Raw genomic sequence first — 376,987 nt, 5'->3', positions numbered from 1 at the left:
AATCTTCCCAGGGTAAGTCGGCCCCTAAGGCGAGGCAGAAATGCGTAGCTGATGGGAAACAGGTTAATATTCCTGTACCTGTATATGTGTGCGATGGAGGGACGCAGGAGGATAGATGATCCGGGTGTTGGATATCCCGGTGCAAACGCGTAGGCTTGAGTGGTAGGCAAATCCGCCGCTCTTTAAGGCCGAGACGTGATGCCGTGTCTTTAAACGACTAAAGTCATTGATTCCATGCTGCCAAGAAAAGCTTCTAAGTTTAGCATATGCAGACCGTACCGCAAACCAACACAGGTAGGTGGGTCGAGCAGACCAAGGCGCTTGAGAGAACTCTGGTTAAGGAACTCGGCAAAATGACCCCGTAAGTTCGCGAGAAGGGGTACTCGGATGTGTGATCTTATTTACTTTGTGAGCACACCTGAGGCGCAGTGAATCGGGGGGGGCGACTGTTTACTAAAAACATAGGTCTCTGCTAAGTCGTAAGACGATGTATAGGGACTGACGCCTGCCCGGTGCTGGAAGGTTAAGAGGTGGGGTTAGTCTTCGGACGAAGCTCTAAATCGAAGCCCCAGTAAACGGCGGCCGTAACTATAACGGTCCTAAGGTAGCGAAATTCCTTGTCGGGTAAGTTCCGACCTGCACGAATGGCGTAACGATCTCCCCACTGTCTCAACCAGAGACTCAGTGAAATTGAATTCCCAGTGAAAATGCTGGGTACCCGCGGAAGGACGGAAAGACCCTGTGCACCTTTACTGCAGCTTGACATTGGTAAGTGATTAATAATGTGTAGGATAGGTGGGAGACTTTGAAGCATGCTCGCCAGAGTGTGTGGAGTCACCCTTGAAATACCACCCTTTATTACTTGTTTATCTAATCCAATGCCGTTATCCGGCTTGGAGACAGTGTCTGGTGGGTAGTTTGACTGGGGCGGTCGCCTCCCAAATAGTAACGGAGGCTTGCAAAGGTTCCCTCAGGCTGATTGGAAACCAGCCGTTGAGTGCAAAGGCATAAGGGAGCTTGACTGTGAGACAGACATGTCGAGCAGGAACGAAAGTTGGTCTTAGTGATCCGGTGGTTCCGCATGGAAGGGCCATCGCTCATAGGATAAAAGGTACGCCGGGGATAACAGGCTGATCGCGTCCAAGAGTTCACATCGACGACGCGGTTTGGCACCTCGATGTCGGCTCATCACATCCTGGGGCTGAAGCAGGTCCCAAGGGTACGGCTGTTCGCCGTTTAAAGTGGTACGCGAGCTGGGTTTAAAACGTCGTGAGACAGTTTGGTCCCTATCCTCCGTGGGCGTAGGAGAATTGAAGAGGGTCTGCCCCTAGTACGAGAGGACCGGGGTGGACGAACCTATGGTGTTCCAGTTGTCACGCCAGTGGCATTGCTGGGTAGCTAAGTTCGGTAAGGATAACCGCTGAAAGCATCTAAGCGGGAAGCCCGCCTCAAGATTAGTTCTCCCTCTACATTAGTAGCTAAAGATCCCTTGAAGACTACAAGGTTGATAGGCTGGAGGTGTAAGCAATGTGAGTTGTTCAGCTGACCAGTACTAATAGATCGTGCGGCTTATTTTACATCAAAAAGGAATTCTCTCTTCTCCCTATTTACTTATATATCTCGAACCCTACGGTTCACCAAATTTTCTTGGTGCCCAAGGAGGAGGGGGTACACCCGGTCCCATTCCGAACCCGGTAGTTAAGCCCTCCATCGCCGATGATACTGCATGGTAGCGTGTGGGAAAGTAGGTCGGTGCCAAGTAAAATTTAAAAGGCTCTCAGTCGTTAGACTGAGAGCCTTTTCCTTTTGGAGCCGTGGAAGGCGCCTTTACTTGTTTGGGTGGACAGCAGGACTGTAGATGTGCAGAGTATTGGATAAATAGAAGCATGCTGATTATTCGTCATAGACACTGTGTGTTGTGGGTGTCTGAGAGCACGCTTCGCAAATTGCGAGTCAATTCCAATGGTAGTTCCATCCGCACCTAATCCACATGCGATTGCTGTTCTCTGCTTAACTGCGCTTGCTCTTGTTCTGTTTAGTCGGGAGAAGATTCCTCTCGAATCTTCCAGTTTGTTTGTTCTCGCAGCTCTAGCTGTAGGTTTTGAAGTGTTCCCATATCAGGATGTTCATGGGGGCATTTTTAATCCTGTAAATTTCTTCATTGGATTCGGTAACGAGGCGCTTATAGCAGTTTGCGCTTTGATGATTGCTGGTCAGGGACTCATTCGTACTGGAGCACTTGATCCAATTGGTCGCTGGCTCGCCAGATTTTGGAAAATCAGCCCACTGCTTTCTCTCTTATTGACCCTTATCACTGGCGCATTCATCAGTGCGTTCATCAACAACGTGCCTGTCGTTGTCTTGCTTCTTCCTGTTCTTATCAGTGTGTCCTTGAAAACAGGACAATCTGCGACACCTATCCTGATGCCCATGGGATTCTCCACTTTGTTGGGTGGAACGAGTACGACGATTGGTACATCGACCAATCTGCTCGTCGTGGCCGTAGCTGCAGAAATGGGACTGAAAAAGTTTGGCATGTTCGACTTTGTTGTCCCTGCGGTGATAGCTGGTAGCGTCGGCATTGTTTATCTGTGGCTGATAGCTCCTCGGCTCCTCCCGAAACGGGATATCGCAATGAGTGATTCCTCTGCACGTATCTTTACGGCCCATCTTGCCATCCGCGAGGAAAGTCCTGTTAATGGAAAACCGCTTTCTGAAGCTATCGCCTTGGCTCAAGGAAGGATGAAGGTCGTGGCGTTGGAGCGGGGAGAAGGCAATGCTATTATGCTTCTGCCTGACTTGACTTTGTTGCCTGGCGATCACCTTGTCATTGATGACACTCCTGAGAACCTGAAGGAGTTTGAAAGCATCCTTCAAGGGACTCTCTATCCTGCTGGTGAGGAAGAGGTTCCTATCGATGATAACCATCCGCTACTTGATGACGATCAGCAAATTACAGAGATCGCCATTTTCCCTGGATCAAAGCTTGCCTCTCGTACGTTAAACAATTTTCGTTTTGTCGACCGGTATGGCCTCGTACCTTTGGCTCTGCACCGTTCGGGTAAACGGTTTCAGCGCGTGCGTGATACCATAGGGGATATTCGGTTGAGGGTGGGGGATATCCTTTTAGTGCAGGGACCTCGAGAGAATATTACTGATCTTAAAAATAGTACGGATGTGCTGGTGTTGGATTCCACATCAGACCTCCCTTATTCAAAGAAGGCCCCCCTCGCGATGGGGATCATGCTGGCAATCATTCTGGCGGCAGCTTTTGGGCTGTTACCTATCGCCATCAGTGCAACATGCGGCATATTGCTGATGATCCTGACGGGGTGTTTGGGATGGCGAGATGCAACTCGTGCAGTCAGTGCACAGGTCATTCTGATTGTCGTGGCCAGTTTGGCCCTTGGCAGTGCCATGCTCTCAACCGGTGGTGCGGAATATCTTGGGCAGGTCTTTGTCCGTCTTTTCGGTCAGGCATCGCCTACCATTGTGATTAGCGGGTTGATGATACTCATGGCCGTCTTCACGAACATCATCTCCAACAATGCTACAGCCGTAATCGGCACTCCCATCGCCATATCAATAGCGCACCAATTGGGCCAACCGCCTGAACCGTTCGTCTTGGCCGTGTTGTTTGGAGCTAACCTGAGTTTTTCGACCCCCATGGCTTACAAGACGAATCTCATAGTCATGAACGCAGGCGAGTACTCCTTCGCAGATTTCTTGAAGGTCGGAACGCCTTTGGTCCTGCTCATGTGGATTATTCTATCTTTCCTTTTGCCTCTCCAGTTCTTGTAGAGAGCACCAATGGCAATTAACCGTTTAGTCGGGATACTTACCAGAGCAGAGTTGGCCTCCCGCGCCCCAGTTTTGCTTCTTGACCTCGTCGATTATGATGTAGATGGATTCCTCACTGCAATTCGTGATTCTGGCCATTTCTCTGGTCATGACTTCTACTAGTTCGCGCTTTTGATCTTCGTTGCGCCCTTCCCACATTTCTACACGAATAACAGGCATTTCAGTTTCTCCTTGTTCCAATCAAAGGACTTGATCATTGGATACGAAAAAGCCGCTCCTACACATGTAGAAGCGGCTTTTGGGTCGCTCAGTATAAGAATGCAGGGAGAGGTACTACATCCTTTATGATTAGTCGAACTTTCTGCGAAGCCCGACAAGTCCGAGCAGGCCGGAGCCAAGGAGCCAGACTGCACCAGGGATGGGAGTAGGAGAGGCTTCGAGGCTTGCCATGGCGTAAAAACCGTCAAATTGAATTTGTACTATGCCTAATGCTGGACCGGCATAGTCAGTGAGGGAGGCGAATGTTAGTGGGTCAGAATCGATTGAGGTCCAGATGGATACACTGCTGGGGAGGCCTTGCACAAAATCAATGGCTTTAATGAAGACTGCTTGGTCGAAAGAGATAGTACCCGGGCCACCTGGTAAATCAATAAGATAGTTCTGCACGGAGATGGCATCGAAGTTTGTAAATTGTGCAGAAACATTCTCGCCTTCAAGTGCAAAGTCCGCTGGATTCGCAATCGGCTGGTCAAAAGTAAATACATCAGCGTTAGCGATTGAGGCAAAACTCAGCGCAATAACGAAGGCCAGAATTGTGATAGTTCTTTTCATTTCCCACTCCTCATAAAATGTGCTTGATCGCTCTTAATGAGCAAGTTGGGTGCCATTAATTCATATGTCAGTAATTCTAGACAGGTTGCAAAACAGACTTGAGTTGTCGGATATTTTGTCTGATTTTACTGGATGCGTCTGGAACGTGTCTCTTATTCCGCTTCCATCTTTTGGTACGGTTGCTAGCACCGCTTACATAGTGAAAAACACAATCGGAGCGACGATGAGTCGATAGTAGGCGAATCCTCTCAGCGTGATCTTTTGCAGCAGGACAATGAAGAGTTTGATCGCTGCCAAAGCCGTGATGAATGAAGTGATGAAACCTATGGCGAGGAAGAGGGCGTCATTGGCCGAGAAAAGTTGGTAGCTCTTGAGCAGGTCGTATCCTGTCGCGGCGACCATGATGGGGACCGCTGCTATAAAAGAGTATTCTGCGGCCACAGTACGTTTGGCTCCGAGGATCATGCCGCCCATGATGGTGGCGGCTGATCTGGAGAATCCTGGCCACAATGCGAGGCATTGGAAGAAGCCAATGCCCAGAGCGAGGCCAGGCGTTACCTCGTCGATGGATTCGGTTTTTGGGGTAAGGTTCAGTTGCTCAACAATCAGGATGATGATTGCGCCGACGAACAGGGCCATGGAGACCGTGATAGGATTGAACAGGTGTGACTTGATGTAGGAATGGGCGAGGAGTCCCACAACAGAGGCCGGGATAGATGTCAAAATGAGTAAGCCTATGCCGCGCATGCCTGAAAATGGCTTATCCGGATTTTTCGTCAGCAGCCCCAAGAAGATATCGCGGTAGAGAACTACTACCGCAAGTATGGCCCCCAACTGAATGGCGACTTCGAATGTCTCTGCGTGGGCTCCTGTGTATCCGAGGAGGTGCCCTGTGATGATCAGATGCCCGGTGCTTGAAATGGGCAGGAATTCGGTCAGTCCTTCCACTATGCCAAGAATGACGGCGAGATACCAGTTGTCCATGAGTTGTCCTTTGAATGGGGAATAATAAAAAGGCACAAACGCTTGCTTCCGGTCACAGACAGGGAAGTGTGCGGTGTGCCTTTTTAGGGGTTGGCTAATTTCAGGAGTACTATTGTCTTCTTCTGAACCCAATCAGACCGACAAGACCTGTGCCCAGCAGCCATGCTGCCGCAGGAATCGGTGTAGCACTCGTTTTGGCGTACAATATTGGTTCGTTCAAGTCTGAACCGGGAGCGTCCCAGCCACCTTTGTTGTCGTTAAATCCCAACAGAAATGCATTCGGGTTTTCGCCGGGCGCCCAGAACATACGGCTAGTATGTTTGTCGATACTTTTTTTACCCACCAGAAGTTCAAACTTATCATCAGCGGTGATGCCGTAGGTGGCTGCGAGGTCTATCTCATTAGTCAATTCATAGCCTCGAGTGCCTTCACTCCAATCCCAGGAGCCTGGAGAGTAGAGGATGTGAGTGCCTTTATTGTTTCCGACTACTCTGAGGATAATATCAGTCGTACTGGAAGTGTCCATGGCCATTACCTGTAAGGAGCTCATCTCTTTTAAGGTCCAATATTTGGATGGCTCGTCAGCGGCACTGTCGAGCAGCGTTGACAGGGAGTAATTGGTGCCAAAGAGGTTGTTGTACGTTTGCGCTACTGTCACTTCGTTATAGGCGGCGTGTGAAAGTGCAGGCAGCAGAAGCAGGCAAAAAGAAAGAAATATGATTTGAATCTGTCGCATTGTTTGTCTGAGTTAAAATTAATTTTGCAAGCTCATTGCGAAACCAATGCCAATCCTCGATTTGGGTGCATCATTCAATGCTTTCCGGGGGAATGAAGTTGAGAAACATTTAAAAAATAATGGGAGTCTGAAAAAAATGGAAAATGACGGGTGGGGACTGGGGAAAAGCCCATGGTGTATGCTCTCCGCCAGTCCCGTTTTTTCGGAATTATACGGAGGATGAAAAATGGTAAGAAGGTATGAAATGTTATTTTAGCTGGTTATGAGTCTAGCATGATAGTTGCTAAGAACTGGCAAATTTGCTTTCAGGGGAGGACATCTACACATGTCGGGAGTGATAAACGCATACCGGGAAGAGGATGCTGAATTCCAGGTGAGAAGAGATCACTGGGCTGATGACAGCATCTACTTTGGTTCGGAAGTACAGATCGGCAAGGTGTTCGAAAAGGAAACCATCAAAGGGCGAATCATCGGCTTGAGTGAGTATGAATTTCTCATTCTCCAGATTCCTTTGGTGATTGGATACCGTGCCAGATATGCACCGGGTTCCACTGTGGTGATGAAGTTTGCCAAAGAAGGCTCCGTATATGGTTTTTACGCCGAGATTTTGCAGATTCAGTATGATCCAGCTCCCCTGATGTACGTGAAGTATCCAAAGGAAGTGGAGTCCTTCGATTTTCGTAATAGCAAGCGCTTTCATTGCAATGTCCCAGCACGGATGTTCAATGATTATGGACACTATTTCTGCTTGATCAACGACATCAGTGACGGCGGTTGTCATATGACGGTACACCGTTGCAACGTCCGCAAGGACGATCATATTCAGGTTGGCGAAGAGGTCACCGTGTTGCTGAGCCTCTACGGGCTTGGGGAGATGGAAATCTCCGGGATGGTTAAAAGCGTTAACCTGACGGCCGACAAGATGACCTACGGAGTGCAATTCAAGGAAGGAGTCAGTGAGTCACAGTTGAGCATGTATTTGGAAATGCTGGGCGGGGCACAAATCTAAGAATGATGGCAATAAAAAAAGCGGGGCAAGGCTGATATCAGCCTTGCCCCGCTTTTTTTGTGTCTGTGCTTCTTAGTTGGGCATCGTGTCGTATGCCTTTTCGGAAATCTGCAACCGCTTGATGAGCTCGCCTTCCAAGGCAAGGAACTTGTAGAGGGAGAAGACGTGGTTGCTGTTGGCGGTCTCCAGCAGCACACTGTTGCTGAACACTTCGTTGATGGAGTCCAGAACGTCCAGCAGGGAGCGCTGACCGACGTTGAACTGCATCATGTACATGTCGCGGGACTGGATGCTGTACTGCAGTGCTTCGGCGTGCATTTCAATCTGACCGACGGCAGCCTCGTACTCTGCCCATGCAGTTGCAGTCTGGCGAACCAGGTCTTCGATGGTGTCCTGACGGAGGGACTCGGCTTCCTTGACGCGCTGGTCAGCTGCCTGCGCAGTCTTGTAATCGGAGCCACCGTTAAAAATATTCCAGGACATGGCGAGCATGGCCCTGTCGTCGCGCAGGTAAGTATTGGAGCCGTCGAGGTTGTTGGTGTTGCGGGAGCTCAGCTCGATGTCCACGGTGGGGTAGAAGCTGGCCTGCTGTACCTTCTTGTCTTTTTCCAGAGCAACGATATCAGCGTCGGCTGCCTTGATTTTGGGGTTGCCGTCCATGGTCAACTCAATGGCTGCATTGAGGGACTTGGGAGCAGCTTCAAGCTGCTCTTCCGGCGTGATCAATTCCTTCGGAGCCTCGCCGGTCTGACGGATGTATTCGGCCTCGGCAGTGTGCAGTGACTGCGTGTAGGTGATCAGGGTACTCTTGGCTCGGGCGACTCGACCTCTTGCCTGCATTTCGTCTGCCTTGCTGCCTGCACCGCCGCTGACTCGCTCAACGATGGAGTCAAGTACTTCTTCGTGGGTTACCACGTTCTCTTCTGCCAACTGAAGCAGGGTGCGTTCACGGGCGACGTCAAGGTGTGCACGGATGGAATCGAGGGCAACGGCTTCGACGGTGTCGATCAGTCTGTATTCTGCAGAGGTCAGACGGGCCTGGGAGCCGCGGTAGTTGTTGAGGCGGTCCATGCCATCAAAAACATTTTGGGTGATGGTCACAGTGGAGTCCGAAGCTGTGCGGGTTCTGTCTTCATTCCCAGCAGTTCTCGTGGTCTGGCTGTTGTACTTCTGCAGACCAAAATCAGAGGCCAGGTCAAGGGAAGGAAGGAAACGACCAATGGCCGCGGCCAAGTTGTTGGAAATGGCTTCGCGGTTGTGGAGAATCGCTTTGATCTGGGGATGCTGCTTGACTGCCTTTTGGACAGTGTCATGGATGGACACAACTTCTTCCGAACCAAAGGATAGGGTCGGCGTCAGCAGAACAATAGCAAAGCAGGTCAGTACGAGTTGTTTAAGCATCATATTCGGTCTCAGTTCATGGTTCATCGAATTCTATTCGTTGTGCCTAGTATTAACAAAACGAAAGTTATGTATGTTTCCTTTTGTGAAGGCTAACATAGCCTCCTAACATAATTCCTATCGAGTTGGCTAGTATGTCTTCGATAGAAGAGTGCCGATATGGCACGAATTCCTGGAGGATTTCAAGTGCTCCTCCCCATGCAATCAATAGCAGGGCTGTGGTTCTGAAAGAAGAGCCGGGAAAGGCCAGCATGTGAATGAATGCAAGCCATCCGTAAGCCACGAGATGTTGCAGTTTGTCCAAATGGGGGATTGATTGCGGGGTGGACGATCCGGGTATCAGAGAGCCTATAGTGATCAGTCCCAGCGAGAGGGCCCAGGTGGTTCGTATGAGTGTTTTTGAACGCATATATCAGCAGGTGGTGGTGTTTTTCTTGGATTTATACATATTCTTGTCGGCATGCTCGATAAGGTCTTCTGGCGTGGTCCCGTCTTCCGGATAATAGGCCGACCCAAAGCTTGCCCCGATGGAGAGGGAAAGTCCGTTTATTTCGAACGGTGCACAAATGGATCTCAATACCTTATATATAACGATGGCCAACGTCTGTTTGGATTCCATGTTGGGCAGGATAAAGAGAAACTCGTCGCCACCGAGCCTGGCCACAGTGTCGGAGTCTCTGACCGCGCTGGAGAATCGCGAAGCCACTTCGGACAGCAGTGCATCACCGACTTTGTGTCCGTGCTTGTCGTTCACTTCTTTGAACCTGTCCAAATCCACAAACACCACTGCGAACTTGCTTTGCTCCCGTCGGCTCTTCTTGACCTCCATGGAAAGGCGTTCAAAAAGGAGCGCCCTGTTGGGAAGGCCTGTCAATGGATCGTAATAGGCCAGCTTTCTGAGTTTGGTCTCTGCAATCTTCACGTCCGTGGTGTCTTCAATGGTCAAAATGTATCCGTTGACAATTCGGTTTTCCCAAATGCCGGTCACCTTCGCCTGAAGGCTTGGGGAGTAGGTGTTGGGAAGATCAAGATTGACAACTGGTGATACATCTTTGTCGAGAGCTTTCAATACGGGCTCGACACTGTTGAACGCCTTGATGCCGTTTGCTCCCAGTTCGGACAGCTTTTTGCCCACTATGTCATCCGTCAAATCCAGCAGTTTTCCGGCCACTTTGTTGCAGTACTGAATGACAAGCTGTGGCGAGATGGCAATAACGCCGACGTTCATGGCTTCATTGACGGTGCGGTCCAGCAATCTTGCATGCAAAAGACCTTGCGTGGTGGTGCGTTGAGCAATGTGGCTGAATTCCGCAAAGAGCGGATTGAGAGCGTGGGCGATGTGTTTGTTCAAGTGGGCTGTTTCTACAACCCAACACTGATTTGTCGGAGAGTTTTGGCAGATGAAGAGCGGGTCCTTGGCACTTTCGAGCGTACATAGGGTTTGCCCGATGGGAGTGTCATCGGCAATGACCGGGTAGCGGTAGTCCGCCACCTCTTTAATGGAAACCTGCCAGATGTTCTTCTGGGTCTGGATGGCAGAGGCGATATCCTTGCGACTGACGATCCCGGTCGGGTGCCCCTCACTGGTCGTGACAAGGTAGGGCATTGTTTCCACGCTGAGCCCTTCAAGGGCTTTGAGGCATGTCTCCGATTCTTCCAGAGCCAGTGAAGGTGCCGCCGTCGGAAGAATGGTGCCCAAGGGAGTCTCTTGAAAGTTCTGAATCTTCTGGTGGGAATCCTGTGAGATGATCTGCATTTGGCCGTTGGGCTTGCAGACCACTATATGTTCGAAATCTTTATTGGAATACTTCTGCATGAAAGAGGTTAGCGGAGTGTCGGCATCCGTGAAGGCCAACTCGCTGCAGGCGCATTCCTTGGGAGTTGCCATAACCCTTCCCGAATTCTCATCCATGGTTTTAAGGATGGAGTGGGCATGGACAACGCCGATCAGACGGCTGTCCTTGATGAGTCCTGCGCATGCCCATGGATTTTCTTTCAGGCGTTTAAGCAAAGCAGAAAGCGACGTATCATGTGGCATCAATACGCAAGGACAAGAGTGGAAGTCTCCCATCGTGATATGCGTGTTGGTTATTGGCATGGCTTTCTTTTGTCTCGTCTTAAAAAATCGGAATCCTATATTGTTCCGTCAGTCATTGTTGCCAACATCGTCATGAAAAGCTGTTATATCAATAAGTTCTCTGTGTTGGCATAAAACTCGCTTTCGGGAGACATGCAAAACGTAAACCAACTTGCCATCAAGCTGTGAATGCGACGGTGGTGAATTCTTAGCTGGAATCCACGAGGGAGTTATTGTGTCGAGAATGCAAACAATTTGTTTTCAGCTGCCGGAAAGTTTGAATGATGCTCTCATGGCCCATGCCATGGAGAGAAAACTGGAAGCGGATGCATTGATTGTTGAATCTTTGGAATTGTATCTGACAGGACCTTCAAAAAATAATCGACGTGCCCATGACCGTTATGATGTTAATCTATCAGCAGTGGCCCGTCCTGTTGGCGACGTCGTAGGCAGCTCGATCCTCCCGGGAACGGTGTTGGATGTGTCTGCAGGGGGCGTGAAGTTACAATGTGACTATGACAAGGACGACATTGATCGATTGGTTCAGGTCGGCGGAAGAGTTGAAATCATTTTTACGGTCCCGGAGAAAGAATACCCTGTGTGCTTCACGTGTGAAGTGAAACACATTTTTCACCAGGAAAATTCTGAACTTGGTTGTGAATTCGTCAAATCAACAGGCGACAGCCTCGAGGTCTTGAAAGAACTCCTGAGCAGCGCCTCGTAGGGGAGATCTGAAATGTCCAAGTTATCAAAGGATCAGTTTGATTCCGATAAGTTCCATACTCTGTACAAGATGTATGCGGACAAGATGGCGCAGGACGGTGCTCCTGACATCGTGATCAATACGTTCAAAGAGCACTTCGCACATTTTCTCAGCAATGAAGAGTCCTATTTGACCGAAGACAGGATCTGTCCGGTTTTACCGGATGATATCCCGTCCATGGATGACCTGCAAAAATACGGGGATTCCGGGCGTGCTGCGCTCCACAAGACAGCCATCATCAAATTGAACGGTGGACTGGGAACAAGCATGGGGCTTGAAGGGCCAAAGTCATTTCTGCCCGTGAAAGAGGGACGGACATTTCTGGACCTGATTCTCAAGCAGATGGAACTCCTTCGCATCGAGCATGATGCCTCACTGCCCTTGCTCCTCATGAACAGCTTTTGGACAGACAAAGCCACCCGGGAACGGTTGGCCAATGAACGCAACGGCGATCCCAACATCCCGATGACGTTTGTTCAGCATCGTTACCCCAGAATTCGCAAAGACGATTTGACTCCTCTGAGCTGGGAACAGACGCCCGAGCTTGAATGGAACCCGCCCGGACACGGCGATATTTTTACGGCGCTCCTTACTTCCGGTCTCCTTCGGCTGCTGCTGTTGCATGGTTACCGATATGTGTTCGTTTCCAATTCGGATAATCTCGGTGCCATTTTCAACGCAGATTTGCTCGGCTACATGGTCAAGGAGAACGTTCCGTTCCTCATGGAAGTGTGCCAGCGCACGGTCCAGGATCGCAAAGGCGGACACCTCGCCCGCCTTGGTGGCATCGACGGACTGCTTGGCCTTCGTGAAGTGGCCCAGTGCGCTCCGGAAGATATGGACTGCTTCCAGGATATCGATAAGTACTCGTTCTTCAATACCAATTCCATCTGGCTGGACCTCAAGGCCGTGGAGCAGGCATTCCTGCATTACCGTCAGTTCTCTCTGCAGTTGATCGTCAATCCGAAGAGAGCTGTACCCGGTGATCCCAATTCTCCGGAGGTTTTCCAGCTCGAAACTGCCATGGGTGCAGCATTGTCCCTGTTCAAGGGCGCACAGGCCGTGGTCGTTCCCAGAAGTCGATTCTCCCCGGTCAAAACCATCAGCGACCTGATGTTGACCATGTCTGACTGCTTCGAAGTGACGGAATGCAATTCAGTTGTCTGCGCAGATTGGAGGAAGTTGCCCAAGATCAATCTTGATCCCACCGTGTATTCCACAGTGGAGAGCTTCTTCTCCCGGTTCCCTGACGGCGTTCCCTCCATGGGGAATTGTACGCAATTGACTGTTCGCGGGGATGTTGTCTTTCCTCGGGAAGTCATTCTGGATGGGACAGTTGAAGTCGTGAATAAATCGCGGCAGCAATTGATACTGCCACCAGGCAAAAATCTCAGCGGCAAGTTTGCAGTAGCATAGAAATGAGAAAGGCGGGGTTAACCCGCCTTTCTTTATGCCGTTGTTCGGTAATCAATTTCGTGTTTTTGGAGTAGCTCGTAGAGTCGCGCTCTGGAGAGTCCGGCCACTTTGCAGGCATCCTTGAGGTCGCCCTTGGATCGCTTGACCAATTCCAGAAGATATTCAGCTTCCATCTGGTGCACAACCTTCTGGCGGGTTTCCTTGAACGAGGGCAACTCGGTTGCAGTGAAGTGTTGCTCCGGAAGAATATCTAACGGGGCAGCATGTTCGACTTCCTGCGGAGGTGCTGCAGTCTTGGAGTTGATCGACTGCTTGATATGACAAATTCGGAGTTCCCTCGGCAGGTGATAGGAGTGGAGCGTCTTGGCATCGAAGCAGTTGGTGATCGCATAGTTCATTGCATTGATCAGCTCGCGAACGTTGCCGGGCCACTCGTTATCTTTCAGTGCCGTGAGAAAGTCGTTGGAAAGACGCTTCTTGGGAATCCCCTGTTCCTTGCACAACTTGGCCATGTAGTGTGTGGCAAGCGGCACGATGTCTTCAATGCGATCCTTCAGCGAGGGAAGATTGATGATGCAGGATTTCAGGCGGTAATAGAGATCCTGACGGAAGGTGCCTTCCTCAACCATTTTAGACAGATTTCTGTTGGTCGCTGCAACAAGCCGGAAGTCACTTTTTACTTCCTTCTTTGAGCTTAGCGGGCGGAACGAGTGCTCTTGGATGACGCGCAGAAGGGATTTCTGAATGTTCAGATCCAGATCAGCGATTTCGTCGAGGAAAATGGTGCCCCCGTCTGCCTGTTTGAAGAGGCCTTCCCTGCTCTCCTTGGCATCGGTGAATGTCCCTTTTTCATGCCCGAAAAGAATGCTCTGGGCGAGGGTGCGTGGCAGGTTGGTGCAGTCCACAACAGTGAACGGTTGGTTCTTTCTGTCGCTGTTGTCGTGGACGGCTTTGGCGAAAAGTTCCTTACCCGTACCTGTCTCACCGAGGATGAGGACATTGTGTTTGGTTCTGGCAATGACGCCAACCCACTGAATCGCTCTCAACAGTTTCGGGCTATTCCCAATAATGGGGGCCCGTTGGATGATCGATTCGGAAATAAAGCGCTGCTTGGCCTCGCGGTGCTTCAGACATCGGGAAAGACAGCGTTCGAATTCAACGAAGGGGAAGGGCTTGATCAGAAAATCCCAGGCCCCGGCCTGAATGGCGATTTCGGCGTTTTTGCCGGAGACGTCGCCCGAGACCATGATTACGTCTGGGGTGCCCGGAGAGTTCAGGATGGTGTGAATATGTGGCAGACTGGTGTTTTCTCCCAGGTGCACGTCGAGGAATACGATGTCGTATTGCTCTTCCTGGAGGGCCTGAAGCCCTGCCTCCAACGTGTTCGTCGTCACGCATTCAATATCCAGCCTCTTCAACATGGTTGAAAAGAGCAGGCAAAAGTCATGTGCGTCATCTATTAAGAGAATCTTAGCCATGGATCACTTGGTTGCTTAAGTCCTAAATCCTTTTTGCAACCCGGCCGTCTACTGGAGACCCGTGGCTTTCCGTCCCAGGTTCGCACCTAGTTTGGCCAACACGAATATTTCGATTAGCAGCTATGACACAAAAATCAGGTTTGTGTAAAGAAACGTTCCCATGACTAAAGTTAAATGAGTTTTTTTCCCAAATTATTCGGGAAATTCTCCCGAGTAAGGTTGTCCGATTTTTTCAGAATCACACAGTGGTTAAATAGTGTGTTTGCATGTTACATACTGAAAACATTCAGAATTATCTATGTGGCATGTTTCTTCCACTAGCGCGAAGCAGGTGAAACAAAATGGGAAATGCATATCAAGTTTCGGAAGAGTTAAGTCGCCAGCTGGAGTCGATCGCAATGACGTTGAGTGTGACCCCTGAGGGGTTACTCGAGAGTATCGTTCGGCAATATGTCGGGCGTCATGAACTGCGAAATTCAGAGAACAAAGAGCGTCGAGGCTTCTTCCGCATCGACGTCAATATCCCTGCCATCGTTTCGTACATGGGCGAAGATCGCTCCGTGAGATATCAGGCTGCAAAGATCACCGATATTTCTCCGAGCGGGGTACATCTTGTGTGCTCAGGAAACCAGGTGTGCGGTGTTGCCGCTGAAACCAATGCCAGAGGTTTTCAGTTCGAGCTGTTCTTCTCATATACAGAAGACGAAAGCACGATTCATCTGGACTGCGAAGCGCAACGCATCGCTTTGGATGACGGGGATGTGCATGTCGGTGCGCGACTGTTGTTCACCTCGCGTGGTGGGCAGGAGGCCTACAGGGAATTGCTGGAGCATCTGGGACCGTCCGCTACGGATAGCGAAATATTTAACCTGTGAGAATGATAGAAAATGAATAAGGGTACTGCATCGTTGGCGATTGGTCTTCTTTTGGGTTGCCTGCTCATGTTTTCCGGCGCTGCCATGGCTGGAGCCATGGAAGGCTTCAAGCTTGGTGCTGGAGATGTTCTGGAGGTTTCCGTTTGGGGTGACGAAGCACTCACCCGCCCCAATGTCATCATCCGTCCTGACGGTAAAGTATCGTTCCCGCTGGTGGGCGATATGGTCGCAGCCGGTAAGACCGTAGAACAGTTGCGAAAAGAATTCGAAAAACGTATACAGGAATACGTTTCTGATGCGCCGGTTACCATTATGTTGCAGCAGCTTGGGAGCCCCCAAGTCTACATTGTCGGAAAGGTCAACCGGCCTGGCGTATATCTGATGAGTGGCCAGATAACGGTCCTCCAGGCGCTGGCTTTGGCTGGCGGCATGACTCCCTACGCAGAGAGTGATGAGATTCTGGTGGTCCGCGCCGGGAAAGAAGGGAAGCAGCAATATCTTCCTTTCGATTACGTGAAGGCTGTTGCCGGAGATGGGCTTGAGCAGAATATCAATTTGCAGCCCGGGGATACTGTACTGGTTCCCTAATCCGGGACACCTCAATTTGCCTCTGCAAAGTAGTTTTGCTTCATGCTGAAAGCCTCCTGTACACGATTGTCTTCCAGATTCCTGCTGGTCCTTTTGGTCCTGTCTCTCTTTGTCCCCTGTGTCAGCTATGCGGAACAGACCGTTCTGACTCCGGGGATCACGGTGCAGACAATGTACGACGACAACGTACATTTTGATGGCAAAGGGGACTGGGAGTTTCGAGTAACCCCTTCACTGAAATTGGAAGTAAGCCAGGAGGACTGGAAGATCGGCGGCGGCGGACGTGCTGCTGTTTTTCGGTACAACAATCTTTCGCAGTATGATCGCGAGAATTATCGTTTCTGGATTGATGGTGAAAAGGATCTGAATGAGCGGTTTCAGCTTAATTTCGATGCATCCTATGACTATGATCATACCTTTGTAGACGAACTGACCCAGTCCGGTACGCAGACGGCATCCGCCCTGCGTCGCAAGTACGGTTTTACTCCCGGTGCCAAGTGGAGCCTGACGGAAAAGGATCAGCTTTCCTTTTCCATCCCGATCTCCGCCATTCGATACGCCGGAAAGGACAACCCGGACAGCACCGCCACAGGTGGTGTCTTGGGGTGGACCCACATCATGAATAATGAGGTGGTCAGCCTTCTTGGGCAGGGAACATATAACCACTATCTGTATGACCGTCTGGATGGCGACACCAATCAGGATGTTTTCGGATTGATGGGCGGCATGAGTTACAACCCGACCGAACTGTTGAACCTGAGAGGCCTTGTTGGGCTTGGGTATTACAAGTCTGACGTGACTTTTGATTCCCGTTCGAATGAGAAGACGTCGAGAGGGTATTTCAGTTTTGATCTTTCGGGAACGTATTCCCGTGAAAAGTGGAAGTTTACGCTGGGAGCAGACCGTCAGGTTTCGCCTTCCACTTATGGCGAATCTTCTCTCAGAACTCGTGGTCGCGCTTCCGGTGAGTACTTCTTCACCGAACGTTTTTCTGCCTACTTGGAGGGCGCTGCTTACAATACAGAGACGGGCGGGCTCGTTTCTGAATCCAAGACCAGGACTTATTATGTCCGCCCCTGGCTGAAATATCAGTGGACTGAAGATGCTTCCATTCGTTTGGAATACAAACATACCAACACCAAAAACAGGATCTCCGGAAAAGAAAACCACCAGAACAGGATCGGGCTTCATTTCCAATATGAGTATCCAAGCTTTTTGTAGGTACCAATGAGGAAATCATGGAGACGCACAACGAAATTACTCTCTATATCAATGCATTCAAGCGGAGAAAATGGCTGTTCGCCGTACCTGCCGCAACATTGTTTCTGCTAGCGTCTCTCCTGATTTTCATTCTTCCTTCCATCTACACTTCTTCTGCAACCATTCTGGTTGAAGGCCAGGAAGTCCCTCAGGAACTTATTCAGTCCACAGTCACTGGCTATGTTGAAGAGCGTCTCCAGTCGATCAGCCAGATGGCATTCAGCCGGAAAAACCTGAAATCCATCATTGATCGGTTTGGTCTCTACAGCGAATACAAGGACAGCCTGACTTCCGAGGAAATTCTCGCCAAAATGCGTGAGAATATCAAAGTAGAAAATATTCAGGCCGATGTGGTGAGTAACACAGGGCGGCCTTCTACGGCGACCATCGCCTTTACTATCGCCTTTGATGGTAAATATCCCAAGCAGGTCATGCAGACCACCAACGCCCTTGTTTCTCTCTTTTTGGAGGAGAACCTCCGTGAGAGAGAGGAAAAGGCGTTGACCACCTATGAATTTCTGAACAAGCAGCTCGATCAGTTGCGCGAAGAAGTACAGGCTTCCGAGGCTCGTATCGCCATCTTCAAGGAAGAGCATTATCGCTCTCTTCCGGAGTTGATGGAACTCAATCTGCAAACGCTGGACAGAATCCAAAAGGATATCGATGCCCGTCAGGAAATGATCAAAACCCTGATGGACCGCAAGGTCTATCTTGAAGGTCAGATGGCCACCGTTGATCAGACCATGTATTCCTATTCTGCTGATGGTTCTCGCATTATGACTCCTGAAGAGGAGTTGAAGGCTCTGCGAAGCCAGTATCTTGCGAGCAAGACCTCTCGTTCCGAAAAGCACCCGGATATGATCAAGCTCAAGGGGCAGATCGATCTGCTTGAAAAGGAACTGGCTGCAAGGCGTAGAGCTACAGAAGGAGACGCCGAACTGGAATCCTGGCGCAGACAACTGGCTGCCTTGGAAAAGAAATATACTGCCAAGCATCCGGATGTGATCAATGCCCGAGGCAAGATCGCTGAATTGGAAGCTGAGCTGGCTTCATCGCAGAATAGCGACATGGTGCTTAAGGCGGACAAGGGGCTTGATAAGGAAAATCCCGCCTACATCAATCTCAAGACGCAGGTTCAGGCGACCACGTTGGAGATTCGCAATGAGCGCAATGTGATGGCGGAACTGCGCAAGAAGTATGATGACTATGTTGGCTACATTGAACAGAGTCCGCAGGTTGAGCAGGAATATGCCACGCTGCAGCGCGACTATCAGAACTCAAGTGCCAAGTATCAGGAGACCATGCAGAAGGTGCTGGCAGCCCGTCAGGCTCAAGAGCTTGAGAAGGAGCATGTCAGTGAAAAGCTGTCCCTCGTCGAACCTCCTGTCATGCCTGAGAAGCCCTACAAGCCTAAGCGTATGCTTCTCGTTGTTGTGGCCTTCATCCTTTCCATTGGATTCGGTATCGGTTTAGTGGCTGTGGCTGAGTTTATGGACCATTCGGTCCATGGACGTGATATGCTTACCACTTTGGTCAATGCCCCTGTGCTTGCCTCGATCCCCTATGTCCAGACCAGCGAAGAGGTGGCGCAACAGAAGAAACATCGAGTGATGATACTCACAACATCCGCTAGTATTTTTGCAGGGATAGTGTTGGCGGTTCATTTATTCGTCATTCCCATAGATGTGGCATTTTTCAAGATCGTCGATAAACTGCAGATGGTTATTTAAGGTGGATGAATCATGAGTAAAATCGCAAAAGCATTGAAAAGAGCTCAGGAAGAGCGCGCCGATGAAGCCGTGGTTCACGCTGCCATACAGCAGCCTACACCTGATACTGAAGAGCCGAGCTCTCCAAAGGCCAAACCCCGTCAGACGCAGATTCAGGAAGCAAGTGACATCCACATGGAGCGCAACAGGTTGCTCACCGGTGGAAGTGCCCAGCATATTCGAGATGCCTTCAACGTGTTGCGCGCCAAGCTGTTGCAGATGACCCGCGAGAAAGGCATGAATACGATCATGGTCACCAGTCCTGGGCGACAGGAAGGCAAGACCATCGTTGCCACGAACCTTGCCATGAGTATCGCCCGCGATGCCCGCCAGACAGCTCTCTTGGTCGACACCAACCTGCGCTGGCCCGGCGTGGCCCAGACAATGGGTGTGTGTAAGGACCAGGACAGCGGTTTGGAACACTACCTTATCGGGCAGTTGGAGCTGCCTGAGTTGCTGGTGAACCCGGGAATCGACAAGCTCGTTGTACTTCCTGCATGTCAGGCAACGACAGAGTCAGCTGACTTGCTCAGCACGCCGCGAATGCAGAAGCTCGTTCAGGAATGTAAGAATCGCTATCCTGATCGGTACGTCATCTTTGACTGCCCGCATGTTTTGGATATGCCTGACTCGCTTGTGTTCTCCACCTATGTGGACGGGATCATTCTTGTTGTAGAAGAAGGCAAGACATCCCAGAGAGATATCAAGGCTGCCATTGAGATGCTTGGCGAAGACAAGATTCTTGGCGTCGTTCTGAACAAACACATCACGCAGTAGTTCGTCATGTATCGCAAATTTTATGGCTTGAAAGAGAAGCCTTTCGATATCATCCCCAATCCCGGGGTGTTGTACGAGAGCACCAAGCATACGCAGGCGCTGACCTATTTACAGTATGGCTTTTCCGAGAATATCGGGTTTATACTGTTTACCGGTGAAATAGGAACAGGGAAGACGACGCTGCTCAAGTATCTGCTTACACAGATGACTGACGATGTGGAGGTTGCTGTTGTCTTCAATACCAATGTTGACGCCGAAGAGTTACTTCGTCTTATTCTGATCGAGTTTGAGGTGGAAGGCGTAGGACGTGACAAATCAAAGAACCTTGATCTGCTCAACCAGCATCTTATCAATACTTTTCGACAGGGGCGGCGTTGTCTGCTGATCATTGACGAAGCGCAGAACCTTTCATCGGAGGCCCTTGAAGAGGTTCGTCTCCTTTCCAACCTGCAGACTGACACGCAGCCACTGCTTCAGATCATCTTGGCAGGGCAGCCGGAGTTGCGGGATATTATCAAGAGTCCCGGGCTCGAGCAGTTGGCCCAGCGAGTGGCCATCAACTATCACCTTGCCCCCTTGTCCAGAGAGGAGCTTGGTGAGTACATTGATTATCGATTGAAAAAAGCTGGTGCAACGCAACGCAAGCTGTTTGCCGGAGACGCACTGGATCTTCTCCATACGCATACTGGCGGGATTCCCCGTGCCGTCAATGTGCTCTGTAATGCTGCGATGGTGTATGGCTATGCCGACTCCCTGGAAATGATCTCGAAACAGGTCATCGAGCAGGTCATCAGCGATAACATTGGTATCGACCCGCACAATACCCATGGCGGAGTGGATTTCGTTACCAATGAGCCTGCGTTGATCGACGGGGCAGGTGGATCGGTCAACAATGAGCGTATTGCTCATTTGGAATCCATGGTGGCCAAACTGACTGCACAGGTGAATTGGCAGTCCGGACAAATTGATGGTTCGATTTCAGAAGGTCATGAGAAGATGATCAAGTCTCTCGCAGACCTTTTGGAAAAAGAGCGAGTCCGTTCCGAGCGCTATTTTGGACGTTGCGTTGCCCTTTTCCACAAGAACAAAATGCTTCAACTCAAAGTAGACGAATTGTCGAGTCTGGAAATAACAGACAGTGAAAATGCGTCTTCCGAGAAGAAGCCCCGTTCCGGCTTTCTTCACTCCATATTCGGCATCTTTACGGGCTAATCCGTAATCCCTGATTATCACGATATTGAATACTTCCAGCACGCCATCTCGGCGTGCTGGTCTGCGTATGGTTGTGTGCGCTCTTATGTTGTCTAGGTTTTCCGGAATAAGTGGGTGACTGATATTTCCAATATGTGTCCTTATTGAAATATGCCATAAATTGAGCGGGTTGCTGTTCTGTTCTTGATTGGCACGTTTCTTCCAATAGCTGAACAAATACTTGTTTGGAGGAGACATCATGAAATTGAGGATCGTATTTTTTACCTGTCTGTTGAGCCTGTGCTTTGCCGCGAGTGCTTTTGCAATATCTACCATTCCCCCTCAAATTGGGCCCCCTCAAGTGACGATGGATTTTACCAATGGAGAGTGGAATGGTTTTATAATGAATGGAATGCCCCCTGGAAATATCGCAAGCAAAGGGGCTGAAAAAGGGATCAGTTTCTCTGGAGATTGGTTTATAAATGCATCAATCGGTGCAATGGGGTTGAGCTCTGCAAGCGGTGCGTCTTCAATCTCATTTGATAAAGATGCTACCATCGTATTTATGGGAACGACTGGTGTTAATAATGGACAGGTCATGTTCTCCATGGCTTCCGATATTGTTGAAGGCAGGGATTACGTTTTTGCCGATGGATTCGGTGGAGAATGGTCCAATGATCCGTTGGAGATTGATTACGATAACGACACGGTGACCTTCGGCTTCGCTAACGTTGAAGAATTTTCATTTGCCATGCTGGGTGGTGCCGGACAGTTCCTTCCCATTGAGTCGTTGACTGTGATGGCTGAAGTCCTTCCCAATATGGCCCTTTCAAATCAGATGATTTCGACAATTGGCTACAATCCGACGCCGATTCCTGGCAGCGTGCTGCTTCTGCTTTCCGGTCTGGCCGGTATGGTTGGCATTCGTCGCCTTACCGCAGCATAGGGCCTTTCTCTGACGAGTATTGAGGGCAAGGCTGTACATCTTTTTGCGATGTGCAGCCTTGTCTAATTACTTTTTATAGGATGTGAAAAAACGGCTTCTCCATGCAGATGATTCGACTCTCCGGTTACCTCGTTGCGTTTGTTGTTTGGATCGCAGTGTTCTGGTCTGATTTTGGTGTTCTAATTAATGAATGGGACCAACCAGACTATTCCCATTGTTATCTCGTTCTCCCCATCGTCGCGTATCTCCTGTGGAGCGAACGAAGCAAAATTGCTCGTGCCATGGGAGGGGGAATCTCACTCGGTGTCGTCTGTCTTGTTTTTTCATTTGCTGCTTTCTATGTAGGCCGTCTCGGGTCCTTGAAATTTTTTGTTTATGTCTCCATGTGGAGTTCCTTGTGCGGCTTGGGACTGCTTGCACTGGGCAATCGATCTGCTCGGGCTATGTGGATGCCGATTCTGATCGGGTTGTTTGCGATTCCCTTCCCACCGTTCATCACCCGACTGGTGAGCCTTAAGCTCAGGCTCGTCTCCTCTGTTATTTCCGAAAAAATGTTGAAGGTCGTTGGCGTGCCAGTCTACAGGGACGGCAACGTCATCGATTTGGGCGCAATCCAACTCCAGGTAGTGGATGCCTGTAGTGGGTTGCGCTACCTTTGGCCCTCGATCTTGATGGCCTTGCTGATCGGATGGTTTTTTCTTTCCAAGCCCATGAGGCGGTTGTTTCTTGTCCTGATCGCAATTCCAGTCACTATTTTTTCCAACGCATTCAGAATTGCACTGACCGGTGTCCTCTCCAAATATATTGATCCCTCTTTGGCCGAAGGCTTCTTTCACGATTTTTCCGGTTGGCTGGTGTATGTATTCTCCCTCCTCATCATGGGAGCCTGTGCCTACTTCATGCGTTCTGAAGCCCCTGCTGAGATGATTCCTGAGCCGACTCCGCCAGCAAAAAATGTATCGTGGGAGCCCGGCATACTGGGCTGCTGCGTCCTCGGAATAATGCTGCTTGGACAGATGTTTTATTTTACCATGGAGAAACGTCCAGAACGAAAGGACTTTACCTCATTCCCCATGCAGATCGGAGAATGGGATGGACAGCGGGAATATCTTTCCAAACCTGTGCTGAAAAGCCTTGGTGCCGATGACTACGTCAACGTCGTGTATCGCAATAATGAAACCGGTGATGTCGTGTACCTGCTCGTGTCCTGGTATGATCATCAGACAACCAGCCACGCGGCCCACGCGCCGACTTCCTGCCTTGTGGGCGGCGGATGGGGCATCATGTCCAAGACTCAGTTGCCGGCTGTCGCCGGGGAAGGGCGCTCTTTCCCCGTGGCTCAGATGATCATGGATCGAAACGGACAGAAAATGATCTCCAATTTCTGGCTCCTCCAGCGCGGAAAGATCGTAGTCAATGAGTGGTGGAATAAATGGCATCTCCTGAAGGATGCCGTGGTTCTCAAACGTACTGATGGTGCCCTTGTGAGGATTGAGATGCCTGTCCGCCAAGGCGAAAGCGTGCTGGAATCACAGCAACTCCTTGATGCGTTTGCCAGTCGTTTGCAGCAGACTTTGGCAGGCTATCTGCCTGTAGAATACAACCGTCAATCCATGTGAGGTAGGCATGTATAAAGAGCAAGTATACGTGACGACCAACGTGGCCCTTGTCCTTGATGGGTTGGTCGTTATTCTTGCCGGATACGGGGCATATTACATCCGATGGCTTGTCGGTGATTATGGTTGGTCAATGGAAGACGGCCTCTTCATCTCCATTGTTCTCTCGTTGATGTTCATCAACTGCTTTGTCATGGGGCAGCTCGGGTTTTATACTGCGAGCTTCAATCCGCCTTTCAAGACAGCTTTTACAAGGGTCTCCCTTGCCGTTGCCGTTGATTTCTCCTTGCTGACTCTTGGTCTGTTCTTCGTGAAACAGGAAGGGTTGTCCCGTATTTTTATAGGCAGTTACGTGGTTATCGTCTTTGTTGGAGCCATGTTTATTCGCTTCCTGTTTTATCACTTTTTCAGGAAAGACGTAGATGCATATAACCTGCGGAGGATTCTCCTCGTGGGTGATGAAGAGCGTATCGAGTCGCTCAAGGCTGCCTTTGAGAAACAGAAGAGCTGGGGCCACACCCTCGTAGGGTGGCTCTCGGTTGGCGAGCCCGCATTAGTCGATGGTGTTAAATATATGGGCTCCGCCGCAATGTTCGCCAACATTGCCGTTGATGAGAATATTGACGAAGTGGTGTTTGCGGTTCCCTCCGGCGTCCCGTTCGATTTTGCGGCCAATCTGGAAATTTGCAAGAAGATGGGACTGACCTGCCGAATTGTTCCCTCCATGTTCACCCCGGGCGAACGGCGTTGGGGAATCCGGGTGGATAGTATCGATATTATCCCCGCCCTCAGCATCTACGGCACGACAATTAGCGCAACAGGGCTCTTTTACAAAAGGGTGTTGGACATCGTCGGCGGTACGATCGGGTTCCTGATGTTCTGTCTGATGTACGTTCCCATCGCCATTGCCATTCGCATTGAGTCTCCCGGACCGATCCTGTTTAGCCAGGTTCGTGTTGGACAGAACAACCGGAAGTTCAAACTCTATAAATTTCGCTCCATGTTCATCGATGCAGAGGAGCGAAAGAAGGAACTCATGGCCCAGAACGAGATGGAGGGCCATATGTTCAAGATGAAGAACGACCCCCGTGTGACTAAAGTCGGGCGGTTCCTTCGCAAGACATCGCTGGATGAGTTCCCTCAGTTCATCAATGTCGTCAGAGGCGAGATGAGCCTTGTTGGCACCCGTCCGCCGACTGTCGATGAAGTGCGACATTACAAGAAAAGCGAGCGTCGGCGCGTATCCATGAAGCCGGGCATTACCGGCTTGTGGCAGGTCTCGGGGCGTAATGCGATTTCGGATTTCGGCGATGTTGTTCGGCTGGATCTGGAATACATTGATGGTTGGCGGTTCATGCGAGACCTCGAAATTTTGTTCAAGACCGTATGGGTCATCCTCAGAAAAGATGGTGCCTCATGATTTTGCCTTTTTGGGAGTAGGTATGCTGAAGAACGTACTTTGTTGTTTGTGTCTGTGCCTTGTTTTGGGTGCATGTGGTTCTTCCGAGGAGAAGAGCGTCGATTACTATAACAAGGCCCTTGCCTACTATGAGAGCGGCGACGTCGCCGAGGCAAAGATTGAAGCCAAGAATGCGGTGAAGCTTGACCCAAAGAATGCGAAGGCCTTCTTGCTGCTCGGCAATTGCGCCGTGAAGGAGCAGAATTGGCGAAATGCATTCGGGGCTTACGGGCAGGCTGTCGAGTTGGATCCGAAACTCTACGAGGCCCAGATGGGCCTTGGCAGAATCTATCTGCTTTCCCGTCAGTATGAGAAGGCCGAAGAAATCGCCTCCCTCGTACTGGAAGCTGAACCGGGGAATACCGATGCGCATCTGCTTCGTGCTGGCGTCCTGCTTCAGATTAAAGATTATGAAGGTGCACAGCGCATCCTGCAGGCTATACTTGTAGAGAATCCTGATAATACCGATGCCGCACTGGGACTCGTCACTTCTTACGAGAAGATGGGCAATATGAAACAGGCTCTGAAAGAAATGGAGACCGCCATCGGCAGGAATCCTAAGAGCCTGACGTTGCTTTTTAAGGCCGCCTCCATGGCGGAGACTGCGGAAGACTACGCAACAGCAGAGCAATATTACAATAGTCTGCTGCACTATGCAGAAACCAAAGCGCCCGTGCAGCTTATGATTGCCCGTTTGTATGAGAAAAGCGGACAGACCGATAAAGCTGAGAAAACCATTCAAAAGCTTGTTCAGGGGGACCCGGAAAATCTTGATTACCCTCTGAATCTGGCTGCGTTCTATCTGCGGAAAAAAGACTATGGAAAGAGTCTTGCCGTAACAAAAGAGATTCTTGCGAAAGATCCTGAAAATGTTCGAGTTAAGATGGCTCAGGTGGATATCCTCCTCGCACAGAAGGAAATCGAAACCGCCAAGGCAGAGCTTGAGACGATCATCTCCGAGCACCCGGACCATCCTCTTGTTTCCACTGCACAGTCCAAGCTGGGTGCAATGTTGCTCAGAGAGAAGAAATATGACGAGGCGCTGGCTGCACTGGATAGCGCCATTATGGGGAATGCTTCTCCGGAATATTACTACCTTCGTGCCCGTATCCGTCTTGAAATGAAGGACATCGAAGGTGCCATCGCCGACTTGCGCATCGTTCGCAAGGAGTTGCCGGATCACTATGAAGCGAGGGATTTGCTGGCCCGTGCCTACCTGGCTCAGGACAAGGGCTTGATGGCAGTTGAAGAACTGCACGACATCCTTGATCAGAATGCAAATTACTCTCCCTCCCGCAACCTGCTGGTGAAATACTATGCCCGTTACGGACAGTGGGAACTTGCTGAGCAAGAGCTTGCCAAACTCCTTGAACAGACCCCTGATTCTGCGCCGCTCCTTATCGCCATGGGTGATGTTAAGCGGATGCGTGGTCAGGACAAGACCGCTGAATTATATTACAGCAAGGCGCTTGATGTTTCCGAAGAGAAAGGGCCTGCGCAGTTGCGTCTCGGTATGATGGCCGAGGCCCAGAAAAAGTTTGATAAAGCCATTGGCTACTATGATGACGTGCTCTTCAAACATCCCAAGTCTGCCGCGGCCATTGAGCGCAAGTTCTTTGCCTTGAACGCTGCCGGAAAGAAGAAAGAACTGAAAGTGTTCAAGTCAGAACTGGAGCGGGATATGCCGGAGAATCCGGTCCTGCACGATATGTATGGTCGTCTGGCTCTTTCCCAGAAGAATCTTGATGAGGCTGAAAAACAGTTCCGGACAGCGCGTTCGTTGGCACCGGAATGGGGTGTCCCCTATCAGCGTTTGATTGGTATCTATCTGGCTTCCAATCAGCAGGAGAAGGTTATTGAGGAGTGCAGGGTCGCTCTTGATAAGAATCCGGACTCTCTTTATGAGCGGTTTCTGCTCGGACAAATCTATCAAGTCCGTGGTGATGAATCCAAAGCACAGGAAGCTTATGAAGCTGTCCTTGAAGTGAATCCCAAGTTCTCTCCGGCTGCCAACAACCTGGCCTACTTGTATGCGGAGAACCATAACGATCAGGCCACCCTTGAAAAGGCTCTCGAACTGGCCAAGATCGCAGCCGCAAAAGGAAGCCCGGAAGCTCTTGATACGTTGGGCTGGCTCTACCACCTCCTTGGCAACAGAGAGCAGTCCATTGAGACGCTCCACAAGGCGTATGATGAGATGCCTCAGAATAAGACCATCGCCTACCACTTGGCGAGCGTTTTGGCCAAATGGGCCTACACTTCTGAAGCTCGTCGCATCGTCCATGCAGCCTTGGCTGACGGTGGGGATTTCCCGGAAAAGGATGCAATGGAAAAGCTGCTTAAAGAGTTGTAGGTAATATCCTGGATCAGAAAATGGAGAGCCCGCTGCCGTACGGCAGTGGGCTTTTTCTGTCTTGTATGCATAGGGACGTATGAGCCGTATATCGGGTTTATGAATATTTCAGATCTGATTTAGCCCGAAAGAGGTCTTTGGGGTGGGTCCATATTTTTCGGAATAATGAAATAAGTCACGAGCTGATGGGTGTAAGTGCTTAAATTAGCATGAATAATGTCTATGGCACGTTTTTTTCATAACGTTTGTGTGAATATTATTGTTTAAACCGTAGAAAATAGGGGTGCCTCATGGCTCTGAGCATTGGAAAACCCGCTGCTGGTACTAATCGTATTGAATACAACGTCGAGTCTGCAGAAGAACTGCAGTTCGATTTTAATTTCGCCGATGCCGATATCACAGTGAATGGTCAGAATATCGAGATCGTCATTGATGGCCAAACCATCGTGTTGGCAAATTTCTTCGATTCCGACGGTGCAACCGGCATTGAATCTATCGGAACCGAGGAGGGCACCCTTTCCGTAGATGGCTTCATACAGGCGATCATGAACGCCGATCAAAATCCGCAGGATGAAACCGCAGCTGATGCTCAGGCGGGGCAGAGAAGTGTCTCTGGATTACCTTTTGCGGGGGATCCTGATCTTAATGATGGGTTGGATTCTTTAGGCGGAAATCGCGATAATAATCCGCAGCAGCAACCTCCCCAGACCCCACGAGATAGTGATACCCCACTTCTCAATCCTGTTGAACAGCCTGCCACTGGTGGTGGCGGTTCGACTGGACCGGATCCGGTTCCCGGTGAGCTTATCAATTTCGAGAGCGCAGGCTTTTGGCCAAGCTTCACAATTGCGTGGGAGCAAGGGAGTGGAGGTGATGACCCTACCGGCGCATACAAGATGATCTCGAGGATGGGGCGAAATTACGAGACTTATCTGGGGGGAGACGGTGAGGATACATTGGCTCTCAGTGACTCTGCCAGAGGTGATGCTCTGTTCCTCACTGATGACTCGAGTAATGATTCCGATGCCCCCATGCTGCATAGCATTGAAGTTATTGATGCCGGTGCTGGGCATGATCTCGTCAATCTGAGCAGCACGACCGAGAGCTATGGAGATGTCACGATTTATGGACGTGACGGGAATGATGCGTTGTGGGCAAATGCCGGAGACGACACTTTGGATGGCGGCTCTGGAAATGATGTTTTGGTCGGTGGGGCCGGTAATGACCTGCTCGTAGGCGGCGATGGTAATGATCTTCTCTATGGTGGAAGTGGCAACGACGTCATCTACGGCAATGATGGAAACGACCGTGTGCTCATGGGCGATGGCAACAATACTATTTTACTCGGCATCGGCGACGACATCGTAACCGTGGCCAACGGTTACCACAATGAAGTGACGCTGGGCGAAGGTGCCGATACCGTCTATGTCAATAAATCCAGTCTTTCTGATGGCGCCTATGACAGCCTGGTCTCCATCTTCGATTTCAATCCCGCTGAAGATGAGCTCAATCTTGATGGCCTGAGTATTTTGGATGTCCATCAAGTGGGCGGCGATTCCGCTATCCTGGTCGGTGATGCAGTGGATCACGACAATACTTGGGTGCTTCTCCAGGGCGTTGATAATTCCGAACTGTCGGGTGTACTTAGTCATATCCCTGATGCCGATGCGTATCCTGGTCCTGAAGTTGCTGATTATGTGCAGCAGCACTTGGACGAGACGAACTCCATCTAGCCAATCGATTATTTCTTACGGAGAAGATCAGTGAAAAAAGTTCTGATAATCTTGTGTCTGACAATGCTCCTCGGCCTTTCCGGGGTTGCGCATGCAGCGGTGTTTACCTTTGAATCTGAAGCTGGTCGGTATTATCGTCCGGGTGAGACGTTTACCCTTGAAGTTGACGGCATGCAGGCTTCGTTTACCGACTTTGAAGGTGTAGATGATGAGATCAATCTCATAGAATACCCGTCCATGGAATATGGTAAAATTACCTTTGAAACTGGGCCTGTAGTCCTTGATCCGTTCGATGTAGCGTGGGGACACATTAACCGTTACGGTGTCTGGTACGGGGACGATACTGATCCTACTTGGGTGACTGCTTTTGATGAGATTCTTGCTGGCGTAACCTCCATCAAGTTGGAGGGAATCTTTGGAATTAACAGCGTGACAGCCAATCCGACGCCGATCCCGTCTGCCTTGTTGCTGCTTGGGAGCGGTTTGGTCGGACTTGTTGGCCTTCGTCGCCGGATGAACCAATAAGCATATAAATTGTTGAATAGAAAAGGTCCCCCAAAATTGGGGGGCCTTTTCTTGTGAGAAGTGGAGAGAGATGATGGTTGAGCGTGAAATGTTGGAATTTGTCGTGGATGTAGCCCGGGCCGCAGGAGCCCGGATCATGCCGATTTATACGTCGGATTTTGAAGTGGAGTGGAAGGAGGATGAAAGTCCTTTGACCGCGGCCGATAAAGCCTCGCATGAGTATATCGTCGAGAAGTTGGAAAAGCGCTTTCCTCATATCCCGGTGTTGTCAGAGGAGTCCGTCAGCATTCCTTGGGAAGAGCGTCGAAAGTGGAAGGAATACTGGCTGATCGATCCGCTGGACGGCACCAAGGAGTTCATCAAGAAGAACGGCGAGTTTACGGTGAATATCGCGCTGATTCGCCAGAATGTGTCTGCCCTTGGGGTTGTGTATTCTCCTGAATATGACGTGTGCTGGTTCGCAGCGGAAGGTAAGGGGGCATTCCGTCAGGAGGGAGTTGACCGGGCGGTTCGCATCAAATCATCGTGTCCGGACAATCTGGACGCCCTCGCCATCGTGGGGAGTCGATCCCATCAAAGCGAGGCGGTGTCTGCATTTCTCGAGTTTCTGACAAACCCGGAACTGCTCCCCATGGGGAGTTCCCTGAAGATATGTGCTGTGGCTGAAGGCAAGGCAGATATTTATCCCAGACTGGGGCTTACCAGCGAATGGGACACGGCCGCCGCTCATTGTGTCGTGACAGAATCCGGCGGCTACCTGCTGGACGAGCATGGCGTGCCGTTGATCTATAATTCCAAGGAGAGCCTTCTGAATCCGCACTTCATCGTGCTCGGCGGGGCCAACGGCAGATGGCGTGAAGAAGTTATTCATGCCTTCCGTAAGGCAAATGAGTTGACGGCCTGATGTAGTTGTTGCCTGGATGTAAGACAGAGATTGATGATATCTGGTGGGGCGAGAAAAAGCTGAATTTGCTGACGGTGCGTGATGCCTCTTGGTGTGTCGTTATGGAGTTTTCGTGATTGAAAGAATGGTTGTGCGCAGGGAGGCGCTGGCCCAGTGCGGTCTGTTGGATAGTTCTGATTGTCGCGCCTTGTTCGTGACGGCGCAGGCAGGGCAGGGGAAAACCGTGCTGGTGTCCCAGTTCGAAGAAATGTCCAGCCGCTACTTTGTCTGGACGACCTGTACAGAAGCGGATCTTGATCCCTACGGTTTTTTCGAAAAAATCGTCTGGCAGCTCGACAGTGCCATCCCGACCTTCAATGGCGCTGAGGTCCTTGCTCCACTGCAGCAGATGTTGCTGCCTAACGAGTTCGTGGAAATGGCTGCCGAGCGACTCGCTGTGGAGTTGGCGTTATCCAACCTCCAACTGACGCTGGTGTTCGATGATGCGCACCTGCTTCAGGAGTCAGAGCTCTGTGTCCAGCTGCTGTGGCAGATTGTGGCCCAAAGCCCTCCTTCGGTGAAATCCACCATTGTTTCGCGTTATTCACTTCGGCCTTCAATCGAGGGTGATCTGCAGTCCGGGCAGTACCTTGAAGTAGATGCTTCCATCCTCGCATTCAGTCGTGAGGAAATTGCCGAGCTGTATAATGAAGTGTTGGAAGTGCCCACCGGAACTGAGCGTATCAACAACTTGCTGAAGGCCACTGAAGGGTGGGTGGCCGGGCTGATGCTCCTTCACAAGAACAGCGGGCTCGAACGACTTGTCGGGGTTGATAAGGATGCCGATCTTGGTGATTTCTTCCATGATCTTGTTTGCTCGGGAATGCAGCCTGAAGACAGAGCGGTGCTGTTCCTCCTGTCTTTGCTGACAGAGATTCCCCACGGTCTCCTTGCGAAGTTGGGCGAAGAAAGGATTGCCCACCATCTGGATGACATGGTGTCCAGAAATCTCTTCCTTCGTGTAAAAATGGAGGGTGGGGAAGCGGTGTATCGTTTTCACCATCTTCTGCAGGAGAGCTTTGCTGCAAGGGCCAAGGAAGAGATCGCTGAAGTCAGACGCGCGGAATTTCTTAAATCTGCCGGATTGTTTTTTGTGGAGCGGGGACGTTTGGACGAGGGGGTACGTTGTCTGAGCGCGGCCGAGGCATGGAGCGATGTTGAAGATGTCATGCGCCGCTCCTGCATCAAGCTGTTTGTACAGAACCATCACTTCACCATCATAAAACTTCTGGGCGGGGTGCCGGAGTCAGTTAAGGCTCGCTCCGCATGGCTGACTTTTTGCTACGCAGGCGCGCTCATGGGACAGAATCCAGGCGAAGCTCAGATGGGGTTGCTGCGCTCTTTGGACATGTTTACCAAGGCAAACAATGAAGTCGGAGAGTTATTCGCCCTGTGCTCATTGCTCAATTTTCAGATTCTGATTGACGGCAATTTTGGTCGCAAGGCTCGTTATGTCATCCGGGGTGTCGAACTCTTTGACAAGGTGCAGGGCCAGATGTCTGCCGAAGAAGTCCTGTTCACTGCACAAGCGTTGACCTTGGGCAAGGTCTACTATCAAAGCGAACTGGATGAGGCGCGTCGGTTCCTCGGTGTTGCTCAAAGTGCGCAGCGGCGAATGGCAGACAAGGTCGAGCCGTGGCTCGTCATCTCCGAGGCCTTGATCTGGGGTATGATGGGGAATCTTGATCGTTCGTTTGATATTCTTGATCAGCTGTATTCCGAGATCAGCTCGCCTTGGTTCGGGCCTACCCTTCGATTTTCCATCCTGCTCGTCAGAATGAATTATCTGGAGATGAAAGGCGATGCCGCTAATTTCCATGCGGTCAAACGAGAGATTGAGCAGGAATGTCCTGATCTGATGGAGCAGTCGTATCTCGCACCGTTTTCCATCATCTGGGAGCTGGATTTGCTGGTCAAGGATGGGCGTTATGAAGACGCTCTGGAGTTGGCCCGGGAGAGCCTCAAAAAACCGCCATTACAGAATCCACATCTGAAATGTCAGGTCATTTACTATTATGTTCTGGCTTCTGCCTTCTTGGGGAATGTGGATGAGGTTGAGCAGAATTACCGGGATGCATTGCGAATTCGCGCCAGCAGCGGCGGACCATTTTTTGTTCATCTGACACACTGCATGGTTGGCGCAGCCCTTTCTCTTGTCGGACAAAATGCCGTTGCAGAGCGAATATTTCGGAAATGCGAGAAATGGGAGCAGCGCTATACCCCGCCCTATCATGCTCCGCTAGTCTATTCCTACAGGGCAGCCATGTATTTGAGGCAGGGCGATGCAGAGGCTGCGAAAGCTGATGTTTTTCAGGTTCTCAAAAGGATGCGTCAATTCAAGAATAAGCACTTCTTTGCATGGTCGCCGGATATTATGGCTCCCCTGTTGGCCTTTGCGGTCAAGGAGGGGATCGAGCCGAGTTATGCGCGTCATCTTGCCAGAGAACAGCTTGGAATGAACTTCCTTGATGACGGAACGCAGATTCCATTGCTGCAGGTCAAGATCGTAGGCGGCCTTGAATTGGCAGTGGGCGAGGCGCGTATCGATTCAAGTGATCTGACATCTGCCTGGAGACGAGTCTTATCCCTGTTGGCGGTTGCCCCGAAGCAGACGTTGCCGAACGAGAAGATTCAACGTGCTTTATGGCCCGATGAAGAACCGGAAGACAGTCGTGGAAAATACGACACCATGCTCTCAAGGTTGCGCTCCAAACTCGCTTCCATTCTGGGCAAGGAAACCACCGGAAGGTACTTCCTGCTGAAAGGACAGCAGTTGCAATTGCAGCATTGTGTGGTGGACTGCAATCAGATTGTCAGTCTGGCTCGAGAGGGTGTCGCACTGGTGGAGAAGACGCAGGACTGGCAGGCGCATCACGTCTTTGTTCTCATGGCCCAATGTATCGGTCCCATGTTTGAGGACAGTGCTTCTGCATTGGCTCTTCCGCCGCAGATCGCTGATTCGGTGGCACGGGCATTGATCGTCTGGGTCGGGGTGCTTGAACGGGGTGCCAAGCTCGAATATGCCCTCAGGGTGGTGGACAGAGGCTTGAGTCTGATGCCCATAAACGACACCATGCAGCGGCAGCGCTACAATCTGCTTGCATCTCTCAATCGACCTGGCGAGGCGTCTCTCAGTCTGAAGCAATACCGATCCGCTTTGGAGAAGGAAGGCTTCAGCGCGGACGAGCTCTCACTGATCATCGACGGCATTCTGGCCTATTGATCCGTCCTCCCGTTCGGGGCAGGGATGTTGTACGGGATTTCCAGTGAAACCGTCGTGCCCGACAACTCAGATGAATCGCAGACAATGTCACCGCCGTGGAGGTTGGCGATGAGCTGTGCGGAGTATGCTCCTAGGCCAGTCCCGCCTTCTTTTCCATGGGTGGCGAATCGTTCGAATACTCGGTCGAGCATGCAGTCAGGAACCGCACCACGGTTGTGGATGGCGATGCCCCAGCCGTCTTCTTTGTCCTGAACGGTGACAGTGACGATACTGGAAGGCGGTGCAGCCTCAAGGGCGTTCTTGATCAGGTTGTTGCACATGGTGTGAATCAAGGTTTCCTCACCGGTCACGATGAATAACTCGCCAATGCGGTTGGCTATCTGCCAATCCAGCGAGACCCCCACCTTGCGGTCCTGCATGATGTTCTGGAGCCCTACGATTACATTTCTCAGCGTATCTTTGAGGCTGAACGGCGTGTTCTTGATCTGGTAGTTCTCGTCCTTCAGGTTCCCCAGCTCGTGCGTGAAACGGATAATGTCGAGGGCCTGCTTGCCTGCATTGTGGATCAGTTGCGTGATGGCGATCTGCTCGGAACTCAGGTTGTCGAAACTCTGCAGGATTTCCGAAAACCCGATGACGAGGCTGATCGGCGTGTTGATGTCATGACGCGCAAGGCTATCGGAAAGCATACGCTGCTTGTCCTGTTGTTTGCGGCTTGAGATATCTCTGGCCACTACAAGGGCGAAGTCTTCCTCGGCAATGGTGACTGGGCTGATGCTGACCTCCACATGCAGGAGCGTGTGATCCTTTTTGCGAAAGGCGGCCTCGTAGAACAGTGGTGCATCTTGTATGGAAGAGTTCTGCAAGGAATTCGTCAGAGGCAATTCTCTCAACTTGTCTATCTCAGAGATGTTAATCCCGGCCAGTTGTTCTGGAGTGTACTGAAGCGCACTGCTTGCAGCCCAGTTGGCGCCGATCATTTTTCCTGAAGAGTCAACGAGGAGAATGGGGTCAGTGATCAGGTCAAATGCCTTAAAGAGATTGTCCACGCCGTACTTGTCGACAATTTGATCTATGATTTCCTGCTTTTGCTGGTACGATGTGGTGGCTATATTCATGGCGAAATTCCTCTCGAGTATGTCGTGTCAGGCGTTATGTATCGCCCTGGCGAAAGGGCCAACGATTATATTCAATGCCTATCTTTCATTTATCTTACATTTTGTAACAACGTATCAGAAATCAATGAAAGGGGACACCTGTGTCTGCGTTTCTTGGAGTATGGCGATCGAGTGAGAGGGGAGCGTGTGTCTGGATTTATCGGAAAAAAGTACGACAAAAACAGAAGTGAAATATGGGCTCTTGTAAGGTGTTGAAATTGAGCTTCTTTTGAAGCGTGACTGTTTTGGTACGAATTTTTCATAAAGACGGGAAAATAAATTTTGGAGTTCTGTCTAATGCGTATTTACATTTTGAGCCTTCTTTTCCTTATGGTGATGCCCGCAGTGTCTGCCCACGCGACGACTTTTTATAATTTGAATAACTTTACGACATCGTCCGCGATAGCCCCGTTCATTGAGGAACACACATTGGGTGTGGCGGACTTTGGAACCTGGGAAGTGGCTCCTCTGTACAAAGAAGCCGGTCACGTCAATGAATACTGGTTTACCGGTGACAATACCCGGCTTTTCAGCAGTAATAATATCCCGAAGACTCTTGAGTACAAAGAAGTAAGCGGTCTTCACATGACAGGTTTCAAAGACACCAACCTTTACGGGAATACTTTTTTCAATTTGACTGACACAGACGGCAACGGAAATCCTTACGTCAGAATATTTGATGTTATTAAAGAGTTCAGTTTCGGCAGTAACACCATAGAGTTGGGATCCCTGCTGTTGGGGTTCAACGACTCCAATAATGGCGTCGACCTTGATTACGATGATTTTGTCATTGTTGCGCGTAAGACTTCTGCCACTCCGATCCCCGGTGCAGTCTGGCTCCTGGGCTCCGGTCTGGTCGGCCTTGTCGGTCTGCGTCGCCGCGCCAACGCCTAGCGCATACAGAATCCAGTCCAATACAAAGGCCCCCTCTCGATCGAGAGGGGGCCTTTGTATTGGTCGTTTGGAGAGTCCGAAGTCGATATCAACTCAACACGATCGAAGTTAGCCTCGCTCATAGGGCTTGGGCGCAGGAATTTCCGCACCGCACTTTTTGCAGGTCACGGCTTTCCCCCGCTGGATCAGCTTGATGAGTTGGCTGTGCTTGCATTTGCGACAGGTCCGCTTGAGGTCAAGAGCCGCCTGTAGTGATGCGTAAAATACCCACATGGAAGTATCCTTGGTGTGTTCTTGGGTGTGTTGAGTGTTATGTGCCGATAAAATTAATCTTCCTGAGAGTCCATTTGCTCTCTGAAGGCTTCGATCTGGCTCTCGAGGCCAATGATCTCATCCACGGGCAGGGCAAAGGCGATGCCTGTGCCGGGCTTGTGGAATTCTCCCGCTGTCTCGATGGCCTTCATTACCGGCTTCACGAGGTGTTCTTCAAGGAGCAGCATGACGATATCGGTCTGGTCCTCAAGGGTCAAACCAAAGAAGGTTTTTGCCTCGTGGATGCCGGTTCCGCGTGCCGAAATGATGGTGGCACCGGTCGCTCCTGCGGCCTTGGCGGCATCGACAACCGGGTCGGTCTTATGCGTCTTGACGGGCGCGAGTACGAGTTTAAACTTCATTGGTATTCTCCTTGGAAACCGGCTTTGCCGATAGTTTTCTTTGTGCCGCCCAATGGGTGAACTGAGCATAGCCCATGACGGTGATTATTGGAAAGAGGCTAGCGAAGGCAATGAGCCCGAATCCATCCAGGGCCGGATTGCGGCCGGGGACTGCCTCGGAAAGGCCCAGGCCGAGGGCCGCTACGAGCGGGACCGTGACGGTGGAGGTAGTCACGCCGCCGGAGTCGTAGGCAAGGGCGATAATCTTTTTGGGTGCCATGAATGTTTGCAAAACAACAATGACGTAACCCACCATGATGTACATGTAGAGCGGCGTTCCGGTAACGATCCGGTAAGCGCCGAGCGAGATGCCCACTGCAACACCGAGGGCCACCGTGAGACGCAGGCCCCACTGGCTGATGACGCCGCCCGATACTTCATTGGCCTTGATGGCCACGGCGAGAAGGGACGGCTCTGCAATGGTCGTTGAAAATCCAATCATGGCTGCGAAGAGGTATATCCAGCCGTACGCTGTCCAGTCGGTGGGAGCCACCAAAGAGGTGCCGCCGGTCAGGAAGGCGGGATCGGAGAGCTGCGCAGCCATGATTTTTCCGATGGGGAAGAGTGCCTTGTCCAGACCTATGAGGAACAGGGCCAGACCAAGCACGACATATATTCCACCAACGATCAGCCGTTTGAGGTGTGGGATGGGCTGTCGCAGGACGAATAGTTGAAAACAGGTGATAAGGGCCAGAATCGGCAGGATGTCCCTGAATGTTGCGAGCAGGACGCTGAAAAATTCCATGAATATCTGTGTCATAGTGCTGATCCCTGCTCGTTAGCTAAAAACAATCAAGCCGTATCCCATGACAAAGATCATGGGCAGAAGTGACGCAAACGCGATGAGCCCGAAGCCGTCCAGCAGCGGACTGCGGCCCTTGATGATGGAGGCCAGGCCAACGCCGAGGGCCGCCACAAGCGGGACCGTCACCGTGGAAGTGGTTACACCTCCAGCGTCGTATGCGATGCCGATGATCTCTTCCGGTGCCACCAGAGTCATGAGCATGACGATGACGTAGCCGCCAATAATTAGGTAGTGGACGGGCCATCCCTTAAGAATTCGAAGCACGCCGATGAGAATCGCCAGTCCCACGGAAACGGCGACGGACATGCGCAAGCCGAGCGCGTAACTGGAAAGAGAATCTGCTCCCGATGCGATGAGTCCGCCCTGCGATGCGATGCTGGCGGCTTCGGCAGAAACGGCGATCAATGCCGGTTCGGCCACGGTGGTGGAGAATCCGAGAGCGAACGCAAAGGTCAGCAGCCAGAACAGACTGCCTTTGCGAGCCAGCGCGTGTGCCATATTCTCGCCGATGGGAAACAGCCCCATCTCCAGCCCCTGAATGAACAGGGTGAGGCCCAGCACAACCAGCACACCACCAAAGACGACATCCCCGATATTGGGAAGCGGCTGTCTGAGAACGATGATCTGGAAGAACGCAATGACCAGAATGATCGGCAGCAGATCTTTGAACGAAGTCCATAACTTGATGGAAATGGACCGCAAAATGGCGGACGTTGGATTGGAACTCATGGGTATATGTACTTCTCGTCTCTCTGTCAGTTTCGGGGCTCAAGCTGATGCCTGAGTGTCTTGGAAAGAACATTTACTACAAGGCGTGTGCCAAGAAGGAGAGGAGCAGCCTGAGTAGATGTCTGTCGAATATCTTGCCGTGTTTTTATGTCGTTATTACAGCCTGTTATATTTGGGCTTGTTGTTTTGTTTTAGAAGGGAGCGGCCCTATTATATAGAAATATATGGCGGGGTGAAAAGTATCGAGGCTTGTGCTGTTCGTAAGCGCTTAACAGTATAACTGTCTTAAATCATGTAGTTATTTCGGTTGCGGGGCGTTTTTACCCGTCGGGGCGCTTTGTATCAGTGGGGTGGGATAGAACTGGGTAGTAACTAAACGAGCCTTAAAAAAGCCGCTTCCGGTGAGTTTCAATAGAGGAAACCAGAAGCGGCTGGGGTTGGCCTTGTCGAGAGGTTACGGGGTTCTTCTCTCCATCTCCTCCTTGTAATTCTTGAGCTTGTTAAGCTCCTTCTGGAAGTGAGGCCGGTGCCAGAGTGTGCCCTTTGCTCGACCGGAAGCAGCCGAAATAGCGAGGTCGACGCACTTGTAGGCATGCTGAAATTCCTTCTTGGGAGCGGTGTTTACCCAGTCCGAACCGTACTTGTTTTCGAGCTTCATGACCTGGCTTCGAGCGGTGTTGATGGTGCTTTGTGCAATTTGCTCAGAGGTCGGATAGGCATGGCTTATTGCAGAAAAGCCAAGAATTATAGTCAGGGTCAGAACAGCTATTAAACGCTTCATCATATCTCCTCATTGTTGGGAATAAGCCCAATTGCTTAATTGGTACACGTTTATCAGTCCTTTTTGAACTACTAACGCCCTTAACTAATCATTTGAAAGACCATTTTCCCATGACTCATTCCGCCAAATAGTTGTTCTTTTGCGCCAACTCTTGGATATCAAGGCGAGCGTTGCGATTTCGCCATAGAAAGAGCCGCTTCTGGTTGATTACCAGAAGCGGCCTTATGTATGCGGGAGCATGCTCAGGAGACAGTTAAAGCTGCCGGCAGTCCTGCTTCAAATTGATCTGTGCGACGTGGGTGGAAATGTCATGCTTTCGAAATTCGCTGATCAGGTTCGTAGCAATGTCACTCTTCAGGTTCCACGCTTCTGCCGGAGAGTCTGCCCAAGCGGCGATCCAGCATACCACGCTTTCTTTCTCCATGCTGCGAACCCAGAACTGCGGCGGCTCCTGGTCGTTGTGATGTTCGCTATTGGATGCCACATCTGTTGCTATTTCCTTTATCTGCTCAAGGTCTTCATCGTATGAAACCGAAAACTCAAGGTAGGCCCAGATAAGGCTGTCATTGAGGGTGAGGTTGATGAACTCCTTGTTGAGCATGCGGCTATTGGGAATGACGTATCGTTTCCAGTCCCATGTCTTGATTTTGGTGTGGGTGATGGAAATGTCTTCGACCGTTCCGTATTGCCCATCCATCATCAGGGTATCACCAACCCGAAGCTGTTTGGAGAAGCTGATGACGATGCCGGAGATCATGTTCTCAATGAGCGGGCGGGCAGCAATACCAACGACGGCTGTCGTAATGGCGATGATAATTGACAGCATCGTGCTCGGGATTTTTCCGACGAATGGAAGAACCAGGGCAAAGGACCACAGGACTAGTATGGCTATGGAGACGGCCCTTCTGATGATGGTGAAACGGGACCGTACACCCTGAATGACCTGCTTTTGTTCCTTATGCTCCTCTTTGTCGGAAAGGACATCCGTGGGCATGGCGGCCGTTGTTTCCGGATCCTTGATCAGGCGCTTGATACGTGAAACCCGCGCCTCCCGGAAAGAGGATATCCGCGTATGAATCCAGGCATACGCGAGCATTGCTATAAGTGTGATCCCTATCAGATAGGTGAACAGGTTGATATTTTCGAGCATCATTCTCCTTGTAAAGTTTTAACAATGGTCGGGGCCGCTGTCAGGATACGACATCCTCGTCCATGACGATCTCAGAAAACTTGTCCACCAGAGCTTCGGCTTTTGCCAGCGCCTCGAAGCAGGCAATATGCATGATGGCATCTCCCTTGTAGACCGTCGGCAGAGACTGGGCCCCGATCACGACCCCGTCCTTCGGGGCCTCCAGAATAGTTTGGTATGCTCCATATGGATCGAAAATCGTCCCCAGGGGCTCGCCCTTGCTTACCCTCTGGCCAACTTTTACCTTGGCTCTGAACAGCCCGCTGGCGTTGGCGCGACACCATGTACGGTCATGGGCAACCTGCATGGGCATTTTCCGTTTTCTCGATCCTTTCTTTCGTGTCAGCATGTTGAGGTGCTCCATGACGGAAGTCACGCCCCGGACGCCTGCGCGGATGGAGAACTCATCAAATCGCAACGCCTCTCCGGCTTCAAAAAGCAGGATGTTGATTCCAAGTTCTTCTGCCGCATATCGCAGCGTGCCCTCAGTGCCGGAAACCGTCAGCGCCAAGGGAGCACCGAACGCCTCAGCCATGCCCAACACGACTTCATCTTCCATGTTGCCGCGGAGGTGGGGGAGGTTGTGACGGTGATTGGACCCGGTATGCAGATCTATTCCGTACTGACAGCGTTCAACGACGTTTTCAAAAAGCACTTTGGCAAGCTCGGACGCGAGCGAACCGCCGGCTTTACCGGGAAAGAAGCGGTTGAGGTCCCGCCTGTCCGGCAGATACCTCGTGTTCGACGTAAACCCATAAATGTTCACCACAGGAACGGCATAGAGCGTGCCTGCGAGTGATTTCAGCCGTTTGAGGTTGATTAACCGTCTGACAACTTCAATACCATTGAGCTCATCCCCATGGATTGCGCCCGTGACGAAAATGCTTGGCCCTTCCCGCCTGCCATGCAGGACATGAACAGGCATCCCGGTCCCTTGTCGCAATGATGTGTCAGGGACCGGAAGGATGATGGTTTTTCGTTGGCCGGGAGCAACAGTGTGTCCGGCAATTTCAACAGAAGCTCTTGTCATGAGGCTTCCCTCGTAAGGGGGGGGGATTAACCCTTTCCCCGTGCTTTCGTCTTGCCGGGCTTGGCGTTCTTCTCAATGAAATCGATGATCTTCGCAGCGATGTTGATACCGGTCGCTTTTTCAATCCCTTCCAGGCCAGGAGAAGAGTTGACCTCCATGACCACGGGGCCGTGATTGGAACGAAGCAGGTCCACGCCACATACGTTCAAACCCATGATCTTGGCTGCGCGAACTGCGGTTGAACGTTCTTCGGGAGTGATTTTGACCGGTGCCGCCGTGCCGCCGCGATGGATGTTCGAGCGGAATTCGTCGTTGTTGGCAGTGCGCTTCATGGAAGCAATAACTTTGCCGCCGACAACGAAACAACGGATGTCTGAGCCCTTGGATTCCTTGATGTATTCCTGGACGAGAATGTTGGCCTTCATTCCCTGAAACGCCTGGATAACGCTTTCCGCAGCCTGACGGTTTTCAGTCAGCACGACGCCGATGCCCTGAGTGCCTTCAATGAGTTTGACGACCAAAGGCGCTCCGCCAACCATTTCGATCAAGTCATCCGTAAATTTGGTCGAGCTGGCAAAGCCTGTTACCGGCAGCCCAATGCCCTTGCGGGAGAGCAGCTGCAGGCTGCGAAGTTTGTCCCGGGAACGTGTGATCGCAATGGACTCGTTAACACTGTAAACTTCCATCATTTCAAACTGACGAACAACGGCAGTGCCGAAGAATGTGATGGATGCGCCGATGCGGGGGATAACCGCGTCCACGCCAGTCACTGGCTCGCCTTTGTAATGGATGCTTGGATTGTGGGAGGTGATGTTCATATAGCAGCGCAACGGGTTGATAACTTGAACATCGTGACCGGCTTCAAGGCCCGCTTCCACGAGCGCGTTGGTTGAGTAAAGGCTGCTTTTCCGAGAAAGAATGACAATTTTCATGTGACTATTCACCTGTGTGGTAGTGTTCGTAAATTTTGTTGCCGTATTTGCTTCCAGCCTGCATCGAGAGGTGCGGATCGACGATGAGTCTGCCCGTCATGGCATTTCTGCCAAGCAGCATTCGGAACTTCATGTGGTCCCGGTTGGTCAGGGTCAGCTCGATGGGCCATGTGCGACCAGCGATTTGAAGGGTGGTGCCGATTACAAAGCGTTTCTGACTTTGTCCTCCCGAGTTGGTCACTTTTCTGCGATCAATCAAAGGGGCTGTGCATGGGATGGAAACCTTATCATTTCCTTGAAGGGGATGTATGCTGAATGACACATACTCAACTCCGCCCTCGCTGTAGGGAGTAATGTCGAAAGCATGGATTGCCGATGTTTTCGCTCCCGTATCGATTTTCGCCTTGATTGCCGGAACGCATAGATCCGGCAGGCCTACCCATTCCCTCCAGCCAATGATCATCTTGGGTTCTTTGCTGCTTTTCATTGCACATCCTGTTTCATCTGGCGGGTGTTTCGCGATAATTTATCGCTAAACACTACCTATTAATGTCCATAGCATCAACAGGACAAACCCTTTGAATGGTAGATCTGGAAATAAGCCGACAAGTCTTAATTCGGTATTGTAGCAACTTCATCATTTGATTTTTGCATATATCGCTTACGCCAGTGTATAACAGCGCACGAGTCTTCCTTTCGGTCGATTTTATAATACAAGAGAGGTGGTAATCGGTGTTTTGATCTATTGGAAAAAAATGAAAGGAGGGGCAGTAATGGATAATTCTACATGGATAGGCTGGCTGGTACGAGTCCTCTTTTCCGTACTGGTACTGGGTGCGCTGATCATTTTCTTCAGATGGCTCAAAGGCAGCAAGGGAAGCTGGCAGGAGCTGTGGCAAGTGTTGAGTGGCGCCCTGAGGAAACAGGTCGTCAGCATTGTGATGATTGCTTCCGGGTGTCTGCTGATCACTCTGTTGATGCCGCTTGCCTCGCTGGATCCGGAGGTGGCCAACAATCTGCTCAGGTTAATGGGGACGGTCTGGGTTGTGGTTGCTGCCTGGGGAGTGACTTTGGCGTCAACCATTGCAGTCCGTGTGATTCAGTGGAAATACGATGTGAATGTTGCGGACAACCTCTTGGCTCGCCGCATGCACACCAGAATACGGGTTTTGCAACGGATCGTTGTGGTCATTGTCTGGATAGGAGCCACTGCAGGAATTCTAATGCAGTTTGACAGATTCCAGACTCTCGGTACCACGCTCATGGCTTCTGCTGGTATCATGAGCATCATTCTGGGCATATCGGCACAGAAAACCTTGGGGTCAATGATCGCAGGGGTGCAGATCGCCCTTTCTCACCCGATCAATCTTGACGATGTCGTCATCGTTGAGGGCGAATGGGGGCGGATAGAAGAAATCACCTATACCTATGTGGTGGTCAAGATATGGGACCAAAGACGTCTGATCGTGCCCGTGACGTACTTTTTGGATAACCCCTTTCAGAACTGGACGAAGAAAAGTGCCGATATAACAGGGAGCATCTTTCTCCATGTCGACTACGCAACCCCGCTCGACCCATTGCGTGATGAGGCTCGCCGTCTTTGCGAGGCTGCCGGGGCCTTGTGGGACGGCAAGACCTGTGTCCTTCAGGTAACGGAAGCAGGGGCAGAAGATATGACAATCAGGGTGCTTGCCGGTTCTCCTGATGCCTCAAGTGCGTGGGAATTACGTTGCAAAGTTCGGGAGGGGCTCATTGCTTTCATACAAAACAACTATCCGGACAGTCTGCCCAAGCGTCGTCTGGTGATGGCGAAGCAGGAGTAAGAGGGCGGGATTGTGTGCGGCCATGCATGAAGACAATACATGTCAGTTCGAAGTTTTTGTGTTAATCTGAAGTTCAACTGACATGATACATGCAACTCTGGAGCGCGCGATGAGAAAAATTGTCTTCATTGCAATGGCGTGGCTGTTCACAGTCTCCGCAGCTTGGTGCGATCCGCTGGTCTTTGTCGCTGAAGACGGCTTCCCACCATACAGCTACTACGAGCATGGCAGAGTACAGGGGATTGATGCGGAGGTTCTCCGTGAGGCCGGTTCGCGCGCCGGAGTGGATGTGAAGGTCGAGTTGGTGCCGTGGAAGCGCGTGTTGTTTATGGTGCAAAGCGGGCAGGTCGATGGTGCAATTGCCATGTTTCGAAATGAAGAACGGGAGAAAATATTTCACTTCTCCAAGAACCCCGTCCACGTTACCAATCTGGTGGCTTTCTTTCCAAAGGGAAGCAGCTTTCGTTACAGAACAATAGCTGATCTATATGATATGACGGCTTTTGTTATCGCCGGATACGCCATCAGTGCGGAGTTTGAAGAAGCCGTTAAGCAGGGGAAAATTCGCCGAGTTGAAGTAAACAATATTGCCGATGGCCTGAACAGGCTTCAAAAGCAGGAGAATAGCTGTTTTATCGGCAATCGTGTGTCCGTGTTTTATTATGCCCGCAGGCACGGAGTCGCTGACAAGATCGAGCCTGCAGTAGGTCCTCCTGTGAAGAAGCGAGGAGCCTACATGTCCGTATCCAAAGTCGAGTTCAACAACCCTGACCGGAAAGCGGAGTTCAAGAGATTGGATGCGGAACTTGGAAAGATGATACGGGATGGCACAACGACGCATATCACTGATAATTACACTAGGTAAGCTATCAATCTTCTGAAATGAGAGTGCTAAACCGGCAAGCCGTCATTCATGAAGGTATGCCGGTTTCTTGTTGCTTCGGTGATGGGAATTCGCTTGGAGCGATTGTTTGGTGTACTATTTCTTTCTTTTTCTTCTTTCCACAAAGTAAAACAGCAGGACTGAGCCCATCAAAATCAGGATGGTGAAAGTGACGAAATCCAAATGCGGAATACCGTCAGTGTCAGAGGCTCCGCCCTTGATCCAATGATCCACTGCTTTGTAGTATTCTGAATCTTTGTCCTTTTTCCATTTGATCAGGTAGCTGTCGATGGTGTTGAGGATTTCGCTCTTGCCCTTAGTGGCTGCGAACAGGATAGAAAACGGGTCGAATATGATTGGTGTCCTGATCACTTCATATCTTTTTTCAAGAGTGTAGCCTTTGACGTTGTTGAGGACTCCTGCCTCCACTTCGCCGGCTTCCACTGCTGTCATTATTTCATCGTAGGATTGTTTTTCAACGAATGTGCAGCTGATGCCGAATTCGGCACATTTCTTCTTGAAATTGATGCCGTTTATGCCCTCAAAGAGTATGGCGACCCTTTTCCCCCCGAGGTCGAGAAAGGTCTGAATTGATTCGTTTTCGTTAGCGTAGACCTGCCCCCACATCGTCAGCACTTTCTCTTTCGAAAAATCTAGGTCAGCTGCTCGCTTCTGCGTATAGGCAATGGATGGAATCAAATCGAGTTGGCCCCGAGTTGTGCGGCGCAGTATCTCTCCCCAGCTATCCAGAACGTATACCAACTCCCACTCTTCCGAAGCAGCGATTGCGTTAAGCAGATCGATGTACAACCCTTCCGGCGCACCCAGTTTGTCCTGAAAAATAATAGGGGCGTTTTGGAACACGCCTACCCGTATCTTTGCTGGCTCTCCACATGCGATTCCGCCGCAAAGAAGTACAAATGTCCATGCCATTAATACAATCAACAAAGTGGTACGTTGTGCTTTTCTCATTAAGACTGCCTGCTTCTTCATGGCTGAAAGAATCAATCAATGCGATCTTCGACTGCCAACTGTTCAATTTTCAGTGATGCCATATATCTTGCCGCAATAAGAGTGAATGAACAATTATTTATGGCGTCATGCAACATCAGAGGCTCAGGTCAGGAAAGATACAATTCCCCTTGTGGCGGTTCAGTCATGGAGAGATCAGTGAAAAAAAAGCCGCCTCTGGCCCCATTGTCGGGGAACCAGAAGCGGCTTTTGCTTAACGATTTAATTGTTAGCTACAGAGCTAACTGCTTGCGCCTAGACCCTAGCCCTGCGGTCGGCTGATGCCAACAGTGACCGTCTTCGCCTGATGGCGAATGGTGTCGATGGGACGGGTCATTTCCTCGATGGCCTTGTTGAGGACCGTGAGGATGTCGGCCAGGCGGGCCTCGGAAACGCAGATGTCCTGAGACTGGTTGACCAGCCAGAGCATATAGTTGGCGAGGCTGGAGGCAACGCGGGCGGGCAGTGCGGAGTCGGTAGCGCCGGAGGCGATGCGGTCCACGCACTTGTTGAGCTGGGTCAGGATGGCGCCGCGATCCCATTTGGATGCGTCTTCCACCATTTCACCGATAAGCACGCGGGCCTTGCGGAAGGGCTCGGCATGGGCGTCGATGGCCTTGGCTGCCGTGATACCCCACCAGTGACCGGCCACGGTTTCGAGGACGAAGTCCAGTCCGCCACCAACGCGGGGAACCTTGATGGTGGCTTCGGCTACGGCGTCAAAGCGGTCTTCGTCTTCGCCGCAGAACACGATGGGCGAGCCATTATGCGCTTTGAAGATGGTGGTTTCCTTGACCGTATCCATGACTACCAGCTCCGGCAGATCCGAGGCCATGACCAGGGTCAGGGGCTCGGTGGACAGGTCGATGTGCTTCTTGTCCTCGGTGACGTCACACGGGATGGATTTGTAGCAGAGCTCGGAGAGCTTGATGCGGACTTCCTGCGCAGCGATGCAGTTGGCACCGTTACCGACCAGTGCCCAGTAGCGGTGTACCGGAGCGTACTTCTTGGCAACTTCGCCGATGGCTTCCTTGCCGGCCAGCACCTTGTCGATGGCGCCGGGCAGGGCTTCGAGGGAAGCAACGTCGGCAGCGATGGCTGCGGCGTCCATGGTGCCGAGCACGTCGGCCAGCCACAGGGAGAGCAGCTTGCCTGCCGCCACCTGAGAGTAGAACGCCTTGGTGGAGGCAACAGCCATTTCCACGTCGCGGCCGTTGGATGTGTAAATGTAGGAGTCGGACTTCTGCACCAGCGGGGAGTTGCGGCGGTTGACGATGCAATTGACCCACGCGCCCTGATCGCGGCAGATGTCCACAACACGGTTGGTGTCGGTGGTGGTGCCGGACTGGGAGACCGGAATCAGCAGCACGTCGTCCATGCGCTCGTCGCCGATGAAGCCGATGAGTTCGGAGCCGGTGTAGTGCTCGATGGACAGGTCGCTGCCCTTGAGGGTGCGACGCAGCAGGGTGGCTACGGCCATGGCAGCCACGGCAGCGGTTCCCTGACCCACGCAGATGATGCGCTGAATGGGCTGCTTGCCGCCCTTGATGCGTTCGATCAGGCCGGGGCCGTTGCCGAAGCCTTCGGGCAGGAAGCGGACAGTGTCACCCTCGTGCAGGTACTTGCCGTGCAGAGTGTTCAGTACTGAGCTGGAGGCCTCGTGGACTTCCTTCTCAATGTAGTGATTGTAATCGCCGCGGAAAATGTCGCGGGAGAAAATCTCGATCTTTTCTTCTTTGAGGGGCACACCTTCGCCGGTGTCGAGGAAACGTGCCTCGGGCACCATGTCTGCCGGGTCGGAATCGCGCAGGATGACGGAAACGCCGCCCTGACGATGCACGGCCATGGGGTAGGAAGAGCGGGCGCGGGCAGCCATGCCGTATGCTTCGGATGCTACCAGCCAGCCGTCCTGGGTTTTGCCGACGTAGAAGGACTGACCAGAGCCTTTCTGGGCCAGGAACTGGGAGTCGAAGTCGCTCAGGTTCTGCATGACCACGGCGAGGGAGCCTTCACAACGCTTGAGCACGCTGCGGAAACGTTCCTCGGCCTGTTCTTCCTGCGGAGCGTCCAGATGGAACAGGACTGGCAGGATTTTGGCGTCCGTGGAAATGGCGGGCGGGATGTAGGCGCCCTTGGAGGTAACGGTCTCTTCCACCAGTGTACGGTAGTTGTCCACGTCGCCATTGAGCACGAACATGGTCTTTTCCAGACCGGTGGACACATCGCCTTCCACCAGCCCGTCGACCGGGTGGCAGTTGGGTACGGAGATGATGCCGTTGGACGCCCAACGGGTGTGGGCGATGATGTTCAAGGTATCCAGACCTTCGGCCATGGACCAGAGCAGCTCGTCCCCCACGATGAAGTCACGCAGGGCCGAGCCGTTGTCACCGAGCTGACCAACCAGCTGCGCCACCTTGTACAGGAAGCGGCAGGCGGTGCGGCCGTCGTCGAGCTTGCGCACCAGCACCTGACGGGTGTCGGCGTTGGAAATGGAGCAGCGGTCGCACAGCTGGGATTTCTGTTCCTTGGTCAGGGAAAGTTCGGGGTCCTTGTCGGCCGGCAGGATGAAGGCAACGGCAACTCCGGCGGAGTCACGGCCACGTACTTCCAGTTTGTCGATGGACTCCAGCACCTGCTCGGTGCCCCATGCCAGAAAATGGCGATCGCGGGCATCGGCGTCAGCTGCGATAGCCTTGGGCATGATGGCCAGGGTGCGATCCACGTTCTGGAGCACTTCCTGATCGATCTGCCAGAGATAGTCATCGAGCTTTTCGCGTAGGGCTTCCAGCTCGTCGGTGCGGGGGCCTTGCTCCAGCTTGACGGCAGCGGCGTTGCGCAGATTTTTGATGTTGTCCCGGATGGAGGACAGCTGAGCTTTTACGGTCGGATCGGCCACCAGCTGCATGTGCAGGCCAAAGGCCATGAGGTCGTAAAAGTGATCGGCGAGCTCTTCAAGAGGCGCTGTGGCCTCCAAAAGATCAGTGCCGGAAATGACGTCGGCAAAAGCTGTGTCCAGAGTTTCGAGCCACCCCGTGTCCGGGGTCTGGGCCCAGTTCCGATTGCTGAGGAAACTGGCGATACCACACATATGGTGCGTTACTCCTGATGATATTTGTCGAAATCTCCGATGTCCGGAGAGCTTTATTCATAATTGCTATGACCCATAATAATTAGGTCGCTGGTAGGAATTACGTTACAAACATCCGCTTTGCAAGCCCGGGACGATCAGGATTATCGAACCTGGGCTTCGGTTCGGATGAACGTAGCTGGACAATCATATAATAATATACTAGGCGGAATATTCCCTTGTGCGCGAAAAACACTGGGCGCTAAGGGAAAATAGGGGAGTTTACAGGCGTGAAATGCCGTGGCGGTACTTCGGTTTCCTGCGCCTGTCCATAGATTCATGAATATATTTAGAAGGGTACAAGCTCAGTGGCACTCCATGAGTGTCGTGCGTAAATTCGCACTGTCACTCGGGTCCATGCTTGCCCTCATCCTTTTTGTGTCAGCCATGGGCTTCGCGGCTCTGGAGATATTGGGCCGAAGGGCGACTGATATCGTGGCTGACTCCATGCGCATGCAGCGATTGGCTCTGGAGGTGGATTCCCGTCTCCAGTTGGCCCGTCATGTAGAGCGCGACTTGATGCTGCATGCCGGTCAGCTGGGCAAGGATGAAGAACGTACCATTTACGCCAATGAATTTCAGGAGCGTCTCGCTGAAGCCGCCCGTAATGTGGCTTGGCTTAATGGTATGCAGCAGTACAGCGTCAATCGACGTGATACTGTGGAGTCCTATTTCCTGCTGCAGGAGCTGCTTTTCGGACTGGAGCATTATGGCGAAAATTTCCGTCAGCTTGTGGAGATCATGAGCCGGGAGGGGGGCGATGCTCCGGCCTTTATGGCCAAGTCGGCCGAAGTGGAATCCGACTTCCAGCAATTGAATGCCATTGTTCGCGAACTGGCAGTGTCTGCTGCGAACGGAGCCGAAAATGCCAGCCGTGGGATCGATTTCTATAGCAATCTGGTCAAATATGCTCTGGTGGCATCAGTGGTCTTTGCGATGCTGCTGGCTTTCAGCATCATCTGGGTACTGAACCGCGCCGTCACCCGCAGTGTGGTCAAGTTGCGCGATGCTGCCACCGAACTCAGTCTCGGTAATATGGAGGCGCGTGCCGACATCCGCACCCGTGACGAATTCGGGCAGCTGGGCATGTCCATCAACTCCATGGCCGTACGCATGACCGCCCTGATCAATAATCTGGAGAGCGAAGCTTCCACTGCCAGCGGTCGCCTTCTTGAAGCAATCAATGCAGTCTCACAGGGCTTTCTGTTCTTTGATCGTGACGGGGTGTTGGTCCTCGCCAATGACCGGATTCGCGAGATCGTTGGCAAGGACAATGACGTCCTTGAGATCGGTGTGCATGTCGATGAAATGCTGCACCGCATGGCTTGGAACGGCCTGTTTACCGACGCCATCGGGCGTGAAGAAGCCTGGGTTAAGGCGTGTTCTGAGCATATGAATATGCCCGGGCATGAGCTTGAGCAGCAGTTGCTGGATAGACGCTGGGTGCATACCAAAATTTTTCATACCGACGGCGGTGAAAAAGTTATCGTGGTCAGCGATATCACCGAGCGGAAGAATACTGAGCGGAATCTCTCCATCATGAACTCGGACTTGGAAGATCTGGTCCGCGATCGCACCAAGGTGCTGGTAGAAAAAGCGCTGGAGCTCAAGGCTGCCAACGCCCGCTTACGGGAGCTGGACGAGCTCAAGTCCGCATTCCTTTCCTCTGTCTCGCACGAGCTGCGCACTCCGCTGACCTCGCTGCTCGGCTTTGCCAAGATCATTAAGCGTGATTTCAGACGCATCTTCATGCCGTTGGCTCAAGAGGACAAAGCTGTCCGCCTCGGTACCCGTATCCAGACCAATCTCGACATCATCGGCAGTGAAGGTGAACGTCTTACCCGTCTTATCAATGATGTGCTGGATCTCAGCCGCATTGAGTCCGGCAATGAGAACTGGCTGTTCGAGGACGTGGACATGAACCGGGCTGTGAACCGGGCCGTGAATTCCACCAGCGGCGTCTTCGCCTATCAGGCGGATGTGGAGCTTGAGATTCGCAGGTTCGACATGGTGCCGCTCGTGAATGGTGATCCGGATCGTTTGCAGCAGGTGTTTATCAACCTTCTCAGCAACGCCGCCAAGTTCACCGATAAGGGAACCGTGTCCGTGGATCTGTACCTGGATGAGCAGTCCTTGGTGCACGTCTGCGTGGAGGATACGGGCAGAGGTATTGAGCCGGAGTATCTGGAACGAATTTTTGACAAGTTCCATCAGGTGCAAAAGGATGACACCCTGACTGAAAAACCAGCTGGTACCGGTCTTGGGCTGGCCATCTGTCGACAGATTGTTGAGCACTATGGTGGACGTATATGGGCAGAGTCCAAGCCGGGTAAAGGGACGAGCATTCACGTCACCATGCCTCCGGTGCTGACCGAAGGGCTACCTGTTGTTCTGGTGGTGGATGATGACGAGGCTGCACGCAGCTACCTCGGCGCGGTCCTGAAACGAGCCGGGTATGCGGTTCGTCTTGCCGCCGACGGCAATGAGGCGCTGAAGCTGGCAGGCAAGTTCAAGCCCGATCTCATCACCATGGATCTCTTCATGCCCGGCATGAGTGGCCGCGAGGCCATTGTTCATCTGCGGGAGGACGCGGCCTTGGCTGACATCCCGATTCTGGTGGTGTCGGTGGCCGAGGATGCTCACGCAGCAGGCGGTGACGCGGCGCTGGTGAAGCCGGTGCACGGCAATGCCTTCCTTGGAGCGGTCAACGCGCTGTTGGGTCGTGAATCGGCGCATCCCGTGTTGGCACTTCGGGCGTCCGATAATGCGTGCGGCATGCCTGTCATGGGCAATGACTGTGTGGAGTGTCGGGACGAGCAGGAACTGTGGGAGCGGCTTGAAAGCGGGTTCTCCGGGACCGTTGCCGTGTCCGAATCAGTGGTGGAAGGGATGGATCTTGCCCGTATATGTGCCATGCCTCATGTTCAATTGCTATTGATTCCAACACCTTGTCGAGCTGCATAGTGAGCTGTACATCAGGTTTTCCACGTCTCCCAATGACTTTGCCCATCCAATTTTGTTACGAAAAAGGAAAATATTATAATGGGATTGTAGCAATTGCGCTCATGCCGTATATTATGGCATAAACAGTAACGATCCCACCCCATACAGGGTGAAACGAAATTTCATCTGGTTTTTAAGGAGTTACGCAATGTCCAAGAAAATCCTCATTGTCGATGACGAGGTGCACATCAAGATGCTGCTCGAGCAGACCCTCGAGGAGCTTGAAGACGACTACGATGTGGAGTTGTTTACTGCCTCTGACGGCGAGGAAGGATTGGAGTTTATCCGCAGGGAGCGTCCCGATCTGGTCTTTCTCGATATTATGATGCCCAAGATGAACGGCTATGAAGTCTGCCGTATCGTCATGGAAGATGCTGAATACAGCAACATCAAGATTATCCTGCTCACTGCAAAGGGACAGGAAGTCGACCGCAAGCAGGGCTTGGAGCTCGGTGCCCGTATGTACATGACCAAGCCTTTTGATCCGGATGAAATCCTCAAGGTCTCCAAGGAATTGCTGGAGCTGTAGCACCTGCCGGGCCTGCACATGACCCCGTTGAAGAAATACATTCGTCCCGGCGTACTCCGGAACTTTTTGCGCAAAGCGTGCGAAATGACGAACGGCGATTGCCCGTTCGCCATTTCCTATGAAGGCGAGATTGTCATTGTTGAAGGTGCGGACTGTTCCGAAGGCTTTGAGTCTGGAACTGACCGCACCATCGCTGCCGCTATCCAGTTCGACAATTTTCACGCCGGTGAGCTGCTGCTTAAGATGCCGGAGTGGTGTGCCGAAGCGGAACGGGAGTCCTATCAGCGTCTTCTTTCCTTCACTGCGTTTTCCATTCAGGAGTTGATCGACAATGAGCGCGCCCGGCGTTCCATTGCCGAGGAAGCGCTTTCCAAGTACCGCGAGCTTGCGTTGCTGCATCGCTCCGTGCCGACCATCAATACTTCCCTGCGCCTTCGGGACGTGGTGGGAGCACTCATCAACGAATGTCGCCGGGAGAACTATCCCGGTGAACTGGGTATGATCTTTCTGTCCGAGCCCGGTTCCAACCACTTCCGGTTGGCGGTCCAGTTCGGTCTCCCGTTTGGCTCCAACCCTCAGGCTCTGGCTGATAGCGCCCTGTTCTATCAGGTGGCCAATAGCGAGAAGGGCGAGATCGTCAACGATCTGGAAACCGAAGAGCGCTGGCAGGACGAATTGCCCGGCCTTGGCTCAATGGCCCTCATCCCCATCGTGTCGCCCAACCGCACCGAGGGTATGCTGATCCTGGCTTCGGAGAACAAGGGGCTGTTCGAAGCCGCGCATCGCAAGTCACTGGCGACTCTCGCATCGGTGGCAGGTATTTCCGTGTCTAATGCCTTCAACTTTGAAGGTATCCAGACCTTGATGAACGCGATCCTTCAGGCGCTGGCCGAAGCAATCGACTCCCGGGACCCGTTCACCGCCGGTCACTCCGAGCGCGTCGCACATTTGGCCGTGGCATTTGCCTACGCCATGAGCCGGGACTCCGCATTTCAGGATGTCCTGTTTTCGGATCAGGACCTTCGCGAGATTTACTACGCGGGCATTCTGCATGACGTTGGTAAAATCGGCATCAAGGAAGACGTGCTCACCAAGAAGACCCGCTTGCCCAAGCGGCGCATGGATGTACTTAAAGCTCGTTTTCAGCTTTTGGGCCAGACTTCCGATTTCAATTGGACGGAAGCGTTTGATGTGATTCGTCAGGTGAACCGCACCATGTCTCCTGAAAAGGAGCTTCTGGAAAGGGTGCGCGATCTGGGCAAGCTCAACTGGAGCATCGGCGACGAGAACAGCCCGCTCCTGTATGAAGACGAATTGGACGTGTTGCTGCTGGAATACGGCAATCTTACCCCGGATGAGCGCAACGAGATTCAGCGCCACCCCGCCGAGAGTGAGCGTATTCTCCAGCATATCCCTCTTCAGGAAGGGTACGCCAATCTGCTGACCATTATCCGTCAGCACCACGAGCGCATGGATGGCTCCGGTTATCCCGACAAGCTCGAGGGGGATGCCATCCTCTTGCAGAGCCGGATCATGGCCATTGTCGATATCTATGACGCGGTCACTCAGGAACGTCACTACAAGCCTGCGTCCACCCGTAGCGAGGCCATGAAGATTCTCACCCTTGAATCCGAAGCCGGAAAACTCGACAACAGTCTCGTCTCTTTCTTCATGGAGAATTTGGAACGCATCGAAATGCTCTCCGAGCGCGTCAAATCCACCCGCGTGACGCATCTCTCCGAGATCGGAAACATCGCTACGCTCTAATATCTCGCTAGGTAAATTTCTCCGGCAGCAAGTCGGAAAATGAAAGGGGCACTTACCGATAGGTGAGTGCCCTTGTTTTTTCGTGGAGGCGCTACTCGGAGCGCATCAGGTTGCCAATGTCGTACAGCGAAAGCTGGCCGTGTTCGAAGAGGCGTTTGCAGAACTGATCGAGGGGAAGCTTCGAGTCTTTCCGTAAGGAGTTGATCTCGTACAGGCCGAGGACCGGCATGACGCGGTGGGCGGGTGAGAGTCGAATGCCCCGGACGCGGTTCAAGGATTCTTCTCGTGAGAACCCGGCATCGGTCAGGATTTCGAGACAGTTGTCCTGATCGAGGTTGCCCACTGCAAGACCTGCGTCGACCATCGCGAGGGCTGCCCGTGCGAGACCGCGCTGGTGATGCACCAATCGATCAAGGGGCTTTTCCAGATATCCGAGCTCATCAAGCAGGTTCTCGGCAAAGGCGAGCCAGCCAGCCATGAAGAGCGGGTTGGTGATCTGTCCCATGGGGGAATCGGTCAGGGCGCGGCGTTGCGAGTCGATGAGATGGCGGCCAGGATAGGATTGGCGGGCGGCGATGAATAAGTATTCACGCTGCATCCGTTTGAGATGGGCCGGATCGTCGCGGAAGCCGCGTCCGGTGAAAATCTGTGGGCTGACGTAGCAGCGGGACGGCTCATCCGGCCATGCGCCCAGCGCAGGATCGTAATGAATGGGGCGCAGGGTGGAGGCAAGGTGCAGTGGCTGCGGATCGATGCGCAGGCTGGAGTCCGAAAACACGGAAGGCAGGGCTGTTTGAAAGATAAAGCCGCGGAGCAGGTGAATCTCTCGGATGATGACATCCATGGCTTCCTTGCCATCTTCGGCAGGCCCGGCATAGTTGTCCAGAGCCTCTTGCCAACTGGCACCAATTTGGGACTCCAGAAAACGAAGTGATTCATTGCGGCGGTCGAATTCTTCCCGCGCAATGTCGTATATCTGGCTGGCGGTACGTCTGGTTCCGAGCACATTTTCTGCTATGTCGGCAAAGGCCGGGCCTTCACTCTCCGGTACTTCCGGGCGGGAGGAGACAAACCGGTCGTAATCGCGCAGTGCGGTCAGGCAATCTGCCAGAAATTTTGGCGCCTTGCCTGTCTTGCCGAGATCGCTTTCGCCCAGTTCGGTGAGGAAGCGGGCGCAGTCACGAATCATCGTCTGGGCTAGTGCGCGGCTGCTCGGTGAGACTGCTTCGATGTTCTCCGGGGCGGCGGCCAGCAGTGCCGGGATGGCCCGAAGTCGCTTGATGAATCGCTTCTCAAGGACCCGTTGAGATTTGCTTGGCATGTCAACGGCATGGTCGAGACCGGTGAAGGCTACCTGAAGATAAAAGGCAGGGGATTTTTCCCACGCCCGTACGCCGTCCAATTCGGTGATGGCGCCAGTGACGCTGAGCCGCAGGGCGCGTGCAATGGCTCGCTCTTCCGGTTCTTTGGATTTCTTCTCCAGGTTGTCGAATTCCGCAACAAAGCGTTGGAGTTTGGCGGTGTGCTTTTCGATGCTGCGACGCGAAAGTTCGTCAAACCTGTCCAGCCATTTGGCCGCATCGGTGACAGGCGGCAGATTAGGAAAGGCTCCGGATGCGCACATGACCGGAAAGACTTTGGCAATGTATGAAAAGTACTTGCCCGCTGCCCTGATTTTCATGGTGTGGTCCGGTCCGTTTTATTCTTGGCCTGCGCCACGTGATTTCAGGATGTCATGCACCTTGCCCACAAGGTCATTGAGCTCGGCCTTGGATACCTGGGCATCTGCGCCCACCGCAACACCCTTGTGGTGCAGGGTTTCCGTGATGATGGACGAGCAGAGCACCACTGGAATGTGCTTCAGGATGGGGTCTTCCTTAATGGAGCGAGTGAGAGTGTGGCCATCCATGATAGGCATTTCGATGTCCGAAACGACAACATCGACATAGTCGTACAATGGCTTATTTTTCTCTACCGATTTGCGTTTGTATTTCCGCAGCATTTGCCAGGCTGCATCGCCATTGTCTGCTGTCTGAACGATGAAGCCGGATTTTTCAAGGATCCCTGCGATCATTTTGCGTGCCATGGTGGAGTCATCCACTACCAGCGCATTGAGGTGTTTCTGCTTGATCTCTTCCATGATTGCGGGGGGCGTTTCCTCAATGGGGGCGCCATCCGGGTTCAAATCCGCACAGATTTTCTCCATGTCCAGAATGAAGATGATGCGGTCAGTGAATTTGACCACGCCGGTGATGGAGTTGACTGTCAGGGAAGAGACATAACCCGTGGGCGCTTCCACCTCGTTCCAATTGATACGGTGGATGCGGGTCACTCCGGAAACCAGAAATGCTGATTTGGTTCGGTTGAACTCGGTGACGATGACCTTGGGCGGTTCTGTCTGTTTGCGTTTTTTGTTTAGCCAGCCAGCCAGGTCGATGAGCGGGATGATCTCGTCGCGCAGGTTAAACGCGCCGAGAACTGCTGGGTGGGAGACCTCAGGCATGTCGGTGAGTTCTGGCATCTGGAGAATTTCCAGTACCTTGGCAACGTTGATGCCGTAAAAACCGCGGTATTTTTCTTCGCCTCGTTTTTCGTCGAGGTAGAATTCCACGATCTCAAGCTCGTTGGTGCCGGATTCGAGAAGTATCTTTGTTTCAGACATGAACTGGGTGTCTCCGATGTAATTCGAAATTTCGGCTGGGCCGGAACTATTATTCATATACCAAGGCGTTCCGGTCTTGCAAGTCCGGCATAGTGAAGAATAATGATAAAATATAAAGGGTGGTGGGCCTGCCGATGGTCGTCTCGTCGGTGGGGCGTCTCTGACAGGTTGGGAACCCTTTGAGGAAAGGGCTCCCGACACCCTCCTAAACTTTTTGTCGCTCGTTTCGCTCGAAATCCTTCTAGCTTGGGAAGTGTTTTAGTAAATATTGTGCGGCGAAAGCCGCAATTGGGATTCCAAAGGCCTCGGCCTTTGGTCGGGTGCAGGACAGACAGCCCTGCTAGTCTACTCTTCCTCCCGCCACAGGCGGCTTCAAAATCTGACTCTCCTTACTCTCCGATTCCATACTTCTTTATCTTGTAGTGAATAGCCCTTCGACTGATGCCGAGCGCGTCGGCGGCATCTTTCTTGACGCCGTTGGCGTGCTCAAGCGCGCGAATGATGGTCTGCTTTTCGTTTGCCTCAAGGGAAAGCGAATCGCCCGTAGCGGCAGGGGAATCGGTTGGCACGGGCTCAATCTGCATGTCTTGCACGTCGACACGATTGTCACGACAGAAAACGAGCGCTCCCTGAAGCGTATGCTTGAGCTCACGGACATTGCCGGGCCACGGGTGCTCCATGAGCCGGGTCATGGCTGCGTCTGTGATGGATGCGCCGGGCTGTCCCTGTTCGTGGGAAAGAGAATCAAGGAACCGATCCACCAATACAGGGATGTCCTCTTTGCGTTCACGCAGTGGCGGAATGGTCAGGGTGACGACCTTGAGACGGTAGTAGAGGTCTTCACGGAACTCGCCTTCTCGAACCTTGGCGGGCAGGTTTGCATTGGTGGCAGCAATGACGCGGCAGGTTACAGTGCGCTCCTTGGTGTCGCCCACGCGGCGAATGGTGCCTTCTTGGAGAAAACGGAGCAGGCGGGTCTGCATCTCGTGGGAAATGTTGCCGATCTCGTCAAGGAACAGGGTGCCGCCATCAGCCTCCTCAATGAGTCCTTTCTTGTCTTTTACCGCATGGGTGAATGAGCCTTTGACGTGCCCGAAGAGTTCGCTTTCAAGCAACGTGGGCTGGGTAGAGCCGCAGTCCACCACCACGAACGGGCCGTCCGCACGGGGGCTGTGATCGTGAAGAATGCGGGCCGCCATTTCCTTGCCAGTACCGGATTCACCGAGCAGCAATACCGAGACCGTGGAGCGGGCCACGCGTTCGAGGAGCTCCAGAAAACGAGCCATGGCCGGGGCTTCACCGCCCCATATCTGATCGGATGCAGAACCTTCCGGTGCAGGGGCGGAGGCTGGCTTGGCCGCAGGCTGCGGAGCGGGCTTCTCCATGATGGCCCGGATGCGGCGTATAAGTTCCTTGCCGTCAAAAGGCTTGGCCAGATAGTCGGCAGCGCCGGCCTGGATGGAGCTGACAGCGTCAGGTATGGTCCCGTGCGCCGTGAGCATGATGATAGGGATGTGCGGCCAGTTCTCCAACACTTCCTTGAGCAGACCGTGACCACCCATGCCGGGCATCTTGATGTCGGAGACGATGCAATCCACGGGCTCGTTGGCCAGCATCTCCAGCGCGGTCTCGGCGCGGTCGGCCAGCAGCGGGGTGATGCCAGAGGAAAGCAGGCGTGCTTCCAGCACCTGCAGGATGTTCTCGTCGTCGTCCACTACGAGGACGGTGGGGATATTCGGGTTGCTCATTGTTCGTCCTTTGCGGGTATGGAAAAGGAAAATGTCGCGCCTTGGCCGGGGCTGCTCGCGACTTGGATTTCACCACCGTGGCCTTGTACGATGCGTCGGGCGATGGCAAGGCCGAGGCCTGCCCCGTCAACGCTTTCACGCACGCTGGGGTCTCGATAGTATTTCTGGAAAATGCGCCCCTGCTCGTCTTCGGAAATGCCGGGGCCGTTGTCGGTGACGGAAAAGATCATGCGATCGCCGTCAACCTTGGCTGCCACGCTGACCGTGGAGCCTTCTGGAGAAAATTTGATGGCGTTGCCCACCAGATTAAGGAGCACCTGTCGGATATGGCCGGAATCGCATTGGCAGGTGGGAGTGCCTTCAATGGGTTCTGCGTTGAGGGTGATCCCTTTGGCCTGTGCGGCGGGGGCGATTCGCTCAAGTGCGGAATCCACGAGGCGGACGCATTCGACCTCTTCCAGGTTCAGGTCGAGCGATTTGGATTCCATGCGTGAGACGGTCATGAGACGAGTCAGGAGATCGGAGAGGCGAACTGATTCCTTTTCGGCAATGGAGAGGAACCGCTCCTGTTTCTCATTCACCTCGCCGAACGCGCCGGACCCGATGAGATCTACGGATTCGCGGATGGAGGTGAGCGGCGTCCGAATCTCATGGCTGAGCATGGCGATGAAGTCGGCGCGCATCTGTTCTTCGCGGCGAAGACGGCCGGCCATGCGGTTGAAGGCTTGAGCGAGTTCTCCCAGCTCGTCGCCGGAGAGCACGCGTACGTCGCGCGGGGTTGATCCCGTACCCAGCTCCCTGATGCCGCTGCGTATCTCCTTGAGGGAGCGGTTGAGGCTGTAAGCCAGAGCCAAGCTGCCGCCCACACCCATGGCGAGGCAGAGAATGAGTCCGTACAGACCCCAGTTGGATGCTGTCTCGCCCGCTTCATGTAGATGGGTCAGGCTCAATTCCATGTCCGCCTGATTCTCCAGCAGGGACTGTTCAAGGATGTCGGTCCAGTCCTTGATAGTGGTGTCCGGGGCAAGGGTTTCTCGTGGAGAATCTTCCGGATCGATGGTGAGTTCATACTCTTTGGTGAGATCCTGCCAGTCGTAGCGGTAGGAAGGGTGCTTTTTGAGGGTTGCCTTCAGAATCTCACCGAAGCGGTCCAGGTCTTCAACGATAAAGGAAACAACTTCTTCGTTGCCGAGAACCTTGTAGCGTCGGATGTTGTCCTGAACAGCGTAGAGACGCTCCAGCATGCGCTGGATGGCGGAGTCGAGGTCGTGGTTCACAGCCACAATACGGCTGGAGACCTCGGCGTCGTTGCGTACCTGTTTGAAGAGAAAGGCCGTGGTGGCAAAGAAGACGATGATGAGGGTGCCGGACCAGACAAGGAGTTTGGTGGCGATGGTGAGTCGACGGCGATGGGGCATGGGGAATCTCTACCCTTTTTGCGGGCAATGGGCAAAGCCTGTACAAAGCGCAAGACGCCCTTGGTCATGATTGATACTCACGACCAAGGGCGGTGACATGGCTCCGCCGGAGCGCATTCGGCTGTGCAATGAAATATCTAGCCGCGCACGGCGAAGTTGTCGTGCGTCTTGTCGTAGTCAATGGCATTGCATGACACGCTGATCAGATCAACCACCGGGGATTCGGACTTCAGGCGTTCGCGGAATGTTGCGTATGCTTCGGCATCGCCCTGAATCAGGACTTCGGCCTTCTTGTCCCCAATGTAGCGGACCCAGCCGGTCAGGCCGAGTTGTTGTGCGGTGCTTTGGGTCCAGGATTGGAAGTTTCCGCCCGTGACCTTGCCTTCGACGATACAGGTATAGCTCCTCATGACGCTCCTCCGTGATATGATAGGGTTTTCACTTCTACCAATAAGATAGCATCCCTGGCGGATTGTGGGAAGGGGAGGAGAGAAAATATCATTCGTCAATTGTGTTTCACAGGAAATTGGCCTAATGTCTCCTCCTGCTCTGACTGCTTCAATTCATGAAGCTGAGGTTTTCCCATGCGATTTTTTTATGTAGCCGCAATGACGGCAATGGTTTTGTTTTGTGCGGTCCCGGCCAAAGCATCCGTGCCATACTACAACCGGGATCTTGGTTATACCATCTGGCTCGCCAAGGGGTGGAAAGAGGTCTCTCCTTCCATTCTGGATCAGGCTGAGTTTCTGGATGGTATTGTGAGCGGTATGGACAGCGCCGGGCGAAGTGCGGGGTACGTGCTTGAAGACCGTGAGGCGCATCTGACCGTGACCGAGCTTCATGGCCGGGTAGTGTCCAAGACCGCTATCAACAACTTCAATCGATATGTGGTTCGTCAGGTGTCGCGTCACGCAAAGGATGGGTGCGCCAAACGTTCTGTCTGTCTGCGGCGGGCCAATTTTGACAAGGCCAAGAATATGCTCCGCATGGAGCTGGATGCCCATGACAGCGATGGACGGCCAATCACGTCGGTCATCTATATCGTGTACACAAGCCAGTGCATGATCAAGTGTGTGGGAACCGTGTTGCGCGGCGACGAGGACGGCTTGCGCGATATCGATGCCACAGTGTCGTCGCTCTATTTCGATCGAGGTTTGCGGCAGGAAACCGTGGGTGCGCTCCTGTATTGACAGGGGCGGGAGGCGATGCCTACATTTTGCGCCAGTGGGAAATACTAGTGCACTGCGTGACGAAATGTGCGCATAATGCTACCCTTGATTTTGTTAACGGTTTGTCTTCATTGCTTTTTGTATAGGGCACACCCTTTGCTATATGGTGTGTGGAGTCTTTGCATGAGAATATTTATATTGATCCTTTGCCTGATGCTGGCCACCCCCTGTTTTGCCGGGACTGTGGCGTTCGATGACCAAGCGCTTTTGGTCGCTGCCAATGATTCAAAAAAGAAGCCCTCGAGCGGCAAGGTTGTCATCAAGGGTAAGGGCGGCAAGGTTACCGACGTGCAGAAGAAACCCAAAAAGAAAGACAAGTAGTACGAGCTTTCCAAGACATGAAAAAAGCCCCCGGTTCCAAACGGAGCCGGGGGCTTTTTGTGCGAAATGATAAATTACTGTGCGGTGGTGCACTCAGGGATCTGAGGATCGGCGCCGGACTCGAGCAGTTTGGCGCGGTATTCCTTTACTTCTTCCTGAGAGTTCCAGCCATCGTACATTTCCAGCCAGCCGTTGAAGGTCATGTATTCTTCGTCCAGGTGCTGTTCGTGCATCTTGAGCCATACATTAAAGATGTACATCTCAACCTTGAAGGTGGCGTTGTCGAATACCTGAGGGAGGACGGTCTGCTCGTACTTCTGGCCGTCGAGACGGGCGGCGATGTAGGAGCAGAGGTTTTCCTGGGAGCGTTGGTAGTCGGTGGCAGCGTTGTTCACCAGGTCGGCGAAGCGGTGCAGGTGAGGGTGGTCTTCCTGAATCTGTTTGATGTTCTCATCCGGGATCTCGATCCACAGCTCTTCACCTTTTTCCTGGATGAAGTAGAAACGAATCCACTGGTCGAACTGAAAAGCTTCCAGGGCATCTTTGACGGCACTTTTTACACTGACGCTTCTGATCATTATATTATCCTCATATACGTAATTGGCGTTGGAGAGGGAATATGGTCACGGAAATCGCTTGCGTCAAGGGGAAAATCATCACTTTCAGTGCTGGACAAAGCCGGGGCTATTGTTATATGAAGTGCGGCTCGCAAGAAAGAAAAGCCTATACCGGGCTGAAATATCAAGGAGACCATTATGGCACGTCACAAGAAGCATGAGCGTAAGAAAGAACTGGATCGTAAGCGTCAGCGCCGCAAGAAGGCCATCAAGGCCGCTATCAAAGAAGCTAAAGCCGCCAAAGCTTAGTAAATCGCCCATCGCACGCCAGCTGCTGCGTCGCTGCGAAATTTACAAATCCTCGCGTATACTCATATGCGATGGCCTTGAAGATTTCTCGCGTCTTGCAGTTGACGGACGCTGATCGATTTACTTCCTGCAAAGGAAGAGTTTCAAGATGCCTATTTACGAATATCAATGTGAAAGCTGCCAGTCCGTATTTGAGGATTGGCAGTCGGGCTATGAGGATCGTGACATGGAATGCCCCGAGTGTGGTGGCAATTCCAAGCGCCTCATCTCCCATTCTTCTTTTCACCTTAAAGGCGGTGGCTGGTACGCCGACGGTTATGGTGGAAAGAGCGCCGGTTCACAGCCGGGGGAAGCGGCTCAGCCTGCCGGATCCGATTCCGGAAGCAAAGCCGATTCCAGTTCAAGTGGAGCGGACGCAGCTCCCGCACAGAAAGCTTCGGACACTTCGTCCGCTAGCTCCGCTTCGTAATTGAGCGGAAAAAGGCAGCCACGGCTGCCTTTTTTTATGTTATAGCCAACGCACCGAGACTAGCACCGAGAGGGTACTGATATGTTAGAGAGATATTCCCGTCCTGCAATGCGTGAGCTTTGGACCCTGGAGAACAAATTCCGGGTCTGGCTTGAAGTGGAACTGGCCGTAACCAAGGCCTGGACCGAAATGGGCGAAGTGCCCCAGGAAGCCTGCGACGAAATTCACGAAAAAGCGGATTTCGAGCTGGATCGTATCCTCGAGATCGAGGAAACCACCAAGCACGACGTCATCGCATTCCTGACAGCCGTGGAAGAGAAAGTCGGGCCCAGCTCCCGCTACATCCACCTCGGTTGCACCTCTTCCGACATCGTGGACACTGCCAACGGCGTACTTCTCACCCGTGCGGGTGACATCGTGGCTGAAGGCATCGAGCGCATCCTCGGCGTGCTTCACGATATGGCGCACAAGCACAAGGGCCTCCTCTGCATGGGCCGTACCCACGGCATCCACGCTGAGCCCACTACCTATGGCCTGAAGTTTGCCGGTTTCTACGCCGAATTCAAGCGCCATCAGGAACGCTTCGACGCTGCCCGCGAGAATATTCGTGTGGGCAAGCTGTCCGGCGCGGTCGGCACCTTTGCCGCTTCCGCCCCGGAACTGGAAGAGCGCACCAACCGCATTCTTGGTCTGAAGTGCGACCCGCACTCCACCCAGATCGTGCAGCGCGACCGCTACGCACAGTTCTTCACCGCTCTGGCCATGCTGGCTGGCGGCATCGAACGCCTGGGCCTGGAACTTCGCCACCTGCAGCGCACCGAAGTGCTGGAAGTGGAAGAGGGTTTCTCCAAGGGGCAGAAGGGCTCCTCGGCCATGCCGCACAAGAAGAACCCCATTTCTGCAGAAAACCTCTGCGGTCTGGCTCGCGTTATCCGCTCCAACTCCTTGGCTGCCATGGAGAATCAGGCGCTGTGGCACGAGCGTGACATCTCCCACTCTTCCGTGGAACGCGTGATCATGCCCGACACCACCGCGCTCATCGACTACATGCTGCACCGCATGAGCGGTGTGCTGGAGCGTCTCGTGGTCAAGGAAGACAATATTCAGCGCAATCTCATGGGCTCCTACGGCCTGTTCTACTCCCAGCGTCTGCTCAACAAGCTCATCGCCACCGGCCTCAAACGTCAGGCTGCGTATGAGATGGTGCAGAAGGTCGCCATGCGTTGTTGGGAAAACAGAGTACAATTTGAGGACGAAATTCGGCAGGATGTGGAAGTAAACAAACATCTTGCGGCTAACGACCTTGACGAAGCTTTCGACCCCTCGTATTACAAACGATATGAAGACGTGATTTTCGGACGCGTTTTCGAAGGTAAATAAGAATGAACGAACTGAAATCCAAACTGGCCAAACTGCTGCTGGAACTCTCTTACCGTGAGGGTGACTTCACCCTGACCTCCGGCAAGAAGAGTGACTATTACTTTGACTGCAAGCAGACCGCCCTGCATGCCGAAGGGAGCTATCTCGTCGGTCGCCTCTTCGTCGAAATGCTGAAGGACTTCGACGCCATGGGCGTGGGTGGTATGACCCTCGGCGCTGACCCGCTGGTGTCCAGCACCACCGTGGTCTCCCATCTGGAAGGTCGCCCCATGCCCGGCTTCATTATCCGTAAGAAGTCCAAGGGCCACGGCACCAACCAGTACCTTGAGGGACTGGCCAATTTCAGCGAAGGCGACAAGGTCGTCCTGCTGGAGGATGTGTGTACAACTGGTGGCACCCTGATCACCGCAGCCGAGCGCGTCCGTGATGCCGGTCTGGAGATCGTGGGTGTGCTGGCCGTTCTGGATCGTGAAGAGGGCGGGCGCGAAAATCTCAAGAAAGCGGGACTGGAGCTGAGTTCCATTTTTACCCGCGCCGAGTTGCTGGCCGCCGGGGGAAGGTAGTCCCTACGGGGATTGTTCGGAAACGGGGAAACCGGACGCAAGGAGCTGTTTGATTACCTCATGCGTTTACTGATTGTCTTTTTGACCCTGTGCATGTGCGTTGCCCCGGCTTTGGCCGAGGGGTGGACGCCCATGCTCTCGTCGCATGGCTATGGTCCTGAACGGCTGGTGGCCGTGGACAAGGATTCTCAAACGCTCATCATGCTGGAGCGCAAGTCGCCCCTGCGTGAGGTGCGCCGTTTCCCCTGCACAACGGGCCAGTCCATCGGTGACAAGCTCGTGGAAGGTGATCTGCGTACTCCCGAAGGCGTGTACTTCGTGGGGTACAAGATCAACCGTAAGCTCGATTGGGGGCTCTACGGCAATCTTGCGTACAGCCTGAACTATCCCAACCCTATAGATCGTATCAAAGGCAAGACCGGCGGCGGCATCTGGCTGCATGGCCGAGGTAAGACCTTTGTTCCCCGCGACACCCGCGGATGTGTGGCCCTCAAGGTGCCTGACATGCGCGATGTGGAGCAGACTATCGCCTACGGCATGCCCGTGGTGATAGGCAAGGAAGTGGCATGGACCTCGGAACCGGGCGACAGCGCTCCGGTTGCCGAGGATCTGGCCGAAGAACTCAAGGACTGGGCTTCCGACTGGCAGGCTCGCAGTGATGAGTTTTTCGATCATTACAATTCCGCTCTCATGACCCTTTCCGAAGGCAAGGACTTCAAGGGATTTATCGACCATAAGAAGAATGTGTTCGCGGCCAAGCCGTGGATTCACGTGATGGTCGACAATATCCGCGCCGTACGCGGCCCCGATTACTGGGTGACCTGGTTCGATCAGTATTACCGGACCCCCGGGATGGTCTCCACCACGGGGAAGCGCTTTTACTGGCAGAAGGACGCCGAAGGAGATTGGCGTATCGTTGGACGTGAATATGTTCCGGCGAGCGAAGACCTTACCGATAAGTACCTGTCGATCCGTGCGGTCGAGGTGGAACGTGTCATTGAAGCATGGCGTGCTGCATGGCTCTCCATGGATGCTGATGGCTACGGGAAACTCTATGCCGATCGGGCGTTACAAGGCAGCCGACGTGGCGCAACCTCCATTGTAGATTACAAAAAGACATTGTGGGCAAAGGCCGCTCCTGCTAAGGTAGCGGTTGACGATTTGAAGGTGTCTCCGCATCCCCGGGGGCTTCAGGTCGCATTTGTTCAGACGTTCGAGGACGAGGCCGGTTACGGCGACGTAGGTCAAAAGACCATGGTGCTTGTTCCGGACGGGGCTTCTTGGAAGATCGATAATGAGCAGTGGAGACGCGTTCGATGAGCGATTCTAAATACAGCGTACTATTCATGCGGGACGACCGCGACGTGACCCGGTATCGCGTCAGTCCGTTCTGGCTGAAGATGTTCGTTTTCACCCAGGTGTTCCTTTTCTTGTGCGCTGCGGGTGGCATCTACATGGGCGTGCGCGGTTTTAAAATTAACGCCAACCTGCAGGACGAGAACAAGGGACTCGAGCAGCGGCTGGTAGATGCCGAGGTAAGACTTGAGCGTCTGGGCAACATGGAGAAGATCCTCCAGTCCTATGATCCCGCCGAGTTGCAGTCCTTGTTGTCCGCCGCCACCAGCGAGGTGGAGCAGGCGCCTGAGGTGCCTGAAGTAGATCTGAACAAGGTCTTCGTTCGTATAGACACCCGTGAGGTGGGCGTGGAGAATCTCCAGGCCAAGATTTCCAAGCGCAAGGTTAGCGTCAGCTTTGAGCTCAACAATCTTCAGTCTGCCAAGGCCGTCAACGGTCAGGCCGGTATGAAGCTGATCAAGAAGGACGGCACCCCTGTCGATCTCAAACTCAAGACGAGCGACCTGGCGTTTCAGATTCAGCGCTTCAAGCGGATCCAGACGACCTTCACTCTGCCAGACGGGCTGGAGCAGAAGGACCTGTTCGGGATGCGCCTAGAGATCAAGGGCAAGGGCGAGGATGTCATCTTTGCTGAAACATATCCCTTGTACAATATCGTATCTTAGCCTCGGTCGCCGTCAGGCCAGACCGCTTTGTAGCTAATGAGAAGCCAGTCCTTCGTGAGTATGCGCGCAGGTTCTGGCTTTTTCGTATTTGGCGCTCGGCCCTTTCTCGACAGGCCGGGCGGTTGATTGTATAGGAAATGGCAGGAGTTGGACTAGGATGAGACGTTTTACTATTCTTATGGCCTCGTGCCTGCTGCTGATGGCGATCTCTTCCATGGCCTTTGCCGGGTCGTGGGAGCATTCCTTTTTTGCGGGGACGCAATACCCTCTCAAGGTAGTCTATCTTGAAGGAGAGCATCCCGGTCCCACCATCATGGTGCAGGGCGGCATCCAAGGCGATGAGACCTCTGGCTTCGTCACAGCACAGCTTCTCTCCCGCTCAAAGATCACGCGCGGCAATGTGATCGTGCTGCCCCGGGCCAACGTGCCGTCCATCAATCTGCGCAAACGCCAGATCAACGTGGACATGAACCGTCGCTTCGACCAGAACTACAATCGTTTTTACGAAGACCGTGTCGCCCGCGTCATCCGCTTCCTTCTGGCACAGTCCGATGCGTTCATTCATCTGCACGAGGGCAGCGGTTTCTACAACCCCACGTATGTAGATAGTTTGCGTAATCCCAAGCGCTATGGCCAATCCATCATCGTGGATACGCTGATCTACGACAAGATCGACCTGGCGCATACGGTTAACTCCGTACTCGATGAACTCAACAGTTCCATTACCAGCAACGACTATCAGTTCAAGCTGTTCAACACCAAGACCTTTGACAAGGGCACTGATTATCCGGAGATGCGTAAGTCGCTGACCTGCTACGCTCTTGCCGAGCATGGTATCCCGGCCATGGCCGTGGAGGTCTCCAAGGATATTAGACAGCTTGACTGGAAAGTGCGCCAGCAACTGGCCGCTACTATCATGTTGCTCAACCGTTTTGGCGTGACTGTCACGCCGCCTGAATTTACCGATGCTGATGTCCGCGCCTATGCTCGCAAAGATGTGCGAGTGCGCGTCAATGGCCGTCTGATGACCTCGGATTCCGTCATCAGTCTCGCTCCCGGTGCCACTCTTGATGTAAAGCAGGAAGCAGCGGGGCTGACGGAGTTTGCTCCGGAGCTGGCCTTGTTCGCGTCGGATCGCCCCGGTGTGAATCTCATGAAAGCGCGCCGCATGGCTCTGGAGCCATTCAGCGAGTTGGAGCTTCGCAGTGATGGCCGCCGCGTGGCCCGTACACGGATTAAGTGGACCGGGAAGATGCCTGCCACGCCCGGAGACGACAAGCCTGTGTTTGTCTGCTGGCTCAATGGCAATCCCACCTTTGTACGCGATGGCGAGGTGCTCCAGACTGTTCTTGGTGATCAGCTTATTCTCGAAGGCCTGTGGGGCAGCGATCTTCAGGAGGTCGTGAACCTCAAAGGCTTTGTGGCCATCCCCTGGGCCAACAATGGGCAGGACATGGGCTGGGAGATCATTCTTGATCCCGGCAACTTCATGTCCAAGTACGGTATGAAATCGGATATCCCCGGTGCTGTTCGGTATCGCGTTGTGCGAGAGACGCCCGGTGCGCCCATGGCGACCTTCTATGTGGACATCGCGCCTCGTACTGTCATGGCCCTTCGTCTGGCTGACAAGCAGGGACAGTCGCTGCTCATACCGTGGACATCCGGCGGTACGTATCGTTTGCCTGAGGGAGAGTATGTGCTTGAGGCTGCTTGGAGCAACGGACCTGGTGACAAGCTCTTAGCTACAGCCGGTAATCTGCCGGTGGAGATCGGCACCGCCTTCAAGGTTGATTATGCCAAGCCGGTCGAGTTGACGGTTCGACACGCTACTACATTTGGCGACATCGGAACCATGACGTTCTCAGCAGGCGGATTGGCCCAGCGAAGTGTGGGGCATACAAATTAAGTGAATGAGGGGAGGTCGGAAGACTTCCCCTTTTTATTTGATGTGCGGTATGAGGGGGTAAGATGCCTCCGACGGCTTAAGAATCTCCAAAACTTTTTATCGCTCGCTTCGCTCGAATGTAAGCCGAGTTGAGCGTTCGTTTTTGTAGATTACTTTGCGGCGACAGCCGCAGAGGGGATTCCAAAGGCCCTCGGCCTTTGGCCGCCGGAGGCGAAATCACCTGATAATTCCGCCGAAGGCGGATTCACATTCTGATTTAAGTGAGGTGCATTATGACTATAGAACGAATTCTTCGCGGTATGGCTGGATTCTTTGTCCTCTTGAGCCTGACCTTGGCTTATCTGCATTCCACCAACTGGCTGTGGTTTACGGCCTTTGTCGGACTCAACCTGTTTCAGTCTTCCTTTACGGGATGGTGTCCGGCGATGACAATATTGAAGAAGATTGGCTTCAAGGAATAATCTGAACGCGAGCTGGAATAAATGAAGGCCAGTCGACAGCTGTCGACTGGCCTTATTGTTGTCTATGTGTCCAACTTATTGAGGATAGGAAGCCTTGTCAGGGATGCTCTGAACGAACTTGTCGGTAAGGCGTCCGTCTTTAACTGCATCATCCAGCCAGTTCTTCATCAGGCCCTTCTTGAAGGCGAGCTTGTCATCAACCAGCTTCTGCAGGGGGACACCTGCCAACTGCTGTGCCTTCTCCTTGGTGGAGAAGTCGGGCACTTGGTAGTTGATCACACCATACTTGGCAAGAATGCCTGCCAGCGCGAGGCGGGCATGCTGACTCTTGTCATTGGCAACAGCGAGAAGTCGAAGGGTTTCGCCCGGAGCATGGAAGAATGAACCGTGGCTCGCGATGGAGTAGTCCCAGATCCACTGTGCGGAACGAATGGTGTCGATGACAGGGGTCATCTCGGCATCGGTTGCACCGAGTTCCCAAGCCTTCTTGGCTTCGAGGTGGGCGCTGGCGATGCTATTCATTGTGAGCACATTCAACTGGTTCTTGCGATCCAGCTTTTCCTTCACGATCTGCTTAAATTCCTCTTCACTCTGGCGGTGGCAGGTGAGGCAGGAATTGGCGATATCGTTAAGGGGGTTCTGAATCTTGTGAGTGGAGAACTTGATGGCTCCTTTCTGGGTGTACGGCATGTGGCAGTCTGCACAAGCCAGACCGCGCTTGAAGTGGATGCCGGTTGTGAATATCTCGTAACCCGGATGCTGTGCCTTGAGCATGGGAGTCTTACTCAGCTTGTGAGTCCAGTCCTTGAACTCATAGCCATTGTAGTAGCTTTCCATTGCTTCGGCAGACAGTCCCTTGGCCCACGGGAATGTCACAACGGCTGCAACAGCTTCCTTGCCGTTCTTGTCTGTGTATGGGGTCTTCAGGAAGTAATACTCTGAGTGGCACTGTGCACAGGCCAGAGAGCGCATGTCCTGATAGGTAAGCTTGTCCAGTTCTCTGCCGCTGGCTTCCAGGGCGCGCTTCAGGTATGGCCTGGAAAGTTCGAGCTGGCTGGTCTGGGTGTTATGACAGTCGGCACAACCAATAGGGTTGACGATTTCGCTGCCGGCACGTGCCCATTTGCCGGTGAAGTATTCATTTTCACCTTCTTCAGCCATCAGACGTGGGACATCAGAGGATTTGCAGGTCCAGCATGCCATGGGCATGGGGCCGTCATTAGGGCCGGTGGGAGCACCAGTTCTCAGCGTGTTTCTGTTCGATTGAAGAGCGAAGATGTGACCGCGAGGTGCGTTGTAGTCTTTTGCAAAGCCATATCCTGCCCACAGAATAGCGAGTTGAGGATACTTTTCGACCATGTCTTCAATTTCAGAACTTTCGCTGGTTTGTTTCCAAGTGTCGTATTGATGCGGATAGTACTTGGCCCATTCGTCGCTTCTGGCCTCAATTCCCTCAGCTTTGACGACTGGTGCAGTGTTGATTAGAGCCTGTTCCTGTTTCTTCTCGCCTATGGACAAAAGCATAAACGTCATAAATGCTATGCCTGCCACTGCAATGGCGAGAATTAATGAGTTCTTCATGAGAGCCCCCTCTGAAAATGATTCATTACCGGTCCCATCTTACGCCAAGGTTGTCAGGTGTACCGTTGATGCTCCGCACCTTCCCGTGCGGAACTTCACGGTGACAATCCCAACACTTCCTGTCTCCCAGGTTGGGGGAGTTGAAGGCGTGGTACCGATCAACGTGTTTGATGAGCGTTTTTGAACGACTGGCATGACATCTGACACAGTTCTCTTGAACACGCCGGGCCCCATCATCGGTGATGAGCATGCGCTTCCCGTAAGTGTTTAAAGTGAAGGCCACGGAGTGGTTCCATCCGTCACGAGACTTTGACGCGTATTTGTCGATGTAGTTCTCCACCGGCAAATGACAGTCAACACAGACAGCACGCTGAGCATGTGAACTGTGTTGCCACGTCGCGTAATAGCTCTCCATGACATGGCAGTTGATGCATGCCTTCGCATCGCTTGAGAGATAGGAAGTAGCCTTGGACTCTTTGACCAAGTACAATCCCAATCCCAAAGCGATGGCGATGGCTGTCAAAGCACCATACCGTAGCGCAGTCTCTATGTTCATAGACACCTCGCTTAAGTTAAAGAGACATACGATATTGTCTGTACTATTTCGGAAGATGTATCAATTAGAATCGCGAAATATTTGGGAACGTTTGTGGAGAAAGAGGGGCTTGGAATACACCTCTCCAGAGGGCTTGACGTTATAACCTGCTGCAAATATTGATTTTGCAATGTGGTTAGTTGCTAAGTTCTTCGTCCATAAGGATAAAGCAGCCGCCATCCCCATATGGCGCATGTGGTGCCGATGAACGCCCCGAAGAGGACGTCGGAGGGGTAATGCTTGAGCGCCAGCACCCGGGAGGCTCCTACGGCCCCTGCGAGGCAAAGAGCGGGGTAGCGTAGCTTGGGAAGCACGTAGCCCAGGGCAACCATGCTGGAAAAGATGCGCAAGGTGTGTCCGGACGGGAAGGAAAAGTGCAGATAGTCGCCTGCCATTGGGAAAAAACCGTAAATTCCCTTTTCAAAGAGGAGCGGCGGCCGGGCGCGCCCACAGATTTCCTTGAACACGTCACCGATCAGCATGGCTGATGCTACGGTCAGCCCCATGTAGAGCAGATGGCGTGATTTATCTGAGGAACCGTTGCGGATGGTATCCACAGCTCCATAGATCAGGGCTATAGCGACCAGAATGTTAACAAAGAAGTGGTTGGCGGCCTGAGATATGTACTTGGCCAGTGAATGCCAGAAGGTGTGCTTGAGCCCGAATGCTGCCTCGGCAATGGGGCGATCCACGAAAAGATAGCAAAGGGCGATCAGCAGAGCGGTCAGGACAAGGGCCATGAGAGTTTTGAGCAGAGTCCTGTCCATGCACGCCTCCATCTAATCCATGGATTTGCCTATGAGGCCGAGCAGGGCGCCGACAATGAATGTAGCACCAGCGAAAATGTAAGCGTTGTTCAGAGCCAGAATGACGGCAATGACGACGAGCAGTCCGCCGCTGGCCATGGCGATACGAGCGCTGGTGGTCATGCGTCGGGCCATCTTGTCGCTCTTGCGAACGAACTTGACGCCGCAGTGTTTGCACATGTGGGCGCGTGGAGAAACGGCATTGCCGCAATGTGGACATTTCATAGTCCGAAAAATTTATCAGAAAAAAAGTGGGATGGGTAGTGGAAGGTGAGTGTTCACCCAAAGAAAAAAGCCTCTCAAGCAATCACTTGAGAGGCTTTAATATTCTGTGGCGCGCCCGGCACGATTCGAACGTGCGATCTTTCGGTTCGTAGCCGAATGCTCTATCCAGCTGAGCCACGGGCGCGCGGGAAAGGTGTGTTTATGGCAACCATGCTCCGGCGTCAAGCATTAAAATGAAATCTCGCAAAAAAAAGTATTGCCCGTGGGTGAGAAGAGAATCGAAATGAAAAGAAAAAGGCCTTTGAGTTTTCACTCAAAGGCCTACTTTTTTTAAGTGGCGCGCCCGGCACGATTCGAACGTGCGATCTTTCGGTTCGTAGCCGAATGCTCTATCCAGCTGAGCCACGGGCGCGCGGTGAAAAAGTGTTTATGGCACACCGGCTCTGCCGTCAAGGAGTTTTTTAGGAATTATTGAATTTAGTCTCAAATTTATCACTAATTCCTTCCATGAGGATCGCACTTTTACCTTGAATGCGAATCAGCTCAGTGTCCGGGTGCTCGGCAAATTGTTTGAGTCGAGGAAGTTTAGTCAGAATGAGCTTGGTGATGGCCTTGGATGTCTGCTTGGTCTTAATAGGAGAGTATACCCCCTGAATGGTCAAGGCCAGGCCTTCATCGCGGCGATCAATGAGGATGGAGACATGGGGATGCGACTTGATGTTCTTGTTCTTCTGCGAGTCTTTGCGCGAGAGGAAATAGAACTTCATGGACGCATGGTCCACAACGTAGTTCATGAGCGAGGCCAACGGCTCGATGCCATCGGATGTGGCCAGCACGCAAAGGTCCTTGCTCAGAACGAGATTGTCTATGATTTGCATTTTGTCTTTGCTCATGGAAGTAACTTACCGCATGCAAGCCGAAACTGCTATATATGGTGCGCAACTTTTTCCAGATTATAAAAGGGTGGAACATGATCAGCCTTGACGACAAGATTCGAGCTACTGAGCAAATCCTCGCGGAACTGTTGAAAGAAACAGGCGGAACGGGTGTGCGTGTCGCCTGGACAGGGGGCAAGGACTCCACTGTGGTCCTCTTCATTTGGCGGGCTTTGCTCGAACATCATGGCAAGCTGCCGCCCAAGGCCATCAATTTGGATACCGGCTGCAAATTCCCTGAGGTGATGGCCTTTCGGGACCGGATGGTTGCGGAGTGGGGCATTGATCTGAGTGTGGCGCGTCCGACAGTTGAACTTGAAGGTTACCCGCTTGCTGAAGATGTGGTTTCCTGTTGTCGTGTTCTCAAGGTCGAGCCATTGAAAGCCGCCGTGCGTGAAACGGAGACCTCTCACTTGCTGACAGGAATCCGTCGTGATGAGCATCCTGACAGAAATGACAGGCAGTCTTTTGAGCCTCGTACCGATCCCGACCATGTGATGGTTAATCCGATCCTTGATTGGACGGAAACAGATATCTGGGCCTTTCACGACCGTTTTGGACTGCCTCACTGTGAACTCTATGACCAAGGGTATCGATCCCTTGGGTGTCGTCCATGTACAGCCTTGCCCGGAGCAGGTGCCGGAGAACGTTCTGGACGCGATCAGGCCAAGGAAGACAATATGAAAACACTTACCAGTATGGGATATTTTTGATTGCCACAGCTGCTTGCAGAATTAAATTCGTTTTTTGACTGTCGGAAGCTGCTTGTCCCCTTAAAGTGAACTCTCATTCCGCAGTGAAAAATGGTCAAATTGCAGTGTCGAAATGAGGGGAACAGGACTTCGTTTGTCGACCATCTCCGTTATCAGATGTGATATAAATATCGGCTATTGATACTCGGGAGAATGTCCCGGGCACGTTATTTACGATTTTCTTCACAATTTTCCCTCCTTTTTTGTACCGAAAAAATTGACTGAAAAGTCAAAAAACGCTCTCAAAGTGTTTGATACCAGTGGTTTGAGGTCTCTTGTTGATTGACTAAACAATTTTAGACCCCCCCTTGACGCAGACGCTTACTTCACCTAATGACCCTTGTTTACTAGGCTAAGGGTAAGGTGCATTCGCACCCCAAATACAGGTTAGAGGTGAACCTTTTTGGGGTGTCCGTTGTACTCGTATTCAATCATCTGAAACGAGGTCATCATGTCGAATCTGCTTCTGCTTCTCATCCTCCTGCCCGTTGCCGCGGGAGCCATCTGTTATTTCGTTCGGTCTAGTGCCGTTCGGACCCTGACTGTGGTTGCCACGGCAGCAATCCTCACGCTTGCATCGCTGGGATTGTTGGGACAGGGGACTTTCGAACCGGTTACGGTCGGTTCGTTCCTGGGCATCAGCAGCGATCTCCTGCTTACTGTGCTGGATTTCGCATTGCTGGGTGTCATTTACTACTACGGTGTCAAAAACAAGAGTCTGCTGATCCAGGGCTTCACCTTGGCCCAGGCAGTACTTCTTGCTTGGTTTGAGATCGTTGTTCTTGACCACGGGACTGTGCCCGCCCTCGTTGGCGACCAGCTGTCCCTGATCATGGTTCTGATCGTTTCCATCATCGGTTCTTTGATCTGTATCTTCGCCATCCCTTATATGAAGGAACACGAAGACCACCTGAAGCTGAAGAAATCGCGTCAGCCGCGCTTCTTCCTGTTCATGCTCCTGTTCCTGGGCGCAATGAACGGTCTGGTGCTCTCCAACAACCTTCTGTGGATGTTCTTCTTCTTCGAAGTGACCTCGCTGTGTTCTTTCCAGCTTATCGGGCACGACGGAACCGCCATCGCCAAGCACAATGCTGTCCGCGCTCTGTGGATGAATGCTGTTGGTGGTCTGGCCTTCGTTCTCGGCATCATCTTCGTTTACTCTCAGATGAACACCGTCGATCTGTCCGTGGTACTGGCCAACGGTCCTCAGGGTGCACTCATGCTGACCGGTCTCGGTTTCCTCTGTGTTGCCGGTTTCGTGAAGGCTGCCCAGGTCCCGTTCCAGAGCTGGCTGCTCGGCGCTATGATTGCACCGACCCCGGTCTCCGCACTGCTGCACTCCTCCACCATGGTTAAAGCTGGTGTGTACATGGTTCTCCGCTTCGCCCCCGGCTACGTGGATACCTTCCTGTCCACCGGTATCGCCATCTGTGGTGCATTCACCTTCGTTGCCTGTGCCGCTCTGTGTATCGGCCAGTCCAACGGTAAAAAGATTTTGGCGTACTCCACGGTTTCCAACCTTGGCCTGATCATCTGCTGCGCTGGTATTAATACCCCGCTGGCCATCACCGCTGCTGTGATGCTGATCATCTTCCACGCCATCTCCAAGTCCCTGCTCTTCCTGTGCGTTGGCACCATCGAGCAGGCAATCGGCTCTCGCGACATCGAGGACATGCGCGGCCTGTACGCCAAGTTCCCCCGCACTGCCATGATCACCCTCATCGGCATCCTGACCATGCTGCTGCCTCCGTTTGGCGTGCTCATGGCCAAGTGGATGGCTATCGAAGCTGCCTCCTCCAACATCTACGTCATCATCATGCTGGCCATGGGCTCCGCCCTGACCGTCGTGTACTGGGCCCGCTGGGGCGGTTCCCTGATGGCTTCCCGCGAAGCTGATGCTCCGGCAGAAGAACAGGCTACCCTCATCCGCATGCCTCTGGTGGCACTGTGTGGCGGCGCTGTTGTCCTGTCCGTGGCTGCTCCGTGGATCTACAACTCCATGCTGGCCCCCATGTTCCAGGCTCCGCCTTTCACCGTGAGCCTCGGCTCCCTTGATGCGGCAACCGGTTCCTTCGGCGTTGTGCCTCTGTTCATCGTTCTCGGCCTGGGCGTAGTTTACGCTGCCAAGGCTGCTTCCGGTTTCCGTAAGGCCAAGGTCATGCCTCCTTACGCCGGTGGCGCCAACGTGGTTGGTGACAATGACGGCGCTTACGTCGGTCCCATGAACGGCACTGTCCCGTTCACTGCCAGTAACATGTATCTGGGCGAGCTCTTCGCCGAAGGCAAGCTCACCCCGGTCTTTAACGCTTTGGCGGGCGCTCTTATCGTCCTCATGCTGGGAGGAGCTCTCTAATGGATACGCTTATTCTCGTCATCATCGGCCTTGTGGCCGGTCCGGTCATCGGTGGCCTTGTCGCCGGTCTCGACCGCCGCGTCACCGCATGGTTCCAGTCCCGTCAGGGTCCGCCGATCATGCAGGCCTTCTACGACGTCGCCAAACTTCTCGGTAAAGAGAAAATGGTCGTCAACCAGTGGCAGGTGCTTTGTGCATGGGTTTACCTGATCGCAGCAGCCGTCTCCGTGGCGCTGTTCTTCGCTCAGGGCGACCTGCTTCTGATCTTCTTCGTCCAGGCCATCGGTGCGGTCTTCCTGGTCATGGGTGCCATGGCTGCCAAGTCCCCGTACTCCCAGGTCGGCGCTCAGCGCGAGCTGATGCAGATCCTGGCTTACGAGCCGGTTCTGATTCTGGTCTTCGTCGGTTTCTATCTGACTACCGGCAGCTTCTCCATCGAAGCTGTTTGGCAGCTGGATCAGCCGCTGCTGGCCAAAATGCCGCTCCTGTACCTGGCCCTGGGCTATGCCCTGACCATCAAGCTGCGCAAGTCTCCCTTTGACTTCTCCACCTCCCACCACGGTCACCAGGAACTGGTTAAGGGTGTGCTCACCGAGTACTCCGGCCCCTACCTGGCCCTGGTCGAGATCGCTCACTGGTACGAAACCGTTCTGGTTCTCGGCCTGTGTGCCCTGTTCTGGACCACCAACGTGGCGTGGATGGCAGTGCTGCTGATCGGCACCTACATGCTCGAAATCCTGGTGGACAACACCATGGCCCGTATGACCTGGCGTTGGATGCTCAAGCGCGTCTGGCTGCTCGGTATGGGCATGTCCGTAGTTAACCTCATCTGGCTGTACGCGGGGTAAGTCATGTTCGGTTCATTCATTAAGAAATCTCGCGCCAAGTCCCCGTGGATCATGCACTTTGACTGCGGTAGCTGTAACGGCTGCGATATCGAGGTCCTGGCATGCCTGACCCCTCTCTACGACGTAGAACGGTTCGGCATCATCAACGTCGGTAACCCCAAGCACGCTGACGTGCTGCTGGTCACCGGTACTGTCAACTACCGAAACGCCAAGGTGCTCAAGAACATCTACGATCAGATGCCCGAGCCCAAGGCCGTTATCGCCATCGGCGCCTGCGGTAACACCGGCGGTGTCTTCCGCGAAGCCTACAACGTGATCGGCGGCATCGATAAGGTTATCCCTGTTGATGTCTACGTTCCCGGTTGTCCGGCCAAGCCCGAAGCCATCATCGACGGTGTTGTCACCGGTCTGGCCAAGTTCGCAGAAAAAGTGGAAGCCGAATAGGGCTTCTCACGAGGTGAAATATGATAGGTAAAGTAATTGACGTGACCCCCGAGACTCTTGTCGGAGAGGTCATGAACCTGAAGAACGACGGGCAGCGCCTGGTCACGTTCTCGACCTACCAGGAGGACGAGAAGAAGATCGGCATCCTGTACCACTTCGACAAGAATCTGGAGACCACCCACCTGCGTTTGGTCACGGATATGGATAAGCCCATTCCGTCCATCTCTGGCGTGCTCTTTGCCGCTCTGCTGGTGGAAAATGAGATCCGCGACCAGTGGGACGTCGAATTCGACGGCCTGGTCCTTGACTTTAACCGTTCGCTCTACCTTGACCCCGAGGTCACCCAGGTTCCCCTGGTGTCCAACGTCAAGATCGAGCCCAAGAAATAGGGGGCTGAAATGGCAACTACCGTAATTCCCTTCGGCCCGCAGCATCCCGTTCTTCCCGAGCCGGTCCACCTGACCCTCAAAGTGGAAGACGAGATCGTCAAAGAGGCTATCCCGGCTCTGGGTTACGTTCACCGTGGCCTGGAAAAGCTGGCTGACATTCGTGACTACCACCAGATGATCACCGTGTGTGAGCGCGTCTGCGGTATCTGCTCCATGATCCACGCTGTCTGCTACTCGCAGGCCATCGAAGAGCTCATGGACATCGAGATCCCCGATCGCGCCGCTCTGCTGCGTGTCATCTGGTCCGAACTGCACCGTACTCACTCCCACCTGCTGTGGCTGGGTCTCTTCGCCGATGCTTTCGGCTTCGAGTCCCTGTTCATGCAGTTCTGGAAGATCCGCGAGCGCATCATGGACATCAACGAAGCTACCACCGGTAGCCGCGTTATCGTTTCCGTGAACGTCATCGGCGGCGTGCGCGCCGACCTCTCTCCGGACCAGATCCGCTGGATCCTGTCCGAGATCGACATCGTGGAAAAGGAAGTCCGTCAGCTGCAGGACACCATCATGAACGACTACACCGTCAAGGCTCGTACCTGCGGTGTTGGCACCCTGACCAAAGAGCAGGCCTACGAACTGGGCGCTGCCGGCCCGACCCTGCGTGGTTCCGGCGTTGCTCAGGATATGCGTATGCTCGGTTACGGCGGTTACTCCCAGATCGACTTCGAGCCGATCGTTGAAACCTCCGGTGACTGTTGGGCTCGTTCCACAGTCCGTTTCCGTGAGTGCCTCCAGTCCATGGATTTGGTCCGTCAGGCCATCAGCAAGCTCCCCGAGGGCGACATCCGCGTCAAGGTGAAGGGCAACCCGCCGGAAGGCGAAGCCTACGCCCGTGTGGAACAGCCTCGCGGTGAGTGCGTATACTACATCAAGGGTAACGGCACCAAGCATCTGGATCGCCTCCGCATCCGTACGCCTACCTTTGCTAACATCCCGCCGCTGCTGGCCATGATGCCTGAGTGTGAACTGGCCGACGTGCCTGTCATCATTCTCTCCATCGACCCCTGCATCAGCTGCACCGAGCGCTAAGGAGAACTTGCCATGCTGTTTACACCCACAGTCGTCAAGAACCTGCTCAAGAAGCCTGCAACCCGTAACTACCCGTTCGTGGTTCGCGAAGGCTTCCCCATGTACCGCGGCGAGCTGACCATCAACATCGATGACTGCATCTTCTGCGGCTCCTGCTCTCGCAAGTGCCCCAGCCAGTGCATCACCGTCGATAAACAGGCTGGCACCTGGCAGTGCGACCCGCATGCCTGCGTGTACTGCGGCTACTGCCGCGATGCCTGCCCGACCAAGTGTCTCGACATGAAAGACGTGCACCGCGCCCCCATGACTGAGAAGATCACCTGGATCGAGCAGGGCACCCCGCCCAAGCCCAAGAAAAAGAAAGCCGCTGCTCCCAAGAAGGAAGCAGAAGCTCCGGTAGCTGAAGCCAAGGTTGAAAAAGCCGAAGAAGCTAAGCCTGCCAAGAAGGCTGCTCCCAAGAAGAAAGCAGCCAAAAAGAAGTAATTCGACTTTGAACGAATGAAATAAGGCCCCGGACCATTTGGTCCGGGGTCTTTCTTTGTTGGGATTATAAAGGCAGGGTAGAACCGCCCTGCCGGGCGGGATGAAGAATGAACCGGTAGGGCTTTCTGCCCTACACCCGACCAAAGGCCGAGGGCCTTTGGAATCCCATCCGCACAAAAAAGCGCCGGACTCCCAATCGGGAATCCGGCGCTTTGCTGTTCAATTACTTATCGACTACTTGCCGAGCAGTTCTTTCACGGCCTTCATGATGCCGGTCATATCGATGCCGAGCATGGAGCGAAGCTCGCGTTGGGTGCCGTGCTCCACGAACTCGTCAGGGATGCCGATGCATTTGATCTTCTTGCCCTGCATGGCGTCCTCTTCGTTGAGCATCTCAAGGACGGCGGAACCAAAGCCGCCAGCGAGAGCGTTCTCTTCGAGGAGGATAATGTTGTCGAAGCGTTCGACCAATTCCAGAATCTGCTTCTTGGGCAACGGCTTGACGAAGCGGGTGTTGAAGACAGCCACTTCAAGCCCGTCCTTGCCCTCGAGATCCATGGCCGCTTCCATGGCGGGGTAGACACGAGAACCGAGGGTTATGATGACAGCGTCCTTGCCTTCGCGGACGAGTTCGCCCTTGCCGATAGGCAGCTTCTTGGGCTCGTCATCCACCTTTGCGCCGACACCAGTGCCGCGCGGGTAGCGCATGGCACAGGGGCCGTCATAATCAAAGGCGGTGGCCATCATCTGGGCCAACTCAGCTTCGTCCTTGGGAGCCATGACAACGAGGTTGGGGATGTGGCGCAGGTAGCTGATGTCAAAGACACCGTGGTGGGTCGCTCCATCTTCGCCTACGAGCCCTCCTCGGTCGAGGAATAAATTCACGTTCAGGTTCTGCAGGCAGACGTCGTGAACCACCTGGTCGTAGGCGCGCTGCAGGAAGGTGGAGTAGATGGCCACGGCGGGCTTGAAGCCCTGCGTGGCAAGCCCTGCGGCAAAGGTAACCGCATGTTGCTCACAGATACCTACGTCCACGAAACGTTCGGGATGATTCTTACGGAAACATTCAGTGCCGGTACCCTCGGGCATGGCCGCAGTAATGGCCATGATCTTGTCGTCCTTGGCTGCCAGATTGCAGAGCGTGGAACCGAAGATCGAGGTGTAGGACGGCAGGCCGGTGCCGGAGTACTTGCGGGCCAGACCGGTCTCTGGGGCGAACTTGCCCACGCCGTGAAAATGAGTGGGGTCGGATTCGGCAGGCAGGTAGCCCTTGCCCTTCTTGGTGAGGACGTGGACCAGCACTGGCTTGTCGAGCTTCTTGATTTCCTCGAAAACTTTGACCAGCAGGGCGGTGTTGTGTCCGTCAATGGGGCCGACATAAGTGAAATGAAATGCCTCGAACAGAATGCCGGGGGTGAAGAAGGACTTCACGGAGTCGCCGTAGCGCTTGGCATATCCGGCAAGGTCGCCACCGATCTTGGGGATGTTGCCCAGAATATCCTCAACGTCGCTCTTGAGACGCTGAAGGAACGGGGTGGTCATCTTGCGGCTCAGGAACTGGGAGAGGGCGCCAACGTTCTTGGAGATGGACATCTCGTTGTCGTTGAGTACCACTACCATCTTGCTGCCGTGGTCTCCTGCCTGATTCAGGCCTTCAAAGGCGAGACCTGCGGTGAGGGAACCGTCACCGATGACAGCTACGACCTCGTTGTCGTCACCTTTGAGATCACGGGCCATGGCCATGCCGAGAGCGGCTGAGATAGACGTGGAAGAGTGGCCCACGCCAAAGTGGTCGTATTCAGATTCTTCCATTCGCGGGAAGCCGGAGATACCGTCCTTCTGACGCAGGGAATCGAACTTGTCGGCGCGTCCGGTGAGGAGCTTGTGGGCGTAAGCCTGATGGCCCACGTCCCAGACCAGTTTGTCAGGGCCGATGTTGAACGACTTGAAGAGGGCCAGGGTGAGTTCAATGACACCAAGGGAGGGGGCGAGATGACCACCATGGGCGGCCACCGTGCCGATGATGGTGTCACGGAGTTCCTGTCCTAATATATCGAGCTGCTCTACGGACAGCTTCTGCACGTCGGCAGGAGTCCGAATCTGCGAAAGCAGTTTTTTCTTTTGTAGGTCAGTCATAGGCGGGACATGTTAGGGCAATCAATAGACTCTGTCCACAATGTAGCGCGCCAAATCGGCAAGGAATTGCTGATTCTCGCCATCATATTCGCCGATTCGCTCCACTGCTTCAGCAATATATTCGGCTGCGAGTTCTTTGCTCTTTTCCAGACCGATCAGCGAAGGGTAGGTGGACTTGCCCATCTCTTCATCGCTGCCCGCAGGCTTGCCGAGAGTCTCGGTGTCACTGACCACATCGAGGACGTCGTCCACGATCTGGAACGCCACACCGATAGCCTTGCCAAATTCACGTGCGTTTTCGATATGTTCGTCGTCTGCCCCGGACAGGATGGCGCCACATTCACAGGCGGCAGTAATGAGCGCCCCGGTCTTCATGGCATGCATCTCGCGAAGTTCTTCCAAAGGCACGTTGTCGCGGCCAGTGAATTCCATATCTACGGTCTGACCTCCCACCATACCGCCAGCACCAGAGGCTGCGGCCAGCACGGCGATGGCGCGGAGTACGCGATCTGCCGGAAGGCCGTTGACGGTGGAAGTCTCGCACATGAGGCCGAAGGCTTCAGTCAGGAGGCCGTCGCCAGCCAGAATGGCCGTGGCTTCGTCAAACTGCTTGTGGTTGGACGGCTTGCCGCGACGCAGGTCGTCATCGTCCATGGCGGGCAGATCGTCGTGGATCAGGGAGTAGGTGTGGATGCATTCCAGACTGGCCGCAAAGGGCATGACCGCGTCGACATTGCCGCCAAGCATTTCTGCCCAAGCCAGCGTCAACACGGGACGGAGCCGCTTTCCGCCCGCCAGCAGGGAATAATCCATGGAGGCGCGGAGGCGTTCCGGTATGCCGCGGTCGTCGAGGCTGGTCGTGAGAAATTTTTCCACCACGGCGGCGCGTTGGCCGAGGCGTTCCTTGATGCCGAGGTTAGTCATTGTCGGCTCCCATGTTGTCCAGGGCCTCGAATTCCTTGATCAACCCTTCGGATACAATCTTGACCTCGTGGCGGGCACCTTCCAACTGTTTGCCGCATGCCTTGGCCAGCTCCAGTCCTTCCTTGTACAGGGCCACGCCCTCTTCCAGAGGCAGGTCGCCGCGCTCCAGCTTGTCCACGATGGACTTGAGCCGTTCCAGTCTGCTTTCAAATGTTTCTTTCGCCATTATATCACCTTGTCAGTTGGTCTTTGCCTTATGTAGCGGATTCCCAATGCCGACTCCAGAGGAACTTGCCTCTAAAATTCTAGCCCATGAACGTTTCAAAGCCCTCGGCACATTTGGTCGGTTGAAATTCCATGACATCGTAATCGGCCACGCCCTCCTGGTGAAACGGGTCTTCCGCTATTATTGCGCGCACTTCTTCGATGCTCTCGGCCCGACAGAGGATGACGCCGCCAATGCGGGGATTCTTGCGACCCGAGACAATGAAATTGCCTGAGGCATAGTATTTTTCAAGGAATGCGATATGTCGTTCCAAACAGGCGTCTACTGCCTCGAGGGATTGTACATAGGTAAGCGATATCAAGAACATGAGTAATCCATTTTGAGTAGGAGGATGTGAAAGGGGAAGCCTATGCTCTGGCGGTCCAGTATCGACGGGGATACCAGATGCTGAAAGCCATCAAACCAATGATGACCGGCCAGTCCAGTCCGGCGCGGAGCGTGAGGTATGCCTCCACCGGCATGGTGTTGAGGGAAATCCATTTGAACACGCCTTTGAGCACGTATGCGCCGCCCCATACCAGACTCAAACGGAGCCAGAGGGGGCGATAGTGCGGGCCGTTGCGGATACTCTCCGGAAAGGCATTCTTTCCGGACATCTGCTCGGCAAGCACCTGAATGAGCGGTCGCCGTGTGAGCATGGAAACCATGAACACGCCTCCCACGACCCAGTCCGATACAATGGGCGACAGGAGAAACCAGTCGGGATTTTTCGTTACGAGCAACCCGGCCAGCTCGGATACGGCATAGGCCGCACCGATGCCGGAAGCGCCGTCAAATTCTTTTTCCTTCAGGAGAAACCAGGCCATGACGCCAATGCCCCACAGGGACGCGAGAAGCGCTCCGGCCAAGGCATGATCCAGCTTCCGACCTACATAATATATCAATGTTGGGGCAACGGCCCCAAGCAGGATTCGGTTTACTGGAGTGTACGCCATGTTGGTCTCCTACTGGATCATTCCGTCAATGCGGTTGTCCACCAGCGGTTCCGGATCGATGACTTCACCATTGGCGAACACCGACAGATGCAGATGGGCGCCGGTTACACGTCCTGTTGCCCCGGAAAGACCGATGGTCTGACCTGCTTGTACAAAGTCACCTTCTTTCACCTTGAGCTTGGACATATGGCAGTACAGGGAAATCAGTCCGTTGCCGTGGTCGATAAAGGCGCAGTTCCCGGCAAAATAAAAATGTCCCGTCAGGATAACGGAACCCGCTGCGATGGAGTAAAGGGGAGTTCCCTTCCATGCGCGAAAATCGAGCCCGGTGTGCCGACGTTTGGCTTCGCCGTTGAACACGCGATACAAGCCGAAGCGACTAAGCATTATTCCCTTGGTGGGTCGAGAAAAGGGCAGGGTCCAATAGCGTTCTGGAGATTGAGTCGCCAGCGCCGCTTTGATGAGCTCCTTCTCCTTGGCAATGCGGTCCAGCACTTCTTGTGGAGGAGTTACCATCTTGGGAGGAACGGACAGTGTCTCGCTTTGATATTTTACCGGCACGATGGGCAGCGTCTTGCTGAACTTGCGGAAGTGTCCCCACAGAACCGCGGAGACTTCCAGCGTGTCTTCACCTGCGTCGGCACGGAGGTCCGTACCCAGAATGAGGGTGGAGTGGTAATAGTAGTCCTCGCCTTCCACCTGCGGCTTCAGCGTTTTGCCACGCCATTTCACTGTCAGGTCGTCCAGCGGATAGCGGGAGGATATTTTTACAAAAAAGGGCTGGCCGATGCCCACTTCGTCCGGGCATTCGATGTCCACCATGTCGGCAGCCATCGCATTGTTCGCGGCAGAGAGCAGTAGCAAAAAGAGGGTAGCCGCCAGAAATCTGGACAGCGTAGAGAAGGGATCGCGATTCATGATTTAATCAAAGGTAAGTTATTTCAACATGCTGTCAGCAGTGTTTTTGAATAAAGGCTCCGGGTCTACCAGCTTGCCCAATACAGAAACAGAGAAGTGGAGGTGGGGGCCGGTGGCACGACCGGATTGGCCGGAGAGGCCGATGGCCTGACCTCGTTTAACGGTGTCGCCCTCTTTCACGATGGGCTTGGACATGTGGAAGTACATGGAGACAACGCCGTTGCCGTGGTCGATGTAGATGGAATTCCCTGCGTAATAATGATCTCCCACGAGGATGACGACGCCGTCTGCCGTGGACTTGACCGGGTTGCCCATGGGAGAGCGGAAGTCGAGGCCGCGGTGCGGGTTTTTGGGCTTGCCGTTGAGGATGCGCTGCAATCCATACAGGCTGGTGATCTTGCCTTCAACCGGGCGTTCAAAGGGCAGTCGCCATTTGCGCATGGGGCTTACCGTGCCTTTGGCCTTGGAGGTCTCGGCGCGGTCCGCCTTGATCTTGTCATATACATCGGTGGGCGGCGTCACCATCTTGGTGGGCAGGCTCAGTTCCTGCTTGGGGTAGCTGACCGGCGTGATCTGCACGGTGCGGCGAAAGGTGTTCTCCTTGCCGTCGATGGAGGCGATGACCGACAATTCTTCTTTGCCAGCCTTCACATTCAGCACATCGGTGCCGAGCATTGCCAGCGCCACGTGACGGTTGTTCCAGACGGAAATGGAGGGCTCCACTTCCTTGCCTTCCCAGAAGATGGCCACGGTCTCCAGCGGTTGGTCCGAGGTCAGTCGGACCAGGAACGGCTGACCGGCACCTACGCGGCCCGGTGCGGCCAATACGAGGGCGGACCCCGTGTTGGCAGGAGCGGCCTGCGCTTCGGCAGCCTGTGCCTCGGCAGGCATGGCGAGCATGACGTCGTCGCCTTCTTCGAGACCAAAATCCTGAGCGGGGACCGAGGTGGGAACCATGGGCAGGGTGAAGATTGTTACCAGAAATATGAGGAGAAAGAGCCGTTTCATCATCACTCCCGTGCGTCGTTGTTATCGTCTGTGACAACGGCCCCGATGCGGCCGTCCTTTACCCTGATATCAAGTGCATCGCCTGCCGTCACCTCTTTCGGGTCACGGAGGAACTCACCTGTCCGTTCGATGCGTACCAGCGAGTAGCCTCGTTCCAGCGGCGCTTCCGGATTGAGCCCGGTGAGGGCGGTCTGCGCCAGCTCCAGATCACGCGTGCGGTTATCGGTAAGCCGCTCCATGGCCTGCTTCATGCGCTCTGTCAGATTGGCCACAGCTGCACCCTCGGCGTCAACAGCGCGTGTGCCGAAAGCCCGCTCCAGCCGTTCTGTGGCGGCTTTGGTGTCCATCTGCTTGTCGTGCAGGAGGTCGTGCCCGGCATCGTCGAGGCGGTTCAGCAGGTCGTGGAAGCGGTCTTCCATACGCTCCAGTTTGCGCTCAGGTGAGAGCCACACAAGCGCCTTGCGCAGATGTTCGAAGGCTGCCCCCTTGCCGAGCAACCAGTTGGCGTAGGCACGGTTCATGGCCATGTCCACGTCGTCGAGTTGCTGGGCCAGCAGTTCCCGGCGGGGCCATAACTCTTGCGCCACATGGCTCGGCGTGGCCGCGCGCTTGTCTGCCACGAAGTCGGCGATGGATACGTCAGGCTCGTGCCCCACACCGGTAATGACCGGCAGGCGAGCCCGGAAAATGGCATCTGCCACAGGCTCGGTGTTGAAGGCCCATAAATCTTCCAGTGATCCGCCGCCCCGGATGAGCACAGCCACATCGGCCCAGTCGTCAGCGTCTGCCTGATCCAGTGCCGCTGCAATGTTTGCAGGAGCCAGGTCGCCCTGAACGAGGGAAGGGTAAATTCGAATCTCCGAACCGGTTCCGCGGGTGTTGGCTATGCGCAGGAAATCCCGCACTGCTGCACCCGAAGGCGAAGTGATGACAGCGACTCGCATGGGATTGCTCGGGATGGCAATCTTGCGGTCTTCGTCGAAGTAGCCTTTTTCGGAGAGCTTCTTCTTGAGGGCTTCAAAGGCCACGGCCAGATCGCCCACGCCCTGATCCTGCACCAGTTCGGCCACCAGTTGATACTGGCCGCGTGGTTCGTACACGTTGAGGCGGCCAGCGCAGAGCACTTCCATGCCGTCTTCGATACCCGCGCCCGACAGTGCCGTGGGCGTGGTGTCGTCTTCCTCAATCTCCCCGGTCAGGGGATTGATGCGGTCCTCGCCTTTGCTGACGGGCTTGGCCGACATCTGGGAGGACTTGAACCAGACCACGGACAGGGCGGCATTGCCGTCGGTCAAGGTAAAGTAGATATGCCCACTGGCCGGGCGGGCGAGGTTGGACACCTCTCCTCGTACCCAGACAAAGGGAAACTCCGCTTCCAGCAGGTTCTTTACTGAGCGGGTGAGTTCCGAAACGGTGAAAATGGCGGACATGGTACTCCGTGATGTTATTCCGCTGCGATGGCTGCACCGGCGCCGATCATGATCGAGCCTGCGGTGCGGTTCAGGATTTTCCAGGTGCGGGTGGAGCGCATTGCCTCACGGCCCTTGGCTGCCAGCCATGCGTAGGTGGCGAGCACCGTGAACACCGTGGGAATGATGATGGCCACGACCATGGCGATGTCCGTGGTGGTCAGCTCCGGCATGTGCAGGAAACCCGGCAGGAAGCCACAGTAGAACACGATCACCTTGGGGTTGCCAAGGGTGACGCACAGACCGGCAAGAAAGCTGCGCCCCGTATGAGGTTCGGAGACAGAGGCAGTGTTTTGTTCGGACGGGGGTTTTGCCATCCACGCCTTTACGCCGAGGTAAACGAGGTAGGCTGCGCCTGCCCATTTCAGGAGGGCGAACCACGGACCGATCTGGGAGGCGACCCAACCCATTCCGAACAGGGCTGTGAGCAGATAACAGAGGTCGCCGCACGCGAGTCCGGCGGCAAATCCGGCGCCAGTCTTGAAGCCGCGTGTCAGCGACTGGGCCACGAGTGCGGATACTCCCGGTCCGGGAATGCTGGCAAATATTGCTGTTGCGATGAAAAGGGCGATGCCGCTTTCAATAGTCATTTCTCTCTCCTTCCGGTTGTTCTCCGGCAATAGGGTGCATACCACTCACCAAGCGGGTCATTCAATAGAAAAAGCCCGGCGCGGATAGTTCCGCGCCGGGCTGGCGATCATAATTAATGATATGGAACTACTTCAGGTAGCTGTCCAGAACCTTCTGATGAGTACCATTAGCCTTAATGGTGTCGAGGGCCTTCTGGAATTCTGCGATCACAGCATCAGGAACGCTCTTGTTGAAGGCGTAGTAGAGGCCGCCGCTCTTCAGAACGTAGGCAACTTCGTAGTCACCGGTGTTCATGCCGGCATTCTTGATCTGGTACATGGTGGAGGTCTGCTCGTAAGCGACTGCATCGATGCGGTCGTGGGCGAGCTTCTTCAGGTTGGACTCCATCTTTGCAGTGATGTCCATGTTGCCTTTGCCAACACCATTGGACTCCAGCATCTGCATGCCGATGTCGTCACGGATAACGCCGTACTTGTACTTGGTCAGGTCTGCAGGGGATCCAATGGAGACCTTACCCTTCTTGGCGATGACAGAGATGTTGGTCTCGATGAAGGGACCGACCCACTTGAACAGGGGCTTACGGGCATCGGTCAGGGTCATGGCGAACAGACAGGTGTTCGCTTCTTCCTGCACGCGCTTGTAACCCTGAGCCCAAGGGAGAACCTTGAAGTCGGCTGCGGATTTGGAAGAGCCCATTTCCTTGAGCATGGCAGAGAGCAAGTCTACGGAAATACCGGTGACTTTGCTGCCATCATCGTAGTTGAAGGGGGGGTACTGCTCAGTCATGTAGTTGATGCTGTCTGCGCCAGACGCCATGGCCATGGTGCCAAGGCCCAAAGTCAGAACAAGAACCACCGCCAATGCAAGAATCTTTTTCATTGTTTTGTCTCTCCTCTCACATGTTGTTGTTCACGCGTGCCGGTCTCCCGGAACTACCTCTTCAATTTAGCGATGAGATTCTCAAGATCGGTAACGAGAGTCTTCATGTCTCCTACCTCTTGTGAAGCGAGGTCCATACCTCGCGTGGTCTCATCGGTAATAGCATTGATTTCACCCACACTGCGGGCGATTTCGTCACTGGTTGCGGACTGCTCTTCAGCAGCAGTCGCGATGGAGGCGATCCTCGCGGAAGTGCCTTCCACGAGAGTAAGAATGACTTCCAGAGCCTTGCCGGAGTCGTTGGCAAGATCGGTTGCCTTGGTGACCACTTCGTCGGCTTCTCTGGTGGTTGCGGCGCTGCGTTCTGCGCCGGAACGGATGCCGCCAATGGATTCCTCCACTTCTTTGGTGGCGTCCATTGTCTTTTCTGCGAGTTTTCTGACCTCATCGGCAACAACGGCAAAGCCGCGGCCAGCTTCGCCTGCGCGGGCGGCTTCAATGGCAGCGTTCAAGGCCAGCAGGTTGGTCTGGTCTGCGATGTCAGTGATGACGCCGAGAATCTTGCCGGTGTCATGCGCCTGATTATTGAGCTCTTCCATGTTGGTCATGAGGTAATCGGTCTTGGTCTTTACCAGCTCGATGGCGTCCACTGCCTGGCGGACAATCTCTTCGCCTTCTCGTGCCTTCTGACGAGCTTCTTCGGCCTGCGACGAAGTCTCTCCAGCGTTGCGGGCTACTTCGAGGACGGTGGCATTCATTTGTTCCATGGCCGTGGCGGTTTCCGCTGCACGGACGGACTGAGCCTGCGCCCCGTCATGTGTTTCATCGATTTTTACGCCGATCTGATGGGCTGCATCCGTGATTCGGGAGACGATGGTTTCAAGCGTTCTGGCAGCTTCGGTCATGCCTTCACTGCGTGCCATCTCAGCCTGATTGCGTGCTTCTTCAGCCAATGTCGCAGCTTCTTTCGTGAGTCGAGTCTGCTCTTCGGCTTCTTCCTGTTTATCTTGAACTTCGCTGATCTTCTCGCCAAGGGTGCAAACCATGCTTTCCATGGCATCTTTGAGAAGCAGTAATTCATCGGTGTATCGACCTGAATCAATGGTGCAGGTCAGGTCGCCCGAACCGACGCGAGAAGCAAAGGACTGAATGCGGCTCAAAGGACCCATGACAAAACGACGAATGAAAAATGCAAGGACAAGGACGATGGCCAAGTCGATGGCCACTGTTTTGATCACAATGGAATAGACCGATTTGGTCAACGCTTCCTTCATGAATTTTTCAGTCATGAGCAGGCGCACAGTGCCGATCGATTTGCCTTCACGCGTGACTGCGGATTCGACTTCGATAAACTCGCCTTCGATTACCTTGTCTGTTTGGACCGGGTTCCAGTCCTCGTCGCGGGTCATTGCGGCAAAAATCTTTTCTCCACCCTCTTCAAAGACGATGACGCCGTGGATGATGTCTTCCTTCATCTCTGTTTTCAAAGTGGAAAAAGCCAGATCCGTGTCAAAATCCCACATAGGGGTGACAAGGTTCTGTCCAAGACGTGCAGAAATGGCGTTTCCAAGCCCCGTCATTTCATCTGTCATGAACTTTTTGCTGGAAACGTACTCATAGACACCAAACCCCGTCAGGATGGTTGTAACAGCAGTTACAATGACGAGAAGTATCTTTAGTTCAAGGCCTCCTCTCATCTTTTTCGGCTCCGGTGTTGTTGGTGTCTGTTCGTCTGTTCTCTTTGAATTGGTCTCTTTTTTTGTAGTCATAACCGCCAACAGTGTAAAAAATGCTCCCCATGGAATGCTTGAGAAGAATGTTCATCAAACACTTATTCCAAACGGTTATTTGTTGGTCTTTTTCACGTTTGTCAAATAGTAATCGTATTTTTCTTTCAAAAAGTATAATTAATACAATTATGTAAATATGCACTGACAATATTGTCGACTCATGATTGTGTCAGTGTATTCAGCTTGTTAAGTATGGTTGACGACAAGTTGATGAGCCTATTGGTGCATGACGCCTTTTTTCAAAAAAGAAAAGGGTCCAGCAATACTGCCAGACCCTTTTGGGTGATGATATTATATTCAGCCGATGGGCTGAAAAAATCTTAATCGAGTTCCAGTCCCCATTTGGACCAAATCTCTTTGCGCCATGCAGAGAATGCTTCAGCAAAGCCGTCGAGGGGGAGTTCGGTCTTCTCGCCGGACTTGCGATCCTTGGCTTCGATGATGCCATTCTTGAGGCCTTTGCCACCCAGTACGAGCTGCATGGGGTAACCGATGAGGTCGGCCTCGGCGAACTTGACGCCGGGGCGTTCCTTGCGGTCGTCGTAGGCGGCGTCCACACCGAGTTTCATGATCTCGGCGTACAGCTCTTCTGCCTTGTCGGCTACGTCCTGATCCTTGCCGCCCAGGGAAATGAGGGCAACCTCGAAGGGAGCGATGGAGGGCGGGAAGCAGCAGCCGTTCTCGTCGTGATTCTGCTCGATGGCAGAGGCCACGATGCGGGAAACGCCGATGCCGTAGCAACCCATGACCATGGGCTTGGCCTTGCCGTTCTCATCAAGGAAGGTGGCTTCCATCTTTTCGGAGTACTTGAGGCCGAGCTTGAAGACGTGGCCGACTTCGATGCCCTTGGTGAACTCGATCTCCGCGCCGCACTCAGGACAGGGATCAGTAGGCTCGATGACGCGCAGGTCGTCGAACTTGGTGACTTTGCAGTCGCGACCAAGGGAGAGGTGCTTCACGTGGGTGTCGCCCTTGTTGGCGCCAGCGACCCAGTCGGTGCCGAGGCAAAGCTCGCGGTCGGCGTAGATGGGAACATCCTTGTCCAGACCGGCAGGACCGGCAAAACCAACCGGAGCGCCGGTGACCTTCTTGACGGTCTCTTCGTCAGCCAGCTCGATGTCATTTCCGCCAACGAGGTTGCGCAGCTTGACGTCGTTGATCTCGCGGTCGCCGCGAACGAGGGCGGCAACAGGCTCGCCGTCGATGATGAAGAGCAGGGTCTTGACCAGCTTGCTGGGCTTGATGTTCAGGAATTCGCAGACCTCTTCCACGGTGTGTGCACCGGGGGTGTCCACTTCTTCCATGGCCGGGATGTTGGTCTCGTCGCAGTGGCAGACGCCTTCAGGCAGGCGGACCTTGGCTTTTTCGAGGTTTGCGCCGAAGTCGCAGGACTTACAGGAGGCGATGGTGTCTTCGCCGGTATCGGCCAGCACCATGAACTCGTGGGAGAAGTCGCCGCCGATCTGGCCGGAGTCGGCCTGAACAGGCTTGAAGCGCAGGCCGATGCGGGAGAAGGCTGCCTTGTAGGCTTCGAACATTTCGAAGTAGGACTTCTCTGCACCTTCCTCGTCCTTGTCGAAGGAGTAGGCGTCTTTCATGATGAACTCGCGGCCGCGCATCAGGCCGAAGCGGGGGCGGATCTCGTCGCGAAATTTGGTCTGAATCTGGTAGAGATTGACCGGAAGCTGCTTGTAGGACTTGATCTCGCCGCGCACAAGGTCAGTGATGACTTCTTCGTGGGTGGGGCCGAGGCAGTAGTTGCGGCCGTGACGGTCATTGAGACGGAGCAGCTCCTTGCCATAGAAGTCCCAGCGGCCGGTCTCTTCCCAGAGGTCGGCGGGCTGAACCATGGGCAGCAGCACTTCCATGGCTCCGGCGCGGTCCATTTCCTCGCGGACGATCTGGGAGACCTTGTTGATGGAGCGGAGGCCGAGCGGCAGGTAGTTGTAAATGCCGCTGGTGAGCTTGCGGATCATGCCCGCGCGCATCAGCAGTTTGTGGGACATGACCTCGGCATCGGCCGGATCTTCCTTCAGGGTAGGAATGTAGTACTTCGAAAGACGCATTAGTTATTTTCTCCTTTCTTCCAAGAAAAGTTCTATCTCTTTCATGAATTCGGGCAGCAGGTTCTCGTCGCCCTTGACCTTGCGGACGACTTCGCCCTTTTTGAAAATGATGCCCAGTCCGCGGCCTCCGGCAATGCCGATGTCCGCTTCCTTGGCCTCGCCCGGGCCGTTCACCACGCAGCCCATGACGGCTACGGTAAAAACCTCTTCCACGCCACGGAGTGCATCCTCGACCTTTTCCGCCAGCTCGATGAGATGAATCTCCGTGCGCCCACAGGTGGGGCAGGAGATGATCTCCGGGCCGCGTTCGCGCAGTCCCAGAGAGCGGAGGATTTCGTAGCACACGCCGATCTCGGCAACCGGGTCGTGGGTCAGGGACACGCGCATGGTGTCGCCGATACCCTCGGCCAGCAGAATGCCGAGGCCCACAGAGGATTTGACCGCGCCGCGCACCAGTGTGCCGGCTTCGGTGATGCCGATGTGGAGCGGATAGTCGATCTGCTCGGACATGAGGCGATATGCAGCGATGGTGTTCAGGACCGATGAGGTCTTGAGCGAAATTTTGATGTCGTGGAAGCCGCGTTTTTCCAGCATGCGGATGTGGCGCAGGCCTGATTCGACCATGGCTTCCGGAGTTGGGCCGCCGAATTCCTTCAGCAGATCTTTCTCAAGTGATCCGCCGTTGACGCCGATACGAATAGGTGCGCCGTGAGCCTTGGCTGCCTGTACTACGCTGTCCACTTTGGATTCGTCCCCGATATTGCCGGGGTTGATGCGCAGGCCGTCGATGCCTGCTTCCAGCGCGGCCAGTGCCAGTCGGTGGTCGAAATGGATGTCCGCAATGAGCGGCACCGGGGATTGGCTCTTGATCTGGTCAAGGGCTGCTGCGGCCTTGTCGTCAGGCACGGCCACGCGCACGATCTCGCAGCCGGCTTCAGCCAGCTGGTTGATCTGGGCGACCGTGGAGAGCACGTCGCGGGTGTCGGTGTTGCACATGGATTGCACGCGAACGGGGTTGTCCCCGCCGATGCCCACGCCGCCGACGCTGATGGGTCTTGTTTGCTTTCGCTGCATAGGGTGTGGGACTTTACGTCATTTCGTCCTGCAAGCCAAGTGGCGGATAGGGGGACGAATTTTCTTCTTTAGTTATAATTGAAGTGGTTAAAATAGGTATTTATCATTTGAGAAAAATAACGTGGCAATGTGGATTAACCTGGAGGTTTAACCATGCATCTCGACATACGTGCGAAGATTCTTCTTTCGTTTCTTGTTTCTCTTATTCTCTTGTGCGCAGCTATTCTTGGCGTCAGTCTGACCTCAATTCACGATGATTCGCTGAAATACAGCACCTCTTCGTCTGCCGGACAGCTCAAGCATATTGACGGCACCATTTCCATGTACCTGAAGGAAGCGGTGAACAATACGGTCATGATGGCCGAGGACCCGCGGGTCAAGCGGGTGGACGAAATCCTGACCAACTATCTGGACCCCAACAAGAAGTATCCCACCAACGATACGTTGCCCGATGACGTGTTGGGAGCAGAGATAAGAGTGCTCTACAAGATGATCCTCCGCTCTCATTCGAGCTACAAGGACTGTTACATCGGCACCAGTAATGGTGCATTCATCATCGGCGGCGACGACCCGTTGCCTGCGGGATATGATCCGCGCCAGCGCCCCTGGTATCAGGAAGCCACAGCCAATGCTTCGCAGGGCATTGTCTCCAAGGCATATACGTCTACTACCGGTGAGGCCATGATCTCCACAGCCAAGGCTGTGCAGGGCAGCGGCAAGATTCTCGGTGTAGCCGCCATGGATATCTCCTTGGCTCAGCTGACCAAGCTCATCGAAGAGGTCCGCATCGGCGAGACCGGTTATGTCGTCATGATTCAGGATGACGGCGTTATCATCGCCGATCCCATGAACAAGGATAACAACTTCAAGAACGTCAATGATCTGGAAAAGAGCTACGGCGACGTCTTCCGCATGGATAGCGGTTCCATGAATGTGAACATCGGCGGCGTAGACTATATGGCGGTGGTCTACACCTCTCCCTTCCTCAAGTGGAAGTTCGTAGCACTGGTGCAGATGGCCGAGATCATGTCTCCGGTGTGGGATAATGCCATCATGACCAGCGGTCTTTCCTTGCTGGCTCTGATTCTGGTTGCCATCGTCATCTGGTGGTACATGAACGGTCTGATCATCAACCCCATGGCTCGCATCGTGGGTATCCTGAATCAGGCGGCGGGCGGTGACTACACTGCCCGTATGGATGTGAACCGCAACGACTCCGTGGGTAACATCTACCGCGCCTACAACTCCATGGCCGACAAGGTCTCGGAAGTCGTTGGTCAGGTGGTGGACGGCAGCAGTCGTGTCTCCGCCGGTAGTGAAGAGCTCTCCGCCACTTCGCATGAGCTGGCCGAGGGAGCCAACAATCAGGCCTCCTCACTGGAAGAGGTCTCCTCCTCCATGGAAGAGATGGCTTCCAATATTCAGAACAATGCAGAGAACGCCCGTGAAACCGAGCGCATCTCTTCCAAGGCGGCTGAGAACGCCAAGATCGGTGGCACTGCAGTGGCCGAGACCGTTTCCGCCATGCAGGAGATCGCCGATAAAATCTCCATCGTTGAGGAAATCGCACGCCAGACCAACCTGCTGGCCCTGAACGCGGCCATCGAGGCGGCACGCGCTGGCGAACACGGCAAGGGATTTGCCGTTGTCGCAGCCGAGGTCCGCAAGTTGGCAGAGCGTTCCGGACAGGCCGCTGCCGAGATCAGCGAACTCTCTTCCACCAGCGTGGAAGTCGCCAACAAGGCGGGCGATATGCTCAAGGAAATGGTCCCGGACATCGAAAAGACCGCAGAACTCATTCAGGAGATTACGGTCTCCAGTGGCGAGCAGACCACTGGTGCGCACCAGATCAACGAAGCGTTGCAGCAGCTTGATATCGTGGTGCAGCAGAACTCCGCCGCATCCGAAGAGATGGCCTCGACCTCCACAGATCTGGCCCATCAGGCACATGGTCTGCAACAGATCATCTCCTTCTTCCAGGTGAGTGGCGGTGGTGCTCCCCGCTCCGGCCCGGTCCGGCAGGTGAGGGTTGCCAAGCCCAAGCCGCAGGCTGCCAAGCAGTTGCCGCAGGCGGCCCCCAAGGCGTCGCAAGCTGGTGTTGCCCTCGATATGGGCGGAGACGACGATGGTGACTTCGAGCGTTTCTAGAAATCGAACAATAATAGCACTTATGGCGGTGGTCATGCTCCTGCTTCTTGCAGGGCGGGCCACCGCCTTTGAATTTTCCGAGGTCAGTTCAGCTTCACCGGAAGTCCTGCAATGCATGGAGGAGAAGTTGGAGTCGGAGACCATGGACTATGTCCGCAATGGAAGTCGGCCAAAGAAGAAGAGTGTCCGCAAAGAGATCAAAACGGCATACGAGTCCTGTTTGACCGATACGGACAAGCCTGCTGATGTCGTTGCCTACGATGGCCCCTTGTTTGATGCCATGAGCCAGATTGACGAGACCGTGAATATGAATGAGGCAATGGATCAGGTTCGCGCCGCAGGTGTATCCAAGCTGGCATTGTTCGCCCGGAGTCGAAAGAAGTTGCACCAGAATGAACGGTCTGTTCTGACGCTGGCAAGGAAGAATCCGGATTTGATCGTACTGGGCGCCCCCAAATATTTTCAACTGTCAGGCGATGTTACTGACGACTACATCAGTGCGACTGTGTCCGGTATCAAGAAGCACGGGTACAAGTTTATCGGTGAACTGTTGTATACCCATGGCGACAAGCAAACCGGCAAGCAATATTCGGCAGGGGAGCGGTACGTGGACCCGTCGCAACCGGGTACAACGAAGTTGCTCAAGGCCGTAGCTCCGCTCAATATCCCGTTCATGGCCCATTGGGAACCGTATACACCAGAGCGCGATTTTCCCAAATTCCATGCTTTGTATTCTGCTTGGCCTGACCAGATATTTCTATTGCCGCACATGGGCTTTGCCTCGGTCGATCAGCTCGACGAGTTCATGAGCCGGCATCCGAATCTGTATCTTCTTACGTCTAAGAAGGAACGGTACATGGGCGACTTTGCTGATCCCGAGAAGCAGAAGGCAATTGGTTCGTCCATGTTGGATGGTGAAAAGTTGCGTCCGGAATGGAAAGAGTTGTTGATCAAGTATCAGGATCGCATTTTATTTGCGTCGGACCCGCACATGCGCAAACTGTGGGCGAAGTACCGCAAGGTCGTAAACAGTCAACGTCTGATTCTCGGGCAGTTGCCAAGGAAGGCAGCCGAAAGGATTGCCTACCGGAATGCCGAAAGAATGTATGGCGTGAAGATCGATCAGAAGCGCATCAAGCATTAAAAAAAGGCTGCCGTCAGAGGACGGCAGCCTTTTTACTGTCAAATTCGAATAGCCTAGCGGCCGCAGCACTTCTTGTACTTTTTGCCGGAGCCACAGGGACAGGGCTCGTTGCGGCCGACTTTCTTTTCCTTGCGGACCGGAGGACCGGAGACCATGTGGCCGTCCACGTAGCGCCAGTGGTCGTCGATCTTCTTGAACTCGGCGCGCTCGCGGTGGGAGAGAGCTTCGCCGTCGATGGCATAGTTGGCAGTGAATTCGACGATACCGGCTTCGTCTCCTTCTTCGCCAGCCCACTTGTCGTGGATCTCGAGGCCGAGCCATTCGGCTTTCTCAGCCCAGTCTTTGACCGAGGCGTCGTCATGGCCATCCAGGGCTTCAGGAGCCAGGGAGGTCTTGAGGTAGTCCAGCTCCTGATTGACGTAGGCAGAGTAGCGGGAGCGCATCAGCGCTTCGGCGGTCGGTGCGGGTTTTTCTCCAGAGATGATGGGGAGGCAGCACTCGACGGATTCTTTACCGGAACCACAAGGGCAAGGCTTGGTCATTGTAATATCCTCATAAGGCCTCAAGCGGCCGTTGGTTTTCGTTGATTGAGATAGCTCAACTATAAGGAAAGCGGAGTGCCTGTCAATTGCGGGATTACTAGTTGGGATGCCGCTGCGCTGCGATGGTCGGGTGATTTCGCCTCCGACGGTCAAGGACTCGCGCCCTTGGATCCCACTTTTGCGCCTTCGGCGCGGACTAGCTTTGCGGCGACAGCCGCAGATGGGATTCTTAAGGCCCTCGGCCTTAAGCCGGGGCGCTGTCAGCTCTTAGCGAGTCTTCGAGCTTTAGATATGACGACAGCAGAGATAGGGCGGGAAGCCCTGCTTGTTTATACAAAACGGAGGCCGCAGGCTGACCTCAAAACCTGATTTTCCTTCTCTCCTTGCCCTGTCTCCTCACTCATGGCACGGTGCGCTCCATGATTCGCATTACGGAAACCTGCATCATCCCGTATGAAGAGATACGGTTCATCACATCCCGAAGCTCCGGCCCGGGCGGTCAACATGTGAACACGGCGGACACTCGCGTGACGCTGCTTTTCAACGTGGACAAAAGTAGCGCCTTGTCGCAACTGCAAAAAGTGGCGGTGAAAGGGAAATTGCGCCGCCGTATCGACAAGCGGGGCGTGCTCCGGGTGACATCGCAGAGATTCCGTAGCCAGAAATCCAATAAGGATAGCGCCATTGAACGGTTCGTAGAGTTGATGCAATGGGCGCTGAAACCGGTGACGGTGCGCAAGGAAACGCGTGTGCCCAAGTCGGCCAAACGGAAACGTCTGGATCGCAAGAAAAGAACAGCCGAGCGTAAGAAACAACGCAAGATGCCGAACTTGAACGGCGAATATTAGCCTGGCGCCGTTGGCGCGCAACCTAATTTATTTTTTGATAAGCCCGAGATCGTCGAGGGCGATATACAACTCGCGGCTGACCCATGCGTCGGTAGCAGCGTAGTTGACCTGTTGCGGTGTGAGCTTTTCCTTGGACCAGTTGGAACACTGGGCGGACTTGGAAATGCGGAAGCCGAGCAGGTTGGCGGCCATGTTGCGCAGCCCGTGGGTCTGCAGCTTGGCCTTGGCCGTGATGTCGGAGAGATCGACAAAGTTGGCTGGTTTGAAGTTGGCCAGTCGTTGCAGGCCGATGATGTCGTCGCGGACGGCCACGCCGGTCTTGACCACGGAGGGATCGGCCAGCAGATCGCAGATGCCGTTGCAGAGCTTCAGAATATTTATCTGAAAAACGTAGGCGCGTTCAGCGGTGGCAAGCTGGATAAGAGAGGGCGGACCCGGTTTGCGGCCCTTTTTGAAGACTGGACGGGTCTCGGTATCGAAGCCGAGTAGCGGCTCCCCTTCCATCTCCTTGAGAGCCATGGTGCGCTGTTTTTCAGTGCGCACAACAGTAATAGGCCCCTCGTAACGTCGAAGGGGCATCTCATTAATATCGGCTTTCGAAAAAGCGCGGAGATATTTGTCGGGTATGCTGGCAGCCTTGGTCATTTGATACAAAAAATAGCTTTTTCGGGATATACATCCCGTGGAAGTGACGGATGGTTGAATATTTTATACCTGTTAGTCAAGTCCGACGTGAAAAAAAGCGAAATGGACGTTTGAAAATATCCATTTCGCAGAGGTTAATTGCTGTTCTGGGGAAACTTGCTGGATTCACATGGTGCCCGGTAGTTTCTCCACCAGTAATTGCCGTTGCATTGTTCATTGGGTGCGTTGAGTGTATTGCCAGTGCTGACACGGTTAGACTGGAACTGGGCTATGGCTGCCGCATCGATGGCGTCGGCCACAGCTTTCAGGTCCGGTGAGCCGGTCTGGAGGTCGGTTAACTGCCGGTTTGCCTCAGCCGCGATGGTGCGCTGCATGGGGTACGACTTGATGAACTTTTCCAGCCACGAGGTGGTTTCGTCCTTGTTGCCGAGGCGTGCATAGGACAGGGCCGTGAAGAGATACGTCTCCATGATGGTGTCGTCCTTGTACTGGGCCTTGGCCATGACTTTGATGCATTCCTGATAGCGACCTGCATGGTACATGCTGATGCCCGTCATGGTCAGGTTGGACGGGAACATGACGGTGCGGCTTGGCGGATATTCTTTCAGTGCCTTGGCAAAGGCGTCCGCGCTGGTGGCGAAATATTCGTTTGCCTTGTCGTAGCGTTTGAAGCTGTATGCAGACCATGCGCGTTCAAAGTTCTTTTGTCCGACGCGCACGGATTGCCAGGCAAAGGCCGGGTGTGCGGCGAGGACAGCGGTTGCAATGATCAGGGCAGCGATGGCTATGTTTCTTGTCTTCATATCGATACCTCGTGGTTAGGGCATATATGCACGGGCAATGCGGAACAGGTCGTCATAGGAGTGTTTGTCACGGATGCCGAGGGCCAGTTCCGTGGCCATGTCCATCTTGCGCGCGGTTTCGCGCAACGTATTATCCCGCATGCTCATGAGATGATGGTCCAGAAAGTCGGCCTCAAAATTGTCGATGGCCAACGAGACGCCCTCTGCAAAAAAACGCGAATTGAAGTAGGGCAGAAATTTTTCCAGCGTCTGCTTGCCCTCTCGACGGGCATACATGGAGAAGAACAGCAGCTTGACCAGCAGGCGGTCTACCTGGATTTTGTGATCTACGGAAAGCAGGATGTCGAGCTTGACGCCTTTGGGCTTGATGGCGTCGAACATGGCGGTGGCCATGTCCATGGCCTTGGATTCGCCAATGGGCGGGACAGAGAACTTGGAGTCCATGCGAACCAGCGTGACGTGCGGGTTCTCGCCGGCGGCAATGGCATAGGCGGCCACGCGCATGAGGTCGATCTTGCGGGTATAGTCCTCAATGAGGGTTTCCTTCTTGACCCCGGCCAGCCGGCGGACCATGTTGCGTGACAGCGGCGTGTATACTGTTTCCAGCAGGTGAAGGATGAAAGGTTCGTCCGTGTGGGCGATCTCTTCATCGATGATGGAGCGGCCTTTTTTGGCGTCCAGAATTTTTTTGACGGACAGCCAATAGGCGGCCAGCCCCTCAAAGGGCATTTCGAGAATGTCGAGTTCCTGCGGTTTTTCCATATCCATTTGGTCCGAGCCTTGACGTTGAATCCAAAAAGGCACACCTTGTGTCGGACGCAGCATACCTTAATTTCAAACGAAAACAAAGACGGCACATGCCGGAGAACCGGATGCTCAGTTACCCTTATTTTGATCCCAATATGATTTCTATCGGCCCCCTGCATCTGCGGTGGTACGGCATGATGTATGTCTTCGGCGTTGTCAGCGGCTGGCTCATGGGCCGGTACCGCGCCAATAAACCGTGGAACAAGATGACGCCGACCAAGATGGACGACTTCATCACCTGGGCCGTTGTGGGCGTGGTGGCGGGCGGACGCCTTGGCTACTGCATGTTCTACAACGCCTCATACTATTTGCAAAAACCGCTGAAGATATTTGCAGTATGGGAAGGCGGCATGTCGTTTCATGGCGGCCTGCTCGGTGTCCTCTTCGCATGCTGGCTGTTCGGACGGTTCAATAACATGACCTTTACGGAAGTCGGCGACTTTGTCTCACCGCTGGTGCCTCCGGGGCTTTTCTTCGGGCGCATCGGCAACTTCATCAATGCCGAACTCTGGGGCCGTGAAACCGATGGCTGGTGGGGCATGGTTTTCCCCGGCGCAGGCCCGATGCTGCGTCACCCCTCCCAATTGTACGAGGCCGCACTGGAAGGCGTCCTGTTGTTCATCATCGTGTGGTGGTACTCCATGAAGCCCCGTCCGCGTGGTTGCGTGGGAGCGGTGTTTCTTCTCGGCTACGGCATCTTCCGCTTTACGGTGGAGTTTGCTCGCGAGCCCGATGCGCACCTCGGATTTGTGGCCCTCAACTGGATGTCCATGGGGCAGATCTTGTGCCTGCCGATGATCGTATTCGGCGTGACCTACCTGTGGTGGGCGTATCGCAATGAAAAGACCAATCCTACGATTCCGGCTGAGTTTCGCTAGGATCGAATTGAAGCTGAGAATGAAAAGGGCCACCCGGTGTAGGGTGGCCCTTTTTTATTTGATGGAAATTTCGAACAGCTTGTTCCAATGCTTGCCGGTCACGTAGAGCTTTTGCGTCACTCGGTCATACGCGATGCCGTTGGCGACGCCGGAGCTCTTGTTCAGGCGTTTTCGCAGCGGTTTCAGGTCGATGTACTTCATGACCTGTCCGGTATCAGGATCGATGACGGCGATGGTGTCCTCTTTCCAGAGGTTGGCGTAGACCAGCCCTTCCACATACTCCAGTTCATTGAGCCTGTTGATCAGACGCTCCTTGTCTTTGATGTCAATGGAGTCGGTCAGGGTGAAGTTGTCGAGGGAGTGGAAGTAGAGACGAGCCTCTCCGGAAGAGCGAATGAAGTGGCTGCCATCGTTGGTCAGGCCCCAGCCTTCGGAGGCATCCCTGCCGTGTCGATAGGCAAAAGAGCCAAGCTGGTCCAGTGAGTCGAGGGCATAGGTGAAGCCGATGCCGGACTGCCATGTGAGCATGAACAGTCTGTCTGCATGCATGTCGAGCCCTTCCGCGAAGTAGCGGGCAGGCACTGCCTGCTTCTTGAGGATGTTGCCCGAGGCCGGGTCAACAATGGCGATATAGGAAATCTCCCAGCCGCCAGACGTCTCGTAGAAAAGGCCGTCACGATAGATGAGGCCCTGCGTGGAGGTGTCGCTGTCGTGCGGGTACTCCGCCACAATGCGTGCCAGCTCCACAGGGGCTTTGGCCTGAGCGGGGATTGCCAGTAGCAGGCTGGCGATCATCAGAAATATGAAAAATGTATGGCGTATCATATTCTTAAAACGCATCTGTGGCGGGAACAGGCATCATGCCCGCGCCCGCCACAGTGAGAAGGTTGCAGAAAACCGTTTGGTGGTCATGGAAGGTGACCAGGCTCTCAACCCATGCACTATTCCTTGATGGCCTTGAGGCCGCCGAGGGAAAATTTGAGGACGTGGTCCACGAACAGTTCCAGATGGTCCTGAACGCGTGGGCGCGGCGGCGACAGGCGATCGAGGATGGGCTGGGTGGTGACGTGGTCCATGGCGAGTGCCCAGATGCTGGAGCTGGCAAAGGCGAGCACATGGTCAGGCGTGCCCGGACCCATGATGTCGCTGACAATGGCTCGGAGCTCATCGGCGCGAGTCTGCACCTGGCGGCGTACGATGAAGTCGAGGTTGTGGCTCGGCTTGGCGATTTCGCGCAGGAAGATGGCCCAACGTTGGGTGATCAGGTCGTCACCGCGTTCGTATATCTCGCTGATCAGCGCCAGAAGGTATGCGCGCAACTGCTCTTCGGGGGACAGGTTCGCGTCCGGTACGAATCGGTCGTTCTCTTCCTGAGGGAAGACCTCTTCGAGGACAGCCACATACAGGGCGTCCTTGCCGCCGTAGTGGTAGTTGACGGCTGCCACGTTGGCGTTGGCCTTTCCGCAGATGTCACGAACCGTGGCTGCATCAAAACCCTTGTCCGCGAAGACTTCCATGGCCGCGGCCAGAAGCGCATCTTTTGTGTTGACGTCAGGCGCATCGTTCATAATGATGAACTCCGTTTTAACTTTTTTGTGCTTAAAACATTTGTTTTAAACTATATCCGCCTTTATGTGAAAGTCAAGCCTTGTATTTCACCGGTATGGTACAATCCTGTCAGAGGACTTAACCGGGCGGAAGGAGATATTTTCTGTGGAGATCATACTCGCTGAAACCGCTGGTTTTTGTATGGGCGTGGACCTGGCACTTCGTCGCCTGGACAAGCTCGTCGCCGCAGCCGAGGGCCGTCCCATCTACATTCTCGGTCCCATCATCCACAATCCTCAGGTCTTGAAATGGTATGGCGATCAAGGCGTAATCATCGCCAAAGAACCCGAAGATGTCCCTTCCGGCGCTTGCGTCGTCATCCGCGCCCACGGCATCACTCGTGAGGTGGAAGAAGCCCTGCGTTCGCGTGATGTTGTCATCAAGGATGCCACCTGTCCTCGCGTGAAAAAAGCACAACTGCTGATTCGTCGGCACACAGCCGAGGGCCGCGAACTCCTGCTTTACGGCGAGGCCGATCACCCCGAAGTACGTGGCCTGGTAAGCTACGCCGAGCACGGCCACTTCCTGTTCGACTCCGAAGAAGAGTTGGACAGCTATCCGCTGGTAAAGGGCAAGTCCTACGTGCTGGCAGCCCAGACCACACAGGACCGGGTGATCTTCGACGCCATTGCCGAAAAGCTGGAAAAGAACAAAAATATCGACGTTAAAGTGCTTCAGACCATCTGCGACGCCACCAAGCTTCGCCAGAAAGAGGCCAACAAACTGGCCACCGAAGTGGACTTCATGGTGGTCGTGGGCGGCTACAACAGTGGTAACACCCGTCGTCTCGCCCAAGTGGTGACCGATCAGGGAACCCCGTGCAAACACGTGGAGACGGTCGGCGAACTCGATCTCGACAGTCTGCGTGGCTTCTCCCGCATCGGCGTCACCGCCGGAGCCTCCACCCCGCACCACCTGATCCAAGAAGTGCTCGACACCCTGAACGATCTCTAGCAGACCGTTCTCATCGCTATTTGACACCATCTTTGTTGCCACTCCAACCTCTTCACGCCGTTGATTTCGTTGGTCCCACCAACGAAATCAACCAGTTTGCGGGAATGGGGGGAAGTGCAAGGAGCAAGAAAAACTCAGGGCCGCCGCGTATTCCAATACGCAAGGGTCTGAGTCTTTCGCAGCGACGCAGCAATTCCCCTCATTCCCGCAAACTGGCAGGGGCCAGGCGGTTTTTGGGGGATGACCGGCCCCAAAAAGCTGACCCTGGCCCCGTGCTGGAAGCCCGTTCGTCCGCCGGAACCTGCGCGGGGTGCACGGCGTTTAAGTGGAGGGCAGCCGTGCCGCAGGGGGGTGCATCCTTTCCTGGTATGCGTCCGGACGGGCAACGTCCTGGGAGGAATGTGCTTTTTCAGACGCCACAGGGGCGTCGATTACACAGTAACATGACCGGAAATAGTTGGTATTATAAATTTCGTGGGCACTATACGATCCGGACAGTGCCGGACCGCAGGCAAAAAAGGGATGCTTGCCTTGGTGGACTGGCATGCTTAGTTGTACATAAGCTCATCAATATAAGTGAGGAATCATCATGGATATCAACAAGGCTCTCGCTGATCTGAAAAAAGAACCTGGGTTCACGGAAAATGTGGGCATGATTCTGGTGCATAACGGCATCGTACGTGGCTGGTCCCGTGCGGATCGTGCTGAAGTGACCGGAATCGAGATCACTCCGGATTACGAAAAAATGGAAGAAATCCGGCAGGAAATCGAAGCTCGTGAAGGCATCTTCCGGGCAGTGGCCCATGCCAACGCAGGCAAAATGGTGCCGGGCGACGACGTGCTCTTTCTGATCGTGGCCGGTGATATTCGTGAAAACGTCAAGGCCGCGCTGGCCGACTTCCTGGACCGCGTCAAGGCCGAGGCTGTGACCAAGAAGGAAATATTCGCCTAGGGGCGTCATGCATAAACTTCTCGAAGACAAGCACGGCCGCAAGGCTAGCTACATGCGCGTGAGCGTGACCGACCGTTGCAATCTGCAGTGCACCTACTGTGCGGGCGAGGGTAAGGAGTTCATCCCTCACCCTGATATCCTGCGCTATGAGGAAATCCTCGAGTTCATGGGGATGGCTGTAGACATGGGCGTGGAGAAGGTCCGCTTTACCGGCGGGGAACCCTTCGTGCGCAAAGGCTTTGCCGATTTCATGATCGCGGCGGCAGAACAGTTCCCGGATGTGGACCTGTGTGTCACGACCAATGCGACGCTCATCAAGGATTATGTGGCCCCGCTGGCTGCCGCTGGTATCCGTCGGGTGAATATCTCGCTGGATACCATGAATCCGGAACGCTTCGAGGAAGTGACCAAACGCGACCTGTTCCATGAGGTCCGCGCCAATATCGACCGGTGTCTGGAAGCGGGTATGAAGGTCAAGGTCAACGCCGTTGCCATGCGTGGCGTCAATGACAATGAACTGCCTGCGTTCGTGGACTTTGCACGCAATAATCCCGTGGATATGCGATTCATCGAATTCATGCCCGTGGGGCTGGAGACGGGTTGGGCCGACAAGGCCGTGTGGAAGGCGGACGATATCCTGGCCGAGGCCGGGAAACTGGCTTCCCTCAAGGCTGTTGAGAACGGTGACAAGCAACATGGCCCGGCTCGCATGTTCGAGATCGAAGGCGGTCAGGGGCGTATTGGCCTCATCTCTCCGTATACCAATCATTTCTGTGCAACCTGCAATCGCCTGCGTCTGACATCTGACGGCAATCTCCGCACCTGCCTGTTCTCGGACAAGGTGTATCGCTTGCGCCCGGTCCTGCGTCACCCGCAACTGGGCCTCAAGCAGGTGGAAAAAATCATCCGTAGCGCCAGCAGGCACAAGCCCATCGGCCATGATCTGCTCGAACGGATGCCAGCTGGTCAGGGCGTATGCCGAACCCGCATGGCCTCCATCGGCGGTTGATCCTCGATTTCATACCTATAAGCTCGTTATTTTTGTTATAATACACTTTTCAAACGGGCGAGGAATCCATAGGGTTAGAGGACGCAACTGTTGCTGAAAAAAGGCGACAGGATAAGTCGATAGGGAAACTCATGGCCGATTGGTTCCAAAAGATAAGTATCAAATACCGCTTGATGGCGGCTTTCACCGTGCTGTTCATACTGACCACGGGGCTTGCTGCTGTCGTGATTTATTCCACTGTCCGTGACAGCCTGGAAGATAATATCCTGCTGCAACTGGAAACCTCCACCGAGGGGATTCGGGACACTGTTCAAGTGGCTGCGCGCGTTTCCATTCGCAATCGCCTTCGGGCCATTGCCGAAAAGAACGTGGAAATCCTTCAGGGATTCAACGAGGCGGTGCAGACTGGTGAAATGAGTGAAGTGGAAGCGCGTGCGGAAGCCCGACGCATTCTTCTCAGTCAGACCATCGGTGAAACCGGCTACATTTATGCCATGTCGGGTAAGGGCATTGTGGAGATGCATCCGGCCTTGGGCATGGAGGGGCGAGATCTTTCCGAACACTGGTTGGGCAAGGTTCAAACTGGCCAGAGACAGGGGTACATAGAATACGAATGGGCTAACCCCGGCGAAAGGGAAGAGCGGCCCAAGGCGCTGTACATGATGTACTTCGAGCCATGGGATTGGATTGTTTCCGTTTCCTCCTATCGCAGTGAATTCCCCGCGCTGGTGGATATCAATGATTTCCGGTCGGTTGTGGACTCCCACATTATCGGAAAGAGTGGCTACGTGTTCATTGTCGACGCACAGGGTGACATGATCATCCATCCGTGGTTGCAGGGGAATGTGACCAACACCAAGGGAGCCAAAGGCAGCAACCTCTTCCAGTCTGTGCTGGAGCAGGGCGACGGCCAGATCACCTACTGGTGGGTCGATCCCGGTTACATGACACCGCGTGAGAAACTGATGGTGTTCCGTTCCGTCCCAGAGATGGATTGGTTCGTCTGTTCCGCCAGCTATCTGGACGAAGTGTACTCGCCACTGGAGCGTTTGAGAAACCTGCTTCTCCTGACTGGAGCTGTGGTTGTTCTGATCATTCTGCCGTTGGGGTATTACCTTGGCTCGGATATCGCCAGACCGCTCAAGGCGTTGGCTGGGAGTATGTCGCAGGCTGAACGCGGCGACCTGTCCGTGCGAGCAGATGTGAAGTGTCAGGGCGAGGTGGGCGAACTCGCCATGCGATTCAACCAGTACATGTCGCAACTGGAAGGATTTAATAACGATCTCAAGGCGGAGATCGATGAGCGCGTCAAGGCCGAGCAACAACTCAAACTGTTCGCCATGGTCTTCCATAATGCCCTTGAAGGAATTTCCATCACCGATACCAATGGCAACATGGTCGAGGTGAACCCCTCATTTACTTCCATCACGGGCTATACTCCGGAAGAAGTGCTGGGCAAGAACCCGCGTGTCCTCAAGTCCGAACACCACGATGATGATTTTTACCGTGACATGTGGCTCAACTTGCAGAAAGAAGGCCGCTGGCACGGTGAAATCTGGAATCGACGTAAGAATGGCGAGACTTACCCAGAGATTCTAAGCATTAGTTCCGTGCGTGATGAAGACGGGGAAATTTGCAACTACGTCGCAGTCTTCCACGATATCTCCGACATGAAGCTCAAGGACAAGCAGCTTGAGCATCAGGCATATCATGATGCCCTGACCGGCCTGCCCAACCGCACGCTGGCTCAGGACCGTCTGTCCGTGGCCATTGCCCACGCCCAGCGTGAGGACTTCAAAGTTGCGGTGCTGTTCCTCGATATCGACAATTTCAAGAAGATTAATGATTCCATGGGCCACGCCGTGGGTGACATCCTTATCCAGCAGGTGGGTGAGCGCCTCAAGAATGACTTCCGTGATGCGGATACCGTAGCCCGTCTGGGCGGTGATGAGTTCCTCATCGTGGTGGAACATGTGGAAGATGAGCGTGAGGTCATCGAGTTGGCAGATCGCCTCATGGCTGTTTTTGCCGAGCCGTTTGTCCTCGTGAATGAGGAAGTGGAAGTTACCCCGTCCATAGGCGTGACGCTGTATCCTGATGATGGTGAAGACGCTGATATCCTGATCAAGAATGCTGACATGGCCATGTACCAGTCCAAGGCCAAGGGCAAGAACGTCTATTTCCTGTTTACCCAGGAGATGAACGACCGAATCTCACGTCGCCTCAAGCTGGAGAGCGACATGCGTCAGGCTATCAAGGATCGTCAGTTCACCGTTTACTTCCAGCCCAAGATTCATCTCAAGACCGGTACGGTTATGGGCATGGAGGCGCTGGTGCGCTGGGCCAAGCCCGACGGCACCATTGTCAGCCCCGCGGATTTCATTCCCCTTGCGGAAGAGACTGGCCTCATCGTGCCCCTTGGCGAGTTCGTGCTGGAGACCTCTTGTCAGGCCATGCAGCTTTTGGATGGTGTTGGCTGCTCGGATATCACCGTGTCGGTCAACCTGTCGCCGCTGCAGTTCGAGCAGGAAGATCTGGTGGACACCGTCATTGCCAATCTCGAACGCAACGGCCTGCCCAGCAAGAAGTTGGAGTTGGAGATCACGGAATCCACTCTTATGACCGATATCGAGACTTCGGTGGAAAAGCTCAACCTGCTGTCAGCGCGCGGTATTTCCATTGCCATCGATGATTTTGGTACCGGGCATTCCTCGCTGTACTACATTAAGAATTTCCCCATCAATGTGCTCAAGATCGACCAGTCCTTCGTGCGTGACATGACGGACGACATGTCTGATGCGCAGATCGTTGAGACCATCGTGCTCATGGCGCACAACCTTGGCGTCAAGGTGGTGGCCGAAGGAGTGGAGACCCGTGCCCAGTTGGAACTGCTGGAAGCCTACGGGTGTGAGATGGTGCAGGGGTATTACTACAGCAAGCCGCTGCCGCTGGAAGACGTGATCGTCTACCTGCAGAGCAAGATGGCCATCTGCCACGAGTACGTAGATTAAAGGCCTCTAGTCGTCGTCGGGCAGTTGCTGCTTGATCGCCAGAAATTCATCCAGATTATTCACAAAAATATCGACCAGATTCGGATCGAACTGCGTTCCCTTGTAGTCTTCCAGATAGTTGAGAATGTCGCTGAGTAGCCATGCGTCCTTATAGACGCGGGTGGTGGCCAGTGCGTCAAATACGTCGGCGATCATGGTGATGCGACCTGCCAGGTGGATCTCTTCTCCCTTGAGGCCATGGGGGTAGCCTGTGCCATCCCAGCGCTCATGGTGCTGCAGGGCGACAGTGGCGGCCATCTGCATAATGGGTCTGTTGGAACCCCGCAGGATTTCATAGCCGATGAGGGTGTGCCGCTTGATGATGTCGAATTCGTCTGCATCCAGTTTTCCGGGCTTGAGCAGTACGGAATCGGGAATGCCGATCTTGCCCACGTCATGCATGGGCGATGCGAGCTTGAGGCACTCTGCATCTTCTTCGGACATGCCGGCCTTGAGCCCTAGCAAATAGGAATACTCAGCCACACGGCGGACGTGGTTGGCGGTCTCTGACGAGCGGGTTTCCACCACCTCGCCCAGTGTGAAGAGAAGTTCGCGCTGGGTTTCCGTGATCACGGAGTTGAGGTCGATGTTGTCAAAGGCCACAGCAATGTTGGCCGAGAAAATTTCAATGAGGGTACGGTCGTTGTCGCCGAGCTTTCTGGGAGTGGTCATGTAGATGACGTTCTCGGAACCGCTTCCCGTTCTGAAGTAGCCCACGAATGACTCGCCGCTGAAAAAGCTCTTCTTTTGCTTCAGGGCCGCGGCGATATCCTTGCGAGCCTTTACATCGGCAAGGGATTCCACGGAGGCGCCCTGCATGTTCTTGTACTTGCCTGTGGAGGCAATGACCGTGAGTTCACCTTCCTGTTCGGCAGCCGCCAGACCGGACATGCGTGCGTACACGCTGGACTGGTCAATGGTCAGTGTGGACGCAAGCTGTGTCAGGACGCCCGAGGCGAAATCGCACAGGGATTGCGTCTTGAACATGGTGGGGGAGGCTGCCACGATCTGGGCCAGCCCCATGCGGTTCTGCTCGATGGTGCGGATATCGCGGTAGGAGCGGATGGCCGTGGTTACGGTGGTGGTCAGCTTGAGGGAGGTCAGCTCCGACTTTTCCTTGTAGTCGTTGATGTCGTAGCGAACGATGACATCCTTTTCCGGGGCTTCGCCCGGCTGACCGGTGCGCAGGATGATGCGGATCATCTTGTTGCCCTGGTCGTGGCGAATCCAGTCTGCCAGATCAAGGCCTGCCTGCGGGGTCTCCATGACAACGTCCAGCAGGATGACTGCGGTGTCTGGGTGTTGCTTCAGGAGTTCGCGGCCTTCATCGGCTGAGTAGGCGCTGAGTATCTCAAGGCCGAAGCCCTCGAACTCGTAGTCCGTGAGCACCATGGAAGTGACCTTGTGGACGAATTCGTCATCGTCCACCACCAGCAGCTTCCACTTGGCTTCCAGTTGAAGTGGGCTCTCGTCAGTCTCATCGGCGAAAATCAGTTCATCATCCATAGCTTATTCCAGTGTTGGACGGTCAAACCGTTTTTTCGGACAGGGGCATAGTGATCGTAAATTCAGTTCCCTTGCCCGGCTCGGACGTCATGCGGACTGTGCCGCCCAGAGTCTGCGTTACCGTGTTGAACACGATGTGCAAACCAAGGCCTGTTCCGCCTTTTTCTCTTTTAGTAGTGTAGAAGGGCTCAAAGGCCTTGTCCATGGTATTATTATCCATGCCTTTGCCATCATCCTTGAAGGTGAAAACCAGTTTGTCATTCTCCACCGTTCCGTCCATGACAATATGGCCATAATCGTCTTCATCGTATGCGTGGATCAGTGCGTTGACCAGCAGGTTGGTGATGATCTGCATGAAGGCACCGGGATAGCTGTCTATCTCGATATCCGGGCAGTGGTTTTCGATAACGTGGCCTGTTCGCTTGTATTTTGGCCGCAAGCTGAGCAGAGCCTCGTCCACGTATTCGCGGAGGTTGAAGGGGCGTCGCAGTTCCGAAGACTGGTCGGCTGCGACCTGCTTGAAACTGCGGATGAGTTCGGCAGCCCTGTTCAAGTTGGTCATAAGTGTCTTGGACGACTCGGTCCCGGTCTCTATGAACTTCTCCAGGTCCGACTTCTTGAGTTCTCCCTGATCGAAGCGCTTTGCCATGTCCTTGAGGTTGTCACTCAGGAAGGAACCGGCTGTGACGCCCACTCCCAGCGGGGTGTTGATCTCATGGGCCACGCCCGCAACCAGACCACCCAGTGCCGCGAGCTTCTCGGACAGAATCAGCTCCTCCTGTGTCTGCTTCAACTGGTCAAGAGATTCCATCAACTCTTCCTTGGCCGCAGCAAGGCTTGCGGTGCGCTCTTCCACCCGTTGTTCGAGCTCCTCATTGAGCTTTTGCAATTCGTCCTGAGACTTTTGCAGCGCCTCATTGTCTTCCTTTCTGCGGGTGATATCTACGGCCAATGTGAGCACGGCGGGCTCATCAGAGTCGGCAGGCGTATACGGGAGTCGAGTCGTTTGCAGCCAGTGGATCGAACCGTCAACGAAGTGATACGGCTCCTCCATTTTTACCTGCGGAAAACCGTTGTCAAAAACGACCATGTCATCCTCGCGGATGCGCTCCATCTCTTTTGCGTTGGGGTGGACGTCCGAATGCAGGGAGCCTGTCAGTTCATCCACGGTACTACCGAGGCTGTCCGCCATGGTGCGGTTGATGAGGAGGAAGCGTCCCTCGCGATTTTTAACGTGAATCATGTTGGGCATCAGATCAATGACCTGACGCAGACTTTCCTGGTTCCGCTTGAGCTCCCCGGTTCGTCGTTCAATGCCTCGCTTGAGCACCCGGTTGAAGTAGAGCAGGGCCAAAGTGATGATGGCGGCCACGACAAAGGCCATCAAAAGGTACGGAATCAAGTCGCCGTTGGGCGTAATGAGATCGTCATGGGCCGCGGCGGGAAGGGCGCAAGAGAACAGAGCTATGATGGTGGTCACTGCCCCTGTCATGATCCTGTTTCCCTTCATTTGCGGCATTGGTTTCTCCTATTTGATACCCAGGTCGGCCCGGTGCATGGGAACGCCTGTCTTGCCTTTCTTGTCCTTTCTGCGGTCCAGCAGGTAGACGCGCTCAGTCAGGGCTGGAGCCTTTGTAATCATGTGGTTCTTCACTGCGGCTGCACGCAGACGCGCCAGCTCGTTCAGGTCATCATCCGTGACCACGATGCGGTCGAGGATGAACTTCTCCATGACCTCAACCGGCTGGCGGTCGGTCATGAACAGGGTCGTAGGCTTGATGCCTTCCGGGTCAGGCTCTTCCTTGTATGCCTCGAACAGGAATTCTTCATATTCTTCGGGCGGCACGGTGACGGCGTCGACCGTGGTGGCCGCCCGTTCCTTGCGCGTCAGGGAGTTGTATTTCTGCTGCTTGAGCTTGTTCTCGAAGATGACGCTGACCAGCCCGCGCTTGTCGGCATCCGGGTCGATGACGCCATCCACTTCCAGCTTGAGCTTTTGACGCTCGAGCATGGCCTTGATGGTGGTGTCGATCTTCTTCAAGCCTGCCTGGTCCAGTTGGTGGCGGCCCGGTTGGAAGACCACGAAGTCCATGTCCTGCCCGCCTCCGCCAAAGATGGAGCCGATCAGGGAGAAGGGAGATGCCAGAGCCTTGACGAACAGGGACGCGATGGCCTTGAACACGATGCCGCCGATGCGGAAATCCGGATCGTTGAGCTTGCCGCGAATGGGCAGGTTCAGCTCTATGTCGCCGTTGCTGTCCTGCAGCAGGGCAAGGCCGAACTTGACGGGCACGTTGGGTGCGCCCGGTCGTTTGTCCTTGGGGCCGAGGACCAATTGTTCGATGAAGAATTTGTTGTCCGCCGTGAGAATCCAGTTTTCTGTCTTGAAGTTGACGTCTGCGTAGAGTCTTCCCTTTTCAATGGGGTAGGCCAGATTCTTGATGGTGTAAGGACTCAGCGGGACCAGCTCCATGCCGTTCACGGCGATGGTGAGGTCAGAGTACATGGGCGTGATAACGGGATTGACCACACCCGTGACTGACATGGGAGTGGGGCCGATCTTGGCGCTGAAATTCAGCTTGGGCCGCGCCTCCTTGGTCTGGGCGATGTCTACCAGCCCCAGCTTCATGTCGCTGATGGTGGTGAAATAGGTCGGTTCCACCGAGGCGTCGCGGTAGATGACGTGTCCCTTGTCCATGGTCACGGTGCCGATGTCGATGGTGTCGAAGAACGACGGCTCAGGAGCAGCTTCTTCAGTGGATTCAGTTGCCTTGGCTTCTTCTTTCTTAGTAGATTTTTTAGCTTTTCCCTTTTGGGATTCGTCTTTCTTGTCCTTGTCGGAGACAGGAGGTGGTTCCGGAATGCCAAAGGCCCGGCGCAGATTGAGGTTGCCCTTTTCATCGAAGTCCACGACCACGCGCGGTCCTTCCAAGTGAATATCTGCCACACCCAGTCGATACGGCTCGTTGGAGAACCGGAGATTGGCCAAAGTAAGGGCATCAATACCGGCAAACTCGCCTTTGCCCCGGTTGTCCTTGAGTTGGACCTTGTTGAGAGAGGCATTGCCCTGAATGGCGAATTTTGGGGTGTCGCCGCCTGTGAATTTGTACTTGAGATCCGTGCTCGCCGTACCGCTGGCAAAGAGGAGTTGCGTGAACTCGCCAAGATGACCGTCCAGTGGCCGCAGGCCCATGCCGCGCATTTGGAGTCGGCCGTCGGTGGAGAGCGGGTCGGCCGTCAGCTTGCCAGCTACGGACAGCGTCCCCTTGCCGCCCCAGTGGGTGGATACGTCATATGTCATGGTCGCGCCTTGTCGGGTGCTCACGTTGTCCACATCCACCTTGAGAGTGTTGATGGACAATGTGGCCGGATTATTGAGGGAGAAATCCTTGTAGGAGGCCGCACCGCCTGTCATGCGTACCCGGTTGACCGTGGCGGTCCACTTGGGAACTTCGGCTTCGGCGACCTTTTCCTCGGCGACGACGTCCTTGTCCTTCTGGAACAGTTTCACCAGATCAATGTCGCCGCGCTTCTCTTTCACCAGCTTGAGCATGGGATCGTTGATGCGGATTTCATCCACCAGAACGTCCTTGGCCTTGAGGTCGAACTTGGCGCCGGAAAGGGCCAGTTCGGTCAGCCCGAAGCTGGGTTCCTTGGCGTCTGGCTTGGACAGCGCAAGGTTGTTGACGGTCGCAGTGGAATTGTTCACGGCCAGATCAAAGTCTCCGTTGACAGCTTGGAAATGGAGTTCTGCATCACAGCCCACTATGCCGGAATTCACCGTCATGGGGAGGCCCTGTGCGAGGTAGGTGTGGAAAGTGGGAAGCGCAAGATCTTTCAGTTTCAGCCGGGCTTGCCCCTTCAAGGGGATAAGGGTGACGGTGCCGTTCAGAGACAGGTTTTCCTTTTCACCTATGGACGCCGCGATTCGGCTGGGCGTGTCGCCATCGGTGGTGATGGCATTGCCAGTGAAATTGAAGTTTTTGAACGTCCGCTGGAAGCCGCCGGGAACAGCCCGGTCGTTCCAGTCCAGTTCGCCTTTCTCTATGGAAATCTCGTTCAGTGTGACCTTGAACGGCGCATTGTCCTTGGCTGCCTCTTCCTGTGGGGAAGGCGGAAGGCTGTCTCGTTCAGGATCGGGCGTTTCCGGGAAGTATCCGGCCCAGTTGATGCTGTTGTTCTTGTTGCGGATCAGTTTGAAGTACGGCGTATTCAGGGTCACGTCCTTGAACACCAGCTCCTTGTCGCCAAGGGAGAATTTCTCCATCTCAAAGGAGAGCTCCTTGAGAGAGAACACTGTGCCGTTGTTCGGGTCGTCGAGCGCCAGATTGGTAAGCTTGCCGCCGCCACCAAGGAAGAGCTGGACGCGCTGGGCGTCGGGCCGTTCGAAAAAGAGGGAGATGTCCGAAGTGAACCTTCCCTGTTTTAATTGCAGTGGAGAATTGATGGGTACGTAGCGCCAGTATTGATCGAGGTTCACGTCGACTGCGCCCAGTTGGAACTCGGTACGCAGGGAGTGGTCAAAGGGCAGAGTGCGGCCAGTCAGTTCCACGGGGTCGCCGTTGACCACGGCCGTAAATTTGGGCTGGGTGAATTCCTTGCGCAGGTCAAGAAAACTGGAGGTGAAGGGCACCAGCAGGTTGAGGTTAGAGATGACGTGCTTCTTGGCGTGGGGGCGATCATCAAAGACGATGGTGGCGTTGGTCATCTCGAAACCATAGAGGGAGAATGGGAAGACAATGTCCTCCTCGGCCGGAATGTCTTTTTCCTTTTTCTTGTTCGGGTCAGGTTTGCCGAACAGATCGGAGATGGAATATCTGCCGTCGCCGTAGAACGTGACGTCCACAGCCAGGTCGCGCAGATGGAGGTAGGAGATGACCGGCGCGAATTTCCAGATGGTGGCGATACCGGGGCGGGCCGTGAAGGAACCGAGCGATGCGAGATTCCCGTCGCCATCGAGTTTTTCGATTTTGACCCCGGCTACCTCGATATGCAGGGTCAGGGGATTGAAGTAGACCTCCTCCACCGAGGTCTCGCGGTTGAGCGCCTTGTGTGCCTGATCGATGATCACGGATTTGAGTACAGGCGGGAGGACGAAGAAGCCGATGAGGACGTATGCAATGAATGAGGTGAGTACCCAGAAGCCGATACGTCGGAGCTTTGGTGTGCCGAAGGGAATTTTATCAAGGAATGTCAGCATGCTTATCTCAGTCGGTCGAGTGTTTCAAAGTGGATGGACCATATCTGATTTTTATCCTATCCGCCACATCGCTACTATTATTAACTGTACTCCGATGAGGTCGGAAATCGAGTGATACAAACGGTCAGAGAGTGATTGTTAACGAAGTGTGACCCTTTTATAAATTTTGATATAGAGCTCTGTTTACTGGAATGAGTAGTGGCACTTATGCTATGTCCTCGTAGAGGGGGTTCACGATGAAGATATTCGAGGACAGACTAGGGAGCGTGGAAAGCCTGCGGGAAACCGTGGCTCAGGCGCTGGAGTGGGAAGGCACTCAGAGTTTGTTCATGCTGGTCTGTGATGGAAACGGATACACACCCGAACTGATTGATCCGCTGTTGAACGAACTGGATGTTCCGGTCTTTGGCGGTGTCTTTCCTATGGTCACTCGCGGGACCGAGCAGTTGAGCAAGGGCAACCTGGTGGTTGCGCTGAGCGAGCGGGCTGTGGTGTATCGTGTGCCCGGGACGGATGATCCGGAAGCTGACTTTGAAGAAATGCTGGACGAGTTGGTCGGGGATGAAGACGAGTTCGGCACCCTTATGGTCTTCACCGATGGTTTGTCATGTGGCAATACGCGTTTCGTCGACGCTCTCTACAATATTTTTGGCCTTGAAGTGAACTACGTGGGAGGTGGTGCCGGCGCCCTCTCTTTGAAGCGTGTTCCCTGTGTCATCTCCAATGAAGGTCTACAGTTGGACACGGCCGTATGCGCAGGTTTTCGCATGCGCAGCGGCGTGGGTGTCTGTCATGGTTGGACCACCATAGATGGCCCCTTTCAGGTCACCGAATCCGAAGGGAACACGATCAAGTCGCTGGACTGGCGTCCTGCCTTTGAAGTGTACCGTGAAGTGGTGGAAGCCCACTCCAACACCCAGTTCATTTCCGTTCCCTTTTTCGACATTGCCAAGGCATACCCTTTCGGCATCGCCAAGATGGGTGCCGAGCGCATTGTCCGTGACCCCGTCACTCTTGATGGTGATCGCAACATCATCTGCGTTGTGGATGTCCCACAGGGCGTATCCGTAGATATCATGCATGGTGATGACGATAGCCTGATTCAGGCCGCCCACGGTGCATTGAAAAAGGCTCAAGCCAATTTCCCCGATGACGCCTCTCCCAATCTGGCCTTGGTCATGGACTGTCTGTCTCGCGTGCTCTTTTTGGACGAAAAGTTCGGTGACGAGTTGAAGACCATGGTGCCTGAAAATATTGAATGCGTGGGCGCTTGCTCTCTGGGCGAGATTGCCAACAGTGGTAAGGATTATCTGGAATTGTACAACAAGACCGCCGTGGCCGCCCTGTTGGAGGACGCGTGAGCTCATTCACTCGTGAGCGCATATTCTATGAGATAGCCATGTCCATCGGCAACAGCCTGGACCTGGAAGTTATGCTCAAGCAAGGTCTCTCCACTTATCTGCGCAAGATAAATGGGTTGGCTGGAGCTGTTCTCCAGAGTCGGAAGGATGAGTCCGGGCGTACCTCTTTCGATGTGGTTTATGCCATCCCCCGGCGTATGCGTCGCAATAGCGCGGTGCAGCATGGGCTTGATCGAATTCCGTCGGGACTCGACGAAGCAGAGCTGAAGGCCTTTTTGGCGGAGCTGCCCAAGCAGGACGGTGCCGGAGAATACAAGCGCTATCTCATGGACTTACCTGGGTTCGGCCTGCTTCTTTTAATCAAGAGTGCGCCGGGGCTCTCCCTGCCGGAGCTCAAGTCTCTGGCTCCGCTCAATGCCAAGCTCGCATCTGCTTGCTCCTACTGCGTGTCCAACACCCGGTTACAGCAGGAGATCAAGGAGCGAAAGGCTGCCGAAGAAAATTATCATTCCATCTACAAGAATGCTGTATGTGGCATTTTTCGAAATACCTTGGATGGAAGACCGCTTACGGCGAATCCGGCCATGGCCCAGCTGCTCGGCTATGATTCTTTGGAGCAGATGAGCGTTGAATTAACCAATGTCGAGAAGCACTTCTACGTTAATCTGGAAGATCGTAAGCGCTACCTTGCGCGCTTGAAGAAGTATGGCAAGGTCTCCGGGTTTGAAGTTGAATTTTATCGCAGGGACGGTTCCAGGGCATGGGCCTCTCTCTCTGCTCGCCTGGCCAAAGATGAGGAAACCGGGAACTTGTTTGTGGAGGGTATGGCCGAGGACATTACGTTGCGCCGTCAGGCCCTTGATACTTTGCGTGAGGCCAAGCGCGAGGCCGAACGACTGAGCCAGCTCAAATCAAATTTCATATCCATGGTTTCTCATGAATTACGAACCCCGCTGACTTCCATACTCGGGTTTACCCGGATTGCCGACAAGCGTATACGCGAGGTTGTCGGACACGCCAACGCCTGTCCTCCTGATGTCTTGCCTCGGTTGGAGCGGCTCATGGACAACAACGAGATCGTCATTGCCGAAGGGAAGCGACTGGCCGAGTTGATCAACAACGTGTTGGATTTGTCCAAACTCGAATCCGGCTGGTTCGAGTGGAGCATGGGGGAGGTCCCCATGACGGAGATGCTGCGGCACTCCATCAAGGCTACCGGGGTGCTGTTCTCCGACAAAGGGCTGCCCCTGCATCAGGATGTACCGGATGATCTGCCCGTGGTGACAGGTGACCGGGATCGACTCATTCAGGTCGTCATCAACCTGCTCTCCAATGCGGTCAAGTTTACGCCGGAAGGGAGCGTCAGCATCGTCGCATCCGTTGAAAACGGTAAGGTGCTGGTGAAGGTGTTTGACACCGGAATGGGCGTGCCCAAAGAGGAAGAGAACATCATTTTCGACAAGTTCCGTCAGCTCGGCAACGTGCTGACCGACAAGCCAAAGGGCACAGGCCTCGGACTTCCCATCAGTCTGGAGATCATCCAGCATCATGGTGGCGAACTCTGGTATGAGCCCAATGAAGGTGGCGGCAGCGTGTTCTGCTTTACGATTCCTGTGGAGCGGCCTAGCTCTGGCGTTTGTCTATAGGACGTGCCACGAAGATCTTGTAGAGGGACAGTAAGACGAAAAAGGTCACGAGGAGTAACATTCCTCCCTTGATCGCGTAGTCCAGATTCTCTTTGAATTCATCCCCACTGCGCTCCACCAGCGCATCAGCCCGGTCATACAGTTGATTCTGTTGAGCCGTGAGGCCGTCGATGGCCTGCTTGATGGCAGCCTGTCGTTCGGTGGACACCTTGTCGGAAAGATCGAGGATGGTCTGTTTCTGCCACAGGGTCATGCCGTTGAAGAGTGTCGTGAGGGTGGATTCCGTGTTCTTGTTCAACTGTGCGAAGAGTTGGTTTACCAGCTTGGATGTCTCGCCGCCCAGTTCTGCCGGGAGGCTCTCTGCGATCTCGGCATATCGTTCCGTAATGGAAGCCATCCGGTCGGTCTGGACGGAGATGTCTTCGGACTCGGGCTGGAACATCAACTCCAGATAGGCCAGTTTGACTTGACCGTTAATGACAAGCTGCATGCGCGACATCAGGTAGAAGGCGCGGTCAATAGCCACCTTCATGTCCTGCGCCACCACGGCTGCTTCCTGTACGCTGGCAAACAGACCGCCGGGTTTGATCAGCCTTCGCATGGAAGGTTTGAGCCCCAAATCGCCGAAGTCGTTGAATCGAACGTAGTTGACCGAAATCTGCTTCGGATGTTTTTTGCGCCATTGCTGGATAGTCTTGGCAAGCTCTTCCAGTTGTTCTCGGGTCATGACCTTGGCGGCGTCTTCCCACACCTCCTCTTCGATTTCGCGGAAGTGTTCCAGCGCAGGCTCTGCTTCGGGGCCAAGCTTGTTCACCCAATAGTCCTCCCACACCATTCGACGGAGAGAAGTAAGGACAATGAGGTCCAGCAAGGCGACGCCGGGATAGGGGCCGGACGCGATCTCCACGTTGGCTGCGATGTCGTAAACCATCATCCGGGCGGCGGTCAGACGCGCCTGTGGAGTGCCGATGCGCTCCACGATCATGGCTGCTTCGGCAGTACGTGCGTTGGTGGTGTCGGCAAGACTCATCATGGCGGCCTGCAACTGGAGCGGACCGATCTCCGCGTACTTGGGGCGGTGCGAAACAATGCTGGCGCTTTTGGCAGACCCAGGCTTCACCGACGGTATGTTCTGGAAGGCCGTGACGTTGGTTCCTTTGGTACTGCCTGCGCAACCCGCAACGATGAGGGTGGTCGAGAGGATGAATAAAATGCCAACAATCGTCCGCCAATGCATAGCCGTACCTGCCCTTGGAAAATCAAACCATTACATCACAATCCACAACATCGCATAATCACTGAAACAGAGGCAACAATCAAGTCCCTCTTGATTCGGGCAGGAGGCGGGGCGGCGCGGCGGCTAGTCGCCCATGAGCTGACGGCTGATGCTGGCGATGAGGTCGTGCTTCAGGATGGGCTTCATGATGAAGTCCGCGATGCCGATGTCTCGCAGGCGATCGAGGGATACCGCGTCCGAGAACCCGGTGCACAGGATAATGGGAATGTCGGAACGGATCTTGAGAATTTCCCGCGCCAGCTCCATGCCGGTCATGTTGGGCATGGTCTGGTCGGTGATGACCAGATCGTAATCCCGGGCGCGATGACGGAAGGCTTCCAGTGCTTCCACTGAAGAGGTACGGGTGATCACTTCAAAACCACAGGATTCGAGCATCTCGCGGCCGATGTCGGTGAGAGGCTTTTCGTCGTCCACGAACAGTATGCGGCCTTCGCGGAATACGAGTTCGCTGGTGGCTTCGGCCATGGGGCGTTCGGCCTCGGCGGTTTTGGGCAGGAAAACATGGAAGGTGGCCCCTTCGCCGGGACGGTTCTCCAACTCCATGTATCCGTCGTGGCGTTTGACGATGCCGTGGACCATGGCAAGGCCCATGCCTGTGCCTTCTCCCTGCTTCTTGGTGGTGAAGAAGGGATCAAAGATGCGATCCACCACCTGCGGGTCAATGCCGCCGCCGTTGTCGCCCACGGAGAGGCGTACGAACCGTTCGGGGCGTCCCATACCTTCGGGCGGGAGGACCGGGTCGCCCTCGTTGACGTCGGAGAGGGTCACGGTCAGAGTGCCGCCGGTGGCCTGCATGGCGTGGGATGCGTTGCCGCACAGGTTGAGCATGATTTGATGCATCTGGGTAGGATCGGCCAGCACGTTGTCCTGATCGGTCTCCATGCGGGTAATGATCTCGACATTGGTGGGCACGCTGGAGCGGAGCAGCTTGAGTGCTTCCTTGATGAGCGGGGAGAGCGTCATGGGGTGGCGCTCCTGCGGGCCCTGGCGTGAGAAGTTCAGGATCTGGTTGACCAGATCGCGGGCGCGCTTGCCTGCCCGGGAAATTTCCTTGATGCGGCGTTCCAGACCGGATTCAGCCTCGGCAGAATTCTCGATGATCTCGGCATATCCGAGGATGACGCCCAGAATATTGTTGAAGTCGTGGGCAATGCCGCCTGCCAGCGTACCGAGGGCTTCCATCTTCTGAGATTGGCGCAGTTGCTCTTCCAGCCGTTTGGGCTCGGACATGTCAAAGATGTAGCCGCGGATTTCCTTGAGCCTGCCGTCTTCGTCGTGAACGGAATCGAAGTTGGCGAGCAGATGGCGGGTTACGCCGCGAAGGGTGAGCTTGACCTCGTAATTGGTCACGCGCTCCCGGTCGTGGAGCAACTCTTCCAACGGTTCGGGGGCGCCCATGGCTGCCCAGAGCTTGAAGATGTCGGCTCCGTGTGCATCCTGAGGGGATTCAAAACCGAACAGGTTGGCAAAGGCCACGTTGCAGTCGAGGATGAGGCCATCGATGTCCGAGGCGAAGTTGCCGGTGATGTCCTTCTCGAACAGCATGCGGTACCGCTGTTCACTGGCCTGCAACTGGCGCAGTACTGCGGCGCGTTTGGATATATCAAGGCGCAGGCGGCGGTTGGCCGCGTTGAGTTCGGAGGTGCGCGCTTCAACCTTGGAGGCGAGGGTCTCGTTCAGTTCATAGAGGCGGTGCTCAAGGTTGCGCTTGGAGCACAGTGACGAGGCAATCTGCTTCAGTTCTGCCGAGCGGAAGGGCTTCTGCATATACAGCAGCTTCTCCGGCGGCATGATGCGCTTGTTGATCTCTTTCAGTGGAACACTGGCCTCGGACGAGAGCAGGACGATCTCCATGTGGGAATCGAGGGAACGGATGACCTCGGCCAGCTCGACGCCAACCATGGCAGCGGCGTCGTCGGCCATGTGTACGTCGATGAGGGCGATGGCGAACGGATCGTTATCGGCCAGAGACTGGCCCACTTCCATGAGCGCGCGGTCAGGATCGGTGAAGGTGGTCACCTCGAACACCGGGCGGTTCATGTCCGCCATGATCTCTTCCTGAGAGGGGAGCTTTGCATCGTCATTGAACAACGCCTCCAACTCCGCGGCCTCCTCGCCTTCATAGCAGAGGACGTCGCGATAGCGGGTAAGCATGTCCTCATCGTAGTCCACGGCGAGGACGCGGAAGCGTTGGGCTTCGGTCGGCAAAGATGGCTCCTTCCCGGATGTACCGGTGTAGATCAGCTTATTTATGCCAGAAACATATGGAATTCTCCGGGAAAAGGGAAGGTTTGGCTGCACGGCAAACGCCCCGGCGCGGGCAGGCGATGCCTGCCCTGCCAGGGCGTTGTGTTTCAGGAAGGGGTTGGGCGACTTCACGGGTGGTCTCCGCTAGAGGTGAGAACCGTCCGGGGAGGGCGCGATGCGCTGGTATACAGCGGCTCTGTCGAGGTCGAGGACCGTGAGCACGTCGGGACGTGCCTGCTGGGCGTCGCGGATGGAGGCGAACTTGCCAACCAGCACGCGGTACCAGATGCCCTTGTCCTTGAGGTCTACCTGATTGATCCAGGTGGTGTAGCCCTGCTTGCGAAGCTGTTCGCAGTGATTGAAGGCCCACTTATGGTCGCGCCAGGAGCTGACGTGCAGCCCGTAAGTGACGCTCTGTTCTATGTCATGCCCCGATACCGGCGGCAGGGATATCTTCTGGATATCCCCGGAAGGCGGACCTGCGGGCGCGGGAGATGCCGCAGGCCCACCGGGGTTCTGCTCCGCCTTGGGGAAAGTGCGGCGAAGCAGCGGGTTCGGGGTGGAACCGGCTTGGTTGTTGTCGACTACGTTGGAGGCCTGCTGGAAACGGGCGGCCAGACGGGCACGCTTCAGATTTTCGGCAGCCATGACGTAGAAGTTGGGTGACAGCTCGATGGCGCGTTCGAAGTAGGGAATCGCCTTGTCGGGCTTGTCGTCGGAAAGGAGTACATAACCGAGGTTGTTGTTGGCCTTGGATTCGCCACCTGCGTACTTGAAGGATTCGAGGGCTTCCTCCAGACGTCCCAGACGGGTAAGGGCCAGGCCGAGGTTGTTGTAGGTGCGGGCAGAGACGCCGCCGTTCTTGAGTGCGCGGCGGAAGGCGTCCACGGCCAGACCGTATTGCTTCTGGGCGATGTGAACCACACCGAGGTTGTTGTAAATCTCGGAGGTGTCGCCGTTCTGGTTCAGGTCGATGGCGGTGGCAAAGTTGTCGGCGGCTTCCTTGTAGTTGCCGTCCTTGTCATTGAGGATGCCGAGGTAGTTGTGGGACTTCCACAGCATGGGGTTAAGCTTGATGGACTTTTCGAGGTGGAGGCGGGCTTCCTTGTACAGGCCGGCGCGGAAGTAGACTGCACCTGCGCTGCCGTTGGCAATGGCGTGGTCGGGATCAGCTTCAAGGGCGTTGATGAATTCGGCCAGCGCCTGTTCGTCGAGGCCCTTACGCACCAGGAGGTCGCCCTTCTTGACCCGGATGTCCAGATTCTCAGGTTCGAGTTCCAGCGCCTTGTTCATGTGAACAAAGGCCATCTCATCATTGCCGCGGCGCAGGTAGCCGTCGGCCACTTGCTCATGCTGTTCGGCAGAGAGCTTGACGGGGCCTTCCTCGCCGTAGGCAAATTCTTCAAATGTCTGGTCGTGCTGCTTGGACTTGGTCGCACAACCGGTGAGCAGCAAGATACCCAGAATTGCTATGATGATATGGATGGACTTACTCATGTCGTTCCTCCTTGGCCTTGAAGCTATTGACCCATCCGGCCGAACACATCGATGAAGATCATCACCGAGGGGCCCATGATGGCGATAAACAGGGACGGTAATATGAAAACGACCAGCGGAAGAAGCAACAGAACGGGCAGCTTTGCCGCCTTTTCCTCGGCCCGCTGGGAGCGCTTGGTTCGCATGGAGTCAGAGTAGACGCGCAGGGTGCGGCCAACACTGATACCGAAGACATCCGCCTGAACCAGCAGGGAGGTCAGGCTGGAGAGATCGTCCTGACCAACACGGTCGGACAGGGCGCGCAGGGCTTCCGAACGAGCCTTACCGGCGCGGAGTTCCAGGGTCAGGAGCTTGAGTTCCGAGCTGATGATGGGGCCGGAGAGCTTGAGTTCGTCCTGCACGCGTTCGATGGCCTGATCCAGACCCATGCCGGATTCGACACAGACCACCAGCAGGTCGAGGGCGTCGGGCAGTTCGTTGGCAACGGCCAACTGGCGATTGGTGATGCGCTTACGCAGCCAGATTTCCGGACCGTACACGCCCACCGAAGCCATAGCCACGGTGCCGAGCATGGTCAGTACCATGGAGAGGTCGGTCAGAATCAGGAAACGGGCTGCGAGGAAACCTCCGGCCAGCAGCAGGGCCAGGATACCCTTGACGCCCTGGAACTTCTTCACGGCGGTATGGGTGCGCAGTCCGGCCTGAATCAATGCCTTGCGGTTCTTGTCTGCTTCCTTTTCATCCTTGGGGCCGATCTTGGAACCGAGGTTTTCGAATACGGAACCGAGCTTCTTGCGCAGGTCGTCGAAGAGCGCGCCCGTGGCAGACGGTGCCGGGGTGCCGGAGACGCGTTCCTTGAGGCGGGCGGACTGGCCTGCGCCGCCGATGTAGCCGATGATGCCGTATCCGGCCAGAAGCACGGAACCGAAGGCGAGGGCTGCTGCGATGTAGGGGAAGAGTTCAGGATTCATAGCTTGCCTCCTACACCTTGATCTTGACCATGCGGCGCATGATGGAGACGCCGATAAGCATTGAGATGGCAGCGCCCCAGGCCATGGCCCGGCCGAGTTCCGTGGTCCACAACAGGGACATGTAGTCGGGGTTGATGGTGTACATCATGGCCACGACCACGAAGGGCAGGGCTGACAGCAGCAGCGCGGAGAGGCGACCTTCTGCGGACAGGACCTTGACCTTGCCGAACAGGACGAAACGTTCACGTACCAGGCGTGCGATGTTGGAGATGATCTCTGCCAGGTTACCGCCGGTCTCGCGCTGGATGTTCACGGACACCACGAAGAACTTCAGGTCGTCCACGGCCACGCGGGATTGCAGGTTGGACAGGGCGCGGTCCACGTCCATGCCGAAGTTGATCTCTTCCAGCGTGGTGCGCATTTCGCTACCCATGGGATCGTCGAATTCGTCCGCCACCATGCGCATGCCGCCACCAAAGGTGTGGCCTGCCTTGAGGGCGCGGCTCATGAGATCCAGAGCATCGGGAAGCTGCTTCTGAAAGCGGTCCATGCGGCGGTTCTTGAGGAAGCGGAGATATTGTACCGGAATGGAGCCGAAGAAATATCCGAGGATGGCCGCCACCCAGATGCGTTCGGCCATGGAGACGCCGATGTAGATGCCGCCCATGCCGAGCAGGGCACAGAGGAGCAGGTAGACACCTGCGGAGCCCTTGGCCTTTCCCTGTGCGATGAGCTTGTTCAGGTTGGCGGCGAACTGGAGGGAAGAGAGGAAATTGTTGAACCACGGCATCTCACTCATGGAGGATTCCTTGAGTACGAGATCGATGGATTCGGATTCCACTTCGGTCAGGGCGAACTGCTTGAGGCGCTTCTTGACCTTGTCTTCGGCTTCATCACGACCGGCACGGAACAGGGCGGCAATGCCCATGGCCAGAATGAAGAAAACGAGGGTGCAACCAGCGGCGACGATCAGGGGTAACGACATGGCTTACTCCTTTCTCCGAGCCTGAGGGGCTGCTTCGAACATGGATGCCGGGAAGGAGAAGCCCATGCGGTCGAGTTGCTGGGCGAACTTCGGACGGATACCGCGAGCGGTGAAGAACCCTTCCACCTTGCCCTGCTTGTTCACGTTGGTTTGTTCGAAGGCGAAGATTTCCTGCATGGTGATCATGTCGCCTTCCATGCCGGTGATTTCCTGAATGGAGATGACCTTACGGGTACCGTCCACCAGACGGGTGGCCTGAATGATGACGTCCACGGCCGAGGAAATGTAGCGCTTCATGGAAATGGGCGAGAGGTTCAGGCCCGCCATGGAGACCATGGTTTCCAGTCGCATCAGGGCGTCGCGTGGGGTGTTGGCGTGAATGGTGGTCAGGGAACCGTCGTGACCGGTGTTCATGGCCTGGAGCATGTCCAGCGCTTCGGAAGAACGACACTCACCAACGATGATGCGGTCGGGGCGCATACGCAGACAGTTCTTGACCAGATCGCGCATGGTGATTTCGCCGCGTCCCTCGATGTTGGCCGGGCGGGTTTCCAGACGAACTACGTGGTCCTGCTTGAGCTGCAATTCTGCTGCGTCCTCGATGGTGACGATGCGTTCGTCTTCGGGGATGTTGCGGGAGAGGCAGTTGAGCAGGGTGGTCTTACCGGAACCGGTACCGCCGGAGATGAGCACGTTGAGGCGCGCCTTGACGATGCCGTCCATGAGCTTGGCCATGCCGTCGGTCAGGGAGTTGAAACCGATGAGGTCCTGAACCTCCAGCGGATCAGCGGAAAACTTACGAATGGAGAGCGAGGGGCCGTCGATTGCCAGCGGCGGGATGACTGCGTTGACACGGGAACCGTCCAGCAGACGGGCGTCACAGAGAGGCTGGGATTCATCGATGCGGCGTCCCACCAGCGAGACAATGCGGTCGATGATCTTGCGCAGGTGATCGTCATCCTTGAAACGGGCCGGGGTCAGTTCCAGCTTGCCGGAACGCTCCACGTAAACCTGATTGAATCCATTGACCAGAATATCGTTGACCGTGGGGTCCTTGACGTAGGGTTCGAGCGGTCCGAGGCCGATGACCTCATCCTGAATCTCGGAGAGCATACGCTTGCGTTCGGCAAGGTTCAGGGGCGCGTTCTGGAATTCTTCCCACAGCAGCCCTTCAGCCACCTTGGCGATCTCGGAACGCATCTCGGTCTCGCTGAGGGAGTCCAGCAGCGAGAGGTCGATCATGTCGATGAGACGGTCGTGGATACGCGTCTTGACGTCGAAATAGTGGTCAGCCAGTTCGGTCTTGCCCTTCTTGGAGCCGGACTTGGTGTTTGCGGGCACCGGGCCGGACTTGGCGGACTTGGCAGACTTGCGGTTCAGGCGTGCGGCGAGGCTCATGATGCTGCTCCTGCGAGGGTGTCATTAACCGCGCCCTTCTTCTTGCGACGGAACAGGGAGGCAAACGGCAGGCGGAAGCTCTTCTTCTGCTCTTCCTTGCGGTGATCCAGCGAGTCGGCCAGATCCATGATTGCCTTGGCGGCCTGAGACTTGGGGTATGCGTCGAGAAGCGGGGTCCCCTGGTTCAGCGCGGACAGGGCCGAGGAGGCGTCTTCCCCAATGGTCCAGGGGATGTCGCGGGACAGTACGTCAGAGGCATCGCTGATTGAAATGGTAGAATCCTTGGGCACGCGGGTGGCGATGAGCTGCATGCGACGTTCGGCGTCCGGGTCCTGTGCGCGAATGGAATCCATGAGACGGGAGCTGCGAGCGATACAGGGCAGTGAGAGCTGCATGACGATGAGGATGTGGTCGGCCTGCTCTACTTCGCGGGGTAATACTTCGTCGTCCGGATATGCGGTGTCCACGATCACGAAGTCGTAGATGCGGCGGAGCTGTTCCATGATGAGCTGCATGGACTGGGAATCGGGCTTGTCGCCGCCGGTGGGGCCGGGCAGCACGTTGAGGCCGGATTCGTGTTCCGCGACGACGGAGTGGAGATACGTGGCGTCCAGTCGGGAAATATCTTCGGTCAGTGCGCCCCAGTTGTATTCGTACTTGAGGTCGAGGAAGTAGGGGACTTCGCCGGAGGGACGGCGCAGATCCAGCAGCAGGGTGCGACCGGGGGCGCGCTTGTTCAGCGCCCAGGCCAGGTTCACTGCCGTGGTGGTGGTGCCGAGTCCGGACTTGCCGCCCAGTACGGTGATGATCTTGCCGCGTTCGTGCTCGTCGGATTCGAGGCTGCCGCGCATGGCCGTACGCATGATGGCGGCGCGGAAGTCGTTCTCTTCGATGGGGAACTGGAGAAATTCACGGATGCCGCTGCGCATGGCGCGGATCAGCAGGTCCGGGTCGGCATGGTCGCCAGCCAGAAATACGTCTTCGGCGTTGCCGGATTCGAGGGCATGGATGATGTGCGGGAAGTCTTCGTCCACGGAGTCGCCGGGCTCGTAGATGAGCACGCCCATCTCGTCGGCGTCTTCGTCCGCCAGTCGGACCATGTAACTGGATGCGATCATGCGTTCCAGCTTCTTTTGCTCTTCGCGGTCATTGAGAGCGAGTGTGACCGGTATGATTCGGTTGTTCATGGTTCCCCCTTTCCCCGGATTACCTTTATCTGCTTACGAGGCTTGCGGCCCCGGTCGTTCCCGTTTCATCTCCCTGAAACGGCACGATGTCGAAAAATGTCAGGTTGAACAGCAGGAGCGCGGTCATGGCACCCATGAAGGCGAGTTCTCGCCAGCAGTGAGGTGCGTACCGCTTCATGCTACTTGCTCTCCACGATCAGCCCGGAAATGGACTGTCCATCCTTGGCCTCGGTTCTGGGGCCTTCGTTATACTTCTCTGCCACCTTCTGTGCGTAGCGGCCGTCAATGCCAACTACCGGGGCATCGGTGCCCGCTTCCGGGTTCAGGGTCTGCTGGCTGATAGCCAACTTGACCGAACTACCGAAGGGGAGCGTGGATTCCTTGTGATCCACCTGAGCGATGGAACAACCGGCCTGCAACATGATGCCGATGAGTGCGAGGTGAATGAGCATATTCTTCATGTCATTACTCCTTACTTGGGCCAGGAGTGGCCAAAGTCGCCGTCGAAGCCGTTTTCCGGGCGAACCACGGTGCCTGCGGCGGGCTTGTTGATGTTCTTGGCCTGAACCACGGACTTCTTGTCTTCCTGACCTTCCAGCAGACCGAGCATGTAGAATTCGTAGTCGCTGGGTTCCTTGAAGTTCTGGCCCGGCAGGGTCTGGCGATCCAGATCGATGGGCTTGGCAAGGCGGGCGGTGACGATGATGACCAACTCGGTCTTGTTCTTTTCAAAGTCGGAACTGCGGAATAGGGAACCGAGGACAGGGACATCGCCCAGGATCGGGAAGCGGTGGTTGTTTTCCTTGAGAGATTCGGAGATCAGGCCGGCGATGGCAAAGGACTGACCGTCGGCCAGATCGATGACCGTGGTGGCCTTGCGGGTGGTCAGCGCCGGAATCTCGAAGCCTTCGTAACGGAGGGCGTTGGTGTAATCGAGTTCGGATACCTCGGGGCTGACCATCAGGTTGATGGAACCGGAGGACAGGACCGTGGGGGTGAACTCAAGGCCGATACCGAAGGGCTTGAACTCGATGCCTACACCGAAGGTGCTCGGAATGGGGATCGGGATCTCGCCACCCACCAGGAAGTCGGCAGACTCACCGGATACGCAGGTCAAGTTGGGCTCGGCCAGCACGCGGGCCAGACCGTGGGCCTTGAGCGCGTCCAGCAGACCGTTCACGGCGATGTTGCCGCTGGAGTACTGGACCACGCCGTTGATCTTTTCGGTCAGTTCAATGTAGTTCACCGCGCCCAGACCGGAGGTCTGCCTTCCAAGGGAGGTGAGGTTGTTCAGGAAGGAGTACATGGTGAAGTTGGAGAAGGTGGCTGCGAGGTTGACGCCCATGCGCTTCATGGCGGTGCGGCTCATCTCGGCCACGCGGACTTCGAGCATTACCTGCTGGACGCCGCCCACTCGCAGGAGGTTAACGACCTTTTCCGGTGCTTCTGCTTCGGCCAGCGACAGGACGCTGGTCAGGTTGCCGGTGTTGGTCACGGTGCCGGACAGGGTGATGGATTCGCCGGAGGAGAGCACCTGGATGCCCTTTTCCTCGGGCAGGATCTCGTGGATCATTCTCTTGAGGCGGGTAACGTCCGGGGTGATGACCAAATCATATACTGCGGAGACATTCTTGCCCTGCCACAGGGTCAGGGTGGTAGTACCGAGTTCCTGGCCGGTAATATAAATTTGGGTGGGAGACAGCACCACGATGGAGGCTGCGCCGGGCTGCGCCAAAGAGACGCGGGAAATGGGACGATCCGTATTGAGGATGGTGGACTTGTCCAGCACGATGCGGATGACACCCGGAGCCTCGGAGTTCATGATCTCCACGTCGGCATGAGCGAGGCCGTTGATCAGGCCCACCAGCATGGCGGTGAGGATGAAGATATTTATGGTGTGGAATACTCTGGACATGGCCGCCTCCTAAAACTTCAAGGTCTTGCTGTCGCCACCGGTGATGACTTCGACCTTGACTATGTTGCGCTTGAGCTGCTTGGGACGGGGCTTGGCCTTGGGACGGAGTGCTGCGATCGTCTTCTTCTTGGTGGCACCGGTGGTCAGGACCTTGGCGTCGTCCTGCTCATTGCGCAGTGCGAAATTCAGGGTACCGTGGGTGGCGGCGAGGGCGAGGCGTTCACTTTCCTTGGGAGTCAGCTCCAGGGTGTACACGTCAACAGATGCGGTCTTGCCTTCAGCGTCGGGCGGGGAGAGTTCGGTTCCGGTGGCCAGCACCTTGACGCGTTCCAGCACCAGCTTGGTGACGGGGTTGTCATACTGTCCCATGGTCATGGAGACGATGACGTCCACACGGTCGCCGGGGCGAACGAATCCGGCCAGACCCATTACTTCATTACCCTTGACCGACATGGCGCGCTTGCCCGGTTCGATGAGGGCGGAAACACCGCCGCCCATGACGGACGGGTCTGCCAGCTTGGACGCGGTGACGGCGTCGTTGATGCCGACGTCCATGTTGAGCACGCGGCCGACAACTTCTTCTACGGAACCGAAAGCGCCGCCGGGACGGGAGTCAGGAGTGAAACCCTTGATGTCCAGCATCTCGGGAGTGAGCTTGACGCCGCGGCGCAGGACGACCTTGGCCACGACCACGTTAACGGTCTCGACCTTGGCGGCAATCTGCGTAGGCTGCTTGGTGACCTTGCTGGTCCACATGAAGATGAGGACTCCAGCGGCCATGGCCAGCATAAGCGCCAGTGCTATCTGAATGAGTGCGCGGGTGGACTTACTCATGGCTTCCCTCCCTGCTTATCGGATGAAGACCGAACCGGTCTGGGTAAAGTTCAGAGCCATGGTCGCGACTGTGCCGACGGCTATGGCGACGCCGTAACAGAGCCGAGGCAGGGACTGCGCTTCGGCCAGCGGGGCGTACTCGAACTTATGGGTGACCAGGATGTGCAGGAAGGAATTCCAGATGTTGGAGAAGACGGCCTTCATGTAGTCCACGTTCCTGAACATAACCAGGAGTGCGTACACGCCGCCTGCGAAGCAGGTGGCCAGGAAGGCGATGAATGTTGCGTCTGTGCCGAGCCATGCGCCGATGCCGGCCATGAGCTTGACGTCTCCCGCACCCATGGCGCCCATAAAGAAGGGTACCACCATCAGGCCGAGGCCCAGACCAAAGCCGCCACCGCTCAACATAAGACCGTCAAGCCCGCCGGTGACCGTGTGAACGATCAATCCGGAGAGGATGAGCGGGAAGGTCAGCCAGTTATATATCCGCTGACTTCTGAGGTCGGTGATGGTTGCGATGGTCAGCGCTGCTGCCAGCACGATAGTGATAAGAATATCCATGGTTCCCCCGAATCATGTGCCAGGTTTGATGCGCCATCCGCTTTCCCTTCGGATGACAGGACCGGGACGAGCGGGCTGCTTTCCCGCAAGCCCCGGTCCGGCTGCTCTGGCTGCTTCCGTTAAACGGATTTACCTAATTTGCCGCGTCGGTTTAGGAACCGGTGCTGGTGGCGGCGGACATCTTGGAAGAAATGGTTTCAAAGGTGCCCTGTACGGAAGTACCGAGGGCGGTAACGGCTGCGGCGATAACGCCAGCGATCAGGGCGGCGAGCAGGCCGTATTCGAGTGCAGTTGCGCCTTCTTCGTTACGGATAAGGTTCATGATAGTCATAGTTTTTCTCCTCATTAGTTTGCTCCGTTTGGAGCTATTTGGGTTTAGAAATTTGTTTCGCGTTCTGTTGCACCAGCCACGCTTCCCATAAAGCAACCCGTGTGCCAGCGAAAAAATAGGCGCGTTGTTTTATTTGTAAATACTTGTTAAAATTGGTGAAAAAAAATAATAGGCAGTGGTGCGAATTTGTTACGCCTGTTTGAAATTACGATAAATCTATTATTTGTAGAGTTTGTTTGAGTGGTGTCCTGTTTGGCGATGTCGATAAATTGTTTAAAAACAGTACCTTAAAAGACTCTATAAATAATGGATTTCGTGTTGGTGGTCTGTGGTGGCTGAAGTTTAGCGTTGAAAAGAAGAAGGCCTGCAACCTCAGAAAAGGGTGCAGGCCTTAGTAAAATAGATCAAATAATCAGCTTGTTATCAGCTCGTCGCCGCATTCATGGCAGTGGAAAGCGTATTGAATAGATCTCTGATGCTGGTGCCGATGGCGCCTACGGCTGTGGCGATAACGGCGGCAATCAGGGTGGCGAGCAGGCCGTATTCAAGCGCGGTGGCGCCATCCTGGTCGCGTATCAGGCGGTGAATCGGGTGTTTCATGGTCCATCTCCTTTAATATGCAAGCACGGTGTCACTGTCTTGCACATTACAGGCAACACTCGTGCCAGTAGCTTTGTAAAGGCGATGGAAGGATATTTTGTCTAATAAAAAAGGTCTATTGTGTGAAATATGACGATTGTGCAATCCACACAATATCAAGGTGAAGTCTATAATTAGTGGAGAAATGGATCAGAGTTTGAACTGGGCAGGCTCTATCTCATGCTTTTGGAGCTTGTTCCACAGATTCTTGGCCGAAATTCCGAGGGATTCGGCTGCGGACGTCTGGCGTCCCTTGGCTCTGCGCAGGGCGTTCTCAATGAGATATCGCTCATATTGGATCAAGGCCTGCTTGAGTGGGAGGTCTGATTCCGGCAGGGCTGTCGCGGTCTGCTCGGCCTCTGGCTGCTTGTTGGAGAATGCCTGATCCACTTCCGCAGGAGTGATGACCGAGGAGGTGCAGAAGATGGCCGCGCGTTCCACGGCATTGGCGAACTGGCGCACATTGCCCGGCCAGTCGTAGTTGAAGAATATCTCCATGGCCTCGGTGGAAATGGCCGAAATATCGGTGCCGAGCCGTCTGTTGGCGCGATCAAGGAAGAACTCCGACAGCTCGGGCAGGTCGGACTTGCGGTCGCGCAGGGGCGGCAGGATCAGGGTCGCCACATTAAGTCTATAGTATAGATCGCTGCGGAACTTGCCGTCCTGCACGCGCTCTTCAAGGTCGCGGTTGGTGGCGGCGATGATGCGCACATCGTACTTGATGGGCTTGGTGCCGCCCAGACGTTCTGCCTGCTTCTGCTCGACTGCGCGTAGCAGCTTGGGCTGCAGGTGAATGGGCATCTCACCCAATTCATCAAGTAATATAGTGCCGCCCTTGGCCAGTTCGAACTTACCCTGCTTGGCTGCATTGGCGCCAGTGAATGCGCCCTTTTCATGACCAAAGAGTTCACTTTCGATGAGGTTTTCCGGGATGGCGGCGCAGTTGAGCTTGATGAAGGGCCCCTTGGCGCGAGGGCTCAACGCGTGAATGGTGTCGGAGACCAGCTCCTTACCAGTACCGGTTTCACCCATGATCAGGACATCGGCATTGAGCTCGGCCACGCGGGCAATGCGTTCCTTGACCGCCAGCATGGGGGCGGACTGGCCGATGATGTCGTTGAGCGGACTTCCGCCGCCGCGCTTCTTGAGCTCGGCCAGCTCGGTCTGCATCTGTCGCTTTTCCAAGGCACGGCGGACAACGACTTCCATCTCACTCAGGGAAAACGGCTTGGTAAAGTAGTCATAGGCGCCGCGTTGCATGGCGACAACGCCGGAATCCTTGGAGGCGTACCCGGTCATGACGATGACATCCACGCCGGGCGCGGCCTCTGCCAGATGGGGCAGGGCGTCCAGGCCGGACATGCCGGGCAGTTTGATGTCGTGCAGAATCAGGTCGAAGCTCTTGGCTCCGGCCTTTTTGATGCCGTCCTCGGCAGTGGATGCAGTGTCGACTTCATAGCCCTTGTCTGTCAGGGCTTCGACCAGCATGCCTTGAAAGGCGCGATCGTCGTCGACTATCAGGATTCGTTCTGCCACGTCATTCCTCACCATTGTTCATTTGTTCTTACTATACACTCATAGCTTCAGAAAATCTACAAAAAATAGATAACTATGCTCTCACTCAACTTATACGTTCGAAAGAATGTTTTGGTCACAAAAAAAATTATGATTCAAAATCAAGGTATTAGTGATCATTTTGTGTAGTCGGTGAGTTTCTCTGGCACATCTGTTGCTGTTATAAATTGCAAATCAAACATGTGTTCAGCAGCAAGTGCGAGAGGTGTGCAATGAGAAAGAGAGAGACATCACGGAGAGGGATAGCGGCAGTCGAATTTGCCATCATGCTTCCGGCCATGGTGATGATTCTGCTTCTGCTTGTGGAAGGGGGTAATGCCATGCATGCCTATTCCAGTCTGACGGAAGCGAGCCGTGAAGGCGCGCGTCTGGCCCTGATGGATGGCGGTTCTTCCGACATTCAGGCCCTGGTGGAATCCGTGGTGTCCGAGCTGGATACCAATTTCCTGACCACGTCCGTGACCACGGACGCCGGCACCAATACTGTGACTGTCGAGGTTTCCTATGCTTACGTACCGTTCGGCGAAGACGCCTTTGAATTGCTTACTGGCGACAAGTCCTTCCCAATGGTGGCGCAGACTGTCATGCCGCTCCCGTAGCAGCATTTCTCGCAGGGGAACTGCCAGCGCCTTTGTTGCCATGTTAATTCCGGTCATGCTGGGCGTGGCTGGTCTCGCACTTGATATGGGTAATATGTATATGGCCCACACCCGCCTTCAGGCCGCCGTGGACGCTGGTGCGCTCGCGGGCAGCCTTCAACTTCCTTATGATCCTGACATCGACAAAGGGATTGTCGCCGCCGCCGTCAACGATATGGTGGAGCGCAACCTGAGCGGTGCCGAAGTCGAATCCGTGACTCCGGGAACCGAGGTGCGCAGTGTGGTGGTCAAAGCCAAGTACAGAGTCGAGTTGTTGCTCATGCAGATTTTCGATTTGATGGACCCTTGGGTGTATGCCCACGCAGCAGCAGGTTTCAATAAGCTCGAAGTGGTGTTCGTTGTGGACAACTCTGGTTCCATGAAGGGGACACCCATCAATATGGTCAAGGAGGCCTCGGTTGAATTGACGGAACTGCTCATGCCTGATGGTGCTGATCCTGATACCAAAGTCGGGGTAGTGCCTTTCCGCGGCAAGGTCCGCGTAGGCGATGGTGTGGACGGTTTGCCCGGCGGTTGCCGCAATGCGGACGGCTCCCTCAACGAGACCGGCCTGCATGAAGATTTCATGGATGAGTATTACGCACTTCCTTATGACTATCGCAGGCGCATAGCCATGGACACTTGTTCCAATATCCCCGAGATCATGCCTTTGTCCAAGGACAAGGATGCGGTTATCGATGCCATTAACGAACAGACTGCCACCGGTAACTCTTCCGGCACGGTGATCCCCGAGGGCATCAAGTGGGGGCGTCATGTCCTGACGCAGGACGCACCTTACACCGAGGGCGGTGACAAGGATGACTACCGCAAGATTATGATCGTGTTGACCGACGGTGACACCGAAGACGGAGAATGCGGTGGTTCCTACCGTGCATACTATCGTCCCAACAACTACTGGACCAACGCCTACTTCCGTATGGGCGACGACACCTCCCACTGTGAAAACGGCGGCGTGCTCAATACGGAGATGCTCGAAGAGGCTCAACTGGCCAAGGATGCCGGCGTTGAGATCTTCGCCATCCGCTTCGGCTCCTCGGACAGTACGGATATCAATTTGATGAAGCAGATCGCTTCCAGCAAGGAAGGCACTGACGATCATTACTTCAATGCCCCCTCAGTCTACGATATCCCCGAAGTATTCAAGGAAATTGGCAAGCAGCTCGGCTGGCGCCTGCTGAACTAGGAGGACACCATGAAGAATCAGAAGCAGCGCATAGCCCGGCAGGGCATCACCTCCATGGAATTTGCCATGGTCCTGCCGTTCGTCGTGACACTGGTCTTCGGCCTGGTGGAGTTCGGTAACATGTTCTATTCCTGGCTCGCCGTGCAGAAGGCCGCTCAGGTGGCAACCCGATTTGCTGCCACCGGCGTAGGCGAAGAAGAGGGCACACGCATCTCTCAGATAAATCAGATCGCTGCGGACTGGTTGGCTGATCTGGACAACGGTTCCAAGGAGATCGTCATCTCCTCATGGCCGACTCCTGCGGCTAGCGGCGCAGGTGCAGTCGGCAGCGCTGGCGATCCCTGTGGGTTGGTTCAGGTTGCCGTGGTCTACAATTATGAGCCGTTTACCCCGATCGTCAGTTCCATTCTGCCCACGACTGTTTCGTTGCATGGGCAGGACAGAAAGCTAAACGAGCCATGGAAGCCCTGCGATAATTAAGATTTTTCCGCTAGGCCTAGCGGTTGTTCGCCCCTTATCTTCCTACCCCAATGAAAGCCCCGTCAGGGGTTTTTATTGTTTTACGGAAGGATATGTATGACTTGATAAGAATTATTGATTTTACAACATCTGTGCGATATAAAAAAAGCTGCGCCGTACGCCTGTGTAGAGATGGCTAACGGCTCGAAATAAAAAAGCATCGGAGCTCTGTTTTGAGTAAATATCCACAGATATTAGGCGTATATTCGCTATTTATAGAATCGGAAATTGGTGCTGGAACGACATCGGGGACACACGCAAACGTCACGTACTGGTATGCCCGTCAGTTATCCACTGATGACTTTGAAGTTCAGCCTCTCAATGCTCATCATGTCCCATCCGGAGTTCGCACCGTTTTGAATCAGATGGATTTTCTCAAACAGTACACGCCCGAGCCAAGTTACTATCGGGTGCATACTGTGCCTGCGCTGGAGACCCTTGCCCGCAAGATAGACGAAGGCGAAAAAGCCTTTGAGCAAGGAAAGATGGAAGAGGCGGAGAGTCAGTTCATCAAGGCCTTGATGATCGATGAAAAGAACATCGACGCCAACTACGGTCTGGGCGAGGTCTATTCCGAGACCAAGGAATTCAACAAGCTCAAAAAGGTGCTGAATACCTTGTTGGGATTGTCTGAGGCATTTACTTACGAATACCGCCAGAAGTTTAACTCATTCGGTATTAGCCTGCGCAAGAACGGCCATTACGACGAGTCTATTCGCTACTATGAGAAGTCGTTGGAAATCGTCCGTGACGACGAGAACGTCTACTTCAATATGGCCCGTGTCTACTTCGAGAAGGGGCTGAACAAGGAATGTATCGAGAGCCTGCAGGAAGCTCTGAATATCAATCCTGAGTTCATGGAAGCGCAGAAATTCTTGCGATACTGTAAAAAGTATAGCTAACTGTCTGAATTAAGAATGAAATTGCACAGGCCTGGCATTTGCCGGGCCTTTTTTTTGCGCAAAAGACAAATAAGACTTGCAATGATATTGATAATCGTTATTATTTAAATATCGAATTTGAAATTACAGGCGGCCATACAACGAGGCCGCCCATCATTATACACCAAAAGCGGAGGCGCTTATGCCTAACATGGATTATCCCGGACCGTGTCTCTCCTGTATTTCTGACAGCTGTGGGCTGTGGGATGAAAATTACTCCGAGAGCAAGGACGAAAAGAGTGATAGCAAGGACGAAAAGAAGTAATAACTCATCTACCGATCGATAAAGAGGCAGGCCCTGGCAACGGGGTCTGCCTCTTTTTATTGAGAAGTGCTGAGGAGGCGAGACTGGAGCGGGGCGGCACAGGGCTGCACTTGCCAAGCCACCCATATATAATATACCTGACACGCAACATGACGAAACCCAACGATACATACTCGTTTCGACTGGACGTGATCGCCTTCATGATCATCGCGGTGTCGTTTGTTGTGCGCTACTGGTTTGTGGCGTCCGGCCAACTGAACCTCGTTCAGGACGAAGCTCAATACTGGGACTGGATTCGCCGCCCACAACTTTCCTACTATTCCAAGGGACCGCTCATCGCCTGGGTCATCAGCCTCTGGTGCAAGGTCTTTGGTTCCACGGAACTGGGCGTACGGTTTGGCTCGATCATCGGCATGACCGGCATTCAGGCGGCATTGTATATTGGTATTTCCCGCGTGTGGCGCGAATACAGGCTGGCCCTCTATGCCCTGTTCGTGTCTGCGACCATGATACTGCTCAATGGACTTGGTATCCTTGCTACCACGGATAATCCGCTCCTTCTGTGCTGGACCGTGGCCTTCTTTGCCTTGTCTGCCGCGACGCGCAACAAGCCTGACTATACGCCGGGCAATCTGCCGTTCGTGATTCTCGGCATCTGTGTGGCTATCGGTATCCTCGGCAAGTATATGATGCTTGCCTTTGTAGGCCTTGGCGTGATCTACGCCGCCATTCTGCATCTGCGTGGTCAGCTTCCGGCCCGTTTCTGGCGCCGGTTTGCGCTGGCTTCGCTGGTTGGCACCGTGGTGGGCATGCTGCCCATCATTTTGTGGAATATGCAGAACGATTGGGTGGGCTTCAAGCACGTGGCCGGACAGGCTGCAGGCAAGCCCAAGCCCTTTGAAATTCGCATCGGCCCCTTCTTCGAGATGTTCGGCGCACAGATAGGCCTGATGGCTCCATGGTGGGCCGTGGCAATCGCCGTAGCCACCTGGCGCGCCATCAAGAAGGGCATTGTCGGTCCCATTGGCTCCTTTGATTGCAAGTACCGGCATACACTTCAAGCGCTCCTGTTCTTCCTGCCCCTGTGGGCTATCATCACGTTCTGGTCTCTCAAGTCGCATACCGAGGCCAACTGGACCGCTGCCGCCTTCATGGCAGGAGCCATTCTCGGTGGCATGGGCTTGAAAGCGTGGTGGGAGAATCCCCGCCGCAAGACTCGTGGAAAAGTTTTGCTGGCTGGTATTGCTGCGGGCCTGACCCTGATGATTTACGTGACACCCATCCTGCCCATCCCGGCAGAGATCAACATGACCAACCGCCTCAAAGGGTGGGACAGTCTGGGCCAGCAGGTTGCCGATTTGAAGCAGGCTGCTTTTGACAATCCAGATAATGTCTTCGTGGTTAGCGACAAGTACGACATTACTTCCGAGCTTGCATTCTATACGCCGGGGCAGCCTCTGACATTTTGTGCATGGATCGGCGATCGCCGTATGAACCAGTATGACATCTGGCCTGGTCCGGAAGTGGGGCAGGATGCTATTTTTGTTCGTGAGCATCACCGTACTGAAGGCATCAGCCCGAAAATTACCAAGATGTTCGATTCCGTTGAGAAGGAAGTCTACATCCACTCGATGTCGAATGGGCAACCCATGCGCGAGTTTACTCTCTACGTCTGCAAGGGGTTCAACGGCTTCTGGCCCAGAAACAATTCCGACCGCTTCTAACTACATTGAAAATCGAAAGACCATTAATCGTGGATTAAACCGATTCTGAGTTCGATAAAAATCTATTAAAAATAGATGCTAATAAAAGGCAGTGATGGCAATGTGTTGCTGTCACTGCTTTTCTCGTTGCACCTGCTCAATGGCAGGGTTCTTGCTGTTTATGGTCGGGTGGAGCCGAATCCAGAGAGGACGGCTATAATGATTATGCAACGAATACGAACGATATTAATTCTACTGACATTCTTTCTGCTACCTGGATGCGCTGCCGTTCCCTTTGGTATCGGTTTGATTCCTGGTGCCCCTTCCTATTTTTCGTCGGTTATCGGTAACGGACAGACCGCGTACGAAACTGCCGTGGACGAACGGTCCACCGAGCAACAGATGCTCGACGCCATCATAGCAGGCCATGCTCAGGCAGAGTTTTACAAGCATAAGGAAATCCGAGCTCGTCAGGTCATCGCCTATGCCTATTTTGGCAAGCTCTATCTCGTGGGCGAGTATGACTCGCAGGAGCAACTCCGCAAGATTTACGAGTGCGCTGACAAGGTGAAGGACAAGTGCGGCATCGTCAGCTTGCTTTATCTCAAAGAAGATCAACCTACTTCCGATTTTCTTTCCGAGCAGGCCATGGCCACGGAACTCAAGGCTCAACTCATGGCGGACTTTGAAGTCACCAGTTCGCCTATTGATGTCGAGGTTGTTCAGGGTGACATCATCCTGCTGGGTGTCATCTCGGACAAGGCTGAGCGCGACAAGATCATGGCCCATGCCTTGGAGAGTGTGGGAGATGGCCGTGTCATCTCCTATCTCTATCATCAGGAGAATGCCGGGCCGGAACCGCGCATCATGACAGCCAAGCTGGAGCCTTCAAAGGCTGACACCAAGCCCAAGAGAGCGAAAAAGAAGATTCCCAAGCGCATCACTCCTGCCGAGAAGGCAGAGAAGCCAAAGGCTGTCGCTGATTCGTCTCCGTCGCCACCGCTGGTCGTCAATGGCCGTGTCTCCGGTCTGTAGATAGTTTGCACACAGGGTTGCACCAGTCCGCAACCCTTCCTTTAGCCGCCCACTCCTCCCCGTGGGCGGCTTTGTTTTTTTGGAGACGCTGTCCATTCTCCCGAAAATACTACCCCCGGTATTGGAGCGGTGTTATATAGTATCTATAAGGGGGAATCTCATGAGTACCGACCTGAGAGATCTTGTTCGTTATCATCTCCCCAATTTTCCGCTTCAGCGGGTGAGACGACTGTATACGGACACCACCGAATTCTCGTCCATCGGATACGGCGACGTGATCCGCCTGGGCGATAAGCATTACATGGTGCTGCGCGATGAAGCGGAGCGGCGGTTCGGTCTTGAAGACTTCAAGTTCTGGGTCAAACGGTGCAAGTGTCTCGAGACCGGAGAAGGCGTCATCCTCAAGCTCGTGTTCCACGAGGAATTTACTCAACAGATAGGACCGTTGACGGTCCGCAGCTTCCGCAGTGAGCGTAAGGAAGCGCGTATCCTTGATCTAGTGCGCGACGATCCGCGGTTCATGCACGGCTTCTCTCTGGAAGATGAAGTCGGAAATCTGGTGCGCGTTTTGGAAATCATCCGCGGCAGGCGATTGGATGTTGCCATCGATAACTTGCCGGGCAACCACCTAGAGTACTTCGAAGACAATCTTCGCTCCACCATGGAGATGTTCATTACCGGCTGCGAGGCCATTGATTTCCTGCATAAGAACAACGAGCGGCACGGCGATGTTCGGCGTGATCACCTCTGGGTGGAAAGCACCACCGGGCAGGCTCGCTGGATCGATTTCGATTATGCCTATGAAGCCACGGCCAACCCGTTTGCCCTTGACCTTTTCGGGTTGGGCAATGCGTTGTTGTTCGTGGTGGGCAAGCAGATTTATACGCCGGGGCAGTTCGATGGCATGGAAGGCGTGGAAAACATCGTGCCGGATGATTTCTCCCTTATTTTCAAGAATCGGCTGGTGAACCTGCGTCGTATATTCCCGTACATCCCCAAGCCGCTCAATAATGTACTTATGCACTTCGCCGCCGGGGCCGAGGTGTTTTATGAATCAGTAGAAGAGTTTTTGGACGATCTTCGTCCGTGCCTGGATTATCTGCCCAAGCAATAAGGAGGGTGGCATGAATTTCAAGAAGATTCTGCTGGCCGTGGATGCGAGCGAGAACGCCATGCGCGCCGTGGAATATGTCGGTAGCATAGCGGGCAACAGTGATGGTTTCGAGGTCCGTCTCCTTTGCATAGAACGGTTGCCGCACCGAGATATCTTTCCTGACGAGGAAAGTTGGAAGGAAGGGTGCGAGACCACTCGCAACGTGTTGAAGGAGTTTCTGGGCAAGGCTCGTGAACGGTTGGTCGAGATGGGCGTACCTGGGGCCATGGTAACCGAGAAGTATGTCACCAGTTGTTTCTCGCCGTTCAGTGAGACCGCCCCTGTTTGCAGTCGAGGTACGGGCGTGGCTCATGAAATTCTGGATGCCCAGAAGCAGGGTGGCTACGGAACTGTCGTGATCGGACGACGCGGCGTTGCCAAGGCCGAAGAGTTTCTGTTTGGTTCGGTCTCCAATAAGATCGTCCACTCCGCCAAGGACTGCACTGTTTGGGTAGTCTCTTAAAGGAGGATGCATGCTGACGGTTCGCGAGCTGGTCGAGCGGTACCAGCCGGATGTGAACGTCCGGCCCGGTGGTAGCGTGTACTCCGACACCACGGAGTTCATGTCCATTGGTCCCGGCGATGTCATCGCCGTGGAAGGGCGGCACTATCTGGTTCATCGCGATGCCGTGGAGCGTGGTTTGGCCTACAAGGACACCAAGTTCTGGGTGAAGAAGGCCATGGAGCTGGAGACCGGGGAAGCCAAACTGCTCAAGCTCGTTTTTCACGAAAGCTTCCATCTCAAGTGGGGGGTCGTAAAAGTAAAGTGTTATCGTAGCCCCCGCAAGGAAGCTCGCATGCTCGACCTAGTTCGGGGTGACTCCCGTTTCATGCAGGGGCGCACCGTTCATGACGATGCAGGGAATCGTATCCGTGTGATCGACATTATTCAGGGCAAGCGTATCGACTATGTGGTGGCGAATATCAAGGCGGATCACGAGACATATTTCCATGAATTCTACCCGCAAATTCTCGACAGGTTCATCAAGGCATGCGGAGCTATTGCCCATCTTCACGATCACGATGAATTGCATGGCGACATCAGCCTTGATCATCTGATGCGCGAGTATTCCACCGGAGCCTATCGCTGGATTGATTTTGACTACGCCTATGAGGCGCAAGCCAACCCGTTCGCCCTTGATCTTTTCGGGTTGGGCCGCATTCTGCTCTGTATCACTGGCAAGTGGCTCTATTCACCGCAAACCCTCGGTGATCTCGGCGTGAATTTCAATCCGGTCAATCTCGTTCCCGCTGACTATTCCTGTGTGCATCGGAGCGAGATCATGAATCTCAAGAAGCTGTTCCCCTACATCCCGGACAGGCTTAACAATGTGTTGCTCCATTTCTCCTACGGGGCCGAAGTTTGCTACGATTCCGTACCTGAGTTTCTGGATGATTTGAGGGCTGCTGCAGAGATGTGAAGGCAGAAGAGGAGGTCTCCTTTGGCTCCATTGTCCGATGATTTCGACTCTTGACGAGCTCAAAGGCGAGGGCCTTAAGAATAGCCATACTCTTCGTGTGACTACCTGATCATGTTTTTAATCGAGTGAAATTGTCAAAGGACGGTATTATAGATGCCTGTGTCTGTGGCGGGTTAAAGAAAGGTTGCAAAGGTCAATAAAAAGCACCCGCCTTCCAAAAAGAGGGCGGGCGCTGAATGCCTATTAAGACTTAAAACTGAGACCTACCAGCGGGGGCGCTCAACACGAGGTTTGGCCTCGTTGACCTTGAGGTCGCGGCCATCAAGATTGTTGCCGTTCAACGCGTCAATGGCGGACATGGCATCTGCGTCATTGTCCATCTCAACAAAGCCGAAGCCTCTGGGACGGCCTGTTTCACGGTCTTCGATCAATTTGACGGAAGAGACTTCTCCGTATGCTTCAAAAGCAGTGCGGATATCCGCTTCAGTGGTGGACCATGCCATATTGCCGACATAAATATTCTTGGACATAATTTCTCCTGTGTTCTCTTAATGGTGACTTCCTCCCGATTGATCGGGCGAACGTCATAAATGAATAGTGTGTTTTGTATGACCGTTTATGGCCTATAGATTACCAGCGAGGACGCTCAACACGAGGTTTGGCCTCATTGACCGTGAGGGCACGACCATCAAAATTGTTGCCGTTCAACGCATCAATGGCGGACATGGCATCTGTGTCATTGTTCATCTCAACAAAGCCAAAGCCTCTGGGGCGGCCAGTTTCACGGTCTTCGATCAATTTGACAGAAGAGACTTCTCCGTATGCTTCAAAAGCAGTGCGGATATCCGCTTCAGTGGTGGACCATGCCATATTACCGACATATATATTCTTGGACATAATTTCTCCTATGTTGTTTTGGTGTTACGATTGTCTGACAAAGCAGATAAAGCGTAATAGTAGAGTGTTGCGAGTCAAAAAATGAACCCGTTGTATGCTGAAAGAGCAGGATTGATAGCCTAGGAACTAGGCCGCAACTCTATTAGACTGCTTGTGATTTCGTCTTCTTTTTGGGCATGATGTCTTTGCAGGAGAATGTGAAGATGCTTGTTTTTTATCATCAACACAGTTGCCTCTCGCAGGATCAATGGCGACATGCTGATCAAAAGAGACATTCATGATTCGTTTGAGATCTCGCATCTGCTTTGCGTCATCATGAGTGACTAAACTGATGGCATTGCCGGTACGTCCCGCCCTGCCTGTGCGCCCTGTTCGGTGGGTATACGTTTCCGCAGTGTTAGGCATATCAAAATTAATGACATGGGTTATACGGTCACAGTCGATGCCTCTTGCGACAATATCTGTTGCCACCATGATAGAGTAACGCCCATTACGAAAACCATTTAACGCTTTATCGCGTTGCTTTTGACTCATGTTACCTTGCAGAAAGGTTGTGTCATGCCCGTCGTTTACGAGCTTGCGGGAAAGGCTTTTGGCCTTGTGCTTGGTGCGAGTGAAAATCAACATGCTTTTGTGTTCTGAGCGTGAAATGATATCATCCAACAAAGCACCCTTGTTGCCAGTCCTTGTTTTGTAGAAGACGTGTTTGACACTGGAGACCGGCGAGGTTGTGTTAATCTGAACCGTTTTGGGATCGACAAGAATGCGATTGGCAAAGGCCAAAATGGATTTGGGCATGGTCGCTGAGAACAACAGGTTTTGTCGTTTGACCGGAAGGCGAGCTATGATTCGTTTGATATCCGGCAGAAAACCCATATCGAGCATCCGGTCCGCCTCATCAAGCACCAACGTGTCGATGCCTCTGAAGTCAACAACCCCCTTGTTGATGAGCCTGACGAGTCGTCCGGGACAAGCAACAATGACATGGGAAGTATCGAGAGCCTTTATTTGAGGGCCCATTCCGATACCGCCGATAACTATACTACTGCGTATGTGGGTCTGTTTGGCAAGGGAGACAAAGCTCTCGTTGATCTGCATTGCCAACTCTCGTGTGGGGGCCAGGACGAGGATGCGAGGGCCTTTCTGAGAAGGAGAGTTTGTAAGCAGTTTTTGAAGAACAGGCAGAGCAAAAGCGGCAGTTTTACCGGTGCCAGTCTGAGCCAATCCCATAACGTCATTTCCGTTAAGAATCAGTGGGATGGCTTTTTGTTGAATCGGGGTGGGAGTTTCGTAGCCGCAGGACTTGATACCGGCGTCAAGACGCCGATCAAGCAAAAAAGAAGTAAAGGTCATAAAGTCCTTGGAAAAAAAGCAAAAAAACGACGGAGCGTGACAGCGGTCGATCCCGGGTTCGCCGGGTATATTTGAAAGGCTCTGGTACGGAAGGAGTAAATCTAGATCTTACGCAAAACGTGAGGTGCCCAATAGGGGCTAAGAAGTAATCGTGCGTCCAGTCACGCTGAGGTCTGTATTAATCAATCATTATCACGAAGAAGTAAAGATGTTTTTTGAATATGTATTACTATAGTAAATAATGTCATAACCTCAATACTTTGCCATAAATATGAAAAGGGACAAAGTCATCCTTTTGGCATCATTCCAAGAAATTATGGTTTCCAATTCGTCATTGCTAAATTTTTTATGGCCTGAGTAATACATTATTATCTTGAATGATGCTATATTTCCATGTGCCTGTGTGAGAAAGTAAAATGTGTATTGTAATTTCATCCGTAAACATAGTTTATAGCCTTAAGAATCCCATATGTGTCTTCGACCCGGGGCAATCGAAAAGGCCTTGGAGAGACTTCTCCAAGACCTTTTAACTAGCTTAGTATTTGCCGAAGGCGAGAAAGGGATTCCAAAGGGTATAGCCCTTTGGCCGCCGGAGGCGAAATCTCCTGTCAATCGCCGCGCAGCGGCATCATATTCGCTTCTCTACTTCCAAGGCTCCATGAACTCGGCACTCGACTTGCCATCCTCTATGTGTGTGATCAGGGCAGAGCCGAATACGGCGGCATCCAACAATCCGTCGAACTCGGTGAGCTGATCGGGATGCTTGATACCGAATCCGAGGGCGATGGGAATGTCGAACACTTCCTTGGCCTCGGTGAGCTTTGCCTTGATACGAGTGGGCAGCGACTCGCGCTGACCAGTGGTGCCAAGCACGGAAACGAAGTAGCAGAAACCGGACGCATTCTCAGCGTACAGCTTCATACGCTCCTTGGGCGTGTTGAGCCCGACGAGGGGGACGAGTGCAACGCCGTGTGGCTCAATGGCTTCCTTGACGAAACCGGCTTCCTCAATGGGCATGTCCGCGATGATAAGACCGGATACGCCAGCGGCTTCGCAATCTGCGGCGAATTCGTCCAAGCCGTACTGATAGACGGGGTTGAGATAGCCCATCAGGAGAATGGCGGCGTTGAACTGTCCTTTGCGTTCCTTGAGTCCGTCGAAAATCCATTGCAGGTTGATGCCGTCGTCGAGACACTTGAGAGATGCCTTCTCGACAACCGGACCGTCGGCCACGGGGTCGGAGAAGGGCATGCCGATCTCGATGACGGATGCGCCTGCAGCGTCGAGCTGTTCCAGTTCCTTCCAGAATTGATCACGAGTGGGAAAACCCGCCGGAAGGAAGGGGATAAGGCCTGCTTTGCCTTGCTTGTTTGCCTCTTCAATCTTTGTTTGCATGGGATTCATATCGTGATCTCCTAGAGAATTTCGTCAAGAATGCCGAGGTCCTTGTCGCCGCGACCAGAGAGGCAGACGAGGACGGACTTGCCCTGAAGTTCTTCCTTGTGCTCGATGGCGTAGGCCACGGCGTGGGAGGACTCAAGTGCCGGGATGATGCCTTCCTGCTGGGAGAGCATCTTGAAGGCGTTGATGGCCTGGGCGTCGTTGATGGTGGTGTAGTCCACGCGACCGATGGCCTGCAGATGGGCATGCTCGGGGCCGACGCCGGGGTAGTCGAGGCCGGGTGCCACGGAGTGGGACGGCAGAATCTGACCTTCCTCGGTCTGGAGGAGTTTGGTCTTCATGCCGTGGAGCACACCGTCGCTGCCGTGATCGAGGGGCGCGGAATCATCGCAACCCGGCTCGCCAGTGCCAGCAGCCTCTACGCCCACGATCTTGACGGATTCGTCGGGCACGAAATGATGGAACATGCCGATGGCGTTGGAACCACCGCCTACGCAGGCCACGACCGTGTCAGGCAGCTTGCCGTCGTTGCGGTCCATGAACTGCTGGCGCGCTTCTTTGGAAATGATCTGCTGGAATTCGCGGACAAGGTCCGGGAATGGGTAGGGACCGGCTGCGGTACCAAAGCAGTAGTGGGTGTTTTCCTGATCTGCCAACCAGCGGCGCAAGGCTTCGTTGATGGCGTCCTTGAGGGTCTTGGTGCCGGATTCAACGGCGATGATCTCGGCCCCCATCAGGCGCATGCGGTTGACGTTGGGAGCCTGACGAACCACGTCGGTGGCGCCCATGTAGATGACGGCTTTCATGCCGAGCATGGCAGCGGCTACGGTGGTGGCAACGCCGTGCATGCCTGCGCCGGTCTCGGCCAGCAGCACTTCCTTGCCCATCATCTTGGCCAGCAACCCCTGACCAAGGGTGTTGTTGATTTTGTGTGCGCCAGAGTGGTTCAGATCCTCTCGCTTGAGCCACAGGTCCAGTCCGAGCTGCTCGGATATGCGAGGGCAGTATGTGAGGGTGGACGGACGGCCCACGTTTTCCTTGAGCATCTGCGTAAAGCGGGTCTGGAATTCCTCGCTTGGGAGGATGGTCTTCATGGCCTCTTCCAGTTCCAGCAGGGGCGGCATGAGCAGTTCGGGAATAAACTGCCCGCCAAAGTCACCAAAATAACCTTTCTTCATAATATCATCACACCTTTGCGAGCGCATCGAACACGGCCCGCAATTTTGTTTCGTCTTTAATGCCCGGTTCCTTTTCAACGCCGGAGTTGATGTCCAGCCCGGGAGGGTTGAACTTCAGGACCTCTTCAATGTTGTGAGGGCCAATGCCTCCTGCGAGGAACCAGGGCGTCTGTATATTCAAATCCTTCAGGATGTCGAAGTTGATAGTCTGTCCGGTGCCGCCCTGTTTGGCCTGACCTGCGTCGAGCAGGAAGTGGCCGCTACATTCGGCAAAGGCATCCAGATCGCGGGAGAGGGCCGCGGCGGACGGGTAGGTGTCCGGCCAGAAGACGCGGATGACCCGGTCCGGCCCGATTCTCCAGCAGAAATGGATGTCCTGTTTGCCGTGTAGCTGGGCAGCATGCAGCCCGCAATGGTCCATGATCTCCAGCACCTCTTCGTGAGGCTGGTCGACGAAAACGCCGACCTTGGTGATCTTGCCGGTCTTGACCGAGGCCACGAAGTCGGGATCGACATTGCGCGGGCTCTTGGGGTGGAAGATGAAACCCAGCAGGTCCACGCCAAGCTCAGTGCAGAGCTTGACGTCTTCCATGCGGGTCATTCCGCAGACCTTGACCATCGGGCGGCTCATTATTTTGCTCCGGTCAGTTCGGCGAGCTTTTCGCCGGGGTTATCAGCTTCCATCAGGCAGGTGCCGATGAGCACGGCGTCGAAGCCGAGTTCGCCCATCTCGACGACCTGTTCGCGCTCGGATACGCCACTGGCGCAAATCCAGAGCTCGCCGTCTTGCTTCTGCTTGATGAAGTTGCGGGACTGGTCGAGGGTGATTTCCAGCGTATCCAGATCGCGGTTGTTTACCTGAATGATGTCGGCACCGGCTTCGCGGGCCATGTCCAGATCTGCCTGGTCGAAGATTTCGACAACCGGGGCGAGCCCGGGCATGCGGGCGATGTCGATGAGCTGCTTCAGGTGGTTCACGTCATCGCACATGCGGGCGATGAGCAGCACGGCAGAGGCCGGGCTGGACGCGGTCATGGCGACCTGAAGCGGATCGAAGATGAAGTCCTTGCGCAGCAGCGGGGTGCCGGTCTGGTTCATGATGAACAGGAAGTCCGGGGTTCCCTTGAAGTACTGGTGTTCGGTGAGGACGGAAATGGCGGCAGCGCCGTTCTTGGCATACGCCTCTTCGTAATCGAGCGGGTTCAGATTCTCGCGCAGGATGCCCTTGCTCGGGCTGGCGGGTTTGAACTCGGCAATGACGGCACCCGGGCCTTTGGCCTTGATGGCGTCCACGAAAGAGGGGCGTTCGCCCTGATATACGGCGGGCACGCGGCCCTCCACGAAGTCCTTGCGCAGGGAGTCGATCTCCAGCTGCTTGGCTTCCCTGAATTTATCCAACATAGGGGATTCCTTTCTGTAGTCCTTGGTTGACGGTGTGACGGGCAAGGTCGGCACATTCCCTCATGTCGCCCTTGCCAAGAAGATGCAGGCACCCTGCCAGATTCAGGGCCACCATGTCCATCATGGCTTCGGGCCCCTTTCCGGCGAGGATGTCGCGGAGCTTGGCAACGGCGTCGTCCTTGCCGTCTACACGTACGTCTCCCGGAGCATGGGGCTTGAATCCAAGCTGCGATGGATTGACCGTGGTCTTTTCCATCACGCCGTCGTGGATGATGTAGCCCCGGTTCGGTCCCCAGGTGGTCAGCTCGTCAAAGCCGCCTGCGCCGGAGAAGATGAGGGCCTTGTCCACACCGGTCAGGAGCAGGGTCTCGCCCATGAGCTCCAGCTTGGAAGGATCACCGATGCCCATGAGCTGATGGGACGGACGGGCCGGGTTCAGCAGCGGTCCCATGAAGTTGAACAGGGTGCGGATGCCAAGCTGCTGGCGTACGGGCATGACGTACTTGAAAGCAGGGTGGTAGGCGGGCGCGAACAGGAAGGCGAAGTTGTATTTCGCCAAGCCTTCGGCGGCCTCTTCCGGAGTCTGCTCCAGCGGAATGCCGAGGGCTTCCAGCGCATCAGCCGAACCGCAGGAAGAAGACAGGGCGCGGTTGCCGTGCTTGGCAACGGTGTAGCCCATGTCTGCCAGGAACAGGGACACGGCAGTGGAGTTGTTGAAGGAACACTGTCCGTCGCCGCCGGTACCGCAGGTGTCGATGACAGGCTCGTCGCGGTTGCCGTCAAAGCCGGGAATCTTCACGGCATGGGCCACGCCGGCGCGGACGCCTGCGGCCAGATCCGTGGAGTCCTCACCTTTGGCGCGAAGGGCCATGAGGAAGGCACCGGTCTGGGCCTCGGTCATGTTGCCGTCCATGAGTTCGGTGAACATGAAGTCAGCCTGCACGTCATTCAAGGGCTTTTTCTGGGCCAGTAATTCAAGAATTTCGGAGATGCTCATTTCATTATCCTTTCATGTTCAGGAAGTTCTGGAGAAGCTTGGGGCCGTCCGGGGTCAGGATGGATTCCGGGTGGAACTGCACCCCGTGCCAGGGGCGGTCCTTGTACATGATGCCCATGATCTCGCCGCGCTTGGTGGTGGCGGTCACTTCGATCTTGTCCGCTGCCTCTTCTGCCGGGACCACCAGCGAGTGGTAGCGACAGACTTCGAACGGGGAATCCACACCTGCGAACACGGACTTGCCTTCGTGGTACACCATGGAGGTCTTGCCGTGCATGATGCGCTCGGCACGTTTGACCGGTGCGCCAGCAAAGTGACCAAGGGTCTGGTGTCCGAGGCAAACGCCCAGTACCGGGATTTCCTTGGGCAGCCGCGCCAGAAACTCGAGGCAGAAGCCTGCGTTTTCCGGGTTGGACGGGCCGGGGGAAAGGCAGACACGCTCCAGTTTACCGGAGGTTGCCAGCTCCAATACTTCTTCGCGGTCATTGCGGATGACCTGCGGGTCGGCTCCCAGTTGCTGGAAAGCCTGCACCAGATTGAAGGTGAAGGAGTCGAAATTATCTATCAGCAAAAACATCAGTGCCTCCTTTACCCGTGATCACTTCAAGCAGTACGCGCGCCTTGTTGTGGCACTCGTTCCATTCAGCTTCGGCATCGGAATCGTAAACGATACCCGCGCCCGCCTGCCAATTGCAGACGCCGTCGCGGATCCACATGGAACGGATGGTGATGCCCGTATCGAGGGAGACCACGCCGTCGTCCAGTCCCATCCAGCCGATGCAGCCGCCGTAGGGACCGCGATCCTGCGGTTCCAGATCGGCGATGATTTCCATGGCCCGAATCTTGGGAGCGCCGGACAGGGTGCCTGCCGGGAAAGTGGCCTGCAAAACGTCCACGCCGTCCAGCCCGTCCTTGAGCTCGCCTTCCACGTAGGAGGTGAGGTGCATGACATGGGAGAAACGTTCGACGTTCATGAATTTCTCCACCGTGACCGTGCCGGGTTTGGAGATGCGGCCCAGATCGTTGCGGCCAAGGTCTACGAGCATGACGTGCTCGGCGCGTTCCTTGGGATCGGCCAACAGCTCTTTTTCAAGGCGCATGTCTTCCTTTTCGGTCTCGCCTCTCCAGCGGGTGCCGGCGATGGGGCGAACTTCGAGGTGCCCCGCATCGGAGCGGACCATCATTTCGGGCGAGGAGCCGAGCAGGGTGGTGCCGCAGGTCTTGCCCATGGACGCGCAGTCCGGGAATTTCATGTAGAACATGAACGGGGAAGGGTTGGCCTGACGGAGACGGCGGTAAATGCGGAATGGCTCGTCAGGAACCGGGACAGTGAAACGGGTGGAGAGCACCACCTGAATGCACTCGCCCTCGGCGATGAGCTCTTTGCAGCGTTCCACGCCAGCCATGTATTCTTCCTTGCCGGGGTGGACCGTGGGAGTGCCCGCTTCCGGAGCGGTCAGGTCTGCGCCCCACTGGATCGGTGCCGGGGTCGGTGCTGCGCCTTCATCGAGACTCAGGTAGCAGCAGGAGTGGCGCAGGTGGTCGAACAGTACCAGCTGGCCGGGCAGGACCAGACACGCTTCGGCGTCTGCGGGTTTGCAGCATTCGGCGAGCTTGCGCTCGAACATGCCTGCCACACCGTAGCCAAAGTAGCCGTACAGGCCGCGGGTCAGGCCGGGGATGGTGTCCCTGCTGTTGCCGCCTTCGGTTTTCTGTTCGATGTTGAGGATTTCCGCGGCTTTCTTGATGCCGGGAAGAAAGTCCATGCCTTCCAGCTCTTTGAGTGGAGCGAGACGCTCGTCAGTGGCTTCCACCACGAGCTTGCCATCCACGGGGTGGAGCATGAGGCGATAGTCCCAGGCCATGAGGCTGTAGCGGCCCAGGCGGCCGTCGACTTCAGCGGATTCCAGCATGATGCCGGGCTGGTCGCCGACCAATCCCATAAATAGGGAAACAGTAGTCTGAACATCAGCCGGCAACCATTTGCCATGCTGTGTCAAAGTGATCTTATCCATTACTTTTTCTCCTGTTGACCCGGTTCCCGATAGCAGCGCAACTGCGTCGTTGCCGGGAGCAAGTCGGTCCTCATCGTAGTGCTGCTATGCCTGCGGGCAATCTTTTTCCGCCGTCTTGCAGCTGCACCACTCTTGAAAACCTCACGGTGTCAACATCGATAAATTGGTTTTGTTAATCGAGCGGGCTGGGAATAACCTCCCAACCTTTCACCTTTTTTCGATTCTCATATCTCTTTCACGTGCCGTTCATTGTCATCTCCTTGAATATGAACAAGGCCACACCCCGGTTTGAGGGTGCGGCCTTGGAAAAAACATTATCTATGCGATCGGCTGATAGCCGCACCCTTTAATATGATTCATTGTTACGCCACCACCACTGTGCGCGGTCGGCCAGCAGGTCGAGATCGCCGCCTGCAGCCACGCTCAGGTAGTTCATGAATTTACGGTTGGTTTCCTGCAAGTAGGGGTTGGCTTCGGAAATGATGCCGAACAACTCCATGTCCTGAGTAAGCATTTTACGTGCAGAATCAAGACGTCGCTGGAAAGACGGGGTCAGAAACTTGTCGATGCCGTCCACATCGCGGGCAGCGGCGAGGAAAGCCACGGTAGAGGTGAAGTTCAGGCCCTGAATGAAAGCCATGGCCCGATCATGTTCCTCGGCGGTGGAGGTGAAGCTCTCGTATCCGCAGGCATCCATTATGGTGGCCACCCGGTATGCATCACGGCGGTCTTCCTCACGACCGGCCATGACGGCCACGCGCGGGGTGAATCCTTCCGGAATAACTGGTCCGAACAGGGGGTGGGTCCCCACTATCGGACCGTCATATTTGTCGAGCATCACCTTCATGGGGTGTACCTTCACCGATCCTACGTCACACAGGATGGTAGGGGCGGACAGGTGGGGCAGCATCTGGTCCAGCACCGAGATCATGGCGTTGACCGGCACGCTCAGCATGAGCATGTCGCAATCGGTCAGCGCCGCGCGGACGTCATCGTCGGTATACGGACGGCTCAGCTCCGCAACTTCGATGCCGAGCGCGGTGAAGGCTTTGGAAAAAAGCCCTCCCATCTGTCCGTTTGCGCCAACGATGGCGATTTTGCTGAAACCTTCTAACTGCATGATGCTCTTCTTTCTCGTTGATATTCTTTTCGTGATTCTGGTTAGCCGACGATTTTGTTCCACTCGTCGAAGAAGCCGGGGAAAGACTTGCCAACACAGGACGGATTGTCAAGGTTCACTTCAATTCCGGCCAGCTGGAACAGGGACATGGACATGGCCATGCGGTGGTCGCCATAGGTCTTGAAGTCGATGGCATGCCCCTTGGGCAGACGGCCCGGACGCACGATGAGGGAGTCGCCCTCGATCTCGGTGATGGCCTGAGTGCGGGCCACTTCGTCGGCGCAGGCGGCCAGACGGTCGGTCTCCTTGATGCGCAGGTGGGCCACGTTCTCAATGATCGTGGGGGTGGAGGCAAAGGCCGCGGCAGCGGAAACGGTAGGGACCAGATCCGGGCAGCGGTTCATGTCCACGGTCACGCCGCGCAGGTTACTCGGCTCCACAAGGATGCCATCGAAGGTGACGTTGATCTTGGCACCCATCTGGCCAAGGATGTCCATGATGGCGCGGTCGCCCTGCAGGGAGTCGGCAGCCAGTCCCTTGATCAGAACAGGGCGTTTGCCCACGGCTCCTGCGGCCAGGAAGTAGCTGGCGTTGGACCAGTCGCCTTCCACGCGGTAGTCAGTGGCATCGTAGCCGGTAGGCTGAACGATGAACCGGATTTCACCCGGGGTCGCGCCTTTGACGGAGCGCCACGGCACTTCTTCCCACTTGCCTTTTTTCTTCAGTTCCACGCGGAACCCGGCCTTGAAATCTTCCATGATGCGCAGAGTGAGCGCAACGTAAGGCCAGGAGACGGCTTTCTTGCCGACCACGTTGATGGTTATTTCGTGATCAGCCAAGGGCGCACCCAGGAGCAGACCGGAGAGGTATTGGCTGCTTTCTTCCAGAGTGATGTCCACCGATTTTTTGGTGTAGCCCTTGCTGGTCATGATAAAGGGGAGGAACCCTTCATTCCCTTGATATTCGAATTTGGTGCCCAGTTTGGAAAGTGCGGCAGTGAGTTCGCCCATGGGGCGCTCGTGCATACGGGGTGCGCCGTGCACGTTGAAGGTGCCTTTACCGGCGGCGGCCACGGCGGTCATGATGCGGCAGGTGGTGCCGGATTCGTGCATGAACAGTTCGTGCGGCTCTTCATGCTTGTTCTTACCGTCGGCATTGCCGCCCGCGGGACCGGCTTCCATGCCGGTGACGATGAGCTTGTCGCCTTTGGGTTCGATCTTGGCGCCACAGGCTTCAAGGCAGCCTCTGGTGCGGGTCAGATCGTCGGAGTCCAGAGCGGACGAAACTTCGGATACGCCGTTGGCCAATGCCGCCGCGATCAGGGTGCGGTGGGAAAGGGACTTACTGGCAGGCGCGTTGATGATGATCGGTTCCTGGGTCATTGTCTTTCCTCCTGGGTGGGGTAGGCCCCGAGCACACGCAGGGTGTGGCATTGGTGACGGATGTCGTCGAGTACATCTTCGTATTTGTTGCCGCTGAAATCGAACTCGAGATCGGCGAAGAATACATATTTCCACTTTTCGCCCCGGAACGGACGGGACTCCAGCTTGGTCATGTTGATGCCCTGATGCGCCAGAGTGGTCAGCACCCGCGCCAGTGCGCCGGGGCGGTTGGGCAGGGTGAAGAGGATGGACGTCTTGTCGCGCTTTTCTTCCTTGGAAGGAGCAGAGCCGATGATGACGAAGCGGGTCCAGTTGTCCGGCAGGTCCTCAATGGAATCGGCCAGCAAGTTCATGCCGTGCATGTCTGCCAGCTTGGCGTGGCCTACCACGGCGGCGGCCTTTTTGCCTGCCACCACTTCGGCGGCCTCGGCGGAGGACTCCATGGGAATGGTCGGTACGCCCGGCAGATTCTTGTTCAACCACTCGCGGCATTGCCCCAGAGGTTGAGGATGGGAGTAGATGACCTCCACATCCTCAATCCTTTCCGCATTGGAGATAAGGGAATGGCTAATGCGGCTGAACACCTCGGCCTGAATGTAGACCTTGTACTTCATGAACAGGTCGACAACCTGACCGACGGTGCCCTCAATGGAGTTTTCCAGCGGGATGACACCCAGCTCCGCGCCTTCTTCGGCAACGGCCCGGAAAATTTCTTCAAAGTTGTTCTTGGGTGTCAGGGCTGCGGCCGAGCCCATGTGCTCGATGGCTGCAAAATAGGAAAAAGTGCCTTCAGGCCCGAGAAAAACGACACGCTCAGGGCGCTGCAGGTGACGCGAGGAGGACATGATCTCGCGGTAGATGGTGCGCAGATGCTTGTCCGGCAGGGGGCCGGGGCTGGAATCTGCGATTTTGTTCATGACTTCCTGCTCGCGGAACGGCTTGTAAATAGGCTCGTCGTTTGCGGCCTTCCATCGGCCCACGCCCAGGCTCACTTCGGCCCGCTTGTTCAGCAAGTCCACGATCTGTTTGTCCAGAGAGTCGATTTGTACCCTGAGATTTCCCAGATCGGGAACGTCGTTGTTCTTCTCGTTGTCTGCCATGGTTCTTTCTCGCATGTAGTAGCTCGATATGATTATACGAGCTTACTTTGAAATTCTTATATTAACATTATATAAAGATTGTAACGCGCCTTTATGATTCATCCGGATGGACGGAGAGGCCAGGAGCACCTCCCCGTCCACCAGTCGGAGGAGTTACCCTTCCACGATTTCTTCCTTGATGCGCATGCCGAAGTGGCGACCTGCTTCGTCGGTCTTGACCATGATCTTGTCGCCCTTCTTCAGGGTGACGACAGACACGGGTTCGCCCTTATCGGAGACGACGCGGATGGTCTCGGCATTCTGCAGGAACACCTGGCCTTCCTTGACGCCTTCGGACGTTTTGACTTCAGCCTTGATGAGCAGCATGGGGCGGATTTCCACTTTCACGCGGCCCACGGTGGCGATGGAGGTGGCTCCGTCTGCACCCACGATGAGGACGTCGGTTCCTGCGGCAAGCTCTTCGAGATAGGTAGTCTTGTCGCCGGGCATCTGGGCGTAGGCGTGAACCGCTCCGGCATTCACACGGAAGGGGCGGGCAGCAACATAGGGATTGGATTCGGTCTCGGCGTGGACGAGAAAAGAGAAGGCAGAGGAATTACCGATGAGCATTCCCTGACCCTTTTTGAGCATGGAGATGGTGTCCACACACACGCGGTGACCGAGGCCGGTAGATTCGATTTCAGTGACGGTGGCTACTTGGAGGTCCATGGTTCCCTGCGAGAGCTTGAGTTCGGAGACGATCTGCTTGAGATCGGTTGCGCCTTCGGGGAGGACAACCACGGTGTCGCAGCCGCGCTCGAGAATACCGGCGGCCAGAACTGCGCGGTCCAGATCCTCGCATTCAAGGGCGAGGGTATCAACCTGAGCGAGGATGTTCTCCACCGGGATGATCTCCCATCCCTGCTTGAGGACGACCTGCTTGCCTTCCTTGATGCCTTTGATGGCTACGTCTTCGTCGGACTTCTTGGTCAGCTCGACCACGGGCATGTCCTCGGGGGTGATGACCTTGATCTTGCTGAGAAGTTCCACGTCCTTGACGTGCTTCTTCTCGACCATCACGGCGTCAACGCCGGATTCGAGGGCTAGGGTGATCAGATCCTTGTTGAAGGGGACCGACTTGTAGATGACTTTTTTCATTGGAATGTACCGCTGTTATCCTTTGAGATGGTTGAGGGCCGTTTCAACAGTCTCGTCCTGATGGACAACCATGTTGAGGGCTTCGACAAGGCGGGTGGGGTCGTCGTGCTGGAATACGTTGCGTCCCACGGAAAGGCCTGCGCCGCCTGCTTCCAGTGAATCATGTACCATCTGAAGGAATGATTCGGTAGAGTCAAGTTTTGGTCCACCTGCTATGACCACTGGGATGCAGCAGGCGTCGCAGACCTTGGAGAAGGATTCGATGTCACCGGTGTAAGGAACCTTGACGATGTCCGCGCCGAGCTCGGTGCCCACGCGGGCGCAGTGGGCGACCACGGCCGGATCGTACTCGTCGGAAACCTTGGGGCCGCGTGCGTAGACCATAGCCAGCAGCGGGATGCCCCAGTTGGCGGCTTCCGAAGAGACTCTGCCGAAATCGTTCAGCATGGCGGCTTCGGTTTCATCGCCGAGGTTGCAATGGATGGAGATGGCGTCAGCGCCCAGGCGGATTGCATCCTCCACCGAGGCGACCAGGGACTTGGCGTTGGGGAAAGGAGACAGGGTAGTGGAGGCGGACAGGTGGACGATGAGTCCGATGTCTTTGCCTGAAGCGCGGTGTCCGCAGCGGACAAGGCCTTTGTGCTCGATGACGGCGTTCGCCCCGCCGTCAACGACCCTGCCGACTGCTTCGCGCATGTCCACTAGCCCGTCAATGGGGCCGACCGTTACGCCGTGATCCATGGGGACCACGATGGTGCGGCCTGTGTTCCTGTTAACGATTCTCTCCAATCTGATCGCTTTTCCGATGTGCATCTGTCTTCTCCTGTTTTTTGCCTCTTCGCCAGCCGGGACTCTCTCTCACGGTTCTCTCTCTTTCGTGTGGCTCGGCGGCTCGGGCAAAAAAAACAAGGGCCGCCGGCTTACGCCCGCGGCCCTTGAAGAGTTAGTTTGCTAGTTTGTTATGCCTTCACCAGGCTCACACTGCACCCCTTCCAAGACCACGAGCGTGGCTATACCAATACCAAAAATAAAAGTTGGAAAAGTATGCGGATAGGGGGGTGGTGAAGTTCATGGCCTTTTAGCTAGCACTGCAACGGTTGTTCTGTCAACAAAATAAAATGTTACAATTTCAATATGATATTATATATTACAATATAAAAGAGTGACCGGCGGTCATTTTGTGTAATTTGTTACGTTTGACAATTTTTGTGCAATTTTGACCTTTCAAAAATGTAGTAAATAACAAATTTGAAAAAAATCTAACAAAATGAAAACCGAGAAAATGGCTATTTTACAGGGTTGGCAATAAAAATTCACTTTGGCACGGCTTTTGATACAGGGGAGTCAGGTTTGAAACGCATTCCACTTTTAAGGAGGAGCATTGTAATGTTTTTGAGAAAGTCCCCGACCCCCGTATCCCGCAAGACCGCCATCGCCGTGGGCGCGATGGTTGCAGTCCTTGCCCCCAGCCTCGCCTTTGCTGAAGAGGTTGAACTCATGACCCAGTTCCATGGTAATGTACTGTGGACCCTGGTCGCCGCCATCCTGGTTTTCCTCATGCAGGCAGGTTTCGGTTGCGTCGAGGCCGGTTTTACCCGTGCCAAGTCCGCCGGTAACATCATGATGAAAAACTTCCTGGATTTTTCCGCCGGTTCCGTCATCTTCTTCCTGTTCGGTTTCGGCGTCATGTTCGGCGTGGACGCCAGCGGCTTCATTGGCACCAGCGGTTTCGGCCTCGCCGGTGTTGCTGAAGGCGATCTGTCCTGGACCTACACCTTCTGGTTCTTCCAGTCCGTGTTCGCCGCTACTGCCGCTACCATCGTCTCCGGTGGTATGGCCGAGCGCACCAAATTTGGTAGCTATATCATTGTATCCATCGTCCTGACCGGCCTCATCTACCCCATCTCCGGTCACTGGGCCTGGGGCTCTCTGTGGCTCGGCGACGATGGCGCTGGCTGGCTCGAAGGCCTCGGTTTCTGTGACTTCGCCGGTTCCTCTGTAGTTCACTCCGTAGGCGGTTGGATCGCTCTGGCTGGTGCCATGGTTCTCGGTCCCCGTATCGGCAAGTACACTGAAGACGGCAAAGCAAAGGCCATCCCCGGTCACAACATTCCTCTGGCAGGCCTCGGTGTCTTCATCCTCTGGTTCGGTTGGTTCGGCTTCAACCCCGGTTCCACCACCACTGCTGACGGCTCCATCGGTTTCATCGCCATGAACACTTCTCTGGCAGCTTGCGGCGGCGTACTCGGCGCCATGGTTATCTCCTGGTTCCGTTTCGGCAAGCCTGACATCTCCATGACCATGAACGGCGCCCTGGCTGGCCTGGTTGGTATCACCGCTGGTTGTGCCACCGTATCCCCCGGCGGCTCCATCATCATCGGTCTCATTGCTGGTCTGCTCGTTGTCCTGTCCATCGAATTCATCGACAAGGTCCTGAAGATTGACGATCCCGTCGGCGCATCCTCCGTTCACGGTGTGTGTGGTGCCTGGGGTACCCTGGCCTGCGGTCTCTTCAACACTGACGGCGGCCTGTTCTACGGCGGCGGCGTTGGCCTCCTCGGCGTACAGCTCATCGGTGTAGGTGTCTTCTTCGTCTGGGCATTCGGTACTGGTTACATCCTGATGTCCGTCGTCAAGGCCATCTTCGGTATCCGCGTCAAGAAGGACGAAGAACTCAAGGGTCTGGACATCGCCGAGCACGGCTCCGAGTCCTACAACGGCTTCCAGCTCTTCAGCAACGAATAGTCTGACAGCCAAGATAAGACCAACAGCCATATCATAAGGAGATATAAGAAAATGAAGCTCATCATAGCATACATCAGGCCCGAAAAGCTCAACGACGTGAAGCAGGCCCTGTACGCCAAGGAAATCTACTCCCTGTCTGTAACAAACATCCTCGGCTCCGGCCGCCAGAAGGGATTCACTGAAACTTACCGCGGTGTGCAGATGGAAGTGAATCTGCTCAAAAAGGTCCGCCTCGAAATCGGCGTCAACGACGACTTCGAAGCCCCGGCCATCGAAGCCATTAAGTCTGCAGGGCAGACCGGAAATGAAGGTGATGGCGTAATCTTCGTCACCGAACTGGCCAAAGCCATGCGTATCCGCACCGGAGAAGATGGAATCCTGTAATCATCAACCGTAAACACCACGCTTCGTTTAGGCGGGAAACAACAGACCGACGAGAATCGTCGTAGTCCCGAGTCGCACCCGCCATAGCCTCCCGGCACTCGGGACAGGAAGCACAAAGTGGATTGCGAAAACTGAAGGAGCCGGGGCGGCTCAGCCGCCCCGGCTCTCTGATTGCCAACCATTAAAACACGAATTTAAGCCTGAATTTCTGAGTTTTATCTGTCGTATAAGTAGTAAGTCCAATGTTTACCACCGTGCCCGATCTCGAAAAGATATTAGAAGAAGAGTCCATACTTACCCATTTTCAGCCCCAGGTCTCGCTTAAGCGCAAGGCCGTCATCGGACTGGAAGCGTTAAGCAGAGGATTCGACCCCGAAAGCGGAGAAATTGTACCTCCAACCCTGCTGTTCGGTCAGGCCCGGGACGCGGCATCCCGGCTCGCTTTGGACCGGGTCTGCCGAACAAAAGCGGTTGAAGCCTTTGCCCCCCTGCATCGCAAGGACAAGTCCGTGATGCTCTCCATGAATATCGATGCATCCTGCATCACCGAGGCTACACGGGGTTCCAATCATCTGCTCAAGCTCATCAAGCGTTGTGGCGTCAGCCCCAATAACGTTATTATCGAGATCATCGAGTCCCGTTGCGACGACGAGAACGCACTCATGGAGTTCGTCCGGTTCTATCGCAAAAAGAACTTCCTCATTGCACTGGATGACGTTGGAGCAGGTTTTTCCAACCTCGACCGTATCCCGATGATTCAGCCCGATGTCATCAAGTTGGATCGCTCACTCATTTCCGGTGTGGATAAGCACTTCCACAAGCTTGAAGTGGTGCGCAGTTTCGTGCAGATGTCCAACCGTATCGGCAGTCTTGTATTGGCCGAAGGCGTGGAGACAAGCGGCGAGGCCATGTGCCTGCTCGGTAACGGTGTTGATGTCTTTCAGGGCTTTTTCTTTGCGCGTCCCGCGCCCGGCCTTGATGCCGTGCCCGGAATGGCCGAAAAAGTACACGCCCTGGCAGAGAAGCATCGTGAACAGCGGACCCGTCATTTCGCGGAAGAGAAACGCGTCTTCAAGAATTACGATTTGTTGATGCTGACCATGTGTCACTCTCTGGCGGATACCCCCTCAAGAGGTATTGATAAGGCGTTGACCCGCTTCATTGATACGTACCCCAGTGTCGAGTGTCTGTATGTGCTGGATATGAAAGGACGTCAGGTAAGTGATACTTTGTGCAATCCCAGCAAGCTGAAGAAAAGCCGTCGCTTCCTGTACGAGCCCGCACGTCTTGGCGCAGATCATTCCCTCAAGGAATATTTCCTGCCGGTTCAGGCCGGGTTGGAGAAGTTCACTACTGAACCGTACATCTCGCTTGCCTCGGGTAATCTCTGCATCACCATTGCCCATGTCTTTTACCACAAGGCTAGCGGCCGCCATCTCATCCTGTGCTCCGACATGAGCCGCGAGGACGCCTGCGCCTGTTATCTTTAGAACGGCTGTTTAGGCTGCGGCCTACTCATTCATTGCTTTCCGTGGGGTAAGTGTATATTCCTGTGCCTGAAACGTACGGCGCGAATCATGGTTTTTCGCGAATCGCGACGCCATCGTTTCCACAGGCAATATCATGTCGTACTCCTATAGAGATTTCATTTTCGGAGAGTTGCAGGAACTCGAACAGCAGAACCTTGTCCGCAGGATTCCCCCTGTGGAGAGTGGTGCTGACAAGTGGCTGCAGTATGACGGCAAGCAACTGCTCAACCTCGCGTCCAACAATTATCTTGGATTGGCCGGGCGGCCGGAATTGAAACAGGCCGCCATCGACGCCACGGAAAAGTATGGCACCTCCAGCGGAGCGTCCCGCCTTATCAGCGGCAACTACTCGCTGTTTGATGAGTTGGAGCAGGAGCTTCGCGAGTTCAAGAAACAGGAAGACGCCCTGGTGGTCGGCTCCGGTTTCACGGCCAACCTGATGATTCTGTCTACGCTGGCCGACAGGCATACAGTCGTTTTCTCCGACAAACTCAATCATGCATCCATAGTGGACGGTGTCCGTTTGTCCGGCGCAAAGCATGTTCGTTATCGTCATAATGACATGGAGCACCTTGCCGCGCTGATGGAAAAGCATGCCGACGCGCCAAGAAAGTTGCTTGTCACGGATTCCGTTTTCTCCATGGACGGTGATCTGGCAGAACTGACTGCCATAGTGGAACTGTGCGAACGCTATCAGGTGTTGTCTGTAATAGATGAAGCGCACGCTGCCGGAGTTATGGGCAAGGGGCGTGGACTTGCCGCCGAACTCGGTCTTTCTGATCGGATAGATGTTCACATGGGGACCTTCAGCAAGGGGCTCGGTTCTTACGGGGCCTATGTGGCTGGCAAGTCGGATATTATCGAATTTCTGCGTAACAAGGGACGACCCTTCATTTTTTCTACCGCCTTGCCTCCCGCAACCATCGGGGCAAATCTGGCGGCGGTTCGTCTTGTTCGCAGTGAGCCGGAGTTGGGTGAGCGCCTTGGTGTCATGGCAGGTGATGTGCGCAGATTCCTGCAACAACTCGACTTGGATACCGGGCCGTCGCAGACTGCCATCATTCCTGTTATTCTCGGTGAAAACGAGGCCGCGCTCAAGGCGCGAGACATGCTCATGGAGCAGGGGATCTATGTCGGTGCCGTCCGCCCGCCCACTGTGCCGCAGGGGACAGCCCGCTTACGGATCAGCTTGCGCGCGGACTTGACTGATGCGGACTTGAGCCACTTCAAACAGGCCGTATCCCGGATGGTGGACAGCCTTGATTAACGATTTTCTCTTTGTGTCCGGCTGGGCCGGCTATCCGGAATTGTTCCCTGCCTTGAAAGGCAAGGGCGAATTCCTCATGCCCTTTGTGCGGCATAGCGAACGTGAAATATTCGAGCGCTTTGAATCTTCCGAGGCGTCGACGCTCATCGCATGGTCCACTGGTGCCCACATGGCGTTGAAACGATGGAGTCGTGTGGTGGAGCGGTTTGATCGTATCGTACTGCTTGCTCCATTTCTTGGGTTCACGGATTACACTGCTGACAAGATCGTCAAACTGATGATTCGTGGCATGAAACGCGACCCGCAGAGCGTTATTGACGGGTTTCTTGCCAATTGCGGATTCCGTGGCACGGTTCCCTTTGATCCGGCCGACACGGAAAGTCTGATTGAAGGGTTGGAATATTTGCGTACCTCACGCGCGGCAGCTTCCCATCTGGGAGCGGAAAAGACTGTGCTTGTTCACGGCGAGCATGACCGGATCGTGGCCCCGCTGGCTTCGGAAGATATCTGGGAAACCATGCCCAAGGCTTCCTACATGGCCCTGACATGCGGGCACTGGATTGCAGACAATGACATTATCGACATCGCTTTCCAAAGATAGCATCCGCCGCGCATTCGACCGGGCGAGGGATACGTACGCCAAGGCCGCCAAGGTGCAGGCCGAGGTTGCGCTGAAGTGTGCCGGACATGTTCCGGAGGGCGAGTATCCTGCCGTTATCGAGATCGGTGCGGGGGGCGGCGTCCTGACCAGGCATATCGCGTCTCGTTGTCAGCACGACAGATACGTGGCCGTGGATATCTCCCCGGAAATGTTGTCGCAGGTTAACCTGCGCATGCTCTCTAATCCGGAACTGGTGATGGCCGATGCCGAGTGTCTCAAATTGTCACAAGACAGCTTTGACCTGCTGGTGAGTTCGTCCACAATGCAGTGGTATCATTCGCCAGAAGTCACCATTCATGACAACCTCAAGCTGCTGCGAAACGGTGGTTTCTTCTCCCTTTCCATCTTTGTAGAAGGAACCTATGCCGAGTTTGCCAAGGCCTCTGCTGCTACCGGCTTCGGCTCCATGCTTCCCATGCGTCCGGCAGAGTTTTTCATTGAAATTCTGCAGGATGCCCACGTGACAGATGTGCAGTGGGAGCAGACAAGCTATACCTGTCACTATGCCAGTGCATCCGATATGCTGCGTGCTCATCGTTCCACCGGAGCCACTGCAACGGGCGGGGACAAGCAGCCATCCAAGTCGGCGTACAAGGAGTTTATCAACTACCTTGAGCGATTCCGCGTCACTGATGGTATCCCTTCGACCTCTTCCATTCTCTATCTTTGGGGCCGCCGCTAGCCCATTTACAAAAAAAAGGCCTGCGACATTGCCGCAGGCCTCGTGGTTTGATCAGTTCGACGTGTCTTACATGTCGAGGATCTTCTTGGCGGTTTCATCCATGATATCGGTGATGAAACGGATGCCGGTTTCCTGTTCGGTTTCGCGGTTGCCGGAGGCAATGTCGTTGCGACCGATTTCCTGCAGGGAGAACTTGCGCGCACCGCACAGGAGCTGCTGCAGCTCTGCGGACAGTTTGTCCACCAGACACCAGATGGCGACCGCACCCAGCGGCACGTTCTTCATCTCATCCTTACCGACATGTTTCTCAACGTCGGAGTAGCAGGCGAAGATTTCTTCAGCAGACTGCCCGTACTTGGCAACAGCGGCGGGGAGCTTGTCCCAGTTGCCGTTGACCGCAGCCTTGCGCTCGGGGTTGAGCACGCCTTCGATGTTGGAGCCGAGGAAGCCGGGGATCATCATGCCGCGGCCCATGCAGATCATCTTGGCGTAAGGACCGCCGAGGGCGAGGCCCTTGAAGATGTCGCTGCCTTTGGCAAAACCACCGGCGAAAGACATATCCACTACGCGCTTGCCCTTGGCGGCGAGGCGGGAAGCGTATTCATGCGCCTTGGAGTGGAGCAGGATGGAGGGGACGCCCCAGCTTTCCATCATGTTCCACGGGCTCATGCCGGTGCCACCGCCGGAGCCGTCCATGGTGAGCAGGTCAAGTTCTGCTTCGGAGGCGAACTTGATGGCCATGGCCAGCGCTTCCATGCCGTAGGAACCGGTCTTCAGGGAGATGCGCTTGAAGCCGAGTTCGCGCAGGTACTTGACGGAGTTCATGAACTCGTCGCGAACCTGTTCGTAGGTGGCGAGGTTGGTGTAGCCGAGGCGGCTGTGGCGGGCGAAGTGCTTGATGGAGCCGCGATTGTAGCCGTCGATGACTTCGGGCTTTTCCGGATCGGGATCCACGAGGTAGCCACGTTTCTTCAGGAACTGGGCGTACTCGATGCTGGTGACTTCGATCTCGCCGCCGATGTTCTTGGCGCCCTGACCCCACTTGAGTTCGATGATGACCTTGTCGCCGTACTTCTCGGCCACGTATTCGGCCACGCCGTTGCGGGTGTCCTCAACGTTGAGCTGCACGATGATTGCGCCGTAGCCATCGTAATAGCGCATGTAGGTGTCGATACGGCGTTCCAGCTCGGGAGCCTTGGAAATGCGGCCGTTCTTGATCTCGGATTCGCGGTCCACGCCGACAACGTTTTCACCGACAACGATGGGTGCGCCAACCAGCGCGCAACCGGAAGCAAAAGCGTCCCAGTACTTGGCGGCGATGAAGGTGGAACCGAGGGCGCCGGTCATGAAGGGAACTTTACATTTGGTAGTCTCTTTGGCGCCGAAGGATGTCTCCAGAGAAACATCAGTGAAAAGCAGGTCCTTGTCGGTGCAGGGAGCGCCCATGGCACCGTAGTTCAGACCCTGAATTCTGAGGGAGTTGTAGGAAACGCCCACGTGGGTGGTGTTGCCGCTGCCTGCGGTGACAAGACCGAAGTCGCGGGGGTACAGCACTTCGCGGCCACGCAGGGAGGAAAGCCAAGTCTCACATTTGCCCTGACAATCGGCCCGGCACAGGGTGCACAGACCTGAATCAATGGCGTTACCGCGGTTTACGCTTCCTAATACGTCATTACTTTTTGGGAAGTTCGTCAATTTCTCTCTCCAAATAGGTGTGAATGAATGTTCAAATGAATAAAGTGGCAAGTTTGTAACAAAGCAAAATGCCGAAGTCATCTTAAATCGACAAAAACGACAATTATTACATACAAAAATGTATGCCGGGCAGAATTGCCCCACCTTTTTGTTTGATGTGAAGCTCAGGTCGTGGCAAGGTCCTGAATATGCGGTTGTATTTAATAGCGTTGTTACTCTTTGGCGTCTTCCTGCCGGGCCTTATGGCTGCACCGGCAGGAGCAGAAGAGTTGCGTGTTGCATATATCAAATACCCTCCCTTTAATTATCCCAAGGATGGCAAGGCTCATGGCACAGCCGTGGAGCTTGTCCGACAAGTTTGTCAGAAGCTCGGTCTCGAGCCTGTTTTTCAGCCTCTGCCGTTTGCGCGTTTGCTTTATGAGATGAAAACAGGAGAGGTGCACTGCGCCGCCAACCTCTATTGGAATGAGGAGCGGGCACAATATATGGAATACGTGCCGTTCAGCTCCATCTATGAAGAGATCGTCGTGTACGTGAACAACGCCAGCGGATTTCGGCCCGTCGTGCTGGATGACCTGCATGGTCATGATGTCGGCGCGGTGCGCGGCTACCATTATGGCGAAGGCGTGCTGGAAAAACTGGGCGGAAATGTGGTTTTTGTCAAAGACAGCCACACCCTGTACAAGATGCTTGCTGAGGGGCGGTTTGATGTCGCGTTGGGCAACCGCTATGGTGGCGCGGCTGTGCTCAATGAACTGGGGCATCGGGACAAGGTCCGCGTCATGTTTTCCTTGGCGCGGCAGCAGTTCTTCGTGGCTTTTTCCAAGACGCTGGGTGCCAAGGGCCATGCGTTGGCCAACCAATTTGCGATTGAGATGCAACGCATTGCGAAGGAGAATGGAGAGAGCGAAGACTAGTCCTCTCGCATGACATATTTCGAAAAATGAAAAGGCCCCGGCAGCATGTGCTGCCGGGGCCTTTGTTGTGTCGCTTTGATGATCGACTAGATCTTGCAGGCAGTGCGGAGATCGTCGACAGCGTCGGTCTTTTCCCAGCCGAACTCGGGGAGCTCGCGACCGAAGTGACCGTAGTTGGTGGACTTCTGGAAGATAGGCTTGCGCAGGTCCAGGCGTTCCAGGATGTAGTAGGGGCGCAGGTCGAAGACTTCGTTGACAGCCTTGGTCAGCTGTTCGTCGGAGACCTTGCCGGTGCCGCGGGAGCAGACAACTACGGAGACGGGATCGGCAACACCGATGGCGTAAGCGATCTGGACTTCGCACTGGTCGGCCAGGCCGGAAGCAACGACGTTCTTGGCAACGTAACGAGCCATGTAAGCGCCGGAGCGGTCGACCTTGGACGGGTCCTTACCGGAGAATGCGCCACCGCCGTGGGCACCTGCACCGCCGTAGGTGTCGTTGATGATCTTACGGCCGGTCAGACCGCAGTCGCCGACGGGGCCACCGATAACGAAACGGCCGGTGGGGTTGATGTAAGACTTGAGTTTATCGTCGATCAGGTCCTCGGGCAGGGTCTTGAGGACGACTTCACGAAGGATGTCTTCCTGCAGCTGGCCGAGTTCGACGCCTTCAGCGTGCTGGGAGGAGACAACAACGTTGTCGATGCGCACGGGCTTGCCGTTGTCGAATTCGACGCAGACCTGAGTCTTGCCGTCGGGGCGCAGGTAGTCCAGAACGCCTTCCTTGCGCACGTCGGTGAGGCGCTTGGAGAGCTGGTGAGCGTAGTAGATCGGGGTGGGCATCAGGGTCGGGGTCTCGTTGGTGGCGAAACCGAACATCATGCCCTGGTCGCCTGCGCCCTGTTCTTCGGGCTTCTGGCGGTCAACGCCCTGAGCGATATCCGGGGACTGCTTGTCAATGGAGGAGATGACAGCGCAGGTTTCCCAGTCAAAGCCCATGTTGTCGGCAGAGTTGTAGCCGATGTCCTTGATGGTGGCGCGGACGATCTCCGGGAAATCTGCGTAAGCAGTAGTGGAAATCTCACCGGCGATGAAAGCCATACCGGTGGTGACCAGGGTTTCGCAGGCCACGCGAGCCATAGCGTCCTGACCAATGATGGCATCGAGGATTGCGTCGGAAATCTGGTCGGCGACTTTGTCGGGGTGACCTTCAGTAACGGATTCGGAAGTGAACAGATACTTGCCTTCAATCTGCATGAGAGAGTCCTCCTAAAGTTGATTCGGAAGTGTTGTCACTATCGGATCAACTTTGATGATGGTTTTAAAATGTGTGACGTCTAGAAATCGGGAGTGAGGTCGCACTCGAGAATTTCATCAACGGTGTTGTTTTTGCCAGCGACGATGACGCGGGGCTTCTTGGTGTGTGCCTCGCTCTCGTCCAGCCACATGTAAGTGGCGATGATAACGCGCTGTCCGACCTTGCCCTTGTGTGCGGCGGCACCGTTGAGACAGATCTCTCCGGGGGCGCCGGGGATGGCGTAGGTGGTCAGGCGTTCTCCATTATCCAGGTTGTACACATCCACCTGTTCGTAGGGCAGAATGCCAACCTGTTTCATCAGCTTGGTGTCGATGGACAGGCTGCCCCGGTACTCCAGATTCGCCATGGTGATGGTGGCGCCATGAATCTTGGCGCTCAGAAAACAGCGTTTTGCCATTTTATACCTCAATCAACAGGTTATCGATCAGTCGAGCCTTGCCAACTTGCACGGCTACGGCCACCAGGACAGGAACGGTGATCTCGTCCACAGGGACAATGGCTTCGGGGTCGACGACTTCAATGTAATCCACCGTGCTCATGGGAATGGCGGCGGAAAACTCATCTTTCAAAAATTTCTTCACAGCGTCCGGATTACGTTCGCCGGACACCACCTTATCGGCAGCTTTCTGCAAACCTTGACGGATGCCGGGTGCGGCAGCGCGTTCTTCTTCGGTGAGGTAGGCGTTTCGTGAGCTCATGGCCAGGCCATCTGCCTCGCGAATAATCTCGTGGCCGATGAGTTTCACCGGGATGTCCAGATCGCGCACCATGCGTCGGATGATGGCGAGCTGCTGCCAGTCCTTTTGCCCGAAAACAGCCAGATCAGGCTGGGTGAGCATGAACAGCTTGGTGACAACGGTGCACACTCCGCGGAAGTGACCGGGACGGGCCGAGCCGCACAGGTGCTGGCCCAGTTCGGGCACATCGATCCATGTGGCGTGGTCCGGGTGGTACATGGCGTCCGGAGCCGGCGCGAAAAGTATATCCGTACCTTGGGACTCTGCCTTGGCGCGGTCGCCCTCGAAATCGTGGGGGTACTTGTCCAGATCCTCGTTCTCCCCGAACTGGGTCGGGTTCACGAACAGGGTTACTACCAGCTTGTCGCATTCGGGCCGTGCACGCTTCATCAGCGCAAGGTGTCCGTCATGAAAAAAGCCCATGGTCGGCACCAGGCCTATGGTGAGGCCTTCCTGCCGCCATTTCAGGCATTGCTTCTGGAGCTCTTTGGGGTCACGAATTATCTGCATTGTTTCCATCGTTAATAGTGGAACTGACAGGGACAGCTATAATAGTCAAGAAAAAAATAACTATATCAAGATGCATTGATATAGTTCAAATTCAATTCTATCAAATATGAGTGACTGAGGGAAAGTTTTCTCGCTCTATGCCGGGAGCGAACCCCAACTTTTATTTGAGAAAAAATGCAGGGGGATGTACGTTTCCGGGCATGAGGACCATAAAAGACATTTTCGCGGACGAGTCGTTGTCTTTCACGCCGCAGGAATTGATCGATTTCGAACATACGATCAAGGACTGCATCAGTGAATTTCTGCCGTTCACATCCTACAGCCTCTTCTTCCCTAGGGGAAACAAGGGGACGCCTGTGCCCGAACCGGAGTATAGGGCCGAGGACAAGGAGCTCGTCCTGCCGTTGGTCTTTCAGGATCGCATGCTTTGCTACTTCATTGCCAAAGGCGTGAAGCTGAAAGCGCCGTCCACCGCTCCCAAGTACATCATGGCGCTGGCTACCGCTGTCCTCGAGAAGATCGCTCTATATAAAAAGAGTGTGACCGAACCGCTGACCGGCCTCTACTCCCGCGATTATTTCTTTGATGAGTTGGCCAACTCCATCGATCAGGTGCAGGGGTGCATCGCCCACGGCAGTTGCCGGGCAGGGGTAGAAGGTAACACCGCCGAAATGGCTTTTTCCGGTACACTGGGCGTCATCTTTCTCGACCTCGACAATTTTCAGACCATCAACGAGCGCTACGGCTACCTGACTGGCGATGACATCCTGTCCGAAGTAGGCCGCCTGTTGAGTATGGTCTGCCCCAAGTATACGACCGTGTCCCGCTTCGCCAACGACAAGTTCGCCGTCCTCGTGCCGGACGCCAAGCCGCGTTCCTGCTTCCAGCTTTCCGAGGTTATTCGCTCCGGTATTTCCAAGCTTTCATTTACCGATGATATTACCAAGGACACCATCACCCTGACCGGTTCTCTCGGTTTCGTTAATTACCCGCAAGGGTTGGAGGGCGGCCAGTTCCGCCGGACTCCTTCCGAGCAGGCCCGCATGCTGGTGCGCAAGGCGCGCAAGGGCGTGGGCGTTTCCAAGGATCAGGGCCGAAACCGCGTGTTCGGCTATGGCGATATCCTTACCAAGGGCGGCCGTGTCATCGAGAAGCTGCCCATGGACCGCATGGTCGTGTCCATTGGTGAAACTGTCGGGGCCAAGGTGGGCCAGCGGTTCCTGCTGCGCGCGCCCAAGTCCGGTGCGGCTGCATCTGCCACCCTGTCTCAGGACGAACGCCTGTCCGGCCGTTACCCCGCCATGTACAAGGGCGAGGTCGTTCTGGTCGAAGTGCAGGAAGAGCTCTCTTTTGCGGAAGTACTCCATATCGCGGACCCGACATGGACCGTGGAACCCGGCGATCGTCTCAAGCTCATTGAAGGAGATGAATCGCTGTTCGCGGTACAGCCGGAAGTGGAAGATGCCGCTGTTCGCAAGGATGCAGCCCGACTGGTTTCCTACAGTGACTTCGCGGCTCATCTGACTACGGTTCGTCAGGAGAGCGAGCAGTTTGGTCTCTCTCTGATCCGTATTCTGGATCAGCCTGCCGACTCGGACGACAACTATCAGGAAGCCATGGACCAGATGGTCTCCGGTGTGGCCAACATTGCCCGCGCCGTGCTTGGTGACAAGGCGTACGGTGGCCGCTTCGGCCTCAACGGCATGATCTTTTTCCAAGAGGATGTGGACTGCGAGACCCTCATGGAGCGCACGCTGGAGATTGAAAAGCGGGTGGCCGACACCTTGTCCTTCAAAGTCTCCATCGGTTCGTCCTGCTATCCTTTCCTGAATTACAAGCGGGCAGACATTCTCGAAAATTGCCGAAAGGCCCTTGATCACGCCATGCTGCTGCCCGAGCCTTGCGTTGCCGTGTTTGATTCCATTTCACTCAATCTTTCCGCAGACCGCCGTTTCATGGATGGCGATGTGTATGGCGCCATTGACGAGTTCAAGCTGGCGCTTCTTGATGATGACGAGAACCTGCTGGCTCGCAACTCGCTGGGCATCTGCTTCGCTCAGTTGGGACGGTTTGAGGATGCGCGCACGCATTTTGAAGAAGTCATCGCCATTGATGACAAGGATATTCTCGCCCTCTACAATCTGGGCTGGGCCAACCACAGTCTGGGCGATCTGAAGAAGGCGGAGGCAGCATATCGCCAGTGCCTGAAAGCAGACCCGGCCCATGTCTATTCCCTGATGCGACTTGGTTCCATTGAAGAGAAGGGCGGCAACTACAAGAAGGCTGCCGAACTCTACAAGCAGGCCATGGAGCAACCCGGCGGGGAGCGCATGGTGCTTCGTCCTTTGGCCCGTGTCTCTTACGTCCTTGGCGATATCGAGGATACCCGTGAATATCTCCACCTCGCGCTCAATGCCGACCACAACGATCATCAGGCCATGCATCTGCTCGCCCGACTCTACCTCGATCAGGGTGAGGACCCACAGATCGCGGAAGTGCTCGCTCGCCAGTCTTCGGCACTGTCGCCGGGCAAGGATATCTACTGGGATGTGTTGGTAGAGGCCTTGGAAGCACAGGGCAAGAGCGAGGAAGCCGCCAAGGTCAAAGCCCGCGCTGCTGGGTAGAAAATACTCTCCATACAATCACGAGGGAGAGGGGGATGGTCATATGCGGATCATCTCCCTCTCCTATTTCATTATAGGACGAGTATTAGTTTTACTAATTTTTTGCTGCACCTTGCGCTGCTGCGTGGTAAAGCGAAAGTGTTTGTTTTGAATCAGTTGGTTGGAGAGTTTTCATGAATCAGAGAGAAGAAAGACCATTACCCATTCGCTACCTGCTTGCATCCTTCAATGAGTTTTTCAAGATGGAGGCCGCGGGCGGTATTGCCTTGATGATATGTACTGTGGCCGCCCTTGTGTGGGCCAACTCGCCGTGGGCTGAGAGTTATTTTACCCTGTGGCAGACCAAGCTCACCGTTGGAATTGGGGATTGGATGCTGTCCAAGCCCGCCATTCTGTGGATCAATGATGGACTCATGGCGATCTTCTTCTTCGTGGTGGGGCTGGAGATCAAGCGCGAACTCCTGGTGGGTGGATTGTCCACCCCGAGCCAGACCGTTATGCCTGTGGCCGCAGCCATCGGTGGTATGGTCATTCCGGCGATTTTCTTTGTCGCTCTTAATATGGGTGAGGAGTCCATTGGCGGTTGGGGCATCCCCATGGCCACGGATATCGCCTTTGCCTTGGGGATTATGTCTTTGCTTGGCAGTCGTGTGCCTGTGGGGCTCAAGATTTTTCTCACCGCAGTCGCCATTGTTGACGATATCGGTGCCATTCTGGTCATCGCGTTGTTTTACACCACGTCGTTGGACCTGACTGCGCTGACCGTTGGTGTGGTAGTGCTCGTCATGATGGCCGTGCTCAATCTGCGCTGGCGCATTCGGCACTCCATTCCCTATCTTCTGCTTGGAATCATTGTCTGGTTTGCCTTCCTCAAGTCAGGCATCCACGCCACCATTGCGGGTGTATTGGCCGCCATGACCATCCCGGCCGGAACGCGCATGAACTGCACCAATTTCGTGGAGAAGCTTCGCAACGCTGCCGAGACCTTTGAGATGGCTATTACGCCGGGCAAGACCGTGCTTACCAACAGGGAACAGCAGATGGCGTTGCACTCCATGGAGCACGCCTATGATGACGCAACCACCCCGTTGCAGAACATTGAGCATGCCCTACACCCGTGGGTTGCGTTCTGCATCATGCCGATTTTTGCCCTCGCCAATGCCGGCGTGGCATTTGAAGCAGATATCTTTCAGGACCTGGTGACACCGGTTTCCATGGGAATCTTCATCGGCTTGGTGGTAGGAAAGCAGGTCGGTGTAACAGGGGCATGCTGGCTGGTACACAAGCTTGGACTGGCTCAGTTCCCGGACCGCACCACCATGATACATCTTTGGGGCGCAAGTTGCCTTGCAGGTGTCGGTTTCACCATGTCCATCTTCATCGCCAACCTCGCCTTTGATGACGGTTCACGACTGGTCGAGCTCTCCAAGATTGCAATCTTGTTCGCCTCGCTGGCTGCAGGGGCACTTGGTTATTGTATCCTGAAGTACATGGCGCCGGACGCCTCAGGCGGGGAGAGTTCAGAAGATTAACGCTGTAACAGCGTTGTGGAACGGGGGTAGAAGCCGTATTTTTCGTAAAAGGAAAAGGCCGCTTCATTACCATAGACCACATTGATGGACTTGGTGATGGCTCCATTCTCATCCATCCAATCCAGGGCGGCACGCATGAGCGTGTCGCCCATTTTCATGCTGCGGTACAGCTCGTCCACATAGATGGATTCGATCTCCCCATGAAAGTCATTGCCTAATGAGGCCACGCAATAGCCGATGAATTTGCCTTTCAGGCGAATGAGGAAGATGCGGAGTTCGCCAAGGGTCGCCTTGCTTTGAAGGTACGCCTTGCGGTCTTTGAACTCGTAGCATTCAAAATCGAGTCGGAAATGCGGCGCGACTTGGGCGTGGAGCTTGTTGAGGGCCTCCCACATGGGGCGGATGTCATCCAGGCGCTCTGTGCCGCCAACAACGAGTTCCGGGAGTAGCATGCTAGAAATCCATCAGTCCTAAAGGATCAAGGGTGTTTTCCTCTTCGCGCACAAAGGTGGCGACATCGAAGAAAAGGTCCTTTTCCACACTGGTCAGACGCCATCTGCCGCCGGAACCAAAGGCGTTCCACAGTTCGGTGTGGATGCCCTGACGAACCTTGAAGCTGACGGACTGGACTTCGGGGTCCGAGCCTTCCAGGTGGGTCTGCATGAGCGGCACCAGGCCGCAGGTAACGTGCTGTACGTCGATGATTTCAGGCTGGGTTTCAGTGGAAGCGGTTTCAGTCGTCACGGTTATTTTCCTATGCAGAATGAATCGAAAATGGCGTTGAGAATTTCATTGGACGTGATTTCGCCCGTGATGCCGGAGAGGATGTCACAGGCCGTCTCCAATCGAACGCTGAGCAGGTCGTAAGGGATACCCATTTCCGTGTCTTGCTCAAGCAGCAACAGTTCTTCAGTGGCCGAAGCGAGCACGGCTGCCTGTCGAGCATTGGGCGTCAGTTCATCAGGATCGGGTTGCCCCGCTCCGTGCAGAACTCGTTCACGAATGCGGTTGCACAGCGAGTCGATATCGGTACCGTGCTTGGCAGAGACGGATATGGTCTCCAGCTTGAGGTTGGCCAGTGCGGCGCCATGGTCGGCGCTGAAATTCGGAAGGTCGGACTTGTTCAGCACGGCCAGTGTCTTATCCGGATCAAGGATTCTGGCCCTTTCCAGAGCATCCTCCTCAAGCGGGGCAGTACCATCAGCAAGGAAGAGCACCAGATCAGCCTGGTCCATCAGGTCGCGGCCCATTTCCAGACCGGCAGCCTCAATGGCATCGTCAGTCTTGCGGATGCCGGCTGTGTCAGCAAGGCGGATATTAAGGCCATCCAGATTGATGGATTCTTCAAGGTAGTCACGAGTGGTGCCGGGCTGGTCCGTGACAATGGCACGGTTGCGCCCCAGCAGGGCGTTCATCATGCTCGACTTGCCTGCATTGACCCGGCCAGCCAGTACAACCAGTGCGCCTTCTCGCCACGCCTTGGTGCGGTCAACTGCCGACAGCAGTCCGTTGATCTCGCTTCGTACTTCGGAGCTTACTTTGACCAGCTCTTCCGGAGACAGGCACTCCACCTCGTCCTCAGGGAAGTCTACCGCCACAACAAGCTGTGCACGCAGGTGTTCCAGTTTGGCTCTCAGTTCGCTGATCTTTTTGCCGAGCAAGCCGGAGAGCTTCACCTGTGCAAGGTGCATGGCGGCCTTGGTCGGGGCATGAATCATCTCTGCCACGGCTTCGGCCTGTGACAGGTCCATGCGACCATTCATGAAGGCGCGGTAAGTGAATTCACCGCGTGCGGCCAGTCGTGCGCCGAGGTTCAGGATTACTTCCAGAACCGCAGACAAAACGGCGCGCCCACCGTGGCAGTTGATTTCCACCACGTCTTCGCCTGTATAGGAGTTCGGGCCGGGCATGAATGCGGCCAGTACATCGTCCAGTTCACGGCCGTTAGCATCCAGCACATGGCCGTAATGCAGTCGGTACGGGGTGAAGTCGGAGAATGACTTGGCAGCAGCGCGGAAGACTTTACTCGCTATGACGCGGCAGTTCGTTCCGCTGATGCGGATGATACCAACACCACCGTCACCCGGAGGGGTGGCAATGGCTGCAATTGTATCCTTGGCAAGTTTCGGGTCAAGCATGATGCCTACTTACAGTATGCTTTTTTGAAAGGCAAAAGAAGAACCGCCTATGAGGCGGATTAAGATTGGACGAGTAGGGGGGGTGCTCCTGCACCCCGCCAAAGGCCGAGGGCCTTTGGAATCCCATAGCTCGCTTCGCTCGAAACTATCGACACAATACTTTGCTTAAACTCCGTAAGGTTTTTGGGTGCGCCCGTAGCCAAAAAAGAGTCATCAGTTTTTCCTCTGAGCATGCTCCCTCTTCTCCCCAACCACGTTAGGCTTCGTAAAGTGGTGCAGCTGCAAGGCGGAAGGCACGAGCCACCCGGAGGCGTAGCCTAGCTACGGTGAGGATTGGCTCGCGCCTTCCAACGCAGCAGATGTGCCGCTATACGAAGCCGGGTCCGCTAGAATAATACAAACAAAAAAAGGCCCGCTCCAAACGGAGCGGGCCTTTTTTGTTTGTTTCGTAACTAGCGGCGCGGACGATTGTCGTTCTTGCGGCTCTTGGGAACGATGAGCACGCGCTTCATGGGACCGTCGCCCTTGGAGCGGGTGAATACCTCTTCGTTCTCCTGCAGTGCCAAGTGTACCACGCGACGATGGTAGGAAGACAGGGGCTTGGTGGACTGGGTGCGACCCAGATCGGAAGCCTTGTCAGCCAGATGCTCAGCGATCTGACGGAGTTTGTCGTCCTGACGCTCACGGTAATCGCCGGTGTCCACCTGAATGCGGATGGAAGCTTCCATCTTGCGGGAAACCAGACGATTCACCAGGTACTGGAGAGAGGAGAGGGTCTGGCCCTCGCGACCAATGATCAGGCCGCTGTTTTCCTCGTCATCGATGAAGACCTTGACGCGGTCGGACTCGATGGTGACCTCAATGCTGGTGTCGCCGACGATGGGCTTGAGCAACTGGGTCATGACTTCCATAGTGGATGCCTTGAGCAGATCGTGATCGAAGTCGTCCATGTTGGCACGGGGACGCTCCTCACGGGGCTGTTCCTGACGCTGCGGGCGGCGTTCACGGGGCTTACGCTCCTTGCGCTCGGGGCGCGGACGCTCTTCGCGGTTGTTGCGAGGCTTCCGGTCGCGAGGCTTGTTCTGTCTCTTGCCCTTCTTCTGTTCCACAGGTGCGGAATCAACGTTGCCATTGATCTCATTGTCGATGGTTTCGAGGTTGACCTCGGGTTCCATGACATTGCCGTTCACCTCTTCGTCCAGGCGGTCGTAGTCCACTTCAGGAGCAGCTGCGTTGCCGGGCTCGATGGCGTTACCGGGTTCCGGGGCTTCTGCTTTGGGTGCAGGCTTGGGCTTGCGCTCTTTCTTGGGCTCAGCCTTGGCCTTCTTCTCACGGGGCTTCTTGGTTTCTGCCTTGGCCTTTTCGTCACCGTTAAGAATGTCAGTGGCGTTTACCTGGGCACGGGCGCGGGCCTTAACTTTGGCCTTTTTCACTCCCATGATACCGAAGATGCCGGAAGATCCGCCGGATAGGATCTCGATTTCCAGCCGGTCGCGCTTGAGATTGAAGTAATCACATGCGCTTTCGATGGCTTCGTCCAGGTCTTTTCCCTGGAATTCTTTGAAGTCACTCATTTGGTTTTCCTTGTCTTGCCGGGGTAAAATGTAGCCCCCCGGTGGCTTTGTATTGGCTGCGGAGCCGTCGGTAATTGTAGATTACGCTTCCTTGGCAGCGGCCTTGGCCTTGGTGCTACGAGCGATCATCAACTGCTGACCAATGGACAGGATGTTGTTGAGCAGCCAGTAGATAACCAGACCGGAGGGGAACTGCAGGAACATGAAGGTGAAGATCAGAGGCATGAACATCATGACCTTCTGCTGCGTGGGATCACCCGCGCTCGGGGTCATCTTCTGCTGCAGGAACATGGATGCACCCATGATGATCGGTGTAATGTAGTACGGGTCCTTGGCGGACAAGTCAGCCAGCCAGGGCAGGTCGGTGAACGGGACATGCGCGATAAAAGGAGCGTGTCGCAGCTCGACTGCACCAAGAAGGGCCTTGTAGAGACCGAAGAAGACCGGAATCTGTACGACCATCGGCAGACAACCGCCCATGGGGTTGACCTTGTAGGTCTTGTACAGAGCCATGGTTTCCTGGTTCAGGCGCTGCTTGTCATCACCGTACTTGTCACGAAGCTTGGCGACCATGGGCTGCAGTTTCTTCATCTGCTCCATGGAACCGTAGCTCTTCTGGGACAGAGGCCAGAAGATCAGCTTGATGACGATGGTCAGCAGGATGATGGCGATACCGTAGTTGCCGACATAGTCGTAGAAGAAGTTCAGACCGACCAGCATGGGCTTGGCCAGGAAGTCGAACCAACCGAAGTTAACGGCGTCGCCAAGCTGGTTGGGCATTTTGTTCAGCATTTCGCGGTCGGTGGGACCAACGAAGTAGGAAGCCTTCAGGGTCTTGGCCACGTTGGGCATGAAGGTGGCTTCCTGGTTCACAGCCATGCGGAAGATGTCATCCTGCACGCCTGCGGACAGGGTGGCTTCGTCGTTGTCCGGGACAATGGCGAAGATGAAGTAGTTGGACTCGATGGCGCCCCACATCAAACCGTTGGTGGCGGACAGCCCGGTTTCTTTAAGGTCGTCACGGTCGTCCATTTCCTCGCGGCCCTCAGTGTTGAGGTAAGCCACTTTGGTGGGGTTGTAGCGATCATCCTCTGCAGACATGGATTTGGCTGCAGCGGTGAAGGACATGGAACCCTCGACGCCGGTACCGGTCAGGTTGGTGACGGTGGTGGCCTCTTCGATGAGGTAGGAGTCGTGGTGGAAAGTCAGGACGCGTTCGATCTGGAAACCGCCAGCCTGGCCGGTGAAGGTCAGGGTCTTGGTGCCATCCTGCTCGGCGACGACGATGTCGGAACCGGAGAAGGCCCACTTGCCGCGGGTCCAGGTGTGGAACTCTTTGTTGCCCTTGGTCAGGATAATACCCAGAGGACCTTTGGTGAAGGCCTTGGACCCGATCAGGTCAACATTGGGAGAATCAGCTGCGATGGTATCTTTGTAGTCCTTGAGAATGAACTTCTCGAGGACGCCGCCCTGGGAATTGAAAACAGCAGTGTAGAGCGGGGTGTCAACAGTGACGGGAGTGCCCTCGGTGGGCTTGAAGTCCGGAGCCGGTGTGGCCGGCGCGTCAGCGACTTGTTCAGCCTGCTGGGTGAGCGCGGCTGCTTTCTTTTCGGCCTCGGCTGCCTTACGAGCCATCTCGGCCTGTTCTTCGGCTGAGGGGGCGTTGAGGTACTGCCATCCGAAAATGACGATGGCACTAAGTACCATAGCAATGACTAGGCGGAGTTTCTCCTGCTTGTCCATGGAATGATTCTCGCTATTAATTGAGGGTCGGGCCAAACGGCCGGAACGGGGTCATATCCCCCGCGGCATAAAGGTTGGCAACGAAGGAGACGCCAGGACGCGAGAAGGGAGCCCTTGAAGGCCCCGTGGCGGATGACAGCTTCTTTCGCGTACTCAGAGCACGACGGTACGAACCTGCATGCCGGGGGCAGCAAGGGAGAGATGAGTTTTTGGTATACCCAAATGAGCGCCAGAGGAATTCTGCGCATCATTTATCCTCGCTTACGAGACAGCCGCTTCTCCCGCAATACGGGTAAGAAGCGGTGTGATCTCTGCTTTGGCGAGGGCGAGTGTTAGCTGCTGGGCCTGTAGATTCCGCTTGGGAATAACGACAATATCCAGAGGCAGTTCAAAGTGGTCTTGATGCAGCCTAAAGTACTCGCGCAGCACCCTTTTGATCCGGTTGCGCGCCACTGCATTGCCCATCTTCTTGCTCACGGTAAGACCAAGGCGATACACGCCCTGGTCTTCACTACGTCGTAAGACGAACAGGATGAAACTTCTGGTGAAATATTTCCTGCCCCGTTCGTAACACGCCGTGAACTCGGGGCTTTTGAGCAGCCGACGCTCCTTGTTCCAAGCTAAACGGCTAATCTCTTACGCCCTTTGGCGCGACGACGACGGATGACGGCGCGACCGTTTTTGGTGCGGGAACGCACCAGGAAACCGTGGGTTCTTTTACGACGGCATTTGCTGGGCTGATAAGTACGTTTCATATCAATATCTCCTGAGAGTAAAATTTCGCTTCAAAAGCTGCGGTGAACGGAAGCATATAACCGGGTCCATCGCGCTCGTCAAGGCCAAATTCATGGTGATTTTGCAGAAGCGCCTATAAATGCGTCTTCCGCGTGGTCGGGAATTTTGCTACAAGTTTTCGTGTCGGAAGGCGAGCCTTTTTTTTATTATCGCTCATATTTTTACAGAACCGACGTAACCAATATCATTATATAGAAGACGGAGGAGCAATGGACAACCCCATCAATAACTTTTGGGAACTTAATCTCAAGGAACTGGTCGTAAAGCTCGAAAAAAACGGTTTTGACGTCTACATGGCGGACAATGCCGAAGCTGCCAAGGACGTCGTCCTGAATGACATTCTTCCCGAAATCAAGCCCTCCTCCGTATCCTGGGGCGGTTCTCTTACTTTCTCCGGCACCGGTCTTTACGAACATCTCCGCGACTGTGGTGATTATGAAGTGCTCGACACCTGGGACAAATCGCTGTCCAACGAGGACAAGATGGAGCGCCGTCGTCAGGCTCTGCTGGTCGATTGTTTCTTCTGCGGCACTAACGCCGTCACCGAAGACGGTTGTCTCGTCAATCTCGATATGATCGGCAACCGCACGGCCGCCATTCAGTTCGGTCCCAAGAATGTCGTGATTTTCGTGTCCCGCAACAAGCTCGTGGCCGATCTCGATTCCGCCATGGCGCGTATCAAGGATTACGTGGCCCCCGTCAACACCATGCGGCTCGACATGAAGACCCCTTGCGTCAAGACCGGTTACTGTATGGATTGCAATTCCCCCCAGCGCATTTGCAACTGTTGGTCGATCACCGAGAAGTCGTTCCCTCAGGGGCGCATCAAGGTCGTTTTGATCAACGAGGACATGGGATTCTAGAAGTGCCTCCGGCGGCGCTTGCCAGCGGGAGCACCTCGCTGGTGGGGCGTCTATCGCTGCTGTCTACATCCGTAAAGCTCGAAGACTCGCTAGCGGCTGAAGCCCGACGGCTTAAGAACCCTTTGGGAAAAGGGTTCTTAAGAATCTCCTAAACCATTTGTCGCTCGCTTCGCTCGGGGTTGAGCGAGCTTTAGAGATGACGACAGCAGTGATAGGGCAGGCAGTCCAGCTCGTTCATTCTTCATTCGTCGAAAGCTGTTCTTGCCTTCAATTCCAACTGTGGAAAACTTGTTCGTTTCGTGTTCCTAATATGTTCCCAAGTATGTTCGTAACCTGTTCCAAATTAGGAACATTGTTGTGGAGAGTGTGTTGATGAAAAAGCCCCATCTTTCGGCAGAGCGGTCGTATCGGGACAGCGTACGCCCGCAGGAGGGCGAAATTCGGTTTCAGGTTGCTGTGGAACAGACAGACCTGTTGATTGTCGCTGAAAAAGATCTGCGCCATGAAATTGCGTCGTATGTCTCGCAGGTTCGTGGCGAAATCAAAAACTGGATCATGTTCCATCCTGAGTTTGCCGATAGCCTCGCGCCACTGCCCATGCCGGACGAAGCACCACCTATTATCAGGGCAATGATCGCGGCGGTAGATGCTGTTGGCGTTGGCCCCATGGCCGCTGTGGCTGGTGCGGTTGCGCAGGCTGTTGGGGATAGGTTCGTTTCCGAGAGCCCCAATCTCCTTGTGGAGAACGGGGGCGACACTTACATGCACTCGACTCGCGAACGCGTTGTGGCTTTGCTGGCCGAACCTGATTCTGGCGCCATGGTAGGGCTGAAGGTTGAAGCGGACGCCTTTCCGGTGGCGGTCTGTGCTTCAAGCGGTGTCATTGGGCATTCTCTGAGTCTCGGGAACGGTGACCTTGTTGCTGTTCGTGCAAAAGATGCACGGTTCGCCGATGCAGCGGCTACAGCGCTGTGCAACCTGCTTCGATCCGAAGCGGATATCGACAAGGTGCTCAAGGTGGCACAACAGTTGACGGAATATGGCCTTGAAGGGGTGTTTGCCCAGTATGACGACAAGCTGGCCGCGTGGGGAGAACTGGAGCTGGTGGCTTTGGACTAGGTCTAGTCCTTCTTTTTCATTACTTCGTGCAGGATGTTCCGTTCGCGTAATTTGACAATGCGAGTGTCATTCTGATCGCGTCCGACAGCCAGCAAGCCTTGTTCGGCTAACCCGTGAATATAGCCTTCAATCTTGTCCGTGGTGGTGACAAAGGTATCGGCCAGTGATTTGATCAGATTGTCGTACTTGATGGACATAACTCCGTTCGACGCGAACAGGTCCAATGTGCGTACAACACCCATTCCCGTAGAGGGAACTCTCATGGCCTTCTTTGTGGTGGACTTCAGTCGACTGACCAGAACGGTAATGATGGAAGCGATGACCTTGGGAGACTCGCGCATGAACTCCTGAAGGTCGTCCTTGGTCACGACGATGACTTTGGAGTCTTCCAGCGCGATAGCTGTGGCTGTGCGCATCCCTTCGTCCAGAAAGAGCGCCATCTCTCCGAAAATGGAAATGGGTTTGAGGATGGCAAAGACCTTCTTGTGCCCCTCGATGATACCGGAGATTTCTATCTTGCCCTCGGTGAGGATGTACGCGGCATCGCCCTTGGTCCCTTCATTGAAGACAACGTTGTGCTTGAGAACGTTGCGCATCAGGTAATTCCCGCGGGAAACCTGCTTCATCTGAATTTGCTGCTGGACGATGGTCACGCTGCCTCTCTTGAGTAAATGGTATTGCTTGTTATGATCTAGATACCATAATCGGGCGAGGTTTCAAGTTAAATGGAATTAAGTTTGCTCTGTACGCTTTCCACTTTGCCTGACATGCCGTTTGTCCTGTCTTTGCGGCAGTCTGCCTTCATGGCCAGATAGATGCGGTCGCAATCCGGTTCCAATTTCTTGTAGCAGGCATCCACTACTTCCATCACTTCGTCCCATTCGCCTTCAATGGCCGTGCCCATGGGGCCGAGCTGGTAGTTCAGACCGGAATCTTTGATGACATTGATTATGCGGGCGACATACGGGCTGAGACTCGGGCCCTGCTTATCCATGGGGAATATGGTCAGGTCGATGATGACGCTCATTGGCAGCTCCTTGGCTGGATGTTTTTGTCCATACCAAAGGTGCTATGGCTGAGAAATGAAGTCAACTTTTGTTGTGGCGGGTAAATCCTTCCGCGATGAGATCAAGGAAGCGGCCCATCATGCGCTCTGCCGGCATCATTACAGCAGGGCGGGAGCGAATTCCTCGCTCGGCCAGCAGGCTCAAAACGTGCGGCATGACTCGTGAGGGCTGGATGCCTTCACCGGAAAAAGAAGCCAGTGCGCCTCCGATATCCATGGAGTGGAGAACCACCTCATGAGCTTCTCTATCGGAATATATGTCCTGACACTTGGAAGGAGCAGAGGTTACCAGATACTGGCGACACGCCACCGGACGATCCGGGTGGATGGAGCAGGATTCGTCTTCGAGGAAAGGACAGGGGATGGAAAGCTCCCAATATCGTTTCTTCACATCCAACACTTTTGCCGTGTCTGTTACTTCATTTCCATATACGTGAGTAAGATCCTCCAGCAGTCCTGATTGTTCGAGCTGGATGACGGCCTTGGTGAAACGGGAGACGACGCGGCTGCGTTTGGACGGCTCCATGGAACGGACGACATCCGCCAGATGGACCGCCTCATACTCGCTGATCGGGACGAGTTGCTTGCAGCATGAACCGCATCCGGCGCCGCACCGAACAGGGTGGTTCATAGCTAACACATCGTCGCAGGAAGCCATGACCATTTTATCCGTCAATTCGAACACGGCAGGGAGCAATTCAAAGGCCGAGATTTCCGCTTTGGGCAGCGGTAAATCCAGTCGAATGTGCGAATTTTCGCAAATTGCTAAGACGTATGGAGTTGTCGGATTTCGTGTCATTGTGAGTAATGTTGGTGTTTTTCGGCAATGGCCGGGCATTATTAACTCTTTGGTCACAAAAATTGATTGTTCATTCAATCGGCATTTCTTGCCGGATGTGATTCTCAATTGCATGTAGCGTGCCGATACGTTTGAAAGTTTTTTTTAGTTCCCTATTGATTTTGTTTGTAAAGCGAGTTACGAGGTTGTTAATTAATTTTTCCGGGGGGTTATAGCACGAACTCGGAAAAGATATACTGACAGTGTCACCTTTATGGTGAACGTGACACTGAAAATGGTTAGGTCCGAGTTCGGGCATGTGCCCGACGGTTATGATTGGGAATAACGGTGTTCTCTACTTCATAACAGACTCATTTTATTACGGAGGTGTTCTATGAAATTTTCCGTAGGTCATGGCAGGGACGGAGCCGTGGAACGGCTGGAAAAACGCGGCGTCACTCGTCGTGATTTCATGAAGTTCTGCGGAACCGTGGCCGCAGTGATGGGCATGGGTCCGGCTTTCGCACCGAAAGTCGCCGAAGCCCTCACAGCTGACAATCGACCCGACGTGGTCTGGCTGCATAACGCGGAATGTACTGGTTGTTCCGAGTCCATCCTGAGAACCGTCGAGCCCTACATCGATGCTCTCATTCTGGACTACATTTCTCTCAACTACCATGAAACCATCATGGCTGCTGCCGGTCACGCCGCTGAAAAAGCTCTGTGGGATACCGTTGCTGGTGGTAACTTTGTTGCTGTCATCGAAGGTGGCGTCCCCACCGCTGTCGCCGGTACTGCAAAAGAGCCCGGTGGCCACGGCAAGGTCGGTGGTCACACCATGCTGGAAAATACTACCAAGGTCGTTGAAAAAGCTACCGCTACCATCACCTACGGCACCTGTGCCGCATACGGTGGTGTGCAGAAAGCCAAGCCGAACCCGACTGGTACGAAGGGTATTGGCGAGCTGTACCCCGGTAAGCCCATCATCAACGTTCCCGGTTGTCCTCCCAATCCGTTCTCCCTGGTCGGCACTATCGTGCATTTCCTGACCAAGGGTGTCCCGGATCTCGACGATGTAGGTCGTCCGGTCGCTTTCTACGGCGAATCCGTCCACGACAACTGCCCCCGCCAGGAATTCTTCGACATGGATCAGTTCGCTGAATCCTTTGGTTCCGAAGAAGCTCGCAAGGGCTGGTGTCTGCGTAAACTGGGTTGCCGCGGTCCCGAGACTTTCAACAACTGTCCGACCGTGAAATTCAACCAGTACAACTGGCCCGTCCAGGCTGGTCACCCCTGCATCGGCTGTTCCCAGCCTGATTTCTGGGATGGCGCTGACTGGGATGGCGAAGCTTACATGTACGCTGACCTCACCGACTTCTAGTCGTAGGTTGTACACAAGCTTCAGTTAAGCAGACGCAAATCTGAATACATTCTCAAGGAGGATATAATATGTCCGGTTGCGCTAAATCCGGTGCCGCGGGTGCCGCTCACGGAAAACACGACGTTATCGTTGATCCGGTAACCAGAATCGAAGGTCACCTTCGTGTGGAAGCTGTGGTCGAAGACGGTAAGATCGTCGACGTTCGCAGCAGCTCCCAGCTGTTCCGCGGTCTGGAGATCATCCTGAAAGGCCGTGATCCCCGCGACGCCCAGCACTTTACCCAGCGTTCCTGCGGTGTCTGCACCTACGTGCACGCACTCGCTTCTATCCGCGCCGTCGACAATGCTGTCGGCGTTGACGCAGAACTGCCCCACAACGCCACCATCATCCGTAACCTGGTGCTGGCTGCGCAGTTCATGCATGATCACATCGTCCACTTCTATCATCTGCACGCTCTCGACTTCGTCGATGTCGCAGGTTGCCTGAATGCCGACGTTAACAAAACTGCTGAGATCGCCGCTGCCGTCGCCAAGACCGTGCGCCCCGATCCCAAAATCGTTACCAGCAAAGAAGAACTCCAGAAGACCAAAGACACCGTAAAGGGTATCGTCGATTCCGGTCGTCTCGGTATCTTCACCAACGCTTACTTCCTCGGCGGCCACCCGGCTTACGTCCTTCCGCCCGAAGTAAACCTGCTGGCTACCAACCACTACTTGGCCGCCCTGCACCTGCAGGTTAAGGCTGCCCGCGCCATGGCTGTTTGGGGTGCTAAAAACCCGCACACCCAGTTCACCGTCATGGGCGGCGTAACCTGTTACGAAGGCCTCACCGACAAGTACATCAATGACTTCCTTGGTCTCTACTCTGACATCATGGACTTCATTCTTGACTGTTACATCCCCGATCTGATTGCCGTTGCTTCCTACTACAAGGATTGGGCAAACATCGGTGGTACCACCAACTTCATGTCCTTCGGCGAATACCCGGCACAGGGTGGCGAGACCGATCTGAATTCCCGTTACGTGAAGCCCGGCGTGATCCTGAATCGCGACCTGAGCAACCCGATGGAATTCGATCCCTCCAAGATCGAAGAGCATGTGAAGCACTCCTGGTACAAAGACAGCTCTCCGAAGCACCCCTACGCAGGTGTGACGGATCCCATGTACACCAGCCTGGACGACAAGACCAAGTACTCCTGGATGAAGGCTCCCCGTTACGACGGCAAGTCCATCGAGGTCGGCCCTCTGGCTACCTGCCTGGTCAACTACGCAAAGGGTCAGCCCGAGTTCAAGAAGTACGTTGACTTCGTCCTCGGTAAACTCGAAGTCGGTCCGGATGCACTGTTCTCCACCCTCGGTCGTACCGGTGCTCGCGGCGTTGAATGTCTCATCACCGCTCTCAAGACCGCTGACTGGGTCAACGATCTCAAAGAGAACGTTGCCAAGGGCAAAATGGACATCTGCAAGGATTGGGACATGCCCGCAGAGGCACAGGGTGTTGGCTTCGTCAACGCTCCTCGCGGCGGCCTGAGCCACTGGATCAACATCAAGGATTCCAAGATCGAGAACTTCCAGCTCGTCGTGCCTTCCACCTGGAACCTGGGCCCCCGTTGTGACAACGACCTGCCCGGTCCCACTGAAGAAGCTCTGCTGGACAACACCCCGATCGCCGATCCGGAACGTCCGGTTGAAATCCTGCGTACCGTTCACTCCTATGACCCCTGCATCGCTTGTGGCGTGCACGTCATCGACAACAAGACCGGTAACGTCAAGAAGTTCAAGATCCTGTAGTCCAGGACCAGAACGCAATAATAAAGGAGCCCGGCTTTTGCCGGGCTCCTTTTTTTGTGAATTTGAGTTGATATAGTCAAATCTGAAACGCTGGATGCACTTAACCGTATTTATAATATCTCCTGTCTTGATTGCCTAATTAAGGTGAAGAAATGAAACGTCGTTCTGCTCTCAGTATATTTTGTATGGTGATTGCCCTGTCTTTGGTGTCCGCTCAATTATCTGTTGCGGCTCAAATATCCATTGAAGAGGGCAAGGATTCACCCCAATTGCTGACTTTTTCTGTCCCAGTAATGAAGGCAAACTATCCTCTCTATCAGTCGTTTTTGGCTGAAAAAGGGGCCAATCCATTGGGCATTACAAATTTTTCTTCTCTCTATTCCAACCGAATTGTTGTGGATATGGTTTTGTTGCAGCAGGCTTTGGCTCTTGGGGGGCTCGATGTAAAGCTTCAATATTATGCTGTTCCAAATCCGGCACGAGCAATAGAAGATGTTAAGATGGGGCTAAGTCCAGTACTTGGATTTGAGACGTGGAAAAGTGATTTTGATGACAGGGTGTTCCAAAGCGATGAGATTATCGGGGATGGGGAATTCCTCAAAGTCGTCGTTGGGCGATTAAATAATTCTAAATATCTTATGCAAGCCAAGTCCAAAACCGATCTGCAAAAGCTCTCTGCTGTGACTGGGCATCGTTGGCGCATAGATCAAAAGACCCTGCATGAAATGGGTATTGTCGAGATTTTTAGCGTCTCACAATACTCGCTTCAATTGAAAATGTTGCAAGAAGGACGGGTGGATTTCGGCATGTACGAATATACAAACATTCGGAAAAGCATGCCGGAAGGACTGGGCATTGTCCCCGGTATTACTGTTGGTTTGCGTGGAACCCGTCATTTCATGGTTTCCAGACTGCATCCAAGGGGAAAAGACATCTTTGAAGCGTTGCAACGGGGCATTGCCATACTCAAATCGCGCGGGGCATTTCGTAGTGCGTATCGAGAGTGTGGGTTCATTTCTCCTGAATTAGACTCTTGGAAGCGAGTTTTTCCCTAGTTTATGGGAGTTAATGCGTTCTTGGATTCGTTTGAAAGTTCGATGTGTTTGAGCGATGAATAATCCTCATTCTCGTACATTGGTCGGGAGAAACGGCATGTTTTCATCGTTATTGGGTAGGGGAATTGATACAACTTGTCGCCAGTGATGGGCGAGTTTTATTAAGATATAACTCAGACTCTTGACCCCGAATTGCGAGGGGAATAAAACAGCCTCCCATAAGGAGAGAGTCTGATGATTGATACTACCCAGTTGCTGCTGTTCATTTCTGCATCCTTTTTGCTGGCCATTACGCCAGGTCCAGACATCGTGTATACCTTGACCCGTGGGATTACCCAGGGGCGCAAGGCTGCCTTGTATGCGGCATTTGGGTTCAATTTCGGCATCATCTTTCATACTGCTTTTGCAGCATTTGGTTTGTCCGCCATCCTGCGTACGTCTGCTTTGGCCTATCAGGGCATCAAATATGCGGGTGCCGCTTATCTGATATATTTGGGAATTCAGACGTGGCGTCATCGTGGCGAGACCATGGTGGCTGGCAAAGGAGATTGCCTCCGTCCAATGACTATTCTCAAGCAAACTGTGCTGTGCAATGTGCTCAACCCCAAAGTTGCGCTGTTCTTTCTGGCATTCCTTCCTCAGTTCGTGGACGCCTCCAAGGGACATGTCGCCATGCAGATGTGCGTCCTCGGATTCATTTTCATGCTCGTCAGCTATCCGGTTTTTGTGGCCTTGGCCTGTTTTTCCGGTGCCATTGGGAATCGGCTGAAAAGTAATCCCAATATCGAGAGGCGGTTGAAGTCTGTGGCGGGAAGTGTCTTTGTCTCTCTGGGGCTTGCTTTGGCATTGCCGGATAACAGTTAGACGAGCCATTTGACCCAACGGAAATCCTCGGCTATCGAGAGGGGCATGTTCGTAGGCAGAACCAGCAGAACTCTTCGTTACATCAAAGCAGCGCCGTGGCCATTCATGACCGGTCTTGGTTCGCTGTTGATTGCGCTTGGCCTCAAGGGGGCCGGGTTGGTGCATTGGACTGGCGGCGACCTGCCCCAAGCCGTAGTGCTCGGTTGTTGGGGTGGCGGTTGGCTGGTAGTGGCGTTGTTTGCTCTGGCTGATGCCGTGTCCCGTCATAGGGAGTACAAGCGCATCAAGGCCATGTTCGTACGGTTTGGCTACCGCGAGCGAATCCTTCGTCCGCTTGCCCGTTCCCGCTGCCAGCGTGATGCAGCCATTTTTGCGGCCGATGAAACCGGCCATGGTGACACTGCTCGCCAGTATTTTTCCAAGCTCGGTTATCGTTGGTATCACATCATGCCCGATCTGGTCGTGCGTAATCCCTTTGCCTTTTTAAGCCCTAGTTTCCTCCGCTCATCCTTCCTGCCCGGAAAGAAAGCCCGCGCATCTTAAGAATTTCTTTTCACTCGTTGACATCATCGCTTAACTGGTATTCATTGCCAATATAGGAGCGTATGATGAAGAAATTACTTGTGATGTGTCTGTTGGTCTCCATCCTGTTCATGATGGGTTTCCTTAAGTTCGAACGCGGCTTTCGCAACGGATATTACTACTCCGAAACCCGTCCTAACATTACGCTGAAGATCGACAAGTCCTTGCGTTATCTCGGTGAGACCGATGTGCTCCAAGGGCGTCTCAAGTCTCACGCATATATGTGGCTGACACCTATTCCTGATGGTCCCGGCCTGGAAAAGATGTTCATTGTTGAGCATTCCACTGTGTCTCAGGAGTTGGCGAATTTCACCACTGCCCATTTGTTCAGAGGGATGCCCAGCTTTGCTAACGGCAGAATGGATATTGGTGGCGAGAGTTATCAGTACGTTTTCTATATCACCGAGCCCCGTGGCAAGAATTTCTGGACCGATTTCATCACGGTTAAAGGGTTTGTGTTGAACAAACCCAAGCTGACAGCCTGTTTTGGCAAGATCTCTACTGACACAGCGTGGACCAAGTTTTATTACATGGCGAGTTTTGACGACACGAAATATTTCAAGGGCGAATTGACCGACGCGGACAGGGCGCTCATGAACCAATTCCTTGAGAATTTCCGCAACGATATTCAGTATCGAGGAAAGTACAAGAAGTAGGGTGTGATGGGATATTTGTACCTCATTCTGGCAATTGTGGCAGAGGTCATTGGCACAACGGCTCTTCAAGCGTGTGACGGCTTTACCAAGGCGGTCCCCAGTGCCATTGTGGTAATTGGATACGGATTGGCGTTTTATTTCCTGAGCCTCGTGTTGCGCACGATTCCCATGGGGGTGGCCTATGCGATCTGGGCTGGCCTGGGTATTGTCCTGATTTCAGTGGCAGGTATCTTTGTCTATAAGCAGATACCCGATGTCCCGGCCATGATCGGCATGGGGCTTATTGTGGCAGGTGTGGCCGTCATTAACGTATTCTCGAAGACCGTCACTCACTAGTATCAATACGGCAAAAGGCCCGGAGCACAATTGTACTCCGGGCCTTTTGTCGTTTCTTGTCTGTCGGACGCTACAGCATCTCGTGCTGGTAGTTCTCACCACCAAGCAGTTCGACCATGTCACGCAGGATTTGTAATGTCTCCTGTGCTTCCTTGGGGTCGAGTCTGCGCAGGGCAAAACCTGCGTGGATAATGATGTAGTCGCCGAGAGTGACTTCTTCGTCCAGAAGCATGATGTTTGCCTGGACGGTGGTGTCGCCTTCACCCACCTTGCAGGTGGCGAAACCGTCTTCAATCTCAAGAATTTCGGCTGGTATCGCGAGGCACATAGATCTTCTCCGTTGCGGGGTTCGTTTCGGTACGAAGAGTGTAAGTCCCGCCGGCCTTCTCCACTTCGTTGAGCACCATCTCCATGACCTCGGGCATCTTGGCTTCGAGTTCGGGAGAAAGGGCAGATGACATGTCGTGATAGTTCACGGGTTCCACACCATACAGGATGACATCATCAGGCACATCGCCGATGAGGCTGCACCGCGAAAGGGTGTCCAGCAGGTCTGTTTGGTGCATGGAGTTGGTGAACGCACAGGCCTTGCTCAGATTCTCACCGAGCAGGCGGAACACGTCGCCGGGTTTTCCCTCATTGAGGACGATGTCCACGATGATCAGGTAGTCGCACTCCATGATGGGACCCATCAGCCTCAGGCCAAGGGTGCCGCCGTCAAGCAGTTCAACGTTCGGGGAAAACAAATATTTCTGGTCCAGTTCCTCGACAACTCGAACACCAAATCCTTCATCAGTAAAAAGAATGTTGCCGACGCCGAGGATGAGAATTTTCTTATCTGATTCAGGCATAGTCGACATTTAGTAGATGGGACAAATTATGGCAAGGCGAAATGTGATTTGATTACTCAATCAGCCACTTTCTGGAGTTTATAAGTAGGGAAGGAGCGGATGTCTCCGGTGGGCCCTCGCCGGGCGGGCGTCTATCGCTGCTGTCTTTATCCGTAACCCTCGAAGACTCGGTAACGGCTAAAGCAAGAATCTCCTAAACCATTTGTTGCTCGCTTCGCTCGGAGGTGTGGAAGCTCGAAAATGCTTTATTTTATATGATTACTTTTGCGGCGAAAGCCGCAGATGGGATTCTTAAGGCCCTCGGCCTTGAGCCGGGTGCGCTGACAGCTCTTAGCGAGTCTTCGAGTTTTAGAGATGACGACAGCAGAGATAGGGCAGGCAGCCCTGCTAGTGAGTTCCTAATCCGTCCGAATGGGCGGCTTCCTCTTCTTCTGCTCTTCAAATAAAAAAGGCCAGCCGCGGTGCGACTGGCCTTGATTGATGGCAATCTTGATCAGCTTAGAGGTTGTTCAGCAGGATTTCGCCGAACTCCTGACAGCCGACCTGAGTGGAGCCGCTGATCTGGGCAGCGAGGTCCACGGTGACTTTCTTGTCTTCGAGGGCCTTCTCCACAGAGGCGTGGATGAGGGCAGCAGCTTCGTGCCAGCCGATGTGCTCGAGCATCATGGCGCCGGAAAGGATCAGGGAACCGGGGTTGGCCATGTCCTTGCCTGCGATGGTGGGAGCGGTGCCGTGGGTGGGCTCGAAGAAGGCGAGGTTGTCACCCATGTTCACGCCGGGAGCGAGACCAAGACCGCCGACCTGTGCGGCGAGGGCATCGGAAATGTAATCGCCGTTGAGGTTGGTGGTGGCGATGACAGAGTACTGTTCAGGGTACATGAGTACGTTCTGGAACATAGCGTCAGCGATGCGATCCTTGATGATCACGCCTTCGCCTTCGTCGCCTTCACGCACAACCTGACCGGCGTATTCCTGCTCGGCCAGCTCGTAACCCCAAGCGCGGAAGCCGCCCTCGGTGGTCTTCATGATGTTGCCCTTGTGGACCAGGGTGACAGAAGGCTTGCCCTGCGCGATGGCAAAGTCGATGGCCTTCTTGACGAGGCGCTTGGAACCGGCCGGGGTGATAGGCTTGATGCCGACACCAGCGGTTTCGTCGACCTTGGCGCCGAGCTCGTCCACCAGAAATTCGATTAATTTCTTGGCTTCCGGGCTGCCGGACTGGTATTCGATACCGGCATAGACGTCCTCGGTGTTCTCGCGGAAAACAGTCATGTCCACGAGGTCGGGGCGCTTGACGGGAGATTCAATTCCCTTGAAATACTTGATGGGACGGATGCATGCGTAGAGATCGAAGACCTGACGCAGGGTGACGTTCAGGCTGCGAAAGCCTTCGCCAACAGGCGTATTGAGGGGGCCTTTCATGGCCAGATCAGCGCCGGCCAGAGCTTCCATGGTGGCCTTGGGCAGGTGTTCGCCGGTTTCGGCGTAGCCCTTTTCACCGGCCAGCAGCTCGACCCAGTTGAGTTTCTTGGCGTCGCCGTAGGCTTTTTCCACGGCAGCGTTGAGTACGGGGCGGCCAGCTTTCCAAACTTCGGGACCAATGCCGTCGCCTTCAATGTAGTATACGGTTCTCTCTGCCAAAATGTCCTCCTTACGGGGCGAAATATCGGTTGTCTCTCATAGGTTCCGCTTAAGCGGAAGCGGACTATGCCGCGATTTTGACAAGATTGCAAGGTTGAGGGGTGTGTGCGGGGTGGACGGTTGGTTAAAAAATGCGTTTTTTCGTCATCAAAAAAATGAAAAATGTGTACCTGGATTGGTGCGTTTTTAGATTTATTCGAATTCAGAATTGAAATAAAACAGATCGTTTTGTCTTGTTTAAAGGCGGTCAGGTTCATAAAGGATTGATATGCAGGCCGATATTGAAATGGTGAAAGCGCTGCTTGATGGCAGCAAGAGAGTCGTTGTTTTAACCGGAGCAGGCGTTTCTGCTGAGAGTGGTGTGCCTACATTTCGTGGTGTGGATGGGCTCTGGAAAAACTATCGGGCAGAGGATCTTGCGCGGCCGGATGCGTTTGAAGCCCATCCTGAGTTGGTGTGGGAGTTCTACAATTGGCGGCGCGAATTGGTGGGCGATTGTCAGCCCAACCCTGCTCATTACGCGTTGGTAGAGATGGAGAAACAGATTTCAAATTTCCTGCTCATCACCCAGAATGTTGATGGCCTGCATGCTCGCGCAGGTAGTCGGAAACTTATCGAAATGCATGGTTCCTTGTGGCAGTTGAAGTGCACAACCTGTACCCATGCGCGTGAAGACTTCAGCGAATTACCGCCGCTTCCGGAGTGTCCGGTGTGTGGTCATCTGCTGCGTCCCGGCGTCGTGTGGTTTGGTGAACCTCTGATCCCCGGAGTGCTCAAGGTCTCCATTGATCAGATCAACAAAGCGGACGTGTTTCTGTCTATTGGGACTTCAAGTCTTGTTCAGCCTGCTGCATCATTCTATCAACTCGCCAAGGATCACGGTGCAATAACCGTTGAGATTAATATCGAACCTACGCCGAATACCGGGTTTATGGACTTTGCCCTGCATGGAAAAGCCGGAGATATTTTGCCTGAATTGGTAACAGGGTTGGGAGAATTTTAAAATTTATTGATTGAGTTTTGATTGTTTTCTCGGTTGTTGTGGCTGCATTGGAACAGTTTTTTGCCATGAAAAGGGGGAGATTCAGGGCGTCTAGCCTTGTTTGGCTTTATCAACCCCTCTATCTCGCACGTAAAACCATGCTTTCTTGCCAATGGCTGCGGCAAGCTGCTAGAAACTGAGCTGTTAATGAAAATCAAGGAGATATCCATGTTTGCACGCGTATATTCTGTTTTGTTGGTCGGCCTGATGCTGGCCGGACTTCTTCTTTCTGCCGGCTGCGGCTCCAAAGAGGTCGCACCTGTTGATACCAATGTTGTCCGCAAAGAGCTGATGGGCAAGGTCTGGAAGTGTCAGCAGCTGTTCAGCCGCGAGGTTTCCGGAGATGTTGTCCCCACCATCGAGTTTCTGGAAGATGGTACTGTTCGCGGTACTGGTAGCTGTAACAATTACACAGGTACTTATAACCTTGATGGTGAATCAGTGACCTTTGGTCCCATGGCCACTACGAAAAAGGCGTGTCCCGGTGCATTGGGTGAACTTGAGTACACCTACTTCTCCTTCCTCTCCCTTATCACCAAGCTCAAGGTTGATGGCAGTGAGTTGGAACTCTATACCGATGACAAGCCGGATCCCATGCTTTTTACCTCTGGTAGCGGTGGATTGTTCTGGTAGGAGGACGTCATGCAATTGGCTTCAATACCGCGTTTAGTCATGGCGGCATTGCTGTTGGCCGCTCTGGTCGGATGTGCCGCCCACAAGCAGGAGGCCGTGCCTTCCAAGCCTGTCCTTTCCGATAAGGAGATTATTACTCGTCTGGCCGGACCAGTCTGGGTTGCCGAGTACATTCACGGCAAGCCTGTCATCGACATGAGCCACAGCTCCATGGTCTTCACTGGGGACGGGATAGTCTCCGGCAGGGGCGGATGTAATTCTTATAGAGGTACTTACAAGATGCAGGGCGGGAAATTGTCTTTCGGCCCCATTGCCTCGACCATGATGATGTGTGGTCCGGCCGTGGGTGATCAGGAGATGCGGTTTTTCCAGTCTTTGGGCCAGCCGCAGGCCGTTGAATTCGAGAACGGTTTGCTCCGGTTGGTGCCAGAAGAGGGCGAAGCCTCTGTTTTTGCCCCGCATGAAATGGAATAATATGCGATGAATCGATTCTTGCCGCACTGATAATCCTTTCGGCAGGAATCGTATTTTCTCTGTGGGCACGCCGGATACGGCGCAGGCCTACAAGGTTATTCGCGACAATACTGAGAGTCATAACGGCACCCGATTGCTCGTGGTGCCGTATGCTTTCAGCTCCGAAGCAACAGTATTTGCAGCCGGGATTCGCGTCCTTTGTTACGGGTGGGCGCTTGCCGGACTAGTCCATCCCATCCTTCAACCGCATGATCCGCGCATAGGATTGTGCTATCCTCGCCTCACTCACCTTTCCATCTTTTACCAACTGTTTGATGATGCCGTGCGCCTTGGGAACGATGTCCGGATCGAACCGGAGGTTGTTGCCGAAGAGCAGGATGTCGGCTCCGGCTTCGATAGCCAGTCGGATGGCTTCCTCCTGACCGTAATGATCGGTGATGGCACGCATGTTCATGTCGTCGGTGACGACCACGCCGTTGTAGCCGAGCTGGTCGCGCAGGATGCCGGTGATCACTTTGTGAGAGAGGGTGGCGGGGTACTTGGGATCGAGCTTCGCATTGAAAATATGGGCGGTCATGATCATCTTTGCCGTGCCGTTGCCGATGAGTTTCCGGTAAGGGATGAGCTCTGCTTCCGACCAGGTCTGGGTAACGTCTACCATGCCGAGGTGGCTATCTGCCCCTGCGCTGCCATGACCGGGGAAATGTTTGAGGCAACCGATGACATAGTTCTCGGCCAAGCCGTGCAGGAAGAGGCGGTCACATAGGGCAACGCGGTTGGGATCGGCGGAAAAACTGCGGCCAATTTTGCCGATGGCCGGGCTGTCAGGATCGACATTGACGTCAGCCACAGGGGCGAAGTCGACGTTGAATCCGGCGTCCTGCAGGGTGCGGCCCACGGACCGGCCAGCCAGAAGTACGCGTTCATCCTCGCCAGCGCCCAGCTCCTGTGCAGAGGGAGTGGACGGGAAGCCGTATGCGGGCTTGAGCCGTTGCACCCGGCCGCCTTCCTGATCCACTGAAATGAAGAGCGGCAGGGAAGCGGCTGCGTCCAAGTCTTCGGTCAGTTTGCTCACCTGTTCGGGGCTCTTGATATTGCGTTCCGGTTTGCCCAGTTCCACATCATAGTCGAAGAGAATGACGCCGCCGAGATGGTAGTCGCGGATGTCACGGATGATGGGGCTCTTGGCGTCCACGGTGTATCCACGAAAGCCTGCCAGGAGCATCTGGCCGATCATGGTGTCGAGGTCGGCCGCCATGCTGGGGATGGCGGTCAGAAGCAATATCAATAGACTGAGAAGAAGGCGTGCGAACATGATGTCTCCATGGTTTTTCATTTCATAGGCTGTGTGCTGACTGTCTGCAAGTTGGAAACTGGTTTTCCACGGTCTGATTTTGCTTTATCATGCCGCCATGCATGGAGAAGAAACGAGCGCCGGATTTCTGCGGCGAACCTTTCGGCCTGAATGGATCGACCTTGCTCCGCTGGTAACAGAGGATGAGGCTGCGACTCTGGACCTGTCCAAGGCCCGGACATGGTCGCTGGTGCTGTCCGCGCGGAATATTCCGCACAGGACGCGCACCCGTTCCAAAGAGGACGGCGGCGGCCATACTGTGCAGGTGCAACCGTGGTTCGTGGATCGTGCCGTGGAAGAGATTCGTCTCTACCTTGCCGAAAATGCGCCCGATATTTGGAAGACAGTGCTTCCCGACCTACGCCCGGTGGGAGATATGGAGCCCACGGTCCTGATCATGACGGCCATGGTTCTGTTTTACTGGCTCTATAACCGGGCCTACCCCGCCCTGAAAATGTATCCTTCCCTATGGGTGGAACACGGTAGTTCAGAGGCCGCACGTATCATGTCCGGCGAGTGGTGGCGAGTGTTCACGGCCCTGACCCTGCATGGCGATGGCGCGCATGTGATGGGTAACGCTCTGATTGGTGGCGTGTTCGTCTGGCTGGTCGCGAGGCGGCTGGGAAGCGGTCTCGCCTGGCTGCTCGTTATTCTGAGCGGGGGCATTGGCAATCTGATCAATGCGCTCGCCTTGGCCGCACCACATAATTCCATTGGGTTTTCTACAGCCTCTTTTGCGGCGGCAGGTATCCTGGCCGCCATTGCACCGTTCGGCGTAGCTGGCGGCGTGCATGGATTCGGAACCGGCAGTCTGGGACGGCGTGTATATCGTTTCATCGGCTCGGCTTTGGTGCCGGTCGGCGCGGGGCTTGGATTGCTGGCCATGCTCGGGACCGGCAAAGAGACGGATTTGGGAGCACATCTGTTCGGTTTTCTGTGTGGCTTGGCAGTGGGCTGCGTGGCTGGACTCCTCACCACGCGCCTGGGCCTTCCGGCAAAACGCACTGATAATTATCTTCTGGCCGGGACTATGACGCTTATTTGGGGTATGTGGGTAATTGCATGGTTGGCATGATGAAGTCGGTGTGATAATGCCTATCAGTCACATTTGTTTAAAAATGTTAAGGAGTCATGCTTGGTTAACCCGGTCATAGAAGTTAAGGACGTCAGTTTTTCCTACGGTGATCTCTCCATCCTCGAGAATGTCTCCCTGACAGTGGAGCACGGGGATTATCTTGCCGTGCTCGGCCCCAACGGGGGCGGCAAGTCCACCTTGCTCAAGCTCATACTCGGCTTGATCAAGCCCACCAGCGGTACTGTCCTTGTATTGGGTGAACCTGCAGGGCATACGGGTGGCCGGATCGGATATTTGCCGCAACACACGCATGTTTCCACCTCGTTCCCCGTGTCTGTGCTGGAAGCCGTTCATATGGGGTCAGTCCGTCCCGGATTGGGCGGTAGCGCGGGCTTGGCCCGTACCAGTCAGGAATTGGACAAGGCGCGCAAGGCGCTGGAGCGCGTGGATATGCTCCAGTATGCGGACCGCAGCCTCTCCGGCCTGTCCGGCGGTCAGAAGCAGCGCGTGTTCATTGCGCGGGCATTGGTCAGTGACCCGGAGCTCCTGCTGTTGGACGAGCCCACGGCCAGCGTGGATTCCGCCAGCCGCAACTCTCTGTTCTCACTGCTGGTGGAGTTGAATAAGGACATGACCGTGCTCATGGTCAGCCATGATATTTCTGCGCTGGCTTCGGGCGTGAAGTCCGTAGCCTGCGTTAATCGAGACCTGCATTTTCACGCTGCACCTGAGATCACTCGCGATATGTATAACCTGAGCTACGGCGATGACGAGCATTGCTGTCCGGTGGATCTTGTCACCCACGGCGATCTGCCGCATCGTGTTTTTCCCATGCATCCGCACCCTGATGAGGCCGGAAAGGAGGATGACGAATAATGGATATCCTTCAGTTCGACTTCATGCAGAACGCGCTCATGGCCGGTCTGCTCGCCAGTATCATCTGCGGCATGATCGGCACCTTGGTGGTGGTCAACCGCATCGTGTTCATCTCCGGCGGCATCGCCCATGCCTCTTATGGTGGCGTAGGGCTGGCGTTCTTTCTCGGGTTGCCCGTGCTGCCCGTAACCACTGCCTTCACTCTGCTGGCGGCACTGGTCATGGCCAAGGTTACACTCCACGCCCGGGAGCGGGCCGATACGGTCATCGGTGTGATCTGGGCGGCGGGCATGGCGCTGGGTATCATCCTGCTCGATCTGACGCCGGGGTATAACGTTGACCTCATGAGCTACCTGTTCGGCTCCATTCTGGCCGTGCCGCGGAGCGATATCTGGATAATGGCCGGGCTGGCCTGCGTCGTTTTTCTGGCTGTGGTGGCTTTCTATCGCGGTTTTCTGGTCATGTCTTTTGATGAGGAGTTCGCCCGCAGCCGTGGCGTGCCAGTGGATTTCCTTTATTTCCTGCTCATCTCCATGGTCGGTCTGAGCGTCGTCATGATCATCCGTGTGGTGGGACTTATCCTCGTCATTGCGCTGCTCACCATCCCGCCGTTTATTGCCGAGCGTCGCACCCGTTCGCTGGATGCCATGATGATCCTTTCCACGCTTCTCAGCGCCTTCTTTACCGTGGTGGGATTGTTCGTGTCATACCTGACCAACATAACCTCCGGTGCATCCATCATCGCGGTGGCCGCGGTCTGCTTTTTCCTGTCATTTCTCCTGCCGGGCGAGCGGAGCTGATTGCATTAAAATAATGGACATAATGCGAATCGCTCGTTTCCATTGAAGCGAGGTCAGAAATGCGGGAAGCAGGCTGAAAGATGCGGGAAAGTGGTGGCTAGTTCAGTACGTCGCGCAGCCACAACTGGAATGCTGGTTCCTGTTCTCCAGCCACCCGGGACAGGTCGGCTTTGCCGTTGACGTAGAAGACTTCAATTCGCTGCCCCGGCTGACGTTGTTCCCAAAGCTGTTTCGGCAGGGGAGCCAGAGCGGTTCGCGCGAAGCCGTCGTTGTCGATATATTTGTATTTGATGAGGAACAGACGCTCACCATTGTCGGCAGCCGTACCGGATTCCAGCACGATGCCTGTTGTTCTGGTTTCGCCGAACAGACGCAGGCGTTCTTCACGCAGAATATCGTATGGAACCTGCCACAGAAGAAGGATGATGGCCGCAATGGCGGTCGCACCGATTACCTTTCGGAGAACTGATTGAGCCGGGCTGCGGCGTTTGTTGGCGAAGTAGACCATGACAGTTAAATACAATGGAAAAAATGTCACTGCAAGGGGGTGCTTTTCTTTGCGAAGTAGGCTAATCCCTTGCCTCCCCGATGAGGACTGGCGTATAGTCAGTGGACGGGAAACTGACCGCATCAGGCGGTAGTCTCGAAAAAGACGGAAAACAAGAATGCACGATATACGGGAAGTGGAACAATCCATACTGCGCATGACCGCCGTGATCCGACAGGAACTGGCGCGGGACGTGGCACGGAGTTTCGGCGAAGAGCCGGACCCCGAGGTACGCCCCATGGGCTGGTGGGTATTGGCTTGCGGAGAAGAACTCGACGAGGACTCCGAAAAGCAACGCGAAGAAGCGCGTGAGCGTCTGCTCTACGAAGTGCGTATGGCCGGACTCGTGCTCCCTGAAAACATCTGGGTTTGGGATGACACTGCCATGGCCCAGCTTGTTATCAGCACGGTTCCCACACTCAAGCGAGCCGAGAAACTCGCCAGGCACCTGCGAAGCAAGGGATTGACCATCCGCATACGGCGGGAGAAAATTTAAGAAGGATGGGATGCCGCTGGGCGGCGATGTCGGGTGATTTCGCCTCCGGCGGCTCAATCCGTAAGGCTCGAAGACTCGCCAACGGCTCAAGTAAGGCCGAGGGCCTTGAGAATCCATTCTCGCCATCGGCAAATAATTTTTCAATAAAAAAGCCCTGGTAGCAAACATGCTACCGGGGCTTTTTTATTACTCAACTCTGCGCCGAAGGCGCAAACGGGATTCCAAAGGCCCTCGGCCTTTGGCCGGGTGCAGGGCTGGCAGCCCTGCTTGTATATGCTTATTCAGTCGCGAAGCGACCTCATCTTCCGCCTCTAGTCGTCCTGAGGCAAATAAGGCGTCAATTCAGATACGGCTTCAAACAGGAAATGATCTACGAGATGGCAGAGCATGTGTCCTGCGGCAATGTGAATCTCCTGAATCACCGGGGTGTCACCCGAAGGCACGGTGACGAGGAAATCGGAAACGGCAGACATTTCGCCGCCGCTCTGACCAGCCAGACCAACGGTGATGATGTCGTTGCGCTTGGCTTCACGCATGGCGCGGATCACGTTGGAGCTGGTGCCTGAGGTGGACAGACCAACCAGAATGTCGCCAGGACGACCCAGCGCCTGGAGCTGCTTGGAGAAGACCTCATCAAAACTGTAGTCGTTGCCAATGGCGGTCAGGGCAGAGGTATCCGTGGTGAGTGCCAGACCCGGAAGGGGCGGACGCTCCAGCTTGAAACGGTTGGTGAATTCTGCTGCCAGATGCTGGGAATCGGCGGCGCTGCCACCGTTGCCACAGAACATGATTTTGCCGCCGCTGGCCAGACATACGGCCATGGCGCGGGAAATATCCACTACGAGTTCGCTCTTGGTCTCGAAAAAGGCCTTGCGCGCTGCCAGACCAGCCTGGGCGTGGTCCATCACTTTTCTCAGTGCGGCTTCAGACATATATATCCTCCCTCAGGGATGAATGCGTTTTTGTGAGGCTCGACATTATAGTAAAAAAAGGGGTGAGGCAATGGCTGCACAGGGCTGCGGCCGGGGAACATCACATCAAAAGACTTTTATTCGGTTGCGTTTTGCGGTAACAGCCTCTGTCTTGGCTTTGTCCCCGATTACGGGCGGAGCGTCATCACATAACTCAACCCACACAGAATCATGACTGAATCTAAGGAAAGCACTGTCCGGCTGCTCATCACTTGTCCGGACCAGCCCGGCATCGTGGCCGCTGTCAGCGGCTTCCTGCACGGCAAGAACGCCAATATCATCCATTCCGACCAGCACTCCACCGATCCCGAAGGGGGCCGGTTCTTCATGCGCAACGAATTTTATTTGCCCGGCCTTGATCTCGATGGCTTGGACAAATTGCGTGAAGAGTTCGAGGCGGAAGTCGCCAGCCAGTTCATCATGGACTGGAGCCTGAATCCGGTCTGGATTCCCAAGCGCATGGTCATCCTTTGTTCAAAAGTGGACCACGCCATCATGGAGCTGCTCTGGCGGTGGAAGCGTGGCGATTTGGAAGCCGATATCTCCATGGTCATCAGTAACCACCCCGATCTGCGCGGTGCTGTAGAGCACTTTGGCGTGCCGTTTCACCACGTTCCGGTTGAGCGCAGTCTGCGCGGTAAAGTGGCTGCCGAAGACAAGATCATGGAGCTCATTAACGGCCAGATGGATATCATCGTACTGGCCCGCTACATGCAGATTTTGACTCCGGACTTTGTGAAGCGGTACTCCAGCCGTATCATCAATATTCACCACTCCTTCCTGCCCGCCTTCATCGGCGCCGACCCGTACCGTCGTGCGCATGAGCGCGGCGTGAAACTCATCGGTGCCACGGCTCACTACGTCACCGAAGAACTGGACGAAGGGCCGATCATCGAGCAGGACGTCATCCGCGTGACCCACTCCCATGATGTGGACGATCTCAAACGCCTTGGCGGCGACATCGAGCGCCATGTGCTCGCCCGCGCCGTGAAGTGGCACCTTGAGGACCGCGTCATCGTGGACGGCAACAAGACCATCGTCTTCCGTCGTTAATCGCGCATTACTTTGAATTTGAAGCCCCTGTGTCCTTCTGGATGCAGGGGCTTTTCCGTTGCGTGACAAGGACTTTGACGGAAATAAGCGTTTTATGTGATTGTTGCTTGACTTAGAGTTTACTCTAACTCGTACACTCATCTCATGTGTGGAGAAAAACATGACCATCAGTGAAATTGCAAAGCGGACAGGCCTGACGGCGCATACCTTGCGTTACTATGAAAAGATCGGCCTGATTCGGGATGTTGAGCGTGGCAGAGGACGCCGGATGTATACCGAAAAGGACGTGGAGTGGCTGCTGTTCATTGTGCGTCTCAAGGAAACCGGCATGCCGCTCAAGCAGATCGAGCAATACGCACGGTTGCGCTACGAGGGTGACACCACGTTGTCCGAGCGCAAGGCCATGCTTTTCTCTCATCGGAAGGACCTGAAAAGGAATATCGATCAGCTCCGGGGTCATCTCAAGGCCTTGGACAAAAAGATCGCCATCTATGAAACATGGGAGAAAGAATATGACGAGGTACGAGAGAGGGCTGGAAAAGCTGAATGAAATTGACGGACAGGCCGGGACCAACGTGGTGGAAAGCCTCAAGGATATCGCGCCGGACTTCGCGGAGTATTTGATCGAGTTCCCGTTTGGTGACATTTATTCACGGCCCGGGCTGGATGTCCGATCCCGCGAGGTGGCCACCATCGCCGCCCTGACCGCCATGGGTACGGCGACGCCACAGTTGAAGGTGCACATCGCAGCCGGGCTGAATGTGGGGCTCAGCAAAGAAGAGATTGTTGAGATCATCATGCAGATGGCTGTGTATGCTGGGTTCCCTGCCGCACTCAACGGGCTCTTTGCCGCCAGAGAAGTCTTTGAAGCAGAAGAAGCGTAAAATAAAAGGCCCGGGCAGCATCCACTGCGCGGGCCTTATTCATTGTAAAAAAGCGGTGTCTATTCTTTGTCTGCGAATTTTTCCAGCACCTCGGCCAGCTTGGCCTTGAGGTTGGTGGTGGTGCGGGCAAAGAGCTCCAGATTGAGCAGAACCATGATGTCCACGCGGAAAATCGCCTTCTTCCAGAGCTTGCTCAACTCAACCTGCAGTTCCTCTTCCAGACTGAGCATCTGCATTGCCGCACTCATCTGCTTGGCGGTCTTGGGTTTGAAGAGGAGGGTGCCTTCGCGGGTCACGTCATTGGCGAAGAGCTGCTTCTTGCGGATCTTGGACATACCCGCCAGATTATCCACGGTCTCCTCAGGGACACGTCTGGCGCGGCCGCTGCGGACCTGAATCTTGCCGCCGTACTCGCGTCCGGTTTCCTGCAGGATATGGATCATGATGTTCTCAAGCAGGAAGTAGAGGATGCGTTCGAGGACAGGAATGCTGAAATCTTTTTCCAGATGACGGATGCCTTCGATCTGTTCAGGCACGAATTCGGTCAAGGCCTTATAGAAGTGATCGCTGGTCCTGCCGATGGCAATGGCAGCGCCTACGCCGACAGCCACGACCTGTTCGCGCATGAAGTTGAACTCTAGCTGTTCTCGTTCGATGGTTTCCTTGTCCCGTTCGTCCTTGGCGCCTTCCTTTCGGGCTTGGACCTGTTTGACCCGTTCCATGTACAGGGCCTCAAAGTCCTTGGCCACGCTGTCTACGCAGATGGTGCGCGATGCCTGGAGAAATTCGGTTTGAGTGATATCGCTGACTTTGGACAGCGACTCAAGGCCCTTGATCAGCATGGACTGCATCAGTTTGGCCCGACGGATGCCTTCCTCATCGGTGCGGCTTTCCACGTATGCCTTCTGGATGCGTGTCTTCTCAATGGTCTGCGTAGTGGGGTTGAGCTTGCCGAGGATGTCGTCGAACAGGAAACGGATGACGAGAAAATTCTTTTCCTTGGTGACGGTGTATTTTTCACCTTCAAGGATTTCCTTGTGGGCCTCTTCAACTTGAGAGGCTACGAACTGCTCGATGAACGCCTTCCAGAACTCTTCATTCAGCTGGTGCTTTTCGATCAGCGCGCTGTAGTCGCCGAGGGCCTGCTGGCCAAAGTAGCGCAGGACGATCTCTTCGAAATTGTCCGTGATGAGCGCCATGGCATAGACGATGCCCTGAACACACTTGATGAGCATGGACTCGGTGTTGACCAGCTCGGCTTCAAGCTCTTTGGTCCGTGTCGCGTCGTTTACCTGAACGGCTTTGCCGTAATGGGCGAGCAGGACGATGAAATTTGCGATGTGCTTGTGGATGAATTCGTAGCCGGGGTGGCCGACTCGACCGCACAGGATATTAACCACGGACTGTTGCTGCGCCTTAAGCAGCGGGTACTCGTTGATATTACCGTGGTTGACCTTGATGAATTCCAGCAGGACTTCGCGCTCCATCACTTCGCGTAGGGCTGCGCCGTCTTTCAAGGCGCGCAGCTTCTTCTGGTAGGCGGTGAGTCGTTGCTCTGTGCTGAGCTTGGGTTGCTGTGGTTGTGATCCGCTCATGGTCGATTCTGATTATCCTTGCTATGTTGATTCCGCCAAAAACCGTATTCCAACTCAGGAATTTTTGCAAAGTAAATATCGTCGGGTAATTAGGGTCATCCGGGGCTTCCGGCTATATTTAGATACCTTTTTGTCACGGCATGTTCCTTGACCGCTCGAAGCAAACAGGCAATAACCAATTCCATGATCGTATGTACTGGATGCGGCAGGAAAAATGACGATGAAAGCCGTTTTTGCGCCAAGTGCGGCAAGAAGCTTCAGTCGTCCCGTCAAGCCATGGCCCCGTCGGCCCCGGAGCAGACCCGGCTTACCCGCTTTGCCCATAAGGGGCTCCCCAAGGACAGGATGATGTCCCTGCGGCGGTTGCTGGAAGCCTTTGCCTGTCTGTGCCTGTTTGTGGCCGTGGGAGCCTATTGCCTCTACTTCGAAGACTGGCTGCCCATGTATCCTACGCTGGGGCTTATCGGCCTGTTGCTCTGGTTTAGAAAGCTCTAATCCCCGGATAAACGAAAATCCCCCGTACACATCGTGTACGGGGGATTTTTTCATGTGTATTTGCAGACTACTGGGCTGCGCCGTCGGTGGTGTCCTCGGGCTGGGTGGCGTTGTCGCCCTGCAGGGCGCGTTGCAGGTCTTCTTCCAGCAGATCCGGGATGGGACGATCCCAGAACTTTTCATCCAATTCTTCTTCGATGGTCTTCTCGGAGCAGCAGACCAGTCGCTCGGTATTAAGACATTCCGGCACGGCATAGTCCACGACGGAGCACTTGGCCGCGGAGTCGAAGTGGTATGGAATGGAGCGGGTGGTGGTCTGGAAATCCTTGCCCTGAATGCGGATCATGTCGTTGTAGACACCCACGAAGAAGCGGGCTTCCTTGTTGGCGTAGAACACGGAGAACAGATAGACGTTCTCGTGTACGCGGGACACGTAATTTACCTCGAGTTCATCCTTGCACAGGATGCGGGCGATGAGCTTGCGGCCCAGGCAGATGTCCATGTCCATGAACTCCGTGGCCTGAGCGGGCAAGGCGAGGGTGAGCGTCAAGAGGAGCGCGAAAAGGAGTCCCGTAATGTGTCGCATGTCTGTATCCCGTGTCTATCCCAGGTCGAGAAACAGCTGAAACCCGTCCGGATCAGATGTCTCGCACCGTTCCTTGCAACCGCAGCACTGGTAGTGGCCTTTTTTGATATACCAGGTGGCCTTCCAGGAGCAGTCGCAGTTGAAATACTCGTAAACTGAGGAGTCCACAGCCCCGCGATAGCGGATGTAGCCCTCTTTTTTTATCTTTTCCAAGAAGTTCATCGTCATATTTATCCGTTTAGTTAAGGTCTGATGTACACCGGACTGCGGTTTTTTGCAAAAGGATCGGCGTCTGGCAAGCATTTTCCCGTGCATTGACAGGGAGGGGCGAAACAACGTTTAATGAATATAAGCGGAAAAAGGTGATTTATGGAAACATCGCTCAAGCATACGCTGTATCTGCTGCTGGAAGATCAGGAGGGCCGCGACCCGCGGGCAAGGTGGGTGCGTGCTTTTCTCGTGGTCCTCATTTTGCTCAACGTCCTGGCCGTAATCGTCGAGACCATGGAAGACGTTTCGCAGACCTATCGTCATCTGTTCCGGTCCTTTGAATACTTCTCCGTAGCGATTTTCACCGTGGAATACGCAGCCCGCCTCTGGGTGTGCAGCCAGTGCCAGTCCAATGGTGGCGGCCTCGGTGGGCGGATCCGCCACGCTCTCAGTCCGCTCATGATCGTGGACCTTTTGGCGATTATTCCTTTCTACATCCCCTTCCTGCTGCCCGTGGATCTCATCTTCCTGCGTGCCATCCGCCTCATGCGTTTGCTCCGCGTCCTGAAGCTCGGCCGTTATTCCGATGCCGTGCAAGTCTTTTTCACCGTGGTCCGTCTCAAGAAGGAGCAGCTCGCCGTGGCCGGTTTCGGCCTAGCCATCCTGCTCATCATTGCTTCCAGTCTCATGTACTATTTTGAGCACGAGGCGCAACCCGCCATCTTCGGCTCCATACCCCACGCCATGTGGTGGGCCATCATCACCCTGACCACGGTGGGCTACGGCGACGCCTATCCCGTCACCGGCATGGGCCGTTTCCTCGCGTCGGTCATCGCGCTCCTCGGCATCGGCATGTTCGCACTGCCAGCCGGTATTCTCAGCGCGGGCTTCGTGGAATACGGGCACATGAAGGAAAAGGAAGACGAGCCGTCTGATTCCTGTCCCGGCGACGACTGATCGATATCCTTCACAGTACAAAAAAAGGCGACCCGTTTCTGAGTCGCCTTTTCATATTACATCGTCTGCGTTGACTAATACTGCTTCGGAAACCGTTCGCCCATCAGGTATTCGAGGGCTTCCTGATCGATGGTGCCGGACGCCACGAAGAACTCCAGTCCCACGATCATGGGGTGATAGGTCAGTCCGTGCGGCAGCTCGTCGGCCTTGCCGTACAGGTACCGTTCGGTCGGGACCGCTTCGTTCACTTCCACGATGCCGTCCCTGTGCAGGCCGGACATGATGGCGTGGTCGAGGATGTATCCGCCGGGCAGGGTAGTCCACAGGTGGTACTGTCCCATGTTCTCTTCACCGGACTGCTCTTTGAGCATCTTCTTGAAGTGCGGCAACTCCGCCGGGAAGCGCATTTCGCCGTTCACGGCCACGTTGCCCAGCGTCATGGTTGCGCCGGGGATGTGAAATTTTTTCGCCAACATGTGGAACATGCCGAAGTTGACGTTGAAGCCGTTTTCCGCACGGAGCGGGAACGGAATATGCCCGGTGGCTTCTACCGCATTGAGTACGGTCTGATCGATGGCCATGCCGTCTTCGGCGAGGGTGATGTCGCCGATATCGAGTTTGCGGGTCTGGGAACACGCTGCGGTGAATTCTTTCATGTAGCTCATGGGCGCGTTGGATATCATTTAGCTTTGGGTTTGTATAGATGTTGGGTAGGTAGGGAGGTCGCCTTCGGCTCCGATTGATGGATGATTCCTGCCGGATGGCCGCCTCCGCGGCGGGCGGTCTATTTTTATCTCTGCTGTCCTCATCCGTAAGCCTCGAAGACTCGGCAACGGCTGAGGCTGGCTGAGCCGCCCCAAAAAATAGACGAAAAAAACTCGGCTCAAGAAGTATCTCCCCGCCTCGTGATCACTTGCTGAGAATCTGATCCAAATAGATTGCCTTGATTTGTGCTGCGCGACGTTCGTCGCTGCCGAATTTGTTGGTGCTCGGCGGAATCGATTTGGTCAGTTTCTAGGCTGCGTGTTCAAGGGCTGCTGCAGTTCTTTGTTGTAAAGACTTAGCGTCTTCGGAATGGCGTAGGGAGAAACCGTGCGCAATATATTCTCACGTAACCTCGAGCGAAACGAGCGATAAAAAGTTTAGGAAGGGAGAGGGGATGGGGGTCTGGGGGAAGGGGAGAGGGACAACCCTTCTCAAAGGGTTTCCCTCTCCCCTTCCCCCAGCCGCCGGAGGCATCTTTAAATGCCTTCAGGCAGCGTTTCTACAAATTGCTTAATTTCGTCTCGGACTCGGCGGTAGACGTCGAGGATTTCGTCTTCGTCTTCCATGCCTTTGGTCAAACCCGGCGGGTCGTCGAAACCGACGTGCACCACCTTGGCATTGCCGGGGAACATGGGGCAGGTCTCGTGTGCGTGGCCGCAGACCGTGACCACGTAGTCGAAGTCCACGTCTGCGAGATCGTCGAGCAGCTTGGAATGGTGGGCGGTGATGTCCACACCGGCCTCCTTCATTACCTGAATGGCGCGCTCATTCATGCCGTGCGTCTCGATACCCGCGGAATAGGCGTTGAATTGGTCGGCCTTGAGATGGCGCGCCCAGCCTTCTGCCATTTGGCTTCGGCAGGAGTTGCCGGTGCAGAGAAAGAGAATATTCATTGTCGATCCTTACTTGGGAACAGAGGTTTCGCACTGTACGTGACACACGCCGGAGATGGTCTCCTTGGCGTATGGGAAGTACTTCTTCTTGAACCTGAGCGCCACGTTGACCAGCGCGATGAGCACCGGCACCTCGACTAGCGGGCCGATTACGGCGGCAAATGCCTCGCCGGAATCGATGCCGAACACGGCGATGGCAACGGCGATGGCCAGCTCGAAGTTGTTGGACGCGGCCGTGAAGCTGAGCGTCGTGGCCTGCTCATAGGTGGCGTCGGCCTTCATGGAGAGGTAGAAGGAGACGAGGAACATGATCAGGAAGTAGATGGTCAGCGGGATGGCGATGCGGATGACGTCCATGGGCAGTTGCACCACCATGTCGCCCTTCAGGGAGAACATCACGAGGATGGTGAACAGCAGGAAGACGAGCGTCAGCGGGCTGATCTTAGGAATGAACACGGTCTCGTACCACTCGCGGCCTTTGAGCTTGATGCCGATGAGACGGGACAGCATACCGCCAAGGAACGGGATGCCGAGATAGATGAATACGGACTCGGCGATCTGGCCCATGGAGATATCCACCACCACGCCTTCCATGCCGAACCAGCCGGGCAGCACGGTGATGAAAATGTAGGCGTACACCGAGAAAAAGATCACCTGAAAGATGGAGTTGAACGCCACCAGCCCGGCGCAATACTCGGTATCGCCCTTGGCCAGATCGTTCCATACGATGACCATGGCGATACAGCGCGCCAGCCCGATCAGGATCAGGCCGACCATGTAGTCATGCTGGCCCGAGAGCATGGTGATGGCCAGGCCGAACATCAGCACCGGGCCGATCACCCAGTTCTGTACCAGCGACAACACCAGCACCTTGTAGTTGCGAAACACCTGTCCGAGCTGCTCGTATTTCACCTTGGCCAGCGGCGGATACATCATCAGAATCAGGCCGATGGCGATGGGGATGTTGGTCGTGCCCACCTGAAAGCTGTTGATGACGTTCTTCACGTCCGGGTACAGATAGCCGGTGCCCACGCCCACGAACATGGCGAGGAAAATCCACAGGGTCAGATAGCGGTCCAGAAAGGACAAACGTTTCATGGTCGATTCAGACATGGTGACCTCTTAACCGTCCGTTGAGCAGGAGTCGGCTTTCTTGGTTTTCAGGAACGCCAGCAGTCGCGCATAATCTTCCTTGGCCTCGTCCCGGTCGGGAAGAAGCTCGCACAATATCCGCTGCATCGCTGCCTGAATGTTGTCGTCAGAGTGGGCGAGAGAGTAGTATACCCACTTCCCCTTGCGTTGGCTCTGCACCCATCCCGCATTTTTCAGGAATGACATGTGTCGCGAGACTTTGGACTGGGGCAGATCAAGCCCCTCCATCAGGTCGCACACACATAATTCTCCGTGGTCGAGCAGACGCAGCACGCGCAGCCGCGTCGGGTCGGAAAGGGCTTTGAGTTTTTCAGCGAGTTGAATCATTGAATGAACATATCCGCTTATGCGGATATGTCAACAACGCTGGCATGACAATTGGGAGAGAAAGAGGCGGTTCTAGTCTTCCACCAGGCCGACGACTGCCGTCTTGTTGTGGAGCTCGACGTGTCTGTCGCCCATGCTGGAGATTTCCCCAAAGCAGAGGGCGCCAATGGGGGAATTGGGAATGGCCTTTTGATCTTCGGCGATGGCTTTCAGCTCAATCTGGGAGTAGACGCTCTGCATGCGCTCCACGGCCATTTTTCTGCCGAAGCAATCCATCATGATCACTCTGGAGTCCTTGACCTCGGACGGCAGGGTCTTCTTGGCCTCGTCATAGGCCGCAATGGACGCCTTTGCCAGTGACTGGCATTTCTCCGCGTCGGATTTTCCCTCCAGTTCCATCAGGCAGGCCTTGGTCCCTTCGGGAATTTCAACGGAGAACTGGAGCGATCTATCTGCGCCAACACCCAGCGGGGTGCGGTCAATGTAGGTCGTCTTCCCGTTCTCCTCTCTGATGAGGCCCAGCGGATATTTCACGGCGATGTTGAAGAAGGTGTCCGGATTGGCGTACTCCGTGGCCAGGAGTGTGCCGCTCTTCTCATCGTAATCGGATACGATCTGGACATACCGGTCAAAGGCCCGCGTGTTGTCGATGCGCTCGACAAAGCAGCCGTTGTTTTTCGTTATCTCCAGCTCCGCGCCTTTCAGCGGGGTCCAGCCATGTCTGACGCCGACGCTGCTCTTGAGCCGGGTGAAGGCGAGCACCGCGCCGTTCTGGATGAGCTTCTCCGGCGAGAAAATACTGTAATGCGAGACCTTCAGTCTGCCCCGGCCCGTCATGCCGCCGATAACATTCATGGGGTATTTCCGGACGATGTGGTTCAGGCCGTCCATCAGCTCCAGATTGATTTCGCCAAACCCGTCACCAAAGACGAACAGCGTGTTGAAGTCGCCCTGTTTCAATTGGTTTTGGATGGGAGCAATTCCCTCCTCTATCTGGGGGAGGATGTTGTTGGCGGTGATGTTTTCCAGCGTGACGACATGCACTTCGGAGTCGATGCCAGCCAGGATACTTCCCTTATCGAGGAAGGTTTCTCCAGCGAAAACGGTCGGGAAGATGCCCCCGAAAATCTGGACACCGTTTTTGGAGGCAACGCTCAACGCCTTGTCGAGCATACCCTTATATCGGGGGATATTGTGGATGATGTCTTCCGCCTGCATCAGCATGATGGATTTGCAGCCTTGGGAGACCAGTTTGGAAATGCTCGTGCCGAGTTCAGTACAGCAACCGCTATGGTCGACGATTATTTCCATTGAATCTCCCGTAATATTGCGAAATCACGCCGTGGTCGGCGTCGGTGTTGAAGGCGTTATTTTAGCGAGTATGGTGTATGAGTGTATTGATATGGGTTGTTGGGGGAAAGGTAAATAGGATTATAAGGTTGGGTTGGGGGTCGGGTGAGGGGGAGGGGAAGAAGGAAGAGATGAGGGAAGAGATGAAGGAAGGCCGCCTTTCGGCGGCGATTTTATGGAAGGATTCCTGCCGGAGGCGTCCTGCGCGGACGGCGGTTCTTTTTTGGCTGAGCCGCCCCAAAAAAGAACGAAAAAAACGCGGCTTTTCCGAGCGCGGGCGCCCGGTGTCCGCTGGCAAGAATCTGATCCAAGCTGGCAGCTCTCGTTCTTGCGTTCTTCCGCTTCGCTCCAGTGCAAGAACGAGCAAGACGCTGCCTGCCGCTTGGTCAGCTTCTAAGCCGCTTGGACACTAGGCTGAGCTAGCAGTTGTCCAGTAAATTCGCTTGTTGTTGTTTCTTTGTAAAAAATGTTTTGATGCTCAATTTGCTCAATTCTTCATTGGTTAACGGCGGAGATATGCTTTCCCCATCAAATTTAAGGACACGAAGTACACGCCATTGAGGAGTCAATTCGTTGTCTTTAATCATTTGCACTTCTGCAATGTCGTCAGCCGCTAGTTTGATATCTTGTGTGATTGCGTAATTTCGAAATCTATCATCATCAATTTCAAATGTTCTTTCAGTCTTGTTTTGAAGATCACTTAGGAAGAAACACGTCCATCCCCGTCGGCTTTTCTCTTTTAGGCTTACAGGGGAAATTATTTTTATCTTTCCGTGATAGAAGCTGTGTTCGCATAGTTCATCATCATTGTCTGGCAACGGAGCAATGTATTTAGAGAAATCTTCCCTATCTATGTAGTCATCTCCTTTATACGATACAGCTTTAATACGATTGTCCTCTTCCATGTGTTCGTAGATTAGGTTTTTAGCTTTCAGGACAACTAGCCTTTTGTTCAAGTAATCTTCATTGTTACGGCATTGCAGTTCAGAGTATGGCCTATCGAGATATTCGCTTATAGCTGTACAAGCATAATTTATAAGAAGATTTTCTTTCAAAGAGTCGGATAGTTTTGTTGCTGAAAATTCGCTCAATTCAGAAAGATCTTTCCCGATCATGTCTTTCAAAAAAGTGTTGATAAAGGATTTCGAAGCAATGGAAACAAATGCGCCGGTTATCACAGGGACAACAACCTGAAAGATTGCTTCGAAGCATCCCTCTCGGGGTATACAAAGATAAACTTCTGTTTTTTTTGCTCCTTCTAAAGTCTCTTCAAAAACAGTATCTGTTATTTGCTCAAGTCCCTTTGCTATTCCAGCTAAGGTATTTGCAGAAATCATTTTATTAGGGACATCGAAATGAAAGGAAATCGTATCCGAAGGAGAGGCGGTAATCATTTCTAACTCGATTGTTGGCTTATGATGGAATTTGTTTTCCTGTATCAAGTTTTCGTCATTGTGCCAATGAGTCAGGATGGTTGTGGTTTATGTTCATGATAGCTCTTGAGAGACTTGTTTGTAATTCAAAAGGGCCGCCCATTTGGGCGGCCCTTCTTCGTATTAAGTGTTTATGCGTTCGCCTAATGAGCCTCAGCCCAACTTTTCCCTACACCCATATCTACCTTTAATGGGACATCCAAGTTCGCTGCGCCCTGCATGATTTCTACGAGGCGGGCTCCGGCGGCTTCGATGCTTTCGGCGGGGGCTTCGACTATCAATTCATCGTGTACCTGCAGGATCAGGTTGGCGCCGAGGTCCTTGAGTTGTTTGTCGCCGTAGGCGGCTACCATGGCCATTTTGATGATGTCGGCGGCCGTGCCCTGAATGACCGTGTTCACGGCCTGACGGCGGGCTTCGCTGGCGAGCATGTTGTTGCGGGAGTGGAGCTCCGGCAGCAGGCGGCGGCGTCCGGCCAGTGTGGTCACGAAGCCGTTGTTTTGGGCGTCTTTTACGATGTCGTCGTAGTACGCCTTCAGGGTCGCCAGTTTTTCAAAGTATCGTTCGGTGAATTCCTTGGCCTCGGTTTGTTTGATCTTCAGCTCGCGCGCCAGTTTCTGCACGCCCATGCCGTAGATCAGGCCGAAGTTGATGGTCTTGGCGTTGCGGCGTTCGTCCGGCAGCACTTCCTCCACGGTCTTGTCCATGATCAGCGCCGCCGTGCGGGTGTGGATGTCCTCGTCATTGCGGAAGGCATCCAGCAGGGCAGGGTCTTGGGAGAAGTGGGCCAGCACGCGCAGTTCGATCTGCGAGTAATCCGCTGCTGCCAGCAGATTCCCTTCCGCCGCCGTGAAGCAGCCGCGCATTCTTGGGCCGTACTTGCCGCGAATCGGGATGTTCTGCAAATTCGGCTTGGAGCTGGAGAGGCGACCCGTGGCCGTGCTCAACTGGTTGAACTGGGTGTGCAGGCGCGATGCCTCGTCCGCCATCTTGGGCAGCGGGGCCAGATAGGTGGAGCGCAGTTTTTCCAGCATCCGGTATTCCAGAATGTCTTCCACAATGGGATGCTTGCCGCGAATCTTCTCCAGCACCGCATTCGCTGTGGAGCGTTGCCCTGTGGCCGTCTTGGACCCGGCCTTGATATCCAGTTCGTCGAACAGCACCACCGCCAACTGCTGGCTGGAGCGGATGTTGAACTCATGGCCCGCGTGCTCGATAATCGAGCGCGTCAGCGCGGCTAGCTGTTCGGATACGTCATCCAGAAAATCCTTGAACGCGGCCTGATCAATGTAAATGCCCGCCTTTTCCATGGACACCAGCGCCGGGATCAGCGGCAGCTCCAGATCGCGCATCAGCGGTTCCAGCTCGGCGCTCTCCACCTGTCCCTTGATGCCCTGCATATAGCCCAGCGCAGCCAGCGCCTTGGCATGAGGATGCAGCTCGGCGGCCACGTTCGAGAACTCGGAGCGGCCATCCTGATACAAGGACTGGCGCAGCCGCGCCCACGTGTAGTTGCGCGCCTCGGGGTCGAGCAGGTACGCGGCAAGGCTCAGGTCAAACCACTGGGACGGCAGCAGGTATGCCCACGCCTCATCAGCACGAAGCAGCTCCTGTACGCTCGGCGTGGCAATGACAGACGCGTGTTCCAGCGCCCGGACCAGATCGGCCACCGCGCCGCTGTAGCGGTATTCCTTGCCTTCCAGACCAATGAAAAATGCATCGTCCTCAAAGACCAGTCCCACGTCCTCGCCAGCCAGACCCGGCAGGTCGCCCGCGCTCTCCGCATCCACCACCGGAAGCGGCTCGCTCGGCTCCTCGGGAGTCGCCGGGGCATCGCCGAACAGGGACAACATGCCATCACCAGCCGGAGCCTTCTTCTTGGCCGCAGCCTTGGGAGCGGATGCCGGGGCATCGCCAGCCACATCCAGCAGGGACGGCGCACCACTCGGGGCCGCCTTCTTGGGCGCACCAGCCGGTTTCGGCACCATGCGCTTGAGGCCGTTCAGCTCGTATTCATCAAGGAACGCCATCAGCTCGGCCGCGTCCACGTCGCGCAGCACAAAGTCATCGACAGGCACATCGCAGCAATCGGTCTTCATGCGGGTCAGTTCGCGGTAGACGAAAATATTCTCCAGCTCCGGCTCCACCTTCTCGCGCAGCTTCTCCGGCAGCTCGGCAACATTGTCGCGCACATCCTCCAGCGTGGGACCGGTAGCGGCAAAGACTTTACGCGCAGTGACCGGGCCAACCTTAGGGATGCCGGGAATGTTATCCGCCGAGTCGCCGATGATGGCCTGAAAGTCCGGCCATGTAGCAGGCTCCATACCTTCCTTCTCGCGGAAACCGTCCAGCGTGTAGATGGTCTCCTTGCGACCGTGCTGACTGACCATGAACACATTGGTGTCCAGGCACTGCTTGAGGTCCTTGTCCGAGGCCATGATAACCACCGGGCGATCCGCCTTGTACTTGTTGGCCAGCGCGCAAATGCAGTCATCCGCCTCAACGCCGTCCGAGATCAGGAGGTTGAAGCCCAGCAGCTCCACACCCTTGCGAACCGGCTCGATCTGCTCGGCCAGCGGCTCCGGCATGGGCGGGCGGTTGGCCTTGTACTGATCATACAAATCATTACGGAAGGTCTTCCCTTTGCCATCCATCAGAAACGCCACATGCTTGGGCTTTTCATCACGGATCAGGTTCATGAGCACGCGAAGCACAGTGTTGATCGCGTTGGTGGGGAAGCCGTCGGAACGGGAAAGATCGGCCCGCGCATAAAAGGCGCGGTAGAGCAGAGCAGTACCATCAATCAGGTAAACGGGTTCCTCGGAGAGGTTGAGACGTTCTTTTAAGGACATATTCTCGGTGGTGTTAATGTTGTGAAGAGAGGTGAATTTACGCGGGTGGCGGGGAAAAGGCAATGAAGAGAAAGGCAGAATAGATAAGGAAAGCCGCCCGAAGCGGGCGGCGATTGTTTGAAAGATGCGCGCTGATGGCGCGAAAGGCAAAAAGAGCCGTCGCTTTCGCTCCTCCATGCCCTCCCGGCGGGGTTCTTTCTTGGCTGAGCCGCCCCAAGAAAGAACCAAAGAAACTCGGCTTTGTGTGCTCCCCGCCTTGTGATCACGGTCTAAGAATCTGATCCAAGCTGGCAGCTTTCGCTTTTGCGTACTTCCGCTGCGCTCCAGTGCAAAACCGAACAAGACGCTGCCTGCCGCTTGGTCTGCTTCTAAACCTCTTGAATCAAGGGCTGGTGCAGGTCTTTGAATGTCAGTCGAACAGGGGAAAAGAGCTGAAGTTGCCCGACAACGAAGAGCCCGAGCGAAGCGAGCGACAAAAAGTTTAGGAAGGGAGAGAGGGGATGGGGGTTCCAAGGGGGAAGGGGAGAGAGGGACAACCATTTTCAAATGGTTTCCTTCTCTCCCCTTCCCCCTTGGCCGCCGGAGGCAACCGCGAAGCGGGTTACTAAATTCTTCGAATAGTCTTCTTCTTGCCCTTGCCGAGACGTTTCAGCATGAAGATTTCGGCGTCTTCACCATCGAGATCGGCGAGGGGGACTTCGGCGCGTGCAGCCTGCTTGTGCCCGCCTGCGGAGCCGAGGCCGTTCATGAGCTTTTGGGCCATGGTTCCCATATCTCGGCGCAGACCGTCACCGCGGAAAATGCAGACGAGCTTGTCGTCGGCGGTGCCGGACACCACGACCCAGGGGACGTTGTGAACGCGGGTGAAGAAGTCGGCGACGATGACGAGGATGTCGGGATTTTCGACATTACCGCAATGGGCGTAAAGGCCGTGGCCGATGCGACGCAGATTGTAGAAAGCCCGGGAGAAGTAGCGCATCCAGTCGAGGTGGAACTCGGAGCGGGAGATGCGGTTCATGAGCTTGGAGTCGGCGAACTTGGAAAGATACTTGAAGGCGGCCATGTCCGCGTCGATGAACTCGCGCTCGAAGGTGCGGGTATCGCAGCGAATGCCGTACATGAGGGCCGTGGCCAACAGCTTGGCCGGGCGAATCTGCATGTTGTAGAGATACTCTGTCATCATGGAGCAGACCGAACCGTACTTGGGGCGGATGTCGATGAAATCGGCCTCGACGGGGTTGTCCGGGATGATCGGGTGGTGGTCGATGACCACGGAAAATTTGAAATTCTTGAACTCAGGGTTGTGGTGCGGCTGGGAATCCACGAGGGCGAATTTGTCGTACTGGGCCGCGAGGTTGGGTATGAGTTTTTGAGTTGGAATACGGCAGTAGCGGATCATGGACAGATTGTCCGGCCGTTTTATCTCGTTTATCTGCGCTATGGCGACAGTGTTGACCCGGCGGGTCATGATGCGTTTGAGCGCGAGCGCCGATCCGAGCGCGTCGGGGTCGGCGTTGATAACGATGAGCCAGTTTTCGTCTTTGCTGAAGAGGCTGAGCAACTGCTCTACCTGCTCGTCCAGCTGTCTGAATAGTGCCACAAACTATCCCTGTTTCAGGGTTAACGGAAGCCCCGCAGCGACCAGGAAAGCCTGATCAGCGGATTGGGCGACGCCTCGGTTAAGGGCGCCCAGACTCCGTATGAATGCTCTGACCTCGCTCCCTCCGGGTAACGGGCCGAGTCCGGCCTCGCATGAGACCAATACCAGTTCCGTGTCATTCCAGTCTGCAAGAACGTCGAGTAATTCCTTGACCTTGGCGTCCTCGCATCCCGCCTCGCGGCAGGAGAAGAGCCAGTAGTCAAGGCTATCCACCAACACGGACGGAAAGTGCAATTTAGCCTTTCCGAGCGCTTGAGGCAAGTCCTCGCAGACCTCCATGACCTCCAGCTCAGGCCCGCGTTCAATGCGGTGTTGCTGGATTTGCTGTCGAAATTCAAGATCTCTGGCCTTGCCAGTGGCGATAAACAGCCCCGGAGTCGGCGCTTTGGCCAACAAATCGAGCGCAAAGTCGGATTTTCCGGATTTATTGCCACCAAGAACCAGAGTGATCATTTTGTTTTACTCCATTCATTCATCCAACCTGCAAGCAGGTCGAGCGACGGGAAAATTTCTTCGCTGAAAACTTCGAGGGTCAGGGTGTCGCCTCGGAAGTGTTCAAGTACGTGGCGCAGCAGGGCTCGTCCCTCGTCATCAAGATGGGTAAGCCCCAAGTGCTTGCCGCTGCCCGGCTTGGCCGCATAGACATGCAGCATGCGAACCGTGTCCCAGAGACCGGGCAGATCAAGAACAGGCTGCTGATCATAGGCGAGTATGTGCCCCAGGTCCAGACAGGTGGAAAACCCGCCTTGTCGTGCTTCGGGCCACAGGGCCACCAGATCGGTCTCGTCCACGTTTTCCAGCAGAATGGTTGCCGGGTCCACGCCCGCCTCGCGGAATCGGGCTGCCAGCGGCACCAGCATGTCCGGTGCTGTGGGCGGATGGAGTACCCACGACCTGGGAGACAGATAGGCTGCCTTGTCCATGAGATGGGTGATAATCCGCCACGCCTCATCCAGCCCGTTATGCCACTCCAGGTCGAGGGGGAGGTGGACATGCCACGAAACCGGGAGTGTGGCAAGTGTGGGCGGCAGGTCGAAATCCGAATAAGCCAGACAGCTTTCCGATTCGAAAAACAGGAGGCCTATCTCGGGGAAATAGTCCGCAAGAAAACGGCTGTTGTCAGCGGCTCCGGCGGGAATCACAAAGGAAGGCGCAGCTATGGAGAAGGGGAATTTGACCCCATGCTTTGTCTCTGTTTCCGCGACGGAAAGGTGACGCGGCTGCGCAGATTTTTCCGGACAGGAAATGTCCGTGGAAAAGGAAGATGTATCCATTGTTGAATTATCCGATATGGGCATGGCGATTGCAGTAAATTCCACATAGTCGAAACCGAAATGAGGATGCGACCATGAAGGTGTTACGTGATTTTTGCCAACATATTTTTAACCCGCTGCATATCTTTTGCCGGCTGCGGAAGATGGGACTGCCGATCGTGGCTGCCCGCAGTCTGTGCCGGGTGTATGAGCGTGGTGTGTACCGGTTTATTCTGTAACCGAACCTAGTCCAGCAGTCCCAACTGCTTTTCCTTGGTGACCTTTTTCGCGGCCAGTGTGGAACGGGTCACATATTCTTCCGGAATCTCCCTTAAATATCGAGAGCGCGGCAGGTTGAGCGTCTTGCCAAAGAGCTGTCTGCTGTCTGCACGGCTGATGTAGAGGTTGCGACGTGCGCGGGTCATACCCACGTACATGAGGCGGCGTTCTTCATCGAAGCGTTCGCCCCGGCCCGGGGTAAGGGTGACCTTTGCCGTGAGCAAGTCCATACCCGCAAAAGGCAGGATGCCTTCCTCGCAGGCCGGCATGAATACGGCGTCGAACTCCAAGCCCTTGGCGGCGTGAAGCGTCATTACCTGTACCTTCTCGGCAGAGCGGCGCACCAGCTCCAGTTCGGTCTGGAGGTTGACCCAGTTGATGAGGGCCTGCCAACCGCCGCGTCGACTGAATTCGCGCTTGAGGTCCTGGAATTGGCGGCTGTCCCAGAAGAACTGGTCAAAGGGCGGCGTCTCGGCCAGATATACGGATAGCCCGATGGGGCCTTGAGCCAGAATGTGTTCGGGCACGTCGATGAAGTTCTCTTCTTCGTCGGGATCCACGTCAATGGTCATGCCGAGGAAGCGCTGGGCCGTGCGCAGGATGTCCGCGATGCGCGGTTCCTGCCAGAATCCGTCCAGCTCGGGCGTGGAGCAGGGAATACCTGCGCGCTTGAGGGCCTTTTCAATGGACGGAATGAGGGCCTTGAATCGAACCAGCACGGCGATGTCGCCGAGGGCCAGATCGCCGTGGCCTTCCTGATCGGAAATGGAGTGGGACGTGGTGCCGATGAGTCCCTTGATCTTGTCGCTGATCCAAGAGGCTTCGCGGATGCCGTCCGGAGCTTCAAAGAAATGGATGGTGGCGTCGATGTCGCGGTTGGCGTTGAGTTTGGGATCATCCGGGAACAGGGTGGAGGAGCAGTCCAGAATCTTCTGGCCGGAACGATAGTTCTCGCCCAGCGTGACCGTTTCCATTTCTTCCCAGATGTCCGTGAGCTTGTTGCCCACGTCACCCACTGCGCCACGGAATCCGTAAATGGACTGCTTGGGGTCGCCGATGCAGAAGACACCATCGCCGGATTCGCCTGCGATGCCGCGCACAACGGCCAGTTGCAGCGGGGTGAGATCCTGTACCTCGTCCACCAGCACATGCAGGTAGGGCATCTTGAAGGTCGGCGCACCGGACTGCTCCAGCATGAATTCCAGCAGATCGGTGTAGTCCACCAGATCCCAGTGGTTCTTCTGGTTGCCGTAGTTGATGTGCGCCTCGGCCAGATCGTCAGGCAGGTCGGCCAACTGTTCGCGCAGCAGGTTGTACTTGGTCCAGTAGTGGTTGTACCGCTTGTTGATGGCCTGTTGCGAGGCCTTCTCCATGAGCTTGTCCTGTACCAACTGCGGATTGGTATCGATGAAAAGTTTCTTGGCAGCATGCTCGGCCAGGACGATTGGGGTGTCGTTGTAGGCATGCTTCCAGTAGTCGTAGCAGAGAGCGTGCAGGGTGCCGGCCTGAGGCAGCGGGGCGTCTTCGCCGCGCAGTCCCTTCATGCGGTCACGCAATTCCTGCGCGGCCCGGCGGGTGAATGTCAGGGCAAGGATACGCTTGGGGTTCACGCCTTCGTCGATGAGACGGGTGACGCGCCCCATGAGGGTCTGGGTTTTGCCTGTGCCCGGTCCAGCCAGTACCAATACGGCGCCGGGACCAGCATCGATTGCGGCCTGTTGTGCCGGATTGTAGGTTAAGGGCTTTGCCTCGTCCTTCGGAGTGGTGAAGGGCACACAGGCAGGGGCAGGCTCCTCGTCTTCGGTGTCGTCCGTGCTGGTTTTCTTGGCCGGGATGTCGATGAGGGTGGCCCCGTTTTTGATCTGGGCACGTTCCTTCTCGTTGAAGACAGAGATGACGCCGAACTCACCGTCAAAGCCTGCCTTGCGGATGACGTTGCCTTCGCGCATGCGGGTGATGCCTTCGCCCAGATGACAGGATTGGCGTTCCAGGTCTTCGGCGGGTACGCGCTGGAGGATATCCATCTCGTTGCCGAATTCCTTGATGAGCTTCATGTAGAGCGTGTTGACCTTCTTGGAATTCGGTCCCACACCCACCACCTCGGACAAAATCTCCTTGAGGGGGATGAGGGAAGCGAAGTTGGCTGCGCCAGCCGGTTTTTCCGGTTCACGGCGGTCAGCCAGTTCCAGTACGCGGTTGTATACGCCTACGGTGACGGGCTTGCCACAGACCGGGCAGATGCCGCCACGGGCCATGGTCTCGTGTGGGTCCATGGAGATGCCGCACTTGCGGTGGCCGTCCATGTGGTACTTGCCCTCTTCGGGGAAGAACTCCACGGTGCCGAGAAATTTGTGTCCCAATCCTTCGCTGCGCAGGGCGCGGTAAATGCCTTCGTAAGACATGTCGCCCCGGAACAGGTTGGCCTCACGCCCGAGCTTTTCGCCGGAGTGGGCATCGGAGTTGGAGATGAGCTTGATGCGGTCGAGTTCAGACCATGTCCAGTTCATTTCCGGGTCTGACGACAGCCCGGTTTCCATGGCAAAGATTTCCTGAGAGTAGTCGCCGAAACATTCCTTGATGGAGTCGAAGCCGGACTTGGAACCAAACAGGGAGAACCACGGCGTCCAGATGTGGGCGGGGACCAGAAAGGCCATGGGGTGGGTTTCCAGCACCATGTCCATGAGGTCGCGGCAGTCGAGGCCCAGAATGGGGCGGCCGTCGGACAGGAGGTTACCCACCTCGCCGAGGCGCTCGTTGAATTTGTGGACGGATTCGAGGTCCGGCATGAAGACCAGATTGTGGACTTTGCGAACCTTGCCGCCGCGCTTGTAAATGGAACTGATTTCCGTCTGGAGCATGAACCGGGTGCGACCGGGGATTTCGCCATCAAAGGTGGGAATCTCCTTTTCGAGCCCCTTGGGATCGCGCAGGCGGAAGAGGCCGGTTCCTTCGTCGATGAGTTGCTCTTCGATTTCCGCCAGCCATTCGGGGTGGGTGAAATCGCCTGTACCCAGGACGTGGAGACCCTTGAGACGGCCCCAGGCGGCCAGGTTCCGGATGTTCAGGTTCTTGCTTGTGGCCCTGGAAAAACGGGAGTGGATATGCAGGTCTGCGGTAAATCGTTCCATGGTTGGGGACAGTATAACCATCTCCTTATTTATGCAAGCCGGGGCGTCCGGAAAAACTGGTTGCAATTATATATTGTTGCAACTACAACTTCTTTATGATTCTTGATAATTTGAACCCCAAGGAAGCCCTCGGCTTTCTCTCTTGGAAACTCTCCCGCATGTTGACCAATATTCTGACTTCACTTTTTGTGGAGATGAAGGTGGACGTGACGGTGGAACAGTGGCGGGCGTTGATTCCCATCTACAAGCATGACGGCATGACGCAGGGAAAATTGTGCTCGCATTTGTCACAGGAAAAAACCGGAGTGAGCCGCCTTGTGGCTGCTCTGGAAAAACGGGAGCTGGTACGGCGCGTTGAGAGCGAACAGGATCGCCGCGTAAAGTATCTGCACATCACTGATAAGGGACGTGACCTTTTGGAGTCGACAATGGCCAAAGCCATGGAGCGACATAACGAGGCCGTCAAGCATATTGACCCGGTGGAATTGGCAATATGCAAGAAGGTGTTGTGGCAGATCATCGAGCCCACCCTTGATCCCGACTGTATTCCTCTCGGCATCGAAGATGATCGTGCCGTGACGTAAATGATAACAATCGCAAACACTGGATTTCCCATGCTTAAAATTAAATTTTTCTTTACTCTATGCCTTGCCATGCTCGTGGCCGCGCCAGCCATGGCCCAGAAACCGGGTGAACGTCCGCCGTCCCCGGTAGTGGTCTCCAAGGTGACCACGGGCGACATGGCTCCGCAGTCCGAGTTCATCGGCACTGTCTATTTCTCCGAAATCTCCAACGTGGCTTCTGAAGTGACCGGCAAGGTTGTTGACATCAAGGTCAAGGACGGTCAGCGGGTCAAGAAGGGCGACGTCATGGTGGTCCTCTCCTCTGACATGTTGCAGAAGTCCATCAAGAATGCCCGTGCACTGGCCCTGCAGGCCAAATCCGACTTTGAAAACGCCAAGTTGGAACACAACCGCGTGTCCACTCTGTTCAAGGGCAAGGCCGTGGCCGAGGGCGAGTTCGACTCCAAACGTCTGACCGCAGATGCGCTCCAGTATCAGTATCAGGCGCGTCTTGCCACGCTGGAACAGCTCCGCGATGAGCTGGCCAAAAAGACCATCCGTGCTCCTTACGACGGGTTGGTCATCGACATGAAGGCCAACCGTGGTGAGTGGATGTCTGTAGGCTCCGTTGTCGTAGTCACTGCCCGCGACGACGAGTTCGAGGTGGTGGTCAACGCGCCCAAGGAAGCCTTTGGCGTGGTCAAGCCCGGCCTCAAGGTCGGCATCAGCCTGGCTGGTGACGAGATTCCCGGCGAAGTCTTTGCCGTGGTTCCCAAGGGAGATGTCGCCACCCGTACCTTCCCGGTTAAGATTCGCGTGGAGAACAACGGCGGCCTGGCTGAAGGCATGGAGGCCCGTGTTCTCCTGCCTCGCGGTCTGGGCGGTTCCACCATGCTTGTTCCTCGTGATGCCGTCATTTCCATGCGCGGCGATCAGGTGGTCTGGGCCGTTATCGACGGCAAGGCCGTCCCCATGCCCGTGTACGTTGTGGGCTACCGTGGCCTGACTGCCGGCGTGAAGTCTCCCAAGCTCAAGGAAGGCATGGACGTGGTGGTCAAGGGCAACGAACGCCTCCGTCCCGGACAGGCCGTGGCCCCGCAGCCCCTGAAAGCCAAGGAATAGGTGAGCGGTTATGGATATCGTCAAAACCGCCATTGAGAAACCGGTCGCCGTTCTGGTGGGCGTGATTCTCATCGTCATGTTCGGCGGCATCGCACTGGCGACGCTGCCGTACCAGCTATCGCCCAACGTCACCGAGCCAGTCATCACCGTCTCCACCACGTGGCAGGGCGCGACCCCGTATGAAATTGAACGTGACATCATCGAAGAACAGGAGAAGGTGCTCAAGGGTATCCCCGGCCTGGTCGAGATGGAGTCCTCATGCTATAACTCGCTGGCCGAGCTTTCCCTGAAGTTCGAGATCGGTACGGATATCGACACCGCGCTGCTGCGTGTGTCCAACAAGCTCGACGAAGTACCGGATTATCCGGACCGCGCCGACCGTCCCATCGTATCGGCAACGGGTGCGTCCACCTCTCCGGTCATCTGGATGATCCTCAAGACCATGCCGGGTAACGACCGCGAGGTGCAGACCTACCGTACCTACTTTGAGAACGACGTTCGCCAGTATCTGGAACGCGTCAAGGGCGTGGCCGACCTCTTTGTCGGTGGCGGCCGCGAGGACGAGATGCAGATCATCGTGGACCCGGTCAAGCTGGCCGCCTACAACATGACCCTCCCGCAGATGGCGGCCATTCTCAAGAAAGAGAACGTCTCTATCTCCGCAGGTTCCATGGGCGTGGGCCGACGCGATTACCGTATCCGCACCCCAGCCGAATTCTCTTCTCCCGAGGAGATTGAGTCCATTGTCCTGTCTTCTTCCGGTGCGCACCGCTTTGTGGTGGGTGATGTGGCCAAGGTTCAGCGTGGGCATCAGAAGCCTACGGTGGCCATGCTCCACAACGCTGTCCCCGGCATGGCCATCGGTGTGAAGCCGGAGCCCGGCACCAACGTCATCGACATGACCAACGCCGTGCACAAGGTGGTGGATGAGCTCAACGAGAACAAGCTCAAGGAACATAACATCCAGCTCGACTGGGTTTATGACCAGCGCCCCTACATCGAGGGCGCCATCGAGCTGGTGCAGAAGAACATCATCATCGGCTCGGTGCTTGCCATCGTGGTCCTGTTCATCTTTCTGCAATCCTTTTCATCAACCATTATTGTCGCTGTGGCGATCCCCATCTCCATTGTCGGATCGTTCATCATATTCGCCGCCGCAGGCCGAACACTGAACGTTGTATCTATGGCGGGTATCTCGTTCGCGGTCGGTATGCTGGTGGATAACGCCATTGTTGTCCTCGAAAACATCGACCGACATCGGCGTATGGGCAAGAACGCCCTGCAAGCCTCCTATGACGGTGCCAGCGAAGTGTGGGGTGCGGTTCTGGCATCCACTCTGACCACGGTGGCGGTCTTCCTGCCCGTTGTCTTCATGGAGCAGGAAGCCGGTCAGCTGTTCAAGGATATCGCCATCGCCGTTACCTGCGCCATCATCCTGTCGCTCTTCGTGTCGGTTCTGGTTATCCCCATGCTGGCCAAGCAGCTCTATGCCGTTGCTGAAAGCCGGATGAAGGCGACGGCTCCTCTGGATAGCCCTCGGCCTCCGGCCACGCTGTCCATTGCCAAGCGTCTTCTCGTACCCCTGACCAATCTGGGCGGCAAAGCGTCAGACTGGATTATGGCGTTGCTGGACAAGGCAATTACCAAACCGAGCAGTCGTATCGTGACCGTGCTCGCTTTGACCTTGGCCTCCATACTCATGGTTCTGGCGTTCTTCCCCAAGATGGAATACCTGCCGCAGGGTAACCGCAATCTGGTCATCTCCATCCTGATTCCGCCGCCGGGTCTCTCCTATGAGGAGCGGCTGGGTATCGGTGAGTTCGTTTACGAGCAGGCCGATCCGCACTTTGGTCAGGAAGTGGGGGGCATCCCCGGTATTGAAGACATGTTCTTCGTGTCCGCGCCCACCATCAACCTGTTCGGTGCCATCTCTCAGGATGAGCAGCGCGCAGGTGAGATGACGCCGCTCTTCAACCGTATCCTCAACTCCATCCCCGGTATGTTCGGCATCTCCATTCAGGCGTCGATCTTCGAGCAGGGCTTGGGTGAGGGCCGCGTGATCAACGTGGATATCTCCGGTGAAAATCTGGAGAAGATCGTTGCCGCCGCCGGCACCATGTTTGGTATGTCCATGCAGCAGATTCCCGGCTCTCAGGTGCGTCCGGTTCCGTCCCTTGAGCTCCTCTATCCCGAGGTTCGCTTCATGCCGGATCGTGACCGTGTCCGTGCCGCAGGGCTCTCCACCGAGGACCTCGGCACCGCCATCGACGTCATTCTCGACGGCCGTAATATCGGTGACTACAAGGAAGAGGGCAAAAAGAAGATCGATCTGATCCTCAAGGGATCACCCAACGACGTGACCACGCCTGAGGAGCTCTATGCTTCCCTCATCGCGGTTCCCAACGGTTGGGCTGTTCCGGTGTCTTCCCTCGCGTCCATTCAGCGCACCAACTCCATGAACCAGATTCGCCATCTGGAGCGTCAGCGCACCATTACGCTGCAGGTGACGCCTCCCGGCGACATGCCGTTGCAGCAGGCCATGGAGACCATCCAGAATCAGATGATTCCGAGCGTGCGCCAGATGGGGCTGCTCGACGGTCTGACCGTGCGTCTCTCCGGCGCGGCGGACAAGCTGTCCGTGACCCGAGATGCCCTCCAGTGGAACTTCCTGCTGGCCATTGTCATCACGTATCTGCTCATGTCTGCGCTGTTCGGCAACTTCATCTATCCGCTCATCATTCTCTTCACCGTGCCGCTGGCCGGTGCCGGAGGATTCCTGGGCCTCAAGTTGGAGAACATATTCATTGCCCAGCAGCCGCTTGATATCCTGACCATGCTCGGGTTCGTCATCCTGATCGGTGTCGTTGTTAACAACGCCATCCTTATCGTGCACCAGTCACTCGGTAATATCCGTGAGCGTGGCATGGCGCACAAGGACGCGATCCTTGACGCCACCCGGACACGACTCAGGCCCATCTACATGTCCGCTGCCACCTCTGTCTTCGGTATGCTTCCGCTGGCCGTGGCCCCCGGCCCCGGCTCCGAGCTCTACCGAGGCCTCGGTGCGGTCGTGCTGGGCGGTCTGGCGCTCTCCACCGTCTTCACGGTGTTCGTCATCCCCGCACTGCTGATGTTCGTCATCGGCATGGAAAAGGGCAAGACTGCCGAGTAGAGTCGGTACTCATCAAATATAAAAGGCCGGGCATGTGTAACGCATGCCTGGCCTTTTTTTTGTGCAGCGGGTTCACTGAAAAAAGACCCGTCCAAAATTCATTGGGCGGGCCTCAAATTTGGTGGCTATCTATTTGCTCGAGTCGGATGTTCCAGAACACGCTCTACCGCATCGCGGATGCGACTTTTTATTTCATAATCCGAGAGGTGGTCCGAAATTACCAGGCTACCGTATTGGATGTATCGGGCGGGTAGCAGATTGAGGGTGAGAGCGTAGATATCTTCGATATCCAGAGACTCGAAAACATAGTCCTCATAGTACTCGTCGAGGATTTCAGGAATCAGGCGGACGACCCGCTTTTCGTTGCGATTACGGATCTTGCTGACGTCGACGCCTCGGATTTCGAACTTTATGGAACTGGGCATGGCGCTCCCTCCGGCTGCCGTTGGATAGGGGGATGTTCAGGGTAACTATAACCTGTATGTGGGCAAGAAGGCAACGTAAGTGGTATAGTTCGTGCTATAAATATAGAGTCTCTCACTGTTCGTATGAGGATGGCGGATAGGGCATGGAGGTGCCTATGTCGACGCAACCTGTTGAACATAAAGGATATGGATACACGTTTCGGCAGACCAAAAAACAGCCGGAAGACGTGGGTTTCCCGCTCGGCCCGGAAACGTCAAAAAAACAACAGGCAGATGCTGCCGAACCGGCAGCTACGGTGCGAGAGCGCGTCCGTGCGCTGTTGGCTGACGTCCCCAAGAGTGGGGAAGGGCGCTTGTCGTTTCGTGATATCGTCAATTACCGCGACAGTCAGGAAAAGGACTGGGAAGCGTTGGCAACCCATGACTTGCGAGGCTTGGGCGTGGACACGGAGCGGTCGTTTCGACTGATGCACGATCCCTCTACAGGTCTTGTTACGGCGAGCAACGACCATCCTGACAAAGCGCGTATCGATCAGTACTTTGCATCCAATCAGGAAGTGGCCGACGAGTTCAAGAGTGTCCTGCAATTGGGAAAGCTCGTGGACGTGGCCGAACGCAAGCTGACTCCTGAACAGATGGACCAGACGCTGGACAGCGAAGCCATGGGCTGGTGGTATCAATCCAATATGGAAGCCTCGGCGCTGTTCTCAGGTGGCGGCATCATCTATGGTGCCGGATCTTTTGCCTATAAGGGTATTGATATCCGGGTCTGACCTCTCTCAGTCTCATTCTTTACATAAATTCCCATATATCGGCAGCTTGAGCACTCACTCTCGCTCGCATTCTTGACATGGCTCATAGTGGTGGGTATTCTTATTAAATAGGAATGAATTCCATTATCAAATAAAGTAAGGAGTCCGTCATGAACGTGAAGCGGTTTATTTGGCCGGTCGTTGTCGGGCTGGCTGTACTGTTGGCCGGGTTCACGTTTCTCGGCCACGCCACGCAGAAGGAGAACGTTATGATCGATACTGCCAATCTTGAAGTCGCTACCATTGCGGGAGGCTGCTTCTGGTGCGTGGAATCGGATATGGAAAAGCTGCCGGGCGTGGCTCGCGCAGTCTCCGGATATGCGGGCGGCGCGGAAGTCAACCCGACATATGAAGATGTATCCAGCGGCAGCACGGGACATCGTGAAGCCGTACAGGTGTGGTTTGATCCCAAGGTGATCAGCTATGCTGAAGTGCTTGACCACTTCTGGAAGCACTTTGATCCTACGGACGAGGGCGGTTCCTTTGGTGACCGTGGTTTCCAGTATACCTCGGCCATCTTCTTCCACAGTGAGGAGCAGCGCATGGTCGCCGAAGCCTCAAAGAAGAAGCTGGAAGAGTCCGGACGCCTCGGCAAGCCAGTGGTTACGCCGATCCTCAAGTTTACTTCATTCTATGAGGCGGAAAAGTATCATCAGGATTACTACAAGAAGAGTCCTGCCAGATATAAGACCTATCGGTACTTCTCCGGACGTGATCGGTATGTGAAGTCCACCTGGGGTGACGAGGCGGAGTTTCAGCCTAATCCGCGCCCGGATGCATCGGATGCTGGCCCATTCGTGAAGCCGGATGATGCCACCCTCAAGGCTACGCTGACACCGTTGCAGTATGACGTAACCCAGCATGAAGGCACGGAGCCCCCGTTCAATAACGAGTATTGGGACAACAAGCAGGAGGGCATTTACGTGGACGTCGTGTCCGGTGAGCCGCTCTTCTCCTCCACGGACAAGTATAAGTCCGGCACTGGCTGGCCCAGCTTCACCCGACCGCTGGTGGAACAGAATATAGTGGAAAAGCAGGACCGCAAGCTCTTCATGGTGCGTACTGAGGTGCGCAGCAAGAACGCGGATTCCCATCTGGGACATGTCTTTGACGATGGGCCGCAACCCACAGGTCTGCGCTATTGCATCAACTCGGCCGCTCTCCGGTTTGTCCCCAAGGAGAAGCTTGAGGCCGAAGGCTATGGCGAGTTTGTGAAGTTGTTCAAGTAATCCTGAATACTACCTTCCCACAAAAGGGGCTGTCTTAACGGACAGCCCCTTTTTACGTGGTCACGGCGTATTATAAATATCGTTTTGCGGTCTGAAATAATCTGTCAAACCATTGCTTAAAAAATCGACAATCTGTTATGGCTTAAACCAAGTGTTACAATTTTGTGACAATCTCAACTGTCACACCAGTCGACACAGGAGGATATATGTCCATTAACAGACTGCTCGGTAACATGCCCATGGCAGCCAAGCTGGGACTCGGATTCGCCACTGTGGCCGTAGTGTTTGTCCTGGCCCTTGTCAGCTATGCTGTCTCCCTCGACTCAACACAGGGAGCCTACGGTTTTCTCATCAATAATACCGCTGCCAAACGGTCAGTGGCGTTGGCCATTGAGAGTGACATGTTGCAGTGCCGCAGGAGCGAGAAGGATTTTCTCGCTCGGAAGGACATGAAATATCCCGAAAAGGTGGGCGTCCTCGTAGAGGACGTTCGTAAGCAGGCGGCCCGACTGGCCGAATTGGAGAAGGCGGCAGGGAATGAGGATGGTGTACGGACCGCGGACGAGATAACCAAGTCCATCGGTGGCTACCATGCGGCTTTCACTCGTGTGGTAGAGAACTGGCAGACTCGTGGTTTGTCTCATGACAAGGGGCTTCAGGGCGTGTTCCGCACTTCCGTGCAAAATCTGGAAGCGTTGCTTCAGGAAGTGGACTCGGCGCATAGCTCCTATGACACGCGTGACGTGATGGTGGAACTGCTCATGCTGCGACGGCATGAGAAGGACTATCTGCTTCGTGGCCTCGACAAGTACATCGACAAGGCGGACAAGCGGGTGGCTCTGATCAAGGACAAGGTGTCCAAGCTGCCCATCTCTGAGGAACAGTTGGTCAGCGCAGACAAGTTGTTGGATCAGTACAAGGCGAACTTCCATGCCTTGGTGGATGAAGATGCACGCATCAGGGAAGGCGTTGCAGCCCTCCGCAAAGAAGTCCACACGATCGAGCCGCTGGTGGCAAGCGTAGTGAAGCAGGCCAATGAGGAAATGGCCTCTCAGGAGACTATGGTTGTTACCGCCGCTGACGCCAGCTCCATGCGGTCCATGGGCACGGCAGGTGTTGCCATTTTCGTGGCCTTGTTCATTACCGTCTCCCTCACTCGTATGGTGACCGGCCCGCTTTCAAAGGGTATGCGCTTCGCCACTGATATTGCCGAGGGTGACCTGTCATCCGATATCGATAATGGCCGCACTGATGAAATCGGGCGGATCATTGAGGCTATCCGTGACATGTCCATACGGTTGCGGGAAATCATCGGCACCATTCAGGAGTCCATGGACAGCGTAGCCTCCAGTAGTGAGGAGGTAAGCAGTTCCTCCGAGAGCCTGTCACAAAGTGTGACCGAACAGGCTGCGGTGGTCGAAGAAGTTTCGGCCAGCCTTGAGCAGTTGTCGGCCAATATCAAGCAGACCAGCCATGCGGTGGAGGAGACGGAAAAGATCGCCAACTCCAATGCGGAAGATGCGGAAAACGGCGGCACCATCATCAATAAGGCCGTGAAGTCCATGCACATGATTGCCGAGCGAATCGTCATCATCGAGGAGATCGCACGACAGACCAACCTGCTGGCACTGAATGCTGCCATTGAGGCGGCCCGTGCCGGTGAGGCTGGCAAGGGGTTCGCAGTGGTTGCTGCCGAGGTCCGAAAGCTGGCCGAGCGAAGTGGCGTGGCTGCGGGCGAGATCGGCTCCCTGTCCACTGACTGTGTGGATATCGCAGAACAGGCGGGCGAACTCTTTGATCGCATGATCCCGGAAATTCAGAAGACCGCTGATATGGTGCAGGAAATACGTGCCTCTAACAACGACCAATCCACGGGTGTGGACAACCTGGCCAGCTCCATGGGCCATCTGGATCAGTCGGTTCAGTCCGATGCCTCGGCAGTGGAAGAGTTGGCCTCCACCTCTGAAAATCTGGCCCAGCAGGCGGCCGAAGTGCAGCAGGCCATGAGTTACTTCCGCATCGCGGCAGAGCAGGCTGCTTCCCGCCCGGTGGTGGTGCGTAGCGAGTCCTTGCAGGAGTTGCCAGCCTGATTAATCTGACACTGATGAATAATGACAAGGGGAGCCCGGGAGGTAAACGGGCTCCCCTTAGTCATGAGGGCAGGATGTGAGGTGTCAGTGAAAAGGTGATTTCTAGAGGTCGGAAACGTTACCTCCCGATCGTTACAGGCATATGTCCTCGGCATGACGTTCTTGCATATTGTAAAGTGTTTTCGGGCATGTCCTTTGCAACTTGCCTTTTTTGCGGTAAGAATTGCCTGGAGATTACTTTATGTCACGAACGATAGTCCTTTATATCACCCTCTTTATGCTGCTTGCTGCGCCTGCGGCGGGGGCTGACTATCGCTATCCTTACAATGATCCCTATAAAGCTACGGTGTACGGCACACCGCCTGACAAAATGTATCGGGTGGAGAAGCCGGTTGAGCCAAAGTTGCGTTCCATCAAGGTGGAAGACCGCGACGTGCCCGAAGTGCTCTCGCATGAGCGGGAGATGTTTTACACCACGGCCACGCACAAGGATGCGGCTCCGCTCATTTTCATCGTAGCGGGAACCGGGGCAGAGCATGATTCCGCCAAGATGCGATTTCTTACGCAGGTTTTTCATCAGGCAGGCTTTCACGTCGTGGCATTGTCTTCGCCCACTCATATGAATTTTCTGGTGAGCGTGTCCGAGCACGGAGCTGCCGGATACGTCCCCTTTGACGTGGCCGACCTGTACCGGGTCATGCAGTGGATAAAAGATGATCTGACTGACGAGATCGAGGTCACGGATTACTACGTTACCGGCTACAGCCTGGGAGCCATGCACGCGGCTTTTCTTGCCCACAAGGACAGCGAGCAGGGGGACTTCAATTTCAAGAAAGCTCTCATGATCAATCCGCCGGTGAGCCTCTACCACTCGGTCAAACGACTCGACTCATGGCTTACTCCGGAAAATCTGGGCGATGTATCCGTACATGACGAGATTGAGCGCATCATCGAAAAGTTCTCAGTATATTATGAGTTGGCCGACGTCACCGATCTGGACGACAACTTCCTTTATGAGATGGTCACTCATGTTGAGTTGCAGAATACCGACTTGCGTGCCCTGATCGGTGTAGATTTCCGTGTCTCGTCCTCGTCCATGATCTTTGCCTCGGACATCTGCCTCAAGGCGGAATACGTGGTTCCACCCGAGGCCTATCCGCTCAAGACTGGTACGCCGCTGTTGCCTTACGCCGAAGCAGCCTTTGACATCAGCTTTGAGAATTACCTTGAGGAATATCTTCTGCCATATCTCCAGTACCTCAAGCCCGGGCTGGATCGATACACCATGATGCGGCAGTGCAGCCTCTACGACATCCGCTCCTATCTGGTGGAGACCGACAAGATCGTGCTCATCGGCAACAAGGATGACGTCATCCTCAATGACCATGATCTCAACTTTATCGACGGCGTGTTCGGCAGTCGGGCGCATCTCTATCCGTCCGGTGGTCACTGCGGCAACATGATGTACCCGGTGTTCGTGGAGCAAATGCTCTCCATGGTGCGTCCTGAAGGCACAACAGAGGCGGTGGAACAATGAGGATGCTCAAACCGCTTCTCCTCGTGCTCATGCTCTCCATGCTGTGGGCGTGTGGTGCCAAGACCATCAAGCTGGAGGACCCTGCGCTCAGTCTGAAATCCGTGGGCTTTAAGGCTCCGGTGAAACGGTACCCTGATGCATCCAAGGTCAGTGACATCGATTTTCTGGAGATTTACGATCCATGGGAACCCATGAACCGCAATCTGTATTCCTTCAATGCCGGTTTCGATCAGTATTTCATGCTCCCGGTCACCGGAGCCTACGAGACCGTCCTGCCGTCACCTGTTCGCTTTGGCGTGAATAATTTTATTGAGAACGCCAACGAGGTGCCTCGGCTGGTCAACTGCATGCTTCAGGGCAATGGTGAAAAGAGCGGCATTACGTTTTCCCGTTTTGCGATCAACACTATTTTTGGCGTGTTTGGCTTATTTGATGTGGCGTCACTGCAGGAGAGTCTGCCGCGTCAGGATGAGGATTTCGGCCAGACCCTCGGCGTCTGGGGTGTCGGCAATGGGCCATACTTCGTCATGCCCGTGCTCGGCCCTTCCAACGTGCGCGATACCGTTGGCTTCGGCGGCGACTTCCTCTTGCTGCTCTTGCAGATGAAGTACACCTACAAGCTCCTCGGCATCAAAGACACCAAGACGCTGGCCTACACCGCGCTGGCGATCCGCGCCTTGAACCGCCGTTCCCACACAGATTTCCGCTACCATGAGACGGGGTCGCCGTTCGAGTACGAACTGGTGCGGTTCCTCTATACGAAGAAGCGGGAACTCGACATCAAGCATTAGGCAAACAGCCGCAGAAGAAACCCCACACCGCCAGGAGAGTCATATGTCATTGCACCACACTTCTGATGCGCCTTCCCGTCCGAAACGCTTCACCGAAGGTAAGTTGAATAACGATCTGATCTTGAAAGAGCTTGGGCTCGTGCCGGGGCAGACTGCGGTGGATATCGGATGCGGCACGGGCTACATGGCGCGACTCTTCGCGCAGGAAGTGGGGCTCGAGGGAATGGTCTATGCGTTGGACGTGAACCCGCAGTACATTACTGAATTGCAGGCCGAGTGTGACGAGCCTAACCTCCGCCCCATGGTTTCCGACGTCGCCGGAGGCTGCGTTCTGCCCGATGACACCGCTGACCTCGTATATCTTTCCACGGTTCTCCACGCCCAGCGGCGCGATACACTTCCGGTTATCGCCAAGGAATTGCAACGTGTCCTGCGGCCCGGGGGGACGCTGGCTGTCGTCGAGATTGCCAAGCACGATACGCCGTTTGGCCCGCCTGTGTCTCAACGTTTTTCGCCTGAAGAATTGCAACAGGCGCTGCTGTTGTCACCAGTGAAAACAGTGGATGTCGCCGAGCATTTCTACTTACAACTATTTCGTAATTCCTGATTGAAACATTTCTAACGGCAGCAAAAAGCCCCCAAGTGAATCCACTCGGGGGCTTTTCTATTGCGTTATCCGCGCAGCCTAGTCTTCGGGGCTGGCGCAGTCGAAGATGCGGTCAAAGGTCTTGAGGACCTCGAGGCCATCTTCGCCGGTGATGGGCGGAGTGGTGTTGTTGCGCAGGGCGTCGAGGAACTGGTTGAGCTCTTCTTTGACGGGTTCGCGGAACATGAGGGGCCACTCGCGCACGGAGTAGGATTTGTCGTAGGTGGAGAAGGCAGAGTACTCTTTCACTTCCTGGGTGATCAGGTTGGCCTGGATGTACTTTGACTCACAGGCGACGTTGATCTTGCGGCCCTTGTACGGGGTGACCCAGTTGGTGGTGATGTTGGCGAGTACGCCGTTTTCCATCTCGGCGGTGATGAGGGCAGAGTCCTCATGCTTGCCGATGGAGGTGGAGGAGACCGCGTACACGGACTTGAACTCCGAGCCGGTAAGGAAGCGGATCAGGTCGATGTCGTGGGAACCGAGGTCCTTGATGACGCCGACGTCCTGAATACGCGGTGGGTACGGGCCAACACGTTCGATCTGGATGGAGATGACGTCTTCGGCATCGCCCATGAGTTCCTTGACGCGCTGAACAGCGGGGTTGAAGCGCTCTACATGGCCGACCATCAGGGTCACGCCCATGTCGGCGGCTTTCTTGACCAGCTCTTCACCTTCAATGGAGGTGGTTGCCAGGGGCTTTTCGATGATCAGGTTGATCTTCTTCTCGATGATCTTAAGGCCGGTCTCATGGTGCAGGCTGGTGGGCACGCACACAGAGATGGCATCCAGATCGTTCTCGAGCAGTTCTTCCAGAGTGGCATAAGTATTGACGCCGAACTGGGCGGCAACTTCTTCGCGGGCCTTGGGGTCAACGTCCACGACGCCTACCACTTCAACATTCATCTCGGTGTAGTTGCGCAGATGGACACGACCCATCCAGCCTAGACCGACGACACCAACTTTCAACATATATCTATCCTCGTTATTGTCAGTTCAAGTTCTGATGGGCCCGTTTACTACGCCCTCACACGCCTGTTTGCAAGCACGTTGCACAAACAATCCCCGGTAGCCTTGCGGGCGGTGTCTCCATGGGGTACTAAGTCGCTATGCACACAGGCAATCCAAATTCTCCCATCTGGTTCAGCGTTGGTGAAGCGTCCGGCGATCTGCACGGCGCAGAGCTGATGAAGGCCCTCAAGGAAGTCGATCCTACCGTCAGCTTTACCGGCATGGGCGGTCCGGCCATGGTCGAAGAAGGCATGGATGTGCTTTACGACATGAAGCTCATCTCGCTGGTGGGAATCACCGAGATTCTCGGCGGCCTGCCGCGTATCCTCAAGCTCCTGAGCCAGATCAAGAAGCGCTTGACCGAGGTCCGGCCTCGCGCCATCATTCTGGTGGATTGCCCGGAGTTCAACTTCCGCATCGCCAAGATGGCCAAGAAGCTCGGCATCCCGGTCTATTACTACATCAGCCCCCAAATCTGGGCATGGCGTTCCGGTCGTGTGCATTTCTTGCGCGAGCATGTTCGTCGCGTCATCTGCATCCTGCCTTTTGAGAAGGCGTTCTACGAGAAGTTCGGAGTGGACGTGGACTATGTGGGCAACCCTCTCATGGATGTGTTGCCATTCGACACCCTTGATCAGGTGCCCGTGGACAACAACCGTATCGGCTTGTTGCCCGGGAGTCGTACCAAGGAAATTTCCACGCTGCTTCCCATCTTTGCCGAGACCGCCCGGAAGCTCAAACAGGATCATCCTGACCTGTCCTATGTCATGGTCTGCGCGCCCGGTCGCGACAAGGGGGATCTCATGGACCTCTGGCCTGAAGACATCCCGGTCGAGTGTGTCGAGCCCGACAATCGTTACGAGATGTTCAAGTCCTGTCGCATGATCATGGCTGCTTCCGGCACCGTTGCTCTCGAAACCGCGCTCATCGGCACGCCCGTATTGGTGGCCTATAAGGTCTCCTTCATTTCCATGATTGTCGCCAAGTTGCTGGTCAACGTCGATTTCATCTCCCTGCCCAATCTGATCATGGGTCGCGAGGTGTATCCCGAGCATATCCAAGAGGACGCCAACCCCGACACGTTGGCCGCAGCCGCCCGTAAGTGGCTCGACAATGACTCTGATTACGAAGCCGCCAAAAAGGATCTGGTCGCGCTGCGAAACATGGTCGGCGAGCCCGGCGCAGCAGACAGGGCTGCCAAGATTATTCTGGATGATTTGAAAGCAGTTTAGGATGCGTCTTCGACGCGATTAAGAATAAACTAGCAGGGCACTGCCCTGCACCCGCCAAAGGCCGAGGGCCTTTGGAATCCCATCTGCGACTTCGTCGCAAAGTTAGGTATGTAAATTCCCCGAAGCATGTATGCTCTGGGGAATTTTCCTATATAAAGATGCGCCATAAGGTGCAGAAAGGGATTCCAAAGGGTACAGCCCTTTGGCCGCCGGAGGCGAAATCACCTGAAAAATAGAGGCCGAAGGCCGACCTCAAAATCTGATTTTACTTGGAAGCGACTTTTTCGCCCTCAGGCGTGTCGGTCTCGGGCTTTTGGGGCACGTAGATGTAATCCACTACGCCCTTGATACCGCCTACTTCGTGGGCGATGGCCACGGCTGCGGTCTTCTGTTCCCAATCTGCTGCGGAACCAATGAGAATCGCATTGCCGCGAATGACCTCGACGCGCAGGTCGGCGTTGGTCAAACGAGTGGAACTGCCCAGTTGCTTGGTGAGCTTGGCGAGAAGCTGGGTGTCATCGCGATTCTCACGGGGCGTGCCGAGCGGGAAAAACTTGCAGTGAATGGACTTGAGGCCGTTAATGGTCTGGGCCACCTCGATGGACTTGTCGGCATCCTTGCGGGTCGGGAACTGACCAATGAGATAGGCGGTGCGGGCAACGACATGGGCTGAGACCATTTTGATGCCGTTCATGTGCAGGCGTTCTCGCAACCGACGTTGGAGTGCCTTGTCCATGTTGGCGCAGAGAGACCCACCGTTAACAGAATTGCGGGGCAGATACTCATCCGCCAACTGCACGGCGTCGTAACCGGTCATGGCTCCACCGGCGACCTGTACCGCGGGATACACGGCGCAACCTGTCACGGACATTGCCGCGATCAGCAACAGTGCACAGGACACGATGGTATGGCGGAGTTTTTCACACATAAGTACTCCGCAGTATAAAGTAAGGTCTAGACTTTGTCTAACCGTAAATAATCAGTTCTGCTGGTGGGTGTTATTTCCTGACCACAAGATAATAGACCATGCCTGCGATGGTCTGGCGATCGATGATGCGCACGTCGTCAGGACGACCATTCTTTTCCCATGAATTCCAGTGCTTGTCTCGGATGGACAGGACGGGCTTGTCCGTGGAGTTGAACAGTGCGTTCAGTTCATCCCACTCCGAAGTTTCCAGCTGATTGTGGTTCGCGTAGTAGGTGAAAATGCCGGAATAGACGCGGTATGCCATGGGAGTGAAACCATCGTCGGCCAGTTCTCCGATGATGAGAGCCTGACGCTTTGGCGACATGGCGTTGTCCATGGAAGGAGCCACCATGAGCCCCACGGGGTAGAGCCATGCGGTGACGGCCAGCACGGATGCCAGGATCGAGGCGCGGAAGCCCGCGGTGCGGGAGAGAAAGATCAGTCCGCCGCTGCCGATCATGACAGCCGCCGCGATGCCGAGGCCGCGAAGCGGAACATCAAAGGGCAGCAGGTCGCCCACCACGAGCAGGGCGCCGCCGAGTACGCACCAGAGTCCGGCCACAATGGTCCAGAATCGCTTGGTGCGGGCTTGGTCCAGCGTTGTCATGGCATCAACCATGAGGAAGGCCAGCGGCGGGAACATGGGCAGGATATAGATGAGCACCTTGCCGCTCAGGGACGACAGGAAAATGAAGGTGGCCGCGAACATTATCCAGAGGAAGGCTCGTGGTCCGGCCTCGCGGCGGGAAGCCCACAGACCGCCCCAGTGTTCCAGCGAGAACGCCTTTTTCACAGGTGCGACGAAAGCGAAGAGTGTCCACGGCAGCCATGCCAGCGGGAATGCCACAAGATAGTAGTGGAATGGCTCACGATGATGGAAGGTCTTGGTGGCGCGCTGAATCACGTGCTTGCCCAATACGGTGTCAATGAGGAAGGACGGGCCTTCTGCCAGCATGACGCCGCCGATCCACAGTAGGAGTATGCCGATCATGGCAAGGAAGCCAAGTCCCATTTGCTTGGTGAAGAAGCGGCGGATTTCGCCTTTCCACAGCAGGAATACCGCACAGGTCAGCAGGGGAAAAATGAAGCCGAGCGGGCCTTTTACCAATGTGGCGACACCTGCCAGCAGAAAACCGTAGAGTGGGTATTTACCTTGGTTCTCCATGCTGAACGCTTTGAAAAAACAGGCGTGACTGAGCACGATGAGTGCTGCGAACATGAGGTCCATGCGGGAGTAATGGAACAGGCCTGCCAGCAGGAAAGAGGAGAGCAGCACCAGAACGCCACCCAGGCTGACAGTGCGGTCAAAACCGAGTGTGCGGGCCAGCTTGTAGCTCGCCATCAGTAAGAACAGTCCGGACAGCGCTGCGCCGAGGAAAAAGACCGTGGGCATGTCCGCCGGAGTCAGCACATCCAGCAGCCAGAGGAACCAGAAATAGATGGGCGGCTTATCCGGATACGGTTGGCCGTTCAGAGCGAGGACCATCCATTTACCATGCTGCACGAGGTTCTGGTATGCGTTGGCGTAGCGCACTTCGTCGGAAAACCAGAGGGCGCGGTTGGACAGGGTGAACCATGTCTGGGCGAAGACGCCGAAAATCATGGTCAGCCAGGGGTGATCTTCAAGGAAATACCAGATGCGCTGTGCGGTCTGTTTCATGACGGGCCTTTATGCGTTGGCTTTTTTGCGGAAAAGAGTGGAATCGGCGATGACCGTGGTGGCCAGGGCCGTGAAGCTGCCGAGCATCCAGCCGAAGAATACGTCGGTGGGATGATGCCATCCAAGGTAAATTCGAGAGAAACCGAGCAGCCCTACTAGGATGCCCAGCAACATGGTGATTGCGGTGGTGTGTTTGCGCAGGGCAAGGGGCAGGGTCCAGCCCACGAACTCGGTGGTGTGCCCGGACGGCAGCGAGTGGAATGTGCCGCGGTGGGTGATCGGATCCCATCGGTACTGGAGCTGTGAAGGACGCGGACGCCCCACGGTGCGTTTGATGAAGTGGACGCACAATACGGCCACGATTACCTGCACTGCCAGCAGGATGAGCACATACCGGCGGGTCTCAAAGTCGCCTTTGCGGAGGGCCTGAATAAGCATGGCTCCGTAAAGGACATAGAAAACGGGATTGCTCCAGTCGGTTATGACTTTAAGAACGCTTGCCAGCATCGGGTGTGCTTGGCTGTGCGCCTTGAAATATGTTGCCACGTCGACCTCTGAGTCAAATCCGAGCCAGAGGCAGCCGAGCATGAGAAAAAGGGGCGCAGAAAAGAGCGCCCAATGTTTCAGGGAATCAATGTTCATTTGGGTCTTTTAGGCTATTGGCACAAATCGGGCAACTCTCTGCACCAAAGAGTTATTCGCTCGCGCTCTCTTCCTCGGCCGCAGCCTCGGATGGGTCGGGAAATTTCTCGTGGGTATACTTGGCCCATGTCTCCTCATCCACGCCCAGTGCTGTCAGGACTTCGGACATCTTTTTGCCTTCCTGTTTCCAGTATTTGAAGGAATGGTCCGCGCACTCGAATGGGATGACGAGGGTGCCGTCTTCGTCGAAATATGGTTCGGTCTTGTTCATGGTGGAGGGACTATTTCATTTTCAAGGTCGAAATTCAAGCTTGAGGAGATGCCCCCGGTGGCTGCTCGCCGCAGGGGCGTCTGCGACGGGTCAGGAACCCTTTGTAAAGGGTTCCCGACACCCTCCTAAATTTTTTGTAGCTCGCTTCGCTCGAGGGCGCGCGACTTCGAAAATACTACTTTTGCGCCGATAGGCGCATACGGGATCCCAAAGGCCCTCGGCCTTTGGCCGCCGGAGGCGAAATCACCTGATAAATGGAGGCCGAAGGCCGACCTCCACAATTCTTACTTCAGCACGTACTCGGCCAGAGTCCTCTGTACCCCGACAACGTCGGTGCCTTTCTTCAGCTCTTTGATGATGGGTTCGCGGGTGCCGGACATCCAGATCTTGAGCTCGGCATCCATATCGAAATGACCGCTGGTCTCAACGGAGAAACGTGTGATCGATTTGTAGGGCAGGGAAAGGTAGTCGACCTTTTTGCCGGTCATGCCCTGCTTGTCCACGAGGACGAGGCGCTTGTTGGTGAAAACAAACATGTCGCGGATCACCTTGTAGGCCATGACTACGGTTTCGCCAGTGGCGAGAATCGGTGCGAAGTCGTTTTGGATGTCAGCTACGTCCACTTCGGCTGCGTTGCCGAGTACCTTGTCGAGAAGTCCCATGTTAACCTCCATGGTGATTGTCGTGATTGTGGTGAATGTGTGGGCCTTGAAATTCAGTGTGGTGCTACATGCCTACCAGCTTGCGAGCCACGCGTAGTGACTCGCTGCCCAGTGGTCCAAGAGAACCGAGGGCTACAAGCGGCTCAAGATCGTCCAGCGTGTCGGTGTCGTCGAGGTGTTCCAACTCCCGGCATTCGAGATCGGCTGCTTCAAGCTTGTTGCGAGTCTCCTGTGCCACGGTGTCAGTGCTCCATTCAATGTCATGGAACACTTCAGGCACCATGCCGCCGCGGGGGAAGCCGATGAGATAATAGCCGCCATCTTCGGCCGGGCCGAGAACGGCCGCACCGGATTCGATTTGCTCCAGGCCGTGGTTGACGATGTCGGACGTCAGGGCAGGGATGTCGCTGCCCACGAGGAGGGCGCGGTCGTAGCCCATGAAAAAGGCCTCGCGAAAGGCGTTCTCCATCCTGCGGCCGAGGTCTCCCCCTTTTTGAGCGATGTAGCGAAAGCCGGAGCCGAGCCATTCGCGGGTCTCAGCCTTGCGGTCTTCCGGGGTGAAGCAGATGATAATGTCCGCGTTAGAGCCGTGGGACAGTTCATCCAGTTTTTCCTTGGCAAAGACAGAATAGAACTCAGCCGCCAGTTCAGGGGACGAGTCTTCAGCCAGACGTGTTTTCACTGCGCCGGGCTCGGGATATTTAACGAAAAAGAGGATACAGTCCTTCATCTAGTCATTCTCGGGAGGGCGGTAATGGCGGACCAGAGATGTGGGGGATGCACCGAACGCATACCGCAGGCGCAGCCACCAGTTGGTCAGAGTGCGTCGCAGGACTCCCTCTTCATCCCAGCGACGCGATGATGTGGAGACCCTACTCCTCAGAATGGTGATGGGCAATCCTTCATGTCGGATTCGTTTGAAAAATTCCACGTCCTCCATGAGCGGAATCTCGGCAAAGCCTCCTAATGTGCGGAAATGGTCGGCTCCGATGAACTGAGCCTGATCTCCGTATGGGATGCGCTCCAGCCGGGTGCGCATGTTGGCAAACCACGCCACCACGGCCAGTGAAAGGCGAGGGGAGTTGATGGACAGACTGAAGGCTCCGGCTCCGTTGGTGGCCTGCACGGTGCGGCGGATGTCCTGAAAGGCGCCATGGGGAAGACGGGTATCGGCGTGCAGGAAAAGCAGGATTTTCCCACGGGCAAGGGCGGCTCCGGCGTTGAGTTGGCGGCCTCGTCCGGGGGGAGCGTCTACTTTGATGATCGAGTGATCTGTTATGGATTTAAGGGTTTCGTGACCCGGACCGCCGTCGCTGACGATGATCTCAAGCGGTTCGCTGCCCGCGATCTCGCGCACGTGGGCAATGGTATTGTTGATGACCGCAACCTCGTTGTATACGGGGATGATCACGGAAATGTGGGCGTTGGTGGTTGTGTTCCGGTCCATGGATGATTAATAGACGGTTTGTCCGTGATTTTGAAGCGCGGAGTCGAATTCGGCCCGCACAAGGAGATTTCTTATGGTCATATGCTATTTCGGCGATTCCCTGACGCTTGGCTACGGTGACGAAAAAGGCCTTGGCTGGCCCGGTCGTCTGTCCATGGCCCTGCGCGAGAAAGGGCAGGACGTTACCTCGTATAATCTGGGTGTGCGCAAGGACACCTCGGTTCAGCTCCAGCACCGCTGGAAGAGTGAGGCGATGCTTCGTCGAATGCCGGACCAACCTTTCAAGATGGTGTTCAGCTTTGGTGTGGCCGATGTGGCCAATGGCGTACCGTCCGAACAGACGCTGGCTTCCTGCGTCGCCATCCTGACCCAGGCCAAGGCCATGGGCGATGTGATGGTGGTCGGTCCCACCCCGGTCAACGATCAGAGCAAACGCGAGGAGATTACCACGCTCTCTCGCATGATCGCCGGGCTGTGCAAGCGGGTCGACATCCCGTTTGTGCCCACCATTGACTCCATGCACCGCTCCTTCGTATACGGAACCGCCCTCAACGACGGCGACGGCGTACACCCCGCAGGCCCCGGCTATGCGGAACTGGCCGATTATATATTGAAATTCAACACGGCCCGGGAATTCTTCGGGCTTGAATAGAGAATAGAGAGAGATATGTCTGATTTGAAATCCTTTGCTTCGGATAACAATTCCGGTGCTCACCCAGATATCATGCAGGCGGTCGTGGATGCGAACCACGGTCACCTGAAGTCCTACGGCGAGGACGAGATTTCCATTGAGACCGATGAGGTGCTTCAGGAATTCTTCGGCTCCCAGGCCCGTATTCATTATGTGACTACCGGCACCGCCGCCAACGTGCTCGGCCTGCGCGCCGTGACCGAAACCTATAATTCGGTCCTGTGCGCTTCTCCGGCACACATCAACAACGACGAATGCGGCGCCCCCGAGGCCTTTGGCGGCATCAAGCTGGTTCCCATTCCGTCCGAGGACGGCAAGCTCACTCCCGGCATGATCGCTCCGTATCTGGGCCACATCGGGTTTGTGCACGCCTCCCAGCCCAAGGTCATCTCCATCACCCAGCCCACCGAGGTCGGCAAGCTCTACACCCTCAAGGAGATTGAGGATATCGTCGAGTTCGCCCACGACCGTGACCTGCTGGTCCATCTGGATGGTGCGCGTATCGCCAATGCCTGCGCCGCTCTGGACTGCTCCTTTTTCGATATGACCACTGCGCTGGATATCGACCTGCTCTCCTTTGGCGGCACCAAAAATGGCTGCCTCATGAGTGAGGCCGTGGTCTTCCTGAATCCGGACATCGGTCATGGCTTTCCTTACCTGCGCAAGCAGGCCATGCAGTTGGTCTCCAAGATGCGCTTTGTCTCCGCACAGCTGGCCGCCTACCTCAAGGACGACCTGTGGTTGAAGAACGCCAAGCACGCCAATGCCATGGCCCAGCGCCTGGCTGAGAAGGCCGGACAGATCGAGGGCGTGGAGATCAAGGGCTCAGTGGATTGCAACGCGTTGTTTGCCTACCTGCCGCCCGATGTGACCGAGAAGCTGCTGGAAAAATATTACTTTTACGTATGGGATGCCCACGACAACACCGTTCGTTGGATGACCTCCTGGGCCACAACCGAAGAAATGGTGGATGAGTTCGTGGAAGACATCCGCACGGCTATGGAGGCCCGCTAGTGTCACCTAAGATGAAGCGTATTTGCGTCTATCTCGGTTCCAATCCCGGCTTTGACCCCGCTTATGGCGAGGCTACCGAAGCTCTTGCCCGCGAACTGGCCGAGCGTAACATCGGCCTTGTCTACGGTGGCTCCGACGTGGGCCTCATGGGGCGTCTAGCCAATGCCTGTCTCAAGGCGGGCGGCGAGGTGATTGGCGTCATCCCGAAATTGCTCGTGGAAAAGGAAGTGGCCCACACCGGCCTCACCGAGATGCACATCGTGGAATCCATGCACGAGCGCAAGCAGAAGATGGCGGAGCTGTCCGACGGCTTCATCGCACTGCCCGGCGGCATCGGCACCCTTGAGGAGTTTTTCGAGGTGCTGACCTGGAACCAGCTTGGCTACCATGCCAAACCGTGCGGTCTGCTCGATGTCAAAGGGTACTACACCTGTCTGGCAGAGCATATGGACCGGATGGTGCTTCAGGGCTTTCTGGTGCAGGACCACCGCGCCATGGTGCTCACCGATTCCACTCCGGAAGGGCTGCTTGGTCAGTTCACGGAATACGTTCCGCCGCAGGTGGACAAGTGGATTGAGAAGAAGAAGGGGCTGTAAGACAGCGGTGGGTGGTCCTTTCTCATGATAGGACTACTTCACCCCGAGAATTAGAGCGGATTGAGAAATAGGTATGGTGTCCCTCTACTTCCCCGTTTCGGCCGAAAGTTTCTACTTTGCAATGGACCTATGAAGCTGGGGCGTTGCAGGCTCGAGTTGCAATACTGCACTCATGGCATCTCTTCTGAAAAAATCTGGCTGCGAAATCGGGAGGAAGGTCGATGAAACATGCAGGCGCATGTCTGTGCGGCAAAGTTGCATTCGAGATAGAAGGGGACTTTGAAAGTTTTTTCTTATGTCATTGTGAGCGGTGCCGCAAAGATACCGGATCCGCCCATGCAGCGAATTTGTTCTCGTCCACAGCCAAATTAAAGTGGTTGTCCGGAGAAGAGAACGTGCGCATATTTGATTTCAACTCGACCGGTCACATTAAGAGTTTCTGTACCAATTGCGGGTCGGCCCTTCCAAATATTCAAATGGAAGGAACGCTTCTCGTCGTCCCTGCGGGGAGCCTTGACCGCGATGTGCCGATCAAACCTAACGGTCATATATTTTATGCGAGCAAGGCCAACTGGGACAATGGGCTGGAGGATATTCCCACTTTCGATGGACTTCCAGAGGGGAGTGAATAGTGGAAAGGTATGGGGATCAGAGTGTATGGCGCCCTGATTCTGGTGCGGGGTTTCACCTTGCAGTATACGCATATCCATGTAAGCCTTGTCTATTGCGACGCATAAAGCCGCAACGGCAACATTGCATGGTTTACTAAGAATTCACATATTCAAGCTTACAGGAGCACGAACATGGCAAAAGCAACTGCCCGTCATCTTTTGGTTAGTGATGAACAGACCTGCTTGGATCTGAAGAAACAGATTCAGGAAGGCGCAGATTTCGCCGAACTGGCAAAACAGCACTCCAGCTGCCCCTCCGGACAGCGCGGTGGCGATCTCGGTGAGTTCGGCCCCGGTGCCATGGTCCCGGAATTTGACACCGTTGTGTTCAACGAAGCCGTTGGCGAAGTTCACGGCCCGGTCAAGACTCAGTTTGGTTACCATCTGCTGGAAATCACCAGCCGCGAAGACTAAACAACTCTTCATCGTCATAAAGAAACGGCCCTTGTCAGTGTGTGCTGGCAAGGGCCGTTTTCTTTTGATGAGGTAGGTTCCCGTTCAATTCATGGAAGACGCACCGCTCTTGGTAGACAAGTCGATCGACAAAACGAAGGGCTCTAGTAATAAAGAAATATCCGATTGTCATTTTCTGCAGGGGTCTGTACTTTTGTTGTCAAAATAAAGGAGGCTATATGCACTGGATGAATGTGACCCGTCTCTCGATATTTCTTTTTAGTATAATTACTTTGGCCTGTTGTAATGTGTGCTGGGCATGTACTGGTATTCAGCTTGAGGGCTTTGACGGCACTGTTGTCTTTGGTCGTACTCAAGAGTGGGGCAAGTTTGATCTCGAACCGAAGATCGCGGTCTACAGTAAGGGGCAGTTGGTTAAAAGCAGTACTCCGGACGGGAAGGATGGCATATCTTGGAATGTCACGTATGGGTTTGTGGGGATTTTGCTTAAAGATCACGTCATCAACACAGGTATGAACGAAAAAGGACTGGCCGGTGGGATGTTCTATCACAAAGGCTTTGCTGAGTATGTCGATTATGATCCGAAATTGCGCGACAGTTCACTCGCGCCCACTGATTTGCTGACTTATATCCTTTCCAACTGCGCAGATATTGAGGACGTTAAGAAAAAGGTTAGCGACGTAAGAGTCGTTCCTGTGGTTGATGAGACTCTTAAAGCGCCTTACCCCTTGCATGCTATGATCGTTGATCCAAAAGGTAATAGTGTCGTTATTGAATTTCGTGGTGGCAAAACAAACATTATCGATAACCCGGTGGGTGTTATTACCAATAATCCCACCTTCGACTGGCATCTGACTAATCTCAGAAATTACTGCAAAATTTCCAATGTGCCCTGCTCGGATTCAGAGTGCGGTAACTTGGAAATTACTCCTTTGTCGGGAGGAACTGGATTTCTTGGCTTACCTGGCGATTTTACATCTACTTCACGATTTGTGCGAGCTGCACTATTTGTTCAGACGGCCCGGCAGACATGTGGTGGAGAGGATACGGTAACTGAGTCATTCCGTATTTTGGATAGCTTTAATGTGCCCGCAACTCAGTCCGAAGGGGCGAGCAATGCGCACCTTTTGTCTGGAACTCAATATACAATCGTCAATGATACCAAAAACCAAATTCTTTATTATCATACCATGCGAAATCGTTGTGTTCGAAAGATCGATCTGCAAAAAATAGACTTTGGTCGAGATGTCGAGAGGCAGCCAATCCCACTTGATAAACCTAATGACAACGGTTTTCAGGATGTAACTGGCTTATTGCAATGAACTCTAGGGCGACACAGGGGGCAAATGCTCTACTTTTCGAGGGGCTGCTCAACTAGTCCGCTGAATACGTTTCGCAACGGGTGAGCAAGTAGATCGACAGGAACTAGTGTCTCCAAACTAGGAAAATTCGGCGTAAAGGCCTCTTGCACGACGTATGTGCGGGAGGCCTCTTTCTTTGGTCAAAAGCCCGCTGCCGTGTTATGGTTGTAGTGACTCCAACCAGCCAAGTGAGGCAGCCATGAGTAGTGTGCGTGTGTTGGTTTTTCTGGCAGCGGCAATGTTTCTTTTTTTCATCGGCGAGGGTCTTTCCGAACAGACGGACATTCGCTCGACATACCCGCACGGCGTCGTGTCTCATCAGCGAGATATGGCGGCGGATGTGAGGTATGCTGCACTGCCTGCACACAACGTCCTCCTGAGCACCCGATTCGCGGAACGTGGGGCTGGAGAGTTGCAGGATGGGATCCTGCACATTGGCTGCAACAACGGCCCTTTGTAGACCCGGCTGTCCCAACGTAAAACGCCCCGCAGAAGCGGGGCGTTTTTTTGTGTCATGGAAAACTGTCGTTATTTGCAGATGGCATTTGCGTCGAGCGCCTTGAGCCACGGCCCTGCACCGTATCCGATCAGCACCTTTTCGCCTGCGACGAGGACCGGTGTGCCGGGAATCTTGGCGCTATGGGCAAGGGCTGAACTCTGAAGCGTATGCGGTTCGTGCTCTTTCTGCAGCCGTGCATACAAGGCTTCGATGGATTCATCGGCGCCCAGCATCTGCGGGAAGAAGACGATGAACTGTGAGAGCACCACCATGCGAGCCTCTGCGACATCATCGGTCTTGGGCTGCTTGAGGTGCTTGTATGCGAAGTCGAGCTTGTCCAGAAGGTCGTCCTTTCCAACCGCATCTTCGAGAATCCATGCGGCCATGTCGGACCCGATGAAGGTCCTGCGCGGGAAAAAAGAGAGCTTCACTGTGCGATACTTCTCGGGATATTCGCTGAGCAATTTGTGGCCCAGTCGACAGTGCCAGCAGAGCGGGTCGGTCACAACGAGGACATCAAGGTCGCCAGTCCCTTCAAAGGAGACCAGGGCATTGTCGGCGATATCCTGATAAAGGGGATCGCATCCATTGGGCACCTTGTCTTCAGCCAAGGCGGGAACAGCCAGCGCCACAACCAACAAAACGGACAAAATCAATTTTCGCATGGCCGGACCTTACGCCCTTCCGCCAACAATGCCAACCCACTGGCACGTATTTGCACAACCGACAACGCACCGATAAGCCGCTCTATCTTGGTCTACGCTGCACCCGAGCGAAGCGAGCACCAAAAAGTTTAGGAAAAGGAGGGGCTGACGCGGGGGAGGGCGGTCTTAAGCCGCCGTGACAATTCTGGCTGGGGTGGGGGCGGGCTGAACGGTGTTGGCATCAACGAACGTGGTGATTCCATCCTTGCCCATGAACCGACTCAATACCTTGGGATCGGATTGCAACAAATCCACGAGAATGAGCCCGTCGAGACAGTTGCCGAAATCCGGGTCCACGTTGAACCCGATGATTTTGCCGCCAAGCTTGAGATACTGGCGCAGCAATACCGGAATGGACTGGCCGCCCTCCACATCGCTGACCAAGGCCGCGACATCTTCGGGATCGTTGAAAACGTGCTCGGGCATGGTGAAATCCACGCGCTTGAGACGCTTCTTTTTGGGCGGACGCTTTGGTTGCGCCATGCCTGCCAGCTCGGGCAAGGAACAGTGACGCTCCATGAAGTTCACTATGAGCTCGCGGGACACGCCAGAATACTCGCCGGAAATGGATACGCAACCGAATAGCTTGGTGTACTTCGGATTCTTGACCACGAATTCGGCCACTCCTTTCCAGAGAAGGAGCAGCGGCTGGTAGCTCTTTTGATACTTGGGAATGATGAAGGAACGGCCCATTTCCATGGCCGGCCCCATGTTCTCGAGCAGGCCGGGCTGGTAACGGAAAAGGGTGGAAGTGTAGAGCCCTTTGGGGCCCTGTTCCTTGAGAATCTCATCGGTCAGACCGAAACGGTATGCCCCGGCAATTTCTCGTTCCTTGTGGTTCCAGAGCACGAGATGACGATAATAGTCGTCGAATTCGTCGATATCCATGGCGCGGCCAGTGCCTTCGCCTACGAGCCGGAAGGTCTTTTCGCGCTGAATACCTATCTCGCGCAGGATACGGGGAATCTGGAACGCCCCGGCCTGGAACACGGTGAAGTCGCCGGACTCGATGAGAATGGCGTCGTCCTTGAGGGCGGCCACTTCACTGGCGAGAATATGCTTGGCGCGGGAGTTGGCAATGGGAGCCATCTCGCGCGTGGTTGTCTTGGATTTGAAGCGGAACTTCGGCTTGTCCTTGCGAAGTAGATAGGTACGGAAACGGAGGTAATCGATGACTTCCTGATCAGTGCCGTACTCGTTAATCTTGGACGGGGCCACCACGGTTCCGAAGGCGACGCGCACAGGATCTTTGTCTTTGCGCTTGATGTTCTCATGCGGCAGCAGCAGGGTGCGCAGTCGGGGATGAATCAGGCCGAGGGTCTGGAAAAGTCCGCTGTTTCTTCCATCAAAAAATACCGGGAGCACGGAGGCGCCGGTCTTGCGGATGATGCGGCCCACCATGGGGGACCACTTGGGGTCGGCCACCATGCCCTTGTTAACCTTGAGACTGGAAACTTCGCCCGCCGGGAACACGATGAGCATGCCGCCGTCCTTGATCCAGCGCATGGATTTCTTGAGGCCCGAGATGTTCTTCTTGGCGGAGTCGGCCTTGCCAAAGGGATCAACCTCAATGAGAAGCTCGTCCATCTCGGGGATCATACCGAGCATGAAGTTGGCCATGATCTTGATGTCCGTGCGCACCTCGCGCAATATTTTGACCAAGAGCAGCCCTTCGATGACGCCAAAAGGGTGGTTGCAGACCACTACAAGGGGTCCTTTTTTCGGAATACGGCTGACAGGTTGACCGTCTGCGAAGAATTTTACGCCCAGAATTTCCAATGCCTTGTCGCAAAAGTGGGAATCAATCTCATTTTTATGGACTTCAGAGTACATTAAATTGAGAGTTTTTAGCCTCAGAACTTTCGACAGAGGCTTTTTGACAAGGGAAAAAAGAGTCTGGCGAACAGGGTCGCCAAAGGGGGAATCAAGGTTGAGCAGCGGTCCTTGGCCGTTCATGCGTACCCTCCGGGTAGTTGGTTTATCCAAACCTACGGAAAGAGGGGGAGGAGTACGCACCAACGGGGTGACAACTCATTGGATTTTGGTGACGGAATTTATACGATTCAGTGACAGGGCGTCAGAGAAAAATGTATGGAGTTCTCAATGAAAAGGCCCCGAACGATGAGTGCGTTCGAGGCCTGATTTGCTAGGAAGAAGTGATGGTTACTGGACAGGGCCTTCGCTGCCGCGAACCTTCCAGTGGGTGCTGGGAATTGGCAGGCAGTATGAACGCTCGGACATGTCGATGCACATGATCAGACCGCCTGAGTTCTCTTCCCAGAAGAGCTTGTCTATGAACAAGGCCACTGCCTGTGAGGCGGTGAGGTTGTCCGTGTCAGCGGCAGGCATAATCTGCCGTAGAACAGCGCGAGCGCCGTGATGCACCATTCTTGTTGCTTCCTTGGAGAGAGCCACGTCGTGGTAATCGATTTCGTGCAGTATGGGTTCGTCTACATTGTTGCCGATGAACGTTTCCTGAGTGACGGGCTGGTGCATACCGGACATGGTGGCCTCCTTTTTCCGTTTGAGGAGCAAGTTGCAATTCCCGGTCCGTTTCCCTTCTTATCGGCAGATAATCGTAAATGAAATATACCATAAAGATGACATGAGGTAAAATTACGTATATATAGGCGGCAAACTAATAATAGGCGCGACAGGAGGAGTCATGATCGCCAAGCTGAATCTTGCCGGATTCAAAACAGATTACGTTGTAGATATCCAGGAAATTGACGAACAGCACCGCTCGTTTTTCGAGATGCTCGACAAGATAGGAAATGTCGTGTCCGACATGTACAAGCCGCTTAGCGAAGAAGAGGCGGACGCACTGGCGGATGTGATCGACGAATTACGCGAGTACGCGCTGATCCATTTCCGGACCGAAGAGTCTTACATGAAAGAGGTGGACTACCCCGGGTTGTCCAAGCAGAAGAAAGAACACAATCGTTTTATTACCGATGTGATCCGCATGGAGGCCGAGATTGTGAACGGTACCGCTATGCCCGCCATCAAAATTCGCAATTTCATGCACGATTGGTATCGCGACCATATCCTGGCGCTGGATAAACCGTTCAGCGAGTTCTACAATAAAAACAAAAATTAATATCGTCGTTATTACTATGATATAGTTTTCGTCCCGGCCCATTGTGCCGGGACGCAATTTTTTTTGCTCCGTTGCCTTGACTCTTTGTTAGCCATGTTTATCTTTCTGCAAGCCTACGGTCCGGCTTTGTACGGAGACCGAGGTAAGGAGCCCAATGAGGGCGGCAGGGCTGCCTTAAAGCTCCGCCAAAAATGATAATCACTTATTGGAGGTATAGAGGAATGAAGCTGAAACCGCTGAACGATCGCGTTCTGGTCAAGCGTCTCGAAATGGAAGAGAAAACCGCTGGTGGTATCTACATCCCGGATTCTGCCAAGGAAAAGCCCATGAAGGGTGAAATCGTCGCTGCCGGTCCCGGTAAGCTGGACGACAAGGGCGAGCGCGTTGCTATGACCGTCAAGGTCGGCGACACCGTGCTGTTCGCCAAGTACGCCGGTTCCGAGATCACCATCGACGGTGAAGAGACCCTGGTGATGCGTGAGGACGATATCCTCGCCATCGTCGACTAGTTTTTGATCGTATCATTCTTACTCTTACAAACTGACGTTCTTTAAGGAGAATAGACAATGTCCAAAGAAATTCTTTTCGATGCCAAGGCTCGTGAGCGCCTGAAGGCCGGTGTGGACAAACTCGCCAACGCCGTTAAGGTTACCCTCGGTCCCAAGGGCCGCAATGTTGTGATGGAGAAGTCCTTCGGCTCCCCCGTCATCACCAAGGACGGTGTCTCCGTCGCCAAGGAAATCGAGCTGGAAGACAAGTTCGAGAACATGGGCGCACAGATGGTTAAGGAAGTTGCCTCCAAGACTTCCGATGTTGCCGGTGACGGTACCACTACTGCTACCGTTCTGGCTCAGGCCATCTTCACCGAAGGCGTGAAGCTGGTTGCTGCCGGTCGCTCCCCCATGTCCATCAAGCGCGGCATCGACAAGGCTGTTGAAGCCATCGTCGCTGACCTCGAAAAGGTCGCCAAGCCTACCCGTGATCAGAAAGAGATCGCTCAGGTCGGTACCATTTCCGCTAACAACGACGCCACCATCGGTAACATCATTGCCGAAGCCATGAACAAGGTTGGCAAGGAAGGCGTCATCACCGTAGAGGAAGCCAAAGGCCTCGAAACCACCCTCGACGTCGTCGAAGGTATGCAGTTCGACCGCGGTTACCTCTCCCCCTACTTCGTCACCAACACCGAGCGCATGACCTGCGAGATGGAAGAGCCCCTCATTCTCATCAAGGAGACCAAAATCTCCAACATGAAGGAACTCCTGCCCGTCCTCGAACAGTGCGCAAAGATGTCCAAGCCCCTCATGATCATCGCTGAAGACATCGAAGGCGAAGCTCTGGCTACCCTCGTAGTCAACAAGCTGCGTGGCACCCTGAACGTCGTTGCCGTCAAGGCTCCCGGTTTCGGTGAGCGCCGCAAGGCCATGCTGAAAGACCTCGCTATCCTCACCGGTGGCCAGGTTGTTTCCGAAGACCTCGGCATCAAGATCGAAGGCATGACCGTCAACGATCTCGGTTCCTGCAAGCGCGTTGTCATCGACAAGGAAAACACCACCATCGTTGACGGTGCTGGCAAGGCCGACGAAATCAAGGGCCGCATCCAGACCATCCGCGCTGAAATCGCTGATTCCTCCTCCGACTACGATCGCGAAAAGCTCCAGGAGCGCCTCGCCAAGATCGTCGGTGGTGTCGCCGTCATCAACGTTGGCGCCGCAACCGAGACCGAGATGAAGGAAAAGAAAGCTCGCGTCGAAGATGCTCTGAACGCTACCCGCGCAGCTGTCGAAGAAGGCATCGTCCCCGGTGGCGGTGTGGTTCTCGCCCGCTCCGGTCAGGCTGCCCTGAAGGTCAAGGCTGCTGACGACGACGAGCAGGCCGGTATCAACATCATTGCCCGCGCTGTCGAAGAGCCCCTCCGTCAGATCGCCGGCAACGCCGGTCTCGAAGGCTCCATCGTTGTTGAGAAGATCAAGGAAGGTAAGGGTGGCATGGGCTACAACGCCGCTACCGACCAGTACGAAGATCTGATCAAGGCCGGTGTCATCGATCCCAAGAAGGTTACCCGCACCGCTCTCCAGAACGCTGCTTCCGTCGCAGGCCTGCTCCTCACCACCGAGTGCGCCATCGCCGACAAGCCCGAGCCCGCAGGCGCTGCTCCCGCAATGCCCGGCGGCATGCCCGGCATGGGCGGCATGGGCGGCATGGGCGGCATGTACTAAACAGTACGGCCAATCTAAGCCAAATATTAAACCGGCTCGGTCCTCACGGACCGGGCCGGTTTTTTTGTTGTGTATGCCGCTGTGCGGCTGCCTCCGGCGGCCAAGGGGGAAGGGGAGAGAGAAGGGACCCTTTAAAAAGGGTCCCTTCTCTCTCCCCTTCCCCCTTGGATCCCCCATCCCCTCTCTCATCCCCCTAAACTTTTTGGTGCCCGCGCTGCTGCGCGGGAAAGTTGACGATACAGCCTCAGAGATATAAAGACTTAAATAATTGATGGTTTATTAGTGGAGGTGTGATGAGTGAGCATCTGACATATAGGAAAGAGATAAGGCCATGTGTCCTTACCTTTGACGATATTAAAAAAATTTTTAGAGAACTTAATAAGTGTCAAGAACGTGCTGTAGAAATTGAGAAAAAATCTTGGAAAAAAGAGTCATTTGAGTCGGAACAGGTCTACAAAAATTTTGTAAATCAGAGGTGCGATAATTATAAAATTTCCATAGTAGTTAATGGGGCTAATGGAGAAGACTTAGCTGGAGAAGACAGCACTCTTTTTGATTCCGACAATCTCCCTGAAGAAGTTGTTGGTGTGTATTTTTCGAATATATCTTGGTACCGATCTATGTTTGGTGTTAACCCAGCGCATTGCTTTGCTATCAATATTGATTTTAGAAAGCCGCCAATTATTGATTTTTCAACTCGTTCAACAGATCCAACCCCCAACTCTAGTATTGTTGAAGTGAGTGGGAATGATAGTTTATGGGTGCAGAGTGTGGTTGAGGCTGTTAAACGAGTGGAGAGAGAAAAGTCTAGCAATAGGAATATCCTTCACAGACCATTTGCATATGATTTTGTGGTTTGGTTTTTGGGTATTCCCGTAGGGGTTTTTGGGGCAAGTAAGTGTGAAGCTTTTATAGGGAAGTACACTGATAGTAATTTTGTGTTGTATGCAACATGTATAGTGTTTTTTGGGGCGTTATTAATGTGTTTTCGAGGGGCATTTAGTTACACGAAATGGGCGTTTCCAAAAATTGAATTAATTCGGGAAGGAAGTGCAACTCTGAAACATCGGAAGAGATGGTCTGTGCTGGTGGGTACTATTGTGTTGTCCGTAATTAGTTCTTTTGTATTTAAAGCTATTTCAGGCTGAGTGTTGGGGATAGTTTTTATAATGTAGGGGAAATTCCCATTGCTCTTGTGTAGCCATCAAACCCACAACGGCCTAGAAGCTGACAATACGGGCGGAGCGGCTCTTCGAACCGCGCGTAGCGAAGCGGAGCATTCGGTTCGTTGGAGCGCAGCCCGGATTGATCAGATTCTTGGACGTTTGGGTGGCGGGGAGCGTGCGTTCTGAAAAGCGTTTTTTGCTTCATTTTTGTCGCTTTGGACAAAAAGAAGTCGCTGGCTTCAGACAGCGAAAGCTGGAGGAAGCGCAGCGACCGGCTCTATATTCTTTCATTCTTCATGCCGCCCATAGGGCGGCTTCCTTATTCCCTCTTCATCAATATCCCAAACATCACCACCATCACCTATCCCTTCCTAATAATCGTCTTCCTTCCCCTCGTCGCAAACATCCTTGGGCGCGCCAACGCACTTCTGTGACTCAGGATTCCAAACCTGACAGTCATGCGGACAATTCTGCGGCTTGACCCAATTGGGGCAGGAGAACTCCATCACGGCGTCGGTATAAACGTCATGGCATCGCTTGAGCGCGCGCTGGCATTGTCCGTAGCAGGCAACCGCTTTGACGCCGTCGAAGTTTTCGCAGCGAGCTGTGCAGGAACCATAGTCTCCGCAACAGTTGACGGTCTCCGTCACACCAAAGGCTTCCTTGCAACAGTTGATGCAGGCTTCATCGCTCGGCTTGCACCCAATGACGCAATCTGTAAGCGTACCGGCCTCGGCAAAGACCGGAATAGGTTTAATGACGACTATCAAGAAGAGAAGGGCGGCTATGTGCAGGAAATAGGCAGGTCTAAACATGGCGCATACTCCTTTTTTCAGGAGCGTACGACAATCAACACTCATGAACTAGCTAGCGTGAAAATTTATAATGTAAACGGCTATTTCTGTGTTCTGTGGTATGAAATTGAAGCGGTTGACTGAAGCGTATCATGCAGGGGGCGCTTGCACCTGTTTCGACAACCGGGTAACTATCCTGTTTGGTTGAAGGAACTCGATGAAAAGGGCGCCGCGTCCCATAATCCGCCTTGAAAACTGAAAGGATCACAGTATGCCCACTGATAAGTTCATGGAAGAAGCCTATGCACTGGCCAAGAAAAGCTATGACGAGGGTGGGCTGCCCATTGGTGCCGTGTTGGTCCGGGGGGATGAAATTGTGGCCCGTGGTCATAATCAGCGAGTGCAGCTCGGTGATCCCATCGCGCATGGCGAGATGGACTGTCTGCGCAAGGCGGGGCGGCAGAAGAGTTATCGAGACACCGTGCTCTACACCACACTTTCACCGTGCATGATGTGCTCGGGGACCATTGTTCAGTTCGGTATCCCAAAGGTTGTCATCGGGGAAAACCGCAACTTCGGCGGCAACGAGGAATTCCTGCGCTCTCGTGGTGTCGAGGTGGAGATCGTCGATCATCCGGGGTGTATTGACCTGATGGAACGACTGATCCGGGAAAAACCGGAGCTGTGGAACGAAGATATCATGGAAGATTAGGCGGCTGCCTATTTCTTCTTTCTCCGTCCCCGCTCGTATTCCTTGAATGCTTTCTGGGCGGTGGCCATCTGTTCATTCAAGGCGTCGGCCTTCTTGCCTCGCCATACCAAAACACCGGCAAACGCAGCCACCAGCGCACCACATAATACCCACATGACGATTTCAGCGGGTGGTACCAGCATCCCGGTGAAGATGAACGCCATTACCGCTGCTCCGACGGCAGAGGTGAGGTGTTTGTGGTTCAGCCAGTGGGCGTTGAATGCCAAAATCTGGTCCTGTGCGGTGGCAATGTCTGCCTCCAGCCGCTCGCGGGTGGCCTGTCCTTCGGTGGTCATATGTATTCCTCGTTGCGGATTGAATTCATTGCGTGCTGCGTTTTTGCCTACATTACGATCAAAGTCCAGATCGTTACTTGGATTTTGGGAACACCCAGCATCCTTTGATTTCGAGATCACTGCAGGAACTGAACTCTTTTAGCACATCCAGAAAATGCCTGAGGGCCGTGGATACCTCGCCCTTTCTCCATGCCACCTTGATAGCGCTGTACTGCTTGACGCCATCCCACTCGAACGGGAGCAGCTTGACGCAGGGCGGGCATACTTTCTCCATTCGTTCCGGTACAAATCCCATGCCCATACCAGCGGCAATGAGTGAGAGCTTGATCTGTTGCGTCCGGGCTTCCTGCACAATGCGGGGCATGCAGTCACGCTCGTGAAAGCGGGCGATGGAGCGTTCGTATGCGTTGGGATAATGAAGGCGGGAGAACATGATGAATGGTTCACCCTTGAGATCATCCCACCCCGCTGTACCGCGCTTGGCAAAGGGGTGATTCTCGTGAACCGCGAGATAGTAGGTGTCCTCTATGAAGGTGCGTGACTCCATTTTGTCGGAGTCGGTGTGGCAATGATGACATAATCCAACATCAAGCTCTCCATCGAGGATGGCATTTTTTTGTGAGCGTGACTCCATCTCCTGAATGTCGAGGACAATGCCTGGGAACCGTTTGCGGAACTCGGTAAGTGCTTCTGGAAATTTGGTGTGGATGGCGGAGTTGAGGAAACCGATGCGTAGCCGCCCGATCTCGCCCCGGGCAATGGACTTGATGCGGGTCACCCCGGCATCGAGAGTCTCCAGCGTGTTGCGCGCCACACAGAGAAAGGTCTTTCCCTGCTCTGTGAGGGCTACCACTCGATTGGTACGGTCAAAAAGTTTGCAGCCCAGCTCCTCCTCCAGCTTCTTGATCTGCTGGGACAGGGGCGGCTGGGCAATGTGGCAACGCTCTGCCGCGCGGGTGAAGTTCAACTCTTCGGCAACGGCCACAAAGTATTTGAGTTGGCGCAGTTCCATGGATGCCTCCGCAATTCATTATATCGAAAAGGTATCGCAATAGGTCGACATATATATTGGACGTATCGCGTTTTCTGGACATACTTAAAGGGACGCCCAATGACAAGTCGGGCGTCCCTTTAAAGGAGATGGCTAGATGAAAGTGCAGTTACAAGGCCCACTCGGGCGTGCCGTCGAGGACTTCGCGATACTCGGCCACGACCTTGAGAAACTTGCGGAGCAGAGCGGTTTCGTTCTTCTGCTTCCACAGGGCTGTGATCTCCCACTGGGGCAGATCGCCGTCCAGAGGTTTGAAGGTCACGCCGGAACGCTTGTCGCCTGCACTGGAGGCCGGAACGAGGGCGCAGCCGAGGCCTGTTGCCACCAGCGCCACGGTGGACTGCTCGGTGTTCACCTCCTGCACGATGTTGGGCATGAAGCCCGCCTTGTGAAAGGAGCCGATGAGCGAACGATAGAGGGCTGGTTGCGCGATGCGTTGGTTGAAGATGAGCGGTTCGCCTTTGAGGTCGGTTATGTCGACGCGCTTTCGATCCGTGAAATGGTGGCCTTCCGGAATGGCGAGAACATAGGGCTCGCGCAGGAATACCATCGTATTCAACCCGCTGGTGTCATGGCCGAACAGCCGCACAAAGGCGATGTCGAGACGATCGGCGCGGAGCATGGGCAACTGCTCGGTGGTGGACTTGGCCGAGAACTCCAGCCGGATGTTGGGGTTGGCCTCGCGGAAGGCGCGGATGGTCTGGGGCAGCTTGCTCAGGGCTGCCGGACCGATGAAGCCAACGTGGAGTTGCCCCTCAAGGCCTTTGGACATGTCCTGGATGCAATGCACGGCTTCGTCGATGCGGTCCATGATGTCCCGACAGCGGCGCAGGAATTCATTCCCCTCAGGGGTGAGGGCCACCTTGCGGCTGGTGCGTTCCAGCAGCTTTACCCCCACCTCTTCCTCCAGCTTCTTGATCTGCTGGGAAAGGGGGGGCTGGGCGATATGACAACGCTCGGCAGCTCGTCCGAAGTGAAGTTCCTCGGCCACGGCGATGAAATACTTAATTTGTCTGAGTTCCATTATTGAGATGTATCAAGTCTTAATTGCGATGTAAATATATATTGGACATATTCATGCCCGGTCTCTAGCGTCTGGGCAACACGAACAAGGAGGCGCTTATGTTGGTTTCGCTGAGTTTTCGTCTGACCATTTCCGTACTGTTGGCCTGTGCCATGGTCGTACTTTCCACAAACATTTGCATGGCAGAAGCGCAAGGGCGCATTCTGGGGCAGGGCTTGCCCAACACCGTCGGTCTGGCGCAGGACCATCGCGGTCTTCTCTATACCGCTAACAAAGTGACAGGCGATGTGTTCTGTCTGCCGCCCGAGTCTGATCCCGTATTGCTGGCCCGTGTGCCGGGTGTACCTACCTCCGTGGCCGTGGACCGGTTGCGCAATGTCTTTGTCGGCACGGAAGCTGGTAGCGTATTCGTGGTGTCCCTAGACGGTTCGGTGCGAGAAGTCTACCACTGTTGCGGTGCTCCTGTCGGACTCGATATCGATCGCGACGGCGGTTTGCTCATCGCCATGGAAGACGGCGTGATTGTGAGAGTGGACCGTAAGGATTTTGTTGAAAGATAAATCAGAATGGGATGCCGCCTTCGGCGGATTTGTCGGGTGATTTCGCCTCCGGCGGCCATCGCTGCTGTCTTCATCCGTAAGGCTCGAAGACTCGTCAACGGCTGAAGCAAAGGGCTATACCCTTTGGAATAGCCACGACCTTCATGTGTGACTATTGGCTCTTCTCTTCTGTTTTCAACGGGTTGCCGACTGATGTCTGCAACCCGTTTGATGTTTGTGTGTGAACCGCGTGTGTTAAATTGCTATGCAACTTTACTATCATCCTTGCGGCTTTCCCTTTCGTAGACATCCATGGCATCGCGTTCCACGTCACGGAGCCTTTCCAGATAGATTTCCGTGCTGCGGCGGTCAGCATGTCCAAGGACGCGCTGGATGCCCGGGAGCAAGGCACCGTTGTTATCCATGACGGATGCGCCCGATGCTCTGAAGCGGTGGAAGCTGTAGTAATCCACCTTGGCATTTTCACAGGTCGTCTTGAGCATTTTGTATCGACCCTTCTTGTACGGCCCTTCTTCCATCTTCCGGGTCTTGGGGTTGTATCCCCTTGTCCAGAACACCCATTCCTTATCGGGATCACGCTCGGCGTACAATTCGGACAACACTTCATACAGTTTGTCCGTCATGGGGACCTGGCGTAGAACCGGTTCCCGATTCTTGTTCTTGTACGTCTTCAGTTCAACGTAACGATCCTTGAAGCTTACCCGCTTCCACTTGAGGCGATGCACTTCAATGCTCCGAGCCAAAGTTTCGCGTAGCACCCACAGGTAGGCTCGATTTTCCGGTTTAGCTGCGGCAATGATGCGATCCAGTTCCGCGCTTGTGGGAGTCAGCTTCTTTTCCTTGGGCTTGTCGCTGGGGAATGATTCCAACCCCGCAAAGGGATTTTCTTGGATGAACCGCTGTCCTCGCTTCGTGGCCCAAGAAAATGCTGCCCGAAGCACCTTGAGGTCGTTGTTGCCTGCCACCGGGCCGTTTGCCTTCACCCGGTCCATTAGGAATTCGTCTGCCATCAGGCGGGTGATGGTGCTGCACGGCACGTTGCCCAAGTAGTCTAGCAGACGTTGGGCGGCATACTTGCTCTTCTTATAATGCGAATCCGAGTATGCTCGCTCAAGGAGGTAATCAAGCCGCAGGTTCAGCAGATCAAGCAAGTCCATGTCGCCCTGGGCTGCCATTGCCAGCTGTCTTTTTACTTCCTTTCTTTTTTCGGCTTCGGCTGCTTTTGCGGCCCGTTTCGTTTTGAACCACGCCTTGGTGTGGCGTTTGCCCTTCGCCATGAAATCGTACCGGTACCCTTTTCCGGCTTTGAAATAGACGGTCATAAATATCTTCCTCGTTCGGGAAGAACCACGACCCACCACGTTTGACGCCGCCGACTTCTTCGGCATGATCATAGACCCAGTCCACGCTTTTACCCAAGAACTTGGCAACGTCCTTGGCTGATAATACGCGGGTCTTCAGATTGGTGTCAAAGGTCATCATTCTTCCGGGTTGTCATTTCCAGGGGCGATTACGCCCAAAAACTCGGCCAACCCTTCACTTTGACACTATCGGCATTCAATAAGTCAAATCGATCAGAGGGGGCCGGTCAAAATTTCCCAAAAAAAAATTGAACGGCCTCAAAAACGATCCTTTCTCTGAAGCAGAATAATCCCCATTTGTCGGCCTACCGGTCGACAAATGGGGATTATGGTTGGAGAGCGAGATTGACGAGTCAATCTCGCTCTCCAACCCGCGCCCATGAGAAAACCCCGCACAAAATGGCGGGGTTTCATCTAATATGAACTACCAAGGTAAGCGTCGGACACATCGCGCCTTCCTGCGGAATGTCCAGCCGTCACTTCGATTTCATCACGAGCTTCAGCATCGAGTTGGGGCCATCCTTCCCCCACTGCGTCTTGGGCAGCCTGATGGAAGGCTTCTACGGATTCGTGCTGATTGGGCGGTTGGAATCCTGTGTGCTCGACATACATGTGGTGAAACCGTTCGTGCCGATTGCTGTGCAGAGTCCACCCGCTTTCGCGCTTGGTGAAGCCGCAGAGTCTTGCCGCGTAGGACAGCTTTTCTTGCCACTTATCCCCCATGCCTTCAGGCATCAGGTTGTGAATCCCTGGCCTGTCAGATTGACTGACATAGGGCAGTGCGTTCTGCAGAGCATCCTGCTGCCTGTCGGACAGATTGTACAAGGTCCGTGGGCGGCCACCCTTTGGGCCATATTGGATGTGAAGGGTACGGCCTTCCCTGTCCCAGTCATTAATCAGGTCGAGCTTGGCCGACTCTTCCCGGCGTAACCCCAATTCGTACTGCAGACGAATCTGAGCAGCACAGCGAGGACCGTGCTCGTATTGCCCGCCTTCAAGTTTGGCGATTGCCCCCAAGACAAATTCAGGGGCAACCGCTTTGCTGTTGGCGTTGGCAATAGTACCGCGCTTCACATCGAACACATCGTTGGTCGGATTGATGCGCGTGTTGCCGTAGGCTTCGCACAGGTGACGGGCAGCACTGAAGACTTCAGCTATACGCCCGTCACCCACGCCTTGATCTTTCATTCTGTCGGCGACCGCCGCAAAATGTTTGTTGGAAATGTTTGTCCATTTTCGGACCCCGAACCCAGCTTCACGCAGTCGGCCTGCAAAGGCCTTAGCGTTTTGGCGAATTCTGAGTTGTTTCGAGCGCGGGCCGGACAGGGTTGCCCTGTTCGCGCCCAGTACCAAGCTGATGGATTTTGTCATGGATTTCTCCTTCAAGAATAGTTCGGGGCAGTGCCCCGGGACAAAGCAGACCGGACCTTTCCCGTTAGCCGGGAAATGATCTGCCTATGGCGCGAAAGTGCGCCACACAACAACCGATAGCGGAACAAATCAATGTCCGTTTCCCACAGAAGGAAATATCCTGAGAATCCATTTAATAAGAGGTGTCACCACATAGGCTCGTTCGTCCTATGCATAGTCGGTGACCATGGGGGAATTTGGACAACGGCAGGTTTATAGATACCTGTCGTCTGACCGATGGCGGGTGCTGTGTTTCAGCTGGCGTTTGGATGTGAAAGTGTGCCGTTTGGAAATGAACGGCGAAAAAGTGTTAGGTGTTACGGCACGTTGGTGCCAACACATGCGTTCATCAGTTTAGACTTTCGTCAAAACTTATGAACGCGCCTTGGGTGCGTTTTACCTCCTTTTCTGATTACTGAACCTGACAGGTTATGCCCCACCTTATCATCCCGGCAAATCTTCGCGCAATGTTCGGCTAGACATTTTCGACAATTGCTGCCGATGGATCCGCCATGATGGTGTTGGCTTCGGCTCAAAGGATGTTGAGTTGTTGAGCATGAGCAATGCTGGAGCTGGTTTGTTTATTAATGATCCAGGCCATGCCTCCCTAAAATGAGAAACCATCTAGCGGGCAATTAGTTACTTTAGCCACCATCAATTATCCATTGGCCCGAAGAACAGAGTCTACTTTTCTACAAAGTATTTGCTGCTGAGTCCCGGCCTCGCGAGAAAATCATATCGAGAAAGGCCTCACCTCTGGTAGGGTTGGATACTAGAGGAGTGTCTTCATGAGCATACACACGTCGAATCCCCTTTCTGCGTATATCAGGGCTAAACATCGCATTCTCTTGAGCCAAGGGGGAGGGGGCGATTCCCAGGAGCGCCACACAAAATACTCCGTTCACTTGTTCCAGCTCCATCCCCAGCCATCCTAGGCTGCGGTTTGGGGCGAAGAGGCCATCTTCGAGATGCTCCATGCACTTGAGGTGCAGGCCGTAACCACCAACTTCGAGGGAGGCGTGTGACAAGGGGGATGCGCGGCCGTGATCATGAAAAGAGCAGAATAGGATCGAGGACTGTGCGACAAGCTCTGCATCGGGTCCGTTGACCGGGTAGCATTCAAGAGTTTGCACCACGCGGCCCTGAGGGGCTGCTTCTAGAAAACGGAGGATTCATGGAGTCAGTCGAATATCGTGGTGTGGTCAGTTCCGTACGGGGCAGCGTCGTGGACGCGATCTTTGACGGTCCGGCCCCGCCCATGCAGTCCATGCTCCGCGCCGGGCCCGAGGGCACGGTGATCATCGAGGTGGCGGACCACACCCGCGAGGGAGAGGTCCGAGCCATCGCCCTGACACCCACATCGGGGCTGGCCCGTGGCGACACTGTCGTGGGGGATGGCTCTACGCTGACCGCTCCTGTGGGCGACACCCTGACCGGCCGCGTCTTCAATGTCTTCGGCAAGGTCTCCGATGGCGGCAAGGAGCCGAAAAACGTTACCTACAAATCCATCCACAGCGATCCCATTGACTTGTCCGAGCGGGTGACCAATGAAGAGATTTTCCAAACTGGCATCAAGGTCCTGGACCTACTGACCCCCTTGGAAAAGGGCGGCAAGGCCGGACTCTTCGGCGGTGCAGGCGTGGGCAAGACCGTGCTTATCACCGAACTCATCCACAACATGGTCGGCGCTCACCAAGGCGTATCCATCTTCTGCGGCATCGGCGAGCGGTGCCGGGAGGGCGAGGAACTCTACCGCGAGATGAAAGACGCGGGTGTCCTCGACAATACTGTCTTGGTTTTCGGTCAGATGAACGAGCCGCCCGGAGCACGTTTTCGAGTGGGGCACACCGCCTTGACCATGGCCGAGTATTTCCGTGACGAAAAGGAGCAGGACGTGCTCCTGCTCGTCGATAATATTTTCCGTTTCATCCAGGCGGGCATGGAGTTATCAGGACTGCTGGGGAGGCTGCCGTCACGCATGGGATATCAGCCCACCCTTGGTCCAGAGCTGGCCGCACTGGAGGAGCGTATCTCGTCCAGCCGTAAGGGGGCCATTACCTCCATTCAGGCCGTGTACGTCCCGGCCGACGACCTGACCGACCCAGCGGCAACCCACGCCTTTTCCCATTTCTCCGCCTCCCTCGTTCTCTCTCGCAAACGAGCCGGAGAAGGGCTTTACCCAGCCGTTGATCCGCTACAATCCAAATCCATGATGCTCTCCCCCCATGTGGTGGGCCAGCGTCATTACGATGTGGCCCAAGAGGTCCGACGCACGCTGTCCGTCTATGAGGAACTCAAGGACATCATTGCCATGCTCGGCCTTGAGGAACTTTCGAGCGAGGACCGCAAAATCGTCTACCGGGCGCGCCAGCTTGAGCGCTTCCTGACCCAGCCTTTTCACACCACCAAGCATTTCACTGGCAAGGAGGGGCGCACTGTGTCCATGGAGGCCACGGTGGAGGGAGCCGATCGCATCCTCAACGACGAATTTGCCGATACAAAGGAAAGTGCCCTGTACATGATCGGTGATGTCGACGAGGTGGTGAAGACCACGCACGCGACGGACGACACAAACACGGAAATGAAACGGGATACGGAGGACGCGGCGTGAACCTTAAAATCCTGCTGCCCTCCAAGGTCTTTCTGGACGAAGAAGTCATCAAGGTCACGGGCGAGTCCCCCCTGGGCGGGTTCACTCTCAAGCCCAGGCATATCGACATGGCCACATGCATCGTGCCGAGCCTCATGAGCTATGAAACCCCTGCGGGTAAAACAGTGCTTCTGGCCGTGGACCATGGCGTGACGGTCAAGCGCGGCGATTACGTGATCGTGGCCGCCAACAGCGCGGTGCGCGGCGAACTGGGCACACTGGAAGAGGAGTTGCGCGCCATGCTCACGATCACCGACGATCGCGAGCGTTCGGCACGCACTGCGGTGGCCCGGCTGGAAGCGGATTTTGTCCGGCGATTTCTGGAGTTCGAGAAATGACCGATGAACATGGAAGAAAATTCCCCGACGAGATCGGGAGCAAGGAACGGCGCAGGATCCGGGCTGGACGCGAGCCCAACGTCGGGGCGTGGTACGGTCTGGGACTCTTCGGCGTGGTGGGCTGGTTTGTGGCCATCCCCACCCTGCTCGGTGTTATGCTCGGCGTGTGGATCGACCTAAACTGGCCCTCTCCCCGCTCCTGGACTCTGATGCTCATGATTGGCGGTCTTGGCTTGGGCTGCGTCAATGCCTGGCTCTGGCTGGGGCGGCAACGAAGAAAGATTTTGGAGGAACGAGAGAATGCCGATGCTGACGATCATTAGTGTTGGACTAGCCTGGGGCGGACTGCTCGCCCTGTTCCACTTCGGTGGCCTATGGCTCTCCCTGGCGCTGACACCCAGAGTGGCCCGTCCCACCCTGTGGTTCTACGGAGGGCTGTTGGTCCGCTACGGCGTAACCTTGGTCGGCATGTGGCTCGCCCTCAAGGTCGGCCCCATGGCGGTAATGGCGGCCTGCGCCGGATTCTACCTCATGCGCATGGTGGTAGTACCAAGGCTGGCCGGAATCCAGGGGGCGCGATGGAAATAACACCCGATACCATCGTCTACGCCCGTTGGGGCATGACCAATCTCAACGCTACCATCGCCTTCACCTGGGGCACCATGGCGCTCATCGTCGGCTTTTCCTGGTCCGTCACCCGACGGCTGACCAGCGGCACGGACATCGACCAGCACCAGAACCTGCTGGAAATCCTGGTAGACGGTCTACTGGGCCAGATTCGCGAGGCCACCAAGCAAGAGCCGGAGCGGTTCATGCCCCTGCTCGGCACGCTGTTCATTTTCATCCTTGTATCCAATTTGCTGGCCGTGATACCGGGCTATCAGCCGCCCACCGGGTCCTTGTCCACCACCACGGCCCTAGCCTGCATCGTGTTCCTGGCCGTGCCTTATTACGGCATCCGGGAGCACGGGCTGGGCAACTACCTCAAGGGGTATATTCAGCCCACGCCGTTCATGCTCCCCTTCAACGTGCTGGGCGAGGTCACGCGGACCTTTGCCCTGGCCGTGCGCCTGTTCGGCAACATCATGAGCGGCACCATGATGGGTGGCATCCTCCTCATCCTGGCCCCGCTCTTCTTCCCGGTAATCATGCAGCTGCTCGGCCTACTCATCGGCGTGGTGCAGGCATACATTTTCACGATTCTGGCGTCGGTGTTCATCGCCTCCGGACTAGAGGCCCATAGCAAATCAACGAACTAAAGGAGATCATCATGGATACACTTGCAATTGTCACCCTCGGTTCAGTCATCGGCGCAGGTATCTGCATGGGACTGGGAGCCATCGGTCCAGCTATCGGTCAGGGCATGGCTCTGGCGCGTGGCCTGTCCTCCATCGCCCAGCAGCCTGACGAAACCAACACCATCGTCAAGTTCATGTTCGTGGGCATGGCCATGGTCGAATCCACAGCCATCTACAGCTTTGTGCTGGCCATGATCCTGCTCTTTGCCAACCCGTTCTGGAACTACTTCATCGAGAAGGCAGGGAGTTAATCCATGCTTATCGACTGGTTCACGGTAGCTGCACAGGCCATCAACTTTCTGATTCTGGCTTGGCTGCTCAAGCGGTTTCTCTTTGGCCCGATCATCGCGGCCATGCAGGAGCGGCGCGACGGGCTGGCTCATGAGTTGAGTCAGGCCCACGAAGCCCGCGAGAAAGCGGGCCGCCACGCCGAAGAACTGTCGAAAATGCGCGAGGATCTGGAAAGAGAGGCCCAGGCCATGCTGGTTAAGGCCAGGGCCGAGGCGGATGAGCAACGCGAACAGTGGCTGAAGGAGGCTAAGGCCGAGGTCGAGGCGCGAACCCAGGCCTGGATCGATGCCGTGGAGCGAGAACAGGCGGCCCTGGGCGATCGCCTGCGCCATCGCATCGGAGAGCAGGTGATCCGTCTGTCGGAAAAGGTACTTCAGGACCTGGCCGGAGACGAGCTGGAAGCGCGCGCTCTGGAGGGGTTCATCTCCCGACTGACCCGCAGTGACGTCGAGGCCCAGGTGTCCGGCGACGTGACCGTGCGCACGGGATTTCCCCTGTCCGAAGAAGTTCTGGACCGTTTGGGAATGGCCATTAGGGAACATTTCCCCGACTGCGGGGCAATAGAGACCGTCGAGGACAAAAGCCTCGGCTTCGGCATCGTCATGGTCGGGGGCGACACCAAGTGGGAGTGGAATCTTGCGTCCTACATGGACGATGTGGAGAGCTCCATCTTTGCGGAGTTGGCCGAGACACGAACGGAGACATCATGAACAATGGATATCTGGAAGAGATCATGAATCAGGCTGTAGACGGCGTGAGGCGTGGATTGGAGAGCCATGACCCGAAGATGGAGCCCGAAGAAATCGGACGCATCCTCTCCGTGGCCCAGGGCGTGGTTCAGGCCAAGGGCATGAGATCGGTCGGGGCCGAGGAATTGCTCATGCTCGGCCCGGACGTTCCCGGCATGGCTCTGGACATCATGCCCGATAGTGTGGGCATCGCACTGCTCGGATCGGGCGAGGGTCTTTCTGCAGGAGACGAGGTGGTACGCACCGGTCGTGTCCTGGATGTGCCTGTAGGCAAGGGGGTGCTCGGTCGCGTGATCACCCCGTTGGGCAAACCATTGGACGGCAACGGCCTCATCGCCAGTGAAAAGCGGTTGGCCGTGGAGCGCGAGGCTCCGCTTATCCTGCACCGCGCGCCCGTGGACACCCCGCTGCAGACCGGCATCAAGGTCATCGACACCCTGATTCCCATCGGGCGGGGCCAGCGCGAACTCATTGTTGGCGACCGGCAGACCGGCAAGACGGCCATTGCCCTGGACACCATCTGCAACCAGAAAGGCGCGGACGTCATTTGCATATACTGCGCCATCGGCCAACGCTCATCCAGCGTGGCCCGTGCCATCGAGGAACTGAAGCGGCGCGGAGCCATGGACTACACTGTGGTCGTGGTGGTGGAAGGCGGCGATCCGGCGGGGCTTCAATACATTGCGCCCTATGCAGCCACATCTATTGGCGAGTATTTCATGCACCAAGGCAAGGACGTGCTGGTAGTCTACGACGATCTGACGCGCCATGCCCAAGCCTATCGCCAGCTCTCCCTGCTCCTGCGCCGCCCACCCGGACGCGAAGCCTTCCCCGGCGACATCTTCTACATACACTCCCGGCTCCTGGAACGGAGCACGCGCCTCAAGCCGGAACAGGGCGGAGGAACCCTCACGGCCCTGCCCATTATCGAGACCGAGGCCCAGAACATATCGGCCTATATTCCGACCAATCTCATTTCCATCACTGACGGTCAGATTTATCTCAATCCAGACTTGTTCCAGAAGGGTACCCTGCCCGCCGTGGACGTTGGCGTATCCGTGTCCCGCGTGGGCGGCCGGGCGCAACTTCCGGCCTACGCCAAAGTAGCCGGTGACCTGCGCCTTACCTATTCTCAGTTCCAGGAGCTCGAAGCCTTCGCCCGCTTCGGCACCCGCATGGATGAAGACACCCGGGCCAAGCTCGACCACGGACTCAGGGTGCGTGAAATTCTCAAGCAGAAACGGTTTTCGCCGCTGACGGCCGGCCAGCAGGCCGCCGTGCTGCTGGCCGTAACCAAGGGGTTGTTCGGTCCCGTGGACCTCTCCCGGATTCTCGAAGCCGAGGAGCATCTGCTGGGACACCTGGCCGAGAGTCGGGGTGATCTCGATTCCCTGGCCCGGGCAGACCGTGACGACCCCATGTGGGACGGGTTGGTAGATGAAATCCGCACCATCCTGGAAACCATGGAGTAGTCATGCAGACCATGGATTCTCTGCAGAAACGGATCAAGACCACCAGTGATCTGCTGGCCGTGGTCAAGACCATGAAGAGCCTGGCTGCGGTGAACATTCGCCATTTTGACCAGGCCGCGCATTCCATGATGGCCTATGCTGAGGTGGTGGAACAGGCTTGGAGCGTGCTTTTCCGCTCCGGCGGGATCATGTTGCCCACGCCCAGGGCGGATAAGAGCGTTGTCCTGGTCATCGGCTCGGATCAAGGCATGTGCGGCCAGTTCAACGAGGTAGCAACTCAGGCGGGGTTGTCCGTGGGCAAACGGTTGGACCAGGAGGAATTCAAGGCGACCTTCTGGTCGGCCGGATCCCGAGTTGGTGCGGCTCTGGAAGACAGCGGCAAGAAGCCGCAACTCCACTTCTCAATTCCCGGCACTTTGGGCGGTGTGGACCGAGTGGTGACCCAATTGGTTGAGCGCATGGCCGAGGCCAAACGCGATGGCACAGAACGGTTTCATGTGGTCTACAACGCCCAGAACGAAAGCGAAGGTTATTCGCCCAAGGATGACCGCGTCCTGCCGTTAGACGCTGCATGGGGCAAGAAGCTTGCTTCAGCACCGTGGCCCGGTCGCTGTCTGCCCCAGGCCCTGACTCCCGGCGAAATCATGTTTTCCGGTCTCTTCGCCCAGCACCTCTTTGTCTCCCTCTACGGTGCCATCACCCGCTCAATGGCCGCAGAAAACAGCGCCCGTCTGGCGGCCATGCACGCTGCCGAAAAGAACATCGATGAAATGCGTACAGAACTTCAGGGCAATTTCCGCCAGACACGGCAAAACGCCATCACCGGGGAGCTCTTAGACATTATAGCCGGATTCGAGGCCATGACATGATTATACGACATATTAATATTAAGTGGCGGAGATGAGGTTAAGCAACCGCCCCGGTACAGCAACCTAACAATTCAATGCGGCGTTATAGTAGCTGGGTGAAGTGCTATATTCTGGAGCGAGAGTGTGAATGGTTCGCCCTCCCATCGGGTGTAGCTATGATGTGTTCTCTTTCTCCTACGGACCACATCATGAACTATGCAAGACTTCAGCAAGCGGATTCTACTGATGAATGAGACGCTAAAGGCAACCCTTTTTTCATGTCCGTAAAAGGTGACCGCTCTTACACGACATACTGCACGAACAACGACAATCCACGCATATTTCGCAAAAGTTGCTTGGCAGAACAAGGCCTTGTGCTAATAGCAAGTTGTATACAGTCCCTTCTCAACAAAACTCACCAGCTGGAAAGTGCATGATCGTTAGGCTCCTATTACCCTTTGAGAGACTCGTTCAAAGTGCAAACCTAGAATTGTGAGCTCAACAACGGCTGGCAAGGCTTTGGGTTTGGTGAAAATAGTTTTTATCAAAATCCTCCAATATGAGAACCGTGCTTTGGAAACGGCCCCAATGGACCACAGGCTCTTCACAAACGCCTTAATGTCACTCCATACAATTCTCCCTCTTGATGTAGGATTATATGAATCCAGGAACCTGTTAATCCGTTCATAGTATTCTTTAGGAGAATAAAGGAGGCCCAGCAGCCTTTTATAGCCTTCAAGAAGAGTCTCGCGCCCCATCGAGGGTTTGAAATTCACGCAGGCGTCAGTGTTTTCTCCACTCAATCCGTCAACCAATCGGCCTTCGGACTGAAGGCGATGCCAAAGCCTCGTCTGCGGCAAGGCATTGAGCACACCAACCATTGCAGTTACTACACCAATATCTTTAATAAAATTTGCCTGCTGCTCAAATATTGAAGGTGTATCACTATCGAAACCCACGATGAAGCCACCCATCACCTGCATTCCATGCTTTTGGATGTCTCTGACAGCGGAACCAAACTCAATATTGACATTCTGCTTTTTGCCACACTCCTCCAAACTTTCCATCGATGGTGATTCAATTCCGATGAATACCTTATGAAAGTTGGCAGAGCTCATCATTCGCATCAGCTCAGTGTCATGAGCCATATTCACACTTGCTTCAGTCATGAACCTAAATGGATAGTTTCGCTGTTTCTGCCATGCTGCGAGTTTGGGCAAAAAGCCTTTGACGTGAGCTATATTGCCTATAAAATTATCATCAACGATAAAGACGGAGTCTTTCCATCCGGCATCATATAAGCTCTGTAATTCGCCTAACATTGTATCTGACTTTTTAACGCGAGGCCGCCGACCGTTCATGGCGACGATATCGCAAAACTCGCAGTTGAAAGGGCACCCGCGCGAATACTGCACAACCATCGAAACGTAATCTTTAAAATTCAACAACTCCCACGCTGGCAAAGGCGTTGATTCCAGGTCTGGACGCTCTGTAGCTTCGTACAAAGGTCCGGCCATCCCACGCACAAAATCATCGAGAAAGGTCGGGAGTATCGCTTCGGCTTCTCCTACTATAAAATGATCAACTTTTGGGAAGAGTTCTCGCTGCGCTTTAAACGCAGGGCCACCAGCAATGACTGTCTTACCAAGACGCTTTGCACGTCTGACAACTTCCTGCGCATTGGGGACCTGTACTATCATGGCACTCACCATCACCAAGTCAGCCCATTCAAGGTCAGCATCACTTAAAGAAGAGACATTCATATCAACGAGCCGCTTCTCCCACGCCGCCGGAAGAATTGGAGCAATGGTCAATAAACCAAGTGGTGGGAATGCCGCCTTTTTGGATACAAAAGACAAAACACTTTTAAAACTCCAAAACGTGTCAGGATATGACGGATAGACAAGAAGGGCTTTCATAATTTTCACCTCATACTCATCCTAGGCCTATTTGAGCAGACATCAAGTCAATTGATGTTATAAATCCAGTCAAGCATCAATGCTTTCAGCAGCCTGAACGCTCAACAGATCTATACACCCAAGGAACAAATACAGATATCCGCTCAATTCAGAGCGTTATTATTCCTGCATGGTGATTGACCCAATACTATAGGGAGTATAGCGTTGTAGTAAGGTCCAGCAATAGGTAGCGACTTGGGCTAGCATTTTTAAAGGAGACCATTCTATGAATGATACATGTGAAAACTGCCGTTACTACCTTCCCGTCGGAACAGGATACAAAGAGGATGGGATTTGTAGATTCTCCCCTCCAACTGTTTCCGTGGCTTCAGAAAAAGCAATGGGAGTATGGCCACGCGTGAAGGGAACTGATTGGTGCGGCCAGCACTCTCCTAAAGAATTAAAGGGCAAGCCTCACAGATAATGAGTCAACTTAGGAGGTTATAATGCCAAGAGTTCTCACAAAATTCAGGCACAAAACGCACCTGGCTGTCACCCTATCACTCATTTTGCTCTTCTTATTGTTCCTCCTTCAAAACACAGAGCAAGTACAGGTCGCATTCATATTTTGGACAATTTCATTGTCCCGCGCATTTATTCTTCTGGTAACCCTGCTTCTCGGTATCACCATCGGAATAATTGCTGCCATTGGAAAACTAAAACACAAAAGTACTCCAATCAATTCTTCAGACGATAGCGAAAGAGTCAAACTTCAGAATAAAGTTTTGAAGCGCAATGCTCTGATTTCAAAGATGCAATCTGACAGAAAAAACGACAAACAGATTATCGAAGCTCAAGAAGCAGACAGAATAGAAGCATTAGGCCACCTTAGTATTGTTAGCGACAACCAGCAGATCGCAAAGGAAAAACTATCAGCAACGAGGGCGGCCTTGAGTGACGCTCAAGATAACATCTTTTCACTTGAAGAGGATATTTCCCAACTAAACAAAGATATGAGAGCTAAAGACTTTGTTGAAAAAATCGTCCAGAACGATCTAAGAAGCGCGCTAACAATTTCCATATCACTGTCGGAATCAATTCTTGCTGACTCCAACTTAACAGAGGACCAGAATATCATTGTGGGTAATATCCGGGACAGCGGTAAAAAGATGCTTCAAACCATCGATTCAAGTCTGACATTATACCAGTTAGAGGAAGGATATTACAAAGTGGATTTTGTCACAGTAGACCTTCACGACATCATTTCTACCGTGGTAGGCCTCATTGGTGAAACCCTGTCGGTTTCCCGAATAAATGTTTCGATTGACTGCATGGACACTGAGGATCGAGACCAAAAAACATTTCTCGTATATGGTGATGCATTCCTTTTACACAGCACTTTCATGAACTTACTAGTCAATGCGTACGAAGCATCTCCTCCCGAAAAAACAATTTCAATCGTCCTCGGCAAAAATGATTATTGTTCAGTAGCTATTCGCAACTATGGCGAGGTCCCAGAGAGCATACGGGACACTTTTTTCAATAAAATGATCACCTCAGGAAAGAAGTTTGGGACGGGGCTAGGGACATACTCCGCCATGAAAATGGTCAAAGCTCAGAATGGGAACATTGAATTAGACTGCTCTGAGCCAGGGATGACAACCATCTATGTAAGTTTGCCGAAACCCTAGAGGGAGGTTGTTGAACATATCTTCTTACGCTTTATACTCAGATTATCGCTCTGCCCAAGTGGTAGGCAAATCATACTATCTCCCAAGATTGCACCCACGTCTTTATGACCTTGCTGAACTTGGGGCGAATGGAAGGTCTCTCTTCAAGCAGAAAGAATACTCCAAAAGAAGTATTCAAATAGAATAAAAAACATTGGCATCTTGCCAGACTCTGAAAAGTTTCGAGCCTGCTCTTTGGTGCCATCAAGCCTAGTGCCTTTCAATAAATTTGCCTTTCTATATTCTTCTATAAAGAGACTGTAGTCTTTTTCGTTAATGTGTTCGGGTGTCCGCACCAGTTGCACACTGTTTTTTCTTGGAAGGAAAACCTCTTCGAATCGTTTTGTCTTTGTGTTTTTGGCACTAGTGTCAAGAATTACGTTGGAGAAAATATCATAAATCATACTGACAACTTGTATATCGTCTTTTCTGTGGCACTCTTTACAGACTAGAAGCATACAATCCATAGTCACTCCTTAGTTTAGCCATGTATCGTTATCTGTGCCTCAGCCATGGTCCAAGTCACGACAAATCCAAAGTTCCTCAGTACGTTGACGGGTAGTTTTGGGAGTCTCATATCCTTTTCGCAAGAGGCATACGAACCTTTATGACTCACAGCGTGCCCATGTTGATAGTTGACCCTTTTTGTGTATCTTCGGACCGCTGTGTGGCCGATGCTTTTCATGACGCCTTTTCTGCACCCTCTACACATCAGACCGTGAAAGGGCTCGCCAACGATAATATTCAGTTTATCAAATTTTTGCTTTGCTGCGTGGGCGCCCTCAGGAGTCGTCTTCAAAATAGCGTGAGGTTCCGAGAACCCCGCTCTCAATTCCGCCAAGTTGACAACGTCTACACTTAGCACTACAAGCGGCTGAAATAATGATAAATTAACAACACATTATGTGTGAAAAAATGTGTGATTTTATTTCCGAAATCACCATACAACCTCAGAAAACACCGACTATCACAGAAAAGGTAACCCCCTGCCATGATAAGAAAACAAGGCAGGAGGCTGCTTTTCAGAAACGTGGTGGGTGGTTTTTGGAATCCCACCCTCGCCTTCGGCGAAGTGTTTAGTATAAGAAAGCCCCGGAAGAAGGCTCTTCTGGGGCATATTAATTGATATATTATCAGCGCCGAAGGCGCACATGGGATTCTTAAGGCCCTCGGCCTTAAGCCCGCCGGGAGGCGAAATCACCTAACAATCCCGCCGAAGGCGGCTTCCTACTCTCTCTTAAAAACTCAAATCGTGGGCCTTCTTCGCACCGCCATCGGCTTTCTTTGCTGTTTTGGCTGTTCCGGTCTTGGCAAAAATGCGCGGCTCGGCCTGCTTCATGAGCTTGGAGGCCTCGGCGTTGAGCGGGTTCTTGTCCAACGCGGCCTTGGCATTGTTGTATACCTCACTCCATTCGCGCTTGGTGAGGTGAAGCTTGGCCATGCGCAGGTAAAGGTTCTCGCTGGCACCGACGTAACGCATTGCATCCTTGACGGCGGCCATGGCTTTGTCCACCTCGTTCATTCCCTCGTAGCACTGGATGAGGGCGTTGTGGGCGCGGACATCGTTCTGCTGCACCTCAATGGCCTTGGTGAGATATTCGACGGCCTCGGCAAACATGCCGAAGGTGGTGAGTCGATTGCCGATGTCGGAATCAATGCCTTCGATATCCTGGAAATATTCTGAAATCTTGCGGAACAGCTTGCGGGCTTCCAACTGCTGATCGGCTTTGACCAGACTGGCGGCCTTGATCATGTTGTCGTCGAGCACGGCCAGACGCTTGCGGAGTTTTGTAACCCGGGCCTTCTCCATTGCGGATTCCAGCTTCTTGTGAAGCCGCATCAGGGTCTGGTAAAAGGCCTTTTCCTTGCCTTTCTGATACTTCAGCCCGGCAGGGAAAAGCTTCCGGATCATCTTCATCTTGTTGAGGTCGCGCAGGGCCTCATCAAGATGGGCATGAATCTCGAATTTTTCCGCACCGAAAATCTGGCTCGTGAGGAGCCCTTTCATGGCGTTGGCAAGGCTGGCGAGAGTCCGCAGATAATCGCTCTTTTTGGCGTAAGCGCGAGAGCGGGCGATATCTTCGCGGATTTCCTTGGCGGTTATTTTGGACATCGTTAAGCGGTTCCCGATTGTTGTATCGTTCCTGTTACAGCGCACGTTAATATACGGCAGATTATTTAGCAAGAGCATGAGAAATTAAGTGTGTCTTCCCAAATGGCTAGGATTCTTTAGGGAGCTCAGAAATCAGGGGTGGGCAGATATGACGAGTTGCAGACAAGGAATATGATCTCCCCGGTTGACGCGGGAGGTGTGTACGGATAGCCTACCGAGCCGGTATATTACCAGTAATGGCCCGTGCCTGTTGTCCGCAGCCAACATACACCCTGGAGCCCTCTTGAACGCTTTTCTCGTTGTCATCCTCGCATCCCTCGCTTTGTCGTGGCTGCTTGGCGTGTTGTCCAATATCCTTGGCAGCCGTCATCTGTCCCCGGAAGTTCCTGCTGAGTTCATCGACGTCTATGACGCTGAAACCTATGCCAAATCCCAACGGTACGCCCGTGCCTCCATGCGCTTTTCCACGCTGGCGGATACGGCCGGAACCGTATTGACATTCGCCCTGATTCTGGGCGGCGTGTTCAACTGGCTTGATGTCTGGCTTCGAACAATGGAGTGGGGGCAGATACCCACAGGGCTGGCCTATATCGGTCTGCTCAGTCTGGCGAGCTACGCCGTAAGCCTGCCGTTTGAGATATACCAGACCTTCGTTCTGGAGAATCGCTTCGGTTTCAATACCACTACGGTGAAGACATTCGTGACGGACCGCATCAAGGGGCTGGTTTTGAATACGCTGCTGGGTGGCGGCCTGCTGGCGGGTATCCTCTATTTTTTTGACAAGACCGGCCAGTCCGCATGGCTGTGGTGCTGGGGATTGGCGACCGCCTTCACCCTTGGCCTGACATACGTGGCTCCCACCTGGATCCTGCCGTTGTTCAACAAGTTCACGCCGCTCGAGGAAGGGGAACTGCGAACCGCGCTGGTGGAATATGCTCGCAAGACACAGTTCGAATTGAGCGGGATTTTCGTCATGGATGGTTCCAAGCGATCCACCAAGGGCAATGCTTTCTTTACAGGATTTGGCAAACGTCGACGCATAGCCCTGTTTGATACTCTCATCGACGATCAGGATACCAGTGAGATCGTGGCCGTGCTGGCTCACGAGGTGGGCCACGCCAAGCGCGGGCACATTCGCAAGCGACTGGCAGTGGGCATTCTCAAGACCGGGGTCGTCTTCTACCTCATGTCCATTTTCATGCATTCTCCCGGGCTGTTCGCGGCATTCGGCATGGAGAATATGTCCAACTATGCCGGGCTGGTGTTTTTCGTGCTGTTGTATACCCCGGTGTCGCTGGTACTTTCTGTGCTGGCAAATCGTGTGTCGCGCAAGCATGAGTTTGAGGCGGACGCATATGCTGCCGAGACGACCGGCGATCCCGGGGCCATGATCTCCGCACTGAAGAAGCTGTCGGCCAGCAATCTCTCCAATCTGACACCTCACCCGTTGACCGTTTGGCTGGACTATGGCCATCCCCCGGTGCTGGAGCGGGTGCGCGCCTTGTCCAAACAAGTGAAATAATCATCGATTCATGCCGTCTTTTGTGGCAAGTATGGGATAATTACGATTATTCCAGCTACTGGAGGAGCCATGAAGGAAGTTCCCTTTGATCCGGCCAATGATGATATCATGGAGCGGTTGCGCAACGTACCCGCCTTTGATGCTCTGCCTGACAGCCATATTCGCGAGGCCATGAAAGCCGCGTCCATTCGCCGTTATGACAAGAATGAAGTGATTATTTCCGAAGGTGAATTCGACAATCAGGTCTTCTTTCTGATTTTCGGAGATCTGGAGATTTCAGTACATGGAACAGTGGTGGGCTCGCTCAAACGGCTCGGGGATGTCTTTGGTGAGATGGGTATCATCGACGGCAGTCCTCGATCAGCTACCATCACCACCCGGAGCACTGCGCTGGTAGTCGCGCTCGATGACACGGCTATTGGCGGAATGGGCGATGTCAGCAAAATTTTCACCCAGGCGGTCATGTACCGGGTCTTTGCCGAAGTGCTGGCCGTTCGCCTGCGCGATGCCAATGATCATATTTCCGAGTTGAACGAGGAATTGGACAAGCTGAAAGGCTAGTTCCCGGAGAGAAAAAGAAAAAGCGGCGCATCCTGATGGGTGCGCCGCTTTTGTTGTTGGTGTTGGTTTAGAAACGTTCGAACTGGTCATCGATGTTATGAGACAGGGCCTTGCGTGGTGTCGGTGTGGCGACAACGCGCACCGGGTTGCCTTTTACCACATGGGAGCCATTCCCCTTGCCGTGTCCGTGGCCATTTCCGTAGCCGCTGTCGTCCACGGTGAAGAACTCCATGGTTTCTTGCAACTGCACAGCCTGGCTGGAGAGCTCCTGCGAGGTGGCGGAGAGCTCTTCGGAGAAGGACGCGTTCTTCTGGACGACCACGTCGAGGTGCTGGATGGCTACCGTGATCTGCTGGGCGGAAGCGTGCTGTTCCTGGCTGGCTGCTGCCACTTCCTGAACCAGGGTCTCATTGTGGCGGATGTCCTTGACGATCTGTTCCAGCATGGTGCCGGCCTTTTCGGCCACGGCCAGGCTGTTGCCGGTCAGATCGCTGATCTCGGCTGCGGCCACGCCGGAGCGCTCAGCCAGCTTGCGAACTTCAGCGGCGACCACTGCGAACCCCTTGCCGTGCTCACCGGCACGAGCTGCCTCAATAGCGGCGTTGAGTGCGAGCAGGTTGGTCTGACGGGCAATTTCTTCGATGATAGAGGTACGGTCCGCGATGTCGCGCATGGCGGTGACGGTCTGCTTGACCGCGTCGCCGCCTTCACCTGCGTCCTTGGCGGTCTTGACCGCGATATCCTTGGTCTCCTGAGCGGTTTCCATGTTTATCTTGATGTTGTTGGCCATGGTTTCCACGGAGGAGGAAATCTCCTCCACGCTGGCGGCCTGCTCGACGGAACCTTCACTCATCTGCTCGGCAGAGGCGGCGATTTCCTCACTGCCTGCGGCCACCTGCTCGGCGGCTGATTTGACGTCGTGAACCACACGGCGCAGGGACACGACCATGGAGCCCATGGAACGCATCAGGTTGCCGAGCTCGTTGGGAGAGTCGCTGGAAATGTCGCGGACCAGATCGCCGTCGGCCATGTCTGCAGCCAGGGTCATGGCCTTGCCCACAGGGGTAACCACAAGGCGCTTCATGAACATGAAGATGAGCAGGATGAGAAGGATAATGATGCCGCCGCCGATGCCCATGAGCACGTAGCCCTGTTCCACGGCTTTGGAAGCGAGGTCCACCTCATAGGCGGACATGCAGACGATCCAGCCGGTTGACTTGTCGGTGTGGAAGACCATCAGCTTGGATTCACCGTCCCATTCGTAGGTGATTTTCCCATCCTTTTCGCGCATGGCGGTACGAACGAACTCATGCTGGCTATAGTCCTGCAAGATAACGGATTTGTTTTTGGGATGGTAGATGAAGTGACCGTTGGAATCGAGGATAAAGCCGTATCCATCATTGCCGATGACCACGGGGTCGATGAATTTCTTGCAGAAGTTGAGCCAGTTGGCGAAAATGCCTACACCGCCGATGACCTTGCCGTTCTCGTCACGGACAGGTGCGCTGACGCCGAAAAGGAGAGAGCCGTCGGTTTTGGCCTTGAAGATCGTTTGGGAGACAAATTCATTTTTGCCGGAAAGTGCCGCCTGAACATAGGGGCGGGATGAGAGGTCGAGGCCTGCGAGGTTGCCGCCGTCAAATGAAGCGCCAGCCACGCATTTGCCTGAGGCATCGAAAACCAGGGTTGCCCAGAGGTTTTTGTTGCTTTTCACATAGGAGAGCATCTCCTGGTGCGGAACTGCTTCAGCCCCGGACAACATTTTTTGAATATGGTCGCTTTCTGCCAGCATCTTGGCAGACCCTTTGTTGCTCTCAATGAACAGGTCGAGGGTTTCCGTAATATTCTTGGACACGGTTTCCGCTGCCTGCGTTTCGTTGTGCAGCACCATGTTGTACGATGAATCCTTTACGTAAAAGACCAACGACGTCACGCCGATGACGATCAGCGCGATGGTCGGAATAAGGATCGCTCGTGAGATTTTACTCAGAAGCCAGTTGATCATATGGTATCTCCCTCAATTATTGCGACAGGATGCTTGTTGTGAGTTGAATGGTAACAAACTGATAAAATTAGCTAAAACACTTTTTAAGCGTGTGTTTTAAATACGCGTGACAGTCTAAGATATCACGTAAAAAATTATGTGGAATAGCATTATAATCCATATATGAAAAATACTTCAGGCGTCGCAGGCATTCTAGGAGAGGGGAGCAGGTTCACACGGTAGTCGTGGCTTTTTTTTATTCCTTTTGATACGTATTTCAGACACCTTCATCAGATACAGGATCATTGCATGAAAGAGTTCAAATTCAGCCCGGAAAACAAGAGCATTCTGGCGCAGCTGCGAAAGATGCCCATTTTCGACGCCATGGAGCCGGAACAGTTGGCCGAGGTGGTCAAAATGGGGCGTATTCGCCGCTATGATGAAGGAGAGGTGATTATTGCCGAGGGGGAGATGGATCAGATGGTGTTCTTCCTCGCTCAGGGCAGTTGCACCGTTCAAGTAGAAGGTCTTGGCGTGGGAGTGATATCCAAAGTGGGTGATGTCTTCGGCGAAATGGGCATGGTCGATGCCGAGCCGAGGTCTGCCACAATAACAGCCCGCGAGCAGGTTATTTGTCTTGCCATGGACGGATCATTCCTCGACCAGATGAAAACAGTCGACGATCTCGCGTCCAAGGGGTTGTTTTATCGGATATTTTCTGAAATCCTTGCGGCCCGTGTTCGTGACGCCAACGCTCGAATACTGAAGCTGGAAGATGAACTTAAAGATTTGTCGGTTCAGATGCCGAGTATATAATCGCCATGGATATAGTTCAGTTCGACCCCAATGATACGGCTCTGGTGGACGCCATCAAAAAGATCCCCGCTTTCAACCCCCTGACTGGGCCGTTGCTCAATGAGGTTATGAAGACGGTGACCATCCGCGACTATGACAAGCGGGAGGCGATCATCAATCAGGGAGAGTTGGATCAGTGCATGTTTTTTCTGATGAAAGGCAAACTTTCTGTTCAGGTGGATGGTATCGAGGTCGGCGTACTGGACAAGCCGAACGCGGTGTTTGGTGAAATGGGCATCGTGGATTCCTCGCCTCGGTCGGCGTCTGTGCTGGCCAGACGGCCCGCTCGTTGTCTCGCGTTGGACATAAGTTTTTTTGATGAATTGGAAGGTCGCGCCAAGCTGGCGGTGCAGGCGTTTTTCTACAAGATGTTTTACGAAATTCTGGTCAAGCGGCTCAGGGAGGCAAACGAACGTATTGCCGATCTGGATATGCAGAAGGCCGTGATGGAAAACATGGAAATCTAACCTCGGAGAACCTCAGTGGCTTTGCACGAACTGGCCGGAAAACCCGCGCCTCAGGAAATCCTGACCAATATCCCCCGTCTTGTTTCCGCATACTACCGGACCAAACCCGATCCGACCGATCCCGGCTGCCGCATTTCCTTTGGCACGTCCGGACACCGCGGTTGCTCGCTGGACGGTAGCTTCAATGAAGATCATATCCTTGCCGTGTCTCAAGCTGTCTGTGAGTACCGCGCTTCGGCAGGCATTGTCGGGCCACTTCATCTCGGAATGGATACCCACGCCCTGAGTGAGCCTGCGCTGGCTTCCGCGCTGGAAGTCTTCGCGGCTAACGGTGTGACCGTTCGTATTCAGGAAGGCCTCGGCTACACGCCCACCCCTGTCATCTCCCACGCCATCCTCACCTGGAATCGCGACCATGCTTCCAGTCTCGCTGACGGCGTGGTGATCACCCCGTCCCACAACCCGCCTCGCGACGGCGGTTACAAGTACAACCCGCCCGAGGGCGGCCCGGCCGGAACCGATGTGACCGGCACCATCCAGAAGCGGGCCAACGAGATTCTCGAAGGTGACCTCGCGGATGTAAAGCGTATCCCCTTTGAGCGTGCTCTCAAGCTGGATACAACCATTCACTACGACTACATCACGCCATATATTTCCGACTTACGGAACGTAGTGGATATGGAGCTGCTCGCGTCTTCCGATCTCAAGATCGGTGTGGACCCCATGGGCGGCTCGGGCATCGCTTTCTGGGAGCCCATGGCCGAGATGTACGGTCTGGACATGACCATCACCAACCGCGCCATTGATCCCTCTTTTTCCTTCATGACCGTGGACCGTGACGGCAAGATCCGTATGGATTGTTCCTCGCCGTGGGCCATGGCCTCGCTCATTGAGCACAAGGACAGTTATGATATCGCCTTTGGCAACGATCCGGATTACGACCGCCACGGTATCGTGACGCGCAGCTCCGGTCTGCTCAATCCGAACCATTACCTTTCCGTTGCCATCGAATATCTTTTCTCTCATCGTCCGGGCTGGAGCCCGGAGGCCGCCATCGGCAAGACGCTGGTTTCCAGCTCCATGATCGACCGTGTAGCCAATGACTTGGGCCGTCGCATGAGCGAGGTGCCTGTCGGTTTCAAGTGGTTCGTGGATGGACTGCTCGATGGTTCCTGCGCCTTTGGAGGCGAAGAGTCTGCCGGAGCCAGCTTTGTTCGCTTTGATGGTTCTGTGTGGACCACGGACAAGGACGGCATTATCATGAATCTGCTTGCTGCCGAGATCACTGCCCGTACCAGCCTCGATCCGGGTGAGCTTTACCGTGCGCTTGAAGATAAACACGGCTCCCCCGTGTACGAGCGCATTCAGGCTCCGGCCAACCGCGAGCAGAAGGCGGCGTTCAAGTCCCTGACTTCGGAGAAGGTCACTGCCGATACCCTCGCGGGCGAGGAAATCACGGCCAAACTGACCCATGCACCGGGTAACGGTGCAGCCATTGGCGGCCTCAAGGTGACGACAGAGAATGGTTGGTTCGCGGCGCGTCCGTCCGGCACCGAGGATATCTACAAGATTTATGCGGAGTCCTTTAAGGGTGAGGAGCACCTGAAGCAGATTCAGGAAGAAGCGCAGGAGATCGTCAGTTCTCTGTTCTAGGAAAAGTTCATTGCAACGTAAAAAGGGCCGCCCAGTTGGACGGCCCTTTTTTTATTGCTGTGCCTGATCAGGACAGCTCTCACCCTTCATGGGGACAGCAGCCTTTACGAGTGGCTTTTCGTACGGTGTTTCATGGGCAGGGGTATCACTATTGCGTTTCTTCATTCGGGCACGGGCTGACATGATCACGCCCGAAGCACTGAAAATGGTAAGGGCGATGAAAGCGACATGCATGGCTTCCACGTATACAGGAGCATTGCCTTCGTGCAGGGCGTGGGGACCGATGATGATGGCAAAGACGCCGCTGATGAAGACGAGGCTGACAGTCATGCCGGTGGTGCGCATGGCGGCGACCACGGCAGAGGCTACCCCGTAATGTTGTTTCTCCACTGCGCCCATGATCACGGCCATGTTGGCGGTGGCGAAGATTGCGCTACCTGCGCCGCAGAGGCCGAGCAGGACGACGACGTGGAGTATGGATACCTCGTTGCCAAGGAAGATGGCTGCGCCGAGGCCCAGCGTGGCGAGGCCCATGCCGATGGTTGCCACCTTGTGCGGTGCCCAGCGTTCGCACCAGTTGCCGCTGACCAGTGAGAAAATCACCTGCATCAGGGGCTGCGCCATGAGTACGATACCAGCTTCACTGGCGGTCATCCCCTGAGATATCTGCAAGTAGAGCGAGATCAGGAAGGTCACACCAAAGGTGGCAGAGTAGCTGATGAACTGCACCGCGCTGCCAAGGGAAAAGGACGGGTTGCTGCGGAATAGTTTCATGTCCAGCAGCGGACTTTTGGCCCGGTTTTCCCACAAAACAAATGCGATCAGGGCGACGATACCGCCAGCCAACATTATCTGCCCGGTTGGGTTATGCAGTTGGGAGCCACCCTGCGAGAGAAAGATCATGCCAAGGGCGATGAGGATCGCGCCCAACGGGTCAAAGCGGATGCCTTTGGTGATCACAGGTCGGACGGGCAACGTCTTGAGGGAGAGGAGGAACACCAGTGCGCACGGAATACCGCCGGCCCAAAAGACCCATCTCCAACCCCAGTGGGTGACGATCATGCCGCCAAGCCACGGCCCGGCAGAGAGGCCGAGGTATACACCAGCCGAAGCGATGCCGAGGGCCTTGGCCCGGCCAGGACCGGGGTAGAGGTCGGCAAGGATGGCGAGACCGGTGGACACGAGCATTGCACCACCGCAGCCCTGAAAGACGCGGAGGATGATGAACTGGTCCATGCTGGTGCACATGGGCAGCACGAAGCTGACAATAGTGAAGAGCAGTACGCCCATGGCGAACGTTGCGCCACGACCAATCTTGTCGGCCAGCTTGGTGACTGGAAAGAGGAGCATGGCCACGGCGGAGATATAGCCTGATTCCACCAGTCCGAGCTGAGAAGCGCTGGCGCCGAACTCGCGGCCAAGGGCAGGCACGGCCACGGCCACAGCGGAAAGCATGAAGACCAGAGCGAACTGGGTTACGGTGATGGTATAGAGTCCGGCGGTGCGTTCATCTGCTTTAAACATTGCACCCCTCCTTGATAGCGTTGTCCAGATTGTCGAGAACCCGGTCCATAAGTGTGAGCAATTGTATCTTCTCTTCTGTGGTGAAGCCTTTAAGCATCAGTTCATTCTGCTCATCGAGAATGGCAAGTACGTCGTCAATCAGAGCGTTTGCCTTGTCCGTGGGATAGACCAGCTTTTGACGTCGATTCTCAGGGTTTTCCTTGCGGGTGATGAGCCCTGCATCTTCCATTCCCTTGAGGGTTCGGGCTGTGGCAGCGCGATGGACGCGAATGGATGTCGCCAATTCGTCCTGCGTCTGTCCGGCCTGCGTGGCAACGCCGAGCAGGTAGGGAAGCTGGCCATGGCACAGGCCAAGCGCAGCCAGCTTTTTGTCCAGGAGACAGGCGTTGGTCCTGAATATGCGGGCAGCCCGGTAGCTTGGGCTTTTCTTTTTTGTCTCTTTGAAGATCATGTATGAAAACCGTTTTTGTTGACTTGTTAACAATTGAGAAGAGGGGTTCTACGGAAGGATTGTTGCATTGTCAACAATTGAAATGAGAATTCATGAAATTGTCGCAGACGCAGGAATAGCCGGGCTTTATCAAGAGGCTCGGCCATTCTTGCGCACCACTTCAAGCGAAGCGAGCGACAAAAAGTTCAGGAGGAAGTTGGGAACGCCCGTCCGGCGAGGTTTCACCGGACGGCATTCTTAATTTCTAAACACGCGGGGAATCTTGGCGGTGTCTTCCAATCGGTAGCCAGCCTTGGCGATGAGATCGCGGAGCGCATCGGACGCTTCGAAATCCTTGGCTTCGCGTGCCTTCTGACGATCGGCGAGCATGCCCTGGACATTCTCGGGCAACTCGGAAAGCGGGACGGGCATGCGGGCATGATCGAGGATACCGAGAATACCGTCCACGACCATCAACTCGTCGAGGCAATGCTTGGCAGCGGCACCGGAGAGGGAACCTGCAGCGGACCAGCCATTGACCTGCTTCACGAACTTGAAGAGCACGGGCCAGAAATGGTGGAGGGATACATCCTCATCCATGGCGGTGCGGAATCCGGCTTTGAGGTCGAACACGGCCTGTTCCACATCCGAGGGCAGGGAATCGCCCTTGGTGGCGGCAGCCAGCGTCAGCATGGCGGCAGCTTCCTGCACCTTGCGCCAGTTGCGAGCCCACATGGAGAGGGTGTCGTCACTGGCGCAGAGCGGCTTGCGGGTTGCCACGGACAGGAGCCAGAGACGGGCTGCGCGATAACCGCCGAGTTTTTCGGCCACTGAGTCAAGGGTGTCGTCGGGGGCGCTGGGAGCCTGATGACCGACCATCCATGCCTGAAGCTCGCGACCGGCGGTGGACCAGATGGCGCGGAGGTTTTCGAGATGGGGGAAGCGATGTTTCTCGCTGCCGATCATGATGTCGATGCGCGGCAGGGCGGTGAGGGCCGTGGCCGCATGTTGCAGGAACCATGTCGGGCGCACGTTGCCCCATTGGGTTTCGAGCACTTCGCCGCGCTTCAGGTCGAGGAGCGAGGCGCGCTTGAGCAGGGTGAAGTCCAGCGGATTGTCCTTGACGTAGGCATCAAGATCCACAGTGCGGCCGCCGGAGACTTTGTCCATGTCCGTGGTGGTGATTTCACCATAACGCTTGTCACGGAACACGTCGAAGTAGACCGAGCGCAGCTTCTCGTAGGCGAGCCCTTTGCCGAGGAGCTTTTTGCACAGGTCGAGGGAAATGTCGTTGCTGGCCGAGGAGAGGGGGAAATTGACCGTGTCGGCCACGCCCACCTGGCTGGCGCGGGCGAGGATAACGTTCTTGAGATCTGATGCGAACTCTTCGCGCGAGGCATTGCGTTCACGGGCGGCGGCCAGGGTGCGGTCGTCCATATCGGTCAGACCGACAGCCGTGTCGCATTTGACGCCACGGGAGGCGAGATGGCGGGTAAGCACGTCCAACAGGATCACGCGTCGCCATGCGTCCAGACCATCGGGGTTATCGAGGCTGGGACCCATTGTGTAAATGCCGAGGCCCGCTCCGGTGTTCAGATGCTTGTGCGCGCCGGTGGCCATGTCAAAGACCGTGATGCCGCTGCCAGCCTGCTGCCTGTAAAGATGAGTGGAAAGATAACGCTCGCCGCTGTCCGGGAAGACAACGACAATGGTGCCGGATTCGATGCGCTCAGCCAGTTGGAGCGCTCCGCCCATGGCCGCGCCGGAGCTCATGCCCACGAAGAGGCCTTCCTCTTTGGCGAGGCGGCGGCAGTTGTCAAAGGCGGTCTCGTCGTCCACGTGCAGGATTTCATCCAGCGCGGTCTTGTCGTAGATGCCGGGCGGGTATGACTCCAGCATGTTCTTGAGGCCCTGAATCTTGTGGCCTGCGTATGGCTCAACAGCGGCAACGTGCACGTTGCCTTCCTCGTGAAGTCGTTTGGCGATGCCCATGGCTGTACCGGAAGTGCCCAGCGTCATGACGCAGTGGGTGACTGTGCCGTCGGTTTGCTCCCAGATTTCTTTGCCGGTGCCGTTGTAGTGGGCATCGATGGAGGCGAGGTTGTTGTACTGGTCCATGAGGACGTACTTCTCAGGCTCCTCACGGGCGTAACGGTATGCCTGCTCAATGGCGCCGTCCGTGGCGAGGTGCCCGGGCGTCAGCTCCAGCTCAGCACCGTAGGCGGCCATGATCATCTTGCGCTCTTCACTGGCGGTCTCGGGCATGAGCAGCTTGATGCGGTAACCCTTGATGGCCGCGACCATGGCGAGGCCCACGCCGGTGTTGCCGGAGGTTGCCTCGATGATGATCTTGTCTTTGGTCAATTCACCGGAAGCCTCGGCTGCCGCAATCATGCCGGCAGCGACCCGGTCTTTGACGGATCCGCCGGGATTCTGGGCCTCGATCTTCGCCAAAATCTTGACGTGCGGGTTGGGATTAAGGTGGCGAATTTCCACCAACGGCGTATCGCCGATGAGCGCAAGCAGGTCTTTATTCATGTCATTCCCCTGAAATCATGGGCAAAGTGATTTTTTGTCGTTCCAGCAAGGTAGGGCAAAAAACGGGTTCGTGCAACTGGCACATAACGTGCAAATGCATGGCAGCGAAAAGTGAAAACCATAATAAGAGGAATCGGCATGACCGCGTACCCGTTTTTACAGGACAACATCGAGTATCTCCAGCGCACCGGAAACCCCATTTATCAGTGGCTCTCCACTCAGGAGTTCAAGGAAGAGCTGTTGATCAACAACATCTTCATCAATGAGCTGGGTATTCATGACTGGCGCATGGAGAGCGGCAAGGGCATGTTCGAAACCCTGCCGCCGGACGGGTTGTACGGAACGTGGCTGAGCAGCGAGAAACCGGAGAGCTCCGCCACTTTCATCGTGGGCGCGAACCTCGGATACGGCGTCAACCATGTGCTGGCCAATACTCCTGATTCCCACAAGGTCATGCTCATCGAGCCGCGCGCGGAAATGCTGTTGGCCTGCCTCGGTCAGACCGATTACCGCCCGTTCTTCGAAGCCAAGAAATTTCACATCATGGTTCCGGATCAGGATTACATCTATGAAGTGATCCGCAATCTGGACCTGCAGTTCGTGTACGGTCAGATTCACCTCAAGGGCGATATCGCCAGCCAGCAGCTGGGTCCCGAGTACGCCCAGTGGGCCAGGATCGTCCGCGACAAGCTGGAGAACTTTTCGCTTGAGCTGTCCACGCTTCGTTTCAAACAGGATGTTATGGTCGGCAATGAGATTCGCAACTTCAAGCGCGCCCTGTCCGATGGCTCCCTCAAGGAGATGGAAGGCAAGGCCGGCGGCGTCGGTGCGGTCATCCTCGGTGCCGGTCCTTCGCTGGAGAAACATGCTCCTGACCTGAAGAAGAGTCGCAGCCATGTCCTTTATACCTGTGCGCTCCAGACCGTTCCGGTTCTGCAGAACATGGGCATCAAGCCGCATTTCTGCCTCGCCATCGATTACGATAAGACCCTGCTCGACGTGTTCGAACGTCTTGATCCCGACTTCGTGCAGGATATCCCGCTGATTTACTCCACCAAGGTCAATCCTGATATCTTGAAGCGGTACACCGGTCCCACTATCCCGTTGTGGACGGTTGGCGGCATGGGTACCTATGTCATGAAGGATCATGATCTGGTGCTGGATGCTGGCGGTAACGTCTCGGTGACGCTCTCCCGTTTCCTGCGCCGTTGCGGCGTGTCCCACATCTGCATGGTCGGTCAGGACTACGCATGGCTGGGCAACCGGTCTCACTCCAGCGGGCACCATAGCCGCTACGTGGATATCCCGCTGCAGCACTTCCACCAGCACACCACCAACATGGATGGTGAGGAAATTCTGACCACGATTCAGTACATGACCGCCAAGCGAGAGGTGGAGGACGACCTTCGTCAGTCTCCGTTCCCGGTCTACAATATTTACGGCGGTGGTGTTGAAATCAAGGGCACAAAGGCCATCGACATCAACACGGCTTATAAGGAAGGTATCCTTGCTTCGGCTCCCGGCAGCGTGGATCGCTTCATGACCGAGCTCATGGCGTGTCGCGACAAGGGCAAGGAAATGCCGCTTGAGCCGCGTGGGCCCATGTGGTCCACCTCCTTGCGTAACGCCGAAAAGCATCTCGCCAAGCTGTTCCGCAATCTCAAGGAGAATCAGCAGGCAATCCATGAGACCATGAATCGCGTGGAAATGTTCATCAAGCAGGACCCGCTGTACATGCCGTATCTCTTTAACGAAGCCATCGACATGGCCGGATTGACCCGCGCCAAGTTCGAATACGAGCCCAAGGATTTCCCCGAGTTCAAGCGCATCGCAAAGTGCGTGATGAAAAAAGTCCGTGAAATCGACCGTTTGGTCTGTGTTGATATCAAGAAGGCACGGCAGGCTGTGGCATAACGTCTGCTCGACTGGAGAAGAAGTCAGAAAGGCCGTCCGTATGGGCGGCTTTTTTGTTTCTAATATGGTACAGACCCTAATTAGGTTATGAAGGCAGTATCCGGACTACGTTAACAGGCGGTGAGAAATGCGTTTACGGTTTATTGCGGTCGCTTTGCTATTCCTTTTTTGTTCAGCGCATGTGGCATCCGGTCAGGAGCCCGTAAAACTACGAATTTTTACCGAGTCATATCCTCCTTACAACTATATGGAGCACGGCCGTTTGATTGGATTGTCGACGGATATCATCGTTGAAATCATCGAGCGGATTGGCATGAAAGATTCTACAACAATCGAATTGGAGCCGTGGGCAAGAGGGTACAATGAAGTGCTCAATTCAAAAAATGCGGCCATATACGGGACGGTGCAAAGCCCGGGACGAATGGATAAATTCAAATGGGTGTGTCCGATTGGCTGTGCCCAGATCGGTGTTCTGGCTCGGAAAGATGATGGCATCGTCCTTAAATCGCTTGTGGATTTTCAAAAGTATCGCATCGGTGTGGTTCGTGAGGATATCGGCCATCAGCTGATTCGTGGTTTTGTTCCTGAGAGATATCTTGATATTGCCAACTCATCGGAATCCAATTGGAAGAAATTGCAGGATGGGCGGATTGATCTGTTTGTGTACGACGCCAAAGTGGCAGCCTATGCGCTCAAATACCTCGGATTCGATCCCGACAAGTATGAGGTGGTCTATTCTTTGAAGAAATATCCGCTGTGTATCGCATTCAACAAGAATGCAGACGAAACTATTGTAAATGCTTTCCAGAAGGAATTGGACGCGCTCATTCAGGAGCGCGATTTGGAGGTCTGCTACTAAATATTGCCTCCGTTTAAGAATCACTCCAAGCGGGCTCTGTCTTTATGTTTCTTGGCACAACTTATGCTTTCTTACGCATTGGGAAAAAAATGCCAATTCAACATAATGACAAGGTGGGACACCATGGCCATCAATCCGTACGGCGTGGGAAGCTATTCCAACAGTTATTCTTTGCTTCAGACTCTGAGTTCTCAATCCGAAACGCAGAGCAGCGACAGCACGACAGATTCTTCCAGCGCAAATTGGAAGACGCAGATTCGCAATTCCATCAATGCAATTCTTGCCGACGTGCCCAAAGGGGATGACGGCAAGCTCTCCTTTGATGATGTCGATACCTACCGCAAGAGCCTTGAAGAGAAGTGGGATGAAGAGGTCAAGGCTGACCTTGAGAAGCTCGGCGTTGATCCGGATTCCAAGTACCCGCTGACATGGGACCCCACGACCGGAAAGGTTATCGTGCAGGAAGGTCACCCCGACAAGGCGGTCATCGACAAGTATTTCGAGGACAATCCTGACAAGGTTGAAGAGTTCCAGAAGATCATCCAGCTCGGAAAGCTCACCAGTACGTCGCGCTCCACGCTTTCTCCCACCGAAATGCGTCAGAGCATCCAGCAGCAGTCCATGGCGTGGTGGTATGAAGACAACTCAGACCCGCGCACCTGGTTCAGCGGTGGTTCTTCCCTGATGGGTTTTGGTTCATCCGCATACACCGGGTTGAACATCACGGTCTAAGCAGTATTTCATCGCAAAAAAACGCCCCTCTCATCACATCGGATGAGAGGGGCGTTTTTGTTTTCGATGGGGCAGCAACTATGCGGAGTGGTGCTCCTTGATGTAGCGTTCCAGTCGATCCATGCCTTCGCGGATGTTCTCGATGGAGTTGGCATAGGAGAAGCGGATAAAACCTTCTGCCCCCTCGCCGAAGTCGATGCCGGGGGTCACGCCGATTTTGGCCTTTTCAAGGATGTCGTAAGCCAGCTTCAAGGAAGAGCCGTCGAACTTTTCAGCCAGATGGCGCATGTTCACCAGCGCATAGAATGCTCCGGTGGGATCATGTTTGATGTTGAAACCCATGCCCTTGAGACGTTCGAGCATGTACACCCGGCGCTCGTTGTAGATTTCCTTCATGCGGGCCACGTCCAGTTCTGCTTCCTTGAGCGCGGCCACGCCGCCCCACTGTGCCATGGTGTTGGCTGAGATGAAGAAGTTCTGACACATGACCTGAAGGGTGCGGACGAAATCCGCAGGCGCGATCAGGTAGCCGAGACGCCAGCCGGTCATGGCGTAGAGCTTGGAAAAACCGTTCATCACGAAGCAGCGGTCCGTGTACTCGAGTATGGAGTGCTCCTTCCCCTCGTAGACGAGGCCGTGGTAAATTTCGTCGGAGAAAATCCAGATGCCTTTCTCCTCGGCCAGATCGGCAATGGCCTGCATGCGCTCGGGCGAGAGCAGGGTGCCGGTGGGGTTGGCCGGAGAGTTGATGAGGATCGCCTTCACGCCGGGGTTGGCGTCGATGGCCTCGCGGATGGCGGAGACGCGGTACTGGAAGGAGTCGTCCTCGGAGACTGCGACCTTGACCGGTTCGGCCCCGGCATAGGTGATGAAATTGTCATAGCAGGCGTAGCACGGGTCAGAGGTGATGACCTTGTCGCCGTCCTCCAGAAGTGCCGTGAAGAGGGTGAGCATGGCCGGGCTGGTACCCTGCGTGACCACGATGTTGGCCGGGTCGACCGTGACGCCATAGCGTTTCTTGTGGTCTTCGGCGATGGCCTCGCGCAGCTCCATGATGCCCAGCGAATGGGTGTAGTGGGTGTGGCCGTTGTCCAGCGCACGACAGGAAGCTCGCTTGATGCAGTCCGGGGTGTCGAAGTCCGGCTCGCCGATCTGCATGTGGATGATGTGTTCGCCCGCTCGCTCCATTTCCTGCGCTTTCTCCAGAATCTCCATGACAAGGAACGGGGTCAGATCGCAACAGCGTTTGGAAATGCTCATCTCTTCTCTCTCTTCTATGTACGAAACCCGCCCCGTGTCACAAAGGACGCAGGGCGGGGTGTCTGTTCAACTATAACTGATCGGTAACTATCTAGGCGATTTCCACCACTGTGATGTCAAAGCACAGGGTCTGGCCTGCCAGGGGATGGTTGCCGTCCAGAGTGACCATCTCGTCGTCGAAAGCGGTCACGCGCACGTAGGCGGGCTGGCCGTCCTGAGTGCGGATTTCCAGCATGATGCCTTCTTCCAGTTCCACGTTAGGAGGCAACTGCTCCTTGCGGACCTGGAACACCAGCTGGTCGTTGGGTTCGCCGTAGCCTTCCTCGGGGGAAACTTCCACGGACACGGAATCGCCCACGGACTTGCCGATGACAGCGCGTTCGAAACCGGCGATGACCATGCCTTCACCAAGCTTGAACTCCAGAGGATCGCGACCTTCGCTGGAATCAAACTGGCTACCGTCTTCTTTCAGGGTGCCGGTGTAGTGAACTTTAACTGTGCTGCCTTTTTGGGCTGTCATAAAAATGCTCCTTATAAATTGTATATGATGCGGCCAAGCCTAACCCAATTGCTGGGAAATGGGAAACGGGCGCAGATTAAAAGTCGAAGTTCAGGACGCCGCGTACTTCGTCCATGGTCTTAATGGCGAATTCGCGTGCCTTCTTGTTGCCCGCGTCCAGAATCTCGGCGACGCGCTCATCGGTGCAGGCATTGCGGCGTTCGTGGAACGGGGTGAGGAATGCTTCCATGGATTCCATGAGTACCTTCTTACAATCAACACAACCCCAAGTGGCGTTTTTGCAGCCTTCCTGAATCTCGGGCAGCTTGGCCGGATCGGTCATGAGCTTGTGGTACGGGTACAGGTTGCAGACTGCGGGATCGCCCGGATCGGACTTGCGTAGACGGCTTTCGTCGGTCTTCATGCTCCGCAGTTTGGGCATGATTTCCTCGATGGGTTCGGAAAGCTGGATAGAGTTGCCGTAGGACTTGGACATCTTGCGACCATCCAGACCGGGCAGTTTGCATTCTTCGGTGAGCATGTCTGCCGGTTCCGGGAACAGTTCGGTCTTGTTCAGGTGGTTGAAACGGCGACCGATCTCACGGGTGAGTTCCAGATGCGGCAACTGATCCTTGCCGACAGGGACTGCGCACGGCTTGTAGAGCAGAATGTCCGCAGCTTGAAGAACCGGGTAACCGAGGAAACCGTAGGTGTTCAGCTTCTTCTCAGCCAACTGGGTCTTCTGTTCCTTGTAGGTGGGGCAACGTTCAAGCCAGCCAAGCGGAGTGGTCATGGAGAAGAGCAGGTGCAGTTCAGCGTGCTCTTTGACCATGGACTGCTGGAAAATCGTACATTTTTCCGGATCAAGGCCGGATGCGACCCAGTCTTTGACCAAGCCGGGGACGAACCCCTTGATCTTGGTAGGATCTGCGTATTCGCTGGTCAGGGCATGCCAGTCGGCCACGAAGAAAAAGCAGTTGTACTCTTCCTGGAGCTTGAGCCAGTTGGCGATGACGCCGAAGTAGTGTCCGAGATGAAGGGGGCCGGTGGGCCGCATGCCAGAGAGAATACGGTTGTTGTCGCTCATGATGAAAATTGTGGTGTTATATGTTGATGCCGAGCAGGTGTGCAGCGCCGCGAACCATGGGAAGGATCACGCCGCCAACCAGATTGTAGCCGGAATACCGCCCGACGATGATGAGACCGATGAGGATCAGGAACCCGTATCGGCTCAGGCTCATGTACTTGTAAGCCATCTGCGGCGGAAGAAAGTACGCCAGAACGTTGCTGCCGTCCAGCGGCGGAATGGGGATGAGGTTGAACACCCCCAGAATCAGATTCACGAACACGCCCGCCTGACAGATCAGGTACAGCGGCACTATCACGTTTTCCGTGGTGGAGCCGGGGGTGAACGGAATGGATGTCATGATGTGGATGGCCACGGCAAAGATGGCGGCCAGTATGAAATTGACGCCCGGCCCGGCAATGGCTGTGAGCAGCATGCCCAGACGCGGGTTTCGGAAATAGCGTGGATTCACCGGCACCGGCTTGGCCCAGCCGAACTGGACGATGAAAAAGGCAAGAGTGCCGAATAGATCGAGATGCTTGATGGGGTTGAGGGTCAGCCGTCCTTCGGACTTGGCCGTGGGGTCGCCCAGCAGGTAGGCCACGAAACCGTGTCCCACTTCATGGCAGACCAGGGCCAGGAGCAGTCCTGGTGCAAGGATGGCGTATCGCTGCAACGCCTCGGGTGAAAAGAAATCGAACATTGAGTGCGGCTACCACGTATATGGCCCGCGCCGCAAGGGGAATGTCTGTTACGACCCCGCTGGAGGGGCGCCTAAAGGCTTGCCCGGGACAAAGGGAAACCGCTTGATGGCGTCTAATGTTTCCGGGCTTATATTGATTGCCGGGAGATCCATACGGACCCGGTTCTCCAGGTGCGCCTCGTCGAGTGATTGGGAAAAGGTGGGGTTGGTAGTGATTATGTCCTGGAGTTCGCCTGAGGCGTAAGCTGCTTTCATTCCATGAAGAATGTCATCATGCAGTCGTTGATTGTCTTTGTTGACGTAAAAGAAAAAGGCAAATGGATAGGTGAGCAGAATGCGCTCTTCCACCATGAGATTCTTGTACTTGTCTTTACGGATCGCGTACTCTGAATACGCTTCAAACAGCCCGCGCGGGAACAGGTCCACTCGGTTGGCATCAATCATTCTATACGCCAGTTCGCCTTTGTACACTTCGGTAACGTCGAGGCCTGCCGCTTGAAGAATTTCAACATCCGACCAGCCAAGTCCTTGGACGAAAGTGAAGTCTTTGAGTTCTTCAAGGGTGGAGACGGAAGCGAGCTTGGCTGCTGTTCTTTTGTTCGTCAGCATCACTCTGTGGCCGGAGCCGATGCCGAGCAGGACAGGGACATGGACGGCCAACATGTCTTTTTCATGTTCCGGGCTGGCCCCCATGGTCATGACGTAGTTGTCGTTGGATTCCTTGACGTGCTCGATCCTTCGGAGTTGGGAGGCGTCTGCTGTGTCGATGATGACCTTATATGGCTTGCCGGTCTTGGACAGGGCGAGTTCGAGGAGTCTGCTGTTGTGTCCTTCCCCTGCATTTTCAGGAGATTGCAGAAGATAGACCTCTATCGGTTTTTCCGCATGGCACGGAGTCGCGAACGCCATGAAAAGGGCGATAAGCAGGACGGCAACAGAACGCATGAAATCTCCTTGCAAGCAGATAACAGGATACAATCAAAAAAGAATGTAACCGATTATGTGTTCTCCCTCAACGGAGATAAGCTGGAAATCGTATGGTTAGACCACTTCCGCCTGCGAGAGCATCTTCACGAACTTCTTGAGGATGTCCTTATCGACTAGTCCGTCGTCGTCCATTATCCGTTTGAGTGCTTCAAACGGAGTGACGGCGTCCTTGCCGGGACGATTGCGCGTGAGGTTGTCGTAGACGTTGCACAGGGAGACGATCTTGGTGTGCAGCGGAACCTCGTCACTGGCGGCGCTGGTAGGGTACCCGGTTCCGTCCGCGCGTTCGTGGTGGAACAGGATGCAGTTGGAGCCGATGGTGGGCAGATTGAAGTTGGCACAAGTGCGCGCACCGATCATGGGATGCAGTTCCAGCAGGGAACGCTCGTCGTCGGTCAGGTCGTCCGGGTTCTTTTCAAGGACAGCCTTGGGCAGGCCGGATTTGCCGATGTCGTGGAGCAGGGCGCCCATGCCACAGGCGCTGAGCTTGTGGTCGTCGTAATCGTATTCCTGCATCAGGCAGACTGTGTAGACCATGGTGCCGAGGCCGTGCTGGTAGTCGTCAAACCCGTTGCCGATGAAGCGGGAAAGGTGCTTGAGGGACTTGGGCGACTGAAGAAAATTGGTAGTGGACTGGATCAGGCGCTCGAAGCGTTTGTAACGTTTGGCGAATGCCGGACCGGGCAGCTTCTTCTCGAAAAGTTCCTGTCCCATGGCCTTGGCCGTGTTGGCCCAGGTCTTTGCGCGCTCGTCCACAGGAATATTCTCGTCGTCGAGAACTTCCGTGATGTTTGCCTTGAGATAGTCGTTGTAGTCTCTCAGGTCTGCGCTTTCGATGTAGAGAGTGGCAGCATTGTCGCCCAGCAGTTCTTCGCGCTTTTCGTTGGTGAACATTCGACCTGCTGCATTGAACAGGACAAAGGTATCCCCACGTCGCAGGAAAAGGTCAAAGGCACCTTTACTGTCTGGACGAAGGACTCTGGGGGAAACGGGAATGTATTCGGACTCTTGTGCTAATGCCATATATGTCTGGTTGCCGATCTCTCGGAAACGTGTGTTTAAATTGCCGCCGGCGAGGGTTTACGAAAGGTAGGAATGGATGTCAACTGGATGCACAAGATGTCACAGAACTACAAACTGCGACGCTCCCCCTAGGAGGCACGGGGGAGCGTCGGCTGAAGGGTATTAAAGGGGTTAGGTTTGACTGCTTAGAGACCGGCCTTGTTAAGGGCCATTCTGACCTTGTCCTTGAGTTCAGTAAGGTCCACGGACTTCACCACATAATAGTCCGCGGCAATGGATTTGAGGTCATGTTGGAAGGAGTCGTAGGCCGTGGAAAGGATAACGGGGATCTGTTGATCCTTGGCCCTGATTTCCTGTAACAGGTCCAGCCCGGAGCGGTTTACACCGAGCTTGATGTCGAGAATTACTATGGTCGGCGTTTCGCGTCCCACCACGTCAAGGATATCTTCCTCTCCGTCTGAGGTGGCAACGTTGTAGCCTTCAGCTTCCAGTTCTTCCCGGTAGAGCATGCGGATGTGTTTTTCGTCGTCCACAACGAGAATCTTCGGTTGGCTCATGGCGTCCTCCTTGGGAATTTGGCCTTACACTACAATAGTGCATATTTCAGTTTTGGGTCAATATGCTTTAGTTTTTTTTGGCAAGATTCTAACCTTCGCCCCGGAAAGCTTTGTGTGGCGCGGTTTCCTTCCCCATGGGTCGGGTTCTTTGCTTGAATTCAACGGGCTTCGCGGGTAGGGTCCGGCCTGCCGTCGGTATTCAACACAGCTGGCGCAAAGGAGAATAAAATATGGTTACTGTCCATCTGGAACCGGACGGAGAAGTCATCGAGCTCGCCAACACCAAAAGCGTGCTCGCCGTCCTGAACAGACTCAAAGTCCGTTCCACCATGGTTATCGTCGCCCGCGATGGCGAATTGCTCACACCGGATCGCAAGCTGCACATGGGTGACACGCTGCTGGTCCGCAAAGTCACGTCCGCAGGCTAGGGAGGATATCTAGCATGAAATGTTCCCGCTGCAAAAAGCTCGCGTGTGTGGCCCTGCCCAGTCATAACGCCGGATTCTGTCCCGAATGCTTCCCGCTCTTCTTCACCCGCCAGGTGGAGACAGCCATTCGCCGTGAAAAGATGTTCACCCTTGATGAGCGCATCCTCGTGGCCCTGTCCGGCGGCAAGGACTCTCTGGCCCTCATGCTGGAGTTGAAGCTTCAGGGGTACAATGTGACCGGCCTGCATATCGATCTGGGTATCCCGGACTCTTCCTGGAAGGCCCGCAAGAAGGTCGAAGACTTCTGCGAAAAGAATGAACTCCAGCTTCAGGTCTTTGAAATGGAGAAGTGGGGTCTGCCCATCTGCGACGTGAAGGAATTTGTGGATCGTCCGGTTTGCGCTGTCTGCGGCAAGCTCAAGCGCCACATTTTCAACAAGGTCGCCCTGGAGGGAGGCTACGACGCCCTTGCTACTGGGCACAACCTCGACGACGAGGTAGCTCGCCTCTTTGCCAACACCCTTCGTTGGGACACCGCCTACCTGTCTGATCAGGGACCGGTGCTGCCCGCCAGCGGTGGTTTTGTGCGTAAGGTCAAGCCGCTCTTCCGTCTGTCCGAGTTCGAGACCGCCAATTACGCCTTCCTCAAAGGCATTGAAATACACTCCGACCCCTGCCCGTACTCCAGCGGCGCCAGTTTCACCAACCACAAGCAGTTGTGGGGTGAGCTGGAATACCGCAGCCCGGGGCAGAAATTCCAGTTCTACAACGGCTTTCTCCAGCGAGGTAAGCAGGCCTTTGCGGCACTGGAAAAAGAAATCGGAGCCGATGTGAAGCCGTGTGAAGAGTGCGGTTCCCCCACCAGTGTGGGGCGCTGCTCCATTTGCCGCATCAAGGAATCCGTGGCCACGAAAAAGGCTGCAGCACAGGCTGGAAAATAGTCGCTATGGCCGCAACCAGGATATCCGTGACCATGCCCTGCTATAATTGTGGGGATACTGTGGGCCGGGCGCTCGACTCCCTGCTGGCACAGACTTGTACGGATTTCGAGGTGGTGGCCGTGGATGACGGCAGCACTGATAATACAGCGGGAGTCCTGGCCGAGTATGCGCGCCGGGACTCCCGTATTAATACCTTCTCCATCGAGCACGGTGGAGTCATCAAGGCGGCCAATGCCGCCATCGGCGCAGCCAAGGGGCAATACATCGCCCGCATGGATGCCGATGACGAAGTTCTGCCGGAGCGACTGGCTGCCCAAGCGCAGTTGTTGGACGAGAATCCGGAGATCGGCCTTGCCGGTTGTCGTATCCGCTTCGGCGGTTGCCGCGAGACCTGTGCCGGGTACGCTCACTATGTGGACTGGACCAACTCTCTGACTACACCCGATGCCATCAGTCTGCATCGGTTCGTGGAGTTCCCTGTTCCCAATCCTTCCATCATGTTCCGTCGCGACTGTCTTGAGCAGCATGGCTCCTATCGAGAAGGGGACTTCCCTGAGGATTACGAGCTCCTCCTGCGTTGGCTGGAGGGCGGTGTGCAGATGGCCAAGGCGGACGAGGAACTCCTCATCTGGAACGATCCTCCGACCCGTCTGTCGCGCAACCATCCCCGTTATGATGTGGATGCTTTCTACCGTATCAAGACGGAGTATCTTGCCCGTTGGCTGGCAGACAACAATCCGCACCATCCCACGGTGCACATCCTTGGTTCGGGCCGCACCACTCGCAAACGGGCCGACCTGCTCCTTGACCACGGCATTGAGTTTGCCGCCTACTATGATGTTGATCCGCGCAAGATTGGCAACATCGTGAACGGGGTGAAGGTCTTTGACCGCGAGGATGTGCCGTCGCCGGAAGACGCCTTCTGCATCCCCTATGTTGCCAGCCGTGGTGCTCGCGAGGAAATCACCGAGTTCCTCGACGAGCGTGGCTACGTGCTGGGCAAACACTATATCCCTGCTGCATAATTATACTGTTGTCAGATTTTCGAGTCGTGGTAGTGTTGTAGAAAGGACGACTGCCATGGACCATATACGCGACATAGTACTCAACAATATCCCCGTGGGCCTGATGATTATCGGCGGAGACGGCAAGATCATCGAGGCCAACCCTGCCTCGTGCGATATTCTTGGCTGTCCGGTGGAGGGTTTTGTGGGCAAGCAGTGGGGAGAGATATTTCTCTCGCAGGAACGCAACCTCGAGTTCACCGAGGTGGTGCTGGATGCCATTCAAAAGGAAACACCCAAGATCGAGCGGGTGACCCCGTACTATGACGACTCCGGCAAGAAGAAGTTTCTGTCGGTCATTTCCTCTGCACAGCGTGAAGGGGGAAAGATTTCAGCTATCGTGGTGCTCATTGAAGATCTGACCGAGCTGCACGACCTGCACGAGCGCGAAAAGAACATTCTGGCCCAGAATCACCGTTTGGCCGAAGAGCGTGCCAACAGCCTGAATCTGTTCGCCCAGTCCGTGGCCCATCAGATTCGCAATCCTATCATGTCGATCGCCGGGTTTGCCCGGTTGCTGGAACGAAGGGCTGATGAAGCTGCGCGTGAGCCGCTGGAGGCCATTCGCGAGGAAGCCTCCAAGTTGGAGACCATGGTACGCGCCGTGGCCGAATACAGCGCCATCCGTGCCGATGCCGCGGCCCCGGTCAATCTGTGGGTTATTATCGAGGAGGCCAAGAACCTTATTGCCAATCATCCGGCAGTGCAGGGGCAGGGCATTGTGTGGAAGACCGATTGTCCTGACATGAATATCACTGTGGACAGGAACCTCATGGCGCAGGCAATTTCAGAGTTGTTGCTCAACAGTGCGGAGTTTGGCGGGCCTGGTACCAGGGTACGCCTTTGCGCCAAGGAATCGGACGGGCAGGTCGTCATATCCGTGAGTGATAATGGGCCGGGGTTTTCGGACACAGGGCTGAAGATGGCCCTTGATCCTTTCTATACCACCAAGACTGTCGGCGCAGGCATGGGGCTGACCCGCGCCAAGCGAATAGTTGTAGAACACAATGGCACTATTACCGTTGACCGCACCGAAGACGGGGGTGGGCTGGTTCGCATCGCAGTGCCTGTGCGCCCCATGAGGATGCGGAATTTCGGTTGACCCTGACCGCTCTCCCATGCTTCATTCACTACTTCCCTAATATGAAAAGAAGATATGGGGCGCAGTTGCCGTTGCCATATTCTCAGGAGAAACACTGACAATGCGCGTTCTCGGCATCGATTTTGGCCTCAAGCGGGTGGGACTGGCTCTTTCCGATCCCACCGGTACGCTGGTGTCGCCCTTTAAAACCATTGAGCGGACTACACGGAACGCCCTCTTTGACGAACTCCTCGATATCATTGTAAAGGAGTCGGTCGATGCCATCGTGGTCGGCCTGCCTCTCGCCCTGGACGGCGACGACACCCTGACCACGCGCCAGGCGCGGAATTTTGCCGAAAGCCTGGAACGCCGCACGGACAAGCCCATTCATCTCATGGATGAGCGGCTTTCCTCGGCTCAGGCCGAAGAAGAACTCAACGCCGCGGGCCTGCGCGGCAAGAAACGAAAGATGGCCCTGGACAGTCAGGCCGCCGTCATCATTCTGCGCTCATGGCTGGAAAGCGAACAATAATTATATCTCTCGTCGTTCTCGTTGCCCTCGCCGGTCTCGGTGTGGGCGGCTACCATTGGCACAAGGCATGGCAGGAAGAACAGTTCCTGACCGTTCCGCCGGAAAAGCCCGGGCGCGATCTCGTGTTCCGTGTGGAGCCGGGGCAGATCTTCACCACCATCGCCAAGAATCTCAAGACTGCCGGTCTCATCACAGACTCCCGCCGCTTCCTGAAGCTGGCGCAGGCATCTGGCAAGACGTCGTCCATCCGCGCCGGTGAATTCATGCTCAATACGGGGTGGATTCCGGGCAAGGTGCTGCATGAGCTCACCACCTCGGCCGGTATCATGAAGAAGGTGGCGGTACGCGAAGGCCTGACATGGTGGCAGACCGCCGACAAGATTCAGGAAGCAGGGCTCGGCACTCGCGAAGTCTTTGCCAAGGCCGTGGCTGATCCCGAATTGCTTGCCAAGTACGGCATTCAGGCCAAGGACGCTGAAGGCTATCTGTTCCCTGAAACCTACATGCTCACTCCGCCTCGGGGCGACCAGTCCGAGTACATGGTAGAGACCATGATCAAGGAGTTCTTCAAGAACGCGGCCAAGGTGTGGCCTGACGGTCTGCCTGAGTGGAAAGAGCTGAACAAGTACGTTGTCCTCGCCTCCCTCGTGGAAAAGGAGACCGGGGACACCAGTGAGCGCAAGCGCATCGCGGGCGTGTTTCACAACCGCCTCAAGCGTCGCATGCTCATCCAGGCCGACCCCACCATCATTTATGGTCTTGGCCCTGCCTTTGACGGCAATATCCGCAAGAAACATCTGCTGGACAAGTCCAACCCGTACAATACGTACACCCATGCCGGGCTGCCTCCGGGCCCCATCTGTTCCCCCGGTCTGGATGCCCTGATGGCAGCTGTTTTCCCCGAGGATCACAAGTTCCTCTACTTTGTGGCCAAGGGTGACGGCTCTCACTATTTCAGCAAGACGCTCTCCGAGCACAATAACGCGGTGCACAAGTATCAGCTACGTCGCAACAAGAAGACCTACCGTTCCACTAAACAGTAATCGGTCGCCAGTTTGCGACAATTCCCGTTTTTCGGTAAAAATGGGGAACATACCTATTGGGGAGGGATATGCCTACGTCGCGTTTCGCCTTAGTTGTCGCTTGCCTGCTCGGCTTTCTTTTCAGCACCATTGCCAGTGCTGATGATGCGCTGGTGGAACGCCGTGCCGCCTTTGATATCGGCTCTGCCGTTATCAAATGCACCGTGGCGGACGTGAATATCGAGACCGGCGAGCTCGTCGATATTGTGGATGAGTTCTTCCGCAAGGTGGACTTTGCCGAAGACATGGCCCGTTCCTATGACGGTAATTTCAGCCGTGATATCATGGACAAGGGCATGACAGCCCTAGAAGAGATCAAGAGCAAGGCGCTGGGCCTGAAGGCTACCCGGTTTGCAGCCGTGGGGGGAGCCTCCTTTGGCGAGGCGCGTAATGGCAAGGCCTACTTCGCCACCATCAAGTCCGAGCTCGGCATCAACGCGCATATTCTTTCCAAGCAGGAGACTGCCGTCATCAGCTACCATTCTGCCCGTCAGGTCAGGGGCGTCCCCGCTCGCAATCTCTTGGTTTGGGATATCGGCGGCGCGAGCCAGCAGATGGTCGCCCGTAATCGCGAGGGCAAGCTGGCCTTCTACATGGATAATCTGGCGTCCGTGTCATTCAAGAATGTGGTCCTTTCAGATATTCAGGGGAAGGACGTCAATACTGTTTCGTCTCCCAATCCCATGACCAATGAACAGGTCCAGCAGGCCCTGAGCTACGTCCGGTCATACGCCAAGCGAAATATCCTGCCGACCATTGCCGACCGCGTATTGCATGGTGAGCTGCTCATCTACGGCATCGGCGGCGTGCATTACTACACTGTTCCCGAGCTTGTCGGAGAGCGGAGTGCGACCTATACCCGCGATGATGTGAGAGGGGCTATTGCGCGATGGACAGGCAAGCCTGACGCGGCATTTGAGTCGGAGTACGCCGCGACACGGCTGACCAATCTCATCCTTGTTCTCGGCTATATGGAAGCCCTGGACATCGATACGGTCACGCCGCTGGAGGTCGATCTGACCGAAGGGCTGCTTGTTATCAGAGAGTTCTGGAACTAGCGGATCGTCGATCCCAGTCTGTCATACCAGTGAGCTCCGCCGATGTTGCCGGGGAAATAAATGTACTTGGCGCGGCCGCGAATCTTGTCGCGTTTGATGGCTCCGATCCAGCGGGAGTCGTAGGAGTGCTCTCGGTTATCGCCCATCATGAAATATTCTTCCGCTTTCATGTGATATGGCCCGAAGTTGGCCTGATTAGGCTCTAATGCATCCCTGATATGCACGGCGTGCGGTTCGTCCAAAGCCTTGCCGTTGATGTAGACCATGTGGTTGCGGATTTCGAGGGTCTCGCCCGGCAGGCCGACTACTCGTTTGACGAAGTGGCGGCCGCTCTTGGGATCATCAAATACGACCACTTCGCCACGCTTGATGATGGCGTTATCATCCAGCATCTGGGCCATGAAATGATCGCCTACCACCAGCGTCGGTATCATGGATTCGGAGGGCACCTTGAAATTCTTGTTGAATCGCTTGGCGAACACCACTTCGACTGCCGTGCCCACAGTGAAGTTGAGCAGCAGTACCAGCGCGTAGACCCACCCCTGGTTCATTCGGGTAAGGCGGTAGTCCTGTCGCTTGCGCGCCGTGAAATATGCTTCAATGGCCACGGCCAGGCTGAATCCGAATAGGGCGGTGAATCCGGCCACCAGCCCTGCAAAGGTATCGGACACCATGTGGACGATCAGTCCCATGACCGTCAATACTGCGTAGAGCAGCAGTCCTTTCTTCAGTTCACCATTGTAAACTTGCCCCAGACCGCCTGTCATGAACGACAGCAGCCCGGCAAGCCATGGTTTTCGTCTTTTTATGGTGCCTTCTTCCATGTTCTCTCCGCGATGTAGCATGCCAGATGAGGGGGCATACTGCCAAGGGGGTAAAGCCCCTTATTTTACAAAGAAAATCGTAAGATATCTCTATTCCCGATAAAAAAGCCCCCGACGATTGTCGGGGGCTTTTGTTGTTCAAATTACGCGGGGACTATGCGCGTCCCTTGCGTTCAACGCCCTTGAGGAGTTGCTTGAGTTCGCGCTTCCACTTCTTACCGCCCACGCACTCGGCGAGGTATTCGGTGGTGTGGATGACGCGGTTGGAGCGCTTCATCTGGAGCATGGACCGCTTGATGCCGACCTTGCAGGACGGGCAGCCGACCACGACAGGGCGGGTCGGATCATGCTCGAGATCGGCACGGAGCTGATCCTGCTTGCGGGCCCGGAGGCGGTTGTAGATGTCAGGCGTGGTGAACGCGCCCAGACCGGATTCGCCGCAGCAGCCGGGGGAGAGTTCCACATCGGTGTGGGTGATCTCCTGCAGTGCGGAGCGGTACATCTCGGCAGCCTTGGCCTTGGGTGCGTCGACCCATTCGGCGTGACAGGCGGAGTGGTAGACAACCGGCTCGGCAGCGCGGATGGCCGGGAAGCGTTCCATGAGGAACTGGACCACATCCTTATGCTCGAGGGGATCAACCAGTTCGCCGGAGAAGTCATAGGTCTCCATGGACTCACGGCAGGTGCCACAGGCGGTCAGCAGCGTGGTGGCCTTGAGGCCAGCCTTACCGGTCTTGACCAGCAGGTCCAGGAACTCCTGCACGTTGCGGTGGCGGTTGGTCTTGTATGCTTCTTCACAGCCAGAGGCCAGGAGCGGGTAGCCGCAACACATGTGATGGTCGGGCAGAACCACGTTCACGCCGGACTTGAGCAGCAGGTATACCGATGCCATGCCGATGGAGCGGGAGAACAGGGAGCCGCCGCAGCCGGGGAAGTAGAGCACGGTTTCGTCGCGAGCCGCGCGGGGGTTCTTGAAGATGGAGCCGCTTTCCAGTTGCAGGGATTCGGACAGGTTCCGGAAATCCACACTGGGGCTGCGGTGCTTGAACATGGGCGAATCAATTCGGGACAGCCACTTGGCGGGCATCATGCCGAGGGTCTTGTCCTGTACGGACTGGCCGATGGAGAGCAGCTTGGCCGTTACAGGTACGCTGCCAGCCGGGTTCTTGGCCAGATTCTTCAGGATGATCTGCTTGAGCGGATGACCTGACTTGCCCTTGGAATCAAGGAAGGAACGCATGGAGAGTGCGGCTCCGGCAGAGTCGATCTTCACGGGGCAGACAGCCTGACACTTGCCGCAGGCGGTGCAGTGATCCATGAGGTCGCGCAGCTCGCCCATGAGCTCGGGTGCGGGCTCACCGGTCTGAATCTGTGAGTAGTAAATGCCTTCGATGAGCGCGCCAAGAGAGATGTTCTTGTTGCGCGGGTGGTACATGAGGCGCTGGGACGGGAAGTACATCGGGCAGACCTGTTTGCACTTGCCGCAGCGGGTGCAGGTCTGGATGTTCTTCAGAAGCGACATGAGCGCTTCCTTGTCCTTCAGCTGGGTTTCGTCGAGGTCCTTGATGAGACGGTTGAAGGAGAAGGTGAACGGCTGGCTCGGCAGCTCGCGCTGGGTGAGCTTGCCGGGGTTGATGACGTTCTTGGGGTCTACATCCTTCTTGTATTCGACAAGAGCCTCGATCTTCTTCTCGTCCAGGAACGCGATCTTGGTGATACCGATGCCGTGCTCGCCGGAAACCTGACCGCCGTGCTCCAGCACCCAGCTCATGACTTCTTCCGCGGCGTGGTGGGCCGAGGCAAGCATTTCAGGGTCGTTGGAGTTGACCGGCAGGTTGACGTGGCAGTTGCCGTCACCAGCGTGCATGTGGTTGGCGATGACAATGCGTTTGGCCTGCATCTCGTGCCACATGGCGTTGATCTCGCGGTCGAGCTTCGGATAGGTGTCGCGCAGTTTCACGAACAGGAAACGGCACTGGGCCTCCTGCTCAACGTCCGAGAAATCCTTGGAAGTGATCTTGCCGGACAGGATATCGTCTACCCGGGAAAGGCCTTCCTTGATATCCTCGTCCTCGTCGTTGACCGGCTCCAGCGCGCGAACCTTGAGCAGGGTGTCGCGGTAGATCTTGGCCAGATAGATGAGGTTCAGGTCTTCGAGGAAGTCGGAGAAATCCGGGATGACGTTCATGGGGATGACGACGTCCTCGTTGATCTTGAAGCCGGAGGTGCGCTTGGAGATGGCGGACAGCTTGTGGCGGTCCTCCCAGAAGAGCTCGGCTTCCTTCTCGTCGCGGGCAGTGAAGATATCCACACCGTCGTAGGGCTGGGCCAGTGCCACGATAGTCTGGCTGGCAGCGTCCAGCGCGTCCATGTCGTCGGAGTCGAGCTGGAGGATGAGCACGGAAATGGGATCGCCCTCGTACTGCTCGGACTTGGTGGAGTACTCGATGGCCTGTACGTATTTCGGACCAAATTCCTCCAGCGCAGAAATCTTAACCAGGTCGCCTTCTTCGCGGATCTTGTCGCGCAGGCCGACAACGTCCTTGATGACGTACATGGCATTGATCATGGAGCGGCCGAAGAATTCGAGACAGAGCACGCGGGAGTGCTTCAGCGTGGGGTAGCAGATGAAGCTGCACTCGGTGATGATGCCGTCCACGCCTTCTTTCTGAACGCCGGGCAGGCCGCCCAGGTATTTGTTGGAGACGTCCTTGCCGAGGTCCTTGCCGCGGATCTCGTCCCCATTGAGGGTGACGGTGTCGATGAGCAGGCTGTGCTCGTTGCGGATCTCGAAGACAGCGGTGTCGGTCTCGTAAATCTTGTGGCGCGGGTGGTCGACGCGAGTCACGGTGATCAGGTCCCCGGTGGGGGTGACCATGCGGTAGCTCAGGATGTTGTCGATGGTGGTGCCGTATTCGAATGCGAATGGGCCACCTGCGTTTTCGGAAATGTTACCGCCCAGCGAAGAGCCAGCCTTGGAGGCCGGGTCCACGGTGAAGAGCAGGTCTTTCTTGGCAGCGGCCTTGATGGCGTCCAGGGTGATGACGCCGGACTGGACCGTGAGGGTGCTGTCCTGCTTGTTGATGTCGATGATCTTCTTGAAGCGGGACAGGGACAGAATCACGGTGCGCTGCTTTGCCGGGATGGCGCCGCCGGTTGCACCGGTGCCGCCGCCGCGGGGGATGACGCCGAAGTCGAGCTCGTTAGCCAGCTTCACGATGCCGCGAATCTGGTCCTCGGTTTCGGGGAAGAGCACGAGCATGGGCAGTTCCATGCGCAGGTCGGTTGCGTCGGTTGCGGTCTCAATGCGGCAGTTGGGCTGATCGCCGATGCCGTCTTCGGGCATGAAGGCCTTGAGACGCTCGATGATGGTGGCGCGCAGTTCCTGTTCAGCGTCGAAGCGTTCCCAGAACAGTTCGATGCCGTTGGTCAGGGTTTTGGCAAACTCCATGTCCAGCAACGGCTTGGACATGTTGAGTCGGCGTTCCACCGAGGTGCGAACCAGTTCAGGGTCGATGAACGGATTGTAGCGCACCAGAAACAGTTCGGCGGCCAGGTTAGAGGCGAGTTTTTTTACGCCATCCGGCCAGTCCTTGTATTGTTCCATGTCAACCACGCCAAGGGCGCGGGTGATCAATTGTTCGTCAGATATAGAAATGTGGGGGCCAAGCTGAGCCATTGTTCTCTCTCCAAAAGGCTTAGGTGAAGAGAAAGGACGTATGTCCTTTTTGTACGATTGGCAAGGGTTGAAAGGGGAGGTTTTATTATAAGGTTCATAACGTATGATGGGATAGAGATGGTGAAGGGGGAGCGTTTAATCAGTATATCAGTTGGTTGTATTTCCTTTTACAAAAATGGGAGCAAGGGAGATGTTCGTTGGTTGGCAGCGGTGCCGACAAGGGAGAACAGTGTGTGCCTGCCTCGATTCTTTTCCGAATTAACCCATATTCTACTCGTAACAGTATTGCCCGGACTGAAATCGGGAGAGCAAGAATGTTATGTCTCTTACCAAAGAGCTGCTCCTTTTGGTTGAGTACTGTGGCTATAGGTGTTGGGATGAGTTGCGGTGGAAAACTTCTCAGGGAGTAGCTCCCATAATCTAGACAACCCCCCCGTCCCCGTTCTAAGAACAGGGGACTATTCCACTGTCAGGTTGCATTTTTACTTTTCCGTCAATCCACCAGAAGGAACCAATATGAGCAATACGACTTTTGCGCCGCTGAAACTGTTCATCACCGGCCCCACCTATATTCGTGACGATGTGAAAGAAGCTGCCAAGCTGCCCGAGTTCGGCCATCGTGATTCTGAAAACGACCTGCGTATGGTCCCGATCTTCAAGCACCTGCGGGCTTTGGCCGGAGCGGGTGACAAGTTCCATCCCGCGCTGCTGCTGGGGTCCGGCTCCACTTCCATGGAAGCCTCTGTCCGCTCCCTGGTGGCTGAAGACGAGACTATTCTCAACGTGTCTGTGGGTGCATTCGGCGACATGTACTACAACATCGCCGCTTCCAACGGTAAAAAGGCCGAGAACCTCAAGTTCGATTACGGTCAGCCCATCGACATGAACGTGCTGGAGGACAAACTCAAGTCCCTCAAGCCCAACGTGGTCTCCTTCACCCACAACGAAACTTCCACTGGTGTGGTTCACGACATCAAGGCTGTCTGTGCTCTGATTCGCCAGTACGGCGCCATGCCGCTGGTGGACGGTGTTTCCATCTTCGGTGGCGCAGAACTGGATCTGGAAAATTCCGGTGCAGCCATTTACTGCACGGCCACCCAGAAGGCGTTGGCCCTGTCCGCTGGATTCGGCGTCGCCTTTATCTCTGAGGAAGCCGAAGAAAAGGCCAAGACCGTGACCAACAAAGGGCATCACCATGACCTCGTCAAGCACATGGACAAGGCGCGCAAGCATCAGACCCTGACCACGCCCAACTGCACGCTCATCAACCAGATGTATTTCCAACTCGAGCGCATCGTGAACGAAGAGGGCATCGAGAACCGTTTTGCCCGTCATATCGAGATGCGCGGCATGGTCGAGAAGTGGGTGGAAGGCATTGACGGCTTCGACATGTTCGTGCCCGAAGGTTACCGTTCGCCGACCCTGTCCACCGTCGTCTGCCCCGAGGGCGTGACCGTGGCCCAACTCAAGCAGGGCGTAAAGGAAGCGCTGCGCGAAGAAGGCTATCTCATGGATCCGGGCTACGGTAAGCTCAACGCCGCCATGGAAGCAGAAGGCAGTCGACTGATCTTCCGCGTAGGCCACATGGGTGACATCACTCCGGACATGCTGGGCGAATACCTGGGCAAGCTCGAGGTGGAACTGAAGAAATTGTAATCACAGACCGGCGCGGCCGCGCCATGGGGGTAAAGTATGAGAGTCCTTGCGAACGATGGTTTGGTTGAGGACGCGCAGAAATACCTGCGGAAACAGGGCTTCACGGTGGAGACGGAAAAGCGTGACGAGGCTGATCTCATGAGCGAGATCGGTCAGTTCGACGCCCTGTTGGTGCGGTCGGCCACCAAGGTGACCCGCGGACTGCTCGAAGCAGGCGTGCGGGGTGGCGGCAAGCTCAAGATAGTGGGCCGCGGCGGTGTGGGAACCGATAATATCGATCTCGATGCGGCCAAGGAATTGGGCGTTATCGTCAAATTTGCCCCCAATGGAAATACCAATGCCACGGCCGAGCATGCCCTTGGTTTGATGTTCGGCATTGCCCGGCGTGTGCCGCTGGCGCATCGGGTGCTCATGGACGGCACATGGCACAAGAAGCGGTTCAGGGGGGTTGAGCTGTTTGGCAAGACACTCGGCATCATCGGGTGCGGCCGCATCGGTCAGGCCCTGGCAGCCAAGGCCGGTGCCCTCGGCATGAAGGTCATCGGCTATGACCCCTATCACTCTTTGGATGCTCCGTTGGAGTATGTGGACTCCATTCCGGAACTGCTGAAAAAATCCGACTTTGTCAGCCTGCATTGCGGCGGTACCGAGACCGTCATCGGCGCGGAAGAATTGCGCCAGATGAAGGATACCGCCTATCTCGTCAATGCTTCCCGTGGCAAAAACGTGTCCGAGGACGCCCTGTACGAAGCCCTCAAGACGGGCGAGATCGCAGGCGCGGCGCTGGACTGCTTCGAGACCGAGCCCAAACGCGAGGGCATGACGTTCGACAACAAGTTGCAGGAGTTGGACAACATCGTCATGTCTGCACATCTGGGGGCGTCCACCGGGAATGCTGGCGTGCGTACGGGCATGGAGATTGCCGAAGTGGTTGCGGGATACCTGCTGCGTGGCGAGTATTCCAACTCCGTGAACGTAGGGCAGACCGTGGAAGATGAAGGTGCCGACGTATTCACTATCTTCATCACCCACGAAGACAAGCCCGGCATGTTCGGTAAATTCGGCACTGCGCTGGGCGAGATGGGTGTGAACATTCGCGAAAACAATTCTCGCAAACTGGGTGAACAGGTGCAGACCGTGTACGTGGTCCACTCTCGGCCCGATGATGCGGTCCGCGATACCTTGGCGGCCATCGAAGGCGTCACCCGCGTTTCCATTTAACGCATGTTTTTATCAGTGTTGCAGAGGCTCGGCGTGAAAACGTCGAGCCTCTAGCTTTTGGTGCGGTTATATACTCAATAAAATAATTGATAAGATTCGATATTTGGAGAGTATATAACAAGCAAAGTAAGCTCAATGTGGAGGCGGTATGTTCAAAAATTTATCTCTCAAAACCAAGCTGGTGCTAGGGTTCGGCGTGGTGTTGGCCCTGATGCTCGTGGTCATGGGGATCTATCAGTTCGCGCTCAGTAGTACCCTTGGCGAATACAAGTCCCTGTTGGAATCCGAAGAAGCGATCAAGGGACATGCCATGTGGGCAGAGGAAGCCATGCTCCAGTGTCGGAGAAATGAGAAGGACTTCCTCCTTCGCAAGGATATGAAGTACATGGGCACTTTCTCTGCCAACCTGGACAAGGTTGTGGAGCATGCCAACGCAATTATCCCGATTGCCGAGAAGGTCGGTGCCGGCAATCTTGCAGGCGAAGCCCGCTCCATCAAGGCTGCTGCGGAAACATATCGTGGCGCGTTTGCCGCCATGGTTGCCGCATGGGAACGGCGTGGCTTGGATCACGAATCCGGCCTGCAGGGTGCATTTAGAAAAGTAGTCAATGAAGCGGAAAAGGCCTTTGCAAAGCATCAGGTGGAAGATCTGTATCTCGACCTGCTGCTCATGCGTCGTTGGGAAAAGGATTACGTTCGCACCGGCAGTCAAAAATATCTGGAACGCATGAAGGCGACACAGGCGGCATTTCAGGCCAAATTGGATAGCCGTGGCGATCTGACCGGAGAAATGGCTCAGGTCCAGCAGGCTTTCAGTGAATATGCCAGCGCCTTTAATCGATACGCCGTCAGCCTCTCCGCAGGCGACTATGAAAATGTGCGCGATGCTTCCCAAGAAATGGAGATCCCACTCAAGCGCCTCTTTGTTCCTGATGTAAAGGGCTTGCTCCTCACCGTCCGTCGGGCCGAAAAGGATTACCTTCTTCGCGGCCTGGAAAAGTATGTAAAGAAGACCCACGCCAGCGTGGACTCTCTCGCTAATGCCTTCAAGAATTCCGGCGCGGCTCCCGAGTATGTAGAGGCTGCCGTTGCCATCGGTGATGCATATCTTAAGTCCTTCAATGCCCTTGTGGCCGAGGATCATGAAATCGAATCGACCATCGCGGCCATGCGAAGCGCGGTGCATGCCATTGAACCCATGGTGGAGAATATCGCTGCTCATGCCGACGAGTTGGCCGAACTCAAGGAAGAAGCGACCCAGTCCGATGGAGAGACGTTTGGCATGACTGCCGTAATCGTCGGATTGAGTGCCATTGTTATTGGTCTCATCTGTGCCTTTGTGATTGGTGTCAGCATCCTTCGGCAGCTTGGCTGTGATCCCAAGGAACTCATCAAGGCCACAGTCGAGATCGCCAGCGGTAATCTCGGTGTTAAGTTCACGGGCAACCCCGATCCGGATTCGGTGTATGGGGCCATGCGCGTTATGGTTGAGAAATTGTGCGCCATCCTGATGGAAGTTGCCTCTTCATCCTCCAACGTCGCCGCTGGGGCCGAAGAACTGTCGGCCACGTCAGAGACTGTCGCCGAAGGTGCTTCTCAACAGGCTGCCGGAGTAGAGGAACTCTCCTCCAGCGTGGAAGAGATGGTTTCGTCCATCAGTCAAAACTCGGAGAACGCGTCAGAAACGGAACGGATATCTGAAGTGGCGAGCCGTGACGCGGACGAAGGTGGAAAGGCGGTCAAGGAGACCGTTGAGGCCATGCAGGCCATTGCGGAGAAAATCTCCATCGTCGAAGAGATTGCTCGTCAGACCAATCTGTTGGCACTCAACGCTGCCATTGAGGCCGCTCGTGCGGGTGAGCAGGGCAAGGGCTTTGCCGTTGTCGCTGCCGAAGTACGCAAGCTTGCCGAACGAAGTGGGCAGGCTGCGGCTGAGATCAGTGAATTGTCCGTGAACAGCGTTGCTGTCGCTGAACGTGCCGGAAGCATGCTCGAGAAGATGGTTCCGGATATCCAGAAGACCTCGCAGCTGATTCAGGAAATCAGTTCGGCATCTCAGGAACAGTCTCAGGGCGTCACTCAGATCAACCGGGGCATCAGCGATCTGGATCTCGTCATTCAGCAGAATGCAAGTGCGTCTGAGGAACTGGCATCCACTGCGGAGGAGTTGTCTGGTCAGGCAGTGCAGCTGCAGGAGTCCATCAGCTTCTTTGATATCAGCAGGTGTAAGGCTCCTCAAAAGACCTCACCACGAGCGCTTCCCGAGGGCGGTCAGGGAGATCAGGACCTGACCCGGCACTAACTGATAAATGTTGATGTAATGGAAAAAGCCCGGCCAATTGGCCGGGCTTTTTTATGGTCGATGTTGTTTCGTCGTTACTTGCGTACCAGCAGCCAGATGACGTGCACCAGACCGGGGAAGTAACCGCACAGGGTCAGGATGAGGTTGATCCAGAACTGGAGACCGAGACCGACCTTGAGAAATGCGCCGATGGGCGGGATGATGACGGAAATGATGATGCGAAGTAGTTCCATGGTAACTCCTTGAATGCTGCGGATAAATGGTTGCTGGTATTGTTACCCTGTTTTGCCCTGCGGAGCAAACGCATGGACAACAATCAATGAAACATCTTTCGCAATTCCGGGGTGAGCAGGAGGACGATTCTATCCCATGGGATGGTTACGACCTGCTGGCCAGCAGCGTATGGCCCCACCTGATAGGGGGCGAAGAAAAAGACTACGCCTTCGTTGGTGAGAATGCAGTCCTCGTAATTTTTTTCTGTTGGTTCGGTGCCGCCAAGCATCATGTCCTCCACGAACATATCCGTCATGGAAGCACGCAGCACGTCGCGTACCATGGGCGCGATGGCATCAAGAGCGGCCTCGTGGTTTGCGAAGATGTCTGACAAACCGAGCGTTTCGCCATTCGCCAGATCGAATACCCATGTGAGCGGCCAGTTGTTGGGGTGCGCGCCCCCCGTATAGACCATGACTTGCATTTGTACGGAAGCGATGCGGCCTCCTGCAGCAGACCAGACATTGAAGTCCGTCATCATCTCATGGGTGCGTGGATATTCGGACAGATCGTGCTCAGGAAATTCCATTTTGAAAGCGGCAAGGTCGCCTGTGATCCGGTCACGAATGATTCGGGTAGCAGTAGCAGAGCACATGGTCGGGTATTTTACATCAATGGAGTACCCTGCGGTCTTTTCCTTGATCTGCGTTGCGCCCAGCACTGGAGGGGCGCAGTAGGTGACAGGGGATTCCTGCGCCATGATTGGGCAGGCAAAGAGCAGGACCGCGAGAATCGACAGGGCGAACCGCATGGCTCCTCCTTTCGTTGTGGGTATTGCTTATTGTTCGAGCAGCAACTTCCGCTGCCCCCATGCAGCCTGTCCCAGTGAGATGCAGGCGTCGTTGGGTGGCACGTTCTGGTGCGTCAGCGGGATCAGGCCGATGGCTTCCAGCGATTTGGGCAGCTCCGTGGCGAGAGTCAGATTCTGCATGACGCCGCCGGACAGCGCCACGTGGTGGATATCCAGCACCATGGAGAAAGAGTAGGCCATTTCAGTCAGCCCGGCAATGAGGCCGAGGTGAAAACGGCGTGCGATGACCGGTACCGGAACTCCTGCATCGAGGTCAGCGATGACCGCGCGGATCAGCTCGTGGGTGTTCAGGGCGACAGGGTCGTCAGACATGAGCGGGCAGGGATAGGTGCCGGTCTCAGTCATGTCCTGAATCTTTTCCAGCCTGATGGCGGCCTGACCTTCGTAGGAGATGGTGTTGGCGAGTCCGCACAGTGCGGCCACAGCGTCAAACAGTCTCCCGCAACTGGAGGTGCGGGGCGAGTTGATGTCCTTTTCCAGCAATTGCGGCAGGAACTTCGATTCCTGAGCAAAGTCGTCGAGCCACGGCCAGCGGTAGGCGCCGGGTTCCTTGATGCCGATTTCCCACAGGGCGGCCTGTGCGATGCGCCACGGTTCCTTCACCGCGGTCTCGCCGCCGGGCAGCCGGATGTGAGCGAAATGGGCCAGGCGCTGGTGTTCCAATTCTTCGGGTATGACCATGAGACATTCTCCGCCCCAAATAGTGCCGTCTTCGCCAAGTCCAGTACCGTCCAGCGCGAGTCCTATGACCGGTTCCGTGAAGCGGTTGTCAGCCAGCACGGAGTGGATATGAGCGTAGTGGTGTTGGAGCGTTTCAACGGGAATGCCGCGCTCCTTGCCAAGCGTGTCCGCCCACTCGCTGGTCATGTAGTCCGGATGCAGGTCACGCACGATGAGTTCGGGCTGCACCTGAAGGATGTCTTCCAGATGGGCATGGATTTCACGGTAGAATTCCATGGTCTCCAGATTGGAGAGGTTGCCTATGTGCTGACTCGGGAACGCCTGATCGCCTTTGGTCAGGGTCATGGTGCATTTGAGCTCCGGTCCTGTGCCGAGCACTGTCGGCCCGGACTCAGGCAGGAAAACAGGAGATGGGGCAAAGCCGCGCGCCCGGCGCATGAGAATGGGGGCGCCCGTCTCTGGATTGGTGCGCACCACCGAGTCATCCGTGCGAATGAGAATGTCCCGGTTGTGGTAGAGAAATATGTCGGCGATTTCGGTCAGACGGCTGAACGCTTCACGATTGCCCAGTGCAATGGGTTCGGATGACAGGTTGCCCGAGGTCATGACCAATGCGGGAAGAGCGTCGGAGCCATTGTCTGCCTGGGCTTCGGCAAAGTCACCGAGAAGAATGTGGTGCAGCGGCGTGTACGGCAACATCAACCCGATGAAGTTTGTATCTGGGGCAACATGTTCGGAGAGCGGGTAGCCTTCTGCCTTGGCGGCCAGCACAATGGGCCGTTGCAGTCCGGTCAGCCACTCCTCTTCAGCGGGAGAAATGTCTGCCAGCATTCGGGCGGCTTCCATGTCCGGCACCATGATGGCGAGGGGCTTGTCCGGGCGATGCTTGCGGCGGCGCAATTCTGTCACGGCCTTGTCAGAGGTGGCGTCGCATACCAGATGATAGCCGCCCAGTCCCTTGACCGCAGCAATCTTACCTTCAGCCAATTCACAGGCCAGTCTGCGAATGGATTCGTCACCCTGCGCGATCATGACGCTTGCGTTATCCGTGAGCCACACCTTGGGGCCGCATCGAACACAGGCGTTGGGCTGAGCGTGGAAGCGTCTGTCCAGTGGGTCTTCGTACTCGGTCTGGCAGTCCGGACAGAGCTTGAAGCAAGCCATGGAGGTCTTGGGGCGGTCATAGGGAATGGATCGCGTGATGGTGTAGCGAGGCCCGCAGTTGGTGCAGTTGGTGAAGGGATAGCGGTACCGGGGGTTCTCCGGGTCGCTGATGTCTGCCATACAGTCGGGGCAGGTGGCGACGTCCGCGCTGATGAGTACGGAGTGGCCTTCGCCGCCCGTGGATTTGAGGATGATGAACTCCTCTTCACCGTCCACCGGGGGCATGTCTTCCATGTCAAAGGTAACGACCTTTGCCAGCGGCGGCAGCTTCTCTGCCAGGTCCTCAGCGAATTGGCTGACTTGTTCTGCGCTGCCTTGTGCTTCGATGATGACGCCCTCGCTGGAATTGTTCACCGATCCGGTGATCGCGTTGTCCAAGGCGATGCGATAGACAAAGGGCCTGAAACCCACGCCCTGGACCTGTCCGGTGATGATGAAGCGATGGCGCAATAGAGACATGACTGCTTCATACCGCTCACCAGCAATGAGCGCAAGGAGGAAGCCTTATTTTGTAAAATGTTTCAAGAGGCTGCGCATCCGGCCCTTGATGATGCGCTTCAGGTGGAAGTCCAGCGGACGTTCGGGGGAGAGCTCAAACCCCTTGGCGCTGAACAGGTCCGGCTTCTCAAGCGGGTACTCCAGCTCTGACGGATCAGCACCGTCCATGTGGCGCGACAGGGCTTCCTGCCACAGGGGAAGCTGTTGCGGCTGCAAGCCCAGAATGGAGTATGCAGCCGTATCCAATCCCACGCCGCTAGGGGATGCGGCCAGCAGACCTAGTTCAAACGGCTCGCCGTTGATGGGGCCGTCCTTGTGCAGGGGATGGATGGCATCCATAAGATGATGCGTCTGAGGAAGGGCCTCGTACACATCCATGAGCATTGACTGGAACAGGTCATAGCTATGCCCGATTTGGTTATGCGCCAGCGCCTTGCGGAAGCCCACCACGCAGCCGAACATGTTCTTCACCGAGCCGGAGATGGTCATCTGGCAATGAACCTTGAGCTTCGGGATGTTCAGGATGAGGTCCGATTCCATGGCGTCGGCAGACAGGCCAATGGAGCCGCCTTTGCGCAAGGTAAGCGGCGTGGCTCGTTTCAGGCTCTGCACCTTGAGGCCGAGAGATGCCATGGCCTCGCCAAGACCGGAGCGTTTCGCCACATGGGAGGCTGGGCCGTAGGCGGGGGAGTCGGCCACGGTGATGACTGCGCCGCAGTCCCGGAGGTAGGCGCAGGCAGCCCGTACCACTAACGGGTTGGTGGAGCAGTGACGGGCGTTGGACGGCGAGACAAGGTTGGGCTTGACCAGCACGCGCTGTCCCGGTGACGGCTTGAAACCGGACTCCTCCAGTATCAGGGCCGTGGCCGAGTCGAGCATGGTGGACTCGTATTCCAGAATACGGGCAATGGCGACTTTGATGGACATACCGTTTTCTATCCTACAATCGTCCGTATTTTCAAGGCGAAAGGCTTGCCATTGCTGTGACGAAGGAGGAGAATGCAGGCATGGCGAATCTTATTCAATTGAAAAAATGCACCGTCACTCGTGGTGAAACCCGTTTGCTCGGGCCTGTTTCCATGGCATTGGTTCGGGGCAAGCACCTCGCCCTTGTCGGGCAAAACGGATCGGGCAAGACCACACTCCTCAAACTGTTGCGGGGCGACATCCTGCCCGATCGTGGTGGCGAACGCGCCTATGATTTCGGCGATGGACCGCAGCAGACGGTTCTGGGGCTTCGTCAGCGTATCACCATGGTCTCGTCTGACATGCAGGACTTTTATCATCTCAATGCTCCCCGCACTCTGGGGCGTTCCATTATCCTGTCGGGATTTTACGACACACCACTCCTCTACGGCACCGCCACTGATGATCAGGAAGCAGGCGCAGACGGTATCATCGACGAGCTCGGTATAGCCGATCTGGGCGAGGCCCGGCTCGGCACGCTCTCCACAGGCCAGTTGCGCAAGCTGCTTATTGCTCGTGCGCTGGTTTCCAACCCGGATGTGCTGCTGCTGGATGAATGTCTTGAAGGGTTGGATGTCGCCTCGCGCAGTGAAGTGCTGGCTCTGCTGGAAAAGGCTGCTGATCGGGCAACACTGGTTTGTGCGGCCCATCGTATAGGTGATGTTCCGCGCTGCGTGAATGATTCCATCGTGCTTGAAGCGGGTGAGGTGGTGCGGCATGGCGATCGGCAGGATGCCCTCGACGGTTTGCATGAGCATGAGCCTGATTTGGCTGTGTGGTCAATGCCCGAACAAACCGCTCCTGATTACGATTATCTTCTCCGCATGGAGCGAGTCTCCGTCGTTGCCGACCATGTGCGTTTTCTGCATTCCGTGAACTGGACCGTGCTCCCGGGCGAGAATTGGATGATTCTCGGCGACAATGGCGCGGGCAAGTCTACGATTATCAAACTGGCCATCAGTGAAATTTCTCCCTACGCAGATGATGACGAAGGTGTCGGCGTCATTGAGCGGCTCGGCGGCATGACTATGGACGAGGCGCGTCCGCTTATTGGCGTGGTATCGCCCGCACTCCAGACTACCTATGCCCGAGAGCAGAGCTGGGAAGTCACGGCCATCGAGACCGTACTCTCCGGGTTCTATGGCAGTCAGGGCATGCTCGAAGAGCATACCGACGAGGAATACCTCGCGGCGCAGGAATGGCTGGCCCGAGTGGGGCTGGCTGATCTTGCAGATCGCCCGCTTCGCCGCATGTCTTATGGTCAGCAGCGGCGCGTATTCCTCGCACGGGCAATGGCTCCCGGACCACACCTGTTGTTACTCGACGAGCCCATGTCCGGGCTGGATGCGGACTCCCGTTCGCTCATGCTGGCGTTGCTCCAGAAACTGGCCGAGGCCGGATTCCCCCTCGTGCTGGTCACACACCATGTGGAGGACCGAATCCCCGCCATCAACCGGGTCATGCTCATGGAGAACGGGCGTCAGACATTTTGCGGCACGCGCGAGGAATTCGAAGTCACTCAAAAACAGGACTAGCCCGTTGCCAAGGTGCTTGGGACAGGGTATTGTCGTCCCATACATTTCCGGAGGTCACAGTGCGGCGAGAAGGCGAAGTTAGCTGGTTCAACGAACAGAAAGGATTCGGGTTCATCACAGGTGATGACGGTACCGATATCTTTGTCCATTACACCGAAATCGTTCGTGACGGTTTCCAGACCCTTGAGGCTGGAGAAAAGGTGACCTTTGACGTCACCGACGAAGACGTCGGCCCCAAGGCCGTGGATGTCAGACTGAAGGCTGATGGACCGCAGATAGCGAGATTCTAGTTCTTCGCAGAATGAAGAAATGAAAAGCCCCTCAATGAGGGGCTTTTCTTATATATGTGGTAGCGAGGAGAAGAGAGCGTCCCCCAGTAATTTCGGAAGTCTTTTCGAGTATATGTTTAGGCAATTATTTAAATAGGTTGTCTATGCATCTCTCTTCGAGAGTCTGTAAGAGTCTGTAAGAGTTTGTAAGCGCAACTTGGAGCAGTGGTCAAGTAGCAGAGGGACCATAGGGACAGTTCGACAAAAGGAGATGGCGGGGATTAAATCAGACTGGTTAAATCTCTGGGATTGTAATACAAAGCAGATTGTTTAAACCACAAACTATCCGAAGTACTGCTTTCGGGAGGTTTCCGTGATCATTCGCCGCATCCGACTACTGTTTTTTTCGTTGCTCCTCTTGCTACTGTTGAACGCAGGCGTATCGTTTGCGGAAGAACGGCTTGTAGTTGCAATTGACGCGACATATGCCCCGATGTCTTTTGTTGCCCCAAATGAAAAGCCAGAAGGTATTCTGGTGGAACTATGGCGATTATGGGCTGAACAGACCGGACTCGAAGTGGAATTTGTTCACGGAACGTGGGAGCAGACTTTGGAGATGGTCAGATCAGGGGAGGCTGATATCCACTCAGGTTTGTTCAAAAACAAGCAGCGTTCTGAGTGGCTATCATTTTCTGATGCACTTTATTCCATCAAGAGTGCGTATTTCTATCGGACTCAATCTGAAAGACCAGAACTAAACAAACTAACGGATGAGAAGTTTGGGGTTGTTGCTGGGACATATCAGTATGAATATCTCCAGAGCACCTATCCGGACATACATATTACAATTTATGAAGATCATAACGCCTTGCTTACAGGGCTTATCTCTGGAGATGTTGACGTAATTCTTGATGAAGTTCCTACCATAATTCGGGGTGTGGCTCGGTATGGTTGGCAAGGTCTCGTTTCCCGACTGGCTTCTCAGGAAATGGCAAATACTGTGCATGCAGGGACGCTCAAAGGGCGTGAGGGGCTTGTTAAACTAATCAACGATGGCTTCCGAAGGCTCGATCCAATGCGTTTGTCCGCTATTGATGAGCGGTGGACTGTGAACCCAAATGATCGATTTTATCAGCAGAAAGAGGCAAGTGCGACCAATTCTCTGACAAAGGAGGAAAGGCTCTATATCAAGGATCATCCGTCAATATCACTAACATCAACTCCGAATTGGCCTCCTTTTGAAATGAAAATGCCTGACGATTCCTACGCGGGTATTGCGGCCGATTTCATACGGTTGGCAGCGCAAAAGGTCGGTCTCAAAATAAATCCCGTATTCGATACCGATTGGGGAGCACACATGGAGAAGCTCAAGAAAGGAGCACTCGATGTTGCGCCCGGCCTCAATGAAACAGCCAAGCGTCTCGAGCATTTTACTTTCACGAAACCATACATTGAATACTACTCTGCAATTTTTACGAAGACAGAAACTGACGATATATCCAAACCTGAAGACCTCACAGGGAGAACTGTCGCTCTGGAAGATGGTTACGCGATAGCAAGAAACCTTCCTAACGATCATCCAGAGATCAACATCATGCTTGTCAAAACAACGCAGGAGGCTCTCGAGGCAGTTTCGACTGGCAAGGCAGACGCATATATTGGCAATCAAGTCGTCGCATCGTATCTGATCAAGAAATACACATTGCCTAATCTGAAACTTGTCAGTCTTTGGAGGACAGACCTTCCCGGCCAATTACGTTTCGCCGTTGACAAGGACAATCCAATTTTGAAGGGAATCCTGCAAAAAGGGTTGGATGCAATATCCAAGAAGGAAAGGGAGAGTATTCTCTCTACCTACTTGGATGTCTCTGGGTTCAAGCAGAAAATATTTTCATTATCGAAAGAGCAATGGGAATGGTTGAAGGGACACCCAAGGCTTGTTCTTGGGGTTGATTCACAGAGTGCTCCTTTTGAATTCGTAGACGAAAACGGTGAATATAAGGGAATTTCGTCGGAATATATTCGCTACATCGAAGATAAGCTCAAAACTGAGATGGTGCGGGCAAAGGGCTTGAACTGGAATGAAGTCCTTCAATACGCTCAAGAAGGGCGAATCGATATTCTTACTACCGTCGTTCCAACTCCAGAAAGGAAGAAATATTTATTATTTACTGATCCTTACCTGTCTTTCCCAGTCGTTATTTATTCTCCCAAAGAGGCTTCGTTGATCAGTGGAATCGATGATATCCGTGGCGGGAAGATTGCTGTTGTAAAGGGGTTTGCAACACAAGAGTACCTTCAGACTGATTATCCGGGAATGGAGTTGTCTTTGTACCCCACTGTTGAAGATGCAATCAACGCCCTGTCACTTGGCGAGGTCGACTGGTTTGTCAACGATCTCGCTACTGGGAGTTATTCAATCGAACAACTGGGAGTGACCAACCTCAAGGTCGCTGCTTCAACTGATTATCCCATGTCTCTGTGCATGGCTGTCCGAAAGGATTACCCAGAACTTGTCGCAATCCTCAATAAAGCCTTGAATTCCGTTTCTGAGGAGCAAGCCTTCGAGTTTAAAAGCAAGTGGCTTGCTCTCAAGTTCGAGCACGGACTGGATATGAAAACTGTTTTGACTTGGGTGTTGCCCATATCCGGCGGTATACTTCTCATCGTGGGGCTTATTGTTCTTTGGAACAGAAAGTTGGGAAGAGAGATTTCTGAAAGGAAGAAAGCTCAATCAGAACTAGCTGAGACTCTCGATTCCTTGGATGAAAAGAACCAGATGTTGGAGGGGCTTTCATCTAAGCTGTCGAAGTACCTGTCCCCGCAGGTATACGACTCCATCTTCACGGGAGATCGTGATGTTGCTTTGTCAACTGAACGTAAGAAACTCACTGTCTTCTTCTCGGACATCAAGGATTTCACCCAAACAACAGATGACATGCAGCCGGAAGACTTGACGGCGTTGCTCAATCACTACTTCACCGAGATGTCAGCCATTGCATTGGAGTATGGAGCAACCATCGACAAGTTTATCGGTGATGCCATGCTTATGTTTTTTGGCGATCCTGAATCAAAGGGCGTTAAGGAAGATGCCATACTATGTGTGCGTATGGCCTTTGCAATGCAAAAACGAATGGAGTCGCTTGAAAAGGAATGGCACCGAATGGGGTATGACAAACCATTCAAGATGCGTGTTGGCATTAATACCGGATATTGCAATGTCGGTAACTTTGGTTCCGAAGTACGTATGGACTACACAATTATTGGTGGAGAAGTGAATTTAGCAGCTCGCCTCGAAGGGCAAGCTGATCCCGGAGGAGTTCTCATCTCGTCTGAAACATACTCTCTCGTACAAGGCATAGTTAATGCTGAGGAACGTGAAGCAATTTCAGTGAAGGGGATCAGGCGTGCTATTCAGCCGTATGCGATCATGTCTTTACGGAATGGCGAAGGGGTAGAAAAAGACAGAAACCAAACGATCACACATTATCAAAAGGGCGTTGACATCTTCGTTGATCTTGAACTGTTAAATGAAGAAGAACGCGAAGCTCTTTCAAACCGTTTGGATAATATCGCCAAGGATTTGGTGAAGTAGCCATTTGTAGACACGTTCTCTGATCAGTGGACAGCTTTTGTTCGTATGGATTGTTCCGAAACTCAAAAAAGAAAGCCTGTAAAATCAAAGTTGATTTTACAGGCTTTCAATATTGTCGTGGTAGCGAGGAGAAGACTTGAACTTCCGACTCTGCGGATATGAGCCGCATGCTCTGACCAACTGAGCTACCTCGCCACGTTTTAGCTGTGAAGCGGAGGCGTTGTATAGCCAGAAATGCGGGTGGTTTTCAAGGGGAAAATCTCAATTTTTAGAAATCTGTGTACTTATCCTCCATTATTCCTTCATCTTTAAAAGACAGGATAGATTTCCTGCTCAGTAGCCTTGTCCCGCTTGGTCGTTCCCAGCGCGCCGGGTTCTGGTCTGTATTTGCCGGTTTCCAGCAACTGATCGATCACTGGCCCGAGCTCTTCGGCATACGCGGCGTTAGCGGCGACATTGGGATGCCCGTCAAAGGGCGAAAGGCGGTACAGATAGGTTCCCACTTCATCGCACAGGTCGAGGTCCACCGGACCGGGAGCCCAGTTGAGGCCGGTCTTGTGAAGGAATTCGCGGTAGCCGGTGTTGGCCACGAGGTACTGGACGTGGAAGGTCGCGCCATGCTTTTTGCACAGGTGCTCCATGGACAGGAGCAGGTGCTCGGTGGTCTTCCGGTGTGCTTCGTTCTTGGCCCGGCCTCCGTAGAAAAGTCGGTTGAGGCGGCGTTCCACCAGCTTGATGAGCGGGCTCTTGTCGGAAAGCGGGAGATGCTTGTAGCCTTCAACGGGGTACCGCTTGAGCGCGCGCTTGCCTCCCTTGTCCTTGGAAATACAGGACGGCGCGGTACCGCCTTGCTCGGCGAGGATGCGGAGATAGTGGTGGTCTGAAACCGAGCGGGCTTCCAGTCCGGGAGAGAAACCGAGAATGACCAGCTTGGGGCGGTCCCGTTCGATGGTCTGCTCCATCTTCAGGAGTATCTGATAGAGGGAATAGCCCGACACACCGTAGTTGTGGATGGCGGAATCCGGTCGGGCCGCCTGAACAAGCCACGTGTAGGTGGTGTTGTCGTCGAGCCCCCAACCAAAGGTGTTTGAGCAGCCGTAAAAGTTGATGGTGGTGTCGCTATCGACAGGTGATTCAGTCGTGACACGCCGCCCTTGGGCATCCGTGGTCACGGTGTATTTCAGGGAAAGCTTTTTTCGCGGGATGGCGAAGGAATTCTCATTGGTCTTGTTTGGAGCCAGTGTCCAACCGAGATGTGGATCGCGGACATGACCAGTGAAGGATTTGGTCACCAGCGGCGCCATAACCTTGTCTTTTTTGCGGCGGCCACGGAAATTTACATTGGCGGCGCGGAGCAGGAAATCACTCCATATCAGAATGGTGAGAATCGCCACCCCCCATGCGATGCCGAAGAAGTAGCCGATGGCTACGGCTACAAGCAGGGGAATAAGGAATAGCACCGCAACGAGCGGGAAGGAAAAACGCTCAAGCTGAACGTCCGAATTGTGGGGAGAAATGTTCATGCTCATGGCTGAGTTGGATAACAGCCATGAGCATGCGTTGGCAACTTAAGTCTAAATATCATCCACCAGCAGCGGCTCGCCCTTTTCCGGGGCCAGTTCCAGCTTGATGGCGTCCTTGGCACAGGACGCTACGCAGACACCGCAGCCCATGCAGTTGTCCTTGCGGATATACGCGGACTCCTTGTTGAAGCCGATGGCCTTGAACTGGCACTTCTGGACGCAGACACCGCACCTGACGCAGGCCTCGGGATCAATATCTGCCAGATAACCGGAGTGGCAGAGCATGTGTACGCCCTTGGCGTGGGACTTCATGGCACCGCAGCAGCAGGAGCAACAGTTGCAGATGGCGTAGAAACGACCGAGCATGACGTCCTTGAAGAAAGCATGGGAGACATGGCCGCGGGCCTGTTCCTGCTTGATGATGCGCATGGCCTCTTCCGGCGTGATTTCGCGGGTCTTGTCCGGATGGTGCTCCTGCATGAAGGAGGCGAAGGGGTCGCCCACCAGCACACAGACATCGGTGGGCGTACAGGGATTCTTCATACCGGCACGGCAGGGACAGTCGAGCAGAATGATTTTCTCGGGATTGCGCAGGATGATCTCGCGGGCCCGGGTGTAAGGCAGCACCTGCTCCGGGATTTCAGTGTTCACCACACGGTTCAGCTTGATGAGCTTGTTGGCCTCGTCTGCAGGCATGACCTTGCCGTGATAGGTGTCGCCCCAGGTGGGTTTGCTCTGGTTGTGGTCGCCCACCTGATTTTCCTTGGACGGGAAAAAGGGTGTCATCCAATCAGCAAGTGCCACCAGTGGAGCCCACAGATAGCGCCACCATGGGTCCTTGTCTCCGGCGAGGCCGATGTAGTGGTAGCACCACTTGCCATAGACATAGCCGTGGATGCGTTCGAGGAGGGGAAGACCGTGCGCTTTGGAGTCACGGAAATAGGCGATCGTGGATTCTTTTACAAACGGTGGTCTCATAATAAACAGGCGTTTTGTTGAATGTGCAACAAGAGTATTTTAATTGTAACTGGTCAGCCTGTAATGTCAATGGACATCCGAGATACATCGTGGCAGCTTGAGTGATCAATCAAGCCGGAGTGTTCATGTTTCGCATTCTCATGTTTGGCGTACTCGCCAGCCTGTTCTTCAGTTCCACATTTGTTCTCAACCGTGCCATGTCGCTGGAAGGCGGCCACTGGGTGTGGTCGGCCAGTTTACGCTACTTCTGGATGCTCCTGCTCCTGGCTGGCTGGCTCGGTGTGACGGGCAAGGCTCGCCTTGGCTTGGATGCGCTTCGCCTCTATCGAAAGCACTTTCTGTTCTGGACCGTGGCGGGCAGCGTCGGGTTCGGTGTTTTTTACGCTCTTATAACCTTCAGCTCCGTTTACACGCCCGGCTGGGTGGTGGCGGCCACATGGCAGTTGACCATTCTGGCCACGCCATTAGTGCTGCTTGGCTTTGGACGGCGAGTGCCGCTCAAGGCGATTTTGCTCACCCTCATCATTTTTGTGGGCGTGATTCTGGTCAACGTGGAGCAGGCCTCCACTGCGAGTCTGTCCAGCACCTTGTGGGGAGCTCTGCCCGTGCTGGTAGCTGCCTTTGCCTATCCATTCGGCAATCAGCTCGTGTGGGAAGCGCGTGCAGGGGAAAGCAAATTCCTGCCTGCAATCGATCACCCGGCCATGGACGATTCCATTTGCCGGGTGCTTCTCCTGACCATCGGTTCTCTCCCTTTGTGGGTGTTGCTCATACTGTTCACGTCGCCGCCAGTGCCTTCCACCGGGCAAATCGTACAGACAGGCATCGTCGCAGTTTGCTCCGGTGTAATCGCCACTTCACTTTTTCTCCACGCGCGTCACTCGGCGCAGTCCTCCGCAGAGCTCGCGGCCGCCGATTCCACCCAATCCATGGAAGTGATCTTTTCACTGGCTGGGGAAGCTATCCTGTTGGGCCACGTGGCACCCGGACCTGTCGGTTGGGCAGGGATCGGCCTGACCATGCTTGGTCTGATTTTGTATGTGAAGGTGCAGAGTAAGGGCTAGAGGCTACTGAGCGGGTTCGCCGAAATACTTTTCCCGCAAGGCTTCGTGTTCCGGCGTCGTCTTGAACTTCTTCAGTTCTTCAGAGAAGCGTTGGACAAATGACTTGGACACAGCTTCACGGTTGAACATGATGTAAAGCCCGTCCTTCTTGATGACAACGTCGTTGCGAGGGACGATGTTCTTTATCCCCAGCTGCTGCAAAATATGCATGCCGTTTCCGTATTCTGCTGCAATGGCGTCCAGTCGATTGAGAGACAGCTTCTTGAAATTGATCAGGTCCGTGGTGACGGCCTCGACGGTGCAGTAAGTCTGGATGAAATCCCAAAACTCGTTGGTGTAACTGTAGCCGAGCACAACACCGACACGCTTGTCCTTCAGGTCTTCCAGTGAATTGAACTTCACTCCGGGCCTTGTCCAAATGACCCACGGGGATTCAAAGAGTACTTCGTCGGGATAATATGCGAAAGCTTCCCTGTCCTTGGTGTGATTGGCGGAGAAAAGCGCGTCTGCATGGCCTGTTTCAACGAGGTTCAATGCCCGCTTCCATGGGAAGGCTGTCAGGGTGTCGATAGGGGCTCCCATTCTCTTGTAAACCTCTTCCACCACTTCCGTTGAATACCCGGAAACCACGGTTTCCGTCTTTATCTGATAGGGCGGCCAGATATCGCAGACAATACGCATCGGACGGTCCGTCGCATGAGACGTCCCGGTCATGATGACGGCTATGAAAAGCAGTATTGCGATGGCGAAAGGAAATGGCCTGTTCCGCATGAAATTCTCTCCCTTACAAACATGCATAACAGGAGTAATCGCCTTGTGTCATTATAAAACGGCTACGATTAGGAACCATTGAATGAAGGCTGTGCAGAATAGTATTCTTGATAATGTTAAAACCAGTTGCATTCGTATGGGGTGAGTGTGCGAACGCGAACAAATGATGGTTTGGAGCACAAAAAAAGACAGGCCCGAGAAAAACTCTCGGGCCTGTCTTTTTTATAGTCTGTTATTTGCTCTATTTGCCTTTGGCTTCCTTGGCCTTCTTCTTGCGGCCTTCTTCGCGGTGGCGGACCAGAGCGGAGAGTTCGATCTTGCGGAGGCGAATGGACTGGGGAGTGACTTCAACGAGCTCATCGTCCTTGATGAAGTTGAGGGCGTATTCCAGGGTCATGGGTTTGACCGGGGTCAGGATAACGGCCTCGTCCTTACCGGAAGCACGCATGTTGGTGAGCTTCTTTTCCTTGGACGGGTTGATGTTGATGTCGTTGTCACGGTTGTGCTCGCCGACGATCATGCCTTCGTAGATGGCGTCGCCGGGCACGATGAACATGCGGCCGCGCGGTTCCAGGTTGAAGATACCGTAAGCGACACCCTTGCCGGCGCGGTCAGCAACCAGAGAACCGGTGTAGCGGGAGGTGAACTCGCCGCGGTGCTCGCCGTAGCCTTCGAGGTAGGAGTTCATGATACCGGTACCCTTGGTGTCGGTCAGGAACTCGTCGCGGTAACCGATGAGGGCGCGAGACGGAACAGAGAATTCGAGGCGAACGCGACCGGTGCCGTGGTTGACCATGTTGGACATACGGCCTTTGCGGGTCTGGATCTTCTCGGTGACGATGCCCATGAATTCCTCATCGCAGTCGACGAAGAGGTGCTCGATGGGTTCCAGCTTCTTGCCGTCCTGTTCCTTGATGATGACTTCGGGACGGCCAACGGAAAGTTCGAAACCTTCGCGACGCATCTGTTCGACCAGAATGGCCATCTGGAGTTCACCGCGGCCCTTGACCAGGAAGGCGTCCTTGCCGTCGGTGTCTTCGACCTGAATGGCCACGTTGAGCAGGGTCTCCCTCATGAGGCGTTCACGAATCTTGTTGGACTGAACGTGCTCGCCCTCTTTACCGGCCAGCGGAGAGGTGTTGATGCCGAAGCGCATGGACACGGTGGGTTCGTCCACGGTGATGCGGGGCAGGGCCTTGGGAGCTTCCTTGGTGCAGATGGTGTCGCCGATTTTGACGTCCTCGATACCAGCGATGACGATGATGTCGCCAGGCTCGCAGGTCTCGGTGGGGACGACCTTCAGACCGTCATAGGTCTGGAGCTTGGTCACCTTCAGAGGAACTTCCTTGCCCTCGTCGGCCAGGCAGAGGAGCTGGTCGTTGGACTTGGAGGAACCGTGGTGAACCTTACCAATGGCGAGACGGCCAAGGTAATCGGAGTAGGAAAGATCGGACACGAGCATCTGGAAGGGCTCGTTCTCGTCATAAGACGGACCGGGCACGTTTTCCAGAACCATGTCGAGGAGGATGTGCAGGTTCTCGCCGCGTTCCTCGGGGGTTTCCATGGCGATGCCGTCACGACCGATGGCGTAGAGCAGCGGGAAGTCCAGCTGTTCCTCGTTGGCGTCGAGATCGATGAATAGGTCGTACACTTCGTTGAGCACTTCCTCGGGACGGGCGTCCTGACGGTCAACCTTGTTGATAACGACCATGAGGGCGAGGCCCTGCTCCAGTGCTTTCTTGAGCACGAAACGGGTCTGAGGCAGGGGGCCTTCAGAAGCGTCAACCAGCAGGATGGCGCCGTCTGCCATGGACAGGGAGCGCTCCACTTCGCCGCCGAAGTCGGCGTGGCCCGGGGTGTCGATGATGTTGATCTTCACGTCTTTCCAGGAAACGGAACAGTTTTTGGCGGCAATGGTGATGCCGCGCTCGCGTTCCAGATCCATGGAATCCATGATACGGTCGTCCACTTCCTGTCCTTCACGGAACAGGCCGGACTGTTTGAACATGGCGTCCACAAGAGTGGTCTTGCCGTGGTCAACGTGGGCGATGATGGCAATGTTGCGAAGTTTGTCGTTAGTAATCATATATTCTCCAATAATATGTAATGGGCGCACTTGTGCAGGTGAGGGGGTTAACCGAATTGGGTGCGGCTGGCAAGCAGAGATTGAGTAACAGATAAGATTCCATTTCAATTTATAACGGATTCGCGTTAGCGTTACCGTACTCGTTTCCTGTTCGACTCAACCTCGGAGAAGCTCATGGCGAATGGTCTATCCATTGGAAAACAATTCACTTCCGCCCTCGTTGTCACTGGTTATATGGTGGGCGCGGGCATCCTTGCATTGCCCATCAATCTCGGTCCGTCAGGAATTTTGCCTGCAGTGGCCGGAGCTTTGGCCGTTTGGTTCCTCATGACCTGTACCGGTCTCGTCATCTCCCGGCAGCCTTTCCTTGCCGAAAACGAGGACGCTGACCTGCCTACTCTGTTCGAGGCCGTGCTCGGTCCGGCGGGCAAGAAGTTCAGCGTGGTGGCCAACCTCGTCATTCTTTACGGGCTGTTGGTGGCCTATTTGGCCGGTGTGGCGTCTGTTGCCGTCAGCTCCTTCAAGATCGGATTGCCCGAGTGGGCGGTGCTGGTCATTTATTTTTGCGTGGCGACGTTGCTGGCGTCACTGGGCGATACCATGTTGCGCAAGGGCAACGCCGTGCTCATGACCCTGATGTGGCTGCTGTTCGGTACGTTGCTGGTGCTGGTGGTGCCGCATTTTCAGGGCATCGATGCCGAAGCCGCGGATATGAAGTTTTTCACCTCCGGCTTACCGATTCTGGTGGTGGCATTCAATTTTCACAACGTGGTGCCGACCCTTTGCCGTGTGTTGAATCATGATCGGAAAGCTATCGACCGTACCATCTGGATCGGTTCGGGAATCGGAATGACCATGACTCTGGTCTGGACCGTGGCCGTTATGATTACGCTGCCCATGGAATCTACCAACGGCGTGGATATTATCTCAGCCTTCAAGGCGGGCGTCCCTGCCACCGTACCGCTGGACAAGCTCATACAGTCCAAGGCGTTCGTGGATGCCTCCATCGCCTTTGCCGTGGTGGCCATGACCACTTCCTATATGGGCACGGGCGTATCCCTTATGAGCTTTCTCAAGGATGTGGCTGGTGATCGCCTGCGTTCCCGACTCGCCTTGTGGTTGGTCACCTTTATTCCGCCCCTCATTATCGGCATCGTCTACCCGGGCATCTTCCTCGAAGCCCTGAATATCGTGGGCGGCATGGGGATCGGAACTCTGTTCGGTATCCTGCCGGGCATCCTTCTGATAAAGCAGAGCGCCCCCGGTTCCAAGGGGCGACTCGCCGGATACGCTGTAGTGGCCTTCTTCACCATCGTCATGCTGGTGGAAATCGGTCAGGAAACCGGGCTGTTGCATATTGCCCCTAACATCAAGTACTGGTCTCATGTACATCATGCCATGTAACGGAGTTTACTTATGAGCGAATACAGATTGGAACACGATTCTCTCGGTGAGGTGCAGGTCCCGGCGGACGCCTACTACGGCGTCCAGACGCAGCGCGCCATGGAAAATTTTCACATAACGGGCATCACCATGTCCCACTATCCGCGGCTGATCGAGGCCCTTGCCTACGTCAAGCATGCGGCCTCCGAAGCCAACGCCTCGCTTGGACTTCTGGATGAGGAAAAGCATCGCGCCATTGCTCGCGCCTGCGAGGAGATTATCAACGGCAAGCTGCACGACCAGTTCGTGGTGGACATCGTGCAGGGCGGGGCAGGAACCTCGGCCAACATGGCTGCCAATGAGATCATCTGCAACCGTGCATTGGAATTCCTGGGCCATGAGAAGGGGCAGTATGAATACCTGCATCCCCTGAACGATGTGAACATGTCTCAGTCCACCAATGACGTGTACCCGTCGGCCCTGAACATTGCCGTTATTCTTGAACTGCGCGAACTGATTGATGCCATGAAGTATGTGCAGAAGGCCTTTGCCCGAAAGGGTGATGAGTTCGTGGACATCTTGAAGATGGGGCGCACTCAGTTGCAGGATGCGGTGCCCATGACGCTGGGGCAGGAGTTTCACGCGTGGGCTGTCATGATCGGTGAAGATGTGCAGCGGGTCGATGAGGCCGAAGACCTCGTTTACGAAATCAATATGGGCGCTACTGCCATCGGTACCGGACTCAACGCCCATCCTGATTACGCCCGCACTGTTACCGAGAAGCTGGTGGAGCTTACCACCCTCAACCTCAAGCAGTCACCTAATCTGGTCGAGGCAACGCAGGACACCGGCGTATACGTCCAGCTTTCCGGCGTACTCAAGCGCGTGGCCGTGAAGCTTTCCAAGATATGCAACGACCTCCGCCTGCTTTCCAGCGGTCCTCGCTGCGGCCTCAATGAGATCAACCTGCCACCCATGCAGCCCGGCTCCTCAATCATGCCCGGCAAGGTTAATCCGGTCATTCCCGAGGTCGTCAATCAGGTGGCCTTCGCGGTCATCGGCAATGACGTGACCGTGGCCATGGCCAGTGAAGCGGGACAGTTGGAGCTGAACGTCATGGAACCCGTCATCGCTTACTCGGTATTCCAGTCCGTAAACATGCTTCGTCGCGCCTGCATGACGCTGGCGAACAAGTGCGTGTTGGGTATCACGGCCAATCCAGAGCGGTGCCGTGAGCTGGTGGAAAATTCCATAGGTCTTGTTACGGCCCTCAATCCGTTCATCGGATATGAGAAGGCTGCCGAGATCGCCAAGGAAGCCATGAAGACCGGTGGGTCGGTCTACCAGATTGTCCTCGACAAGGGGTATCTGAGTCAGGAGGAACTGGACGATATCCTCAAGCCGGAAAACATGGTGAAGCCGAGATACTACAAGTAGTTATCCAGTAAATTACAGATAAGCCCCGCAGCATTGTGTTGCGGGGCTTTTTTTTGGGATTCCATTTGGATTAGTGATACCGATTCATAATCTCTTGCAGGCGACCGTCTTCTTTCATGGCGCTAAGTTCCTTGTTGAACAGACTCATGAAATCGTCCATGGGCTTGGCCTTGGTCAAGGCAAACCGGTAAGGAACGCTGTCCACGGCTTTGCCGAAAACAAACTGGTCGATGCTGATGTCCGGTGACTGCATGATAATCCACTCGGCCACATGGCGGTTGGTAACGGCAGCCTGAATGTGGCCGTGATGCAGCATGTGCAGCAGATTGTCGGTGTTGTTGACATTGTAGCGTCGCAGCTCTCCCTGCTCGAAGAGTGGTTCCAGTGTGGGGTAACGATAACCGAGGATCACGCCGACTGAGAGGTCCTTGAGCGGCTTATTGTCCAGATGGGCTTCTTCTTTGCGGAAGATCAGTACGTCGGTTGAATCGATAACCGGATCGGTCCATTGGAAGCGGGAAGGTTTATCAACCCATTCACGCGCCTTGGGTTGAATATGGACGCGACCTTCTGCCAACATCAATTGGCTGCGAATCTCCGGGTAATATTCAATATGCAGCTTCTTGCCGGTACAATTTGCGACCTCGTTAATGATGTCGAGCATGATGCCGCACGGTTCGTTGGTGTCCGTGATGATATAGGGCGGCCAGCCTTCCTTGGGGATGGCTAATGTGAAGGTGTCTCCTTTGTCTGTTGAAAACGCGGGCGTAGACGTGAGAAGTTGGCAAATTAACAAGGTTGCCGTGAAGAGAATTGTATATATCTGTTTCAAGTGTTTCCTTTAAGTAGCCATTGGGGGATAGGTTGTCATATTATATAGATAAAATGAGTTTAATCGTCTACCCTTTTTCTTGTATGACAACAAAATGTCTCCAGTAGGTGACAGACTTGTGCACTTGTTTGCCTTTTATCTGGAGTTGCTTTACCGTTTCTAGAGTATTTCGAGAGAATCTCATTGCTCATGATTGCGGAGGATCGTCATGCGTCATGCCATAGTCCTGCTTGCCATGCTGGCCGTTTTGGTCATGACTGGTTGCGCCTCCATCAATCCCTTCTCCAAACGAATTTATTCCACGCCGCCGCGTAACAAACCCACCACGACCACACCGGGCAGCTATGACCCGAAGACCCGGCCGTACACGGTTTTGGGCAAGACATATTATCCCCTCCAGACGGCTGTTGGGTACGACCAGGTGGGAATGGCGTCGTGGTATGGCGAGGACTTTCACGGCAAGAAGACCGCCAACGGATACATCTATGACATGTACGGGATTTCGGCCGCGCACAAGACGTTGCCGCTGGGAACACAGGTCCGTGTGACGAATCTCGAGAACAACCGCAGCGTGATTCTGGTGGTCAATGACCGTGGTCCGTTTGTGAACGGACGTATTCTCGACCTGTCGTACGGCGCGGCCAAGAAGTTGGATAGTGTGAATAGGGGCGTGGTCAAGGTGCGCATTACGGCCATCGGCACGGTCCCGTATGCTCGGAAGACCAATCCCGCTGCAGCGGTTGCGGTGAAATCTTTTCATGTACGGGTGGGGGCGTTCTCGGACAGGGAAAATGCAGAACGAACCCATCGGCGATTGGTGTCCATTGGCTACAAGGAGGCCAACATCAAAACTGAAATGAGGAACGGGCGACGGCTGCATATTGTGCAGGCTGGCAGCTATTCCTCTCGCGACAAGGCAGAACGGGTCCAGCGGGCTCTCAGTGAAGATTTTCCCACCTGTTACATTGTGAGTTGATTTCCGAGATGCCGGAATAAATCAGGATAAAGTTGCACAAAAAAAGGCCGCTCCCCAAATGGGAGCGGCCTTATCTATTAGTATGTTCCGCCTATTAGGAGGCTGCGGCGTCGTTCAACTCTTCAATAATAGCGTTCAACTCTTCCGCCAGTGCTGCGATCTCTTCAATTGCCTGCGCGGATTCGGTCATGCCGTGGGTGGTCTCTTCAGAGATGCGGTGGATTTCATCGATATTGCGGTTGATCTCTTCGGAGGTGGCTGACTGTTGCTCGGCTGCCGTGGCAATACTGCGAACCATGTCTGCGGAGTTCTGGACTGTGCTGACAATGTCGCCGAGCAGTTGGCCAGCTTCGTGGGCGTGAGTGGTTGCCTCTTCCAGCGCGGTGTCGGCGTGCTTGCTCTTGGAGACAGAGCTGTCGACTGCGGTCTGAATGCCATTGATAGCTTGCCCGACTTCCTGCGTGGCGGTCATGGTCTTCTCCGCGAGCTTGCGGACTTCGTCGGCCACAACCGCAAAGCCTCGCCCTGCCTCGCCTGCACGGGCAGCCTCAATGGCCGCGTTCAGGGCGAGCAGGTTGGTCTGGTCGGCGATGTCGGTGATGACGTTCATGACTGTGCCGATGGAGTCAGCCTTGATCAGCAGGTCGTCCATGACCTCGGTGAGCTCGTTGGTCGTGGTCTGAACACCAACGACTGCCTCAACGGTTTCAGATACTTTATCCTGACCTGCAATGGCCTGCTCACGACTGTGATGGGCGTTTTCAGCGGCGTTGGAGGAATTGTGGGCGACTTCGAGAACGGTTGCGTTCATCTCTTCCATGGCGGTGGCCGTGCTGGTCACTTGTTCGCGCTGGAGTTCTGCACCTTGGACGATGTCGCCAGCTTTGCCTGAAAGCTCGGTGGCGGCGGAGGCGAGGCTATTTGCGATGCCGGAGGCGGTTTCGGCCACCGTGGTCATCTGGGCCACCAGACGGGCCGTGTGCGCTTCACGCTCCCTGGCCTCGTTCATGGCCTCGTTGGCCTTTTCTGCCTGATGTTCGGCTTCAACGCCCTTGGCTTCGGCGTCGTCCATGGCTTTCTTCAGGGAATCAACCATGGAGACTATGTCGTTGCGAAGGGATTCCAGTTCGCCGGTGAGGGTGAAGGACTGGCAGGCATCAAAGTCGCCGTCCGCCACATTGCGAGAGCCTTCCTGCAATTTGCCAAGCGGGCCAAGAATGCTGCGGGCTGTAAGAATTACGGCCACGGCAACACCCAGTATCGCCAGCAACTCGATGATCAGTGAGATGATGTTCTCGCGGTCAATACGCTCTTCGAGAGTCTGCTGACTCCATTCCAGGAGTTCATTCAGGTCTGCTTCGAGTTTGTGCGCGGCTACGGTGAATTCTTTGGTCAATTCAACGATGTTTCTTTCCGACTCCGCATATTCGGTGAAGCTGGTAGAGTAGTTTCTGAGCAGAGCTTGCATCTGATCGGCCTGTTCCGGAGAAAATGCTTCAGACGCCGACGCCTTGGCCTGCATCTTGATCATGTCGGCATTGAACTTATCAAGATACTTGAAGTCCTTTCTGATAATGAAGTCTTTCTCCCGGCGGCGCAGCATGAGCATGGCGGCGAGGAGTGTGTCGTCCTCAGCAGCCTTGATCATTTCCTCGGCCTTATGGATGGTGTCGCGGAGCTTGCCACGCAAACCTTCCTTTTCGGAGAATCCCTGCTTTTCGACTTGTGCTGCCACATCCTGGAACAGGGCGAGGTAGCTCCGCATGTCTTCGATAGTGACTCCAGCGCGTTCAGCAAACTCACCATCCAGAGCGATGATGCTCTTGAGTTGGCTGATGGCCAATTCCACATTGGCCTTGTTCCTGCCAATGTATTTGGCGTCCTTTCTAACCAGAAAGTCCTTTTCGCTCCGCCTTGCCTGCAACATGTCAGATTCGGCTTCCAATGCGTCGATTTGAATGTTTTCGTATTTGATGATGGCTTTCTTCGCTGAACTATTTGCAATAAAAACAGCTATGAAGCCTGCTAGCGCGATGGCTGCAATCAGATAGAGCTTCTGCTTGATGGACACGATGTACCCCCCTTGTTGCCACTAGGTCGTGTAGGTCGATGCAGTTTATGTAGGTGTTTCATGTGACGGTAATTTCCCGGAGCCATTATCGATTATGCAAAAGTACTATTACCGCGGTGTGCCGATATGCATGTCGTCATTGACAATTACCGTTTTCAAACCAGCTACGCCGGATAGGGGAAATGTTACAATTATGCAACAAAAATCCGTAATAGTGACTATTTGAAAGATGGAAAACCGTTTGGAGGGCGGGGGATTTTCATATTGAAAAGAGATTCGTGGGGTGATCGAAAGATTGGCATGACAAAAGACGGCATCTTTGCGCATGGGAATGCACAAAGATGCCGTCTTTAATCGGTGATGTAATGTCTGTCGGGGCTATTGCTTCAGGTGCCAGACGCCCTTGTCGTCGCGCCAGGCCTTGGCCATGACAGATTGACCGTCCTTTTCGTCCTTGATGACCACGTCGCGGTAGACCTTGTTTTCAGCCATGTAGGGATGGCTCGGGGTGGCAGAGTAGGACTCGCCAGTGTCCGGGTTGGTCCAGGAAGATGCCTGACCAGACTTGTTGTTCTCCATGGCGTGCTGGAGCTTCTTTTCGTCGGACTTATCCCATTCGTTACCAACAATGTAACCCATGAGGACACCGACGCCAGCGCCAACGGCTGCACCGAGCAGTTTATCCTTGAAGGTGAGTGCGCCGATTGTGGCACCGGCAAGGCCGCCTACGGTTGCACCCTGCTGGGCTTTATTGGCTGCACAGCCGAAACCAGCCACCAGGAAAAAGCAAAGAAGGGCGATTGCGGTGAGTTTTTTCATTGTTTACCTGCCTTGTTGATATTCGTGGAAGAGTAATAATAGCGCATGAACATATTTATTGTACAGAATAGGAATGTGGATTCCCAATAAAAAAATGTTTTGAGAGTAAAAAGAATAATACAATCAAAAACGTATTGCGGCGCATCTTTTGCATATGCAGAAAAGCGTGTAAACTCCACAGAGATACTGCTTTTGAACACAAGGAACCCATGCGAATAGTACGATATATACTCCTCATCCTAGCTGTCCTGTGCCTGATGCCTCAAATGGCGAAGGCGGAAAAGGAACGCAGACACGTCCTGCTCATCAACTCGTACCATCAGGGATACAAGTGGACCGACTCCGAAGTGCAAGGCTTGAAGTCCGTTCTCGACGTGAGTGATTACAAGATCGATCTTCAGATCGAATATATGGACTCAAAACGCTATCAGCGCGAAGATATTACGGAAATGCTGGTTCGTTTGTATCGGGAAAAGTATGACAGTGAGCGCTTCGACGTAATCGTGACCACTGATAACGATGCTTACGATTTCATGACGAAGCACCGCCAGGAATTATTTCCGGGTGTGCCGCTGGTCTTCTGCGGCGTCAACGATCTTGATGCAGTGAGTCTTTTTCAGGGGGACGTCACCGGTGTGGGCGAAAACTTTGATCCGGCGTTGACCTTGGATGTGGCGCTGAAACTGAACCCGGATATGAAACGCATGATCGTTGTTGGTGATGAGTCATCAGCGGGCGTGACCATTCGCAGACAGGTTGAGGCGGTCGTCCCCTCGTATCGTGACCGTTTGAGCGTTGAATACTGGACTGCAAACTCCCTGACTGATGTCCTTGATCGTGTTAGGAAACTGCCCGAAAATACATTTCTTTTCTTCATCCCATACTACCAGACCGTGGGCGATCGCTTCTACACCGCGGAAGAGGTGATGACAGAAATCTACAAACACGCGGAAGTCCCTATCTACACCTCCTGGGAATTCCTTTTGGGTAACGGAGCAGTCGGTGGCTGGATGGTCTCCGGCTTCCGTCATGGTCAGGAAGCCGCGTCCATGGTGCTGCGGATCCTGTCTGGTGAGAGCGTTGATGATATTCCGGTTTTGCAGACACCTACTGGTCGTTTCTCATTCGACTATAACGTGTTGTGGAGACTGGGGATTGATGAGGAAAAGCTGCCGGAAGGAAGCCGCATAATCAATGCTCCCAGCCCGTTCTATGAGTTGCCCAAGGAATTGTTCTGGACCATCATGATCAGCTTCGTGCTGCTCAACATCGTTATGGTCTTCCTCATCATCACCATGATTGAGCGTCGCAAGATCGAGCGTAAGGTTAAGGATCAGCTCGCATTTCAGGAAATCCTCATGGATACCGTGCCACACTTGGTGTCATGGAAAGACAAGCACGGCAGGTACTTGGGTACTAACCAGGCCTTTGCCGAGTTCTTTGGATTCAAGGACGGCGATGAGGTGGTGAACCGCGGGGCCAGTGGCGTAATCCGTGATCAGGCCCACGTGCGGTGGGCCATGGCAGCCGATGGAGAAGTCCTTCGTAATGGCCGGGAATTTTATAAGGTTCGCCGTAAATTGTCAGATGCCTCTGGCACCAGAGCTTGGCTGGTTATCAATAAGGTACCGATTCGAGATCAGGCTGGCCAGATCGTCGGTGTCCTGAGCACGGCTGAAAATATCACCAAGGAATACAATCTTGAGAAGCAGCTTCTGCAGTCGCAGAAGATGGAGGCCATCGGCACGTTGGCTGGTGGTATTGCTCATGATTTCAATAACATTCTGACATCTATCATCAACTCGACCGAGTTGGCTGTAGGTGATCTGGACCCGGATACTGTAACCAGCAAGGACCTGCAACGTGTACTCAAGGCTGCCCGTCGTGGTGGTCGTGTGGTTAAGCAGATTCTTGCGTTCAGCCGTCCTTCGACCGAAGGCTTCCGTCCTACAGATGTTGGTGCGGTTATTTCTGAAGCCCTCAGTCTTTTGGAAGCCTCATTGCCCGGCAATATTGAGGTGAAGACTTTCATCGGCCCTCGGTTGGACTACGTGCATGCGGACCCAACCCAGTTGCACCAGGTAGCCATGAACCTCTGCACCAACTCGTTCCAGGCTCTGCGTCCCGCTGGCGGTACCATTGAGGTTCGGGTGGAGAATGCGAAGCTGGAGAAGGAAGAAGCCGACCTGCTCGCGATCCCGACAGGTGAATATATCCGTTTGACTGTTGAGGATAACGGTCCTGGCATACCAATTGAAATTGTTGATAAAATTTTTGATCCGTTCTTCTCCACAAAGGACAAGACCGAAGGCACAGGATTGGGCCTTGCTGTTGTGCACGGCATCGTGCGAAGTCATAAGGGAGCCTTGCGCGTATTCATGCGTCCCGGCGGTGGGACTGTGTTTGAAATCTACCTGCCAAAGACAGAGAGCAGCATGGCAGGTGGCAGGGCGCTGGGTAAGGTCATGATCCATGGCGGTGCCCATATTCTGTTTGTGGAAGACGACGAAGATCAATTGCATACTACACCGCGCCTGTTGGAAACCATGGGCTTTGCGGTTACGGCTATACGTGCTCCGGAAGAAGCGCTGGCTCGCGTGCGAGGTATGTCGCACCTTTACGATCTGGTGATTACTGACTACGACATGCCCGGCATGAGCGGAACTCAGCTCGCGGAAGCTATCAAGGAGTTCACGCCGAACATGCCGGTGATTCTGGTCTCGGGGCGCGAGGATGCGGCTATGGCTGCCGCGCACTTGCCCAACATCCGGCAAGTGATTATCAAGCCCTACGATAAGGACGACCTGTCTGCGGCCATTGGCAATGTGTTGCTGCTGGACAAAGAAGGATAAAAGGGGAGAAAATTGGCACAAGTACTCATCATAGATGATGATTTTGAGATCTGCGAGACTATGGAAAGCCTGATTACCAGGTTGACCCACCAATGCGACGCGGCGCACTCACTGGATGAGGGGCTGCAGAAGATCCGTGTAAACAGCTATGATGTTGTTTTTTTGGACGTTCGTTTGCCTGATGGCAATGGGCTCGACATCCTTCCCGAGATTATGGGGCTTTCCATGCCGCCAGAGGTCATTATCCTCACGGGTAAGGGCGATCCTGATGGTGCGGAACTCGCCATTAAGGGTGGTGTATGGGATTACCTCCTCAAACCATCCAGTGTGCGTGAGATTTCCCTGACCTTGGGCCGCGCCCTCAAATATCGTGAAGAGAAGGTGGGCAAGGCAGGGGAACAACCTCTTGATTTGGCCAATGTTGTGGGCACAAGTCCCTCAATTCAAGCAAGTTTCAAGCTCATGGCCGAGGCCGCTCGTTCCGACACCAACGTGCTCATAAATGGGCAGACCGGTACTGGTAAAGAGTTGTTCGCATCCACTATCCACTCCAACTCGAAGCGTAAGAGCGGGCAGTTTGTAGTGGTAGATTGCGCTGGCCTTACAGAAAGCCTTGTGGAATCGACACTTTTCGGTCATAGAAAGGGCGCCTTCACTGGCGCGCAGTCCGATCGTATCGGCCTTATCAAGGTCGCGGACGGCGGAACCTTGTTCCTTGATGAAGTAGGCGAAATGCCTCTGTCCATTCAGAAAGCTTTCCTGCGCGTACTGCAGGAGCGGACTTTCCGGCCTGTTGGCGATACTCGTGAGCAGACCAGTAACTTCCGTCTCATCGCGGCTACCAACCGTGATCTGGACGAGATGGTTGAGAATGGCGAGTTCCGCTCCGATCTGCTGTTCCGTATCAAAACCATGCGAATCCTGTTGCCGCCCCTTTCCAAGCGGCCTGTAGATATTCGCCCATTGGCCGAGTTTCAGGTCAAGCGGTTGTGCGATCAGTATGGCATGGCCAAGAAGACCTTCGGGTCGGACTTTTTTGCTGCTCTCGAGAGTTATGAATGGCCCGGCAACGTCCGGGAACTCTTCAATATTCTTGAGCGGGCCGTGATCTCTGCCGGTGATGAGAAGACCTTGTATGCCATGCACCTGCCGCGCACGCTGCGTATTCAGGTCGCCAAGTCGCAAATCAAGAAGATGACTGGCTCTGAAGTACTGGATGAAACCGATGCAGATGCAGTGGAAACTTCCGGAGTCCGAAAAATCGGACAAGAGATTTTTGAAGATATTTTTGACCAAGAATTGCCATCTCTTAGAGAATTTAAGGGGATTGCCGAGAAGGTCTATCTGGGCGAGCTTATCCGTCAGTGCGGAGGAGAGCTGCCAAAGATTTTGGAAGCATCCAAATTGTCTCGGTCTCATTTTTACTCTCTGTTGAAGAAATACGACCTGTCCATGTAGGGTGTTTCACCCCTCTGTTTTTAGCAGTCCAAGCTATTATATATGTAATGGTGGCTTGGGTTCCCGGCCGATTGGCCGAGATTTCACATGGGTTGGCTTGACATATTTCGGGCGCAAAAGTCGCCAAGTGCCCGTTTCGCCCCTTCCGCAGGGCAAAAAAATGCGGTTTTTTGTTACAGAACGCGATTTTTGACTTCCCCTCAATTCGTCTAGAGTGTAAGGGGAGAAAATACTTTCGCGTTCAAATTGTTTGAAACCAATTTCATAAAACTTATTAGGAGTGACAGATGACCAAAGCAGAACTCGTTGCCAAGATTGCTGACAAGAACGGCACCTCCAAGGCCCAGGCCGAAGCATGCATGAATGCTATCCTCGATATCATCAAGGATGAGCTGGCCGCTGGCAACAAGCTGACCCTGACCGGCTTCGGTACCTTCAGCGTTTCCGAACGCAAGGCTCGCACTGGCCGCAACCCCCGCACTGGCGCTGAGATCAAGATCCCGGCTACCAAGGTTGCCCAGTTCAAGCCCGGTAAGGTGCTGAAAGACGCTGTCAAATAACGACTGACGTCATCAGTAGATAAAGGCCCCCCGCTGCACAGCAGCGGGGGGCCTTCTCTGTTTGGTCGTCTGGTATAGCAGATAGGGTGCTGAACCTTACAATCAGGGTTTCTTTTCAGAAGAGCGGAAAAAGAGTCATATTTTTTCCGGATTATAATTCCAGCCTCCCCATATATTCCGCAATATGAGATTGTCTGAAATTTCAGACTTAGCCGGTTTTTTTAGTCCTGTAACGGTTTTGTGGCGGAAACACCCACATCGTGGGGGCGCTCGTGCAATTCTGCACAATCTGGTCTTCTTGCAGCTGTCCTTTTTTTCGGACTGGAACGTTCCTGTTACATGGTTACGAAATGCTCTGATATTTCGTAACAAGCTGGTTTTATGAGGAAAGTGTTGTTTTAGCGTTGTTGGCACGAATATTGAGAAGGGGGAACCATATTTCGACATGAGTCCGCAGGTAAGCAGACGCGGACGCTTGAAACAACGGAAACCAAAAGCCTCAACAGGAGAACCATCAACATGTCTAAGATGAAAACGATGGATGGCAACACAGCAGCCGCTTGGGTTGCTTATGCCATGAGCGAAACCGCCGCCATCTACCCCATCACTCCTTCGTCCACCATGGGCGAAATTGCTGACGAGTGGGCCGCACAGGGCCGCAAGAACATTTTCGGCGAAACCGTCGAAGTCCGTCAGCTCCAGTCCGAAGCCGGTGCAGCCGGTGCCGTCCACGGCTCCCTGGCCGGTGGTGCTCTGACCACCACCTTCACCGCCTCTCAGGGCCTGCTCCTCATGATCCCCAACATGTACAAGATCGCCGGTGAGCTTCTCCCCAGCGTCTTCCATGTTTCCGCTCGCGCCATTGCAGCACACGCACTGTCCATCTTCGGCGACCACCAGGACGTCATGGCTTGCCGCCAGACCGGTTTCGCCATGCTGGCCGCTGCTTCCGTTCAGGAAGTAATGGACCTTTCTCTGGTGGCTCACCTCTCCACCGTTGAAGCCTCCGTGCCGTTCCTGTCCTTCTTCGACGGCTTCCGTACCTCTCACGAGATTCAGAAGATCGAAGTCATCGACTACGACGACATGAAGCCGCTGCTCAACATGGAAAAGGTTGCTGAATTCCGCGCCCGCTCCATGAACCCCGAGCACCCGGACGTCCGCGGTACCGCTCAGAACCCGGATATCTACTTCCAGGGTCGCGAAGCTACCAACGCCGAATACGATGCCATCCCGGCTATCGTTGAAGAATACATGAACAAGGTTTCCGCCATCACTGGCCGCAACTACAAGCCCTTCGACTACGTTGGTGCTGAAGACGCCGAGCGCGTTGTCATCGCCATGGGCTCCGGTTGTGAAGCCATCGAAGAAGTGGTTAACCACCTTGTTGCCAAGGGCGAAAAAGTCGGTCTCATCAAGGTCCGCCTGTACCGTCCCTTCTCCGCAAAGCACTTCATGTCCGTCCTGCCCGCATCCTGTCAGAAGCTCGCAGTACTCGACCGCACCAAGGAACCCGGTTCCCTGGGCGATCCGCTGTACCTCGACATCTGCACCGTATTCAAGGAAGCAGGCGAAGGTCCCGAAGTTGTTGGCGGTCGCTACGGCCTGGGCTCCAAGGAGTTCACCCCGGCCATGGTTAAAGCAATTTTCGATAATCTGGCAGAGTCTAGCCCCCGTACCCGCTTCACCGTGGGTATCGAAGACGATGTCACCAACGCCTCCCTTGTCACGGCCGAGGCCCTGGATACAACCCCGGAAGGCACTGTACAGTGCAAGTTCTGGGGCCTCGGCGCTGACGGTACCGTCGGCGCTAACAAGCAGGCGATCAAGATCATTGGTGACAACACCGATCTGTACGCTCAGGGTTACTTCTCCTACGACTCCAAGAAGTCCGGTGGTATCACCATTTCCCACCTGCGCTTCGGTGAGAAGCCCATCCAGTCCACCTACCTGGTGACCGACGCTGACTACGTGGCTTGCCACAACCCCAGCTACGTCAACCTGTACGATGTCCTCGACGGCGTTAAGGAAGGCGGTACCTTCGTACTGAACACCTCCTGGACCGCTGAAGAAATGGACGCCCAGCTGCCCGCAGCCATGCGCCGCACCATCGCTCAGAAGAACCTCAAGTTCTACACTGTCGATGCTGTTAAGATCGCTGCTGAAGTTGGTCTTGGTGGCCGCATCAACATGGTCATGCAGACCGCTTTCTTCAAACTGGCCGACGTTATCCCGTTCGAGCAGGCAGTTGCTCTGCTGAAGGACGGCATCGAGAAGGCCTACGGTAAGAAGGGTCCGAAGATCGTTGAAATGAACAACGCTGCTGTCGACAAAGCTACCGACGCTCTGGTTGAGATCGAAGTTCCCGCTGCATGGGCAGATCTCGCTGACGACGCCGCCGCTTCCGACGACGCTCCCGAATACGTCCAGAAGGTCATGCGTCCGGTTCTCGCCCAGAAGGGTGACGATCTGCCGGTCTCCGCCTTCTCCAAGGACGGCACCATGCCCCTGTCCACCTCCAAGCACGAGAAGCGCGGCGTCGCCATCCTGGTGCCTGAGTGGGTCAAGGACAACTGCATCCAGTGTAACCAGTGTGCATTCGTTTGCCCGCACTCCGCTCTGCGTCCGGTTCTCGCAACCGAAGAAGAGATGGGTTCCGCTCCTGCTTCCTTCGAGACCCTCGAAGCCAAGGGCAAGGACGTGAAGGGCATGGCTTACCGCATGCAGGTCGCTGCTCAGGATTGCCTGGGTTGCGGTAACTGTGCAGACATCTGTCCTTCCAAGGAAAAAGCTCTGGTCATGAAGCCCATCGCCACCCAGCTCGACGAGCAGGTGCCCAACTGGGACTTCGCAGAGACCGTTTCCTTCAAGGACGCTTTCAAGCGAGATACCGTCAAGGGTTCTCAGTTCCGTCAGTCCCTGATGGAATTCTCCGGCGCATGCTCCGGTTGTGGCGAAACCCCGTACGTCAAGGCTCTGACCCAGATGTTCGGCGAACGCATGATCGTTGCCAACGCCACCGGTTGTTCCTCCATCTGGGGTGCATCCGCTCCGTCCACTCCTTACTGCACCAACGCTGAAGGTCACGGTCCTGCCTGGGGTAACTCCCTGTTCGAGGACGCTGCCGAGTTCGGTTTCGGTATCGAGATGGGCGTCAACAAGCGTCGCGCAACCCTGGTTGCCAAGTGTGAAGCTGCTCTCGAGTCCGCTTCCGGCGACGTGAAGTCCGCCATCGAAGGCTGGCTCGAATCCAAGGACAACGCCGAGGCTTCCGCTGAAGCTGGCAAGACCCTGAAGGCTGCTCTCGCCGGTACCACCGACGAAGCCCTCAAGGCTATCGCCGCTGACGAAGACCTGTTCACCAAGAAGTCCGTCTGGATCTTCGGTGGTGACGGCTGGGCCTACGACATCGGTTTCGGTGGTCTGGACCACGTCATCGCTTCCGGCAAGGACGTGAACATCCTGGTCATGGATACCGAAGTGTACTCCAACACCGGTGGTCAGTCCTCCAAGGCTACTCCGCTTGGCTCCATCGCCAAGTTCGCCGCTGCTGGTAAGGGCACCGGCAAGAAGGACCTCGGTCGTATCGCAATGACCTACGGCTACGTCTACGTTGCTTCCATCGCCATGGGCGCTGACAAGCAGCAGACCATGAAGGCCTTCAAGGAAGCCGAAGCTTACCCCGGTCCGTCCCTCATCATCTGCTACGCTCCCTGCATCAACCAGGGCATCAAGAAGGGCATGGGCAAGACCCAGCTCGAGCAGAAGCTGGCCGTCGATTCCGGTTACTGGCCGCTGTACCGTTACAACCCGCAGCTCGCCGAGGAAGGCAAGAATCCCTTCCAGCTGGAGTCCAAGGCTCCCGACGGCTCCTTGCAGGAGTTCCTGTCCGGCGAAAACCGTTACGCCATGCTCGAACGCTTCCACCCGGAACTGTCCAAGGCATTCCGTGAGCAGATCGAGAAGGACTACAACGATCGCTATGCGATCTACAGCCATCTGGCCGACGCCGATTTCAGCAAGCCTGAATAAGCGCCGGATTAGATAAACGTTAGATGTTAGCGCGGGGCGGACTTTGCGGAGGCCCTTGGGCCTTGTCCGCCCCGCGCATTGTTCAAAACAGGTGAGGTTGAGGTCTCACATTATTGGAGGTTTATGTAATGTCCATTGAAGTGCTCGCTCTCGTTGCACTGCTGCCGATCTTGGTAGCCACAGTTCTCATGGTCGGCATGCGCTGGCCTGCTACTAAAGCTATGCCTGTCGCATGGCTGACCGCCGTTGCCGGCGCAATCCTGGTCTGGGGTCTCCCGGCCAAATACGTTGCTGCTCTGACTCTTCAGGGCTTCGTCACCGCGATCGGTATTCTGATCATTGTTTTCGGTGCAATCTTGATTCTTCGCACGCTGCAGCAGTCTGGTGGTATGGAAACCATTCAGTACGGCATGCAGAACATCACCGCTGACCGCCGCATCCAGGCAATCATCATCGGTTACATGTTCGCAGCATTCCTCGAAGGCGCCGCCGGCTTCGGTACTCCCGCAGCTCTGGCAGCTCCGCTGCTTCTTTCCCTCGGCTTCCCGCCGCTGGCAGCAGCAATCATCTGTCTCGTCTTCAACTCCTTCCCGGTTACCTTCGGTGCTGTCGGTACCCCCGTCGTACTCGGCCTGAAGTTCCTGAAGGATCCCGTTGAAGCTGCTGTTGCTTCCAACGCTGCTGGCATCAACTTCGCCAACATGGGCGACTTCAATGCCATCATCGGTCAGTGGGCCACCGTCATGCACCTGGCAATGATCTTCATCCTGCCCGTGTTCATGCTTGGTTTCATCACCCGTTTCTTCGGCCCCGAGCGCTCCTGGAAGCCCGGTCTGGCCGCTTGGAAGTTCTGCATCTTCGCAGCTGTTGCTTTCACCGTACCTTACCTGTTCTTCGCTTGGAACGTTGGTCCCGAGTTCCCGTCCCTGATCGGTGGTCTTGTTGGCCTCGGTATCATCATCGCTGGCGCCAAGGCCGGCTTCTGCATGCCCAGCACTCCCTGGGACTTCGGTGATTCCTCCAAGTGGGATCCCGAGTGGACCGGTTCCGTCTCCGGTGGTTCCACCGAGTTCAAGCCGCACATGTCTCAGTTCAAGGCATGGCTGCCCTACATCCTGATCGGTGCTATCCTCGTTGTTACCCGTATCCCCGAACTCGGCCTGAAGGGCATGCTCGCTTCCCAGGCTATCAAGTTCTCCAGCATCCTCGGCTTTGACTCTGTCAACGCTTCCATCAAGTACCTGTACCTGCCCGGTACCATCCCGTTCGTCCTCGTCGCTCTGCTGACCGTGCTCATCCACGGCATGCCCGGCGAAAAGGTCAAGACCGCATGGTCCCAGGCTATCGTTACCATGAAGAATCCCACCATCGCTCTGTTCGCAGCTGTCGCTCTGGTGTCCATCTTCCGTGGTTCCGGTATCGCTGACGCAGCCCTGAACCCCAACAGCTACCCCTCCATGCCTCTGGCCATGGCCGAAGCTGTTGCATCCATCACCGGTAACGCATGGCCCATGTTCGCCTCCTTCGTTGGTGGCCTCGGTTCCTTCATCACCGGTTCCAACACCGTCTCCGACCTTCTGTTCGCTGAGTTCCAGTGGGGCGTAGCCTCCACCCTGGATCTGCCGCGTCAGATCATTGTCGCAGCACAGGCTGTTGGTGGTGCCATGGGTAACATGATCTGCATCCACAACATCGTTGCTGTCTGCGCAGTTGTTGGCCTCTCCGGTATGGAAGGTGCCATCCTGAAGCGTACCGTATGGCCTTTCCTGCTGTACGGTCTCGTAGTCGGCGTCGTGGCCTCGCTCATGAGCTTCGTGTTCCTGCCGGGCCTCTTCTAATCAACCCAATAAAGAAAGAGGCGGACCGGCGGGTTCGCCTCTTTCTCTAATTGTAATAATCGGTGAGCATGGTAGTTTAACCATGCTCCCAAATGGAAAACCCTCCACAAGCCGGAAGCATCCCCGGCACAAGATATTCATTTTTAAGGAGCTAAAAATGAGCAAAGATGCCATCATCAAGGAATTCGAGGCAGCCGTAGGCGCCGAGAACGTTATGACCAGCGAGACCGACCGTCACTCTTACTCTTATGACGCCGCAGTTCTCGATTCCGTTATGCCCGCCATGGTTGTTCGTCCTGAGAACAGCGAGGCTCTGGGCAAGGCTGTCAAGCTCTGCAACGACAACGGTATTCCCCTTACCGTACGCGGCGCAGGTACCAATCTTTCTGGTGGAACCATTCCCCACCCCGGCGGTTGTGTCGTCCTGACCAACGGCCTGAACCGCATCCTCGAGATCAACGAGGAAGACATGTACGCCGTGGTTGAACCCGGTGTTGTCACCGCTCAGTTCGCTGCTGAAGTTGCCAAGCGCGGCCTCTTCTATCCCCCGGATCCGGGCTCCCAGACTGTTTCCACCATCGGTGGTAACATCGCTGAGAACGCCGGTGGCCTGCGCGGCCTGAAGTACGGTGTGACCAAAGACTACGTCATGGGCATCGACTTCTGGGACGTTAACGGCGAACTGGTCAAGTCCGGCTCCCGCACCGTTAAGTGCGTTACCGGTTACAACCTGGCTGGCCTGATGGTCGCTTCCGAAGGTACCCTGGGTGTCTTTGACAAGTGTATCCTCAAGCTCGTTCCCCCGGCACAGGCTGCCAAGTCCATGATGGCCATCTTCCCCTCCATGAAAGCCGCTTCCGAGACCGTTGCTGCGATCATCGCCAACAAGGTCGTCCCGGCTACCCTGGAAATGATGGATAACTTCACCATCCGCACCGTTGAAAACTTCCGTAAGGCTGGCCTGCCCACCGACGCTGCAGCTCTGCTGCTGATCGAGGTTGACGGTCACCCCGCACAGGTTGCTGACGAAGCTGAACTGGTTGAAAAGATCTGTAAGGAAAACGGCGCCACCGAGCTGAAGGTTGCCAAGGACGCTGCCGAGCGCGACGCTGTCTGGCAGGCCCGCCGCGACGCTCTGCCCGCACTGGCCAAGCTGAAGCCCACCTGTGTGCTGGAAGACGCTACCGTTCCCCGTTCTCAGATCCCCAACATGATTCAGGCTCTGGAAGACATTTCCAAGAAGCTCGACCTCACCATCGGTACCTTCGGTCACGCTGGTGATGGTAACCTGCACCCCACCATCCTCACCGACAAGCGTGACAAGCATGAGTGGGAACGCGTTGAGAAGGGCATCGACATGATCTTCGACAAGGCTCTCTCCATGGGCGGCACCCTGTCCGGCGAGCACGGCATCGGCCTGGCCAAGTCCAAGTACATGGAAATCGAAACTTCTCGCGCCACCATCGAATACGCACACCGCATGAAGTCCGTTCTTGATCCCAAGGGCATTCTGAACCCCGGCAAGATCATCGGCTTCAAGAAATAGGGTAGGGGAACATCATGGTTGATATTAATAAACTCGCACAGATGTTCAAGGAGTTGGACGATCAGTTGGTAAACTGCATGCGCTGCGGTATGTGCCAGGCTGTGTGTCCTATCTTCGCCCGCACCGGTCGCGAAGCTGACGTTACTCGCGGTAAGCTCGCTCTGCTGGACGGTCTTGCTCACGAGATGATCAACGACCCCGACGGCGTCAACGAAAAGCTGAACAAGTGTCTGCTCTGCGGTACCTGTCAGGCAAACTGCCCGTCCGGTGTGTCCGTTATGGACATCTTCCTGAAGGCGCGCGCCATCATGACCGGTTACTACGGTCTGCCGCCCGTCAAGCAGGCTATCTTCCGCGGCATGCTGAAGAACCCCAAGCTCTTCAACATGCTGACCAACATGGGTTCCAAGTTCCAGGGCATCTTCACCAAGAAGGTGGACAGCCTGCTCGGTTCCTCCTGCGCACGCATCAACGTGCCCGGTATCGAGGACCGTCACTTCAAGGCTCTGGCTCCCAAGCCCTTTAACAAGATCGTGCCCGAGATGGACACCCCGGCTGGCAAGTCCGGTCTGCGTGTGGCCTTCTACGTTGGCTGCGCTGTTGACAAGATCTTCCCTCAGGTCGGCGAAGCTGCCCTGAAGGTGCTGCAGCACCATGGCGTGGGCGTATACATGCCCAAGGGCCAGGCCTGCTGTGGTATCCCTGTTCTGTCCAGCGGCGACTCCGAAACGTTCGATTCCCTCGTGGATATCAACATGAAGCTTTTCAAAGACGGCGATTTTGATTACCTGATCACCCCTTGTGCTTCTTGTACTTCTACCATCAAGGAACTGTGGACCACCATGTATAAGGGGTCCCATGTCAACAAGTACGACATCGAACGTCTTGAAAAGAAAACCATGGATATCACTCAGTTCCTGGTTGATGTCTTGAAGATTGAGCCCAAGGATAACGGCGGCCGTAGCGTGACCTATCACGATCCCTGCCACCTGAAGAATTCCCTGGGCGTTACTGCACAGCCCCGCACCATCATCAAGGCTGCTGGCTGTGAATTGAAGGAAATGGCGGAAGCCGGAACCTGCTGCGGTTGCGGCGGTAGCTTCACTCTTGCCCACTACGACATGTCCCGTAAGATCGGTAGCCGTAAGGCTGAGAACATCATGGCATCCAAGGCCAACACGGCAGCTACCAGCTGTCCGGCCTGCATGATCCAGATGACTGACATGCTGTCCCAGAAGGGCGCTCGTATGGACGTGAAGCACGTCGTCGAACTGTACGCTGATTCCCTGTAATCAAAACGGATTAGGAACAAGGAAAGATCATGTCCAAAAACCTGTATGTGAGCGCGACGGAAGAACGTAGCGGCAAATCTGCCGTGATCCTTGGTGTCATGCAGATGCTCCTCAGAGAACTGCATAATGTCGCCATTTTCCGGCCCATCATTAATGATCCGGGCGAAGGGAACAAGGACCACGACATTGCTCTCATGACTGAGCATTTCAAACTGTCCATCCCCTATCGCGACACCTACGCTTACACTCTCAAGGAAGCCCGTGAGTTGATCAATTCCGGTCAGCAGGACCTCGTCCTTGAGAACATCCTGAACAAATACAAGGTGCTGGAGCAGGAGTACGATTTCGTTCTCTGTGAAGGTACCGACTTCAAGGGCAAGGATCCGGCATTCGAGTTCGACCTGAATGCCGACATCGCCGCCAACATCGGCGCACCCATGCTCGTGGTGACCTCCGGTCGTGACAAGACCCCTGAAGAGGTGGTCAACATCACTCAGACCACTCTGGACACCCTGGCAGAAAAGGGCGTTGATTTCGTGGCCTGTCTGGTCAACCGCGCACCCGAAGGCATGACTCAGGATATGGTCAGCGGCATCGAGTGCAAGAATGAAGGCCAGGCCCTGCCCATATACGTGATCCCCGAGGACGAAAAACTGGGCAAGCCGTCCATTGCGGACGTGAAGCGTTGGCTCGACGCCGACGTGCTCTACGGTCACTCCGGCCTGCAGGCTCTGGTGGACAACTACGTTGTCGCCGCCATGCAGATCGGCAACTTCCTCGACTACATCAAGCCCGGCAGCCTGATCATCACTCCCGGCGACCGTTCGGACATCATTCTGTCCAGCCTCGCCACTCGCCTGTCCAGCTCCTACCCGGACATCGCAGGCATCGTGTTGACTGGTGGCCTGGACGTTTCCAACAACGTCCACAAGCTGATCGAGGGTTGGACCGGCGTTCCGGTTCCGGTTCTCTCCGTCAAGGGTCACACCTACCATAACGTGCAGGAACTCAACCGCCTTTACGGTCGTATCGAAGCCAATGATCACCAGCGTATCGCTACGGCTCTTGGTGGCTTTGCCCAGCACGTAAACGTTCAGGAACTCCGCGATCGCGTGGTCGAGCAGCGCTCCACCCGCGTCACCCCGAAGATGTTCGAGTACTCCCTCTTTGATAAGGCCTCCCGCGACAAGCAGCGAATTGTTCTGCCAGAAGGTACTGGCGAACGAATCCTCCGCGCCGCTGACATATTGCTCAGACGTGGCGTGGCAGAGATTATCCTGCTCGGCCGAGAAGAGGAAATCCGCAACAACGCCTCCAAGTTCGGAGTGGACATCTCAGGAGCGGAAATCATTGATCCGAGCGAGTCTGAACTGCTCGATCAGTTTGCCGAGGAATACCTCGAGCTGCGTAAGCACAAAGGCATGATCGCCGAAATGGCCTGGGATCGTATGTCTGATACGACCTACTTCGGTACCATGATGGTATACAAAGGCTATGCAGACGGCATGGTTTCCGGTTCGGTGACTACCACCGCCCAGACCATTCGTCCCGCCTTTGAGTTCGTGAAGACCAAGCCGGGATGTTCCATCGTCTCGTCTGTCTTCCTCATGTGCCTGAAGGACCGCGTCCTGGTTTACGGTGACTGCGCCGTCAACCCCAACCCCAATGCGCAGCAGCTGGCAGAAATCGCCATCGGTGCCGCCGAGACCGCACAGATCTTCGGCGTTGAGCCCCGTGTGGCCATGCTCAGCTACTCCACCGGTTCTTCCGGTAAGGGTGAGGACGTACAAAAGGTAACCGAAGCGACCAAGATCGCTAAGGAACTCGTTAAAGAACGTGGTCTGGACTTCCCCATCGAAGGACCGCTTCAGTACGATGCTGCCGTGGACCCGGATGTTGCCGCCCTTAAAATGCCCGAATCTGACGTGGCAGGTAAGGCGACGGTCTTCATCTTCCCGGATCTGAACACCGGTAACAACACCTACAAGGCCGTCCAGCGTGCAGCCAATGCTGTCGCCATCGGTCCTGTTCTCCAGGGGTTGAACAAGCCGGTCAACGATCTGTCCCGCGGTTGTCTCGTTCCCGACATCGTGAACACTGTTGCCATCACGGCTATTCAGGCCCAGGCAGAAAAGAAATAAATGACAGGTCGGGTGAGGGCGCAACCTCCCTCACCCGGCCCGTCTTTGCCTTATAGAACGCATGCCTCATTGACATGCGTAAACGTTTAACACCTCAATGGGGAATTAAAAATGAAAGTTCTGGTCATCAATTCCGGTAGCTCATCGATCAAGTATCAGCTGCTGGATACCGAGACCGAAGCGGTCATGGTCAACGGCCTCGTGGAGCGTATCGGTGAAGAGGTAGGCGACCTCAAGAATAAAGCCTACCCTGACACTGATGATGAAGCTGTCACCAAGCTTCATCAGTCCATTCCGGACCACACCACCGGCATGCGTCTGGCCATCGACCTGATTTGTGATCCGGAAAAGGGCGTGCTCAAGGACAAGAGCGAGATCGATGCTATCGGTCACCGTGTTGTTCACGGCGGTGAGGCTTTCAACCAGCCGACCCTGATCAACGACGAAGTGATCGCAGCCATCGAAGCCTGCGTACCTCTGGCTCCGCTGCATAACCCGGCCAATCTGGACGGTATCCGCGTAGCCATGGAACTCTTCCCGGAAGCACCGCAGGTCGCCGTGTTCGACACCGCTTTCCATCAGACCATTCCTGCCCACGCATACATGTACGCTCTGCCGTACGAGCTTTACGAGAAGGATCGTGTCCGCCGCTATGGTTTCCACGGCACTTCCCACAAGTTCGTCGCCGGTGAACTGGCTGCCCAGATTGGCAAGCCCGCCGATGAGCTGAACATGATCACTGTGCACCTGGGTAACGGCGGTTCCATCACCGCTGTAGAGAAGGGCAAGTCCGTGGACACCACCATGGGCCTGACTCCTCTGGAAGGCCTGGTTATGGGCACCCGTTCCGGTGACGTGGATCCCGCTGTTCACGCATTCCTGGCACGCAACAAGGGTATGTCCATCGAAGAGATCGACACCATGCTGAATAAGGAGTCCGGTCTGAAGGGTCTGTGCGGCCTGAATGACATGCGCGACATCCATGCCGCGATTGAAAAGGGCGACGAGCGCGCTGAGATCGCCCTGGGCGTTCAGACCTACCGTAACCGCAAGTACATCGGTGCTTACATGGCCGTTCTCGGCAATGTAGACGGCATCGTCTTCACTGCAGGTATCGGTGAGAATGACGACATCGTTCGTTATGAATCCGTAAAGGGTCTGGAGTGTTTCGGCGTTAAAATCGACGAAGCAGCCAACGCCAACCGCGCAAAAGAACCCATGAAGATCAGCACGGACGATAGCACCGTTGCTGTCTGGGTTATTCCCACAAACGAGGAACTCGCGATTGCGCGCGAGACCAAAGAAGTAATAACCAAGTAAACTGGACCGTTGCGGGGGGCTCCCTCCCTCTCTCAAAGAGGGAGCCCTTGGTCCTACATTTTACTAAAAGTTGGAGGTGCTACTATGTCTTCTAAGGAAGAACAGTACAAATTGTTTGTTGAAAAAGCAGAACTCGTTTCTGCCAAGATTACGGAAATCAAGAGCGAAGAAGAAGCTCTTCAGTACGTTATCGACATTTGTGATCAAAAAGAAGCCTGTCAGCTGCTTGCTGCCGGTTGCGAACAGAATCTGTCTGACGAAGCAGAAGCTCTGTGCGAAACCAAACAGCAGAAAGTCATCGCAGCTCCCGGCCTGAAGGCTGATCTCTACAAGGCCCTGGCTGCCAAGGCAGAGAAAGCTGGCTTCAAATGTATCGAAACCGGTATGCGTGATCATCTCGCCGGTATCGATATCGGGTTCACCTTCGCCGACTACGGCATCGCCGACACCGGCACCCTGATGGTGGACTGTCCCAGCGAAGAACTCCGCCTGGCCACCATGGTCAGCGAATTTCACGTTTGCGTCCTGCCCAAATCCAAGCTCCGCGCCAACACCTACGGCGTGGAAAAGATGATGCTGACCCGCATGAAGAAAGCGCCCAACTACATGGCGTACATCACCGGTGCCAGCCGTACCGCGGACATCGAGCGCGTGCTCTCCATTGGTGTCCACGGTCCCCTTGAACTCCACATCTTGGTCTTGGAGGACTAAATCATGCAGAAAGCAAACGATCTGAAAGAATATCGCGAGGAATTGCGTGAGTCTCTGGATAACGACTTCCTCCGCACCACTCTGGATAATTTCGCCGTCGCATACCGTGCCGGTCGCGCCAACGCCTTCAAGGGCATGGACGTCAAGGGCCTGATCGACGACATCGCCGCATCCAAGGATGCTGCTGCCGCCAACTTCAAGGAGCTCTACGCCGAGTTCAAGAAGAACGCAGAAGCCGCTGGTATCCACGTTCACTACGCTCAGGATGGCGACGAAGCCAACCGCATCATCTCTGAAATCGGTAAAAAGGCCGGCGTCAAGAAGATCGTCAAATCCAAGTCCATGACCGCTGAGGAAACCCTCCTCAACCATGACCTGGAAGACGCTGGTTTCGAAGTTATCGAGACTGACCTCGGCGAATGGATCATTCAGCTGCGCCATGAGGGCCCGTCCCACATGGTTATGCCCGCCATTCACCTGTCCCGTCATCAGGTCTCCGACCTCTTCACCGACGTCACCGGCAAGAAGCAGGACGACGACATCGCCAAGCTGGTCAAGGTTGCCCGCCGTGAGCTCCGCAAGGAGTACATCGAGGCTGATATGGGTATCACCGGCGCCAACTTCGCCATCGCCGAGACCGGCGGTATCGGCCTGGTCACCAACGAAGGTAACGCTCGTCTGGTTTCCACGCTGCCTCGCGTCCACGTCGCCCTGATGGGTATCGACAAGCTCCTGCCCAAGCTGCATGACGCACTGCGCATCCTCAAGGCTCTGCCCCGTAACGCCACTGGTCAGCAGATCACTTCCTACGTGACCTGGATCACCGGCGCCAACGAGTGCTTCGCTGCCGAGGCTGAAGACGGCAAGAAGGAAATCCACTACGTGGTTCTGGACAACGGTCGTTCCGAACTGATCAACGATCCGCTGTTCTCCCAGGTTAACCGCTGCGTACGCTGCGGCGCCTGTGCCAACGTCTGCCCGGTTTACCGCCTGGTTGGTGGTCACAAGATGGGTCACATCTACATCGGCGCCATCGGCCTGATCCTGACCTACTTCTTCCACGGCAAGGACAAGGCCAAGAACCTCGTTCAGAACTGCATCAACTGTGAAGCGTGTAAGGATATCTGCGCCGGTGGCATCGATCTGCCGCGTCTGATCAAGGAAATCCACGCTCGCATTCAGGCAGAAGACGGCAGCCCGATTCCTCAGCGTCTCATGGGTGCTGTGCTCAAGAACCGCAAGCTGTTCCACACTCTGCTTCGCACCGCCAAGTGGGGCCAGAAGCCCGTGGCCGAAGGCGATGGTTTCATCCGTCACCTGCCCATGATCTTCTCCAAGGAACACTCCTTCCGCGCACTGCCCACCGTGGCTGAAGTGCCTTTCCGTGACTGGTGGCAGAAGAACCGTCCCTACGTGGATCAGCCCAAGCTGAAGGTTGCTCTGTTCTCCGGCTGCGTACAGGACTTCGTCTACCCCGAGCAGATGCAGGCCGCGGTCAAGATCTTCGCTGCAAACGGCGTGGACATGGAATACCCCATGGATCAGTCCTGCTGCGGTCTGCCCGTCCAGATGATGGGTGAGATGAAGACTTCCAAGGACGTTGCCACCCAGAACCTGCGTGCATTCGACGCTGGCGCATATGATTACATCATTACTCTCTGCGCCTCCTGTGCATCGCATCTCAAGCATAACTACCCGAAGTTGGTCATGGACAAGCCCGGCCTGAAACTCAAGGCCGATCAGTTCGCTTCCAAGGTCATCGACTTCTCCTCCTTCGTGAACGACGTGTTGAAGGTAGAGGCAGACGACTACAAGGGCGAAGGCACCAAGACCACTTATCACGCTCCGTGCCACCTCTGCCGAGGTCTGGATGTCCACGAAGCTCCGCGCCAGCTCATCGAGAAGTCCGGCTCGGAATACATTGAATGCAATGAAGAAGAAGTCTGCTGCGGTTTCGGCGGCACCTTCTCCATGAAATTCCCGGAACTCTCCGCCGAGTTGTTGAACAAGAAGCTCAACAACGTCGAGGAGACTGGAGCAGACGTGCTGCTCACCGACTGCCCCGGCTGTGTCATGCAGCTTCGCGGCGGACTGAAGAAGCGCGGCTCCAAGGTTAAAGTCCGACACGTGTCGGAAGTACTGGCAGACGCTCAGAAAAAGTAGTCTGCCCCAACTAAGATTACATGAGGCTCTCTTGATTAGGTTGGACCGCAATCCCCTCGAAGCAACTGCCACGCTTCCTCCTAAGAGACTATAGCCTTCATGTAGGTCCCCCGTCCGCTGCGGGGCGGGGGACCATTTTTTTTAATCTTTTAAGGGATTCGCAACTAGGCAAATCAAATATGGTTTGATGCAGGAAAATGGGAAGGTCTGCATCGAGAACCAGCGAATCTCGAGGTGCACTGTTATGGGAAAGGCTCGAAATTTTAATCTTCGTCTCTTTGTGGGCATGTACTTTGGTGCCCTCATGATGACGGTAGCCGCATCCATCGGGTTCGCGTTTGTTTATGGGGACAAACCGTGGGCCGCCATGGCAGTGAGTTGCGGTTTTCTCGTCATTTTTGGACTCTCCGGAATCGCACTGACTTTTATGCTTGGTCGCGGCATGATCAAGCCTGTCAAGACAGTCGCCTCCTACGTGGGACATATCCTTGATGGTGTTTATGATCGCAAGGAAGAGGAAGCATTGGTTGGTTCCATGCCCGGCTTGGGTGAGCTGGTTGCGGAACTGTCTTCTCGCTTCAAGGAACGTCTAGGCTTCTCCACTTCCATTTTGGAAGGGCTGCCCGTACCCATTTGTATCGTTGATACCGATCAGAACATCACGTTTCTCAATCGTGAATGCCTTCAGATGATCGGCTCCAACGAGAACCCGGAGTCTTACTACGGACGTAAGATCTCTCAGATATTTTACAAGGATGACCGTAAGTCCAAGATCGCGGACTGCATGGACGACGACACTCGTTACATGAACCTTGAAGCGATCTTCATCCACGAGGACGGCAGCGATATCAACGTTCTCGCAAATCTCTTTCCGCTGCATGATGTGGAAGGCAAAATCATTGGCGGTTGTTGCCTGTATCTGAACACCACCGAACTCAAGCGCCGTGAGGCCGAGATCGTGTGTCAGAATGAGCGCATCGCCACTGCTGCCAATCAGGCTACTTCGGTATCCGAAGAGCTGGCCGCAGCAGCAACCCAGCTGGAAGGTCTTGTGTCCAATGCGCAGCAGGGTACTCATGTTCAGACCGAGCGTTCCAGCGAGACCGCCACGGCCATGGAAGAAATGAATGCCACTGTATTGGAAGTGGCCCGTCATGCACAGGATGCCGCCATCAACGCCGACGAAGCACGCACCCGTGCAGCAGATGGCGAGGGTATCGTGACCGAAGTGGTGGACGCCATCCATCAGGTTGCCACCCATGCGGATCAGTTAAAAGGTTCCATGGAGGAACTGGACGAACGTTCGGAAGCCATCGGCAAGGTCTTGAGCGTCATCGAAGATATCGCTGATCAGACCAACCTGCTTGCTCTCAACGCCGCCATTGAGGCTGCCCGTGCCGGTGAGGCCGGACGCGGATTCGCGGTGGTTGCTGATGAAGTTCGCAAGCTGGCTGAAAAGACCATGCAGGCAACCAATGAAGTTCATTCCGCCATTACCGGTATTCAGGATGGTGCCCGCAAGAATGTTCAGGCTACTGAAATAGCGGTCGACTCCGTGAACAAGAGTACGGAGATGGCCGGACGGTCCGGCGAAGCGTTGGCTGCCATCGTGACAGTGGCAGAAGCAACCGCCGATCAGGTTCGAGCCATTGCTACCGCAGCTGAGCAGCAGTCCGCTGCCAGTGAGGAAATCAACGAGGCCACCATGGAAGTCACCCGTGTGGCCGGCGAAACCGAGTCTCTCATGGTCGAGGCTTCCGAGGCCATCAGACGTCTGTCTCAGTTGGCCGGAGACCTGACCAAAATCATCCGTGAAATGCAGTAAACCTTTTATAAAAAATGGCTTACTGGATGACAGATAATGTTTTTATGTTTACTATGGATTGTGTAGGCGAGTAGTCTTTTTTCAGGAATTTCGTCAACATACTGAGTTAATTGAAAATAGAGAGAGTACGAACATGGTTAGGCATATCGTCTGGTGGACGTTGAAAGAGGAAGTTGATGGCGTTTCCGCTCAGGAAAACGCTGAAAAGATGAAAGAAATGCTCGAAGCCCTGATGGGTCGCATTGAAGGCCTGCAGCACATCGAAGTTGGTTACAAGATTCTGACCGATGACCCCAAGGTTGATGTGATTCTCTGCTCCGAGCACGACGATGCCGAGGCACTGGCCCACTACGCTACGCATCCTGAACATCTGGCTTGCGTCGAATTCGTCAAGACCGTGGTGAGCAGTCGTCAGGCAATTGATTACGAAATTTAAACCGAGCTGGGCCGATCCGGGAGTGCCTGGTTCCTGCATGAAAATTGACGTGTATTTCAAAGCTAAGTGACAAGGGAGAAATGAACGTCACTATAGGAGAAAAGTCATGTCTATGCGTTTCGATCAGGAACGAAAACGGATTATCTGTCGTTGGGTAGAACCCACGAAGATCGTCATGAACAAGAAGGAGGGTGTTATCAACCGCTCCCGAATGATCACGGTCAAAGTGAACGACAACGGCAAACTGAACAGCAAGGATATCAGGCGGCATGCGAAGCATCCCATGTTTCCCATCATTAGCCGCTTCAACAAGATGCTCAATCGTATGGAGTGCTTCCCGCGTTGTGAGAAGGAATACGTCTGCGCCGTGTGCGGGACTGACCACGACGTGAGCCCCCACTACGACAGCGAGCGCGGCGCCATTGTGTGTCTGTGCCGTGAGCACTTGAACGAATCGCCCAAAATGGACGCCTAGTCCAACAACAGCAAGCGCATTCGTACCGCCTCCATCGGAGGCAACGATTAAAGGGTCCTGGTTTTGCCAGGGCCCTTTATCATTGTTTGGGGTGTTCAGTGATGCTATATATTGAGGGTTGCTGAATATCTCAAGGAGATGCGGTCGTGATTCTGTCCCATAATCAGGTAAAACGGTGGACGCTTGTTCTGTTCCTTACGCTGCTATGCAGCGTCGGTTGGCCTGTTGCTGAAAGCCGGGGCAAGGGACTTGAGGATATCCGTTTCCTGGTGGAAGAGTTGCCGCCGTATACCCATCTGGAAAATGGCCAATTTGCTGGTGTCAGCTATGAAGTGCTGAAGGCAGCCCTCAATGCTGTCGGTACTCCGTTGGACAAGTGGAAAGTGGAGACATTCCCGTGGGCCAGAATCTACGATAGCATTCAACATGAACCGAATACCTGTGCATTTACTACCCGACGTACTGAAGAGCGTGAGCAGCTGTTCAAGTGGGCTGGTCCCATCGTTGATTTTCAGATGGTTTTCATCGCCAAGAAAGGGCGTTTTTCGATCAACTCGTTGACTGATGTGAAGAACTATACGGTCGGGGTCCAGAAGTTCAGCGGCATGAGGGACTATCTGTTGGAAATCGGAGTGCCCTCCAGAAATATTATCGAATCACTGTCCCCGGAACTGGTCGTGCGCAAGTTTGCCCATGACAGATGCGACTTGCTCATGGGGGATGAGCGAGCCACCTATTATGCCTTGAAGCAGGGTGGGGTGACTGCTGATGAGTTGGAGAGCTTTTACCTCTTCAATCCCGAAGGCGGATGGGTAGCCTTCAACAAGAAGGTGCCGGATGAAGTCGTGGCAACTTTGCAGAAGGGGCTTGATATTATCCGGGCCAATGGAACCCTCGGTAAAATCCTCTACAAGTTCCGCGCACGACAGTAATTCGTCTACCTTTTCCTCGCCAAGAGCCTGAAGAAGATTAATCATGGCGTCTGACATGCTTTCTGATAATATGGAGCTATCGGGAGAGCTGCTAATGAACGATGAGTTGATCTTTGCGGACGAACAAGATGACGCGGAGAGCGTTGTCTCGGAAGAGATAAACGACAGCTGGAGAGTGTTGATTGTGGACGACCAGAAGGACGTTCATACTGTCACGCGCCTCGTGCTTGCCGATTATACTTTCGAGGGACGGTCCGTGGAATGTCTTAGCGCCTACTCCGGGCAGGAAGCGCAGAAGATGTTGCTTGACCACAAGGATGTCGCCGTGCTGCTGCTCGATGTGGTCATGGAGACCTCGCATTCGGGTTTGGATGTAGCCCGTTTTGTGCGCTCCGAAGCAAAGAACAAGCTTGTTCGCATCATTCTTCGCACCGGCCAACCCGGCGAGGCGCCCGAACGAGAGGTGGTAGCCGATCTCGATATCAACGACTATCGGCAGAAGTCTGAGATGACCGCCGATAGCCTTGTTACCGCCGTCACCACTGCCATTCGTTCCTATCGCGATCTCAAGACCATTGATGAGTCCCAGCGTGGCCTGCATCTGCTTGCCATGTCCGTGGCCCATCAGGTTCGCAATCGGACCATGACCATTGCCGGTTTCGCCAAGATCATTTCCCGCCGGGAAGGGTGTTCTGAAGAGGTGAAGGAGTATCTCGAAACCATTCGTGAGGAATCAACACGGTTGGAGAAGATGGTGGGTGACGTTACCCATTATGCTTCAATTGAGGCGGCTGAGATGGTTCCTTCCAATATCCGTGACATGCTGGAGCAGGTCATGGAAGGGGTGGATGCTCGCTATGAAGGTGCAGACGGTGTGGAGTGGGATGTCGTTTGTCCGGATCAGACTGTGCAGGTGGATCCCGCCCTGTTCGCTTCAGCCTTTACCGAAATCATGCAGAACAGCGTGGATTTCAGTGATGGCCGTCCCAAGGTTTCGGTGACGGTTTCTCCTGGGCGCCTGGCCTGTGTTGTCGAGATCGAAGATAAGGGCGTGGGCATCAGCGAAGATAACATGGCTCACATCTATGATCCGTTCTTTTCCCTCAAGCCCAATGGCTCGGGCATGGGATTGTGTGTGGTGAGCAAGGTCGTCGCATCTCATCAGTGGAGTCTGTCTCTCAATTCCACTCTCGGTGAAGGAACAACCGTTCGTGTTGTCATTCCCCGGAAGGAAATGACTGGTTAATCTTCAGGCAATCTGATTATTGCGATAACGGCATTCACCTTTTGTAGGGATTGTCGTATGGTTAAAGCATGTTCAGACGTTTTGCCTTTCTTTTGATAGCCTTTTTCCTGTTGCAAGCCCCCTGCATGGCACGGGAGACGATTGTATTGGCGTCAGTTGAATGGCCTCCATACGTGGGCAACTCGTTACACAGTGGTGGAATATCTGCCCAGGTTGTGCGGGCTGCTTTTGAAGCAGTGGATATTGACGTTGATATTCGATACTTTCCGTGGAGCCGGACGCTTTACGAAGCCCATAATAACCCTGAGATAATGGGCTATTTCCCTGAATATCCTGACCCGGAACGGGTGAACACATATTTCTTCTCTGACAGCATAGGTAGAAGCCCCTTGGGGTTTGCCAAGCGTCGTGCACGGGCCATCAGATGGTACTCCGTGCTTGATTGGAAGAAGTTTGTTTTTGCTACAGTCAGGGGGTATGCCAACTCTCCTGTATTCGATGAAATGGTGGCAAAGAACGAGATTGTAGTCGATGAGTCTGTCTCTGACATCTTCGTTCTGCGCAAGGTGCTGGCTGGGCGAGTCGATTATGGGGTCATCGACAGCAACGTGTTTACCTATCTCATGAGTAAAGACCCATTCCTCCATGCTCGGCGTGGTGAACTCAAGATGGACCCGCATCTGCTCGCTATCCTCCATCTGCATGTAGCCTTTAAAAGAACAGATGATGGTGAGCGAATTCGTAATTTGTTCAATAAGGGGCTTCAAAGCGTCTCTCCGCTGTCGATTCAGCAGGAGTATTTGCAGAAGTATCTCTCTCACTAAGTTGAGCCAGTTATACCAAAAAGCCTCTTGCACTGATTGGGTGCAAGAGGCTTTTTGTTGTTAATTGTCGGAAAAGCCAGAGGGTCGGCCTCTGGGGGGAAGCCGACCCTCTTTGGGGGTTAGGATGAGATTGAGGAGTCCTATGATTTGGAAACGGTGACGAAATGCTCCTGCATGGAGATTGCGCCGCCGCCCTTGTCATACTTCTTGATGCCCTTGGGCATGAGTTGGTTGTCGGCAGCACCACGGCCCTTTGCACGGGATTCGCAGGGCAGGGTGTGGCCGAAGCCGTGAATCATGAAGACAGCGTCAGGATGGATGAAGTCCGTGACGAACGCCTTGATTTCTGCAGAGTAACCGTTGTTGGACACGTTGAGAGTGTCGCCGGTCTCGACGCCCATGGCCTTGGCCTTGTCGGTGTTGATCCACAAGGTGTTTTCCGGCATCCGCTCGAACAGGAGCGAGTTGTTGACCGTGTGCCCCTGGGTGTGAAGGGCACAGCGTCCGAAGGTGATGCGGAATTTGTCTGCCGGGGGGAACTCCGGAGACTTGTATGGCAGGAGCGATTGCAGGCCGTCTTCTTCCAGTTTCTTGTCAAAGACCTGAACCTTGCCGGACGGGGTCTTGAAGGTCTGGTCGGTGATGGGCTTGTAGATGGCTTCGGAGGCGAGGCTGACGCTGCCGGTCTCGGCAAAGTCTTCAATGGTGTAACCGGTGCCTTCCAGCTGGAATTTCCAGAGGTCTTCGACCTTGTCAAAAGCGATTTCGTCCAGACCGAAGCGCTTGGCCAGGCCAGAGTAGATTTCCCAAATTGCCTTGGTGTCGTAGACCGGTTCCATGGCGCGCTTGCGCATGACAAAGCCGGGCTTGGGGCCATTCTTGGTCATGATGATGGAGTCGCGTTCCAGGAACGGGGAGATGGGCAGAACCACATCAGCGAACCATGCGGTGTCGGACCAGGAGAAGGTCGGGACCACGAGCAGTTCGAGGTTCTTCCACATGGCCTTGACGTCATCCACGTCCGGGAAAGCCATGAGCGGATCGTGGCGGTGACAGATGTACGCCTTGATGGGGTAAGGCTCGCCGCTGACGATGGCGTCGTAGGCAAGGTTCACCAGACCCGGGCCAGCGTCGTAGTGCTTGCGGCCTTCCATCCAGCCGATGCCGTCTACACGCTTGCCTTCAGGCTTCGGGTAGAGATTCATGAAGGACTGAAGTCCCTTTGCACCTGCATCGCCGGGCTTGCCCATGAAGGGCAGGCCGCCCTTGGCGCCAATGGCACCGAGCAGGGCGTTGGTCAGGTAGATCATGCGGGTCATCCAGAAGGAGTCGCCGTAACGGGCGGTCATCCAACCGGGGTGCCAGATGACGCTCGGGGCAGCTTCTGCCAGCTCGCGACAGAAGGCGACGATGGATTCGGCCTTGATGCCGGTTTCCTGTTCGGCCCATTCCGGGGTGTACTGCTGGACAAAGGCTTTGAGGTCGTCGAGGCCATCGAACCACTTGGCAACGAAATCCTTGTCGTACAACTTCTCATTGATGAGGACGTTGAGGACGGCGAGGTTGAATGCATAGTCGGTACCGGGGCGGATCATGAAGAAATTGTCAGCCTTGGTGGCGGGGACGTTGGCGCGGATGTCGATGACGGTCAGTTTGGCGCCTTTATCCAGGGCGTTCAGCACGTTGTTGCACTCGGCCACGTTGATGGCTTCCATGACGTTGCGCTGCTGGAGCACGATGTGCTTGCAGTTGCCGAAGTCGTAGGAAACGCCCTTGCGGCCGAAACCGAATACGGAAAGGGCAGCATTCTGGACGTTACGGGCGCAGGCGGAGTCATGGTTATTGTAATTGACCGTGCCGATGCCGCGCAGGAAAGCGCGGTAGTGATCGCGGAACGGACCGCCGCGATCGGAAAAAAGTATGGAGTCCTTGCCGTGCTTTTCCTGGATCTCCTTGATCTTGTCGGCCACGTAGTCCAGGGCTTCATCCCAGGACACCTGTTTCCATTTGCCTTCGCCACGCTCGCCAGTGCGGATCATGGGATGCTGGGGGCGTTCTTCGTCGTAGGTCAGAGCCGTGCCTGCAGCACCACGGGGGCAGAGGGAGCCTTTAAGGGCTTTTCCACCTTGAATGTACTGGGCCTTACCGTCGACCACCTCAACCTTGATGGGGCACCGTACGGAGCACATACCGCAGATGCTGTTCACATATTCCTTACTCATCGACTCCTCCTCAAAACACGATGATTAAACGACACTTTTCAATGTACGACGGAAACTATCAGTGAGTGTCAACCAATCGCAATTATTTGTTGGGTTGTGAAATGTGTCACATGACTTTACCGTTTTTTAATCAAAAAAGGTTTTATTTTTATGAAAATTATGTGAAATGTATCACAATCAGAAGTATAATTGACCAGCGTGCTTTTTTTCTTCACACACAGAGTTATCGTAAGAACTGCGCGCATTAATCTCGATAGGTGAGGTGACACACATGGCCATTTACAAAATCAAATTTGACAAGAAACGCTGCATTGCCTGTGACGCCTGTCTCGTTCACTGCAAGGTGAAGAACAAGGTGCCCACCGGGTTGAGCCTCAACCGCATGATCGCGGAAGGCCCCATTGCCGACAAGGACGGCAATCCCACGGCAAAGCTGAAGTACGAAAACTGCCGTCACTGCAAGAAGCCGCAGTGCGTTCCCGCCAGTAACGGGGCGTTTTACGTGCGAGAGGACGGTCTCGTTCTGATCGATGAGACCAAAGAGATCAGCAAGGAACTTGCCATGGAGATCATCGAGGCATGTCCCTGGAATATTCCGGTATTCGATGAGAATAGCGGAAAGACGCTGAAATGTGACTACTGCGTGGATCGGATTGATGCCGGCGGCATCCCGGCCTGCGTGACCGGCTGTACTGCCAATGCATTGGAATTTGTGCGGCCTGAATAAACTGGTTGAAACCGCAAGGCGCGGAGCTGCGCGGTGATTTTTCGGGGTTTTATTAACTGTTTTTAAACGAGGAGGAGTAACTGTGTTACGTTCCAACAAATCTCTCCTGATGCTGGCTCTGGTAGCTGCCGTTTGCCTGATGGCAGAGCCTGCCTTGGCCGACCGTCTGGCTGACGCTATCGCCGAAGCCAAACCGCAGGGTGAACCCGGTTACCTGGGTATCCCCGGCGCTCCCCAGCTCAACGTCATCATCGGCCTCGTCTGGGCGATCTGGGTAGGCTGGATCTTCTCCACCGTCGGTGCATTCGGCGGTATCATGGCCGGTGTCGGTCACATCACCATTTACGGTCTGGGTGACTATGCAAAGTCCTTCAAAAAGACCATGAAGCTGAACAAGGTCGTTACCGACTCCATCCGCGTGTCCAACCAGTGGCTCGTCGGTTGTTCCGCTGCTCTCTCCTCTTTCAACTACTATAAGGCCGGCCGCCTGGTGCTGCCCCTGGGTATCGCCCTGGCAATCGGTGCCGTTTCCGGCTCCTGGCTGGTTCCCTGGCTGACCGCTGGTAAGATCTCCCTGAAGGCTTACCTCGGTTACTTCGGTCTCTTCGTCCTCTTCCTGGGCTGCTACCTCTTCTACGAAACCACTCCGAAGGGTCAGGCCAACAAGAAGGCTGCCAAGGCAGCTGCTGAAGCTTTCCAGAAGTCTGTTAAGGAACAGCAGGCTGGCGGCGAAGTCGACATGGCTGAAATGGGCGTTAAGGTTCAGAAGTTCACCCCCACCTCTTGTGAGTTCACCTTCTTCGGCGTTGAATTTTCCTTCAACCCGCTGATCCCCGTTGTTGGTGGTTTCTTCATCGCAGCTCTGGCTTCCTTCCTCGGTGTTGGCGGCGGCTTCCTGCTGGTGCCGTTCCTGACCTCCGTTGCCGGTCTGCCCATGTACCTCGTTGCCGGTACCTCCGCACTGGCCGTTCTGGTCGGTATGGTCAACTCCATTGCTTCCTACATGCTGCTCAAGCAGACTCCGGTTGCATGGGGCCTGATCGGCGCCGAGCTTATTGGTATCGTCATTGGTTCCATCCTCGGACCCAAGACCTCCAAGTTCATCCCCGAGAAGGTGCTGAAGTACATCTTCATCTTCCTCGCCTTCTACGTTGGTATCCGCTACACCACCAAGGGCTTCTTGGGTTACTCCCTGGTTCCCCCCTTCTAGGTCGCTGATAACGAACGCGAAAAAAGGGGCCGCCCGCTGTGGGCGGCCCCATAAAATCACATAGGAACAAGCATGACCGGCCAAATGATTTATGAATTTCTCGATCCTTGGTTGATCCCGGCATTTCGCTTGACCGACAATCCGTATGTCGGTTTTGCCATCGGTATCTTCTGGATCTGCCTCGTTGCCACCATCATCGGTGAGCTCTTCATGGCTGGCGTCTATTTCCTGAATGCCAAGCACTTCGCCCAGATTAACCGTAACATGGTCAATCATCACAATCTCTCGGTGAAGGCTATCGGCGCCAAGAACAAGGAAGCATGGAAGGCTTGCAACTCCATCGCCAACGATGCTTTCGGCAAGAATTTCTTCTCCCACATCGCTCTGTTCGCATCGTCCCTTTGGGTCGTACCGTTTGCCATTGGCTGGATGTTCTATCGCTTCGGTGAAGTGGACTTCATCGTGCCGCTTATCGGCGAAGTGGGCCCTCCGTTCATCTTCATTCCTGCCTACATCCTGACTCGTTGGGGTTTTGGCAAAGTGAAACATCACATCCCGCTGTTCCGGATGATCAAGCAAAAGATCAAGGAGAACGAAGGGGAAGAGGAAATGATGATGTTCTCGGACATCGTCAAGGACAAGCGGCAGCCAGCCGAATCCTAAGAATTTCGAGCAAAATGAAAGCCGCCCCAAGGGGCGGCTTTGTTCTTTGAAGCAAAATTGGTGAGACGGCGTGAATGCCGTCCGCTGGCAGCGCTACTTGCCAAATACCTCGGCCACTTCGGCGGTGAACCCTTCGAGATCGGCGGGGCCGAGCAGGTAGAAGCGGTCTTCAGTTTGGATGCAGAGCACTTCGGGCTGCTTGGCGACGACTATGGCTTCGCGGTTGTCTTTCACGATAATTTGACCGGAGCGGTAGCCTGCAAAGTGCATGAGCTTCTTGGATTTGACGACCTTGAAAGCCTCATCAGTGTTCAGGTTGGCCGGGAAGGTCTTGACTACGGAAGCCCATGGAATAACCGCACTGGCAAAGGGTGGTGCAGCCAGAAGGATGCCTTCTTCGGCCACAGTGATGGCGGCCCGTTTGGGCGTGATGTAGATCATGTACCAGTAGAATACTGACAACGGCCCGGCTACGGCGATGAGGCAGATGGCCGACCACATGAACCCGGAACGGAAACACCAGACAACGGCAGCGGTAACCGCGGCCACGAAAATGAGGAATATGGCCAAAACGGCCTTTTTCATCGGTACTTTATATGTTTTTCCCATGTAGAATCTCCTTATTGCCTTACGCGCGCAAGAACAGTCATACGGTGAATGCGAAGCGTTGCCAAGCGCTATAACATCTTGGACTGAATTGCGAAATGTTGTACTGTTGCGAGGATGTTTGACCGAGATACCAAAAGCCGAATTATGATTACATCAAAAAAACGTGCACGCAGCTCCAGAAAAGGGCTTTCCCTCATCATTCTCCTTGCCATTGTGTCCTTGGGATTGCTGACGGCCTTTTCGCTTGTCGGTTGCGGTGAGAATGAAGGCGAGGACTTGGTTCGGGTTGATATGAGCAAGCGGGAGAAAATCACTGCACCGCTCCGAAAAGACGCCATTACCTACGCCTACCTGCCGCAGTATTCGCATACTATTTCCTTCCAGCGTCATCGCGCTTTGCTGCAATACCTGCGTGAGGCTACCGGCCTGCCGTTGCGCCAGATTTTTCCGGATACCTTTGACGAACATATCGCCATGGTGGAACGTGGAGAAATCGACATCTCTTTTTCCAACCCCTTTGTGTACGTAAAGCTGGCCGAGGCCGGCGCCACGGCATTTGCCCGTACGGTTGAGCCGTCGGGAAAACCCTATTTTCAAGGGCAGATCATCTGTCGCAGTGATAACCCGACCATCAAGAACATTTACGATTGCCGGGGCAAGCGTTGGATCGCGGTCGATCCTGGCTCCGCTGGCGGCTATCTGTTCCCCCTTGGTCTCTTCTATGACAGCGGCATCAAGCTGAATGATTTTGCCGAGGTGGACTTTGCTCCCGGCCCGGGTGGCAAGCAGGAAAAGGTCGTGCTTGCGATTCACGCGGGGGCCTATGATATCGGTACAATCCGAAAGGGCGCACTGGACGTTGTGGCAGGCAAGATTGATCTCGGTGACATTCGCGTACTGGCCGAAACTCGTCCTTATCCCGGCTGGGTGTATGCTGCCCGCAAAGGGCTGGACCCGGAAGTTGTTCATGCCGTTTCCGATGCCATGTTTGCTTTGAACAAGGATACGCCCAAGCACAGAGAAATCCTGTTATCCGCAGGTATGCGCGGTATTATTCCGGCTCAGGATGTCGATTACGATCCGGTCCGCGAGCTGGCTGACAAGCTGGGATTGAACTAGGGGGAGATGTGCGCGTTTTCAGCAGAATGAAATTTCGCACCAAGCTCATTTTGGGCATGTCGTCTGTGCTTATTGTCATGGCGTCATTGCTGCTGCCTCTGGTCGGTACCATGACCTCAAACACATTGGTGGAAGAGAGCAAGAAGCGTGGCTCTGCGCTGACAGAGAGTTTGGCATCGCGAGCTGTTGATCCCGTGCTGGCGAGGGACTTTCTGCGTCTCAAGAATATGGTTGATGAGCAGATTGCCGTGGGTGACGTCATCTACGTGTTCGTGCAGGACAAGCATGGACATGTGTTGGCGCATACATTTCACAAGGGCTTTCCCGTAGACCTTATCAAGGCCAATACGGTTCAGGACGACGCCAAGCTCCATATTCAGCTGCTGGGTGACGGGCTGGAACGTATTTACGATTTTGCCTCGCCCATCATGGTTGTCGGCGACCGTCTGGGCACGGTCCGCGTCGGGTTGTCCAAGACCCGTATCGATGCCTCCGTGAACAGGCAGTTGACCACCATGGCCGGGTTGTTTGCCGGAGCGTTACTTCTCTCCACAGTGCTCGGAACCTTTTTCGCCCGTCGCGTAACCCAGCGACTGAGCCATTTGCGCGAACACGCCGAGGCCATGCTCATGGGCAACCTCGACACCCACTCAGGCCCGCGGGATGTGGTCCATTGCTGGGAAGTGCAGAACTGCGGCATCACGACCTGCCCGGCGTTTGGCGAGCGCCGTCGTCGGTGCTGGTACATCGCCGGAACCATGTGTCCCGAGTGTCCCGATGAAGCGGGTGACTCCCATGACTCCTGCCGCGAATGTGTCGTGTATCAGAAAGGCGCTGGTGACGAGTTGCAGGATCTGGCCGAGACCTTTGACGTCATGGCCCTGACTCTGAAGACGCACATTGAGGAGCTTCGCAGCGCCGAACAGACCCTTCGTGATCAGCAGCGGCTCATGCGTACCATTCTGGATGTGACGCCTGACCGCGTTTCTCTGGTGGATACCCGGGTGCGCTATCAGGGCGCGAACCTCAGCTTTGCCGATTACGTAGGCAAAGAGCTGTCCGATATTGAAGGCAAGACCGACTTTGATCTGTTCGAGGAGCAGGAAGCCGAAGAGCGCCACATGGCGGCCCGTGACATCCTGCAATCCGGCGAACGTCTGGATACACAGGTGGTGGTGAGGACCGATGAAGGGGAACGTTGGTTCCACGTGGTCTGTATCCCGGTCTATGACGACAACGGAGCCATTTCTGGTCTGTTGCGAACCGACCGCGACATCACCGATATCAAAGGCTACGAGAAGCAGTTGCTGCAGGCCCAGAAGATGGAGTCCCTCGGCCTCATGGCTGGTGGCGTTGCCCACGAAATCAACACGCCGCTTGGTATCATTCTGGGCTACGCTCAGCTGTTGCAGGAAGACGTGGAACAGGGCAGCCAGATTCATCAGGACCTCGCCATCATCGAGAAGCAGACCAAGGTGTGCAAGAAGATCGTGGCCGACTTGCTCGGTTTCTCACGCCAGTCTCATTCCACCAAGCGGGAGATGTGCTTCAATAACTCGGTGATGGAGGCCGTGAGCCTTGTCCGCCACACCTTCTCGATGGATCATGTGGAAATCATTCTCCAGCTGGATGACCGTTTCCCCATCATCTATGGCGACCCGGAGAAGCTCAAGCAAGTGTGGATCAACCTGCTCAACAACGCCCGCGACGCCATGGTCGGCAATAATTCTCATGGTGGCGTTGTGACCGTTCGTACGTTGCTGGATACGCCCAGTGGCGTAGTTACCCTCTGGGTGGCTGACTCGGGTGAAGGTATTGAGCAGGATCAACTCAAAAATATTTTCGATCCGTTCTACTCCACCAAACCGGTGGGAGTGGGAACCGGGCTCGGCTTGTCGGTTTCCTTCGGTATTATCGAGGACCACGACGGCCACATTTATGCCACCAGTCCGGTGCCGGCGGATTTCAATTTTCCTCAATCAGAGGATATCGAATATGGCCCGGGGACAATCTTCGAAGTAGTGGTGCCTTTGGACCACAGTGAAGATGAACTCCCGGCGCCCGCAGAAGACATCAAGGCTGATAGTGCCGACATTCCCTAAGGAGGAACCATGGCCAATATTATCGTAGTAGACGACATTTCCGATGCTGGCATGCTGGTTAAACGCATCCTGGAGCGCAAGGGACACACCGTCAACGCGTTCACCGAAGAAGAGGACGCTCTGACATTTGTGGCTGAGAATCCGGTGGAACTCGCCATTCTTGATATCAAGCTCAAGAAGATGACCGGGGTGGAGGTGCTTGAAGAACTCAAGAAACTCAAGCCCGAGATCAAGGCGATTATGCTGACCGGGTATCCCACGCTGGAGACCGCGCGCGACGCACTGCGTCTTGGTGCGCAGGAGTATTGCGTCAAGCCCATCAACAAGGATGAGTTGGAGACCAAGGTCGCGGAAGTGATCGGAGGCTAGCGGATGCATATTGCACAGCTCTTCAAGCACTGGACATATCAGGTCTTTGCACCCGGCACTCTGCTTCGCCGCAAATATGAGGCGTTCAAGTCTTTACTCCGGCACGACGCTATTGCGCTGGAACTCATCGCCGATCTTGAAGAGCTTTTTTATGGAGAAACACTGGCCGACCGTCAGCGGGCAAATTATCTGGCGGGCAAGCTGTCCGAGTCCGTGGGGACCATGGCTGGGCAGCTGGTGGAGATGAACCCCACCGGCTACATGGAGCTGCCCGAGTATTTTCGCAAGATCGAGTTCTACGTCCGCATGGCCTTGGAACTGGAACAGCCCGAGGTCGGTCCGCCGTATATCCTTACCCTTGAAGACGCTGCCTCTTTCCCTCATTTGGCCGGAGGCAAGGCCTGCAATCTGGGCCGGGCTGCCAAGGTAGAGGGCGTACCTGTTCCCAAGGGATTCGTGGTCACAGCCAATGCCTACAACTATTTCATCGATTACAATGACCTGAATGGCAAAATCGAGGATAGGCTTCGCCAGATGGTGGTGGGCGACCGCGACCTGTTGGCCCGACTCACCGCTGAGATGCAGGAGCTGATCCTTGACGCCGAAGTCCCGGAAGAGATTGCGCGTGGAATCCGTTTCGCGGTGTCCGAGATCATCTCCGGTGACGACCTCATTGCGGTCCGGTCCAGTGCATTGGCCGAGGACGGCGATATCTCCTTCGCCGGACAGTATGCCAGCGAACTCAATGTTCAGCCCAATGACGTGCTGGAAGCGTACAAGCGGGTATTGGCGGGCAAGTTCTGTCCACGCGCTGTTTCCTATCGTATTTCCAATGGGTTGACCGACTCGGAAACCGCCATGGCCATTTTGGTCATTCCCATGGTGGACGCTGATAATGCAGGCGTGGTCTATACGCAGGATCCGGATTGCCGGGGCGGCAACTCCATTGGCGTGTACGGTGTTCATGGTCTTGGTGAAGCCCTTGTTGACGGCAGCATTTCACCTGACAAGGCGACTATTTCCCGGGTGGAACCATTCGAATTGGATCCGGACTGCACCCCTGACGTGGGTGGATTGCCCAGTGAGGACACACTGAAGGAGTTGGCTCGTCATTCCTTGGCGCTGGAAGAAGCATTTGGCTGTCCGCAGGATATCGAGTGGGCCGAGGATGTGACCGGTGAACTGTATATTATTCAGGCGCGTCCACTTCAGAGTGAGCGCGAGGAAGCCGCTGTTGAGCACGATCCCATCTCTGCCATCCCCTTTGCCGAGGGAATGGAACGCGCTGCTCGCGGCGTGGGATGTGGCGAGGTTTATTACGCGCCTTCCGGTGAGGAAATCGCGCGTATTCCGGAAGGAGCCATTGTTGTCACGCCGACCCTCAAGCCTGCGCTACTGACCTTCGTGAACAAAATGAGCGGTGTTATCGCGACGACGGGCAGTCGTGCCAGCCATTTCGCTTCAGTTGCACGCGAGGTCGGATGCCCTGTGCTGGTTGGCGATATCAAGATGCCCGAGCAGGGCGAAGTCGTGACCGTGGATGGCTTTACCGGGAATATTTATGAAGGGTGCGTAGAGGCTATCCTGACCCGTGCTCGTGCAGGCAAGACTGTTCCGGAAAAGGTCATCAAGCAATACGCCAATGTGGTGCCGCTAACGGTCAAGCTCAATCTGACCGACCCGGATGCGGAGGAATTCACTCCGGCCGGATGCCGTTCCATGCATGATGTCGTTCGCTTCTGCCATGAAAAGGCCGTGGGTGAGATGTTCTCGCTGGTGGACAAGCGAGGCAGGGGCATGGGGGCTTCCAAACGCCTCAAGACCGATCTGCCGCTGGTCATGTACCTTCTTGATCTGGGCGAAGGCCTTTTTGGCAACGGCTCCAAAAGTAAGCTGGTTACGCCAGAGGATATCAAGAGCCGTCCCATGTGGGCGCTGTGGTACGGGCTGTCCGATCCGCGTGTAAAGTGGCCCAATAAGATGACCCACATGGACTGGGAAGAGTTCGACAAGATTTCGGCTGGCGTGTTCAGCTTTGATTCCAAACTGCTTGCCAGTTATGGGCTCATCTCATCCGATTATCTCCACCTCATGATCCGTTTCGGCTACCACTTCTCGGTGGTGGATTCGGTGTGCGGATCGGATGTAGGGGCTAACTACATCAATTTCCGTTTCAAGGGCGGTGGGGCCGGTTTCGATCAAAGATTGCTGCGGCTGGAGTTCATCCGTCTCGTGCTGGCGCGCTATGGTTTCGAGACCACTACGCGTGGTGACATGATCGACGCCAAGTGCGCAAAGATGTCGGAGAACGAAACTCGCCGTTTGCTCATGCGACTGGGGTATCTTATGGCCGTCACTCGCCTCATGGATATGCGCATGGAGAACGAGGAGCAGGTGCAGGCCGAGGTAGAACGATTCATCGAGGATGCGGAGAGCCGCGATGTTCGGATTTAGGAAGAAAAAACAGCAGTACGCCTATCAGGTCACATGGGTGACCGATCAGCTCGGCGTGGGGCATGCCCCCATGAGCCATGCCCAGCTTGAGGCCATCAAGGTGCAGGGTATCGACGCCATCCTCAACCTGTGCGGTGAGTTTTGTGATCTGCATGACATCGAGGCCGATGCCGGTTTCGAGGTCCATTATCTTCCTTTGGAGGATGAGGAAGCTCCCGAGTTGATCGAGCTGGAAAAGGCACTGGAATGGCTGGACGAGGCCATCTATCTTGGCAAGAAGGTGCTTATACACTGCCGACACGGTATCGGACGAACTGGCACAGTCCTCAACTCCTATCTCCTCCGGCGCGGCCTGGGGCACAAGCTCGCAGGCAAGGCGCTCAAGAAACTCAAGAGCAAGCCTGCCAACTTCGTGCAGTGGCGCACGGTGCGCAAGTACGGCAAACAGTCGGGCCGTCTGACGGTGCGCGAACCGTCGCTAGAGGTCAAACGCCTCGTCGATCTCTCTCCATTTTTTAATGACTATGAAGAGTTGGTAGAGCGTGTGAACGAGCTTGCCGGTGATGGCCCTCAAGGTATCGCCTGTGGTCTGGATCACAAGGAATGCTGTACTACTCCGGTTCGTCTCAGCCTCGCCGAGGCCGTTCATATCAGCCATCGAATCAATCTCGAATTGACTGGTCAAGCACGTCTTGAAGTCATCGAGCGGGCCGTGGAAACCGCCCAAGGCGAACGCAAGGCGGCTAGCGATATCGGGCAAGAGGGTGAAGATAGCGAATACTGTCTGGCATCAGCCAATACGATTTGTCCGTTGCTGGTGGAAGACAAATGCCTGCTGTTCGAACATCGTCCCTTGCAGTGCCGTGCCTTTGGTCTGGATGAGAGCGCAGATGGCGACCTGTGGGCGCAACTGCTGACTCCGGCTTTGGACAAGATCTCTTCCGAAATATGGTTCGCCTACACCGGCTCCATGGCGGTAGATTTGCCACTGTTTTCGTTGGCGGATGTTGCAAGCGGCAAGTTCATGGAGACTATTTTCAAGTACATGATGAAGCAGGGCTTGGACGCCTAGCTTCTCATACAAATGGCACTAAAAAAGCCGCTCCATTTGGAGCGGCTTTTCTTGCTTATAAAGTGCGGTAGCTACTCTTCCAACGCTTCGGCTATGCGGATTTCGTTGGTGAGAGGATCGACCCGGGTGAAGTTGATCTGGAATCGTTGGCCCGGGTAGAGCTTGTCGCCCAGGAGCTTTTTGGGAGCGCGGACGTTCACCTGAAGTTCCGGCATGGCGAGGGTCGCCATGGGACCGTTGTCGTCCACCATGACCGCAGACTGGAACTGCTTGCGGCGTTTGGCAAGGTACACCAGCTTCCAGTAGCGTGGGCGGAACCGTTGCACGGCACCGACAGATTTGACGCGCAATCCGAGGGTGACGGCCAGCTTGTCGAGGGCGTCCTTGTCGAGGCGCGGCGTGCCGTCTGCGAGTTGTGTACAGACCTGCGCCATGTTGATGAGATCAGTGTAGCGGCGCAGCGGCGAGGTAATGGGCGCATAGGCCGGAACCGCAAGGGCTGCATGACGTTTGGGGGAGGTCTCCAGAATGGGCGGCAGCAGCAGCTTGACCGCGCGAAGAATCTCTGCGGGCTCGGTGAATATACCAGCGGACTCCTGCGGCAGCGCAATATCCTGCGTGCGGTGCAGCAGCGGGATGTCATTGTCTTTTGCCCAAAGAGCAAGGCCGGAGTTGGCGAGAATCATGAACTCGCTGATGACTAGTTCGGAACGCGGTGACTCTTCCTTCAAGGTGATGTTCACCGAAGACTGTGCGCCTTCACCTTCTACAGTCACGATGGGCTCGGGCTTGCGGATGACACAGGCGCCTGCCTCAATGCGACGGGCGATCAGCTTCTCGGCCAGATCATGCGCCAGTACCAGCATCGGGTCGGTCTCATCCCTGATGGCGGCGTCAGCATCTTCGTATGTGATGTTGGCAGTGACCTCGGCCCAGCCGGTACGTGGCTCAACCTTGGTGAGCTTGCCATCCATATCCAGATGGAAATCTGCAAACAGCACAGGGCGCTTGTTTCCGGCAATCAGGCTGTACAGTTCGGTGCCAAACTGTTCTGGCATCATGTGTGCCGTGCCCTCAGGAAGATACAGGGAGGTAGCGCGGTTCATGACAGCGCGATCCAGCGGGGAACCGAACTCCCAGTGGGCATCGGGGCGGGCCAGAATGATGGTCAGCTTGTAGCCGGTATCTTCCTTTTCGATAAAGAATGCGTCGTCGATATCACGGGTGGTGATGGCGTCGATGCTGATATATGGGGTTGGATCGATCTCTTCGGACTGATTGGAAAATGTGTTTTCTATCTGTTCAATTTCATTGCTGAATGATTCAGACCATTCGTTGCCCCAATCATATTCCGCCTCGTCCAGCAGGTAGTTGTGGTGGCGCGGCAGGATGCCCCATGCCTGAGAAAGAAAGAGTGCGAGGTGTGGTGTGTCCGGCAGGCCTTTGCTGATGGCAGTCCAGATCTTGCGCTCGTTTTCGTCGAGGTTGTCGCCAACTTTGCGGCGCAGGATGCCTTTCAGGTTGTCGGCAAGGTCGTCCTCAAACACGGGCAGCTTAGGTTTGCGCCCCTGATTGTATGCGGCCCACAGCTCCTGAAGCAGCACCTGGCCTGCGGAAACAATGGCTTCGCGTGCTTTTTCCTCGGCCTTCTGGCGCATCTTGAGTTCGACCTGTTCCTCGGACCAGATCTCGAAATTCGGCGGGCGGAACTTGAAGTGGGTCTTTGCTCCCAACATGGCGCGGCCGAGGGCGGCGATTTCATCCTCATTCGGTTCTTCCCACAGGAGCCCGGCGAACCATGAAAGGGGGGCGCTTTCCAGTTCCCCTTGAGCGAGGGCCCATAGTTCCATGACGTCCAGTCCGGCTTGGATTTCTCCTCGCTTTTCCTGATGCGAATTCAGGATATCCTGAATCTCCTGACGGTTGGATTCGCTGTCATGCACCGGGCCGTGCCAAGGCAAAAGGCGCGCGGCAGGCAGCTTCATCTCACGCTTGTTGATGGTCAGGATGCGCAGTTTGCCCGAGGCGTCTTCCAAGACCCAAGCGAGCTGGGGCTGGTCGCCGTGCATGAATTCCACCACCGTGCCGGGGCGGAGGGTAGGGCCGGGGATCATCGTTTTAGCCATGTATAACTACTTTATTTTCTGGTCACTTTGAGTGTGACCGTTTTTTAACACGATTTTGTTGCCAGCGTAAGTACGCCGGGCTATGCAGTGTCCATGACTCGTGAAACCATGGAAATCATCGGCATCATCGCCGGGTGCTGCACCACCGCTTCTTTTGTTCCGCAGGTATTACATACGTGGCGGACAAAATCCGTGGAGGATATCTCCCTGCGTATGTATCTGCTGCTCTGCACAGGTGTGACGCTTTGGCTCGTCTACGGCCTGCTTGTGGATTCACTGTCCGTTGTTCTTGCCAACAGCGTGACCCTTGTTCTGGCCGCGTCCGTGCTGGTCATGAAGCTGCGGTTTCGGAATCCTAAAGAGTGAAATCAGGTGGGGAGGTCGGTCTGCGGCCTCCGATTGTCAGGTGATTTCGCCTCTGGCGGGCTTAAGGCCGAGGGCCTTAAGAATCCCGTATGCGCCTT

At 54.8% G+C, this 376,987-nt stretch carries 340 protein-coding genes, 3 tRNA genes, 2 rRNA genes and 1 riboswitch (1 of these 346 cut by a window edge); of the genes, 177 read left to right on the top strand and 168 right to left on the bottom strand.

All coding sequences use genetic code 11. The features are described 5' to 3' along the window. From HFN16_RS02520 to HFN16_RS02510, 3 genes are all read left to right on the top strand, one after another. Positions 1 to 1,577: ribosomal RNA gene (locus tag HFN16_RS02520) — 23S ribosomal RNA — on the top strand (it extends 1,364 nt beyond the left edge of the window). 69 nt (positions 1,578 to 1,646) lie between these two features. Next, positions 1,647 to 1,761: ribosomal RNA gene (gene rrf / locus HFN16_RS02515) — 5S ribosomal RNA — on the top strand. A gap of 201 nt (positions 1,762 to 1,962) precedes the next feature. Continuing rightward, positions 1,963 to 3,801: an SLC13 family permease gene (locus HFN16_RS02510; RefSeq protein WP_168889203.1), complete on the top strand. Its 1,839-nt coding sequence runs from the start codon at positions 1,963 to 1,965 to the stop codon at positions 3,799 to 3,801. A 24-nt stretch (positions 3,802 to 3,825) separates the two neighbouring features. On the opposite strand, the gene HFN16_RS02505 is transcribed toward HFN16_RS02510, so the two are convergent. From HFN16_RS02505 to HFN16_RS02490, 4 genes are all read right to left on the bottom strand, one after another. After that, on the bottom strand, positions 3,826 to 4,020 hold the full coding sequence (locus HFN16_RS02505; RefSeq protein WP_168889202.1) for a 2-hydroxymuconate tautomerase: 195 nt from the start codon (positions 4,018 to 4,020) through the stop codon (positions 3,826 to 3,828). Positions 4,021 to 4,149: 129 nt separating this feature from the next. Continuing rightward, a complete protein-coding gene (locus tag HFN16_RS02500) occupies positions 4,150 to 4,632 on the bottom strand; it encodes a hypothetical protein (RefSeq protein WP_168889201.1) in 483 nt (160 codons plus the stop codon). Positions 4,633 to 4,824: 192 nt separating this feature from the next. Next, positions 4,825 to 5,616, bottom strand: a complete 792-nt coding sequence (locus HFN16_RS02495; protein ID WP_168889200.1) for an undecaprenyl-diphosphate phosphatase — start codon at positions 5,614 to 5,616, stop codon at positions 4,825 to 4,827. A 109-nt stretch (positions 5,617 to 5,725) separates the two neighbouring features. Further along, positions 5,726 to 6,352, bottom strand: coding sequence for a VPLPA-CTERM sorting domain-containing protein (locus HFN16_RS02490; RefSeq protein WP_168889199.1), 627 nt, complete (start codon positions 6,350 to 6,352; stop codon positions 5,726 to 5,728). Positions 6,353 to 6,677: 325 nt separating this feature from the next. Here HFN16_RS02490 and HFN16_RS02485 point away from each other — a divergent pair, with 325 nt between their 5' ends. Continuing rightward, entirely contained in the window at positions 6,678 to 7,361 is a 684-nt protein-coding gene (locus HFN16_RS02485; RefSeq protein WP_168889198.1) for a flagellar brake protein, read from the top strand. 72 nt (positions 7,362 to 7,433) lie between these two features. Here HFN16_RS02485 and HFN16_RS02480 read toward each other — a convergent pair whose 3' ends face one another. Together HFN16_RS02480 and HFN16_RS02470 are read right to left on the bottom strand one after the other, a co-directional pair. Further along, positions 7,434 to 8,765: a TolC family outer membrane protein gene (locus tag HFN16_RS02480; RefSeq protein ID WP_247648418.1), complete on the bottom strand. Its 1,332-nt coding sequence runs from the start codon at positions 8,763 to 8,765 to the stop codon at positions 7,434 to 7,436. A gap of 409 nt (positions 8,766 to 9,174) precedes the next feature. After that, positions 9,175 to 10,800: a sensor domain-containing diguanylate cyclase gene (locus tag HFN16_RS02470; protein ID WP_168889195.1), complete on the bottom strand. Its 1,626-nt coding sequence runs from the start codon at positions 10,798 to 10,800 to the stop codon at positions 9,175 to 9,177. A gap of 283 nt (positions 10,801 to 11,083) precedes the next feature. Here HFN16_RS02470 and HFN16_RS02465 point away from each other — a divergent pair, with 283 nt between their 5' ends. Together HFN16_RS02465 and HFN16_RS02460 are read left to right on the top strand one after the other, a co-directional pair. Next, positions 11,084 to 11,563 carry a PilZ domain-containing protein gene (locus HFN16_RS02465; RefSeq protein WP_247648489.1) on the top strand — a complete coding sequence of 160 codons (480 nt, stop codon included), beginning with the start codon at positions 11,084 to 11,086 and terminating at the stop codon, positions 11,561 to 11,563. Between the two features lie 12 nt (positions 11,564 to 11,575). Continuing rightward, the gene (locus HFN16_RS02460; protein WP_168889193.1) at positions 11,576 to 13,018 is read left to right on the top strand and encodes a UTP--glucose-1-phosphate uridylyltransferase; all 1,443 of its coding nucleotides are present in this window, start codon (positions 11,576 to 11,578) and stop codon (positions 13,016 to 13,018) included. 32 nt (positions 13,019 to 13,050) lie between these two features. Here HFN16_RS02460 and HFN16_RS02455 read toward each other — a convergent pair whose 3' ends face one another. Next, positions 13,051 to 14,496 (bottom strand): sigma-54 dependent transcriptional regulator, encoded by a 1,446-nt coding sequence (locus tag HFN16_RS02455; RefSeq protein WP_168889192.1) that lies wholly within the window; start codon positions 14,494 to 14,496, stop codon positions 13,051 to 13,053. A gap of 31 nt (positions 14,497 to 14,527) precedes the next feature. After that, positions 14,528 to 14,602: riboswitch (cyclic di-GMP riboswitch) on the bottom strand. Positions 14,603 to 14,894: 292 nt separating this feature from the next. On the opposite strand from HFN16_RS02455, the gene HFN16_RS02450 reads away from it, so the two are divergent. The 14 genes from HFN16_RS02450 to HFN16_RS02385 all read left to right on the top strand — a co-directional run bounded on the left by HFN16_RS02450 (position 14,895) and on the right by HFN16_RS02385 (position 33,754). Continuing rightward, entirely contained in the window at positions 14,895 to 15,371 is a 477-nt protein-coding gene (locus tag HFN16_RS02450; protein ID WP_168889191.1) for a hypothetical protein, read from the top strand. Between the two features lie 12 nt (positions 15,372 to 15,383). Beyond that, entirely contained in the window at positions 15,384 to 15,959 is a 576-nt protein-coding gene (locus tag HFN16_RS02445; RefSeq protein WP_168889190.1) for a polysaccharide biosynthesis/export family protein, read from the top strand. Positions 15,960 to 16,001: 42 nt separating this feature from the next. Continuing rightward, a complete protein-coding gene (locus HFN16_RS02440) occupies positions 16,002 to 17,180 on the top strand; it encodes an outer membrane beta-barrel protein (RefSeq protein WP_168889189.1) in 1,179 nt (392 codons plus the stop codon). 17 nt (positions 17,181 to 17,197) lie between these two features. Then, complete coding sequence (locus HFN16_RS02435) at positions 17,198 to 18,949, top strand: GNVR domain-containing protein (protein ID WP_168889188.1); 1,752 nt, start codon at positions 17,198 to 17,200, stop codon at positions 18,947 to 18,949. 12 nt (positions 18,950 to 18,961) lie between these two features. Then, entirely contained in the window at positions 18,962 to 19,765 is an 804-nt protein-coding gene (locus tag HFN16_RS02430) for an AAA family ATPase (protein ID WP_168889187.1), read from the top strand. 6 nt (positions 19,766 to 19,771) lie between these two features. After that, positions 19,772 to 20,977 carry an XrtA/PEP-CTERM system-associated ATPase gene (locus tag HFN16_RS02425; RefSeq protein WP_168889186.1) on the top strand — a complete coding sequence of 402 codons (1,206 nt, stop codon included), beginning with the start codon at positions 19,772 to 19,774 and terminating at the stop codon, positions 20,975 to 20,977. A gap of 238 nt (positions 20,978 to 21,215) precedes the next feature. Next, a complete protein-coding gene (locus tag HFN16_RS02420; protein ID WP_168889185.1) occupies positions 21,216 to 21,902 on the top strand; it encodes a hypothetical protein in 687 nt (228 codons plus the stop codon). Between the two features lie 101 nt (positions 21,903 to 22,003). After that, positions 22,004 to 23,521 (top strand): VPLPA-CTERM-specific exosortase XrtD, encoded by a 1,518-nt coding sequence (xrtD, locus tag HFN16_RS02415; RefSeq protein WP_168889184.1) that lies wholly within the window; start codon positions 22,004 to 22,006, stop codon positions 23,519 to 23,521. A gap of 7 nt (positions 23,522 to 23,528) precedes the next feature. After that, a complete protein-coding gene (locus tag HFN16_RS02410; RefSeq protein WP_168889183.1) occupies positions 23,529 to 24,938 on the top strand; it encodes a sugar transferase in 1,410 nt (469 codons plus the stop codon). A 22-nt stretch (positions 24,939 to 24,960) separates the two neighbouring features. After that, complete coding sequence (locus HFN16_RS02405; RefSeq protein ID WP_168889182.1) at positions 24,961 to 27,330, top strand: tetratricopeptide repeat protein; 2,370 nt, start codon at positions 24,961 to 24,963, stop codon at positions 27,328 to 27,330. A gap of 290 nt (positions 27,331 to 27,620) precedes the next feature. Then, positions 27,621 to 29,063, top strand: coding sequence for a calcium-binding protein (locus tag HFN16_RS02400; RefSeq protein ID WP_168889181.1), 1,443 nt, complete (start codon positions 27,621 to 27,623; stop codon positions 29,061 to 29,063). Between the two features lie 30 nt (positions 29,064 to 29,093). Then, positions 29,094 to 29,588, top strand: a complete 495-nt coding sequence (locus HFN16_RS02395) for a hypothetical protein (protein ID WP_168889180.1) — start codon at positions 29,094 to 29,096, stop codon at positions 29,586 to 29,588. 136 nt (positions 29,589 to 29,724) lie between these two features. Continuing rightward, a complete protein-coding gene (cysQ, locus tag HFN16_RS02390; protein WP_247648417.1) occupies positions 29,725 to 30,492 on the top strand; it encodes a 3'(2'),5'-bisphosphate nucleotidase CysQ in 768 nt (255 codons plus the stop codon). Between the two features lie 112 nt (positions 30,493 to 30,604). After that, positions 30,605 to 33,754, top strand: coding sequence for a hypothetical protein (locus HFN16_RS02385; RefSeq protein ID WP_168889178.1), 3,150 nt, complete (start codon positions 30,605 to 30,607; stop codon positions 33,752 to 33,754). On the opposite strand, the gene HFN16_RS02380 is transcribed toward HFN16_RS02385, so the two are convergent. Continuing rightward, positions 33,748 to 34,872, bottom strand: a complete 1,125-nt coding sequence (locus HFN16_RS02380; RefSeq protein ID WP_168889177.1) for a PAS domain-containing sensor histidine kinase — start codon at positions 34,870 to 34,872, stop codon at positions 33,748 to 33,750. The genes HFN16_RS02385 and HFN16_RS02380 overlap by 7 nt on opposite strands. 336 nt (positions 34,873 to 35,208) lie before the next feature. On the opposite strand from HFN16_RS02380, the gene HFN16_RS02375 reads away from it, so the two are divergent. Beyond that, positions 35,209 to 35,805 (top strand): VPLPA-CTERM sorting domain-containing protein, encoded by a 597-nt coding sequence (locus tag HFN16_RS02375; RefSeq protein WP_168889176.1) that lies wholly within the window; start codon positions 35,209 to 35,211, stop codon positions 35,803 to 35,805. A gap of 108 nt (positions 35,806 to 35,913) precedes the next feature. On the opposite strand, the gene HFN16_RS02370 is transcribed toward HFN16_RS02375, so the two are convergent. The 9 genes from HFN16_RS02370 to HFN16_RS02330 form a co-directional block, all read right to left on the bottom strand. Beyond that, a complete protein-coding gene (locus HFN16_RS02370; RefSeq protein WP_168889175.1) occupies positions 35,914 to 36,078 on the bottom strand; it encodes a hypothetical protein in 165 nt (54 codons plus the stop codon). A 53-nt stretch (positions 36,079 to 36,131) separates the two neighbouring features. Beyond that, on the bottom strand, positions 36,132 to 36,479 hold the full coding sequence (locus tag HFN16_RS02365) for a P-II family nitrogen regulator (protein ID WP_168889174.1): 348 nt from the start codon (positions 36,477 to 36,479) through the stop codon (positions 36,132 to 36,134). Beyond that, entirely contained in the window at positions 36,469 to 37,278 is an 810-nt protein-coding gene (locus HFN16_RS02360) for a DUF1538 domain-containing protein (RefSeq protein WP_168889173.1), read from the bottom strand. The genes HFN16_RS02365 and HFN16_RS02360 overlap by 11 nt, the downstream gene beginning before the upstream one ends. Positions 37,279 to 37,296: 18 nt before the next feature. After that, positions 37,297 to 38,052 (bottom strand): DUF1538 domain-containing protein, encoded by a 756-nt coding sequence (locus HFN16_RS02355; protein WP_168889172.1) that lies wholly within the window; start codon positions 38,050 to 38,052, stop codon positions 37,297 to 37,299. 454 nt (positions 38,053 to 38,506) lie between these two features. Continuing rightward, positions 38,507 to 38,836, bottom strand: coding sequence for a hypothetical protein (locus HFN16_RS02350; RefSeq protein ID WP_168889171.1), 330 nt, complete (start codon positions 38,834 to 38,836; stop codon positions 38,507 to 38,509). Between the two features lie 250 nt (positions 38,837 to 39,086). Further along, positions 39,087 to 39,986, bottom strand: coding sequence for a mechanosensitive ion channel domain-containing protein (locus HFN16_RS02345; protein ID WP_247648416.1), 900 nt, complete (start codon positions 39,984 to 39,986; stop codon positions 39,087 to 39,089). Between the two features lie 37 nt (positions 39,987 to 40,023). After that, positions 40,024 to 41,052, bottom strand: a complete 1,029-nt coding sequence (locus tag HFN16_RS02340) for a succinylglutamate desuccinylase/aspartoacylase family protein (protein ID WP_168889170.1) — start codon at positions 41,050 to 41,052, stop codon at positions 40,024 to 40,026. Between the two features lie 26 nt (positions 41,053 to 41,078). Continuing rightward, positions 41,079 to 41,984 (bottom strand): 30S ribosomal protein S6--L-glutamate ligase, encoded by a 906-nt coding sequence (gene rimK / locus HFN16_RS02335; protein WP_168889169.1) that lies wholly within the window; start codon positions 41,982 to 41,984, stop codon positions 41,079 to 41,081. 4 nt (positions 41,985 to 41,988) lie between these two features. Then, a complete protein-coding gene (locus HFN16_RS02330) occupies positions 41,989 to 42,471 on the bottom strand; it encodes an ATP-dependent zinc protease (RefSeq protein ID WP_247648415.1) in 483 nt (160 codons plus the stop codon). Positions 42,472 to 42,757: 286 nt separating this feature from the next. On the opposite strand from HFN16_RS02330, the gene HFN16_RS02325 reads away from it, so the two are divergent. Both HFN16_RS02325 and HFN16_RS02320 read left to right on the top strand, forming a co-directional pair. Next, positions 42,758 to 43,807: a mechanosensitive ion channel domain-containing protein gene (locus tag HFN16_RS02325; RefSeq protein WP_168889168.1), complete on the top strand. Its 1,050-nt coding sequence runs from the start codon at positions 42,758 to 42,760 to the stop codon at positions 43,805 to 43,807. A 109-nt stretch (positions 43,808 to 43,916) separates the two neighbouring features. Next, complete coding sequence (locus HFN16_RS02320; RefSeq protein WP_168889167.1) at positions 43,917 to 44,672, top strand: transporter substrate-binding domain-containing protein; 756 nt, start codon at positions 43,917 to 43,919, stop codon at positions 44,670 to 44,672. Positions 44,673 to 44,786: 114 nt separating this feature from the next. Here the strand turns inward: HFN16_RS02320 and HFN16_RS02315 are convergent, their stop codons facing one another. Together HFN16_RS02315 and HFN16_RS02310 are read right to left on the bottom strand one after the other, a co-directional pair. Next, entirely contained in the window at positions 44,787 to 45,662 is an 876-nt protein-coding gene (locus tag HFN16_RS02315; RefSeq protein ID WP_168889166.1) for a transporter substrate-binding domain-containing protein, read from the bottom strand. 301 nt (positions 45,663 to 45,963) lie between these two features. Beyond that, positions 45,964 to 48,789 carry an SIS domain-containing protein gene (locus tag HFN16_RS02310; protein ID WP_168889165.1) on the bottom strand — a complete coding sequence of 942 codons (2,826 nt, stop codon included), beginning with the start codon at positions 48,787 to 48,789 and terminating at the stop codon, positions 45,964 to 45,966. A 357-nt stretch (positions 48,790 to 49,146) separates the two neighbouring features. Between HFN16_RS02310 and HFN16_RS02305 the strand changes: the two genes are divergently transcribed. From HFN16_RS02305 to HFN16_RS02295, 3 genes are all read left to right on the top strand, one after another. After that, positions 49,147 to 51,792 (top strand): ATP-binding protein, encoded by a 2,646-nt coding sequence (locus HFN16_RS02305; protein ID WP_168889164.1) that lies wholly within the window; start codon positions 49,147 to 49,149, stop codon positions 51,790 to 51,792. Positions 51,793 to 51,979: 187 nt separating this feature from the next. Next, positions 51,980 to 52,360, top strand: coding sequence for a response regulator (locus tag HFN16_RS02300; protein ID WP_168889163.1), 381 nt, complete (start codon positions 51,980 to 51,982; stop codon positions 52,358 to 52,360). Between the two features lie 84 nt (positions 52,361 to 52,444). Then, positions 52,445 to 54,127, top strand: a complete 1,683-nt coding sequence (locus tag HFN16_RS02295; RefSeq protein WP_247648414.1) for an HD domain-containing phosphohydrolase — start codon at positions 52,445 to 52,447, stop codon at positions 54,125 to 54,127. A 91-nt stretch (positions 54,128 to 54,218) separates the two neighbouring features. On the opposite strand, the gene HFN16_RS02290 is transcribed toward HFN16_RS02295, so the two are convergent. From HFN16_RS02290 to HFN16_RS02270, 5 genes are all read right to left on the bottom strand, one after another. Further along, positions 54,219 to 55,808, bottom strand: a complete 1,590-nt coding sequence (locus tag HFN16_RS02290; RefSeq protein ID WP_168889161.1) for a DUF885 family protein — start codon at positions 55,806 to 55,808, stop codon at positions 54,219 to 54,221. Between the two features lie 18 nt (positions 55,809 to 55,826). Further along, on the bottom strand, positions 55,827 to 56,789 hold the full coding sequence (locus HFN16_RS02285; protein ID WP_168889160.1) for a chemotaxis protein: 963 nt from the start codon (positions 56,787 to 56,789) through the stop codon (positions 55,827 to 55,829). A gap of 389 nt (positions 56,790 to 57,178) precedes the next feature. Continuing rightward, a complete protein-coding gene (locus tag HFN16_RS02280) occupies positions 57,179 to 58,537 on the bottom strand; it encodes a sigma-54 dependent transcriptional regulator (RefSeq protein ID WP_168889159.1) in 1,359 nt (452 codons plus the stop codon). Next, on the bottom strand, positions 58,534 to 59,955 hold the full coding sequence (locus tag HFN16_RS02275) for a HAMP domain-containing sensor histidine kinase (protein ID WP_168889158.1): 1,422 nt from the start codon (positions 59,953 to 59,955) through the stop codon (positions 58,534 to 58,536). The genes HFN16_RS02280 and HFN16_RS02275 overlap by 4 nt, the downstream gene beginning before the upstream one ends. 137 nt (positions 59,956 to 60,092) lie before the next feature. Then, positions 60,093 to 60,365, bottom strand: a complete 273-nt coding sequence (locus HFN16_RS02270; protein ID WP_168889157.1) for an acylphosphatase — start codon at positions 60,363 to 60,365, stop codon at positions 60,093 to 60,095. Between the two features lie 174 nt (positions 60,366 to 60,539). Here HFN16_RS02270 and HFN16_RS02265 point away from each other — a divergent pair, with 174 nt between their 5' ends. Continuing rightward, complete coding sequence (locus HFN16_RS02265; RefSeq protein WP_168889156.1) at positions 60,540 to 61,145, top strand: hypothetical protein; 606 nt, start codon at positions 60,540 to 60,542, stop codon at positions 61,143 to 61,145. 162 nt (positions 61,146 to 61,307) lie between these two features. Next, positions 61,308 to 61,505, top strand: a complete 198-nt coding sequence (locus HFN16_RS02260; RefSeq protein ID WP_168889155.1) for a hypothetical protein — start codon at positions 61,308 to 61,310, stop codon at positions 61,503 to 61,505. 74 nt (positions 61,506 to 61,579) lie between these two features. Here HFN16_RS02260 and HFN16_RS02255 read toward each other — a convergent pair whose 3' ends face one another. Next, positions 61,580 to 62,083: a hypothetical protein gene (locus tag HFN16_RS02255; protein ID WP_168889154.1), complete on the bottom strand. Its 504-nt coding sequence runs from the start codon at positions 62,081 to 62,083 to the stop codon at positions 61,580 to 61,582. A 436-nt stretch (positions 62,084 to 62,519) separates the two neighbouring features. Between HFN16_RS02255 and HFN16_RS02250 the strand changes: the two genes are divergently transcribed. The 7 genes from HFN16_RS02250 to HFN16_RS02220 all read left to right on the top strand — a co-directional run bounded on the left by HFN16_RS02250 (position 62,520) and on the right by HFN16_RS02220 (position 69,171). Then, the gene (locus HFN16_RS02250; protein WP_168889153.1) at positions 62,520 to 62,840 is read left to right on the top strand and encodes a zinc ribbon domain-containing protein; all 321 of its coding nucleotides are present in this window, start codon (positions 62,520 to 62,522) and stop codon (positions 62,838 to 62,840) included. Positions 62,841 to 62,921: 81 nt separating this feature from the next. After that, on the top strand, positions 62,922 to 64,220 hold the full coding sequence (purB, locus tag HFN16_RS02245) for an adenylosuccinate lyase (protein WP_168889152.1): 1,299 nt from the start codon (positions 62,922 to 62,924) through the stop codon (positions 64,218 to 64,220). A gap of 2 nt (positions 64,221 to 64,222) precedes the next feature. After that, on the top strand, positions 64,223 to 64,783 hold the full coding sequence (gene pyrE, locus HFN16_RS02240; RefSeq protein WP_168889151.1) for an orotate phosphoribosyltransferase: 561 nt from the start codon (positions 64,223 to 64,225) through the stop codon (positions 64,781 to 64,783). A 60-nt stretch (positions 64,784 to 64,843) separates the two neighbouring features. After that, positions 64,844 to 66,103 carry a L,D-transpeptidase family protein gene (locus HFN16_RS02235; protein ID WP_168889150.1) on the top strand — a complete coding sequence of 420 codons (1,260 nt, stop codon included), beginning with the start codon at positions 64,844 to 64,846 and terminating at the stop codon, positions 66,101 to 66,103. Further along, positions 66,100 to 66,804, top strand: coding sequence for a hypothetical protein (locus HFN16_RS02230; protein ID WP_168889149.1), 705 nt, complete (start codon positions 66,100 to 66,102; stop codon positions 66,802 to 66,804). The genes HFN16_RS02235 and HFN16_RS02230 overlap by 4 nt, the downstream gene beginning before the upstream one ends. A 157-nt stretch (positions 66,805 to 66,961) precedes the next feature. After that, complete coding sequence (locus HFN16_RS02225) at positions 66,962 to 68,710, top strand: M14/M99 family metallopeptidase (protein WP_168889148.1); 1,749 nt, start codon at positions 66,962 to 66,964, stop codon at positions 68,708 to 68,710. Positions 68,711 to 68,982: 272 nt separating this feature from the next. Next, the gene (locus HFN16_RS02220) at positions 68,983 to 69,171 is read left to right on the top strand and encodes a DUF2892 domain-containing protein (protein ID WP_168889147.1); all 189 of its coding nucleotides are present in this window, start codon (positions 68,983 to 68,985) and stop codon (positions 69,169 to 69,171) included. A 75-nt stretch (positions 69,172 to 69,246) separates the two neighbouring features. On the opposite strand, the gene nrfA is transcribed toward HFN16_RS02220, so the two are convergent. From nrfA to HFN16_RS02185, 7 genes are all read right to left on the bottom strand, one after another. Continuing rightward, the gene (gene nrfA / locus HFN16_RS02215; RefSeq protein WP_168889146.1) at positions 69,247 to 70,752 is read right to left on the bottom strand and encodes an ammonia-forming cytochrome c nitrite reductase; all 1,506 of its coding nucleotides are present in this window, start codon (positions 70,750 to 70,752) and stop codon (positions 69,247 to 69,249) included. Between the two features lie 25 nt (positions 70,753 to 70,777). Next, positions 70,778 to 71,308, bottom strand: coding sequence for a cytochrome c nitrite reductase small subunit (nrfH, locus tag HFN16_RS02210; protein ID WP_168889145.1), 531 nt, complete (start codon positions 71,306 to 71,308; stop codon positions 70,778 to 70,780). 182 nt (positions 71,309 to 71,490) lie between these two features. After that, positions 71,491 to 72,114, bottom strand: coding sequence for a phosphatase PAP2 family protein (locus tag HFN16_RS02205; protein WP_168889144.1), 624 nt, complete (start codon positions 72,112 to 72,114; stop codon positions 71,491 to 71,493). Between the two features lie 12 nt (positions 72,115 to 72,126). Beyond that, a complete protein-coding gene (locus HFN16_RS02200; RefSeq protein ID WP_247648413.1) occupies positions 72,127 to 72,333 on the bottom strand; it encodes a hypothetical protein in 207 nt (68 codons plus the stop codon). Between the two features lie 152 nt (positions 72,334 to 72,485). Continuing rightward, positions 72,486 to 72,562: transfer RNA gene (locus HFN16_RS02195), tRNA-Arg, on the bottom strand. Positions 72,563 to 72,713: 151 nt separating this feature from the next. Further along, positions 72,714 to 72,790 (bottom strand) — tRNA-Arg (locus tag HFN16_RS02190). 49 nt (positions 72,791 to 72,839) lie between these two features. After that, positions 72,840 to 73,271, bottom strand: a complete 432-nt coding sequence (locus HFN16_RS02185) for a pyridoxamine 5'-phosphate oxidase family protein (RefSeq protein WP_247648412.1) — start codon at positions 73,269 to 73,271, stop codon at positions 72,840 to 72,842. 77 nt (positions 73,272 to 73,348) lie between these two features. Here HFN16_RS02185 and HFN16_RS02180 point away from each other — a divergent pair, with 77 nt between their 5' ends. The 7 genes from HFN16_RS02180 to HFN16_RS02150 all read left to right on the top strand — a co-directional run bounded on the left by HFN16_RS02180 (position 73,349) and on the right by HFN16_RS02150 (position 79,671). Continuing rightward, complete coding sequence (locus HFN16_RS02180) at positions 73,349 to 74,026, top strand: phosphoadenosine phosphosulfate reductase family protein (RefSeq protein ID WP_168889142.1); 678 nt, start codon at positions 73,349 to 73,351, stop codon at positions 74,024 to 74,026. 490 nt (positions 74,027 to 74,516) lie between these two features. Next, positions 74,517 to 76,418, top strand: a complete 1,902-nt coding sequence (locus tag HFN16_RS02175; RefSeq protein WP_210772225.1) for a proton-conducting transporter membrane subunit — start codon at positions 74,517 to 74,519, stop codon at positions 76,416 to 76,418. Further along, positions 76,418 to 77,266 carry a complex I subunit 1 family protein gene (locus HFN16_RS02170; RefSeq protein ID WP_168889141.1) on the top strand — a complete coding sequence of 283 codons (849 nt, stop codon included), beginning with the start codon at positions 76,418 to 76,420 and terminating at the stop codon, positions 77,264 to 77,266. The genes HFN16_RS02175 and HFN16_RS02170 overlap by 1 nt, the downstream gene beginning before the upstream one ends. A 3-nt stretch (positions 77,267 to 77,269) precedes the next feature. Then, positions 77,270 to 77,710, top strand: a complete 441-nt coding sequence (locus HFN16_RS02165; RefSeq protein WP_168889140.1) for an NADH-quinone oxidoreductase subunit B family protein — start codon at positions 77,270 to 77,272, stop codon at positions 77,708 to 77,710. Between the two features lie 20 nt (positions 77,711 to 77,730). Further along, complete coding sequence (locus HFN16_RS02160; RefSeq protein ID WP_168889139.1) at positions 77,731 to 78,099, top strand: NADH-quinone oxidoreductase subunit C; 369 nt, start codon at positions 77,731 to 77,733, stop codon at positions 78,097 to 78,099. A 9-nt stretch (positions 78,100 to 78,108) separates the two neighbouring features. Further along, positions 78,109 to 79,188 carry a nickel-dependent hydrogenase large subunit gene (locus tag HFN16_RS02155; RefSeq protein WP_168889138.1) on the top strand — a complete coding sequence of 360 codons (1,080 nt, stop codon included), beginning with the start codon at positions 78,109 to 78,111 and terminating at the stop codon, positions 79,186 to 79,188. A gap of 12 nt (positions 79,189 to 79,200) precedes the next feature. Continuing rightward, the gene (locus HFN16_RS02150) at positions 79,201 to 79,671 is read left to right on the top strand and encodes a 4Fe-4S binding protein (protein ID WP_168889137.1); all 471 of its coding nucleotides are present in this window, start codon (positions 79,201 to 79,203) and stop codon (positions 79,669 to 79,671) included. A gap of 234 nt (positions 79,672 to 79,905) precedes the next feature. On the opposite strand, the gene dxs is transcribed toward HFN16_RS02150, so the two are convergent. The 13 genes from dxs to ispG form a co-directional block, all read right to left on the bottom strand. Next, on the bottom strand, positions 79,906 to 81,807 hold the full coding sequence (gene dxs / locus HFN16_RS02145; protein ID WP_168889136.1) for a 1-deoxy-D-xylulose-5-phosphate synthase: 1,902 nt from the start codon (positions 81,805 to 81,807) through the stop codon (positions 79,906 to 79,908). A 21-nt stretch (positions 81,808 to 81,828) separates the two neighbouring features. Further along, on the bottom strand, positions 81,829 to 82,731 hold the full coding sequence (locus tag HFN16_RS02140; RefSeq protein WP_168889135.1) for a polyprenyl synthetase family protein: 903 nt from the start codon (positions 82,729 to 82,731) through the stop codon (positions 81,829 to 81,831). After that, complete coding sequence (gene xseB, locus HFN16_RS02135; RefSeq protein WP_168889134.1) at positions 82,724 to 82,957, bottom strand: exodeoxyribonuclease VII small subunit; 234 nt, start codon at positions 82,955 to 82,957, stop codon at positions 82,724 to 82,726. The genes HFN16_RS02140 and xseB overlap by 8 nt, the downstream gene beginning before the upstream one ends. A gap of 79 nt (positions 82,958 to 83,036) precedes the next feature. After that, positions 83,037 to 83,324, bottom strand: coding sequence for a YciI family protein (locus HFN16_RS02130; protein WP_168889133.1), 288 nt, complete (start codon positions 83,322 to 83,324; stop codon positions 83,037 to 83,039). A 40-nt stretch (positions 83,325 to 83,364) separates the two neighbouring features. Then, positions 83,365 to 83,952, bottom strand: coding sequence for a VC0807 family protein (locus tag HFN16_RS02125; protein ID WP_168889132.1), 588 nt, complete (start codon positions 83,950 to 83,952; stop codon positions 83,365 to 83,367). Between the two features lie 9 nt (positions 83,953 to 83,961). Further along, complete coding sequence (locus HFN16_RS02120; protein ID WP_168889131.1) at positions 83,962 to 84,870, bottom strand: M23 family metallopeptidase; 909 nt, start codon at positions 84,868 to 84,870, stop codon at positions 83,962 to 83,964. Positions 84,871 to 84,888: 18 nt separating this feature from the next. Beyond that, positions 84,889 to 85,878, bottom strand: a complete 990-nt coding sequence (locus tag HFN16_RS02115; protein ID WP_168889130.1) for a M23 family metallopeptidase — start codon at positions 85,876 to 85,878, stop codon at positions 84,889 to 84,891. 2 nt (positions 85,879 to 85,880) lie between these two features. Further along, the gene (xseA, locus tag HFN16_RS02110) at positions 85,881 to 87,308 is read right to left on the bottom strand and encodes an exodeoxyribonuclease VII large subunit (protein ID WP_168889129.1); all 1,428 of its coding nucleotides are present in this window, start codon (positions 87,306 to 87,308) and stop codon (positions 85,881 to 85,883) included. Positions 87,309 to 87,322: 14 nt separating this feature from the next. Further along, entirely contained in the window at positions 87,323 to 87,937 is a 615-nt protein-coding gene (locus tag HFN16_RS02105) for a LysE family translocator (RefSeq protein WP_168889128.1), read from the bottom strand. A gap of 127 nt (positions 87,938 to 88,064) precedes the next feature. Beyond that, positions 88,065 to 88,817 carry a transporter substrate-binding domain-containing protein gene (locus tag HFN16_RS02100; protein ID WP_168889127.1) on the bottom strand — a complete coding sequence of 251 codons (753 nt, stop codon included), beginning with the start codon at positions 88,815 to 88,817 and terminating at the stop codon, positions 88,065 to 88,067. A 53-nt stretch (positions 88,818 to 88,870) separates the two neighbouring features. Continuing rightward, the gene (locus HFN16_RS02095) at positions 88,871 to 90,514 is read right to left on the bottom strand and encodes a methyl-accepting chemotaxis protein (protein ID WP_168889126.1); all 1,644 of its coding nucleotides are present in this window, start codon (positions 90,512 to 90,514) and stop codon (positions 88,871 to 88,873) included. 413 nt (positions 90,515 to 90,927) lie between these two features. Beyond that, entirely contained in the window at positions 90,928 to 92,673 is a 1,746-nt protein-coding gene (locus HFN16_RS02090; protein ID WP_168889125.1) for a proline--tRNA ligase, read from the bottom strand. 3 nt (positions 92,674 to 92,676) lie between these two features. Then, positions 92,677 to 93,747 (bottom strand): flavodoxin-dependent (E)-4-hydroxy-3-methylbut-2-enyl-diphosphate synthase, encoded by a 1,071-nt coding sequence (gene ispG, locus HFN16_RS02085; RefSeq protein WP_168889124.1) that lies wholly within the window; start codon positions 93,745 to 93,747, stop codon positions 92,677 to 92,679. A gap of 153 nt (positions 93,748 to 93,900) precedes the next feature. Here ispG and HFN16_RS18845 point away from each other — a divergent pair, with 153 nt between their 5' ends. Both HFN16_RS18845 and HFN16_RS02075 read left to right on the top strand, forming a co-directional pair. Then, a complete protein-coding gene (locus HFN16_RS18845; protein WP_247648411.1) occupies positions 93,901 to 95,895 on the top strand; it encodes a methyl-accepting chemotaxis protein in 1,995 nt (664 codons plus the stop codon). A 34-nt stretch (positions 95,896 to 95,929) separates the two neighbouring features. After that, positions 95,930 to 97,039 (top strand): amidohydrolase family protein, encoded by a 1,110-nt coding sequence (locus tag HFN16_RS02075; RefSeq protein WP_168889123.1) that lies wholly within the window; start codon positions 95,930 to 95,932, stop codon positions 97,037 to 97,039. 53 nt (positions 97,040 to 97,092) lie between these two features. On the opposite strand, the gene HFN16_RS02070 is transcribed toward HFN16_RS02075, so the two are convergent. After that, the gene (locus HFN16_RS02070) at positions 97,093 to 97,581 is read right to left on the bottom strand and encodes a YchJ family protein (protein WP_168889122.1); all 489 of its coding nucleotides are present in this window, start codon (positions 97,579 to 97,581) and stop codon (positions 97,093 to 97,095) included. A gap of 419 nt (positions 97,582 to 98,000) precedes the next feature. Here HFN16_RS02070 and arfB point away from each other — a divergent pair, with 419 nt between their 5' ends. After that, the gene (gene arfB, locus HFN16_RS02065; RefSeq protein ID WP_168889121.1) at positions 98,001 to 98,429 is read left to right on the top strand and encodes an alternative ribosome rescue aminoacyl-tRNA hydrolase ArfB; all 429 of its coding nucleotides are present in this window, start codon (positions 98,001 to 98,003) and stop codon (positions 98,427 to 98,429) included. A 27-nt stretch (positions 98,430 to 98,456) separates the two neighbouring features. Here arfB and HFN16_RS02060 read toward each other — a convergent pair whose 3' ends face one another. From HFN16_RS02060 to HFN16_RS02050, 3 genes are all read right to left on the bottom strand, one after another. Further along, positions 98,457 to 99,074 carry a 3'-5' exonuclease gene (locus tag HFN16_RS02060; protein WP_168892231.1) on the bottom strand — a complete coding sequence of 206 codons (618 nt, stop codon included), beginning with the start codon at positions 99,072 to 99,074 and terminating at the stop codon, positions 98,457 to 98,459. Positions 99,075 to 99,208: 134 nt separating this feature from the next. After that, entirely contained in the window at positions 99,209 to 99,877 is a 669-nt protein-coding gene (locus HFN16_RS02055; protein ID WP_168889120.1) for a tetratricopeptide repeat protein, read from the bottom strand. Between the two features lie 15 nt (positions 99,878 to 99,892). Beyond that, positions 99,893 to 100,645, bottom strand: coding sequence for a hypothetical protein (locus HFN16_RS02050; RefSeq protein WP_247648410.1), 753 nt, complete (start codon positions 100,643 to 100,645; stop codon positions 99,893 to 99,895). A gap of 104 nt (positions 100,646 to 100,749) precedes the next feature. Between HFN16_RS02050 and lgt the strand changes: the two genes are divergently transcribed. Further along, positions 100,750 to 101,562, top strand: coding sequence for a prolipoprotein diacylglyceryl transferase (gene lgt / locus HFN16_RS02045; protein WP_168889119.1), 813 nt, complete (start codon positions 100,750 to 100,752; stop codon positions 101,560 to 101,562). A gap of 54 nt (positions 101,563 to 101,616) precedes the next feature. Here lgt and HFN16_RS02040 read toward each other — a convergent pair whose 3' ends face one another. Next, positions 101,617 to 102,387, bottom strand: coding sequence for a glutaminyl-peptide cyclotransferase (locus HFN16_RS02040; RefSeq protein ID WP_168889118.1), 771 nt, complete (start codon positions 102,385 to 102,387; stop codon positions 101,617 to 101,619). Positions 102,388 to 102,503: 116 nt separating this feature from the next. Then, positions 102,504 to 103,130, bottom strand: a complete 627-nt coding sequence (locus HFN16_RS02035) for a TetR/AcrR family transcriptional regulator (protein ID WP_168889117.1) — start codon at positions 103,128 to 103,130, stop codon at positions 102,504 to 102,506. Between the two features lie 145 nt (positions 103,131 to 103,275). On the opposite strand from HFN16_RS02035, the gene ispH reads away from it, so the two are divergent. From ispH to HFN16_RS02015, 4 genes are all read left to right on the top strand, one after another. Then, a complete protein-coding gene (gene ispH / locus HFN16_RS02030; RefSeq protein ID WP_168889116.1) occupies positions 103,276 to 104,124 on the top strand; it encodes a 4-hydroxy-3-methylbut-2-enyl diphosphate reductase in 849 nt (282 codons plus the stop codon). Positions 104,125 to 104,713: 589 nt separating this feature from the next. Next, positions 104,714 to 105,076, top strand: coding sequence for a molybdenum cofactor biosynthesis protein MoaE (locus HFN16_RS02025; protein ID WP_168889115.1), 363 nt, complete (start codon positions 104,714 to 104,716; stop codon positions 105,074 to 105,076). A gap of 7 nt (positions 105,077 to 105,083) precedes the next feature. Further along, positions 105,084 to 106,085 carry a GTP 3',8-cyclase MoaA gene (gene moaA / locus HFN16_RS02020; RefSeq protein WP_168889114.1) on the top strand — a complete coding sequence of 334 codons (1,002 nt, stop codon included), beginning with the start codon at positions 105,084 to 105,086 and terminating at the stop codon, positions 106,083 to 106,085. A gap of 131 nt (positions 106,086 to 106,216) precedes the next feature. Next, positions 106,217 to 109,096 (top strand): EAL domain-containing protein, encoded by a 2,880-nt coding sequence (locus HFN16_RS02015; protein WP_168889113.1) that lies wholly within the window; start codon positions 106,217 to 106,219, stop codon positions 109,094 to 109,096. Positions 109,097 to 109,102: 6 nt separating this feature from the next. On the opposite strand, the gene HFN16_RS02010 is transcribed toward HFN16_RS02015, so the two are convergent. From HFN16_RS02010 to HFN16_RS02000, 3 genes are read right to left on the bottom strand one after another with little or no spacing between them, the layout of a single operon-like run. Then, a complete protein-coding gene (locus tag HFN16_RS02010; protein WP_168889112.1) occupies positions 109,103 to 110,641 on the bottom strand; it encodes a response regulator in 1,539 nt (512 codons plus the stop codon). A 22-nt stretch (positions 110,642 to 110,663) separates the two neighbouring features. Continuing rightward, complete coding sequence (locus HFN16_RS02005) at positions 110,664 to 112,160, bottom strand: ATP-binding protein (RefSeq protein WP_168889111.1); 1,497 nt, start codon at positions 112,158 to 112,160, stop codon at positions 110,664 to 110,666. Between the two features lie 9 nt (positions 112,161 to 112,169). Then, positions 112,170 to 115,841 (bottom strand): DUF748 domain-containing protein, encoded by a 3,672-nt coding sequence (locus tag HFN16_RS02000; RefSeq protein WP_168889110.1) that lies wholly within the window; start codon positions 115,839 to 115,841, stop codon positions 112,170 to 112,172. Between the two features lie 236 nt (positions 115,842 to 116,077). On the opposite strand from HFN16_RS02000, the gene HFN16_RS01995 reads away from it, so the two are divergent. Further along, positions 116,078 to 117,202 (top strand): FIST N-terminal domain-containing protein, encoded by a 1,125-nt coding sequence (locus HFN16_RS01995; protein ID WP_168889109.1) that lies wholly within the window; start codon positions 116,078 to 116,080, stop codon positions 117,200 to 117,202. After that, positions 117,199 to 118,848: an ATP-binding protein gene (locus tag HFN16_RS01990; RefSeq protein WP_168889108.1), complete on the top strand. Its 1,650-nt coding sequence runs from the start codon at positions 117,199 to 117,201 to the stop codon at positions 118,846 to 118,848. Before HFN16_RS01995 ends, HFN16_RS01990 begins: the two co-directional genes overlap by 4 nt. On the opposite strand, the gene HFN16_RS01985 is transcribed toward HFN16_RS01990, so the two are convergent. The 15 genes from HFN16_RS01985 to HFN16_RS01915 all read right to left on the bottom strand — a co-directional run bounded on the left by HFN16_RS01985 (position 118,826) and on the right by HFN16_RS01915 (position 134,246). Beyond that, the gene (locus HFN16_RS01985) at positions 118,826 to 120,085 is read right to left on the bottom strand and encodes a hypothetical protein (protein ID WP_168889107.1); all 1,260 of its coding nucleotides are present in this window, start codon (positions 120,083 to 120,085) and stop codon (positions 118,826 to 118,828) included. The genes HFN16_RS01990 and HFN16_RS01985 overlap by 23 nt on opposite strands. A 123-nt stretch (positions 120,086 to 120,208) precedes the next feature. Continuing rightward, positions 120,209 to 122,524, bottom strand: a complete 2,316-nt coding sequence (locus tag HFN16_RS01980; protein WP_247648409.1) for a response regulator — start codon at positions 122,522 to 122,524, stop codon at positions 120,209 to 120,211. Between the two features lie 12 nt (positions 122,525 to 122,536). Then, a complete protein-coding gene (locus HFN16_RS01975; protein WP_168889106.1) occupies positions 122,537 to 123,889 on the bottom strand; it encodes an SPOR domain-containing protein in 1,353 nt (450 codons plus the stop codon). A 23-nt stretch (positions 123,890 to 123,912) separates the two neighbouring features. Continuing rightward, the gene (locus HFN16_RS01970) at positions 123,913 to 124,860 is read right to left on the bottom strand and encodes a type II secretion system F family protein (protein WP_168889105.1); all 948 of its coding nucleotides are present in this window, start codon (positions 124,858 to 124,860) and stop codon (positions 123,913 to 123,915) included. Between the two features lie 10 nt (positions 124,861 to 124,870). Then, the gene (locus HFN16_RS01965; RefSeq protein ID WP_168889104.1) at positions 124,871 to 125,845 is read right to left on the bottom strand and encodes a type II secretion system F family protein; all 975 of its coding nucleotides are present in this window, start codon (positions 125,843 to 125,845) and stop codon (positions 124,871 to 124,873) included. Between the two features lie 3 nt (positions 125,846 to 125,848). Further along, positions 125,849 to 127,243 carry a CpaF family protein gene (locus tag HFN16_RS01960; protein ID WP_168889103.1) on the bottom strand — a complete coding sequence of 465 codons (1,395 nt, stop codon included), beginning with the start codon at positions 127,241 to 127,243 and terminating at the stop codon, positions 125,849 to 125,851. After that, complete coding sequence (locus HFN16_RS01955) at positions 127,240 to 128,430, bottom strand: cellulose synthase operon protein YhjQ/BcsQ (protein ID WP_168889102.1); 1,191 nt, start codon at positions 128,428 to 128,430, stop codon at positions 127,240 to 127,242. Before HFN16_RS01955 ends, HFN16_RS01960 begins: the two co-directional genes overlap by 4 nt. Before the next feature lie 25 nt (positions 128,431 to 128,455). Beyond that, positions 128,456 to 128,608, bottom strand: coding sequence for a hypothetical protein (locus HFN16_RS01950; protein WP_168889101.1), 153 nt, complete (start codon positions 128,606 to 128,608; stop codon positions 128,456 to 128,458). Position 128,609: 1 nt separating this feature from the next. Further along, positions 128,610 to 128,891, bottom strand: coding sequence for a hypothetical protein (locus HFN16_RS01945; protein WP_168889100.1), 282 nt, complete (start codon positions 128,889 to 128,891; stop codon positions 128,610 to 128,612). Between the two features lie 11 nt (positions 128,892 to 128,902). Beyond that, positions 128,903 to 130,345: a type II and III secretion system protein family protein gene (locus tag HFN16_RS01940; protein ID WP_168889099.1), complete on the bottom strand. Its 1,443-nt coding sequence runs from the start codon at positions 130,343 to 130,345 to the stop codon at positions 128,903 to 128,905. Between the two features lie 9 nt (positions 130,346 to 130,354). Continuing rightward, positions 130,355 to 131,179: a Flp pilus assembly protein CpaB gene (gene cpaB / locus HFN16_RS01935; RefSeq protein WP_168889098.1), complete on the bottom strand. Its 825-nt coding sequence runs from the start codon at positions 131,177 to 131,179 to the stop codon at positions 130,355 to 130,357. Positions 131,180 to 131,194: 15 nt separating this feature from the next. Continuing rightward, entirely contained in the window at positions 131,195 to 131,740 is a 546-nt protein-coding gene (locus HFN16_RS01930; RefSeq protein WP_168889097.1) for an A24 family peptidase, read from the bottom strand. A 151-nt stretch (positions 131,741 to 131,891) separates the two neighbouring features. Next, the gene (locus HFN16_RS01925; protein WP_168889096.1) at positions 131,892 to 132,071 is read right to left on the bottom strand and encodes a Flp family type IVb pilin; all 180 of its coding nucleotides are present in this window, start codon (positions 132,069 to 132,071) and stop codon (positions 131,892 to 131,894) included. Positions 132,072 to 132,494: 423 nt separating this feature from the next. Continuing rightward, complete coding sequence (locus tag HFN16_RS01920; protein ID WP_168889095.1) at positions 132,495 to 132,671, bottom strand: Flp family type IVb pilin; 177 nt, start codon at positions 132,669 to 132,671, stop codon at positions 132,495 to 132,497. A 189-nt stretch (positions 132,672 to 132,860) separates the two neighbouring features. Beyond that, positions 132,861 to 134,246: a sigma-54 dependent transcriptional regulator gene (locus tag HFN16_RS01915; RefSeq protein ID WP_168889094.1), complete on the bottom strand. Its 1,386-nt coding sequence runs from the start codon at positions 134,244 to 134,246 to the stop codon at positions 132,861 to 132,863. A 251-nt stretch (positions 134,247 to 134,497) separates the two neighbouring features. Between HFN16_RS01915 and HFN16_RS01910 the strand changes: the two genes are divergently transcribed. The 10 genes from HFN16_RS01910 to HFN16_RS01870 all read left to right on the top strand — a co-directional run bounded on the left by HFN16_RS01910 (position 134,498) and on the right by HFN16_RS01870 (position 143,164). Further along, on the top strand, positions 134,498 to 134,884 hold the full coding sequence (locus tag HFN16_RS01910) for a TadE/TadG family type IV pilus assembly protein (protein WP_168889093.1): 387 nt from the start codon (positions 134,498 to 134,500) through the stop codon (positions 134,882 to 134,884). Between the two features lie 40 nt (positions 134,885 to 134,924). Then, a complete protein-coding gene (locus HFN16_RS01905) occupies positions 134,925 to 136,127 on the top strand; it encodes a pilus assembly protein TadG-related protein (protein WP_247648408.1) in 1,203 nt (400 codons plus the stop codon). Positions 136,128 to 136,136: 9 nt separating this feature from the next. Then, on the top strand, positions 136,137 to 136,607 hold the full coding sequence (locus HFN16_RS01900) for a TadE/TadG family type IV pilus assembly protein (protein WP_168889091.1): 471 nt from the start codon (positions 136,137 to 136,139) through the stop codon (positions 136,605 to 136,607). A 404-nt stretch (positions 136,608 to 137,011) separates the two neighbouring features. After that, the gene (locus HFN16_RS01895) at positions 137,012 to 137,548 is read left to right on the top strand and encodes a tetratricopeptide repeat protein (RefSeq protein WP_348771082.1); all 537 of its coding nucleotides are present in this window, start codon (positions 137,012 to 137,014) and stop codon (positions 137,546 to 137,548) included. Positions 137,549 to 137,729: 181 nt separating this feature from the next. Further along, positions 137,730 to 137,852, top strand: a complete 123-nt coding sequence (locus tag HFN16_RS18955; RefSeq protein WP_282097909.1) for a hypothetical protein — start codon at positions 137,730 to 137,732, stop codon at positions 137,850 to 137,852. 149 nt (positions 137,853 to 138,001) lie between these two features. Beyond that, positions 138,002 to 139,576: a glycosyltransferase family 39 protein gene (locus HFN16_RS01890; protein WP_168889089.1), complete on the top strand. Its 1,575-nt coding sequence runs from the start codon at positions 138,002 to 138,004 to the stop codon at positions 139,574 to 139,576. 204 nt (positions 139,577 to 139,780) lie between these two features. Continuing rightward, positions 139,781 to 140,590, top strand: coding sequence for a BON domain-containing protein (locus HFN16_RS01885; protein ID WP_168889088.1), 810 nt, complete (start codon positions 139,781 to 139,783; stop codon positions 140,588 to 140,590). Positions 140,591 to 140,750: 160 nt separating this feature from the next. Next, complete coding sequence (locus HFN16_RS01880; RefSeq protein WP_168889087.1) at positions 140,751 to 141,704, top strand: serine/threonine protein kinase; 954 nt, start codon at positions 140,751 to 140,753, stop codon at positions 141,702 to 141,704. 10 nt (positions 141,705 to 141,714) lie between these two features. Beyond that, the gene (locus HFN16_RS01875) at positions 141,715 to 142,206 is read left to right on the top strand and encodes a universal stress protein (protein WP_168889086.1); all 492 of its coding nucleotides are present in this window, start codon (positions 141,715 to 141,717) and stop codon (positions 142,204 to 142,206) included. A gap of 10 nt (positions 142,207 to 142,216) precedes the next feature. Continuing rightward, entirely contained in the window at positions 142,217 to 143,164 is a 948-nt protein-coding gene (locus tag HFN16_RS01870; RefSeq protein ID WP_168889085.1) for a serine/threonine protein kinase, read from the top strand. 263 nt (positions 143,165 to 143,427) lie between these two features. Here the strand turns inward: HFN16_RS01870 and HFN16_RS01865 are convergent, their stop codons facing one another. The 15 genes from HFN16_RS01865 to HFN16_RS01795 form a co-directional block, all read right to left on the bottom strand. Continuing rightward, the gene (locus HFN16_RS01865; RefSeq protein ID WP_168889084.1) at positions 143,428 to 143,694 is read right to left on the bottom strand and encodes an RNA-binding protein; all 267 of its coding nucleotides are present in this window, start codon (positions 143,692 to 143,694) and stop codon (positions 143,428 to 143,430) included. 100 nt (positions 143,695 to 143,794) lie between these two features. Further along, positions 143,795 to 144,061, bottom strand: a complete 267-nt coding sequence (locus tag HFN16_RS01860) for an RNA-binding protein (RefSeq protein WP_168889083.1) — start codon at positions 144,059 to 144,061, stop codon at positions 143,795 to 143,797. Between the two features lie 126 nt (positions 144,062 to 144,187). Further along, entirely contained in the window at positions 144,188 to 145,414 is a 1,227-nt protein-coding gene (locus HFN16_RS01855) for a DEAD/DEAH box helicase (protein WP_168889082.1), read from the bottom strand. Between the two features lie 642 nt (positions 145,415 to 146,056). Further along, positions 146,057 to 146,818: a tryptophan synthase subunit alpha gene (gene trpA, locus HFN16_RS01850; protein WP_168889081.1), complete on the bottom strand. Its 762-nt coding sequence runs from the start codon at positions 146,816 to 146,818 to the stop codon at positions 146,057 to 146,059. An 11-nt stretch (positions 146,819 to 146,829) separates the two neighbouring features. Further along, the gene (gene trpB / locus HFN16_RS01845; protein ID WP_168889080.1) at positions 146,830 to 147,993 is read right to left on the bottom strand and encodes a tryptophan synthase subunit beta; all 1,164 of its coding nucleotides are present in this window, start codon (positions 147,991 to 147,993) and stop codon (positions 146,830 to 146,832) included. A gap of 7 nt (positions 147,994 to 148,000) precedes the next feature. After that, entirely contained in the window at positions 148,001 to 148,624 is a 624-nt protein-coding gene (locus HFN16_RS01840) for a phosphoribosylanthranilate isomerase (protein ID WP_210772224.1), read from the bottom strand. Next, positions 148,624 to 149,394, bottom strand: a complete 771-nt coding sequence (locus HFN16_RS01835) for an indole-3-glycerol-phosphate synthase (RefSeq protein WP_168889079.1) — start codon at positions 149,392 to 149,394, stop codon at positions 148,624 to 148,626. The genes HFN16_RS01840 and HFN16_RS01835 overlap by 1 nt, the downstream gene beginning before the upstream one ends. Then, complete coding sequence (gene trpD / locus HFN16_RS01830) at positions 149,384 to 150,391, bottom strand: anthranilate phosphoribosyltransferase (protein WP_168889078.1); 1,008 nt, start codon at positions 150,389 to 150,391, stop codon at positions 149,384 to 149,386. The genes HFN16_RS01835 and trpD overlap by 11 nt, the downstream gene beginning before the upstream one ends. Before the next feature lie 4 nt (positions 150,392 to 150,395). Then, the gene (locus HFN16_RS01825; RefSeq protein ID WP_168889077.1) at positions 150,396 to 150,968 is read right to left on the bottom strand and encodes an aminodeoxychorismate/anthranilate synthase component II; all 573 of its coding nucleotides are present in this window, start codon (positions 150,966 to 150,968) and stop codon (positions 150,396 to 150,398) included. Then, a complete protein-coding gene (locus tag HFN16_RS01820; RefSeq protein WP_168889076.1) occupies positions 150,949 to 152,406 on the bottom strand; it encodes an anthranilate synthase component I family protein in 1,458 nt (485 codons plus the stop codon). Before HFN16_RS01820 ends, HFN16_RS01825 begins: the two co-directional genes overlap by 20 nt. A 346-nt stretch (positions 152,407 to 152,752) precedes the next feature. Further along, on the bottom strand, positions 152,753 to 153,526 hold the full coding sequence (locus HFN16_RS01815; RefSeq protein ID WP_168889075.1) for a prephenate dehydrogenase/arogenate dehydrogenase family protein: 774 nt from the start codon (positions 153,524 to 153,526) through the stop codon (positions 152,753 to 152,755). Between the two features lie 41 nt (positions 153,527 to 153,567). Continuing rightward, on the bottom strand, positions 153,568 to 154,908 hold the full coding sequence (gene aroA / locus HFN16_RS01810; protein WP_168889074.1) for a 3-phosphoshikimate 1-carboxyvinyltransferase: 1,341 nt from the start codon (positions 154,906 to 154,908) through the stop codon (positions 153,568 to 153,570). After that, positions 154,905 to 156,023, bottom strand: a complete 1,119-nt coding sequence (gene pheA, locus HFN16_RS01805; RefSeq protein ID WP_247648407.1) for a prephenate dehydratase — start codon at positions 156,021 to 156,023, stop codon at positions 154,905 to 154,907. Before pheA ends, aroA begins: the two co-directional genes overlap by 4 nt. 138 nt (positions 156,024 to 156,161) lie before the next feature. Then, entirely contained in the window at positions 156,162 to 157,145 is a 984-nt protein-coding gene (locus HFN16_RS01800; RefSeq protein ID WP_168889073.1) for a 3-dehydroquinate synthase II family protein, read from the bottom strand. Positions 157,146 to 157,160: 15 nt separating this feature from the next. Further along, positions 157,161 to 157,958 carry a 2-amino-3,7-dideoxy-D-threo-hept-6-ulosonate synthase gene (locus HFN16_RS01795; RefSeq protein ID WP_168889072.1) on the bottom strand — a complete coding sequence of 266 codons (798 nt, stop codon included), beginning with the start codon at positions 157,956 to 157,958 and terminating at the stop codon, positions 157,161 to 157,163. Between the two features lie 573 nt (positions 157,959 to 158,531). Between HFN16_RS01795 and HFN16_RS01790 the strand changes: the two genes are divergently transcribed. The 6 genes from HFN16_RS01790 (at position 158,532) to HFN16_RS01765 (ending at position 164,413) form a co-directional block, all read left to right on the top strand. After that, positions 158,532 to 159,890 (top strand): ammonium transporter, encoded by a 1,359-nt coding sequence (locus tag HFN16_RS01790; RefSeq protein ID WP_168889071.1) that lies wholly within the window; start codon positions 158,532 to 158,534, stop codon positions 159,888 to 159,890. A gap of 51 nt (positions 159,891 to 159,941) precedes the next feature. Further along, entirely contained in the window at positions 159,942 to 160,274 is a 333-nt protein-coding gene (locus HFN16_RS01785) for a P-II family nitrogen regulator (RefSeq protein WP_168889070.1), read from the top strand. Between the two features lie 242 nt (positions 160,275 to 160,516). After that, positions 160,517 to 161,764, top strand: a complete 1,248-nt coding sequence (locus HFN16_RS01780; RefSeq protein ID WP_168889069.1) for an EAL domain-containing protein — start codon at positions 160,517 to 160,519, stop codon at positions 161,762 to 161,764. Between the two features lie 133 nt (positions 161,765 to 161,897). Then, positions 161,898 to 163,070, top strand: coding sequence for an 8-amino-7-oxononanoate synthase (gene bioF, locus HFN16_RS01775; protein WP_168889068.1), 1,173 nt, complete (start codon positions 161,898 to 161,900; stop codon positions 163,068 to 163,070). Next, on the top strand, positions 163,063 to 163,671 hold the full coding sequence (locus HFN16_RS01770; protein ID WP_168889067.1) for a hypothetical protein: 609 nt from the start codon (positions 163,063 to 163,065) through the stop codon (positions 163,669 to 163,671). Before bioF ends, HFN16_RS01770 begins: the two co-directional genes overlap by 8 nt. Continuing rightward, positions 163,640 to 164,413 (top strand): methyltransferase domain-containing protein, encoded by a 774-nt coding sequence (locus HFN16_RS01765; protein WP_168889066.1) that lies wholly within the window; start codon positions 163,640 to 163,642, stop codon positions 164,411 to 164,413. Before HFN16_RS01770 ends, HFN16_RS01765 begins: the two co-directional genes overlap by 32 nt. A 66-nt stretch (positions 164,414 to 164,479) precedes the next feature. Here the strand turns inward: HFN16_RS01765 and HFN16_RS01760 are convergent, their stop codons facing one another. Next, positions 164,480 to 166,108, bottom strand: coding sequence for a glutamate synthase-related protein (locus HFN16_RS01760; protein WP_168889065.1), 1,629 nt, complete (start codon positions 166,106 to 166,108; stop codon positions 164,480 to 164,482). A gap of 188 nt (positions 166,109 to 166,296) precedes the next feature. Between HFN16_RS01760 and HFN16_RS01755 the strand changes: the two genes are divergently transcribed. Further along, complete coding sequence (locus tag HFN16_RS01755) at positions 166,297 to 167,025, top strand: transporter substrate-binding domain-containing protein (RefSeq protein WP_168889064.1); 729 nt, start codon at positions 166,297 to 166,299, stop codon at positions 167,023 to 167,025. A gap of 86 nt (positions 167,026 to 167,111) precedes the next feature. On the opposite strand, the gene metK is transcribed toward HFN16_RS01755, so the two are convergent. The 3 genes from metK to panC all read right to left on the bottom strand — a co-directional run bounded on the left by metK (position 167,112) and on the right by panC (position 169,589). Then, the gene (metK, locus tag HFN16_RS01750; protein WP_168889063.1) at positions 167,112 to 168,281 is read right to left on the bottom strand and encodes a methionine adenosyltransferase; all 1,170 of its coding nucleotides are present in this window, start codon (positions 168,279 to 168,281) and stop codon (positions 167,112 to 167,114) included. 80 nt (positions 168,282 to 168,361) lie between these two features. Beyond that, positions 168,362 to 168,739, bottom strand: coding sequence for an aspartate 1-decarboxylase (panD, locus tag HFN16_RS01745; protein ID WP_168889062.1), 378 nt, complete (start codon positions 168,737 to 168,739; stop codon positions 168,362 to 168,364). A gap of 1 nt (position 168,740) precedes the next feature. Next, positions 168,741 to 169,589, bottom strand: coding sequence for a pantoate--beta-alanine ligase (panC, locus tag HFN16_RS01740; protein ID WP_168889061.1), 849 nt, complete (start codon positions 169,587 to 169,589; stop codon positions 168,741 to 168,743). A 200-nt stretch (positions 169,590 to 169,789) separates the two neighbouring features. On the opposite strand from panC, the gene HFN16_RS01735 reads away from it, so the two are divergent. Next, complete coding sequence (locus HFN16_RS01735; protein WP_168889060.1) at positions 169,790 to 172,213, top strand: diguanylate cyclase; 2,424 nt, start codon at positions 169,790 to 169,792, stop codon at positions 172,211 to 172,213. Positions 172,214 to 172,386: 173 nt separating this feature from the next. Then, on the top strand, positions 172,387 to 173,745 hold the full coding sequence (nhaA, locus tag HFN16_RS01730) for a Na+/H+ antiporter NhaA (RefSeq protein WP_168889059.1): 1,359 nt from the start codon (positions 172,387 to 172,389) through the stop codon (positions 173,743 to 173,745). Here the strand turns inward: nhaA and HFN16_RS01725 are convergent. The 8 genes from HFN16_RS01725 to rpmH all read right to left on the bottom strand — a co-directional run bounded on the left by HFN16_RS01725 (position 173,742) and on the right by rpmH (position 179,955). Next, positions 173,742 to 174,197 carry a GNAT family N-acetyltransferase gene (locus tag HFN16_RS01725; RefSeq protein WP_168889058.1) on the bottom strand — a complete coding sequence of 152 codons (456 nt, stop codon included), beginning with the start codon at positions 174,195 to 174,197 and terminating at the stop codon, positions 173,742 to 173,744. The genes nhaA and HFN16_RS01725 overlap by 4 nt on opposite strands. A gap of 1 nt (position 174,198) precedes the next feature. After that, complete coding sequence (locus HFN16_RS01720) at positions 174,199 to 174,489, bottom strand: hypothetical protein (RefSeq protein WP_168889057.1); 291 nt, start codon at positions 174,487 to 174,489, stop codon at positions 174,199 to 174,201. A 2-nt stretch (positions 174,490 to 174,491) separates the two neighbouring features. Further along, on the bottom strand, positions 174,492 to 175,883 hold the full coding sequence (gene mnmE, locus HFN16_RS01715) for a tRNA uridine-5-carboxymethylaminomethyl(34) synthesis GTPase MnmE (protein ID WP_168889056.1): 1,392 nt from the start codon (positions 175,881 to 175,883) through the stop codon (positions 174,492 to 174,494). 452 nt (positions 175,884 to 176,335) lie between these two features. After that, on the bottom strand, positions 176,336 to 177,457 hold the full coding sequence (locus tag HFN16_RS01710; RefSeq protein WP_168889055.1) for a protein jag: 1,122 nt from the start codon (positions 177,455 to 177,457) through the stop codon (positions 176,336 to 176,338). An 81-nt stretch (positions 177,458 to 177,538) separates the two neighbouring features. Continuing rightward, a complete protein-coding gene (yidC, locus tag HFN16_RS01705) occupies positions 177,539 to 179,200 on the bottom strand; it encodes a membrane protein insertase YidC (protein ID WP_168889054.1) in 1,662 nt (553 codons plus the stop codon). After that, positions 179,173 to 179,448, bottom strand: a complete 276-nt coding sequence (gene yidD, locus HFN16_RS01700; RefSeq protein ID WP_168892225.1) for a membrane protein insertion efficiency factor YidD — start codon at positions 179,446 to 179,448, stop codon at positions 179,173 to 179,175. The genes yidC and yidD overlap by 28 nt, the downstream gene beginning before the upstream one ends. A 13-nt stretch (positions 179,449 to 179,461) precedes the next feature. Next, on the bottom strand, positions 179,462 to 179,800 hold the full coding sequence (gene rnpA / locus HFN16_RS01695) for a ribonuclease P protein component (RefSeq protein WP_348771081.1): 339 nt from the start codon (positions 179,798 to 179,800) through the stop codon (positions 179,462 to 179,464). A 20-nt stretch (positions 179,801 to 179,820) separates the two neighbouring features. Next, positions 179,821 to 179,955 carry a 50S ribosomal protein L34 gene (gene rpmH, locus HFN16_RS01690; RefSeq protein ID WP_168889053.1) on the bottom strand — a complete coding sequence of 45 codons (135 nt, stop codon included), beginning with the start codon at positions 179,953 to 179,955 and terminating at the stop codon, positions 179,821 to 179,823. A 249-nt stretch (positions 179,956 to 180,204) separates the two neighbouring features. Between rpmH and HFN16_RS01685 the strand changes: the two genes are divergently transcribed. Together HFN16_RS01685 and HFN16_RS01680 are read left to right on the top strand one after the other, a co-directional pair. Further along, positions 180,205 to 180,858, top strand: a complete 654-nt coding sequence (locus tag HFN16_RS01685; RefSeq protein ID WP_168889052.1) for a lactate utilization protein — start codon at positions 180,205 to 180,207, stop codon at positions 180,856 to 180,858. A 372-nt stretch (positions 180,859 to 181,230) separates the two neighbouring features. Continuing rightward, positions 181,231 to 181,977, top strand: coding sequence for a UPF0280 family protein (locus HFN16_RS01680; RefSeq protein ID WP_168889051.1), 747 nt, complete (start codon positions 181,231 to 181,233; stop codon positions 181,975 to 181,977). Between the two features lie 2 nt (positions 181,978 to 181,979). Here the strand turns inward: HFN16_RS01680 and HFN16_RS01675 are convergent, their stop codons facing one another. From HFN16_RS01675 to HFN16_RS01665, 3 genes are all read right to left on the bottom strand, one after another. Continuing rightward, entirely contained in the window at positions 181,980 to 182,630 is a 651-nt protein-coding gene (locus HFN16_RS01675) for a cyclic nucleotide-binding domain-containing protein (RefSeq protein WP_247648406.1), read from the bottom strand. Positions 182,631 to 182,698: 68 nt separating this feature from the next. After that, complete coding sequence (locus HFN16_RS01670) at positions 182,699 to 183,004, bottom strand: MTH1187 family thiamine-binding protein (protein ID WP_168889050.1); 306 nt, start codon at positions 183,002 to 183,004, stop codon at positions 182,699 to 182,701. A 61-nt stretch (positions 183,005 to 183,065) separates the two neighbouring features. After that, positions 183,066 to 183,842, bottom strand: a complete 777-nt coding sequence (locus tag HFN16_RS01665) for a YkgJ family cysteine cluster protein (RefSeq protein WP_247648405.1) — start codon at positions 183,840 to 183,842, stop codon at positions 183,066 to 183,068. A gap of 373 nt (positions 183,843 to 184,215) precedes the next feature. Here HFN16_RS01665 and HFN16_RS01660 point away from each other — a divergent pair, with 373 nt between their 5' ends. The 7 genes from HFN16_RS01660 to HFN16_RS01630 all read left to right on the top strand — a co-directional run bounded on the left by HFN16_RS01660 (position 184,216) and on the right by HFN16_RS01630 (position 190,485). After that, complete coding sequence (locus HFN16_RS01660; RefSeq protein ID WP_168889048.1) at positions 184,216 to 185,202, top strand: hydrogenase small subunit; 987 nt, start codon at positions 184,216 to 184,218, stop codon at positions 185,200 to 185,202. Between the two features lie 68 nt (positions 185,203 to 185,270). Continuing rightward, entirely contained in the window at positions 185,271 to 186,992 is a 1,722-nt protein-coding gene (locus tag HFN16_RS01655; protein ID WP_168889047.1) for a nickel-dependent hydrogenase large subunit, read from the top strand. A 152-nt stretch (positions 186,993 to 187,144) separates the two neighbouring features. Beyond that, positions 187,145 to 188,047: a hypothetical protein gene (locus HFN16_RS01650; RefSeq protein ID WP_168889046.1), complete on the top strand. Its 903-nt coding sequence runs from the start codon at positions 187,145 to 187,147 to the stop codon at positions 188,045 to 188,047. 234 nt (positions 188,048 to 188,281) lie between these two features. Beyond that, positions 188,282 to 188,911: a LysE family translocator gene (locus HFN16_RS01645; RefSeq protein ID WP_168889045.1), complete on the top strand. Its 630-nt coding sequence runs from the start codon at positions 188,282 to 188,284 to the stop codon at positions 188,909 to 188,911. Between the two features lie 45 nt (positions 188,912 to 188,956). Beyond that, positions 188,957 to 189,454, top strand: a complete 498-nt coding sequence (locus tag HFN16_RS01640; RefSeq protein WP_247648404.1) for a hypothetical protein — start codon at positions 188,957 to 188,959, stop codon at positions 189,452 to 189,454. A gap of 65 nt (positions 189,455 to 189,519) precedes the next feature. Continuing rightward, a complete protein-coding gene (locus HFN16_RS01635) occupies positions 189,520 to 190,149 on the top strand; it encodes a hypothetical protein (RefSeq protein WP_168889044.1) in 630 nt (209 codons plus the stop codon). Positions 190,150 to 190,152: 3 nt separating this feature from the next. Then, positions 190,153 to 190,485: a multidrug efflux SMR transporter gene (locus HFN16_RS01630; RefSeq protein ID WP_168889043.1), complete on the top strand. Its 333-nt coding sequence runs from the start codon at positions 190,153 to 190,155 to the stop codon at positions 190,483 to 190,485. A gap of 70 nt (positions 190,486 to 190,555) precedes the next feature. Here the strand turns inward: HFN16_RS01630 and HFN16_RS01625 are convergent, their stop codons facing one another. From HFN16_RS01625 to icd, 3 genes are all read right to left on the bottom strand, one after another. Further along, positions 190,556 to 190,813, bottom strand: coding sequence for a HypC/HybG/HupF family hydrogenase formation chaperone (locus HFN16_RS01625; RefSeq protein ID WP_168889042.1), 258 nt, complete (start codon positions 190,811 to 190,813; stop codon positions 190,556 to 190,558). Then, positions 190,782 to 191,336 carry a HyaD/HybD family hydrogenase maturation endopeptidase gene (locus HFN16_RS01620; RefSeq protein ID WP_168889041.1) on the bottom strand — a complete coding sequence of 185 codons (555 nt, stop codon included), beginning with the start codon at positions 191,334 to 191,336 and terminating at the stop codon, positions 190,782 to 190,784. Before HFN16_RS01620 ends, HFN16_RS01625 begins: the two co-directional genes overlap by 32 nt. Positions 191,337 to 191,834: 498 nt before the next feature. Next, complete coding sequence (gene icd, locus HFN16_RS01615; protein ID WP_168889040.1) at positions 191,835 to 192,977, bottom strand: NADP-dependent isocitrate dehydrogenase; 1,143 nt, start codon at positions 192,975 to 192,977, stop codon at positions 191,835 to 191,837. 268 nt (positions 192,978 to 193,245) lie between these two features. Between icd and HFN16_RS01610 the strand changes: the two genes are divergently transcribed. From HFN16_RS01610 to HFN16_RS01600, 3 genes are all read left to right on the top strand, one after another. After that, positions 193,246 to 193,980 (top strand): NAD-dependent deacylase, encoded by a 735-nt coding sequence (locus tag HFN16_RS01610; RefSeq protein ID WP_168889039.1) that lies wholly within the window; start codon positions 193,246 to 193,248, stop codon positions 193,978 to 193,980. Positions 193,981 to 194,187: 207 nt separating this feature from the next. Then, positions 194,188 to 194,652, top strand: coding sequence for an META domain-containing protein (locus tag HFN16_RS01605; protein WP_168889038.1), 465 nt, complete (start codon positions 194,188 to 194,190; stop codon positions 194,650 to 194,652). A gap of 9 nt (positions 194,653 to 194,661) precedes the next feature. Beyond that, complete coding sequence (locus HFN16_RS01600; RefSeq protein WP_168889037.1) at positions 194,662 to 195,126, top strand: META domain-containing protein; 465 nt, start codon at positions 194,662 to 194,664, stop codon at positions 195,124 to 195,126. A gap of 223 nt (positions 195,127 to 195,349) precedes the next feature. Here HFN16_RS01600 and HFN16_RS01595 read toward each other — a convergent pair whose 3' ends face one another. Further along, entirely contained in the window at positions 195,350 to 196,441 is a 1,092-nt protein-coding gene (locus tag HFN16_RS01595) for a glycoside hydrolase family 3 N-terminal domain-containing protein (RefSeq protein ID WP_247648403.1), read from the bottom strand. Between the two features lie 97 nt (positions 196,442 to 196,538). Here HFN16_RS01595 and HFN16_RS01590 point away from each other — a divergent pair, with 97 nt between their 5' ends. Genes HFN16_RS01590 through HFN16_RS01580 form a run of 3 tightly spaced genes read left to right on the top strand, consistent with a single transcriptional unit; the run spans position 196,539 to position 199,231 of the window. Continuing rightward, entirely contained in the window at positions 196,539 to 197,555 is a 1,017-nt protein-coding gene (locus HFN16_RS01590; protein WP_168889035.1) for a rhomboid family intramembrane serine protease, read from the top strand. A 60-nt stretch (positions 197,556 to 197,615) separates the two neighbouring features. Continuing rightward, the gene (locus HFN16_RS01585) at positions 197,616 to 198,431 is read left to right on the top strand and encodes a metal ABC transporter ATP-binding protein (RefSeq protein WP_168889034.1); all 816 of its coding nucleotides are present in this window, start codon (positions 197,616 to 197,618) and stop codon (positions 198,429 to 198,431) included. Then, positions 198,431 to 199,231 carry a metal ABC transporter permease gene (locus HFN16_RS01580; RefSeq protein WP_168889033.1) on the top strand — a complete coding sequence of 267 codons (801 nt, stop codon included), beginning with the start codon at positions 198,431 to 198,433 and terminating at the stop codon, positions 199,229 to 199,231. The genes HFN16_RS01585 and HFN16_RS01580 overlap by 1 nt, the downstream gene beginning before the upstream one ends. A gap of 97 nt (positions 199,232 to 199,328) precedes the next feature. Here HFN16_RS01580 and HFN16_RS01575 read toward each other — a convergent pair whose 3' ends face one another. Beyond that, the gene (locus tag HFN16_RS01575; RefSeq protein WP_247648402.1) at positions 199,329 to 199,769 is read right to left on the bottom strand and encodes a hypothetical protein; all 441 of its coding nucleotides are present in this window, start codon (positions 199,767 to 199,769) and stop codon (positions 199,329 to 199,331) included. A gap of 127 nt (positions 199,770 to 199,896) precedes the next feature. Here HFN16_RS01575 and HFN16_RS01570 point away from each other — a divergent pair, with 127 nt between their 5' ends. After that, positions 199,897 to 200,274 (top strand): hypothetical protein, encoded by a 378-nt coding sequence (locus HFN16_RS01570; protein ID WP_168889032.1) that lies wholly within the window; start codon positions 199,897 to 199,899, stop codon positions 200,272 to 200,274. A gap of 311 nt (positions 200,275 to 200,585) precedes the next feature. Here HFN16_RS01570 and HFN16_RS01565 read toward each other — a convergent pair whose 3' ends face one another. Further along, complete coding sequence (locus HFN16_RS01565; protein ID WP_168889031.1) at positions 200,586 to 201,206, bottom strand: D-sedoheptulose 7-phosphate isomerase; 621 nt, start codon at positions 201,204 to 201,206, stop codon at positions 200,586 to 200,588. A gap of 210 nt (positions 201,207 to 201,416) precedes the next feature. Here HFN16_RS01565 and purU point away from each other — a divergent pair, with 210 nt between their 5' ends. From purU to HFN16_RS01550, 3 genes are all read left to right on the top strand, one after another. Beyond that, entirely contained in the window at positions 201,417 to 202,298 is an 882-nt protein-coding gene (gene purU, locus HFN16_RS01560) for a formyltetrahydrofolate deformylase (protein ID WP_168889030.1), read from the top strand. A gap of 160 nt (positions 202,299 to 202,458) precedes the next feature. Then, positions 202,459 to 202,848, top strand: coding sequence for a MerR family transcriptional regulator (locus HFN16_RS01555; protein WP_168889029.1), 390 nt, complete (start codon positions 202,459 to 202,461; stop codon positions 202,846 to 202,848). Beyond that, the gene (locus HFN16_RS01550; protein WP_168889028.1) at positions 202,811 to 203,182 is read left to right on the top strand and encodes a carboxymuconolactone decarboxylase family protein; all 372 of its coding nucleotides are present in this window, start codon (positions 202,811 to 202,813) and stop codon (positions 203,180 to 203,182) included. The genes HFN16_RS01555 and HFN16_RS01550 overlap by 38 nt, the downstream gene beginning before the upstream one ends. Positions 203,183 to 203,241: 59 nt before the next feature. Here the strand turns inward: HFN16_RS01550 and HFN16_RS01545 are convergent, their stop codons facing one another. Beyond that, positions 203,242 to 204,777: a hypothetical protein gene (locus HFN16_RS01545; RefSeq protein WP_168889027.1), complete on the bottom strand. Its 1,536-nt coding sequence runs from the start codon at positions 204,775 to 204,777 to the stop codon at positions 203,242 to 203,244. 183 nt (positions 204,778 to 204,960) lie between these two features. On the opposite strand from HFN16_RS01545, the gene HFN16_RS01540 reads away from it, so the two are divergent. Further along, complete coding sequence (locus tag HFN16_RS01540; RefSeq protein WP_168889026.1) at positions 204,961 to 205,272, top strand: zinc-ribbon domain-containing protein; 312 nt, start codon at positions 204,961 to 204,963, stop codon at positions 205,270 to 205,272. Between the two features lie 67 nt (positions 205,273 to 205,339). Here HFN16_RS01540 and HFN16_RS01535 read toward each other — a convergent pair whose 3' ends face one another. After that, positions 205,340 to 205,858 carry a hypothetical protein gene (locus HFN16_RS01535; protein ID WP_168889025.1) on the bottom strand — a complete coding sequence of 173 codons (519 nt, stop codon included), beginning with the start codon at positions 205,856 to 205,858 and terminating at the stop codon, positions 205,340 to 205,342. Between the two features lie 15 nt (positions 205,859 to 205,873). After that, entirely contained in the window at positions 205,874 to 206,086 is a 213-nt protein-coding gene (locus tag HFN16_RS01530; protein ID WP_210772223.1) for a DNA-binding protein, read from the bottom strand. Between the two features lie 141 nt (positions 206,087 to 206,227). Here HFN16_RS01530 and HFN16_RS01525 point away from each other — a divergent pair, with 141 nt between their 5' ends. Further along, a complete protein-coding gene (locus HFN16_RS01525; RefSeq protein ID WP_168889024.1) occupies positions 206,228 to 207,025 on the top strand; it encodes an ion transporter in 798 nt (265 codons plus the stop codon). Positions 207,026 to 207,099: 74 nt separating this feature from the next. Here HFN16_RS01525 and HFN16_RS01520 read toward each other — a convergent pair whose 3' ends face one another. From HFN16_RS01520 to cbiR, 10 genes are all read right to left on the bottom strand, one after another. Further along, on the bottom strand, positions 207,100 to 207,681 hold the full coding sequence (locus tag HFN16_RS01520; RefSeq protein ID WP_247648401.1) for a hypothetical protein: 582 nt from the start codon (positions 207,679 to 207,681) through the stop codon (positions 207,100 to 207,102). Between the two features lie 585 nt (positions 207,682 to 208,266). Next, positions 208,267 to 208,683, bottom strand: a complete 417-nt coding sequence (locus tag HFN16_RS01515; protein ID WP_168889022.1) for an arsenate reductase ArsC — start codon at positions 208,681 to 208,683, stop codon at positions 208,267 to 208,269. 9 nt (positions 208,684 to 208,692) lie between these two features. Further along, positions 208,693 to 209,796: an ACR3 family arsenite efflux transporter gene (arsB, locus tag HFN16_RS01510; RefSeq protein ID WP_282097908.1), complete on the bottom strand. Its 1,104-nt coding sequence runs from the start codon at positions 209,794 to 209,796 to the stop codon at positions 208,693 to 208,695. A gap of 9 nt (positions 209,797 to 209,805) precedes the next feature. Continuing rightward, positions 209,806 to 210,162 carry a metalloregulator ArsR/SmtB family transcription factor gene (locus HFN16_RS01505; protein ID WP_168889021.1) on the bottom strand — a complete coding sequence of 119 codons (357 nt, stop codon included), beginning with the start codon at positions 210,160 to 210,162 and terminating at the stop codon, positions 209,806 to 209,808. A gap of 72 nt (positions 210,163 to 210,234) precedes the next feature. After that, positions 210,235 to 211,473, bottom strand: coding sequence for an FIST C-terminal domain-containing protein (locus HFN16_RS01500; protein ID WP_168889020.1), 1,239 nt, complete (start codon positions 211,471 to 211,473; stop codon positions 210,235 to 210,237). Positions 211,474 to 211,931: 458 nt separating this feature from the next. After that, positions 211,932 to 212,906, bottom strand: a complete 975-nt coding sequence (locus HFN16_RS01495) for a hypothetical protein (protein WP_168889019.1) — start codon at positions 212,904 to 212,906, stop codon at positions 211,932 to 211,934. 182 nt (positions 212,907 to 213,088) lie between these two features. Beyond that, a complete protein-coding gene (gene polA, locus HFN16_RS01490; protein WP_168889018.1) occupies positions 213,089 to 215,797 on the bottom strand; it encodes a DNA polymerase I in 2,709 nt (902 codons plus the stop codon). Positions 215,798 to 216,401: 604 nt separating this feature from the next. Then, the gene (locus tag HFN16_RS01485) at positions 216,402 to 217,397 is read right to left on the bottom strand and encodes a DHH family phosphoesterase (RefSeq protein ID WP_168889017.1); all 996 of its coding nucleotides are present in this window, start codon (positions 217,395 to 217,397) and stop codon (positions 216,402 to 216,404) included. Positions 217,398 to 217,400: 3 nt separating this feature from the next. Continuing rightward, complete coding sequence (locus tag HFN16_RS01480) at positions 217,401 to 217,910, bottom strand: bifunctional adenosylcobinamide kinase/adenosylcobinamide-phosphate guanylyltransferase (RefSeq protein WP_168889016.1); 510 nt, start codon at positions 217,908 to 217,910, stop codon at positions 217,401 to 217,403. Beyond that, the gene (gene cbiR, locus HFN16_RS01475) at positions 217,907 to 218,731 is read right to left on the bottom strand and encodes a cobamide remodeling phosphodiesterase CbiR (protein WP_168889015.1); all 825 of its coding nucleotides are present in this window, start codon (positions 218,729 to 218,731) and stop codon (positions 217,907 to 217,909) included. The genes HFN16_RS01480 and cbiR overlap by 4 nt, the downstream gene beginning before the upstream one ends. 74 nt (positions 218,732 to 218,805) lie before the next feature. On the opposite strand from cbiR, the gene HFN16_RS01470 reads away from it, so the two are divergent. Further along, positions 218,806 to 218,949, top strand: coding sequence for a hypothetical protein (locus HFN16_RS01470; RefSeq protein WP_168889014.1), 144 nt, complete (start codon positions 218,806 to 218,808; stop codon positions 218,947 to 218,949). A gap of 6 nt (positions 218,950 to 218,955) precedes the next feature. On the opposite strand, the gene HFN16_RS01465 is transcribed toward HFN16_RS01470, so the two are convergent. Next, positions 218,956 to 222,117 carry a UvrD-helicase domain-containing protein gene (locus HFN16_RS01465; protein ID WP_168889013.1) on the bottom strand — a complete coding sequence of 1,054 codons (3,162 nt, stop codon included), beginning with the start codon at positions 222,115 to 222,117 and terminating at the stop codon, positions 218,956 to 218,958. Between the two features lie 95 nt (positions 222,118 to 222,212). On the opposite strand from HFN16_RS01465, the gene HFN16_RS01460 reads away from it, so the two are divergent. From HFN16_RS01460 to HFN16_RS01450, 3 genes are read left to right on the top strand one after another with little or no spacing between them, the layout of a single operon-like run. After that, positions 222,213 to 222,701, top strand: a complete 489-nt coding sequence (locus HFN16_RS01460; protein ID WP_168889012.1) for a MarR family transcriptional regulator — start codon at positions 222,213 to 222,215, stop codon at positions 222,699 to 222,701. Between the two features lie 30 nt (positions 222,702 to 222,731). Then, a complete protein-coding gene (locus HFN16_RS01455) occupies positions 222,732 to 223,802 on the top strand; it encodes an efflux RND transporter periplasmic adaptor subunit (protein WP_168889011.1) in 1,071 nt (356 codons plus the stop codon). Between the two features lie 10 nt (positions 223,803 to 223,812). Then, positions 223,813 to 226,974: an efflux RND transporter permease subunit gene (locus HFN16_RS01450; protein ID WP_168889010.1), complete on the top strand. Its 3,162-nt coding sequence runs from the start codon at positions 223,813 to 223,815 to the stop codon at positions 226,972 to 226,974. A gap of 125 nt (positions 226,975 to 227,099) precedes the next feature. Here the strand turns inward: HFN16_RS01450 and HFN16_RS01445 are convergent, their stop codons facing one another. Then, positions 227,100 to 227,399 (bottom strand): late competence development ComFB family protein, encoded by a 300-nt coding sequence (locus tag HFN16_RS01445; protein WP_168889009.1) that lies wholly within the window; start codon positions 227,397 to 227,399, stop codon positions 227,100 to 227,102. A 155-nt stretch (positions 227,400 to 227,554) separates the two neighbouring features. On the opposite strand from HFN16_RS01445, the gene HFN16_RS01440 reads away from it, so the two are divergent. From HFN16_RS01440 to HFN16_RS01415, 6 genes are all read left to right on the top strand, one after another. Then, entirely contained in the window at positions 227,555 to 228,172 is a 618-nt protein-coding gene (locus HFN16_RS01440) for a hypothetical protein (RefSeq protein WP_168889008.1), read from the top strand. A gap of 149 nt (positions 228,173 to 228,321) precedes the next feature. Beyond that, positions 228,322 to 229,440: a peptide-methionine (R)-S-oxide reductase MsrB gene (msrB, locus tag HFN16_RS01435; protein WP_168889007.1), complete on the top strand. Its 1,119-nt coding sequence runs from the start codon at positions 228,322 to 228,324 to the stop codon at positions 229,438 to 229,440. Between the two features lie 206 nt (positions 229,441 to 229,646). Then, positions 229,647 to 231,530, top strand: coding sequence for a methyl-accepting chemotaxis protein (locus HFN16_RS01430; protein WP_168889006.1), 1,884 nt, complete (start codon positions 229,647 to 229,649; stop codon positions 231,528 to 231,530). Between the two features lie 241 nt (positions 231,531 to 231,771). After that, the gene (locus HFN16_RS01425; RefSeq protein ID WP_168889005.1) at positions 231,772 to 233,067 is read left to right on the top strand and encodes an alpha/beta fold hydrolase; all 1,296 of its coding nucleotides are present in this window, start codon (positions 231,772 to 231,774) and stop codon (positions 233,065 to 233,067) included. Then, on the top strand, positions 233,064 to 233,858 hold the full coding sequence (locus HFN16_RS01420; RefSeq protein WP_168889004.1) for a VacJ family lipoprotein: 795 nt from the start codon (positions 233,064 to 233,066) through the stop codon (positions 233,856 to 233,858). Before HFN16_RS01425 ends, HFN16_RS01420 begins: the two co-directional genes overlap by 4 nt. 43 nt (positions 233,859 to 233,901) lie before the next feature. Next, positions 233,902 to 234,465 carry a methyltransferase domain-containing protein gene (locus HFN16_RS01415; RefSeq protein ID WP_168889003.1) on the top strand — a complete coding sequence of 188 codons (564 nt, stop codon included), beginning with the start codon at positions 233,902 to 233,904 and terminating at the stop codon, positions 234,463 to 234,465. A 78-nt stretch (positions 234,466 to 234,543) separates the two neighbouring features. Here the strand turns inward: HFN16_RS01415 and HFN16_RS01410 are convergent, their stop codons facing one another. Beyond that, a complete protein-coding gene (locus HFN16_RS01410) occupies positions 234,544 to 235,476 on the bottom strand; it encodes a Gfo/Idh/MocA family oxidoreductase (protein ID WP_210772222.1) in 933 nt (310 codons plus the stop codon). Positions 235,477 to 235,613: 137 nt separating this feature from the next. Between HFN16_RS01410 and lpxB the strand changes: the two genes are divergently transcribed. Next, a complete protein-coding gene (lpxB, locus tag HFN16_RS01405) occupies positions 235,614 to 236,747 on the top strand; it encodes a lipid-A-disaccharide synthase (RefSeq protein ID WP_168889002.1) in 1,134 nt (377 codons plus the stop codon). A 265-nt stretch (positions 236,748 to 237,012) separates the two neighbouring features. Here the strand turns inward: lpxB and HFN16_RS01400 are convergent, their stop codons facing one another. From HFN16_RS01400 to HFN16_RS01370, 7 genes are all read right to left on the bottom strand, one after another. Then, positions 237,013 to 237,675 carry a BON domain-containing protein gene (locus tag HFN16_RS01400; RefSeq protein ID WP_168889001.1) on the bottom strand — a complete coding sequence of 221 codons (663 nt, stop codon included), beginning with the start codon at positions 237,673 to 237,675 and terminating at the stop codon, positions 237,013 to 237,015. A gap of 70 nt (positions 237,676 to 237,745) precedes the next feature. Then, entirely contained in the window at positions 237,746 to 239,374 is a 1,629-nt protein-coding gene (locus HFN16_RS01395) for a glycosyltransferase family 39 protein (RefSeq protein WP_168889000.1), read from the bottom strand. A 9-nt stretch (positions 239,375 to 239,383) separates the two neighbouring features. Then, complete coding sequence (locus HFN16_RS01390; RefSeq protein WP_168888999.1) at positions 239,384 to 240,016, bottom strand: phosphatase PAP2 family protein; 633 nt, start codon at positions 240,014 to 240,016, stop codon at positions 239,384 to 239,386. A gap of 52 nt (positions 240,017 to 240,068) precedes the next feature. Next, positions 240,069 to 240,287, bottom strand: coding sequence for a hypothetical protein (locus HFN16_RS01385; protein ID WP_168888998.1), 219 nt, complete (start codon positions 240,285 to 240,287; stop codon positions 240,069 to 240,071). A gap of 284 nt (positions 240,288 to 240,571) precedes the next feature. Beyond that, positions 240,572 to 240,949 (bottom strand): PH domain-containing protein, encoded by a 378-nt coding sequence (locus HFN16_RS01380; protein WP_168888997.1) that lies wholly within the window; start codon positions 240,947 to 240,949, stop codon positions 240,572 to 240,574. Between the two features lie 64 nt (positions 240,950 to 241,013). After that, positions 241,014 to 241,679, bottom strand: a complete 666-nt coding sequence (locus HFN16_RS01375) for a TIGR04282 family arsenosugar biosynthesis glycosyltransferase (RefSeq protein WP_168888996.1) — start codon at positions 241,677 to 241,679, stop codon at positions 241,014 to 241,016. Further along, positions 241,680 to 242,396 (bottom strand): TIGR04283 family arsenosugar biosynthesis glycosyltransferase, encoded by a 717-nt coding sequence (locus tag HFN16_RS01370; RefSeq protein WP_168888995.1) that lies wholly within the window; start codon positions 242,394 to 242,396, stop codon positions 241,680 to 241,682. Between the two features lie 73 nt (positions 242,397 to 242,469). Between HFN16_RS01370 and HFN16_RS01365 the strand changes: the two genes are divergently transcribed. The 7 genes from HFN16_RS01365 to HFN16_RS01335 all read left to right on the top strand — a co-directional run bounded on the left by HFN16_RS01365 (position 242,470) and on the right by HFN16_RS01335 (position 247,603). Further along, positions 242,470 to 243,048 carry a GDSL-type esterase/lipase family protein gene (locus HFN16_RS01365; protein WP_168888994.1) on the top strand — a complete coding sequence of 193 codons (579 nt, stop codon included), beginning with the start codon at positions 242,470 to 242,472 and terminating at the stop codon, positions 243,046 to 243,048. Positions 243,049 to 243,063: 15 nt separating this feature from the next. Continuing rightward, a complete protein-coding gene (locus HFN16_RS01360; RefSeq protein WP_168888993.1) occupies positions 243,064 to 244,101 on the top strand; it encodes a low specificity L-threonine aldolase in 1,038 nt (345 codons plus the stop codon). 11 nt (positions 244,102 to 244,112) lie between these two features. After that, positions 244,113 to 244,697 carry a TIGR00730 family Rossman fold protein gene (locus HFN16_RS01355; RefSeq protein WP_168892218.1) on the top strand — a complete coding sequence of 195 codons (585 nt, stop codon included), beginning with the start codon at positions 244,113 to 244,115 and terminating at the stop codon, positions 244,695 to 244,697. A 221-nt stretch (positions 244,698 to 244,918) separates the two neighbouring features. After that, entirely contained in the window at positions 244,919 to 245,329 is a 411-nt protein-coding gene (locus tag HFN16_RS01350; RefSeq protein WP_168888992.1) for a GFA family protein, read from the top strand. 171 nt (positions 245,330 to 245,500) lie between these two features. Then, positions 245,501 to 245,782: a peptidylprolyl isomerase gene (locus HFN16_RS01345; protein ID WP_168888991.1), complete on the top strand. Its 282-nt coding sequence runs from the start codon at positions 245,501 to 245,503 to the stop codon at positions 245,780 to 245,782. Between the two features lie 218 nt (positions 245,783 to 246,000). Beyond that, complete coding sequence (locus tag HFN16_RS01340) at positions 246,001 to 247,104, top strand: linear amide C-N hydrolase (RefSeq protein WP_247648400.1); 1,104 nt, start codon at positions 246,001 to 246,003, stop codon at positions 247,102 to 247,104. 238 nt (positions 247,105 to 247,342) lie between these two features. Then, a complete protein-coding gene (locus HFN16_RS01335) occupies positions 247,343 to 247,603 on the top strand; it encodes a hypothetical protein (RefSeq protein WP_168888990.1) in 261 nt (86 codons plus the stop codon). Positions 247,604 to 247,671: 68 nt separating this feature from the next. On the opposite strand, the gene HFN16_RS01330 is transcribed toward HFN16_RS01335, so the two are convergent. The 3 genes from HFN16_RS01330 to HFN16_RS01320 form a co-directional block, all read right to left on the bottom strand. Further along, positions 247,672 to 248,307: a hypothetical protein gene (locus HFN16_RS01330; protein WP_168888989.1), complete on the bottom strand. Its 636-nt coding sequence runs from the start codon at positions 248,305 to 248,307 to the stop codon at positions 247,672 to 247,674. A 165-nt stretch (positions 248,308 to 248,472) separates the two neighbouring features. Continuing rightward, the gene (locus HFN16_RS01325) at positions 248,473 to 250,302 is read right to left on the bottom strand and encodes a GNAT family N-acyltransferase (RefSeq protein WP_168888988.1); all 1,830 of its coding nucleotides are present in this window, start codon (positions 250,300 to 250,302) and stop codon (positions 248,473 to 248,475) included. Between the two features lie 207 nt (positions 250,303 to 250,509). Continuing rightward, positions 250,510 to 250,851, bottom strand: coding sequence for a hypothetical protein (locus HFN16_RS01320; protein ID WP_168888987.1), 342 nt, complete (start codon positions 250,849 to 250,851; stop codon positions 250,510 to 250,512). A gap of 160 nt (positions 250,852 to 251,011) precedes the next feature. Here HFN16_RS01320 and HFN16_RS01315 point away from each other — a divergent pair, with 160 nt between their 5' ends. The 4 genes from HFN16_RS01315 (at position 251,012) to HFN16_RS01300 (ending at position 254,813) form a co-directional block, all read left to right on the top strand. Next, positions 251,012 to 251,446 carry a hemerythrin family protein gene (locus HFN16_RS01315; protein ID WP_168888986.1) on the top strand — a complete coding sequence of 145 codons (435 nt, stop codon included), beginning with the start codon at positions 251,012 to 251,014 and terminating at the stop codon, positions 251,444 to 251,446. 221 nt (positions 251,447 to 251,667) lie between these two features. Next, positions 251,668 to 251,955 carry a co-chaperone GroES gene (gene groES, locus HFN16_RS01310; protein WP_168888985.1) on the top strand — a complete coding sequence of 96 codons (288 nt, stop codon included), beginning with the start codon at positions 251,668 to 251,670 and terminating at the stop codon, positions 251,953 to 251,955. Between the two features lie 57 nt (positions 251,956 to 252,012). After that, a complete protein-coding gene (gene groL, locus HFN16_RS01305; protein WP_168888984.1) occupies positions 252,013 to 253,665 on the top strand; it encodes a chaperonin GroEL in 1,653 nt (550 codons plus the stop codon). Between the two features lie 293 nt (positions 253,666 to 253,958). Beyond that, entirely contained in the window at positions 253,959 to 254,813 is an 855-nt protein-coding gene (locus HFN16_RS01300) for a hypothetical protein (protein ID WP_168888983.1), read from the top strand. Between the two features lie 389 nt (positions 254,814 to 255,202). Here HFN16_RS01300 and HFN16_RS01295 read toward each other — a convergent pair whose 3' ends face one another. After that, complete coding sequence (locus tag HFN16_RS01295; protein ID WP_168888982.1) at positions 255,203 to 255,646, bottom strand: hypothetical protein; 444 nt, start codon at positions 255,644 to 255,646, stop codon at positions 255,203 to 255,205. Positions 255,647 to 255,896: 250 nt separating this feature from the next. Between HFN16_RS01295 and HFN16_RS01290 the strand changes: the two genes are divergently transcribed. Then, on the top strand, positions 255,897 to 256,337 hold the full coding sequence (locus HFN16_RS01290; RefSeq protein ID WP_168888981.1) for a nucleoside deaminase: 441 nt from the start codon (positions 255,897 to 255,899) through the stop codon (positions 256,335 to 256,337). 8 nt (positions 256,338 to 256,345) lie between these two features. Here the strand turns inward: HFN16_RS01290 and HFN16_RS01285 are convergent, their stop codons facing one another. The 3 genes from HFN16_RS01285 to HFN16_RS01275 form a co-directional block, all read right to left on the bottom strand. Next, the gene (locus HFN16_RS01285) at positions 256,346 to 256,672 is read right to left on the bottom strand and encodes a hypothetical protein (protein WP_168888980.1); all 327 of its coding nucleotides are present in this window, start codon (positions 256,670 to 256,672) and stop codon (positions 256,346 to 256,348) included. Positions 256,673 to 256,745: 73 nt separating this feature from the next. Beyond that, positions 256,746 to 257,684 (bottom strand): LysR substrate-binding domain-containing protein, encoded by a 939-nt coding sequence (locus HFN16_RS01280; protein ID WP_168888979.1) that lies wholly within the window; start codon positions 257,682 to 257,684, stop codon positions 256,746 to 256,748. A 148-nt stretch (positions 257,685 to 257,832) separates the two neighbouring features. After that, the gene (locus tag HFN16_RS01275; protein ID WP_168888978.1) at positions 257,833 to 258,747 is read right to left on the bottom strand and encodes a LysR substrate-binding domain-containing protein; all 915 of its coding nucleotides are present in this window, start codon (positions 258,745 to 258,747) and stop codon (positions 257,833 to 257,835) included. 98 nt (positions 258,748 to 258,845) lie between these two features. Here HFN16_RS01275 and HFN16_RS01270 point away from each other — a divergent pair, with 98 nt between their 5' ends. Beyond that, the gene (locus HFN16_RS01270; protein ID WP_168888977.1) at positions 258,846 to 259,307 is read left to right on the top strand and encodes a hypothetical protein; all 462 of its coding nucleotides are present in this window, start codon (positions 258,846 to 258,848) and stop codon (positions 259,305 to 259,307) included. 242 nt (positions 259,308 to 259,549) lie between these two features. On the opposite strand, the gene HFN16_RS01265 is transcribed toward HFN16_RS01270, so the two are convergent. Continuing rightward, the gene (locus HFN16_RS01265; protein ID WP_168888976.1) at positions 259,550 to 260,629 is read right to left on the bottom strand and encodes a tyrosine-type recombinase/integrase; all 1,080 of its coding nucleotides are present in this window, start codon (positions 260,627 to 260,629) and stop codon (positions 259,550 to 259,552) included. Between the two features lie 453 nt (positions 260,630 to 261,082). After that, a complete protein-coding gene (locus HFN16_RS01260) occupies positions 261,083 to 262,039 on the bottom strand; it encodes an integrase domain-containing protein (RefSeq protein WP_168888975.1) in 957 nt (318 codons plus the stop codon). A 1,213-nt stretch (positions 262,040 to 263,252) separates the two neighbouring features. Here HFN16_RS01260 and atpD point away from each other — a divergent pair. From atpD to HFN16_RS01215, 9 genes are read left to right on the top strand one after another with little or no spacing between them, the layout of a single operon-like run. Beyond that, positions 263,253 to 264,689: a F0F1 ATP synthase subunit beta gene (gene atpD, locus HFN16_RS01255; protein WP_168888974.1), complete on the top strand. Its 1,437-nt coding sequence runs from the start codon at positions 263,253 to 263,255 to the stop codon at positions 264,687 to 264,689. Next, positions 264,686 to 265,066 carry a F0F1 ATP synthase subunit epsilon gene (locus HFN16_RS01250; RefSeq protein ID WP_168888973.1) on the top strand — a complete coding sequence of 127 codons (381 nt, stop codon included), beginning with the start codon at positions 264,686 to 264,688 and terminating at the stop codon, positions 265,064 to 265,066. The genes atpD and HFN16_RS01250 overlap by 4 nt, the downstream gene beginning before the upstream one ends. After that, positions 265,063 to 265,389 carry an AtpZ/AtpI family protein gene (locus tag HFN16_RS01245; RefSeq protein WP_168888972.1) on the top strand — a complete coding sequence of 109 codons (327 nt, stop codon included), beginning with the start codon at positions 265,063 to 265,065 and terminating at the stop codon, positions 265,387 to 265,389. Before HFN16_RS01250 ends, HFN16_RS01245 begins: the two co-directional genes overlap by 4 nt. Continuing rightward, positions 265,373 to 265,654 carry an ATP synthase subunit I gene (locus HFN16_RS01240; protein ID WP_168888971.1) on the top strand — a complete coding sequence of 94 codons (282 nt, stop codon included), beginning with the start codon at positions 265,373 to 265,375 and terminating at the stop codon, positions 265,652 to 265,654. The genes HFN16_RS01245 and HFN16_RS01240 overlap by 17 nt, the downstream gene beginning before the upstream one ends. Next, positions 265,645 to 266,325 (top strand): F0F1 ATP synthase subunit A, encoded by a 681-nt coding sequence (locus HFN16_RS01235; protein ID WP_168888970.1) that lies wholly within the window; start codon positions 265,645 to 265,647, stop codon positions 266,323 to 266,325. The genes HFN16_RS01240 and HFN16_RS01235 overlap by 10 nt, the downstream gene beginning before the upstream one ends. 11 nt (positions 266,326 to 266,336) lie before the next feature. Next, the gene (locus HFN16_RS01230) at positions 266,337 to 266,615 is read left to right on the top strand and encodes a F0F1 ATP synthase subunit C (RefSeq protein WP_168888969.1); all 279 of its coding nucleotides are present in this window, start codon (positions 266,337 to 266,339) and stop codon (positions 266,613 to 266,615) included. A 3-nt stretch (positions 266,616 to 266,618) separates the two neighbouring features. After that, positions 266,619 to 267,365: a hypothetical protein gene (locus tag HFN16_RS01225; RefSeq protein ID WP_168888968.1), complete on the top strand. Its 747-nt coding sequence runs from the start codon at positions 266,619 to 266,621 to the stop codon at positions 267,363 to 267,365. Beyond that, a complete protein-coding gene (locus tag HFN16_RS01220; protein ID WP_168888967.1) occupies positions 267,362 to 268,876 on the top strand; it encodes an alternate F1F0 ATPase, F1 subunit alpha in 1,515 nt (504 codons plus the stop codon). Before HFN16_RS01225 ends, HFN16_RS01220 begins: the two co-directional genes overlap by 4 nt. Before the next feature lie 2 nt (positions 268,877 to 268,878). Continuing rightward, entirely contained in the window at positions 268,879 to 269,745 is an 867-nt protein-coding gene (locus HFN16_RS01215) for a F0F1 ATP synthase subunit gamma (protein WP_168888966.1), read from the top strand. Between the two features lie 419 nt (positions 269,746 to 270,164). Here the strand turns inward: HFN16_RS01215 and HFN16_RS01210 are convergent, their stop codons facing one another. After that, positions 270,165 to 271,643, bottom strand: a complete 1,479-nt coding sequence (locus HFN16_RS01210; protein ID WP_168888965.1) for a B12-binding domain-containing radical SAM protein — start codon at positions 271,641 to 271,643, stop codon at positions 270,165 to 270,167. 485 nt (positions 271,644 to 272,128) lie between these two features. Here HFN16_RS01210 and HFN16_RS01205 point away from each other — a divergent pair, with 485 nt between their 5' ends. Then, positions 272,129 to 273,313 (top strand): HAMP domain-containing sensor histidine kinase, encoded by a 1,185-nt coding sequence (locus HFN16_RS01205; protein ID WP_168888964.1) that lies wholly within the window; start codon positions 272,129 to 272,131, stop codon positions 273,311 to 273,313. 143 nt (positions 273,314 to 273,456) lie between these two features. Here the strand turns inward: HFN16_RS01205 and HFN16_RS01200 are convergent, their stop codons facing one another. Together HFN16_RS01200 and HFN16_RS01195 are read right to left on the bottom strand one after the other, a co-directional pair. Next, a complete protein-coding gene (locus HFN16_RS01200; protein ID WP_168888963.1) occupies positions 273,457 to 273,819 on the bottom strand; it encodes a hypothetical protein in 363 nt (120 codons plus the stop codon). A gap of 770 nt (positions 273,820 to 274,589) precedes the next feature. Next, positions 274,590 to 275,465, bottom strand: coding sequence for a tetratricopeptide repeat protein (locus HFN16_RS01195; RefSeq protein WP_168888962.1), 876 nt, complete (start codon positions 275,463 to 275,465; stop codon positions 274,590 to 274,592). A gap of 283 nt (positions 275,466 to 275,748) precedes the next feature. Between HFN16_RS01195 and HFN16_RS01190 the strand changes: the two genes are divergently transcribed. Together HFN16_RS01190 and HFN16_RS01185 are read left to right on the top strand one after the other, a co-directional pair. Then, complete coding sequence (locus tag HFN16_RS01190; protein WP_168888961.1) at positions 275,749 to 276,987, top strand: M48 family metallopeptidase; 1,239 nt, start codon at positions 275,749 to 275,751, stop codon at positions 276,985 to 276,987. Between the two features lie 69 nt (positions 276,988 to 277,056). Then, a complete protein-coding gene (locus HFN16_RS01185; protein WP_168888960.1) occupies positions 277,057 to 277,548 on the top strand; it encodes a cyclic nucleotide-binding domain-containing protein in 492 nt (163 codons plus the stop codon). A 67-nt stretch (positions 277,549 to 277,615) separates the two neighbouring features. Here HFN16_RS01185 and HFN16_RS01180 read toward each other — a convergent pair whose 3' ends face one another. Then, entirely contained in the window at positions 277,616 to 279,553 is a 1,938-nt protein-coding gene (locus HFN16_RS01180; RefSeq protein WP_168888959.1) for a methyl-accepting chemotaxis protein, read from the bottom strand. 288 nt (positions 279,554 to 279,841) lie between these two features. Here HFN16_RS01180 and HFN16_RS01175 point away from each other — a divergent pair, with 288 nt between their 5' ends. The 3 genes from HFN16_RS01175 to pgm are packed head-to-tail and all read left to right on the top strand — an operon-like array spanning position 279,842 to position 282,507. After that, the gene (locus HFN16_RS01175) at positions 279,842 to 280,348 is read left to right on the top strand and encodes a cyclic nucleotide-binding domain-containing protein (RefSeq protein WP_168888958.1); all 507 of its coding nucleotides are present in this window, start codon (positions 279,842 to 279,844) and stop codon (positions 280,346 to 280,348) included. A gap of 5 nt (positions 280,349 to 280,353) precedes the next feature. Continuing rightward, entirely contained in the window at positions 280,354 to 280,854 is a 501-nt protein-coding gene (locus HFN16_RS01170) for a cyclic nucleotide-binding domain-containing protein (protein ID WP_168888957.1), read from the top strand. A gap of 15 nt (positions 280,855 to 280,869) precedes the next feature. Then, the gene (gene pgm / locus HFN16_RS01165; RefSeq protein WP_168888956.1) at positions 280,870 to 282,507 is read left to right on the top strand and encodes a phosphoglucomutase (alpha-D-glucose-1,6-bisphosphate-dependent); all 1,638 of its coding nucleotides are present in this window, start codon (positions 280,870 to 280,872) and stop codon (positions 282,505 to 282,507) included. 51 nt (positions 282,508 to 282,558) lie between these two features. Here the strand turns inward: pgm and HFN16_RS01160 are convergent, their stop codons facing one another. The 3 genes from HFN16_RS01160 to HFN16_RS01150 form a co-directional block, all read right to left on the bottom strand. Next, positions 282,559 to 284,031, bottom strand: coding sequence for an MFS transporter (locus HFN16_RS01160; RefSeq protein ID WP_168888955.1), 1,473 nt, complete (start codon positions 284,029 to 284,031; stop codon positions 282,559 to 282,561). Beyond that, a complete protein-coding gene (locus HFN16_RS01155; protein WP_168888954.1) occupies positions 284,024 to 284,482 on the bottom strand; it encodes a MarR family transcriptional regulator in 459 nt (152 codons plus the stop codon). The genes HFN16_RS01160 and HFN16_RS01155 overlap by 8 nt, the downstream gene beginning before the upstream one ends. A 237-nt stretch (positions 284,483 to 284,719) precedes the next feature. Next, positions 284,720 to 286,999 carry a cysteine synthase gene (locus HFN16_RS01150; protein WP_168888953.1) on the bottom strand — a complete coding sequence of 760 codons (2,280 nt, stop codon included), beginning with the start codon at positions 286,997 to 286,999 and terminating at the stop codon, positions 284,720 to 284,722. A gap of 138 nt (positions 287,000 to 287,137) precedes the next feature. Between HFN16_RS01150 and HFN16_RS01145 the strand changes: the two genes are divergently transcribed. From HFN16_RS01145 to HFN16_RS01135, 3 genes are all read left to right on the top strand, one after another. After that, entirely contained in the window at positions 287,138 to 288,913 is a 1,776-nt protein-coding gene (locus HFN16_RS01145; RefSeq protein ID WP_168888952.1) for a 6-hydroxymethylpterin diphosphokinase MptE-like protein, read from the top strand. Between the two features lie 262 nt (positions 288,914 to 289,175). Continuing rightward, positions 289,176 to 289,772 (top strand): ABC transporter substrate-binding protein, encoded by a 597-nt coding sequence (locus tag HFN16_RS01140; protein WP_247648399.1) that lies wholly within the window; start codon positions 289,176 to 289,178, stop codon positions 289,770 to 289,772. A 123-nt stretch (positions 289,773 to 289,895) separates the two neighbouring features. Next, positions 289,896 to 290,504: a hypothetical protein gene (locus HFN16_RS01135; protein ID WP_247648398.1), complete on the top strand. Its 609-nt coding sequence runs from the start codon at positions 289,896 to 289,898 to the stop codon at positions 290,502 to 290,504. Positions 290,505 to 290,582: 78 nt separating this feature from the next. Here the strand turns inward: HFN16_RS01135 and HFN16_RS01130 are convergent, their stop codons facing one another. The 7 genes from HFN16_RS01130 to HFN16_RS01100 all read right to left on the bottom strand — a co-directional run bounded on the left by HFN16_RS01130 (position 290,583) and on the right by HFN16_RS01100 (position 296,599). Next, a complete protein-coding gene (locus HFN16_RS01130; protein ID WP_168888950.1) occupies positions 290,583 to 291,764 on the bottom strand; it encodes a pyridoxal phosphate-dependent aminotransferase in 1,182 nt (393 codons plus the stop codon). A 91-nt stretch (positions 291,765 to 291,855) separates the two neighbouring features. Continuing rightward, positions 291,856 to 292,284, bottom strand: coding sequence for a peptidylprolyl isomerase (locus HFN16_RS01125; protein WP_168888949.1), 429 nt, complete (start codon positions 292,282 to 292,284; stop codon positions 291,856 to 291,858). 76 nt (positions 292,285 to 292,360) lie between these two features. Then, entirely contained in the window at positions 292,361 to 293,350 is a 990-nt protein-coding gene (gene trpS / locus HFN16_RS01120; RefSeq protein WP_168888948.1) for a tryptophan--tRNA ligase, read from the bottom strand. A gap of 16 nt (positions 293,351 to 293,366) precedes the next feature. Next, entirely contained in the window at positions 293,367 to 294,032 is a 666-nt protein-coding gene (locus HFN16_RS01115) for a site-2 protease family protein (RefSeq protein ID WP_168888947.1), read from the bottom strand. A gap of 48 nt (positions 294,033 to 294,080) precedes the next feature. Further along, a complete protein-coding gene (locus HFN16_RS01110; RefSeq protein WP_168888946.1) occupies positions 294,081 to 294,977 on the bottom strand; it encodes an amino acid ABC transporter substrate-binding protein in 897 nt (298 codons plus the stop codon). Positions 294,978 to 295,073: 96 nt separating this feature from the next. Next, positions 295,074 to 296,042 carry an HD domain-containing phosphohydrolase gene (locus tag HFN16_RS01105; RefSeq protein WP_168888945.1) on the bottom strand — a complete coding sequence of 323 codons (969 nt, stop codon included), beginning with the start codon at positions 296,040 to 296,042 and terminating at the stop codon, positions 295,074 to 295,076. Positions 296,043 to 296,227: 185 nt separating this feature from the next. After that, positions 296,228 to 296,599, bottom strand: coding sequence for a response regulator (locus tag HFN16_RS01100; protein WP_168888944.1), 372 nt, complete (start codon positions 296,597 to 296,599; stop codon positions 296,228 to 296,230). Between the two features lie 230 nt (positions 296,600 to 296,829). On the opposite strand from HFN16_RS01100, the gene HFN16_RS01095 reads away from it, so the two are divergent. The 7 genes from HFN16_RS01095 (at position 296,830) to HFN16_RS01065 (ending at position 302,785) form a co-directional block, all read left to right on the top strand. After that, positions 296,830 to 297,027, top strand: a complete 198-nt coding sequence (locus tag HFN16_RS01095; RefSeq protein ID WP_168888943.1) for a hypothetical protein — start codon at positions 296,830 to 296,832, stop codon at positions 297,025 to 297,027. Positions 297,028 to 297,041: 14 nt separating this feature from the next. Continuing rightward, a complete protein-coding gene (locus tag HFN16_RS01090) occupies positions 297,042 to 297,968 on the top strand; it encodes an ATP-binding protein (RefSeq protein ID WP_168888942.1) in 927 nt (308 codons plus the stop codon). 5 nt (positions 297,969 to 297,973) lie between these two features. Beyond that, a complete protein-coding gene (locus HFN16_RS01085) occupies positions 297,974 to 298,993 on the top strand; it encodes a glycosyltransferase family A protein (protein ID WP_168888941.1) in 1,020 nt (339 codons plus the stop codon). Positions 298,994 to 299,048: 55 nt separating this feature from the next. Next, positions 299,049 to 300,134, top strand: coding sequence for an ATP-binding protein (locus tag HFN16_RS01080; protein ID WP_168888940.1), 1,086 nt, complete (start codon positions 299,049 to 299,051; stop codon positions 300,132 to 300,134). Positions 300,135 to 300,234: 100 nt separating this feature from the next. After that, positions 300,235 to 300,645: a Holliday junction resolvase RuvX gene (gene ruvX, locus HFN16_RS01075; protein ID WP_168888939.1), complete on the top strand. Its 411-nt coding sequence runs from the start codon at positions 300,235 to 300,237 to the stop codon at positions 300,643 to 300,645. Then, entirely contained in the window at positions 300,624 to 301,688 is a 1,065-nt protein-coding gene (gene mltG, locus HFN16_RS01070; RefSeq protein ID WP_168888938.1) for an endolytic transglycosylase MltG, read from the top strand. The genes ruvX and mltG overlap by 22 nt, the downstream gene beginning before the upstream one ends. Positions 301,689 to 301,756: 68 nt before the next feature. Continuing rightward, positions 301,757 to 302,785, top strand: a complete 1,029-nt coding sequence (locus tag HFN16_RS01065; RefSeq protein WP_168888937.1) for a hypothetical protein — start codon at positions 301,757 to 301,759, stop codon at positions 302,783 to 302,785. Here the strand turns inward: HFN16_RS01065 and lepB are convergent. Continuing rightward, positions 302,782 to 303,609: a signal peptidase I gene (lepB, locus tag HFN16_RS01060; RefSeq protein WP_247648397.1), complete on the bottom strand. Its 828-nt coding sequence runs from the start codon at positions 303,607 to 303,609 to the stop codon at positions 302,782 to 302,784. The genes HFN16_RS01065 and lepB overlap by 4 nt on opposite strands. Before the next feature lie 154 nt (positions 303,610 to 303,763). Continuing rightward, positions 303,764 to 307,288 carry an FAD-binding and (Fe-S)-binding domain-containing protein gene (locus HFN16_RS01055; protein WP_168888936.1) on the bottom strand — a complete coding sequence of 1,175 codons (3,525 nt, stop codon included), beginning with the start codon at positions 307,286 to 307,288 and terminating at the stop codon, positions 303,764 to 303,766. 516 nt (positions 307,289 to 307,804) lie between these two features. On the opposite strand from HFN16_RS01055, the gene HFN16_RS01050 reads away from it, so the two are divergent. The 3 genes from HFN16_RS01050 (at position 307,805) to HFN16_RS01040 (ending at position 312,467) form a co-directional block, all read left to right on the top strand. Further along, entirely contained in the window at positions 307,805 to 308,944 is a 1,140-nt protein-coding gene (locus tag HFN16_RS01050) for an aminotransferase class V-fold PLP-dependent enzyme (protein ID WP_168888935.1), read from the top strand. Between the two features lie 36 nt (positions 308,945 to 308,980). Beyond that, positions 308,981 to 310,165, top strand: coding sequence for an NAD(P)-dependent oxidoreductase (locus HFN16_RS01045; RefSeq protein WP_168888934.1), 1,185 nt, complete (start codon positions 308,981 to 308,983; stop codon positions 310,163 to 310,165). 148 nt (positions 310,166 to 310,313) lie between these two features. Beyond that, positions 310,314 to 312,467 (top strand): methyl-accepting chemotaxis protein, encoded by a 2,154-nt coding sequence (locus tag HFN16_RS01040; RefSeq protein ID WP_247648396.1) that lies wholly within the window; start codon positions 310,314 to 310,316, stop codon positions 312,465 to 312,467. Positions 312,468 to 312,541: 74 nt separating this feature from the next. Here the strand turns inward: HFN16_RS01040 and HFN16_RS01035 are convergent, their stop codons facing one another. The 4 genes from HFN16_RS01035 to HFN16_RS01020 form a co-directional block, all read right to left on the bottom strand. After that, on the bottom strand, positions 312,542 to 312,700 hold the full coding sequence (locus HFN16_RS01035; RefSeq protein ID WP_168888933.1) for a YqaE/Pmp3 family membrane protein: 159 nt from the start codon (positions 312,698 to 312,700) through the stop codon (positions 312,542 to 312,544). An 83-nt stretch (positions 312,701 to 312,783) separates the two neighbouring features. Beyond that, a complete protein-coding gene (locus HFN16_RS01030; RefSeq protein ID WP_168888932.1) occupies positions 312,784 to 313,491 on the bottom strand; it encodes a DUF3298 and DUF4163 domain-containing protein in 708 nt (235 codons plus the stop codon). A 27-nt stretch (positions 313,492 to 313,518) separates the two neighbouring features. Then, positions 313,519 to 315,855 (bottom strand): carbamoyltransferase HypF, encoded by a 2,337-nt coding sequence (hypF, locus tag HFN16_RS01025; protein WP_168888931.1) that lies wholly within the window; start codon positions 315,853 to 315,855, stop codon positions 313,519 to 313,521. 45 nt (positions 315,856 to 315,900) lie between these two features. Then, positions 315,901 to 316,821 (bottom strand): DUF362 domain-containing protein, encoded by a 921-nt coding sequence (locus HFN16_RS01020; RefSeq protein WP_168888930.1) that lies wholly within the window; start codon positions 316,819 to 316,821, stop codon positions 315,901 to 315,903. An 80-nt stretch (positions 316,822 to 316,901) separates the two neighbouring features. Here HFN16_RS01020 and HFN16_RS01015 point away from each other — a divergent pair, with 80 nt between their 5' ends. The 3 genes from HFN16_RS01015 to HFN16_RS01005 all read left to right on the top strand — a co-directional run bounded on the left by HFN16_RS01015 (position 316,902) and on the right by HFN16_RS01005 (position 322,259). Further along, positions 316,902 to 318,395 (top strand): ATP-binding cassette domain-containing protein, encoded by a 1,494-nt coding sequence (locus tag HFN16_RS01015; RefSeq protein WP_168888929.1) that lies wholly within the window; start codon positions 316,902 to 316,904, stop codon positions 318,393 to 318,395. 59 nt (positions 318,396 to 318,454) lie between these two features. Continuing rightward, positions 318,455 to 318,685 carry a cold shock domain-containing protein gene (locus tag HFN16_RS01010; RefSeq protein WP_168888928.1) on the top strand — a complete coding sequence of 77 codons (231 nt, stop codon included), beginning with the start codon at positions 318,455 to 318,457 and terminating at the stop codon, positions 318,683 to 318,685. Positions 318,686 to 319,037: 352 nt separating this feature from the next. Then, a complete protein-coding gene (locus tag HFN16_RS01005; protein ID WP_168888927.1) occupies positions 319,038 to 322,259 on the top strand; it encodes a transporter substrate-binding domain-containing protein in 3,222 nt (1,073 codons plus the stop codon). A gap of 118 nt (positions 322,260 to 322,377) precedes the next feature. Here HFN16_RS01005 and HFN16_RS01000 read toward each other — a convergent pair. The 3 genes from HFN16_RS01000 to HFN16_RS00990 all read right to left on the bottom strand — a co-directional run bounded on the left by HFN16_RS01000 (position 322,378) and on the right by HFN16_RS00990 (position 324,760). After that, positions 322,378 to 322,454 (bottom strand) — tRNA-Met (locus HFN16_RS01000). A 113-nt stretch (positions 322,455 to 322,567) separates the two neighbouring features. Continuing rightward, positions 322,568 to 323,782 (bottom strand): hypothetical protein, encoded by a 1,215-nt coding sequence (locus tag HFN16_RS00995; protein WP_210772221.1) that lies wholly within the window; start codon positions 323,780 to 323,782, stop codon positions 322,568 to 322,570. 51 nt (positions 323,783 to 323,833) lie between these two features. After that, entirely contained in the window at positions 323,834 to 324,760 is a 927-nt protein-coding gene (locus HFN16_RS00990) for a 4Fe-4S binding protein (protein ID WP_168888925.1), read from the bottom strand. 125 nt (positions 324,761 to 324,885) lie between these two features. Here HFN16_RS00990 and HFN16_RS00985 point away from each other — a divergent pair, with 125 nt between their 5' ends. Further along, positions 324,886 to 325,824 (top strand): multidrug resistance efflux transporter family protein, encoded by a 939-nt coding sequence (locus HFN16_RS00985; RefSeq protein ID WP_168888924.1) that lies wholly within the window; start codon positions 324,886 to 324,888, stop codon positions 325,822 to 325,824. A 3-nt stretch (positions 325,825 to 325,827) separates the two neighbouring features. Here HFN16_RS00985 and HFN16_RS00980 read toward each other — a convergent pair whose 3' ends face one another. Beyond that, the gene (locus tag HFN16_RS00980) at positions 325,828 to 326,595 is read right to left on the bottom strand and encodes a transporter substrate-binding domain-containing protein (protein WP_168888923.1); all 768 of its coding nucleotides are present in this window, start codon (positions 326,593 to 326,595) and stop codon (positions 325,828 to 325,830) included. Between the two features lie 241 nt (positions 326,596 to 326,836). Further along, the gene (gene typA / locus HFN16_RS00975) at positions 326,837 to 328,681 is read right to left on the bottom strand and encodes a translational GTPase TypA (RefSeq protein WP_168888922.1); all 1,845 of its coding nucleotides are present in this window, start codon (positions 328,679 to 328,681) and stop codon (positions 326,837 to 326,839) included. 174 nt (positions 328,682 to 328,855) lie between these two features. Between typA and HFN16_RS00970 the strand changes: the two genes are divergently transcribed. Both HFN16_RS00970 and aspA read left to right on the top strand, forming a co-directional pair. After that, on the top strand, positions 328,856 to 330,085 hold the full coding sequence (locus HFN16_RS00970) for an aromatic amino acid transport family protein (protein WP_168888921.1): 1,230 nt from the start codon (positions 328,856 to 328,858) through the stop codon (positions 330,083 to 330,085). A 12-nt stretch (positions 330,086 to 330,097) separates the two neighbouring features. Beyond that, positions 330,098 to 331,501 (top strand): aspartate ammonia-lyase, encoded by a 1,404-nt coding sequence (aspA, locus tag HFN16_RS00965; protein ID WP_168888920.1) that lies wholly within the window; start codon positions 330,098 to 330,100, stop codon positions 331,499 to 331,501. A 70-nt stretch (positions 331,502 to 331,571) separates the two neighbouring features. Here aspA and HFN16_RS00960 read toward each other — a convergent pair whose 3' ends face one another. After that, complete coding sequence (locus HFN16_RS00960; protein WP_168888919.1) at positions 331,572 to 332,333, bottom strand: transporter substrate-binding domain-containing protein; 762 nt, start codon at positions 332,331 to 332,333, stop codon at positions 331,572 to 331,574. Positions 332,334 to 332,541: 208 nt separating this feature from the next. Here HFN16_RS00960 and HFN16_RS00955 point away from each other — a divergent pair, with 208 nt between their 5' ends. After that, the gene (locus HFN16_RS00955; protein ID WP_168888918.1) at positions 332,542 to 333,309 is read left to right on the top strand and encodes a septal ring lytic transglycosylase RlpA family protein; all 768 of its coding nucleotides are present in this window, start codon (positions 332,542 to 332,544) and stop codon (positions 333,307 to 333,309) included. A gap of 94 nt (positions 333,310 to 333,403) precedes the next feature. On the opposite strand, the gene HFN16_RS00950 is transcribed toward HFN16_RS00955, so the two are convergent. Then, on the bottom strand, positions 333,404 to 335,380 hold the full coding sequence (locus HFN16_RS00950; protein WP_168888917.1) for a methyl-accepting chemotaxis protein: 1,977 nt from the start codon (positions 335,378 to 335,380) through the stop codon (positions 333,404 to 333,406). Positions 335,381 to 335,758: 378 nt separating this feature from the next. Next, positions 335,759 to 336,199, bottom strand: coding sequence for a glycine zipper domain-containing protein (locus HFN16_RS00945; RefSeq protein WP_168888916.1), 441 nt, complete (start codon positions 336,197 to 336,199; stop codon positions 335,759 to 335,761). A gap of 209 nt (positions 336,200 to 336,408) precedes the next feature. On the opposite strand from HFN16_RS00945, the gene HFN16_RS00940 reads away from it, so the two are divergent. The 17 genes from HFN16_RS00940 (at position 336,409) to HFN16_RS00860 (ending at position 361,850) form a co-directional block, all read left to right on the top strand. Further along, positions 336,409 to 339,051 (top strand): ABC transporter substrate binding protein, encoded by a 2,643-nt coding sequence (locus HFN16_RS00940; RefSeq protein WP_168888915.1) that lies wholly within the window; start codon positions 336,409 to 336,411, stop codon positions 339,049 to 339,051. Positions 339,052 to 339,063: 12 nt separating this feature from the next. Beyond that, positions 339,064 to 340,509 carry a sigma-54 dependent transcriptional regulator gene (locus HFN16_RS00935; protein WP_168888914.1) on the top strand — a complete coding sequence of 482 codons (1,446 nt, stop codon included), beginning with the start codon at positions 339,064 to 339,066 and terminating at the stop codon, positions 340,507 to 340,509. A gap of 287 nt (positions 340,510 to 340,796) precedes the next feature. Further along, complete coding sequence (locus HFN16_RS00930; RefSeq protein WP_168888913.1) at positions 340,797 to 341,069, top strand: HU family DNA-binding protein; 273 nt, start codon at positions 340,797 to 340,799, stop codon at positions 341,067 to 341,069. A 519-nt stretch (positions 341,070 to 341,588) separates the two neighbouring features. Continuing rightward, positions 341,589 to 345,101: a pyruvate:ferredoxin (flavodoxin) oxidoreductase gene (gene nifJ / locus HFN16_RS00925; protein ID WP_168888912.1), complete on the top strand. Its 3,513-nt coding sequence runs from the start codon at positions 341,589 to 341,591 to the stop codon at positions 345,099 to 345,101. A gap of 128 nt (positions 345,102 to 345,229) precedes the next feature. After that, positions 345,230 to 346,939 (top strand): L-lactate permease, encoded by a 1,710-nt coding sequence (locus HFN16_RS00920; RefSeq protein ID WP_168888911.1) that lies wholly within the window; start codon positions 345,230 to 345,232, stop codon positions 346,937 to 346,939. 157 nt (positions 346,940 to 347,096) lie between these two features. After that, on the top strand, positions 347,097 to 348,485 hold the full coding sequence (locus HFN16_RS00915) for an FAD-linked oxidase C-terminal domain-containing protein (protein WP_168888910.1): 1,389 nt from the start codon (positions 347,097 to 347,099) through the stop codon (positions 348,483 to 348,485). 14 nt (positions 348,486 to 348,499) lie between these two features. Continuing rightward, positions 348,500 to 349,777 carry a (Fe-S)-binding protein gene (locus HFN16_RS00910; RefSeq protein ID WP_168888909.1) on the top strand — a complete coding sequence of 426 codons (1,278 nt, stop codon included), beginning with the start codon at positions 348,500 to 348,502 and terminating at the stop codon, positions 349,775 to 349,777. Between the two features lie 29 nt (positions 349,778 to 349,806). After that, on the top strand, positions 349,807 to 351,918 hold the full coding sequence (gene pta / locus HFN16_RS00905; RefSeq protein WP_168888908.1) for a phosphate acetyltransferase: 2,112 nt from the start codon (positions 349,807 to 349,809) through the stop codon (positions 351,916 to 351,918). Between the two features lie 111 nt (positions 351,919 to 352,029). Beyond that, positions 352,030 to 353,238 (top strand): acetate kinase, encoded by a 1,209-nt coding sequence (locus HFN16_RS00900; protein ID WP_168888907.1) that lies wholly within the window; start codon positions 352,030 to 352,032, stop codon positions 353,236 to 353,238. Between the two features lie 84 nt (positions 353,239 to 353,322). Beyond that, on the top strand, positions 353,323 to 353,949 hold the full coding sequence (locus HFN16_RS00895; RefSeq protein ID WP_168888906.1) for a lactate utilization protein: 627 nt from the start codon (positions 353,323 to 353,325) through the stop codon (positions 353,947 to 353,949). Between the two features lie 3 nt (positions 353,950 to 353,952). Then, positions 353,953 to 356,112, top strand: a complete 2,160-nt coding sequence (gene ldhH, locus HFN16_RS00890) for an L-lactate dehydrogenase (quinone) large subunit LdhH (protein ID WP_168888905.1) — start codon at positions 353,953 to 353,955, stop codon at positions 356,110 to 356,112. A gap of 244 nt (positions 356,113 to 356,356) precedes the next feature. Further along, positions 356,357 to 357,937 (top strand): methyl-accepting chemotaxis protein, encoded by a 1,581-nt coding sequence (locus HFN16_RS00885; protein ID WP_168888904.1) that lies wholly within the window; start codon positions 356,357 to 356,359, stop codon positions 357,935 to 357,937. Between the two features lie 133 nt (positions 357,938 to 358,070). Beyond that, positions 358,071 to 358,373: a Dabb family protein gene (locus HFN16_RS00880; RefSeq protein ID WP_168888903.1), complete on the top strand. Its 303-nt coding sequence runs from the start codon at positions 358,071 to 358,073 to the stop codon at positions 358,371 to 358,373. 106 nt (positions 358,374 to 358,479) lie between these two features. After that, the gene (locus tag HFN16_RS00875; RefSeq protein ID WP_168888902.1) at positions 358,480 to 358,848 is read left to right on the top strand and encodes a hypothetical protein; all 369 of its coding nucleotides are present in this window, start codon (positions 358,480 to 358,482) and stop codon (positions 358,846 to 358,848) included. 146 nt (positions 358,849 to 358,994) lie between these two features. After that, positions 358,995 to 359,780 (top strand): transporter substrate-binding domain-containing protein, encoded by a 786-nt coding sequence (locus HFN16_RS00870; protein ID WP_168888901.1) that lies wholly within the window; start codon positions 358,995 to 358,997, stop codon positions 359,778 to 359,780. 94 nt (positions 359,781 to 359,874) lie between these two features. Continuing rightward, positions 359,875 to 361,026, top strand: coding sequence for a HAMP domain-containing sensor histidine kinase (locus tag HFN16_RS00865; RefSeq protein ID WP_168888900.1), 1,152 nt, complete (start codon positions 359,875 to 359,877; stop codon positions 361,024 to 361,026). Between the two features lie 68 nt (positions 361,027 to 361,094). Continuing rightward, positions 361,095 to 361,850: a transporter substrate-binding domain-containing protein gene (locus HFN16_RS00860; RefSeq protein ID WP_168888899.1), complete on the top strand. Its 756-nt coding sequence runs from the start codon at positions 361,095 to 361,097 to the stop codon at positions 361,848 to 361,850. 140 nt (positions 361,851 to 361,990) lie between these two features. Here the strand turns inward: HFN16_RS00860 and HFN16_RS00855 are convergent, their stop codons facing one another. Continuing rightward, positions 361,991 to 364,072 carry a molybdopterin-dependent oxidoreductase gene (locus HFN16_RS00855; protein ID WP_168888898.1) on the bottom strand — a complete coding sequence of 694 codons (2,082 nt, stop codon included), beginning with the start codon at positions 364,070 to 364,072 and terminating at the stop codon, positions 361,991 to 361,993. A gap of 271 nt (positions 364,073 to 364,343) precedes the next feature. Here HFN16_RS00855 and HFN16_RS00850 point away from each other — a divergent pair, with 271 nt between their 5' ends. From HFN16_RS00850 to HFN16_RS00840, 3 genes are all read left to right on the top strand, one after another. After that, positions 364,344 to 364,799, top strand: coding sequence for a 4Fe-4S dicluster domain-containing protein (locus HFN16_RS00850; protein ID WP_168888897.1), 456 nt, complete (start codon positions 364,344 to 364,346; stop codon positions 364,797 to 364,799). A gap of 82 nt (positions 364,800 to 364,881) precedes the next feature. Beyond that, on the top strand, positions 364,882 to 366,009 hold the full coding sequence (locus HFN16_RS00845) for a sulfite exporter TauE/SafE family protein (RefSeq protein WP_168888896.1): 1,128 nt from the start codon (positions 364,882 to 364,884) through the stop codon (positions 366,007 to 366,009). A 72-nt stretch (positions 366,010 to 366,081) separates the two neighbouring features. Next, positions 366,082 to 366,672, top strand: coding sequence for a hypothetical protein (locus HFN16_RS00840; RefSeq protein ID WP_168888895.1), 591 nt, complete (start codon positions 366,082 to 366,084; stop codon positions 366,670 to 366,672). A gap of 93 nt (positions 366,673 to 366,765) precedes the next feature. Here HFN16_RS00840 and HFN16_RS00835 read toward each other — a convergent pair whose 3' ends face one another. Continuing rightward, complete coding sequence (locus HFN16_RS00835; protein WP_168888894.1) at positions 366,766 to 367,281, bottom strand: PH domain-containing protein; 516 nt, start codon at positions 367,279 to 367,281, stop codon at positions 366,766 to 366,768. A gap of 144 nt (positions 367,282 to 367,425) precedes the next feature. Here HFN16_RS00835 and HFN16_RS00830 point away from each other — a divergent pair, with 144 nt between their 5' ends. From HFN16_RS00830 to HFN16_RS00810, 5 genes are read left to right on the top strand one after another with little or no spacing between them, the layout of a single operon-like run. Then, positions 367,426 to 368,400 carry a phosphate/phosphite/phosphonate ABC transporter substrate-binding protein gene (locus HFN16_RS00830; protein WP_168888893.1) on the top strand — a complete coding sequence of 325 codons (975 nt, stop codon included), beginning with the start codon at positions 367,426 to 367,428 and terminating at the stop codon, positions 368,398 to 368,400. 8 nt (positions 368,401 to 368,408) lie between these two features. After that, positions 368,409 to 370,502: an ATP-binding protein gene (locus HFN16_RS00825; RefSeq protein WP_168888892.1), complete on the top strand. Its 2,094-nt coding sequence runs from the start codon at positions 368,409 to 368,411 to the stop codon at positions 370,500 to 370,502. Positions 370,503 to 370,511: 9 nt separating this feature from the next. Then, a complete protein-coding gene (locus HFN16_RS00820; protein WP_168888891.1) occupies positions 370,512 to 370,871 on the top strand; it encodes a response regulator in 360 nt (119 codons plus the stop codon). Between the two features lie 3 nt (positions 370,872 to 370,874). Then, entirely contained in the window at positions 370,875 to 373,325 is a 2,451-nt protein-coding gene (locus tag HFN16_RS00815; protein ID WP_168888890.1) for a PEP/pyruvate-binding domain-containing protein, read from the top strand. Beyond that, on the top strand, positions 373,312 to 374,397 hold the full coding sequence (locus tag HFN16_RS00810) for a dual specificity protein phosphatase (RefSeq protein WP_168888889.1): 1,086 nt from the start codon (positions 373,312 to 373,314) through the stop codon (positions 374,395 to 374,397). Before HFN16_RS00815 ends, HFN16_RS00810 begins: the two co-directional genes overlap by 14 nt. Positions 374,398 to 374,468: 71 nt before the next feature. On the opposite strand, the gene HFN16_RS00805 is transcribed toward HFN16_RS00810, so the two are convergent. Next, a complete protein-coding gene (locus HFN16_RS00805; protein WP_168888888.1) occupies positions 374,469 to 376,523 on the bottom strand; it encodes a ribonuclease catalytic domain-containing protein in 2,055 nt (684 codons plus the stop codon). A 93-nt stretch (positions 376,524 to 376,616) separates the two neighbouring features. Here HFN16_RS00805 and HFN16_RS00800 point away from each other — a divergent pair, with 93 nt between their 5' ends. After that, positions 376,617 to 376,889, top strand: coding sequence for a SemiSWEET transporter (locus tag HFN16_RS00800; protein ID WP_247648395.1), 273 nt, complete (start codon positions 376,617 to 376,619; stop codon positions 376,887 to 376,889). Positions 376,890 to 376,987 lie beyond the last annotated feature (98 nt).

It is taken from the genome of Pseudodesulfovibrio sp. zrk46 (assembly GCF_012516435.1).
Lineage (GTDB): Bacteria > Desulfobacterota > Desulfovibrionia > Desulfovibrionales > Desulfovibrionaceae > Pseudodesulfovibrio.
Note: the sequence above shows the minus strand (reverse complement) of the source record. Positions and strands in the feature narration are given on the sequence as shown.

Excerpts from the sequence above, each read along its gene's own strand:
- HFN16_RS02510 (WP_168889203.1), top strand. The coding sequence starts at position 1,963 with ATGGTAGTTCCATCCGCACCTAATCCACATGCGATTGCTGTTCTCTGC.
- HFN16_RS02505 (WP_168889202.1), bottom strand. The coding sequence starts at position 4,020 with ATGCCTGTTATTCGTGTAGAAATGTGGGAAGGGCGCAACGAAGATCAA.
- HFN16_RS02500 (WP_168889201.1), bottom strand. The coding sequence starts at position 4,632 with ATGAAAAGAACTATCACAATTCTGGCCTTCGTTATTGCGCTGAGTTTT.
- HFN16_RS02495 (WP_168889200.1), bottom strand. The coding sequence starts at position 5,616 with ATGGACAACTGGTATCTCGCCGTCATTCTTGGCATAGTGGAAGGACTG.
- HFN16_RS02490 (WP_168889199.1), bottom strand. The coding sequence starts at position 6,352 with ATGCGACAGATTCAAATCATATTTCTTTCTTTTTGCCTGCTTCTGCTG.
- HFN16_RS02485 (WP_168889198.1), top strand. The coding sequence starts at position 6,678 with ATGTCGGGAGTGATAAACGCATACCGGGAAGAGGATGCTGAATTCCAG.
- HFN16_RS02480 (WP_247648418.1), bottom strand. The coding sequence starts at position 8,765 with ATGATGCTTAAACAACTCGTACTGACCTGCTTTGCTATTGTTCTGCTG.
- HFN16_RS02470 (WP_168889195.1), bottom strand. The coding sequence starts at position 10,800 with ATGCCACATGATACGTCGCTTTCTGCTTTGCTTAAACGCCTGAAAGAA.
- HFN16_RS02465 (WP_247648489.1), top strand. The coding sequence starts at position 11,084 with ATGCAAACAATTTGTTTTCAGCTGCCGGAAAGTTTGAATGATGCTCTC.
- HFN16_RS02460 (WP_168889193.1), top strand. The coding sequence starts at position 11,576 with ATGTCCAAGTTATCAAAGGATCAGTTTGATTCCGATAAGTTCCATACT.
- HFN16_RS02455 (WP_168889192.1), bottom strand. The coding sequence starts at position 14,496 with ATGGCTAAGATTCTCTTAATAGATGACGCACATGACTTTTGCCTGCTC.
- HFN16_RS02450 (WP_168889191.1), top strand. The coding sequence starts at position 14,895 with ATGACGTTGAGTGTGACCCCTGAGGGGTTACTCGAGAGTATCGTTCGG.
- HFN16_RS02445 (WP_168889190.1), top strand. The coding sequence starts at position 15,384 with ATGAATAAGGGTACTGCATCGTTGGCGATTGGTCTTCTTTTGGGTTGC.
- HFN16_RS02440 (WP_168889189.1), top strand. The coding sequence starts at position 16,002 with ATGCTGAAAGCCTCCTGTACACGATTGTCTTCCAGATTCCTGCTGGTC.
- HFN16_RS02435 (WP_168889188.1), top strand. The coding sequence starts at position 17,198 with ATGGAGACGCACAACGAAATTACTCTCTATATCAATGCATTCAAGCGG.
- HFN16_RS02430 (WP_168889187.1), top strand. The coding sequence starts at position 18,962 with ATGAGTAAAATCGCAAAAGCATTGAAAAGAGCTCAGGAAGAGCGCGCC.
- HFN16_RS02425 (WP_168889186.1), top strand. The coding sequence starts at position 19,772 with ATGTATCGCAAATTTTATGGCTTGAAAGAGAAGCCTTTCGATATCATC.
- HFN16_RS02420 (WP_168889185.1), top strand. The coding sequence starts at position 21,216 with ATGAAATTGAGGATCGTATTTTTTACCTGTCTGTTGAGCCTGTGCTTT.
- xrtD (WP_168889184.1), top strand. The coding sequence starts at position 22,004 with ATGCAGATGATTCGACTCTCCGGTTACCTCGTTGCGTTTGTTGTTTGG.
- HFN16_RS02410 (WP_168889183.1), top strand. The coding sequence starts at position 23,529 with ATGTATAAAGAGCAAGTATACGTGACGACCAACGTGGCCCTTGTCCTT.
- HFN16_RS02405 (WP_168889182.1), top strand. The coding sequence starts at position 24,961 with ATGCTGAAGAACGTACTTTGTTGTTTGTGTCTGTGCCTTGTTTTGGGT.
- HFN16_RS02400 (WP_168889181.1), top strand. The coding sequence starts at position 27,621 with ATGGCTCTGAGCATTGGAAAACCCGCTGCTGGTACTAATCGTATTGAA.
- cysQ (WP_247648417.1), top strand. The coding sequence starts at position 29,725 with ATGCCGATTTATACGTCGGATTTTGAAGTGGAGTGGAAGGAGGATGAA.
- HFN16_RS02380 (WP_168889177.1), bottom strand. The coding sequence starts at position 34,872 with ATGAATATAGCCACCACATCGTACCAGCAAAAGCAGGAAATCATAGAT.
- HFN16_RS02375 (WP_168889176.1), top strand. The coding sequence starts at position 35,209 with ATGCGTATTTACATTTTGAGCCTTCTTTTCCTTATGGTGATGCCCGCA.
- HFN16_RS02370 (WP_168889175.1), bottom strand. The coding sequence starts at position 36,078 with ATGTGGGTATTTTACGCATCACTACAGGCGGCTCTTGACCTCAAGCGG.
- HFN16_RS02365 (WP_168889174.1), bottom strand. The coding sequence starts at position 36,479 with ATGAAGTTTAAACTCGTACTCGCGCCCGTCAAGACGCATAAGACCGAC.
- HFN16_RS02360 (WP_168889173.1), bottom strand. The coding sequence starts at position 37,278 with ATGACACAGATATTCATGGAATTTTTCAGCGTCCTGCTCGCAACATTC.
- HFN16_RS02355 (WP_168889172.1), bottom strand. The coding sequence starts at position 38,052 with ATGAGTTCCAATCCAACGTCCGCCATTTTGCGGTCCATTTCCATCAAG.
- HFN16_RS02350 (WP_168889171.1), bottom strand. The coding sequence starts at position 38,836 with ATGATGAAGCGTTTAATAGCTGTTCTGACCCTGACTATAATTCTTGGC.
- HFN16_RS02345 (WP_247648416.1), bottom strand. The coding sequence starts at position 39,986 with ATGATGCTCGAAAATATCAACCTGTTCACCTATCTGATAGGGATCACA.
- HFN16_RS02340 (WP_168889170.1), bottom strand. The coding sequence starts at position 41,052 with ATGACAAGAGCTTCTGTTGAAATTGCCGGACACACTGTTGCTCCCGGC.
- rimK (WP_168889169.1), bottom strand. The coding sequence starts at position 41,984 with ATGAAAATTGTCATTCTTTCTCGGAAAAGCAGCCTTTACTCAACCAAC.
- HFN16_RS02330 (WP_247648415.1), bottom strand. The coding sequence starts at position 42,471 with ATGAAAAGCAGCAAAGAACCCAAGATGATCATTGGCTGGAGGGAATGG.
- HFN16_RS02325 (WP_168889168.1), top strand. The coding sequence starts at position 42,758 with ATGGATAATTCTACATGGATAGGCTGGCTGGTACGAGTCCTCTTTTCC.
- HFN16_RS02320 (WP_168889167.1), top strand. The coding sequence starts at position 43,917 with ATGAGAAAAATTGTCTTCATTGCAATGGCGTGGCTGTTCACAGTCTCC.
- HFN16_RS02315 (WP_168889166.1), bottom strand. The coding sequence starts at position 45,662 with ATGAGAAAAGCACAACGTACCACTTTGTTGATTGTATTAATGGCATGG.
- HFN16_RS02310 (WP_168889165.1), bottom strand. The coding sequence starts at position 48,789 with ATGTGTGGTATCGCCAGTTTCCTCAGCAATCGGAACTGGGCCCAGACC.
- HFN16_RS02305 (WP_168889164.1), top strand. The coding sequence starts at position 49,147 with ATGAGTGTCGTGCGTAAATTCGCACTGTCACTCGGGTCCATGCTTGCC.
- HFN16_RS02300 (WP_168889163.1), top strand. The coding sequence starts at position 51,980 with ATGTCCAAGAAAATCCTCATTGTCGATGACGAGGTGCACATCAAGATG.
- HFN16_RS02295 (WP_247648414.1), top strand. The coding sequence starts at position 52,445 with ATGACGAACGGCGATTGCCCGTTCGCCATTTCCTATGAAGGCGAGATT.
- HFN16_RS02290 (WP_168889161.1), bottom strand. The coding sequence starts at position 55,808 with ATGAAAATCAGGGCAGCGGGCAAGTACTTTTCATACATTGCCAAAGTC.
- HFN16_RS02285 (WP_168889160.1), bottom strand. The coding sequence starts at position 56,789 with ATGTCTGAAACAAAGATACTTCTCGAATCCGGCACCAACGAGCTTGAG.
- HFN16_RS02280 (WP_168889159.1), bottom strand. The coding sequence starts at position 58,537 with ATGAGCAACCCGAATATCCCCACCGTCCTCGTAGTGGACGACGACGAG.
- HFN16_RS02275 (WP_168889158.1), bottom strand. The coding sequence starts at position 59,955 with ATGCCCCATCGCCGTCGACTCACCATCGCCACCAAACTCCTTGTCTGG.
- HFN16_RS02270 (WP_168889157.1), bottom strand. The coding sequence starts at position 60,365 with ATGAGGAGCTATACCTGTATCGTCGAAGGCAAGGTCACGGGCGGAAAC.
- HFN16_RS02265 (WP_168889156.1), top strand. The coding sequence starts at position 60,540 with ATGCGATTTTTTTATGTAGCCGCAATGACGGCAATGGTTTTGTTTTGT.
- HFN16_RS02260 (WP_168889155.1), top strand. The coding sequence starts at position 61,308 with ATGAGAATATTTATATTGATCCTTTGCCTGATGCTGGCCACCCCCTGT.
- HFN16_RS02255 (WP_168889154.1), bottom strand. The coding sequence starts at position 62,083 with ATGATCAGAAGCGTCAGTGTAAAAAGTGCCGTCAAAGATGCCCTGGAA.
- HFN16_RS02250 (WP_168889153.1), top strand. The coding sequence starts at position 62,520 with ATGCCTATTTACGAATATCAATGTGAAAGCTGCCAGTCCGTATTTGAG.
- purB (WP_168889152.1), top strand. The coding sequence starts at position 62,922 with ATGTTAGAGAGATATTCCCGTCCTGCAATGCGTGAGCTTTGGACCCTG.
- pyrE (WP_168889151.1), top strand. The coding sequence starts at position 64,223 with ATGAACGAACTGAAATCCAAACTGGCCAAACTGCTGCTGGAACTCTCT.
- HFN16_RS02235 (WP_168889150.1), top strand. The coding sequence starts at position 64,844 with ATGCGTTTACTGATTGTCTTTTTGACCCTGTGCATGTGCGTTGCCCCG.
- HFN16_RS02230 (WP_168889149.1), top strand. The coding sequence starts at position 66,100 with ATGAGCGATTCTAAATACAGCGTACTATTCATGCGGGACGACCGCGAC.
- HFN16_RS02225 (WP_168889148.1), top strand. The coding sequence starts at position 66,962 with ATGAGACGTTTTACTATTCTTATGGCCTCGTGCCTGCTGCTGATGGCG.
- HFN16_RS02220 (WP_168889147.1), top strand. The coding sequence starts at position 68,983 with ATGACTATAGAACGAATTCTTCGCGGTATGGCTGGATTCTTTGTCCTC.
- nrfA (WP_168889146.1), bottom strand. The coding sequence starts at position 70,752 with ATGAAGAACTCATTAATTCTCGCCATTGCAGTGGCAGGCATAGCATTT.
- nrfH (WP_168889145.1), bottom strand. The coding sequence starts at position 71,308 with ATGAACATAGAGACTGCGCTACGGTATGGTGCTTTGACAGCCATCGCC.
- HFN16_RS02205 (WP_168889144.1), bottom strand. The coding sequence starts at position 72,114 with ATGGACAGGACTCTGCTCAAAACTCTCATGGCCCTTGTCCTGACCGCT.
- HFN16_RS02200 (WP_247648413.1), bottom strand. The coding sequence starts at position 72,333 with ATGTGCAAACACTGCGGCGTCAAGTTCGTTCGCAAGAGCGACAAGATG.
- HFN16_RS02185 (WP_247648412.1), bottom strand. The coding sequence starts at position 73,271 with ATGAGCAAAGACAAAATGCAAATCATAGACAATCTCGTTCTGAGCAAG.
- HFN16_RS02180 (WP_168889142.1), top strand. The coding sequence starts at position 73,349 with ATGATCAGCCTTGACGACAAGATTCGAGCTACTGAGCAAATCCTCGCG.
- HFN16_RS02175 (WP_210772225.1), top strand. The coding sequence starts at position 74,517 with ATGTCGAATCTGCTTCTGCTTCTCATCCTCCTGCCCGTTGCCGCGGGA.
- HFN16_RS02170 (WP_168889141.1), top strand. The coding sequence starts at position 76,418 with ATGGATACGCTTATTCTCGTCATCATCGGCCTTGTGGCCGGTCCGGTC.
- HFN16_RS02165 (WP_168889140.1), top strand. The coding sequence starts at position 77,270 with ATGTTCGGTTCATTCATTAAGAAATCTCGCGCCAAGTCCCCGTGGATC.
- HFN16_RS02160 (WP_168889139.1), top strand. The coding sequence starts at position 77,731 with ATGATAGGTAAAGTAATTGACGTGACCCCCGAGACTCTTGTCGGAGAG.
- HFN16_RS02155 (WP_168889138.1), top strand. The coding sequence starts at position 78,109 with ATGGCAACTACCGTAATTCCCTTCGGCCCGCAGCATCCCGTTCTTCCC.
- HFN16_RS02150 (WP_168889137.1), top strand. The coding sequence starts at position 79,201 with ATGCTGTTTACACCCACAGTCGTCAAGAACCTGCTCAAGAAGCCTGCA.
- dxs (WP_168889136.1), bottom strand. The coding sequence starts at position 81,807 with ATGACTGACCTACAAAAGAAAAAACTGCTTTCGCAGATTCGGACTCCT.
- HFN16_RS02140 (WP_168889135.1), bottom strand. The coding sequence starts at position 82,731 with ATGACTAACCTCGGCATCAAGGAACGCCTCGGCCAACGCGCCGCCGTG.
- xseB (WP_168889134.1), bottom strand. The coding sequence starts at position 82,957 with ATGGCGAAAGAAACATTTGAAAGCAGACTGGAACGGCTCAAGTCCATC.
- HFN16_RS02130 (WP_168889133.1), bottom strand. The coding sequence starts at position 83,324 with ATGTTCTTGATATCGCTTACCTATGTACAATCCCTCGAGGCAGTAGAC.
- HFN16_RS02125 (WP_168889132.1), bottom strand. The coding sequence starts at position 83,952 with ATGGCGTACACTCCAGTAAACCGAATCCTGCTTGGGGCCGTTGCCCCA.
- HFN16_RS02120 (WP_168889131.1), bottom strand. The coding sequence starts at position 84,870 with ATGAATCGCGATCCCTTCTCTACGCTGTCCAGATTTCTGGCGGCTACC.
- HFN16_RS02115 (WP_168889130.1), bottom strand. The coding sequence starts at position 85,878 with ATGAAACGGCTCTTTCTCCTCATATTTCTGGTAACAATCTTCACCCTG.
- xseA (WP_168889129.1), bottom strand. The coding sequence starts at position 87,308 with ATGTCCGCCATTTTCACCGTTTCGGAACTCACCCGCTCAGTAAAGAAC.
- HFN16_RS02105 (WP_168889128.1), bottom strand. The coding sequence starts at position 87,937 with ATGACTATTGAAAGCGGCATCGCCCTTTTCATCGCAACAGCAATATTT.
- HFN16_RS02100 (WP_168889127.1), bottom strand. The coding sequence starts at position 88,817 with ATGAAAAAGATTCTTGCATTGGCGGTGGTTCTTGTTCTGACTTTGGGC.
- HFN16_RS02095 (WP_168889126.1), bottom strand. The coding sequence starts at position 90,514 with ATGAGAGGAGGCCTTGAACTAAAGATACTTCTCGTCATTGTAACTGCT.
- HFN16_RS02090 (WP_168889125.1), bottom strand. The coding sequence starts at position 92,673 with ATGCGTCTTTCGAAGTACTACATTCCTACCCTGAAGGAAGATCCGGCC.
- ispG (WP_168889124.1), bottom strand. The coding sequence starts at position 93,747 with ATGCAGCGAAAGCAAACAAGACCCATCAGCGTCGGCGGCGTGGGCATC.
- HFN16_RS18845 (WP_247648411.1), top strand. The coding sequence starts at position 93,901 with ATGCATCTCGACATACGTGCGAAGATTCTTCTTTCGTTTCTTGTTTCT.
- HFN16_RS02075 (WP_168889123.1), top strand. The coding sequence starts at position 95,930 with ATGCTCCTGCTTCTTGCAGGGCGGGCCACCGCCTTTGAATTTTCCGAG.
- HFN16_RS02070 (WP_168889122.1), bottom strand. The coding sequence starts at position 97,581 with ATGACCAAGCCTTGCCCTTGTGGTTCCGGTAAAGAATCCGTCGAGTGC.
- arfB (WP_168889121.1), top strand. The coding sequence starts at position 98,001 with ATGATTCGCATTACGGAAACCTGCATCATCCCGTATGAAGAGATACGG.
- HFN16_RS02060 (WP_168892231.1), bottom strand. The coding sequence starts at position 99,074 with ATGACCAAGGCTGCCAGCATACCCGACAAATATCTCCGCGCTTTTTCG.
- HFN16_RS02055 (WP_168889120.1), bottom strand. The coding sequence starts at position 99,877 with ATGAAGACAAGAAACATAGCCATCGCTGCCCTGATCATTGCAACCGCT.
- HFN16_RS02050 (WP_247648410.1), bottom strand. The coding sequence starts at position 100,645 with ATGGATATGGAAAAACCGCAGGAACTCGACATTCTCGAAATGCCCTTT.
- lgt (WP_168889119.1), top strand. The coding sequence starts at position 100,750 with ATGCTCAGTTACCCTTATTTTGATCCCAATATGATTTCTATCGGCCCC.
- HFN16_RS02040 (WP_168889118.1), bottom strand. The coding sequence starts at position 102,387 with ATGATACGCCATACATTTTTCATATTTCTGATGATCGCCAGCCTGCTA.
- HFN16_RS02035 (WP_168889117.1), bottom strand. The coding sequence starts at position 103,130 with ATGAACGATGCGCCTGACGTCAACACAAAAGATGCGCTTCTGGCCGCG.
- HFN16_RS02025 (WP_168889115.1), top strand. The coding sequence starts at position 104,714 with ATGGATATCAACAAGGCTCTCGCTGATCTGAAAAAAGAACCTGGGTTC.
- moaA (WP_168889114.1), top strand. The coding sequence starts at position 105,084 with ATGCATAAACTTCTCGAAGACAAGCACGGCCGCAAGGCTAGCTACATG.
- HFN16_RS02015 (WP_168889113.1), top strand. The coding sequence starts at position 106,217 with ATGGCCGATTGGTTCCAAAAGATAAGTATCAAATACCGCTTGATGGCG.
- HFN16_RS02010 (WP_168889112.1), bottom strand. The coding sequence starts at position 110,641 with ATGGATGATGAACTGATTTTCGCCGATGAGACTGACGAGAGCCCACTT.
- HFN16_RS02005 (WP_168889111.1), bottom strand. The coding sequence starts at position 112,160 with ATGCCGCAAATGAAGGGAAACAGGATCATGACAGGGGCAGTGACCACC.
- HFN16_RS02000 (WP_168889110.1), bottom strand. The coding sequence starts at position 115,841 with ATGCTGACATTCCTTGATAAAATTCCCTTCGGCACACCAAAGCTCCGA.
- HFN16_RS01995 (WP_168889109.1), top strand. The coding sequence starts at position 116,078 with ATGAAGATATTCGAGGACAGACTAGGGAGCGTGGAAAGCCTGCGGGAA.
- HFN16_RS01985 (WP_168889107.1), bottom strand. The coding sequence starts at position 120,085 with ATGCATTGGCGGACGATTGTTGGCATTTTATTCATCCTCTCGACCACC.
- HFN16_RS01975 (WP_168889106.1), bottom strand. The coding sequence starts at position 123,889 with ATGAGTAAGTCCATCCATATCATCATAGCAATTCTGGGTATCTTGCTG.
- HFN16_RS01970 (WP_168889105.1), bottom strand. The coding sequence starts at position 124,860 with ATGAATCCTGAACTCTTCCCCTACATCGCAGCAGCCCTCGCCTTCGGT.
- HFN16_RS01965 (WP_168889104.1), bottom strand. The coding sequence starts at position 125,845 with ATGTCGTTACCCCTGATCGTCGCCGCTGGTTGCACCCTCGTTTTCTTC.
- HFN16_RS01960 (WP_168889103.1), bottom strand. The coding sequence starts at position 127,243 with ATGAGCCTCGCCGCACGCCTGAACCGCAAGTCTGCCAAGTCCGCCAAG.
- HFN16_RS01955 (WP_168889102.1), bottom strand. The coding sequence starts at position 128,430 with ATGAACAACCGAATCATACCGGTCACACTCGCTCTCAATGACCGCGAA.
- HFN16_RS01950 (WP_168889101.1), bottom strand. The coding sequence starts at position 128,608 with ATGAAGCGGTACGCACCTCACTGCTGGCGAGAACTCGCCTTCATGGGT.
- HFN16_RS01945 (WP_168889100.1), bottom strand. The coding sequence starts at position 128,891 with ATGAAGAATATGCTCATTCACCTCGCACTCATCGGCATCATGTTGCAG.
- HFN16_RS01940 (WP_168889099.1), bottom strand. The coding sequence starts at position 130,345 with ATGTCCAGAGTATTCCACACCATAAATATCTTCATCCTCACCGCCATG.
- cpaB (WP_168889098.1), bottom strand. The coding sequence starts at position 131,179 with ATGAGTAAGTCCACCCGCGCACTCATTCAGATAGCACTGGCGCTTATG.
- HFN16_RS01930 (WP_168889097.1), bottom strand. The coding sequence starts at position 131,740 with ATGGATATTCTTATCACTATCGTGCTGGCAGCAGCGCTGACCATCGCA.
- HFN16_RS01925 (WP_168889096.1), bottom strand. The coding sequence starts at position 132,071 with ATGACTATCATGAACCTTATCCGTAACGAAGAAGGCGCAACTGCACTC.
- HFN16_RS01920 (WP_168889095.1), bottom strand. The coding sequence starts at position 132,671 with ATGAAACACCCGATTCACCGCCTGATACGCGACCAGGATGGCGCCACC.
- HFN16_RS01910 (WP_168889093.1), top strand. The coding sequence starts at position 134,498 with ATGAGAAAGAGAGAGACATCACGGAGAGGGATAGCGGCAGTCGAATTT.
- HFN16_RS01905 (WP_247648408.1), top strand. The coding sequence starts at position 134,925 with ATGTTAATTCCGGTCATGCTGGGCGTGGCTGGTCTCGCACTTGATATG.
- HFN16_RS01900 (WP_168889091.1), top strand. The coding sequence starts at position 136,137 with ATGAAGAATCAGAAGCAGCGCATAGCCCGGCAGGGCATCACCTCCATG.
- HFN16_RS01895 (WP_348771082.1), top strand. The coding sequence starts at position 137,012 with ATGGATTTTCTCAAACAGTACACGCCCGAGCCAAGTTACTATCGGGTG.
- HFN16_RS18955 (WP_282097909.1), top strand. The coding sequence starts at position 137,730 with ATGCCTAACATGGATTATCCCGGACCGTGTCTCTCCTGTATTTCTGAC.
- HFN16_RS01890 (WP_168889089.1), top strand. The coding sequence starts at position 138,002 with ATGACGAAACCCAACGATACATACTCGTTTCGACTGGACGTGATCGCC.
- HFN16_RS01885 (WP_168889088.1), top strand. The coding sequence starts at position 139,781 with ATGCAACGAATACGAACGATATTAATTCTACTGACATTCTTTCTGCTA.
- HFN16_RS01880 (WP_168889087.1), top strand. The coding sequence starts at position 140,751 with ATGAGTACCGACCTGAGAGATCTTGTTCGTTATCATCTCCCCAATTTT.
- HFN16_RS01875 (WP_168889086.1), top strand. The coding sequence starts at position 141,715 with ATGAATTTCAAGAAGATTCTGCTGGCCGTGGATGCGAGCGAGAACGCC.
- HFN16_RS01870 (WP_168889085.1), top strand. The coding sequence starts at position 142,217 with ATGCTGACGGTTCGCGAGCTGGTCGAGCGGTACCAGCCGGATGTGAAC.
- HFN16_RS01865 (WP_168889084.1), bottom strand. The coding sequence starts at position 143,694 with ATGTCCAAGAATATTTATGTCGGCAATATGGCATGGTCCACCACTGAA.
- HFN16_RS01860 (WP_168889083.1), bottom strand. The coding sequence starts at position 144,061 with ATGTCCAAGAATATATATGTCGGTAATATGGCATGGTCCACCACTGAA.
- HFN16_RS01855 (WP_168889082.1), bottom strand. The coding sequence starts at position 145,414 with ATGACCTTTACTTCTTTTTTGCTTGATCGGCGTCTTGACGCCGGTATC.
- trpA (WP_168889081.1), bottom strand. The coding sequence starts at position 146,818 with ATGAATCCCATGCAAACAAAGATTGAAGAGGCAAACAAGCAAGGCAAA.
- trpB (WP_168889080.1), bottom strand. The coding sequence starts at position 147,993 with ATGAAGAAAGGTTATTTTGGTGACTTTGGCGGGCAGTTTATTCCCGAA.
- HFN16_RS01840 (WP_210772224.1), bottom strand. The coding sequence starts at position 148,624 with ATGAGCCGCCCGATGGTCAAGGTCTGCGGAATGACCCGCATGGAAGAC.
- HFN16_RS01835 (WP_168889079.1), bottom strand. The coding sequence starts at position 149,394 with ATGTTGGATAAATTCAGGGAAGCCAAGCAGCTGGAGATCGACTCCCTG.
- trpD (WP_168889078.1), bottom strand. The coding sequence starts at position 150,391 with ATGAGCATCTCCGAAATTCTTGAATTACTGGCCCAGAAAAAGCCCTTG.
- HFN16_RS01825 (WP_168889077.1), bottom strand. The coding sequence starts at position 150,968 with ATGTTTTTGCTGATAGATAATTTCGACTCCTTCACCTTCAATCTGGTG.
- HFN16_RS01820 (WP_168889076.1), bottom strand. The coding sequence starts at position 152,406 with ATGGATAAGATCACTTTGACACAGCATGGCAAATGGTTGCCGGCTGAT.
- HFN16_RS01815 (WP_168889075.1), bottom strand. The coding sequence starts at position 153,526 with ATGCAGTTAGAAGGTTTCAGCAAAATCGCCATCGTTGGCGCAAACGGA.
- aroA (WP_168889074.1), bottom strand. The coding sequence starts at position 154,908 with ATGACCCAGGAACCGATCATCATCAACGCGCCTGCCAGTAAGTCCCTT.
- pheA (WP_247648407.1), bottom strand. The coding sequence starts at position 156,023 with ATGCGAGAAAGAACCATGGCAGACAACGAGAAGAACAACGACGTTCCC.
- HFN16_RS01800 (WP_168889073.1), bottom strand. The coding sequence starts at position 157,145 with ATGAAAAAAGTCATCTACAAGTCGGTCCCCTTCAACAAGGATCTGATC.
- HFN16_RS01795 (WP_168889072.1), bottom strand. The coding sequence starts at position 157,958 with ATGCACATCGGAAAAGCGATCAGATTGGAGAGAATCGTTAACAGGAAC.
- HFN16_RS01790 (WP_168889071.1), top strand. The coding sequence starts at position 158,532 with ATGTTTTTGAGAAAGTCCCCGACCCCCGTATCCCGCAAGACCGCCATC.
- HFN16_RS01785 (WP_168889070.1), top strand. The coding sequence starts at position 159,942 with ATGAAGCTCATCATAGCATACATCAGGCCCGAAAAGCTCAACGACGTG.
- HFN16_RS01780 (WP_168889069.1), top strand. The coding sequence starts at position 160,517 with ATGTTTACCACCGTGCCCGATCTCGAAAAGATATTAGAAGAAGAGTCC.
- bioF (WP_168889068.1), top strand. The coding sequence starts at position 161,898 with ATGTCGTACTCCTATAGAGATTTCATTTTCGGAGAGTTGCAGGAACTC.
- HFN16_RS01765 (WP_168889066.1), top strand. The coding sequence starts at position 163,640 with ATGACATTATCGACATCGCTTTCCAAAGATAGCATCCGCCGCGCATTC.
- HFN16_RS01755 (WP_168889064.1), top strand. The coding sequence starts at position 166,297 with ATGCGGTTGTATTTAATAGCGTTGTTACTCTTTGGCGTCTTCCTGCCG.
- metK (WP_168889063.1), bottom strand. The coding sequence starts at position 168,281 with ATGCAGATTGAAGGCAAGTATCTGTTCACTTCCGAATCCGTTACTGAA.
- panD (WP_168889062.1), bottom strand. The coding sequence starts at position 168,739 with ATGGCAAAACGCTGTTTTCTGAGCGCCAAGATTCATGGCGCCACCATC.
- panC (WP_168889061.1), bottom strand. The coding sequence starts at position 169,589 with ATGCAGATAATTCGTGACCCCAAAGAGCTCCAGAAGCAATGCCTGAAA.
- HFN16_RS01735 (WP_168889060.1), top strand. The coding sequence starts at position 169,790 with ATGAGGACCATAAAAGACATTTTCGCGGACGAGTCGTTGTCTTTCACG.
- nhaA (WP_168889059.1), top strand. The coding sequence starts at position 172,387 with ATGAATCAGAGAGAAGAAAGACCATTACCCATTCGCTACCTGCTTGCA.
- HFN16_RS01725 (WP_168889058.1), bottom strand. The coding sequence starts at position 174,197 with ATGCTACTCCCGGAACTCGTTGTTGGCGGCACAGAGCGCCTGGATGAC.
- mnmE (WP_168889056.1), bottom strand. The coding sequence starts at position 175,883 with ATGCTTGACCCGAAACTTGCCAAGGATACAATTGCAGCCATTGCCACC.
- HFN16_RS01710 (WP_168889055.1), bottom strand. The coding sequence starts at position 177,457 with ATGAGTGACTTCAAAGAATTCCAGGGAAAAGACCTGGACGAAGCCATC.
- yidC (WP_168889054.1), bottom strand. The coding sequence starts at position 179,200 with ATGGACAAGCAGGAGAAACTCCGCCTAGTCATTGCTATGGTACTTAGT.
- yidD (WP_168892225.1), bottom strand. The coding sequence starts at position 179,448 with ATGCGCAGAATTCCTCTGGCGCTCATTTGGGTATACCAAAAACTCATC.
- rpmH (WP_168889053.1), bottom strand. The coding sequence starts at position 179,955 with ATGAAACGTACTTATCAGCCCAGCAAATGCCGTCGTAAAAGAACCCAC.
- HFN16_RS01685 (WP_168889052.1), top strand. The coding sequence starts at position 180,205 with ATGGACAACCCCATCAATAACTTTTGGGAACTTAATCTCAAGGAACTG.
- HFN16_RS01680 (WP_168889051.1), top strand. The coding sequence starts at position 181,231 with ATGAAAAAGCCCCATCTTTCGGCAGAGCGGTCGTATCGGGACAGCGTA.
- HFN16_RS01670 (WP_168889050.1), bottom strand. The coding sequence starts at position 183,004 with ATGAGCGTCATCATCGACCTGACCATATTCCCCATGGATAAGCAGGGC.
- HFN16_RS01665 (WP_247648405.1), bottom strand. The coding sequence starts at position 183,842 with ATGACACGAAATCCGACAACTCCATACGTCTTAGCAATTTGCGAAAAT.
- HFN16_RS01660 (WP_168889048.1), top strand. The coding sequence starts at position 184,216 with ATGAAATTTTCCGTAGGTCATGGCAGGGACGGAGCCGTGGAACGGCTG.
- HFN16_RS01655 (WP_168889047.1), top strand. The coding sequence starts at position 185,271 with ATGTCCGGTTGCGCTAAATCCGGTGCCGCGGGTGCCGCTCACGGAAAA.
- HFN16_RS01650 (WP_168889046.1), top strand. The coding sequence starts at position 187,145 with ATGAAACGTCGTTCTGCTCTCAGTATATTTTGTATGGTGATTGCCCTG.
- HFN16_RS01645 (WP_168889045.1), top strand. The coding sequence starts at position 188,282 with ATGATTGATACTACCCAGTTGCTGCTGTTCATTTCTGCATCCTTTTTG.
- HFN16_RS01640 (WP_247648404.1), top strand. The coding sequence starts at position 188,957 with ATGTTCGTAGGCAGAACCAGCAGAACTCTTCGTTACATCAAAGCAGCG.
- HFN16_RS01635 (WP_168889044.1), top strand. The coding sequence starts at position 189,520 with ATGAAGAAATTACTTGTGATGTGTCTGTTGGTCTCCATCCTGTTCATG.
- HFN16_RS01625 (WP_168889042.1), bottom strand. The coding sequence starts at position 190,813 with ATGTGCCTCGCGATACCAGCCGAAATTCTTGAGATTGAAGACGGTTTC.
- HFN16_RS01620 (WP_168889041.1), bottom strand. The coding sequence starts at position 191,336 with ATGCCTGAATCAGATAAGAAAATTCTCATCCTCGGCGTCGGCAACATT.
- HFN16_RS01610 (WP_168889039.1), top strand. The coding sequence starts at position 193,246 with ATGCAGGCCGATATTGAAATGGTGAAAGCGCTGCTTGATGGCAGCAAG.
- HFN16_RS01605 (WP_168889038.1), top strand. The coding sequence starts at position 194,188 with ATGTTTGCACGCGTATATTCTGTTTTGTTGGTCGGCCTGATGCTGGCC.
- HFN16_RS01600 (WP_168889037.1), top strand. The coding sequence starts at position 194,662 with ATGCAATTGGCTTCAATACCGCGTTTAGTCATGGCGGCATTGCTGTTG.
- HFN16_RS01595 (WP_247648403.1), bottom strand. The coding sequence starts at position 196,441 with ATGTTCGCACGCCTTCTTCTCAGTCTATTGATATTGCTTCTGACCGCC.
- HFN16_RS01590 (WP_168889035.1), top strand. The coding sequence starts at position 196,539 with ATGCATGGAGAAGAAACGAGCGCCGGATTTCTGCGGCGAACCTTTCGG.
- HFN16_RS01580 (WP_168889033.1), top strand. The coding sequence starts at position 198,431 with ATGGATATCCTTCAGTTCGACTTCATGCAGAACGCGCTCATGGCCGGT.
- HFN16_RS01570 (WP_168889032.1), top strand. The coding sequence starts at position 199,897 with ATGCACGATATACGGGAAGTGGAACAATCCATACTGCGCATGACCGCC.
- HFN16_RS01565 (WP_168889031.1), bottom strand. The coding sequence starts at position 201,206 with ATGTCTGAAGCCGCACTGAGAAAAGTGATGGACCACGCCCAGGCTGGT.
- purU (WP_168889030.1), top strand. The coding sequence starts at position 201,417 with ATGACTGAATCTAAGGAAAGCACTGTCCGGCTGCTCATCACTTGTCCG.
- HFN16_RS01555 (WP_168889029.1), top strand. The coding sequence starts at position 202,459 with ATGACCATCAGTGAAATTGCAAAGCGGACAGGCCTGACGGCGCATACC.
- HFN16_RS01550 (WP_168889028.1), top strand. The coding sequence starts at position 202,811 with ATGACGAGGTACGAGAGAGGGCTGGAAAAGCTGAATGAAATTGACGGA.
- HFN16_RS01545 (WP_168889027.1), bottom strand. The coding sequence starts at position 204,777 with ATGAGCGGATCACAACCACAGCAACCCAAGCTCAGCACAGAGCAACGA.
- HFN16_RS01540 (WP_168889026.1), top strand. The coding sequence starts at position 204,961 with ATGATCGTATGTACTGGATGCGGCAGGAAAAATGACGATGAAAGCCGT.
- HFN16_RS01535 (WP_168889025.1), bottom strand. The coding sequence starts at position 205,858 with ATGCGACACATTACGGGACTCCTTTTCGCGCTCCTCTTGACGCTCACC.
- HFN16_RS01530 (WP_210772223.1), bottom strand. The coding sequence starts at position 206,086 with ATGACGATGAACTTCTTGGAAAAGATAAAAAAAGAGGGCTACATCCGC.
- HFN16_RS01525 (WP_168889024.1), top strand. The coding sequence starts at position 206,228 with ATGGAAACATCGCTCAAGCATACGCTGTATCTGCTGCTGGAAGATCAG.
- HFN16_RS01520 (WP_247648401.1), bottom strand. The coding sequence starts at position 207,681 with ATGAAAGAATTCACCGCAGCGTGTTCCCAGACCCGCAAACTCGATATC.
- HFN16_RS01515 (WP_168889022.1), bottom strand. The coding sequence starts at position 208,683 with ATGAATATTCTCTTTCTCTGCACCGGCAACTCCTGCCGAAGCCAAATG.
- arsB (WP_282097908.1), bottom strand. The coding sequence starts at position 209,796 with ATGTCTGAATCGACCATGAAACGTTTGTCCTTTCTGGACCGCTATCTG.
- HFN16_RS01505 (WP_168889021.1), bottom strand. The coding sequence starts at position 210,162 with ATGATTCAACTCGCTGAAAAACTCAAAGCCCTTTCCGACCCGACGCGG.
- HFN16_RS01500 (WP_168889020.1), bottom strand. The coding sequence starts at position 211,473 with ATGGAAATAATCGTCGACCATAGCGGTTGCTGTACTGAACTCGGCACG.
- HFN16_RS01495 (WP_168889019.1), bottom strand. The coding sequence starts at position 212,906 with ATGATTACCGCCTCTCCTTCGGATACGATTTCCTTTCATTTCGATGTC.
- polA (WP_168889018.1), bottom strand. The coding sequence starts at position 215,797 with ATGTCCTTAAAAGAACGTCTCAACCTCTCCGAGGAACCCGTTTACCTG.
- HFN16_RS01480 (WP_168889016.1), bottom strand. The coding sequence starts at position 217,910 with ATGATCACTCTGGTTCTTGGTGGCAATAAATCCGGAAAATCCGACTTT.
- cbiR (WP_168889015.1), bottom strand. The coding sequence starts at position 218,731 with ATGGATACATCTTCCTTTTCCACGGACATTTCCTGTCCGGAAAAATCT.
- HFN16_RS01470 (WP_168889014.1), top strand. The coding sequence starts at position 218,806 with ATGAAGGTGTTACGTGATTTTTGCCAACATATTTTTAACCCGCTGCAT.
- HFN16_RS01465 (WP_168889013.1), bottom strand. The coding sequence starts at position 222,117 with ATGGAACGATTTACCGCAGACCTGCATATCCACTCCCGTTTTTCCAGG.
- HFN16_RS01460 (WP_168889012.1), top strand. The coding sequence starts at position 222,213 with ATGATTCTTGATAATTTGAACCCCAAGGAAGCCCTCGGCTTTCTCTCT.
- HFN16_RS01455 (WP_168889011.1), top strand. The coding sequence starts at position 222,732 with ATGCTTAAAATTAAATTTTTCTTTACTCTATGCCTTGCCATGCTCGTG.
- HFN16_RS01450 (WP_168889010.1), top strand. The coding sequence starts at position 223,813 with ATGGATATCGTCAAAACCGCCATTGAGAAACCGGTCGCCGTTCTGGTG.
- HFN16_RS01445 (WP_168889009.1), bottom strand. The coding sequence starts at position 227,399 with ATGCCCAGTTCCATAAAGTTCGAAATCCGAGGCGTCGACGTCAGCAAG.
- HFN16_RS01440 (WP_168889008.1), top strand. The coding sequence starts at position 227,555 with ATGTCGACGCAACCTGTTGAACATAAAGGATATGGATACACGTTTCGG.
- msrB (WP_168889007.1), top strand. The coding sequence starts at position 228,322 with ATGAACGTGAAGCGGTTTATTTGGCCGGTCGTTGTCGGGCTGGCTGTA.
- HFN16_RS01430 (WP_168889006.1), top strand. The coding sequence starts at position 229,647 with ATGTCCATTAACAGACTGCTCGGTAACATGCCCATGGCAGCCAAGCTG.
- HFN16_RS01425 (WP_168889005.1), top strand. The coding sequence starts at position 231,772 with ATGTCACGAACGATAGTCCTTTATATCACCCTCTTTATGCTGCTTGCT.
- HFN16_RS01420 (WP_168889004.1), top strand. The coding sequence starts at position 233,064 with ATGAGGATGCTCAAACCGCTTCTCCTCGTGCTCATGCTCTCCATGCTG.
- HFN16_RS01415 (WP_168889003.1), top strand. The coding sequence starts at position 233,902 with ATGTCATTGCACCACACTTCTGATGCGCCTTCCCGTCCGAAACGCTTC.
- HFN16_RS01410 (WP_210772222.1), bottom strand. The coding sequence starts at position 235,476 with ATGTTGAAAGTTGGTGTCGTCGGTCTAGGCTGGATGGGTCGTGTCCAT.
- lpxB (WP_168889002.1), top strand. The coding sequence starts at position 235,614 with ATGCACACAGGCAATCCAAATTCTCCCATCTGGTTCAGCGTTGGTGAA.
- HFN16_RS01400 (WP_168889001.1), bottom strand. The coding sequence starts at position 237,675 with ATGTGTGAAAAACTCCGCCATACCATCGTGTCCTGTGCACTGTTGCTG.
- HFN16_RS01395 (WP_168889000.1), bottom strand. The coding sequence starts at position 239,374 with ATGAAACAGACCGCACAGCGCATCTGGTATTTCCTTGAAGATCACCCC.
- HFN16_RS01390 (WP_168888999.1), bottom strand. The coding sequence starts at position 240,016 with ATGAACATTGATTCCCTGAAACATTGGGCGCTCTTTTCTGCGCCCCTT.
- HFN16_RS01385 (WP_168888998.1), bottom strand. The coding sequence starts at position 240,287 with ATGAACAAGACCGAACCATATTTCGACGAAGACGGCACCCTCGTCATC.
- HFN16_RS01380 (WP_168888997.1), bottom strand. The coding sequence starts at position 240,949 with ATGGGACTTCTCGACAAGGTACTCGGCAACGCAGCCGAAGTGGACGTA.
- HFN16_RS01375 (WP_168888996.1), bottom strand. The coding sequence starts at position 241,679 with ATGAAGGACTGTATCCTCTTTTTCGTTAAATATCCCGAGCCCGGCGCA.
- HFN16_RS01370 (WP_168888995.1), bottom strand. The coding sequence starts at position 242,396 with ATGGACCGGAACACAACCACCAACGCCCACATTTCCGTGATCATCCCC.
- HFN16_RS01365 (WP_168888994.1), top strand. The coding sequence starts at position 242,470 with ATGGTCATATGCTATTTCGGCGATTCCCTGACGCTTGGCTACGGTGAC.
- HFN16_RS01360 (WP_168888993.1), top strand. The coding sequence starts at position 243,064 with ATGTCTGATTTGAAATCCTTTGCTTCGGATAACAATTCCGGTGCTCAC.
- HFN16_RS01355 (WP_168892218.1), top strand. The coding sequence starts at position 244,113 with ATGAAGCGTATTTGCGTCTATCTCGGTTCCAATCCCGGCTTTGACCCC.
- HFN16_RS01350 (WP_168888992.1), top strand. The coding sequence starts at position 244,919 with ATGAAACATGCAGGCGCATGTCTGTGCGGCAAAGTTGCATTCGAGATA.
- HFN16_RS01345 (WP_168888991.1), top strand. The coding sequence starts at position 245,501 with ATGGCAAAAGCAACTGCCCGTCATCTTTTGGTTAGTGATGAACAGACC.
- HFN16_RS01340 (WP_247648400.1), top strand. The coding sequence starts at position 246,001 with ATGCACTGGATGAATGTGACCCGTCTCTCGATATTTCTTTTTAGTATA.
- HFN16_RS01335 (WP_168888990.1), top strand. The coding sequence starts at position 247,343 with ATGAGTAGTGTGCGTGTGTTGGTTTTTCTGGCAGCGGCAATGTTTCTT.
- HFN16_RS01330 (WP_168888989.1), bottom strand. The coding sequence starts at position 248,307 with ATGCGAAAATTGATTTTGTCCGTTTTGTTGGTTGTGGCGCTGGCTGTT.
- HFN16_RS01325 (WP_168888988.1), bottom strand. The coding sequence starts at position 250,302 with ATGAACGGCCAAGGACCGCTGCTCAACCTTGATTCCCCCTTTGGCGAC.
- HFN16_RS01320 (WP_168888987.1), bottom strand. The coding sequence starts at position 250,851 with ATGTCCGGTATGCACCAGCCCGTCACTCAGGAAACGTTCATCGGCAAC.
- HFN16_RS01315 (WP_168888986.1), top strand. The coding sequence starts at position 251,012 with ATGATCGCCAAGCTGAATCTTGCCGGATTCAAAACAGATTACGTTGTA.
- groES (WP_168888985.1), top strand. The coding sequence starts at position 251,668 with ATGAAGCTGAAACCGCTGAACGATCGCGTTCTGGTCAAGCGTCTCGAA.
- groL (WP_168888984.1), top strand. The coding sequence starts at position 252,013 with ATGTCCAAAGAAATTCTTTTCGATGCCAAGGCTCGTGAGCGCCTGAAG.
- HFN16_RS01300 (WP_168888983.1), top strand. The coding sequence starts at position 253,959 with ATGAGTGAGCATCTGACATATAGGAAAGAGATAAGGCCATGTGTCCTT.
- HFN16_RS01295 (WP_168888982.1), bottom strand. The coding sequence starts at position 255,646 with ATGTTTAGACCTGCCTATTTCCTGCACATAGCCGCCCTTCTCTTCTTG.
- HFN16_RS01290 (WP_168888981.1), top strand. The coding sequence starts at position 255,897 with ATGCCCACTGATAAGTTCATGGAAGAAGCCTATGCACTGGCCAAGAAA.
- HFN16_RS01285 (WP_168888980.1), bottom strand. The coding sequence starts at position 256,672 with ATGACCACCGAAGGACAGGCCACCCGCGAGCGGCTGGAGGCAGACATT.
- HFN16_RS01280 (WP_168888979.1), bottom strand. The coding sequence starts at position 257,684 with ATGGAACTGCGCCAACTCAAATACTTTGTGGCCGTTGCCGAAGAGTTG.
- HFN16_RS01275 (WP_168888978.1), bottom strand. The coding sequence starts at position 258,747 with ATGGAACTCAGACAAATTAAGTATTTCATCGCCGTGGCCGAGGAACTT.
- HFN16_RS01270 (WP_168888977.1), top strand. The coding sequence starts at position 258,846 with ATGTTGGTTTCGCTGAGTTTTCGTCTGACCATTTCCGTACTGTTGGCC.
- HFN16_RS01265 (WP_168888976.1), bottom strand. The coding sequence starts at position 260,629 with ATGACCGTCTATTTCAAAGCCGGAAAAGGGTACCGGTACGATTTCATG.
- HFN16_RS01260 (WP_168888975.1), bottom strand. The coding sequence starts at position 262,039 with ATGACAAAATCCATCAGCTTGGTACTGGGCGCGAACAGGGCAACCCTG.
- atpD (WP_168888974.1), top strand. The coding sequence starts at position 263,253 with ATGGAGTCAGTCGAATATCGTGGTGTGGTCAGTTCCGTACGGGGCAGC.
- HFN16_RS01245 (WP_168888972.1), top strand. The coding sequence starts at position 265,063 with ATGACCGATGAACATGGAAGAAAATTCCCCGACGAGATCGGGAGCAAG.
- HFN16_RS01240 (WP_168888971.1), top strand. The coding sequence starts at position 265,373 with ATGCTGACGATCATTAGTGTTGGACTAGCCTGGGGCGGACTGCTCGCC.
- HFN16_RS01235 (WP_168888970.1), top strand. The coding sequence starts at position 265,645 with ATGGAAATAACACCCGATACCATCGTCTACGCCCGTTGGGGCATGACC.
- HFN16_RS01230 (WP_168888969.1), top strand. The coding sequence starts at position 266,337 with ATGGATACACTTGCAATTGTCACCCTCGGTTCAGTCATCGGCGCAGGT.
- HFN16_RS01225 (WP_168888968.1), top strand. The coding sequence starts at position 266,619 with ATGCTTATCGACTGGTTCACGGTAGCTGCACAGGCCATCAACTTTCTG.
- HFN16_RS01220 (WP_168888967.1), top strand. The coding sequence starts at position 267,362 with ATGAACAATGGATATCTGGAAGAGATCATGAATCAGGCTGTAGACGGC.
- HFN16_RS01215 (WP_168888966.1), top strand. The coding sequence starts at position 268,879 with ATGCAGACCATGGATTCTCTGCAGAAACGGATCAAGACCACCAGTGAT.
- HFN16_RS01210 (WP_168888965.1), bottom strand. The coding sequence starts at position 271,643 with ATGAAAGCCCTTCTTGTCTATCCGTCATATCCTGACACGTTTTGGAGT.
- HFN16_RS01205 (WP_168888964.1), top strand. The coding sequence starts at position 272,129 with ATGCCAAGAGTTCTCACAAAATTCAGGCACAAAACGCACCTGGCTGTC.
- HFN16_RS01200 (WP_168888963.1), bottom strand. The coding sequence starts at position 273,819 with ATGGATTGTATGCTTCTAGTCTGTAAAGAGTGCCACAGAAAAGACGAT.
- HFN16_RS01195 (WP_168888962.1), bottom strand. The coding sequence starts at position 275,465 with ATGTCCAAAATAACCGCCAAGGAAATCCGCGAAGATATCGCCCGCTCT.
- HFN16_RS01185 (WP_168888960.1), top strand. The coding sequence starts at position 277,057 with ATGAAGGAAGTTCCCTTTGATCCGGCCAATGATGATATCATGGAGCGG.
- HFN16_RS01180 (WP_168888959.1), bottom strand. The coding sequence starts at position 279,553 with ATGATCAACTGGCTTCTGAGTAAAATCTCACGAGCGATCCTTATTCCG.
- HFN16_RS01175 (WP_168888958.1), top strand. The coding sequence starts at position 279,842 with ATGAAAGAGTTCAAATTCAGCCCGGAAAACAAGAGCATTCTGGCGCAG.
- HFN16_RS01170 (WP_168888957.1), top strand. The coding sequence starts at position 280,354 with ATGGATATAGTTCAGTTCGACCCCAATGATACGGCTCTGGTGGACGCC.
- HFN16_RS01160 (WP_168888955.1), bottom strand. The coding sequence starts at position 284,031 with ATGTTTAAAGCAGATGAACGCACCGCCGGACTCTATACCATCACCGTA.
- HFN16_RS01155 (WP_168888954.1), bottom strand. The coding sequence starts at position 284,482 with ATGATCTTCAAAGAGACAAAAAAGAAAAGCCCAAGCTACCGGGCTGCC.
- HFN16_RS01150 (WP_168888953.1), bottom strand. The coding sequence starts at position 286,999 with ATGAATAAAGACCTGCTTGCGCTCATCGGCGATACGCCGTTGGTGGAA.
- HFN16_RS01145 (WP_168888952.1), top strand. The coding sequence starts at position 287,138 with ATGACCGCGTACCCGTTTTTACAGGACAACATCGAGTATCTCCAGCGC.
- HFN16_RS01135 (WP_247648398.1), top strand. The coding sequence starts at position 289,896 with ATGGCCATCAATCCGTACGGCGTGGGAAGCTATTCCAACAGTTATTCT.
- HFN16_RS01130 (WP_168888950.1), bottom strand. The coding sequence starts at position 291,764 with ATGAGCATTTCCAAACGCTGTTGCGATCTGACCCCGTTCCTTGTCATG.
- HFN16_RS01125 (WP_168888949.1), bottom strand. The coding sequence starts at position 292,284 with ATGACAGCCCAAAAAGGCAGCACAGTTAAAGTTCACTACACCGGCACC.
- trpS (WP_168888948.1), bottom strand. The coding sequence starts at position 293,350 with ATGAGCGACAACAACCGTATTCTCTCTGGCATGCGGCCCACCGGCCCC.
- HFN16_RS01115 (WP_168888947.1), bottom strand. The coding sequence starts at position 294,032 with ATGTTCGATTTCTTTTCACCCGAGGCGTTGCAGCGATACGCCATCCTT.
- HFN16_RS01110 (WP_168888946.1), bottom strand. The coding sequence starts at position 294,977 with ATGCGTTCTGTTGCCGTCCTGCTTATCGCCCTTTTCATGGCGTTCGCG.
- HFN16_RS01105 (WP_168888945.1), bottom strand. The coding sequence starts at position 296,042 with ATGGCATTAGCACAAGAGTCCGAATACATTCCCGTTTCCCCCAGAGTC.
- HFN16_RS01100 (WP_168888944.1), bottom strand. The coding sequence starts at position 296,599 with ATGAGCCAACCGAAGATTCTCGTTGTGGACGACGAAAAACACATCCGC.
- HFN16_RS01095 (WP_168888943.1), top strand. The coding sequence starts at position 296,830 with ATGGTTACTGTCCATCTGGAACCGGACGGAGAAGTCATCGAGCTCGCC.
- HFN16_RS01090 (WP_168888942.1), top strand. The coding sequence starts at position 297,042 with ATGAAATGTTCCCGCTGCAAAAAGCTCGCGTGTGTGGCCCTGCCCAGT.
- HFN16_RS01085 (WP_168888941.1), top strand. The coding sequence starts at position 297,974 with ATGGCCGCAACCAGGATATCCGTGACCATGCCCTGCTATAATTGTGGG.
- HFN16_RS01080 (WP_168888940.1), top strand. The coding sequence starts at position 299,049 with ATGGACCATATACGCGACATAGTACTCAACAATATCCCCGTGGGCCTG.
- ruvX (WP_168888939.1), top strand. The coding sequence starts at position 300,235 with ATGCGCGTTCTCGGCATCGATTTTGGCCTCAAGCGGGTGGGACTGGCT.
- mltG (WP_168888938.1), top strand. The coding sequence starts at position 300,624 with ATGGCTGGAAAGCGAACAATAATTATATCTCTCGTCGTTCTCGTTGCC.
- HFN16_RS01065 (WP_168888937.1), top strand. The coding sequence starts at position 301,757 with ATGCCTACGTCGCGTTTCGCCTTAGTTGTCGCTTGCCTGCTCGGCTTT.
- lepB (WP_247648397.1), bottom strand. The coding sequence starts at position 303,609 with ATGGAAGAAGGCACCATAAAAAGACGAAAACCATGGCTTGCCGGGCTG.
- HFN16_RS01055 (WP_168888936.1), bottom strand. The coding sequence starts at position 307,288 with ATGGCTCAGCTTGGCCCCCACATTTCTATATCTGACGAACAATTGATC.
- HFN16_RS01050 (WP_168888935.1), top strand. The coding sequence starts at position 307,805 with ATGAGCAATACGACTTTTGCGCCGCTGAAACTGTTCATCACCGGCCCC.
- HFN16_RS01045 (WP_168888934.1), top strand. The coding sequence starts at position 308,981 with ATGAGAGTCCTTGCGAACGATGGTTTGGTTGAGGACGCGCAGAAATAC.
- HFN16_RS01040 (WP_247648396.1), top strand. The coding sequence starts at position 310,314 with ATGTTCAAAAATTTATCTCTCAAAACCAAGCTGGTGCTAGGGTTCGGC.
- HFN16_RS01035 (WP_168888933.1), bottom strand. The coding sequence starts at position 312,700 with ATGGAACTACTTCGCATCATCATTTCCGTCATCATCCCGCCCATCGGC.
- HFN16_RS01030 (WP_168888932.1), bottom strand. The coding sequence starts at position 313,491 with ATGCGGTTCGCCCTGTCGATTCTCGCGGTCCTGCTCTTTGCCTGCCCA.
- hypF (WP_168888931.1), bottom strand. The coding sequence starts at position 315,855 with ATGTCTCTATTGCGCCATCGCTTCATCATCACCGGACAGGTCCAGGGC.
- HFN16_RS01020 (WP_168888930.1), bottom strand. The coding sequence starts at position 316,821 with ATGTCCATCAAAGTCGCCATTGCCCGTATTCTGGAATACGAGTCCACC.
- HFN16_RS01015 (WP_168888929.1), top strand. The coding sequence starts at position 316,902 with ATGGCGAATCTTATTCAATTGAAAAAATGCACCGTCACTCGTGGTGAA.
- HFN16_RS00995 (WP_210772221.1), bottom strand. The coding sequence starts at position 323,782 with ATGAACATTTCTCCCCACAATTCGGACGTTCAGCTTGAGCGTTTTTCC.
- HFN16_RS00990 (WP_168888925.1), bottom strand. The coding sequence starts at position 324,760 with ATGAGACCACCGTTTGTAAAAGAATCCACGATCGCCTATTTCCGTGAC.
- HFN16_RS00985 (WP_168888924.1), top strand. The coding sequence starts at position 324,886 with ATGTTTCGCATTCTCATGTTTGGCGTACTCGCCAGCCTGTTCTTCAGT.
- HFN16_RS00980 (WP_168888923.1), bottom strand. The coding sequence starts at position 326,595 with ATGCGGAACAGGCCATTTCCTTTCGCCATCGCAATACTGCTTTTCATA.
- typA (WP_168888922.1), bottom strand. The coding sequence starts at position 328,681 with ATGATTACTAACGACAAACTTCGCAACATTGCCATCATCGCCCACGTT.
- HFN16_RS00970 (WP_168888921.1), top strand. The coding sequence starts at position 328,856 with ATGGCGAATGGTCTATCCATTGGAAAACAATTCACTTCCGCCCTCGTT.
- aspA (WP_168888920.1), top strand. The coding sequence starts at position 330,098 with ATGAGCGAATACAGATTGGAACACGATTCTCTCGGTGAGGTGCAGGTC.
- HFN16_RS00955 (WP_168888918.1), top strand. The coding sequence starts at position 332,542 with ATGCGTCATGCCATAGTCCTGCTTGCCATGCTGGCCGTTTTGGTCATG.
- HFN16_RS00945 (WP_168888916.1), bottom strand. The coding sequence starts at position 336,199 with ATGAAAAAACTCACCGCAATCGCCCTTCTTTGCTTTTTCCTGGTGGCT.
- HFN16_RS00940 (WP_168888915.1), top strand. The coding sequence starts at position 336,409 with ATGCGAATAGTACGATATATACTCCTCATCCTAGCTGTCCTGTGCCTG.
- HFN16_RS00930 (WP_168888913.1), top strand. The coding sequence starts at position 340,797 with ATGACCAAAGCAGAACTCGTTGCCAAGATTGCTGACAAGAACGGCACC.
- nifJ (WP_168888912.1), top strand. The coding sequence starts at position 341,589 with ATGTCTAAGATGAAAACGATGGATGGCAACACAGCAGCCGCTTGGGTT.
- HFN16_RS00920 (WP_168888911.1), top strand. The coding sequence starts at position 345,230 with ATGTCCATTGAAGTGCTCGCTCTCGTTGCACTGCTGCCGATCTTGGTA.
- HFN16_RS00915 (WP_168888910.1), top strand. The coding sequence starts at position 347,097 with ATGAGCAAAGATGCCATCATCAAGGAATTCGAGGCAGCCGTAGGCGCC.
- HFN16_RS00910 (WP_168888909.1), top strand. The coding sequence starts at position 348,500 with ATGGTTGATATTAATAAACTCGCACAGATGTTCAAGGAGTTGGACGAT.
- pta (WP_168888908.1), top strand. The coding sequence starts at position 349,807 with ATGTCCAAAAACCTGTATGTGAGCGCGACGGAAGAACGTAGCGGCAAA.
- HFN16_RS00900 (WP_168888907.1), top strand. The coding sequence starts at position 352,030 with ATGAAAGTTCTGGTCATCAATTCCGGTAGCTCATCGATCAAGTATCAG.
- HFN16_RS00895 (WP_168888906.1), top strand. The coding sequence starts at position 353,323 with ATGTCTTCTAAGGAAGAACAGTACAAATTGTTTGTTGAAAAAGCAGAA.
- ldhH (WP_168888905.1), top strand. The coding sequence starts at position 353,953 with ATGCAGAAAGCAAACGATCTGAAAGAATATCGCGAGGAATTGCGTGAG.
- HFN16_RS00885 (WP_168888904.1), top strand. The coding sequence starts at position 356,357 with ATGGGAAAGGCTCGAAATTTTAATCTTCGTCTCTTTGTGGGCATGTAC.
- HFN16_RS00880 (WP_168888903.1), top strand. The coding sequence starts at position 358,071 with ATGGTTAGGCATATCGTCTGGTGGACGTTGAAAGAGGAAGTTGATGGC.
- HFN16_RS00875 (WP_168888902.1), top strand. The coding sequence starts at position 358,480 with ATGTCTATGCGTTTCGATCAGGAACGAAAACGGATTATCTGTCGTTGG.
- HFN16_RS00865 (WP_168888900.1), top strand. The coding sequence starts at position 359,875 with ATGAACGATGAGTTGATCTTTGCGGACGAACAAGATGACGCGGAGAGC.
- HFN16_RS00860 (WP_168888899.1), top strand. The coding sequence starts at position 361,095 with ATGTTCAGACGTTTTGCCTTTCTTTTGATAGCCTTTTTCCTGTTGCAA.
- HFN16_RS00855 (WP_168888898.1), bottom strand. The coding sequence starts at position 364,072 with ATGAGTAAGGAATATGTGAACAGCATCTGCGGTATGTGCTCCGTACGG.
- HFN16_RS00850 (WP_168888897.1), top strand. The coding sequence starts at position 364,344 with ATGGCCATTTACAAAATCAAATTTGACAAGAAACGCTGCATTGCCTGT.
- HFN16_RS00840 (WP_168888895.1), top strand. The coding sequence starts at position 366,082 with ATGACCGGCCAAATGATTTATGAATTTCTCGATCCTTGGTTGATCCCG.
- HFN16_RS00835 (WP_168888894.1), bottom strand. The coding sequence starts at position 367,281 with ATGGGAAAAACATATAAAGTACCGATGAAAAAGGCCGTTTTGGCCATA.
- HFN16_RS00830 (WP_168888893.1), top strand. The coding sequence starts at position 367,426 with ATGATTACATCAAAAAAACGTGCACGCAGCTCCAGAAAAGGGCTTTCC.
- HFN16_RS00820 (WP_168888891.1), top strand. The coding sequence starts at position 370,512 with ATGGCCAATATTATCGTAGTAGACGACATTTCCGATGCTGGCATGCTG.
- HFN16_RS00815 (WP_168888890.1), top strand. The coding sequence starts at position 370,875 with ATGCATATTGCACAGCTCTTCAAGCACTGGACATATCAGGTCTTTGCA.
- HFN16_RS00810 (WP_168888889.1), top strand. The coding sequence starts at position 373,312 with ATGTTCGGATTTAGGAAGAAAAAACAGCAGTACGCCTATCAGGTCACA.
- HFN16_RS00805 (WP_168888888.1), bottom strand. The coding sequence starts at position 376,523 with ATGGCTAAAACGATGATCCCCGGCCCTACCCTCCGCCCCGGCACGGTG.
- HFN16_RS00800 (WP_247648395.1), top strand. The coding sequence starts at position 376,617 with ATGACTCGTGAAACCATGGAAATCATCGGCATCATCGCCGGGTGCTGC.